386 protein-coding genes and 5 pseudogenes (2 of these 391 cut by a window edge) are annotated in these 461373 nt (G+C 65.4%); 220 read left to right on the top strand and 171 right to left on the bottom strand.

The annotated features are described in order from the left end of the window. The 3 genes from ACQP2U_RS22135 to ACQP2U_RS22125 all read right to left on the bottom strand — a co-directional run. Nucleotides 1–1385, bottom strand: partial view of an NB-ARC domain-containing protein gene (locus ACQP2U_RS22135; RefSeq protein ID WP_433709229.1) — the start only. 2755 nt of this gene lie to the left of the window's left edge; only the first 1385 of its 4140 coding nucleotides appear in the window; it begins with the start codon at nt 1383–1385; its stop codon lies beyond the left edge, outside the window. Continuing rightward, the gene (locus tag ACQP2U_RS22130; RefSeq protein WP_433709228.1) at nt 1372–2472 is read right to left on the bottom strand and encodes a hypothetical protein; all 1101 of its coding nucleotides are present in this window, start codon (nt 2470–2472) and stop codon (nt 1372–1374) included. Before ACQP2U_RS22130 ends, ACQP2U_RS22135 begins: the two co-directional genes overlap by 14 nt. Before the next feature lie 70 nt (nt 2473–2542). Then, nucleotides 2543–2710, bottom strand: coding sequence for a hypothetical protein (locus ACQP2U_RS22125; RefSeq protein ID WP_433709227.1), 168 nt, complete (start codon nt 2708–2710; stop codon nt 2543–2545). A gap of 1592 nt (nt 2711–4302) precedes the next feature. Here ACQP2U_RS22125 and ACQP2U_RS22120 point away from each other — a divergent pair. Genes ACQP2U_RS22120 through ACQP2U_RS22100 form a run of 5 tightly spaced genes read left to right on the top strand, consistent with a single transcriptional unit; the run spans nt 4303 to nt 48537 of the window. Beyond that, complete coding sequence (locus ACQP2U_RS22120) at nt 4303–10488, top strand: type I polyketide synthase (RefSeq protein ID WP_433709226.1); 6186 nt, start codon at nt 4303–4305, stop codon at nt 10486–10488. 57 nt (nt 10489–10545) lie between these two features. Beyond that, a complete protein-coding gene (locus ACQP2U_RS22115) occupies nt 10546–25260 on the top strand; it encodes an SDR family NAD(P)-dependent oxidoreductase (protein WP_433709225.1) in 14715 nt (4904 codons plus the stop codon). Next, nucleotides 25257–36125: a type I polyketide synthase gene (locus ACQP2U_RS22110; protein WP_433709224.1), complete on the top strand. Its 10869-nt coding sequence runs from the start codon at nt 25257–25259 to the stop codon at nt 36123–36125. Before ACQP2U_RS22115 ends, ACQP2U_RS22110 begins: the two co-directional genes overlap by 4 nt. Continuing rightward, nucleotides 36122–46948: a type I polyketide synthase gene (locus tag ACQP2U_RS22105; protein ID WP_433709223.1), complete on the top strand. Its 10827-nt coding sequence runs from the start codon at nt 36122–36124 to the stop codon at nt 46946–46948. The genes ACQP2U_RS22110 and ACQP2U_RS22105 overlap by 4 nt, the downstream gene beginning before the upstream one ends. An 8-nt stretch (nt 46949–46956) precedes the next feature. Further along, a complete protein-coding gene (locus ACQP2U_RS22100) occupies nt 46957–48537 on the top strand; it encodes an MFS transporter (protein ID WP_433709222.1) in 1581 nt (526 codons plus the stop codon). A 145-nt stretch (nt 48538–48682) separates the two neighbouring features. On the opposite strand, the gene ACQP2U_RS22095 is transcribed toward ACQP2U_RS22100, so the two are convergent. Both ACQP2U_RS22095 and ACQP2U_RS22090 read right to left on the bottom strand, forming a co-directional pair. Continuing rightward, nucleotides 48683–49696, bottom strand: coding sequence for an NAD(P)-dependent alcohol dehydrogenase (locus tag ACQP2U_RS22095; RefSeq protein ID WP_433709221.1), 1014 nt, complete (start codon nt 49694–49696; stop codon nt 48683–48685). 4 nt (nt 49697–49700) lie between these two features. Next, complete coding sequence (locus ACQP2U_RS22090; protein WP_433716549.1) at nt 49701–51191, bottom strand: mannitol dehydrogenase family protein; 1491 nt, start codon at nt 51189–51191, stop codon at nt 49701–49703. Nucleotides 51192–51297: 106 nt separating this feature from the next. Between ACQP2U_RS22090 and ACQP2U_RS22085 the strand changes: the two genes are divergently transcribed. From ACQP2U_RS22085 to ACQP2U_RS22005, 17 genes are all read left to right on the top strand, one after another. Then, the gene (locus ACQP2U_RS22085; RefSeq protein ID WP_397029470.1) at nt 51298–52302 is read left to right on the top strand and encodes a sugar-binding transcriptional regulator; all 1005 of its coding nucleotides are present in this window, start codon (nt 51298–51300) and stop codon (nt 52300–52302) included. After that, nucleotides 52299–53651, top strand: coding sequence for an ABC transporter substrate-binding protein (locus ACQP2U_RS22080; RefSeq protein ID WP_433709220.1), 1353 nt, complete (start codon nt 52299–52301; stop codon nt 53649–53651). The genes ACQP2U_RS22085 and ACQP2U_RS22080 overlap by 4 nt, the downstream gene beginning before the upstream one ends. Nucleotides 53652–53653: 2 nt before the next feature. After that, nucleotides 53654–54622, top strand: coding sequence for a carbohydrate ABC transporter permease (locus ACQP2U_RS22075; protein WP_433709219.1), 969 nt, complete (start codon nt 53654–53656; stop codon nt 54620–54622). 74 nt (nt 54623–54696) lie between these two features. Further along, entirely contained in the window at nt 54697–55491 is a 795-nt protein-coding gene (locus ACQP2U_RS22070) for a carbohydrate ABC transporter permease (protein ID WP_397030222.1), read from the top strand. Between the two features lie 9 nt (nt 55492–55500). Continuing rightward, nucleotides 55501–56613, top strand: coding sequence for an ABC transporter ATP-binding protein (locus ACQP2U_RS22065; RefSeq protein WP_433709218.1), 1113 nt, complete (start codon nt 55501–55503; stop codon nt 56611–56613). Nucleotides 56614–56636: 23 nt separating this feature from the next. Then, the gene (locus ACQP2U_RS22060; RefSeq protein WP_433709217.1) at nt 56637–57587 is read left to right on the top strand and encodes a carbohydrate kinase family protein; all 951 of its coding nucleotides are present in this window, start codon (nt 56637–56639) and stop codon (nt 57585–57587) included. 472 nt (nt 57588–58059) lie between these two features. After that, nucleotides 58060–59277 carry an acetyl-CoA C-acetyltransferase gene (locus ACQP2U_RS22055; protein WP_433709216.1) on the top strand — a complete coding sequence of 406 codons (1218 nt, stop codon included), beginning with the start codon at nt 58060–58062 and terminating at the stop codon, nt 59275–59277. Between the two features lie 61 nt (nt 59278–59338). Further along, on the top strand, nt 59339–59662 hold the full coding sequence (locus ACQP2U_RS22050) for a putative quinol monooxygenase (protein WP_433709215.1): 324 nt from the start codon (nt 59339–59341) through the stop codon (nt 59660–59662). Nucleotides 59663–59694: 32 nt separating this feature from the next. Further along, nucleotides 59695–60696 (top strand): NADP-dependent oxidoreductase, encoded by a 1002-nt coding sequence (locus ACQP2U_RS22045; protein WP_433709214.1) that lies wholly within the window; start codon nt 59695–59697, stop codon nt 60694–60696. Between the two features lie 15 nt (nt 60697–60711). Continuing rightward, nucleotides 60712–61338 carry a TetR family transcriptional regulator gene (locus ACQP2U_RS22040; protein ID WP_433709213.1) on the top strand — a complete coding sequence of 209 codons (627 nt, stop codon included), beginning with the start codon at nt 60712–60714 and terminating at the stop codon, nt 61336–61338. An 18-nt stretch (nt 61339–61356) separates the two neighbouring features. Next, nucleotides 61357–62589 carry a PucR family transcriptional regulator gene (locus ACQP2U_RS22035; protein WP_433709212.1) on the top strand — a complete coding sequence of 411 codons (1233 nt, stop codon included), beginning with the start codon at nt 61357–61359 and terminating at the stop codon, nt 62587–62589. Between the two features lie 128 nt (nt 62590–62717). Next, nucleotides 62718–64196, top strand: a complete 1479-nt coding sequence (locus tag ACQP2U_RS22030) for a class I adenylate-forming enzyme family protein (protein ID WP_433709211.1) — start codon at nt 62718–62720, stop codon at nt 64194–64196. A 33-nt stretch (nt 64197–64229) separates the two neighbouring features. Next, nucleotides 64230–65990: a DUF3556 domain-containing protein gene (locus ACQP2U_RS22025; RefSeq protein ID WP_433709210.1), complete on the top strand. Its 1761-nt coding sequence runs from the start codon at nt 64230–64232 to the stop codon at nt 65988–65990. Continuing rightward, nucleotides 65987–67438 (top strand): phytoene desaturase family protein, encoded by a 1452-nt coding sequence (locus ACQP2U_RS22020; RefSeq protein WP_433709209.1) that lies wholly within the window; start codon nt 65987–65989, stop codon nt 67436–67438. Before ACQP2U_RS22025 ends, ACQP2U_RS22020 begins: the two co-directional genes overlap by 4 nt. Nucleotides 67439–67691: 253 nt before the next feature. Then, complete coding sequence (locus ACQP2U_RS22015) at nt 67692–69056, top strand: hypothetical protein (RefSeq protein ID WP_433709208.1); 1365 nt, start codon at nt 67692–67694, stop codon at nt 69054–69056. Between the two features lie 157 nt (nt 69057–69213). Then, the gene (locus ACQP2U_RS22010) at nt 69214–70458 is read left to right on the top strand and encodes an AAA family ATPase (protein WP_433709207.1); all 1245 of its coding nucleotides are present in this window, start codon (nt 69214–69216) and stop codon (nt 70456–70458) included. Next, complete coding sequence (locus ACQP2U_RS22005) at nt 70455–71690, top strand: vWA domain-containing protein (protein ID WP_433709206.1); 1236 nt, start codon at nt 70455–70457, stop codon at nt 71688–71690. Before ACQP2U_RS22010 ends, ACQP2U_RS22005 begins: the two co-directional genes overlap by 4 nt. 309 nt (nt 71691–71999) lie before the next feature. Here the strand turns inward: ACQP2U_RS22005 and ACQP2U_RS22000 are convergent, their stop codons facing one another. The 4 genes from ACQP2U_RS22000 to ACQP2U_RS21985 form a co-directional block, all read right to left on the bottom strand. Then, the gene (locus tag ACQP2U_RS22000) at nt 72000–72563 is read right to left on the bottom strand and encodes a dihydrofolate reductase family protein (protein ID WP_433709205.1); all 564 of its coding nucleotides are present in this window, start codon (nt 72561–72563) and stop codon (nt 72000–72002) included. 537 nt (nt 72564–73100) lie between these two features. Next, nucleotides 73101–73973, bottom strand: a complete 873-nt coding sequence (locus ACQP2U_RS21995; protein WP_433709204.1) for a dihydrofolate reductase family protein — start codon at nt 73971–73973, stop codon at nt 73101–73103. 81 nt (nt 73974–74054) lie between these two features. After that, a complete protein-coding gene (locus ACQP2U_RS21990) occupies nt 74055–74858 on the bottom strand; it encodes an LLM class flavin-dependent oxidoreductase (RefSeq protein WP_433709203.1) in 804 nt (267 codons plus the stop codon). A 461-nt stretch (nt 74859–75319) separates the two neighbouring features. Further along, nucleotides 75320–75754 (bottom strand): hypothetical protein, encoded by a 435-nt coding sequence (locus tag ACQP2U_RS21985; RefSeq protein WP_433709202.1) that lies wholly within the window; start codon nt 75752–75754, stop codon nt 75320–75322. Nucleotides 75755–76135: 381 nt separating this feature from the next. Between ACQP2U_RS21985 and ACQP2U_RS21980 the strand changes: the two genes are divergently transcribed. Further along, nucleotides 76136–77194 (top strand): endonuclease/exonuclease/phosphatase family protein, encoded by a 1059-nt coding sequence (locus ACQP2U_RS21980; protein WP_433709201.1) that lies wholly within the window; start codon nt 76136–76138, stop codon nt 77192–77194. 62 nt (nt 77195–77256) lie between these two features. Here ACQP2U_RS21980 and ACQP2U_RS21975 read toward each other — a convergent pair whose 3' ends face one another. The 6 genes from ACQP2U_RS21975 to ACQP2U_RS21950 all read right to left on the bottom strand — a co-directional run bounded on the left by ACQP2U_RS21975 (nt 77257) and on the right by ACQP2U_RS21950 (nt 101139). After that, entirely contained in the window at nt 77257–78621 is a 1365-nt protein-coding gene (locus ACQP2U_RS21975; RefSeq protein WP_433709200.1) for a flavin monoamine oxidase family protein, read from the bottom strand. Between the two features lie 220 nt (nt 78622–78841). After that, nucleotides 78842–79831 (bottom strand): hypothetical protein, encoded by a 990-nt coding sequence (locus tag ACQP2U_RS21970; RefSeq protein ID WP_433709199.1) that lies wholly within the window; start codon nt 79829–79831, stop codon nt 78842–78844. A 542-nt stretch (nt 79832–80373) separates the two neighbouring features. Further along, nucleotides 80374–96900 (bottom strand): amino acid adenylation domain-containing protein, encoded by a 16527-nt coding sequence (locus tag ACQP2U_RS21965; protein WP_433709198.1) that lies wholly within the window; start codon nt 96898–96900, stop codon nt 80374–80376. A 298-nt stretch (nt 96901–97198) separates the two neighbouring features. Next, complete coding sequence (locus ACQP2U_RS21960) at nt 97199–97603, bottom strand: hypothetical protein (protein ID WP_433709197.1); 405 nt, start codon at nt 97601–97603, stop codon at nt 97199–97201. Between the two features lie 155 nt (nt 97604–97758). Continuing rightward, nucleotides 97759–98661, bottom strand: coding sequence for a class I SAM-dependent methyltransferase (locus tag ACQP2U_RS21955; RefSeq protein WP_433709196.1), 903 nt, complete (start codon nt 98659–98661; stop codon nt 97759–97761). Nucleotides 98662–99705: 1044 nt separating this feature from the next. After that, complete coding sequence (locus ACQP2U_RS21950) at nt 99706–101139, bottom strand: CHAD domain-containing protein (RefSeq protein WP_433709195.1); 1434 nt, start codon at nt 101137–101139, stop codon at nt 99706–99708. A gap of 596 nt (nt 101140–101735) precedes the next feature. On the opposite strand from ACQP2U_RS21950, the gene ACQP2U_RS21945 reads away from it, so the two are divergent. After that, on the top strand, nt 101736–102236 hold the full coding sequence (locus ACQP2U_RS21945) for a hypothetical protein (protein WP_433709194.1): 501 nt from the start codon (nt 101736–101738) through the stop codon (nt 102234–102236). A 41-nt stretch (nt 102237–102277) separates the two neighbouring features. Here ACQP2U_RS21945 and ACQP2U_RS21940 read toward each other — a convergent pair whose 3' ends face one another. The 6 genes and pseudogenes from ACQP2U_RS21940 to ACQP2U_RS21915 form a co-directional block, all read right to left on the bottom strand. Further along, entirely contained in the window at nt 102278–103186 is a 909-nt protein-coding gene (locus ACQP2U_RS21940) for a bile acid:sodium symporter family protein (protein ID WP_433709193.1), read from the bottom strand. Between the two features lie 94 nt (nt 103187–103280). After that, nucleotides 103281–104561, bottom strand: coding sequence for a dihydrolipoamide acetyltransferase family protein (locus ACQP2U_RS21935; RefSeq protein ID WP_433709192.1), 1281 nt, complete (start codon nt 104559–104561; stop codon nt 103281–103283). Between the two features lie 11 nt (nt 104562–104572). Beyond that, a pseudogene (locus ACQP2U_RS21930) lies at nt 104573–105555 on the bottom strand (alpha-ketoacid dehydrogenase subunit beta). Between the two features lie 42 nt (nt 105556–105597). After that, the gene (gene pdhA, locus ACQP2U_RS21925; protein WP_433709191.1) at nt 105598–106665 is read right to left on the bottom strand and encodes a pyruvate dehydrogenase (acetyl-transferring) E1 component subunit alpha; all 1068 of its coding nucleotides are present in this window, start codon (nt 106663–106665) and stop codon (nt 105598–105600) included. A 9-nt stretch (nt 106666–106674) separates the two neighbouring features. Further along, the gene (gene lpdA / locus ACQP2U_RS21920; protein ID WP_433709190.1) at nt 106675–108129 is read right to left on the bottom strand and encodes a dihydrolipoyl dehydrogenase; all 1455 of its coding nucleotides are present in this window, start codon (nt 108127–108129) and stop codon (nt 106675–106677) included. 154 nt (nt 108130–108283) lie between these two features. After that, complete coding sequence (locus tag ACQP2U_RS21915; RefSeq protein WP_433709189.1) at nt 108284–109483, bottom strand: PucR family transcriptional regulator; 1200 nt, start codon at nt 109481–109483, stop codon at nt 108284–108286. Between the two features lie 333 nt (nt 109484–109816). On the opposite strand from ACQP2U_RS21915, the gene ACQP2U_RS21910 reads away from it, so the two are divergent. From ACQP2U_RS21910 to ACQP2U_RS21845, 14 genes are all read left to right on the top strand, one after another. Continuing rightward, nucleotides 109817–110542, top strand: coding sequence for a hypothetical protein (locus ACQP2U_RS21910; protein ID WP_433709188.1), 726 nt, complete (start codon nt 109817–109819; stop codon nt 110540–110542). Between the two features lie 5 nt (nt 110543–110547). Then, the gene (locus ACQP2U_RS21905) at nt 110548–111687 is read left to right on the top strand and encodes an SRPBCC family protein (protein WP_433709187.1); all 1140 of its coding nucleotides are present in this window, start codon (nt 110548–110550) and stop codon (nt 111685–111687) included. Beyond that, nucleotides 111684–112100 (top strand): gas vesicle protein GvpJ, encoded by a 417-nt coding sequence (gene gvpJ, locus ACQP2U_RS21900; protein WP_433709186.1) that lies wholly within the window; start codon nt 111684–111686, stop codon nt 112098–112100. Before ACQP2U_RS21905 ends, gvpJ begins: the two co-directional genes overlap by 4 nt. Next, nucleotides 112100–112858, top strand: a complete 759-nt coding sequence (locus ACQP2U_RS21895) for a GvpL/GvpF family gas vesicle protein (RefSeq protein ID WP_433709185.1) — start codon at nt 112100–112102, stop codon at nt 112856–112858. Before gvpJ ends, ACQP2U_RS21895 begins: the two co-directional genes overlap by 1 nt. 3 nt (nt 112859–112861) lie before the next feature. Then, complete coding sequence (locus tag ACQP2U_RS21890) at nt 112862–113116, top strand: gas vesicle protein GvpG (protein ID WP_433709184.1); 255 nt, start codon at nt 112862–112864, stop codon at nt 113114–113116. Between the two features lie 14 nt (nt 113117–113130). Then, the gene (locus ACQP2U_RS21885; protein WP_433716548.1) at nt 113131–113457 is read left to right on the top strand and encodes a gas vesicle protein; all 327 of its coding nucleotides are present in this window, start codon (nt 113131–113133) and stop codon (nt 113455–113457) included. Next, on the top strand, nt 113454–113849 hold the full coding sequence (locus tag ACQP2U_RS21880) for a gas vesicle protein (RefSeq protein ID WP_364345837.1): 396 nt from the start codon (nt 113454–113456) through the stop codon (nt 113847–113849). Before ACQP2U_RS21885 ends, ACQP2U_RS21880 begins: the two co-directional genes overlap by 4 nt. Beyond that, on the top strand, nt 113842–114636 hold the full coding sequence (locus tag ACQP2U_RS21875) for a GvpL/GvpF family gas vesicle protein (RefSeq protein ID WP_433709183.1): 795 nt from the start codon (nt 113842–113844) through the stop codon (nt 114634–114636). Before ACQP2U_RS21880 ends, ACQP2U_RS21875 begins: the two co-directional genes overlap by 8 nt. Continuing rightward, entirely contained in the window at nt 114633–114869 is a 237-nt protein-coding gene (locus ACQP2U_RS21870; protein WP_433709182.1) for a gas vesicle protein, read from the top strand. The genes ACQP2U_RS21875 and ACQP2U_RS21870 overlap by 4 nt, the downstream gene beginning before the upstream one ends. Then, a complete protein-coding gene (locus ACQP2U_RS21865; RefSeq protein WP_397029551.1) occupies nt 114862–115152 on the top strand; it encodes a gas vesicle protein K in 291 nt (96 codons plus the stop codon). Before ACQP2U_RS21870 ends, ACQP2U_RS21865 begins: the two co-directional genes overlap by 8 nt. 52 nt (nt 115153–115204) lie before the next feature. Further along, complete coding sequence (locus ACQP2U_RS21860) at nt 115205–116497, top strand: ABC transporter substrate-binding protein (RefSeq protein WP_433709181.1); 1293 nt, start codon at nt 115205–115207, stop codon at nt 116495–116497. After that, the gene (locus ACQP2U_RS21855) at nt 116494–118311 is read left to right on the top strand and encodes a hypothetical protein (RefSeq protein WP_433709180.1); all 1818 of its coding nucleotides are present in this window, start codon (nt 116494–116496) and stop codon (nt 118309–118311) included. Before ACQP2U_RS21860 ends, ACQP2U_RS21855 begins: the two co-directional genes overlap by 4 nt. Continuing rightward, nucleotides 118308–119939, top strand: a complete 1632-nt coding sequence (locus ACQP2U_RS21850) for a hypothetical protein (protein WP_433709179.1) — start codon at nt 118308–118310, stop codon at nt 119937–119939. Before ACQP2U_RS21855 ends, ACQP2U_RS21850 begins: the two co-directional genes overlap by 4 nt. Before the next feature lie 243 nt (nt 119940–120182). After that, nucleotides 120183–120890 carry an FHA domain-containing protein gene (locus ACQP2U_RS21845; protein WP_433709178.1) on the top strand — a complete coding sequence of 236 codons (708 nt, stop codon included), beginning with the start codon at nt 120183–120185 and terminating at the stop codon, nt 120888–120890. Here ACQP2U_RS21845 and ACQP2U_RS21840 read toward each other — a convergent pair. After that, the gene (locus ACQP2U_RS21840; protein WP_433709177.1) at nt 120887–121549 is read right to left on the bottom strand and encodes a serine protease; all 663 of its coding nucleotides are present in this window, start codon (nt 121547–121549) and stop codon (nt 120887–120889) included. The genes ACQP2U_RS21845 and ACQP2U_RS21840 overlap by 4 nt on opposite strands. Before the next feature lie 49 nt (nt 121550–121598). Further along, nucleotides 121599–121847 carry a hypothetical protein gene (locus tag ACQP2U_RS21835; protein ID WP_397029563.1) on the bottom strand — a complete coding sequence of 83 codons (249 nt, stop codon included), beginning with the start codon at nt 121845–121847 and terminating at the stop codon, nt 121599–121601. 394 nt (nt 121848–122241) lie between these two features. On the opposite strand from ACQP2U_RS21835, the gene ACQP2U_RS21830 reads away from it, so the two are divergent. Next, a complete protein-coding gene (locus ACQP2U_RS21830; RefSeq protein ID WP_433709176.1) occupies nt 122242–122454 on the top strand; it encodes a hypothetical protein in 213 nt (70 codons plus the stop codon). An 81-nt stretch (nt 122455–122535) separates the two neighbouring features. On the opposite strand, the gene ACQP2U_RS21825 is transcribed toward ACQP2U_RS21830, so the two are convergent. Together ACQP2U_RS21825 and ACQP2U_RS21820 are read right to left on the bottom strand one after the other, a co-directional pair. Continuing rightward, nucleotides 122536–123186, bottom strand: a complete 651-nt coding sequence (locus ACQP2U_RS21825) for a DUF305 domain-containing protein (protein WP_433709175.1) — start codon at nt 123184–123186, stop codon at nt 122536–122538. Continuing rightward, on the bottom strand, nt 123183–124754 hold the full coding sequence (locus tag ACQP2U_RS21820; protein WP_433709174.1) for an LVIVD repeat-containing protein: 1572 nt from the start codon (nt 124752–124754) through the stop codon (nt 123183–123185). Before ACQP2U_RS21820 ends, ACQP2U_RS21825 begins: the two co-directional genes overlap by 4 nt. Nucleotides 124755–125065: 311 nt before the next feature. On the opposite strand from ACQP2U_RS21820, the gene ACQP2U_RS21815 reads away from it, so the two are divergent. Then, entirely contained in the window at nt 125066–125224 is a 159-nt protein-coding gene (locus ACQP2U_RS21815; RefSeq protein WP_433709173.1) for a hypothetical protein, read from the top strand. Here the strand turns inward: ACQP2U_RS21815 and ACQP2U_RS21810 are convergent. Next, complete coding sequence (locus tag ACQP2U_RS21810) at nt 125221–125757, bottom strand: VOC family protein (RefSeq protein ID WP_433709172.1); 537 nt, start codon at nt 125755–125757, stop codon at nt 125221–125223. The genes ACQP2U_RS21815 and ACQP2U_RS21810 overlap by 4 nt on opposite strands. A gap of 334 nt (nt 125758–126091) precedes the next feature. Here ACQP2U_RS21810 and ACQP2U_RS21805 point away from each other — a divergent pair, with 334 nt between their 5' ends. Then, nucleotides 126092–126913 (top strand): LLM class F420-dependent oxidoreductase, encoded by an 822-nt coding sequence (locus ACQP2U_RS21805; RefSeq protein WP_433709171.1) that lies wholly within the window; start codon nt 126092–126094, stop codon nt 126911–126913. A 272-nt stretch (nt 126914–127185) separates the two neighbouring features. On the opposite strand, the gene ACQP2U_RS21800 is transcribed toward ACQP2U_RS21805, so the two are convergent. Then, complete coding sequence (locus ACQP2U_RS21800) at nt 127186–127554, bottom strand: hypothetical protein (RefSeq protein WP_397029574.1); 369 nt, start codon at nt 127552–127554, stop codon at nt 127186–127188. Between the two features lie 341 nt (nt 127555–127895). Here ACQP2U_RS21800 and ACQP2U_RS21795 point away from each other — a divergent pair, with 341 nt between their 5' ends. Both ACQP2U_RS21795 and ACQP2U_RS21790 read left to right on the top strand, forming a co-directional pair. After that, nucleotides 127896–133358: a carboxyl transferase domain-containing protein gene (locus tag ACQP2U_RS21795; RefSeq protein WP_433709170.1), complete on the top strand. Its 5463-nt coding sequence runs from the start codon at nt 127896–127898 to the stop codon at nt 133356–133358. 133 nt (nt 133359–133491) lie between these two features. Next, complete coding sequence (locus ACQP2U_RS21790) at nt 133492–134556, top strand: sulfite oxidase (RefSeq protein WP_433709169.1); 1065 nt, start codon at nt 133492–133494, stop codon at nt 134554–134556. Here the strand turns inward: ACQP2U_RS21790 and ACQP2U_RS21785 are convergent. Continuing rightward, a complete protein-coding gene (locus ACQP2U_RS21785; RefSeq protein WP_433709168.1) occupies nt 134529–135716 on the bottom strand; it encodes an NAD(P)/FAD-dependent oxidoreductase in 1188 nt (395 codons plus the stop codon). The genes ACQP2U_RS21790 and ACQP2U_RS21785 overlap by 28 nt on opposite strands. 329 nt (nt 135717–136045) lie before the next feature. Between ACQP2U_RS21785 and ACQP2U_RS21780 the strand changes: the two are divergent. Next, nucleotides 136046–136699 (top strand): annotated as a pseudogene (locus ACQP2U_RS21780) (dienelactone hydrolase family protein); the annotation flags it as partial. On the opposite strand, the gene ACQP2U_RS21775 reads toward ACQP2U_RS21780, so the two are convergent. After that, complete coding sequence (locus ACQP2U_RS21775; RefSeq protein WP_433709167.1) at nt 136680–137783, bottom strand: CapA family protein; 1104 nt, start codon at nt 137781–137783, stop codon at nt 136680–136682. The pseudogene ACQP2U_RS21780 and the gene ACQP2U_RS21775 sit on opposite strands and share 20 nt — an antisense overlap. A 112-nt stretch (nt 137784–137895) precedes the next feature. Further along, nucleotides 137896–138480, bottom strand: coding sequence for a TetR/AcrR family transcriptional regulator (locus ACQP2U_RS21770; protein WP_433709166.1), 585 nt, complete (start codon nt 138478–138480; stop codon nt 137896–137898). A 96-nt stretch (nt 138481–138576) separates the two neighbouring features. Between ACQP2U_RS21770 and ACQP2U_RS21765 the strand changes: the two genes are divergently transcribed. Next, nucleotides 138577–139716: an acyl-CoA dehydrogenase family protein gene (locus ACQP2U_RS21765; protein ID WP_433716547.1), complete on the top strand. Its 1140-nt coding sequence runs from the start codon at nt 138577–138579 to the stop codon at nt 139714–139716. Nucleotides 139717–139836: 120 nt separating this feature from the next. Here ACQP2U_RS21765 and ACQP2U_RS21760 read toward each other — a convergent pair whose 3' ends face one another. Then, nucleotides 139837–143256, bottom strand: a complete 3420-nt coding sequence (locus ACQP2U_RS21760; protein ID WP_433709165.1) for a protein kinase domain-containing protein — start codon at nt 143254–143256, stop codon at nt 139837–139839. Nucleotides 143257–143668: 412 nt separating this feature from the next. Here ACQP2U_RS21760 and ACQP2U_RS21755 point away from each other — a divergent pair, with 412 nt between their 5' ends. Beyond that, nucleotides 143669–144094 (top strand): nuclear transport factor 2 family protein, encoded by a 426-nt coding sequence (locus ACQP2U_RS21755; protein WP_433709164.1) that lies wholly within the window; start codon nt 143669–143671, stop codon nt 144092–144094. Then, entirely contained in the window at nt 144091–144639 is a 549-nt protein-coding gene (locus ACQP2U_RS21750; RefSeq protein ID WP_433709163.1) for a nuclear transport factor 2 family protein, read from the top strand. Before ACQP2U_RS21755 ends, ACQP2U_RS21750 begins: the two co-directional genes overlap by 4 nt. Nucleotides 144640–144655: 16 nt before the next feature. Here the strand turns inward: ACQP2U_RS21750 and ACQP2U_RS21745 are convergent, their stop codons facing one another. Continuing rightward, nucleotides 144656–145522, bottom strand: a complete 867-nt coding sequence (locus tag ACQP2U_RS21745; protein WP_433709162.1) for a helix-turn-helix domain-containing protein — start codon at nt 145520–145522, stop codon at nt 144656–144658. A gap of 120 nt (nt 145523–145642) precedes the next feature. Between ACQP2U_RS21745 and ACQP2U_RS21740 the strand changes: the two genes are divergently transcribed. From ACQP2U_RS21740 to ACQP2U_RS21675, 14 genes are all read left to right on the top strand, one after another. Beyond that, entirely contained in the window at nt 145643–146077 is a 435-nt protein-coding gene (locus ACQP2U_RS21740; RefSeq protein WP_433709161.1) for a nuclear transport factor 2 family protein, read from the top strand. Between the two features lie 8 nt (nt 146078–146085). After that, on the top strand, nt 146086–146961 hold the full coding sequence (locus ACQP2U_RS21735) for an MlaE family ABC transporter permease (RefSeq protein ID WP_433709160.1): 876 nt from the start codon (nt 146086–146088) through the stop codon (nt 146959–146961). After that, nucleotides 146961–147815, top strand: coding sequence for an ABC transporter permease (locus tag ACQP2U_RS21730; protein ID WP_433709159.1), 855 nt, complete (start codon nt 146961–146963; stop codon nt 147813–147815). The genes ACQP2U_RS21735 and ACQP2U_RS21730 overlap by 1 nt, the downstream gene beginning before the upstream one ends. 3 nt (nt 147816–147818) lie before the next feature. Next, nucleotides 147819–149129, top strand: a complete 1311-nt coding sequence (locus ACQP2U_RS21725) for an MlaD family protein (RefSeq protein ID WP_433709158.1) — start codon at nt 147819–147821, stop codon at nt 149127–149129. Continuing rightward, nucleotides 149126–150163 carry an MCE family protein gene (locus ACQP2U_RS21720; RefSeq protein WP_433709157.1) on the top strand — a complete coding sequence of 346 codons (1038 nt, stop codon included), beginning with the start codon at nt 149126–149128 and terminating at the stop codon, nt 150161–150163. Before ACQP2U_RS21725 ends, ACQP2U_RS21720 begins: the two co-directional genes overlap by 4 nt. Nucleotides 150164–150170: 7 nt before the next feature. After that, on the top strand, nt 150171–151223 hold the full coding sequence (locus tag ACQP2U_RS21715; protein WP_433709156.1) for an MCE family protein: 1053 nt from the start codon (nt 150171–150173) through the stop codon (nt 151221–151223). Beyond that, the gene (locus ACQP2U_RS21710; RefSeq protein ID WP_433709155.1) at nt 151220–152335 is read left to right on the top strand and encodes an MCE family protein; all 1116 of its coding nucleotides are present in this window, start codon (nt 151220–151222) and stop codon (nt 152333–152335) included. Before ACQP2U_RS21715 ends, ACQP2U_RS21710 begins: the two co-directional genes overlap by 4 nt. Before the next feature lie 16 nt (nt 152336–152351). After that, on the top strand, nt 152352–153473 hold the full coding sequence (locus tag ACQP2U_RS21705; RefSeq protein ID WP_433709154.1) for an MlaD family protein: 1122 nt from the start codon (nt 152352–152354) through the stop codon (nt 153471–153473). Then, a complete protein-coding gene (locus tag ACQP2U_RS21700) occupies nt 153470–154732 on the top strand; it encodes an MlaD family protein (protein ID WP_433709153.1) in 1263 nt (420 codons plus the stop codon). The genes ACQP2U_RS21705 and ACQP2U_RS21700 overlap by 4 nt, the downstream gene beginning before the upstream one ends. A gap of 38 nt (nt 154733–154770) precedes the next feature. Further along, entirely contained in the window at nt 154771–155511 is a 741-nt protein-coding gene (locus ACQP2U_RS21695; protein WP_433709152.1) for a hypothetical protein, read from the top strand. Nucleotides 155512–155650: 139 nt separating this feature from the next. Further along, nucleotides 155651–156781 (top strand): cytochrome P450, encoded by a 1131-nt coding sequence (locus tag ACQP2U_RS21690; RefSeq protein ID WP_433716546.1) that lies wholly within the window; start codon nt 155651–155653, stop codon nt 156779–156781. Nucleotides 156782–156813: 32 nt separating this feature from the next. Next, the gene (locus ACQP2U_RS21685) at nt 156814–157650 is read left to right on the top strand and encodes a mycofactocin-coupled SDR family oxidoreductase (RefSeq protein ID WP_433709151.1); all 837 of its coding nucleotides are present in this window, start codon (nt 156814–156816) and stop codon (nt 157648–157650) included. A gap of 14 nt (nt 157651–157664) precedes the next feature. Further along, entirely contained in the window at nt 157665–158654 is a 990-nt protein-coding gene (locus ACQP2U_RS21680; RefSeq protein ID WP_433709150.1) for an NAD-dependent epimerase/dehydratase family protein, read from the top strand. A 28-nt stretch (nt 158655–158682) separates the two neighbouring features. Continuing rightward, complete coding sequence (locus ACQP2U_RS21675; protein ID WP_433709149.1) at nt 158683–159687, top strand: LacI family DNA-binding transcriptional regulator; 1005 nt, start codon at nt 158683–158685, stop codon at nt 159685–159687. A gap of 139 nt (nt 159688–159826) precedes the next feature. On the opposite strand, the gene ACQP2U_RS21670 is transcribed toward ACQP2U_RS21675, so the two are convergent. Continuing rightward, the gene (locus ACQP2U_RS21670) at nt 159827–160165 is read right to left on the bottom strand and encodes a hypothetical protein (protein ID WP_433709148.1); all 339 of its coding nucleotides are present in this window, start codon (nt 160163–160165) and stop codon (nt 159827–159829) included. A 354-nt stretch (nt 160166–160519) separates the two neighbouring features. Here ACQP2U_RS21670 and ACQP2U_RS21665 point away from each other — a divergent pair, with 354 nt between their 5' ends. The 8 genes from ACQP2U_RS21665 to ACQP2U_RS21630 all read left to right on the top strand — a co-directional run bounded on the left by ACQP2U_RS21665 (nt 160520) and on the right by ACQP2U_RS21630 (nt 166901). Continuing rightward, the gene (locus ACQP2U_RS21665) at nt 160520–160867 is read left to right on the top strand and encodes a histone-like nucleoid-structuring protein Lsr2 (RefSeq protein ID WP_433716545.1); all 348 of its coding nucleotides are present in this window, start codon (nt 160520–160522) and stop codon (nt 160865–160867) included. A 622-nt stretch (nt 160868–161489) separates the two neighbouring features. Beyond that, entirely contained in the window at nt 161490–161912 is a 423-nt protein-coding gene (locus tag ACQP2U_RS21660; RefSeq protein ID WP_433709147.1) for a phage holin family protein, read from the top strand. Between the two features lie 2 nt (nt 161913–161914). Beyond that, nucleotides 161915–162274: a DUF3618 domain-containing protein gene (locus ACQP2U_RS21655; RefSeq protein WP_433709146.1), complete on the top strand. Its 360-nt coding sequence runs from the start codon at nt 161915–161917 to the stop codon at nt 162272–162274. A gap of 225 nt (nt 162275–162499) precedes the next feature. Continuing rightward, entirely contained in the window at nt 162500–163045 is a 546-nt protein-coding gene (locus ACQP2U_RS21650; protein ID WP_433709145.1) for a hypothetical protein, read from the top strand. 253 nt (nt 163046–163298) lie between these two features. After that, complete coding sequence (locus tag ACQP2U_RS21645) at nt 163299–163943, top strand: ABC transporter permease (RefSeq protein ID WP_433709144.1); 645 nt, start codon at nt 163299–163301, stop codon at nt 163941–163943. After that, the gene (locus ACQP2U_RS21640; RefSeq protein WP_433709143.1) at nt 163940–165193 is read left to right on the top strand and encodes an ATP-binding cassette domain-containing protein; all 1254 of its coding nucleotides are present in this window, start codon (nt 163940–163942) and stop codon (nt 165191–165193) included. The genes ACQP2U_RS21645 and ACQP2U_RS21640 overlap by 4 nt, the downstream gene beginning before the upstream one ends. Further along, a complete protein-coding gene (locus ACQP2U_RS21635; RefSeq protein WP_433709142.1) occupies nt 165190–165927 on the top strand; it encodes an ABC transporter permease in 738 nt (245 codons plus the stop codon). The genes ACQP2U_RS21640 and ACQP2U_RS21635 overlap by 4 nt, the downstream gene beginning before the upstream one ends. After that, complete coding sequence (locus ACQP2U_RS21630) at nt 165924–166901, top strand: glycine betaine ABC transporter substrate-binding protein (protein WP_433709141.1); 978 nt, start codon at nt 165924–165926, stop codon at nt 166899–166901. The genes ACQP2U_RS21635 and ACQP2U_RS21630 overlap by 4 nt, the downstream gene beginning before the upstream one ends. On the opposite strand, the gene ACQP2U_RS21625 is transcribed toward ACQP2U_RS21630, so the two are convergent. Continuing rightward, entirely contained in the window at nt 166902–167705 is an 804-nt protein-coding gene (locus ACQP2U_RS21625; RefSeq protein WP_433709140.1) for a hypothetical protein, read from the bottom strand. Nucleotides 167706–167861: 156 nt separating this feature from the next. Here ACQP2U_RS21625 and ACQP2U_RS21620 point away from each other — a divergent pair, with 156 nt between their 5' ends. Continuing rightward, nucleotides 167862–168032: a hypothetical protein gene (locus ACQP2U_RS21620; RefSeq protein WP_433709139.1), complete on the top strand. Its 171-nt coding sequence runs from the start codon at nt 167862–167864 to the stop codon at nt 168030–168032. Nucleotides 168033–168499: 467 nt separating this feature from the next. On the opposite strand, the gene ACQP2U_RS21615 is transcribed toward ACQP2U_RS21620, so the two are convergent. Then, on the bottom strand, nt 168500–168796 hold the full coding sequence (locus ACQP2U_RS21615) for a DUF1330 domain-containing protein (RefSeq protein ID WP_433709138.1): 297 nt from the start codon (nt 168794–168796) through the stop codon (nt 168500–168502). Nucleotides 168797–168987: 191 nt separating this feature from the next. Between ACQP2U_RS21615 and ACQP2U_RS21610 the strand changes: the two genes are divergently transcribed. Further along, nucleotides 168988–169887 carry a LysR substrate-binding domain-containing protein gene (locus ACQP2U_RS21610; RefSeq protein ID WP_433709137.1) on the top strand — a complete coding sequence of 300 codons (900 nt, stop codon included), beginning with the start codon at nt 168988–168990 and terminating at the stop codon, nt 169885–169887. 11 nt (nt 169888–169898) lie between these two features. Here the strand turns inward: ACQP2U_RS21610 and ACQP2U_RS21605 are convergent, their stop codons facing one another. After that, nucleotides 169899–170075 (bottom strand): hypothetical protein, encoded by a 177-nt coding sequence (locus ACQP2U_RS21605; RefSeq protein WP_433709136.1) that lies wholly within the window; start codon nt 170073–170075, stop codon nt 169899–169901. Between the two features lie 213 nt (nt 170076–170288). Between ACQP2U_RS21605 and ACQP2U_RS21600 the strand changes: the two genes are divergently transcribed. Next, nucleotides 170289–171755 carry an MDR family MFS transporter gene (locus tag ACQP2U_RS21600; RefSeq protein WP_433709135.1) on the top strand — a complete coding sequence of 489 codons (1467 nt, stop codon included), beginning with the start codon at nt 170289–170291 and terminating at the stop codon, nt 171753–171755. A 186-nt stretch (nt 171756–171941) separates the two neighbouring features. Here the strand turns inward: ACQP2U_RS21600 and ACQP2U_RS21595 are convergent, their stop codons facing one another. Together ACQP2U_RS21595 and ACQP2U_RS21590 are read right to left on the bottom strand one after the other, a co-directional pair. Next, nucleotides 171942–173420 carry an aldehyde dehydrogenase gene (locus ACQP2U_RS21595; RefSeq protein WP_433709134.1) on the bottom strand — a complete coding sequence of 493 codons (1479 nt, stop codon included), beginning with the start codon at nt 173418–173420 and terminating at the stop codon, nt 171942–171944. A gap of 222 nt (nt 173421–173642) precedes the next feature. Beyond that, nucleotides 173643–174623 (bottom strand): LysR family transcriptional regulator, encoded by a 981-nt coding sequence (locus ACQP2U_RS21590; RefSeq protein ID WP_433716326.1) that lies wholly within the window; start codon nt 174621–174623, stop codon nt 173643–173645. A gap of 111 nt (nt 174624–174734) precedes the next feature. On the opposite strand from ACQP2U_RS21590, the gene ACQP2U_RS21585 reads away from it, so the two are divergent. The 3 genes from ACQP2U_RS21585 to ACQP2U_RS21575 are packed head-to-tail and all read left to right on the top strand — an operon-like array spanning nt 174735 to nt 177900. Continuing rightward, nucleotides 174735–175889: an acyl-CoA dehydrogenase family protein gene (locus ACQP2U_RS21585; RefSeq protein ID WP_433716325.1), complete on the top strand. Its 1155-nt coding sequence runs from the start codon at nt 174735–174737 to the stop codon at nt 175887–175889. Between the two features lie 26 nt (nt 175890–175915). Further along, nucleotides 175916–177079, top strand: coding sequence for a CaiB/BaiF CoA transferase family protein (locus ACQP2U_RS21580; protein WP_433716324.1), 1164 nt, complete (start codon nt 175916–175918; stop codon nt 177077–177079). Further along, entirely contained in the window at nt 177076–177900 is an 825-nt protein-coding gene (locus ACQP2U_RS21575) for a mesaconyl-C4 CoA hydratase (RefSeq protein WP_433716323.1), read from the top strand. Before ACQP2U_RS21580 ends, ACQP2U_RS21575 begins: the two co-directional genes overlap by 4 nt. A 196-nt stretch (nt 177901–178096) precedes the next feature. On the opposite strand, the gene ACQP2U_RS21570 is transcribed toward ACQP2U_RS21575, so the two are convergent. Beyond that, entirely contained in the window at nt 178097–178432 is a 336-nt protein-coding gene (locus ACQP2U_RS21570) for a histone-like nucleoid-structuring protein Lsr2 (RefSeq protein ID WP_433716322.1), read from the bottom strand. 396 nt (nt 178433–178828) lie between these two features. Between ACQP2U_RS21570 and ACQP2U_RS21565 the strand changes: the two genes are divergently transcribed. After that, entirely contained in the window at nt 178829–179581 is a 753-nt protein-coding gene (locus ACQP2U_RS21565) for a ParA family protein (RefSeq protein WP_433716544.1), read from the top strand. A 144-nt stretch (nt 179582–179725) separates the two neighbouring features. Here the strand turns inward: ACQP2U_RS21565 and ACQP2U_RS21560 are convergent, their stop codons facing one another. Continuing rightward, nucleotides 179726–180742, bottom strand: a complete 1017-nt coding sequence (locus ACQP2U_RS21560) for an alpha/beta hydrolase (protein WP_433716321.1) — start codon at nt 180740–180742, stop codon at nt 179726–179728. 195 nt (nt 180743–180937) lie between these two features. Beyond that, on the bottom strand, nt 180938–181585 hold the full coding sequence (locus ACQP2U_RS21555) for a hypothetical protein (RefSeq protein WP_433716320.1): 648 nt from the start codon (nt 181583–181585) through the stop codon (nt 180938–180940). 386 nt (nt 181586–181971) lie between these two features. Between ACQP2U_RS21555 and ACQP2U_RS21550 the strand changes: the two genes are divergently transcribed. Together ACQP2U_RS21550 and ACQP2U_RS21545 are read left to right on the top strand one after the other, a co-directional pair. Continuing rightward, nucleotides 181972–183006: a PucR family transcriptional regulator gene (locus ACQP2U_RS21550; RefSeq protein WP_433716319.1), complete on the top strand. Its 1035-nt coding sequence runs from the start codon at nt 181972–181974 to the stop codon at nt 183004–183006. Between the two features lie 138 nt (nt 183007–183144). After that, on the top strand, nt 183145–184056 hold the full coding sequence (locus ACQP2U_RS21545) for a serine/threonine-protein kinase (protein WP_433716318.1): 912 nt from the start codon (nt 183145–183147) through the stop codon (nt 184054–184056). A gap of 53 nt (nt 184057–184109) precedes the next feature. Here the strand turns inward: ACQP2U_RS21545 and ACQP2U_RS21540 are convergent, their stop codons facing one another. The 5 genes from ACQP2U_RS21540 to ACQP2U_RS21520 form a co-directional block, all read right to left on the bottom strand. Next, entirely contained in the window at nt 184110–185012 is a 903-nt protein-coding gene (locus tag ACQP2U_RS21540) for an alpha/beta fold hydrolase (RefSeq protein WP_433716317.1), read from the bottom strand. A gap of 32 nt (nt 185013–185044) precedes the next feature. Next, complete coding sequence (locus ACQP2U_RS21535) at nt 185045–185977, bottom strand: undecaprenyl-diphosphate phosphatase (protein ID WP_433716316.1); 933 nt, start codon at nt 185975–185977, stop codon at nt 185045–185047. 561 nt (nt 185978–186538) lie between these two features. Continuing rightward, nucleotides 186539–187966, bottom strand: coding sequence for an aspartate ammonia-lyase (locus tag ACQP2U_RS21530; RefSeq protein WP_433716315.1), 1428 nt, complete (start codon nt 187964–187966; stop codon nt 186539–186541). A gap of 11 nt (nt 187967–187977) precedes the next feature. Continuing rightward, the gene (locus tag ACQP2U_RS21525) at nt 187978–189027 is read right to left on the bottom strand and encodes an asparaginase domain-containing protein (RefSeq protein WP_433716314.1); all 1050 of its coding nucleotides are present in this window, start codon (nt 189025–189027) and stop codon (nt 187978–187980) included. After that, entirely contained in the window at nt 189024–190493 is a 1470-nt protein-coding gene (locus ACQP2U_RS21520) for an amino acid permease (RefSeq protein ID WP_433716313.1), read from the bottom strand. Before ACQP2U_RS21520 ends, ACQP2U_RS21525 begins: the two co-directional genes overlap by 4 nt. A 111-nt stretch (nt 190494–190604) precedes the next feature. On the opposite strand from ACQP2U_RS21520, the gene ACQP2U_RS21515 reads away from it, so the two are divergent. Further along, nucleotides 190605–191282, top strand: coding sequence for a FadR/GntR family transcriptional regulator (locus tag ACQP2U_RS21515; protein WP_433716312.1), 678 nt, complete (start codon nt 190605–190607; stop codon nt 191280–191282). Between the two features lie 5 nt (nt 191283–191287). Here ACQP2U_RS21515 and ACQP2U_RS21510 read toward each other — a convergent pair whose 3' ends face one another. Further along, nucleotides 191288–192520 carry a PucR family transcriptional regulator gene (locus ACQP2U_RS21510; protein ID WP_433716311.1) on the bottom strand — a complete coding sequence of 411 codons (1233 nt, stop codon included), beginning with the start codon at nt 192518–192520 and terminating at the stop codon, nt 191288–191290. 252 nt (nt 192521–192772) lie between these two features. Between ACQP2U_RS21510 and ACQP2U_RS21505 the strand changes: the two genes are divergently transcribed. From ACQP2U_RS21505 to ACQP2U_RS21490, 4 genes are all read left to right on the top strand, one after another. Beyond that, a complete protein-coding gene (locus tag ACQP2U_RS21505; protein WP_433716310.1) occupies nt 192773–193909 on the top strand; it encodes an esterase/lipase family protein in 1137 nt (378 codons plus the stop codon). A 1215-nt stretch (nt 193910–195124) separates the two neighbouring features. Continuing rightward, entirely contained in the window at nt 195125–197158 is a 2034-nt protein-coding gene (locus ACQP2U_RS21500) for a hypothetical protein (RefSeq protein WP_433716309.1), read from the top strand. A 48-nt stretch (nt 197159–197206) separates the two neighbouring features. Continuing rightward, a complete protein-coding gene (locus ACQP2U_RS21495; protein WP_433716308.1) occupies nt 197207–197557 on the top strand; it encodes an MFS transporter in 351 nt (116 codons plus the stop codon). 154 nt (nt 197558–197711) lie between these two features. Next, nucleotides 197712–198320, top strand: a complete 609-nt coding sequence (locus ACQP2U_RS21490; RefSeq protein ID WP_433716307.1) for an MFS transporter — start codon at nt 197712–197714, stop codon at nt 198318–198320. Nucleotides 198321–198322: 2 nt separating this feature from the next. Here the strand turns inward: ACQP2U_RS21490 and ACQP2U_RS21485 are convergent, their stop codons facing one another. From ACQP2U_RS21485 to ACQP2U_RS21470, 4 genes are all read right to left on the bottom strand, one after another. Beyond that, nucleotides 198323–200416 (bottom strand): AMP-binding protein, encoded by a 2094-nt coding sequence (locus ACQP2U_RS21485; RefSeq protein WP_433716306.1) that lies wholly within the window; start codon nt 200414–200416, stop codon nt 198323–198325. Nucleotides 200417–200617: 201 nt separating this feature from the next. Beyond that, the gene (locus tag ACQP2U_RS21480) at nt 200618–201526 is read right to left on the bottom strand and encodes a UbiA family prenyltransferase (protein ID WP_433716305.1); all 909 of its coding nucleotides are present in this window, start codon (nt 201524–201526) and stop codon (nt 200618–200620) included. A gap of 6 nt (nt 201527–201532) precedes the next feature. Further along, nucleotides 201533–202909: a cytochrome P450 gene (locus ACQP2U_RS21475; RefSeq protein ID WP_433716304.1), complete on the bottom strand. Its 1377-nt coding sequence runs from the start codon at nt 202907–202909 to the stop codon at nt 201533–201535. Then, nucleotides 202906–203916, bottom strand: coding sequence for a polyprenyl synthetase family protein (locus ACQP2U_RS21470; protein WP_433716303.1), 1011 nt, complete (start codon nt 203914–203916; stop codon nt 202906–202908). The genes ACQP2U_RS21475 and ACQP2U_RS21470 overlap by 4 nt, the downstream gene beginning before the upstream one ends. Before the next feature lie 115 nt (nt 203917–204031). On the opposite strand from ACQP2U_RS21470, the gene ACQP2U_RS21465 reads away from it, so the two are divergent. Beyond that, nucleotides 204032–205159, top strand: a complete 1128-nt coding sequence (locus tag ACQP2U_RS21465) for a TetR/AcrR family transcriptional regulator (protein ID WP_433716302.1) — start codon at nt 204032–204034, stop codon at nt 205157–205159. On the opposite strand, the gene ACQP2U_RS21460 is transcribed toward ACQP2U_RS21465, so the two are convergent. The 3 genes from ACQP2U_RS21460 to ACQP2U_RS21450 form a co-directional block, all read right to left on the bottom strand. Then, nucleotides 205136–206254, bottom strand: coding sequence for a TetR/AcrR family transcriptional regulator (locus tag ACQP2U_RS21460; RefSeq protein ID WP_433716301.1), 1119 nt, complete (start codon nt 206252–206254; stop codon nt 205136–205138). The two genes, ACQP2U_RS21465 and ACQP2U_RS21460, sit on opposite strands and share 24 nt — an antisense overlap. A gap of 735 nt (nt 206255–206989) precedes the next feature. After that, nucleotides 206990–207469 carry a hypothetical protein gene (locus tag ACQP2U_RS21455; protein WP_433716300.1) on the bottom strand — a complete coding sequence of 160 codons (480 nt, stop codon included), beginning with the start codon at nt 207467–207469 and terminating at the stop codon, nt 206990–206992. Nucleotides 207470–207702: 233 nt separating this feature from the next. After that, on the bottom strand, nt 207703–208152 hold the full coding sequence (locus tag ACQP2U_RS21450) for a MarR family winged helix-turn-helix transcriptional regulator (RefSeq protein WP_433716299.1): 450 nt from the start codon (nt 208150–208152) through the stop codon (nt 207703–207705). Between the two features lie 91 nt (nt 208153–208243). On the opposite strand from ACQP2U_RS21450, the gene ACQP2U_RS21445 reads away from it, so the two are divergent. Both ACQP2U_RS21445 and ACQP2U_RS21440 read left to right on the top strand, forming a co-directional pair. Beyond that, nucleotides 208244–209011 carry a dioxygenase family protein gene (locus ACQP2U_RS21445; protein WP_433716298.1) on the top strand — a complete coding sequence of 256 codons (768 nt, stop codon included), beginning with the start codon at nt 208244–208246 and terminating at the stop codon, nt 209009–209011. 26 nt (nt 209012–209037) lie between these two features. Beyond that, a complete protein-coding gene (locus ACQP2U_RS21440; protein WP_433716297.1) occupies nt 209038–209574 on the top strand; it encodes a DoxX family protein in 537 nt (178 codons plus the stop codon). Nucleotides 209575–209707: 133 nt separating this feature from the next. Here ACQP2U_RS21440 and ACQP2U_RS21435 read toward each other — a convergent pair whose 3' ends face one another. Together ACQP2U_RS21435 and ACQP2U_RS21430 are read right to left on the bottom strand one after the other, a co-directional pair. Further along, a complete protein-coding gene (locus tag ACQP2U_RS21435) occupies nt 209708–211432 on the bottom strand; it encodes a GMC oxidoreductase (RefSeq protein WP_433716296.1) in 1725 nt (574 codons plus the stop codon). 62 nt (nt 211433–211494) lie between these two features. Beyond that, nucleotides 211495–212424, bottom strand: coding sequence for an NAD-dependent epimerase/dehydratase family protein (locus ACQP2U_RS21430; protein ID WP_433716295.1), 930 nt, complete (start codon nt 212422–212424; stop codon nt 211495–211497). Nucleotides 212425–212554: 130 nt separating this feature from the next. On the opposite strand from ACQP2U_RS21430, the gene ACQP2U_RS21425 reads away from it, so the two are divergent. Beyond that, the gene (locus tag ACQP2U_RS21425; RefSeq protein ID WP_433716294.1) at nt 212555–213253 is read left to right on the top strand and encodes a TetR/AcrR family transcriptional regulator; all 699 of its coding nucleotides are present in this window, start codon (nt 212555–212557) and stop codon (nt 213251–213253) included. Nucleotides 213254–213327: 74 nt separating this feature from the next. Here the strand turns inward: ACQP2U_RS21425 and ACQP2U_RS21420 are convergent, their stop codons facing one another. Together ACQP2U_RS21420 and ACQP2U_RS21415 are read right to left on the bottom strand one after the other, a co-directional pair. Then, the gene (locus tag ACQP2U_RS21420) at nt 213328–213666 is read right to left on the bottom strand and encodes a 4Fe-4S dicluster domain-containing protein (protein WP_433716293.1); all 339 of its coding nucleotides are present in this window, start codon (nt 213664–213666) and stop codon (nt 213328–213330) included. Continuing rightward, nucleotides 213663–214754, bottom strand: a complete 1092-nt coding sequence (locus ACQP2U_RS21415; protein WP_433716292.1) for an FAD-dependent oxidoreductase — start codon at nt 214752–214754, stop codon at nt 213663–213665. Before ACQP2U_RS21415 ends, ACQP2U_RS21420 begins: the two co-directional genes overlap by 4 nt. Before the next feature lie 244 nt (nt 214755–214998). On the opposite strand from ACQP2U_RS21415, the gene ACQP2U_RS21410 reads away from it, so the two are divergent. From ACQP2U_RS21410 to ACQP2U_RS21395, 4 genes and pseudogenes are all read left to right on the top strand, one after another. Further along, the gene (locus tag ACQP2U_RS21410; protein ID WP_433716291.1) at nt 214999–215763 is read left to right on the top strand and encodes an IclR family transcriptional regulator; all 765 of its coding nucleotides are present in this window, start codon (nt 214999–215001) and stop codon (nt 215761–215763) included. 457 nt (nt 215764–216220) lie between these two features. Further along, nucleotides 216221–216337 (top strand): annotated as a pseudogene (locus ACQP2U_RS21405) (ABC transporter permease); the annotation flags it as partial. Nucleotides 216338–216345: 8 nt separating this feature from the next. Next, nucleotides 216346–217692: an LLM class flavin-dependent oxidoreductase gene (locus ACQP2U_RS21400; RefSeq protein WP_433716290.1), complete on the top strand. Its 1347-nt coding sequence runs from the start codon at nt 216346–216348 to the stop codon at nt 217690–217692. 109 nt (nt 217693–217801) lie between these two features. Continuing rightward, on the top strand, nt 217802–218734 hold the full coding sequence (locus ACQP2U_RS21395; RefSeq protein WP_433716289.1) for a TauD/TfdA dioxygenase family protein: 933 nt from the start codon (nt 217802–217804) through the stop codon (nt 218732–218734). Between the two features lie 42 nt (nt 218735–218776). Here the strand turns inward: ACQP2U_RS21395 and ACQP2U_RS21390 are convergent, their stop codons facing one another. Together ACQP2U_RS21390 and ACQP2U_RS21385 are read right to left on the bottom strand one after the other, a co-directional pair. Continuing rightward, nucleotides 218777–220099: a family 1 glycosylhydrolase gene (locus tag ACQP2U_RS21390; protein WP_433716288.1), complete on the bottom strand. Its 1323-nt coding sequence runs from the start codon at nt 220097–220099 to the stop codon at nt 218777–218779. Nucleotides 220100–220565: 466 nt separating this feature from the next. Next, nucleotides 220566–221213 (bottom strand): TetR/AcrR family transcriptional regulator, encoded by a 648-nt coding sequence (locus ACQP2U_RS21385; protein ID WP_433716287.1) that lies wholly within the window; start codon nt 221211–221213, stop codon nt 220566–220568. A gap of 134 nt (nt 221214–221347) precedes the next feature. On the opposite strand from ACQP2U_RS21385, the gene ACQP2U_RS21380 reads away from it, so the two are divergent. Both ACQP2U_RS21380 and ACQP2U_RS21375 read left to right on the top strand, forming a co-directional pair. Then, nucleotides 221348–221920, top strand: coding sequence for a dihydrofolate reductase family protein (locus ACQP2U_RS21380; RefSeq protein ID WP_433716286.1), 573 nt, complete (start codon nt 221348–221350; stop codon nt 221918–221920). Between the two features lie 104 nt (nt 221921–222024). Then, a complete protein-coding gene (locus ACQP2U_RS21375; RefSeq protein WP_433716285.1) occupies nt 222025–222936 on the top strand; it encodes an alpha/beta fold hydrolase in 912 nt (303 codons plus the stop codon). Between the two features lie 86 nt (nt 222937–223022). Here ACQP2U_RS21375 and ACQP2U_RS21370 read toward each other — a convergent pair whose 3' ends face one another. The 3 genes from ACQP2U_RS21370 to ACQP2U_RS21360 form a co-directional block, all read right to left on the bottom strand. After that, nucleotides 223023–223847, bottom strand: a complete 825-nt coding sequence (locus ACQP2U_RS21370; protein WP_433716284.1) for a class I SAM-dependent methyltransferase — start codon at nt 223845–223847, stop codon at nt 223023–223025. 128 nt (nt 223848–223975) lie between these two features. Further along, on the bottom strand, nt 223976–226231 hold the full coding sequence (locus ACQP2U_RS21365; protein WP_433716283.1) for an MMPL family transporter: 2256 nt from the start codon (nt 226229–226231) through the stop codon (nt 223976–223978). Between the two features lie 237 nt (nt 226232–226468). After that, complete coding sequence (locus tag ACQP2U_RS21360) at nt 226469–226942, bottom strand: MarR family winged helix-turn-helix transcriptional regulator (RefSeq protein WP_433716282.1); 474 nt, start codon at nt 226940–226942, stop codon at nt 226469–226471. A gap of 89 nt (nt 226943–227031) precedes the next feature. Here ACQP2U_RS21360 and ACQP2U_RS21355 point away from each other — a divergent pair, with 89 nt between their 5' ends. Then, complete coding sequence (locus ACQP2U_RS21355; RefSeq protein ID WP_433716281.1) at nt 227032–227361, top strand: rhodanese-like domain-containing protein; 330 nt, start codon at nt 227032–227034, stop codon at nt 227359–227361. 171 nt (nt 227362–227532) lie between these two features. Here the strand turns inward: ACQP2U_RS21355 and ACQP2U_RS21350 are convergent, their stop codons facing one another. Continuing rightward, entirely contained in the window at nt 227533–227712 is a 180-nt protein-coding gene (locus ACQP2U_RS21350) for a hypothetical protein (RefSeq protein WP_433716280.1), read from the bottom strand. A gap of 93 nt (nt 227713–227805) precedes the next feature. On the opposite strand from ACQP2U_RS21350, the gene ACQP2U_RS21345 reads away from it, so the two are divergent. The 3 genes from ACQP2U_RS21345 (at nt 227806) to ACQP2U_RS21335 (ending at nt 232212) form a co-directional block, all read left to right on the top strand. Further along, nucleotides 227806–230088: a molybdopterin guanine dinucleotide-containing S/N-oxide reductase gene (locus ACQP2U_RS21345; protein ID WP_433716279.1), complete on the top strand. Its 2283-nt coding sequence runs from the start codon at nt 227806–227808 to the stop codon at nt 230086–230088. Nucleotides 230089–230164: 76 nt separating this feature from the next. Further along, nucleotides 230165–230641: a nitroreductase family deazaflavin-dependent oxidoreductase gene (locus ACQP2U_RS21340; protein ID WP_433716278.1), complete on the top strand. Its 477-nt coding sequence runs from the start codon at nt 230165–230167 to the stop codon at nt 230639–230641. A 179-nt stretch (nt 230642–230820) separates the two neighbouring features. Then, nucleotides 230821–232212, top strand: coding sequence for an amidase (locus ACQP2U_RS21335; RefSeq protein ID WP_433716277.1), 1392 nt, complete (start codon nt 230821–230823; stop codon nt 232210–232212). A gap of 1 nt (nt 232213) precedes the next feature. On the opposite strand, the gene ACQP2U_RS21330 is transcribed toward ACQP2U_RS21335, so the two are convergent. From ACQP2U_RS21330 to ACQP2U_RS21315, 4 genes are all read right to left on the bottom strand, one after another. Further along, entirely contained in the window at nt 232214–232807 is a 594-nt protein-coding gene (locus tag ACQP2U_RS21330) for a DUF402 domain-containing protein (RefSeq protein ID WP_433716276.1), read from the bottom strand. A gap of 233 nt (nt 232808–233040) precedes the next feature. Next, a complete protein-coding gene (locus tag ACQP2U_RS21325; RefSeq protein WP_433716275.1) occupies nt 233041–234249 on the bottom strand; it encodes a site-specific integrase in 1209 nt (402 codons plus the stop codon). An 84-nt stretch (nt 234250–234333) separates the two neighbouring features. Beyond that, nucleotides 234334–235110, bottom strand: coding sequence for an ABC transporter permease (locus ACQP2U_RS21320; RefSeq protein WP_433716274.1), 777 nt, complete (start codon nt 235108–235110; stop codon nt 234334–234336). Beyond that, on the bottom strand, nt 235107–235754 hold the full coding sequence (locus ACQP2U_RS21315) for an ABC transporter ATP-binding protein (protein WP_433716273.1): 648 nt from the start codon (nt 235752–235754) through the stop codon (nt 235107–235109). Before ACQP2U_RS21315 ends, ACQP2U_RS21320 begins: the two co-directional genes overlap by 4 nt. An 86-nt stretch (nt 235755–235840) precedes the next feature. On the opposite strand from ACQP2U_RS21315, the gene sigJ reads away from it, so the two are divergent. Then, nucleotides 235841–236785 (top strand): RNA polymerase sigma factor SigJ, encoded by a 945-nt coding sequence (sigJ, locus tag ACQP2U_RS21310; protein ID WP_433716272.1) that lies wholly within the window; start codon nt 235841–235843, stop codon nt 236783–236785. An 81-nt stretch (nt 236786–236866) separates the two neighbouring features. Then, on the top strand, nt 236867–238051 hold the full coding sequence (locus ACQP2U_RS21305; protein WP_433716271.1) for an NAD(P)/FAD-dependent oxidoreductase: 1185 nt from the start codon (nt 236867–236869) through the stop codon (nt 238049–238051). Between the two features lie 498 nt (nt 238052–238549). Here the strand turns inward: ACQP2U_RS21305 and ACQP2U_RS21300 are convergent, their stop codons facing one another. Then, nucleotides 238550–239461, bottom strand: coding sequence for a helix-turn-helix transcriptional regulator (locus ACQP2U_RS21300; RefSeq protein WP_433716270.1), 912 nt, complete (start codon nt 239459–239461; stop codon nt 238550–238552). Between the two features lie 159 nt (nt 239462–239620). On the opposite strand from ACQP2U_RS21300, the gene ACQP2U_RS21295 reads away from it, so the two are divergent. The 5 genes and pseudogenes from ACQP2U_RS21295 to ACQP2U_RS21275 all read left to right on the top strand — a co-directional run bounded on the left by ACQP2U_RS21295 (nt 239621) and on the right by ACQP2U_RS21275 (nt 245452). Beyond that, complete coding sequence (locus ACQP2U_RS21295) at nt 239621–240214, top strand: short chain dehydrogenase (RefSeq protein WP_433716269.1); 594 nt, start codon at nt 239621–239623, stop codon at nt 240212–240214. A gap of 786 nt (nt 240215–241000) precedes the next feature. Next, a complete protein-coding gene (locus ACQP2U_RS21290) occupies nt 241001–241951 on the top strand; it encodes a hypothetical protein (RefSeq protein WP_433716268.1) in 951 nt (316 codons plus the stop codon). 277 nt (nt 241952–242228) lie between these two features. Continuing rightward, nucleotides 242229–243671 (top strand): annotated as a pseudogene (locus tag ACQP2U_RS21285) (MFS transporter); the annotation flags it as partial. Beyond that, nucleotides 243657–244574: an MSCRAMM family protein gene (locus ACQP2U_RS21280; RefSeq protein ID WP_433716543.1), complete on the top strand. Its 918-nt coding sequence runs from the start codon at nt 243657–243659 to the stop codon at nt 244572–244574. The pseudogene ACQP2U_RS21285 and the gene ACQP2U_RS21280, both read left to right, overlap by 15 nt. An 83-nt stretch (nt 244575–244657) precedes the next feature. Next, a complete protein-coding gene (locus ACQP2U_RS21275) occupies nt 244658–245452 on the top strand; it encodes a YceI family protein (RefSeq protein ID WP_433716267.1) in 795 nt (264 codons plus the stop codon). Nucleotides 245453–245533: 81 nt separating this feature from the next. Here ACQP2U_RS21275 and ACQP2U_RS21270 read toward each other — a convergent pair. From ACQP2U_RS21270 to ACQP2U_RS21255, 4 genes and pseudogenes are all read right to left on the bottom strand, one after another. Then, nucleotides 245534–245818 (bottom strand): annotated as a pseudogene (locus ACQP2U_RS21270) (RNA polymerase subunit sigma-24); the annotation flags it as partial. A 286-nt stretch (nt 245819–246104) separates the two neighbouring features. Beyond that, complete coding sequence (locus ACQP2U_RS21265) at nt 246105–247352, bottom strand: MFS transporter (protein ID WP_433716266.1); 1248 nt, start codon at nt 247350–247352, stop codon at nt 246105–246107. After that, nucleotides 247345–248592 carry an FxsB family cyclophane-forming radical SAM/SPASM peptide maturase gene (locus ACQP2U_RS21260; RefSeq protein WP_433716265.1) on the bottom strand — a complete coding sequence of 416 codons (1248 nt, stop codon included), beginning with the start codon at nt 248590–248592 and terminating at the stop codon, nt 247345–247347. The genes ACQP2U_RS21265 and ACQP2U_RS21260 overlap by 8 nt, the downstream gene beginning before the upstream one ends. An 83-nt stretch (nt 248593–248675) precedes the next feature. Then, on the bottom strand, nt 248676–248819 hold the full coding sequence (locus ACQP2U_RS21255) for a hypothetical protein (protein ID WP_433716264.1): 144 nt from the start codon (nt 248817–248819) through the stop codon (nt 248676–248678). 582 nt (nt 248820–249401) lie between these two features. On the opposite strand from ACQP2U_RS21255, the gene ACQP2U_RS21250 reads away from it, so the two are divergent. The 5 genes from ACQP2U_RS21250 (at nt 249402) to ACQP2U_RS21230 (ending at nt 255768) form a co-directional block, all read left to right on the top strand. After that, nucleotides 249402–249998, top strand: coding sequence for a DUF308 domain-containing protein (locus tag ACQP2U_RS21250; protein WP_433716263.1), 597 nt, complete (start codon nt 249402–249404; stop codon nt 249996–249998). A 69-nt stretch (nt 249999–250067) separates the two neighbouring features. Next, nucleotides 250068–251486, top strand: coding sequence for a S8 family serine peptidase (locus tag ACQP2U_RS21245; protein WP_433716262.1), 1419 nt, complete (start codon nt 250068–250070; stop codon nt 251484–251486). 525 nt (nt 251487–252011) lie between these two features. Further along, nucleotides 252012–253400, top strand: coding sequence for a three-helix bundle dimerization domain-containing protein (locus ACQP2U_RS21240; protein WP_433716261.1), 1389 nt, complete (start codon nt 252012–252014; stop codon nt 253398–253400). A 267-nt stretch (nt 253401–253667) separates the two neighbouring features. Beyond that, nucleotides 253668–254447, top strand: a complete 780-nt coding sequence (locus ACQP2U_RS21235; protein ID WP_433716260.1) for a hypothetical protein — start codon at nt 253668–253670, stop codon at nt 254445–254447. A gap of 103 nt (nt 254448–254550) precedes the next feature. Further along, nucleotides 254551–255768, top strand: coding sequence for a DUF418 domain-containing protein (locus ACQP2U_RS21230; protein ID WP_433716259.1), 1218 nt, complete (start codon nt 254551–254553; stop codon nt 255766–255768). Between the two features lie 114 nt (nt 255769–255882). Here the strand turns inward: ACQP2U_RS21230 and ACQP2U_RS21225 are convergent, their stop codons facing one another. The 3 genes from ACQP2U_RS21225 to ACQP2U_RS21215 all read right to left on the bottom strand — a co-directional run bounded on the left by ACQP2U_RS21225 (nt 255883) and on the right by ACQP2U_RS21215 (nt 257698). Continuing rightward, a complete protein-coding gene (locus ACQP2U_RS21225; RefSeq protein WP_433716258.1) occupies nt 255883–256722 on the bottom strand; it encodes an alpha/beta fold hydrolase in 840 nt (279 codons plus the stop codon). Then, complete coding sequence (locus ACQP2U_RS21220; RefSeq protein ID WP_433716257.1) at nt 256719–257309, bottom strand: TetR/AcrR family transcriptional regulator; 591 nt, start codon at nt 257307–257309, stop codon at nt 256719–256721. The genes ACQP2U_RS21225 and ACQP2U_RS21220 overlap by 4 nt, the downstream gene beginning before the upstream one ends. A gap of 206 nt (nt 257310–257515) precedes the next feature. After that, on the bottom strand, nt 257516–257698 hold the full coding sequence (locus ACQP2U_RS21215; protein WP_433716256.1) for a hypothetical protein: 183 nt from the start codon (nt 257696–257698) through the stop codon (nt 257516–257518). Between the two features lie 12 nt (nt 257699–257710). Here ACQP2U_RS21215 and ACQP2U_RS21210 point away from each other — a divergent pair, with 12 nt between their 5' ends. Beyond that, nucleotides 257711–259153 (top strand): flavin-containing monooxygenase, encoded by a 1443-nt coding sequence (locus tag ACQP2U_RS21210; RefSeq protein WP_433716255.1) that lies wholly within the window; start codon nt 257711–257713, stop codon nt 259151–259153. A gap of 255 nt (nt 259154–259408) precedes the next feature. Here ACQP2U_RS21210 and ACQP2U_RS21205 read toward each other — a convergent pair whose 3' ends face one another. Continuing rightward, nucleotides 259409–261418 (bottom strand): polyprenyl synthetase family protein, encoded by a 2010-nt coding sequence (locus tag ACQP2U_RS21205; protein ID WP_433716254.1) that lies wholly within the window; start codon nt 261416–261418, stop codon nt 259409–259411. Nucleotides 261419–261468: 50 nt separating this feature from the next. Between ACQP2U_RS21205 and ACQP2U_RS21200 the strand changes: the two genes are divergently transcribed. The 3 genes from ACQP2U_RS21200 to ACQP2U_RS21190 all read left to right on the top strand — a co-directional run bounded on the left by ACQP2U_RS21200 (nt 261469) and on the right by ACQP2U_RS21190 (nt 264343). Continuing rightward, complete coding sequence (locus ACQP2U_RS21200) at nt 261469–261774, top strand: hypothetical protein (RefSeq protein ID WP_433716253.1); 306 nt, start codon at nt 261469–261471, stop codon at nt 261772–261774. A 718-nt stretch (nt 261775–262492) separates the two neighbouring features. Further along, entirely contained in the window at nt 262493–263323 is an 831-nt protein-coding gene (locus ACQP2U_RS21195) for an alpha/beta fold hydrolase (RefSeq protein ID WP_433716252.1), read from the top strand. A 282-nt stretch (nt 263324–263605) separates the two neighbouring features. Further along, a complete protein-coding gene (locus ACQP2U_RS21190; protein ID WP_433716251.1) occupies nt 263606–264343 on the top strand; it encodes an SDR family NAD(P)-dependent oxidoreductase in 738 nt (245 codons plus the stop codon). Between the two features lie 113 nt (nt 264344–264456). Here the strand turns inward: ACQP2U_RS21190 and nuoN are convergent, their stop codons facing one another. The 14 genes from nuoN to ACQP2U_RS21120 form a co-directional block, all read right to left on the bottom strand. Then, on the bottom strand, nt 264457–266067 hold the full coding sequence (gene nuoN / locus ACQP2U_RS21185) for an NADH-quinone oxidoreductase subunit NuoN (protein WP_433716250.1): 1611 nt from the start codon (nt 266065–266067) through the stop codon (nt 264457–264459). Then, the gene (locus ACQP2U_RS21180; protein WP_433716249.1) at nt 266064–267683 is read right to left on the bottom strand and encodes an NADH-quinone oxidoreductase subunit M; all 1620 of its coding nucleotides are present in this window, start codon (nt 267681–267683) and stop codon (nt 266064–266066) included. The genes nuoN and ACQP2U_RS21180 overlap by 4 nt, the downstream gene beginning before the upstream one ends. Next, complete coding sequence (gene nuoL / locus ACQP2U_RS21175) at nt 267680–269566, bottom strand: NADH-quinone oxidoreductase subunit L (protein ID WP_433716248.1); 1887 nt, start codon at nt 269564–269566, stop codon at nt 267680–267682. Before nuoL ends, ACQP2U_RS21180 begins: the two co-directional genes overlap by 4 nt. 1 nt (nt 269567) lies before the next feature. Continuing rightward, complete coding sequence (nuoK, locus tag ACQP2U_RS21170) at nt 269568–269867, bottom strand: NADH-quinone oxidoreductase subunit NuoK (RefSeq protein ID WP_194813637.1); 300 nt, start codon at nt 269865–269867, stop codon at nt 269568–269570. Then, entirely contained in the window at nt 269864–270736 is an 873-nt protein-coding gene (locus ACQP2U_RS21165) for an NADH-quinone oxidoreductase subunit J (protein ID WP_433716542.1), read from the bottom strand. The genes nuoK and ACQP2U_RS21165 overlap by 4 nt, the downstream gene beginning before the upstream one ends. Nucleotides 270737–270744: 8 nt before the next feature. Continuing rightward, on the bottom strand, nt 270745–272550 hold the full coding sequence (nuoH, locus tag ACQP2U_RS21160; protein ID WP_433716247.1) for an NADH-quinone oxidoreductase subunit NuoH: 1806 nt from the start codon (nt 272548–272550) through the stop codon (nt 270745–270747). Further along, nucleotides 272543–275038, bottom strand: a complete 2496-nt coding sequence (locus tag ACQP2U_RS21155; RefSeq protein ID WP_433716541.1) for an NADH-quinone oxidoreductase subunit G — start codon at nt 275036–275038, stop codon at nt 272543–272545. Before ACQP2U_RS21155 ends, nuoH begins: the two co-directional genes overlap by 8 nt. Nucleotides 275039–275061: 23 nt before the next feature. After that, nucleotides 275062–276375 (bottom strand): NADH-quinone oxidoreductase subunit NuoF, encoded by a 1314-nt coding sequence (gene nuoF / locus ACQP2U_RS21150; protein WP_433716246.1) that lies wholly within the window; start codon nt 276373–276375, stop codon nt 275062–275064. Between the two features lie 2 nt (nt 276376–276377). Next, a complete protein-coding gene (gene nuoE, locus ACQP2U_RS21145; RefSeq protein WP_433716245.1) occupies nt 276378–277085 on the bottom strand; it encodes an NADH-quinone oxidoreductase subunit NuoE in 708 nt (235 codons plus the stop codon). After that, nucleotides 277082–278416 (bottom strand): NADH-quinone oxidoreductase subunit D, encoded by a 1335-nt coding sequence (locus ACQP2U_RS21140; RefSeq protein ID WP_433716244.1) that lies wholly within the window; start codon nt 278414–278416, stop codon nt 277082–277084. Before ACQP2U_RS21140 ends, nuoE begins: the two co-directional genes overlap by 4 nt. Next, the gene (locus tag ACQP2U_RS21135; protein WP_433716243.1) at nt 278416–279186 is read right to left on the bottom strand and encodes an NADH-quinone oxidoreductase subunit C; all 771 of its coding nucleotides are present in this window, start codon (nt 279184–279186) and stop codon (nt 278416–278418) included. Before ACQP2U_RS21135 ends, ACQP2U_RS21140 begins: the two co-directional genes overlap by 1 nt. Then, the gene (locus tag ACQP2U_RS21130; RefSeq protein WP_040690435.1) at nt 279183–279737 is read right to left on the bottom strand and encodes a NuoB/complex I 20 kDa subunit family protein; all 555 of its coding nucleotides are present in this window, start codon (nt 279735–279737) and stop codon (nt 279183–279185) included. The genes ACQP2U_RS21135 and ACQP2U_RS21130 overlap by 4 nt, the downstream gene beginning before the upstream one ends. Before the next feature lie 77 nt (nt 279738–279814). Further along, entirely contained in the window at nt 279815–280183 is a 369-nt protein-coding gene (locus tag ACQP2U_RS21125) for an NADH-quinone oxidoreductase subunit A (RefSeq protein ID WP_373283164.1), read from the bottom strand. Between the two features lie 409 nt (nt 280184–280592). Further along, a complete protein-coding gene (locus ACQP2U_RS21120) occupies nt 280593–281003 on the bottom strand; it encodes an Rv3143 family two-component system response regulator (RefSeq protein WP_433716242.1) in 411 nt (136 codons plus the stop codon). A gap of 196 nt (nt 281004–281199) precedes the next feature. On the opposite strand from ACQP2U_RS21120, the gene ACQP2U_RS21115 reads away from it, so the two are divergent. From ACQP2U_RS21115 to ACQP2U_RS21105, 3 genes are read left to right on the top strand one after another with little or no spacing between them, the layout of a single operon-like run. Then, on the top strand, nt 281200–282741 hold the full coding sequence (locus ACQP2U_RS21115; RefSeq protein WP_433716241.1) for a hypothetical protein: 1542 nt from the start codon (nt 281200–281202) through the stop codon (nt 282739–282741). A gap of 3 nt (nt 282742–282744) precedes the next feature. Beyond that, nucleotides 282745–283188: a hypothetical protein gene (locus ACQP2U_RS21110; RefSeq protein ID WP_433716240.1), complete on the top strand. Its 444-nt coding sequence runs from the start codon at nt 282745–282747 to the stop codon at nt 283186–283188. Then, nucleotides 283185–284597: a hypothetical protein gene (locus tag ACQP2U_RS21105; RefSeq protein ID WP_433716239.1), complete on the top strand. Its 1413-nt coding sequence runs from the start codon at nt 283185–283187 to the stop codon at nt 284595–284597. Before ACQP2U_RS21110 ends, ACQP2U_RS21105 begins: the two co-directional genes overlap by 4 nt. 162 nt (nt 284598–284759) lie before the next feature. Here ACQP2U_RS21105 and ACQP2U_RS21100 read toward each other — a convergent pair whose 3' ends face one another. Both ACQP2U_RS21100 and ACQP2U_RS21095 read right to left on the bottom strand, forming a co-directional pair. Further along, nucleotides 284760–285617 carry a class I SAM-dependent methyltransferase gene (locus ACQP2U_RS21100; protein ID WP_433716238.1) on the bottom strand — a complete coding sequence of 286 codons (858 nt, stop codon included), beginning with the start codon at nt 285615–285617 and terminating at the stop codon, nt 284760–284762. Between the two features lie 398 nt (nt 285618–286015). Further along, a complete protein-coding gene (locus tag ACQP2U_RS21095) occupies nt 286016–286882 on the bottom strand; it encodes a LysR family transcriptional regulator (RefSeq protein ID WP_433716237.1) in 867 nt (288 codons plus the stop codon). 233 nt (nt 286883–287115) lie between these two features. Between ACQP2U_RS21095 and ACQP2U_RS21090 the strand changes: the two genes are divergently transcribed. The 5 genes from ACQP2U_RS21090 to ACQP2U_RS21070 all read left to right on the top strand — a co-directional run bounded on the left by ACQP2U_RS21090 (nt 287116) and on the right by ACQP2U_RS21070 (nt 292061). Beyond that, nucleotides 287116–288561 carry a form I ribulose bisphosphate carboxylase large subunit gene (locus ACQP2U_RS21090; protein WP_433716236.1) on the top strand — a complete coding sequence of 482 codons (1446 nt, stop codon included), beginning with the start codon at nt 287116–287118 and terminating at the stop codon, nt 288559–288561. A gap of 17 nt (nt 288562–288578) precedes the next feature. Then, a complete protein-coding gene (locus ACQP2U_RS21085) occupies nt 288579–289001 on the top strand; it encodes a ribulose bisphosphate carboxylase small subunit (protein ID WP_397029826.1) in 423 nt (140 codons plus the stop codon). A gap of 61 nt (nt 289002–289062) precedes the next feature. Then, nucleotides 289063–290088, top strand: coding sequence for an AAA family ATPase (locus ACQP2U_RS21080; RefSeq protein WP_433716235.1), 1026 nt, complete (start codon nt 289063–289065; stop codon nt 290086–290088). Nucleotides 290089–290103: 15 nt separating this feature from the next. Continuing rightward, nucleotides 290104–291168 (top strand): class 1 fructose-bisphosphatase, encoded by a 1065-nt coding sequence (locus ACQP2U_RS21075; RefSeq protein WP_433716234.1) that lies wholly within the window; start codon nt 290104–290106, stop codon nt 291166–291168. Between the two features lie 14 nt (nt 291169–291182). Continuing rightward, entirely contained in the window at nt 291183–292061 is an 879-nt protein-coding gene (locus ACQP2U_RS21070; RefSeq protein WP_364356518.1) for a phosphoribulokinase, read from the top strand. Nucleotides 292062–293066: 1005 nt separating this feature from the next. Here the strand turns inward: ACQP2U_RS21070 and ACQP2U_RS21065 are convergent. The 5 genes from ACQP2U_RS21065 to ACQP2U_RS21045 form a co-directional block, all read right to left on the bottom strand. After that, nucleotides 293067–293444, bottom strand: a complete 378-nt coding sequence (locus tag ACQP2U_RS21065) for a PLD nuclease N-terminal domain-containing protein (protein ID WP_433716233.1) — start codon at nt 293442–293444, stop codon at nt 293067–293069. Between the two features lie 120 nt (nt 293445–293564). Next, nucleotides 293565–294815 carry a DNA polymerase IV gene (gene dinB, locus ACQP2U_RS21060; protein WP_433716540.1) on the bottom strand — a complete coding sequence of 417 codons (1251 nt, stop codon included), beginning with the start codon at nt 294813–294815 and terminating at the stop codon, nt 293565–293567. A gap of 487 nt (nt 294816–295302) precedes the next feature. After that, on the bottom strand, nt 295303–296754 hold the full coding sequence (locus tag ACQP2U_RS21055) for an amidase (RefSeq protein WP_433716232.1): 1452 nt from the start codon (nt 296752–296754) through the stop codon (nt 295303–295305). Between the two features lie 326 nt (nt 296755–297080). Beyond that, nucleotides 297081–297425 carry a winged helix-turn-helix transcriptional regulator gene (locus tag ACQP2U_RS21050; protein WP_433716231.1) on the bottom strand — a complete coding sequence of 115 codons (345 nt, stop codon included), beginning with the start codon at nt 297423–297425 and terminating at the stop codon, nt 297081–297083. Nucleotides 297426–297427: 2 nt separating this feature from the next. Further along, on the bottom strand, nt 297428–297811 hold the full coding sequence (locus ACQP2U_RS21045) for a hypothetical protein (RefSeq protein WP_433716230.1): 384 nt from the start codon (nt 297809–297811) through the stop codon (nt 297428–297430). Nucleotides 297812–298436: 625 nt separating this feature from the next. On the opposite strand from ACQP2U_RS21045, the gene ACQP2U_RS21040 reads away from it, so the two are divergent. The 5 genes from ACQP2U_RS21040 to ACQP2U_RS21020 are packed head-to-tail and all read left to right on the top strand — an operon-like array spanning nt 298437 to nt 303720. Next, the gene (locus ACQP2U_RS21040; protein WP_433716229.1) at nt 298437–299678 is read left to right on the top strand and encodes a cytochrome P450; all 1242 of its coding nucleotides are present in this window, start codon (nt 298437–298439) and stop codon (nt 299676–299678) included. Further along, complete coding sequence (locus tag ACQP2U_RS21035) at nt 299675–299872, top strand: ferredoxin (protein ID WP_433716228.1); 198 nt, start codon at nt 299675–299677, stop codon at nt 299870–299872. The genes ACQP2U_RS21040 and ACQP2U_RS21035 overlap by 4 nt, the downstream gene beginning before the upstream one ends. A 49-nt stretch (nt 299873–299921) precedes the next feature. Next, nucleotides 299922–301451 carry a GMC family oxidoreductase gene (locus ACQP2U_RS21030; protein ID WP_433716227.1) on the top strand — a complete coding sequence of 510 codons (1530 nt, stop codon included), beginning with the start codon at nt 299922–299924 and terminating at the stop codon, nt 301449–301451. A 44-nt stretch (nt 301452–301495) separates the two neighbouring features. After that, nucleotides 301496–302707 (top strand): acyl-CoA dehydrogenase family protein, encoded by a 1212-nt coding sequence (locus ACQP2U_RS21025; protein WP_433716226.1) that lies wholly within the window; start codon nt 301496–301498, stop codon nt 302705–302707. Next, the gene (locus ACQP2U_RS21020; protein WP_433716225.1) at nt 302704–303720 is read left to right on the top strand and encodes a phosphotransferase family protein; all 1017 of its coding nucleotides are present in this window, start codon (nt 302704–302706) and stop codon (nt 303718–303720) included. Before ACQP2U_RS21025 ends, ACQP2U_RS21020 begins: the two co-directional genes overlap by 4 nt. 10 nt (nt 303721–303730) lie before the next feature. Here ACQP2U_RS21020 and ACQP2U_RS21015 read toward each other — a convergent pair whose 3' ends face one another. After that, nucleotides 303731–305065 carry an FAD-dependent oxidoreductase gene (locus ACQP2U_RS21015; RefSeq protein ID WP_433716224.1) on the bottom strand — a complete coding sequence of 445 codons (1335 nt, stop codon included), beginning with the start codon at nt 305063–305065 and terminating at the stop codon, nt 303731–303733. A 196-nt stretch (nt 305066–305261) separates the two neighbouring features. Between ACQP2U_RS21015 and ACQP2U_RS21010 the strand changes: the two genes are divergently transcribed. Both ACQP2U_RS21010 and ACQP2U_RS21005 read left to right on the top strand, forming a co-directional pair. Further along, complete coding sequence (locus ACQP2U_RS21010) at nt 305262–306821, top strand: aldehyde dehydrogenase family protein (protein WP_433716223.1); 1560 nt, start codon at nt 305262–305264, stop codon at nt 306819–306821. A gap of 63 nt (nt 306822–306884) precedes the next feature. Next, nucleotides 306885–307589: a hypothetical protein gene (locus tag ACQP2U_RS21005; RefSeq protein ID WP_433716222.1), complete on the top strand. Its 705-nt coding sequence runs from the start codon at nt 306885–306887 to the stop codon at nt 307587–307589. Nucleotides 307590–307672: 83 nt separating this feature from the next. Here the strand turns inward: ACQP2U_RS21005 and ACQP2U_RS21000 are convergent, their stop codons facing one another. After that, the gene (locus ACQP2U_RS21000) at nt 307673–309631 is read right to left on the bottom strand and encodes an FAD-dependent oxidoreductase (RefSeq protein ID WP_433716221.1); all 1959 of its coding nucleotides are present in this window, start codon (nt 309629–309631) and stop codon (nt 307673–307675) included. 86 nt (nt 309632–309717) lie between these two features. On the opposite strand from ACQP2U_RS21000, the gene ACQP2U_RS20995 reads away from it, so the two are divergent. From ACQP2U_RS20995 to ACQP2U_RS20970, 6 genes are read left to right on the top strand one after another with little or no spacing between them, the layout of a single operon-like run. Then, nucleotides 309718–310407 (top strand): alpha/beta fold hydrolase, encoded by a 690-nt coding sequence (locus ACQP2U_RS20995; RefSeq protein ID WP_433716220.1) that lies wholly within the window; start codon nt 309718–309720, stop codon nt 310405–310407. 8 nt (nt 310408–310415) lie between these two features. Next, on the top strand, nt 310416–311453 hold the full coding sequence (locus ACQP2U_RS20990; protein WP_433716219.1) for a substrate-binding domain-containing protein: 1038 nt from the start codon (nt 310416–310418) through the stop codon (nt 311451–311453). Between the two features lie 23 nt (nt 311454–311476). Beyond that, the gene (locus ACQP2U_RS20985; RefSeq protein ID WP_433716218.1) at nt 311477–312229 is read left to right on the top strand and encodes an SDR family NAD(P)-dependent oxidoreductase; all 753 of its coding nucleotides are present in this window, start codon (nt 311477–311479) and stop codon (nt 312227–312229) included. A gap of 10 nt (nt 312230–312239) precedes the next feature. Then, on the top strand, nt 312240–313403 hold the full coding sequence (locus ACQP2U_RS20980) for an ABC transporter ATP-binding protein (protein ID WP_433716217.1): 1164 nt from the start codon (nt 312240–312242) through the stop codon (nt 313401–313403). Then, a complete protein-coding gene (locus ACQP2U_RS20975; protein WP_433716216.1) occupies nt 313403–315100 on the top strand; it encodes an ABC transporter permease in 1698 nt (565 codons plus the stop codon). The genes ACQP2U_RS20980 and ACQP2U_RS20975 overlap by 1 nt, the downstream gene beginning before the upstream one ends. 41 nt (nt 315101–315141) lie before the next feature. Next, nucleotides 315142–315906, top strand: a complete 765-nt coding sequence (locus ACQP2U_RS20970; RefSeq protein WP_433716215.1) for an SDR family NAD(P)-dependent oxidoreductase — start codon at nt 315142–315144, stop codon at nt 315904–315906. Nucleotides 315907–316050: 144 nt separating this feature from the next. Here ACQP2U_RS20970 and ACQP2U_RS20965 read toward each other — a convergent pair whose 3' ends face one another. The 14 genes from ACQP2U_RS20965 to ACQP2U_RS20900 all read right to left on the bottom strand — a co-directional run bounded on the left by ACQP2U_RS20965 (nt 316051) and on the right by ACQP2U_RS20900 (nt 329354). Then, the gene (locus ACQP2U_RS20965) at nt 316051–317070 is read right to left on the bottom strand and encodes an MBL fold metallo-hydrolase (RefSeq protein ID WP_433716214.1); all 1020 of its coding nucleotides are present in this window, start codon (nt 317068–317070) and stop codon (nt 316051–316053) included. After that, nucleotides 317067–317402 carry an EthD domain-containing protein gene (locus ACQP2U_RS20960; RefSeq protein WP_433716213.1) on the bottom strand — a complete coding sequence of 112 codons (336 nt, stop codon included), beginning with the start codon at nt 317400–317402 and terminating at the stop codon, nt 317067–317069. The genes ACQP2U_RS20965 and ACQP2U_RS20960 overlap by 4 nt, the downstream gene beginning before the upstream one ends. 67 nt (nt 317403–317469) lie before the next feature. Beyond that, on the bottom strand, nt 317470–318093 hold the full coding sequence (locus tag ACQP2U_RS20955) for a TetR/AcrR family transcriptional regulator (protein WP_397029867.1): 624 nt from the start codon (nt 318091–318093) through the stop codon (nt 317470–317472). Between the two features lie 45 nt (nt 318094–318138). Further along, nucleotides 318139–319656: a class I adenylate-forming enzyme family protein gene (locus ACQP2U_RS20950; protein ID WP_433716212.1), complete on the bottom strand. Its 1518-nt coding sequence runs from the start codon at nt 319654–319656 to the stop codon at nt 318139–318141. 47 nt (nt 319657–319703) lie between these two features. Beyond that, nucleotides 319704–320768: an NAD(P)-dependent alcohol dehydrogenase gene (locus ACQP2U_RS20945; protein ID WP_433716211.1), complete on the bottom strand. Its 1065-nt coding sequence runs from the start codon at nt 320766–320768 to the stop codon at nt 319704–319706. Further along, complete coding sequence (locus ACQP2U_RS20940) at nt 320768–321544, bottom strand: SDR family NAD(P)-dependent oxidoreductase (RefSeq protein ID WP_433716210.1); 777 nt, start codon at nt 321542–321544, stop codon at nt 320768–320770. The genes ACQP2U_RS20945 and ACQP2U_RS20940 overlap by 1 nt, the downstream gene beginning before the upstream one ends. Before the next feature lie 13 nt (nt 321545–321557). Further along, a complete protein-coding gene (locus ACQP2U_RS20935) occupies nt 321558–322319 on the bottom strand; it encodes an SDR family NAD(P)-dependent oxidoreductase (protein ID WP_397051966.1) in 762 nt (253 codons plus the stop codon). Continuing rightward, nucleotides 322316–323518 (bottom strand): acyl-CoA dehydrogenase family protein, encoded by a 1203-nt coding sequence (locus ACQP2U_RS20930; RefSeq protein WP_397085348.1) that lies wholly within the window; start codon nt 323516–323518, stop codon nt 322316–322318. The genes ACQP2U_RS20935 and ACQP2U_RS20930 overlap by 4 nt, the downstream gene beginning before the upstream one ends. Nucleotides 323519–323548: 30 nt before the next feature. Next, nucleotides 323549–324547 carry a phosphotransferase family protein gene (locus tag ACQP2U_RS20925; protein ID WP_433716209.1) on the bottom strand — a complete coding sequence of 333 codons (999 nt, stop codon included), beginning with the start codon at nt 324545–324547 and terminating at the stop codon, nt 323549–323551. Next, nucleotides 324544–325752, bottom strand: coding sequence for an acyl-CoA dehydrogenase family protein (locus tag ACQP2U_RS20920; RefSeq protein ID WP_433716208.1), 1209 nt, complete (start codon nt 325750–325752; stop codon nt 324544–324546). Before ACQP2U_RS20920 ends, ACQP2U_RS20925 begins: the two co-directional genes overlap by 4 nt. 27 nt (nt 325753–325779) lie before the next feature. After that, nucleotides 325780–326931: a thiolase family protein gene (locus ACQP2U_RS20915; RefSeq protein ID WP_433716207.1), complete on the bottom strand. Its 1152-nt coding sequence runs from the start codon at nt 326929–326931 to the stop codon at nt 325780–325782. Continuing rightward, nucleotides 326928–327299: a Zn-ribbon domain-containing OB-fold protein gene (locus ACQP2U_RS20910; RefSeq protein ID WP_433716206.1), complete on the bottom strand. Its 372-nt coding sequence runs from the start codon at nt 327297–327299 to the stop codon at nt 326928–326930. Before ACQP2U_RS20910 ends, ACQP2U_RS20915 begins: the two co-directional genes overlap by 4 nt. Before the next feature lie 38 nt (nt 327300–327337). After that, on the bottom strand, nt 327338–328126 hold the full coding sequence (locus tag ACQP2U_RS20905) for an enoyl-CoA hydratase/isomerase family protein (RefSeq protein ID WP_397029882.1): 789 nt from the start codon (nt 328124–328126) through the stop codon (nt 327338–327340). A gap of 91 nt (nt 328127–328217) precedes the next feature. Continuing rightward, nucleotides 328218–329354, bottom strand: a complete 1137-nt coding sequence (locus ACQP2U_RS20900; RefSeq protein WP_433716205.1) for an acyl-CoA dehydrogenase family protein — start codon at nt 329352–329354, stop codon at nt 328218–328220. 91 nt (nt 329355–329445) lie between these two features. Here ACQP2U_RS20900 and ACQP2U_RS20895 point away from each other — a divergent pair, with 91 nt between their 5' ends. Continuing rightward, nucleotides 329446–329826, top strand: coding sequence for a nuclear transport factor 2 family protein (locus tag ACQP2U_RS20895; RefSeq protein ID WP_433716204.1), 381 nt, complete (start codon nt 329446–329448; stop codon nt 329824–329826). A 2-nt stretch (nt 329827–329828) separates the two neighbouring features. Next, entirely contained in the window at nt 329829–330200 is a 372-nt protein-coding gene (locus ACQP2U_RS20890; protein ID WP_433716203.1) for a hypothetical protein, read from the top strand. A 164-nt stretch (nt 330201–330364) separates the two neighbouring features. Here ACQP2U_RS20890 and ACQP2U_RS20885 read toward each other — a convergent pair whose 3' ends face one another. Both ACQP2U_RS20885 and ACQP2U_RS20880 read right to left on the bottom strand, forming a co-directional pair. Next, nucleotides 330365–330877, bottom strand: coding sequence for a hypothetical protein (locus ACQP2U_RS20885; RefSeq protein ID WP_433716202.1), 513 nt, complete (start codon nt 330875–330877; stop codon nt 330365–330367). Nucleotides 330878–331010: 133 nt separating this feature from the next. Continuing rightward, a complete protein-coding gene (locus ACQP2U_RS20880) occupies nt 331011–331229 on the bottom strand; it encodes a hypothetical protein (RefSeq protein ID WP_433716201.1) in 219 nt (72 codons plus the stop codon). 121 nt (nt 331230–331350) lie between these two features. Between ACQP2U_RS20880 and ACQP2U_RS20875 the strand changes: the two genes are divergently transcribed. Together ACQP2U_RS20875 and katG are read left to right on the top strand one after the other, a co-directional pair. Further along, nucleotides 331351–331782, top strand: coding sequence for a Fur family transcriptional regulator (locus tag ACQP2U_RS20875; protein ID WP_397029892.1), 432 nt, complete (start codon nt 331351–331353; stop codon nt 331780–331782). 45 nt (nt 331783–331827) lie between these two features. Next, a complete protein-coding gene (gene katG, locus ACQP2U_RS20870) occupies nt 331828–334059 on the top strand; it encodes a catalase/peroxidase HPI (protein ID WP_433716200.1) in 2232 nt (743 codons plus the stop codon). A gap of 40 nt (nt 334060–334099) precedes the next feature. On the opposite strand, the gene ACQP2U_RS20865 is transcribed toward katG, so the two are convergent. Then, nucleotides 334100–335308, bottom strand: coding sequence for a metallophosphoesterase (locus ACQP2U_RS20865; protein ID WP_433716199.1), 1209 nt, complete (start codon nt 335306–335308; stop codon nt 334100–334102). A gap of 459 nt (nt 335309–335767) precedes the next feature. Between ACQP2U_RS20865 and ACQP2U_RS20860 the strand changes: the two genes are divergently transcribed. The 5 genes from ACQP2U_RS20860 (at nt 335768) to ACQP2U_RS20840 (ending at nt 339258) form a co-directional block, all read left to right on the top strand. Then, the gene (locus ACQP2U_RS20860) at nt 335768–336148 is read left to right on the top strand and encodes a BlaI/MecI/CopY family transcriptional regulator (RefSeq protein WP_433716198.1); all 381 of its coding nucleotides are present in this window, start codon (nt 335768–335770) and stop codon (nt 336146–336148) included. Beyond that, nucleotides 336145–337092: a M56 family metallopeptidase gene (locus ACQP2U_RS20855; protein ID WP_433716197.1), complete on the top strand. Its 948-nt coding sequence runs from the start codon at nt 336145–336147 to the stop codon at nt 337090–337092. The genes ACQP2U_RS20860 and ACQP2U_RS20855 overlap by 4 nt, the downstream gene beginning before the upstream one ends. A gap of 65 nt (nt 337093–337157) precedes the next feature. Beyond that, nucleotides 337158–338270: a winged helix DNA-binding domain-containing protein gene (locus ACQP2U_RS20850; RefSeq protein ID WP_433716196.1), complete on the top strand. Its 1113-nt coding sequence runs from the start codon at nt 337158–337160 to the stop codon at nt 338268–338270. Between the two features lie 34 nt (nt 338271–338304). Continuing rightward, complete coding sequence (locus ACQP2U_RS20845) at nt 338305–338721, top strand: NUDIX hydrolase (protein WP_433716195.1); 417 nt, start codon at nt 338305–338307, stop codon at nt 338719–338721. 39 nt (nt 338722–338760) lie between these two features. Then, complete coding sequence (locus ACQP2U_RS20840) at nt 338761–339258, top strand: hypothetical protein (RefSeq protein WP_433716194.1); 498 nt, start codon at nt 338761–338763, stop codon at nt 339256–339258. A gap of 144 nt (nt 339259–339402) precedes the next feature. Here the strand turns inward: ACQP2U_RS20840 and ACQP2U_RS20835 are convergent, their stop codons facing one another. Genes ACQP2U_RS20835 through ACQP2U_RS20820 form a run of 4 tightly spaced genes read right to left on the bottom strand, consistent with a single transcriptional unit; the run spans nt 339403 to nt 343189 of the window. After that, complete coding sequence (locus tag ACQP2U_RS20835; protein WP_397029906.1) at nt 339403–340011, bottom strand: GTP-binding protein; 609 nt, start codon at nt 340009–340011, stop codon at nt 339403–339405. Further along, nucleotides 339992–340366 (bottom strand): DUF742 domain-containing protein, encoded by a 375-nt coding sequence (locus ACQP2U_RS20830; protein ID WP_397029908.1) that lies wholly within the window; start codon nt 340364–340366, stop codon nt 339992–339994. Before ACQP2U_RS20830 ends, ACQP2U_RS20835 begins: the two co-directional genes overlap by 20 nt. Beyond that, nucleotides 340363–340758 (bottom strand): roadblock/LC7 domain-containing protein, encoded by a 396-nt coding sequence (locus ACQP2U_RS20825; RefSeq protein WP_364490422.1) that lies wholly within the window; start codon nt 340756–340758, stop codon nt 340363–340365. Before ACQP2U_RS20825 ends, ACQP2U_RS20830 begins: the two co-directional genes overlap by 4 nt. After that, nucleotides 340736–343189: a sensor histidine kinase gene (locus ACQP2U_RS20820; RefSeq protein ID WP_433716193.1), complete on the bottom strand. Its 2454-nt coding sequence runs from the start codon at nt 343187–343189 to the stop codon at nt 340736–340738. The genes ACQP2U_RS20825 and ACQP2U_RS20820 overlap by 23 nt, the downstream gene beginning before the upstream one ends. Nucleotides 343190–343453: 264 nt before the next feature. On the opposite strand from ACQP2U_RS20820, the gene ACQP2U_RS20815 reads away from it, so the two are divergent. Together ACQP2U_RS20815 and ACQP2U_RS20810 are read left to right on the top strand one after the other, a co-directional pair. Next, nucleotides 343454–345007 carry a succinic semialdehyde dehydrogenase gene (locus tag ACQP2U_RS20815; RefSeq protein WP_433716192.1) on the top strand — a complete coding sequence of 518 codons (1554 nt, stop codon included), beginning with the start codon at nt 343454–343456 and terminating at the stop codon, nt 345005–345007. Nucleotides 345008–345205: 198 nt separating this feature from the next. Continuing rightward, complete coding sequence (locus ACQP2U_RS20810) at nt 345206–345631, top strand: MmcQ/YjbR family DNA-binding protein (RefSeq protein ID WP_433716191.1); 426 nt, start codon at nt 345206–345208, stop codon at nt 345629–345631. Nucleotides 345632–345653: 22 nt separating this feature from the next. Here the strand turns inward: ACQP2U_RS20810 and ACQP2U_RS20805 are convergent, their stop codons facing one another. From ACQP2U_RS20805 to ACQP2U_RS20795, 3 genes are read right to left on the bottom strand one after another with little or no spacing between them, the layout of a single operon-like run. Next, the gene (locus ACQP2U_RS20805; protein WP_433716190.1) at nt 345654–346541 is read right to left on the bottom strand and encodes a TIGR03621 family F420-dependent LLM class oxidoreductase; all 888 of its coding nucleotides are present in this window, start codon (nt 346539–346541) and stop codon (nt 345654–345656) included. Between the two features lie 22 nt (nt 346542–346563). Next, nucleotides 346564–346773 carry a hypothetical protein gene (locus ACQP2U_RS20800; RefSeq protein WP_433716189.1) on the bottom strand — a complete coding sequence of 70 codons (210 nt, stop codon included), beginning with the start codon at nt 346771–346773 and terminating at the stop codon, nt 346564–346566. Nucleotides 346774–346782: 9 nt separating this feature from the next. Beyond that, nucleotides 346783–347832: an SDR family oxidoreductase gene (locus ACQP2U_RS20795; protein WP_433716188.1), complete on the bottom strand. Its 1050-nt coding sequence runs from the start codon at nt 347830–347832 to the stop codon at nt 346783–346785. A 112-nt stretch (nt 347833–347944) separates the two neighbouring features. Between ACQP2U_RS20795 and ACQP2U_RS20790 the strand changes: the two genes are divergently transcribed. The 4 genes from ACQP2U_RS20790 (at nt 347945) to ACQP2U_RS20775 (ending at nt 350530) form a co-directional block, all read left to right on the top strand. Beyond that, nucleotides 347945–348559 (top strand): TetR/AcrR family transcriptional regulator, encoded by a 615-nt coding sequence (locus ACQP2U_RS20790; protein ID WP_433716187.1) that lies wholly within the window; start codon nt 347945–347947, stop codon nt 348557–348559. Between the two features lie 84 nt (nt 348560–348643). Next, nucleotides 348644–348955 (top strand): nuclear transport factor 2 family protein, encoded by a 312-nt coding sequence (locus ACQP2U_RS20785; protein ID WP_397029922.1) that lies wholly within the window; start codon nt 348644–348646, stop codon nt 348953–348955. Between the two features lie 13 nt (nt 348956–348968). Then, the gene (locus ACQP2U_RS20780) at nt 348969–350144 is read left to right on the top strand and encodes an alkaline phosphatase family protein (RefSeq protein ID WP_433716186.1); all 1176 of its coding nucleotides are present in this window, start codon (nt 348969–348971) and stop codon (nt 350142–350144) included. Nucleotides 350145–350215: 71 nt separating this feature from the next. Continuing rightward, nucleotides 350216–350530 carry a hypothetical protein gene (locus tag ACQP2U_RS20775; RefSeq protein ID WP_397029925.1) on the top strand — a complete coding sequence of 105 codons (315 nt, stop codon included), beginning with the start codon at nt 350216–350218 and terminating at the stop codon, nt 350528–350530. 98 nt (nt 350531–350628) lie between these two features. Here the strand turns inward: ACQP2U_RS20775 and ACQP2U_RS20770 are convergent, their stop codons facing one another. From ACQP2U_RS20770 to ACQP2U_RS20760, 3 genes are read right to left on the bottom strand one after another with little or no spacing between them, the layout of a single operon-like run. Then, nucleotides 350629–350841: a DUF397 domain-containing protein gene (locus ACQP2U_RS20770; protein WP_433716185.1), complete on the bottom strand. Its 213-nt coding sequence runs from the start codon at nt 350839–350841 to the stop codon at nt 350629–350631. Then, on the bottom strand, nt 350831–351040 hold the full coding sequence (locus ACQP2U_RS20765; protein WP_433716184.1) for a DUF397 domain-containing protein: 210 nt from the start codon (nt 351038–351040) through the stop codon (nt 350831–350833). The genes ACQP2U_RS20770 and ACQP2U_RS20765 overlap by 11 nt, the downstream gene beginning before the upstream one ends. Beyond that, nucleotides 351030–351938, bottom strand: a complete 909-nt coding sequence (locus tag ACQP2U_RS20760; RefSeq protein ID WP_433716183.1) for a helix-turn-helix domain-containing protein — start codon at nt 351936–351938, stop codon at nt 351030–351032. The genes ACQP2U_RS20765 and ACQP2U_RS20760 overlap by 11 nt, the downstream gene beginning before the upstream one ends. Before the next feature lie 291 nt (nt 351939–352229). On the opposite strand from ACQP2U_RS20760, the gene ACQP2U_RS20755 reads away from it, so the two are divergent. The 3 genes from ACQP2U_RS20755 to ACQP2U_RS20745 all read left to right on the top strand — a co-directional run bounded on the left by ACQP2U_RS20755 (nt 352230) and on the right by ACQP2U_RS20745 (nt 355151). After that, complete coding sequence (locus ACQP2U_RS20755; protein WP_433716182.1) at nt 352230–352439, top strand: hypothetical protein; 210 nt, start codon at nt 352230–352232, stop codon at nt 352437–352439. After that, nucleotides 352436–352672, top strand: a complete 237-nt coding sequence (locus ACQP2U_RS20750; protein WP_397029932.1) for a hypothetical protein — start codon at nt 352436–352438, stop codon at nt 352670–352672. Before ACQP2U_RS20755 ends, ACQP2U_RS20750 begins: the two co-directional genes overlap by 4 nt. Nucleotides 352673–352865: 193 nt before the next feature. Next, nucleotides 352866–355151: an ATP-binding cassette domain-containing protein gene (locus tag ACQP2U_RS20745; RefSeq protein ID WP_433716181.1), complete on the top strand. Its 2286-nt coding sequence runs from the start codon at nt 352866–352868 to the stop codon at nt 355149–355151. A gap of 225 nt (nt 355152–355376) precedes the next feature. Here the strand turns inward: ACQP2U_RS20745 and ACQP2U_RS20740 are convergent, their stop codons facing one another. Next, nucleotides 355377–356285, bottom strand: a complete 909-nt coding sequence (locus ACQP2U_RS20740; protein WP_433716180.1) for an NmrA family NAD(P)-binding protein — start codon at nt 356283–356285, stop codon at nt 355377–355379. Between the two features lie 80 nt (nt 356286–356365). Between ACQP2U_RS20740 and ACQP2U_RS20735 the strand changes: the two genes are divergently transcribed. Then, complete coding sequence (locus tag ACQP2U_RS20735) at nt 356366–356776, top strand: winged helix-turn-helix transcriptional regulator (RefSeq protein WP_433716179.1); 411 nt, start codon at nt 356366–356368, stop codon at nt 356774–356776. A 59-nt stretch (nt 356777–356835) separates the two neighbouring features. Beyond that, nucleotides 356836–357492 carry a hypothetical protein gene (locus ACQP2U_RS20730; RefSeq protein WP_433716178.1) on the top strand — a complete coding sequence of 219 codons (657 nt, stop codon included), beginning with the start codon at nt 356836–356838 and terminating at the stop codon, nt 357490–357492. 532 nt (nt 357493–358024) lie between these two features. On the opposite strand, the gene ACQP2U_RS20725 is transcribed toward ACQP2U_RS20730, so the two are convergent. Then, complete coding sequence (locus ACQP2U_RS20725) at nt 358025–358414, bottom strand: winged helix-turn-helix transcriptional regulator (RefSeq protein ID WP_433716177.1); 390 nt, start codon at nt 358412–358414, stop codon at nt 358025–358027. 89 nt (nt 358415–358503) lie between these two features. Here ACQP2U_RS20725 and ACQP2U_RS20720 point away from each other — a divergent pair, with 89 nt between their 5' ends. Both ACQP2U_RS20720 and ACQP2U_RS20715 read left to right on the top strand, forming a co-directional pair. Beyond that, nucleotides 358504–359322, top strand: a complete 819-nt coding sequence (locus ACQP2U_RS20720) for an NAD(P)H-binding protein (RefSeq protein WP_433716176.1) — start codon at nt 358504–358506, stop codon at nt 359320–359322. After that, the gene (locus tag ACQP2U_RS20715) at nt 359319–359717 is read left to right on the top strand and encodes a PPOX class F420-dependent oxidoreductase (RefSeq protein WP_433716175.1); all 399 of its coding nucleotides are present in this window, start codon (nt 359319–359321) and stop codon (nt 359715–359717) included. The genes ACQP2U_RS20720 and ACQP2U_RS20715 overlap by 4 nt, the downstream gene beginning before the upstream one ends. A 401-nt stretch (nt 359718–360118) precedes the next feature. Here the strand turns inward: ACQP2U_RS20715 and ACQP2U_RS20710 are convergent, their stop codons facing one another. After that, complete coding sequence (locus ACQP2U_RS20710; RefSeq protein WP_433716174.1) at nt 360119–360967, bottom strand: helix-turn-helix transcriptional regulator; 849 nt, start codon at nt 360965–360967, stop codon at nt 360119–360121. 101 nt (nt 360968–361068) lie between these two features. On the opposite strand from ACQP2U_RS20710, the gene ACQP2U_RS20705 reads away from it, so the two are divergent. After that, the gene (locus ACQP2U_RS20705) at nt 361069–361788 is read left to right on the top strand and encodes an SDR family oxidoreductase (protein WP_433716173.1); all 720 of its coding nucleotides are present in this window, start codon (nt 361069–361071) and stop codon (nt 361786–361788) included. Nucleotides 361789–361994: 206 nt separating this feature from the next. Here ACQP2U_RS20705 and fabG read toward each other — a convergent pair whose 3' ends face one another. Together fabG and ACQP2U_RS20695 are read right to left on the bottom strand one after the other, a co-directional pair. Then, nucleotides 361995–362747 (bottom strand): 3-oxoacyl-ACP reductase FabG, encoded by a 753-nt coding sequence (gene fabG, locus ACQP2U_RS20700; RefSeq protein ID WP_433716172.1) that lies wholly within the window; start codon nt 362745–362747, stop codon nt 361995–361997. 35 nt (nt 362748–362782) lie between these two features. Continuing rightward, nucleotides 362783–363931, bottom strand: coding sequence for an acyl-CoA dehydrogenase family protein (locus ACQP2U_RS20695; RefSeq protein WP_433716171.1), 1149 nt, complete (start codon nt 363929–363931; stop codon nt 362783–362785). A gap of 129 nt (nt 363932–364060) precedes the next feature. Here ACQP2U_RS20695 and ACQP2U_RS20690 point away from each other — a divergent pair, with 129 nt between their 5' ends. Then, nucleotides 364061–364702: a TetR/AcrR family transcriptional regulator gene (locus ACQP2U_RS20690; RefSeq protein WP_433716170.1), complete on the top strand. Its 642-nt coding sequence runs from the start codon at nt 364061–364063 to the stop codon at nt 364700–364702. Here the strand turns inward: ACQP2U_RS20690 and ACQP2U_RS20685 are convergent. Next, on the bottom strand, nt 364699–365298 hold the full coding sequence (locus ACQP2U_RS20685; protein WP_433716169.1) for an HAD family hydrolase: 600 nt from the start codon (nt 365296–365298) through the stop codon (nt 364699–364701). The two genes, ACQP2U_RS20690 and ACQP2U_RS20685, sit on opposite strands and share 4 nt — an antisense overlap. Nucleotides 365299–365474: 176 nt before the next feature. Between ACQP2U_RS20685 and ACQP2U_RS20680 the strand changes: the two genes are divergently transcribed. After that, on the top strand, nt 365475–367562 hold the full coding sequence (locus ACQP2U_RS20680) for a serine/threonine-protein kinase (RefSeq protein WP_433716168.1): 2088 nt from the start codon (nt 365475–365477) through the stop codon (nt 367560–367562). Here the strand turns inward: ACQP2U_RS20680 and ACQP2U_RS20675 are convergent. The 5 genes from ACQP2U_RS20675 to ACQP2U_RS20655 all read right to left on the bottom strand — a co-directional run bounded on the left by ACQP2U_RS20675 (nt 367555) and on the right by ACQP2U_RS20655 (nt 371361). After that, on the bottom strand, nt 367555–368679 hold the full coding sequence (locus ACQP2U_RS20675) for a BTAD domain-containing putative transcriptional regulator (protein ID WP_433716167.1): 1125 nt from the start codon (nt 368677–368679) through the stop codon (nt 367555–367557). The two genes, ACQP2U_RS20680 and ACQP2U_RS20675, sit on opposite strands and share 8 nt — an antisense overlap. Nucleotides 368680–368738: 59 nt before the next feature. After that, on the bottom strand, nt 368739–368885 hold the full coding sequence (locus ACQP2U_RS20670; protein WP_433716166.1) for a hypothetical protein: 147 nt from the start codon (nt 368883–368885) through the stop codon (nt 368739–368741). A 158-nt stretch (nt 368886–369043) separates the two neighbouring features. Continuing rightward, the gene (locus ACQP2U_RS20665) at nt 369044–370084 is read right to left on the bottom strand and encodes a crotonase/enoyl-CoA hydratase family protein (RefSeq protein WP_433716165.1); all 1041 of its coding nucleotides are present in this window, start codon (nt 370082–370084) and stop codon (nt 369044–369046) included. A gap of 109 nt (nt 370085–370193) precedes the next feature. Beyond that, nucleotides 370194–370607, bottom strand: a complete 414-nt coding sequence (locus ACQP2U_RS20660) for a YybH family protein (protein ID WP_433716164.1) — start codon at nt 370605–370607, stop codon at nt 370194–370196. A gap of 139 nt (nt 370608–370746) precedes the next feature. Then, complete coding sequence (locus tag ACQP2U_RS20655) at nt 370747–371361, bottom strand: APC family permease (RefSeq protein WP_433716163.1); 615 nt, start codon at nt 371359–371361, stop codon at nt 370747–370749. A 566-nt stretch (nt 371362–371927) separates the two neighbouring features. On the opposite strand from ACQP2U_RS20655, the gene ACQP2U_RS20650 reads away from it, so the two are divergent. Further along, nucleotides 371928–373445 carry a flavin-containing monooxygenase gene (locus tag ACQP2U_RS20650; protein WP_433716162.1) on the top strand — a complete coding sequence of 506 codons (1518 nt, stop codon included), beginning with the start codon at nt 371928–371930 and terminating at the stop codon, nt 373443–373445. Nucleotides 373446–373697: 252 nt separating this feature from the next. On the opposite strand, the gene ACQP2U_RS20645 is transcribed toward ACQP2U_RS20650, so the two are convergent. Together ACQP2U_RS20645 and ACQP2U_RS20640 are read right to left on the bottom strand one after the other, a co-directional pair. Further along, the gene (locus ACQP2U_RS20645; protein ID WP_433716539.1) at nt 373698–374828 is read right to left on the bottom strand and encodes an epoxide hydrolase family protein; all 1131 of its coding nucleotides are present in this window, start codon (nt 374826–374828) and stop codon (nt 373698–373700) included. 424 nt (nt 374829–375252) lie between these two features. After that, nucleotides 375253–375864, bottom strand: coding sequence for a TetR/AcrR family transcriptional regulator (locus tag ACQP2U_RS20640; protein ID WP_433716161.1), 612 nt, complete (start codon nt 375862–375864; stop codon nt 375253–375255). Between the two features lie 49 nt (nt 375865–375913). Here ACQP2U_RS20640 and ACQP2U_RS20635 point away from each other — a divergent pair, with 49 nt between their 5' ends. Next, nucleotides 375914–379141: a carboxyl transferase domain-containing protein gene (locus ACQP2U_RS20635; protein WP_433716538.1), complete on the top strand. Its 3228-nt coding sequence runs from the start codon at nt 375914–375916 to the stop codon at nt 379139–379141. A 12-nt stretch (nt 379142–379153) separates the two neighbouring features. Here the strand turns inward: ACQP2U_RS20635 and ACQP2U_RS20630 are convergent, their stop codons facing one another. Continuing rightward, a complete protein-coding gene (locus ACQP2U_RS20630; RefSeq protein WP_433716160.1) occupies nt 379154–380320 on the bottom strand; it encodes a serine hydrolase domain-containing protein in 1167 nt (388 codons plus the stop codon). 385 nt (nt 380321–380705) lie between these two features. Here ACQP2U_RS20630 and ACQP2U_RS20625 point away from each other — a divergent pair, with 385 nt between their 5' ends. From ACQP2U_RS20625 to ACQP2U_RS20610, 4 genes are read left to right on the top strand one after another with little or no spacing between them, the layout of a single operon-like run. Then, the gene (locus tag ACQP2U_RS20625; protein WP_433716537.1) at nt 380706–381110 is read left to right on the top strand and encodes a YciI family protein; all 405 of its coding nucleotides are present in this window, start codon (nt 380706–380708) and stop codon (nt 381108–381110) included. Nucleotides 381111–381120: 10 nt separating this feature from the next. Beyond that, complete coding sequence (locus ACQP2U_RS20620) at nt 381121–382362, top strand: RNA polymerase sigma factor (protein WP_433716159.1); 1242 nt, start codon at nt 381121–381123, stop codon at nt 382360–382362. A gap of 10 nt (nt 382363–382372) precedes the next feature. Beyond that, nucleotides 382373–382738, top strand: a complete 366-nt coding sequence (locus tag ACQP2U_RS20615) for a hypothetical protein (RefSeq protein WP_397029973.1) — start codon at nt 382373–382375, stop codon at nt 382736–382738. Nucleotides 382739–382793: 55 nt separating this feature from the next. Continuing rightward, nucleotides 382794–383438, top strand: coding sequence for a pentapeptide repeat-containing protein (locus ACQP2U_RS20610; RefSeq protein ID WP_433716158.1), 645 nt, complete (start codon nt 382794–382796; stop codon nt 383436–383438). On the opposite strand, the gene ACQP2U_RS20605 is transcribed toward ACQP2U_RS20610, so the two are convergent. Continuing rightward, nucleotides 383435–384814: a bifunctional lysylphosphatidylglycerol flippase/synthetase MprF gene (locus ACQP2U_RS20605; RefSeq protein ID WP_433716157.1), complete on the bottom strand. Its 1380-nt coding sequence runs from the start codon at nt 384812–384814 to the stop codon at nt 383435–383437. The two genes, ACQP2U_RS20610 and ACQP2U_RS20605, sit on opposite strands and share 4 nt — an antisense overlap. A gap of 519 nt (nt 384815–385333) precedes the next feature. Between ACQP2U_RS20605 and ACQP2U_RS20600 the strand changes: the two genes are divergently transcribed. From ACQP2U_RS20600 to ACQP2U_RS20565, 8 genes are all read left to right on the top strand, one after another. Then, nucleotides 385334–386194: an SDR family oxidoreductase gene (locus ACQP2U_RS20600; protein ID WP_433716156.1), complete on the top strand. Its 861-nt coding sequence runs from the start codon at nt 385334–385336 to the stop codon at nt 386192–386194. Between the two features lie 218 nt (nt 386195–386412). After that, the gene (locus tag ACQP2U_RS20595) at nt 386413–387687 is read left to right on the top strand and encodes a hypothetical protein (RefSeq protein WP_433716155.1); all 1275 of its coding nucleotides are present in this window, start codon (nt 386413–386415) and stop codon (nt 387685–387687) included. After that, complete coding sequence (locus ACQP2U_RS20590) at nt 387684–388673, top strand: glutamate ABC transporter substrate-binding protein (protein WP_433716154.1); 990 nt, start codon at nt 387684–387686, stop codon at nt 388671–388673. Before ACQP2U_RS20595 ends, ACQP2U_RS20590 begins: the two co-directional genes overlap by 4 nt. Nucleotides 388674–388677: 4 nt before the next feature. Further along, complete coding sequence (locus tag ACQP2U_RS20585) at nt 388678–389856, top strand: hypothetical protein (protein ID WP_433716153.1); 1179 nt, start codon at nt 388678–388680, stop codon at nt 389854–389856. Beyond that, a complete protein-coding gene (locus ACQP2U_RS20580; protein ID WP_433716152.1) occupies nt 389853–392267 on the top strand; it encodes a tetratricopeptide repeat protein in 2415 nt (804 codons plus the stop codon). Before ACQP2U_RS20585 ends, ACQP2U_RS20580 begins: the two co-directional genes overlap by 4 nt. Continuing rightward, a complete protein-coding gene (locus tag ACQP2U_RS20575; protein ID WP_433716151.1) occupies nt 392264–393328 on the top strand; it encodes a PP2C family protein-serine/threonine phosphatase in 1065 nt (354 codons plus the stop codon). The genes ACQP2U_RS20580 and ACQP2U_RS20575 overlap by 4 nt, the downstream gene beginning before the upstream one ends. Beyond that, complete coding sequence (locus ACQP2U_RS20570; protein WP_433716150.1) at nt 393325–394611, top strand: vWA domain-containing protein; 1287 nt, start codon at nt 393325–393327, stop codon at nt 394609–394611. The genes ACQP2U_RS20575 and ACQP2U_RS20570 overlap by 4 nt, the downstream gene beginning before the upstream one ends. Next, on the top strand, nt 394611–395258 hold the full coding sequence (locus ACQP2U_RS20565) for an FHA domain-containing protein (RefSeq protein WP_433716149.1): 648 nt from the start codon (nt 394611–394613) through the stop codon (nt 395256–395258). The genes ACQP2U_RS20570 and ACQP2U_RS20565 overlap by 1 nt, the downstream gene beginning before the upstream one ends. A 252-nt stretch (nt 395259–395510) precedes the next feature. On the opposite strand, the gene ACQP2U_RS20560 is transcribed toward ACQP2U_RS20565, so the two are convergent. Genes ACQP2U_RS20560 through ACQP2U_RS20550 form a run of 3 tightly spaced genes read right to left on the bottom strand, consistent with a single transcriptional unit; the run spans nt 395511 to nt 396675 of the window. Beyond that, the gene (locus ACQP2U_RS20560) at nt 395511–395978 is read right to left on the bottom strand and encodes an SRPBCC family protein (protein WP_433716148.1); all 468 of its coding nucleotides are present in this window, start codon (nt 395976–395978) and stop codon (nt 395511–395513) included. Beyond that, nucleotides 395975–396313: an ArsR/SmtB family transcription factor gene (locus ACQP2U_RS20555; protein ID WP_433716147.1), complete on the bottom strand. Its 339-nt coding sequence runs from the start codon at nt 396311–396313 to the stop codon at nt 395975–395977. Before ACQP2U_RS20555 ends, ACQP2U_RS20560 begins: the two co-directional genes overlap by 4 nt. After that, entirely contained in the window at nt 396310–396675 is a 366-nt protein-coding gene (locus ACQP2U_RS20550) for a glyoxalase superfamily protein (protein ID WP_433716146.1), read from the bottom strand. The genes ACQP2U_RS20555 and ACQP2U_RS20550 overlap by 4 nt, the downstream gene beginning before the upstream one ends. A gap of 89 nt (nt 396676–396764) precedes the next feature. Here ACQP2U_RS20550 and ACQP2U_RS20545 point away from each other — a divergent pair, with 89 nt between their 5' ends. The 7 genes from ACQP2U_RS20545 to ACQP2U_RS20515 all read left to right on the top strand — a co-directional run bounded on the left by ACQP2U_RS20545 (nt 396765) and on the right by ACQP2U_RS20515 (nt 401776). Next, nucleotides 396765–397040, top strand: coding sequence for a hypothetical protein (locus tag ACQP2U_RS20545; RefSeq protein ID WP_397029995.1), 276 nt, complete (start codon nt 396765–396767; stop codon nt 397038–397040). After that, complete coding sequence (locus ACQP2U_RS20540) at nt 397040–397369, top strand: hypothetical protein (RefSeq protein WP_397029997.1); 330 nt, start codon at nt 397040–397042, stop codon at nt 397367–397369. Before ACQP2U_RS20545 ends, ACQP2U_RS20540 begins: the two co-directional genes overlap by 1 nt. Nucleotides 397370–397438: 69 nt before the next feature. After that, on the top strand, nt 397439–398068 hold the full coding sequence (locus ACQP2U_RS20535; RefSeq protein ID WP_433716145.1) for an AAA family ATPase: 630 nt from the start codon (nt 397439–397441) through the stop codon (nt 398066–398068). A gap of 350 nt (nt 398069–398418) precedes the next feature. Then, entirely contained in the window at nt 398419–399159 is a 741-nt protein-coding gene (locus tag ACQP2U_RS20530) for a hypothetical protein (protein ID WP_433716144.1), read from the top strand. Nucleotides 399160–399483: 324 nt separating this feature from the next. Then, on the top strand, nt 399484–399819 hold the full coding sequence (locus ACQP2U_RS20525; RefSeq protein WP_433716143.1) for a carbohydrate-binding module family 14 protein: 336 nt from the start codon (nt 399484–399486) through the stop codon (nt 399817–399819). Nucleotides 399820–400086: 267 nt separating this feature from the next. Further along, nucleotides 400087–400614, top strand: a complete 528-nt coding sequence (locus tag ACQP2U_RS20520) for a CAP family protein (RefSeq protein WP_433716142.1) — start codon at nt 400087–400089, stop codon at nt 400612–400614. A 430-nt stretch (nt 400615–401044) separates the two neighbouring features. Then, nucleotides 401045–401776, top strand: a complete 732-nt coding sequence (locus tag ACQP2U_RS20515) for an alpha/beta hydrolase (RefSeq protein ID WP_433716141.1) — start codon at nt 401045–401047, stop codon at nt 401774–401776. Between the two features lie 10 nt (nt 401777–401786). Here ACQP2U_RS20515 and ACQP2U_RS20510 read toward each other — a convergent pair whose 3' ends face one another. The 3 genes from ACQP2U_RS20510 to ACQP2U_RS20500 all read right to left on the bottom strand — a co-directional run bounded on the left by ACQP2U_RS20510 (nt 401787) and on the right by ACQP2U_RS20500 (nt 402792). Further along, nucleotides 401787–401987 (bottom strand): hypothetical protein, encoded by a 201-nt coding sequence (locus ACQP2U_RS20510; RefSeq protein WP_433716140.1) that lies wholly within the window; start codon nt 401985–401987, stop codon nt 401787–401789. Between the two features lie 271 nt (nt 401988–402258). After that, complete coding sequence (locus ACQP2U_RS20505; RefSeq protein WP_433716139.1) at nt 402259–402384, bottom strand: hypothetical protein; 126 nt, start codon at nt 402382–402384, stop codon at nt 402259–402261. Nucleotides 402385–402639: 255 nt separating this feature from the next. Further along, nucleotides 402640–402792 (bottom strand): hypothetical protein, encoded by a 153-nt coding sequence (locus ACQP2U_RS20500; protein ID WP_433716138.1) that lies wholly within the window; start codon nt 402790–402792, stop codon nt 402640–402642. 300 nt (nt 402793–403092) lie between these two features. Here ACQP2U_RS20500 and ACQP2U_RS20495 point away from each other — a divergent pair, with 300 nt between their 5' ends. The 7 genes from ACQP2U_RS20495 (at nt 403093) to ACQP2U_RS20465 (ending at nt 407581) form a co-directional block, all read left to right on the top strand. After that, complete coding sequence (locus tag ACQP2U_RS20495; RefSeq protein WP_433716137.1) at nt 403093–403443, top strand: helix-turn-helix domain-containing protein; 351 nt, start codon at nt 403093–403095, stop codon at nt 403441–403443. After that, on the top strand, nt 403440–403982 hold the full coding sequence (locus ACQP2U_RS20490) for a DUF5753 domain-containing protein (protein WP_433716136.1): 543 nt from the start codon (nt 403440–403442) through the stop codon (nt 403980–403982). The genes ACQP2U_RS20495 and ACQP2U_RS20490 overlap by 4 nt, the downstream gene beginning before the upstream one ends. Next, nucleotides 403979–404185 carry a DUF397 domain-containing protein gene (locus tag ACQP2U_RS20485; protein ID WP_433716135.1) on the top strand — a complete coding sequence of 69 codons (207 nt, stop codon included), beginning with the start codon at nt 403979–403981 and terminating at the stop codon, nt 404183–404185. Before ACQP2U_RS20490 ends, ACQP2U_RS20485 begins: the two co-directional genes overlap by 4 nt. A gap of 201 nt (nt 404186–404386) precedes the next feature. Next, a complete protein-coding gene (locus ACQP2U_RS20480) occupies nt 404387–404956 on the top strand; it encodes a DUF3558 domain-containing protein (protein ID WP_433716134.1) in 570 nt (189 codons plus the stop codon). Nucleotides 404957–405012: 56 nt separating this feature from the next. After that, nucleotides 405013–405534 carry a hypothetical protein gene (locus tag ACQP2U_RS20475; protein ID WP_433716133.1) on the top strand — a complete coding sequence of 174 codons (522 nt, stop codon included), beginning with the start codon at nt 405013–405015 and terminating at the stop codon, nt 405532–405534. Further along, a complete protein-coding gene (locus ACQP2U_RS20470; RefSeq protein ID WP_433716132.1) occupies nt 405531–406694 on the top strand; it encodes a WXG100 family type VII secretion target in 1164 nt (387 codons plus the stop codon). The genes ACQP2U_RS20475 and ACQP2U_RS20470 overlap by 4 nt, the downstream gene beginning before the upstream one ends. A gap of 101 nt (nt 406695–406795) precedes the next feature. Continuing rightward, nucleotides 406796–407581 carry an ESX secretion-associated protein EspG gene (locus tag ACQP2U_RS20465; protein ID WP_433716131.1) on the top strand — a complete coding sequence of 262 codons (786 nt, stop codon included), beginning with the start codon at nt 406796–406798 and terminating at the stop codon, nt 407579–407581. A 17-nt stretch (nt 407582–407598) separates the two neighbouring features. Here ACQP2U_RS20465 and ACQP2U_RS20460 read toward each other — a convergent pair whose 3' ends face one another. Then, nucleotides 407599–410406 carry an aminotransferase class I/II-fold pyridoxal phosphate-dependent enzyme gene (locus ACQP2U_RS20460; protein WP_433716130.1) on the bottom strand — a complete coding sequence of 936 codons (2808 nt, stop codon included), beginning with the start codon at nt 410404–410406 and terminating at the stop codon, nt 407599–407601. Between the two features lie 166 nt (nt 410407–410572). Next, nucleotides 410573–412093 (bottom strand): FAD-dependent oxidoreductase, encoded by a 1521-nt coding sequence (locus ACQP2U_RS20455; RefSeq protein WP_433716129.1) that lies wholly within the window; start codon nt 412091–412093, stop codon nt 410573–410575. A 157-nt stretch (nt 412094–412250) separates the two neighbouring features. Between ACQP2U_RS20455 and mbp1 the strand changes: the two genes are divergently transcribed. Continuing rightward, nucleotides 412251–412496, top strand: coding sequence for a microaggregate-binding protein 1 (gene mbp1, locus ACQP2U_RS20450; protein WP_397030029.1), 246 nt, complete (start codon nt 412251–412253; stop codon nt 412494–412496). A gap of 81 nt (nt 412497–412577) precedes the next feature. Here mbp1 and ACQP2U_RS20445 read toward each other — a convergent pair whose 3' ends face one another. Then, a complete protein-coding gene (locus tag ACQP2U_RS20445; protein ID WP_433716128.1) occupies nt 412578–412916 on the bottom strand; it encodes a hypothetical protein in 339 nt (112 codons plus the stop codon). Nucleotides 412917–413078: 162 nt separating this feature from the next. On the opposite strand from ACQP2U_RS20445, the gene ACQP2U_RS20440 reads away from it, so the two are divergent. The 11 genes from ACQP2U_RS20440 (at nt 413079) to thpD (ending at nt 421072) form a co-directional block, all read left to right on the top strand. Beyond that, a complete protein-coding gene (locus tag ACQP2U_RS20440; protein ID WP_433716127.1) occupies nt 413079–413612 on the top strand; it encodes a DUF6328 family protein in 534 nt (177 codons plus the stop codon). Nucleotides 413613–413841: 229 nt separating this feature from the next. Beyond that, nucleotides 413842–414240, top strand: a complete 399-nt coding sequence (locus ACQP2U_RS20435; RefSeq protein ID WP_433716126.1) for an STAS domain-containing protein — start codon at nt 413842–413844, stop codon at nt 414238–414240. 71 nt (nt 414241–414311) lie between these two features. After that, nucleotides 414312–414992, top strand: a complete 681-nt coding sequence (locus ACQP2U_RS20430; RefSeq protein ID WP_433716536.1) for a PAS and ANTAR domain-containing protein — start codon at nt 414312–414314, stop codon at nt 414990–414992. Between the two features lie 54 nt (nt 414993–415046). After that, complete coding sequence (locus tag ACQP2U_RS20425) at nt 415047–415547, top strand: ATP-binding protein (protein WP_397030036.1); 501 nt, start codon at nt 415047–415049, stop codon at nt 415545–415547. Further along, nucleotides 415537–416322, top strand: a complete 786-nt coding sequence (locus ACQP2U_RS20420) for an RNA polymerase sigma factor SigF (protein WP_433716125.1) — start codon at nt 415537–415539, stop codon at nt 416320–416322. Before ACQP2U_RS20425 ends, ACQP2U_RS20420 begins: the two co-directional genes overlap by 11 nt. Before the next feature lie 125 nt (nt 416323–416447). Beyond that, the gene (locus ACQP2U_RS20415) at nt 416448–416846 is read left to right on the top strand and encodes a hypothetical protein (protein ID WP_397030040.1); all 399 of its coding nucleotides are present in this window, start codon (nt 416448–416450) and stop codon (nt 416844–416846) included. 231 nt (nt 416847–417077) lie between these two features. Beyond that, entirely contained in the window at nt 417078–417788 is a 711-nt protein-coding gene (locus tag ACQP2U_RS20410) for a response regulator (RefSeq protein WP_433716124.1), read from the top strand. A gap of 150 nt (nt 417789–417938) precedes the next feature. Next, on the top strand, nt 417939–418523 hold the full coding sequence (gene ectA, locus ACQP2U_RS20405; protein ID WP_433716123.1) for a diaminobutyrate acetyltransferase: 585 nt from the start codon (nt 417939–417941) through the stop codon (nt 418521–418523). Beyond that, nucleotides 418520–419788, top strand: a complete 1269-nt coding sequence (gene ectB, locus ACQP2U_RS20400; protein ID WP_433716122.1) for a diaminobutyrate--2-oxoglutarate transaminase — start codon at nt 418520–418522, stop codon at nt 419786–419788. Before ectA ends, ectB begins: the two co-directional genes overlap by 4 nt. A gap of 1 nt (nt 419789) precedes the next feature. Then, nucleotides 419790–420188, top strand: a complete 399-nt coding sequence (locus ACQP2U_RS20395; RefSeq protein ID WP_433716121.1) for an ectoine synthase — start codon at nt 419790–419792, stop codon at nt 420186–420188. Nucleotides 420189–420196: 8 nt separating this feature from the next. Further along, on the top strand, nt 420197–421072 hold the full coding sequence (gene thpD, locus ACQP2U_RS20390; protein WP_433716120.1) for an ectoine hydroxylase: 876 nt from the start codon (nt 420197–420199) through the stop codon (nt 421070–421072). A gap of 85 nt (nt 421073–421157) precedes the next feature. Here thpD and ACQP2U_RS20385 read toward each other — a convergent pair whose 3' ends face one another. The 3 genes from ACQP2U_RS20385 to ACQP2U_RS20375 form a co-directional block, all read right to left on the bottom strand. Then, on the bottom strand, nt 421158–422381 hold the full coding sequence (locus ACQP2U_RS20385) for a hypothetical protein (protein WP_433716119.1): 1224 nt from the start codon (nt 422379–422381) through the stop codon (nt 421158–421160). Beyond that, nucleotides 422381–422602, bottom strand: a complete 222-nt coding sequence (locus ACQP2U_RS20380; protein WP_433716118.1) for a hypothetical protein — start codon at nt 422600–422602, stop codon at nt 422381–422383. Before ACQP2U_RS20380 ends, ACQP2U_RS20385 begins: the two co-directional genes overlap by 1 nt. A gap of 713 nt (nt 422603–423315) precedes the next feature. Continuing rightward, the gene (locus ACQP2U_RS20375; RefSeq protein WP_433716117.1) at nt 423316–424440 is read right to left on the bottom strand and encodes an FAD-dependent oxidoreductase; all 1125 of its coding nucleotides are present in this window, start codon (nt 424438–424440) and stop codon (nt 423316–423318) included. A gap of 94 nt (nt 424441–424534) precedes the next feature. Between ACQP2U_RS20375 and ACQP2U_RS20370 the strand changes: the two genes are divergently transcribed. Then, nucleotides 424535–425272 carry a TetR/AcrR family transcriptional regulator gene (locus tag ACQP2U_RS20370; RefSeq protein WP_433716116.1) on the top strand — a complete coding sequence of 246 codons (738 nt, stop codon included), beginning with the start codon at nt 424535–424537 and terminating at the stop codon, nt 425270–425272. Nucleotides 425273–425966: 694 nt separating this feature from the next. On the opposite strand, the gene ACQP2U_RS20365 is transcribed toward ACQP2U_RS20370, so the two are convergent. After that, nucleotides 425967–426332 (bottom strand): darcynin family protein, encoded by a 366-nt coding sequence (locus ACQP2U_RS20365; protein ID WP_433716115.1) that lies wholly within the window; start codon nt 426330–426332, stop codon nt 425967–425969. A 225-nt stretch (nt 426333–426557) separates the two neighbouring features. Here ACQP2U_RS20365 and ACQP2U_RS20360 point away from each other — a divergent pair, with 225 nt between their 5' ends. Continuing rightward, nucleotides 426558–427772 (top strand): IS110 family transposase, encoded by a 1215-nt coding sequence (locus tag ACQP2U_RS20360; protein ID WP_433711833.1) that lies wholly within the window; start codon nt 426558–426560, stop codon nt 427770–427772. On the opposite strand, the gene ACQP2U_RS20355 is transcribed toward ACQP2U_RS20360, so the two are convergent. Beyond that, nucleotides 427671–428327: an NAD-dependent epimerase/dehydratase family protein gene (locus ACQP2U_RS20355; protein ID WP_433716114.1), complete on the bottom strand. Its 657-nt coding sequence runs from the start codon at nt 428325–428327 to the stop codon at nt 427671–427673. The two genes, ACQP2U_RS20360 and ACQP2U_RS20355, sit on opposite strands and share 102 nt — an antisense overlap. Before the next feature lie 37 nt (nt 428328–428364). On the opposite strand from ACQP2U_RS20355, the gene ACQP2U_RS20350 reads away from it, so the two are divergent. The 3 genes from ACQP2U_RS20350 to ACQP2U_RS20340 all read left to right on the top strand — a co-directional run bounded on the left by ACQP2U_RS20350 (nt 428365) and on the right by ACQP2U_RS20340 (nt 430518). Next, nucleotides 428365–429306 (top strand): LysR family transcriptional regulator, encoded by a 942-nt coding sequence (locus ACQP2U_RS20350; RefSeq protein WP_433716113.1) that lies wholly within the window; start codon nt 428365–428367, stop codon nt 429304–429306. Nucleotides 429307–429434: 128 nt separating this feature from the next. Then, on the top strand, nt 429435–430328 hold the full coding sequence (locus ACQP2U_RS20345; protein ID WP_433716112.1) for an SDR family oxidoreductase: 894 nt from the start codon (nt 429435–429437) through the stop codon (nt 430326–430328). Nucleotides 430329–430359: 31 nt separating this feature from the next. Then, complete coding sequence (locus ACQP2U_RS20340; RefSeq protein ID WP_433716111.1) at nt 430360–430518, top strand: SDR family NAD(P)-dependent oxidoreductase; 159 nt, start codon at nt 430360–430362, stop codon at nt 430516–430518. 192 nt (nt 430519–430710) lie between these two features. On the opposite strand, the gene ACQP2U_RS20335 is transcribed toward ACQP2U_RS20340, so the two are convergent. Next, a complete protein-coding gene (locus tag ACQP2U_RS20335; protein WP_433716110.1) occupies nt 430711–431328 on the bottom strand; it encodes a TetR/AcrR family transcriptional regulator in 618 nt (205 codons plus the stop codon). A 99-nt stretch (nt 431329–431427) separates the two neighbouring features. Here ACQP2U_RS20335 and ACQP2U_RS20330 point away from each other — a divergent pair, with 99 nt between their 5' ends. From ACQP2U_RS20330 to ACQP2U_RS20320, 3 genes are read left to right on the top strand one after another with little or no spacing between them, the layout of a single operon-like run. Next, the gene (locus ACQP2U_RS20330; protein WP_433716108.1) at nt 431428–432825 is read left to right on the top strand and encodes an MFS transporter; all 1398 of its coding nucleotides are present in this window, start codon (nt 431428–431430) and stop codon (nt 432823–432825) included. Beyond that, nucleotides 432822–434033 carry an FAD-dependent monooxygenase gene (locus ACQP2U_RS20325; protein WP_433716107.1) on the top strand — a complete coding sequence of 404 codons (1212 nt, stop codon included), beginning with the start codon at nt 432822–432824 and terminating at the stop codon, nt 434031–434033. Before ACQP2U_RS20330 ends, ACQP2U_RS20325 begins: the two co-directional genes overlap by 4 nt. A 25-nt stretch (nt 434034–434058) precedes the next feature. Next, nucleotides 434059–435147, top strand: coding sequence for a recombinase family protein (locus ACQP2U_RS20320; protein ID WP_433716106.1), 1089 nt, complete (start codon nt 434059–434061; stop codon nt 435145–435147). A 191-nt stretch (nt 435148–435338) separates the two neighbouring features. Here ACQP2U_RS20320 and ACQP2U_RS20315 read toward each other — a convergent pair whose 3' ends face one another. The 4 genes from ACQP2U_RS20315 to ACQP2U_RS20300 form a co-directional block, all read right to left on the bottom strand. Beyond that, entirely contained in the window at nt 435339–437588 is a 2250-nt protein-coding gene (locus ACQP2U_RS20315; protein ID WP_433716105.1) for a serine/threonine-protein kinase, read from the bottom strand. A 56-nt stretch (nt 437589–437644) separates the two neighbouring features. Then, a complete protein-coding gene (gene erm / locus ACQP2U_RS20310) occupies nt 437645–438445 on the bottom strand; it encodes a 23S ribosomal RNA methyltransferase Erm (protein WP_433716104.1) in 801 nt (266 codons plus the stop codon). 528 nt (nt 438446–438973) lie between these two features. After that, nucleotides 438974–439918: an alpha/beta fold hydrolase gene (locus ACQP2U_RS20305; RefSeq protein ID WP_433716103.1), complete on the bottom strand. Its 945-nt coding sequence runs from the start codon at nt 439916–439918 to the stop codon at nt 438974–438976. A 44-nt stretch (nt 439919–439962) separates the two neighbouring features. After that, on the bottom strand, nt 439963–440478 hold the full coding sequence (locus tag ACQP2U_RS20300; protein ID WP_433716102.1) for a nuclear transport factor 2 family protein: 516 nt from the start codon (nt 440476–440478) through the stop codon (nt 439963–439965). Between the two features lie 51 nt (nt 440479–440529). Here ACQP2U_RS20300 and ACQP2U_RS20295 point away from each other — a divergent pair, with 51 nt between their 5' ends. Next, a complete protein-coding gene (locus ACQP2U_RS20295; protein ID WP_433716101.1) occupies nt 440530–441177 on the top strand; it encodes a winged helix-turn-helix transcriptional regulator in 648 nt (215 codons plus the stop codon). Continuing rightward, entirely contained in the window at nt 441174–441926 is a 753-nt protein-coding gene (locus tag ACQP2U_RS20290) for a hypothetical protein (protein ID WP_433716100.1), read from the top strand. The genes ACQP2U_RS20295 and ACQP2U_RS20290 overlap by 4 nt, the downstream gene beginning before the upstream one ends. Nucleotides 441927–442115: 189 nt before the next feature. Here the strand turns inward: ACQP2U_RS20290 and ACQP2U_RS20285 are convergent, their stop codons facing one another. Beyond that, nucleotides 442116–443054: a tyrosine-type recombinase/integrase gene (locus ACQP2U_RS20285; protein ID WP_433716099.1), complete on the bottom strand. Its 939-nt coding sequence runs from the start codon at nt 443052–443054 to the stop codon at nt 442116–442118. A 506-nt stretch (nt 443055–443560) separates the two neighbouring features. On the opposite strand from ACQP2U_RS20285, the gene ACQP2U_RS20280 reads away from it, so the two are divergent. Continuing rightward, nucleotides 443561–443833, top strand: coding sequence for a hypothetical protein (locus tag ACQP2U_RS20280; protein ID WP_433716098.1), 273 nt, complete (start codon nt 443561–443563; stop codon nt 443831–443833). A gap of 129 nt (nt 443834–443962) precedes the next feature. On the opposite strand, the gene ACQP2U_RS20275 is transcribed toward ACQP2U_RS20280, so the two are convergent. From ACQP2U_RS20275 to ACQP2U_RS20265, 3 genes are all read right to left on the bottom strand, one after another. After that, nucleotides 443963–445333, bottom strand: a complete 1371-nt coding sequence (locus ACQP2U_RS20275; RefSeq protein ID WP_433716096.1) for a hypothetical protein — start codon at nt 445331–445333, stop codon at nt 443963–443965. Between the two features lie 91 nt (nt 445334–445424). Continuing rightward, nucleotides 445425–445946, bottom strand: coding sequence for a hemerythrin domain-containing protein (locus ACQP2U_RS20270; RefSeq protein WP_433716095.1), 522 nt, complete (start codon nt 445944–445946; stop codon nt 445425–445427). A 431-nt stretch (nt 445947–446377) separates the two neighbouring features. Then, nucleotides 446378–447415, bottom strand: a complete 1038-nt coding sequence (locus tag ACQP2U_RS20265) for a hypothetical protein (RefSeq protein WP_433716094.1) — start codon at nt 447413–447415, stop codon at nt 446378–446380. 73 nt (nt 447416–447488) lie between these two features. Between ACQP2U_RS20265 and ACQP2U_RS20260 the strand changes: the two genes are divergently transcribed. The 3 genes from ACQP2U_RS20260 to ACQP2U_RS20250 all read left to right on the top strand — a co-directional run bounded on the left by ACQP2U_RS20260 (nt 447489) and on the right by ACQP2U_RS20250 (nt 449556). Continuing rightward, entirely contained in the window at nt 447489–447917 is a 429-nt protein-coding gene (locus tag ACQP2U_RS20260; RefSeq protein ID WP_433716093.1) for a MarR family winged helix-turn-helix transcriptional regulator, read from the top strand. A 77-nt stretch (nt 447918–447994) separates the two neighbouring features. Beyond that, nucleotides 447995–449074 (top strand): NAD(P)H-dependent amine dehydrogenase family protein, encoded by a 1080-nt coding sequence (locus ACQP2U_RS20255; RefSeq protein ID WP_433716092.1) that lies wholly within the window; start codon nt 447995–447997, stop codon nt 449072–449074. After that, the gene (locus ACQP2U_RS20250; protein WP_433716091.1) at nt 449071–449556 is read left to right on the top strand and encodes a carboxymuconolactone decarboxylase family protein; all 486 of its coding nucleotides are present in this window, start codon (nt 449071–449073) and stop codon (nt 449554–449556) included. The genes ACQP2U_RS20255 and ACQP2U_RS20250 overlap by 4 nt, the downstream gene beginning before the upstream one ends. Before the next feature lie 73 nt (nt 449557–449629). Here ACQP2U_RS20250 and ACQP2U_RS20245 read toward each other — a convergent pair whose 3' ends face one another. Then, on the bottom strand, nt 449630–450316 hold the full coding sequence (locus ACQP2U_RS20245) for a hypothetical protein (protein ID WP_433716089.1): 687 nt from the start codon (nt 450314–450316) through the stop codon (nt 449630–449632). 97 nt (nt 450317–450413) lie between these two features. Here ACQP2U_RS20245 and ACQP2U_RS20240 point away from each other — a divergent pair, with 97 nt between their 5' ends. Together ACQP2U_RS20240 and ACQP2U_RS20235 are read left to right on the top strand one after the other, a co-directional pair. Continuing rightward, entirely contained in the window at nt 450414–450692 is a 279-nt protein-coding gene (locus ACQP2U_RS20240) for an ArsR/SmtB family transcription factor (RefSeq protein WP_397030081.1), read from the top strand. Next, on the top strand, nt 450692–451081 hold the full coding sequence (locus ACQP2U_RS20235) for a VOC family protein (RefSeq protein WP_433716535.1): 390 nt from the start codon (nt 450692–450694) through the stop codon (nt 451079–451081). Before ACQP2U_RS20240 ends, ACQP2U_RS20235 begins: the two co-directional genes overlap by 1 nt. Nucleotides 451082–451084: 3 nt before the next feature. Here the strand turns inward: ACQP2U_RS20235 and ACQP2U_RS20230 are convergent, their stop codons facing one another. Further along, nucleotides 451085–452005: an LLM class flavin-dependent oxidoreductase gene (locus tag ACQP2U_RS20230; RefSeq protein ID WP_433716088.1), complete on the bottom strand. Its 921-nt coding sequence runs from the start codon at nt 452003–452005 to the stop codon at nt 451085–451087. 56 nt (nt 452006–452061) lie between these two features. Beyond that, a complete protein-coding gene (locus tag ACQP2U_RS20225; protein WP_040690789.1) occupies nt 452062–452571 on the bottom strand; it encodes a GtrA family protein in 510 nt (169 codons plus the stop codon). A 193-nt stretch (nt 452572–452764) separates the two neighbouring features. Between ACQP2U_RS20225 and ACQP2U_RS20220 the strand changes: the two genes are divergently transcribed. Continuing rightward, the gene (locus ACQP2U_RS20220; RefSeq protein WP_433716087.1) at nt 452765–453568 is read left to right on the top strand and encodes an aldose 1-epimerase; all 804 of its coding nucleotides are present in this window, start codon (nt 452765–452767) and stop codon (nt 453566–453568) included. 3 nt (nt 453569–453571) lie between these two features. On the opposite strand, the gene ACQP2U_RS20215 is transcribed toward ACQP2U_RS20220, so the two are convergent. Beyond that, complete coding sequence (locus tag ACQP2U_RS20215; protein ID WP_433716086.1) at nt 453572–454324, bottom strand: TetR/AcrR family transcriptional regulator; 753 nt, start codon at nt 454322–454324, stop codon at nt 453572–453574. 105 nt (nt 454325–454429) lie between these two features. Between ACQP2U_RS20215 and ACQP2U_RS20210 the strand changes: the two genes are divergently transcribed. Next, the gene (locus ACQP2U_RS20210) at nt 454430–455629 is read left to right on the top strand and encodes a DUF418 domain-containing protein (RefSeq protein ID WP_433716085.1); all 1200 of its coding nucleotides are present in this window, start codon (nt 454430–454432) and stop codon (nt 455627–455629) included. A 19-nt stretch (nt 455630–455648) separates the two neighbouring features. Continuing rightward, complete coding sequence (locus ACQP2U_RS20205) at nt 455649–456224, top strand: AAA family ATPase (RefSeq protein WP_433716084.1); 576 nt, start codon at nt 455649–455651, stop codon at nt 456222–456224. Here ACQP2U_RS20205 and dapA read toward each other — a convergent pair. Continuing rightward, a complete protein-coding gene (dapA, locus tag ACQP2U_RS20200; protein ID WP_433716083.1) occupies nt 456198–457181 on the bottom strand; it encodes a 4-hydroxy-tetrahydrodipicolinate synthase in 984 nt (327 codons plus the stop codon). The genes ACQP2U_RS20205 and dapA overlap by 27 nt on opposite strands. A gap of 72 nt (nt 457182–457253) precedes the next feature. On the opposite strand from dapA, the gene ACQP2U_RS20195 reads away from it, so the two are divergent. Next, complete coding sequence (locus tag ACQP2U_RS20195) at nt 457254–458141, top strand: LysR family transcriptional regulator (RefSeq protein WP_433716082.1); 888 nt, start codon at nt 457254–457256, stop codon at nt 458139–458141. 51 nt (nt 458142–458192) lie between these two features. On the opposite strand, the gene ACQP2U_RS20190 is transcribed toward ACQP2U_RS20195, so the two are convergent. Next, nucleotides 458193–459683: a carboxylesterase/lipase family protein gene (locus ACQP2U_RS20190; protein WP_433716081.1), complete on the bottom strand. Its 1491-nt coding sequence runs from the start codon at nt 459681–459683 to the stop codon at nt 458193–458195. Nucleotides 459684–460010: 327 nt separating this feature from the next. Here ACQP2U_RS20190 and ACQP2U_RS20185 point away from each other — a divergent pair, with 327 nt between their 5' ends. Then, on the top strand, nt 460011–461373 hold the 5' portion of the coding sequence (locus ACQP2U_RS20185) for an FAD-dependent monooxygenase (protein ID WP_433716080.1). 155 nt of this gene lie beyond the right edge of the window; 1363 of the gene's 1518 nt are visible here — the first part of the coding sequence; its start codon is at nt 460011–460013; its stop codon lies off the right edge, out of view.

The following is a 461373-nucleotide window of genomic DNA, read 5'->3' as shown; positions in this document are numbered from 1 at the left end:
ATTGCGCGCAAAAGATCTGGGTATGGATAGTTGCTGAACGGTTGGGCGATCTTGGCAAGATCGGCCTGGCGCAATCGGCGCAGCACTCCAGGCCAGCGCTGCGGGCGGCCAGCGATCATGGCACCCGCCATCGCCAGCGCTAGCGCCAGATAGCCACATTCGGCCGCGATCTCCAGCGCCTCCTGCGGTAGTGCCTCCACCGCGAGCCGCGCCCACCGGGCCAATAACACCAGCGATTCCCGGATGCTCAGCCCGGTCACCTCGAAGCAGATCGCGCCCACCGCTCGCACGATGGCGGTATCTCGGGTGGTGAACAATAGCCGTCCAGGCGCCTCGACAACATCGAGATCACCGAGATCCTGTGCCGCCCAGACATTGTCAATGACCAGCAGACAACGCCGCCCCGCCAGCAACTGCGTGAGAAGCGCCTTACCCTGCTGAGCGTCTGCGAAGACCACACCCTGCTGCCCGAAGGCGGCCGCCACTTGCGCTTGTCTGGTCGGCGTCACCGGATGCGGGCCCAACTCCACCCAGACAATGCCGTCCGGAAAAGCCGCCCGCACCCGCTCGTCACGGCAAACGGCAGCTGCGAGAATAGATTTCCCGACACCGCCCATGCCTACCGCAGCGACCCGAGCTCCGTCCTCGGCCGGCGCCAGGAGCGCGGCGCGGACCTCCGATGCCACGGACCGCATGACGAACTGAGTGGGTAACGCCGGCACATTGGACAGCAGACCCATCGCCGACCGGGCCGACCCGAGCTCGACACCGAACTGCGCCACTACCGGAGCGATGAGTGCCGTGGGCAGCATGAAGCCGATCTTGCGGGCCGCGGCACGGTCGCGAGCAACCACCATGCCGACCACACCATCGGCCAAGTCGTCGCACACCGCGCCACCGCTGTAGCCGCCTTCGATCGCCGAACCGGGCACCTTGACATCCTCGAGCTGATACCAGCCACCACCCACCCGATCCCGGATCACACCGGTCGCCCATAGCCCTTCGTCGTGGCCATCCGGGAATCCGTAGACGCGAAAGGAATGCCCCCACAACATTGTCGAGTCCGAATCCAGCAGGCGGATCGGGGCGGCGGGCGGGGCGCTCGCAAGCAGTAGTACCGCGATATCACCGATTTGTCCATCGCCAACCGGCGACCAGGCCGCCACCGTTGCCTCGATCGGTTCACCGCCGGGTACCTGCGTGAACTCCACCAGTACCTGTTCGGTCGGCACCGCATCGGCCGCAGCATCTGCTCCGGTGGCATCGCCGATGACATGGGCGCAGGTCAGTACGTGCTGCTCGGTAATGAGGAATCCGGCGCCGTAGGTCGCACCATCGGCGGACTGAATCGCGACCAACGCGCGCCGCCAGTCAAGCGTAGGCATTCCACTGCTCCCCGTTCACCTCGCACCGTCCGGTGCGCAATTCGCCCGACGCCGTCCGGACGAACAGTTCCAGGCGATCCGGTCGACTCGAACACACCGCGGGGCGGCCGACCGAGCCGACTCCATCGTCGAGTACACGGTGGCGTGCCGAGGAACCGCCCGTGTCGGTGGTGAGCCAGCCAACCGTTCCCGCGGACACCCCGAAGAACACATCCACGCGGCGGGGCTGGGCCGAGACCGCCACGGGATCCGAGGCCACCGTTGACACGGTCAGTACGCGATTACCGCGACCGGTCAGCCAGTCGGGCCCGGGTTCGAACTGGATAAGCCGATCCTCTTGCCGCGCAAAGGCAACCAGACGGTTCTCGACCGCACCGATGCCGCGGCACCACACCAGGGTCGGATCACCGGTACAGCGCAGCGATTCCCCGGTCGAGTGCGCGACACCGGGACCGATATCGAAGGTGGCGCGGCCGGGCAGCATCGGTGTCGATGTCCACTCGTGTGTGCGCTCCTCGGGGACGTGATACTGCCGCCGCAACACCCCGTCGGAGCTGCCGCGCGCGACAATTTCCAGCCCATACAAGCTCGTAACCACCACGGCGGGCTGTCCGACCACAGGACGGGCCAGGCTCTCCGGTCCCATCAGGCCGATCGGCTGCTGATACCAATAGTGTTCGAGCACACTGTCCGCGCCCGTGCTGAAGACATCGAATCGGCCGCGGCTCCAACTGACGAAGCTCGCATCCGATACCGCCCCCGCGGACCTCGCCAGCCGAGGCGGCCCCCAGCGACCGTCGAATTCGTAATGCCACAACTGCGTCTCGACATCACGGACGAACACATCCAACCGATCGGGGCCCCAAGACCCGATGGTCGGGCGGCCAACGGGCTGGGCGGGCAGTTCCATCCGCTCGACGATCCTTGCCGCACCAGCGGCTACGACGAGATGGCAGAGCCCATTTCGGTCATCGACCGCGACAACATCCACGCACTCCGGTGTGCGTGCGATAGCCACGGGGTCGGTCACGATGCCGTCAGCGAGCACACGCAAGCTTGGTACCCGCAGCACGGCGCATTCGTCCACAACTCCTCATGATCCTATGGCGCGGGTGAATGCGCTGTGCCGTCGATGAATTCGAGCGCTGCAACCGGTTTCAGCCGATCACGGAGTTCATGATGGTCCCGCGCTGGTTGCGATGACGCCGCCGCGCCTGATAGGTCTCCACCAGCCATCGGGCCAGTGTGTGACGCCGCGCCAGGTTCGGCAGCGCGAGGCACACCGTGTTGAGCGAGCCTTGGCTGGTATACGGATATTTCGGCACCGTATGGCGGATGTTTCGATATATACAACGCCATAACATCCGGTATGGAGGCCGAAGCTCGATACGCCACGGGCCGAAACCCCTGCACCGCACTGAATCCCGCCAGAGCTTTGGGGCCGCATGATCACAACTCCGCCCACTGGTCCGAAACCGTCCGGCCATACCGCGGGCCGTTCGACTTGGAAGGTCCGAAGGCGCGGCCCGGCGCGCGGGTGGTGGGATTCGGCAGAACCCCGTGCACAAGACGTGGGCCGTTCCGTGACGCCGTCTCGATCGTGATCCGGCCCGCTCCGAGCGGAATCGCCCATCACCACGCTTCAGCCGTCGAATTCGATGAACGGTCGGGACCCTATCGGTGCACCCGCGCGAGGTCATCGGTTGGTTCGCGAAAGTCTATCGAATTCGCGCTGGGGCCAGAAATAGGTATGTCGTATAAGTTTCAGAGTGCTGTCTCGCCAACGGTGTGAATGGTCTTGCCGGTAATCTGCCAGGTTGCTGTAATAGCAAAACGGAATTGCAGATTCGGAATGACGGAAGATCGGTTCGGTCATCTTACGGTCACAATTCCAAAGTGTTGTGTTTTGTTCGTAAATATCACGTACATCGGTAGAAGCCGTTCCTCCGTAGCATTACATTCGACTATTCAGGCGCTGGGTCCAGACGTTCATGCGCTCCGCGGAAACGGCTGGACGCAATGGGCAGCAAGAAGGAGGTGGATCTCGATTCGATGGGTAATGCCTAGTGGCATGGACACGTGGGGTGGATCGCTGATTTCTTCGTGAGCGAGTGATGCTTCGGCGCACATTTGTAGAGCGACGATTGGCGGTGATACCGCTTTTGCATCGACGTCGCTGATGTCCGGTATGGAATGCGATGCTGTTTCCAGCGTGACTGCGACGAGTTTTCGGCCTGTCCAACGGCCGTCTGGCCACCGAATATAGCCGATCGAAGAAGTGTCGGCAAAAGATCGCCCAGCGATTGCGGGAACCCGACAATGTTGTCCCTGTGTAGAGCGAGATCTGGCATGTGTGGATCCCAGCGTCTATTCCCAATGTTGGGAACGCCTGATACTCGGGTCGTATCGCGGTGCGTGGCCGATTTCTGCTGAATGAGGCTTCGAATTAACGGTCATTGATTGACCGGAGCGGCGATGTCAAAAGGGTATGAACGGTGGCAGTCGGCGACATTGTGGTGAGTCGGCTGGCATCGGGAGTGTGAGAGGTATGTCGATGAGGGACATAGCGGTGGCGGCACTGTGTGCCGGAAAAAAGCAAACGTCCAGTTCGTGTCGATCGGCCTCGGCGAACGTTCGTACGTCATGGAGAGGCCGGGAATCGGTGCCCGCATGCTCGGACGGGGACCGGTACCGCAGGCGGTCTGCGGGCGGATCCGTCGCTTCGCCCCCGCCCAACGTTGCCGAGGGCAGTCACGACGGCTGGATTCAGCCCTAACGCGACCGGCCTTCTGCCGCCGATTCGCCGAATCACCGCTGCGCCACTCGAAGCGCGAGGACGGCGTCGGTATCCCCTTGCTGATAGCGCCGGAATTCTTCCGGCGTCTTCGGCAACCCCGATCTACCCCTGGATGTGAACGTGGACACGAACACTGGTGACTCGTCCGACCGGATGTTGGAGTACCTCAAAAAGGTCACCGTGGAGCTCATGTCGAGTCGCGACGAGCTCACCCGACTGCGGGAGCAGAGCGTCGAGCCCATTGCGATCGTGGGCATGAGCTGCCGGTATCCGGGCGGTGTTGAGTCGCCGGAGCAACTGTGGGATCTGGTCGCCTCCGGCTCGGACGCGATCGGGGAATTCCCGGCCGACCGGGGCTGGGATGTGGCGGGATTGTTCGATCCCGATCCGGACCGGTTCGGGAAGGTGTATACGCGCGAGGGCGGGTTTCTTTCCGGCGCCGGTGATTTCGATGCGGGGTTTTTCGGCATCGGCCCGCGTGAGGCGGCGGCGATGGATCCGCAGCAGCGATTGTTTCTGGAGGCCTCGTGGGAAGCCCTGGAAGACGCCGGTATCGACCCGACCTCGCTGCGAGGCAGCGACACCGGCGTGATCGCCGGAGTGATGTACACCGACTACGAGCACACGGCCAAGGCTGCCGGCCCGGCAGCGGAGGGGCACGCGGGCACCGGATCGGTGAGCAGTGTGGTGTCGGGGCGAGTGGCCTACACGCTCGGGCTGGAAGGTGCGGCGCTGACGGTCGACACGGCGTGCTCGTCGTCGCTGGTGGCGATCCATCTGGCCGCCCAGGCACTGCGCCGCCGGGAGACGTCCCTGGTGCTGGCCGGCGGTGTGACCGTGATGTCGACACCGTCGCTGTTCGTGGAGTTTTCGCGGCAGCGTGGCTTGTCGCGTGATGGGCGGTGCAAGTCGTTCTCGGCCGGCGCGGACGGGGTCGGCTGGTCCGAGGGCGTGGGCGTGCTAGTGCTGGAACGGTTGTCGGACGCGCGGCGATCCGGGCACGAAATTCTGGCCGTCATTCGCGGATCGGCGGTGAATCAGGATGGTGCGAGCAATGGTTTGACTGCGCCGAACGGTCCGTCGCAGGAGCGGGTGATCGCGTCCGCGCTGGCAGCTGCCGGACTCGAGCCGGCGGATGTGGATGTGGTGGAGGCGCACGGGACGGGAACGCCGCTGGGTGATCCGATCGAGTCACAGGCGTTGATCTCCGCATACGGACAGCGTCGCGGCGCGCCATTGCGGCTCGGGTCGCTGAAGTCGAATATCGGGCATTCGCAAGCGGCCGCGGGCGTGGGCGGGGTGATCAAGGTCGTGCAGGCGTTGCGGCACGGAATGCTGCCCAGGACGCTGCACGTGGGTGAGCCGTCGCCGCATGTGGATTGGTCGGCGGGATCGGTGCGATTGCTGACCGAGGCGGAGCCCTGGCTCGCGGGTGAGCGGGTGCGGCGGGCCGGGGTGTCCTCGTTCGGGATCAGCGGCACCAATGCTCATTTGATCGTGGAGGAAGCGCCCGCGTCCGTCCCTTCGCCGGTCGAGGAGACCGCCGCGAACCCCGCTGCCGCGGCGGATGTGCTGCCGTTGCTGGTATCGGCCAAGTCCGATGCGGCGCTGCGCGCCCAGTCGGATCGGTTGCGGCAGTGGCTGCTCGACAATCCGGATGCGGACCTGTGGAGTGTGGCGTCGTCGCTGATCGAGAACAGGACGCAATGGGACCGGCGCGCCGTGGTGGTGGGTCGCGATCGCGAACAGCTGGCGTCGGAGTTGGCGGACCTGGTGTCGGGGTCCTCGGCGGCCGGTGCGTCCGTCGCGGGTGGGACGGCATTTCTGTTCACGGGGCAGGGAGCTCAGCGGGTGGGGATGGGGGCGGAGCTCTATGCGGCCTTCCCGGTTTTCGCGACGGCGTTGGACGAGGTCTGCGCCGAGTTCGATCCCCATCTCGGCGGGTCGTTGCGGGAGGTGATGTTCTCCGGCAGCGCTGCGGCACGGCCGCCGGGGGTCGGCGCGGCCGATGTCGCACTGGATCGGACGGAGTGGACGCAGCCCGCGTTGTTCGCGTTCGAGGTGGCGTTGTTCCGGTTGATGGGGTCGTTCGGCGTGACCGCGGATGTGCTGGCCGGACATTCGATCGGCGAGCTGACGGCCGCCTACGTCGCGGGGGTGTGGTCGCTGGCGGACGCGTGTGCGCTGGTGGCGGCGCGGGGCCGCTTGATGGGTGCGTTGCCGGCGGGCGGCGCGATGCTCGCGGCCGCTCTGACCGAAAAGGAAGCGCTCGAACTCGTTGCGGTACACAGTGATCGGTTATCGGTCGCGGCTGTGAACGGCCCTTCGTCGGTGGTGCTGTCCGGCGCTGCCGACCTCGTCGAAGCGGCGGAGCGCGAGCTGTCCGACGCGGGCGTGCGGACATCGCGACTGCGAGTCGGTCACGCGTTCCATTCGGCGTTGATGGAGCCGATGCTCGACGAATTCCGTTCCGTGGCAGCGGGTCTGACATATCGATCGCCGACCGTTCCGGTGGTGTCGAACATCTCCGGCGGTGTCGCCGGTGCCGAGGTGACCGATCCGGAGTACTGGGTGCAGCAGGTACGCGGCTGCGTGCGATTCGCGCCCGGCGTCGATGCCCTCGTCGCGGCCGGGGTGCGGCGATTCGTGGAGGTGGGCCCGGATGCGGTGCTGGCATCCATGACTCGCCAGTGCCTGGCCGAATATCCGGAGGTCGAGGCGGGGGCGATGGTTGCCGCCGGAGCGCGGCGTTCGGTCGACGAAGTGACGCAGTGCGTGACGATGCTGGGGCAGCTGTACGCCTGCGGTGCCGAGGTGGATTGGCAGCCGATCTTCGCGGGCCGTCCGCTGCACCGGGTGTCGTTGCCCACGTACGCATTTCAGCGTCAGCGGTTCTGGTTGGAGCCGCTCGCCGCCGATGCCTCCGCGGTGTCGTCGGATCATCCGATCCTGACCGGCGTCGTCTCCGTGGCGGGCAGGGACGAATGGCTGTTCACCGGACGGATGTCGTTGCGGACCCACCCGTGGCTCGCCGATCACGCGGTCTTCGGCTCGGTGTTGCTGCCCGGGACCGGATTCGTGGAACTGGCGTTGACCGCCGGCACTCGGCTCGGCGCCGAGGTCGTCGAGGAACTGCTGCTGGAAGCGCCGCTGCTGCTGCCGGACGACACCGCGGTCGATATTCAGCTCGGTGTCGAGCCCGCCGATGGCGCGGGCAGGCGTCGGTTCGCCGTGCACTCCAGGGTGTCCGGTGAGCATTCCGACGGCGCGGAGTGGGTCGCGCACGCGACAGGGGTGCTGGCGCCCGTGGCCGGCGCGGCGAACGCGGTGTGGGACGGACGGGTGTGGCCGCCCGCGGGCGCCGAACCGGTGGACTCGGCGCGGCTGTACGAGCGGTTGGCGGACATGGGTTTCGGGTACGGCCCGGCATTCCGGGGTGTGCGCGCCGCGTGGATGCGCGGTGCCGAGGTGTTCGCTGAGCTGTCGTTGCCCGAGAACGCGGACGCGCGGCGGTTCCGGGTGCACCCGGCCTTGCTGGACGCCGCTTTCCACACCGCGATCGACCGTCTCGCCGATACCGGCGACGGCCGGGTGCCCTTGCCGTTCTCGTTCGCCGGAGTGCGCGTCTACCGGGAGGAAGCCACGGCCGTGCGGGTGCGTGTCGCCCGCAGCGACGACACCATCCGAGTAGATGCCGCCGACACGCATGGTCTACCCGTAGTGGCCGTCGACACCCTCGTCGCGCGCCCGGTCGATGCCCGCACCCTGCGCCGTGATCGCGCAACTTCGCACCCGCTCTACACCCTCCGGTGGACTCCGGTATCTACCTCGATCTCCGTGAATCGTTGTGCTGTAGCGGTATTGGGCTCCACGACGATGCCGGGCGCCGAGGCACACACGGATCTGGACGCTCTGCTCGCAATGTCGTCCGTACCCGAGATCGTCGTCTGGCACTGTGACGACGTCCCCGCGACGGGTGATGCCGCGCAGGTGGCCCGGCTGCGAGTCGATGCGGCGCTGACAATGGTCCGGGACTGGATCGCCGACGAACGATTCGAGAAATCCACGCTGGTCGTCGTGACCCGCAACGCCGCGGAAATACCGGGCGAATTGTGTGATCCCGCGGCAGCCGCGGTATCCGGTCTGATCGCGTGTGCGCAGTCGGAACATCCCGGCCGGGTCGTCCAGATCGACCACGACGACGCCACCGCGGTGACATCCGGCACGGTGGTGCGAGCCGCGGATCTCGGTGAGCCGCAGGTGGCAGCGCGTGCCAACGCGCTACTGGTACCCAGGCTGATACCGGCCGCCGCGCCGGATGCGGCACCGGTCTCGTTCGGCGGCGGGACGGTTCTGATCACCGGTGGCACCGGAGGTCTGGGTGCGCTGACGGCGCGACATCTTGTTGCGGCACATGGCGTTCGGAGCCTGCTGCTGGTTTCCCGGCGGGGACCGGATGCCCCGGGCGCCGCGGATCTGGTCGGCGATCTCGAGGCCGCGGGTGCGCAGGTCCGGGTGGCCGCCTGCGACGTCGCAGACCGAGATGCGCTGCGAGATCTGCTGCGGACCATCCCGGAGCAACACCCGCTGACCGCCGTGATCCACACCGCCGGCGTACTCGACGACGGCACCGTCGAGACGCTGACCACCGAGCAGATCGACCGCGTCATGCGACCGAAAGTCGATGCGGCACTGCATCTGCACGAACTCACCCGGGATCACGACCTGTCGGCGTTCGTGCTGTTCTCCTCCGCCGCCCCGCTACTCGGTGGTCAGGGCCAGGGCAACTACGCGGCCGCGAACCGTTTCCTCGACGCACTCGCGCATCGTCGTCGCGAAACCGGGCTGCCCGCGCACTCGCTGGCGTGGGGGCTGTGGACGCTCGGTATGGCAGGCGTGCTCGATCGGGAAGATACCGAGGTCATAGCCCGCCGTATTCGCACCCGGCTCGGGCTGCTACCCATCACCCCCGAGCCGGGATTGGCGATGTTCGACAAGGCGCTGGCCACCGGCCACTCGCTGCTGATGACCGCGTCGCTCGATAGGGACGCGCTCGCATCGCTCGCTCGCTCCGGCGTGCTGCCGCCGGTGCTGCGCGAGATCGTGCGCGCGCCCGTGGCAGCGCAGCCCGGCAGCGAACGCGGCTCGCTGGCACAGCGTTTGGAGATGCTGCCTGAGGACGATCACTACGAGGTCATCCTCCAGGAGATACGCTCGCTGGCCGCCGTCGTCCTCGGACACAAGTCGGCCGCCGCGGTGGCCGCGGATGTGCCGTTCGCCGAACTCGGATTCGACTCGTTGGGCGGCGTCGAGTTCCGTAACAGGCTCGTCGCCATCACGGGTCTGTCTCTGCCGTCGACGCTGGTGTTCGAGCATCCGACCGCCGCCGCGGTCGCGCAGCTGCTGCGGTCGCGGATGGGGGCCGTCGAGGTTCGGCACGAGCCGCCGCCCGCCGCATCGGGAGTACGTGGCCGGTTGACGGAGCTGGTGATGGCGGCGCATCGGCGCGGGGACGCGACCGAGGCGATGCCGCTGTTGATCGAAAGTGCCAGACTGAGCGTCGCTTTCGATGAGCCGGCCGCCGCGAATGGCCCCTCGGCGCCCATGCTGCTGTCGCGCGCCGGCGCCGGACCCAACCTGATCTGCATCCCGTCGTTCCTGGTCGGCAACGGACCGCACCAGTTCGGCCGCTTGGCGCGCGAACTCGGCGCCGAATTCGGTGTGTCCGCGTTGCGACTGCCGGGGACCCGAGTCGGTGAACCGATGCCGCCGACCTGGGACGCGCTGCTCGACCACCTTGCCGTTGTCACCGAAAACGCCACGGGCGAGCATCCGTTCGTACTCGTCGGCTACTCGATCGGCGGAGCGGTCGCGCACGCGCTCGCCGCACGGCTCGACGAGCGTGGTCGTGGCCCGGTCGGTGTCGCGATGCTCGACACCTATTCACCGGATGGTGAAGACCTCATCGGCATCGTTTTCGCCGGCGCGCTCGGCCTGGTGCTCGATCGCGGTCACGAACTGATCGATATCGACGACCACGCACTGGTCGCCATGGGCAATTATGTGCGGATCTTCGGCGAGCGCGGCACGCGGTCCATTGCCGCGCCCACGCTGAATCTGCGAGCCACTGTCGGGCTACCGGGCCTCGATATCGCTGCACCGGTGCCGGATTGGCAGCACCGCGGCGACACGATCCACATATCCGCCGACCACTTCTCCCTCATCGAAGACGCGGCACCGGCCGCGGCAGAGGGGATTCGGCGATGGCTCCACTCGATTGCGAGCGACGTCGTGAGCAACCGATGAACCGCGTGATCGCGAAAAACACATGCTGGGAATCGAATAAGGCGAGATAGAGGAATCATGGTCGACGCGAATGAGATCGCCATTGTCGGAATGTCGTGCCGGATGCCCGGCGCTTCCGATCTCGAGAGCTTCTGGCGGTTGCTGCGCGATGGGCGCGAGGCTATCGGCTCCGCTCCCGCAGACCGCCCGCGAATCGAGGAGAAGGCCGGATTCCTGGCTTCGGCATCGGAATTCGACGCCGACTTCTTCGGGGTGGCGCCGAATGAGGCGCGTGCCATCGATCCGCAGCAGCTGCTCGGTCTCGAGCTGAGCTGGGAGGCCCTCGAAGACGCGGGCTACCGCGATCGCGACGGTGCCCGCGCGGGAGTGTTCCTGGGCAGCACCGGAACCGATTTCGCCGAAATCGAGGCGTCGCGGGGTAAGCCCGGCGTCGGCAGGCATTCGTTGTCGGGCGTCGGGCGCGGCGTCGCCGCCAACCGGATTTCGAATTACTACGGGTTCACCGGTCCGAGCATCGTGGTGGACAGCGGGCAGTCCTCGTCGCTGGTCGCGGTGCACCTGGCGTGTGAATCGTTGCGCGGCGGCGAGTGTGATGTGGCCTTGGCGGGCGGGCTGAATCTCATCCTGTCGCCGCTGGGTGGTGAGCGCTACGAGCAGTTCGGCGCGCACTCACCGTCGGGACGGTGCTACACCTTCGATGAACGTGCGGACGGCACGGTGCGCGGCGAAGGCGGCGGCATCGTCGTACTCAAGCCGCTGGCGCGCGCGGTCGCCGATGGTGACCGGATCTACGCGGTGATCCGCGGCAGTGCTATCAACAGCGGCAATGAGCGTCAAGTGCTGAGCGCGCCCAGTGTGTCCGCGCAGACCGCGGTGATCAGGGCCGCGCTGGCGGCCGCCCATGTGGAACCCGCGTCGGTGGATTATGTGGAGCTGCACGGAACCGGTACACCCGCGGGCGATCCGGTGGAAGCGCGGGCCCTCGGCGAGATCTATGGCGCCGGGCGGTCCGGGAGCGCACCGCTGGCTGTCGGTTCGGTCAAGACGAATATCGGGCATCTGGAGGGTGCCGCCGGGATCGCCGGCCTGATCAAGACCGTGCTGAGCCTGCGGCATCGGGAACTGGCGCCCAGCTTGAACTTTCACACCGCCAATCCGCAGATTCCACTCGAAGCGCTGCGATTGCGGGTGCAGACCGCGACGGAGCACTGGCCGGGCGCGGCACAGCGCCGGGCGGGCGTGTCGTCGTTCGGAATGGGTGGCACGAACGCACATGTGATTCTGGAGGAGGCGCCGGCGCCGGTCGCGGGTGGTACGGGTGTGGCCGCCGCCGACCGCCCGGTGACCTGGGTGTTGTCCGGGCAGAGCCCGGAAGCGTTGCGGCAGCAGGCTGTTCGATTGCAGGAGTGGCTGGCCGGACATCCGGCCGGTGATGCCGCCGATGTGGCGTATTCGCTCATCCATTCGCGCACAGCGTTGGACTGGCGGGGCGCGGTGATCGGACACGACGCCGACGCGATGGGTGTCGCGCTGGCCGCGCTGGTCGGTCCGGCGGCGCAGACCTCGGAAGAGGTTGCCGTGGTGTCGGGTCGTGGGGTGCCGCGTCGGGTGGCGTTTGTTTTTCCGGGGCAGGGGAGTCAGTGGGTGGGGATGGGTGCGGGGTTGTTGGCTGGGGGTGGGGTGTTTGCGGAGTCGGTGGTGGAGTGTGAGGCGGCGTTGGCGCCGTTTGTGGGTTGGTCTTTGAGTGCGGTGTTGCGGGGTGAGGCTGGGGCTGGGTCGTTGGATCGGGTGGATGTTGTTCAGCCGGTGTTGTTTGCGGTGATGGTGTCGTTGGCGCGGGTGTGGCGTGCGGCGGGTGTGGAGCCGTCGGTGGTGGTGGGGCATTCGCAGGGTGAGATCGCGGCGGCTGTGGTCGCGGGTGGGCTGTCGCTATCGGATGGCGCGCGCATCGTGGCGGTGCGGTCGCGTGCCGTCGCCGAGGTGCTGGCGGGTTCGGGCGGTATGGCGTCGATCGGTTCTACGGCGGAGGTGGTTGCCCAGCGGTTGTCGGATTTCGGGGGCCGGTTGTCGGTCGCGGCGGTCAATGGTCCCGGCCAGGTTGTGGTGTCGGGTGAGGCCGCGGCGTTGGACGAGTTTCTGGCGGGGTGTGCGGCCGATGGGGTGTGGGCCAGGCGGATCCCGGTGGATTACGCCTCGCATTCGGCGGCGGTGGAGGCCGTTCGCGACCGGGTGCTGGCGGAGCTGGAATCGATTGAGCCGGTATCGGGTTCGGTGCCGTTCTTCTCGACGGTGACAGCGGATTTCATGGACACCGCCGAGTTGGACGCCGGGTACTGGTACCGGGGGCTGCGTGAGCAGGTGCGCTTCGCCGACGCGATCGAGACGTTACTGGACTCGGGGACGAATGCGTTCGTGGAGACGAGCCCACATCCTGTGGTGTCGACGGCGATCGAGCTGACGGCGGATTCGATGGGGCTGGCGGACCGGGTCGCGGTCGTCGGCACGCTGCGGCGCGACCACGGCGGCCGACAGCAGTTCGCCGCGGCCTTGGCACATGCCTACTGCGTGGGTATCGATGTAGCACCGGAACTGCTGGCCCCACCGGCACAGCGGGTGGAACTGCCGACGTATGCGTTCCAGCGGCGGCAGTGCTGGACGCTGGATGGCGTGGAGCCGCTTCCGGCTCCGCAGCGCACCGCGTCCCCGGTTCGAAGCAGGCGTGCCGTGGTGGAGGGCCCGTTGGCGCCGCGGTTGTTCGCCGCGGCCGAGCGTGACCGCGACGCGCTCGTGCTCGAGGTCGTGGCCGAACAGGCCGCGGCGGTGCTCGGCCATGATTCGGCCGATGCCGTCGCACCCGATCTGCCGTTCACCGCCGCCGGGTTCGATTCGGTGAGCGGACAACAGCTTCGGAGCTACCTGGCATCGGCCACCGGTGTGCCGTTGCCCGCGACTCTGATCTTCGACCACCCGACGCCGATGGCGGTGGCGCGGCTGGTGCGTGCACATCTGGAAGGGATCGATCCCGATGTGCCACGAGTGACTCACCGGGCCGTCTCCGATGAGCCGATCGCCATCGTCGGTATCGGCTGCCGTTTCCCGGGTGGTGTCGGATCGGCCGAGGATCTCTGGGAACTCGTCGCGGCGGGACGGGACGTGATCGCGCCGTTCCCATCGGATCGGGGCTGGGATCTGGAGCGGTTGTTCGATGCGGACCCGGATAAGCCGGGGACCGTGTACACCCGGGAGGGCGGCTTCCTCGATGACGCCGGCGGTTTCGATGCGAGCTTCTTCGGCGTGGGCCCGCGCGAGGCGGCGGCGATGGATCCGCAGCAGCGGCTGATGCTGGAGGTCTCCTGGGAGGCGCTCGAGGACGCGGGTATCGACCCCGCGTCGCTGCGCGGCAGCGATACCGGCGTCTACGTCGGCGCCTGCTCGTCGGGGTACTCGCCCGGGGTCGTCGGTGAATACGAAGGTTTCCGGCTGACCGGGACATCACACAGCGTGATATCCGGCCGTGTCTCTTATGTTTTCGGTCTGGAAGGCCCGGCGGTCACGGTCGATACCGCGTGTTCGTCGTCGCTGGTCGCATTGCACCTGGCGTGCCAGGCGTTGCGTCAGGGGGAAGCATCGCTGGCGCTGGCGGGCGGTGTGAGTGTGTCGGCGAGTCCGAGTCTGTACGTGGATTTCGCGCGACAGCGGGGGCTGGCGCCGGATGGGCGATCCAAGGCGTTCGCCGCCGCGGCCGACGGCGTGACGTGGTCCGAGGGCGTCGGGGTGCTCGTGGTCGAGCGGCTGTCGGACGCACAGCGGCTGGGGCACGACATTCTCGGCGTGGTGCGCGGCAGCGCGATCAATCAGGACGGTGCGAGCAATGGCCTGACCGCGCCGAACGGTCCATCGCAGGAGCGGGTGATCGCGCAGGCGCTGGCCAATGCCGGGCTCCGGGCATCGGATGTGGACGCGGTCGAAGCCCATGGCACCGGAACGGCATTGGGTGATCCGATCGAGGCGCAGGCATTGATCGCCACCTACGGACAGGACCGGTCGGAGCCCTTGCGGATCGGGTCGGTGAAGTCGAATATCGGTCACGCGGTCGCCGCGGCCGGTATCGGTGGTGTCATCAAGATGGTGGCCGCCCTGCGGCGCGAAACTCTGCCGCGAACGCTGCATGTGGATGCGCCGACGCCGCACGTGGATTGGTCGGCAGGGTCGGTTCGATTGCTGACCGAGGCCGAGCCCTGGCCCGTCTCCGATCGGGTGCGGCGTGCGGGTGTGTCGTCGTTCGGGATCAGCGGCACCAACGCGCATGTGATTCTCGAGGAAGCGCCGGCGGTCGTACCGTCGCCGGACGAAGACGCCGCCGCGGTGGCGACCGATGTGGTTCCTGTGCTGGTGTCGGCCAAGTCCGACGAGGCGTTGCGCGCACAGGCGGATCGGCTGCGGCAGTGGATGATCGACCGGCCCGATGCCAGTGTCGCCGATATCGCGTATTCCTCGGTCGAGACACGCGGACACTTCGATCGGCGCGGCGCGGTCGTGGGCCGCGACCGGGAACAGGTGCTGGCCGGTCTCGCCGCTCTCGCCTCGGGCGAGGCGGCGTCGGTCTTCGAGGGGCAGGTCATCCCGGGGAAGACGGCGTTCCTGTTCACCGGTCAGGGTGCGCAGCGAGCCGGGATGGGCGCGCAGTTGTACGGCGCGTTTCCGGTGTTCGCGTCGGCATTGGACCAGGTGTGCGCCCAGATCGATCCGCTGCTCGGCCGGTCGCTGAAAGACCTGATGTTCGATGAGGAGAACGCGGCGCTGCTGGACCTCACGGAGTTCACCCAGCCCGCGCTGTTCGCCTTCGAGGTGGCGCTGTTCCGGTTGGTGGAGTCCTTCGGTATGGCGCCGGATGTGCTGATCGGGCATTCGATCGGCGAGTTGGTGGCCGCCTGTGTGACGGGGGTGTGGTCGCTGGCGGATGCGTGCGCCCTGGTGGTGGCACGCGGACGGCTGATGGGCGCGCTACCCGAGGGCGGGGCGATGCTCGCGGTGGCGGTACCCGAGGATCGGGCAGCCGGGATGCTGACCGAGTTCCAGGGCCAGGTATCGATGGGCGCGGTGAACGGTCCGTCGTCGGTGGTGCTGTCCGGTGACGCCGCGGCGATAGCCGAGATCGAGGACAAGCTGGCCGGCGAGGGAGTCAAGACCTCCCGGTTGCGGGTCAGTCATGCGTTCCACTCGGCGTTGATCGAGCCGATGCTCGATGAATTCCGCAGTGTGGCAATGGGATTGACCTATCACGAGCCGGTCGTTCCGATCGTGTCGAATGTGTCGGGTGTCCTGGCCGGCGCCGAGGTGACCGATCCGGGTTACTGGGTCGACCAGGTGCGTAGTTGTGTCCGGTTCGCACCGGGTATCGAGACCGCGGTAGCGGCCGGGGTGCGGCGCTTCGTGGAGATCGGCCCCGATGCCGTGTTGTCCGCGATGACTCGACAGTGCCTGGCCGAGATCCCGGATGTGGAGGCCACATCGACGGTGGTCGCCGCGGCCCGGCGTGCGGCCGACGAGCCGACGCAATTCGTGTCCGCGCTGGCACAGGCCCATGTGGCAGGTATGAGTGTGGACTTGCGCCCGCTGTCGGCCGGTCGCGGTGCGCAGCGGGTTTCGTTGCCCAGCTACGCCTTCCAGCATCGGCGGTACTGGCTGCAGCCAGTCGAAGCGGCGGCAGGCGACTCTGGAGGTCATCCGATCCTGACGGGTGTGACCGAGCTCGCCGATACCGACGAATGGTTGTTCACCGGCCGGTTCTCGTTGCGCACGCATCCATGGATCGCCGACCACATGGCCTACGGCGTCGTGGTGGTGCCGGGCGTGCTGTTGCTCGAGTTCCTGCTCGCCGCCGGTCGCGGGATCGGCTGCGAGGTGGTCGAGGAAGTCATGGTGCAGGCGCCGATCCGGCCCGGTGCGGACGCGGTCGATCTGCAGGTGCTGGTGCAGTCGGCCGATGAGTCCGGGCGGCGTTCGTTCGAATTCTTCTATCGGAATGCCTCCGATGAGGCGTGGGTGCGCAATGCCACGGGCGTGTTCGCGGCGGAGCCGGCCGACGATTCGGCGTTGGTGTCGCAGCTGCGGGACCAGGAGTGGCCACCGACCGATGCCGAACGCGTGGACGTGGATCGGCTGACGCTTCCGGCGCAGATCACCGAGGACACCGGACTCGAGTACGGTCCGGCGTTCATCGGTGTGCCGGCGGTATGGCAGCGTGGCGACACGGTCTTCTCGGGGGTCGTGCTGGACACCGACGCGGCACCGGAGTCCGGGCACGGTGTGCATCCGGCCTTGATGGAGCTGGTCGTGCATGCCGGGCTGTCCCGCTTGGTTTTCCGGGCCGCGGAGCCCGACCCCGATTCCGGGTGGTTGCTGTTCCAGTGGGGCGGTGCGCGTTTTCACGCGCCGGTGCCCACGGAGGTGACGGAGCTGCGGGTCATGGCGGTGAAAGCCGGAGTGAACACCATCGCCGTCGCGGCCGTCGATACGAACGGCAATCCGATCCTGTCGATCGACGCCGTCATGATGCGTCGCAACGACGCCAAGGAATTCCGGCGCGGCTTGTCCGAGGACGCGGCCGGTCTGTACCAGGTGCACTGGGAGCCTGCCACGGCAGCGCCGGCCGGATCGCCGGCGCCGTCGATGGCCGTGCTCGCGGATTCGGCGGTACCGGGGATCGGCGTGTCATTCGCTTCCGTCACCGAACTCGTTGCGGCGGAACAGCTTCCGGAAGTCGTGGTGTGGCGCGTCCCGGAACAGGCGGCGGATGGTCCGGCAGTGGTGCGGGCCGGGGTGCACAGCACGCTCGCCACGGTGAAATCCTGGCTTGCCGAGGAGCGACTGTCCGATGTCCGGATGGTGCTGCTCACCACCGGTGGGGCGGGGCTGCCCGGCGAGGTACCGGATGTGGTGGCGGCCGCGGCGTGGGGGTTGGTCCGCAGTGCGCAGTCGGAAAATCCGGGGCGGTTCGTTCTCCTCGACGAGGATCCGGCCGAGCGGTCGGGCGCCGACCGGATCGCGGCGGTGCTGGCCTCGGGTGAGCCGCAGGCCGCGGTGCGGGGTGCGGGAGTTCTGGTTCCCAGGCTCACCCGGACATCGAAGGCCGACGAGGTGCGCGACACCGGCGCGGCGCCGGCTTTCGGCGACGGCGCGGTCTTGATCACCGGTGGTATCGGTGGCCTCGGTGCGTTGTTCGCCCGGCACCTGGTCGCCGAACACGGCGTGCGCAGGTTGGTGCTGTCGTCGCGGCGGGGTCCCGAGGCGCCGGGGGCGTCCGAGCTCGTCGCCGAACTGGGCCGGGCGGGCGCCGATGCCCGCGTGGTCGCGTGTGATGTCGGCGACCGTGACGCGGTGCGAAACCTGTTGGACGCCATGGATTCCGACGGCGGTGTGACCGCTGTGGTGCATACGGCGGGTGTTATCGACGATGGCACCGTGGAGTCGCTGACCAGTGAACAAGTAGACCGGGTGCTGGCGCCGAAGGTGTACGGGGCGTGGTATCTGGACGAGCTGACTCGTGACCGCGATATGTCGGCGTTCGTGGTCTTCTCATCGATGGCGGGGGTACTGGGTTCGGCCGGGCAGGGCAATTACGCCGCGGCCAACGCTTTCCTGGACGGTCTGGTGCAGCGGCGCCGCGCGGCGGGATCGGCTGCGGTGTCGCTGGCATGGGGGCCGTGGAACTCCGGCAGCGGCATGACCGGGGAACTGGACAGCACCGCACTCGCACGATGGGAGCGGCTGGGGCTGGGCCGGCTCGGTGATGCCGAGGGCCTGCGGTTGTTCGACGAAGCGGTCGCCGGTTCGCAGGAGTGTCCGGCCGCGATCCGGTTCGACCCGAGCGTATTGCGGCGCGTGTCGGATCCCGATGCGGTTCCGGCCGTTTTGCGCGGTTTCGTACCGCGTTCGATGCGCCCGGCGAAGGCTGCGGGAAAGCCCGCGGCCGGTGCGCTGGCCGAGCGGTTGGCCCAGGTGCCCGAGGCCCGGCGCGCCGACGTGGTGTCGGAGGTGGTGCTGGCGCAGGCGGCGGCGGTGCTGGGACATGATTCGGCGGCCGATATCCGGCCCGATCGGCGCTTCGACGAGATCGGTTTCGATTCGCTGGGTGGCGTGGAATTCCGGAACCGGCTGAACAAGGCCACCGGTATTCAGCTGCCGTCGACTCTGGTGTTCGACTATCCGACCCCCGCGGCGGTGGCGAAACTGGTGTTGTCGAAGGTGGAGCCGAAAGCCGCGAGCGAACCGGTCAAGAAGGTGGCCCGCCGGACCCGGACCGACGAGCCGATTGCCATCGTGGGGATGGGCTGCCGGTTCCCCGGCGGTGTGACGTCGCCGGCGGAGTTGTGGGACCTTCTCGCCGGGGGAATCGACGCGACCAGTGAGTACCCGTCGGATCGCGGATGGGATCTGGAGCGGCTGTTCGACGAGGACCCGGACAAGCCGGGCACCGTGTACAGCCGTCGTGCCGGATTCCTCGACGGCGCCGGTGATTTCGATGCCGGCTTCTTCGGAATCAGTCCACGCGAGGCATCGGCGATGGACCCGCAGCAGCGGCATTTGCTCGAATCGTCCTGGGAGGCATTGGAAAACGCGGGAATCGACCCGGTCGCGTTGCGCGGCACCGATGCCGGCGTGTTCGTGGGGGCGTGCTACTCGGGCTATTTCAACCGGGTCACCCCCGAGTTCGAGGGCCATCGGCTCACCGGCACGCAGGGCAGTGTGACGTCGGGACGGCTGTCGTATGTCTTGGGTATCGAAGGACCTTCGGTCACCGTGGACACCGCGTGCTCCTCGTCGCTGGTCGCCTTGCATCTGGCCTGTCAGGCGCTGCGGCAGGGAGAGACCTCGCTGGCCTTGACGGGCGGTGCGACCATCTACGCCGATCCCTATCTCTCCATCGATTTCGCAAGGCAGCGCGGCATATCGCGGGAGGGTCGTTGCAAGTCGTTCGCTGCCACGGCAGATGGCACGGCATTCTCCGAGGGCGTCGGCATGCTCGTGCTCGAGCGCCTGTCGGACGCGCAGCGCGCGGGTCACCCCGTGCTGGCGGTGGTCCGGGGCAGCGCGATCAACCAGGACGGGGCGAGCAACGGTTTGTCGGCGCCGAATGGTCCTTCGCAGGAGCGGGTGATCACCACGGCGTTGGCGAACGCGGGGCTGGAGCCGACCGATATCGATGCGGTGGAGGCACACGGGACGGGAACGCCGCTGGGTGATCCGATCGAGGCGCAGGCCCTGATCGGAACCTACGGGCAGGGGCGATCGAGTGGGCCGCTGTGGCTCGGGTCGTTGAAGTCGAATATCGGGCACACCACGGCCGCGGCGGGTGTGGGCGGTGTCATGAAGATGGTGCTGGCGTTGCGGCACGAGACGCTGCCGAAAACCCTGCACGTGGACGAGCCGAGCCCGAAGGTGGACTGGTCGGCCGGCGAGGTGGAGTTGCTGACCGAGTCGCGGCCGTGGCCGCGCAACGGGCGTGCTCGTCGCGCGGGCGTGTCGTCGTTCGGTGTCAGCGGCACCAACGCCCACGCCATCCTGGAGGAGGCGCCGCTCCCGACTCGCGCCGAATCTGCCATTGCCGCACAAGATTCGGGTCCAGCCGATTCGGATGCCATGTCGTGGATGTTGTCGGCGGTGAGTCCGGAGGCATTGCGGCAGCAGGCTGTTCGGCTCGAGCAGTGGTTGCGCACGCACCCGGATACCGACGCGGCGGATGTGGCGCATTCATTGCTGCGTCACCGGTCGCAGTTGGAGTGGCGCGGTGCGGTGATCGGTCGCGATCGCGACGGATTGATGGCGGGCCTGGCCGCGCTGGTCGGTCCGGCGGCGCAGACCTCGGAAGAGGTTGCCGTGGTGTCGGGTCGTGGGGTGCCGCGTCGGGTGGCGTTTGTTTTTCCGGGGCAGGGGAGTCAGTGGGTGGGGATGGGTGCGGGGTTGTTGGCTGGGGGTGGGGTGTTTGCGGAGTCGGTGGTGGAGTGTGAGGCGGCGTTGGCGCCGTTTGTGGGTTGGTCTTTGAGTGCGGTGTTGCGGGGTGAGGCTGGGGCTGGGTCGTTGGATCGGGTGGATGTTGTTCAGCCGGTGTTGTTTGCGGTGATGGTGTCGTTGGCGCGGGTGTGGCGTGCGGCGGGTGTGGAGCCGTCGGTGGTGGTGGGGCATTCGCAGGGTGAGATCGCGGCGGCTGTGGTCGCGGGTGGGCTGTCGCTGTCCGATGGCGCCCGCGTCGTCGCGCTTCGTTCTCTCGTTGTGGCACAAGACCTTGCGGGTCACGGCGGTATGGCCTCGGTGAGCGCGGCCGCCGAGGTCGTTGCCGAGCGGTTGTCGGGTTTCGGCGGCCGGCTGTCGGTGGCAGCGGTCAACGGTCCGGGCCAGATCGTGGTTTCCGGTGAAGTGGCAGCTCTCGAGGAGTTTCTGGCGGGGTGTGCGGCCGATGGGGTGTGGGCCAGGCGGATTCCGGTGGATTACGCCTCGCATTCGGCGGCGGTGGAGGCCGTTCGCGACCGGGTGCTGGCGGAGCTGGAATCGATTGAGCCGGTCTCGGGTTCGGTGCCGTTCTTCTCGACGGTATCCGGCGATTACGTGGACACGGCGACCTTGGATGCCGGGTATTGGTATCGGGGGCTGCGTGAACAGGTCAGGTTCGCGGAGTCGGTGGCGGCGTTGCAGCGTGCGGGGACGAATGCCTTTATCGAGGTGAGCCCGCATCCGGTGCTGACGATGGGGATCGAGGCGACGGCGGGAGAGCTGGGTCTGGCCGATCGGGTGGCCGTGCTGAGCACGCTGAAGCGTGATCATGGCGATCCGCTGCAGGTCACCACCGCGTTGGCGCAGGCCTACTGTGCCGGCGTCGACGTGGCGGCCGACGCGTTGGCTCCGGTCGTGACACGGGCGCTCGGTACGCTCCGACCCGTCGCTCGGGTGGATCTGCCGACGTACGCCTTCCAGCACAAGCGGTACTGGTTGCAGCCGAGCGCCGCCCGGGATGTGTACCAGTCGGGACTGGGCGAGGCGAAGCATCCGCTGCTGGGTGCGGCGGTCTGGATGCCGGACTCCGAAGCGGTGGTGTTGACCGGGCGCCTGTCGCTGGCGGATCACCCGTGGCTGGCCGATCACGCGATCAACGGAGCGGCCCTGCTCCCGGGGACGGCCTTCGTCGAATTGACGTTGCATGCCGGGACGATGGTCGGCTGTCCCCGGCTGGCCGAGCTGGTCGTGGCCGCGCCACTGGTCCTACCGGCCGATGGCGCCGTTGAACTGCGGGTGATGGCGGCCGCACCCGATGATGCGGGAGCACGAGCCGTATCGGTGTATTCGCGCCCGCAGAGCGGCGGCGAATCGGACCAGGACGGCCCGGGGTCGTCCGGCGCACCGCGCTCGGAATGGGTACGCCATGCCACGGGAACCGTTGTCGCCTCGCCGCTTTCGGCTCCCGAACCGATCGGGGCCGATGCGGCGAGCTGGCCGCCCGTCGGAGCGCTGCCGGTACATATCGGCGATGCGTACGCCGAGTTGGCCGAGCGCGGCTACGACTACGGGGCGATGTTCCAGGGGCTGACCGCTTTGTGGCGCCGTGGCGACGAACTCTTCGCGGAGGTCGCGCTGCCGGAGCAGGCACAGTCGGCGGATCGGTTCGGGGTGCATCCGGCACTGCTGGACGCGGCACTGCACACGATCGGCCTCGGTGGGATGAGTGCGCCTGCCGCGCCCGGTGAGATCCTCGTGCCCTATTCGTGGGAGAACGTGACCGTGGACGCGGTCGGTGCCGCGTCGGCCCGGGTTCGAGTGGCGCCGGCCGGGACCGACCCGCAGGACCAGCGAATCACCCTCACGCTCACCGACTCTCGGGGCGCACCGATCGCCGAGATCGCGGCGTTGACCCTGCGTCCGATCCAGATCGGCGCGGTGGGCGCGGCGGCGCCGGACGGTACCTACCGTCTGCGCTGGGTTCCGTTGCCCGCGCCGAATCCGGACGACGTGGCCGCGGCCACCCGGTGGGCGAGCACGGACGACGGCGAGACGGTGACCGTGGACGGCTGGCCCGCGACCGTGATTCGACTCGATGGTCTCGTGAGCGGCGCCTCGGCGGCAGCGGACACGGACGTGCCCGATGCGGTGCAGAGTCGGCTGGCCGAGGTCGTGGCGCGCGGCAAGGAGCTGCTGGCCCAGGATCAGCGCATCGTCGTGGTCACCCGAGGTGCGGTCGCGACGGCCGCGGGCGAGCCCGTGGATCTCGTCGGCGCCGCGGTCTGGGGCCTGCTGCGCAGCGGACAGAACGAGCATCCCGACCGGATCACCGTTGTGGACGTGGACCGCTGGGACGACTGTCGCGATGCCGTTGCCATGGCCTTGGCCTCGGCGGACGAGCCCCAGGTCGCGGTGCGCGCCGGCGTTCCCTACGTGCCGCGGCTGACATCCGACCGCGGCGACGTGGTGGGAGGCGGTGACGCGCTGCGGGCCCCGGCGTGGGCATTGCGTCAGCTCGGCAAGGGCTCCTTGACCGGTGACAACTTCGCTCTGGTCGAAACCCGCACTGCCGTGCAGGAGCTCGGGCCCGGTCAGGTTCGGGTGGGTCTGCGCGCCTCGGGCGTCAACTTCCGGGACGCACTGATCACCTTGGGGATGTATCCGAACCCGGACGCCACCATCGGCATGGAGGGTGCGGGCGTGGTGCTGGAGGTGGCGCCGGACGTCACCGAATTCGCCATCGGCGACCGAGTTTTCGGGATGATCGAGGGCATCGGTTCGGTCGTTGTGACCGACAGCAGGCGGCTGGCTCCGATACCGCGGGGATGGTCGTTCGCACAGGCGGCCGCCGTGCCCGTGGTGTTCATTACCGCGTACTACAGCCTCGTCGATCTCGCCGACGCCCGGCCGGGGGAGACGTTGCTGTTGCATGTCGCCAGCGGCGGGGTCGGCACGGCCGCTGTGCAACTGGCGCGTCATCTCGGTCTGCGGCTCCTGGTCACCGCCGACCGTTCCAAATGGGATGTGCTGCGCGGCATGGGATTCGACGATGCGGTCATCGGTGACTCGCGCACCCTCGACTTCGAGCGGAAGTTCCTCGAGGTCACCGGCGGCAGTGGTGCAGACATCGTGCTCGATTCGCTGGAAGGCGAATTCGTCGACGCCTCACTGAGATTGCTGCCGCGCGGTGGCCGCTTCCTCGAGATGGTGGCTACCGATCGGCGCGATCCCGGCGAGGTCGCCGAGCAGCACCCGGGCGTGCACTACCGCTACTTCCATCTCGACGAGATCGGGCTCGATCGATTGCGCGAGATCATGAGTGCCCTGATCGAATTGATCGATACGGGGGTACTGGCACCGCCTCCGATCACCGGATGGGATCTGCGGCAGGCGCCGGAGGCGTTCCGGTTCGTGGGCGAGGGCAAGCATATCGGCCGCAACGTGCTCACCATTCCGACCCCGCTGCGCCCCGACGGCACCGTGCTGATCACCGGCGGTACCGGTGTTCTGGGTGCGATGGCGGCCCGCCATCTCGTCGTCGAGCACGGTGTGCGGCGGCTGGTGCTCGCGAGCAGGGGCGGTCCCGCCGCCGACGGTGCCGCCGGCCTGGCGGAGGAATTGACGGCGCTGGGCGCACAGGTGGACGTGGTCGCCTGCGATGTGGCCGACCGGGAGGCGCTCGACAAGCTGCTGGCGGGTATTGCACCGGAGCACCCGCTCACCGGCGTCCTCCACACGGCGGGTGCGCTGGCCGACGGTCTGCTCGCCGACATGACACCGCAGCAGCTCGCGACGACGCTGCGCCCGAAGGTCGACGCGGCATGGAAGCTGCACGAGGCGACCGAGGATCTGGATCTGTCGCAGTTCGTGCTCTATTCCTCGGTCGCGGGCGTGATAGGCACTCGGGGACAAGCGAATTACGCCGCCGCCAACGTCTTCCTCGATGCGCTGGCACACCACCGGCACCTGAGCGGTCTGCCCGCGACATCGGTGGCATGGGGTCTGTGGCAACAGCGCAGCGGGCTGACCGATGCTCTCGGCGAGGCCGACCTGGCCCGGTTGCGGCGGGAGGGAATCGTCGCGCTGGGCGAACAGGACGGGCTGGCGCTGTTCGACGCGGCACTGGTGGATCAGGAGTCCGCGCTGGTTGCCGCGCGGTTCGACCGGACCGCGCTGCCCGACCCGGCCCCCGCGATATTGCGGGGTCTGGTGCGACATTCGGAGCGGAATACGGTGAGCGACAAGCGCTCGCGCGGCTTCGAACTGGGCCTGATACCGGAAGCCGAACGGGAGCAGGCCGTCGTGGACTTCGTTCTCGAACAGGTGGCGGCCGTACTGGGCTACTCGTCGGCCGCAGATATCGAGCCGGACAAGGGATTCGACGAGATCGGGCTCGACTCGCTGTCGGGTGTGGAGCTTCGCAACCGGCTGTCGAAAGCCACCGGCCTCCAGATTCCGGTGACGCTCGTCTTCGACTACCCGACCGCCCCCGAACTGGCCGGTTATCTGTACGAGCGATTGGCCCCGGCGGTGGCCGTCTCGCCGGCTGCGGCCGGCACCACATCCGACGACATCGCCCATCTGGCGGCGATGGTCGATCGGGTCCTGGCCGCGGCGGGAGACGACGACGCCACGGTCACCGCACTGCTCGGTATCGGCGACCGGCTTCGGTCCCACCTGGGCGGGAGGTGGCGCGGCGATGAGGACGAATACGCCGACCTCGCCACACATTCCCCCGACGAGCTTTTCGATCTGATTGATGAGGAGTTCGGTCGCTCATGAGCAACGAGGAAAAGCTCACCCGGTATCTGCGCAAAGTCACCGGGGACCTGCGAACCGCCAACAAGCGCATCCAGGAATTGGAAGAGGGTGCGCGCGAGCCGATCGCGATCGTCGGGATGAGCTGCCGCTTTCCCGGCGGCGTGGAATCCCCCGCGCAGTTGTGGGATCTGGTGGCCTCCGGTGCCGACGCGGTCGGCGGCTTTCCCGTCGACCGCGGGTGGGATCTGGACACACTCTTCGACGCCGATCCCGGTGTGCCTGGGACGATCTATACGCGCGAGGGTGGGTTCATCCATTCGGCGCCCGAATTCGATGCGGGCTTCTTCGGGATCGGCCCACGCGAGGCCGCGTCGATGGATCCACAACAGCGTCTGACGCTGGAGGCTTCCTGGGAAGCTCTCGAGGATGCGGGCATCGACCCGAAGTCGTTGCGAGGCAGCGACACCGGCGTCTTCGCCGGTGTCTTCCACCAGAACTACGGCCCTCGCATCGGCTCCCCGGCGCTGACGGCGGAGGCCGAAGGTCATGCCGTTCTGGGCGTGTCGAGCTGTGTGCTGTCCGGCCGGGTCTCCTACCTGTTCGGTTTCAAGGGCCCCACGTTGTCCGTGGACACCGCGTGCTCGTCGTCGCTGGTGGCATTGCATCTGGCGTGCCAGGCGCTGCGGCGGGGCGAGACGTCGCTGGCTCTGGTGAGCGGTGTGACCGTGATGTCGGACCCGTCCCATCTGATCGCCTTCGCGCGTCAGCGAGCGCTGTCGGCGGATGCGCGGTGCAAGGCGTTCGCGGCAGCCGCGGACGGGACCGGTCTCTCGGAGGGGCTCGGGATCCTGGTCGTCGAACGGCTCTCGGACGCACGGCGATTGGGCCACGACGTGCTCGCGCTGGTGCGCGGGACGGCGATCAACCAGGACGGTGCGAGCAAGGGGCTGACCGCGCCGAACGGTCCGGCGCAGGAACGGGTGATCGCGGCGGCGCTGGCGAATGCGGGCCTCGCACCCTCGGATGTGGACGTGGTGGAGGCGCACGGGACGGGCACCAAGCTGGGTGATCCGATCGAGGCGGGTGCGCTGATGTCGGTCTACGGTGCGCGGGGTGAGCGTGGGCCGCTGCGTTTGGGGTCGCTCAAGTCGAATATCGGTCATACCAATGCCGCCGCGGGTGTCGCCGGTGTGATCAAGATGGTCGAAGCGATGCGCCACGGTGTGCTGCCGAAGACGCTGCATGTGGATGCGCCCACGCCGCACGTGGATTGGTCCGCGGGCACGATGCGGTTGCTGACGGAGGCCGAGCCGTGGCCCGCGAGCGGGCAGGTGCGGCGTGCGGGTGTGTCGTCGTTCGGAATCAGCGGCACCAACGCTCACGTGATCCTGGAGGAAGCCCCTGCCGATCCGGAGGCCGCCGAGTCGGCAGGCGAATCCGAGCAGGTCGTCACGGCCGAGCCCGTGGCGTCGGATGTCGTCGCGCTGATGATCTCGGCCAAATCCGAGGCAGCGCTGCGAACCCAGGCGAACCGGCTGCGACAGTGGTTGCTCGACGACCCCGATGCGGATGCCTGGGATGTGGCGCATTCGCTGGCGACATCCCGGGCGCTGCTGGACTGGCGCGGTGTGGCGGTGGGGCGTGACCGGGAGGAACTGCTCGCCGGTCTGGCCGATCTCGCGGCCGGTTCGCCCGGCGCGATCGAAGGCCGCACGGGTGCGGGCACAACCGCTTTCCTGTTCACCGGCCAGGGCGCTCAGCGCGCGGGTATGGGCAAGAGCCTGTACACGGCCTTTCCGGTGTTCGCGGCGGCGTTGGACGAGGTGTGCGCACAGTTCGACCTCGCGTCGGGACGGCGGCTGAAAGACCTGATGTTCGGCGACTCCGCCGAGGTGCTGGCGCGCACCGAAAACACCCAGCCGGCGTTGTTCGCCTTCGAGGTGGCGATGTTCCGGCTGCTCGAATCCTTCGGTATCGCCCCGGATGTGCTGCTCGGGCATTCCATCGGTGAACTGGTCGCCGCGTATGTGGCAGGGGTGTGGTCGTTGCAGGACGCCTGCGCTCTGGTCGCCGCGCGCGGCAGGCTGATGGGCGCGCTGCCCGAAGGCGGCGCGATGCTGGCCGTCGCCGTCGGGGAGGAGCGGGCCGCCGAACTGATCGCCGAGCACGCCGGAAGAGTCTCGATCGCGGCCGTGAACGCCCCCTCCTCGGCAGTGTTGTCCGGGGACCTGGAGGCCATCGAGGCGATCGAGTCCGCGTTGTCGGGTGCCGGCGTCAAGACCAACCGGCTCGACGTTTCCCACGCTTTCCACTCCGCCCTCATGGAGCCGATGCTGGCCGAATTCCGTTCGGTGGCACGAAGTATCGCGTATCGATCGCCGCGCCTCGCGATCGTGTCGAACGAAACCGGAGAGCTCGCCGGGGACGCGGTGACCGATCCGGAGTATTGGGTTCGGCAGGTGCGGGGGTGTGTGCGGTTCGCGCCGGGAGTGGACACCCTCGTCTCGGCGGGTGCGCGGCGATTCGTGGAGGTGGGCCCGGATGCGGTGCTGGCGGCGATGACGCGTGCGACCGTGGCCGAGAATGCCGAGGTCGAATCGGTGTCGCGGATCGTGGCGGCGGCGCGCCGATCCGTCGACGAGGTGTCGCAGTTCGTCACCGCACTGGCGCAGATCCACGTCGCGGGTGCGCGGGTGGGATGGGCGTCGCTGTTCGCGGGGCGAGCGGTGCGCCGGGTCGCTTTGCCGACCTACGGATTTCAGCGTCGCCGGTTCTGGTTGCAGCCCAGTGCCGATGCGGCGGCGTCGGCGGATCATCCGATCCTGACCGGTGTGGTCGGCGTGGCCGGGACCGACGAGTGGCTGTTCACCGGCCGGTTCTCGGTGCGTACGCATCCGTGGATCGCCGATCACATGGCCCATGGTGTCGTGGTGGTTCCGGGCGTGTTGTTGCTCGAATTCCTGCTCGCCGCCGGCGGGCGGATCGATTGCGAGGTGGTCGAGGAGATCATCGTGCAGGCGCCGATCCGTCCCGGTGACGACGAGATCGAAGTGCAGGTCCTGGTCGCGGCCGCGGACGAGTCCGGGCGGCGTTCGTTCGAGTTCTTCTACCGCAGGCCGTCCGGCGACGAATGGGTGCGCAATGCGACCGGTTTCCTCGCGCCACGGTGGAATGGCCACTCGGACTTGGTATCCCGGCTCGGTGAGCAGGCGTGGCCGCCGGCCGATGCCGAACTCGTCGATGTCGACCGGGTGGCACTTGCCGAGCAGATCGCGAAAGATACCGGGCTCCACTACGGGCCGGCGTTCATCGGCGTGAATGCGGTGTGGCAGCGTGGCGACACGGTCTTTTCCGAGGCGACGCTGAATACCGACGCGGTATCGGAATCCGGTCGCCACGACCTGCATCCGGCGCTGTTGGAGCTGGTGATGCATGCCGGACTCTCGCAATCCATATTCCGTTTCGCGGAGTCCGATCCGAATACCGGTTGGCTGCTGTTCCGGTGGGGCGGTGCGCGTCTGCACCGGCCGATGCCAGCGGAAGTGACAGCCCTGCGGATCATCTCGGAGAAGACCGGCGCGGATACGGTGTCGGTCGCGGCAGTCGATCCGGAGGGCAGGCCGATCGTATCGGTTGATTCGGTGCTGCTGCGTCCGTACGACGTCGAGGAGTTCCGGCGCGGTCTGTCCGATGATCAGGACGCCGGTCTGTATCGGGTGGGCTGGGAGACCACGGCCCCGCCTGCGGTCCCAGGCTCGATGCCGGCGTTGACCGCCCTCGCGGACACGGTGGTGCCGGGAATCGCGGCATCACACAGGTCCATTGCCGATATCGTTGCCGCGGAACATGTTCCGGATATCGTCGTCTGGCGTCCGGCGATCGCCGGAGAGGTCGTCGACGATCCGGGTGTGGTGCGGGCACGGGTGCACAGCACACTGACCGTGCTCGGGACATGGCTCGCCGAAGAACGCCTGTCGGATGCCTCGCTGGTGGTGGTGACCACGGGTGGTGTCGATCTTCCCGGCGAGGACGCTGCCGTGGATGTGGCAGCCGCCGCGGTGTGGGGGTTGGTCCGCAGCGCCCAGACGGAGAATCCGGGGCGGTTCATACTCCTCGACGAAGACCCGGCCGAAGCGGTGGACGCCGATCGGATCGCGGCCGTGCTGGCCTCGGGTGAGCCGCAGGTCGCAGTGCGCGACACCAGGATTCTGGTTCCCCGGCTGACCCGCACCGGCACCGAGGTTCGGAAAGACAATCCCCTGTCGCCGTGGTCGGGTGCGGGGACGGTGCTGATCACCGGTGGCGCAGGTGGTCTGGGCGCGGAGTTCGCCCGGCACCTGGTCACCGAGCACGGTGTGCGCAGGCTGGTGCTGACCTCCCGGCGCGGCCCGCAGGCGCCCGGCGCGGACGAACTGGTCGCCGAATTGGCGCGGGCCGGCGCCGACGCGCGCGTCGTGGCCTGCGACGTCACCGATCGTGACGCGGTGCGGACCCTGTTGGACGCCATGGACTCCGATGGTGGGGTGACCGCCGTGGTGCATATGGCCGGGGTTGTCGACGATGGCACCCTCCAATCGCTGACCGCCGAGCAGGTGGATCGGGTGCTGGCGCCGAAGGTCGACGGAGCGTGGTACCTGGACGAGTGGACGCGCGGCCGAGATCTGTCGGCATTCGTGGTGTTCTCCTCGATCGCGGGAGTGCTGGGCTCGGCCGGACAGGGCAACTACGCCGCGGCGAACGGATTCCTGGATGGCCTGGTCCGGCTGCGTCGAGCCGCGGGGTTGCCCGCCATATCGCTGGCGTGGGGACCGTGGCACTCCGGCAGCGGGATGACCGGCGAGGTGGACGGTGCGGCGTTGGCGCGGTTGGGCCGGTGGGGGCTCGGGCAACTCGAGAATGCCGACGGTGTGCGCCTTTTCGATGCCGCTCTCGCGGTCGCGAGCGACGATGGGCGGCTGGTTCCACTGCGGTTCGACCCGAGTGTGCTGCGGCGCGTCTCGGATCCCGTGGGGATCCCCGCGGTGCTGAGCGGGTTCGTGCGGCGTCCGCTGCCGGCCGCGAGCCGGTCGGAGGCGAGTTTCGCGGCGGGTTCGCTGGGTGAGCGGTTGGCGCGGGTGCCGCACGCGCAGCGCGGCGACGTGGTGCTGGAGATGGTACTGGGGCAGGCCGCGGCCGTGCTGGGACACGATTCGGCGGCCGATATCCGGCCCGATCAACCTTTCGACGAGATCGGTTTCGATTCGCTGGGTGCGGTGGAGTTCCGCAACCGGTTGGCCAAGGTCACGGGGTTGCGGTTGGCGTCGACCCTGGTGTTCGATCATCCGACTCCCGCCGCGGTGGCCAAACACGTGCTGTCGAGGCACGAGCCGAAGACGGCGGGCGGACCGGGCAAGAAGCTCGCGCGCCGAACACCGGCGGATGAGCCGATCGCGATCGTGGGGATGGGATGCCGGTTCCCGGGTGGGGTGAAATCGCCGGACGAACTGTGGGATCTGGTGGCCTCGGGGATCGATGCGACCAGCGCGTACCCATCGGACCGCGGCTGGGATCTGGACCGTTTGTTCGACGAGGATCCGGACAAACCCGGGACCGTATACGCCCGCCGCGCCGGATTCCTCGACGACGCAGCGGATTTCGACGCCGGATTCTTCGGGATCGGCCCGCGGGAAGCGACGGCGATGGACCCGCAGCAGCGGCAGTTGCTCGAGGCATCGTGGGAGGCCCTGGAGGATGCCGGGATCGATCCGGTTTCGCTGCGTGGCACCGATGCCGGGGTATTCGTGGGTGCGTGCTTCTCGGGTTATTTCAACCGGGTGACCCCCGAGTTCGAGGGCTACCGGCTCACCGGAGCCCAGGGCAGCGTGATCTCGGGCCGGCTGTCGTATGTGTTCGGCCTGGAAGGGCCGTCGGTCACCGTGGATACGGCGTGTTCGTCGTCGTTGGTGTCGCTGCACCTGGCCTGTCAGGCGCTGCGGCAGGGTGAGGCATCGCTGGCGTTGTCGGGCGGCGCGACGATCTACGCCGATCCCTATCTCTCCGTCGATTTCGCTCGGCAGCGTGGTCTGTCCCCGGACGGGCGGTGCAAATCGTTTTCCGCCGCGGCCGATGGTGTCGCGTTCTCCGAGGGCGTCGGAATGCTGGTGCTGGAACGGCTGTCGGATGCCCGCCGCCTGGGCCACAACGTTCTTGCCGTGGTGCGGGGGACGGCGATCAATCAGGACGGCGCATCGAACGGTTTGTCCGCGCCGAATGGACCGTCGCAGGAGCGGGTGATCGCGGCGGCCCTGGCCAACGCCGGGTTGCGGCCCGCCGACATCGATGCGGTGGAGGCGCACGGCACCGGGACGACACTGGGTGATCCGATGGAGGCGCAGGCATTGATCGCCGCCTACGGTCAGGATCGGCCGGGAGCGCCGCTGCGGATCGGCTCGCTGAAGTCGAATATCGGACACACCTCGGCCGCCGCAGGCGTGGCCGGAGTGATCAAGATGGTGCAGGCGTTGCGGAACGAGACTCTGCCGATGACGCTGCACGTGGATGTCCCCAGCCCGCATGTGGATTGGTCGGGCGGCGGTGTGGAGTTGCTGACCGAGCCGCAGCGGTGGCCGCGCAACGGGCGTGTTCGCCGCGCGGGCGTGTCGTCGTTCGGTGTCAGCGGCACCAATGCGCATGCGATCCTGGAGGAAGCGCCGCCGCAACGAATCCCGGTGGCGCCCAACGGAACTCCGGAAGACCTGCCGTTGCCGTTGCTGGTATCGGCCAAATCCGAGGCAGGGTTGCGGGCGCAGGCGGATCGGCTCCTGCAGTGGTTGGTGGCCGGACCCGAGCGAGCGATCGCCGATGTCGCGTACTCGCTGAGCGCCTTCCGCTCCCATATGGAATTCCGGGGCGCGGTCGTCGGGATGGGGCGCGACGAGATCCTTTCCGGTCTGGCGGATCTGGCGGCGGGCAAGGTGTCTTCCAGTGCCGTCGAGGGCGTCGCGGCGACGGGGAAGACCGCGTGGCTGTTCACGGGACAGGGTGCGCAGCGTGCGGGGATGGGTAAGGACCTCTATGCGGCGTTCCCGGTGTTCGCGCAGGTTCTGGACGAGGTGTGCGCCCAGTTCGATGCTCTCCTGACGCGTGATCCGGGAGCGGATTCCGCGCCCGGGCTGCTCGCGGTGATGTTCGATGACACCGAGGGACTGCTGCACCGCACCGAATTCACCCAGCCCGCGTTGTTCGCGTTCGAGGTGGCGCTGTCGCGGTTGCTGGAGTCGTTCGGTATCGCCGCGGACATGCTCATCGGGCACTCGATCGGTGAGCTGGCCGCCGCGTATGTGGCGGGGGTGTGGTCACTGCCCGATGCCTGCCGTCTGGTGGCTGCCCGCGGTCGGTTGATGGGAGCTCTGCCCGAGGGCGGAGCGATGCTGGCAGTGGCCATCACGGAGACCGACGCGACGGATATCATCGCCGAATACGGCAGCAGGGTCTCGATCGCGGCGGTCAACGGCCCGTCGTCGGTGGTGCTGTCCGGAGACGCGGACGCCATCGACGCGATCGAGCGTGTACTCACCGGACGCGGACGCAAGACCAACCGGTTGCGGGTGAGCCACGCATTCCATTCGGCGCGAATGGATCCCGTGCTCGCCGAGTTCCGGCTGGTGGCCGACAGTGTGACCTACCACCCGCCGAAGATCCCGATCGTGTCGAACATCAGCGGCGCCGTGGCCGGTGCCGAGGTGACCGACCCGGGTTACTGGGTCGAGCAGGTGCGCGGTTGTGTGCGGTTCGCGCCCGGGATCGCCACCGTGGCCGAGGCCGGGGTGCGGCGGTTCGTGGAGATCGGGCCGGATGCCGTGTTGTCCGCGATGGCCCGGCAGTGTCTCGCCGAGATTCCGGACGTGGAGGCCGCATCGACGGTGGTCGCGGTTGCCCGGCGTTCGGTCGACGAGCCGTTGCAATTGGTGTCCGCATTGGCACAAGCGCATGTGGCGGGTGCCGGTGTGGATTGGACGCCGCTGTATGCGGATCGTCCGGTATCGCGCGTGCCGTTGCCCACCTATGCGTTCCAGCATCGGCGGTACTGGCTACAACCGGTCGCCGGTGGGGCGTCGCCGGGAGTATCGGGTCACCCGGTGCTGACCGGTGTGGTGCAGGTCGCGGGCAAGGACGAATGGATGCTCAGCGGGCGGCTCTCGCGCCGGACCCATCCGTGGCTCGCGGATCACGTGAGCTACGGCGTGATGGTCGTGTCGAGTACGACGCTGGTGGAGATGTTGTGTGCGGCGGGACCGCGGTTCGGCTGCGCCGGGGTGGACGAGCTCACGCTGGAGGCCCCGATCTTCCCGCCCGAGGACGGCGCCGACATCGATCTGCAGGTGCTTGTCGACCAGGCCGACGAGACGGGCCGCAGGCACTGCACGGTGCACTACCGCGTCGGTGCGGGAGAGTGGGTACGCAACGCCAGCGGCATTCTGACCGGTGACCGGCCGGCGACGGAGCCGCTGCTGGAACGTCTTCGGGCGCAGCCGTGGCCGCCGTCGGATGCGGACCCGATCGACCCGGAATGGGTACCCGCGCATATCGAAGCCGTGTCGGGACTCGAATACGGTCGCTCCTTCCGCGGCATCGAACGCGCGTGGCAGCGTGGCGACGCCGTGTTCAGCGAGGTTGCGCTGGATCCGGCCGTCGAATCGGACGGTTTCCTGCTGCATCCGGGCCTGATCGACGTCATCGCGCATGCGGGGATGGCCCGTCTGGTGTGGCCGGAGCCCAGCTCCGACCCGAGCCGCGGCATGCTGCTGTTCCGGTGGGGCGGCGCCCGATTCCACGATGTCCGCAGGCCGGGTCCGTTGCGGGTGATCGCCGTGGCGAAAGGTGAGGACGTGCTCGCCGTGGCGGCGGTGGACGGCGACGGCAACCCGGTGGTCTCCTTCGACGAGATCGTGATGCGGCCCTATGACGTCACCCAGATCCGCCGCCCGCTCGCCGGTGACGCCGGGGTGTACGAAATGGAATGGGCGGAGGTTCACCCTGTACCCGACGTGCCGGTGACCGACGAGGTCATCGCACTGGGGTCGGCTTCGATTGCCGGTGTGCGGGAACGCTATCCGGACCTCGACAGTCTGACATCGGATCGTGCGATGCCCGCTGTGCTGGTGTGGTCGGACGCGGCAGCGCGAAACGACGATGTCACCGTCGCCGCACATGAACGGGCCCGGTCGGCACTACACCTGCTGCAGGGGTGGCTGGACAAGGATCCGTCGGAGCGGTCGCGGTTGGTCGTCGTCACCCACAACGGCCTCGGGCTGCCCGGCGAGACACCGGATCTCGCGGCGGCCACGGTGGCGGGCCTGGTTCGCAGTGCGCAGTCCGAGTATCCCGGCCGGATCGTCTTGCTCGACCGGCAGTCCACGTCCGTTCCGCTGTCGGTCGACACCGTGTTGTCGGCACTGGCGGCCGACGAGCCGCAGGTGGCCGTTCGCGCGGACACGATGCTGGTGCCGCGGCTGCGGCATTCGGAGGTGATCGCCGGCGCGAGACCGGCATTCGGCTCCGGCACCGTGCTGATCACCGGGGGTACCGGTGGTCTGGGCGCGATGGTGGCCCGTCACCTGGTTGCCGAGCACGGTGTCCGGCACCTGCTCCTGGTGTCCCGCAGTGGCGAGCGAGCCACAGGCGCAACGGAATTGGCGGCGCACCTGTGCGAGCTCGGAGCGAACGCGCGCATCGCGGCCTGCGATGTCGCGGACCGGTCCGCGTTGCGGGCACTGCTCGATTCGATACCGGCCGAACAGCCGTTGACGGCCGTGGTTCATGCCGCGGGTGTGCTCGACGATGCGACGATCGCGACGCTCACCGTCGAACAGCTGGACCGCGTGCTCGCGCCGAAGGTCGACGCGGCATGGAATCTGCACGAGTCGACGCGGAACGCTGATCTCTCGGCCTTCGTGCTGTTCTCGTCGATGGCCGCTGTCATCGGCGCCGCGGGACAGGCCAATTACGTTGCCGCCAACAGCTTCCTGGACACGTTGGCCGCGCGGCGCAGCGCAGAAGGGCTGCCCGCTGTGGCGCTGGCCTGGGGTCTGTGGGAGCCCACCGCGGCCGGATCGGGCGGTATGGGCGGCACCCTGGATCACGTGGGTGCCGCACGCATGGCCCGCCTCGGCGTGCATCCGCTGGCGCCGGCGGACGGCCTTCGACTGTTCGATACCGCCGTGGGGATCGGATCGACCCCGGCGAGCGTATCCGCGCTCATGCCGTTCCGTCTCGACGTCAATGCGCTTCGGCGGGAAGCACATATGGCAACGGTTCCCCCGGTCCTGCGAAAAATCGCCCTGCCTTCTCGGTCCGCCGCCGCGGAGGAAAGACCATCGCAGGGTCTGGTACTGGATCGGCTACCGGAGGCCGAGCGGGATCGCGCGGTTCTGGACCTGGTCCTCGAGCAGGCTGCCGCGGTACTGGGGCATTCCTCGGCGGGGGATATTCGGGCCGACAAGGGATTCGACGAGCTCGGCTTCGATTCGCTGGCCGGTGTGGATATGCGCAACCGGCTGTCGAAGAGCACCGGTCTGCGGTTGTCCTCGACGATGGTGTTCGACTACCCGACCCCGGTCGAACTGTCCCGATATCTGCACGAACAGCTGATCTTGGCGTCACCTGCGGCCCCACCGGCCGCCGTCTCCGCACCCGTCGATATCGCCCGGCTGGAGGCGATGGTCGAACAGGCTCTCGCCGCGGCCGGTGACGACCCCGCTGCCGCTACCGCACTGCTCGGTATCGGCGACCGCCTCCGGTCGCACTTCGGCGATCGATGGCAGGACGAGGAATTCGACGATGACCTTGCCGAGCATTCCGGCAGCGAACTATTGGATCTGCTTGACGAGGAGTTCGGTCGATCATGAGCAATGAGGAACGGCTCACCCAGTCCCTGCGGCGATTCGCCAGGGACCTACGCGCCGCCAACAAGCGCATCCAGGACCTGGAGGAGCGTGCGCGGGAACCGATCGCGATCGTCGGGATGAGCTGCCGCTATCCCGGCGGCGTCGAATCGCCCGCGCAACTGTGGGACCTGGTGGCCTCCGGCGTCGACGCCATCGGCGAGTTCCCGACCGACCGGGGCTGGGATCTGGAGAAACTCTACAATCCGGATCCGGACGTTCCCGGCACGACCAATACCCGTGAAGGCGGATTCCTGTATTCGGCAGGCGATTTCGACGCGGGATTCTTCGGGATCGGCCCGCGGGAAGCCGCGATGATGGATCCCCAGCAGCGCTTGGCACTGGAGGCGTCCTGGGAAGCGCTGGAGTACGCGGGCATCGACCCGATGTCGCTGCGCGGCAGCGATACCGGTGTCTTCACCGGCGTTTTCCACCAGTACTACGGACCTCGGGTCGGCTCCCCGACACTGACCGCCGAGGCGGAAGGCCACGCCTATCTCGGTGCGGGAAACTCCGTCGTATCCGGCCGGGTCGCTTACACATTCGGCTTCAAGGGGCCAACGATGTCGATCGACACCGTGTGCTCGTCGTCGCTGGTGGCCCTGCATCTCGCGTGCCAGGCGCTGCGCAACGGCGAAACATCGCTGGCCCTGGCGGGCGGAGTCACGGTGATGTCGGATCCGTCCCATCTGATCGCATTCGCCCGCCAGCACGGGCTCGCCACCGATGCCCGATGCAAGGCATTCGCGGCCGCCGCGGACGGGACCGGATTTTCCGAAGGTATCGGCATGCTGGTGGTCGAACGCTTGTCGGATGCGCAACGCCTGGGGCACAACGTCTTGGCGGTCATTCGCGGCAGCGCGCTCAATCAGGACGGCGCGAGCAAGGGGCTGACCGCACCGAACGGCCCGTCGCAGGAGCGTGTCATCGCACAGGCATTGGCCAATGCCGGACTGGAACCCGGCGACATCGACGCGGTGGAGGCGCACGGGACCGGCACGATGCTCGGGGATCCGATCGAAGCGCGCGCGCTGATCGGCGTCTACGGCGCGCGGCGTGAACACGGGCCGATATATGTCGGTTCGCTCAAGTCGAATATCGGTCACACGTCCGCCGCGGCGGGGGTGGGCGGTGTGATCAAGATGGTTCAGGCGATGCGGCACGAGATGTTGCCGATGACATTGCATGTGGATGCGCCTACGCCACATGTGGATTGGTCGGCGGGCACTGTGCGCCTGCTGACCGAGGCGCAGCCGTGGCCCGCGGGTGAGCGGGTGCGCCGTGCGGGTGTCTCGTCCTTCGGGGCCAGCGGCACCAACGCGCACGTGATCATCGAGGAGGCTCCCGCCGAACCGGTCGCCGGGGCTGCTCCGGAACAGGTAGCGGCCGAAACGATTACGCCGAATACGAACTCCGATGTCGTGGCGTGGCTCCTGTCGGCGAAATCCGAACCCGGCCTGCGTGCGCAGGCGGATCGGCTGTGGCAGTGGTTAATCGGTGAACCCGATGCGGATGTATGGGATGTGGCCCATTCGCTGATCACGTCGCGGGCGCTGTTGGACCGGCGCGCAGCGATCGTGGGCCGTGACCGGGAGGCACTGCTGGCGGGACTTGCGGCCCTTGCCGACGGTGCCTCGTCGGAGGGTGTGGTCGATGGCGTCGTGGGCGCGGGACGCACGGCGTTCCTGTTCACCGGCCAGGGGGCGCAGCAACCCGGAATGGGCCGGGAACTGTACGCGGCGTTCCCCGTGTTCGCGGCCGCGCTGGACGAGATATGCGCCGAACTCGACCCGTTGCTGGGACGAGCGCTGAAGGACGTGATGTTCGCCGCCGACGGTGATGCCGGTGCGGCCCTGCTGAATCGGACGGAATTCACCCAGCCCGCGTTGTTCGCGTACGAGGTGGCGGCCTACCGGCTCGTCGAATCGTTCGGTGTGACACCGGATGTGCTGCTCGGGCACTCCATCGGCGAGCTGGTGGCGGCGTATGTGGCGGGGGTGTGGTCGCTGGCGGACGCGTGCGCGCTGGTGGCGGCGCGGGGGCGACTGATGGGTGCCCTGCCCGGCGGCGGTGCGATGCTGGCGGCGGCCGTCACCGAAGACGAGGCGATCGAACTGGTGGCCGGATACGCCGATCGGCTGTCGGTCGCCGCGGTGAATGGACCGGCGGCCGTGGTGCTGTCCGGCGACGCGGAGGCGGTCGACGACGTCCAACGGCTGCTCGTCGAGCGGGGTCGCAAGGCCAGCAGGCTGCGGGTCAGCCACGCCTTCCATTCCGCCCGGATGGATCCGATGCTCGACGAATTCCGCTCGGTGGCAGCGGGATTGACCTATCATCAGCCGACCGTTCCGGTGGTGTCGAACGTGACCGGCGCTGTGGTGCAGCGGGAGCTGACCGATCCGGAGTATTGGGTGCGCCAGGTCCGTGCGGCCGTGCGGTTCGAGCCCGGCGTGCGCGCGCTGGCCGCGACCGGGGCCCGGCGGTTCCTGGAGGTCGGCCCGGACGCCGTCCTGGCCGCGATGACACGGCAATGCCTTGCCGAGGAACCCGGGACCGAGGGGCGGACCGTGGTGGCCGCTGCCGCCCGGCGTGATTGTGCGGAAGTCGCGCAGTTCACCACATTCCTGGCCGCCGCGCACGCCGCGGGACTGGACGTGGACTGGAGCCCCTTGTTCGCGGGCCGGAAATCGCGTCGAATTCTCTTGCCGACCTATGCATTCCAGCGTCAGCGCCATTGGATCGCACCCACCGCGGTGCGGGGCGATGTCGGCCGCGCCGGTGTGACGGTGGTCGACCACCCCATGCTCGGCGGGTCGATCGTGGTGGCGGGCAGGGACGAATGGCTGTTCACCGGTCGGCTGTCGGTGGCGTCGCATCCGTGGATCGCCGATCACACCGTCTTCGGCGAGATTCTGCTCCCGGGAACAGGTTTCGTGGAGCTGGCCTTGGCGGTCGGCGCTCGGCTGGGTGTCGAGGTCGTCGATGAGCTGGTGCTGGAGGCGCCGCTGCGTTTCGGCGAGCGGACCGAGGTCGACGTGCAGATCGCGGTCGAAGAACCCGATAGCGAGGGGCGCAGGCGATTCGTCGTGGCGTCCCGGATCGTCGGCGAACAATCGGCGGGCGCGAGTGGAACAACCCATGCGCGTGGCATTCTCGCCCCCGGCGGGGAATTGGGGGGTCCGGCCTACAAGGTCGACGACAACCCGGAGGACGACGCGATCCCCGGCGACGTCCTCTACGACGGGCTGGCCGCACGCGGATTCGATTACGGCTCAGCATTCCAGGGGGCGCGCCGCGTCTGGCGCGATGGCGGCGGTGACATGGTGGCCGATGTGCGGTTGCCCGCCGAAGTCGGCGTGGACGGTGGCCGATTCGGCATCCATCCCGCGCTGCTCGACGCCGCATTGCATGCCGGGGTGCAGGATCTGGCCGCGGATCTGCCGCCCGGACAGGTGCCGCTGCCGTTCTCGTTCGGCGGCGTCCGGTTGTATCGCCCGGGGGCGACCGCCGCACAGGTGCGCATCCGGCGCGTCGGCGACAGTATGCGGCTGGAACTGGGTGACGACACCGGCGCTCCGGTACTGACCGTCGAATCGCTGCGGGCGCGCCCGGTCAACAGCCAGGCGCTGCGCGGTGATCGATCGATTGCCGACCGCGGGCTCTACGACGTGCAATGGAGTCGAGTCGGCTCCGGCGCCACGTCCCATGACGTGGACGGCCTGCTGATCGCCGGGGTGGCCGTGCCCGGATTCGCACGGACCTACCCGGACCTGGCTGCCGAGACCGGCGACACCGGCGACGCTCCGGATGTGCTGGTGTGGTTCGCCGATGGTCCCGACCGCCGCGCTGCGGACAGCGCGGCCGGTTCCCGGTCGGCGGCGGCCATCGTGCGAGATCGCGTGCACGCGGTGCTGGCCTCGGTGCGATCCTGGCTGCGCCTGCCCACTGCCGACGCCCGACTCGTGGTGGTGACGCGCAATGGTGCGGGGTTGCCCGGCGAAGACCCCGATTTGGCCGCCGCGGCCGTCTGGGGTCTGCTCCGGAGCGCGCAGTCGGAGAATCCCGGCCGAATCGTGCTGCTGGACATCGACGATGACAGCGCGGTGACCCCGGAACTGATCTCGGCGGCCATGGCCACCGACGAGAAGCAGCTGGCGCTGCGCGCGGGTGCGCTGCTGGCGCCGCGGCTGACCCGCCGCGATCCGGCCGCCGCGCGGACCATCGATCTCGGCCCGGGTGCGGTGCTGATCACCGGTGGCACCGGCGGGCTGGGCGCGCTGGTGGCGCGGCATCTGGCCGGCAGGCACGGGGTGCGCGAACTGGTGCTGGTGTCGCGGCGCGGTGAGCGGGCCGAGGGTGTCGCCGAACTGGTGGCCGAACTGGCCGAACTCGGGGCCCGGACCCGGGTGGCGGCCTGTGATGTGAGCGATCGCGCCGCCGTGGCAGCGCTGCTCGACGACATCTCCGACGGCCCCGCGCCGACCGCGGTCATCCACGCCGCCGGCGTGCTGGCCGACGGCACCGTCGACACCCTCACCGCCGAGCAGGTCGACCGCGTGCTCGCACCGAAAGTCGATGCGGCACTGCATCTGCACGAGCTCACCTCCGATCTGTCGGCGTTCGTCCTGTTCTCCTCCGTTGCCGCGGTGGTCGGATCGTCGGGACAAGGCAACTATGCGGCGGCCAATTCGGTACTGGACGCATTGGCTCTCCGCCGCGTCAATGCGGGCCTGCCGGCGGTGTCGGTGGCCTGGGGGCCATGGGGCGGGCGCAGCGGAATGGCGGCCGAGCTGACCGACGCGGACCTGGACCGGTTGTCGCGCATGGGTTCTCGCCCGCTGTCGGAATCCGACGGTCTCGAATTGTTCGATCTGGCCGGTGGCGCCGGAGCTCCGTTCGTCGCCGCGGTCGACCTGGACACGGCGGCATTGGCCGTCGCTGCCGGGTCGGGAATGCTGCCCTCGATGTTGCGGTCGCTGGTGCCGTCCGCGCGCCGCGCGGCCGGAGGTGGCGACCTGGCGCGGCGGCTGGCGTCGCTGGCACCGGATGCTCGCGACGCGGCGGTACTCGAATTCGTCCGTGGCCAGGTCGCCGCAGTGCTCGGATATGCCGCGGGTGATCTAGTCGATATCGAGAAGCCCTTCAGCGCAATGGGTTTCGATTCGCTGGGCGCGGTCGAGTTCCGCAACCGGCTCACCACGACCACGGGCCTGCGGTTGCCGTCCACCCTCGTCTTCGACCACCCCACCACCCGGGCGGTGGCCGCCTTCATCGGGTCCCGGATGGGGGACTCGTCCACGCCGAAGCAGCGCAAGACCACGCGCCGGGTGCGAGCCGACGAGCCGATCGCGATCGTCGGAATGGCGTGCCGCTATCCCGGCGGCGTCGAATCCGCGGACGACCTGTGGGATCTAGTGTTCTCCGGCGCGGACGCCATCAGCGAGTTTCCGCCGGATCGCGGTTGGGACACGGCCCAGCTGTTCCATCCGGACCCCGACCATTCCGGCACGTCCTACGCCCGTGAGGGCGGCTTCCTGATGAACGCGGCCGAATTCGACGCGGGCTTCTTCGGAATCGGCCCGCGTGAGGCGATCGCGATGGATCCCCAGCAGCGGTTGCTGCTCGAGGTGTCGTGGGAGGCATTGGAACATGCGGGGATCGCCCCGACCTCGTTGCGGGGCAGCGACACCGGTGTCTACACCGGCGTGATGTACCAGGACTACGACGCCCTGACTCGCCTGGGTGGGCCCGAGGTGGAAGGCTATGTCGCCACCGGCGCCGCGAGCAGTGTGGTGTCCGGCCGGGTCGCCTATTCGCTGGGGTTGGAAGGTCCGGCGATGACGGTGGATACGGCGTGCTCGTCATCGCTGGTCGCACTGCATCTGGCGTGCCGGGCTCTGCGCGAGGGGGAAAGCTCCCTCGCGCTGGTGGGCGGTGCCACGGTGATGGCCACTCCGACGGTGTTCGTGGAGTTCTCCCGGCAGCGCGGTCTGGCTCCCGATGGCCGGTCCAAAGCGTTCTCGGCGGCCGCCGATGGTGTGGCCTGGTCGGAGGGCGCGGGCGTGCTGGTGCTGGAACGACTGTCGGATGCGCGGCGGCTGGGGCACAACATCCTCGCGGTGGTCCGTGGCAGCGCTGTCAATCAGGACGGCGCGAGCAATGGCCTGACAGCGCCGAGCGGTCCGTCGCAGGAGCGCGTAATCGCGGCGGCGCTGGCCGATGCCGGTGTGCGTGCGCAAGACGTGGACGTGGTGGAGGCGCACGGGACGGGGACGGCATTGGGCGACCCCATCGAGGCACAGGCATTGATCGCCGCCTACGGACAGGAGCGGTCGGACCGGCCGTTGCGTATCGGCGCACTCAAGTCGAATATCGGCCATACACAGGCGGCCGCGGGTGTGGGCGGTGTGATCAAGGTGGTGCAGGCGCTGCGGCATCAGGTGTTGCCGAAGACACTGCATGTGGACGCCTTGTCGCCGCACGTGGATTGGTCGGCTGGGTCGGTGCGGGTGTTGACCGAGCCCGAGCCGTGGCTGACCGGCGACCGGGTGCGGCGTGCGGGCGTCTCGTCGTTCGGGATCAGCGGAACCAACGCACATGTCATTGTCGAGGAAGCGCCGGATGCGCCGTCACCGACCGGCGTATCGGAGCACGGCGGTGATCCCGATGTGCGGCAAAGCCGTTCGGTCGCCGATGTTTCCGTGGTGCCGCTGATGCTATCGGCGAAGTCGGAGCAGGGACTGCGGGGACAGGCGGACCGGTTGCGGACATGGTTGGCCGACCGCCCGGATATCGATCTGTGGTCGGTAGCACGCTCGTTGGTGGACACGCGCGCACGGCTCGACCGGCGGGGCGCCGTCGTCGGGCGCGATCGGGAGGAGTTGCTCGCGGGCCTGGCCGCGCTGGCATCGGGTTCGCCGCTGCCGGGGGTGGTCGACGGCATGGCGGGTTCGGGGAGAACCGCATTCCTGCTCACCGGTCAGGGAGCGCAGCGGACAGGGATGGGTTCGGGCCTGTATCAGGCGTTTCCGATGTTCGCGGCCGCGCTGGACGAGGTGTGCGCCGAGTTCGACAGCCGGCTCGGTGGGTCGCTGAAGGACGTCATGTTCGCCGATCGGGGGCAGACGCTGGATCGGACGGAGTTCACCCAACCGGCGTTGTTCGCGTTCGAGGTGGCCATGTTCCGGCTGCTGGAATCGTTCGACCTGTCGCCGGATGTCGTCGCGGGACATTCGATCGGTGAACTGGCGGCGGCGTTCGTGGCGGGCGTGTGGTCGCTCGAGGACGCGTGCGCGCTGGTGGCGGCGCGGGGCCGGTTGATGGGGGCGTTGCCGGCCGACGGGGCGATGCTGGCGGTGGCCGTGCCGGAGGACGAGGCGATGCGCGTGCTCGGCGAATTCGGCGACCACGTGTCGCTGGCGGCCGTGAATGGTCCGGAATCGGTGGTGCTGTCAGGGGACGCGGATGTGATCGACGAGATCGCGCGACGGCTGTCGGAAGAGGGGAGAAAGACCACGCGGTTGCGGGTCTCGCATGCGTTCCATTCGGCGTTGATGGAGCCCATGCTGGACGAATTCCGTGCTGTGGCACAGGGTTTGACGTATCGGGAGCCGTTGTTGCCGATCGTGTCGAATGTGTCGGGCACGCAGGTGAGTGCGCAGGTGTGCGATCCGGAGTACTGGGTCGCGCAGGTTCGTGGTTGCGTGCGATTCGCTCCCGGTGTGGACACCCTGGTCGGTGCCGGTGTGCGCAGGTTCGTGGAGGTCGGCCCGGACGCGGTGCTCGTTGCGATGACCGCCGAGTGTTTGGCGGAGCATCCGCGAGCGGAGACGAAGTCGATGTTGGTGGCGGCGTCGTCGCGTCGGACAATCGACGAGACGGTCGGGTTCGTCACCCTCCTCGCGCAAGCGCACGCGGCGGGGCTGGAGCCGGATATGCCGCTGGTGTTCGCCGGGCGTGGCATGGATCGGGTGGCATTGCCGACCTACGCGTTCCAGCATCGGCGCTATTGGGTGCAGCCACAGGCAGGAGTCGTGACCGGAACATTCGGGCATCCGCTGTTGGCGAATGCGGTGCCGGTAGCGGGCAGGGACGAGTGGTTGTTCACCGGGCGGTTGTCGCTGCGGACGCAACCGTGGATCGCCGACCACGCGGTATTCGGTTCGGTGTTGTTGCCCGGGACGGCGTTCGCGGAATTGGCGTTGAGCGCGGGCGTACGACTGCGGGTGGACGTCATCGAGGAACTGCTACTCGAATCCCCACTGGTACTGGCCGACGGTATCGAGATCGATCTGCAGTTGAGTGTCGCCGCACCCGATGAGGAGGGACGGCGCGCCTTCGCGATCTACTCCCGCCCCGCCGCCGACGGGGACTCGGCCGCGGAGCATCCGTGGGTGCTGCACGCGAGGGGTGTGCTGACCGCTGCCGCCGGCGTCGCCCCGGTGTGGGACGAGCGGAGCTGGCCCCCGGCCGGTGCGGTGCCGTCGAGCGATGCGTCCTTCTACGATCGATTGGCGCAGCGCGGTTTTGAGTACGGCCCCGTATTCCAGGGTGTGACCGCGGTGTGGACTCGCGGCGAGCAGACCTTCGCCGAAGTCTCACTCGACGACTCGGTGAGCGGTTCGGCCTCGGCGTTCGCCGTGCATCCGGCACTGCTCGACGCCTGTCTGCACGTGGCGATCGACGGCCTTTCCGACGACCTGGCCGCCGGGCAGGTGCCGTTGCCCTTCTCGTTCGCGGGAGTGCGGCTGTGGCGTTCCGGTGCCGGGGCGGTGCGTGTGCGGGTGGTCCGCGACGGCAGCGGGCAGATCGGAATGGTCGTCGTCGACGACACCGGTTCGGTCGTGCTGACAATCGATGCCGTGACCGCGCGCCCGGTCGATGTCCGGGCCTTGACCGCGAACTCGGCTCGCCGTGCGGCGCCGCTGCATCTGCGATGGGTTCGCGCGGATCGGGCTGCCGCCACCGCCACCGTCATGGCTACAGTCGGGTCGGCGAGGGTGTCCGGGATCGACCGGCATTATCGTGACATCGCGGAATTGGCTGCGGCCGAGGAGATTCCGGATCTGGTCGTCTACTCGCTCGCCGACGGGGTCGCTACCGCGTCCTCCGGCGCGCGTGCCGCCGAGGTGCGGGCTTCGGTTCACACGGTCTGGACGATACTGCGGTCGTGGTTGTCGAACGAGCGGCTGGCCGATGCTCGTCTGGTGGTGGTGACCCGCGGTGCGACGGCCGTGGCGGACGAGCCGGTCGATGTCGCCGCCGCCGCGGTGGCAGGCATGGTCCGCACCGCACAGTCCGAACATCCCGGCCGGATCGCGCTACTCGATCACGACGGCATGGTGGACGCCGATGTCGTGCGCGCTGCCGTCGAATCGGATCGGGGACAGACAACGGTCCGCGACTCGCAGATGTTCGTACCGCGACTGTCCGGCGGTGCGGTCACCGACGAACCGCAGTCGCTCGACCGGGGTGCGATGTTCGGGCACGGCACGGTATTGATCACCGGCGGCACCAGTGGTCTGGGTGCGGTCCTGGCCAGGCATCTGGTGGCGACGCACGGTGTCGAGCACCTGCTGCTGGTGTCGCGCCGGGGTGAAGCGGCCCCGGGCGTCGCGGACCTGGTGTCCGAATTGACCGCCCTGGGAGCCGAAACGCGTGTTGCCGCATGCGATGTCGGTGATCGCGCCGATGTCGCTGCGGTGCTCGATTCGATCGCGCCCGAACATCGATTGACGGCGGTGATTCATTCCGCGGGTGTGGTCGACGACGCCACGCTCGAGAAACTGACCGCCGGGCAGATCGACCGTGTACTCGCGCCCAAGGTCGACGGTGCCCTGCACCTGGACGAGCTGACCCGGGGATACGACCTGTCGGCCTTCATCATGTTCTCCTCCGTCGCATCGACATTCGGTGCGCCCGGACAGGGCAACTACGCGGCGGCGAACTCGTTCCTCGACGGACTCGCTCTCGCCCGCCGCGCCCAGAGGCTGCCCGCGCTCTCGCTGGCGTGGGGACCGTGGAACCAAGACGTCGGTATGACCGGCGCGATGGACCGAACCGCGCTGACGCGGTGGGAACGACTGGGCATCAAGGTGCTCGGCATCGACGACGGGACCGCACTGTTCGACGCCGCGATCGCCTCGAACGAACCGGTGGCCGCCTGTGTCGAATTCGACAGGGCGGCACTGGCGGCGCAAGCCCGGACCGGGCTGTTGCCCGAGGTGCTCGAGAGCCTGGTACCCGCTCGAGCGCGTCGAGTGCCGGGCGCCAACACCGGCCGGTTCGCCGCACGGGTGTCCGCCGCGCCGGAGGATCAGCGAGATGAGCTGATACTCGAATTCGTGCGGGAACTCGCCGCGGCGGTTCTGGGACATCCGTCGGCCGCGGCCGTCGATCCCGAAATCCCGTTCAACGAACTGGGATTCGATTCGCTCGGGGGTGTCGAGTTGCGGAACCGGCTCGCCGAGGAGACAGCGATGAAACTACCGTCGACCCTGGTGTTCGATTACCCGACCGCCGCCGCGGTAGCGAAGCTGCTGGGGTCGCGCTGGGCGGCCACATCGACCACATCGGCGGTCGACGACCAGATCGACTCGCTGCAATCGCTGTTCGCGACCATGACGTCGGATCGGGACAAGGCACGTCTGGCCGAGCGGATCCGCTCGCTGCTGACCGAAGCACTCCACGACGGCGAATCCTCGGCCGGAAGCGATCGCGCCGCCGTCGAGGCGGCCAGTGCCGACGAACTCTTCGCACTCATCGACCAGCAGATTTCGACTCAGTGAGGAATGCCGTGACACGTAATGAGGTGACCGCATCCGCCGATCACGACGCAACGTCGCGTGGTCGGTGGCGGATCCTGGCCGTGGTGTGCATCGGCCCGATGATGGCTTTCGTCAATGTCTCCTCCACGCTCGGAGGGCTCGCCACCATCCAGGCCGATCTGCACCCCTCGTCGTCGATGGCCGTCTGGGTCGCCAGTGCCTACAGCCTGGTCGTGGCCAGTCTGGTGCTCGGCAGCGGGACCGTCGGGGATCTCATCGGCCGGCGGCTGATCTTCGCCACCGGCGCGGCCGTCTTCGCGGCGGGCAGTGCTGTGGCATTCGCCGCGCACAACACGGTCGTATTGATTGCCGCCCAGGCCATCATGGGAATCGGCGGCGCGATGGTGTTGCCCACGAGCCTGGCCATCATCAGCCACACCTTCACCGATATGCGCGAACGCACCGAGGCCGTTAGTATCTGGGCCGGAAGTTCCGGAATCGGCCTGGCGATCGGTCCGCTGGGAGCGGGGGTGCTGGCGGGTGCGTTCTCCTGGCATGCGATCTACCTGATCAATGTCGTACTCGGTGTGGTTGCCCTTCTCGGCGCGGTGACACTGATTCGTGAGAGCAGACTCCCCACCCGGGCACTCGATCCCGTCGGGATGGTGCTGGGCACCCTCGCCATCGCGGCACTGACCTATGCGGTGATCGAAGGCGGCTCACTGGGATACACCGAGGTCCGCATCCTGTGTGCCTACGCTGTGCTGGCCGTGTCACTGGTGGCGTTCATCCGGTACGAAGCCCGCCATCCCGATCCCATGCTGGACGTGAAGCTCTTCCGGTCCGGATCCTTCAGCGCCGTGATGGGTACGGCCGCGGTCACCCTGCTCGGATTCACCGGCACCGCGCTGGTCACCGTGCTCTACCTGCAGCACGTGCAGGGAACCACGGTCCTCGCCGCCGCCGTGCGGCTCCTGGTGATGTTCGGCCCCTTCGTCCTCATCAGCGCCGTCGCCGCCCGTATCGTGCATCGCATCGGGTTCACGACGATGCTCACACTCGGCCTCGTCGTCATGGCCGCCGGCATCTTCGCGCTCCTCGCCAGTCCACCCGGTACCGGGTTCGGCCGGATCTGGCCCGGACTACTGCTCGCCGGTATCGGCAGCGGCATGCTCATCGCACCCGCTACCGCGGCGGCGGTCAACAGCGTCGCACCACACCAGGCAGGTATGGCCAGCGCCACGGTCAACTTGTTCCGCCAGGTCGGCAATGTACTGGGTGCCAGCGTTCTGGGCACCATCCTGACGACGCGGTTCGCCGACAACCTCCGCGACGAACTCCGTGCTGCCGACCTGCCTCGGCCGCTCACCGACGCCGTCGTGTCCGCCACCACAGCGGGCGAGCACAGCTCTGCCCTCCCGCCCGCCGTCGCCGGACCGGTCCGCAATGCCATCCAGCACGCGTTCACCGACGCCACCCATCTCGCCCTCACCGTCGCCGGCGTCGCGCTGCTGATCACCGCGGTCCCGGTCGCGATATTCGTTCGCCGGCAACCCGGCACATTCGAGACCGCCACGGCCCCAACGACTTCGGAACTCGACCCCGCATAGGACGGACGTGCCGGTCGTCACTCGTCGGATGTGCTCACCGGAAGCGGGTCGGTCCAACGGCCGACGGCTCGGGCCAGGCCCCAGAGTAGAACTCGATGATGTCTGCCCGCGAGGCTCTCTCCGAACACAGTGTCGGGCGGGCAGGTTATCGGCCCGGTAGCACGATCGGTTTGATCGAGCCGCGATCGTCCCGGCCGCTGGTCAGTGCCGTGGCCACCTGCTCGAGGTCGAAGCGTCCGGTGACCAGGCGGTCGAGATCGACTCGCCCAGTGGCGGCGAGTTCGATCGCGGTCGGCCAGGTGTTCGCGTAGCGGAATGTTCCGGTCAGCTCCAGTTCGTGTTCCTGCAGGTAGGGCAGGGGGAGCGGAATATCGTCGCCGCCCATGCCGACGAGCACCACCCGTCCGGCCCTGGCAACAGTGCGCACCGCTTCACCGATTGCCCGGGGGTGTCCGGAGCACTCCAGGAGGACGTTCGGTTCGAATCCGATGTCGCGCAGTGGAGTACGGCCGACGTCCACCGCTCGTGTGCAGCCCAATTCGATAGCCAGTGCCAGCCGCTGCGGGTTCACATCGGTGATCACGACCTCGGACGCGCCGAAAGCCAGCGCGGCCTGCGCGGTGACGAGCCCGACTGGACCCGCGCCGCTAACCAGCACGCGGTCGCCCGCAGCAACCCGTCCTTTGCGGCATGCCCACACGCCGACCGATAACGGTTCGAGCAGCGCGGCCGCCTCGTCGGTCAGCGAATCCGGGACCGGATGCGCAAATTCCTGGTGCAGCACCACGTATTCGCAGAATGCGCCATCGATCGGAGGTGTGCCGAAAAACCGCATGTTCGGGCACAGGTTGTATCGGCCCGCTCGGCATTGGCGGCAGGTGAAGTCCGGTACCCCGGGCTCGAGCGATACTCGTTGCCCGAGTTGATGATGTCGCGTGCCGACGCCGAATCCGACCACCACCCCGGAGACCTCGTGGCCGAGCACCAGCGGTTGCCCGACGATGTGGTCGCCGATCCGGCCGTGCTCGAAGTAGTGCACGTCGGAGCCGCACACGCCGACCGCGCTGACCTCGATGAGTACTTCGGCCGGACCAGGCTCGGGCACAGCACGTTCCTCGATCGCGATCTTTCCGACGGCTTCCAGGACCGCTGAGCGCATACTGTCACTGCCTTTCGTCGCGTGCCAACTCGGCCACCGTCGCCTGGGCGCCACGAGCGTGCAGTGCACGCAGTGCCGTGACATAGGCGTCGAGGAATCGGGGTCGGTCGATCAGATCGCCGAATACTGTTCTGTCGCTGAGAAATGCGGTGGGGTCGTCGCGCTGGCGGCGGGCCAGCGGTATCAGCTGGTCGCCGAGCCGGTCGATGACCTCGATCGGCTCGCCGTGCTCGTCGACGCCTTCGGCATAGCGCGCCCAACCGGCGACGATCGTCGCGGCACAGTCGATCTCGCCGGATCCGTCGAGAGTATCGAGCTGCTGACGGATGACCGGCAGCAGCCATTTCGGGATGCGGTCCGATGATTCGGCGCACAGTCTGGCGATGGTGTCGCCGATCGCGGGGTTGGAAAACCGTGCGATGAGGGTGTGTTTGTAGCGGTCGAGGTCGACGCCGGGCACCGGGCGCAGGGTGGGTGTTGCCTCATGGTCCATGTAGCGCAACAGGAATCGGCGGAAGTCCGGATCCTGGGCCGCTTCGTGCACGAGGCGGTAGCCGCTCAGATATCCCAGATAGGCGAGTGCCTGGTGGCTGGCGTTGAGCAAGCGCAGTTTCATCAGCTCATACGGTGCGACGTCGGCGACGAGCTGCACCCCGACATCATCGAAGTCGGGACGGCCGAGGGTGAACATATCCTCCAGCACCCATTGGGTGTACGGCTCGGTCACCACCGGCCACCGATCCTCCAGGCCATAGCGGCGCGAGAGCTCGGTGGACGCGTCGGCGGGTGTCACCGGCGTGATGCGGTCGACCATCGAGTTGGGGAACCGCACCGCATGTTCGACCCAATCACCGAGCTCGCGATCACGCAGTCGCGCGAACGCCCCGAAGGTGGTTCGCGCGATGTGCCCGTTGCCCTCGATGTTGTCGCACGACATGACGGTGAACGGCGCGATGTCCCGTGCCCGGCGGCGCACCAGCGCCTCGGTCACGAGTCCGAATACGGTGCGGGGCGAACCGTCCGGCGCGAGATCGCCCAGAATCGCCGGATTCGCAGCGTCGAATTCGCCGGTGGTCGCGGAGAAGTTGTATCCGCCCTCGGTGATGGTCAGTGAGACGATCCGGGTTGCCGGATCGGCCAGCTTCTCGATTACCGCTTCGGGATCGTCTGGCGCATAAAGGTATTCGATGATCGAGCCGATTACGCGGGTCCGCCAGGTGCCGTCCGGTTCGGTGACCGACAGGGTGTACAGGCCATCCTGCGCCGCCAGCACATCGCGCATGCGCCGATCGGCGGGCAGCACTCCGACTCCGCAGATACCCCAGTCGGTCGCACCGCCCTGTTCCAGTAGCCGATCGATGTACATCGCCTGATGGGCGCGGTGGAACCCGCCGACGCCGAAATGGACTATCCCGGTGCGGATCTGGGTGCGGTCGTAGGTCGGCACCGAAATGTCCGGGGCGAGCCGATCGACCGTGTCGGCACGTAACGCCATGGTTGTGGCCCCGTTCATAACGATCCCTCGACTGTTGTGTACGTCACACTACGAATGGTAGCCTCTTGAACAATAGTTCACCTACTGAGCAGATGATCACACCGCGATGAGGAGCACAGTGGCTACCGAAGCGTCCCGTCCGGGAAATCCGGACGATGTCCGGTTGGCGTTGCGGGCTGCGCAGCTCTATCACCTCGAAGGCGCCACCCAGGCGGAAATCGCCGCAAAGCTAGGTGTTTCCCGCCCAACCGCAGGGCGGCTCATCGCCCGCGCGCGGGCGCAGGGGCTGGTGCGCATCGAGATCAATGTCCCCGACGAGCTGCGCTCGGCTGTGCATGCCGATATCGAGAGCGAACTAGAGGCGAGGTTCGGGCTGACCGAAGCGGTCGTGCTCGGTGAAGTGCCCGATCGATCCCAGGCGAGCCTGCTTCCGTTCGGCCGCGCGGCGGTCGGTGTCCTGAACCGTCGACTGCGGCCGACGGACACCCTCGGATTCACCTGGGGCCCGGACACCATCGCGGTGGCGCATGAGCTGTGGACGAAGTCGGCGCGGTGCGCGACCGTTGTCCAGCTCGACGGTTCGATGACCTCGGGTGACTACCAGACCGGCGTCGACTACACACTCGGCCGCTGCGCTGTTCAACTGCAGGCCACCCCGGTTCGGTTGCACGCACCGCTCTACGCGGATCCGGCGACCGTGACCGCGCTGGAACACGATTCACTACTCGGGCGCGCCATGTCTTTGGGGCGAGATGCCGACGTCATGATGTTCGGTGTCGGGCCGGTCTCCACCGCCACCACTTTGTTCGAGGGCAGCTATCTCGACACCGCGATCCTCGACGAACTGGGCGAACTGGGCGCGGTCGGGGAAATCGGCGGCCGATTCTTCCGCGCCGACGGCAGCGATGTCGCGGGATCCCTTGCCGCACGCACGGTTTCGGTCGGACTCGATGCCATCCGGGCCTGCCCGACCTCGCTGCTGATTTCCGGCGGAGAGTCCAAGCACGAAGCCGTCCTCGGTGCGCTGCGGGGCGGACTGGCCACCATTCTCGTCACCGATATCGAGTGCGCGCGGTGGCTGCTGGAAAAGAAGGAGAATTCTGGCCGATGAATGGACACCATGCGAAGGCCGCTGCGGCACTGGCTCTCGCGGCCGTTATGGGGGTGGGCGGCTGCGCGGGCGCCGGATCGTTCACCTCCGGCGGCGACACCGTCACTATCGCGATGGTTTCGAACTCACAGATGCAGGACGCCATCGCCCTATCCGGTGAGTTCGAACGCGAAAATCCCGGGATCGAACTCAAATTCGTCTCGCTGTCGGAGAATCAGGCCCGCGCCAAGATCACCGCCTCGGTCGCCACCCACGGTGGTGAATTCGATGTGGTGATGATCAGCAACTACGAGACACCGCAGTGGGCCAAGAACGGCTGGCTGGTCGACCTGTCGAATTACCAGCGCGAGACGCCCGGCTACGACGCGCGAGATTTCATTCCGTCCCTGCAGAAGTCCCTGTCCTACCAGGGTGATATGTACTCCGTGCCGTTCTACGGAGAATCCTCGTTCCTGATGTACCGCAAGGATCTGTTCGAACAGGCGGGGCTGACTATGCCCGCCGAACCGACCTGGGATCAAATCGCCCAGGCCGCCGCAAAACTCGATGATCCCGCCGGCGGTCGCTCCGGTATCTGCCTGCGCGGTAAACCCGGCTGGGGTGAATCGCTCGCACCGTTGAATACCGTGATCAACACTTTCGGCGGACGCTGGTTCGATGAGAACTGGCACGCCCAGCTCAACAGTCCCGAAGTGGTTCGTGCCGTCGAGTTCTACATCGACCTGGTGCGCGAACATGGTGAACCCGGTGCGGCCGCCAGCGGATTCAGCGAATGCGCCACGCAGCTCTCCCAGGGCAACACCGCCATGTGGTACGACGCGACCTCGGCGGTCTCGGTGCTGGAAGATCCCGCATCCAGCAAGGTGGTCGGCAAGATCGGGTACGCGCCGGCACCGGTCATGCAGAAGCCGAACTCGGGCTGGCTGTACACCTGGTCGCTGGGTATTCCCACATCCAGTGAAAAACCCGACGCGGCCTGGAAATTCATCTCATGGATGACCGGTAAGCCCTACATCCAGATGGTCGGCGAGAAACTCGGCTGGTCACACGTGCCACCGGGCAGCCGGATGTCGACCTATCAGATTCCCGAATACGCCGCGGCGTCGAAGGCATACGGACCGTTGACACTCTCGTCGATGCAGGGGGCCGATCCAGAACATGCCACCGTGTCGCCAGTGCCCTATACCGGAATTCAGTTCCTCGCCATTCCGGAGTTTCAGGACCTCGGAACCAGAGTAAGCCAGCAGATCAGTGCCGCCGTCGCAGGTCGGATCAGCGTCCATGACGCACTCGACCAGGCCCAGCAATATGCCGACGCAGTCGGCCGGTCGTATCGAGAGAACCAGTAGTCATGTCTGAAACCACCACAGCGCCAGCGGCTTCCGAACCGACTACGGAAGAAGCGCCACCGCCGATCCGCGCGCGGCGCGACCGGCTCGCACGAGCCGAAGGCTGGCGCAGGCGCGGTCCGCTGCTACCCGCCCTGATCTTCATGGTTGTGGTCACCCAGGTGCCGTTCGTCTTCACGTTGTACTACTCGACGCAATCGTGGAACCTGGTCCGGCCGGGCTCGCGCCATTTCATCGGATTACAGAACTACGCGGATGTCTTCCGCGACAGCCAGTTCCGGCAGGTGGCGCTCAACACCGTCATCATGATCGTCGGTACCGTCATCATCTCGGTGATCCTCGGACTCCTGCTGGCACTGCTGCTCGATCGCGCGTTCTTCGGCCGCGGCATCGTCCGCACCCTGCTGATCACACCGTTTCTGGTGACTCCTGTCGCGGCGGCATTGATCTGGAAGACCACCATGCTGGATCCGGTGTTCGGGCTGGTGAATTTCCTATTGAAACCGTTCGGCGCCGGCCAGATCGACTGGGTGAGCAAGTATCCGCTGCCTGCGGTGATGGCGGACCTGGTATGGCAGTGGACGCCGTTCATGATGCTGCTGATCCTGGCCGGGCTGCAATCGATGCCGCGCGATATCACGGAGGCCGCCCGCGTCGACGGCGCGAACTCACTGCAGATCTTTCGTGAGCTCACCCTCCCGCATCTGCGCCGGTTCATCGAACTGGGGGCTGTGCTGGGGGCGATTTACTTGGTCAACACCTTCGACGCGGTGTACATGATGACCTCGGGTGGGCCGGGCATCGCCAGCTCCAACCTGCCCTTCTATATCTATCAGCGCGCTTTCCTCGGTTTCGATATCGGTCAGGCCGCGGCGATGGGGGTCGTCACCGTCATCGCCACCACCATCGTCGCGACGTTCGCGCTGCGACTGCTGTTCAAGTCCTTCACCGGAAAAGAGGAAGCCGCATGAACGCGCCTGCGCTCGCCGACAAACCCGCTGCGGCACAGCAGATTCCGATACGTCGTCGGCACAACCGCGCCGGAATGCTCTGGGGTGCGCTGGCCTGGGTGATCGGCATCGGAATGTTCTTCCCTGTGCTGTGGATGGTGCTGACCGCATTCAAACAAGAGGGCGACGCCTACACCGATCCGCCGAAGCTATTCTTCACCCCGACCCTGGATCAGTTCTCCGCGGTCCTCGACAGCGGTATCGGCACCACGCTGCTGAATTCCACCTTCGCCACCGGGATGTCGACGATTCTCGTGCTGGCCCTGGGAATTCCGGCGGCATTCGCGCTGTCGCTACGTCCGGTGCGCAATACCCGCGACGCGCTGATGTTCTTCATCGGCACCAAGATGCTGCCGATCGTGGCGGCGATCGTGCCGCTATATGTGATCGTCGGCAATATCGGGCTGTTGGACAACATTTGGGCACTCGTAATCCTGTACACCGCGATGAATCTGCCCATCGCGGTATGGATGATGCGATCGTTCTTCCTGGAGGTGCCCGGCGAGCTGCTCGAGGCCGCGAGTATGGACGGTGCCAGTCTGTGGACCGCGGTGCGCGAGGTGATCCTGCCGCTGGTCTCGCCCGGCATAGCCGCTACCGCACTGATCTGTGTCATCTTCTCCTGGAACGAATTCTTCTTCGCGGTGAACCTGACCGCGGTACAGGCACAGACGATTCCGGTGTTCCTGGTCGGTTTCATCACCGGCGAAGGCCTGTACTGGGCGCGACTGTCCGCGGCCGCGGTGCTCAGCGCCCTGCCCGTCGTCCTCGCCGGCTGGCTCGCACAGAACAAGCTGGTGCGTGGCCTGTCCTTCGGCGCCATCAAGTAAGGAAAACCCATGGCCACAATCCATTACGACTCCGCATCATGTGTGTATCCGGGCGCGGATACGCTCGCGGTCGACTCCCTCGACCTCGATATCGCCGACGGCGAGTTCATCGTCCTGGTCGGGCCGTCGGGCTCGGGCAAATCCACCGCATTGCGTATGCTCGCCGGCCTCGAGGAGATCGACGGCGGCTCCATCCGAATCGACGGCCAGGACATGGTCGGTGTGTCTTCCAAGGACCGCGATATCGCCATGGTGTTCCAAAACTACGCGCTGTACCCGAACAAAACCGTCGGAGAAAATATGGGTTTCGCGCTCAAGATGATGAAAGTGCCGGTGGCCGAACGCAAACGCCGGGTCGCCGAGGCCGCCGAACTGCTCGGTCTCACGCCGTACCTGGACCGTAAACCGGCGAAGCTGTCGGGCGGGCAACGGCAACGGGTGGCGATGGGGCGCGCCATCGTGCGCGAGCCGCGGGTATTCTGCATGGACGAGCCCCTGAGCAACCTCGACGCCAAATTGCGCGTACAGACCCGCACCCAGATCGCCGCGCTGCAGCGGCGGTTGGGCACAACCACCGTTTACGTCACCCATGACCAGGTAGAGGCCATGACCATGGGGGATCGGGTGGCGGTGCTCCGCGACGGCCGGTTGCAACAGTTCAGCACCCCCGCCGAGCTCTACGACCGGCCCACGAACGCGTTCGTCGCCGGGTTCATCGGATCACCATCGATGAACCTGTTCCGGGTGCCCCTCACCGCCGGCGGCGTCGACATCGCAGGTACCACAATGCAATTACCGCGCGAGCAGATGACCCGCCTCGCCGAAGCGGGCGTGGACACCGTGACAATCGGCATCCGGCCCGAACAGCTCGAACTCAGCCGCGACGGAACAGGTTTCACCGTCACCGTGGAACTCGTAGAGGAACTCGGTAGCGAATCGTATGTATATGCGCGCGTATCGGGTGCGCCGGTCACTGGCCTCGACGGAGAACCGTTCACCTTTGTCGCCCGTTCGGCGAGCCGGGCCCCGGCCAAACTCGCCGAAACGGTAACACTCCAAGTCAACGACCCCAACGCAGTACATCTGTTCCATCCGGTGAACGGAACGCGAATCGCGTCCTGATCGGCACAAGGATGACCACACCGGTGATCACAGTGATTGGCGAAGCGCTGCTGGACCTCATCGCCGAGTCGGATGCGCAGGTCTTCGCATCTCGTCCTGGCGGCAGCCCGGCGAACGTCGCGGTCGGACTGGCACGTCTTGGAGCGCAGGTCATCCTGGCCACCCAACTGGTGGACGACCTGCCCGGTCGCATTGTCGGAAAGCATTTGCGGGCAAACCATGTGGTTGTCCAACGCTTGCCCGCCCAGTCGTCGGCGACCAGCATCGCCCTCGCCGCGTTGGACGACGACGGTGGCGCCACCTACGACTTCCGGATCGCCTGGGATGTCACCGAACCGCCGCGAATCCTGCCGGATTGCCTATGCCTGCACACCGGATCGATCGCAACCGCCGTATACCCCGGAGCTGCCGTCGTCGAAGACCTGATGCGGAAACAGCAAAGGAGTGGTTCGGTGACGATATCGCTGGACCCGAACATTCGGCCTTCCCTACTGGGATCAGTCGACGGCGAACGAGCCAGGGTCGAGCGCCAAGTCGGCCTTGCCGACATCGTCAAGGTCAGCGCGGAAGATCTGCGATGGATATATCCGGGCGCGGACCCGCGCGCCGTAGCGCGGGACTGGCTCGCCAGGGGGCCGGCGCTCGTTGTGGTTACCCTCGGCGCCGACGGCGCTTACGCCCTGACTCCCCAATTGGCGGTGACGCGGGTTGCCCCGCAGATCACCGTAGTGGACACCGTCGGCGCGGGCGACGCCTTCACAGCGGGCCTTCTCACCGCAGTCGGCGGGGTCGGGCTACTGGGTAGATCCCGCCGAGAGCAGTTGGCGGCCATTACCCGGTCCGGGTTGGACGAAGTTCTGGATTTCGCGATCGCAGTGGGCAGTGCGACCTGTAGCAGTCGAGGAGCAGACCCGCCGCATTGGAGGTGGGCGGGGAACCGGCATTTCGGGCCGCGTGCTGGTCGCGATTTCTGAGCGGAATCATGGCTGCATGCACCGGTGTGCGTAAGAATGGGTCTCATTCGAGTGTTCAGCTCATAGTGAGCAGGAACAGACCGTCCTTGCGCCGCGATGCTGTGGTGCGGTGGTGTCGAGTTCGGATTGGTTTGTGTTCGAGCGGGATTGGAATTTCCCGAGGAGGCTGGAGTGGACAACTCAATCCGGGGTTTCCCGGCGGAGGGCGTTCTGCCCTTCTGCTGTAGCTCGGACGGGCTTTGGCTCGGCGAGCGGACGGCCACCCGAAAAGATGAAGATGAGTTCGGAATCGAGTTTCGAACGACCAGGTAGAGCCATGTATCGGACTGGTGAGCGACTATGCCGCAGCTCCGTCAATGTGCCATGTGTCACAGACTCTATCTGCTGTGACGTATTGACCATCGCCCATCCGTCCAGCATGGTGGCGGGAGGTTAACAAGCGCTCAGTAACTTGCGTGAAAGGTTCACAGTCATGCCCGAAGCCGTCATCGTCTCTGTCGCCCGGTCACCGATCGGTCGCGCCGGCAAGGGGTCGTTGCGAGAGCTCCGGCCCGACGACTTGGCGGCGCAGATCGTGCAGGCCGCGCTGGCGAAAGTGCCGGCCCTCGGTCCGAACGACATCGACGATCTGATGCTCGGTTGTGGACAGCCCGCCGGTGAGTCGGGATTCAATCTCGGGCGAGTGGTCGCGATTCTGGCGGGCCTGGATCGGGTGCCTGGCACCACGGTCAACCGGTACTGCTCGTCGAGTTTGCAGACAACCCGGATGGCATTGCACGCGATTCGCGCCGGAGAGGGCGATGTCTTCATTTCCGCCGGTGTGGAAACAGTGAGCCGCTACGTCAAGGGCAATGCTGACGGCCTGCCCGACACCGAGAACCCGATGTTCGCCGACGCTGTCGGCCGGACCGCGAAATTCGCTGCAGGAGGCGAGTTCTGGACCGACCCGCGCACGGAGGGTCTGCTGCCCGACGTCTATATCGCGATGGGGCAGACCGCCGAGAACGTGGCGCAGCTGTGCGGTGTGACCCGTGCCGAACAGGACGCTTTCGGTGTGCGCAGTCAGAATCTCGCCGAGGCCGCTCTCGCCAACGGGTTCTGGGCGCGTGACATCACTGCGATCACCCTGCCCAACGGCAGCGTTGTCGCCAAGGACGATGGCCCGCGGCCCGGAGTCACCCTGGACAAGGTCGCCGAACTGAAGCCGGTATTCCGGCCCGACGGGACGGTGACGGCCGCCAACTGCTGTCCGCTCAATGACGGTGCCGCCGCGGTCGTGATCATGTCCGACACCAAGGCCGCCGAGCTGGGGCTGACGCCGCTGGCTCGGATCATTGCGACCGGAGTCAGCGCGCTGTCCCCCGAAATCATGGGCCTGGGGCCGGTGGCGGCGTCCGAGCAGGCGCTGGCTCGCGCCGGGATGACCATCGACGATGTCGACTTGGTCGAAATCAACGAAGCCTTTGCCGCCCAGGTCATTCCCTCGGCACGGGAGTTGGGTGTCGACTTCGACAAGCTCAACATCAATGGCGGCGCGATCGCGGTCGGTCACCCATTCGGCATGACCGGCGCCCGCATCACCAGCACGCTGATCAACTCCCTGCAGTTCCACGACAAGCAGATCGGTTTGGAAACCATGTGCGTCGGTGGCGGTCAGGGCATGGCAATGGTGCTCGAGCGCCTGTCGTAATCGCACGCATTCTGCTGAATCGGCAAAATTTCCGAGAACGACCAATACAAAGGAGTAACCGGTGGCCGATCCGTATGTAGTGGTAGCGACCATGATTGCTGAGCCGGGGCAAGAGGAACTCGTCGAGCAGACCTTGACGACCGCGGCCGCGGCAGTGCACGCCGAACCGGGCTGCCTCATGTACGCGTTGCACCGGAAGACAGGGACAACGGGCCATTTCGTGATGATCGAGAAATGGGCGTCGAAAGAGGCCCTGCGTGCGCACGGTCGAGGCACCGCAATGCGCGAGATCGGGCAAGCGCTGGGCAACGCCCTCACCGGCCCGGCCGAGATCTCGGTCTTCGACCCGCTTCCGGCCGGCGACCCGGAACTCGGCGCTGTCTGACCAGGTCTGTTCTGCGAAGAAGAGGAGTTAACGTGACAACAACCCAGCAGGTGCGGCTCGCGAAACGGCCGTCGGGGCTGCCCGACGCGGACACATGGAACCTGACGACCGAGGAGCTACCCTCGCTGTCCCCTGGCCAGATTCTGGTCAAGGTTGATTTCATCTCCCTCGACCCGGCGATGCGCGGCTGGCTGAACGACGTGCGATCGTATGTGCCGCCGGTCGGTGTCGGAGAGGTCATGCGATCGCTGGATATCGCGACCGTTGTCGAGTCGACGCATCCGGACTTCGCCGTTGGCGACGTCGTCAGCGGTACTTTCGGCGTGACCGAATACGCGATCCATAATGGCCGCGGGGTGCAGAAGGTCGATATGAGTACGGCGGGCGGCCCGACCTGGTTGGGAACGCTCGGAATGCCGGGGATGACAGCTTATTTCGGTTTGCTCGAGGTCGGTGGGCTGCAGGCCGGAGATACGGTGGTGGTTTCCGCGGCAGCGGGTGCCGTCGGCAGCATCGCTGGTCAGATCGCAAAGATCAAGGGCGCGAACGTGATCGGGATCGCGGGCGGCCAAGAGAAATGTCGGATGCTGACCGAGGAACTCGGCTTCGACGTGGCTATCGACTACCGGAACGAGAACGTCCTGCAGCGGCTGCGGGAGGTCGCTGCGGACGGAATCGACGTCTATTTCGACAATGTCGGCGGCGCCATCCTCGATGCCGCGCTTGCCAATCTTCGGCGCGGCGCACGCGTCGTCATCTGTGGTGCGATCTCGGCATACAACGCGGAGAAACTACCTCCGGGACCTTCACGGTATATGTCGCTGCTGGTTCACCGGGCGTCCATGACGGGCTTCGTCGTTTTCGACTATGCGGACCGCTACGGCGAGGCGGTCGCGGAGATCTCCGGTTGGCTGGCCGAAGGCAGGATCAAGAGCAGGGAGCATGTCGTGGACGGCGGTGTCGCCCGCTTCGGTGAAACGCTGAACATGCTGTTCACCGGTGCCAACACCGGCAAACTCGTGCTCACTGTGTAGAGCCATACTGTCCAGGTGACCGATACAGAGGATCTCTCGCGCGCGGACCAGACCCGTGCGCGGCTGCTCGACGCGGCGGTGGTTGCCTTCGCCGAACGCGGCTTCCACGGCTCGACGACCCGCGACATCACATCGATCGCCGGGGTGAGCACGGGGGCGATCTACGTGTACCACCGCTCCAAGGAAGAGTTGCTCTACGAGATCTCGCGCACCGGTCACCTGGACACCCTGGAGCGAATCCGCACTGCCATCGCTTCGGCGCAAGACCCCGCCGACCAACTGATCGCGTTGATGCGGGAATTCACGATCCATCACGCACGCGCCCACACCGTGGCCCGGATCATCAACTATGAGCTCGCCGCGCTGAGCCCAGAACATCAGCAGGAGATCAAGGAAATCCGGCGCGCGATCGAAGGAGAAGTCCGGAGCTTGATCCAGCAAGGTGTCGCCACCGCGGTATTCGAGAACTCGAATTCCCACATGGCCGCGACCGCCCTGCTTTCGCTGGGAATAGATATCGCGCGCTGGTATCACGAGGGTGGCTCCTGGTCACCGGAGGACATCGGCGACTATTACGCGGAGCTTGCGCTACGAATCGTGGGCGGTCGGAAGTCGAGTCCGTCCGAGCGCGGTCCATCGTGAATATCGCAAGGTGATCACATGCAGAGCGACGCCGCAGAATTGCTCGCGCGGATCGCGGGCGGACTGAGCCGACATGCGCTTGGCTTATCCGAACGTTTGACCGAGCAGATGCTCCAGATCGAGCCGGAGCTGCGCGGCGACAGCCGGGTGGAGTCACTTCTGCGCGCCAGCGTCACCGGCAACGTCGTGATCGCGTTGCATATCTACGAACTGGGGCTGGACATCGACGAGATCGATGCGCCGGCGGAGGCGTTGGAGTACGCCCGTCGCATGGCCCAGCGCGGCACCTCGATCACCGCGCTGCTGCGGGCCTACCGCATCGGGCAGCGACTGTTCAACGACCACATGCTCGGTGAGATCACCGCCACGACGAACGACCTGGACCTGGTCACAGCGGCGGTGGCCGAAATGACCGACCGCTCGTTCGCCTATATCGATCGGGTCTCCCAACAGGTTGTGACCGCCTACCAGGACGAGCGGGACCGATGGCTGCAGAACCAGATGGCCGTCCGCACCGCTCGGGTGCGCTCGATCCTGTCCGGGCAGCGTGTCGACCAGGGTGACAGCGAGCGTGCCCTGGGATATCGGCTCGACCGAACCCATTTGGGCCTGGTTGTCTGGTCCGACGCGGGCGTCGATCAACTGCGTGCGGCAAAACAAGTGGCGACGACAATCGCCGAGCAGGTGTCCTGCCAAGGACAACCTCTGTTGATCCCGGCCGACGAATCGACCCTGTGGGCGTGGCTTCCGCAACCGGAACTCGAAGTGGATCCCGCCGCGGTGAGTGCTCCGCGGGCGACATGGGTGACGGTGGGGAGACCTGCCGCCGGGTTGGAGGGCTTCCGACTGACCCATCGTCAGGCGACACAAGCACAGGCGGTCGCGATGTCCGCACCGGCACCGCAGCGTGCCTCGGTGTCGTGTTCGGCACAGGTTGGGCCGATCGCGCTGATGTGCTCGGATCTGGCCGCCACGCGAGCGTGGATCAGCGAAATCCTTGGGTCGCTGGCGCGTGACGACGATGCCACGGCACAGCTGCGCGAGACCGCGCGTGTCTTCCTGGAAACCAACGGCAGCTTCCAGACAACCGCTGAGCGGCTGGTACTGCACCGCAATACGGTCCAGTACCGGATCCGCAAGGCGGAGGCGGTACTGGGGCATTCACTGCGGGAGGGCCGGCTGGACGTCGAGGTCGCCCTGCTGGCCTGCCGATGGCTGGGGTCGACAGTGCTGCAGCCCGTGGGCGACTGAGTCATCCGTCGTGCGGTGCGCACGATCACTCCGGCCATCTTCATGCGCTCGCGATATGGTCCAGGTCACATCACCTTCCTAACGTGGCATGCACGCCAGCGAGCTGCTGCGTTAGCAAGGAGATCGACATGCATTTCGCCGCCCTCCCGGATGTCCGCGCCGGGATTTTCCCCACCAAACCCTGTCTTGCCGACGACGACCTGGGGCGGATCAGCAACGCGGAGTTCCTCGACCTCGTGCAGAAGTACGCCGATCGGCTGTCGCAGGCGGGGATCGGTGTCGGCGATGTTGTCGCCGTAATGCTGCCCAACCGGCTCGAATTGATCGTGGCAATGTTCGCGACCTGGCGGCTGGGTGCCGCGGCGACGCCGATCGCCCCGTCACTGACCCCGGCCGAGGTCCAATATCAGCTGACCGATTCCCGCGCTCGCGTACTGGTCTGCGTTGATGACGGTGAGTCCGGCAATGTCCATGCACCGCAGCGGCTTTCGGTGCCAGAGTTGGATCGGTACGAAGGCCGCGTCGGTGGTGGGGAGGCGACCGAGTTCTCGAACGACGCGCTGGCGTTGATCATCTACACCAGCGGTACCACCGGACGCCCCAAGGGCGTCGAGCTGACGCACGCGAACATCATGGCGATGGCCGAGACGATGGTCGCGGGCATGCGGCTGACCGCTGATGACCATAGTCTGTTGATTCTGCCGCTGTTCCACGTCAACGGCATCGTGGTCAGCGTGCTGTCGCCGCTGCTCGCCGGCGGCCAGACCACTATCGCGGGCCGGTTCTCGCCGCGGACCTTTTTCGACAGGGTCGAGGCAGCGCGGCCGACCTTTTTCTCGGCGGTGCCCGCCATCTACGCCATGCTGTCGGCGCTGCCGGCCGAGATCCGGCCCGACACCTCCTCGGTCCGGTTCGCCCTGTGCGGTGCGGCTCCGATGCCTGTCGAACTGCTCACCCGGTTCGAGGAGCGCTACGGTGTCCCGATCTACGAGGGCTATGGCCTGTCGGAGGGGACGTGCGCGAGCACGGGCACTCCGCTCGGCGGTGTCCGCAAACCCGGCACCGTCGGTATCGCCCTGCCAGGGCAGGAGATCGCCGTCGTAGACAGCGAGGGCAATTTCCTCGGTGACGGATCGGCGGGCGAGGTCGTGATCAAAGGCCCGACCGTGATGCGGGGATATTTGGGTCGGCCCGAGGAGACGGCGAAGGTGATCGTCGATGGCTGGCTGCACACGGGAGACGTCGGCCGCATCGACGCCGATGGCTACCTCACGCTGGTCGACCGTATCAAGGACATGATCATCCGCGGCGGCGAGAACATCTACCCCAAGGAGATCGAGTCCGCGATCTACACCCATCCTCGGGTGCTGGAGGCCGCCGTGATCGGGCGACCACATTCCATTTACGGCGAAGTACCTGTCGCCTTCGTGTCCTATCGCGATGGGGTCGGGGTCGAGCCGGAACAGATGCTCGATCATCTCCGGAAGTCCTTGGCGGAGTACAAGATTCCCGAAGTAATCGTGACCGTCGACGAGATCCCGAAGAACCCCGTCGGGAAGATCGACAAACGGACTCTGCGCGCCCGCACGGTCGAAGCGCGCCTCTGACACCCCTCGGTTTCCACTCGAAAGAAATTTGCCATGGGATTCACAAAACCGGACCTTCCGGACATCGACTACGCCGAATGGAAGACCCGCCCGCGCGGCGAACGGCTCCGCACCGTCGCGGAACACTGGGTCGAGCACGGCTTCGGCACTCCTTACGCCGTCTACCTGCTCTATGTCGTCAAGTGCGCCCTCTACGTTCTCGGCGCGGCAGCGGTGATCTCGCTGACCCCTGGACTCGGAGCGTTCACCGACATCACCTCATGGTGGACCGAGCCGATCGTCTACCAGAAACTGGTCGTGTGGACCCTGCTATTCGAAATCCTCGGGTTCGGGTGTGGGTTCGGGCCGCTCACTATGCGGTTCCTGCCGCCGATCGGCGGACTGCTGTACTTCCTGCGCCCCGGCACCCTGCGCCTGCCGCCGTGGCCGGGGAAGGTGCCGTTCACCCGAGGTGACGAGCGCGGCATCATCGACGTCGTCCTGTATGCGGTCGTCCTCGGATCCGGCATCTGGGCGCTGCTCGCCCCTGGTCATGGCGCTGCGCCGGTAGCGGGCAGTCACGTAGGCCTGCTCGATCCGACGGTCGTTGTCGCTCTGGTTGTTGCCCTCGGCGTGCTGGGTTTGCGGGACAAGACGGTATTTCTGGCCGCTCGGTCCGAGCACTACCTGTTGATGCTGCTGATGTTCTTCGTCCCGTTCGCCGACATGATGATCGGATTCAAGCTGGTCATGCTGGCACTGTGGTGGGGTGCGGCGACCTCCAAGCTCAACCATCACTTCGGACACGTGGTAGCGGTCATGATGAGCAATAGCCCGGTCATGCGTATCACATGGCTCGAGCGCAAGATGTACCGCGACCCGCCGCAGGACCTGCGCCCGTCCCGGCTCCCGGCCCTGCTGGCCCACGGCGGCACTATCGTGGAATACCTGGTTCCCGCCTACCTGGTCTTCCTCGGCCATGGCGGGCCGCTGACCTGGGCGGCGATCATCTTCATGGCGGTATTCCACCTGCACATCATCTCCACCGTGCCGATGGGCGTGCCGCTGGAATGGAACATCTTCTTCATCTTCAGCCTGTTCTACCTGTTCGGACACTACGGTTACCTCCATGTCTCGGGGCTTCGATCTCCGCTGGTGCTCGCGCTGATCCTGTTCTCCACATTCGTTGTCATCCTCGGACATGTTCGGCCGCAATGGGTTTCGTTCCTGACGTCGATGCGCTACTACGCCGGCAACTGGGCCACCAGCGCCTGGTGTTTCCGCGGGGATGCCGAGCTGAAGCTCGAGCAGCAGGTGACCAAGAGCGCCGCACTACCGGTCGTTCAGTTGACCAAGCTGTACGGCCCGGAGATCGCCGACATCCTGATCCAGAGCGGGATGGGCTGGCGATCGATGCACACCCACGGCCGGGCGCTCAACGGTCTGATCACGCGGGCCGTCGACAACGAAGACGACTACGCCATCCGCGACGGAGAGATTGTCGCCGGACCGATGCTGGGCTGGAACTTCGGTGAAGGACACCTGCACAATGAACAATTGCTGGCAGCGCTGCAGCGTCGCTGCCAGTTCGAGGAAGGCGAGTTGCGCATCGTCGTTCTCGAATCCCAGCCTATCCACCGGCAACGTCAGGCATATCGGATCGTCGATGCCAGGACCGGGGTCATCGAAGAAGGCTACGTGTTGGTCGGGGACATGCTGGCCCGCCAGCCGTGGCCGGAGCCGGGCGATCCGTTCCCCGTCTATCCTCGCCGCCGCGACGACACCCGGGTTCTGCCCTCGGTGCGTGTGCGATGACCACGGCGATCGTCGTCGGCTCCGGGCCGAACGGACTGGCCGCCGCCGTCACGCTGGCCCGGCACGGCGTCGATGTCACTGTGCTCGAGGGTGCGGCCACCATCGGCGGCGGTACCCGCTCCGGTGAGCTCACCCTCCCCGGGCTGCTGCACGACCACTGCTCAATGGCCCACCCCATGGCCGTCGGGTCGCCGTTCTTGACCGGAATCGATGCGGCCCGGTACGGATTGGAATGGGCGTGGCCGGAAATCGACTGCGTGCACCCGCTCGACGACGGAACAGCAGGAGTGCTGTACCAATCCGTCGAGGACACCGCCGCGGGTCTGGGTGCCGACAGCTCGATCTGGCGCCGCCTGTTCGCCGGCCCCGCCGCTGGATACGAGCTGCTGGCGACCGATTTCATGCGACCGCTCCTGCGGATACCGTCATATCCGTTGCGATTGGCACGATTCGGCATCCCCACCCTGATCCCCGCCGCCGCGCTCGGACGGCTGTTCCGGACCGAGCAGGGACGGGCGCTATTCGCCGGGAATATGGCGCACGGCTGGCAACCGCAGCAGCAGATCCTTTCCGCGGCAATCGGTCTCGGCATCACCACCGCTGGTCACCGTTACGGGTGGCCGATCGCGGTGGGCGGCTCCCGTGCCATCGCGGACGCGATGGCGGCCGCATTGACAGATCTGGGTGGAAAGATCGAGGCCGGCTGCTGGGTCGAGTCGCTCGATCAACTGCCGCCAGCCGACCTCGTGATGTTCGATCTGGCCCCGGCGGCGATCGCCGACATAGCCGGAGACCGGCTGCCGTCGCGGGTCTCCCGAGCGTACCGGCGATTCCGGCACGGGCCCGCCGCCTACAAGGTCAGTCTGGCTGTCGAGGGCGGCATCCCGTGGACCAACCCGCACGCCCGCAAAGCGGGAAGCCTGCACGTCTGCGGCAGCGCCGCCGATGTGATCCGTGCCGAACGCGCGATCCATCGAGGCAGGCTGCCCGAGCGGCCCTTCATCGTGGTCGGACAGCAGTACCTCGCAGACCCCGAGCGATCACGTGGAAACCTACGCCCCATAGACCTGTACGCTCATGTGCCACAAGGATATTCGGAGGACGCCACCGACCTATTGCTCGACGCGGTCGAACGGTTCGCACCCGGGTTCCGGGACCGCATCGTCGCGACCACCGTGGTCGGCCCCAGCGCCATGCAGGCTTACAACCCCAACTATGTGGCCGGAGATATCCTCACCGGCAACAAGGACATTCGCCAACTGCTCTTCGGCGGACCACGCATCACCCTGCGCCCCTACCACGTAGCGGACCGGATGTTCATCTGCTCGGCCGCCGTCCCACCAGGGCCGGGAGCGCACGGGATGAGCGGATACAACGCGGCAGCCGCTGCCATGCGAAAGTTCGCCGCCCCCACTGAGACACCTGCCGCCTTCAAACCGGCACCTTGATGCGCTGTCGGCCCCGTCGAAGCCAGCCGCCGAGCGCTGCCTCGGCCGGGATCGGCCACCGATCCGCGATAAACCACATCTCTCCTCGGCGGTGGGTTCGGCGCCGTTGCCACCGCGGCCTGGTCGCGGACTACGGCATCGGGAACGTAACCGTCCGTGTTTGGCGAGTTCCGGTGGTGCGCTCTATGATCGACGCGATGATGATTCTTTCTGATCGCAGATTGGGGGTCCCGTTCGTCCAAGGTGAGTGCTGATGCTCACTGCGAAGACGAATGTGGACGATTCCCGCCTTTCCTTCTGGCCGCGTGTGCGTGAGTTCGCCGTGCCGCCCTCCATGATCGAGACCGCTACCGCTCGGCGACTCGCCGGGGATTGGGCGGGTGCCTGTGCGGCCGCCGGTTTCGATGTCGATGTCGATTTACGTTCTATGGCAAGGGTTTACGGCCGGGAGTTGGCGGCCGAGGTCCGGTCCGATCTCCGGCATTTGGCCCCGGATCTGCTGCGCTGGCACCTGCCGAGGGTTGCTCCGGATGGTTTGCTCCGGCCGGGATTGACGATCACGCTCGCTCGTTATCCCGGTGGCAGAGCAGGTTTCGTGCATTTAGTGGTCCGTACCGCGCCGGCTTGGGCGGATGCCGGGCAGCGGGTCGGCCTCGCGCTGTGGGATGGGCCCGGTACCGCAACCGGCTTACATCCGCATCCCCGGCCGGACCGACGTTTCCGGATGGACCTGCACCGTCACCTCTGGGATGCACGCAGGGCCGATGAGCTGGGGATACGGTGTGGAGCCGAACCGGGCGCCGACCGGTCGGCGCCAGATCCGACGCTGCTGGAGATTGTGCCGTGGGATCGTGGCTACGCCGTTGATCGCTGGGCCGCCGAGGCACGAATCCTACTCGATTCCGAAGGGCGGCAGGAGAGTACGTTCCTTGTGCGGTTGGGTGCCCGGCAACGGGTGATTGCCGAACTGGGGCCTGCTGGCTTGCGCAGTGCGGCGGCATATCCGGCCGGAGCTGTCTCCGCGCTTCCGGTGCTGCCCGACGCCGCGACCTGGCAACCACCCGACCTGGACCTGCTTCGCACCGGCATGATCTCGCTCGATCGACTCCATCCGCTGGTCGCCGCGGCGCTGGTGCCGGACTATTCGCCGAGCGAATCCGTCCGGGGACCAATCCAAGCGGAGCGAACGCACCTGGTGGAATGCGGCGGTGAGCAACATCGAATCGGCTTGGTCGACGGTGCGCTGTCCGCGCTGGACCACGACCGGGGCGAGATCCGGCGCGAGGAGCTCCTGGCCGCCTTGACCGGCACCCCGCTGCCCTGCCTGCAGGCCATCGATCAGGCACATCGCCAACCGGACTGCCTCACAGGTGTTCGCGAACGTCTCGCACATGGCGACGTCGCCGGGGCAATCTGCGTCGTCGAAGGCCTGCTCGGTACCGAAGCGATCCTGCGCGACGGAGCTCTCCGCGACGAACTGACAGCCACCGCGCGACAGCGAATCACTTACGGGCTTTACCGATCCGGCCTGTCCGCATCGCAACTCGCCCCCAACAACCCTGGCGCTCGCCGTCCACGGGATCGCCGCGCGCACCCGCGCAACGCGACGAGCTACTAACCCTGTCAGAACAGTGCGCTCCGCCGCGCGGCGACTGCTTTCCGATCTTGCGACTACACCGCACAGCCGCGCGGCACGACTGCCTAACAGCCCGCGGCGGCGCGACTACTTCCCACCGTCGTTTCCGTTAATCCTCCTACAACACAAGGTGATTCATATGTTTGCTGCTGTCACGGCCGCCGCTGCTCACACCTGCGCGGATCACACTTCCCAGCTCGATATCGCCGCTGATCTACTGACCCTGCTCGGCGAGACCACGACCGAACCGGGCCCCAACACCCAACTGGAGGCCCTCACCTTGGCGGTGGCCGCTGACCTGCCGGTGCTGCTGTGGGGTGAGCCGGGCATCGGTAAGACCGCGGCCCTGACGCAGCTCGCCGAATCCTTGGATCTTCCGCTGACGGTGGTGATCGCGAGCGTGCACGAGCCGTCGGACTTTTCCGGTCTGCCGATCGTCGGCGACGATCCGTCGGAGCACGGTGTTCCGATGGCCCCACCGGACTGGGCGGTGCGGTTGGTCCGGGCGGGCCGGGGGCTGCTGTTCCTCGACGAGCTGTCCACTGCGCCGCCCGCCGTGCAGGCTGCCCTGCTGCGGCTCGTGCTGGAGCGGCGGATCGGCTCACTGAAGCTACCGCCAGGCGTCCGGATCGTGGCGGCAGCCAACCCGCGCTCGTCGGCGGCCGATGGCTGGGAGTTGAGCCCGCCGCTGGCCAATCGGTTCGTGCATCTGCAATGGGTGCACGATCACGATGTGGTCGTGCGCGGTCTCGGCGGCACCTGGCCGCGCGCGACACTGCCGCGGCTCGACCCGGAAAAGCTCACGGAGGCAGTGGCCTTCGCGCGTCGCGCGGTGTGCGTACTGCTCGCCGCACGCCCGAAGCTCGTGCATCAGATGCCGAGCAGTGAAGCGCGCCGGGGTGGTGCCTGGGCTTCGCCTCGCAGTTGGGAGATGACGCTGCGGCTGATCGCATTCGCCACCGCCGCGGGGTCTTCCAGGGATGTGCTGTCGCTGTTGGTTCGGGGCGCGGTCGGGGATGGCCCGGGTTTCGAGCTGCTGACCAGCCTGGACCGGATGGACCTTCCGGACCCCGAGACGCTGCTGGCCGATCCGGCGGGCGCTGAGCTGCCCGAGCGCGGGGATCTGCGCCAGGCCGCGCTCGACGGTGTAGTCGCCGCGGTGCGTAAGCGCCCGGAGCGATCCCGCTGGGATGCGGCGTGGATGCTGCTGGTCAGAGCAATCGAAACCGGTGCGCCGGATCTGGTGGTTGTCCCCGCGACCACACTCGCCACACTGCGCCAGGGAAATTGGGAGGTGCCAGCGTCGATCGAGAAGCTGGCGGGCGTGGTGACGGTGTCGCAGCGCGCCGATCGCGCGGCCGATCTCGTGCGGGTGAGCCGATGACGGTACCGGCAGCGGTTCAGAAACTGGATTCGGAAAAGCTCTTCGCGGCCCGGCTGTACGCCGTCCGAGTCCGGCCTTACCTGGCGACCGCCCTTTTCGCTCTGCACATCGTCGAATCGCGCCGCGTCCCGACGATGAGTGTGGACCGGTATTGGCGCTGCTACGTTTCGCCCGCGTTCGTAGACAGCATGCCCGTCGAGGAATTGGCCGGGGTCTTGGTGCACGAGGTCTCGCACCTGCTGCGCGACCACCACGGCCGTGCTGAGCGCTTCGCCCACGAGCACGAGCTGAGCGGCCCTGGGGAACGGTTGCGTATGAATATCGCCGCGGATTTCGAAATCAACGACGACATCTTCGGCGACGGACTGGTCCGCCCGGAGGGCGCGATCCTGCCCGCCGACATCGACTTGCCCGCAGGCAAACTCATGGAGGAGTACCTGCGGGAGTTCCGGTTCGCAACATACACCCCGGGCATGGCGTGGCTCGATTGCGGCAGTGGCGCCGACGGCCTGGAACGCGAATGGGAGCTGGGGCCGCGCGGCGCGGACGGCCTCAGCGAACAGGAACGCGACGGCGTGCGCTTCCGGGTGGCGCAGGGCATCGTCGGCCGCCCGGGCAACGTGCCCGAAGGATGGCGGCGCTGGGCGCAGGAAGCCTTCCATCCACCGCAGCCCTGGCGCGACCTGCTCGGCGCGGCACTTCGCGCGGCTGTCTCCGCGCCCGGGGTCGGTGAGGACTACACCTATGGCCGACCCGCGCGACGCTCGGCCGGTGTACCCGGTGTCATCCTGCCGAGCCTGCGGCGCACGCCACCTCGCGTCAGCGTGATCATCGATACCTCCGGTTCGGTCAGTGACGCCGAACTCGGCAGCGCCCTACTCGAAGTGACCGCCATCTGCCGCGCGGTGAGCGGTCGCCGCGACCTGGTCACCGTATTGTCCTGCGACGCGGCCGCCCGGATCGCGCACCCGCTGTGCGCGGCCGAGGGCATACCGCTGGTGGGCGGTGGCGGAACCGACCTACGCGCAGGCTTCGCCAAAGCCCTTCGCGCCCAACCCCGGCCGGACGTCGTCGTGGTCCTCACCGACGGTCAGACGCCCTGGCCCGAGACCAAGCCGTGCTGCCGCACCGTCGTGGGCCTGTTCCGCCGGGCCCCTGCATGGAGCGAACGCGATCCCGATTACGTTCCGGACGAACCACCGGCGTGGGCGCGAGTCGTCGAAATCGGCTAGCTGATCACACGGTGCGGAGGTTCGGCCGCAGAGAACTCCGTAGAGGTTTTGTTCTCCGGATCGACGCCCATCTGCGCGCAGCGCGCGTGGGACCGGCACCGCCGCAGCGGTCGAGAAGCCGTGCCGCTGCCTGGTACGGACTCCGGTTGTTCTCCACGAGATTTCAACGTCCGGGTACGTGGCAATGGCCTACTGGGTCGCCGTAGTATTCGCCGAAAATCGGGCGGATATGGCGTAGCAGCAATATAACCGGGGCCAACTACGATTGACGTTGGGCCGTCCTGGTCGCCGCAGGAAAGCGGGTTGGATTCAGCGTCGGACGCGATAACGAATATGCGTAGCCGCAGGCGTATTGATCACCTCGACGATGTCGAGTTCGATCTCCGACGGCAACATGTCGAACAAGCGACGTCCACGACCGAGCAACACCGGAATCACATGGACCTGCAGTTCGTCCAGCACCCCCGCTGTCAACGCCTCACGCACAGTGTAAGCGCCGCCGCGTATCTGCACATTCCGCTCCCCAGCAGCAGCTTTCGCCTGTGCCATCGCGCTTTCGATGCCGTCTCGCACATAGGTCACCAGCGGATAACCCCAGCGAGCGGCCGGTGTAGGCGGGCGATGGCTGGGTACGAAGATCGGTTGGCCGTTGTGATCGCCACCCCAGTGGTCCATCAGCTCCGCGGTCCGCCGGCCCGACAACACCGCACCCGCGGCGTTCCACTCCTCCTGGAACTGGACGAGCGGCCCGGCCGCGTCGGTCTCCTCGGCCCACAGGTGCAATCGCTCACCGCCCTCACCGCCGAGGAAGTCATCGGAATCCGCGATATACCCGTCGAGCGACATCGACATATCCAGCACTGATACAGACATAATTGACTCTTTCGCAGGTTTCGAGAGTGAGCTTCCTACCCGATCAGACGACGGCGGGCCGTGGAATTCATCGCTAACTCGCCGCAGGTTCCGACGACAGACCCGTGTCGCCACGAACCCCAGCCTCCAGCACCCCGACCAACCACCCCGCCCCGCAGCACAACCACGAAGTCACCCCAACAGCAGCGACGCCATATCCGCCCGATTTCGGGCCATTAATACTGGAGCCCCCCTACTTCGACACAGGCCCTGGACGCCCGGATCCCGAACGATGCGGCAGCCGCGGCGCACCAGGCGTGAACCCGCCACCTCGTGGAGCCACCACGGCCGCGAAATCCGCATCGTGTATGGCCCGCTCACGGGCGAAAACCATGGGATGAAATGCCGCCACAACGACCTGATGCACCCCCGGTGAATGAGGTGGCGTGGGGGAAGTTGCCTGAGTTGTTGTGCGTGCTGGTCACCACTCGACTCGACGTGCGGTAGGCAGTAGCACTGGCGCTGCGGTGACGCATGACTGTTCGCCGGTCTCGGGGGTCAGCGTGCCCGGTCGTAGATGAGGGCGACCTCGCCGAGGTCCCCGGTTTCCTGATGTGCGAGCTGCCATTTCGAGGCCGGGAGGCCGTTGTCGAAGAGGCGTTGGCCGCCTCCGGCGATCTCGGGGCAGATGATGAGATAGAGCCGGTCCAGCAGGTCCGCCGCGAGGAGCGGTTTGATGATGCTCGCGCTGCTGTTGACGAGGATGTCACCTTCGCCGGTGGTCTTCAGTTCGGTGACGACGTCGGCGGCTGGGGCGTTTACGATGCGGGTGCGTTTCCACGGCGCTTCGGTCAGGGTGCTCGACAAGACCACCTTCTCGGTATCGACCAGCCATTTCGCGTAGCCGCGGTCGCGTGGATCGGCGCTGTCGTCCTGGGCGACCGAGGGCCAGAATCCAAGGAACCCTTGGGCATTCAGACGGCCGAGCACTGCCGTGGTGGCGTTCTCCCAGATGCGGTTCATGTGGTTTCGTGCGACGTCGGTAGTCGCGTAGGGGACGATCGCGCCCATGTCGGCGGGCCCGCCGGGGCCGTTGTAGCGACCGTCGAGGGTGATGCTGATATTCGCGGTCACCTTGCGTCTGGTCATGGCTGTCTTCCTATTCGATATACGGAGTACGGTCTGGACATCTTTTCGTCGTAGGTAGCCACCGCACATCGGTGTCGCTGTGCACTTTTCCACTGGCGCACCCAATGACATCCATGCATCGCGAAACAGCGGCGTGCCTTTGCCCGTGGCGGCGGGCAGCACCCATAGGCGGTACTCGTCGACCACGCCGAGCTTGATCAGGGAGTGCATGAACTCGGTGCCTCCGGCGGCGACGAGGTCCTTGCCGGGCTCGGCCTCGAGCTTAGCGATCTCCTCCGCCATGTCACCGCTGGCGATCCGGGGCTCGGGCCAGTCGTCGGCGGATTTCAGGGGTGCCGCCTCGCATCGGCGCTCGCCACCCAACTAATGTCCGGCGAGCTCGGCGACGACCGGAGCGAACTTGTCCGCGCAGTCGGCGCCGAACACGAAATAGGAGAAACCGATCTCCTCGCGCCGCCGCTGGATTTCCTCGGCGGCGGCCGCCGGGTCATCCGGAAGTACGGTCAGTGCGTCCGCCGCGCGAAGCGCAGCAGGGTCGGTGTCGGGGGGTGCCATGTGCGGCGCGACAGTGTCGCCGATAACCGGCACGGCGAGCGCGAGCTCGAGGTCTCCACTGGTGCGGAAGTCGCGTGCCAGTCGCTCGACTTCGACCCGAGGCTGATCCCCCAGCGCGAAGGTCACCGTGTCTGCGACGTCGGCCGCCAGCGCGCGGGCCTTCGGACCGAGTACGGCCATCGCCACAGGCGTGTGCAGGTCGGGGCCGTCGAGATCCCGCAGCGCCTTGACGGTCTCGCGTATCTGGTCCAGCCGCTCGTTCGGCGGACCGACGGGCAGTCCCTTGTCGCGGAGTTCGTCCTCGATTCCCGGTCTGCCGGTGCCGATGCCCATCTCGAAGCGACCGTCGGTCAGTAGCGACAGCGAGTGCGCTTCCCACGCCGTCATCCAGGCCGGGCGGAATGGGGAGGCGTACACCCAGGTGCCCACACGCAGGTCGGTAAGGGCCGCGGCGGTGGCCAGCATGGGGGCGGGCGCCGGTTGCGTGAGCGGGAAATCGGGCACCAGCAGCGTCGAGTAGCCGCTGTCGGCGATGCGGCGCACGCGATCTCGCCACGTCGGCAGGTCGGTTCTGAGCGGGGCAACGACCCCGAATCGAAACGGTTTCGTCATGTCTAGATTCCTGTCTGTCGGTATATCCAAAGGTCTCGACGACGGGTCCACCCGAAATTCATCGGAGCAGCCAAGATCGTGTGCACGCTCCCGCGAATGCTCTGAACTCGGCATGAGCGCGCAGTCTCGAGAGGTTCCGCCGTCCCGCGTCAACCTTGTGATCAGCTAGTTCCTGCCGTGACCGTGACTCGAGACAGTCGTTGGGCGCCGGGGCGGGTGCCGTACTGACTACTGATGACGACGTGTCGCTGTTTCGGTGCGTCCAAAGCGCCGAAAGCAGCCATCAGGTGGTCCGCAATATCGGCCAAAGGGTCTTGGCGGTCGTCGGGATGATTCTGGGCTTCGCCGGCCACGCTCGCCACTGTCAATTCGCTGGTATCCCGATTGCCGTTCCCGTGGTTGCGGCATGTCTGCGAAACTCCTTCGTGCGGAAGGGGTTTCGGGTCGATGTGCAGTGGTTGTCAGTTGGGCAGGAAGCAGCGGTCGTTCGGCAGGGATTCGACGGTTCCAGCGGGCATGGTGACTTTGGCGCAGGCCAGCGTTGGGTACGAGCTGGGCGTATCGGAGTCGGCAGGAAAGTCGGCGCAATAGGTGATGGTGAGATGGTCGCCCACGGTCACAGTTCGGTTGAGCGTGAAGTCCGCTGGGGCGGGCTCGCGCGTGGACAGCGAATTCTGCTGTTGGTCACCGTCGATCATCAGAGTGCATTGCACGGTGGCGCCGGCGAGATCGGTGCTGATCTGACGCAATGTCGCAGTGACTGTATCGCCCGCGGTGGTGATGGCTGCGCTGCTGGGGGGAGTGATGGTGGCCTCGGCCAGGGCGGGGACAGCGATGACGGCCGCTGCGGCCGATGATGCGACGGTAAACCCTCGAATTGTTCTGCGTGCGATCATATGAATTTTTTGTCCTTCGATCGGGGATAAGAGGTGGAAGTTGCGGTTGTGCAGCAGACATCGGCCGACAACCTGATGCTCATCGAATAGGTAGCCGACAAACATCGGTATTGTCGACGCGCCCGCCGTCGGTGCAGTCGTCGCCTGGAGAAGCGACGCAGAGCCACGCCACCGTGGTCTACACCGAACCGGACGCTGCGAAGGACAGGTCGATGCGCAGTGGAGGTCAGCGGTCGAGGTCGCGCCCGCTACCGACAAGGCAGGCGTCGCGACTGGGGCCACGGTCGGGCTCGACCGCCGTGGGCCCTCATCCGGCTGTCGGATGTGCGGCAAGGGCACGCCTGGCAATGGTCGGCATTTCGATGGAGCGATGATGGTTTGATGAGGCGACGCGATGATGACTCGGGGTCGGCAAGGGCAGGGGCGGGCGGCGCGCTGGCGGCTGGTTCGGAGATTTCCGCTGCCGCACCCGGGCCACGCGAGATCCGGGTGCTGGCATTGAACACATGGCACAGCGGCAGCAAGGTCTCCAATGGCATCGGGCTGCTCGCCGATCTCATCATCGCGACGCAGGCCTCGATCGTGCTGCTTTCGGAGGCAACCGAAGCGACCACGGCCGTCACGGCCGAATTGATGCGCCGGGGGCGCGAATTCAACGCCATTGCCTCGCACGACACCGGAATTCTGTCGGTGTTTCCGGTCCAGGACAGCGCCGATCTGCAATGGATGGTCAAGGCGCGGTTGAACATCGGTGGTAAGCGCCTGACCGTCTATTCCGCGCATCTGGAGTATCGCTGGTACGCCTGTAACCTGCCCCGTGGGTACGGACCCGGAACACCGGCGCCGGGTGAGTTCGCCGAGCACGAGTGGAACAAGCTGCCCGACGGTCCGGTGACCGACCTTGGCGTGATCCGACGCATCAACGCGGCCTCGGGCCGCCCGGATGTCATCAGCGACTTTCTCGCCGACGCGAAAGCCGAGATCGCCGAGGGGGCTTCGGTCATCATGGGTGGCGACCTGAACGAGCCGTCCCTGCTGGATTGGACGCCCGCGACAGCGAAGTCGTTCGACCACAACGGTGTGGTGTTGGCGTGGGAGACCACTCGACGACTGCGGCAAGCCGGTTTCATCGATGCCTACCGATCGATGTATCCGGACCCGGCCACCCATCCCGGACTGACCTGGCCCTCTGACAACCTCGACGTGGATGTCTGCGAGCTCGCCTGGGCTCCTGAGGCCGACGAACGTGACCGTGTCGACTACATTTTCGTTCATGGTGCCGCGCTGCACCTGTCTGCCGTCGGCATCATCGGCCCGCGCGGGTCCATCGTGCGCGGTACTCGACGCCAAGAATCAACCCAGGACAACTTCCTCGCCTCGCCCGCGCAGTGGGGCAGCGACCACAAAGGCATCTTCGCGACATACCAATTCGCCGACTGACAGCCAGGCCGGGGGAGCTGCCGGGGTAGTAGGAAGGCGATCCGGCCGGATAGTTTCCGTCCTCAGACGGCGCTCACGGTCTCGTGCTCGAGCACTTCACGTGCCACCCGTTCTCCCGAGCGAACGGCTCCGTCGACCCAACCGCACATGATGGCAGAACTTTCGGTTCCGGCCCAGTGGATACGGCCGCACGGCTCACGCAGAGCATGGCCGAACTGGGTGAGGACTCCCGTGGGTGCGTGACTGAGCATCCCGCCGCCGGAGTAGCGTTCGACAGTCCAGTTGTGCTCGACGTAGTCGATCGGGGAGCCGGCCCTGTCGCCGAACCGCTCGACCAGTGCACCGAGTATCGTCTTCCTTCGCTCGGCCTCGTCGAGTTGTCCGACCTGCCGCGCGATGGGGCCCTCAACGATGACACAGAGGATCCCGGGTCGCCCGGTATCCGTGCAGGCATCGATGGTGATGGTCGCGGGTGACCCCGGTGCGGCCGACTGCCCGGACAGTCCGTCGTGGCGCCAGAACGGCTCGTCGTACACGGCGGCAATCTTGATGATCGAGCCGCTCGGCATCCGCTGATGCAGAAACGATCGATCCACCGGCAGCATGGGCTCATACAGAATGTGACTCGCGATGGCCAGGGGAACCGCCACGATCGCCCGACGAGCGCGCACCACCAACTCCTCCGCGCGCACCGTCACGCCGGCACTGTCCTGCTCGATCCGACGGACCGGCTGCGACAAGTGGATCGAGTCGCCGATCTCGGCCGCCATCGGCCGGTAGATCGCACCCATACCACCGACCGGCCGAGCATCCTGCGAGCCGTCCTTGACACCGAGGACGAAGTTCGGCCCTCCCGCCGATGCCATCTGGTACAGCACGAACAGTAACGACACCTCCGATGCGGCCGAGGTGTAGCAGCCGGCGACGGCGGTCTCGAGCAGGTCACGGGCGGGCCTGGACAGCACGTTGTCATCCAGCCACTGCGCGAGACTTAGCTGGTCCAATCTGGCTGCCTGCTTCGATGTCCACGGCGCGTCGAGGGGAACCGACTCGCCCATGCGTCCCAACTCCAACAACGCCGCACCGAGGTTCATTGCCGCCCAAGGGCTCATCGTCCAAGGAATCGTGCCCGTGTATCGGTGCTGCTTGCCATCGACCACGATGATGGCTTCACCGTCGGTGTACTGCTGATAACTCGGTACCCCGAACTCGTCCATCAGCGCGTGGATCCGGTCCTGCCCCGGTCCTACCCACGCGCCACCTCGATCGATCCACGATCCGTCGGCGCGCACTTCGGTGCAGGTGCGCCCGCCCAACCGATCGCGGGCTTCCAGCACCGCTACCGATCGACCTGCCTGTTTCAGCCGCAGTGCGGCTGTCAATCCTGCGAAGCCTGCACCGATCACGCAATAGTCGACATCTGTCATGGCGAGCTGTCCTCGTATCGCAGTTCTGCGCACGGCCCTCGTAGGACCAGCGCACGATCGCGGCACCCTCGACACACCGGGTGCACATCGCCTTCGATCAGGTAGACGCGTCGAATATTCAATTCTAGAGCGAATCGCGTGTCAGGTTAAGCCGTTGGCCGAGCCAGTCCCGTGCCGACGGCTGGGCCGGTGTCGTCGCGGTCGAGTTCGGCAGCTCCAGTCAGCGGTTCGGCGTGAAGGGTTCGGTGCCGAGTACCAGGCGCAGGCCTGAAATACCGGAATGTGCTCGGGCGTAGGCCAATTCGTGGCTGATGTCACCGACGTTGTTGACGATGGGAAGCGAAATGGCGAGTGTGGACAGCGTGCCGAGCGCATAGCCGTCGTGGTCGAGCAAGGCGCTGCCGCTGTCGCCCGGGATACCGGGGATGGGGGCGACAAATGCGTGGGTCCAGCCGCCGGCAGCGATATCGTCGATCTTGCTTTCACCGATCTGCGGGGACAGTCCGGCGATTCCGCCACGCAGAAGGGAGTTCCAGTAGCTGTAGAGGCGGTCGCCGGCGTTCGTGCCGTTGGTGTTGAGGCCGATCGGGCCACCCCAGTGCGGCAGGCTCGGGTTGACTTTACCGACGTCCTCCGGCGCGAGCCGCACCAGCGCCAAGTCGTTGTAGGCGCAGGTATTGGGGTCTTTCTCGCCGATTTCCTGCATGGTCAGCCAGCTGCTGTACGCGAGGTGACCGGTGGAGGTGGTCGCCGGGCTGGAAACCGGCGAGAAACTGCGGTTGAAACCCACGTCGGTTCCCAGGGGAAGGCTGCCGGCGGTGCAGCCATCGGTATCGGTGACCCCTCCCGTGGTGCCGCAGTGGGCCGCTTGGCCGATGTACACATGGCCGGTGTCATCAACGAAGACGTAGTTCGCCGTGCATTGGACCGCACCTTGGGTATAGGTCTGTATCCCGGGGGTGATTACGGCGGAGCCGGCGGGTGCCCATTGATGCCCGGCATGCTCGGCAGCAACGGTCGTCCCGTAGCCGGCGCCGAAAGTGAAGGCACTCCGATGCGGCGACGCAGGCGTCGCAGCCGAAGCATGGTTGTCTGCTGAGCTGTCGGTGCCGGTCTCGCTGGCACAACCGGCGGCCAGGTACGTGCCGGTCGCGGCGAGTACGCAGGTCACCGGAATGGCGAACGCGCGGCGAAAACTGGACAGCTGCATGGATAGTCTCCTAATGGTTGTGAGGTTGACGATCTAGCGCTGGGATGCGGACAGCAAAGCGCCCGGCTCGACGAGGTTGCCCAGCGATTGCATCCGGTCTTCTGCGGCCTCGGTCAGGGTTACGCAAACTTGTGGCGATACTCGAGCCAGTTCTGGAGCCCTGCGGCCGACTGCCATGCAAAACCCTATGAACTGCTGATCTGAACCTTATTCATTTGCCATCGCGTTGTGATCAGGTATCGCTCAAAAGTAGATCAGACACTGAGAGGAAAGCTCGCAAATTATCAGCATAACTACCAGGACCGGCTCGGCGAATCGCGACGCCTGCCCGCCGAGGCGATCACGCCCGCGATACCGGCTCCGGTCCAAAGCCGAGACACGACGTGATCGACGCGACGCCCTGCTGCTGACCTCGGCACGGTTGGGCGATCTCGGGACAGGTACGACCCTCTAGGCGGTGGCCGATGACCGCGTTCACCCCAATCGCCACCCGGCTGGTCACCAGCAGAGCAGGATGACGAGCTGTCGTGGTTCGTGTGGTGTCACAACCACTCGTGCAGGACCGCCGCGATGCGCCGGAGCGCCACATCGGTGGTCATCCGCCAGTGTGTGGTGGCCACCGGATGGTTGTGCACGGAACCCGCCACTGCCGGAGTCCAGGTCGCGGCGCCGGCGGACCCCGTCGGATCATCGTGGGCGGCGGTGAAGTAGACGAGGTCCCCGTGGAAGGATCGGGCACGGTATGCCGCATTGAGGGCCGCCGAACCGATCGCTGCGGTCACGACCCGTTCGATCCGTGCGGCCCCGAAGGATGCGAACGGCTCGGGGAGCGTGCTCAACCGCTGTGCCAGCTGAGACAATTCCACCGTTTCGTCGAGGCCGAATTCCGCGGCTCGAGCGCCGAGTAGTCCACCCAGCAGTTCTGGCACCGCAACCTCGATCCCCGCGACGGCGGCAATGTCGAGTCGACTGTCCATCATGGCGAGCAGCGCCACCTGTGCGCCCTCGTCCTGGAGTTGGACGGCCATGGCATGGGCGAGCACACCGCCGAGTGACCAGCCGAGCAGGTGGTAGGGGCCCTCAGGTTGTACCGCACGAACGTGTTTGACATAGTGCCGCGCCCAATCCTCGATCGAATCCGGCAGGGGGTCCGCCGAACTCAGCGCGGGGGACTGGAGTCCGTAAATCGGACGATCCGCGTCGAGATGGGCTGCCAGCCCGGCGAACGACCACGCGATGCCCCCGATCGGATGAATGCAGAACAGCGGCTCGGCGGTGCCGGAAACCCGCAGCGGCAACAGCACATCGAATGCCGCATCGGCACCGGCACCCTCTGTGCCGCGCGCACGCAACTCCGCGACGATGCCCGCAGGGGTGGGGGCGGTGAACATCCACATCACCGGAATCGTCTCGGCCATCGCCTCGCTCAATCGCGCGGTCAGCTTGGTCGCGATCAAGGAATTGCCGCCGAGTTCGAAGAAGTTGTCGTCCAATCCGATCCGATCCAGACCTAGTACATCCGCGAAGATCTCGCAGACCATGGTCTCGAGCGCGGTCGTCGGTGCACGGAAGGCGCGGGTCCCGAGCTCGGGTTCGGGCAGCGCCGCGCGGTCGAGTTTGCCGAAATGGGTCAGCGGGACAGCATCGAGGACGACGATCGTCGTGGGAACCATATGGGACGGCAAGGTCCGTGCGGCCCAGTGGATCAGCCGATCCGGATCGATCACCCGGTCCTGGGCGGCAACCACGTACGAGACCAGAACCGTTGCCCCAGCGGAATTCTCCCTGCCGACCGTGACCGCGAAATGCACATCGGCATGGGCGGCCAGTACCGCGTCGATCTCGCCGAGTTCGATCCGGAAGCCGCGGATCTTCACCTGGAAATCGGTACGACCCCGATAGTCGAGCTCGCCGTCGCGGTTCCATGCCACCAGATCGCCGGTGCGATACATCCGGGTACCCGGCTGGAACGGGTTGGCGACGAAGCGATCCGCGGTCAGGTCAGCGCGACCGAAGTAGCCCCGCGCCAACTGTCCTCCAGCCAAGTACAACTCGCCCGCGACGCCGACCGGAACCGGCCGCAACCGCGAATCCAGTACGTATACCTGGCTGTTCCACACCGGTCCGCCGATCGGCACGGCTGGTTCATCGAACCTGCGCACCTGATGGCAGGTGATCGACACCGCCGCCTCGGTCGGGCCGTACAGGTTGTACAGCGAGGTATCGGGCGCCGCCGCCGCGAATCGGCGCGCCAGCGCGACAGGCAAAGTCTCACCGATCGCCAGCACCTGGCGTAACGAGTCCGACAGTCGACCCGTCAGCAATGCCTCCAGCATCGACGGGACCGTGTGCAGCGTGGTCACACCCTCACGCGCCATCAGTTCGTTCAGGTATCCCGGGTCGCGGTGGCCATCCGGCGTGGCAATTACCAGGCGGCCACCGCAGACCGCAGCCGACCAGAATTCCCACACCGACAAATCGAATGTCGCCGCCGTCTTCAACAAGACCGCGTCATCGACAGTCAATCCGAATTGTGCTGACTTCCAGAGCAACTGATTGACAATCGCTCCGTGCGAGATCGCGACCCCCTTCGGGCGGCCCGTGGAACCCGACGTGAAGATCACATACGCCGCGTGCTCGGCGCGCAACACCGCGATCCGCTCTGTGTCGGTGATCGGAGCCGCGTCCACCGAGGACAGGTCCAGTCGATCCAGCAGCACCACCGGCGCAGCACAGGTCCCGAAACCCGCATCGGAATTGGTCAGCACACAAACCGGTGCCGCTGTCTCCAGCATGTAGTCGGTCCGTTGCGCGGGTTGATCCGGATCGACCGGAACGTATACACCACCGGCCTTGCTCACCGCGTACATCGCGACGACCAGATCCACCGAACGCCGAATAGCCAATGCCACCCGGGACTCGGGGCCCACATGCAACGAAATCAAATATCGCGCAAGCTTGTTCACGCGCGCATCCAGCTCACCGTAGGTGATCCGAGTACCATCCGCGGCGACCAACGCCGTAGCCTCCGAGGCGGCAGCGACAGTCTGGTCGAGCAGTGACACCAACGTGGTAGCCGTACGCACCTGGTGCGCGGTGTCGTTCCACACCGTGAGAATCCGTGTACTTTCCTCGGTCGCGAGCAGATCGATAGCACCGACCGACACCTGCGGATCCGCGATCACGGCATCGAGCACCCGCATGAACCGGTCCACGAAACCGCGCACCGTCGACTCGTCGAACAGATCCGCGGCGTAGGTGAAGAAGCCGCCGATACCCGTCGGCGCACCGTCCTGGTCGTAGCTGTCGGCCATGATCACATGCAGATCGAATTGCGACAGCTGTCGATCCGTTTCCAATGCTGTGACGGTCAAGCCCGGCAACTCCATCCTGGCCGGGGCCAGATTCTGGAATGATAGCCCCACCTGGAACAGTGGATGCCGCGCCGTCGAACGCACCGGATTCAGCACCTCGACCAATTGCTCGAACGGTACATCGGCATGGGCGAACGCGTGGACGTCGATATCACGTTGCCGCGCAAGCAACTCCGTGAAATTCGCACCCGCATCCACCTGGGTGCGGAACACCAGTGTGTTGACGAACATGCCGATCAGATCGTCCAGCACCGCCTCACCACGGCCCGCTATCGGAGTGCCGATCGCGATATCGTCAGTGCCCGACAATCGAGCCAGCAATACCGCCAATGCGGTATGGACCACCATGAACAGCGTGGCGTTCTCGGCCCGTGCCAACTTCGCCAGCGCCGCATGCGCACGCGCATCGATGCGAAACTCCACGCGGCAGCCGACGAACGACTGCACCGGCGGCCGCGGTCGGTCTCTCGGCAACTCCAGCTCATCCGGCAGGTCGGCAAGGGCGCGCCGCCAGTAGGTGATCTGCTCGGCTGCCAGCGACCCCGGCTGGTCCGCACTACCGAGCAACGCACGTTGCCACACTGTGTAATCCGCGTACTGCACGGCCAGCGGCGACCAATCCGGGGCCCGCCCTTCCGCCCGGGCCGCGTATGCCGAGGCCAGATCACGAGTGAGCGGGCCGCCGGAGTAGCCGTCACCCGCGATGTGAAAGACCACCATCCCCAGTACGAATTCGCCGTCCGCGGCCCGGAACAGCACAGCGCGGACGGGCACCTCGACAGTCACGTCGAAGGTCGTCGAAACCAGTTCCAGCACAGCCGATTCCACCTCGGCGGCACCGATGTTTCTGACCTCGAGTCGCGGTACGTCGGAGTGTGTGGGAGGCAGGACGACCTGGACCGGATCCGCCACGCCCGAGTCGACCACCGCTGGCTGCGGATATACGGTTCGCAGGATCTCATGGCGCACAACGACGTCGGTGAAGGCCTGCGTCAATGCGGCGATATCCAGTTCGCCGGTCAAACGGATGGCGACAGCAATGTTGTATGCGGTCGAGTCGGGATCGAACCTGTTGAGGAACCACATCCGTTGCTGTGCGGGCGACAGCGGAATACGTTCCGGCCGTGGGCCCGCCACCAGGGCGCGGCGACTCCCGGTACCGGTGAGCTGGGCCACCTCCCGCGCACAACCCGCGACGGTCGGCGCGGCGAACAGCACACGTACCGGAACGCGGGCGTCCACGGCCATACCGAGGCGTGCCGTTACCCGCGTGGCAAGCAGCGAATTGCCGCCCAATTCGAAGAAATTGTCGTCGACGCCGATCCGCTCGATGCCGAGCACTTCGGCGAAGACACCGGCTACGATCCGTTCCACCTCCGTCGACGGCTCCCGGTAGGTGCGCGCCGTGAACTTCGGTTCTGGGAGGGCATTTCGGTCGAGCTTGCCGACCGCGGTCAACGGAATCTCGTCGAGCACGACGACCGACGTGGGAACCATATGTGCAGGCAGGCTCCGCGCTGTCCACCGCGCCAGCTGATCCGGATCCAGCGATCGTCCCATCACATATGACACCAGAATCGTGGCCCCGCTGGGGTTTTCGCGCCCGATTGTCACCGCGTAGTCCACGTCGGGGTGCGCGGCGAGCACCGCGTCGATCTCCCCGAGCTCGATGCGGAAGCCACGGACCTTCACCTGGAAGTCCGTGCGGCCCAGATACTCCAACTCCCAATCGGTCGTCGCGGCATTCGGTACCTCGACCCATCGGACCAGATCACCGGTCCGGTACATCCGGTCGCCCGGCGGACCCCACGGATTCGCGACGAAACGTGCCGACGTCGAGCCGAAACGCCCGTGATAGCCACGCGCCAGTGCCAGGCCCGCCAGATACAGCTCACCGGTGACACCCGCGGGCACCGGGTGCAACCGCTCATCGAGCACCACCACCCGCGCGCCTGGTACCGGACGGCCGATCGTTATGCGTTGTCCCGCAAGCAGAGTCGTATAGGTCGCGCCGATCGTTGCCTCGGTCGGACCGTATCCGTTGATGAAACGCCGACCCGGCTGCCACCTGGCCAGCAGTTCGGCAGTGGTGGCCTCGCCCCCTGCGGACACCACCGCCAGGTCATCCAGGCCGACGGGGTCGACGGTGCCGAGCAGCGCCGGGGTGATGATCGTATGGGTCACCCGTTCGCCGCGCAGCAGGTCATACAGTTCGCTGCCGCCGACGATGTCCGGCGCGGCGATCACCAGGGTGGCGCCGCTGTAGAAGGCGCTGCACCACTCCTCGATCGATTGGTCGAAACTCGGCGAACACACATGCAGCATCCGATGTTGCGGCCCGAGTCCGAGCATGTCGACGGTGTGACCGACGAGTGCGCCGAGCCCGGCGTGGGTGACGGCGACCCCCTTGGGTAATCCCGTGGATCCCGACGTGTAGATCACATAGGCCGGATGCGATATATGCAGCGGCGCACGCCGGTCCGCGTCGGTCACCGCGGCCGCCGAGTGGGCGGCGCAGCGCGCGAGTAGCGCGGGATCGTCGAGCACCAGCCAATCCACCGTGTCGGGTAGACCGGCCTGTGCAGCGACCGTAATGCCCACGACCGCACCGGAATCGGCCACCATATGCCGCACCCGGTCCACCGGATAGTTCGGATCCACCGGCAGATACGCGCCACCGGCCTTGGTGACCGCCCATACCGCGGCGATCATCTCGTACGAACGTCGCATCGCCAGCGCCACCACCGTCTCCGGCGCGACACCTCGCTCGATCAATACGCGCGCCAGACGCGACGACACCTCGTCGAGCTCACCGTAGGTGTACGCCCGCCCCCCGTCGCGCACCGCGACTCGGTCACGCCCGAAACCGACTCCTCGGATCAGGAACTCCGGCAGCATCCCGACAGTAGCGGGCGCGCCGCCGCCCATCTGGGTCAGCCACTCGTACTCGTCGTCGACCAACAGCGGCAGATCGCTCACCCGCGCCGTGGGCTCGTCCACGACCGCGGCTAACACTCGTACGAACCGCCGGGCAAGCAGCTGCGCCGAACCGTCATCGAAAAGATCACGCGCGAAAGACATCTCGCCGTGCATTCGGTCCGAGTCGCCAGCCGCGGCCGAGATCGACAGTGCCAGATCCCCGACCGCATCCGGCGGGCTCTGGAACGACAGAGCCACCTGGAACAGGGGATGCCGATCGGGCGACCGCCGCGCGCCCAGCAGATCGACCAATTCGTCGAACGGAATACCTGCGTGCGCGCACCCTCGCAGTTCACGCTGGTACGCCTCCGGTAAGAGGTCGGCAAAGCGCGCGGACCGATCCACGCGGTTACGCAGCACCAGCTCGGGGCGGTGGCCGCCGGGCGTCGGAGTGCCGATCGCGATGTCGTCGGCGCCCGTTAGCCGCGCGAGCATTACGGCCAATGCCGTGCGCACCACCGCGGTCCATGTCACACCCGCCGTGTGCGCAAGCCGTCGTAGACCCGGGCCTACCTTGTTCGGCACCGAAAACGCGACTTGCCCACGGATATCGGACCGCACCGCCGTGCGCGGCCGGTCCGTCGGCAGCTCCATCCGATCGGGCAGACCGGCCAAAGCCGTGCGCCAGTACCGAGATCGGGTGATCGGATCGGCCGATTCGGTATCGCACCGCAGCGCGATATCGGCCGCGGTGCGGTCCGGGTTCGTGAGCAGATCACTGAGCACGCGGCGCAGCCGATCGGCCACGGCCCGCGCCGTCTCGTCGGCGACGATGTCGCGCCGGTATTTCACCTGCACCAGCGTCCGGGTATCCAGGAAGACCACCACGGTGATCGGATAGTGCGTGAAGTCGGCCCCGCGCATTTGCTCGATCCGCAACCCGTCGATGGCGCCGCTGGCTTGCTGTAGCCCCGCGGCGTCGACCGGGTAGGACTCGAAGACCAGCATTGTGTCGAACAGTTCGCTCTGGGGGATGGCAGCCGACGGAGCTTGCGTAGTCGGCGGGGTGGGTAGGCACAGGGGGATGGCAGCCGACGGAGCTTGCGTAGTCGGCGGGGTGGGTGAACACAGCGGGATGGCAGCCGACGGAGCTTGCGGAGTCGGCGGGGTGGGTAGGCACAGCGAGGTGGCGAGGCGTTGGATCGCGGCGAGTCCGAGGTGGTGATGGTCCAACAGCGACGCTTGCTCGGCCTGCAAACCCGCCAGCAGGGCTCGCACCGTCGTGCCGCGATCGAACCGGATCCGTACCGGGATGGCGTCCACGAACAGGCCGATCATATCGCCGATACCGTCGAGCTGTGGCGGTCTGCCGGAGACGGTCGCGCCGAAGACGATATCGTCGCGTCCGGTGCTACCGGCGACGACCAGACCCCACGCTGCCTGTATCACCGTATTGGCGGTGACCTCGACCGTAGCCGCGTAGGCGGTGAGCGTCGAGGTCTGCTCGGTCGACAGATCGAATTCACAGACGCCGAATCCGTCGTCGACCGCGTCGGGCCACGCCAGTTCAGGGGCGAGCATGGTCGCGGTGGCGCCGGTCAACACCTGTGACCACGCGCGTACCGCGGCCTCCCGGTCTTGCTGCGTGAGCCACCGCAGGTAGTCGCGGTAGGGCCGGACCGGTGCGAGCAGTGACGTGTCGCCGCCGGTCGCGTACAGGACCAGCAGCTCCTTCATCAACAGCGGCATCGACCAGCCGTCGAGCAGAATGTGGTGTCCGGTCAACACGAGGTGGCTGTATTTTTCGTGCCCGGAGTCGTTGGTGTACACCGTGAATCGCAGCAGCGGTGCCACCGCCGGATCGAATCCGCGTCGCCGCTCGGCGACCAGCAGGTCCGCCAGCTCGGTCTCGGACACACCGTCGACAACCTGCCACGGCACCTCGGCCCCGTCCACCACCAGCTGCACCGATGTCCCATCGGCCGTGGGGACGAAGGCCGAGCGCAGGTTCGCGTGCCGGTCCAGAATCGTCTGTGCGGCTCGGCGCAACCGCCCCATATCCAGCTCGCCGGTCAGCTGCGCCGCCAGCTGGATGATGTAGGCGTCGACCGAACCGTCCAGTAGTTCGATGAGCACCCGCAACGAGCCCTGCAGCGGTGACAGCGGCAGCACATCCGACAGTCCGGGATAGTTCCGCCGCCACCGGTCCAGCTCGACCTGGGACACCCGAACCAGTGGCACATCCGACGGGGTCAGACCCCCTGCGGCCGGATGCTTCGAGTGGTCGGCGATCGCGGTGAGCGCGACCAGCCAGTCCTGCGCCAGCTCCCGCACCGCCGCCTCGTCGAGAATCGCGGCGGCGAAGGCGAACGAGGCCACCATCCGCGGGCCATCGACGGTATCGCTGACGATCGTGTTGATGTCGATCACCGCGGACAGTGGCAGATCCGGATTCGACTCCGCGGCAATGGCTCCCAGTTCTCCAGTCGGCAGCCAACCCACATCCGACCCGTTCTCGGGCACCGCGGCCGCGGAGACGCGGCCGAGGTAGTTGAAGCTGATCTGCCCGATATCACCGGCGAGCGCATCGGCGGTATCCGGATTCAGATGGCGGAGCATGCCGAAACCGATGCCTCGATCCGGTACCGAAAGCAGTTGCTCCTTCACCGATTTCAGCACCGAGGCGGTCGCCTCGCCACCGGCGAGGGCGGCCTCGATATCGATGCCGGACAGGTCGATGGCCACCGGACTGATGCTGGTGAACCAGCCCACGGTGCGGGTCAGGTCAGCGCCGGGTATCGCGTCTTCCGCACGGCCGTGTCCCTCGAGCCGCAGCAGTGTGACCGGAGCGTCGAGACCGCGCCGGGCCCGCCAGGAACGCACCGCCATCGCGAGCGCGGCCAGCAGACTGTCATTGGCACCGCCCTGATAGAGCGCGGGAACCTTGGTGAGTACCGCCTCGGCGACCTCGACCGGAACCCGGATATCGAACGCACCCCTGGTCTGGAAGGTATCCGCGACCGCGTCCAGGGCACGCACGCCGAACAGCGGATCCGGCGTGGCCAGAACCCGCTGCCAATAAGCGAGTTCCTCGGCACGGTCCGGTGTGCCAGCCGCTTCCACCAAACCGTGCGCCCAGCGCCGGAAGGAGGTGCCGACGGTGGGCAATGCCACTGGCTGCCCGGCGCTGCGCTGTGCCCACGCCAGCATGAGATCCGGGATCAGGATGCGCCACGACACACCATCGATCACATAGTGATGGACCGCCACGGCGACAGCGTCGCGCGCATCGGGCCTGCGCAGCCACGTGCACGTGATCATCCGGCCCGCAGCTGGATCCAACCGTGCCAGCGCGGAATCCATGGCCGCGTTGGCAATCCGGTTCAGCTCGGCCGCGTCGACACCAGTGGGCACCTCGATCTCGGTCACCAGCGCGTCGACCTCGATGACGCCTCGAGCCGAAACCTCGAACCGCCACGCCCCTTCCGCCTGCCACACCCGCGAGCGCAGCACGTCATGGTGGTCGAGCACCGCGCCGACCGTGGCCACTACACCCGCGCGATCGATCCCCTCCGGCAAACCGAGCAGCATGGTTTGGGCGAACCGACCGAACGAACCGTTGGCGAGGAACCACGCGAGGACTGGAGTCAACGGGACCGCGCCGACACCACCGCCGGGCAACTCCGCCAACACCGGGGCCGCCGACTCCGCACCGACCACGGCGACACGAGACAATCCGGCGACTGTCTTGTGCTCGAACACATCCCGCGTGGTGAACAACATCCCGGCCGCCTTGGCCCGCGACACCAACTGGATCGACATGATGCTGTCACCACCGACCGCGAAGAACGAATCGTCGACCCCGACCCGCTCCACACCGAGCACCTGCGCGAAGAGCTCGGCAAGCCGCGACTGCACCGCTCCCACCGGAGCGCGCGATACCGCCGTCGAGAACACCGGCTTCGGCAACGCTTTACGGTCCAGCTTTCCATTCGACGTCAAAGGAATCCGGTCCAGTACCACAATCGCCGTCGGCACCATATGCGCGGGCAGGGTCGCGGTCGCATACTCCCGCAGCCCGGCCGGATCCGCGACCCGTCCCGGTGCCGCCAGTACATACGACACCAATGCCATTGCACCACTGGGCATTTCACGACCCAGCGTGATCACGAAATCGATATCGGCGTGGCGTCCGAGCACGGTATCGATCTCGCCGAGTTCGATACGGAAACCACGGATCTTCACCTGAAAATCGGTCCGACCGACATAGTCGAGCTGCCAATCCGCCGATGCGACGGCGAGATTTCCCGCCCGCTGCTCCGATGCCGCGTACCAGCGCACGAGGTCGCCGGTGCGATACATCCGTGCACCCGGTCCACTCCAGGGATTGGCGACAAACCGCTGTGCGGTCAGCCCGGCACGGTTCCAGTAGCCACGCGCCAATGCGTCACCGGCCAGATACAGTTCGCCGGTGACACCGGGCGGTACCGGATTCAATCGCGAATCGAGTACGAACGCCGAGCTACCGAGAATCGGCTTACCGACCGTGATGTGCTGTCCCGCGATCAGTTCTACATTCGATGACATCACCGTCGCCTCGGTCGGACCGTAGGCGTTGAACAACCGGCGGCCCGGCTGCCACTTGGCCAGTAGCTCCGGGGTCAGCACATCCCCACCCACGAACAGCACTTCCATCCGGTCCACACCAGCGGGATCCACCGTGCTCAACACCGCCGGAGTGACGATCGTGTGCGTCACCCCCTCGGTCCGCAGCAACTCGCCGAGTTCCGGTCCGCCCATGACATCCGGTGGCACGACCACCAACGTCGCCCCGACCGAGAACGCACACATCCATTCCATTACCGACGGATCGAAACTCGGCGAACAGATATGCAGGTACCGGTGGTGCGGTTCGAGGCTGTATTGGCCGACCGAATGATCGACCAGATCGCTCAACCCGCCATGGGTTACCGCGACCCCCTTGGGCAGGCCCGTCGATCCCGAGGTGTAGATCACGTAGGCCGGATGCTGCGTTCGCAACGGCACGATCCGCTCGGCATCGGTGACCGTGTCGGCGGACTTGTCGGCGCACAGCAGCGCCGTCGCCGGTGCGTCCAGTACCAGCCAATCCACCTCGTCGGGCAGCTGATCGATATGGTCGGACGCGGTAATGCCCAGGGCTGCACCGGAATCGGTCAACATGTGCCGCACCCGATGCACGGGATGGGCCGGATCGATGGGCAGGTGCGCGGCACCTGCTTTGGCGATCGCGATGGCCGCCAGCACCATCTCGTAGGAACGCGGCAGTGCTACCGCGACCGGCAGTTCGGGACCGACACCTCGATCGATCAAGACTCTCGCCAACCGCGACGACTGGTCGTCCAGTTCGCCATAACTGATCGACCGACCCTGGTATCGCACCGCGACCCGTTCGCGGCCCAAGGCGACTCCACGAGTCAGCAGATCAGGCAGCAACCGGGGCGCCCGCACGTCATCGTCGTCGACGCGGGTCAGCAGGGCGAGTTCGTCGTCGCTCAGCAACGGCAGGTCACCGATCGGGTGCCCGGGGTGGTGCACGGCTGCCGCCAGCAGCCGGAGGAATCGCTCGGCGAAAATCTCCACGGTGCGGCGGTCGAACAGATCGGTCGCGAAGGAGAGGCTCGCGGCGATGTTGGCGCTGTCTCGGTTGTCCCGAATGTGCAGGGACAGATCGAAACATCCGGGTGCGACGGGAGTCGGATCATCGGCGGACAACATCACCTGTGCCGGCGACCGGGCCGGATCGAGCAATGCCACCAACCCGTCGAAGGGCAGGTCTGCTCGTGCGAATGCCTGTAGGGCAATGTCTTTCGCGTTCGCGAGCAGATCCTCGAAGGAGATTTCCCCCGGTACCCTGGTGCGCAATACGACCGTGTTGACCGATCCGCTTGTTTCGGCGGGGGTGGCGACCGCGATGTCATCGGTACCCGATAGTCGCGCAAGCAGTACCACGAATGTCGCGTGTACGACAGTGAACACCGTCGTATCGTGTGTCCGCGTGAGCTGTTGTAGTCGGTGCCGCAGGTCCGCGCCGATCTCGAATTCGACGCACGAGTCGGCAAGGGAGGGGATCGCAGGCCGGGGGCGATCCGTCGGCAGGTTCAACTCATCCGGCAGTCCTTGGAGTGCGGTGCGCCAGTAGCGCGTTTGCGAGATCAGATCGCCGCGATCATCGAAGCAACGATTGATTTGCGCAGGCGTGCGCTCCGGCGTCGCGACGAATTCGCCGATCAGCACTCGCAATCGCGCGGCGAGTGCCTGCGCGGTCGCGGTGGTGATCATGTCGCGCCGGTACTGCACCTGGATATGCAGTTGGATGCCCAACTCGATCACGACGGCCACCGGATAGTGCGTGAAGTTGCGACCTTGGAGATCGACGATTTCCAGCCCGTCGATGCTCGCGTGGGCCTGCCGCAAACCCTCGGTGTCGACGGGGTAGGACTCGAAGGCCACCAGAGAATCGAACAACTGATCCGCACCAGCGGCGCGCTGAATTTCGGCCAACCCGATGTGGTGGCAGTCGAGCAACGAAACCTGTTCGGACTGAAGCCGACTCAGCAGTTGCCGCACCGGCGCATCGGAGTCGAACCGAACCCGAACCGGGACGGTATTCGCGAACAGACCGACCATTTCGTCGACCCCGTCGACTTGAGGCGGCCGCCCGGAAACCACCGCGCCGAATACGACATCATCGCCTCCGGCACAGGCTGCGAGCACCAGACCCCACGCCGCCTGGACCACCGTATTGACGGTGACCTCGGTTGCGGCGGCGAAGCTCAGCAGCTCCGCTGTCTCGGCAGGTGACAGTTCGACCGCGCAGCTGCCGTGGCCATCGGCGGCCGTCGTGGGCGGCGGCAGCATGGTGGCCAGGCGAGTCGGCGTCGGACCTGCCAGTGCCGCGCGCCAGGTCTGCCTGGCGGCGTCCCGGTCGTAGCGCGCGAGCCAGGCGAGATAGTCCCGATACGGCCTGACTCGCGGCAGCGGCGTCGAATCACGGTCGGCCGCATAGGAAACCAGTAGCTCCTTCATCAGCAACGGCATCGACCAGCCGTCCAACAGGATGTGATGCGCGGTCAACACCAGATGTACTCGTCCGGAGTTCGCGCGATACACGGTGAATCGCAGCATCGGGGCTACCGTCGGATCGAACCCGAGGTGTGCTTCGGCGGCCAGGAGCGAGGCCGGATCGGTGTCGGATGTGTCGACGATCCGCCACGGGACCGTCAGACCCTCGGCGACGATCTGGACCGGGGTGCCCTCGACCGAAGTCCGGAACGCGGCCCGCAGGATCACATGCCGATCCAACATCGCCTGCGCCGCCCGCCGTAGGCGGTCCAGATCGATCACGCCGGACAACTCCACCGCCAACTGCAGCAGATAGGGATCTGCTGAATCGTCGGAAAGTTGTGTCAGGAAAAGCATTCCGAGCTGCAGGGGCGACAACGGAAGGACATCGACCAGACCCGGGTGCTCGCACTGCCAGATATCGAGTTCAGCTTGGGTGATCCGCACAAGCGGGACATCCGCCGGAGTCAGGCCGCCGGCCGCCGGATCGTGTACATGTCCGGCAAGCATGGTCAGTGCGGCCACCCAGTGCTCGGCCAGCTCCCGCACGCAGGCCTCGTCGAGAATCTCCGACGCGTACGCGAACGACACATTCATCTGTGCGCCCGCATCGGAATCGGTGACGATCGCGTTGATATCCACCACGGCGGCCGCGGGCATCGCCCGATCCTGGTCGGCGTCCGGTGCGCCCCAGTCGGCGGTCGGCAGCCAGCTCCGATCCGTGAGCGCCTCCGGCACGTCGCTGGCGGAAACCCGACCGAGATAGTTGAAACCGATCTGGCCCAACGCAGCGCCGAGTTCGCCCGAGGTATCGGTGTCGAGATGGCGCAGCATGCCGAAACCGATGCCTTTATCCGGCACCGCGAGCAGTTGCTCCTTCACCGTCTTGAGCATCGCCGCGGTCGCTTCGGCGGTACCCCATGCGGCGTCGGCGTCTATCCCGGACAGATCGAGCACCACCGGATACATGCTGGTGAACCAGCCGACAGTGCGGTTCAGGTCCGCGCCCGCCACGGCGGTTTCTTCACGACCGTGCCCCTCGAGCCGGATCCGAGTCGCCGCGGCATCGACTCCCCTTTTCGCCCGCCATGAGCGCACCGCCAGCGCCAACGCCGCGAGCAGACCGTCGTTGACTCCGCTGCGATACAGCGTCGGCAACTCGGTCAACACCGCGTGGGTGACCTCGGCCGGCACCGTAACGGTGAAATGCCGCACCGTTGCCGTGGTGTCGACGACCGGGTCGAGTGCCCGCGCGCCCAGCAGCGGATCAGCCACGGTCATAACCTGCCGCCAGTACGGCAGCTCGCTGGTACGGTCCGCGGCCGCCTCGACTAGACCGTGTGCCCACCGTCGGAACGACGTCCCGACCGCGGGCAACTCGATGTGGTGCCCACCAGCGCGTTGCGCCCATGCGGTCACCAAGTCGGAGATCAGAATGCGCCACGACACGCCATCGACCACGTAGTGATGCACGGCGATGATCAGCGCATCCCGGCCGTCCGGTCGAGACAGCCACGTGCAGGCGATCATCCGCGCCGATGCCGGGTCGAGCGCGTCGAGGGCGGAATCCATTGCCGCACTGGCAATTCCGCATAACTCATCGGTGTCCAGTCCCGTGGGCACGTCGACGCGGGTGAGCAGCGCGTCCACATCCACCGCACCCGGCGGCAGAGTGTGCAGCCGCCATCGCCCGTCGACGGACCACACCCGTGCGCGCAGCATGTCGTGGTGGTCCAGCAACGCGGCGAGCGTGGTCACCAACCCCGCCTGGTCGATGTGCTCGGGCAGGGCCAGCACCATCTGCTGGGTGAACCGGCCGAACGACCTCCCTCCGACGAGGTGGCCAGCGAGCACTGGTGTCAGCGGAACCTCCCCGACACCGCCGCCGGACAACTCCGCGAGCCTGGGCGCGGGTTCGGCCCCGACTGACGCGACCCGCGCCAACCCGGCCACGGTGCGCTGCGCGAATACATCCTGAGGGGTGAACAGAATCCCTTCTGCCCGTGCCCGCGACACCAACTGGATCGATAGGATGCTGTCGCCACCTGCGGCGAAGAACGAGTCCTCCGCCCCGACCCGCACTCCGAGCACTTGGGCGTACAACTCGGCGAGCCGGGATTCCACGGCGCCCACCGGGGCACGCGACACCGCCGCCTCGAACACCGGGTCGGGCAAGGCCTGCCGGTCGAGCTTTCCATTGGCGGACAAGGGGATCGCGTCGAGCACAACGATCGCGGACGGCACCATATGGCCGGGCAATGAGCCTGCGACGAAGCGCAGGAGTTCTCCGGCATCAATGGAAATGCCGTTGCGCGCCAGCACATAGGAGACCAGTACGGTCGCGCCGGACGGTGCGAGCTTGCCGAGCGTCACGGCATAGTCGATATCGGGGTGACCGGTCAGTGCGGCGTCGATCTCACCGGGCTCGATACGGAAGCCGCGGATCTTGACCTGGAAATCCGAGCGTCCCAGATATTCGATCGCGCCATCGGACATGCGCCGCACCAGATCGCCGGTGCGGTACATCCGCACGCCAGGGATACCGGCTTCCCCGCTGAACGGATTGGCCACGAATCGCTGCGCCGTGAGCGCCGCGCGCCCGAGGTAGCCCTGCGCGAGCGCAGGGCCGGAAAGGTAGAGCTCGCCGACCACGTCGGCGGGTACCGGCCGCATCCGCGAATCCAGCACCACCGCACCGACTCCCGGCAGGGCGGTACCGATGGTGATCGGTCGCCGAGGCGCCAACTCGGCGCTTCCCGTGGCGAGAATGGTGACCTCGGTGGGCCCGTAAGCGTTGTAGAAAGACCGCCCGGCGACCGCCCACCGCTCGACCAGGCCGGGGCCGAACGCGTCACCCGCGACGACAACGACCCGCAACGCGTCGAGTCCGACCGGATCGACCGACTCCAGCGCGGCGGGCGTGATCAGCATGTGCGTGACACGTTCGCGGCGTAGCAGCTCGGCCAGGTCGCCGCCGCCGAACACCGTCGGCGGTGACACCACGAGCGTCGCGCCGGAACCGAAGGCAAGCAGCAGCTCGAGCACCGATACGTCGAAGTTCGGCGAGCAAACGTGCAGCACCCGCGAATCGCCGTCGACCGCGTAGCGCTCTCGCTGAGCGTTGACCAGCATCGCAAGACCGGTGTGCGTCACCACAACGCCCTTCGGGCGACCGGTGGAGCCGGAGGTGTAGATGATGTAGGCCGGATGCTGTTCGGTCGGTGTGGCTACCCGGTCGACGTAGGAGATCGGATGTGCGGGGCGTGCCGCGATCCGCTCCCGATGCAGCGGATCGTCGATGTCGAGCCAGTAGATTTCGGTGCCGAGACGCGGGCGATGTGTCGAATCGGTGAGCCCGAGCACCGCCCGTGAGTCGGCGACAATATATGCGCTGCGCTCCGGCGGCAGGGTGGGGTCGACCGGAACGTAGGCCGCACCGGTCTTGGCGATGGCCCATACGGCCAGCACCGATTCGATCGAGCGGGTGAAGCCGACGGCAACGACGTCGCCGGGGCCAATGCCGCGCGCGATCAGTTCCCGTGCCAGTCGCGATGAGGACTCGTCCAGCTCGGTGTAAGTGAGTTCGCGCTGATCAGCCGGTTCGCCGGTCGGGTTGTAGCTGATCGCGATCGAGTCGGCCGCGGATTCGACCGCGGCGGCCAACAACTGCATGAAGAGCGGGCTACTCGATCTGCGGCGAATTCGACCCCGAACAGTGCGACGAACTCTATCCATTCGAGTACTGCAGTCCTCTCGCGTCGAGACCAGCCGAAACCCACGAACCCGGCCGGATCCCGGACCACCGTAGGCGGACCAGTGTCGAACACAGCGAGAAGGAATCGATTTTGGAGTATTTGTGCCCTATCAAATCACAAGCACCGGCGTCGTGACGTCACATGGGCTGCAACCGGGGCTGGTCACTCGCCTGTTGCTGGATACAGGGTGTCTCGATGCCGCGTAGGCCGTTGCCTTACTGCACGGTGAATAGCTTCGCCTGTCCGGAGACAACCGTGTCGTTGCGGTCGACGAGGGCGACGCGCACCTGGATTCGATCCGACTGCATGGGTGGCCGGCCAGGGGTTTCGGTCATCGGGATGCTCGCGTCGTGTTGGGTATTGTCGCAGGTGACCGCGTTCTGAGCGCCCTGGGCGGCAGGACCGTCGGCGGTGGGTTCGCCCATCATCGCCTGGATACTGGCCACTCCGTCGGAGTCGTCGCAGCTGTAGGTGACTTGAACGATGGTCGGTCCGGCGCGGGAGATGTCGATGGTCGCAGCGGCGAGAGCGGGAGCAGCCGTCGCGACCAGGACCGCCGCCGTCGGTGCGAAGACGGTCGCGATGCGAAGGGTGCGCAGACAATTCCTCGAAGTCGTCATGGATCTCGGTTCCTCCTGTGTAGCGGGGATGAATCGCTGAACACAACGGGAAGAGAACGCGGTACTTGCCGTGCGGCACGCATCGATGGTCCCAGCCCTGGAGCCTGAGTGCGTGGGAATTCGCTAACGCGCCTCGTCGCGCTTGTCCTGCGGGATCAGGGGTGCTTCTCGGCGGATATGTAGGACGCCCGCCGTAACCGATCGAGGAGTTCGGCGGGAAGCTCGGCGGGTAGGTCGGTGATCGGGCGACCGTAGGTGGCGGCCAGGTCGAACGGGGTGACGCGGTGGACCGACCAGTTGTGCTGGGCGAGCCAGTCCCCGGGATCGGCGCGGGCGTCGTCGTACCACAGGTCGTGCACGTTCAAGTTGCCGAACGGGTTGGGGCCGAAGAACTTTTCCTCCATGTCGAAGTGACGCTGGTCCATACCGCGGCCGAAGTCGTCGGTGGCCACGCAACTGCCGGGCGCGGACAGCGAGTCGATGCGTTCGAACAATGCGTCGTGCGCCGAACCCGGCAGGAATGGCAAAAGCCCCTCGGCCGACCACGCCGCCGACCGTCGCGGATCGAAACCCGCGGCAGTGAGCGCGGCGGGCCAGTCGTCGCGCAGATCTACCGCAACGGCGCGCCGATCGGCCCTGGCCACGGCACCGTGCTCGTCGAGTACCTTGCTCTTGAACTCCAGGACGCGGGGCTGATCGATCTCGAAGACGACCGTGCCAGCGGGCCAATCCAGGCGATATGCCCGCGCGTCCAGACCCGATGCCAGGATCACTGCCTGCCGCACACCCCGCTGCCACGCCGCGGCGAAGAACTCGTCGAAGAACCTTGTCCGAACGCCCATGAACCGCCCGAACAATCCGACCGTGCCCGCCGCGGCCGGTTCGTCCAGTTTCCGCAGAAAGTGCGGTTCACCCGCCGCTTCGACGAACCACGCCGCATACTCGTCGTGGATCATCGGTTCGGGATCGAGCGTCTCGAGTGCGCGAAATGTGGCGACGCCCAGGGCGGTCAGACCCACGCTCGTCACGATGTCCCAGCTGTCTCCGTCCGTTCGCACAGATATCACCTCGTCGTGTCAGTGATCAATGGCAGGTCGTTCAGCGGTTATCGATCAAGGTGGTGCGCCGCGATGCGAGCTCGACCGGCAGGTGGGCCGACAGTTCGGGTGGTTCGCTCGATTATTTCCAGTCCTCGGCGAATTGGATCCTCCGGAGAGCACTTCACCAACAGCCTTTCCTCCTTGCGTCGATTTGTCCACCCTCATCGGACATCGATGCATGTTCAATTATTGGTGAATGGGCCGCGACTCTCCGCAGAATTGCGTGACGTGTCCGGCGGCGTTCTGATGCCGGATCTGCCGCGTTATATTCTACGGTCATCGATCTGCCCCCAGCCTGCGAATTTGATGCTACTGGCCTCTAATACACCTCGTCTTGTTTCCTGAACCCGGAGTGCTGCAACACCTATCGCCATGATGCGGGGGAGATTTCCTTCGCATGGTGCGATTAATTGTCTGGTTCGTCTGCGAAGAACCTTGTGATCCGGGGTGGAAGATTTAATTCACGAATTGTGTGCGGAGCGTGAGACTTTCGCTTCTTTGTGGGCTCGCAATGATATCGCGGTGCCGCGATAGTCGCACCGAGGAGATCCGTAATCCGACGGCGGGGCGCGCCCTCGGCCCGTGGAAACCGGGGCTTGTCGGCTGCGGGGCGCACGACCGTTCGTCGCCGCCGCACTGGATCGGTGGGGAACCGCCGAACAGCGCCGCGACTGGCTGCGCAGGCTCACCAGGGGGATGTTGTTGCCGCGCTGGCGGCGACCGAGGCCGAGACGGGCACCGACTTAGCCGGTGTCGCAACGACTTTCGAGGCCGACGGTGCCGACCGCGAGAGGAATACCACCCCGACGGACAATGCGCCGGAATCCTTGGCGAGATGGTCTACGCCGCCGAACTTTTCGGCCAATGACGGTCGAGTCCATCGTCAGGGCCATGGCCACCGCACTGGAGGCGATATCCGCCGAACCCGATGCCCCAACCGGATATCGCAGGTGCCGTCTTGAACCAGCAACCCCTTGAAAATGACCATCACTGATTTTCAGGTCACGAATATCTATTCGCGGCGATTTCGGCGGCCTTGCGACGAGCCTTGTCAGCGGCGTGTATTTCGTTTGCGTAGAGCAGGCCGAAGGTGAAGCCGTTCTCGTCCGCTGTTGTGCCTGCGGTCGTCGCGGTGCGCCGCAGGAATCGTGACGATACGATGCCGTCGTTGTAGTCGCCGAGTACGCGTTGAATCTTCTTGTAGTACTTGATATTCGGCTTGGCTTGCTTGCGCTTTACCGCGGGCTCGAGCAGTTCGGCGGCATAACGGGCTCGCTTGGCGGCCTTGCGGGCTCGGTGCAATGATGCGCGCCGTTGGTTGAATAGGCCGGTCGTAAGCCGGTGATCGGCTTTGCGCGCGGCCTTGCGGGCCCCCTTCAGAAGTTCACGTCGATGAAGTCGCCTGTCGAACGGTGGATGCGATTGCCAGGCATGCAGGGTCGCGAGCAACTTCAGGTATCGCGTCGAGTCCATGGCCTCGGTGAGTGCGTTGCGGCTTGGCGCCTGTCGGGCCAGGATCGTGGTGTCGATGCGTGCGGCGATCGGGCCGAGGACGAGCTCGGGCGGCAGTTTGTGCACCTGGTCGGCCAGACGGCGACGTTGGACGTGGCAGTCGCGCACATCGCCGAGTAACCTCGCATACCACTTCAAATCGTCCTCGACGACACCGATAGCGGAGCGGTTCAACAGCTTTCCGAACACGCGCAGGGTGCTGCGCAGGCGCCGTGTCGCGACGCGGGTGTCGTGGATCGGATCCTGGCCGCGGCGCAAACCGACGTCGCCAGCGAAGATCACATCGATCTGCGCGGTCAGGTATTCATAGATGGCGCGCTCCACGTCAGTGTCGGTGTCCAGACCGGGCTGCGCGGGTAGTACGCGAGACAGCTTGGAGGGAAACTCCGACCTGCGTGCGCCAGCCTTGGCGAGGCTGTCCGCCAGCGCCGCGGGTACTGCGTCGATCTGCGGGCCGAGTTCGACCTCGATCTCGCGCCAGGCGATGGACCCGCTGTCTGCCGGTGTCGTATCGACGATGTCGTCGTCGACTTCGACTATCAATTCGCCGTCAGGCCCGAGTACACGGTGGCGATCACGCAGTGTGTGAATCGTCGTGACCGCCTGCAGTCGTTTACCCAGCGCCGCGCCGGTGACCAACTCGACCAACTCGGGTGGCAGTTCCTCCGAGATCGGGGCATGCAATTCGGTGCGACCCTTCGGATGGGGAACTTTCAACTGCCAACCGGATTCGTCGGCACCTTCCCGACGGCGCAGGGTGAGATTGTGAGCGAGCAGATCTCGCTCGGGGGTGTCGAAATAGGTGCTGGTCAATTCGACCGATGTTTTTTCGACACGACTGTCGGGGGCGAGGTTGTCCAATGCCGGAAGAGTAAAGACCCCGTCGACCTCCCACTTGCTTTCACGTTCCACTACCTTCTCCATACATTGAGCGTTCCCGGCCGACCGCACCCGAAACAGCTGGCGTCGGCGGGTTCGCCCTCCAAAAGCAAGGTGCCACCGTGGCCCGCGGAACCGGTCCGGCCCCGCTGCTCTGCCAGCGCCACCCTGCGCGCCCTCATGGATCGCGTCCGGCGTATGTCGTATTCCGCGTGTCGGTGTGCTGTCGAGGGCATACTGGGCGAGCCATAAGCTGCATTGAGGAGAGACAAGACCCGAAGGGGCCGTTGTGACCACAGCGATCGTCGCTCGTGTTGCCGAAATGGGCGAATTCGCAACACGAACCGGTTGTGCGCGCCGAGCGCCTGCGTCGTCAGTGCAGCGAGCTCGGTCGCTGATACAGCTAGCCGCGTAACGGCGATCCGGTTCCGCTGCAACCGTTCAACGCCGGACCGCTGCGTTCATAGTGTGAAAATTCCACGCGCGCAACTCTTTGCGGAGCTCACAGAGCGGGGGTAAGGCGACATTCGCCGCGAGCGGGCCCTCTCCGCTCAGGCATGCGACTGACTCGACAGCTCTGGTTTGCCAACTGCCCCAGAAGAATTCCAGCCCTTTCACGCTTTCCCACTTTGGAGGAACGGATGAATCCATGGACTGAGCGACTCTGCGTCAACAGGGTCGCCGTTGTGTCCGCCTCGGTCCTGATCGCGGTGGCGGCGGTCGCATCCTTCACGTTCGGACACCATCTGGCACGGTTGGCCGGAACGCCGTCCATCCTTGCGTGGCTGTGGCCGATTGTCGTGGGCCTCACGGTCTTTCAGATCGCCTACTGCTACGTGATGGTCGGAACGTTGCCGTACCGGACCGGAATCATCCGGCTGTACTTCGGGGTTCTGCTGGTGAGCGGTGTCGCCGCCAGCATCGTCGGAAACGCGTTCAACATCACGAACACCGTGGAGCTCGCACTGGCCGCGAAAGCGATCGTGGGTGCAATTCCGCCGCTGTGCCTGCTGCTGGTGGTCCTCAACACATCGATCTTCTTCAGCGCAACCAAACCATGGCTGCATGGTGTGGCCGATTTCCCCCGACGTACCGCGGCTGAAACGCCGGTCGTCGACGCGGCTGGGAGGCTTCTGTCGTAGCTCGAAAGCGACGGCGACACTGGCCGAACTGCTGCACCGCCTCAACGCCGAATTCGGCGACTGAGACTGTCGCCCTCGGCCGTCCGCACCCCCGGGTGTCGTCGGGTGATGAGCCAACCGACAGCGCCAGCGACCGGCAGCATAATTCCGCCGTAAACCCCGGCTGGCACACTTATTTCGGTGCTGTCGAGAACGCTGATGGCGATAGTGATGGCGATGGCGCTGTTGTGGATGCCGATCTCCATCGAGCACGCTATCGCCTGGCGGATATCGACGCCGCACCATCGGGGGACGAAGTAGCCCACGGACAAGCTGAGCAGGCAGAAGATAAGGGTGACCGCGCCGACATCGAGGAGATATCCCGGCAGGTCGGCGGCACCGCTGATCACGCTTGCGGCTATGACCAGTACCAGGATCAGCGCCGAGCCGATGCGCACCGGCCGGTCCATCCGGTCGGCGAAGTCGGCGGACAGCCGCCGCACCAGCATGCCGATGATGACCGGGACCAGGATCATCGCGAATACCTGAACCACCTTGCCGAACTGCAGGCCGAGTCCGCTCGCACCGGCGTCGGGGTGGAAGTAGTCGATCGCGAAGTTCGTTATCAGAGGTGCGGTGACGACCGCGATGACCGAATTGACAGCCGTGAGCGAGACATTGAGTGCGACATCGCCGCCGAACAGGTGACTGAGCAGGTTGGCCGTAGTACCGCCCGGCGATGAGGCGAGCAACAGCATGCCGACAGCGAGGGTCGGCGGCAGATCGAAGAGCAGGACCAGACCGAACGCGATGACCGGCAGCACGAGTAACTGACACACCAGCGCGATAGCGACCGTCCTGGGCTGGCGTGCGGTGCGGGTGAAATCATCGACGCTCAGCGAAAGTCCGAGCCCGAACATGATCACGGCCAACGCCAATGGCAGAGCAAGTGATACGACCGGTGAGTTCACCGCGGTCCCTTCGTCTCGTTGGAGTGGACGCGGGAAACGGTATCCGGCTGGGGCGGTGCGGTGGTCCGCTCCTTCCGTTCAGCGAGAAGGCCCGTCAGGTGATGATGCGCAGCGGATGTTCCAGCAGTTCGGTGAGTTGTTGGAGGAATCGTGCGGCGGTGGCGCCGTCGATTGCGCGGTGGTCGGCGGACAGGGTGACGCGCAGGATGCTGCGGGTCACGACCTGGGAGTTGTCGAGGCGCAGTTCGTCTTTGGCCGCGCCGACGGCGAGGATGGCGGATTCCGGCGGGTTGATGACGGCAGTGAACTGTTCGATACCGAACATGCCGAGGTTGGAGATGGTGAAGGTGCCGCCACTCATTTCGTCGGCGCGGAGTTTGCGGTCGCGGGCGCGTTCGGCTTTATCGCGGGTTTCGGTGGCGATTTCGGAGACGCTTTTGCGGTCGGCGTCGCGGATGACGGGGACGAGGAGTCCGGCCGGGGTCGCTACGGCGATACCGAGATGAATTCCGCGGTGCCGAAGAAGTTTGTCGTCGGCGATGGAAACGTTGACGGCCGGGTCGGTGCGCAGTGTGGTGGCCACCGCTTTGACGAGTAGGTCGTTGACGCTGACCTTGGTTTTGCCTACTTGTTCGAGGGTGCGGTTGATCTGCGCGCGGAAGGCCAGCAGGTCGGTGACATCGATCGCGCTGGTCAGGTAGATGTGCGGGGCTTGCTGTTTGCTTTCGGTGAGGCGTTTGGCCGAGACCTGCTGGATGGTGCTGAGCGGGATCTCGTCGTAGTCGCCCGCGGGGGTCACGGTTGCTACCGGTGGTGCGGCGGGAGTGGATTCGATAGTGCGGTAAGCGGATTCGACATCGTTGCGGGTGATCCGTCCGCCGGGACCGGTGCCGGTCACGGCGGCCAGGTCCACGTCGAGGTCGCGGGCGATCTTGCGGGCCAGTGGTGAGGACTTCTTGCGCGTTCCGGTCTCTGCTATCGCAGCGGCAACTGGCACAGTTGCGACCGCCTCAATCGGGTTATTCTGCGTACCAGCGCTTTCCGACTGTGCGTGCGAAGTAGCGGCACGATCTTCGGCCGTATCACTCGACGTCGTACCGCTTTCGGCAGCCGAGCTCGATCCGCCCGCCGTGGAACCGGTTCCGTCGCCGATCAGCGCGATGGTGTCGCCGATCGGGACCCGCGAGCCCGGCTCGAACAGAATCTGCTCGAGGACGCCATCCTCGTAGGCCTCGAGTTCCATCAGCGCCTTATCGGTTTCGATTTCGGCGAGGATATCGCCGCGGCTGATCTTGTCGCCGACCTGCTTGAGCCAGGCGACGACGACGCCTTCCTCCATGGTGTCGGACAGGCGGGGCATGATGATGTCGGGCATGTGATGTCCTCTCAGCGGCGTCGGCCGACGGCCGCGAGTGTTTGCGCGGCGGCTGTGTACAGGGATTCGGCGGACGGCAGCGCGATCTGTTCGAGGGTTTTGGCATAGGGCAGCGGCACTTCCGCGGCGGCGACCCGCCGAACGGGTGCGTCGAGGTAATCGAAGGCGCCATCGGAGATGGAGGCGGCGATTTCCGCGCCGATGCCATAGGTGAGCCAGTCGTCTTCGGCCACCACGGCACAGCCGGTCTTGCGAACCGATTCGACAATGGTGTCGCGATCCAAGGGGCGCAGGCTGCGCAGGTCGATGACCTCGGCCGAGATCCCCTCGGCCGCAAGGCGTTCAGCGACCGGGGTGCGATCGTGGCCATTCGCGAGTAGCCGACGAGGGTGATGTCGGTACCCACGCGCGTGATCGCTGCCTTGCCGATCGGTGCGGGCGCAAGATCCTGCGGCACTTCGCCTTTGGTGTTGTAGAGCGCGAGGTTTTCCAGGAACAGCACCGGGTCGTCGTCCTCGATGGCCGCACGCAGTAGGGCACGAGCGTCGGCCGGAGTACTCGGCGCGACGACCTTCAGGCCGGGTACGAACGCGTAATACAGCTCGATGTTCTGGGAGTGGGTGGCGCCGAGTTGCTGGCCGCCGCCACCGGGAGTGCGGATCACCATCGGGACGCTGGTCTGTCCGCCGAACATGCCGTAGATCTTGGCGGCATGGTTGACGATCTGGTCCAGCGCCAGCAGCGAGAAGTTGATCGTCATGAGTTCCACGACCGGGCGCAGGCCGAGCATGGCCGCGCCGATGGCCGCGCCGACGAATCCCTCTTCGGCGATCGGGGTATCGCGGACGCGCTTTTCGCCGAATTCGGCCAGTAGTCCGGCGGTGATCTTGTAGGAGCCTTCGAAGACGCCGATCTCTTCCCCGATGAGCAGGACGTCGTCATCGCGACGCATCTCCTCGCGCAGGGTTTCGCGCAGCGCTTCGCGATAGGTCATGACAGGCACGGTGGTGTCCTCAGCGGTTGCGGGAAGGTGTTTTCAGAACAGCGGATCGGCGGGTAGCCGTCGGGATGCACCGGCCACCGGGGTGGCATAGGTGTAGTCGAACAGGCTCGTCGGCTCGGGGTGCGGACTGGCGTCGGCGAATGCCACCGCCGCGTCGACCCCTTCGCGTACCTCGGCTTCGATGGCGGCAACGGTATCCTCGTCGAGGAAACCGGCGGCGAGCAGCTCGCGCTGTAGCCGGGCGACCGGATCGGATTCGAGCGCGATCGAAACTGCTTCGGCGCTACGGTATTTCGCGGGATCGACCACCGAATGGCCCTTGAGTCGATGGCTGACGGCTTCCAGCAGGGCTGGTTTACCCTCCCGGCGAGCGGCGTCCACCAACTCGGTAGCGATATCACGCACCGCGAGTACATCGGTGCCGTCGACTCGTTCGCCCCGCATCCGATAGGCACTGGCCCGCTTGTAGAGGTCGGGTTCGGCGGAGGATTGTTCGACGGTGGTGCCCATCCCGGTCTGGTTGTTGATCACCACGAACACCACGGGCAGATGCCACAGTGCCGCGATATTCAGCGACTCGTGGAATGCCCCGATATTCGTTGTGCCGTCACCCATTTGGCAGAGCACCACATCGTCGCCGCCGCGGTAGTCGATGGCCAGTGCGGCGCCGACGGCCAGCGGCAACTGGCCGCCCACGATGCCGTAACCGCCGAGCAGTCGGGTCGCGGTGTCGAACATATGCATCGAGCCGCCCCAGCCCTTGGAGGTGCCGGTGGATCGCCCGTAGAGTTCGGCCATCACCCGGCCGGGTTCGATGCCTTTGGCGATCGCGTAGCCGTGTTCGCGGTAGTTGGTGAACAGGTAGTCGGTCGGGCGCATCGCCGCGGCGAGTCCGACGACGGTGGCTTCCTCCCCGAGGTTGAGATGGCAGTAGCCGCCGATTTTGGCCTGGGTATAGCCCTGCGCCGTGCGCTCTTCGAACCGGCGCACGAACAGCATGTCGCGGAAGTAGCCGCGCAGGGTGTCGGGATCGGTACCGGCGAATGCCTTGCGGGCCGCGGTCTTCGACGTGGATTTCCGGGGTGCGGTGGTCGTGGTCACGGTGGCTCCTCAGCGTTTGCGTGGCGCGATGTGTACGGGCAGTCCGAGTCCGGCCAGTGCCGCCTCCATGCCGATCTCGCCGAGGGTCGGGTGGGCGTGAATGGTGTCGGCCAGCTCATCGAGCGTTGCCTCGAGCGAAATCGCCAGTGCGCCTTCGGTGATCAGATCACTGGCCGAGGGGCCGATGATGTGCACACCGAGCACCTCCTGATGCTGTTGCCCGGCAATGATTTTGACGAAACCCTCGGTCTCGCCGAAGATTTTGGCTCTACCCAGGGCCGCGAACGGGAAGCGCGCGGTGATCACCTGATGCCCGGCGGCGCGGGCGGCGGCCTCGGTGAGTCCGACGCTGGCGATCTCCGGATGGGTGAAGGTGGCCGCGGGAATCACCGTGTAATCGATATGCGCCTGACGTCCGGCGATCACGTCGGCGGCGGTGAGGCCTTGATGCGAGGCGACGTGCGCCAGCAGTGCCCGACCGGTGACGTCGCCGATGGCGTACACATGCGCGGTACCGGTACGCAACTGCTCGTCGACGGTGATGAATCCGCGGTCGTCGGTAGCGATCGCGGCACTGTCCAAGCCCAGGTCGGCGGTGTTGGGCCGCCGACCGACACCGACCAGTACCACGTCGGCATCGAGCTCGCGCGCCTGCGGACCGTCGACCCGTACTCGCAGTGTCTGATTCGACTGTTGGGCAATGGATTGCACCGTCGAACCGGTGAGCACCGTAATGCCGCGCTTGCCGAAAGAGCGGCCGAGCGCCGTTCCGATATCGGTGTCCTCAGCGGGAACGAGCCGGTCCTGCATTTCGACGATCGTGACCTCGGCACCGAAGGTGGCGAACAGGCTGGCCCATTCGGCGCCGACCGCGCTGCCACCGATGATCACGAGCCGCTTCGGCACCTCGGTCAACCCGAATGCGCCATCGGACGTGATCACGCCAGGCAGATCAGCGCCCGGAATCGGCAGCCGAGCGGGCACCGAGCCGGTCGCGATGATCACATCACGGGCACTTACCTGCCGGATCGGCGCGGTCGGGGCGGCGGCGTAGCGCGGGCCCTCCGGGCCGATGGGGGAGGGACCCACCTGGTGCACCTCGACGGTGGTGGGATCGATGAAGCGCGCATGGCCTTCGATGACTGTCACCCCATTGGCCGTGAGCAGACCCGCGACACCGTCGGTGAGTTCCTTGACGATGCCATCCTTGCGTTGGCGCACGGCGGCGAAATCGAAGCGCACATTGTCGGCGTAGACACCGAAATCCGCTGCGGCGCTAGCGGTCTGGAAAACCTCCGCCGACCGCAACATGGCCTTGGTCGGAATGCAGCCCCAATTCAGGCAGACCCCGCCGGGCCGTTCCTTCTCCACCAAGGCGACGGCCAAGCCGTGCTGGGCCGCGCGGATGGCGGCCACATAGCCGCCGGGGCCGCCGCCGACCACCAGAAGATCGAAGTCCGGCACTCGTGGTGCTCCTCGTCTCGAGCGATTTCGACTCGACACGGGTATGGCGCGAGTCATCATCGACGAGTCTCGTCACCACCCAGCGCACAAACAATCACTCCGAAGCCCAGGAAATCGGTCTCGAAAATGGGCGCCGCGCCCAATTTCGCGGATGCTATCGGTACCCGGACTCGCTGAGTGGGAGTGCCGCGAGCGCGAGTGAGAGCTCCAGGTAGGAGCGTTGCCCCTCGAGCGGACGATCGAGCAGGGTCGAGATGCGTTGCAGCCGGTTGATCACCGTATTGCGGTGGCAATGCAGACGCGGCGCGGCATTTGCCGCCGAGCAGTTGTGCGCCAACCACACCGCAAGGGTCTGCAGCAGCGTGTCGCGCTCTTTGACCGGAAGCGCCAGCAGCGGGCCGAGGGTTCGGGTGACCAGCAGTTCGGTCAGGTCGGGCGAGCGAACCAGCAGCGCCTCCGGATAGCGCTCGTCCAAGGCGACCAATCCCGTTGCCTCCCAGGGCATTGTCCGCATCGCGATGAGAGCAAGCGCATGCGCGGTATCGACATCGGCGAGTCCCGCGACAGCGGGCGAAACACCGGCCAGTCCACGTATCTGCGGGCGAAGCTGATCCAGCACGGTCGCGGTGTCGTGACGGTCCAGTGAAACGAGCCCGATCGTGGCATCCACCCGGTCATGCCAAACCGATCTGATCCCCAACGCACCCAACGCGGCTTCGGTGCCCGCGCGCAGCGGCCGTCCCTCGCCGCCGCGGACCGCCACCACCAGATACGCGCCCTGGACGGGCAGGTTCAGCTCGCGCGCCACCCGTGCGGCGAAGGACCCATCATGGGCGCGCCCGGCGAGTAGATCCTCGATCAGCGCATGCCTGCGGCGCTCGTCGCGGCGCAGCTGCTCGAGTTCGGCATTGCGATACGAGGTGACCAACGACGAGGACAACCCGTCGATCACCATCCACATCGCGGTACCGGCCTCACGGACTTCCCGCGCGTCGATCGCATCGGCCCTGTCCAGCAACGCCTCCCACACGATCCCGCCGCCCAGCCGGAAGGTGCGTAACATCGCCTCCAACGGCACCGCTTGTGCCGCGCGATGCCTACCGATCGCCGCGGCCACATCATCGTGTTCGGGATCGGTCGCCGCGCCGCCGAGCAGATCCAGAATTCGGCTCAGATATTGCCGACAGCCTTCCTGTAACTCCTTGCGCGGCACCGAGGTGTAATCCGTCCACTCCGGGTTATCGGTGAAGATCGCCGAAAGCAACCGCCGGGTCAGCACGGGAATCTCCGCCCGGCAGGCCGCGGCCAACTTTCGCGTACCCGCCGTGGCGACCGGATGCTGGGGTGTAGCCATACCGGTCGACGCTACTCAGCGCCGTTGCGGGTGGTCTCGTCGGCGAGGCGTTGCCAGTACGCGGCGAATTGGCCGCGGTCGCGTTCGGGCCAGGATGCGGTGAGTCGATCGAAGCATCGGCGTCGTCTGTCGCGGGATACGGTGAGCAGGTCTCGACCGTGGTCGGTGAGTTCGGGCTTTCGAGGTCCGCACCCATAGACCTATCCAGTAACCAGGAATACGCTGAAGTTGCCAAATGTTCTGCGTCCCGATTTATCCCACTCCGGGCGTCGTATCTCGGACGTCCCGGCTTCGCGTAAGCGTTCGGATGTCGAGGCGAGCAAGGAGTGAGCCGTGAAAGGTGGAGCAAGAATTGCGATAGGGGTGGGCATCGGGTACCTGCTGGGGCGCACGCGCAAGATGCGGTTTGCATTGGCGTTGGCGGGTGCGGCGATGTCGAGGCGGTCGGCGGGAGTGTCTGGGGAACTGCTCGAGCAGGGGACATCATTGCTCAAATCGTCGCCGGAGCTGGCCCAGATCACCGATACCGTCAAAGGTGAGTTGCTCGGGGCTGTGCGCTCCGCCGCGGTCACCGCTGCCAGCAACCGCATCGACGCGCTCAACGCGCGGTTGCAGCAGCGCGCGGTACCCGATTCACAGGAGGTCCGAGGCGAGTCTCAGGAGCGGGATTCGGACGAGGACGAGGACGAGGATGAACGGCCAGCGGACGAATCGGCTGAGGAAGAACCCGTCGAGGATGAATCGGCTGAGGAAGAACCCGCCGAGGATGAATCGGCTGAGGAAGAACCCGCCGAGGAAGAAGCGGCCGAGGACGACGAGGACGCCGCGGATGAATACGACGAGGACGATTCCGACCGAACCGGAGACGAGGAAGCCGAGCCGACCAGCGCGCCGCCGCGCGCACGCCGGACGCGTACGACCATGCGTAGGACGGGCTCGAGGACCTCGGACCGTTCGACCGGGTCCGCCGAGCGTAAGACACCCTCGGTCCGTCGGCGCCGTACTCGCGTCGATACCGACGAAGCCGACGAAGCGCCCGTGCGACGCACGAGGAGATGAGGCCGATGGCGGCCAAAACATTGCGTGATGCGACGACCGGAGTCGGCAAGAAGGCAGCCGATTCGGCGGGCCAGGCCACGAAGGCCGCGACCCGAGCGGGGTCGACCATCCAGAGGAAAACCCAAAAAGCCGTCCCGATCAACCCGCTGCAGCAATCTGTGCAGAATCTGACCACAACCTTGGCCGAACGCGCGGCCACCGGGCTCTCGGGCACGGTATCGAAGACCGCCGACCGGCTGAATCAATACGCGGAAGACGGTGGGGGAAATCTACTTTCGGCGCTAACGGGAGTGGAAAAACTCAGCCAAGGCGCCTCGCCGCTGCGAGCGACGATGAGTGCGGGCATGGAGAAGGTGAAGCACTCCGTTCGCGACAACTTCGAATCGGTCAAGGAGTCCATGACCGGCGGCAAGGGCAATGGGGGTGGTAAGAAGGGTAAAGCGACCAATATCGTCGAGCAGCTCGATCTCGGCGTCCCGATCGACCTCGCCTACGACCAATGGACCCAGTTCGCGGAGTTTCCGAAGTTCACCAAGAAGGTCGAGCAGGTCGAGCAGGTCGCCGACGAGAAACTCACCTGGACCGGCAAGGTGTTCTGGTCCAGGCGGACTTGGAAATCGACGATCCTCGAGCAGGTGCCCTTCGAGCGAATTGTCTGGCGTTCCTCAGGCGCCAAGGGCTACATCGACGGCGCGGTGAGCTTCCACGAGATCACGCCGGATCTCACCCGCGTCATCGTGGTGCTCGAGTACCAACCCCACGGAGTCTTCGAGAAGACAGCCAACCTGTGGCGCGCGGCCGGTCGCCGATGCCGCCTGGAGCTGAAGCAATTCGAGCGGCACGTCATGACCGAGGCTGTGCTGCACCCCGACGACATCGTGGGCTGGCACGGCGAGATCCATGACAGCAAGGTCGTCAAGGACGACGAGACCGCGCGGCGCGAGGAACAGGACAACGCCGAGGCCGAAACCGCGGACAACGAAGATCGAGACGAAAAGGAAGCGAAAGACGAGTCCGACGAGTACGACGAGGATGAGCAAGGCGAGGACGAGCAGACCGCGCCCGCGCCGCCCCGCCGTCGATCGGGCTCGCAGCGCCGCACCACGGCGGCCCGCCGGTCGAGCGAGAGGAGAGCACGAACATGACGATCGAACCCGCAGGCGGTGGTGGTGGCGGTGGCGGAGCCGGCACGATGGCGCGCCCGAATTCCTCGAGCCTTGCCGACGTTGTGGACACGATTCTGGACAAAGGGCTGGTCATCGACGCGTTCGCGCGCGTTTCCTTGGTCGGCATCGAACTGGTGACCATCGACGCCCGAGTCGTCGTGGCAAGCGTCGACACGTATTTGCGCTTCGCTGAGGCGGTCAACCGGCTCGAAATTTCCAGCAGTGAACCCAAGGGCTTGACCGATATCGTCGGCGATGTCACCGAGGGCGCGAGCAAGCACAAGACGAAGGGTGCGCTCGAGGCGGCGGGCGAGAAGGTCAAGGGCTTCCTCGACGACGTCGAGGACAAACGCCAAACAGCAAGCCGGTCTTCCAGGCGCAGGGAGGAATAATGACTACCGACCACGCCGTATACGTCTACGGAATCGTGCCCGCCGATGTGGAGCCGCAGCCGCATGCCAGTGGTGTCGGCGATCCCCCGAGCGATGTCGCCGTGGTGCGGCACGGCGAGATCGCCGCGCTGGTCAGTGACATCGCCACCGATCGCCCGCTCGGCCAGCCCGATGACCTCGCCGCACACGCCAAGCTGCTGGACGAGTCGGCGGCTGTGGTCCCGGTGCTGCCGCTGCGCTTCGGAGCGGTGTTGACCGATGCGGAGGCGGTGGAGAATGAGCTGCTCGGGGAACACGAAGACGAGTTCCGCGCCGCGCTGGCGGAACTGGAGGGTCGTGCGCAGTTCGTGATCAAGGGACGCTACGTCGAGAATGCCGTCCTGCGTGAACTCGTCGAAGAGAACGCCGAGGTCGCCCGGCTACGCGAGGAGATCCGCGACAAACCCGAAGACGCCACCCGCGATGCCAGGATCGCGTTGGGCGAAATGATCAATCAGGCGATCGAAGCCAAACGCGCCGAGGACACCCGTCGGGTGATTTCCGAACTCGAGGAATTCGACCCGCTCGTCAACCAGCGCCAGCCCACCCATGAGGAGGATGCGGTCCATATCGCGGTCCTACTCGACAGGAGTCGGCAAGGCGATCTCGAGGATGTGTTGCGCCGCCTCGCCGCGGACTGGGACAACCGTGTCGACCTGAGCCTGCTCGGACCGATGGCCGCCTACGACTTCGTGACCAAGCCGGCACCCGAGAGCTGAACCATGGGTCTGGTCTCAGCGATCTTGTCGTTGCCGCTCGCTCCGATGCGCGGTGTGATCTGGCTGGGCGAACTGATCCAGGACCAGGTAGAGCAGCAGCTACAAAGTCCGGCGGCGGTGCGGCACGAACTCGAGGAGATCGATGCGGCCGCGGCCGACGGTGGGCTGTCCGAAGACGAGCGGAAACAAGCGCAGCAGGCCGTTATAGATCGCCTACGGCCCGCAGGTGACACGACGGCGAACAACGGGAAGGAGTGACTCGCGTGGCACGCATGACCACTCCGGAAAACCCCGAGGATGTCGACTCGGCGTCGGACGAACCGCCTCCCATCTCCGCGGCGCAGGCCTCGGCGGCGGCAATCGAGATCCTCGGTGAGCTGACCTCGAAGGATGTGGAGGGTGTCACTTCCATGGAGCCGATCGAGGACGGGTGGTTGGTCGAGATGGAGGTGCTCGAGGATCGCCGTATCCCTTCGTCGTCGGACATGCTCGCCCTCTACGAGCTCGAGCTCGATTTGGACGGGAATCTGCTGGCCTACCGCAGAACCAGACGCTATAACCGCGGCAGCACCGATATCGGCGGAAGAGATCCACGATGACGGTGGTCCCCGGAGGCGAATCGTCCGCACCGCAGCCGTTCGGAGGCGGACATCAGTCGACGAATCTCGCCGACATCCTCGAACGGGTGCTCGACAAGGGCTTGGTGATCGCGGGCGACATCCAAGTGAATCTGCTCGACATCGAACTGCTCACGATCAAGCTGCGACTGGTTATCGCATCCTTGGAGACGGCCAAGGCGGTGGGCATCGACTGGTGGGAGACAGACCCCTGGCTCAACAGCAAGGCCCGCACGCTCGAGCGGCAGGATCACGACCTCGAACTGGAGAACCGGGAACTGCGCGACCGGATCGCCGAACTGGAAGCCGCCCGCGAAGTGCCGCAATCTATCGAACGCCGCCGCGAACCCAAGGAATCGAGGCGGCGTGACTGACGAGGTCGGCGTCTGGCTGTACGCGGTGACGCGTGCTACGGACGCCGCGGCGGGAATCGGCCCGATCACCGGCGTTGCGGGCGAGCGGGTACGCACAGTGGTCTCGGATCCGCTGGCGGCGTTCGTCGAATCGGTGCCGCTCGCGGTGTTCGGGGAGCAGCCACTACACCGGAACCTCGAGGATCTGGACTGGCTGGCAGCGACGGCTCGGGCTCACGATGCCGTCGTGTCGGCCCTGGTGCGCCGTGGCCCGACCGTCCCGCTGCGCCTGGCCACTGTCTTTCTCGACGACGAGCGGGTGCGCGAGCTGCTCGATGCGCGGCGTGCGGACTTCATCGCATCGCTGACCCTGGTGACCGGGCGCACCGAGTGGGGCGTGAAAGCCTATACCGACCGTGCCGCTCTCACCGCCGCCGTGGCCGATGCCAGGGCCGCGCGCGCGGGGGCCGAAAAGGGCAGGGGCACGGCCTATCTGGTCCGTCGCCGCGCGGAGCTGTCCGCCCAGGCGACCGTGGAACGCGACGCGGCGGAACGGGCCGAGGAGATCCACGCGCGCTTGGTTCGACACTCCGCGGCGGGGCGTCGCCAAGCGGCGACGGATCCGGCGCTGAGCGGACGCCGCGACTGGATGGTGCTCAACGGCACCTATCTGGTCGATGACGACGACGCCGGTGACTTCGCCGCGACGGTGGACGAACTCGGCAAGGAATTGCCCGGCATCCGGCTCGAAATCACCGGCCCGTGGCCGCCATATTCGTTCGCCGGCGTGGACCAGGAGCGGATATGAGACCGGCCGACCAGAGCGTCGACGGCGAGCGCCGGGTGGCACTCGTCGACCTATTGGACCGAGTGTTGGCCGGAGGGGTAATCATTTCCGGCGACATCAGGCTGGCCATCGCGGACGTCGACCTGGTCGCGATCTCGCTGCGAGCCCTCATCTCATCCATCAGTACGCTGTCGGCGTCCTCGGTCGAATCCACGGCGGCACACCCCGAACTGGAACCGCCCCGAGATGGATGAAATCGGGGGCATTCCACCGCGTATCGATACCAACCCCGAATCCGTCGAGCGCGGTCTGGTCACGCTCGTGCTCACCCTGGTGGAGCTGCTGCGGCAGCTGATGGAACGGCAGGCCCTGCGGCGCGTCGACGAAGGCGACCTGACCGAGACCCAGATCGAACGCATCGGCACCACCCTGATGCTGCTCGAACAACGTATGGACGAACTGCGCGACCATTTCGGCCTCACCCCAGAAGATCTCAACATCGACCTGGGCCCGTTGGGAAAGCTCCTTCCCGATTAAGACGAGGATGCGATAATCCTCGGCGACACGACAACCCGTCTGTTGGGGGAGCATGGGGACGAGAAGAGCTTTGCTGCAAGCGGGTTGGGTGCTGCCGCTTGCCGCGTGTGCGCCGCAACTGTTGTGGGGCGATTCGGCGTCGATCCGGATCGGGGTGTCATGGAGTGGTGCGGAACTGGCGGCCTTCCGGAAGGTGTTGGCACCGATGGCGTTCGCGCGATCGGTGGATGTGATACCGATGGGCGACGAAGTCGGTACCGCGTTCAGCGCGGGCGGGAAGTCGGCGCCGGATATCGTGCTGCTGCCGCAGGCCGGGCAGGTTCGCGCACTCGTCGACGACGGTAAGCTTCGGCCGGTCCCCGATGCGTTATGGATCGACGATCAAGGGGTGCGGTATCCCGAGTTGTGGCGACAGCTGTTGTACCACAATGGAAAACCGTATGGCGTACCGTTCAAGGCCGCCGATAAGTCGTTGGTCTGGTACGACCGGCAGACCGTCGACAAGTATCACCTCGGCGACCCTGCCGACTGGACGATCGCGGACTGGGTCGACCGGATCGAGGTGCTCGCGGGAACGCCGATCCGGTTGCTCGCGCTCGCCGCCGCGGACGGCTGGGTACTGACCGATGTCTTCGAGAATGTGCTGCGCGCCGAATCTGCGCGCACCTACGACGATTTGACGACAACTTCACAGGATCGTGTCTGGGACCGGCCTGCCGTGCGCGAAACGTTCGCGAATCTCGCGCGACTGTGGGGTCGACCGCATGCCATCGCGGGAGGTGTCGCCGTGGCGTTGACCCGTCAGTTCCCGGATGCGATTCGAGAGGTGTTCGAGCACCGTCGCGCCGCCATGGTGATCGCACCGGATTTCGCCGAATCCGTTGTCCGCGAAAGCCTTCGGGTCGCCGGACGACGGTCGGAGGAGGTGGTCGGTATCGCACCGTTCCCGGTCACCGGCCTCGGTGGTGAACGCCCGCGGATTGTGGGCGGCGATGTCATGGTGGTGACCAGATATGCTGGCTCACACGCCGACGAGGTGGTGACGGCGCTGGCCGCGCCGGAGGCGCCGCTGCCGTGGATTCAGGGCGACGGCGGCTTCATTGCCCCGAATATCCGGACTACCGTGCGCTATTCGGCGCTGTTGGAACCGATCGCGCGTGTGCAGAGCCCGTGGAGCGCGTTCGATCTGTCCGATCAGTTGGGAGCGGTGGGCGGGCGTAACGGTTTGTGGCGCATCCTCACCGATTTTCTCGTCGCGATCGGTGACGGTGCCGTCGCGCGCCCGGATGCGGCGATCGATCGCGCGATCGCCGCACTGGACGGATTCGAGCGGAGCCGCCGATGACGGGTATCGCCGACTTCCGTGCCAACGGCTTGCGCATCGAGCTTGCGACGCGCCGGATGCGCGGCCCCCTGATACCGGGCGGGCGGCCGCATCGCTGGCTCGGTTGGGCGGGTCTGCTCGCGGTCGGGTTGATCGCGGTGTTGCTAGTGGCGCCCGCAGTGTGGACGGTGGCGATCGCGATGCCAGCGAGCCCGCGAATCGTGTTGTCCTGCATGCTCGTTGCCTGGGGCGCCGTCGCCTTCACGCTGGTCCGCAGGCGTGGCTCGTTGAGCAGGGCGCGGCTGTCGGTCCTTGCGCTTTGCGCTGTGCTCACCGCGCTGGGACTGTGGCTGCTCGCCGACGCACTGGCCGGCGACGGACGATGGGCCTATCTACTCACCATGCTGTGGGTCGTCTTCGGTCTTGTCCTGCTGCTCGTCGCTGTCGGCATCGCCTGGCTGTCACGGGATTCGCGCAGATTGTGGGCGCCGCTGATCGTGCCGTTCGGAATTTCGGCGTTCGTATCCGGTGTCGCCTTCCGGATAATCTTCCAACATCTCGCCGCCTGGTTCGGCATCGAAAGCGTTGGCGGGTACCGGATCTGGTTCGCGCTGATGCTCGGTTCGGCTTTTCTGTGGACCTGGCTTGGCTTCCTGACCGGCTTGTTGCGCGCCGATATCCGGGCCATCGAGGCAGATCCGGTGCGGTCGGGCTATCTGCATGGCCAGGGCAAGCGTTTCCCGCTGCTGCGCCTGCTGGAGTTGGTGCGTCCGATCCTGCTGATTCTCGGATTGGTCGTCGGGGTGGCCGCGGCCAGGATCTTCGATGTGGTGCTGATCGGGGTACCCGGCTCGATGCAGTATCAGCTCGACAGTGCGACCGTGCAGTGGTGGCGGCTGGCCACCGACGGCGATCTCGGCGCGGGCGTCGCCGCGGCTTACGCGCTGCCGTTGGCGGTGCTGGTCGGCTTCGTGGCCTGGCTGCCCCGGACCGGCGTGCGGGGTCAGCGCGGCGCCGCCCCACATGCCGCCGCTTCGCCGCCGACGGATGCCAGTCGCCGCATCGGTCCGGTGCGCGCGATCGGGATCGCCGTGGTGTCGCTGTTCGCCTTGGTGCCGATCCTGGTTCTGATCGCCGTTTGTCTGAACGGCCCCAAGGGATTCGGGCTCTCCGCCCTCACCGGCATGTGGAACGACGAATCCTTCCGTGCGGCGTGGCAGACGACATTGCTGGTGGCCGGACTGGCGACGATCGTCGTGGTGGCGGCCGCACTCCCCGTGGCGCATCGACTGGCCGCGGGGCGCCAGGGTGTGTTCTCGCGGATGGCGGTGGTGTCGCTGGTCGTGCTGTCGGTGCTGCCCGCGCAGGGCTACCTCGGTTCGCTCGATGCGTTCATCGATACGTTCAACCTGTCGGGCACCAGGATTCCGTTGATCTTCGTGCACGCCGCCGCGGGATTGCCGATCGCGATCCTGATCCTGCGCGGTGCGATGCTGGCCCCGCCGGACAGTCCGGCCGAGGCGGCGCTGCACGGGCTGGCCAGTCCGGGCACCGTTACTCGGCGACTGCTGGCATCGGCGGGTCCCGCTGTGGTCGCGGTCGCGGTACTGGAATTCATCCAGGTCTGGAACGACTTCTTCATCGGACTGATGATGAACGGCGCGGGTGCCAGCCCCTGGTCGTTGCTGCAGTGGCGCGAAGCACGGCAATTCAACGAGAATGCCGCGGAGTTGGCGGCCGGGTCGTTGCTATCGGCTGTGCTGCCCGTGCTGTTGTTGCTCGCCACCTGGCGGCGCTGGCTGGTACCGGGATTGACCGGCGGGACGCGCTCGTGACGGGGCCACGCGGACACGAGACGCCGCAGCAGATCACGCCGCGCTCATCGATCTGGGAGGGAGTGCTCGGCACCGCGGAGGTCGTCGCGTGGGCGCTGGTACTCGAACTGGGTCGCAATATCGTCGTCAACTCACTCGGGGACAACGATGTCGTCAAGGTGATCGGCGGACTGCTGCGTGGGCTGGCCATCATTGCCGTGTTGGGCGCAGGCGCGTATGTGGCATTCCGGCGCATAGACAGCTTTCGCGAAAGGGTGCGTACCGAAAGGGAACTCGCCCTGATCGCCGAACTGGTCGAGCCCGGCGAGCCGGTACGCTTCGTCGACGCCAGAAGCCGACCCGACCCGCCGCGACAGCTTTCCGAACTCGATCACAACCCCATCCTCGCGGCACTGCGCGACCTGCCGGTTCAGGAATTCGAGACCGCCGCTCTGCTCGCGGTGCTGTCGGCGGTCCTCGAGGCGCCGAGCCGGTTGCCCCCGGATTCGGCACCCGACGGGCGTACCGCGATTTTGTTGCTGGCCGACCTCGAGATGCGCGGGATCATCGGCTACCTCGGCGCGGACCGATATTGCCTGCGCGAAGCTCCGCGGCTGCCGCCCACCGCCGAAGTCATCCGCGGACCACACTGGCAAGCGGCATTGCCCGCACTGCTGCACCACTACGCGGACCGGGCGAGCCGCTGGTCCATTGCCTTGGAAACGGTTCGTTTCGCCAAGGGCGCGCGACGCTGGTTCGAAGCGGAAGAAGAATATCTGCGCACACTCTTCCCGACTCCGGCAACGCGGCTACCGACGGCGGCGGTACACGAACTCGCCAGAATCGCGGACGCCCTCGACGTCTGGTATGCCCGCAAGGGCCTGCCCGAGCATGCCCACGGCGTAGCGCAAGCGCTGTGTGATCTCACCGATCCCGACGATTTCCCGCTGCGCGGTGAGCTGGCCGCACTCCGAGCGGGGCGCCTGCGCCGACGGCCGCCGAAATATCGGCCACGCGCCCTTTCCAGCAGTCTGTCCGCGCGCTGGTCGCACTACACGGCGCTACATCGGCTCGACACCGAGCAGCCGAGTCCGATGGTGCTGACCGAGTCGGCCGAACAACTCGAAGCTGCGTGGTGGTTGCTGCCGCGAACGGATCTGGCCGGGGTGGTCTGCGCGCTGATCAACCTGGCCGTAGTCCACTTGCACGAGGGTCGAGTGGACGCTGCCCAGGACCGCCTGGAATTGGCCGAATCGCTGACCCGCGACGGCCGCGACCCCGCCGGCGGTGCCCAGACCCGCGAAACGCTCGGCGTCCTCTGGTGGACCCGCGGTGAACCCCGCCGTGCCCTTCGGCACTGGCAACGCGCCCTCACCGCCTACCGCGAACTGGATGACGATCTCGGTACCGGCCGCTGTTTGCAGCACCTCGGATCGGCGGTGGTTCTCGCCCCCGAACACGGTGGTCTGCTGCTGGGTAACGATCCTGCGCTCACCCGTGCCGAAGTACTCCGCCAAGCAGGCGGCTGGCTGGCCGCCGCCCGCCGCCTGCACCCCCAGGCTCTACACGCAGAACACTATGCACGCCGGGCTGGTTCGACCCTGCATACAGTGGATCGCTGGCCGCTTGCCGCGCCGGATCCGCAATAGCCGCGACGACAGGCCGAGCTGCCATGGTGTCCTGGGGCAAAGTCGCGACCGAATGATCAACCCGATATCCGGTAACCGCATCATGGTCTGGAATACCCGCACAATCAGACCCGTAGCAGGACCGTACCCCCACCTATTGCATCAAGTTAGTTGAATTCGCACAAATTGCTCGGGGGAAGGCGCATTCTGAGTCATACGGTGCCAGCAGTTTCATCACCTACCTCGGATTGGGAACGACGCATCATGGCCACGTCATACGGACAACAGGCGCTGCGTCAGGGTCACTATCCGGACGCAGGCGATGGTGCGCGGCAAACGTCAGCCGATGGCGGCACTCTTTCTCACCGAATCGGCTATGGAAATTGGCGCGAGATTCCACTGGATCGCGACATGCGCAGCATGACGATCGGGCGATCGGAGGCCGCCGATATAACCGTGACCGCCGACGCGACCGTCTCGCGTCTGCACGCCATAATTGAGCGGATGAGCGACTGCTGGGTCGTCATCGATAATGGGCTGTCCACAAATGGGACCTTCGTCAACGGCGAGCGCGTCGACGGATGTCGCAAACTCGAGTCCGGCGATACCATCCGCTTCGGCAAATCGGTCTTCATCTTCACAGACGACCACTCATCCGAAGATGAAGTAACGATTGCCCACGGCAGCCTGCCGACCAGGAGTGCGCTGACCGACGCTCAATATCTGATTCTCGAGGCTCTGTGTCGCCCGTACGACGCTCGAAGCGGGTTCACCTACCCCGCGTCCAACTGGCAGATTGCACACGATCTGTGCCTGAGCGTGGCCACGGTGAAGACCCACATGCGGGCGCTGTTCAAGATATTCGACGTCGAATCATTCCCGCAGAACAAGAAACGCATGTTTCTGGTTGAACGCGCGCTCGAAAGCGGCGTCATCGTCAATCATCATGGGCGAGAGCATTTCGGCGGCTAAATCGGATGGAAACCCGCTCCGATGCCACCGCGGGTATTGATGTCGTCCAGGATGGCGGCGATATTCGCTCCGAGCTCCGGTCCCAGACACGGCACCCGCAGGTATCCGTTCACCATGCCGACCAGCGTTGTTCCGACCACGACGGGCGCGCCGGAGTCACCGGGAAGGACGCATATCTGCGTCCAGGTCCAAGTATTGGTCTGGTTGAGATCTCCGTAGGCCAGTCCACAGGTCTGGCCCGTGGTATAGCCCTCCTTGCACGCGACGTCCGGGAACTGTGCAGGACCGCCCAATCCGGTAATCGTCGTATTACCAACGCGATTCACCGGTACTACCTTGTCCGAATCGAACGCGATGACGGCGTAGTCCATATCGAGGTTCGAGTAGGCGAAGGTGCCGACGACTCCGGCGTCACGGTTGGCCTCGGCAACAATGGTGTCACCCGCAATACTGCAGTGACCTGCGGTGACCCCGACCAGCCGACCCGCGGCATCGTGCCCGATCGTGGTGAGCGTGCAGACGCCCTGGTCGTTGACGATAATGCCGGAACCGCCGCCCAGTACCGACGGACCTGCCGCATGCGCAGTGCCTGCTTGCACCCCGGCCAGCGCTGCGCATGCCGCGAGCACAGCCGCGGCTCTCGCGAGGTTCCTGAACATGTTGTCCTATCCAATCGCTCGAGCCGCAACTATTCCGTCGTCGAGTAGGTCATACCAGACAGATGCCCGTTCCGAAGGGGAAGATCGGCGGAATGAAGCAGACCCACCATAGGAAGGGGTTCCACCACAAGAAGGCTGGGTCAGCCGCCTGGGGGAGCTGTTCTGAAGCGGGCGCCACTTGGACGGGCGCAGGGGGATTGGCCGGGGCGGGATCGGCGGTAGCAATGCCTGAGCCGAGTGCGATCATCGGTGCGAGTGCTGCCGTTGCGACGGCTGCGCGAATTTTGGTGCTCTTCATTATGCTTCCTTCAACTGAATGCTTCAGGGACGCCCTCGTCCGTCGAAGGCTTCCGCACATGAACAACACCAACTCTCCTCGTAGAGCGCGCGGAAGATCATCCTCCCCCGGGTTGGAAACCCTCAGACCTCGGGTTGCGCCGGGGCGCAAAGGTGATGCTCAGCGCAGAGAAAGAAGTGTTGGGCACGCGTCGGGGCCATGGTGGCGCAATGATGTTCGGTATGGGTGAAACTCCGGCAGGGTGCCAGTCCGACGGTCATCGCTCGGTTCGCGACCGGCGGGTCGGAGTATGTACCGATACAGCGAGCCGATGATGGTCTGACCTTTCGGCCTGCTTGCCCTCTTTGGCAAGTCCGAAACCATCGTCCGCTCGTATTTGGGCACGCACTTTCCGATGTCCGACACCTTGCTCGAAGTTGCGGCGCTCGTCGTCGCCTGCGACGCCAGTTTTCCGTCGTTATCCGATGAACATGCCGTGGTCGCCGCGGCCAATATGGCCACGACACCGGCCCATCGACACCAATTAGGAATCATTGCAATACGCCTCTCCGAATCGCAGGGTGCCCGCTACGCGATGATTGCAGACAGGCCTACGCGGCATTGCTGACATGTGACCGAACGGCGGGCGTCATCGCGCATGTCTCGGTTGCCACCGCCGGGTGCTTCGGGAGTGCTATTTCCGGTGGAGTCAGCTCGGGGTGTTTCGTTGCGTCAACAACATCATCAGGCCGACTTCCCGGCTCTGGGTGTCGATCATGTCGCGGGCCGCCTGTTTGACGATGCCGCTGGACAATTGGCGATCGGCAGCCTTGGCCATTTGGATGCCGCCGACATGGTGGCGCTGCATGAGTTGCAGGAACAGCGCTTGCGCGTCGGTGCCGTGCGCCGCTGCCAGCGCATCGAGTTCGGATTGAGTCGCCATACCGGGCATGAGGTCCCCGGTTGCGGCGGTGCTGGTCGCCGTCGCGTGCTGGTGTTGCGTGAGGTCGGGCTGGTGGGTGTGCATCCAAGCCATCGGTTGCGGATTGATCGTGACCACACGGGCCATTCGCAGCCAGCCGAGCAACATGCCGATCTCGGTGCGCTGGGTGTCCGAAATCTGTTGTGCCAGTCCCCGTACTGTCGGATCGACCCCGCTATCGAGTCGCTGTGTCATGAGCAGTGCCTGGCTGTGGTGGGCGACCATGTCCTGCGCGAAGCCGATTTCGATGCTGGTGAGGACGGGCGGCGTGGGCTTGTCATCGGCTATCAGCAGCGGTCGGATGGCCGCGCCGACCGCTAGCAGCAGTACGGCCAGGCTGACCAGCGCGGCACTCCTGATCCAGGCTTGCCGGGTCATGAGCCCATGGTGGAGTGTTGATCGGCGGGCGGGACGTAGACGCTCGAATCCAATTGCAACGCAAGGAATCCGTTGTCAGCGCAGGTGGTCCACAATTGATTGCCGCGCCATTCGGGTGCCGAGAAGCACCAGTCCGAGGACAGATCGCCGAACGCGAGCATGCCGGTGCGCGGACCGGCGGCTTCGGACATATCGAACTGGCCCTGCAATATGGTCTGGACCACGGTCGGAGACGCGAGCAGCGGCGGGCCGATGATCGAGGCGAGTGCGTGCGGCGAATTCGTCAGCTCGGCATTGTGCCCGGTGTGGGCGGGCGGGTTGTAGTAGGCGATCTCGCGGATGTCGAGCGGGTCGCGGACGTCGAATACGCGGATGCCCGAGGAGGTCCAACTGCAGGCCAAGGCGGTGGGATCGGCGGGTCGATCCGCGGCGCAATAGTGCGCGTCGTAGGCGAACAGCGAGCCGCCCGAGGCGGAAGCCATTGCGATGTCCTGGTTCTGGGGGAGATCGATCTCTAGTTTGATGGTGTTGCGCAGGCGTGGATTCATTGCGTCGGAGACGTCGAACAGCTTTACGCCGCCGGATCCGGCCTCATCGGTGGCGAAGACATACGGCGTGCCTCGATATGTGACCGGGATATTGTGCTGGGTGCCCCAACCATCGGTCCAGGCGATGTTGGCCAGTTGGCGCACTTGCGGATGGGGATCGCGCCGCTGGACGGCGCTGATATCGAGAACCATGAGCCCGCCGAAGTTATTGGCGAGATACATGGTGTTGCCGTCGGGACTGAATCCGAAGCCGTGCATGGATAATCCGGGCAGGTTCTGCCAGATAACGCGCGGATTGGCCGGATCGGTGAGATCGACGGCACTGACCAGACCCGGTGCGGCACCCGAGCTCCAATAGGTGTTGCCGTCAGGGGAGAAGCCACCCTCGTGTGCGGTGATCGCCAGCGGCATGGTCAGACTGGTCCCGGTGCCCGGGTTGAGCAGACGGGGGTGCGCGCAATCGGATATGTCGTAGACCGAAAGCAGACCCGCACCGGTCAGGAAGGGCGCACCCGTGCCGACGAGTAACTTCCGAGTCTCGTTGACCTTCAAGCTTTCCCAGGTGCCCGCCAACATTGCCGGCTCGTTCAACGTGGCGGTGAGCACCGGCGCGGCGGGATCGGAGACGTCGAGCACCTGCACACCTTGTTCGGGCCCCAGCAGGTTGCCCGGGAAGAAAGTGCCGACGTAGGCGCAATGTTCGAAGCTGACCGAGGAGATACCCCCGCCGCGCCCCGGGTAATTGCCGACCTGCGACATATTGCAGCGGTAGCCGAGAGTGCTGCGGCCGGTGTCCCGGTCGGCGGCGGGCACGTCGCCCTGGTGCCCGGATTCCGGGTCGGAGCCGGGGCCGCACTCCGCGCGGGCGACCGCGATATCGGCGAGGCCGGAGATTTCTCGAACATTGCCGGTTGAATCCGACTGCGGTTGGGCGGCAAGGGTTCCGGTCGGCAACAGCAGTGCCGTGGCCGCGATCGTCACCAAGGAACGCCGAGCAAGGGGGAGCAACGATGATGTCATGGTGGCCCTCAGCGATGAGGGTTGCCTTTCATGTGGATCGATAGTCGATGCCAGGTCGGCCGCGGGCTGGTGGTCCGTCGATCGGCTGCGGAAATCCGTTGAGGGTGCGACGGCCATGGTGGCGGCTGTGCGATCTCACTATCCGGACTGTACTGTCCGGTTACTACTCGGTAGTGTGCGCGAGGCGCCATCCGGAGTCAAGACCTTCCCCCGATTTCGCGGGGGGTCGCTCACACTCCGATAATCAGTCGATCCAACAGCGCACGAGTTGCCTCGACGGCCCGCCTGATCCTGTCGGTCGAAAGGGATAAGTGCGGATAGCCGAGCGGCTGTTCCCGGTGCGCTGCAGCGACGTCGATATGTGCTGGATGCCCATCCGCCGCCAGGTCGACGAATTCGATCCGCAGCGGGCCGAAGGCGCTGAGATGTTCGATGCCGATGCGCTCCGTACGGGTTCGAAGCAGCCCTAGTCGGCGGTCGTACCCGCAACGAAGCGCTGCCAGACCGCATGATCCGTACGCGGACCACCGGGTGTATCCGCACCGTATCGGGTGATCTCCGCCGTGAGATCGAGCGGCATGGTCGGCGCGGTCATACCCTGCAATTCCTGCTCGATCGCGGCATCCGGGACCAACCAGCACACCTCGAATTCGATGCCGTCGGGGTCGACCCCGTACAGCGACTTGGTGACCGCGTGATTCGAGGCACCGGTCAGCGCGTCCGCCGCCCGCAGGGCGTCCCGCACTCGCCCTAGTTCGCCCAGTGTGTCCACCTCCCAGGCGAGGTGGTACAGCCCGACTCGTCCGGTGCGATGTGCGAGGGTCGGTTCGGTGGATCGGAACAGACCCAGGTCGTGGTCGTTGGCCGAACCGGCCGCCTGCAGAAACACCCCACCCGGAATTGCGCCGATCTGTCGGAAACCGAGGACCTCACGGTAGAACTCGGCCGAGCGCTGCACATCGGAGACGAAGAGAACGGCGTGGTTCAGACGGTGGATAGGCACGAAAGTTGCTCCGTTTCCTCGGTACTCGGCCGATGCGAATGCTCCCGGCCGCCGCGCGTCGCCCGGTGTCCCGGATTCAGATACCCCTTCGGCATCTGTTCATCTCTTCGATTCATCAGTTGGCGGGCTCTGGGTGAACGACGCGCAGACCGGTTGGCCCGCAGACCTTCATACCAACGGATCGATGGGCTATCGCTGATCAACTTCCGCTGAGTGGAAAGGTTCGGGACCAGACAATCGGAGTCGACGAGGGCCGCACTTCGGCAGAGGTGCCGCACCTCACAGCGCCTCCGATTGACCTTCACATACATGTGAAGGTTCGAGTATTTCGGTCATGAAGATAGGTATTACCACCTTCGTTACCGACGAGGGAATCAGCGGTCCGAAACTCGGTGTGGCGCTGGAGGAGCGGGGGTTCGAATCGTTGTTTTTACCCGAGCACTCGCATATCCCAGCGAGCCGAAAGTCCCCGGCTCCAGGCGGTGGCGAGTTGGCTCGGGAGTACTACCGCGCGCTGGATCCGTTCGTCACCCTCGGCGCCGTCGCGGCGGTGACGGACCAGTTGATCCTCGGTACCGGGGTCACCCTGCTGATCCAGCGCGATGTCATCCACACCGCGAAGGAGATCGCCACGCTCGACCGAATCTCGCATGGGCGCTTTGTATTCGGCGTCGGCGCGGGCTGGAATCGCGAGGAGATGGCCGATCATGGCACCGACCCGCGCACTCGCGGCGCGCTGCTCGACGAGCAACTCGAGGCCATCCGGGTGATCTGGACGGACGATCTCGCCGAATACCACGGCCGTTTCATCGATTTCGACCCGATGTACGCCTGGCCGAAGCCCATACAAACCCCGCACCCGCCGATTTTCATCGGTGGCGCGGAAGCGGCCGCCGAACGCGCCATCCGCCACGGCCTGGGTTGGCTTCCCGCCGCAGTGGCCGACCCCGCCGAAATACCGGATCAACTGGCTCGACTCGGTGGAAATGACCTGCCTGTGACAGTCGCGTTCGCCCCGATCGATCCGGCCGTGGTCGACGGCTACGCCGAGGCCGGGGTGCAGCGATTGGTGTTCAGCGCGCCGACTCTGCCCGAACACGAAACGCTGCGCGCCCTCGATGAAATCGCCGAGGTGGCCGACCGGTACCTGATCTGAGGGCCGACCGCGACATGCCATGGCAGATTGACAAGGAGTGTATCGATGTAACTCACTCGCGCGGGTTTGCGGTCTCGCCACGTATCCGCGACTGCCGAACACACGCCGCGTACGTTGCTCGGCACGGTGGGGACTCGCGAGGTCGCAAGCGAATAGTTCATCACCGAGCATCCGGATGGACGCCGTTTCACCGATCCGAAGTCATGGGCACCGCGCAGTCGTTCAGCGTCGCCGCACTCGGGCTGGTGTTAACCACGCGCCCGATAAACGCATCACGGGCCCGACGTCGTCGTGTCTTGTCGCGCGGCGGTGAGGTGCTCGGTAGCGAAACGGGCGATGGTGCAAGCCTGGCGCATATGAGCTTCCGGGTGCGCGGTGCGCTGCTCCAGCGTGGTGCGGATCCGATCCAACGATGCGGTGGCATCGCTGGTGGCTCGGTGGAGCACGGTGTGCCGGTGGTCGAGTTCGCGGTAGGCGAGGTCGATGTCGTGGCAGCGGCGGCGCAGATCGGCGACATGGTTGAGCAGGTCGGCCACTTCACGTGTGGAGAGGGTGAGCGTCGGGTGCTCGTCTCCGGAGAGGATCGCCTCGCCCGCGACCTCGGCACAGCGCGCGTGCAGGACATCGAGAATGTCGGCCACACAGATCACCTCCCACTACTGCCCACGATGACGAGAGAACGGTTGCAGGTCAACGCATCTGACGATGGTAGGGCGCGAATCGACGCTCCCTCTCGTTTGATTGCTTTGATCGACACGTGACCCGGCTACGACCCGATCACGCGTACGGTACTGGAATCCTGCCGGCCGAGGAATTCCGCCACTAGTGTCATAGGCACAAATGAGGAATTTTTCGACGATACGCGCGGGTAACCACCTGACGCTGTGTAATTGCGCGCAGTAAGGGTGCAGACTACGCGGGACCGGTAGTCGCAATCCGTCGCCCGACCGGGCCAGAACCGTGGAGTGGAAGGAGTCGGCGAGTGTTCAGCCGCATCGCCATCGTGAACCGGGGAGAGGCCGCCATGCGGCTCATCCATGCCGTCCGAGATCTGGCCGCGGAGACCGGGCGACCGATCGAAACCGTCGCGTTGCACACCGATGTCGACCGGAACGCGACATTCGTGCGCGAGGCCGACATCGCCTATGACCTCGGTCCGGCGTCCGCGCGTCCCTATCTGGATCTGAAGGCGCTCGAGCGCGCTCTGGTGACGACCAAGGCCGACGCCGCCTGGGTCGGTTGGGGTTTCGTCGCCGAGGATCCGGCATTCGCCGAGCTGTGCGAGCAGATCGGCGTCACCTTCATCGGCCCCAGTCCGGAGGCTATGCGCAAGCTCGGTGACAAGATCGGTGCGAAGCTGATCGCCGAGGAAGTCGGGGTGCCGGTCGCGCCGTGGAGCCGCGGTTCGGTCGAGACCGTGGACGCCGCGCTCGCGGCCGCCGCCGAGATCGGCTACCCGTTGATGCTGAAGGCGACCGCCGGTGGTGGCGGCCGTGGTATCCGGGTGATCACGAACGAGGCCGAACTCGTCGATGCCTACGAACGCACCCGTCAGGAGGCCGCGCGCGCCTTCGGCAGCGGCGTGGTCTTCCTGGAACGGCTGGTCACCGGTGCCCGGCACGTCGAGGTCCAGGTGATCGCGGACGGCCAGGGCACCGCATGGGCGCTCGGCGTGCGCGACTGCTCGGTGCAGCGGCGCAATCAGAAGGTCATCGAGGAGTCGGCGTCACCGGTGCTGCGTCCCGAGCAGGTGGCCGAACTGAAGGCGTCGGCCGAGCGGTTGGCGATCGCGGTCCAGTATCGCGGCGCGGCGACCGTCGAGTTCCTGTACCACCCGGGTGACGAGCTGTTCGCATTCCTCGAGGTGAACACCCGTCTGCAGGTCGAACACCCGATCACCGAGTACACCACCGGTTTCGACCTGGTTCGGGCGCAGCTGCTGGTGGCATCTGGCGGCAAGCTCGAGGGCGAAGTGCCGGCCGAACGCGGGCACGCGATCGAGGCCCGGCTCAACGCCGAGGATCCGGACCGCGACTTCGCGCCCGCTCCGGGCCGCATCGCGCGGCTGGATCTGCCCGCTGGGCCCGGTATTCGCGTCGACACCGGCGTCAGCGAGGGCGACACGATTCCCGCCGATTTCGACTCGATGATCGCCAAGATCATCGCCTACGGTCGTGATCGTGACCAAGCGCTGGGTCGACTGCGCCGGGCGGTGGCGCAGACCAGGGTCGTCATCGAGGGCGGCGCGACCAACAAGAGCTTCGTGCTCGACTTGCTGAACCAGCCGGAGGTGATCGACGCCAGCGCCGACACCGGCTGGATCGACCGGGTGCGCGCCGAGGGTCGCCTCGTATCGCATCGCCACTCCGCGATCGCGGTGGCCGTCGCCGCCATCGATGCCTATGAAGAGGAAGAGCGCGTCGAGCGGCACCGGCTGCTGTCCACCGCGGCCGGCGGACGTCCGCAGGTGCAGCACGAGAGCGGTCGACCGCATGACCTCAAGTTGCGCGGCGTCAGTTACCGGGTGCGGGTGGCCCGGATCGGTGCGCATCGGTTCCGCATCGGCATCGAGGCGGGTGGCGAAATGCGTGCCGCCGATGTCGATCTCGAGCGTTTCGACCGCCATACCGGGCAGATCGTCGTCAACGGCACCCGCTATCGGGTGATCACCGGCACGCACGGGCCGATTCATCTGGTCGATGTCGACGGTGTGACGCATCGGATCAGCCGTGACGAGGGTGGTGTCGTACGCTCGCCCGCACCCGCGCTGGTCGTTGCCACGCCGCTGGAGATCGGGGCCGAGGTCGAGGCGGGCGCACCGGTCCTGGTGCTGGAGAGCATGAAGATGGAAACGGTGCTGCGCGCGCCGTTCCGGGCACGGTTGAAGGAGTGCGCGGTTTCGGTCGGTACCCAGGTCGAGACCGGCGCGCCGCTGCTGCGGCTGGAGCCGATCGCCGAGGACGACGAGGCCGCGGACGCCGAGGAGGTCACGTCCGTTGAACTGGACCTGCCCGACGAGCCCACACCGGACCGCGTGCACGACGGTATCGCCCGCAGCCTGCAGGACCTGCGCAGCTTGCTGCTCGGCTTCGACGTCGACCCGCATGACGAGCGCCGGGTGCTCGACCACTACCTCGCCGTGCGCCGGGCGGCCATCGCGGACAACCGCAGGCCCCTCGCCGATGAGATCGAACTCGTGCAGGTGTTCTCCGACCTGTCCGAACTGAGCCACAACCGGTCGTGGGACGACGACGGCGTCCAGGGCCATGTCCACAGCGCCCGCGAGTACTTCCACGCCTACCTGCAGAGCCTCGATGTCGAGCGCGCCGGACTGCCGGAGTCGTACCAGGCCAAACTCGCCAAGGCGCTCGGGCATTACGGCGTCACCGAACTGGATCGTTCCCCTGAGCTCGAAGCCGCGGTCTTCCGGATCTTCCTCGCCCAGCAACGGCCATCCGACACCGTCACCGTTATCACTACCTTGCTGCGCGAGTGGCTGGGCGAGCCGGTGCCGGACCGCGCGCTGCAGGAGCCGGTCGGTCTGGCGCTGGAGCGGCTGGTTGCCGCGACGCAGGTGCGCTTCCCCGTGATCGCCGACCTCACCCGTGGCCTGGTGTACTCCTGGTTCGGCCAGCCGCTGCTGCGGCGCAACCGCGCCCGCGTCTACACCAATGTCCGTAAGCAACTGAGCCACCTCGACGCGTACCCGGAGACGCCGGATCGCGCCGAACGTATCTCCGAGATGGTGCGCAGCACCGAGCCGCTGGTGCGGCTGCTCGGTCAGCGCCTGGTGCGTGGCAGTGCCGACAACACCGCCATGCTCGAGGTGCTGACCCGCCGTTACTACGGAAACAAGGGTCTGACCGGTGTGCACACCCGGGAGGCCGGTGGGTGCACGTTCGTGATCGCCGAACGCCGGGGCCTGAGCTTGGTTTCGGCGGCGGTGAGTTTCGATGCGCTCGACACCGTGCTGCGCGGTCTCACCGAGCTGGCGGGCGTGGCCGCCTCCATCGAGGCCGACATCTACCTGAGCTGGGAGAAGCAGCCGGAGGACTTCGACGCGATGGCCGCCGCGTTGCAGGAAGTGCTCGGTGCGCGGCCGTTGCCGAACCAGATTCACCGGATCACCGCCACTGTCGCGGGTAGCGGCGGTGCGGTGATGCATCATCACTTCACCTTCCGTCCGTCCGCCACCGGCATGGTCGAGGAGCGGTTGATCCGCGGCCTGCATCCGTATATCGCGGAGCGGATGCAGATGAAGCGGCTGCGCAAGTTCGATCTCACCCGGCTCCCGTCCTCGGACGAGGAGGTCTACCTGTTCCGGTGCATCGCGAAGGAGAATGCGTCCGACGAGCGTCTCGTCGCATTCGCGCAGGTACGAGACCTGGCCGCACTGCGCGAGCACGACGGTCGGCTGCTCGCGCTGCCGACGGCCGAAAGCACGATCGCCGCCTGCCTCGACTCGATCCGCCGGGCGCAGTCGCAGCGGCCCTCGGCCAAGCGGTTCCACACCAACCGCGTCGTGATGTACATCTGGCCGCCGGTCGAGATGACCCGCGTCGAGCTGGAGACGATCATCGATCGAGTGCGGCCGACGACCGCGGGCGCCGGGCTGGAGGAGATCCTGCTCATCGCACGGCATCGCCACCCGAAGAGCGGGGAGCTGATCAAGGTCGCCGTGCGCATCGCCTTCGATGCCACCGGCGGCACCACGGTGACCATCGGCGAGCGGTCCGACGAGGCGGTCGAGCCGATCGACGAGTACCGGCAGAAGGTGCTGCGGGCCAGCAGCCGCAACACCGTGTACCCCTACGAGCTGACCGCTCTGCTCGGTGAATTCGCCGAATACGACCTCGATTCCGATCACACGCTCGTGCCGGTCGACCGGCCCAAGGGACGCAATAAGGCCGCGATCGTCGCGGGCGTGGTCACCACGGCGACCGAGCAGTATCCGGACGGCATCAGCAGGGTGGTGCTGCTCGGTGATCCGACGAAATCGCTCGGTGCGCTTTCGGAGCCGGAGTGCCGTCGCGTGATCGCCGCGATGGACCTGGCCGAACGGATGCAGGTGCCGCTGGAGTGGTACGCGCTGTCCTCCGGCGCCCGGATCTCGATGCAGTCCGGCACCGAGAACATGGACTGGGTGGCGGCGGCACTCAAGCGGATCGTTGAATTCACCCAGGACGGCGGCGAGATCAACATCGTGGTCTCGGGGATCAACGTCGGCGCGCAGCCGTACTGGAACGCCGAGGCGACGATGCTCATGCACACCAAGGGCATCCTGGTGATGACGCCGGACTCGGCGATGGTGCTCACCGGCAAGCAGGCGCTGGACTTCTCCGGCGGCGTGTCGGCCGAGGACAACTTCGGTATCGGCGGCTACGACCGGGTGATGGGCCCGAACGGGCAGGCGCAGTACTGGGCGCCTAACCTGCTCGCCGCGCGAGATGTGCTGATGTCGCACTACGACCACACCTATGTGGCGCCGGGCGAGCAGTCGCCGCGGCGGTCGGACACCAGCGACCCCATCGATCGCGACGTCTCGGACTTCCCGCATGTCGTGGCGGGCAGTGACTTCACCACGGTCGGCGAGATCTTCTCCGCCACCGCCAACCCGGACCGCAAGAAGCCGTTCGACATCCGGACCGTTATGCGAGCCGTGGCCGATCAGGACCACCCGGTGCTGGAACGCTGGGCGGGGATGGCCGACGCCGAGACGGCCGTCGTCCAGGATGCGCGGCTCGGCGGTATTCCGGTGTGCCTGCTGGGCATCGAGTCCAGGGGCGTGCCGCGCCGCGGCTACCCGTCCACCGACGGCCCGGACACCTACACGGCTGGCACGTTGTTCCCGCAGTCTTCGAAGAAGGCCGCACGGGCGATCAACGCGGCCAGCGGCAATCGGCCGCTGGTGGTGCTGGCGAATCTCTCGGGCTTCGACGGCTCACCGGAATCGATGCGGAAGTTGCAGCTCGAGTACGGTGCCGAGATCGGCCGAGCGATCGTCAACTTCCAGGGCCCCATCGTGTTCTGCGTGATCTCGCGCTATCACGGTGGCGCCTTCGTGGTGTTCTCGAAGCTGCTCAACCCGAATATGACCGTGCTGGCGCTGGAAGGCTCATTCGCCTCGGTGCTCGGCGGCGCCCCCGCGGCGGCGGTGGTGTTCGCCGGCGAGGTCGATGCCCGTACGGCAGCCGATCCGCGGGTGCGCGATCTCGAGGCGCGCGCGGCGAACGCGCTCGGTGCCGACCGTGCGGCACTGACGGCGGAACGCGACGAGGTCCGTTCGTCGGTGCGCACCGAGAAACTCGGTGAGGTCGCAGCGGAATTCGACCGCGTGCACAATATTCAGCGCGCCGTCGAGGTCGGTTCGGTCGATGCCATCATCCGTGCCGCCGAACTGCGCCCGCGCATCATCGAGGCCATAGAGGCAGGTCTGCCCAGCTGATCTGGGTGATTGCTGAAACAGTAGGCCGACTCGGGGTGATATCGCACCCCGAGTCGGCCTACTGTTATTTAGGGCAGTCATATACTGACCCCGACCGCCTATTACCTCTCGACTGGAAGATCAGCCCGAGCCGATGACCGAATTCGTCTCGCGCGCCCAAGGCGTCCGCTTCGACGAACTCGCGCTTGCGACGCGCAATCACGGCATGCAACTCGAGGGCATGCGATACGACATCACGCCCATCGGCATGCATTACTTGCTGATTCATTTCGATATCCCGGAGGTCGACGCATCGTCGTGGCGGTTGTGGGTGACCGGATACGTCAAGCGTGGACTGGAGCTATCGCTCGACGACATCAGATCGCGACCTGCGACGACGATTCCGGTCACCCTCGAATGCGCCGGTAACGGGCGCACGAGAATGGACCCGCGCAATGTCAGCCAACCGTGGGGTCTCGAGGCGATCGGCACGGCGGCGTGGACGGGCACCGCGCTGGGTGGGATTCTCGACGACTGCGGTATCCGGGACGAGGCGGTCGAGGTCGTATTCACCGGCGCCGATCGCGGATTCCAGGACAATGTGGAGCACAACTATCAACGCTCTCTGAGCGTCAGTGAATGTCGCAGACCCGAAATTCTGCTCGCCTACGAAATGAACGGCGCACCGCTGCCACCGCAGCACGGCTTTCCACTGCGACTGCTCGTCCCCGGGTGGTATGGCATGACGAGCGTCAAATGGTTGCGGAATATCGAAGTCGTCGATCGGCCCTTTACCGGGTTACAACAGGCAGTGGCCTATCGCTACCAACGCGACGCCGACGATCCGGGGATACCCGTATCGCGAATCAAGGTGCGCGCGTTGATGATTCCGCCCGGCGTTCCCGATTACCCGAGTCGGCGGCGCACGGTCGACGCCGGTGCGGTCCTGCTCCGCGGTCGCGCGTGGTGCGGAACCTCGCCCGTGATGCGGGTGGAAGTCGGTGTCGACGGTATCTGGCGGGACGCCCATTTGGAGCCTGACATCGCTGAATTCGGTTGGCGCGGTTGGAGTTACACCTGGGATGCGCGACCGGGCGAGTACCGACTGAGCTGCCGCGCCACCGATGCGCAGGGGAATGTGCAACCGTCCGAGCAATTCTGGAACCGCCTAGGCTTGGGGAACAATTCGATTCAGGATGTCCCGGTCACGGTCCGCTGATCGGTGAACCAGCGCCGAATCCGTGTCGCAGCGAATTCGACCTTCTCGGTTGCCAATTCGACCGAGGGTCTGATGAACGGTGCGACCGGCTTCGGCCCGGAAAGGAAGTCGGCGTCTACCTTGCCGACGAGTCCGTCCCCGAATTCGATGTAGCAGGAGCCCTGGCCGAGATACTTTCCCGGCGCGGGTGTTCGGTGTAGTTGCGCGGCGATGTGCGCGGCGACAGTGCGGGCAGCGTTTTCGGCGAACACTCCAGCGCGCGGCACCGGCGCGTCCGCGCAGTCACCGATGGCGTAGATGCCCGGATACGGGGTGGCGAGGGTTCGCGGATCGACGTGGATCCAGCCGTCGCCGCCGTCGACGGTGAGTCCGGACGCCTCGACCACCAGCGGGACGCGATGGGTCGGGATGCCGACGAACAGGTCGTAGGGGAGGAGGTCTCCGGAGTGGGTTTCGGCGACATGGTTTTCCGGGTCGAGCGAGTGGACCCGTCGTCCCGGCGAGTAGTCGATGCCACGTCGCGCGAGCGCCTCGACAAGTGCGGCGGAGGTGTCCGCGGAGACCGGGATCGGTGAGTCCGTCGGGGTCAGCACGTGCAGGCGGGTGCGGTCACGGATGCCGCGGCGGCTCAGTAATTCGTGCAGCAGCATCGCGCCCTCGTAGGGTGCGGGCGGGCACTTGAACGGGACGCTCAATATCGCGATGAGAATCCTGCCACCGTTGAAATCGGCGAGCCGATCGCGCAGTCGGCAAGCTCCCTGGATCGAGTAGTACTCCTGACCGTCCGCGACGAACCCCGGGGTAGCGGCCGGGTCGTAATCGGCGCCCAAAGCGATAACCAGAAAGTCCGGGTCGTAGTGGGTGCTGTCGGTGATCACGTGGCGGGTCTGCGGGTCGATGGAGGTGACCTCCTCCTGCCGGAACTCGACCCCGGGAAGGACCAGGTCGCGGTAGCTGATTCGCACGGATCCCAGAGTGCGGTCGTGGAAGAGGATTTCCAGTTTCGAGAAACCGAATATGAACCCGTCGTTGCGGTCGACGAGTACCACTCGAACCTCACCTGGCAGTGACTCGGACAGGCAGGCGGCCAGTTCCAGCCCGCCGAACCCGGCTCCGAGGATGAGTACTGTCGGCGTTCGAACGTTCTCGGGGATGGACATGGTTGAACCGCTTTCCCGCGAGTCAGTGCGTCGCCGACAGTCACATCGATGCCATAACGGGCGGCCACGGTGACCATTCGGTGGATGAACTCATCCGAAGGCCGTCCCTGCGGCGTGGTTGACCGTTGCTGTCGGTGAGGCTTCCCGATAGTCCGTCTTCACGAGCGTATTGATCGCGTATCCATTGTGCGCGCCTCGGTAGCCGGATGGAACCCGGAGTTCAATCGCGGCCCGGTCGCGACCAGCTCCGGCCCAACCGCCTCTTGCACACCACCGACTGAGCGAGTAGTCCGGATACCAGGAGGTGTTCGATGCTGCCCTCCGCATCCGATCCCCTGACGCGGACAGAAGAAGTCATCGTGTCGTCGGAGTCCATCCGGCTGACGGGGATACTGGCCGTCCCGCAGCAGCCCAGCGGTCTGGTCATCTTCGCGCACGGCAGCGGCAGCGGTCGGCACAGTCCGCGGAATCGGCTGGTCGCCGATGTACTCAACCGAGCGGGGCTCGCGACGATGCTCGTCGATCTGCTGACCGCGGCCGAGGAGGGTAACCGTGCACGCGTTTTCGATATCCAGCTGCTTGCCGAGCGTCTCGTCGCGGTGACTCGCGGGCTGGGCACGCGGCCGGGTCTGAGCGGCCTTGCGACCGGATATTTCGGAGCGAGCACGGGGGCCGGTGCCGCACTGTGGGCAGCCACCGAACCCGGCACCGAGATCGCGGCCATCGTCTCCCGGGGCGGCCGCCCTGATCTGGCCGGTCCGCGGCTGGTTCACGTCCGCGCTCCGACGCTGCTCATTGTCGGCGGTAACGACCGGCACGTGCTGGGGCTCAATCGCGAGGCACAGCTGCGGATGCCGTGTCCGAGCGAGATCGACGTCGTCCCCGGTGCGACGCACCTGTTCGAGGAGCCCGGTGCGCTCGAGCAGGTGGCGGGCCTGGCCCGGGACTGGTTCGGTCGCCACCTCAGTGTCGTGCGGTCCTGAACACCACCGGTAGGTCCTCGGGGCGCGGAGCGACACGGGTGCCGAAGTCGCGACTGATGTGCTCAATCGTCTCGCACAGCCATCGGGATTCATCACGCGCGGCCGAGTGCAGGCGCATGTGCTGGATTCGCAGCGGAATCATTCGCGTCTCCATCACGCCGGGATCGATGGAGACAAGGTAGAGCAAGCGAAGCTCCGGGCGGTAGCGCTCATAGCCGCGGATGCCCTCGTAATCATCGATGACGTCACCGCACCCGTACAGAATCGGTTTGCCACGGTAGATCTCGATCGGTCTTGGATGGTGTGCGGAATGCCCGTGCACGAGGTCGATTCCGGCGTCGATCAGTCGATGCGCGAACTGCCTTTCGCTCTGCGGCACCCCGTAGCCCCAGTTGGGCCCCCAATGTACGGAGACGATCGCGATATCGCCGTCGCGCTTGTACGCCAACACTTGTGCCGCCACCTCCTCGGCGGCGCGAATATTCGGCGAATCACCGATCCGCCACAGTCCCGGCCGATCGCGGTGAGCCGCCCAATGGTGCGGCACCCCACTCGATCCCGCACCGACCGAGACGATTATCACTCGTCGTCCGTCATCGAGTTCCGAGATCGCCGGAGCCTGTGCCTCGTCGAAATCCGCCCCCGCCCCGGCGCGCTGAATGCCCGCGGAATCGAGTGTTTCCACCGTGTCCGCCAGCCCTTCGACACCGAAATCGAGAATGTGATTGTTGGCCAGTGCGCAGACGACCGGCGCGACTGCGGTCAACACCGGAATATTGGCTGGGTTCATGCGGTAGTGAATGCCCTTGCCGGACGCGAAGGCGCCAGCCGCGGTGATCGCGGTTTCCAGATTGACCAATCGCACCTGCGGGCCGAGCTGAGCAAGAATCGGCAGGACCTCTCCCCATGGGTGACCGAAATCCACGGGACGGGCGAATTCACCGCTTATCTGCTCCGCCAACTCCGCATAGGTCCGCGCATCCTGGACCCACCGTTCGTGCAGCGTCGGATCACCGGGATGCGGGAGGATCTGGTCCACCCCACGACCCAGCATGACGTCGCCGCCCAGCAGCACCGTCGCCATACCCACTATTGTCGATCCTGTCCGCCATATCGTTCAATGCGCGGTATCGCCTATGCGCGGTGGACGTAGGCGTTCGCGCTGCTTCACCGGGTTCGAGAAGTATGTCGGCCGGCTAGGCGCTGATCCCTGCGGTGAGAATGGCGGCCAACTCCCGGTAGGCATCGGCATCATCGAGCCCGGTGTGCTCGCGCACCCCGCCCTGCTGGATGCGGACCATCATGGTCGCGGCCATATCGGCGGCGAAGGCGGCGTGGACGTCACGGAATTCGCCCGCCGCGACGCCTTCATCGATGAGTTCGCGGACCCGTCGAGCGGCGATCCGGGTGTTCTTCTCGTAGATCTCCCGCGCGGGCGCGAATCCGCTCAAGTCGGCCATGAATCGGTCGGAGGCGGCAGCCAGGGCGGTACCGACCGCCGACAGGTAGGCGGCGATGCGCTGACGGACATCGGTGATCCGCGCGATACGGGTTTCCACGTCGTCGGTGGCGCGTCGGAAGAAGTGCACGGTCGCGGCACGGACCAGCTGTTCTTTACTGCTCGCAAGGGTGTAGAGGGTCGACTTGGAGCAGCGCAGCCGTGCGGCGATCTCGTCGAGGGTCAGATGCGCGAATCCCTCGCGCAGAAACAGGTCGACCAGCGTGTCGAAGAGTTCGGTACGCCGCCGGGTCGCGAATCCTGCGCGGGTGAGCTGGTCCATAGCAGCGAATAGTACTGATGCGACCCTTGCAGTACTGGGGCACCAGCAGTACTGTGCACAGTAATTCAGTACTGTTATTCGTAGGTGAGGAGTCTTGTGGCCGTCGAACGTCTGCTGCCCACCAGCGAAGCCCGGGAGTTGATCCAGCTCACGCGCGACATCGCCGATAAGGTCCTAGCACCGATCGTCGATGAACACGAGCGGGCCGAGAGCTATCCCGAGGGCGTGTTCGCCACACTGGGGGAGGCCGGGTTATTGAGCCTGCCGTACCCGGTCGAATGGGCCGGCGGTGGCCAGCCGTATGAGGTGTATCTACAGGTTCTCGAGGAGATCGCCGCGCGGTGGGCGGCGATCGCGGTCGCGGTCAGCGTGCACAGCCTGGCCTGCCATCCGATGCTGGTCTTCGGTACCGAGGAGCAGAAGCGGCGTTGGCTGCCGGAGATGTTGAGCGGCAATACGATCGGTGCGTACAGCCTCTCCGAGCCGCAGGCCGGATCAGATGCGGCCGCGGTGGCCTGCAAGGCCGCTCCGGTCGATGGCGGCTATCTCGTCAACGGCACCAAGGCCTGGATCACCCATGGCGGCATCGCCGACTTCTACAACCTTTTCGCGCGCACGGGCGAGGGATCGCGCGGCATCTCCTGTTTCCTGGTACCGCGTGCGACCACCGGCCTTACCTTCGGCAAGCCCGAGCAGAAGATGGGACTGCACGCGGTGCCGACCACGACCGCGCACTACGACGACGCGTTCCTGCCCGTCGACCGACGCATCGGTACCGAGGGGCAAGGCCTCCAGATCGCCTTGAGTGCATTGGATTCCGGTCGGCTCGGTATCGCCGCCGTCGCGACCGGACTGGCTCAGGCAGCGCTCGACGAAGCCGTCGCCTACGCCAAGGAGCGCTCGGCATTCGGCAAGCCGATCATCGACCATCAGGGCCTCGGGTTCCTGCTGGCCGATATGGCTGCCGCGGTCGACTCGGCCCGCGCGACCTACCTCGATGCCGCGCGGCGACGCGATGCGGGGCTGGCGTACTCGCGGCAGGCGAGTGTGGCCAAACTCCTCGCCACCGACGCGGCAATGAAGGTCACCACCGACGCCGTCCAGGTATTCGGCGGCTACGGCTATACCCGCGACTTCCGGGTCGAGCGGTACATGCGTGAGGCCAAGATCACCCAAATCTTCGAGGGCACCAATCAAATTCAGCGACTGGTCATAGCACGCAGCCTCGCGCACTGATGGGCTGTGCCGCACCTGAACTCCACTCCGCCGCAATCGGTTCCGCCTTAAAAGCCGCAAGCGCGTACCGCCGATCACCGAATTGGGGTGCAGCGGTTTCGACGCGACGCCCAGCGGATGTCATCCGACCGATGGCGACGTATCCGCTACCGTCCTGAGCAGTTCCAGGAATTGCATCATCTGCGGTGCGCCGTCATATCGCGCTTCGGTCGCGATCGCGCAGATGTGCGGCCCGTCGTCGGTCGCGGTGCGAACCAAGCCGTGCTCAGCGCACAGCGCCAACGCGGGTAGTGCGGCCTCCGTGGCGGTCCGGCGGCGTCCGGCCGCCCACAGGCAGCCCGCTCGCAATAGTTGGGCTCGGACGAATGCTCTTGGGCGATGCTGGGATTCGATCACACGCACCATTTGCTCGGCGCGGTCGCAGGCCTGATCGGCCGAGTGGTCGGCCAGCAGCAGCCGAATCGCGGAATCCTGTTCGAGTTCGGCGATACCGGCGTGAATCATTGTGTCGTGCCCGCGATATGGCGGCAGTTGCCGGAGCGCGTCGCGAGTTTCGGGTGGAATCGGCAGACCGAGGCGGATACGTTCGTTGACCATGCGGGCGGCCAAGCGCGGCAATGAGTCGTGCTCCGCGATTTCCGCCCCCTGGGTAAGGCGTTGTTCGGCAGCGGCGAGGTCGCCGCGTATCGCTTTGATGCGTGCGCCGGTGCCGAAGCTAGCGAGCAGGAACCAGACCGCACCGCCGTGGCGGCCGAGATCAGCGCTGGAGTCGAGTAGTTGCTCGGCTTCATCGAGGCGGTTCTGCTCGTAGCGGATGGAGCCGAGAAGGGCGCCGGACATCCGTGAACCATAGGTCTGCGCGTGGCCGCGCCGGGTGCGGGCGATGGCGGCATCGAAATGTTCTTCGGCGGCGGCGATGTCGAGTTGCTCGAGGGCCGCGAGCCCGGCGACGCACCTGCCGTACATCACCCCGAACGCGCCTTTGCTGCGACGGTGATACGGCGCTGCCCATTGTTGCCAGCGGCGGGCCTCGGCGAAGTCGAAACGGTTGAGTGCATCGATGGACGCGAGATTCGCGGCGTTCGTGGCGGTGAACGGCGTGTCGGCATCCTCGAGATGTTGGACCAGCAGCTCTGGCAGACCGTCGAATCGGTCGGTGACGAATTGTGCCGCACCCGCGACCGTTTGCGCCTCGACTCGCAGCTTGGTCGCCTCGGTGCCGGTTACCGCGCCGGCATCGAGTTCGGCAGATAAATCGTCCAACGCCAGCTGAACCTGTTCCGAGCGTTGCAGTCCGACGTTGGCCCAGGCTCGGCAGATCTGCAGCCTTGGTCGTGCCTGCGCCAAGTGCTGCGGCAGTTTCGTCAGCAAGCCGAGGAACGTCGCCATGCGGGACCCTTCGATGAGGTCCATGGCCCGTCGTTCGACCAGATCCGCCGCATAGTCCGGATCGTCGGCGGCCAGTGCGTGATCGACCGCGGCGGTGACGATCTCGTTTTCATCGCACCATTCGGCCGCACGCCGATGCAGTTGAGCAAGGCGCGCGGGATCACGGCGCACCAGTCGACGCCGCAGGTAGTCGGCGAAGAGGTGGTGATATTGGAACCACTGGTCCTCTTCGTCGAGGCGGCGTAGGAACAGATTTCGGTCGGCAATCTCTTCGAGTAGTTCCTGGCTGTCGGAACGGTCCGTCAGCCGAACCGCGAGATCAGCGCACACTCGCTCCGTAATCGAGGTGGCAAGCAGGAAATCCAACAGCGGCGGCTCGAGTGAATCGAGCACGTTCTCGGCGAGGTAATCGGCGAGTGCCCGGTGGCGGCCGGTGAGCTGGTCGATGAACGCGGCGGGATGATCATTGCCGCGCAATGACAGCGAAGCCAATTGTAGTGCGGCAGGCCACCCTTCGGTCGTTTCCTGTAAGCGGTTCACATCGTCGGTGGATAACGACAGCCCGCCGGAGTCGGCCAGGAAAGCGCCGGTTTCCTGCGAATCGAAACGCAGCTCCGCGACATCTATTTCGACCAGCTCATCGTGCACCAGCATGCGACTCAGCGGCAGACATGCCCTGGTTCGGCTCGCGATGACCAGCCGCAGATGATGGCAGCCGTGCTCGAGCAGATAATCCAATGCGGCACAGGTGGTTTCGGCATGTATCCGGTGCCAGTCATCGATCACGAGCACCATCGTCTGTCCAGCCGAGTGGATTTTGTCGATCAGCGCGGACAGCACGTATCTCGCGGTATCGGACGACCGTTCCTCGAGGAGCGTGCCGAGTTCATGCGCCAGCTCCGGAGCGACGCGGCGGATGGCCTCGATCAGGTGGGAAAGGAACCAGACGATATTGTCGTCGTCGGGGTCGGCGGTCAGCCATGCCACCGGCACGTCCTCGGCCGCCAGCGCGGTGGCCCATTGCAGAGCCAGGGTGGTCTTGCCGAAGCCGGCCGGTCCGTGGATCAGTGTCAGGCGCCGGTCACCACCGTCACGCAACAGCGCAAGCAGCCGGGTGCGGGCGATCATTGTATGGGGTGCGGCCGGCGGACGGAATTTCGTTGCCGTGCTGGGCGGTGGCGGCGGTGTCGCCGTCCCCGGGGTATGCGAGGCCACGGGAACCGCTGTGGCCGAACCGGATTCGATGACGGTGTGCGGCAAGGCCAGTGCGTCCACCGCCAGGCCGGTTTCGTGCTGCACCCGGCGCAGCCATTCCCCGAATTCGATCGCCGACCTCGGTCGTTCGTCCGGCTTCGCGGCCATGGCCGCCTCGATGGCCGCGCACACCGCCGTGGGGATGTGCTGATCACGCAGGCTGGGTGCGGCGGCGGTGGCGATGCGGGCCAGTTGCACTTGCACCGCTTCGCCGGTGCGGCGTGCGAACGCGGCTCGCCCGGCCAGCAAGCAGTGCAAGGTAGCGCCTAGGCCGTAGATATCCGAGATCGGAGTGGGCGTCGAACCGCTGAGCACCTCGGGGGCGGTGAATGCGGGCGTGCCCTGGACGGTACGCAGGGCGGACGTGGTGACATCGCCGAATTGGGCGATGCCGAAGTCGGCGAGCTGCGGTTCACCGTAGTCGGTGAGCAGGATATTGCCGGGCTTCACGTCGCGGTGCACGATGCCGATCGCGTGGGCGGCGGCCAGCGCAGCGGCCATCTTGACGCCGATCGAAAGCACCTCCGACCAGCGCAGTGGTCCCGAATCCCGCAGCACGCTCTCCAGCGAGCCGCAGGCGTAGTACGGCATGACGATATAAGGGCGGCCGGTGGCGGTGATGTCGACCTGTAGCACCTGCAGGATTTGGGGATGTCCGAACAGCCGCCCGAGTGCCCGCTGTTCTCGGAGAAATTGCTCGCGCTCGTCGCCGGTGACCTCGGATCTGAGCAATTTGACCGCGACGTAGCGTTCGAGTGCGTATTCGTAGCAGCAATACACGACGCCGAATCCGCCGCGGCCTATTTCGGTCGCGTCGCCGAATCCGGCCGCCGCTAGTTCCGCCGCGATTCCGGTGGGGAGGTCGCCCTGTGTCGCGGCCTCGTCGAACTCGTCCATCTAATTTTCGTCGGCACCTCCGCGTCAGCGCATCCATCCCGACCCGTACCTCAACGATAGCGCCGTTGCGGAACGGTGATGACCAGGCGCTGTCCAGAGTGGAACAGTGCCCAACATCCACGGACCCGGATCGAACGAGAGCGCTGCCCCCGGCGCAGCGCGGCCACCGCCTGTATTCGTCGAGTTCGAGCCTTCGGCGGGCGAGTCGTGGCGTAGGTTCCCGTGCCTCCCGGAGCCCTGTTTCAGGATCGGGCGGACACACAGTTCGGCTTGACGCGTTTTCACCGCGAGCCTATGGTTCTGTCAACTATACGATGAAAATTATCGAATAACTGATAAAGCCGTGGCGTGCTCTGCAGCTGGAATTTGTTCACGACGGTGCCGCGGTCGCGATCATCGACAACGAGGAAGAGTGGGAACACCGGTGGATCCGGATACATTGCAGGCGATCAACACGATCGAGTCGCTCAAGGCGCGTTATTTCCGCAGTGTCGACACCAAGGACTGGTCGGCACTCGGCTCGGTCCTCGCCGATGACGTCGACGTGGACACCACGGCGCTCGGCGGCACCAGTGTCACGGGTGCGTCGAATTATGTGGCTGCGCTGCAACGTGATTACGGCACAGCGGTGACCGTTCATCACGGGCACATGCCCGAAATCGCGATCACCGGCGCAGCTGCGGCGACCGGTACATGGGCGGTGCAGGTGTTGCTGGTCCGCCCGGACGGCAAACGCCTGCTGGCATTCGGCCATGATCACGATAGGTACGGCATTCGTGACGGTCGATGGGTGATCACGGGCATCAAATCGACTGGCCTGCAAGAAGATCGGTCATGACTTACACGCGGCGAGCTTTCCTCATCGGAACCGGGGTCGCCGCCCTCGGTCTCGCGGGAGCGAGGGCGACATGTGTGTCCGCGGACCCGGGTGCGGCGGCGGCACCGAACGCCGCGACTGTGGTAGCGGCTGTCTCCGCGATCAAACAGGTCAAGGCGCGCTATTTCCGGGCGGTGGATACCAAGGACTGGGAGTTGCTCGAACAGCAGGTAACCCCCGATGTCGTGATCGACACGACTGGCTCGGCCGGCATCATCACGACCGGTGCGGACGCTTTCATCGCTTATCTCCAGGCCACCATCGGTGCCGCCCGGACCGTCCATCACGGGCACATGCCCGAAATCGAGGTGCAGTCATCGAGCACCGCGACCGGGGTGTGGGCGCTGCAGGATCTGCTGATCTTTCCCGGCGATATCCGAGTCGTCGGATTCGGGCACTACCACGAAACCTACGCATTCGACGGTGAGCGCTGGCGCATCAAAAGCTCCAAACTCACCCGCCTCTACCTCGACCCGCTCACCGAGGGGAAACTGTTCGGCATGTGAGGACACCGCCACCCGGTCAAGCGTGCGACCGGGCGCCGTCGGTGATCGCGGTCGTCATCCGGATCAGGTGTTGGCCGATGGTTTCGGTCTGCTCCGGCGGGAGTTCGCCGAGGGGGTGGACCGAGAGCAGCAGCGCCGCGTGTCCTTGCGAGTCGAGGACCGGCGCGGTGATGGCGGAAACCGGGTGGGGCCGACCGGAGTTGACGTCCGGAAATCCGAGCGTGGTGAATTCCACGCGCAGTTGATCGAGAGTCCCTTGGATATTCGATGGGAGCGCGATCGTGCCGGTGTCGAGCGTGCCGATGAGGCTCGCGGCTCGCCCGATGGCGGGCGAGGTGTAGTCCACATCGAATCCGCGGTCGCGGATCCGGACCAGCGTCTCGTTCAGCCGTTCGGCGATCGCCGTATTCGTGGATGCGGCCCGCTGGATCCAGGCGCGGCGCTCCTCGGCGGTGTCCCAAGCGGCGAACACGGCGCCGAACGGTGGCGCGTAGGGAATGCGATCACCTGGCCACGCTCGCTCACCGCCTTCGAACGCGGTGATCACCAACGAGTCGACGATCTTCTCGGTGACCGATGCGGCATAACCGAATTCGGCCGTAAGCGCGACCGCGGCGGCTCGCGCGGCCTCGACGAACGGGCGCGTATTCACTGCGGCCGCGACGACGGCGAGCCCGGGACCGAGTGCGTAGGCCTTCCCCGCCGGGTCGCGGGTAACCCATCCGCGATCGCACAGGGTCTTCAAGATCGCATGCGTGGTGGCCAGTGTCAGGTCCAATTCGCGTGCGATGTCGCTGTAGCGGAGCCGCTCATTGCCGCGACGTGCCAGCAACTCCACAACGTCGATGACACGCGCGGTCGGTGCCGATATCGCACCACGCATCTTGACTCCCTTCCCGCTCTGCCTTACGGTCGAACCCATCGAGTATTTGATAGAAGTTATCGAATATTCGATAACAGTACCTAAGGGTGACTCGCGACGCAAACCGAGAGAAAAGCATCAATGCCCACACCGGACATTCTCATCACCGTCCACCAACTGACGCAGGCAAAAGCGCGTTATTGCCTGGCTGTCGACACCCAGGACTGGGCGGCTCTCGCCGATCTGATGACCCCGGACATCGAACTGGACGTCAGCCACAGCAAGACCGGCGTCCCCGTCATCACCGGGCCCGACAACGCTGTCGCGATGATTCGCTCCGCGCTGACCGGCGCTCGCACTGCCCACCAGGTGCACACGCCGCTGATCGATGCGGACGGCGACGAGGCCCGCGTCATCTGGGCCATGCAGGACCGCGTCGTATGGAACAACGGGTCGGCACTGACCGGATACGGGCACTACCACGAACGCTGGGTACGACGCCACGATGACTGGAAACTCGCCTCGCTCACCTTGACCCGGCTGATCACCGAAGAGTCCGGCACCACAGAGAGATAGAGGCATTCATGATGGCACGGGCAAAGACGCCGGTGACTTCGGGCGGGATCGCCGAGCGATCGGCGGTCCGTGAGATCGAGCTGTGGGCACGAGGATATCTGCGTCGTCATCCCGGTGCGTCCCTGGAGACCGTCGGCGGGCAGGTCGTCCTGGCCGTGCGGGCGATCCAGTACCTGTTCGTCGACATCGTCACGGGCAAGTTCCCGTTCCGTGAATTCGTGCTCCAGGCGGTGTTCATGGCCAAGACCTCCTACGTGCCGACCATCGCCGTGGCGATCCCGATCAGCGCGACGATGTCGATCCTGTTCGGGCTGCTGGCCGGTCAGGTCGGGGCGAGTTCGCTGGCTGGTGCCGCGGGAGGCCTGGCGGTGATCCGGCAGGCGGCGCCCATGGTTACGGCCATTCTGTTGGCCGCGGCCGTCGGATCCGCCATCTGCGCGGACCTCGGAGCGCGGACGATCCGCGAAGAGATCGACGCGATGCAGGTCATGGGTGTCTCGCCACTGCGGATGCTGGTGGTGCCCCGCTTGGCCGCAGGCATCGTGGTTGCGCTCGGGCTGACGGTTCTGAGCTCCTTCGTCGGATTTCTGGCCGGATACCTATTCAACGTCTATGTCCAGGGCGGCACTTCGGGAAGCTATCTGGCTACCTTCTCCTCTTTCGCCAGGATCGGCGACCTCTATCTGGCGATGGTGAAGGCCGTGGTGTTCGCCGTCATCGTCACCGTTGTCGCCTGTGAAAAAGGCCTGAGCACCAAGGGCGGTCCAGGGGGCGTCGCGAACTCGGTCAACGCCGCCGTCGTCGCCTCCATCATCATGCTCATGCTGGTGAATGCGGGATTCACCGAGTTGTACACCATCCTCTTTCCGAGGACGACGCTCTGATGGCGTCGCGCTACTATCCGCCAGGAATCCGGCCGGTCGTAGTAGCCGGGACCACGATTGCGGTTCCGGTCATGCGGCTGGGGTACATGGTCACCTTCTTCGGCCGTGCGCTTGGCGGTATTCCGGTGGTGCTGCGGCACTATCGCACGGAGTTCCTGCGCATTTTGTCGAATGTGACGTGGGGAAACGGCTCCATCGTCGTGGGCGGCGGAACCGGGCAGGTCGTTCTCGTGCTCGGTGCCGCGGCGGGGGCGATCGTCGCCATCGAGGGCTTCAGCGCACTGAAACTGCTGGGCATGGCACCGGCTACCGGGATGATCGCCTCGACGGCGGTGACCCGCGAACTGGCGCCCATCATGTCCTCGATCGCCTTCGCCGCGCAGGCGGGCTGCCGCTTCACCGCGCAGCTGGGATCCATGCGCATCGCGGAGGAGGTCGACGCTCTCGATTCGATAGCGATCCGCCCGATACCGTATTTGGTCACGACGAGGATGCTGGCCTCGATCGTGGCGATGATTCCGCTGTACCTGGCCTGCCTCGCGTCCAGCTACCTGGCCGTCGAAATCGTCGTCGGTCTGTCCGGCGGCCAGTCGCCGGGTACCTACGAACACTATTTCCGCCTGGTGCTCAGCGGCACCGACATTATCTATTCGCTGTCGAAGGCTGTCGTCTTCGTCATCATCACCACGACGATCCAGTGCTATTTCGGTTTCTACGCCTCGGGCGGCCCGCAAGGGGTCGGCGTGGCGGCCGGGCGTGCGATGCGCGCGAGCATCACCGCGATGATCTTCGTGAATCTGCTGATGACGATGACGCTGTGGGGCTTTGACGCCGGCGCGAGAATCAGTGGGTAACAGATGTCGATTGCGTTCGAATCCGATGGCAAGGTCCTGCCCGACTGGCAGCTGCTTCTGCGCGGGACTGCCTTTCTCCTGGTCCTCGCGGCGGCCGCTGCCCTGATGGTCGCCAGATCGCAAGGCGCATTCCGGGAGACCGTGCTGGTTACGGCGGTTCTCGTTAATGTGGGTGACGGCCTGCCGCCGAAATCGGATGTGAAGTATCAGGGCGTTCTGGTCGGTCAGGTCGACAGTGTGACCCCGTCGAGCGGCGGCGGCCCGAATTACGTGCGGATCGATCTGAAACCCGAATATGTGCAGGGGATTCCGGCGACGGTGACCGCACGTGTGGTGCCGAGCAACGTGTTCGCGGTGCCGTCGGTCCAGCTGGTCTACCAGGGCGGCGGTGCACCGCTCGCCGCGGGCGCGCACATTCCCGAGGACCAGAGCCTGGATACGGTCCGGCTGCAGACATCCTTGACTGCGCTGAGCCGAATCGTCGCCGCCGCAGGGCGTTCGGAATCGGATCCGGCGCTCGGGGTCTTGGCCGTCGTCGAACGCGCCACCAGCGGTCGCGGCGCCGAGGCCATTCGGGCCGGTGCTGAACTGACCAGGATCTCGGAGGCATTCAATGCGGCGATGGCTCCCGACGGGACCGCGTCGACACTCGGCGCACTTTCGGATGCTCTTGCCGGACTTCGCAACTCGGCGCCGGACCTGATGAGCGCGGTGCACAACGCGGTGGGTCCGATGCGTGCGGTGGCAGAGCACCGAGACCAGCTGGCGACCTTGCTGACGGGCGGTCTGTCGACCTCCGAAACGATCGGCACGGCATTGGAGAACAACACGGCGACGATCACCGACATGACCGCGAAGCTGTCCCCGGTGGTCGGCACTATCGCGGTGGGGAGTCGCAATTTCGTCCAGATGACCACTTCGCAGACCCGGCTGGCCCGGACGTTCCTGGGGCTGTGGGACACCGCGGATCAGAACGTCACTGCCAAGGTCATCGTCGAGCTGACGCCGCATCGGCAGTACACACGCGCCGATTGCCCACGCTACGGCGACCTCGAGGGGCCGAGTTGCCGCACGGCCCCGGTCGGCGGGCCCACCATCATCGGCCCGAATGCGGCTGCAGCACCGGCGAATTATTCGTCTCCTATCGGGGGAAATGTGGGTCCGATCGGTAGCAGTCAGGAGCAGCAGCAGATCGCAGCGATTCTCGGCGGCGGGCCCAATACCGCGGCCGACATCCTGTTCGGCCCCTTACTCAGGGGCAACGACGTGAAGCTCACCCCGGCACCGGATGCCCCGACAGGAGAGCCGCGATGAGCTACCGCAAACCGTTGCTCGGCCTGATCTTGTTCCTGGTGGTCTCGGTCGGGCTGACCTGGATGATGTACGTGACGCTGTCACGTGACGTCAGCGGGCAGACCGACATGTACTCCGCGATCTTCACCGACGTATCGGGACTGCATGCGCGCGACGACGTGCGCATGGCCGGGGTACGGGTCGGCCGAGTAAAAGCCGTCGAACTCGAGGGCACCCGTGCGAAGGTGACCTTCGAGGTCCAGCGCGGCCAGGTGTTGTACGGCAACACGGCAGCGTCGGTCACCTATCAGAATCTCATCGGGCAGCGCTATATCGGACTGTCGCTGCGGGAATTCGGTGATCCGAAGGTGTTACCGCCAGGTGGGCAGATCCCGGTCGAGCACACCGAGCCGTCGTTCGATATTTCGAAGCTGCTCAACGGATTCGAGCCACTGTTCAGCGTGCTCGATCCGCAACAGGTCGACAACATCAGTGCGGCGGTGGTGCGGGCACTGCAGGGTGACGATGGTGCGATCACCACCTTGATCGCCGAAACCGCCTCGCTCGCACAGGCATTCGCGGGGCCGGACCAGGTGCTGGGTCAGGTGATCGACAATCTTGGTGCGGTACTGGGTGATATGTCCAAGCAGAGCGGCAACCTGAAGACGGTGCTGCAGCAGACGCGCAGGATCTTCGATGCGCTGGACCAGCAGCGTGATGTGCTGTTCGAGCAGGTCGATTCGATCTCCGGTGTGCTGGGCCGCGCTGCGGAAGTAGTGCGCGGTGCCAGTCCCTCGGTCAATGCGTTCGTCGATCGGCAACCGGGATTCGCCCAGCACTTCATGGACAACAAGCAGAAGTTCGCCGAGCTGGGTTTCAATTTGCCGTTCCTGCTGAAGGGAATGGCCCGCGTTACCGACAACGGCGCCTATGTGGACGCCTACCCCTGCGATGTGCAGGTGAGCATGCTGCCTGGATTCGATCCGCTGCTCGGGGCGATTCTCGGGGCGAGCAACCCCGGCGGCAAAGTCGAGAACTCGGCGATCTGCAGGTGAGGCAGCGATGATACGACGACTGAAAACTGTGTGGCAGCGGATGCGCGGCTGCCCGCTCGAGGACCGCAGCACACTGGGAATCGGCTTGGTCGCGGTCACCGTGGTCGCGGTGGTGGTCGGGGTGACGGTATTCGTGAATTCACTGCACCTCGGTGAGCAGACCTACCGGGCCGACTTCGCGCAGGCCGCAGGTGTCGGCTCCGGCGATGCGGTGACCCTCGCCGGTATCCAGGTCGGCACCGTGACCGGGACACGGCTGGCCGGGGACCACGTGGTGGTGACCATGAAGCTGCGCCGCGGCCTACCACTGGGATCCGATACCGGGGCCGCCATCAAACTGACGACGCTGCTCGGGTCGCGCTATGTCGAACTCCGCCCCGCCGGGTCGGGGCATCTGCGCGGCAATTCGATCGCGCTGTCTCGCACCGAGGTGCCCTACGACCTGCAAACCGCGCTGCAGAATGCCACCACGACCTTCAGCAGCATCGATGCCGATCGGGTCGCGCAGACGATGAATACCTTGTCCGAGCAACTGCGCGGTACACCTGCGTTGATGCCCGAAATCCTCGGCAACATCAGGTCGCTGTCTTCGGTGATCGCCGATCGGCGCACCCAGATCGGTTCGCTGCTCAACGGCACCGCTCAGGTGCTCGACGTGCTGCACGAGCAGCAGGCGGACCTAGCAGCCATGGTCGGTCAGGGCCGAAATGTATTGGAGCAGATTATTTCTCGGCGGCAGGCCATCGAAGCACTGCTGAACGCCGCTACCACTCTGGTCCAACAGCTGAAGCCCATCGCGGTGGACGACGGGCCGCAAATCCAGCAACTGATCACCGATCTGACGCAGATGACGGCAATGATCGCCGGGCACGACGACCTGTTGCGCAACATCCTGCAGATCCTGCCGGTGCCGTGGCGGTTGTTCGCGAACGCATCGGGGTCCGGGCAGGAACTGGCGGCCAATGCGCCCGACGGCGCCTTCATCGATTCCTTCATGTGCGCACTGAGCGGATACGCGAAACAAGTGAACCAGCAACCGTACTTCCAGGACTGCAAATGAATAGCGTGATCCGAGGAGTGAAGCTGGCCACCGTCGCCCTCATAGGTGCCGTGGTCGCCGGATGTTCCAGCGGCCCGCTCGGCGGGCTGACCGATACCTCCATGACGATTACCGCGCAGTTCGCGAATGCGAATGGCTTGTACACCGGCAACGCCGTCTCAGTACTCGGTATGCGGGTCGGCAAAGTCGTCGACATCCAGGCGCGGGCGACGCGCGTCGACATCACCATGGATATCGACAAATGGGTCAAGATTCCGGCCGATGCCCAGGCGGTTGTCGTGTCGGACTCCGTGCTGACCGACCGGCACATAGAACTCACTCCGGTATATCGCGACGGTCCGACGCTGGCCGACCACACTGTCCTGACCACCGATCGAACCAGGACCCCGGTGGAATTCGACAGCCTGCTCGCGATGGCCGACAAACTGTCCACCTCGCTGGGTGGGGACGGCAAAGGCCAGGGACCGGTCGGTGGTCTGCTCGACGTCGGCTCGCAGATCGTGGCCGACAATGGGCACAATCTGCGCGACGCGATGAGCGAACTGTCGCGCGCAATGCAGCTCGGCCCGGACAACGGGGCCGCGACCCGTGCCGCGGTTACCTCGGTCGTGCAGAATCTCGATGCCTTGACCGCGGCCGCGGCCCGCAATGATCAGGCATTGCGCGAATTCGGTTCCGGTGTGCGGACGCTCAGCGATATTCTCGCCGACCAGCACCTGGGAACCGGGGACACCGGGGCGAAACTGAATCAGATCATCATCGCGATGACCGATCTGCTGCAGCGTAATCAAGGCAATCTGCGGGCGCTGGCTTCGAATTCGAACACGATCACCAAATCCATGGCCGACTACAACGACAATCTGGCGGAATTTCTCGACGTCTTTCCGCTGGTGACCGACAACGCATACAACGCTATCGACCAGAATATCGGCGCACTGCGCGCCACGGTCGATTTGAACAGGTTCTTCCTCGACGGCCAGATGCTGAAGACGGTTTGCAACCTGTTGGGGCTGAAGGAGCTCGGCTGTGCGACCGGAACCGCGCGTGATATGGGTCCCGACTTCGGTATCGGCCAGATGCTTACGGTCATGGCCGGCGCACCGCCGAAATAGCAGGGATGACTCGATTATGACGAAATTCGGTTCGCGACAACGCCTTCTCCGCATGACCGCGGTGGTGGCGGTGTCAGCCGCTGCCTGCTCGGCCACCGCGTGTTCGGTGACCCTGGACAAGCTCCCATTACCGGCGCCGGGCATCGGCGGCGACAGCTACTCCTTGACGGCCACCTTCGCCAACGCGCTCAACCTGCCGGCCAAAGCGAAGGTCCGGCTCAACGGCGCCGATATCGGTGAGGTCCAGTCGATGCAGGCCGAAAACTACACGGCCGTGGTCGTGATGCGGATCAAATCCGGTGTGCGGTTGCCCGCGGAGACCACCGCCGAATTGCGTTCGGCCACACCGATGGGTGACGTGTTCGTCGCACTTACCCCGCCCGCCGAGCCGGATCCTGCGGCTCCCGATCTGGGCGACGGCGCGCGAATTCCGCTGAAGTCGACGTCGGCTGCGGCGACGATCGAGGAAGTGCTCACCAGAGCGGCCTTGTTCGTCAACGGTGGTGCCATCGAGAACTTCACCAGCCTGGCCAACAGCCTCGGCGCAGCCGTCGGCGGTCGTGGTGACCGCCTGGCCGAGATGATCGAGCAGACCAGGGAATTGGTGAAGAACCTCTCGGCCCGGTCCGACCGGATCCGCGAAATCCTGGCGGCGACCGGTGATCTGAGCGCGACGATCGCGACGCAGCGCGCCGACGTCAGCGACGTTGTCGCCGCGGCCGGACCGGCTCTGCAGGTCATCGGCGATAACACCCGCGGCATCATCGATCTGGTCGGGCAGGTGAACCGGATCACCCAGCAGATTGCCCGGTACCCCTCGGTGAACGGCACGAACGACCGCAGCTTGATGGAATCGGTCAATCTGCTGGCCGACGGCATGAACACCGCAGCAAACAATCCCGACGCAAACCTCGACGCACTCATCGGGCTTATCCCGCTGATCATGAAAGTGACGAGTGCGTCGTCGGCGCACGTGAATGTCGATGTCGCCCGGCTCGCGATCGGCGCGTTGCCGGATCCGAATACTCCGGCCGATGCCGGCTCCAGAATGCCGGACGCGTCCGATTGGGTGAACTTCATCGGGTCGCTGGAATACACCCTCAACCGCTTGCGAGAAAAAGTCGAGCCAGGCCGATGAACACAGCCGTAATTTTGGAACCACCCGCGCGGGCGCTGGTGTACACGGTGCGGCAAATGTCGCGCCACCGCCTGCTGACCTCGTGCATCGGCCTACTGCTCGTTCTGGTCCTCGGGCTCGGGTACCTGCTTTTGGGCTCCCTGCAACTCGATCCGTTCCGGTCGCAATACCAGGTGCGGGTCGAACTGGCCCAATCCGGCGGCCTGCTGTCCGGTCAGGACGTCACGCTGCGCGGCGTCCGGGTTGGCCGCGTGCGGTCGGTGGGCGTTGACGGCGAGAAGGTCGTCGCCGTTGCCGACATCCGCTCCGGTGTGCGGATCCCGCGTACCGGCGAGGTTCGGGTTGCCTCGTTGTCGGCGGCTGGCGAACAATATCTGGACTTCCTGCCCGCATCCGAGAGCGGGCCGTATCTAGCCGACAGCGACGTCGTCGCCAAAGAGCGGACGTCCACACCGGTCACGTTGGCCACCATGCTCGCCAGTATGAGCGGCACGCTGGCGCAGCTGGATCCGGCCCGGATCGAGGCGATAGTGCGCGAACTCGGTGCGAGTTCGGCAGCACCCGAGAAACTGGCTGCCATCGTCGACGGCGGCATGTTCCTGCTTTCGACCCTGGATTCGGTTCTGCCGCAGACAGTTTCGCTATTGCACAACAGTAAGGCAGTGCTCGTCACGCTGGGTGATGTCGCTCCGGGGCTGCAGGCGACCGCCGCCAACCTGTCACAGACGATGGCCGGCGTCGGATCGATGACCGGCGGTTATCAGACCCTGGTCGACAACACACCGGGTGCGCTTACCGCGGTGGACAAGATCATCGCTGACAACTCGCCGACCATGGTGCAGCTGCTCGGCAACCTGGCCACCACGTCACAGATGGCCTACGTACATGTGCCGGCGCTGCAAGAATTCTTCTTCCCACAGCAGCGCACCGGCTCGACGCTCGATGCCATCATCTCGGCCCTGCACGACGGCGGGGTGTGGGCCATTGCGAGTGTCTACCCGAAGTATGCGTGCGACTACGACCTGCCGCGCCTCCCAGGCACCATTCCGGATTCGCCGGAACCCTATCTGCACGCCCGGTGTACGAATACCGACCCGTCGCTGATGCCACGTGGCGCGGCGAACGCGCCCCGGCCGCCCGGCGACAACACGGCGACCATCCCACCCGGCGTGGATCCACAGCAGCGCGCGGACCCGACACCGACCGGGCCGTACACCGTGCCACAGACCTATGGCGGTCCATTCGTGCAAGGGGGATAGCGCATCGGGGGAACGACGATTGTGAACAGGAGACAAGGATGAACAAGAGCTCAGTGATGGCATTGGACAAGGTCGACGACTCGGTCTCGTCCGACGGCGCGAGTGCGGTGTCCGACCAGGTGTCAGCCACGAATCCCGATGAGAGTCACGATGATTCGGCACCATCGACGGTCGGCGCGGAAGCGTCCGATGCCGGTGCGGACGCAACTGAAAACGCCGACGCCGCCGTCGTCGAGGACGGCGTCGTCGCGGTCGCGGACGCCGCCGAGGGCACCGGGAAATCCGGCCGCTCGTGGCGCCGATTGCTGCCACGCCCGCTGACCGGGATCCTGATGCTGCTGGTCGTGGTATCGGTCATACTCGCAGCGGTGTTCGGCTGGAAACTCGAGACCCGCAACGATCGCCAAGCCGCGGGCACGGCGGCTTTGGCGGCCGCTCAGGACTATGCGGTAGCCCTGACCAGCATCGACTCCTCGCATATCGACAGCGATTTCGCGACCGTCCTGAACGGGGCGACCGGGGAATTCAAGAGCATGTACAGCAAGTCGGCCGATCAGCTCAAACCGATGCTGTTGCAGGCCAAGTCGGTCAGCAAGGGACACGTCGTCGCCGCGAGCGTGCAGTCCGCTGCCGAGGACCACGCCGTGATCATGCTGTTCGTCGACGCCGAAATCACCAACATGACCAACCCGACGCCACGCATCGATCGCAACCGCATCTTGATGACCATGGACCGCGTCGACGGTCGCTGGCTGACGAGCAAGGTCGAACTGCCGTAAAGCGGTCCGCCCCGCCATCCAACTAAAAAGTGCCATATCGAAATTCGAGCAGGAGGGGTGAATCTCCGTGACCACCAGTGCAATCAACGACATCTACTACGACCCTTACGATATCCAACTCAATGCCGATCCCTACCCGATGTTCAAGCGGCTCCGCGAAGAGCTGCCTGTCTATTACAACGAGCAGCACGACTTCTACGCGATCAGCCGGTGGGTCGATGTGAATGCGGCACTGCTCGATACGGGTACCTATAGTTCCGCCCGCGGAGCCATCCTCGAACTGATCAAGGCCGGAATCGAGATGCCGCCGGGAATTCTGATCTTCGAGGATCCGCCGGTCCACGACATTCACCGAAAGCTCTTGTCGCGCATGTTCACTCCGCGCAAGATCCGGGAACTCGAGGACAAGATTCGCCAATTCTGCGTCCGCAGCCTCGATCCATTGGTCGGCACCGGTCGGCTGGATTTCATCGCCGATATCGGCGCGCAGATGCCGATGCGCACGATCGGCATGCTGCTCGGCATTCCCGAGGAGGATCAGGAAGCGATCCGAGACTTCGCGAACGATCAGATGCGGACCGAGGAAGGCCAGCCGATGAAGGCTGCCTCGGAGGGGCTTGCCACCGGCGAAATCTTCTCCGCGTATATCGATTGGCGTGCCGAGCACCCGTCCGACGACATCATGACCGAGCTGCTCAACGTGGAGTTCGAGGACGAGAACGGAGTCGTGCGGCGACTGACCCGCGATGAATTGCTGATCTACGTGAACGTGGTTGCCGGTGCCGGTAATGAGACCACGACGAGGCTGATCGGTTGGGCGGGCAAGGTTCTCGCCGAACATCCTGACCAACGGCGTGAACTGGTCGAGAACCCGCGGCTCATTCCGAACGCGGTCGAGGAACTGCTCCGGTTCGAGCCCCCCGCGCCACACGTCGCGCGTTATGTGACTCGGGATGTCGAACTGCACGGCCGGACGGTTCCGGAGGGCAGCGTCATGATGATGCTCATCGGGGCGGCGAACCGCGACCACCGGCAATTCCCAGCGGACGGCGATGTTTTCGACATCCATCGCGACACCCGCCAACACCTGACCTTCAGCGTGGGCACGCACTACTGCATGGGGTCGGCGCTGGCTCGGTTGGAGGGGCGGATCGCGCTGGAGGAGATCTTGGCGCGGTTCCCTGAGTGGGAGGTCGACATGGCCAGCGCCAAGTTGTCGCCCACCTCGACCGTCCGCGGTTGGGAAACGTTGCCCGCCTTCACATCTTGACCGCCGAATCAACACAACGAATAGAGGTAATCATGACCGGACGGGTCGAAGGAAAGGTCGCATTCATCACCGGCGCGGCGCGCGGCCAGGGTCGCAGCCACGCCGTGCGGCTGGCGCAGGAGGGCGCCGACATCATTGCCATCGACGTCTGCAAACAGCTGGATAGGGTGCCCTTTCCGATGCCGACGCCGCAAGACTTGGCGACCACGGCCGATCTCGTCAAGGCCGAAGGCCGGCGCGTCGTCACCGCCGAGGTCGACGTGCGTGACTACGCGGCGCTGAAGGCGGCGGTGGATAGTGGCGTCGAGCAGCTGGGCCGACTCGACATCATCATCGCGAACGCGGGCCTCGCCAACCAAGGTGGTCAGCTGGTCGATCTCGAGGAAGACCTCTGGGAGGACATGATCGGAGTGAACCTCGGTGGGGTATGGAAGAGCGTGAAAGCTGCTGTGCCGCATATGATCGCGGCTGGCCGTGGCGGCTCGATCATCCTCACCAGCTCGGTCGGCGGTCTCAAGGCGTACCCGCAGGTCGGGCACTACGTCGCGGCCAAGCACGGTGTAGTCGGCCTCATGCGAACCTTCGCCGTCGAGTTGGGCCAGCATATGATCCGCGTCAATTCGGTGCATCCCACGCACGTCAACACAGACATGCTCTTGAACGAGGGAACTTTCAAGCTGTTCCGCCCCGACCTGGAGAATCCGGGCCCGAAGGATCTCGAACCGATCTGCCAGATGTTCCACACCCTGCCGGTGCCGTGGGTGGAGCCGAGCGACATCAGCAATGCGGTGCTCTACCTGGCCTCCGATGAATCCCGCTACGTGACCGGCGTACCTTTGCCGATCGACGCGGGCAGCATGCTGAAGTAGGCATGTCGGCGGCTATGACACAGTCGAAGAAGCTGGTCATCGGGGCCAGTGGTTTCCTGGGCAGCCACGTCACCCGTCGGTTGGCGGCAGATGGCGCGGACGTACGGGTGATGCTGCGCCCCTCCAGTTCGACGTTGGGGATCGATGACCTCGATGTCGAACGCGTTTACGGTGACGTCTTCGACGACGTCGCACTGCGCTCGGCGATGAAGGGGTGTGACGTCGTCTACTACTGTGTCGTGGACGCGCGGATGTGGTTACGCGATCCGGCGCCCCTGTTCCGCACCAATGTCGAGGGTTTACGGCATGTGCTGGACGCCGCGGTCGCGGCCGGTCCGGACAAATTCGTCTTCACAAGTACCGCCGGAACGCTGGCCATCAGCAACCAGCGCCCGGTCACCGAGGACGACCCGCACAATTGGAACGATGGCGGTCCGTATATCGCGGCCAGAGTCGCGGCTGAGGATCTCGTGATGCGCTACGTCGGGGAGAAGTCCCTTCCGGCAGTGGCCATGTGCATCTCCACGACCTATGGCCCCGGCGACTGGGGGCCGACACCGCACGGTTCGGTGATCGCCCGGGTCGCCGCCGGGCGGTTCCCGTTCTATCTCGACTTCTCCTCGGAGGTGGTCGGCATCGAGGACGCCGCGCGTGCGATGGTCCTCGCGGGTACCCACGGGCGTCCCGGCGAGCGGTACATCATTTCCGACCGCTACATGAGCAGCCGCGAGGTCCACGAGATCGCCGCTACTGCGGTGGGCGTACGTGCACCGCGCCTCGGCTTGCCGCTGGGAGTGCTCTACTTCGCTGCCCGCGGCAACGACCTCGCCGCCCGTCTGTTGAACCGTGATCTCCCATTCGCCACAGTCGGTGTGCGCATGGCCGAATTGATGTCGCCGCTCGACCACAGCAAGGCCGAGCGCGAACTCGGCTGGAAGCCCGAGCCGGTCGAGAATTCGATTCGCCGAGCCGCGGAGTTCTTCGAACACCGCCGACGGGGATGAACGGGGAGCGGCGTGCCATCATGAGGCCATGGCCGCTGGTGAGGGTGACGCGCCGAGCGTCGAGGACAGGATTGCGCGGCCTACGAACGCCGATGTCGCGCGGCTGGCGAAGGTATCGACCGCGACGGTCAGCTATGTCCTGAACAATGCCGAGGGTAAGCGGATTTCGGCGCGAACCCGCGAGGCCGTCTACGCCGCCGCCCAAGAGTTGGGGTATCGGCCGAATGTCGCCGCACGGAATCTGGCTCGCGGTAAGGGCGGCGTGGTGCTGTATGTGGTGCCACGGGTGGCGGTCGGTGACATGCCGATCGAAGCTGGTAACCGGATGACCACCGAACTCGCCCGCCACGGGTTGTTGCAGGTGCAGATCTTCCAGACCGAGGATGATCAGCAGGTCGTCGATGCCATCGGCAATCTCGATCCGACCGCGGTCGTCAGCATGTTTCCGCTGAGCACCCGGGTGCGCACCGCGGTGCGAGCGGCGAAGGTGCCGCATATCGAGATCGGACTGCTGCCCGCGCTCGGGGATCCGCTGCTGTCGGTCGGCGCATTGCGTGTCGGGCATCTGGTCTCGCGTGGGCACCGCAAGATCGCCTTTGCCTATACCGGAATCGCGAAATGGCGTGCCTTGGGCGACTATTGGTTCGAGGGCGTCGAGCGGGCGGCGCGCATGCACGATCTGCCGTCCATCAGCATCGGCGAGGTCACTCCGGACAATGTCGCCGCCGTAGCGGCGGGGTGGGTGCGCGACGGTGTGACCGCCGTATGCGCGCAGAGCGACGAGATCGCCGGGCTGGTGCTGTTCGGTATCCGCGAAGCCGGACTCCGCTGTCCCGACGACCTCGCCGTCATCGGTGTGGATGCCAATCCCATGGGAGCGTTCAGTTCGCCTCCTCTGACCACCGTGGAGTTCGATCCCACCGCGGTCGCCACCGCCGCGATCGCGGCGGTCCTCGCCGAGTTGGGATATCCGGTGCCATCGGCTCATGAGGCCACGGACATCGCCCGCCTCGTCGTGCGCGCCTCGACGTAGACCGCGTGCTCGGATCATCGCCTCTCGATAATCCTCGCGGCGGAACGGTTCGAATCCGAGCCTACGTGCGGACCGAAATCGCTTGGGCTCAGATGTAGGCACACTCGGCCTCGGCGACAGTCGGCCCTCGTCCAATGTCTCAGTTTCTTTGCCAACCGAACTTGCTCGGTGCACGGTCGGTGTTTTCCGCTTCGGTGAATTCGTGGCGTTCGAGGGTCGATATGCCCGAATTGTTCATGATCCTGGTTTCGTCGGTGTCGATTGCTTCGCGGTACCGCCATTCGGGCTCGCGAAATTCTTTGCCCACGTCGCGCAATGCACGAGACCGGACATCGCGTCGGTATTGCCTGCTGCGTCGGCCTTCGGAACAAGCCTTCTGATTCGGCGAGATGGCCTCGTTCGAAGTCCGTGTCTCGCCATCGCCGCAGCGTGCCTTGTCTGGCGATCCGGTTATGCAGCAGCCGGGCAACCTGTTCATCGGATATGCGTTGCCTGCGTCGATGGACTGCGATACCGCTGTTCGGCCTCGGCGACGTCGCTGCGGCACGCCAGCAGCCAACCCAGGTGATTCATCGGATGGTCTCCACCGCCTCGGCCGATTCACGTTAGCGCTCTTCGGTTCCGGCTGAGCATGCGAATCGGTCGTCGATTGCGACCGCGACGCAGCTAAGGCCGAGGGGGATCGGCTATCGGCGTCGGCAGTATTGTCTCGAGCCAGCTCAGCGGTGAACCGAGATCACATCATGTTTCTGGTGGTACCCGACACCGCATAAACGTGTCATTCGGTACGATCAATATGCCGAAGAATTGCTCACACATGAAGGGCTGGCTCATGGCGAGGAAAGTGACCGTTACCATGGTCGATGATTTGGATGGCACGTCGAAAGCCGAGGAGACCGTTCTGTTCTCCCTTGACGGCGTTACCTACGAGATTGATCTGTCGAAAAAGAATGCCGGAAAGCTGCGTGCCAACCTGGACCCTTGGACGGAGAAGGCCCGCAGGACCGGTCGGGTGAAGGGCGGGGCCAAGGCCAGAGGCGGCAAAGACTTTCGGTCGCCGGTGGATCGGGAGCAGTCGCTCGCTATCCGCGAATGGGCCCGTAAAAACGGCCACCAGGTATCGGCGCGGGGCCGGATCTCCGCCGATATCGTCGCTGCCTACAACGCCGCCAAGAAGTAATCCGTCCGCGCTGTCCTGCCAATTCGTCGCTCGTTCGTACCCGAGGGAAGAAGCCGGGTGCCGAGAAGCGCACCTCGAATTCGATGGTCGGCGGCGGGAATGGCGAGATTTTCCGCCGCACGAGATCGCGAACTTCGTTGTCACCCCAGGCGGCGAAGCCTTGCGGCTGCAACAAGCGGGCAACGCCGAGGCGCTGGCGGTCCGCCCGGCCGTGGAACGGCGCTCGGACGAGGCGCTGGCGGCATTCGACGCCAGGGGCGAGATCGGAGTGCTGGGCGTGCCGACTCGAGCCGACACGGTGGAGGAACTCAGCGAACTCGTGCGGAGCGGGGCGTGGAGCCACTACGCAAGGGTGGGAAGGTATTTCGGAACAAGAGGCTCTGCAGGCTGCCCGCAACGGCCGGGCTGTCGGTAGCCGACCACCTCATCGGGTGAGCTGGTGAGGGTGCTCTGCGGCGGGTCGTCATCGGCACGGATCAGAGCCCGCGGTGGAACATCCTGGTGCCCGCGTCGGGCAGCGCGGCCCACCATCAAGACCATTCGGCCGGCGGGGGTTTGAAAGTGGCAAAGTGGGCCAATTCGGTCGTATCCGGAGCTTTATCCCGAGTACCTAGGAATTGCCATGACCGAAACACCCACCGGGTCGTATATCGAAACCTCGCCCACGGAGACACGATCGGTTATCGAGCTCGTCAACGAGGCGACCGAGCAAATGGCCCACCTGATCCGCGACGAGATCAAGCTCGCCGAACTGGAGGTGCAAAGCAAAGGCAAACGTCTGGGGCGCGGCGCGGTCGTGACCGGTGCCGGGGCGCTCACGGCGTGCTACGGCGGCGGCGCTGTCGTCGCGGCGGCGATCATCGCCCTCGCTGGTCCGCTGTCAGGCTGGGCCGCGGCACTGATCGTCGGCGTGGTACTGCTGGCCGTCGGTGCCGGCACGGCCCTCATCGGCAAGAGGGACCTGCAGAAGGCGGTCCCGCCGGTCCCGCAGGAGGCGATCACCGGCGTACAGCGAGACATCCATGCAATCAAGATCGGAGGATAGCGATGAGTGATGAAAGCAAACCCGCACTCGAATCGCCCGAGGCGCAACTGCTGCGCGCCGACCGCGACCTGGCCAGACAAGAGCTGGGACAGACCGTGGCGGAACTGACCGACAAGCTCGATGTGAAGGGTAGAGCCGAGGCGGAATTGCATCAAACCGTCGACAACGCCCGCGCGAAGGTGCACCATGCAGCCGAAGCCGTGCGTGATAAGCGGGAGAAAGTCGGCGCGGCAACCCAAGACCGCGCCGTGCAATTCGCCGCCGTGACGCGCAGTCGCCCGCTGCCACTCGCCGCCGGGGCCACCGCCGCCATCGCGGCCTTGGTGACCTGGCTGATACTGCGTGGTCGACGCAATCGGTGAGCGCCTGAATAGTCCACTCGCTGTCCGCTGACACCTTTGAGCACCGGAGATGTTGGGCGGCAAGGTGATCGGAACCCGCCCTGGTCCGAATTGGACCCCGCAAGGGTCGCTCATGGACGGTACTATTACCTTTCGATCACAGATGTGGTCGACTGAATCACGTGGCCCGGCACGGGCTTTCGGCACGTGTCGGCGCGCGACAGCCGATGAAATGTGGGGAAAACCATGAGTGCCACCAAGTTCGCCGCCACCGCCCTGCTCGCGATCGGTGCGACCGGCATCACCGCGGGCGCCGTACAGGCTCAGCCGGTAGCGACCGAGACCACCGTCCAGGCAACCGATCACGGCATCAACTTCATCACCGCACCGACAGCAGACCGCCGTGGTGTCAGCACCACCGTCGAGGCCGGACGGTTCACCGTGGCCGCCGATGCTCTTTCGATCACTCTCACCGACGCCGCTGGCAATGCGGTGACCTCGATACCGCTGGGACTGCGGACCGCAGCCGGGACTGTCGCCCTGACGCCGGAGATCGCCAACGACGGCCGAACCCTCACCCTCACAGCGCAATCCGACACCACGCGGACCGCGCAGGCAATCGACGAGGCCTCCGACACGATTGCCCGTAAGCAGTACAACGCCGGGATCGGCGCGCTCGTCGGCGCTGGAATCGGCGCGGTGATCGGCTTCTTCCTCGGTGGAGTCGGTGCCCTCGTCACCATTCCGATCGGCGCTGGAATCGGCGCGCTGATCGGCTACTCCACTCCCTGATCCGGTCCGCGAACACGTCGAGTCCCTGTGTGCCGCTACCGAACGGCGGCGGCACACAGGGACTCGCGCCGCTTCGGCCGCTTTCGGATTCCCTGCATGACCGCAACTGGAGTCGTCGTCAATAGAGGGAGCCCGTTCACCGCTGCGCCATCAGGCGCTGTGCGGCAGTTTCGTTTAGTCTTTGACAATTCGCGTGTCCGGTTACTGTGCGCAGGCAGGTACCGACCGGTCTTCGGCTGACGATGGGAATCCCGTGCATTTGTGGAGCTACATCCGAGGACGGGGAGAGACTCTGGCGTTTCTGACGTACCAGCATGCCTCCCTGGCATTTCAGACGGTGCTGGTCGGAACTGTCGTCGCTGTTTTCATCGCGGTCGCGGTCTATCGGCTTCCGCTGATGTCCGCGCTGTCACTGACCTCGAGCCGGGTCGCGCTGACCATTCCTTCGCTCGCGCTGTTGGCGCTGCTGCTGGTCCCATTCGGACTCGGCGTGGTTCCGTCGTTCATCATGCTGGCGTTCTTCGCGGCATTGCCGGTGATCGGCAACGCGATCGTCGGCTTGCGGTCGGTGCCGGCCTCGGTCGTCGAATCCGCACGCGGGATCGGCTTTTCGCGATGGCGCATTCTGCTGACCGTCGAGTTGCCGATTGCGTGGCCGGTGATCCTCACCGGCATCAGGGTGTCCACCCAGATGATCGTCGGCGTCGCCGCCATTGTCGCCTATGTTCTCGGACCCGGCCTCGGGTCGCTGATCTTCAACGGCCTTTCGCGGCTCGGTGGCGCGAACGCGCTCGAAATGGCGCTGACCGGCACCATTCTCATCGTCCTTATCGCGTTGGTGTTCGACGCGCTCCTCGTCCTGCTCGGACGCCTCACGATCGCAAAGGGACTGTCATGACCGAACCGGAGCGCAATGTCACCGGGGCGTCCATCACGCTGGACTCGGTTGTCAAGCGTTACAAGGGCCAGGAGAAACCGGCGGTCGAACGGCTCGACCTGGAAATCGACGCGGGCCATATCGTCGCCTTCGTCGGCCCGTCCGGCTGCGGTAAGACGACAACACTCAAGATGATCAACCGGTTGATCGAGCCCACCGAAGGCCGGATCTTCATCGGTGGCCGCGACGTCACCCGGGAAGATCCGGACAAGCTGCGGCAGTCGATCGGATATGTCATCCAGTCCGGCGGGCTCTTCCCGCACTGGTCGGTCGCCAAAAATGTCGGCGCCATCCCGCGGGTACTCGGATGGGACAAGAAGCGGATCGCCGAACGCACCGAGTATCTGCTCGATCTGGTCGGTCTGGACCCGGGCACCTTCGCCGACCGGCTGCCGAAGGAGATGTCCGGCGGACAGCAGCAGCGAGTCGGTGTCGCCCGAGCGCTCGCGGCCGACCCGCCGGTCCTGCTCATGGACGAGCCGTTCGGCGCGGTCGACCCGATCACCCGGGTTCGCCTGCAGGACAGTCTGATCGCCATTCAGCACGAACTCGGAAAGACCATCGTGATCGTCACGCACGACTTCGAGGAGGCCACCAAACTCGGTGACAAGGTGCTGATCCTGTCCGAAGGCGGTCACGTCGAGCAGTACGCGCGCCCGGAGGAAATCCTCACCGATCCGGCCACGCCGTTTGTGCGGGAGTTTGTCGGATCCGGCGCGAAGTTGGCGTATCTGACCGTGTCGCGGGTGCGTGATGTCGCCTACGACAAGGTGATCACCGCTCGGGTGGGGGAGTCGGCGCAGGAGGTGATCGAACGCGCGAAGGCGGCCGGGCACACCTGGATCGTCGTCGTCGATGAGGTCGGGCGGCCGCGATCGTGGCCCTCGCTCACCGAGGTCGCAACCAAACCCGAGGTTTCGGACTTCCTCGATCGGCGCTTGCCCGTCGTCGCGCGATCCTCGACCCTCAATGACGCACTGGACGCCATGCTCGCGACCAGCCAGGGCGCGGCGCTGGTCACCGACGGTCGCGGCGCGGTCGTCGGATCGCTCAGCATCAACTCGGTGACCGAGGTGATCCGGGCCAAACTCGCCGAGGGTACCGGCGATGGCGAGGACCTGTCGTATGAGACGTACGTCGATGGCACCGATTCGGCGCCGACACCTGTGGTCGCCGCCGACGAGCCCGGCGGATCGGCCGCGCTGTCATGAATCGCCTGCGCCGCATTCCGATCGACGTGTGGTTCGAACCGCTTGTCATCGGTGTCATCGCGATCGGATACGTCATCTGGTATCGCTCGACCACTTTCACGGGGACAGAACAGGCGTCTCTCGGCTGGGCCAATCTGCAGACCACGATCCTCGCCCACATCAAGCTGACCGTGGTCGCGACGGTGATCGTTGTTGTCGTCGCGATTCCGCTGGGCATCGCACTGACTCGTCCAGCTCTGAAGCGGTTCGAGCCCATCGCCGTCAATATCGCCAATATCGGCCAGGCCGCGCCCGCGGTCGGTCTACTCGTCCTGTTCACCTTCTGGTTGGGCACCGGATTCCGCACGGCGATAGTCGGTCTCGTGGTGTACGCGATCCTGCCGATCCTGCAGAACACGATCGTCGGGCTGCGCCAGGTGGATCAGCGCACGATCGAGGCCGCGCGGGGTATCGGGTTCTCGGGTACGCGGACGCTGTTGCAGATCGAACTTCCGCTCGCGGTGCCGGTGATCCTCAACGGTGTGCGCACCGCGCTGGTCATTCTGGCCGGTACCGCCACGCTCAGTACCTTCATCGGCGCTACCAGCCTCGGCACGCTGATCACCACCGGTGTCACCCTCTTCCTACCCAAGCTGCTCATTTCCGGCGCGATCCTGGTCGGGCTGCTCGCATTGATCATCGACTGGCTCGGCAGACTCGTCGAACTGGCCGCGACGCCGCGCGGTGTCTCATGAAATCGCCACTGGTCAAGTTTCTTTCGGCGCTCGTCGCGACCACGGCGCTGCTCGCGGGGTGCGGTCTGGTGAGCTCGTCCGGGACATTCCACGACGCGCGGTTGCCCGATGGCGAGCGGCCGCTGGACGGTGCGAAGCTGGTCGTCACCTCGAAGAGCTTCACCGAGGGCATACTGCTCGGCAAGATCACCGCGACCTACCTTGCCGCGGCGGGCGCCCATGTCACCGATCTGACCGGGGCGCCGGGTTCCGCATCGTCTCGACAGGCTCAGCTCAACGGCGATGCCGACGTGCTGTGGGAGTACACCGGCACGGGTTGGGTCAACTACCACAACGAGACCGAGACGATCTCGGATCCGAAGCAACTCTGGCAACGGGTCCACGGTATCGAAAAGCGGGACCACGATCTGGAGTGGCTGCCACCGGCCAATTTCAATGACACATACGCCTTCGGCGCATCGACGCCGAATGCCGGACGCCTACAGGTGAAGTCGCTGTCCGATGTGGCCGCGCTCCCGGTGCCCGATCGCACCTTCTGTGTCGACGACGAATTCTTCAGCCGCTCGGATGGTTTCATCCCGATGCTGCACAAGTACGGGATCCCCTACAACGATCCGAACGGTGTGCCCGCCGGAAATGTGACGCGCATGGACGCCGGCGTCGTCTACACGGCGACGGCCAAGGGCGCTCCGTGCAATTTCGGCATGATCTACACCACCGACGGCCGAGTCAAGAACCTGAACCTGGTTGTGCTCGACGACGACAAGAAGTTCTTCCTGCCCTATAGCGGTACCGCGGTCGTGCGCGGCGTCGTCCTCGACCGCTACCCGCAGTTGCGAACCCTGCTCGGCACGATTTCCGAACACCTCACCGACGAGCTGATGCAGGACCTCAACGGCCGCGTCGATATCGACGGCGAGGATCCCGCCGATGTCGCCTACGACTGGCTGAAGAGCGAGAAGCTGATCGAGTAGCTACTCCTCGGGTGGGGGTTGCAGGCTGATGCGATCGGCGAGGGCGTCGACAGCGTCCGCGTCGGCATATGCCTCGGTGGTCAGTTCGAGGAATGCGGCCCAGCGGTTTATCCGCGGCGTCCACCGTTGGATAAAAGCGTGGGCATGTTCGAACTCGGCTCTCGTTCCATTTATCTGTGCGCGTGCCGCTGCTTCGGTTGCCGCTTGGACGGTGTTCTGGGCCAATGCCAATTGTTCCCGGCAGTGGTCGGCGTCGGGGACTTCCTCGCGCACGGTGTCGGCCTCGACACGCAGGTTGAGGATGAGTCCGGCCAGTCGTGGGTCGGCCGGTCCCGAGCGTGGGGCGCATCTTCCCGCGGCGATGGCTTTATCGCGGCGTTCGCGTCGCCGCCGCTCCCGCTTTTCGGCCAACGCCACCTGTTTACGGTAGGTGTCGGTATCGGCGACGGTGACGACCGGGTAGGTCAATGCTGCTGTCGTCGAGAGCATTTCGGCGCCGTTGCCGTCACGAACCCGCATGCTGACCCGGTGCAGCGGCGGGGCCGGGTCGGGTTCGTCTTCGAGGCGGGCATCGAGTACCGCGTTTCGGTACTCGATGATGATGTCCGCGACGACCCGGTCGAACACCGCGGTGCCGACCTCGACGTGGTTGGTACATGTGCGGCCGGTGCAGTCATCGGGAATTCCGAATTCCCCGTCACCGGAGTCGACAACGGAATCCCCGGCGGGACCGCTGCCAACGACCTCCCAGTTGTAGGTGTTGGATTGCGCTACCTCGGATCGCTCCACACAGTCCTCGGACATGGGCTGACCGTACTTCATGAAGGGTCCGCGAAGCGGGTGTTTTCCGAAGCGATGGGAACACGACTCGGAGCCGAGGATCGAACCCATCGGCCCGATCACCGATATCCGTTATTTGTGCTGGTTGCCGGGTATGCGAGCGGCAGGAGGTGAGAAGAAATGGTCGCTCTGTTGCTGGTTCTGCTGCTGGTGCTGATCTTGTTCGGCGTGGGGTTCGCAGTAAAGGCTTTATGGTGGGTTGCGATTGTGGTCCTGGTGCTCTGGGCGCTCGGCTTTGTTTTCCGGTCCGCCGATTCCGCGGGGACCCGCGGTCGCTGGTACCGGTGGTGATGGCTCAGACCACCGAAGTGTGCGCGGATAGGTTCGGAAGGTAATCCCACGTGAACTGATCAGCGCTGATCGATGCGGTAGCGCCGACCAGCGGCTCGGGGGCGGTAGGCGGCGAGCCCGCCCTGTGTGCCCGCCGCCGATCAGCGCGTATAGCTCGACAGCGCCGGATTCGGGGCATGGATAGCGGAACAGCACGACCTCGGCGGCGATCCGGCGCTGTTCCGTCTCGCAGCCGTTGCGGTGCGCCCGAGCGGCCGCCGGCGCCGGTATGTTCGCCTGTCCGGGACCGTCGACATACCAATTGCCGGGGGAGGTTCCTAGCGCGGGCAGAGGGCATCCCGCGGCCGTCGAGGACGTCGACGACGAACTGGGACGCGGGGCATGGCTTCGAACTCGTGTCGTGAGTCGTCGTTCAGCACCGTGTGCGTATCAGGTCACGGATGCTCAGCGATGGCTGGGCCCGCCGGTCAGTCGATGCCTTCGATGATGCGGAAGTCGCGCTCGACGTCGTCGGGGAGGGCCACCAGCGCCTTCTGGTATGCCTCGCTCTCGTATGCCGCGACGGCCTGTTCAAAGCTGTCGAACTCGATCAGAATGACGCGTTGCGTGATTCCGGCCTCGTGGGCGACGACTCGACTACCGACATGGGACAGGAGGCGCCCGCCCGCAGCCTGGACAGCCGGACCGGCCAGCTTGTTGTAGGCAGTCAGCCTCTCAGGGTCGGAAATGGCGGGGTAGACACTGACCCAGTAGCCCTTAGCCATGGAAACCTCCTGTGTTCGGCCGGACACGTCCGACTTCGAATTGACACTCAGATCGATCGATCCCGGCGACGGGTACTGCGGTCGGTTGAATCGTCATATGCGCAGGTTATGGCTTGATGTGTGGTCGAGGGAAAGACCGGTACGCGATAGGCTCAGAATGGATCGTTATCAATCGAGGGGGAAGGCATGTGGTGCCGGATACGGTGAGCCTGCGGTATTTTCTGGTGCTGGCGCAGGAGTTGAACTTCACCCGCGCGGCCGCACGGATCGGTATCGCGCAGCCCGCGCTCAGTGCCAGGATGCGCCGATTGGAGGCGGAACTCGGTACGGCCCTGCTGGTTCGTAGCACGCGTAGCGTCGTATTGACCACGGCCGGTGCGGCTTTGGCGGAGTCCGCGCCGCCCGCGCTGGCGGCGCTGGACCGGGCATGGGACACCGCCCGGAATGCGGGGGCCGGTGAACTGGGCACGCTGCGCATCGGATACAGCCTCAGCGCGGGGGCCGAGACGGCACCGGCCCTGGTGGACAGGCTCATTCGCAGCAGCCCGGGACTCGAGGTCGGCGCGGTCCCGATGGCGACACCGGAGATCTCCCCCGCGGTCGCCGACGGCCGCATCGATGCGGGGATCACCCGCGGTGAACAGCCGGGTCGTGGCGTACGCCGGTTCCTGCTGCGGCGCATGCGCGTCGGGGTCCAATTGGCGCAGCATCATCCGCTGGCCGAACATCCGGAGATCGAGATCGCCGATGCGGCCGCATATCCGCTGCGACTCCCCGACCGTGCGGCCAACCCCGTGATCCACGATCAGCTGTCCGCACTGTTCCGCGACACCCGGCCGACCCCCCGATTCCGCACGCCCGCAGTCTCTTTCGACATGTCTCAGCGCGACCTACACGATGGTGTCACCCTCGCCCCGGCCGGTGAAGCCGCGGTCACGACACAACCGGCTGGTCTCACCTGGCGACCGCTGCGGGGCGCACCCACCTTGACGATCCACCTGGTCCTCCCGCGCGAGCAGTCACCACTACACCGCCGCATCCGCGCCGTCGCCAAAACCCTGGCACACGAGCTGCACTGGCTGCCGGACTGACGCGCAGCAGGTCAAGCGAGACGGACGCCTGCGGTGGCGAGGCCGACCCGCACCGCCAGGGCCAGGGCCTGCGCCGACGGCGTGGGCGGCGCCGCCCGGAACTGCTCGAGCGGCGGCCGCCCGGCGTCGTCGATGGTGAAGTCGGCCAGGTCCAGGACGCTCGAGACGCCGAGCAGCCGGGCGACCAACCGTCTCCTCCGGCCGGGTCGAGATGGCGCGGGCCTGGCGGATCTGCTCGGCGGTCATGGCCGGCGGGCGACCGAACTTGTCGGTGGTGACCGCAATACTGGCGCGGCCGATGAATTCGAACCGCCTGTCCCGTCTCAACCACTGTGGCGCGATCCGATGAATCGGTAACGCGCCACACGCAACCCCATCGAGACGCTCCGGAGGTACACCCGATGTCAGCCGAACTTTCCGCCCCCGCCTCGGGAGGGCGGACGCCGACCGTCATCCGGGTACTGGTACTCGCGACCTTCGTGGTGATCCTGAACGAGACCATCATGATCAACGCGATCCCTCGTCTGATGGCCGACCTCGAGGTCACCGAGCGGGCGGCGCAATGGGTGTCCACCGCGTTCATGTTGACGATGGCCGCGGTCATCCCGACCACCGGCTGGTTCCTGCAGCGGGTTTCGACCAGACGAGCCTATGCGGTGGCGATGGGAGTCTTCCTGGCCGGTACCGCGCTATCGGCCGTCGCGCCGTCGTTCGCGGTGCTGCTGCTCGGACGGATCATCCAGGCGGGCGGTACCGCGATAATGATGCCGCTGCTGATGACCACACTCATGACCGTTGTGCCCGAACAGGACCGCGGCCGGGTGATGGGCAATGTCACCCTCGCCATTTCGGTGGCGCCCGCACTCGGCCCGGTGGTCTCCGGGATGGTGCTCCAGATCGGCTCGTGGCGTTGGCTTTTCGTACTTGTCCTGCCGATCACCGCGGTCGTCACCTGGCTGGGCCTGCGTCGGCTGGAGAATGTCGGTGAACCGCAAGCCGGGGCGATCGACTGGTCCAGCGTGGTGTTCGCCGCGCTCGGGTTCGGTGGGCTGGTATTCGGGCTCAGCCGTTTCGAGAGTGACAACTACACCAGCCCGGCCCTGATCGTCGCCGCGGGTTCGGCCCTCATCGCCGTATTCGTCTTCCGTCAGCTGCGGCTGCAGCGCATCGGCACCCCGTTGCTGGATCTGCGAGTCCTGCTGTCCGGCACCTACACGAAGGCGCTGGTGCTGATGTCGGTCGCGTTCATGGCGATGCTCGGCTCGATGATCCTGCTGCCGCTGTATCTGCAGAACCTGCGCGGTCTGAGCCCATTGCAGACCGGGCTGCTGGTGATGCCGGGTGGGCTGGCGATGGGTCTGCTCGGGCCGACGGTCGGCCGTCTGTTCGACCGGTTCGGTGGACGGGTTCTGGTCATTCCCGGATCGCTCGGAATCGCCGCGGCATTGGCCGGATTCACCCAGATCTCGATGTCCATGCCGTACTGGCAGCTGCTGGTACTGCACATCCTGCTCATGGTGTCGCTGGCCGCCGCCTTCACCCCGGTCTTCACCCTCGGGCTCGGCGCGCTTCCGCAGCACTTGTACTCGCACGGCAGCTCGATGCTCGGCACGCTGCAGCAGGTCGCCGCAGCCTTCGGCACCGCCCTGGTGGTAACGGTGATGTCGGCCCGCAGCACCGGACTCGTCGCCGACGGCACCGACCCCGTCACGGCCCACCTCGCCGGCATGCGCCTGGCCTTCCTGGTCTCCGCCGCTCTGGCACTGGTCGTGATCGTCATGGCTGTGCTGCTGCCGAGCCGGGCGGCTGCGGTCCCTGAGGATGCCGAGGAAGTCGACACCGCAGTGCCCGAACTGGTCAAGAGCTGACCACATGGCACATGAACTCCGCCAGTCTGCCGTCCGCGTGAACAAAAATCCTGTGGTCCAAGGGATCTGGCGTCATCCCGCATCACCACTCAGTGGCCCAGCCGTGCTCGGAAGAAGGACATCCGTCGCCTTCTCAAACAACGGCTACTGCGACGCCATGTCGGATCGGCGACAGGCCTTGGCGGATCAGCGGATTACGAAGGGATTTCCCACGGGCGCACCGGAGTTGATCCAGACCGTCTTGGTTTCGAGATATTCCCGGACGGCGTCGATACCGTTTTCCCGGCCGATTCCGGAATCCTTGAATCCGCCGAACGGTGCCATGAAACTGACCGCACGATAGGTGTTCACCCACACGGTGCCCGAGCGAATGCGTTCGGCCATGCGTAGTGCACGGCCGATATCACTGGTCCAGACGCCCGCACCGAGGCCGAAGCGGACATCGTTGGCGAGGGCGACGGCATCGTCCTCGGCGCGAAACGGAATGACGGCGAGCACGGGGCCGAAGACTTCTTCTTGGGCGATGCGCATCCGATTGTCGACGCCGGTGAAGATGGTCGGTTCGATGAACCAGCCATTGCCACATTCCGGGCGCGTCGCAACGGCACCTCCCAAAGCCAGTGTGGCGCCGTCCTGTTCGGCGATCCGGAGGTAGTCCAGCACCTTCGTGTATTGCGCGGGCGTGGTGATCGGGCCGACTTGGGTGTCCTCGGACATGGGGTCGCCCATGCGGGCGGTGTGCGCGAGTTCCACTACGCGCGCGACGAATTCGTCGTGAATACTGTCCTGGACCAGCAGGCGCGATCCGGCGATACAGGTTTGTCCGGTGGCGGCGAAGATGCCGGATACGACACCGTTGACGGCGGCGTCGAGATCGGCATCGGCGAATACGATATTCGGGGATTTACCGCCCAGTTCGAGACTGACGTGCTTGAGATCGCGGGCCGCGGCCTCATTGATCCGGCGCCCGGTGAAATCGGATCCGGTGAAGGTGATCTTGCGGACCAGTGGGTGCTCCACGAGCGGTGTGCCGACGTCGGCGCCGAAGCCGGTCACCACATTGATCACCCCTGGCGGCACTCCGGCCGCATGGAACAGTCTGATCAGTTCGAGCGTGGAGGCGGAGGTGAATTCCGACGGTTTGATCACCACGGTGCAGCCTGCGGCCAAGGCGGGGGCCAGTTTCCAGGTCAGTAGCATCAGTGGGGAGTTCCACGGCGTGATGATGCCGACGACACCGACGGGCTCTTGGCGCGTGTATGCGAAGTAGCCCTTCTTGTCCAGCGGCAGCACCGTTCCCTCGATCTTGTCGGCCAGTCCGCCGTAGTAGTAGAACCACTGCGGCAGATAGCTGAGCTGGCCATACATTTCGGCGAATAATTTGCCGTTGTCGCGGACCTCGAGCTCGGCCAGTCGGTGCGCATGCTCGGCGAGGGTGTCACCCAGGCGGCGCAACAGTGCGCCGCGAGCGCTCGCGGTGAGTTCCGGCCACGGGCCGCTGGTAAAGGCCCGGTGCGCGGCCCGCACCGCGACGTCGACATCCTCGGTTCCGCCTTCGGCGATTTGAGCCCATGGTTCGCCCAGATACGGGTTGTCGGTGGGGAACCATTCACCGCTGATCGGCTCGTGGTCGTGTCCGTCGATGAACATCGGATACTGCTGCATGGCGAACCTCGGTGTCAGAAGGTGGCGTAGCCGACTAGGATCCGGGCTCCGTTGTCGTCGACGACGCCGCCGGTCCGATCCATCGGGTGGACTCCATATTCGGGCCGGCTACCTGCCCGATCATGGGTGATGATCGACATGGTTGAGAAATAAAAAGAATTGATGCCCATATCGTCTGGCGTCATACGTCGCTGGTTCTGGACGTGCTGGACGCCGAACGGGTCATGGTGAATAGTCGGTTCGGCTGCGCAATCGATCCGCGGTGCCTTCGCTGCGGTCGATGAGTTGGGCCGCAGGCCAATGCCCCGCTGCTACGGCGGCGCGTACCTGGCGGATGAGCTCGGCCGCAACGACTTCGGCGGCAGCGGGAACGCGACCGGTCCGCGGCATACCGAGGACGATCAGTCGCCAGACCTCCGGTTCGCGCAGCGGTGCGGCGCTGAGCGTGCCATTGGCGACATCGTCGGCGATGCCGACGCCGGGCAGAATCGTCCAGCCGTGGCCACCGAGTACCAGCAGTTTCTGTAGACGCAGCGAATTGGTCTGGACGGTCACGTTGAAACTCACCTGCGTCTGCGCGACGGCGCCGTCGATCAGGGCGCGCAGCGCGTGCCCGGGCGCTGGCATCACCATCGGATGGGTCGCGACCTCGGCCAGGGTGACGGGACGTTCGGCATGTAGGTCGTCGCTCGGTGGCGCGACCACCCAGAGTCGTTCCCGCGCAAGCGGTTCGACATTGAGCGACGGTGTGCTGGTCAGATTGTACAGCAGGCTCAGGTCCAGATCGCCGTCGTCGAGCCAGCGCTGCAGATGACCGGAATAGCCGGTGAGCACACGCAATTCGATGCCAGGATGATCGCGCGCGAGCGCCGAGACAAGTGGTTCGGTCAAGAGGTCGGCAGCGCTCTCCAACAGGCCGACGCTGACCACCCCGGTGACGACACCGGGCGCCGGTCGAAGTTCGGCGCGGGCACGATCGAGTTCGTGTAGCGCCCGCCGCGCCCGCTCGACCATGACAGTTCCGGCGTCCGTCGGGCGCATACCCTGCCGGGTGCGCTCGAACAGCGCGACACCGAGCTCATGTTCGAGCATGCGAATCTGCCGGGTCACGGCGGGTTGAACCAGGTGTAGCAACTCCGCGGCCTTGGTGACGCTACCGACCTCGGCCACCGTGACCATGGCCTTCAACTGCTTGAAGTCCATCCGTAACTCCTGCATATCGCGAGCTGGCATAGTGATATCAGAACTCGGCATTTCACCCAGGCCTGTATTAGCTCTCATGATGGTAGTGCCGGAGTGTCGAGAGGATGTCGTATGGACGAGCTGAACGAGGAGGAATCCGCGATCGTCGCGGTGGTGCGTGATTTCGTGGATCGGGAAGTCAAACCGGTCGCGCAGGAACTCGACCATACGAACACCTACCCGGAGAAGCTGATCGATCAGATGAAGCAGCTCGGGATCTACGGGTTGGCCATCCCGGAACCCTGGGGCGAGTCCAAGGTGTCCACACCGTGCTACGCCGCCGTCACCGAGGAGCTCTCGCGCGGCTGGATGAGCTTGGCGGGGGCGATGGGCGGTCACACTGTGGTCGCAAAACTATTGCTGGACTATGGAACTCGCGAGCAGAAGGACAGGTACCTGCCTCGGATGGCCACCGGCGAGCTGCGCGCGACCATGGCGCTGACCGAACCGGGAGGCGGATCGGATCTGCAGTCGATGCGCACAACCGCGCGCCGGGTCGGCGACGACTACATAGTCAACGGCTCCAAGACCTGGATCAGCAATGCCCGCCGGTCGGATCTGGTCGCCCTGCTGTGCAAGACGGATCCGACCGCCGAACCCGCGCACCGGGGTATCAGCATTCTGCTGGTGGAAAAGGGCCCCGGATTCACGGTATCGCGAGATATGCCCAAACTCGGCTACAAGGGCGTCGAGAGCTGTGAGCTGAGCTTTGCCGATATGCGGGTGCCCGTATCGGCTGTGCTCGGCGGGGTCGAGGGTGCTGGATTCGCGCAGATGATGCGCGGTCTGGAGGTCGGGCGCATTCAGGTGGCCGCCCGCGCGCTCGGTGTCGGTCAGGCCGCGCTGGAGGACTCGATTCGCTATGCCCAGTACCGGGAGAGCTTCGGTAAGCCGATCTGGCAGCACCAGTCTGTCGGCAACTATCTCGCCGATATGGCGACGAAACTGACCGCCGCCCGCCAGTTGGTGCACTACGCCGCGCGTCGCTACGACTCGGGGGAGCGCGCCGACATGGAAGCCGGTATGGCGAAACTGTTCGCCTCGGAGACCGCCATGGAGATCGCGCTCAATGCCGTGCGCGTACATGGAGGCTACGGATATTCGACCGAATTCGATGTGGAACGCTACTTCCGCGACGCACCGCTGATGATTGTCGGTGAGGGCACCAATGAGATCCAGCGCGGTGTGATCGCCCGCCAGCTGATCAGTCGTAATCGGATCAACTGAGCACCGACTTTCCCGGAAGGCACCGCATGCGCCGCCCTCTCGAAGACATCACCGTCGTCGCGGTCGAACAGGCCGTTGCCGCGCCGTTCGCGACCCGCCAGCTCGCCGACCTCGGTGCTCGCGTTATCAAGATCGAACGACCTGGTAGCGGCGATTTCGCCCGACGCTACGACAAAACCGTCCACGGAGAGTCGAGCTATTTCGTGTGGCTCAATCGGGGCAAGGAGAGCATCGAACTCGATGTCAAGGATCGCGCCGACCGTCGGCTACTCGATGCGATGATCGCCCGAGCGGACATATTCGTGCAGAACCTGGTCCCCGGTGCCGCCGAACGGCTCGGACTCGATGCCGAGACGTTGCGCGCGGCCCGGCCCGAGCTGATCCACTGCTCGATCTCCGGGTATGGACCCGACGGCCCGTACCGGTCGAAGAAGGCCTACGACCTGTTGTTGCAATGCGAGACCGGGCTCGTGATGTCAACGGGCACACCGGAAGTACCAGCCAAGGCGGGGTCCTCGATCGCCGATATCGCCACCGGTATGTATGCCTACAGTGGCATCCTCACCGCGCTCTACGATCGGGCGCGCACGGGTGTCGGGGCGAGTCTGCACGTCGCGATGATCGATGCGCTCGGGGAGTGGATGAGCCAACCGGCCTACTTCTCCCGCTACGGCGACGAACCGCCGCGCCGCAGTGCAGCCAAACATCCATCGATCTCGCCATACGGCCCTTACCGCACCGGCGACGGCACCGTATTCCTCGGTATCCAGAATGAGCGCGAATGGACCGCGCTGTGCGAAACCGTGCTCGGACGTTGCGACCTGATCGACGATCCGCGGTTCGTGACCAATACCGATCGGGTGGAACACGACGGGGAGTTGACCGCGTTGCTGGAGCAGGTGTTCGCCGCAACCGGTACCGATGAGGTCATCGAGCTGCTGGAACAGGCCGGTATCGCGAATGCGCGGTTGCGCACACCGGCCGAGTTCACCGAGCATCCGCAGCTCCTTGCCCGTGATCGCCTGCGGCCGGTGGATACACCCGGTGGGGTGATGCAGGCCATGCTGCCACCGGTAGTGGCTGGTTGGGAACCGGCGATGGGTGCCGTGCCTCGGATGGGGGAGCACACCGCGGCTATACGAGCGGAATTCACACCAGCAGAACATGTTTCGGAGGAGAAGCTGGTATGACCGAGGTGGTCGAACGCACCGAATTGCTGCTGCCCGCTCCAGCGGAGGCCTTGAGCGGGCTGCTCGGTGTGCCGCTGCCCGATCTGGACAAGGGACTACCGCTGCTGTGGCACTGGATCTATCTACTCGAACGCCCCGCGCAGGCGGATCTGGGGGCCGATGGTCACCCGGTTCGCCATACCGTTCCGGAGCCGCCGGGTCTCGGTCGACGTCGGATGTGGGCCGGTGGGCAGGTGCGCACGCGCGGGGCGCTGGTATGTGGTGAACCGGCGACGAAACGTACGAAAGTGCTAGCCACAGCAGAGAAACAGGGACGCAGCGGCGCGTTGACCTTCGTCGCGGTCGGCCACCAGATTCTGCAGGGCGATCGGATCGTGGTGGACGAACGGCAGGATATCGTCTACCGCGACGCCGTCGAACCGAGCCGACGATCCAGCGAACCGGATCCGAGCCAGGACGCGATAGTGCCTCCGGCCGAAGACGAATGGGCCATCGATACCTCCCCGACCCTGCTGTTCCGATACTCCGCGCTCACCTACAACGGCCACCGCATCCACTACGACCGCGACTATGCCCGCGAGGTCGAGGGGTATCCGGGTCTGCTCGTGCACGGTCCATTGCAGGCGACGGCCATGGCCGAAGCCGCCCGAGCCCGCGGATACGCCGGTGATCAGGTCTTCGACTATCGGTTGCGGGCACCGCTGTTCGACCACCAGGGATTGGTGGTTTCAGCGACTCCGCTCGAAGGCGCTCTCGTGACCGTCGCGCGGGATGGTTTCGGACGGCAAACAGCAACCGGGACTTTGCGTCCCGCCGACTGAGGACGTCAGCGACAGGATTGGCCTGCCCGACGATTCGGCCGCGGTAAACGGTCGGCGCGGCGAGAAACAGATTGACGCGGCCGCCCGGGGTGGACGACCTGGTTGGCCCCGCACCGCTGTTTGCTCGCGAATCCGCGATTCGCCGCAGTGCTCCGACGAGCGACGCGGGACCTCTCTTCCAGCGTCGTAAGCGCGGTTAGGCGTTGGCCTTCTCGTACGCTTGGGCTACCTCTGCTGAAATCCGTCCGCGGGCTGACACCGTGATGCCTTTGGCGCGGGCCCAGTCGCGGATGGCGACAGTGCGGGCGCGGTCGTTCGCCGTGCGCGAGGTCTGGCTCTTGACCCGGGCCGCGCGGCCGATTTTGCGAGCGTTCGAGGTCCAGGACTCGAAGATGCCGCGCAGTTGACCGGCGTTGGCGATGGATAGGTCGATCTCGTATTCGACGCCGTCGAGGGCGAAGGCCACTGTTTCCTCGGCAGGGGATTTGCCGTCGAAGTCATCGATGAGCGTCACAACGACCTTGCGTGCCATGGGGATTCCTTTTCGTGGTGGACAGCGGGCAGAGGATCGTGAGCAGAGGATGGTGATCATAACGACCGCCCGGACAACCCGCGAAGCTGCCCCGAATCGAGCCGGCACCTGCGCACTCGGCGGGATACCCTCCAGGCGAGACGGTTTCGACCAAACGGTCGGTTCAGTGAATTGTCAGCGATCTACGCCTTGATCCATGGTGAGCAAGGATTCATCTGGGGTTCGTTGTTCGTTCTCCGGCATGAACCGCTAATCTGGCGACATGTTGGCAAACTACCTGCGGTCAGTTGACCTGCCCGGCTCAGCGGTGGAGACGAGCCGAAGCGTTTGCGAATCGTGAGTGCGGTCAATGCATCCGAACTCTCGGTGACCCGTGCTGAAGCACAGGTCATCGCCATGTGCAATCAGAAAGGCGGCGTCGGCAAGACCACCTCGACCATCAATCTCGGCGCCGCACTGGCCGAATGCGGTCGGCGGGTGCTGCTGGTCGACCTCGATCCGCAGGGCGCGTTGTCCGCGGGGTTGGGTGCCGTACTCAATGATCTGCCGTCGACGGTATACGACCTGCTCGGGGGATCGGGAAAGCTGATCGACGAGGTGCTGATCAACACTCACGTCGAGAATGTCGATCTGCTACCGAGCAATATCGATCTGTCCGCGGCGGAGATTCGATTGGTCAACGAGGTCGGCCGGGAACATTCGCTGCGGCGGGTACTCGCCCCGATTCGAGACCGCTACGACTACATACTCATCGACTGTCAGCCATCCTTGAGCCTGCTCACCGTGAATGCGCTTGCCTGCGCGGACGGTGTGATCGTCCCGATGGAATGTGAGTTCTTCTCGCTGCGCGGGGTCGCACTGCTCACCGACACCATGGACAAGGTCCGTGACCGGCTCAACCCCGGGCTGAGCCTGTTCGGCATCGTGGTCACGATGTTCGATCAGCGCCTGCTGCATGCGCGTCAGGTACTGGCCCGGGTCGCCGAAGTGTTCGGTGACCAGGTCTACGACACGGTGATCTCGCGAACGGTCCGCTTCCCCGACGCCAGCGTTGCCGGTGAACCCATCACCACCTGGGCGCCACGATCTGCCGGCGCCGAGCAATACCGGGCCTTGGCCCGCGAGGTCATGCAGCGATCCGGCCGCTGACGCCGCGTCCACGAGGGCACGACCACGCCGCACCGGGGTAGCGTCGCCGTGCTCTGCCCATGATCGACTTCGGACGGCTCGGGCACCCGTCCACACGACGAGGCGGATCCCGGCAGCTGGCCCACGGAGTCGCCCGCAGTCGGATTATTCGGCCAAGGCTCGGCGCAGTGCCCCCGCCAGTTCGGCGTTCTGCCGCTGTGACACCTGCGCGGACAAGATCGCCTGCGAGCCATGGAACGTGCCCGGCCACTGATGCAGTTCGACCGATATCCCGGCAGCCATCAGGCGCAGTGCGTAGTCGATACCTTCGTCGCGGTTCGGGCAGAACTCCGCGGCGGCCATGTGAGCGGGTGGCAGGCCGGACAGATCGGTGGCTCGCGCCGGGGCGGCATACGGCGTGGCGGGCGTGGAACCCAGGTAGTACGCCCACATCTGCGCGACCTTGCCGCGGGTCAAGAACGGTGTATCGGTGAAATTCCGCTGCGACCACGTCAGCTGTCGGTCATCGAGTCCGGCCTGGTGGAGCAGTTGGAAGCGGATCGGCGGCCCCTGCTCGTCGCGTGCACGCAACGCCACCGCGGCCGCGAGACCCGCGCCGGAGCTGTGGCCGCCGATCGCGATGCGCGACGGATCGATGCCGAGTTCGGTTGCGTGTTCGGCGGTCCAGTTCAGCACCGCGTAAATGTCATCGTGTGCTGCAGGGAACGGATGTTCGGGGGCCAGTCGGTAGCCTACGGAGATCACGGTCGCGCCGGAGCCGTTGGCGAGCATCGTCGCCCAAGGGTGTTCGGTATCGAGATCACCCATGACGAATCCGCCGCCGTGCAGCCAGACGATGGCGCCCTGGGCCCGGTGTGGGCGATAGATCCGCACCGGCACGTCGGGATCGGCTGGGACCGTGCGGTTTTCGATCTCCAGGTGCGCGGTGTCGGTAACGGGTACCGCTGCGGCCAACTCGGCGAGCTGTTTACGCGCGGTGGGTGGGTCGGACAGGTCGGACGGCGGGAACAGTGACAGGAATGGCTCGAGTTCGGGATCCATGACAACTATCCTGGCGATCCGCCACGCGGAGATCACCCGCCAACCGTCGGGCATTTCGGCCCCGTTCCGCGACGAGCGCCGCGTATCCTCGTCCACCGTGATCCGCCGATCGTCGGACAAGCCGCGCCGAGATTGCGCTCATATGGCCTCGTCGATGCCGCGTGAGAGCGTCGCGCGGCGATCGGGGTCGCTGCGACTGCGAACGATAGCGGTGCGTTGGCGGACGGACCCAGGGGAGCGCGGCGAGCGACCTGCGCTGGAGTCGGGTCGTTCTCGCGTGATGTGGGACCCGGCCTCCACGTCGGAACCCGGACTCTACGTCGGCCTGCCGCCGAAGCCGGGCTTATCGAGCCGTGGCCGCCCCGAGGCGGCGGGCCGGTATCCGGTATCGGCGGGTTCTGGTTCGTCGACCGTGCGGCTACGGCCATCGGCCCTGGCCGCGGCTCGGGCATCGACCTCACGTCGCGCGAAGGCGATATCGCGGGCGCTACGCACCGACAATCGGCCGAGCGACGTCGCGGCGAAGAACAGGATCAGCGCACCGAGACCGTAGAAATAGGTCAGTTGCAATAGGGCGCGTTTGAGATCGGAGGTGGCGACAGGGTCGCCGACCGCGCCGATGCTCAACAGATTCGCCAGTAGTGGCCCGATGATGAACCACACGCCCGCCGCCGTCGCCAGCCAACCGCCGAAGCTCGCCACGAGACGGTTGCGGCTCGCCAACATGAGCAACCCGCCGACAATCGCGGCGCCGCCGGGCAGTACTTGGAGCCATCCGCGCGCCGCCGTCCACACCCACGGTTCGTCCGGCGTGAACGCGAAGTCGAAGGAGGGCCCGACAAACGGGATCAACGCACCCCAGATCCCCAGGAGGAGCACCGCGAGCCCGCCGAGAGCCCCTCGGCTACGGGGAATTCGCATAGTCGGCCCGCGATGGGCCGCACCGCTATCGTGAACGTCCATTTCGAAGCTCCATTCGTAAAGGTAGCTGCTCGTACCGCCTACCCCTGGCCGAGCGATATACGCACCAACACCGCAAATGGCTCGAACCCGGACACATCCGGTGCCGCACGGCCGGGTCCGGGCGGCCCGCCGGGGCCGGGGACAGTTCCCGCTGACGGAAGCGACGGCTATGACGCGTACGCCTGGCCGCCTCCGCGTCGACCCAGGCGGACGGGCGGGTCGCCGAAGGGGCGCACTGCGCGAACTCGACCCAGTACACAGGGCTAGTGCGCCTACTTCCGGCGAGGTGGCCTCTACAACTGCGGCGCCGGGTATCTACTTCGTCGGTGATCGACGGTGGCTCGACTCCGGGATCTCAGCGGACGAATTGCGGTTAGCCTCCAGACATGGATGCCTTGGTGGTCCGATTGTCGCAACTGGACGTGGAAGCGGAGGGTGCGCTGCGTGTCGTGATGTTCTACGACACCCTGATGCGCCGACGGGTGGATCTCCCGGCGCTGGCCCGAGCCTCGGCGGTCCTGGCCGAATGTGTGACCGGGATTCGGCTGCACGGCACGGGCCGAGTGATCCGATTCGCACCCGACGGCCGGGAAGTGCCAGGTCCTCCGCCGTCCGCGTCCACCACGGGACCGATCGTCCTCGACGATGAGGAGATCGGCACGGTGTGGCTGGAACGCACCGATATCTCCCGCTCGCTCGACCAATTGCTGTTGGAGCGGCTCGCCATCGCGGCGGCCGCGGTCATCGAGCGGTACGGCCCGGCGCGCACGACCATGGCCGATCCTGCGCTGGTCGAGCTTGTGATCAGCGCCGACGGTGACGAGGCGGCCCGGGCTCGGGCGTTGCGGCTCTTGGGTTTTGCCGCCGACCTGCCGGTGCGCGTCGTGGCAGTCCGGTCCCAGCTTCCACTCGACCAGGTCGGTGGTCTGATCTGTCCGGCCCGTCCGGTGAAGGCGGCACCGCTGGCCGACGTTGGCGTCATCCTGGCCACCACGGTGGACCCGACCCGGTTCCCAGCAGGCGCACGCGCGGGCACCGCAGCGGCAGATCGGCCCGACAGATCGTGGCGGCAAGCCCGCACCGCACTGCGCTTCGCCACCGCGCACAGCCCGATCGTCCACTACGACCACCTCGGGGCGTTGGCCTTGCTCGCGCAGGTACCCCAGGATGCCGTGCGCGACAACGTCGATGTCGCCGCGATCGCCCGAATGGCGAGCAACTCGGAGGATCTCGAGACACTCGATGCCTACTGTGTCACCGGTTCGCTGTGTCGGGCGGCCGAGTTGCTGCACCTGCACCACAGCAGCGTCGCCCGCCGCCTCGAACAGATCGAAAAGATGACGGGTATCGAAATGGCCGAACCCACCGGACTGCTGCGGGCTAGGCTCGCACTCACGGCATGGCGTCTGCTCGACGAGTGACATCGACCAGTGCCGCCACGTTCGATCACATTCTGCTGCCCCTGCGCGAGCGCATACCCAAGGACTGACCGCACCCGATTTCCCAGCAGCGAGAGGTTGCGCCGCCGATGCCGGGCGTCGGCGAACTACGGTATGGCGGTGGTACTGGAACCGAATGACCGGTTTGCTGGATTCGTTGTGCAGGCTCGGCTTGGTCATGGCGGTAGCAGTGATGTGTATCTGGCCGAGGATCCAGAGCGTTCGCGGCCGGTTTCGCTCAAGATTCTGAGCCCCGAGGACAGCCGGTCGCCCGAGGCGCGTGCGCGATTCGTGCACGAGTTCGACATCTTGTCGGTGCTGCGGCATCCCAATATCGTGCGGATGTACACGCATGGTGAAACCGACGGCAGGCTGTGGTCGGCGCACGAGTACGTCGCCGGCACAACGGGTTCGATATTGGTGCCGATGCCGCACCGACATCCGGACCTGGGGCGGGTGCTGCATGTGCTGGGTCGGGTCGCGGCGGGTTTGGATTTCGTGCACGCCAACGACATAGTCCATCTCGACGTCAAACCGGCGAATCTATTGGTCGGTGTGGACGATCCCGCGACCGTGAAACTCTCGGATTTCGACCAGGCCCGATGGCTGCACCAGCCCGAACCGCCCTTGGCCAGTAATGGTTTCGTGGTCGTCTCGGTGCCGTATGCCGCGCCGGAGCTGTTGCAGGCAGGCGCGGTATGCCCCGCGACGGACCAGTACGCGCTGATCTGCACGGCGATCGAACTGCTCACCGGCCGCCCGCCGTTCCCGCGCGGAAATCTCATGGCCACCGCGCAGGCCCACTTGCACGACCCGCCGCCCGATATCTCCGCGCGCCGACACTGGATCCCACCCGAGGTCGACACGATCGTGCACCGTTCGCTCGCAAAGGATCCGGGCGCCCGCTACACCACCTGTACCGAACCCATCAGCCTGCTCACCGAGGCGCTGCACGCCGCCGACGCCCGGCCACGCAATCTCTTCCTGAACCGCTTGAACGCCGCGTTCGCCCGATCGGCGCTTCGCCGGTAACGATATCGGCGGCACAGAAAAACCCGACAGCACGGGGTCGAAGCCGAGGTAGTTCATTCAGTGGGGTAGGCGAAATCGCGAATGAGGGCCGCGAGTTCGAGGGGGCGGTCGCCCTGGACCGAGTGTCCGGCGCTGTCGACGATCGCGACCTGTGCGTCGGGGCAGCGGCGGAGCAGTTCCGCGACGTCGGCGTCATCGACGACCGGTGAGCGTGCGCCGCGTACGAGTAGCAGTGGTGCTTGTACGGCGGATACGTCGTCCCACAAAGGGCCGAAGTCGAGCGATCCGTCGGCAGTGGGGCGGAGCCGGTCGTAGCGCCAGATCCAGCGGCCGTCATCCCGCTGGCGCGCATTGTGGAGAACTCCGCGCCGCAGCGACTGGACCGACCGGCCCGGATTGTGTGCGACGGTACGTTCCAGAATCTCCTCGAAGGAGCCGAAGTCGGTGGGGCCGTTGACGAATGCGACTATCGCCGCGGTCTTGTTCGGGTTGTCGCCGGTGCCCGGAGTGACGTCCACAACTATCAGGCGGCGCACCAGGTCGGGGTGGTGCGCGGCCAGTCGCAGTGCGGTGAGTCCACCGAGGGACATGCCGACGACCGCCTGCGCCTGCGGCGCCACGGTTTCCATGGCGACGGCGACCGCCTCGGCCAGCCGGTGTGGCGTGTACAGATGATCTGACCACCAGTCGGAATGGCCGTGGCCGGGCAGGTCGAGTGCGACGAGGGGGCGATCCAACGCCAGCGCCACGGTGTCCCAGGTGTGCGCATTCTGCGCGCCACCATGCAGGAGCACCAATTCCGGCCCGCCGTCACCCCAGCGCAGACCGCTGACGTGGCGACCGGAGCCGATGTCGATCGAGAACCGTTGCACCTGTGGCTGGCCGGACCAGGCCAGGCCCGCCTCGGCCGCATTCTCGGCGAACAGTCCGAATTCGTCATACGCCGGTGTCGTCATCTGAGTTCGAAACCTGTTTGTCGAAGCTGGATTCAGCTGAAGTGGATGATCGAGAGCAGTCCCACGACCAGTGAGTACGTTGCGAACGGTAGCAGGGTGCGAGTCTGGAAGTGCCGCTCCAGATAGCGAACTGCCAGCCAGGACGACGTCCCGGACACGATCGCGCCGACGAGAACCGGTCCTCGGATGCCGTCGGTCTCCGGTCCGAGCAGCTCCGGTATTTCCACGATACCGGCGCCCAGGATTGCCGGAGTGGCAAGCAGGAAGGCGAATTTGGCCGCGTGCGTGTGTTCGAGACCGCGCCACAATCCGCCGACCATGGTCAGGCCCGCGCGGCTGAATCCGGTCAGCAGGGCGCCGGCTTGGGCGAATCCGATGCCGACGGCATCGCGCTTCCCGAGGGCAGCCAGCCGCCGGTCGGTTTGGCGGGCTGGATGTGATGCGGCGGTGAGGGCGAAGCGTCGCCCGTATTCGGCCAGCGTCGGCTCGTTGCGTCGGCGCAATCCCTCACCGATTACCAATACGACGCCATTGAGAGTCAGGAAAATGGCCGCGTCGATCGGCCCCTCGAACAGTGCGTGCAGCGGATGCATGAGCAGCGGCCCGAGGATGGCGACCGGCGTGGAGGCGATCACTATCAGCCACGCCAATCGCTGCGGAACGGTATCGAGGCGCCTGGTGCGTAGCGACGTGACAAAACCGGCGATTATCGAGCACCAGTCGCGCCAGTAATACCCGAGCAACGCCACAGCGGTCGCCACGTGTAGCGCGACCACGAATGCCAGATAGGGGTTACCGGCGCCGGAGTCGTTCTGCGCCAATAACTTCCGCCAATCACCTCCCACCCATGCGGCGATCAGCACGGAGTGGCCGAGGCTGGAGATCGGGAACAGCTCGGTGACCCCCTGCACCGCGCCGATAACAGTCGCTTCAAGATAGGTGATCATCGCGGACGATTCTTGCATGTGCGCGACGGTCTTTCCGGCCGGGAGTAGCACATGCCGATTTGTCCGAATATCGGCTCCCGCAGCACCTTTCGGGAGTCGGTTCGGGCCGGACTGCTGTCCGACATCGTCCTGCGGTGTTGGCCCCGCTTCGCGCTGTCGTCGCGCCGTCGGCGGGCAGAACCGGAGTCGGCTGTGTCGTGATGCTAGAGCACGCTGCCAAGGTCACGTACGGAGAGGCCTGGGGTGCCCAGCAATTCGCCCGCGAGTTCTGAGCGAACTTCGTCTGCTGGTTCGAGGAGTCCTCAGGCGGAGCGGGTTTCGATTCTGCGTGGCGAGGTTGCGGCGTTTCCTCCCGCGTGCTGAACCTTCGGGATTGAGCGGCCATGTGCGGGTACTTTTTAACCCGCCCGGCAACACATTGTGTTGCCGGGCGAGTTCCTTCCCCGTTCGCTGCGCGAACGCCGCCACGTCGCACAGCGCTGCTATGTTAGCCCAATTGGTCCGCAGATCTATGTCGCCACGCCGACATCGGCGTGTCCGGCGTGTTGGATTTCGGAGCGTAGACCCGATGCCGCGCCCCTACTGGGCCACAGCAGCTTTGGTCGCCGGAGTGGGCAGTCCGGCGAGACGGTGGGGTGCCAGTAGGGATTTCACGGTTTCGGATGGCAACAGGCCGAGCTCGATGGCGATTTCTTCGACCGGACGGCCGGTGTGCAAGGCCTGCTTGGCGATTCGAGCGCTGGCAGCGTAGCCGATGAGAGGCGTGAGGGCGGTGACGATGCCGATGGAGTGGCGTACGCCCTGTGCCAGGTGCTCGCGATGAGCGGTGATGCCCGGTACGCATCTGGTCGCCAGCGTGTCGATAGCGGCGGTGAGGTGTGCGGTGGTGCGGAGCAGGCTGTAGGCGATGATCGGCTCGAAGGCGTTGAGCTGGAGTTGGCCCGCCTCGGCGGCCATGGTCACGGTCATATCGTTGCCGATGGCCGCGAAGGCGACCTGGTTGACGACCTCCGGGATGACCGGATTGACCTTGCCGGGCATGATCGATGACCCGGCTTGTACTGGGGGAAGCGAGATTTCCCCCAGACCGGTCGTCGGTCCCGAGGACATGAGCCGCAGGTCGTTGCAGATCTTGGACAGTTTGACCGCGACGCGTTTGACGATGCCGGAGATCTGCACGAACGCGCCGCAATCCTGGGTGGCTTCGATGAGGTCGGCGGCCGAGGTTACCGGAATCCGAGTGATTTCGGCGAGATGAGTGCAGGCCAGCGCCGGATAATCGGGATGGCCGTTGATTCCGGTGCCGATCGCGGTGCCGCCGAGATTGCATTCGCGCAGCAGCGCGGTGCCCTCGCAGAGACGGGCACGGTCCTCGCGCACCATGATCGCGAAGGTGCCGAACTCCTGCCCGAGCGTCATGGGTACGGCATCCTGGAGCTGAGTGCGGCCCATCTTGATGATGTCGGCGAATTCGATTGCCTTCTTGTCGAATTCGGTCGCCAGTCGGCCCAATGCCGCGACCAGATCGTGGATATGGTGCACGATGGCGAGTTTCACCGCGGTCGGGTAGACGTCATTGGTGGACTGGCCCAGATTCACATGGTCGAGGGGGTCCAGTTCGGTGTAGCTGCCGCGGTCGTGGCCGAGTAGCTCCAGCGCGCGGTTGGCGATGACCTCGTTGGCATTCATATTCGTCGAGGTACCGGCACCGCCCTGAATGGGATCGATGGGGAACTGGTCGTGCATTGCGCCACCGCGGATCTCGTCGCAGGCCGAATCGATGGCTTCGGCACGGCGGGCGTCGAGTAGGCCGAGGTCCCGGTTTGCGCGGCAGGCGGCCTGTTTGACCGCGGCGAGCGCGGTGATCAGGGCCGGATAGTTGCCGATGCGGTCGCCGGTGATAGCGAAATTGTCCAGTGCGCGGGCGGTATGGACGCCCCAGTAGGCCTCGCGTGGTACCGCGCGGGTGCCCAGGGAATCGCGTTCGGTGCGCGTGCTTTCGGTCATCGGATTCCTGTTCAGTTGGATGTGTGCGGGATCGGCTGTGTTGCAGGAGGATTGGAGAGTTCGCCCAGGAGGTTCGTCGTCATCCACCGGTGCAACTCGCTACCGGATAGGCCGAGGTCGACCAAGTAGCCGAGTTTCGCGAGTGCCGCCTCTCTGGTCATATCGCCGCCACCGATGGCACCGGCGTCGCGCATGGCACGGCCGGGTTGGTATCGGTCGAGATCGACTGTGCCGCTGTCACAATGGGTGATGACAACCACGGGCGTTCCACGTGAGGTGGCCGTACGGATGGCCTGAACCGTTGCCGAACCGTGCAGCGGTAACGTGCCCGAGCCGTAGCACTCGAGCACAAGTCCGCCCCGATAGTGACGCAGTGCCGCGTCGAGCAGGTCCGGATGCATACCCGGAAAGACGGTGAACAAGCCGACCGGCATGCTGTCCGGGCGCGCGTGAATTTCCGGCAGCCGGGGCGGCGAGATCGGTGGTGTGCATTCCTGGACCGTGGTGAATCCGTCGTAGTCGTCGCAGGCGCGTTTGCTCGCACGCACGGCGGGATGCAGCGACTTGCCGAAGGCGATGAATGTTGTGGAAACCGAGGGGGCGGCAATGCTGTTCAACGCGAGCGTCAGGTTGCTCCGTGCGTCGCTACCAGGCAGGCCCAGCGGGATCTGCGCCCCGGTCAGCACGACGGGGATCCCGATATCGCGCAGCTCGAATGCCATTCGAGCGCCGATATAGGCCATCGTGTCGGTGCCGTGCACGACGACCACCCCGTCCGGACGCCGCTGCGCACCCGCGGACCGGACCCGTTCGGCGATCCGGCGGGCGGTATCGGGCCCGGCATCGGAGCTGTCGATGACCTGCTCGAGTTCGGTGTAGTCGAACCGAACCGCGATGCCGTTCTCGCGCTCGAATCGTGCGATGACGTCCGCGATTTCGGTGCCGAGGCCCTGGCGCGGGCGCAGTCCGTCACCGTGATCGACCATCCCGAATGTGCCGCCGGTGTAGAGAATGTCGACACTGATCCGCGAAACGCGTTGCGCGGTAGCGGCCGAGGTCACGAGATCTCCGATCCGCTGCCGGTGCCCTCCATCGGGGCGAGCACGTCGGGTTCCAACCGTCCGCGCACGCGGAACCAACCCACCACCATCGCGGCGATGACCAGCACGAACGCCGCCAGTGTGATGCGTCCGATCTCGTCGTCGAAGAACATCAGCACGATCACCGCGAGCAGGAAGCCGAGGGTGAGAATATTGAGCACCGGCGCGAAGGGCAGCCGGAAGGCGGGCCTGTGGTAGTGCCCCTGCTCGGCTCGACGCACGAAGATCCAGTGGCAGATCATGATCGACGCCCAGGTGCCGACAATGCCGAGTCCGGCGAGATTCAGCACGATCTCGAAGGCCTTCTGCGGCATGACCAGATTGAGCACCACTCCCGCGATGCCGACCACGCTGGTGATCAGAATGCCGCCGTATGGTGCGCCATTGCGGTTCATCCGCTGCGCGAAACGTGGTGCCGTACCGGCCACCGCCATCGAGCGCAGGGTGCGGCCGGTCGCGTAGAGCCCAGCATTCAGGCTGGACATCGCCGCAGTGAGCACCACCAGATTCATGACGTCACCGGCGTGCGGAATGCCGATGGAACTCATCACCGTGACGAACGGACTTTCACTGGCGGAGTAAGCCGTCCACGGCAGCAGCAGCGTGAACAGGATGACCGAGCCGGCGTAGAACAGGATGATCCGCCACATGATGGAGTTCACTGCGCGCGGTACCACCAGCCTGGGGTTGTCGGCTTCACCGGCGGCGACTCCGATCATCTCGGTGCCGCCGAAGGCGAACACCACACCGAGCGCGATGGTGAGCATCGGTGCCAGACCGCGGGGGAAGAGTCCGCCGTGATCGGTGATCGTCGAGAGGCCGGGATCGTTCCCGCCGACCGAGGTGCCGGTGACGATGAATCCGATGGCGAGCATCATGAATACGACAATGGTCCCGACCTTGACCAGCGCGAACCAGAACTCGAGTTCGCCGAACAGTCGCACCGACATCACATTGAGCGCGACGACGACCATCAGCGCGATCAGTGCCAGTACCCACTGCGGCACGGGGACGAGGAACGACCAGAAGTGCGCGTAGAGCGCGACCGCCGTGATATCGGCGACGAGCGTGGTCGACCAGTTGAGGAAGTACAGCCAGCCGACCGAGTACGCACCGCGTTCACCGAGGAATTCGCGGGCATAGGACACGAACGCCCCGGACGAAGGCCGGTACATGACGAGCTCGCCGAGGGCACGCACCACCATGAACGTGAAGATTCCGCACACGATGTAGACGAGGGCCAGGGACGGCCCGGCCAGCGACATTCGGCCGCTGGCGCCGAGAAAGAGTCCCGTGCCGATCGATCCGCCGATCGCGATCATCTGCATATGGCGCTTGCGCAGCCGCTTCTGGTAGCCGAGGTCCCCGATATCGATCCGCGGCGCGGGGGTAGGGGTGGCGATCGACTGTTGGTCGTGGTGTTGCATCGAAAACCTTCCGTGGGCCGGATCCAGCCCCTTAGAAGTAAGGCTGTCAGGCTGTAAGACAGGTTGACTGTAATGGGGGTCACAGCGGCTGTCAATGCCATACTGGGTCGCGTGACGGTCGAGGAAGGGTATGTGCAGCGCATCGGCGCCACCGAAGCGGTCTTTCGTCGGCTGAAGAGCCTCATCCAGAGCGACGATTACGCGGTGGGGGATCGCCTGCCCGCGGAGTTGGCGCTGGCCAAGCAGTTCGGGGTGAGTCGGCCGGTGGTCCGTGAAGCGCTACATGCCTGCGCCATCCTCGGACTCACCGAAACCCACACCGGCCGAGGCACTTTCATCGTCTCCAAGAACGCCGATACCCAGCCGACCTTCGCGGGCGTCGGCGCCGGCGACCTGATCGAGGCGCGCCGGCTCGTCGAAATCCCGGCCGCCGGATTCGCCGCCGAGCGCCGCAGGCCGGAGCAGGTGCGCCAGTTGTTCGAGATCCTGGACAAGCTGGCCACGGCACCGGACGCGCACGAATGGGTGCGCTACGACGGCGAATTGCATACCGCGATCGCGGCCGCCAGTGGCAATACGATGCTGACCGCCATGGTCGCGGACACCCGGCGTGCGCTGGACGTGCAATCGGAGTTCTTGAACCTGACCCAGGACCGCCGCACCGACTCCGACCGTGAGCACGAGGCCATCGTGCGAGCCATCGAGGCCGGTGCGCCGGAGGCCGCGCGTGCGGCGATGACCGATCACCTGGAGCGAGTCGCCGAAACGGTGGCCCGGATCGGCGCCTGAACGTCTTACCGCTGGGCATCGGGCTGGTGTGTGCGCTGGATGGTCAGTGATGCGGCGAGCAGGCGCGAGTTGTTCGGGTCGGTGGGATCGATGCCGGTGAGTTCGGCGATGCGGCGCAGTCGATAGCTGAAGGTGTTGGGGTGCACATGGAGTCGTGCCGCGGCGGCCTTGCGGTCGGAGCCGTAGCGCAGGTGTGCCTCCAAGGCCTCCAGGAGATGGGGATTGCTCAGCAGTGGGATGATCCGCTCGGCCAGCCGGTCGCGGGCGTGGCCCGGTCGGGTGAGCTGGTATTCGAGCAGTAGATCGTCGAGTCGGTAGGTCCCGGTCGGGCGGCCGAGTAGGCGCGCGAGCGTTGCGAGTTCGGCCACTTCCGTCGCGGCATCGGGCAGTTCGGCACGCGGGATCGCCGGGCATTCGGCCAGATGTGCTGCCGCGCCGAATTGTTCGGCCAGTTCGGCCGCCAGCCCGGCATGTCGGGTCCGCTCCGGTTCCTCGGAATACACTGGGAGCAAGGCGATTCCGGTGGATCCGTCGAAGGTCACCAGTGCGGTGCCGTTACTGATCGTATCGAGGATGCGATGCAGGATCCGTATCCGTCGCCGGGCCAATAGATCGGCGACCGAGGTGGGCTGGTCGTCGGAATCGATATGGATGCCGAGCACCGTATAGCGTTCGCTGAGTGGGGTATCGGCGCGTGCGGCCTGTTCGTCGACGGATTGGCCGCGCAGCAGTGCCGAGCACAATTCGCGGCGAGCTTCCCGCTCGGCGTTGTAGATGGATTGTTCGACGGCCGTGTAGGTCTCGACGACGATGATATTGATGTGCTTCAGCAGATCGAGCAGGCGTGAGCCGACCCGGACCAGGTCGGCCATTTCCTCGGGTGTCGCAAGTGCGGCCGCTTCGGCAAGCACCGACTGCGCCGAACCGTGGATTGCCTCGATCAGGATCGACAGTGGAAAGCGGTCTTCGGCATGCCGCTCGGCGACGGGTGCCACGAAGGCCGCGACCTCGGCCGCAGTGAATTCGCGGTCTGCGCCGATGGCCTGCAATACGGCGCGGCCGCAGGCGTAGATGGCGGGCAGCACCTCCGCGGTGAAATGTCCTTCGGGCAGATCGGTCGCGGGTGGGGTCGCGCCGAGGCCATCGGCGAGCATGCGCTCGGAGATCTGCGGCCACCGGGTCAGTAGTCGGGTCACCAATGGAGCGTCTCGAGTGGCCGAGGTCGCAGCGATTGCCATGTGCCGATTGTTGCCGACGACAGTGGGCACTTCAACGTTTCGGTTTTCTCAACCAGAACTTTGTCGTCGACGACAAACCGGTGCGGAGTTTATTCGTCCTGCCGTGTAGTGACGTCGACTAATGACCGCCCTAGATTTCGAGTACCGCGTAATCGCAATGGCGGCCATCACATTTCGATCGATCTGTGACCCATGGCATAGCGACCGACGTGACGCGGAACCGATCGGGATGGGAAGTACGAAATGTTTGCAATGAAGCAACGCGGGTGCCGAGCCTTCGCGGGTGCCGCCCTCATCGCTGGACTGGCCGTGGCGCATGGGCTGGGAATCGGTACGGCGGGCGCGGAGCTCGCGGAATCCGATCAGCAATTCCTTGTCGAGCAGATCAACGCGGGGCTGGCGCCGGCTCCGGACGGGCGGCAGCCGCAGGCGATCGTGGATACCGGAAGTGAATCGGGCTGGGCCAAGAGCATCGCATCCAATACCGTCGGTGAAGGGCCCGAAATCACCGCCGCTCTTGCGGCTTTCGGATACGGTCTCACGCACCCTGACGCTGCGCCCGCGGGTGCGAACCGGTGGGACTGCAAGCCGAGTGCCGAACATCCGAACCCGGTGGTGCTCTTGCACGGCACCTGGCTCAATGCTTTCGACACCTTCGCCTATCTCTCGCCGCAATTGGCGCGCGCGGGATTCTGCGTATTCGCGTTCAACTTCGGGCGATCGGGACTGATGGACGGCGGCGGAATCGGTGCGTTGCTGCCCGGTCGCTACGGGGTCGGGCCGATGGCCGAATCCTCCCGGCAGCTGGCAGATTTCGTGGAGCGGGTGCGCGCGACCACCGGGGCGGAGAAGGTCGATATCGTTGGTCATTCGCAGGGTGGGACGGTGGCCAATCAGTACCTGAAATTCGACGGGGGTGCCGATAAGGTCGGCAAGCTGGTCACTTTCGGTGCGACACACCACGGCACGTCGTTGCTGGGCATCGCCTTGCTGGGGCGGGCCATCAATAACCTCGGTGTGAATATCCTCGGTTTCTACGAGCCGATCGTGGGGCTGTCGAATATCGAACAGGCGGTGGGGTCTTCGTTCTATGCGCGGTTGAACGCGAACGGCGATACCGTGCCCGGTGTCGATTACACGGTCGTCGGGTCCCGCTACGACGAGGTCACCAATCCCTACAACTGGACTTTCCTGCAGGCGGGGACCGATGCCACGGTCGACAACATCACGCTGCAGGACGGCTGCGAACAGGATCTGTCCGACCACCTGACCATGATGTATTCACCGCGAGCGGCTTCTATCGCCCTCGAGGCCCTTGATCCTGCGCACCATTCGAACCTGGACTGCAGCTTCAACCCATGGCTGATCGGAGGTGGCGGCGCCCGCTGAGTTCGACCGATGCACCCTGCCCCAAGCGGCCGAGCCGGGCAAGGTGTGGACTTCCCAATCTCGGGAGGTTTGACGACCTGAGTGAAAATTGACTGCGCCACTGTCCGTACTCGGGTCCTCGCGAATCGGAGCGTGGTTACGGGTCAGCACACCCGGTTGCACCTGACCGCGGTAACGACACAGCAGGAGACCTCGGTGAATCAGCGGTCGCGGTTCGACCCGGGCGAACTGCGGGCGATGGTCGCCAGGTTGGAACGCCTCATCGCCGAAGCGAACCGAACCGTCGTCGAATTGAAGGCCGCGATCGAATTCGCGGAAGTGGAGACGGTCGGTGCGTCCGAAGAGGTGCGTTCGGGCGTGGCGTTGGCTGAGGAGCGCTCGGACGTGGCGTCTGGGAGGGTGCAGCCGGAGGCGGGGTCGGCTGAGGGGCCTTCGGTCGGTGCATCTGCGAAGAGGCGCTCGGGAGTGGCGTCGGCGAAGGTCCGGTCGGACGTGGCGTCGGCGAAGGTGCGCTCAGAGGTGCCATCCGCGGAGTTGCATTCGGAGACGGCATCGGCTGACCATTCGGTCGGTGCATCTGCGAAAGTACGGTCAGACGCCGCATTCGCGGCGGCGCAGTCGGATGGCGCGCCCGTTGCGGTGCACTCGGACGTTCCGAATGTTGCGGTGCATTCGGATATCAGATCTGCGGCGATGCGCCCGAACATCGCATCAGGTCAACCGACGGCAGACCAACCCACCGCCAGTCGACTCCGCCCACTCGTGCGCGAGCCCGCCCCGACTCCGTGGTCGCGTCGCACAGTGGACACTCCGTGGTCCCAACGCACGGTCCGCCCGCGCCCAGCCAGACCAAATGCGCCCGCAGAGACTTCCAAATCCGCTGCGTCCGAACCACTGCCACTCGCGCCCCCAATCCCCTCGATAATCCAGCGAACCCCGGCCCATCGATCCACCACGGACTACGCTGGCCCCGACCCGGCCGTGTCGGCAGCAGCTGGTCGGCCGAGCACCGCAAAACCGGAGGCGACTCGACCGACGGATGTTCAAGCGTCGAACGTAGTTTCACCACCGGTAAATCTTCGGCCGCCAGATCCTCCGCCCCTGTTGCCGGATGTTGCGGAGCCCGTCGCAGTAACGGCGCCGATGGATATTGGGACGCGCCCGACTCCACTTCTACCACTCGATGTTCGGGAACCCGAGACGGTAGAACGACCAGTGGATGTTGAGGTGCCGGCGCGGGTGCCGCTACTGGCTGAACTCGCGAAGCCAACGGCGCAGGCACAAATCACGGATTCTGGAGAGACGGAGGCAATTCCGCAACGGGCCGACATCTCGGAGCCCGAGACGCGGGTGGATATTGAGGTTCCCGCGACTGTGCTGTTGCTTGCGGATGCAGACGAGCCCGCAGCGGTGGCGCCACCGACAAATTTTCGGGAACCCTTCGCCGTCTCGGACCCGATCGGCCGGGACGATGCCAAGAATCCGGAGAGGATTCGACAGTCGCCGGATATCCAAGAGCCGGAGGTGGTTTCGCCACCGATGGATCTCGACGAACGCCGGCCCGCACCTCTGCCGGTCGATGTCGGGGAACTCGCGACGGCCAAGCAGCGGCCAGTGGAGGTTGGCGAGCCCGGGGGTGCGCCGCAATCGCCGGACGCTGCCGAGCCCCCGGCGGTGGCGCTACCGGCAGATATCCAGGAACCGTGCGCAGTGTCGCGGCGGGCCGATGGTTCGGAACTCACGCCGGTATGCACAGCGCTGGATATGGCGGCCCCGGCGGGGGTGCCGTTGCTGGCTGATGTCGCAAAGCCAGCGACGGAGGCGCAATCCGGGGATCTTCGGGGGTCCGAGGCCCTGCCGCCAGCTGCCGACATCTCCGATCCCGATTCGGTGCATCCGCAGGTGGACACCGAGGCGGTAGGGGCAGTGCCGTTGCCAGCGGATACGGCGGAGCCCGAGGGGCTGCCGCTACCCGCGGACGTCGAGGAACCGCCATTGCCGGTCGGCGCTCGGGAATCCGAGTCGGAGCAACTGTCGGTTGATACTGAGGCCGCCGAGGTTGTGCCGCCATCAGCGCCCGGGGTGGAGGTACTACCAGCGGATATTCGCGAACACGGGCCTCTGCCGCGGGCGGTGGATGTTTTTGGGCCGCCGCTACCGGCTAATGCTTCGGAACGCGAGTCGGGACGTTCGCTGGTGGACATCGAGATGCCTGGAGCGGTTCCGTTGCCAGCGGACGTTCGGGTGCGCGAGTCTGTGCCGCAACCGACCTATCTTTGGGAACCCGAAACGGGGCGCCCGCCCATGGATAGCGAGGTGTCCGAAGCGGTGGCTTTGTCAGCGGGTGCTGCTGAGCCTACGGCCGTGGTGCTACCGACAGACGTTCTGGGGCCGGAGGCCGTGCTGGAGCCGGCGCATGTTCGAGAACTCGATGCGGAATCGCTGCCGGTTGACGTTCAACCACCCAGGGCAGGGCCGCTGCCAGTCTATGTTCGAGAATCCGAGGTGGTTCGGCCGGCGGGGGAGGTGTTCGAACCGGAGACGGGGCCGCGGCCGGTCCACGTTCAGGAATTCGGGGCGATGCGATTTCCGGCATATCCCGATGTCGAGATGTCACGCCCCAGTACGGATTCCGTCGATTCGGTGACACCGACGACCGCTGTCGAGTTGGCGGCGCAGCATGGTCTGGACGTCATCGGATTCGATGGGCCGAATGTCGACACCTATGTTGTCCGGGAGGTGACAGCAGCGGTCGACGATATGCTCACCAGGTATCCGATTGCCTTGCGTGGCATACAGATTACCGATCCGGACGATAGCGCGCCCGCGATGCGCGGGGCGTCTCGGGCACTGCCGCAGTCGGATTCGTCGGCGATTTGGATGGTGCTCGACGGTGGGGCCTTGGCGACTCTGGTTCCGGAGGCCGGGAATGCACGGCCGCGCAGGTGGTTGCGGCGGCGGCGCAATGCCGATCGGCCGGTGTATGCCGCGGTTGTGCGCGAGTTCGGTTGTGCGCTCGATGCCGCGGGGGACTTCCGGGCCCGGCACGAGGCGCAGCGCCGCCTGATCACCGAATCCCTGCGTGGCAGTGCCGATCTCGCCTACAACCCGCTGGATCCGGCTCTCGCCCTGCTCGATGCGTTCACCGATTTCGCGCTGCACGGGGATCGGGCGGGGAAGTTGGCGAAGGAATTGCACGACATGCTGGTGAAAATGGCACGAGCCGAGTCGACGGATTTGTCGGCCTGAACCTACCAGGGCGAGCCTCGACTTGGGCCGGTTCACAACATGGGTGTGGTGTGGAATTCGACCAGCGCGACCGAATTGGTAACCGCGAGAATTGTCCAGGGCGTCGCGGGCGCCGGGATGGCGGCACAGACGATCGCCATCCTCATCGCGAGCTTCCCACCGAGTCGACACCAACAGGAATTCGCGCTCTACGGCGCGACCGCCGGATTCGCCGGAATGCTCGGCCCGATCCTCGGTGGTGCACTTGTCACCGCCGATATCGCCGGACTGGGTTGGCATTCGATATTCCTGATGAATCTGCCCATCGGCGTGCTCGCCCTCGTCCTCGGCCGCCGATATCTGCACCTCGGCAGGCCACCGGAACGCGATCGCCTCGACCTGGGCGGGGCAGCTTTGTGAACGGTGAGCCTGTTCGCCTGCTTGCCGTCCTCGCCGATATTCAGCAGAATGGTTGGCGGCCATGACCTTTCGGCGTAATCGCCGCGGCCTTCGCGCTCGGTGCGGTGTTCTTCGCCTATGAGCACAGCCTGGTTCGCGTGGCGGCAGTCCGCTGGTGCGCCTGGATCTGTTCGCCAATCGCGGTTTCGCCATAGGTGCGGCACTGGTGGCGAGTTTCTTCGGCCTGTTCACCGCATTCGTATTCACCGTATCAATCACACTGCAGGACGAACTGCACTGGTCCGCACTCCGCACCGGTGCAGCGATGACACCGTTCGCGCTGGGTGCGGGCGCTGGCGCACTCGCCTCGGTGCCTCTCGTAAAACGCTGGGGAGTAAGAGCACTCGCATTCGGCATCGCGATGTATGGGTGCTGTGTGGCGATCGGTGCGGCATATCTGCGGCTCACCGCAGGCGAGGTGAATCTCGCGCTGGCGCTCGGCCCGGTCTTCATCGCGGGATTCGGGGTCGGGTTATTCGGCGTGCAACTACAACCGCTGATGTTGGCGGGATCGGAGCAGCGCCAAATGGCCGAGGCATCGGGGCAGCTGCCCACCATCGAGCAGATCGGCAATGCGGTCGGGCTGGCGGTGCTCAGTGTGGTGTTCTTCCGTACCCATACCCTGGACGGCAGCGTGGTCATGTTGGCCGCCATTGCGGTCGTGTCGATTGCCATGGCGGTTCCGACCCTGGCGTTGCCAGCACCGTCGCAGGAATCCGCATAGTTTCAGGCTGAGCCGGAAGTGCCTAGGGGAGACGGTTCGCCGGGGTCGGGTCCGATGAGCAGCCGTTTGAGGATCTTCCCGGTCTCGCCGCGGGGGAGTGCGGTGAGGAAGGTGACATCGCGCGGTACGGAAAAACGGCTGAGCCGGTTGCGAATATAGGATCGGATCATATCCGAATCCAGCCCTGCGCCTTCGCGTTTCACCACGAAGGCGGCTAGGCGCTGCCCGAATTCGGTATCTGGGACGCCGACCACGGCGACCTCACTGACCTGCGGCAGATGTGCAAGTGCCTCCTCGACCGGACGCGGGAATACATTCTCACCGCCGGAGATGATCATCTCGTCATCGCGTCCCGCAATGAACATACGGCCCGCGACATCGAGATAGCCGAGGTCCCCGGTGTCGAGCATGCCGTCGGCTTCGGCAGGTGGTGCCGAATTCACATAGCCGTCGAACAGCATGTGGTTGCCGACGAAGATATGCCCGGTGACGCCGATCGGAACGGGACGTTGATCCGGACCCAGCACCGCGACCTTGGTGCCGAGCGGCGGCCGGCCCGCGGTGGTCGGTGCGGTGCGCAGATCGTCGGGGGTCGCGATGGTGGCCCAAGAGACCTCGGTGGAACCGTAGACGTTGTAGAGGATCTCGCCATATGTGTCCATGAACCGCAGGACCGTCGCCCCCGCCAGCGGCGCACCGCAGCTGATCACGGTGCGCAGACTGGACGTGTCATAGCGTGCACGCACCGAGGTGGGCAGGTCGAGGATGCGATTCACCATTGTCGGCACGACGATCATGCTCTCGACTCGGTGTTCGGCCACCAGGCGCAGGCAATCCTGCGCATCGAACCGTTCCGGCAGCACCACCGTTGCACGCAGCGCCGTACTGAGCTGCAGCCCGGCCAGCCCCCAGGTGTGGAACAACGGGGCGGGGATGAGCATCGCCGCATCCATCGTGAGCGGAATCCGCGACAGCAGCGCGGCGATGGTGCCGAAACCCTTCGGATGGGGGCGTCGCGCGCCTTTCGGGGTTCCGCTGGTTCCGGAGGTCAGCACGATCAGCCTGCCGGGCTGGGTTGGCATGCGAAATTCGAACTGCCCCATGGCGATCAGGTCGTCGATGGTGGATCGCCCAGGTATCGGCGGGCGGCCGTCGGTATTGATGCGGGGCAGATCGGCATGCAGGTAGCGGACCAGCTGCTCCAGATCGCCATCGACGAACAGTGCCGAAAGCCGGTGGCGCTGCACGATTTCTTCGATGCGTCGCCCGGACAACCCGGCATTCAGCAGCGCGACGTCGACCCCGAGTTTTCCGGCGGCGACTATGGTTTCGACCATGCCCGCATGGTTGCGCGACAGCAGCCCGACCGCGTCACCGGAGGCGAGACCGAGGGTGGCCATCGCCCCGGCCAGCGCGTTCGTGCGCTCATGCAGCTGAGCGAAGGTGCGGGTACCGAAGTCGTCGACGACAGCGATCCGATCCGGCGAATGCGCAGCGCCCGCCGCATACCCGCCCGCGAGATTGAATCCCCATTTCGCCAGGGAGCGAACCTGTTTGATGCTCGTCGCGGGATCGGTGGGCCGCGCGACACCAGTGCTCATGATCTGCTTGGCCACACCCACCTGCCGCCGCAGCGGCGAATTCTCGGCATTGACCACCACCGAGGTGTGCGCGCCGGATATGACATCGACCGCGTGCTGTAATCCGCTGTTGACCCACGCCATCACCGCGTCATTGGACTGCTCCGGCAACGATGGGTGCATCCGAGCCGGTGCGAACAGGGTGATGACAATCTTGGTGCGCTTCTCGTCGCCGCGCAGGCGCACCGAGGCGAAACTGCCGGTGCCCAGGCACTCCAATTCGAAGCTCTCGTACCAGCGACACACCCGGAACCGCACCTGATGGGTGCGTATTCCGGATTCCGGCGTGCCGACCCGCACTTCCAGAATGCCGTCGTCGGTACGGGACTCCACGCGTTCGCAACCGCCGATGCCGGCGAATAACCGTGGATAGGTCTGCGGCTCGAGCAGCAGATCCCAGAGCGCTTGCCGGGCGATGGTGAATTCCGCGCCCACATCGATGATGTCGGTAACCAACTCATGCACTTCTCGTCGGCCGGTTCGAACAGCTCGGGTCGGCGGTAACCCCTATAGACGCAAGTATGCGAGGCCCCACTCGTGTTGCCCACCATTTACTGCGAAGTTGGGGCCTGGCCCAACCGGTGACCGACGCCCATGTGAATGACCCCAATGGTCATCGAAATACGCCCGCGGGCGCATCCTGGCGATGATCATGATTCACGTTCCGAAGGCGAAGACCGCGCTGGCCAGAGTCAAGCAGTACCAGTAGGTGTAGAGGAGGTAGGTCGTGTGATCGGCACGGCGATCGCGCCACCGCAGCACGCGGTAGGCGATGACGAAGGACAGCAGCGCAGCGGCCGCCCCGATCAGTGCCGTGACGGTCGCAGCGTTGCGATAGACGAGGAAATGCATGGCAATCGGATAGATCACGAATGCGGCCGCGAAGAACCGGCGGCAGGCCACCTCGCCGAAAACCACGGCCGCGGTGCGTCTTCCGACAGCCAGATCACCATCGATATCGCGCAGATCTTGCAGGGATACCAGCACACTCAGTGGTATGGCGATCGCCGCGATCCAGGTCCAGGCCGCCGGAGTCAAGGGAGTCACGATCTGCCAGGCAGCCGCGAGTTGGGCGATCGTGCCCGCGACCATAGCGGCATTCTTGCCCCACAATGTGCGGGCGCCGCCGAGGTGATTGTGGAAGGCCCACGCCACAATCCAGAGCACCGTCCATGCCAGGACCTGCAGTGCCGCACCCAGCGCGAGGAAGGCGGCCGTGACCCACAGCAGCCGCCACCTGGCACCTTGCGGGGTGACGAGTCCGACGACGAGCGGCCGGTGCGGCTTATTGCGGCGATCCTCCTCGATTCCGGTCAGCTGGTTGGAAAGGTTGAAGGTGTAGATGTAAAGCCAGAAATAGACCAGACATTCGGCCAACACCAGTGGTAGTGACGCGATACCGGCCCGAGTGCTCATCCAAGCCGCGACGGCGAAGGTCGTCGCGGGCACTACGGTTGCCGTCAGGTCGCCTGCGCTGAACGACCAGCAGATGTTGAGCTCACGCAATAGACCGCTGGTCAGCACGCCGACCCTGCGGCACGCGGGCGCTTCGGCGGGTGCCGCCATATCGACCTACCCGGACTCCGACGCGGACGCATTGACTGCCACTGGATCTCGACGCCACACCCGCATACCGAGTTTCGTCGGTGCTGGCAGCTGCGCGAGTGACACCGATACCGGCCGAGTCGACAACGCGGCGACATGCCAGCGTGCCACGATCGTCGCCAGTGCCAAACTGGCCTCGACCAATCCGAATTGGTCACCGATGCAGCGTCGCGCACCAGCACCGAAGGATATGAACAGCGTTCGGTCCGGCTCCACGCCGATCCACCGATCGGGCATGAATTCGCCTGCCCGCTCATAGATTTCATCGCGCCGATGAATGACGTGCGGACTGACCGCGACGGTCGTGCCCGCCGGAAGGGGGACGCCGTCGAGGGTGGTGTCCGTCGAAACCACCCGGGTGAGCAACCATCCGGCCGGATACAGCCGCAGCGTTTCGGTCACTACCCGATTGACCACCGGCAGGTTCGCCAGGTCCTGGTAGTGGGCCGTTCTATCGCTGAGCACGGTGTCGACCTCCTGCTGCACCTGCCGTCGTAGCTCCGGATTTTGTCCGAGCAGATACAGCGCCCAGGTCAATGTGCTCGCGGTGGTTTCCGCACCCGCGAACAGAAAGGTGAACACCTGATCGATCAGTTCCTCGTCGCTCATCGCGACCTGCGCTCCGGTCGAGTCCGGATCGCGGGCGCGCATCAGTGAGGAAAGTAGATCGCCGTGGTCGCGATTGTCGGCTCGCCGCTGTTCGATGAGTGCGGCGGCCACCGCCCGCAGCCGGTTGCGCGCCTGGTAGTAGCGCCGGTTCGCTGGTGTGGGCAGCCGATTGAGGACCGGTGGCAGCACCATCCGCCGGAATATGCTCCCGGCAATGGTCGTGAAATCGTCGGCGACCTGCTGGACCGAGGTCTCCGGAAACGACGAGGAGAACATCGTCCGAACCGCCACCCGGACAGTGAGTTTCGACATTTCCGCGCCGAGCTGGATTCGCTGCCCGTCCTGCCAGGAACCGATCACGTCTTCGATCGAGTCGATCATGGCCTCGGAGTATCCGGGGAGACGCCCCGGTTGGAACGCGGGTTGGCTCAGGCGGCGCTGTCGACGGTGCCTGCTGTGCGGACAGGTCCCGATGCCGTCCCCCGCGACCTCGCGGGAGCGATCGTAGAGTGGTCCGCCGCGGTCGAATGTGCGGTCGTCGAGCAGTACCACCCTGGCCAACTCGGGATCGCAGACCACCACGACGGGCAGTGGACCCAATTGGACTCGGCTCAGGCGGCCGTGTGTGGGGAGTGAGGACAGAAATCCGATCGGGTCGGTGAGAAATCGGAAGCCGTGACCGAGAATCGGGACAGTGTTCGGAGCTAGCGGGATCGACTCGATCGAGTTCTTCATGCGGACCTGCTCGTCATCATCTCCGCGAGTAGTCGAAGGTCCTCGGTGGCATTGCTGGCGGATACTTCCGTCAGGCAGTCCATCGCGGCATCGAGCTGTCGCCGGGCTTCCCGCTGCGCCCACTCGCGTGCTCCGGTGAGTTCGATCAGGCAGGCGATCCGGTGCAGCGTTTCGGCATCTCGTCCGGCGGCTCGATACAACTCGCGCAGCGCCTCCGCGGTAGGGCCGGTTGAATCCAGGGCGCGCGCGATCGGTGGTGATTTCCTGCGGTTGGCGAGGTCGGGGTACAGCGGCTTACCGGTCATGCTCGCTTTTCCCCAGATGCCGAGCATATCGTCGATCAATTGGAAGGCGATGCCGAGATGGTGTCCGAATTCGGCCAGTGCTCTGGCTTGTGCGGGGTCGGCGCCACCGGCGATCGCGCCCATCTCGCAGGCACAGGACAACAGCGCCGCGGTCTTCGATTCGATCACCGCGAGGGATTCATCGACGGTCTCGCGCTGTTCGGACTCGATATCCGAGCACTGTTCATTGCATAGGGCGTCGAGGGCTTTCGACAGCAGTGTGATGCCGGGGCGGCCGACCATCTCGTTGATCGCCATGGCAAGGAGCGCATCTCCCGCGAGCTGGGCGCCGCGTTCGCCGAAGACCGACCAGGCCGAGCGGCGGTTGCGCCGCTGCTCGTCGCCGTCGGTCAGATCGTCCTGCAGCAAGGAAAAATCGTGCACGAGTTCGACCGCGACGGCCTCGGTGACCCCCTGTGGCGGCTCCGCGGCCGCCACGGCTTTGGCGGAGGCGAGTACCAGTGCCGGACGGATCGACTTGCCGACCTGTTTGCTCGGCCGCCCCGTGGCGTCCAACCAGCCGGCGTGGTAGCCGACGATCATTCGGATTGGTGGGGCAATGCGGTCCAGGGAGGAACGGTATGCGGGCTCGACCAGACGCCTGGCCTCATCGAGCACCGTGGCCGCGGTTCGCGACCCGGATTCGTACCTGGTAATGCCCACTACCCGTCCTTCGATGCCCGCCTCGCTCGTACTCGTCGCACGTAGCATTGAGATGGTATCAACATTTGGATGGTATGCGCATCTGTAAACGAACAGAACGGTTGGTGGAGAACCGATGGGTCGTCAGAGCAGAGCCGCATTGCAGCAACGCAATCGCGACCGGGTCCTAGCGGCTGCCAAAGCGGAATTCGCCGAACGCGGTTTTCGCGGGGCGACGGTGGATGACATCGCCGAGCGCGCGGAACTCACCCGCGGCGCGGTGTACTCCAACTTCGCTGGTAAGCGGGCGTTGTACCTGGCCGTGCTGGCCGCGGAAGCCGAGCGGGCGCCGGAACTGCTGGATGGTCGCCCCGCTCAGACGCCGGTAGCGGCCATCGGCCGATTCGCCCGGACCTGGGTCGACCGGCTCCCCGGTTCGGCAAACTATCCGGTGGGCGGCCTCTCGCAGCTGCGATCTCCAATGCTGGCCCACGACCTCATCCCCGAACTCGTCGTCGACGAATGTCTGCGCGGCTCGTTCGTGCAGCTGATCAAACTGGACGCTATCCTCCTCGGTCTGGCGCTGGCCGGCCTGGACGGCGGCGGTGGGACCGTACTGCCCGGCCGTTGGCTCGGCATCGCCGAATCGGTGATCACCCTGCTCTACGGTGCTACCCAATTATCTTTCGTGGCACCGGAATTCGTGGACCGAGCGAAAGTGATCGCCGCATGTGAGCAGATGGTGCAGCACCGGATCGACGACACCACGCGGGCTACGGCGGGCACCGTCACGGTGGCTGGCGTCGACGAACCGTGGACCCCACCAACGTGCCTCGACCTCGTCCATACGGTGGCAGCCGACCTTTCGGGCTCGAATGTCGTTGCTGTGCTGGGAATGAACAAGCTCGGCGCCATCGCGGATATCCTGCGTGACCAGCCCAGCGGAGGACGCACCACGATCGCGATGGCTACCGCCGACGGGCGGGAGGTGGCACAGCTGGCTCGCCTCGCGGTCAGCGATATCAGCCGGTCCCTGCGCGCGGCATTTCCGTGCCCCGCAGTTCCCGGCATGCAGGTGGTGCTCGACGAGTCCGGCAAACTCGCCCGCGCATGCGGGGTCGATATCGTCGACGACGACACCGAGAGTGCGGTCTTCATCGATGGCGAACGGGTGGTGGCGCGGGCGACGGGCGCCGGTGCCTGCCAGGCGCTGGCGAAAACGCTCGGCACCCTGGAAGACTCACGCTCGGTCCGCAGTCGATGAACTCGCGTACGCGGTAGCGGCGGCCTTGCCTGCGCCCCGTCCCTCGGCCCGCATCGTGATGCGGCCGTTCTCGATGGTGACCGCGAACTCGGAATTATCATCGACCCGGTCGAATCCACATGCGGCAGCGAGTGTTCCGGCATCATCGACGACGACCTGGAGCCGAGGTAGCGCCGAGGTCGGGAATGCGTGGCGCAATGACCGGCAGATATCGGCGATCGCCAGCCTTGCCAGCGGGCCGAGTTCCGCAGGACGATCGCTCACCAGTGCCAGCGTGATGTCGGTGTCCTCGGGCCAGATGGACAGCGCCGCTTCGATGGTGGCGATCCGGTGCATGCCGACGACGGCGATCAGGCCGTTGCCGTCGAGCCTGGCCGAGTCGGCGCGCACGCGGTCGGTGCAACTCGGCGGCTCCCAGGGCTCGTCGACCCGCGTGACCTGCGCGTCGGCGGGGGACGGTGGGCTGGGCGTCTTCACACCGCCGAGTAGCGCGACCTGTTCGCACAACGCGATGGCGCGCGCCGGATCGGTGAATTCGGGTGCGACGTAGGACAGCTGGGTCGTCCCGTACAGGATCGTCAGCACGGATTCGGCACTGGCCATAAAACTTTCCAGCGGTGCCGACGTCGGTTGGCTGATCGACCGCAGCGATACCGCGAGCAGGAGCGCGTCGAGCGCCAGCAGCTGCGCGAACGGTCGACGGATCTGTTCGCTCATCAGCACCTCGGGTACGAAATCGACGCTGAGCGCGGGGGAGGTGAACTGTTCGTCCTCGCCGTACTCGTACTGGCTCGACTGCGGCAGTTGCTCGAGCCAGGTACTCGCGAACGCGCCGAGCGCGGCGGCTGGCGTCTCCGCCTTCGCGCCGCCGACGGTCGCGGGAGCCTGTTCGGCTTCGTGTGCGAGCACCGCGAGGTACAGCGCCCGCTTGCCCGGAAAATTGGAATAGACCGCCCCGCGTGTCATATCCGCGCGCTCGGCGATGCCGTCGACCGTCGCGCCGCGGAATCCGCGCTGCGCGAACTCGGACTTGGCCGCGGCCAACACCTTTCTGCGGGTGGCGTCCTGCTGCTGTGCCCTCGTCAGACGAACCATCGGTCCCTTCGCTGTTCCCTTGCTTCCTGCGGCACCGCGCAGCGTACCGGTTCGATACTTGCGCACGGCGCTACGAATGGCCCAGATGTAGCTGGTGGCGCGGCGATCGTGCCCCGTTCGGCGTTGTCATGCACATTCGGATGCGTCTATCATCCAAATGGTAACAACATCTCGACTGCCGATGTCCTCGCGCGTCAGTTGCCGCCGTCTGACCGCGGAGGGGATGGTCAGACGGCACCGGGCGCAGATGCCCTGCCGAGTGGATAACCGGTTCACGTTGTGGGACGTTCACAACCGCGTTGTGCCAACCTTTTCGCACCGACCGGTCCCTAGTTGCCACAAAATCCAGTGTGGGCGAGCGGCGGCATGAAATGCGCGAGAGTCCGGAACTGCTACGGACAAACGCGCGGTAACCCAGGAGCAGGTCGGTTCCGGCGGACGTGTTGTGGCGGATACCAGGTGTTTCGGCGACAGCTGACGAGATTGCCCAAGTTCCGGTCGACCGGTTCCGCCGCAGCGTGATTCCGACCTACGTTCGGCGCGAGTAGTGCCGTTTGCCGATCGGAGGTGCCGGGTGGAGCGTCCCCGCGACCATGAAGCTGCTCGGCGACGCTTGCTGGCGGGCACCGGCCTGGCTGTGGCGGATCGAGCGGAAAGTTGTTGTCCGCGAAGCCGTTGCCGACAACGAAGAGGCGACGCCGACGACTGGTCGAGCGGAATCGGTTCCGACGTCGCTCAGCTCGCCAGATCGGTGACATGCCGCTTGCGGCCGAATTCGGCGGCCCGCGCCGCGGCGGCGATCGCGACCACCGGCGGAACCCAACGGGCCTCCCGCGGGGAAATCCCCCAGCAGGCCGAACCGGCCGACAGGCGGGTCGGCGGGAGCGGGATGCTCGCACCGTCGGTGTGAACGAGCGCGCCGAGGCCGCGCAGTGCGCCGATCGCCATGGCCGCCTTGGCCGCACCGACCACCAGATGAATCTCGCGGCGTTGCGGACCAGGGATTTCGATCACCGGACCGGACAGGTTGTTGGCCCGAAGATACCGGCGCACGGTGGCGGCCAGTGCGCCGGTGAGTTCGATGGCCGAGATCTGCTCGTCGGTGATCAGGCAGACACCATTGGTCGTTTCCGCGACCGTCCAGCCACGTCGGCGGCAGTCCTGCACCGTATCCGATGCGGCCTCGGTGACGGAACTCGGAAACGTCGTCGGCACTATCTTCTCCGTTCTCGGCTCGAATCTGCGACCATCAGCGTCACATCCGTACCTGGGCATCAAATCCGGCCGGGCTTAGAGTTTCCCAACAGATTTCTTACGGCCCTGATTGTGCGGCGTTCCCAATGCCGGTGACATCGCCCCGAGGTCGCGTACGCTGTCCTGCTTTGGTCGGATTTCCGTTCTCGCTGCACCACGTCGTTGCTGGGTGGCGATCGCCCGGGGTGCGCATCTCAGCTGAGCCGTCGGGCGACCTCGCCGAGACCGGCGGCGATGGCCTCTTGTTGTTCGGGGGTCAGCACATCGATGAGGACGCGACGCACCGTTTCGACATGGCCGGGGGCGATCTGTTCGAGGCGATCGCGTCCGGCCGCGGTGAGGTTGGCGATGACGCCGCGGACATCGGTGGGACAGGCTTCGCGGCGTACCAGACCGGCCTGCTCCATTTGGGTGACCTGGTAGTTCAGGCCGCTTTTCGAGGTATACAGAGCATCGGCCAATTCGGTCATGCGTAGTTGGCCCTCCGGTGCCGCGGCGAGGCGGACCAAAACTTCGTATTGGGTGTGCGAGAGTCCCTCCTGTTTGAGGTGCTGTTCGACCTGACGGCCGACGAGCGCACCCGCCGCCAGGAAACCCTGCCAGGTGCGCATCTCCCGCTCGTTCAGCCATTTCGCGTCAGCCACGGCGGCCATCCTACCGATGTTGTTCAAATTTGAACAACACGCTATAGTCTCCACTGGATTCAAATTTGAACTAGTTGGACGGAGAGCAGCCATGGCCGGACAGATGCCGGTGCTCTACCTCTCACACGGAGCCCCGCCACTGGCCGATCACCCACGGTGGCCCGGTGAGCTCGCCGCGTGGTCGCGTGAATTGCCGCGTCCAACGGCGGTTTTGATGATTTCCGCGCACTGGGAGGCCGCGCCGATCGCACTCGGCGCCACCACGACGGTGCCGCTGATTTATGACTTCGGCGGTTTTCCGCAGCGCTACTACCAGGTGCGATACGCCGCACCGGGAGCGCCGGAACTTGCCGACAAGGTGCGCAAATTGCTCGGCGGCGGCGGCGTCGTCGATGTGCCCGATCGTGGGCTGGACCATGGGGCTTACGTGCCGCTGAAGGAGATGTACCCCGAGGCCGATGTCCCGGTTTTGCAGCTGTCGATGCCGACGCTGGATCCGCAGCGGCTGATGCAGGTGGGCCGTCGGCTCGCGCCGCTGCGCGCCGAGGGCGTGCTGATCGTGGGCAGCGGCTTCTTCACTCACAACCTGCGCGCCATCACCACCGGCGACGAGCACGTCTACAACTTCACCGCCGAATTCGACGACTGGGGCCGCGAAACCCTCGCCGCCCACGATCTCGACGCCCTGCTCGACTTCGAGAACAAAGCCCCGGCCGCACATCTCGCGCATCCGCGCACCGACCATTTCGCACCGTTGTTCGTGGCCCTCGGTGCGGGCGCGGACGATTTCACCAACCAACGCACCGTCATCGACGGCTTCTGGCTGGGCATGGCCCGGCGCTCCATCCAGCTCGGCTGAATCCACCGCACCACGAAAGGCATCTCATGACCGCGACCATCGCCGCCCCTGCCGCGCACACCGAAACTGCCACGCCCACACACACTTACGATCTCGGCCTACTGGTTCTGCGGGTGGCCGTCGGACTCACCATGGCCGCGCACGGCGCTCAGAAACTGTTCGGCTGGTTCAATGGCGGCGGTCTCGACGGCACCGGCGCATTCTTCACGATGAGCGGCTACCCGTCGGGCAAGGCGATGGCCGTAGTCGCTGGCCTCAGCGAAACCCTCGGCGGGCTCGCCCTCGCCATCGGCCTGCTCACCCCGCTCGCCGCCGCGGCACTGGTCGGGACCCTGCTCAACGCGATCGCCGTCAAATGGGGCGGCGGCTTCTTCGCCCCGAAGGGGATCGAATACGAACTGATCCTCACCCTCGCCGCCGCATCGCTCGCCCTCACCGGTCCGGGCCGCTACGCCGTCGACCGCGTGATCCCGACGCTGCGCAACCACCGCCTCGTCTTCGGCCTCGCCGCGATCGTGCTGGCCCTGGTCGTCGCATGCGCGGTCCTGATCGTCCGCAACTGACCCGATCAATCGCCCGCTCGAAGCACGGTGACGTATCTGCGGATCGGCACCTGGCAGGTGCCACAGTCGCGTGAAAGTTATTGCGCGACTACGACATCGAGCTGTGCATCGGTGTCGGATCAAATGTCCGCGTTCAGCTGGCGGCGGACTTGGGGGTGCGGATTTCGACGATCGGCAGGACCAAGGCGGCCGGGGCGTCGGCGGGAACGGCAGGGTTACCGGGGGCGATCGGTTGGATCTGTTGATAGGCAACCCCCTGCGCGGGGCGCAGGTCCTGTTCGCCCTTGTTCGGCCAATAGGCGGCGCAGCGTTCGGCTTGGGCGGTGATGGCGAGCGACGGATTGACGCCGAGGTTCGCGGAGACGGCGGCGCCGTCCACGACGCTGAGGGTCGGGTAGCCGAAAACTCGGTGGTAGGCATCGATTACGCCGGTGTCGCGGTCCGCGCCGATGGGGGCGCCGCCGAGGAAGTGCGCGGTGAGCGGGATATTGAAGACTTCGCCCCAGCTGCCGCCCGCGACACCGCCGATTTCCTCGGCGACCTTGCGCGTCACCTCGTTGCCCGCCGGAATCCAGGTCGGATTGGGTTGGCCGTGGCCCTGCTTGCTGGTGAGCTTGCGGCCGAACAGGCCGCGCTTGGTGTAGGTGGTGATCGAATTGTCGAGGTGCTGCATCACCAGCGAGATGATGGTGCGCTCACTCCAGTTCTTCACGCTCAGGAAACTGATGAGGGTGAACGGGTTTCGCACCACCTGGCCGAGGAAGCGCAGCCAGCGCGGCACCCGCCCGCCGCCGTCGACCATCAGGGTCTGCAGCAGCCCCATCGCATTCGAGCCCTTGCCGTAGCGGACCGGCTCGATATGGGTGTCGTGGGTCGGGTGGATCGATGACGTGATCGCGACGCCGCGGGTGAAGTCGACGTCCGGGTTCACCTTGCGGGTCGCGGCGCCCACAATGGACTCGGAGTTGGTGCGCGTGAGTTGACCGAGCCGGTCGGACAATTCGGGGAGAATGCCCCGATCCCGCATGGCGTGCAACAACTTCTGGGTACCGAGTGTGCCCGCGGCGAGCACGACCTGACCTGCGGTGTAGGTCTGCGGCCGCTTGCGCAACCACGTGCCGGTACGCTCGGTCGAGACATCCCAGGTGCCGTCGGGCAGCGGCCGGATCGCGGTCACCGTCGTCATCGGAATCACCTGTGCGCCAGCTTTTTCCGCGAGGTACAGGTAATTCTTCACCAGAGTGTTCTTCGCGCCGTGACGGCAGCCGGTCATGCATTCACCGCATTCGAGGCAGCCGGTGCGGTCCGGGCCGACACCGCCGAAGTACGGATCCGCCACGGTCTTTCCCGGCTCGCCGAAGAAGACGCCGACCGGGGTCTGCACGAAGGTCTCGCCGACACCCAAATCGTCGGCGACCTTCTTGAACACCTCGTCCGCCGGTGTCATATGCGGGTTCTGCACCACGCCGAGCATTTTCTTCGCGCGCTCGTAGTACGGGGTCAGCTCGGCGCGCCAGTCGGTGATATCGCGCCACTGCTGATCGTGGAAGAACGGCTCCGGCGGCACGTAGAGCGTATTGGCGTAGTTGAGCGAACCACCGCCGACCCCCGCGCCGCCGAGGATGAGCACATTGCGCAGCGGGTGGATGCGCTGAATGCCGTAGCAGCCGAGCTTGGGCGCCCACAGGAATTTACGCAGATCCCAGCTGGTTTCGGGCAGTTCGTCATCGGCGTAGCGTCGACCGGCCTCGAGCACACCGACCCGGTAGCCCTTCTCGATCAGCCGGAGCGCGGTGGCGCTGCCGCCGAATCCCGAACCGACCACGAGTACGTCGAAATCCGTTTCTCGCTGGTCCATGTGGTGCTCCTCGATCCGTGTCGCCAGTGACACCGGTAACACTACTACCGAGTAGCAAATGCTCAGAGCTGGGTCTGCCACCAGGCGACGGTGGCCGCGATGGCCTCGTCGATCGGCGTCGGACGTAGGCCGAGGCGGGCCTCGCTGGCGGACGAATCCAGTACGAACGGCCGCGTGACCTGGTAATTCATCTCGGCCAGCTCGCGCATCGTTTCGTTGGTGAGGCCCAGCATGCGCAGCAGCGCGGCCGGTGCCGCGAAGACCTTCGGGGCCGAGACTCCTGCGGCGGTGGCGATCGCATCGAAGAGTTGCTGCTGGGTGATCGGCGGCGCGGTCGGAGCGTGCAGGAAGGAATTCCATACCGACTCGTCGGCGGCGGCGCGGATCATGGCGGCGGCGAGGTCGGGCATATAGGTGTAGGAGTGCGGGAGGTCGAGTTTGCCGAGTGCCTGCACCCGCTTGCCGGTGAGGATCGGGACGAAGACCTGCTCCCCGGCCAGCGACGCCCGCACATACGGGCCGAGGAAGTCCGCGGCGGCGACGCTCACCGTCGCGGCGGCGTGTGCCTCGCGAGCGCGCACCAGCTGGGTCCGGACGCTGGGTTTACCGAAATCGGCATTGCGGGGCAGGCTTTCGGTGATCGGACCGTCGACCTTGCCGTAGGAATAGACGTTCTCCGCGAAAACCACTACTGTGCCGGCCTTTTCGGCTTCATCGAGCACGGCGCGCTCGGCTGGTGGCAGCTCTGCGCGCCAGACCTTCGCCGTGTATTCCGAACCGCCCAGGCAGTGGTAGACGGCGGTCGCATCTTCGAACTCGCCCGAAAGCTGTTCGGGCAGTGTCGCATTGACCTTGCGCCGCTCGATGAGTGGATGATCGGGGCCGCTCCCGGAACGCGTCAGCACCCGGACCTGTTTGCCTGCCGCGGCCAATTGCTCGGCGATGGTGGTTCCGGTGGGCCCGGCCCCGGTGACGATATGCAGTTCCGACATGGTGAGTCCTTGTCTACTTTGGCGAGCAGTGCTCTCTGTTGCGAATAAGCATGCAACCGATCCGAACCAAAGTCAAGAGCAGTGCTCGCATTAGTTGACATTGCTCTCTACAGCGCGCATCGTGATAGGTATGGCAACGACACCGCGTGCCCGGGCCAGGGCCCAGACCATGAACGATATCGTCCGGATCGGACGCGAACACCTGGCCACCGGTGGCGCGGCCGCTCTTTCGCTGCGCGCGGTCGCCCGCGATCTCGGTGTGGTGTCGTCTGCGGTATACCGCTACGTGCGCAGCCGCGATGAACTGCTGACCTTGCTGGTGATCGACGGATATAACGCACTCGGCGACGCGGTCGATGCGGCACTGGCCGATGCCCCCGACGATCCGATCGAGGGCTTGCGCATCGTCGGCCGTACCGTCCGCGGTTGGGCGCTGGCCGAGCCCGCCCGCTACGGACTCCTGTTCGGCACACCAGTGCCGGGCTACGACGCCCCCGCCGAGCAGACCACCGTCCCCGGCACGCGGGTCATCGCGACCATGCAAACCCTCTTCGCCCGCGCCTACCGCGCCGACCTGCTCACCCCACCGGCCGAGCAGCGTCCGTTATCGGCCGCACTCACAGCTAATTTTGCCGATATCAAGGCCGCGTTCGATCACGACCTGCCCGACTGGCTCGTCGCACGCGGCATCACCATGTGGGTCGGCCTGTTCGGCGCCGTAACCTTCGACGTCTTCGACCAGTACGGCACCGACACCTTCACCGACCGGGCCGAGCTGTTCGAAGTTCAACTCGACGGTCTCCTCGAACAACTCGGCTACCGCGGTTAGCACCGCTGGCGAGAGTGCGCCATGCGGCAATATCGGCTACCGCCGCTGACCGAGCCACATACTTGGGGGTGCGGTCAGGTGATCAGGCGGGGCGGCGGTGCGCCGTGCGGTAAGCGTGGGCCGATGGCGACCAGACTGCCCGCCGTGCGTCCCTTGCCCCAGCCGATCTTCTCGCGGTAGCGGCCGATCTGATCCTGAGCGATCGGGCTGCCGGGCGGTAGCGGGGTTGATTCGGGGTCGACGTAAAGGGCGTCGGTGGGGCAGTAGGCCTCGCACATGAAGCAGGTCTGGCAGTCGGATTGCCGTGCGATGACCGGGATTCCGGATTCAGTGCGGTCGAATACGTTGGTCGGGCAGGCATCCACACACTTATCGCAGCCGATGCAAGCGTGGGCTAGTACGACTTCGATCATGACGCGACCTCGGCGGTCTCGGTCCACACGGCGTCGAGGCCGCCGGACAGGATGTGGTGTCGCTGTGCCGGATCCTGTTCCGGATGGTCGGCGCGCTTGCTCATACCGCGAGTCTCGGTGCGCGCCAGGCTCGATTCGTACATGAGCCGACCGACCGCGGTGATGGCGGCGGCCTGCCTGGCCCGGATGCGATCGTCACCGGTGCGCCCACCGAGCTCATTACTGGCGCGCTCCCAGAGGGTGTCGAGCGCGTCGAGCGCGGGTCGCAGTCGTTCGCCATGGCGCAGGTAGTTCTTCTGGAACGGAATCAGCTCGGCCTGCGCTGCCTCGACAACCTCGGCGGCATCGAGTGTAGGGGAATCGCTGGGCCGCAGGCCGGTTCGTCCCGCGCCGCGCACAACGGGTGTCAGGTCGAGACGAGCCGAGCGCGAACCGTGCCGCACCCGCACCGGCCCAACTACCCGACGACATCGCCCATGCCGAATTGTGGCTGCCGCCACCGGTGAAGCCACCGCAGATGCGAGAAATGCGCAACCGCCACTGGCCAGCACCACCGCGCCTGCCGCGATGCGGTAGTCGCGATCGAGTTGACGCTGGTATCCGGCCGCGCCGCGAACCGTGCCCGCATCGTCGACGAGCAGTTCGAGAGCCGGTGAATGGTCGAGGATGCGGACGCCGACGCGCTTGACCCACGCGCGCATCCGGCGCATGTACTCCGGCCCCTGCACCCCGGTGCGCAACTGTTCGCCGGTCGCCGGATCGGTCGGGAAGGGGTACTTGCCTTCGACGGCAAGTCGATTCATGTTGGTGTAGGTCTGATCGAGGACCCGATCCATCCAATAGTGATCAGCGAGATGTCCGCCGAGCGCCTCTCGGCTGGCCTTCGCATTGACACGGGCGGTCTCCTCCGGGGCGACGTACCAGACGCCGGTGCCGGAAGGTGCTGTCGCGCCGCTGGTTCCGCAATAGCCCTTATCCACCAGGGTCACCTCGGCACCCGCCTCTCTGGCGTGGATGGCCGCCCATGCGGCGGCCGGACCGCCGCCGATGACCAGTACATCGGTACTGGTCTGCCAGAGTTCACTCATGCGTCTGCTCCTGATACGTCGGGATTGCCAGGGCGGCAATCATCGGCGGAATGCGGGGTCAGCGCGGGAATTCAATTCTGTGAGCGTCGTCGGGATCGCAAAACCCTTCGAATCAGCGCGATTTGACGTTGCCGACATTCCCGCGCGAGGAATCGGCGCAGCGGGCGCAGAACCATTGCCGCGCCCGGATCATCCGGCGATAGTTCTGGCCACATCCCGATCGGTCGGAATATCAGGAGGAACCATGACTGACGCCGAGCAACCCCGTTCGGGTGCCCAAGCGGTCGACCGTGCGATTCACGTACTGAACTGCTTCGAGGGCGACGATCCCGAACTGTCGGTAAGTGAATTGGCGCACCGAGCCGGACTTCCGGTCAGCACGACATATCGGCTGGCCCAGGCCTTGGTGCGGGGCCGGTTGCTGGAGCAGGATCCGGCGACCGATCGCTATCGAATCGGACACGGGCTCGCCTCGCTGGCCAGGCCCGCGTTATCGCGGCTGGGCATCGACGCGGCCGCACCGCACCTCTACGCACTGGCCGCTGGCATCAAGATCACCGTCAGCCTGAGCGTCGCCGACGACCGGGACGCGGTCAGTGTCTTCCAGGCGCGTCCGCCGGTGTACTTCTGCCCCAACCAGTTGCCGCAAGCCCGTCAGTCGCTGCGCTCCAGCGCCGTCGGCCAGGCTCTGCTCGCCTTCGCGCCCGTTTTCGAGGGCGTCGAGCGACGACCGACGCCGCTGGTAGATCTGGATCGCGTGCGGCGCACCGGTTTCGCCGTGGAGATCATCGAGCGCGAGGATCCGGTTCGCTCGGTCGCGGTGCCTGTGCTCGGACCGGATAGGCAGGTGTGGGGCGCGCTCGGTGTGCAGGCCCGCTCGGCGCGACTGAACGAGGAGCTGGTGCGCGGCATCGTGCCTGCTATGCGCCAGATCGCGGGCCGAATCGGGCCACTGTTCCAGTCCACCGCCGCCATTGCCGATGCGCCGGCGGAGTTGTACTCACGGTGATTTTCACAATGTGAAATCGGCATTGTCGTACACGCCGGTTGACCCCACGATGGACACAAAGCCGCGGGGTCGCCGCTTCTATCCCCATCCCACGAAGGTCGTTGACATGATCGAATCCATTGCGCTGATCCGCCGTCGCACGGTGGATTTCATGCGCATGTCCCATGGAGTCTGTCGCGCCTGAATCCGCGGTCGCCGAAATAGGCCACTGCATTGGTCGAATCAGGTAATCCTCCGCGCTTACCTGCCGCTGTGGCGAGCCTTATTGCGCTGCGGCAGTCGCGCATTCCGTGAAAGAACTTCCATGACGCTGTCCCAGAAAACCCGGCCGCGGTTCTTCCGTGCGGTGGCCGCCGCGCTCACCATTCCCACCGCGGTCGCGGTGCTCGCCGGTTGCGGCAAATCCGAGCCGGGCACCAATGCCGACGGCAAAGCCGTACTGCGCTACCAGGGCTCGATCCCGAATATGTATGCGGGCATCATCGCCATCTCGCTGCTCGGGCTCGGTTTCAACGGCGTACTCGTCGCTCTGGAACGCCGCCTGTCCCGCTGGCGCGCCGAGCCCTCTCGTTAAGGATTCCGATGTCGTTACCCCGCAAGCAATTCCATCTCAATGCCTTCCTGATGGGCGTCGGACATCACGAGGCGGCCTGGCGCCATCCCCGGACCGAGGAGCGCCGGGTACTGGATGTGCGGCACTTCCAGGAACTCGGACGCATCGCCGAACGCGGCAAACTCGATTCGGTCTTCTTCGCCGACGGGTTGGCCGTCGGACCGCGGATCAAGCGCAATACCCTGGCCGTGTTCGAGCCGGTCACCTTGCTTGCCGCTATCGCCGCGGCGACCGAGCGGGTCGGGCTCATCGCGACTGCGTCGACCACCTACAACGAACCATTCAACCTGGCCCGCAAATTCGCCTCACTCGATCACATCAGCAGCGGTCGGGCTGGCTGGAATATCGTCACCTCGGGTAACGAGGACGAGGCCTTCAACTTCGGCTTCGACGCGATTCCGGAACACGCCAGGCGCTACGAACGGGCACAGGAGTTCGTGGATGTCACCGTTCGGCTCTGGGACAGCTGGGAGTCCTCGGCGATCGTGCTCGATCCGGACGAGGGCATTTTCGCCGATCCGGACAAGGTGCACACCATCGACTACGCCAGCGATCGGTTCCCGGTGCGCGGCCCGCTGAATTCGCCGCGCAGCCCCCAGGGTCGGCCGCTGCTGGTGCAGGCGGGATCGTCGGAGAGCGGTAAGGATTTTGGCGCGCGCTACGCCGAGGCCGTCTTCACCGCACAGCGCTCGCTTGCGGAGGGACAGGCGTTCTATCGGGATCTGAAGGCGCGGTTGCCCAAGTACGGTCGCTCGGCCGATGAGCTGAAGGTGCTGCCCGGCCTGGTGCCGTTCATCGCCGACACCCGCGAGGAAGCACTGGCTCTCGAGCAGGAATTCACCGACCTCATCTCCCCGGATTACGCACTGCGACAACTGTCCGCGCTGCTCGGCGTCGATCTCACCGAACACGCACTCGACGCACCGCTGCCGCCGCTGCCTGCGGAGAGCGAAATCGAGGGAGGCAAGAGTAGATTCACGCTGGTCAAGGAGCTCGCCGAGCGCGAGAACCTGACGGTACGCCAGCTCATCGGGAAGTTGGGCGGCGGACGCGGACACCGCACCGTCGCGGGCACACCCACCGATATCGCCGACGAACTGCAGTCCTGGTTCGACAACGGTGCCGCGGACGGCTTCAACATCATGCCGCCGTATCTGCCGGGCGGACTCGAGGACTTCGTGGACCGGGTGGTCCCGATCCTGCAGCAGCGCGGCCTGTTCCGCACCCACTACACCGCGACGACCCTGCGCGGGCACTACGGGTTGGCGCCGGTGGAAAGCCAATTCGCGCAGGTCCGAACCGAACTCGGCGCATGAGTCCCGGCCTGACCAGGCGGCGCGCCGTCGACTTCATGCGAATGGGCAGCAGTGGTTGTCGTTCGTGCTGCGCCGACCATCCCCAACCATCGCCGAAGAAAGTACGACCATGACCACTGTCAGCGAGCCCACGACCACCACCGTCCAGATCACGCCCGTCGCCGGACATATCGGCGCCGAGATCGCCGGTGTCGACCTGCGGGCAGAGCTCACCGATCAGGAGGTTGCCGATATCACCGCGGCCCTCTACGAATACAAGGTGCTGTTCTTCCGCGACCAGCACATCGGCCACACCGAACATATCGCCTTCTCTCGGCGGTTCGGCGCCGTTACGCCCTCGCACCCCTACGACGATGACGCGCCCACCGAATTCCCCGAAATCCTGGCCGTCGACAGCCGTCTCTACGAAAAGCGTTTCGGGGTCAAGAAGTTCACCTACACCAACGACTGGCACACCGATGTCTCCGCGCTGATCAACCCGCCAGCCGCCTCACTGCTGCGCGCCGAGATCGCACCGGAGCGCGGCGGGGACACCAGCTGGACCAATCTCGCGGCGGCCTACACGAACCTGCCCGATTCGCTGCGCAAGTTCGTCGAGGGCCTGCGGGCCGTGCACCGGTTCGGCGGCAGCCGTCCGGCATGGAACGAGGAAAGCGACTACGCCAAGAAGGTCGCCAATGCGCCGCTGGTTACCGAGCATCCAGTCGTGCGCGTGCACCCGGTGACGGGCGAGAAGGTGCTCTTCGTCAATCCCGGCTTCACCACCCACATCGTCGGTCTGAGTCCTGCCCAGAGCGATGCCGTCCTCCAGCTGCTGTTCGATGAACTGTCGAACCCGGCCTACACCGTCCGATTCCGTTGGGAGAAGGGCAGCCTGGCGTTCTGGGACAACCGCGCCACCGCGCACCTGGCCCCGGGCGACCTCAACCATCTCGACGTCACCCGTGTGTTGTACCGCACCACCCTCGAGGGTGATATCCCGGTCGGCGTCGACGGCGAGCAGTCTCGCTCGATCTCCGGGCAACAGTTCATCGGCTCCTGAGAAAGGTGGGGTCGGCACCCCGGGTGCCGACCCCGAGTCTCGTTAGTGGGGGACGGTGACCGGATCGGCGCAGCTGGCAGCGGCGTCGACGAAGGAGCAGGGTTTGGGGGCTCTGGTCGGGCGGTAGTCGGGGGTGACGCCGCCCCGGTGGGTGATGGCCGTGTAGGCCGGTACGGCGTCGGTTGGCTGGCGGGTCAATGTGGGGTCGGTGCGGACATCTACTGTGTAGAGACCGAAACGTGGTGTGTAAGAACCCCATTCGTAGTTGTCGGTGAGGCTCCAGTAGTTGTAGCCGATGAGATTCATGCCGTCGGCCTTGGCGCGCTGCAGCCAGTAGACGGTGTCACGGAGGTCGTCGGCGCGGGTGTAGCCATCGGCTCGGGGTATTCCGTTCTCGGTCGGCATGCCGTTCTCGACGATGTAGAGCGGGCGGCCCGGGAACTTGCGTGAATAGTGTTGCAGGGCATAGTAAATGCCCTCCGGCTCCAAGGGGTTGTTCCAGAGCTGGTTGAAGCTCAGCTTCGTAACGCTGTCGGGTGAGGCCCCGTAGTAGTAATCGATGCCGATGTAGTCGAGTTTCGCGGCGATCGTATTGATGAACGAGCCGTTGACCGCATCTTCACCGGCCGGAATGTAGGCGACATTGCTGGTGACCATCGCGCCGGGCTGCACGGAGTGGATGTAGTCGTAGATGGCATTGTGCGCCTGGGCGATTCGGTACTGCATCACCGGCATGGCGGCAGGGGAGAGGCCGCCGTGCGAGATCTCGTTCATCATGTAGGCCGCGGGCTCGTTGAAGGTGACCCACAGCGGGTCGGCCGGGGCGTATCGGTCGACGACGGTGCGTGCGTTGGCGAGCCAGTCCTCGACGATATTCGGATCGGACCAGCCGCCGCGATCGACTTCCCAGCCCGGATACACCCAGTGATCGATGGTGAGCATCGGGCGCATCCCGGCCGCCGTAGTCGCGGCGATCACATTGTCGTAGAAGCGAAGTGCGGCCTCATCCCATTCACCCGGCCGCGGCTGCACACGCGCCCACTCGATCCCGATCCGATAGACCTTGACGCCCAGCTGCGCGGCTAGATCGATATCCGACCGGTAGCGATGGTAGAAGTCCACGGACTCCAGATACGGGTCGTCCGTCTTGCCCGCGGCCACGTATCGAGACCAATTGCTATCCGGCGCATAGCCTTCGGACTGAAACCCCGACGCGGCCACTCCCCAGAGAAAGTCCGAACCGAGCGGCTGCACCTGTGCGGGCGGTGCGGGCTGTGCCATCGCGGGCATCGGACCGCCTGCTATGACCGCGGCGGTGCTGGTCACCAGTGTTATCAAGATTCGGCGGCTGGTCAGGGATCGCATCGAACTCCTGCTTCCTCGAAGGTGACGGGCGCGCATGGACCTCGGGCGCATGCCGGGTCGGGCGAGACCACGCGACGAGAGTAACTGGTCGGTCGTCTTCTATCGGAGAGGATGCGGTTATCGACCGGGGTCCGGCGCATCCGGGACGGGAGAGCCTGCGTCGGGGGAGTGGGGTGTTGTGCAGGGCGGGGGAGTGCGGAAACTAGCTGGGGCACAGGGGTATCGCTTGATTCACTCATGTCGAGATCCGCACTGACACGACGGGAGCGGGACGAAGTGACGGAGATCAAGCTTTCACGGCTGAGTTACATCTAGATATGGAGATATTCGCATCTATTTATATAAGCTCCCTAACACTACAAACCCTGGGATCACCTACCAAAGAAACGACAAGTCCATCCGCCCAGCATGGACGCCCGAAGCGCTTATCCGACTCCGGTGCGTTAGTTGGCTGCGGGTGGGTCGTTCAGATTCCGCGGTCGAGCATGTCCAGTAGTTGGGTGGTGAGGTCGTCGAGTTGGGCTGGTTCGAGGAAGCGCAGCGGACCGTCGGCGGCGAGGTAGGCCAGTCCGTGCACGGTGGGCCAGGCGAGAAACTCTGCGCCAGACCGTCTTTCGGGCTGGAGTAATCCGGCTTCGACCAAGCCGTTGAGAGCTTCGGTGAGAAGTTCGATCGCCGATCGACCGGTGGGGCCCGCAGCAGCGGGTTCGGCGACTGCGGACACATCGTGCTGGGTCGCGAATGCCGTGCGGAACAGTCCGGGTTCCTCGCGGGCGAAGCGGATGTAGCCCGCGCCGACGGCGCGGAAACGCGCTCTGGCGGCGACGGCGGAATCTTCGGTGTTCGGAATCGCGTCCTGCTCGGCAGTGATGGTCGAGGCCAGCCGCGCCAGGGCGTACCGAGCGACGGCCTGCACCAATGCTTCTCGGTCCTTGAAGTGCGTATAGGCCGCGTTCGGTGCGACACCCGCACGGCGTGATGCCTCGCGCAGGACAATCGCCTGGGGCCCGCCGCCTTCGCGCGCCATCGCCACTCCCGCCTCGAGCAGAGCTTCTCGCAATGCGCCGTGGCGGTAAGTGCTTCGATGCGCCGGTTTCGCCGTAGTGTCACTCATTTCAGTTCCCTACCCGTGGTCGACGACTGTTCTGGACGTTGTTCAGATCATAACTGGACATCGTCCAGAAGTCGTGTATCTTCTCTTCTGTACAGCGTTCAGATTTGAAATCGCAACCAGCACAGGAGATCCACATGCGCACTTTGATCAGCTCCGCCTTCGTTTCCCTCGACGGCGTCGTGGAGGCTCCCGGTGGCGAACCCGGCTACCGCAACTCCGGATGGACGTTCAAGAACATCGACTTCGTCCCCGACGCCTTCGAGATCAAGGGCCGAGAGCAGAAGGAGTCGACCGCGATCCTGATGGGACGGGTCAGCTACGAGGCGTTCAGCCCTGTGTGGCCGGACATGGCGGATTTCGCGGACTACAAGGAGATGCCCAAGTACGTCGTTTCGACCACTCTCACCGAGGACGACCTGGTCACCAACTGGGGTGAAACCTCGATCCTGCGCTCGGTCGACGAGGTCGCCGCCCTCAAACAGACCGAGGGCGGACCGATCATCGTCCACGGCAGCGCGGCCCTGAACCAGGCCCTGTCCGATGCCGGCCTGATCGACCGCTACCACCTGCTCGTCTTCCCGCTGCTGCTCGGCGCCGGCAAGCGACTGTTCTCCGCCACCGACAAGGACACCCAGAAACTGCAGCTGGTCGAATCCCAGGCCTACGCGAACGGCTTGCAGCTCAATGTCTTCGACGTCATCCACTGATCATCGGGCCGAACTTTGAAACCCGGACCCGTCTGAGCGCTCGCGGGGAGGGCGCACCCGCTGCCCTCTCCGCACGACCACCCGACCTCGAAGGAAGAATCACGGTGAAGATCACCGCACTGCTCACCACGGCGACCACCCTGGCCGCGACCGCGATCCTCACCGGATGCGCCACCGGCACCGACACATCCCCCTCCAGACCGGCCACCGGCGCGTATGCCGACGTCAACGGCCTGCACATGTATTACGAAACCCGCGGAACACCCTCCAGCACACCACCATTGGTGCTGTTGCACGGAGCACTGTCCGGGATCGGTACCGACTTCGGCCAACTCATCCCCGAACTGGCCAAGACCCGTCAGGTCATTGCCATCGAGCAGCAGGCTCATGGGCACACCGCCGATATCGATCGCCCGCTGCGCGAGGAGAAGATGGCCGAGGACACTGTCGCGCTGCTGCGTTCGATCGGTGTGCAGCGCGCCGACGTGTTCGGCTACAGCATGGGTGCGGGCATTGCCCTGCAGATCACCCTCACCCACCCCGAGCAGGTCCGCAAGCAGATCCTGGCTGCTGGCAGTCTCGACGAGCACGGGCTCCGGCCCGGCCTGCTCGACGGCATCGCCGAGCTGAAACCGGAAATGCTGCACGGCACCACTTTCCACACCGACTACCTGAAGAATGCGCCGCGCCCCCAGGACTTCGAGCGACTGGTGGCCCGCATCCGCGAACACGACACCAACGCGATGCCCCGTTTCCCGGTCGCCGTCGTGCGCGCCGCCACCGCACCCACGCTGACCGTCATCGGCGACTCCGACGTCGTTCGCCTCGACCACGCCGTCGAGATGTTCCGCACGTTCGGCGGCGATATCCAGGGCGACACTCCTGCTGGGCTACCCCAAGCGCAATTGGCCATCCTGCCCGGCACCTCCCACATCAGCCTCGTCCACCGCCCGGAACTTCTCCTGCCGATCATCTCGGCCTTCCTTGGCGACACCACCGACCAGCCGACCGCCTGAAACATCATCTCAACGGGAATACTGGCACCCGGTCGAGCAGGGCGCGGAGATAATCGTGCGCACGGCGCCGATGGACCAACCTGAAGTTATGTCGATGCCGAAGGTGTTTTGCCCTGGAAATCGACCACGGCCGTGGCGACGATGTAGCCCTTGGGATCGCGCCACGTCCGCCCTGGATGGTGGGTGAACCAGTCCTCGACGTCCTCGCGCAGATCGTTCAGAATCGCTTGCCGTCGCGGGTGGTTCGGCGTGACGCCGTAGAACGTGAACAGCGCCTCGGCGAAGCGCACCAGCGGATCCGGGGTGTCGAACACGAGCGCGTTATCCGATCGCTGGATCCGCACCTCGCCGAAAACCTCGGACATCATCTCCGGCAAGGTATCGGAGTTTACGGTCATCGCATCGCCCACGCCGAGGCCGTAGGTCGCGGCATGCGCGGCCACGAGTTCGGTGGTGTACGGGTAGGTTCGAGGATGATTGACGACCACGGCAACTGTCCCGCCCGGCTTTGTCGTGCGCCGGAATTCCCTGAGCGCGGCGACCGGATTCGCGAGGTGGTAGAGCATGTGCCGAGCGGTGAGCGCATCGAAGCTGTTGTCGTCGAATGGGATTCGGTCCGCGCTGCCGAATACGCCGCGCACCCCGGGGACGGCGTTGGCGGCCGCGACCATCGCGGGGGAGATGTCGATGCCGACCAGCGGACCCAGGTGACCGTTGCCGGCGAGATGGGCGAGGAATCGAGCATCGCCGCAGCCGATATCGGCTAGATGTTCGGTTCCGGTGAGTTCGAGCGCGGTGAGCACATTCGCGGTGGGGTCGTCGGGATGCTCCGAATGGCGCTCGTGGGTGTCGATTCGCACCTTCAATGGTGTCGGATCGGCATATTCGGCATCGAGACGGTAGCTGCACATCGCGGTCGTCCTTCGGTCCAGTTGGCCGGTGGTTGACCAGGTCGCCGATTCGGCGATCGGGTCCGCGGGCTTTCCGGCGGTGAGCGTACCTCCCGAGGCGGCGCGCGGCGTTCCCTTTGGTGGGGCGACTACGAACCGTCCGACCGTCCAGCGGTGACGGTGGGGAGCCGCAGTGTGGTCGGCGTGGTCTCGGTAGGGTCGCGCATATCCTCGATGCCGGGGTGTTCATCGTTCAGAATAGGTTCGCCGAGTCCGATTTTCTCCTGGATACGCTTCATCCAGGCCGGTGCCCACCAGCAGTCGTCGCCGAGCAGTTTCATGACCGCCGGTACCAGCAGCATCCGCAGCACGGTCGCGTCGATGAACAGTGCGGCGATCATGCCGTAGGCGATGTACTGCATCATCACCAGATCGGAGAAGGCGAATGCGCCGGTCACGACCAGCAGGATCAGCGCAGCAGCGGTGATGATGCGGCCGGTGTGCGCGGTGCCGGTACGCACCGCGTCGCTGGTACTCGCGCCCTTGGCTCTGGCCTCGACCATGCGGGAGAGCAAGAAGACTTCGTAGTCGGTGGATAGGCCGTAGACGATCGCGATGATCAGTACGAGGACATTCGACTGGATCGGCTGCGGGGTGAAGTTCAATAGTTCTGCGGCGTGGCCGTCGACGAAGATCCAGGTCAGGATGCCGAGGGTGGAGCCGAGGCCGAGCGCGCTCATCAGTGCGGCCTTGATCGGCAGCACCAGCGAACCGAAGGTGAGGAACATCAGCAGTGTGGTCACGAAGAGCACGAGGGCGATCATGACCGGGATGCGGTAGAGCAGTGCGTCGATGCTGTCCTTCTGCATGGCCGGAATGCCGCCGACGTACATGCTGACGCCGTCGGGAAGTTCCATCTTGCGCAGGTATTCGATGGTTTCCCCGCCTTTGTTGGGATTGACCAGTGTTGCCTTGGAGCGGTAGACGTTGTCCTGGGTCAAGGATTTCGAGGGCATTTCGAACTGACTGGCAAGCCCGGGTGCGTGTCCGGCCGCGCGCCAGGCCTCGCCGACCGGGGTGCTGTTATCGGCGACGAAGACCAGGTCGATGGGATCGGATCGGCGCTGTGGGAAGAAGGTGTCGATCTGTTCTTGTGCGACGCGAGTCGGGTTGTCCGGTGGCAGATACCGCTCGCTGAAGCCGCCGAAGATGAGGCTTTTGACCGGGAGGATCAGCAGGAAGAGCACGATGATCAGTGGGATCGCGACGGTGAGCGGTCGCCGCATCACCCAGCGGGTGGTCGTGCCCCAGAATCCGTCCTCGATTTCTGCGGTGGTCTTGGCTCTTCGGAACCGCTTGAACCCCAACATATCCACGTGCGGACCGAGTGCGGCCAGGCTGGCAGGCAGAATGGTAATGGCGGTGAAGGCGGCCAGCAGGACGGTCGCGATGGCGCCATAGGCCATGGATTTGAGAAAGCCCTGGGGGAACAGCAGCATGCTGCCGAGACTCGCGATGATCATGGTCGCGGAGAACACGACGGTGCGTCCCGCGGTGACGACGGTTCGGCGCACCGCGGCGCGGGTGTCGTAGCCGGCGGTGAGTTCTTCGCGGAATCGGCTGACGATGAACAAGCCGTAGTCGATGGCCAGGCCGAGGCCGATCATCGACAGTACCGAGGAGACAAAGGAGTTCACCTCGGTGAAGCGGGTCAGGAACATGATGATGCCGGATGCGCCGATTACCGTTAGTCCGCCGACGAGCAGTGGCAGCGCGGCCGCGACGAGGCCGCCGAAGATGAAGAACAGCAGCACCGCGACGGCGGGGATGGCCAGGACTTCCATGCGGTGCACATCGTCGGCCATGGTGTCGTTGAGTGTGCCCGCCACCGCTTGCAGGCCGCTGACCTGTACGTCGATGCCGGGTATGGCGAAGGCGTCCTTGACTTTCCGGAAGTTGCGTACGGAGTCGGTGTCGTTGTCGCCCGCGATGGCGATCGCTGCCACGGCGTGCTTCTTGTCTTCGGTGGCTCCCTTCGCGCCGCTGATCTTGGTGCCGTCGACGTGCCAGTAGGAGGCGTTGACGCCGGTGATCTCGTTGGGATACTTGTGCGGCAGGCTGTTGAGATTGTCGATGATCGGCTGGCTGAATGCCGGGTCGTCGACGGTCTTTCCGTCGGGTGCGGTGTAGAGCACGACGACGTCGAAGTCGTGATTGCGTCCGTAGGCGGCGTCGGCGAGGCGTGCGGCCTGTGCGGATTCGGAAGTGGGATCGTCCATACCGCCGGAGCTGAGGTGGTCCTCGAGTCCGTAGCCGTATGCACCGAGTGCTAGCAGTGCGCCGACCACGATCGCGAGTACGGCCCAGCGCAGCCGATAGACGAGATTCCCCCATCGCGTGAACATCAGCGCGCTCCTTGCGGGCGGGAAAATTGGTGGGCTGGTCGGTCTGCCGCGCTGATCGCCAAGGGGCTGCATCCTTTCCGGGGTGCACGCTCGATGTGCCTGTAGTCAAAGGTACAGACGGGTGTGAAGTGCTAGTGTTTCAGAAATGATGTGGCCGCGTGCCCAGATGTGATGCGGAGTGCATTGACTGCCAAAGTGTTTGAAAGTGCCGACTGGCAGCCGATGCGGACTTGCGGGCTATGAAGTCCGCTGAGGTCCGATCGTGAGATCGGTCGGGCCCAGAATTTTGCCGAGAGTCGCGGCAAGCGCGTGCAATTCATCCGGATCGAGCTTGTCGGCGAAGTATCGGTCGATGCCCGCGAGGTAGCCGGGCGCGGCCGTGTGTAGCCGCTCGCGACCGGCATCGGTAATGGCGACGAATGCGGATCTGCCGTCGTCGGGGTTGGATTCGCGCGCGACCAGACCCGCGGCGGCCATGTCGGTGACGAGCCTGCTGACCCGGGTGCGGCTGAGCACGACGCGTTCGCCCAGATCGGTCATGCGCAGCGGTTCGACGCCATCGAGTTCGACTAGCACGTCGTACCACGCGAGCGGGAGTCCGAAGTCTCGGCGCAGCTCGGCATCCAAGCGGGGGACGAGGTTCGCGTGCACCCGTAGCAGTGCCGACCATGCGCTGCTGGCCGCCGCGCGATGCATCTCCGATTGCGTCACGGGCCAATTCTAGCGACTTGCGTGCATCCGCACATATATAATAGCGTGCGCACACACATAAATTTGTGCACTGTCAGGAAGGACATCTCATGAACACAGTCATCACCCGTGACGAACTTGCCGCCGCGATAGCGGGCGGTACGGTGACGGTCCTGGACACCCTCGGTGCGGGCTACTACGAGAAGGCCCATCTGCCGGGCGCGTTCCCACTGGTCGAAGCTGATGTGGAATCGCGAGCCGCGCGGCTGCTTCCGGACCAGCACGCACCCATCGTGACCTACTGCTCCAACAACGCCTGCCGCAACAGCGAGATCGTCGCCGTCAAACTGCGCGGCCTCGGTTATACGAATGTCCGCGCCTATCGCGCGGGCATCCAGGACTGGACCGAAGCAGGCCTGCCGATCGAATCCGAATCCTGAGACGGTTCGATGTGCGGTCGGGCGTGCATCCCCGGCCGCACATCAACCCGGTGCGGCCGAAACACCACGCCGACGCCTTCCCGACGAGTCGATGCGCGGTCTTGTGTGTGGTATGGGATCGGCGGATGATCGGAGAGGTAACGATTTCTGGTCGGGGGCATCCATCGTCGATCAGTCAGGAAACGTTGTCATGATCACCAGAATTGCCACGGCGATCGCCGCGATCGCCATCACCGTATCTGTTGGCGCTCTCGCCGCTCCGGCGGCATCGGCGGAACCGGTTACACCTGCGTTCGGTTCGGTCGTTTTCTGCTTCAACGTCCCGCTGGGTCCCTTCTTCAGCGTCAGCATCTGTTTCTGAGATTGCTGAGCGGGCATAAGCCGCGGACCAGTGCGGCGTTTATAACAACTGAACCTGTCGGTGGTCCGGGCTACCGTGGGGTGATGGCCGCGCATCTGACGCATTGGGGAGTGTTCGAAGCCGACAGCGATGGACAGCGGTTGACCGCGGTGCGTCCATGGCGCGGGGATCCGGAGCCGACGGCATTGATCGAGAATGTCGCTTCGGCACAACATCATCCGACCCGAATCGATCAGCCGTATGTGCGACAGGGTTGGTTGGAGCACGGTCCGGGTGCGGTGGGGCGCGGCGCTGAGCCGTTTGTCCCGCTGTCCTGGGAAACCGCGGTGGAGTTGGTATCCGGCGAGTTGAACCGGGTGTACGGCGAGTACGGCGCGGAGGCGGTGTACGGCGGGTCCTACGGTTGGTCGAGTGCGGGGCGGTTCCATCACGCGCAGAGTCAGGTGCATCGGTTTCTGAACTGTCTCGGCGGTTATGTCCGGAGTGTGCACAGCTACAGTCTCGGAACATCGCAGGTGCTGTTGCCGCACGTGATCGGCTCGATGGGGTTGTTCGAGGGGCACGCGACCGCGAAGAGCGTGCTCGTCGAACACACTCGGTTGGTGGTGGCCTTCGGTGGCCTGTCGCCGAAGAACTCCGCGGTATCACCCGGTGGCGTGTCGCGGCACAACACCAGGACCTGGATCGCGGCCGCGCGGGCACGTGGGTGCCGATTCGTATCGATCAGTCCACTGCGCGATGACATTCCGGCCGAGGCCGCGGCGGAGTGGATCGCACCGCGGCCCGGTAGCGATACAGCGCTGATGCTCGCGCTGGCCCAGGTGTTGGATGCGGATGGATTGGCGGACACGGAGTTTCTGGATCGCTACACCGTCGGATACGAGCGGTTCGTCGGCTACGTGCGCGGCGAAACCGATGGTGTTGTCAAGGATCCCGAGTGGGCGCAAGCCATCACCGGGGTGTCGGCCGAGCGGATCCGGTCGCTGGCGCGGGAGATGGCCGGCGCGCGCACGATGGTCAATGTGAGCTGGTCGTTGCAACGTGCCGAGCACGGTGTGCAGCCGCTGTGGCTCGGGGTGGTGCTTGCGGCGATGCTGGGCCAGATCGGGCTGCCCGGTGGGGGATTCGGGCACAGTTACGGGTCGTGCGCGCATGTCGGTGATCCGGCGCGCGGGCAGTCGGTGCCGAGGTTCGCGCAGGGCGGCAACGGGGTTTCGACGTTCATTCCGGTTGCCAGAATCGCCGATATGCTGCTGAATCCGGGGGAGCCCTTCGATTTCAACGGTATGCGGTTGGTGTATCCGGATATCAAATTGGTGTACTGGTGCGGCGGGAATCCGTTTCACCACCACCAGGATCTGGCCCGGCTGCATACGGCGTTCACCCGGCCGCAGACGGTGGTCGTGCACGATGCGTTCTGGACCGCGACCGCGCGCCATGCCGATATCGTCCTCCCGGCGACGATGAGCATCGAACGCGACGACTTCGGCTCCGGGCCCAACGATCGCGAATTCTTCCCGATGAAGGCGCTCACCCAGCCGCACGGTGCGTCCCGTGACGACTACGCGATCTTCGCCGAATTGGCCGAACACATCGGTGTCGGTAAGGAATTCACCGAGGGGCGCAGCGTCGAGGAGTGGTTGCGGCACCTGTACGAGCAATGGCGCGTTGGCCTCGACGATCCGACCGTTCCGGAATTCGAGCAGTTCTGGAACAGCGAGTCGTTCACGGTCGCGCCGCCCGACCCGGATCAGGTGCTGTTCGCCGATTTTCGTGCGGATCCGGAGCGTTTTCCGCTCACCACCCCCAGTGGCAAGATCGAGATCTTCTCCGAAACGATCGATGGGTTCGGATATGCCGATACCCCTGGTCACCCGGTGTGGTTGGAGCCGCGGGAGTGGCTGGGTGCCGCGACGCGGTTCCCGCTGCAGCTCATCGCGAATCAGCCGCGCACGAAACTGCACAGCCAGCTCGATGTCGGCGCGCACAGTCAGTCGGTGAAAATCGCTGGGCGGGAACCGGTGCGGTTGCATCCCGATGATGCCGCGGCGCGAGGTCTAGGAGATGGCGATATCGTGCGGATCTTCAACGATCGGGGCAGCTGTTTGGCCGGTCTGGTCATCGATGACGCGGTCCGTCCGCAGGTCGCGCAGTTGTCCACGGGTGCCTGGTACGACCCGGATCCGGCCGATCCCAGCTTCTGTCGGCATGGCAACCCGAATGTGCTCACCGCGGATCGTCCGGCGTCGACGTTGAGTCAGAGCTGTGCGGGACAATTGGCGCTGGTCGAGATCGAGCTCTACGAGGGTGCGCTACCGGATGTGGCCGTTGTTCGGCCCCCGGCCATGGCCGAGCGGGTTTCGTGATGACGCGGGTGAGGCTGGTCTCAACGGGCGTTCTCAGCTGTGGTCGAATGCGTGATTTCTGTCAGGATTTCGAATTATGGTGTCGAATCCGTTGCCCGCGATAGCTCGCCGGATCGCGCAGAAACGCTGGGTCATGCGCACGGCGCCGATAGTGCTGCGGCTGGAAAAGTTCGTGCGGTGGGTCAGCCGAGGTCGGCGCGGTGTGCTCGATCTGGCGGGTTTGCCGTCGATCGAGCTGACCGTCGTGGGACGCAAAACCGGGATCCCGCGCACCACATCGCTGCTGTATGTGCCGCGCGGTGCGGATCTGCTGCTCGTGGGCTCCAACTGGGGCAGCCCCAAGCATCCGGCGTGGTCGGCGAACCTGCGGGCGGCCGATACCGCCATCGTCAGGCTCGAGGGTGAGCGGTTCGAGGTGACCGTCAGCGAGGTCACCGGTATGGACCGCAAACGCGCCTGGGATCTGGCGGTCGAGTTCTGGCCGGGTTACGAAATGGAGTGCGAGCTGTCCGGCGGGCGGATTTTCCGCATTTTCGAATTACGGCGCAACTGAATTCACGGCGCGGCAGGCACGATCGGCGTACCCGGATGTGGGGCCGGTGCCGGTGGGGTCAATGCCGCAGCGGGTGAACCCGCCTTGCCGGTGGCGTCCGACGCCGTCGGCGGCCTCCGTCGACAGGACGCTTGTCCAAAACGGTGCGTGGTCGCTATCGCAGCGCGCAGAATTCCGATATGCGGTTCCATGCCTTCAGCGACGACGTGCTCGCCGACCACGATGCGGTGACGATTGCGAAACTGGTGCGTCGAGGGGAGATCGGCGCGGCCGAGGTCGCCGAGGCGGCGCGGGCGCGGGCCGCGCAGGTCGATCCCACATTGCGCGCCCTGGTGGTTTCGGCGGAATCCGCGCTGTCGGCGGGTGATCCGGATGCGCCGCTGTTCGGTGTGCCGACATATGTCAAGGACAACACCGATGTGCGGGGGCTGCCGACAAATCACGGCACCGCGGCGTTCACTGGTCGGCCCGTCGCCGAGGACGGGCCGTATGCGAAACAGTTTCTGAGCACCGGGATGTCGGTGCTGGGCAAGAGTCGATTACCGGAGTTCGGGTTGAACGCGAGTACCGAATTCGCCGCGGCCGAACCGACGCGCAATCCGTGGCATACCGACTATTCGCCAGGTGCGTCATCGGGTGGTGCGGCCGCGCTGGTTGCCGCGGGTGTGGTGCCGATAGCGCACGGCAATGACGGCGGCGGATCGATTCGGATTCCGGCCGCGTGCTGCGGTCTGGTCGGGTTGAAGCCGAGCCGAGGGCGGCATATCGATGGTCCGCAGGCGCGCTCGATGCCGATCAATCTGGTCTCCGAAGGTGTGCTGACCCGCTCGGTGCGCGATACCGCGACGTATTTCGCTGCGGCCGAACGGCATTGGCGCAATCCGAAGTTGCCGCCGGTCGGTCTGGTGCAGGGACCGGCGCGGCGGCGGTTGCGGATCGGGGTGATCGCCGAGTCCATCACCGGTACCCGAACCTGCCCGCAGACCCGCGCTGTGCTCGACGACACCGTCGCGCTGCTGGAGAAGATGGGACATGAGGTAGTTCCGATCACCTTGCCGGTTTCGCAACGCTTTGTCGACGACTTCATCACCTACTGGGGACTTTTGGCATTCCTGATCGAGGCGGGCGGGAAACTCGCGATCGATCCGCGGTTCCGGCCGGGCGATCTGGATGCGTTCACCCACGGACTCGCAGCGCTGTATCGCAAGTCCATCGCCCGCACACCGGCCATCCTCTATCGCCTGTCGCAAGTGCGTCGCGCCTACGCGGGCATGTTCGGCGACCACGAACTGATCCTCTCGCCGGTTCTGGTTCACACCACTCCGCGACTCGGCCATCTGAGCCCGACCGTCCCCTTCGACGAGCTCTTCGCACGCTTGATCTCCTGGGTCGCCTTCACGCCGTTGAACAATGTCGCAGGCACGCCCGCGATCTCGCTTCCCATGGGTGCTTGCAGCGACGGCCTCCCGGTCGGCATGCAATTCTCCGCCGCGCACGGCGACGAACGCACCCTCCTCGAAATCGCCTTCGCCCTCGAATCCGAACGCCCCTGGCGACGCATCCAGGACTGACCTACCCCGGAATCGTGCGCCAATCCTCGGCGAAGGGTCCAGCACGACGCGCAACCAGGTCCAGTGCCTCTTCGCACGCGCCCTCGATCGCGTGCTGCCAGTGCTCGGGCACCAGCCCGAGCCGAATGGCGAGTGCGTATTCGTCCTCATCCTTCCAGCGGTAGCTCAGATCCGGTTCGACAATGAGATCCAGGTGCAGGTCGCTGGTGTCGACACCGTCGGTGGTCCGGGTGAACGGCAACTGGAAATTGACGTACCACCACAGGAATTCGCCGTGTTCATCCCACGTCGGGACAATCGCGAAATAGCGTTTCGCGTACATGATCGCCACCCGCGTGGTCCGCTGCCACACCCACCTGCCCATCTCCCACTCCCGCCGCGCGTACGACTCCAACAACCGCCCCCGCGCCGCCCGATCGCGTTCCAGCATGGACCTGATCCACAACTGCGGCCCCGCTCCCTCGGTCCCCGGCGTCAACAACACCCGCAACTCGTCCCCGTGATCGGCCACCACCCGCTGCGGCCACTCGGTGAACGGCCGCCCAAAGATCATGTCCCGCACCAGAATCGTCCGACCCACAGCGAAAGGCGTCACCGTACCAGCCTAGTCGTCGCCATGGTGATCGAGTCGGTATCGGTGGCGGTGAGGAACCGAGCTGGTGCGCTCGTGGGTGAGGACCAACCGCCCGCCGCTCGACGACCTGCCGAACCTCGCTGATATTCGACGGGTTCGGCAGCGTCCGCGTGATCGGCGCTATCTTCGCCTTCACGCTCGTCAGCGAATGACATTCCTGATGCGCATCCCATCGTCGCGTCCCGCGACCAGCATCAGAGGCCGAGTTTGGTGACGGCGTTGTCTTCCAGCGGGTTCGCGGTGCGAATGTAGTTGTGCACGGTGCGCGGGTTGGACCAGCGGCCCTGGCGCATGATTTCGCGGTCGCTGGCCCCGCCGAGGGCGGCTTGGGTGGCGAATCCGGCGCGCAGGGAGTGTCCGGAGAAGAGGTCCGGATCGAGTCCGGCGCGTGCGGCATAGCGTTTGACGAGTTCGGCGATGGCGCGACCGGACATGGCCTCGGTGCCGATGGCGCCGTGGCGGGTGATGGTGGGAAACAGTGGGAGGGCGTCGTTCTCGGCGAGTGCAGTTCCCTGGAAGCCGTGGCAGCGGTGGATGTCCGGAGACGACGACGCTGCGTTGGCGAGCCAGGCACGCACATCACCGCGGGCGCGGTGAGCCTCGAGCAACTGGATCCAATCGGCGAAGGCGCACACCGGGCAGGTGTGCGGGCGGTGGCCGCGGGGCAGTGCGACGCGCTGTTCGGCGATGCCGGTGGGGTCGGTTTTGGTGGTCGGAAGTTGCACGAGCAGCAGCGGTTCACCGGTGCCGTGGTCGAGATCGACTCGCACATCGGTGATCCGCAATCCGGCAAGTTCGCTGCGGCGCAACGCGCCCGCGAATCCGACGAGCAATGCCAGCGCGTCGCGGCGGCGTGCGGGCTCGGTCGGCCATTGCGGCTCCGGCAGTCCGGCGAGCAGTTGTTCGAGGGTGTGCAACAGTACGGGGCGTTTACGTTTGGGCTGCGTGCGACGGGTCCGGCGGATACCGCGCAAGGTCAGTCGAACGACATCCGACCGTGTGGGCGAGGGTAATCCGTTGGCTGCGTGCACCGCCGCGATGGCCGCCGCTTTGCGTTCGAGGGTGGCCGCACTGAACGCCCACCGCTGCGAACCGTCGTCACTGTGACGCGACGCATCCGCTGCCGCGGCCAGATACACCGCGACATCGAGCGGATCCGCGGGCAGCGCCTGTCGCGCCTCGGTCGCACACCATCCCGCCCACGCGATCCAATCGGTTCGATACGCCCGCAACGTATTCGCCGACTGCGACGCCTCCAGATACCGCCGCAGCGCCCCGGCCTGATCATCATCGAACCGCTCCCGCACCAACCGCAGCGCCGCGGCATCGACCAGCACACTGCGCACCCCGCGCCGCAACTCGGTGCGTACCGATTCCGGTACCGCGACCACCGCATCGCCCACCCGCTCGCTCCCATTCACCCGGCCCGGCTCTCGACGATCAAGACTATGCGTTCTCCGGGGATTTGTGAGCGGCCGCGACGCGCGTCAGTCGGGCAGTGGCACCAGCCGCTGGGCGTCGTCGAACAGGTAGGACTCCGCGACACGCGCCGCGGTGAGCGCGGCAAGGGCGGTGGCCGCGAGCAACATGTACATGACCACGATCTGGTAGCGAATGGCGGTAAGGGGATCGACACCGGCGAGGATGAGGCCGGTCATGGCGCCGGGCAGACTGATCAGCCCGACGACCTTCGTCGCGTCGATCGTCGGAATCAGTGCGGTGCGCAGTGCCGACCTGCGATGCGGCAGGAACGCCTCGCGCGCCGAAAGTCCCAGGCACAGGCGGGCTTCGATGGCGGGACGCGCATGGCGGGTATCCTCGTGCAGTCGACGCAGCGCGATACCGGTGGCCTGCATGGCGCCGGAGACGATCATGCCGCCAACTGGGACAACCACCCGGGCCTGGGTGGAGATCACACCGAGCACAATGAGCGCGCCGAGAGTGATGGCGGATCCGGTGCCGACTCCGATGGTCGCGGCCCGGCGTGCCCGCGGTACACCTTCGCCACGTCGACCGGCCACCTGTCCGGCGATCAGCACCATGAGAACAACCCAGGCCAGCGCGCCCGGTAATCCGGTGTGCCGGAACAGGATCAGCAGAACAGCGCCGACCGCGACCAACTGGGCCACGGCACGGGTGGCGGCGATGAGCAGCTCGCGGGTCAGATGCAGTCGCTGACGGTAGGCGATCGCGGCGGCGAGTGCGACGAGCACCAGCGAGGTCGCCACACCCGGCCAGCCGGGTACGGAAAGCTGTTCTGTCACTGTGGTTTCCGTTCGTCACCGGGGGACAGGCGCCCGTGTCGCAGTGTCCAGCTGTCGTCGGCGACTTCGGTGACGAATGCGGTGTCGTGGCTGACCAGGATGACACCGCCGCCGCAGGCGGTGTGCTCGCGAATGAGAGTCGCGACCGCGGCGGCGGATTCGGTGTCGAGGGCGGAGGTCGGTTCGTCGAGCAACAGCACCTCGGGTTCGACGGCCAGCGCCCGCGCCAGGCACACCCGCTGCGCTTGACCGCCGGACAGTTCGAGGCAGCGCCGATCACGGAAGTCGGGTAAGCCGACCCGGGCGAGTAGTGCATCGATGCGATCGGATGTGAGATCGGTACGGCCGACCCGGATCTCATCGGCGACGGTATCGGTCAGCAGCGTCGGTCGCTGTGGCACCAATCCGATGCGGCGGCGCAGCTGCGGTGCTGGGAACTGGGTGATCGGGGTGTCATCGAGCAGGATTCGGCCGCGATTGGGTTCGTCGAGCCGGTTGAGCAGCCGCAGCAGGGTGGTCTTGCCGGTGCCGCTGGGCCCGACCACCGCCGTGCACCGACCTTCCGGAAACGTCACGGAGATATCGGTGAGTATCGACGTTTCGCCGTGGCTCACGCTGACCCGATCCAGACTGATGTTCGGCACCGTCCCACCATTCCCTATCTGCGTGAGCGTTTCCTGACCGGGCCGGAAACTGGACGTCTGCCGCGTACATGCCCGACCATGGGCGGATGTCGCTCAGCACGTACGAAGTCGATCTGTTCGAGAGCAGCAGGGGCCGTCTGGAGGCGATCGCCTATCGACTGCTCGGATCGGCCGGTGACGCCGAGGACGCGGTCCAGGAGGCGTTTCTGCGGTGGCAGGGCGCCGACCGGGACCATATCGAGACGCCCGAGGCGTGGCTGACCAAGGTGCTCACCAACCTGTGCCTCAATCAGCTCACCTCGGCGCGGGCCAGGCGGGAGACCTATGTCGGCCAATGGTTGCCCGAACCCGTCTTGGCCGGGGACCGGATGCTCGGCCCGGCCGATACCGTCGAGCAGCGTGAATCGATATCGATCGCGATGCTCACGCTGATGGAGCGGCTCGCGCCCAAAGAGCGCGTGGTGTACGTGCTGCGGGAGGCCTTCGGATACGCGCACAACGAGATTGCCGAGATGCTCGACATCACCGAGTCGAACTGCCAGCAGATCTATCGGCGGGCCAAACAGCATCTGGCCACCGACCGGGTGCGCGTGCAGGTCGACGAGACCGCCGCCCGCAAGATCGTCGAGGAGTTCCTCGCCGCGGCGGTCAGCGGTCGAACCGAGACACTGATCGGCCTGCTGACCGATGACGCCATCAGCATCGGCGACGGCGGCGCCTTCTTCCCGACCCTCAACCGGCCGCTCATCGGTGCGCTGCGCGTCGTACGGTTCCTGCGTCTGGCCATCAAACCGACCGACGGCAAGCGGAACATGCTGGGCGGCAGCCCCGCCATATTTTCTGCGGTCGCCAATGGCGGCCCCGCGCTGGTGGTGGTGGTCGGTGACCGGGTCGTCGGCATCGTGTGCCTCGAGGTGACCTCCGACGGCATCGCAGCCATCCACGCCCAGGTCAATCCCGAAAAGCTCGAGCGCGCCAACCGCGGGTGGGCGAGTTCGGAACACGGAGCACCCGTCATCGAATCCTGGTGACCCACATCACAGTCCATTCCTGTCAGCATTCGCGGCGCTGTCCGGTTCAGGAAGCGAACCCATCCAGACAGGAGCAAGACCATGAAGCACCGCATCGTCGTCCTCGGAGCCGGATACGCCGGAGCCATCACCGCCGGACGCCTCGCCAAGCGGCTGCACCGCGACGACGTCGAGATCACCCTGGTCAACGCCGACCCCGAATTCGTCGAACGGGTGCGCATGCACCAGCTCGCCAGCGGGCAGGATCTGCCCGTTCGTCCACTCCGCGAGGTATTCGCGGGCACCGGTGTGCAGGTCCGGATCGCGCGGGTCACCGCGGTCGATGTGGACCACAAGAGCGTCGAGCTCAGCGGCGAGGTCGAGACTCTCGGCTACGACACCCTCGTCTACGCCCTCGGCAGCACCGCCGCCGATTACGGCATCCCTGGCGTGGCCGAGTACGCCTACAACGTCGCCGGGAAGCAGGCCGCGCTGCGGCTGCGGGCGCGCCTGAACGAATTGGGACCGGGTCAGACCGTGCTGATCGTGGGCGGCGGTCTGACCAGCATCGAAGTGGCCGCCGAGATCGCTGAGGCCCGTCCGGACCTCGCGGTCGCGATCGCCGCGCGCGGCGGTGTCGGCGATTGGCTGGAGGAGAAGGCGCAGCGCCACCTGCGCGCAGCTTTCGAGCGGTTCGGCATCACCGTCTGCGAACACACCGACGTCACCCATGTCACGGCGAACGGCGTGGTCACCGGTGCGGGCGCACAGATCCCGGCCCAAATGACCATCTGGACAGCCGGTTTCACGGTGCACCCGATCGCGGCCGCGACCACACTGGCGGTGTCGGATTCCGGGCGGATCGTCGTCGACGCCACTCTCCGCTCGGTCTCGCACCCCGATGTGTACGCCGTCGGCGACGCCGCGTACGCCGAAGGGGTTGGTGGCAAACCACTGCGGATGGGTTGCGCCACTGCGACCCCGATGGCGTGGCAGGGTGCCGATGCCATCGCCGCTCGCTTGACCGGCCGCAAGGTTCCCGACGCCCCGATCGGTTACGCCAGCCAGTGCATCAGCCTCGGGCGTCGCGATGGCATCGTGCAGAAGGTGACCCCCGACGATCAGCCCACGTCCACGGTGATCACGGGGCGTACGGGCGCTCGCATCAAGGAGCTCATCTGCGCGTCCACGGCGTGGAGCGTCGCGCACCCGACCATGATGCTGCCGAGCCGTCGCCGCCACCTCGTGGCAACCGGCGCCGCGGAGCACCAGTTCGTCACCCGGTGACGCGGCCACCTGAAAGCAGGCCCAGCCCGAAGCCACCGATCCGCACGACCACGGACCGGTGGCCTCGGTTGGCGGAGCGAATATTGTTGCGGTAGGACTTCATTCGTGCGGTAGCCGAGCGTCTGCAACAGTCAGGAATCACCCGGTCGACGAGCGCCGGAATCCCTGCGCCGCCTTTCAACGCTCAACTGCACCGGCGGCCACGAACACGCTCGAGCTCCGCAGTCTGCCTCATCGCCCTTGATCACATTGGCTCGAAGACACCGATCCTTTCCCGTACCGCAGCCAGAACGGCGGTGACTACGAAATTCCCGCGGCGCGACTGCGTAAGGGACTGGAAACGGCGGGCCACAGCGGTTTCGGCCTTGCACATCCACGCCTGAGCGGGTGGTGCCGGAGGACCCCTTGTGGATGAAGATCCGTTCGCGTGGCACAGCGCGGCCGATCGGCTTACGGAACAGTGCAGCCCCCGTAGGGCGAGGGGCCCAGTGGATTGGTTCAGCCGCGTCGGGCAGGAATGCGGTCCGCCGGGATATCCGATGGCCTGCCGATCGGCGTAGTGGTGGCGGTCAGATCGGAAAGGATTCGTAGGGCGGCTTCGGAGGGTGAGTCTGGTTCGGCATTGAACACGGCCACACGTTGCCCCTTGTCGTTCGGGAGGGTCATGAACTCGGTCATGAGCGCGATGGTGCCTACGGTGGGATGGTGGTAGGTGCGGGTGGGGCCACCGCAGTCACCCACCGTGTGCGCGGCCCACAGTTTCGCGAACTCGGGGCTTCCGAGTGATAGTTCGCCGATCAGGTTGCTCAGAGCGGGGGCGTCGGGGTGCTGTCCGGCGATCAGTCGCAGGTCGGCGACGGTGGACCGGGTCTTGCGGGGCCAGTCGTCATAGAGTTCACGCGTGTGGGGGTCGAGGAACACCATGCGGGCGATGTTGGGGCGGTCGCCGGGGCGGTTCGGCGCGTCGAAGTCGAGGTGACCAGCCAGCAGAGCGTGTGCCATCGGGTTCCACGCTAGGACATCGACGAAGCGCCCCATGACCAGGGCGGGCACGTCCCCGAACGACTCGATCATGAGCCTTACCCCCGGCCGCACCTGCTCGGGCTCGAGGGTCCGGCGGCGGGTCTTCGGCTTCGGCCGGGCCAGGGAGTACAGGTGAGCACGCTCGGCCTCGTCCAAACCCAGGACGCGGGCGACGGCGTCGAGAACGGCGTCCGAGGCATTGGGGCTTTGCCCCTGTTCGAGACGGGTGTAGTAGCCGGCGCTCACCCCGGCGAGCTGAGCAAGCTCCTCTCGGCGCAGGCCAGGCACCCGGCGGCGTCCGCCGTAGGTAGGAAGCCCGGCGTCGTCCGGCTGGAGCCGTGCCCGCCGCGACCGCAGGAACTCGCCCAGCTCCGTGTGTGCGCTCATGCGTACCAGTGTCGCGGATCTGCAGCCGTCGAGCCTGCACCTGCCAGGTGTAGTCACCGCAGGTGTACATCCGGCAAGGGGCTGGGTCCGGCATGTCAATCGTTGCAGGCTGGTTTCTGGCAGACCAGCCACGATCCGGACCAGATGAAAGGACACGCGATGAAGATTCTTGTGATCGGTGCGACGGGGACCATCGGCAGCGCCGTCGCCGACGGCTTGGCGGCGCGCCATGAGGTAGTGCGTGCGTCACGCCGTGGACCGGTGCGGGTGGACATGGCAGATGCCGCGACGATCGACGCCCTGTTCGCGGAGGTCGGGGACGTGGACGCGGTGGTGTGCTGTGCTGCGAGCGGGGGTCTGACACCGCTGAATGCCTTGTCGGACACGGAATTCTGGAGCGGTCTCGACGGAAAACTCCTCGGTCAGGTGAGCCTGGTCCGGCGAGCGCTCGCTCACGTCCGCGACGGTGGATCGGTGACGCTCACCAGTGGTCGGTTCGCCGAGCCCGTCCTGGGGAGCTCACTCGGCTATCTGGTCAACGCGGGCCTGGAGGCGTTCGTGCATGCCGCGGCGACCGAGATGCCGCGTGGCGTTCGCCTGAATACCGTCAGCCCCGGCTGGGTGCGCGAAACCCTCCTCAGCCTGGGCATGGATCCGGCTGAGGGGACCCCGGTTGCCGATGTCGCCCAGGTCTATATGGACGCCGTGGAAAGTGCCTCCCACGGCCGTACGCTCTCTGTGAGCATGCCGTGAGCGGCGCTTGCCTTCGACGCTGCGGCCCGCTATCAGCCTGGCCACCCCGACCTCGCGACAGGTGATTACGCGAGCCCATCGGTGCGCGCTTCCAGGTCAGAAGAGCCAACCTCATCGGCGGCCAAGCCAACCACCAGCCGAGCACACCCGCAGCCCGAACCGACACACGACATCGTTGCTGGTCAAGCCATTGTCGTTGTTTTACGTGCGATTACTACCGGAACCCCTCGTACCGACATCGTCACGGATCAGGGTCCACGGCCAGATCAACTCCTGAGGTGATCACTCCTGGCCGCGCCGAAACCGCTAGCCCGCCCAGCGGTTACCCGCGCGTGCTGCTTTGCGGCACGGGGTCCAGAACTGTGGCCGATGCTGTCCGAATCATTGGGTACCCAGTTTTTCACCGGTTCCGTTGGTGTTTCGTTTCGTATGCACAAACCAAACGAAAACGGAACTAGCGCAGACGGATTGCGAGGGCCCAAGTAATCCTGACCCCCGATAAGGTTCACTTATCGGGGGTGAGGATTGGCAGGTTTGCGGGCCGAAGGTGTTGGGACGACACAGATTCGTTTCGTATGAATACGTTGGATTCGACGAAACAAACGCTACGATTCTCTGGTGTCCAACGTTTGCAACTACCCCGGATGTGCTCGACCGATTACGCGCGGGGGCGGGCCGGGGCGGCCCTCGGAATACTGTGATCATCCGGAGCACACTCGGTGGCGCGCCTGGCGGGAACGGCAACGGCAACAACAGGAGTCGCAGACACCGGCGGCTGCTGTCACTGTGACGCAACAGGGGCCGGTGACGGTGGCTCGCCTGCGCGCGGATGAGCTGCTCACGCAATTCCGTGGACTGGCCGATCAATTGGGGAACACACTGAGTGCCGCGGTGGCCGAGCTGTCCACGCTGGCCGATCCGGCGATCGCCGAAGCGCAGGTGCAGGCCGTGCAGGCGGACGCGGCACGACGCATCGCGGAGGCGGAGGTCGCCACGGTGGCCGCCGACCAGGCGCGGCGCGAAGCGGAGCAGGCGCGGGCGGCCGCGGAGTCGGCCGCCGACGATGCGGCCAGTGCCGCCGAACATGCGGAATCACTGGTCGCCGAGGCGGATGCGGCGCGCTCGGATGCGCTGCGTGAGGTCGAGCGGGTGACCAAACAGGCCGCCGACGATGTTTTCGCGGCGCGCAGTGAGGCCGACGCCGAGATTCGCACCATCCGTCGCGAGGCCGCCGACGATGTGGAACGCGCCCGGCAACAGGCCACCGAGGATGTGGAACTGGCCCGACGGAAGGCGGCGACGGAAATCGAACAGATCCGGCGCGAGTCGGCCCAGCAGATCACCGCCGCCGGAGCCGAACGCGATCTAGCGGTGCAGCGCGCGGCCGATGCCGAACGCGCCATCGAACGCGCCGAACAGGCGGTGGCCGAACGCAATCAGGCCGTCGCGCAGGCGCGCGAGGAGTTGAACCGACTGCGCGCGGAATTGGATCACACGCGCAGCGAACTCGTCGAGGTGCGTCGCGCGGCAAGTGCGGAGGTCGCGACCGTGCGAGCCGAGTCGACGACCGCGCTCGAGCAGGCACGGCGCGAAGCCGCCGAACGCCTGGCCGCACTGGACGACGCCCGCGCCCAAACCCTGGCCCGCGCCGAACGCGCCGAACGTCAACTCGACCATCTGGTCGCCGAATCCCGCCGTCGCCCAGCGGGATTGGTGCCCGACGGCACGGCTGGCTAGCGAGCTCTGTGTCCGAACATGGCTCAGTGAGGTGATACGGCGTCGCTGAGTGAGTGCCTGACGCGCGGGCGGATTGTCCTCGATCCGCTCGACCGAGCCGCGCGACCAGGTTTTGTCTCGAAGTGGCGGGGCGTCCATCGAGCCCAGTGGAATGGTGGTACCCCACACTGTCCGGAACCGCCTTAGCTCGGCTCGACGCCGGATGATGGCCTCAGAGAGCAACTTCGAGACAGGTCCTAGCCCGCCGAGCTGCGCGATTGTGTATGTTACACGCGATATGTACCGTACATACGTGGCTGTTGCTGTCGATGCGTCCTCGACCGTTTCCGGTTCCGACGACCGGCGCGCTCCCGCGCCGGGCGTGCTCATCGCGACACTAGGTGGTGCCGGTGTCGTCGTCGCGCTCATGCAGACGCTGGTAATTCCGATCATTCCGTCGTTGCCCACGCTGCTGAACACTTCGGCGTCCAACGCGTCCTGGGTCGTGACGGCTACGCTGCTGGCCGGTGCGGTGTCGACTCCGATCAGTGGCCGCCTCGGTGACATGTTCGGCAAGCGGCGGATCCTGTTCGTGAATCTGCTTATGGTGATAGTCGGCTCAGCGGTCTGCGCCTGCTTCTCCACACTGGTGCCCGAGATCATCGGACGCACATTGCAGGGCGCGGCGGTCGGCGCGATCCCGCTGGGTATCAGCATCATGCGCGACGAGCTGCCGCCCGAGCGGGTTGGTTCGGCGATCGCGATCATGAGCGCGACACTCGGCGTGGGCGGCGCGATCGGCCTGCCGGTCGCGGCGGCCATCGCCCAGAACGCGGACTGGCATATGCTGTTCTGGACCTCGGCCGGGCTCGGTGTCATCTGTGCCGCAATGGTTTTCGTGTTCGTGCCGGAGTCGCCGGTACGCACGCCCGCGCGGTTCGACTTCGGCGGTGCGGTAGGACTGGTGGTGGCGCTGGTCGCGCTGCTCATCGCGATCACCAAGGGTGCGGACTGGGGTTGGGGCAGCGCGCGCATTCTGGTTCTCGCCGCGGTGGCGCTGGTGGTGTTTTTCGGCTGGAGCGCTTACGAACTGCGGCGGCCGGCGCCGCTGGTCGATGTGCGGGTCTCGGCGCGGCCCAGGGTGCTGTTCACCAATCTCGCATCCATCGCGGTCGGATTCGCGCTCTACGGCATGTCGCTGACCTTCCCGCAGTTACTGATGGCGCCGGAGCAGACCGGCTACGGCTTCGGGCTGTCCATGATCAACGCCGGATTGGCACTCGCGCCGACCGGTTTGGTGATGATGTTGCTCTCGCCGGTGTCGGCGCGGCTGTCGGCGAGCCGGGGTCCGAAGCTCACCCTGTCGCTCGGCTCCGCGGTCATCGCCATCGGCTACCTGTGCGCGGTGCTGCTGATGAACAGCGTGTGGGGGATTGTGATCGCAGGGGTGATCGTCGCCGGCGGTGTCGGTCTGGCGTATGCGGCGATGCCCTCGCTGATCATGGGCGCCGTGCCGATCACCGAGACCGCAGCGGCCAATGGACTGAACTCGCTCATGCGCGCGATCGGCACATCGGTTTCCGCCGCGGTGATCGGGGTGGTGCTGGCGCACATGACAATGTCGCTCGGCCCGCACGTTTTACCGTCTCGCGAGGGGTTCCACACCACATTCTTCATCTGCATGGCGGGAGCTTTGGTGGCAATCGTGCTGACGGTCTGCATCCCGATGGCAAAGGCGACAGCGCCGGCCTTGTCCGGGACCGAACCGGTGCTGACCGCGCCGGTAGGGCCGCCCGAGTCGGTCGAACACAATGGTGGAGGCGCCGGTCATCTCGATGCGTCACCGCCCATCGGGCAATCCTCCCGGGCCGAGTTCGACGGTGGGCTGGTGTGTGGTCGCATCCACCGCGAAGACGGCCCCCCGGTGCCGAGTGCCGCATTGACGCTGATCGACCCACGTGGCCATCAAGTCGCGCGGGCAACCGGCGACGCCGACGGCAGCTATGCGCTCAGCGCACCGCAAGCAGGACACTATGTGCTGATCGTATCGGCGACAGGGCACCAGCCCGCGGCCGTCAACGTGGCAGTCGGCCAGCGCCCGCAGCAGTTGGACCTCAGCCTTATGGGCTCCTGCGAACTGTCGGGCGTGGTGCGCACGGCTGGACACGGTGAGCCGCTGCCCGGTGCGACCATCACACTGACCGACCTGCGTGGCGAGGTCCTCGCAACGGCCACAACAGCTGAGGACGGCACCTACATTTGCCACGGCGTGGTCTCGGGGACCTACACCGTGGTCGCGGTTGCCGAACACATGCGCCCCAGCGCGACCACGCTGACCGTCCCGGACACCGGGCTCTCCCGCCACGACATCGAATTGGCTCCGCTGGCAGCACTGACTGGATCGGCGTGGGCCGACAACCGAGCCGCGCCGGACATCCACATCAGCGTGCTCGACGAGGCGGGCGAGGTGACCGCGACGGCACGCACCGGCGAAGACGGCCGCTATATCGTGTCCGATCTGCCCGCAGGGCGCTATACCGTCGTCGCTCGCGGCTACCCTCCGGTGACCAGCCAGGTCACCGTTTCCGGCGGCGAAGCCACCCACGACGTGCGGCTCAGCTATGGGCCCGAGGACGGCTCATGAGCGGGTTGACCGTCCGCATCCGCACCGCCGAGGGACCTCGTCGGTGACGCGGGAGGCGACGCGTTCGGTTGCGACGAAACCCGGTGCCACCGAGCTGGCCGGTAGCGCATGCGGTGCTGACCGCGACGGATATGAGCGGGCGCCAGATCGCCCGCGCGATCGCCGATGAGACCGGAACAGTGGTCACCGAGCTGCTACCCCCGGGCGTTCATACCGTGGTCGTCACCGGCGCCGGATACCAGCCGCTTGCACGAACCGTCCAGATCTCCTCGGCGGGAACGGGTTTGCTCGGCGCGATCGTGCTGGCTCCAGCGGTAGACGCGATAGCACCGCCACCGGCTGGACCGTGGACCATCGACCCGGCGCACTCCACGGTGATCGTCACCGCCCGTCACCTGGGCATCGCGAGCATCAAGGCCCGATTCGCCGAAGTGAGTGGAAGCCTCGATGTCGCCGAGCCTTTCGAGCGATCTTGCGGGCACGCCGAGATCAAAGCGGCGAGCATCGATTCCGGTATCTCGATGCGCGACAACCACCTGCGTTCGTCCGAGTTCTTGGATGTCGACAGTTATCCGGTGATCACCTACACCGGCAACGGGCTACGCCGCACCGGCGGCGACACCTGGGTGATGTCCGGTGAGCTGATCTTGCACGGGCAGCGTCGCCCGATCCATCTCGAGCTGACCTACGGCGGCTGCGGAGCCGACCCGTGGGGTGGTGTGCGCGCCGCGTTTCACGCCGAAACCTTGTTGCACCGCAACGATTTCGCGATCGATTACAACGCCATGGTGCGCGCGGGGGTGGCCGCTATCGGCACCACGGTCAAGATCGACTTGGATATCGAAGTGGTGCAAGGGGCGCAGCTTCCCGCGATGTAGCTGCACCGCATCGGAATTGGTAGCACACGGGTGCTCCAGGTCAGGGCAGCCAGCGGGCGTCGTCAAGGCCGGGCACCTCGCTCAACCGTGCAGCTGTGCGTTGAGTCGTGCGGACTGTGGGGTGAAATGGTCGCGTTCGGGCACGCTGGACGCCGAGCGGGCGGCTTCGACGTAGAGCCGTACCGCGGTCACCGGGTCACCGTCACGCTCGTGTAGGTACGCCGCGACGGCGGTGTGGCGGGGCAGGGCTGGGTCGAGCTGCGCTGGGGCGGCCAGGCCGGCGCGCGGGCCGTCGGCGTGGCCGACCGCGACTGCCCGGTTGATTCGGGCGACCGGACTATCGGTGAGGCGTACCAGTTCGGTGTAGGCACGTGGGGTCCAGATCTGAGGAACCCAGCGGTGGCCTGGCCTGGGTCAGCTGAATTCAGTTGTGGCTTAGCTTGATTCGGTGGTTTCGGCTGGCATGCCGGGCCGTGTGGTGGTTGCATGGCGGGCTGTGCGTGATGAGGGTGTGGGCGGGTATGGCCGGCTCGGTGTGCTGTCGCGGGTGGAGTTGGATCGTTTTCTACTTGGACGACGAGGACCGCAAGCTGATCTGGTGGTCGGAAAGCTGGGCGACCAGCGGTTACCTCACGTCGCTGAACCTCGGCCGTCAGCGTTGTTTGCTCTGCGGATCGGAGGACGACTGCATGAGGACCGAATCGTCTTCGCTGGTGGTTGCCGTGTGGGTGCTCGCGTAGGCGGCGAGTGTGCACATCGCGGCGAGCGCTATCCACCGTGTAGGTATGATCCCGGCTGCGGCAAGTAGGTAGCCTGCAGCCAGTGCACCGAGTGCGACCGCGCCCTCACACACAAGCGTCATCGCCGCGACAGCGCGAAGGAGCGTGTGTTCGGGTATCGCCTCGACCCGGTAGATCGTCAGCGCCACATTGGTCAGCACACCTACCCCACCGATTCCGCACCAGCACGCTGCCAGTGCAAAAGGATTGGCGCTCAACGCGATCGGGACAAGCAGCACTGTCCATGCCCACAGCGATGCCCGATAGAGGAGTCGAGGAGAAATGCGTGCGGTGAGCCACGATGCCGCTGCCGCGCCGAGAATCCCGCCGACTCCTGCCGCGCCGAGTACCAGCCCGGCAGTCCATGCGGGGTATCGGTCGCGGTGCAGTTCCACCAGGATCAGCAGCAGCACGACCTGGATGACGATGTTCGACAATCCGCTGATCAACGTCGATGTTCGCAGGAAGGGTTGGGTCCACACAACGCGTACACCGTCGACGATGTTGGTACGGCTACCGGTCTCAGCGCTGGCAGGTGCGGGCACGTTCGAACGAATTACGCTCAGCGTGACCAGGCAATACAGGTACGACGCGGCGTTGGCGAGGAACGGTAGCCAGCGGGCCGTACCGTAGACCGCTGCGCCGGTGGCTCGCCCGATCAGAATTGCGATCGGTTGTTCGGCTTCGAGGAAGGAGAACGCGGTGGGATGGTGTGCGGGTAATACCACATCGCGGATCGCGCCGAGTTCGCACAGACCGCCGAAGACATAGACGCTGCCCTCGACAAACGCGGCTGCCAGGAGTATCAGCCACAGACGGGGCAGGTGTGCCGCGGCCGAAATGGCCGCGACGCCGGTCGCGGCCAACCCGATGTACTGGCACCGAATCAGCGTTTGTATACGGTGGGAACTGTCCGCGACCGCTCCGGCGGGCAGTTGAAAGATCAGCCCGGGCAGGTTCAGGGCGAACCCGATCCATCCTGCCGCCGCCGGCGAGCCGGTATCGGCGAGAACTAGCAGCGGATAGGCAATCCGGACGCCATGGAATCCCACCAGCGACGTCGCGTTACCGGACCACAGCAGAATAAAGTTCCGGTTGGTGTGCAGCCCGGAGCTATTCATCACGCTCCGTGTCCGGAAACCCGAAATCCGCACGGACAGCCGATTCGATGTGCTCGATCAACTTTTTCAGATCGGCGCAGTACACCGACGGATTGCGGAATCCGGTGTCCTCGCGATAGCGGTGGGCGTAGTGTCCACCACCGCACACGGGCTGCACCGGGCAAGACAGACAGGTGTCGCTCAACGCGGCGGCACCGATCTGGCGAGCGGCGATCGAGGGGTCCTGCAGAGCCAGATCGAGCGGATTGCCCTCGCCTGTTGTATGGAGTTCGGTCGCTCCGGCGAATGTCGACTTCAATTCGTCGACCTGTTCCAGGCTGCCGTTTGTCTCGATCACGGCGAGTCGAACCGGCGCCAGTCCTACCGTCTCCGATACCGCGGCACCGCCGAGCAGGAGGTCGATGATGTCTTCGAAGAGACGTACTCGGGTTTCCAATACCGGCGCTTTGTACCACCGATCGAATATCTTGATCAGCCAGTCGGCGTACGGTGTGGTGTTGTCATGGATACCTGATGCCGGCGGCGGTGTCACCCAATTGCCATGCGGCATAAGGAAGTCGACGGCTGGCGGATCGAACTTCGCGAGCGCCTCATAGGTCTGTACCGGGTCGTTTTCGATATCGATCGTGCACAGTAGTCCGGAGTACAGGTGACGCCAGTCGTCGGTAGTCAGCTTCGCCAATCCCTCGGCGACCCGGGAGTAGCTTCCCGAATCCCGCCGATCACGGCGGTGCCGATCGTTCGCCTTTTCGTCGCCATCAATACTGACTCCGATCTGGATGCCCCATTTATCACAAATGCGAAGGAATTCTTCATCGAGCAGTACACCATTGGTTTGCATACCAACTCGCACCTTGGTGATCGGCTCGATCAGCTCCCGTGCTCGTCGGGCGAAGTGCTCCAGCTCCCGATGTCCGGCAAGTAGCGGTTCACCGCCGTGCAATACGAGATCGACAGCGGGCAAACCGAAGATGCGAGCATGTTCAGCGATCATTCGGCATGCGTCATCGAAAACCTGTCGAGACATTGTCTTCGGCTGATTACGCCAACTCTGGTCGGCCATTTCGTAGATATAACAGTAGTCGCACGCCAAGTTGCACCGGCTATGGATCTTGATGATGAACTCCGCGAACGGCAGCGGTTTCCAGCCGCTGCGACGTAATTCGGCAATATCTAATCCAACCGCGGGCCACGGAGCTCGCTCTCGAAAAGGACTCAACGACAGCGAAACCGATCCCATTTCCAACTCCCTCGGGCTATGTGGAGCACCCGGTGGACTCGGCTCGCCGAGCCCACCGGGGGGCCGACACTTATCGCAGCCGATTACTTACCGGAGCCGATGAATGAGTTGAACGTGCCTCGATCAGACGGATTCAGGCGACGCTCGAGCGCAGCACGCAGCGCGGGACTCGCCCCCTCCGGCAGCCGCTCCGGGTTGGTCATAGCAAGCTCGGGAAGATTGCCCATGGTGATACCTCCTGACATAATCCCCGAATCAGCATGAGAAAAGCAGCGCCAGACCGACTCCTGGCCGACAATTCCATGAACTGGACGGGAGATAACTTGATGCCGTGACATGTCGTCAACCTGGCCTCTGAAGTGTATTGCGGCACAATACAATTACCAAAGTCTCCAAACATGGGAAACCAGAGCCCATGACGGGTGCGCGCCAGCCACAAGCGCAGGGCACAAGTGACGCCACGGATCCCTCCGTCGTCGTCACGCTGGGCGAATTCGCCTCCGCCGCAATGGAACTCCACTCAGCCCTCGATACACCGACCCACACCGATATCGCGCTCGGCAATGGTCGAAGCGTTCGGGTCGAGCGAGCCCTACGTCCCGAGCCCGCCACGCGCGGGGCAGACGACTGCCGCCCGAGTAACCGTGCCGTGGCAGCTGGCGAATGGTTGCACCACCCGCGGCATCGTCCTCGCGAGCGACGCTTGACCGCAACCGCAATGCACCGCGACACGCTCAGTCGGCGAAGAAATTCCGCGACCCGAAAGCAAACATTCGGTTATCCGCACCTTGGGGCCATACTATGTAGCTATGCCCGAAAACGAGAGTGCGGGTCAAGGGGTTTCGCTTGCCGACGAGGCTCGGCTGGCGGTATTGGTCGCGGGTATCGGCTCCGTGGTTCTCGGAGTGCTGATCGCCGTGTGGCCGGACAAGACCGAGCCGATGGCGGAGTTGCTATTCGGCCTCTATCTACTATTGAGCGCTGCGCTGCAGCTGATCATCGCGATGGCCACCCGGTTCTCAACGGCGCTGCGGATATTCGTGCTCTTCAGCGGCGCCGTCTCGATTGCGTTGGCGGTGATGGCATTCCACAGCGCGGATTCGATCCTGCTGCTCGCGGTATGGATCGGTCTGGGCTGGGCCGTGCGCGGAATCACGCAGGCAACCGTGGCGGTCTGGGCCGATGAGTTGCCCGAGGGTGGCTGGCAAGAGATCTTCGGCCTACTGACCATGATGGTGGGATTCATCATGATCGCCCTGCCGTTCGATTCGCTGGACGTCCTCGGCATGGCGGCCGGTGGCTGCGCGATCGTGATCGGCATGCTGGAAATTCTCACGGTCGCGCGTGGAAACGGCGAGGTCGATCCGGTCGCGCGGGCCGCACGGATTCCGGCGGCGCCGAACTGAACTGGCGCACACCCGAGTTGGTGTTCGATCGCGCTGGCGCGATGATCATGGGACGGGTTGACTGTCGTCATGGCACGCACCGATAGTGGTTCGGAACTGATCGTCGTCACCCACGGTGCCCGGGCGGGTATCGATCCGAATGCGGTGCGCGAAAGTCTCGCGGCGCAATCGCGGCTGGTCGAACTGCTGCCGGAAGGCGGTGCGCCGGTGCGCATTTTCGGACCGCCCCATCGATTGCCGCGGCGGATCGCGGGCACCGCTCAGGAGGACGTGGGCGCGGAATATCTGAACTACTTCGCCGTGCGCGGGATCAGGGATGAACTCGAGGCAGTCGCGGAGCGACTGCGCGCCGATGACGCGGTCGAGGCGGCCTATGTCAAACCGCCCGCGGAACCGCCGATCGCGCCACCGGTCGTACTGGCCGATATCGCGGCCCGTCGGCTGGAGGACGCGCCGCCCGTGACACCGAATTTCGAAGCCCGGCAAGGTTATCTGGACGCCGCGCCGCAAGGTGTGAACGCGCGCTGGGCCTGGACCCGACCCGGCGGCCGCGGCACGGGCGTGCGCATCGTGGATGTGGAAGGCGCGTGGCGATTCACCCACGAAGACCTGCTGGCGAACCAGGGTGGAGTGATCGGCGGTGCGTCGTCGACGGATGCGGGCTGGCGCGATCACGGCACCGCGGTGGCCGGGGAGATCAGCGGTGATGTGAACACCTTCGGTATCACCGGGATTGCCGCCGATGCCGCCATCCGCGCGGTCTCGGTTTTCGACGCGGGCTCCGCGGCCGCCATCCGCACAGCTGCCGACGCACTGAGCGCGGGCGACATCATCCTGCTCGAACTGCATCGCCCCGGACCGCGCAACAACTTCCAGAATCGCGAGGACCAGGCCGGATACATCGCGATCGAGTGGTGGCCCGACGATTGGGCGGCCATCCGCTACGCGATCGGACGCGGTGTCATCGTCGTGGGCGCGGCAGGCAACGGTTCGGAAGACCTCGACAGCGCCCTGTACGACACCCGCCCCGCCGACTTCCCGACCTCCTGGCACAATCCGTTTCGGGGCGGCGCCGCCGACTCCGGCGCCATCCTGGTCGGCGCGGGTGCCCCGCCACCGGGATTCCACGGCCGCGACCACGGGCCCGCACGCTCGCGACTGGCCTTCTCCAACTACGGATCCCGCGTCGACGCACAGGGCTGGGGCCTCGAGGTCACCACTACCGGATACGGCGATCTGCAGGGCGGCGCCGACGAAGACTACTGGTACACGGACACGTTCAGCGGAACCTCCAGCGCATCCCCGATTGTCGTCGGCTCCATCGCCAGCTACCAAGGCATGGCCGCCGCAGCCATCGGGCGCAAAACACCAGCGGAGGTGCGGGTGCGACTGCGGACAACAGGTTCACCCCAACTCGACGCTCCAGGCCGCCCCGCGACCCAGCGGATCGGCAACCTGCCCGACATCCAGGCGATGATCGCACCGTAGATCAGCGGACGCGCCGCTCACGCATCCGCCACCGAGGCGTCGCGTTCACTGACCTCGAGAACTCGGGTTGTCGGCGCTGACGAGCTTGCCGGCGTGGTTTTCGGTGCGGAGCTCGGCGACGGGGCTGCCGTCACGGTCGACGAGACCGCCGCGTTGCTCGCCTGTTCGTGAACGACTGCCGGTCCGACGCGACGCGCGGGTGGAGATGGAAACTTATGGACAACGTTTAGTAGCGAAAGGTAAATGGCCCGTTGAACTTTCGGCGTGCATTCGGCGTTGTTCAGGGTTCGGGTCAACCATCGACGAGCCGACATTCGGGCCGCGATTCCCCGCCCTGACCTGGACGGCAGTGGCACCTAGCGCTCAGCGGCAGATGTCCACGGGCACAGTCGAAGTGGGATCCAACCGCCAGCGATGGGGGGTTTCACCGGTGTAGTCCCGGCCGAAAATTTCGGTAGGGTTCGGCGGCGCGGACGGGGTGGATCCGTCGCGACCGGAGATCGATGTGACGCCGAGGAGACTGTGGTGGGTGTCGTTACTGTCCGCGAAGAGCAGGCAATTGCGCGGTTGACCGACCGCCTGGTCGACGACTACCCGGCCGATCAGGTCGAGAGCGCGGTGGGTACGGCGCGGCAGCGGTTCGAAGGCCATCCGGTGCGGGAATTCGTTCCGATTCTGATCGAACGGATCGCCCGCAGGGAACTCGAGGCCTCGACAAAACAGGTCGAGACGGAAAACGTTGCTGCGCAGCGGGACCCGAACCAACAGCCCGATCCGGCGCGGGGGATGAGCCGAATCCGCACAGCTGGCGCCGAATTCGCCGCGGACAAGCGGCTCATGGCGCTCGCGGCGGCGGTTCTGGTCGTTGTTCTCGCGTTGGTCGTCGCCTTCGCGGTGCGCCAGCCCGACCAGCCCACTGCGACTAGCGCGACAGCCGCGCTGACCACCGTGCACGGGGTGGTCGGCTCGGAGAAGATGGCCTTCTTCGACGATCCGCGCGTTGTGGAAGCCCTGGCCCACAAGGGCCTCGAGGCGCGGGTCGATCCGGCCGGATCGCGACAGATCGCGACCTCTGTCGATCTCGGGAACTACGACTTCGCATTTCCGTCGAGTGCGCCTGCGGCGGAACGGATTCAGCGGGCACGCAATATCAGCACCAAGTACACGCCGTTCTCCTCACCCATGGCGATCGCGACCTACCAGCCCATCGCCGAGTTGCTGACCGCGGCGGGCGTGGTGCGTCCGGGGCCCGTGCCGACCTTCGATATGGCCAGGTACCTCCAACTCGTGCGCAACGATGTCGAATGGGACAAACTCCGCGACAACACCGTCTACCCGGTGCACAAGAACATCCTGGTCTCCACGACCGACCCGCGGACCTCCAACTCCGCCGCCATGTACTTGGCCATCGCCAGCCACGTCGCCAATGACAACACCATCGTGCAGGGCCCGGCCGCCGAGCAGGCCGTGCTGCCGACGGTGTCGCGGCTGTTCGTGCGCCAGGGGTACACCGAGAACTCCACCGACGGCCCGTTCCGCGAATACCTGGCTGCGGGTATGGGCCCGACGCCGATGGTCTGGATCTACGAAGCCCAGTTCGTCGAGGCGAGCGTGCGCGGCCAGATCAAACCCGGCATGGTGCTGATCTACCCGTCCCCGACCGTGGTCTCCCAGCACACCCTGGTGCCACTCACCACGCCTGGCGATCGCATCGGCCGCCTGCTGGCCACCGACCCCGACCTGCAGCGACTCGCCGCCGAACACGGATTCCGCACCAGCGAGCCCAGCCGATTCGCCAAGGTCGCCGCCGACAACCACGTTCCGGTGGCCGGCGAGGTGATCGATGTGATCGACACTCCCACCATCGACACCCTCGAACACCTCATCGACAGCGTCACCAAGTCCTACAACTGAGATCGCATTCGAGGCGGCGGGCCACTGCGCACACCTCGGGTGCCGAGCCATGCGCCGTCTTCTCCGCCAGGGCATTTACCGGCGACCCATATGTCCAGGTCATGACCGATTGCCGAGGCGGCACGATCGGAGGATCGTGGACACAAAAGGGACATACCGGTTCGGAGGTCGAGTAGCGGGGGTCGGGGGATTCGAGTAGCCGGACACTCGTGGCAGGAGGGTGTACTCGGGCCACGCTATGGGAGGGGATGAAGAAAGGAGCGTCCCATGAGCGGGATGTTCACCAGGACGGCCAGATATACGGCCAGATATGCGGGTCCATATCGGTCGGCACCGACGGTCGGCACGCACGGGATGGTGGTTTTCGGGACCGGCACCGACTGCTTTTTCTCCCATCGGCCCATGTTCTTTTCGCCATTCGACTTCCAGGTACTAGTCGACGTCGAATTGGACGAGCGCGGTAGTCGGGCACTCGGCGCCGACCGGCGCACCGGATTCCGCGGCGGACACGCCTTCGAACCGGCGGACCTTTCGCTCGCCGAGCTCGATCCGCGCGCGGATAGCCCGCGAACTACATTCCAGGGCAACCTGATTCGCGGGCATCTGGATCGCCGCGGCATCGTGATCGCACGCGATGTCGTGGCCACCGTGCGCAACGTCGTATCCTTCACACAGCTCGATCCGCATCCCGTGCGGACCGCGGAATTGCTGACTCATCTGTGCTTCGGCCGGGCGGGCAAAATGTATGTGGCGCACCGGATCGGACGGCGTCCCAGCTTCGATCAAATCGTCTCGGTCCGGTTGATCCCCGGCACCGTCACCGACCTGGTCGGTGCTCCGCTGTCCGTTGATGTCACCGAATTGGTATTCGATCAGGCGCAGCCGATCATCCTGGGACAGCGAGATTTCGCGGGGCAGCGGTTGCGGGTCGGCGAGATCGCGGTGGCCGCATTCCATGCGACCGATACCGCCGACGGGAAGCAGGGCTTCCTCGTCGACATCGCCATTGAGCGGCAGCTCTACTTGGAGGTCGCCGACCTGGTGTGATGTCAATACGCCGGAGGTAGCTGCTCGGGGCGGATCCGGTCAGGGTGCGAATCGGTCGGTGGGAGGACGACCGGGCGAAGTCCGGCCGCTTAATCTTGCGATCATGTCCGAATCGGTCGTAGCCGCATCCGCATCGCGGCGGATAGCCGAAGTAGACATACTCCGGGGATTCGCACTCTTCGGGATCCTCATTGTGAATGTCGCCGTCGCCACGCTGCTCTGGTCGTTCGGCGGCTCCGCGGACGATCCGCGACCGGGATTCGACGGGCCATTCGACCATTTCGTCAACGCGGTGGTGGAGGCGCTGTTCAGCGGCAGGTTCTATCTACTGTTCGCATTCTTGTTCGGCTATTCGTTCACCCTGCAGATCGCGGCCGCGCAGCGGGCCGGGGTATCGGCGAATCCGCGGCTGCTGCGGCGATGTGCCGCGTTGATGGTGATCGGGTTGGCGCATGTCTTCCTGCTGTGGATCGGCGACATCCTGACGCTGTACGCGTTTCTGTGTCTGTTTCTGATCCTGCTGCGATGGCTGCGGCCTCGGGTAGCGATCGTTGCCGGGGTTGTGCTGTATCTAGCGTGGTCGATATGGGCGTTTCTGCCGGGTTCCGGTGGCATTGCCGCGGTCGCGGAGCTGCTCGATGTGCTGGCTTTGCACGCGGGTTACACCGGCAGCTTCGGGGAGACCTTCACGATGCAAGTGTCCGAGGCGCCGTTGTGGATCATCCTGATCTGGATCACTCAGGGCGTTCCGGCGCTCGGCATGTTCCTGATCGGGCTGGCGGCCGGCAAGCGCAAGGTGTTCACTGACGTGGAGATGTTGCGCCGCTGGTCAGCTCGGGTATTCCTCGGTGGGCTGGCGGTCGGACTGCCGGTATCGGCGGTGACGTTCTCCGCGGGGATGGGGTGGCTGGAACCGCCGTCGTACTGGAACGGGATTCAGGAAGTAGTCAACCCGCTCATGACGTTCGCCTATATCGCGGGGGTCGTCATGCTGGCGCGATCAGCCCGCACAGTGCGGTATATCGCGCTGCTCGCCCCAGCCGGTCGGATGGCGGCCTCCAACTACATTATTCAGTCGGTGATATTGATGGTGATCTACACCGGCTACGGATTCGCCCTGGCCGATGATGTGCCACCGGCGGGCGTCATCGGGATCGCGTTGCTGACCTATGGCGCGCAGCTCGCCTTCAGTCACTGGTGGTTGCGCGGGCATGAGTACGGTCCGGTGGAATGGGTGCTGCGCTCCGCGACCTATCTGTCGGTTCCGGCTTGGCGGCGGCGGCCGGAATATGTTCCGGTGCAGCGGGATCGACTGGCTTGACGATACTGAGCGTGCATCGGCACGTCGGAACCGGCGATATCTGCCATCTCGACGAAACGCGCACGCTCGGTATCGTTTCCGTTCCGGCTCGGCCTCCGTTGATGGAAACCGGCGTCAACGATCAGCGGTGACCGTCAGCGCTTCCAGCAGAGCACGAGCGAATTCGGTCGGGGTTTCCCGGACTCCACTGTGCCCACCCGGGAACTCCACCAGCGGTCGGTGCAACTCGGTCGCAAGTGTTTGCGCGGTCCGATAAGGGAGTTGACCACGGGTTTCCCGACCCGCGGCCAGCGCAAGGCGGTCCGCTACAGCGGCGAGTGCGGCAGTGTCGGGCCGGTAATCGGTGACCGCGCGCAGTTCATGAGCGAACATCAGCGGCGCGTTGCCCATCAGCCGTCCGAGCATTTCGGCGGTGCGAGCCGGGACCTCGGCCGCATTGGGCAGCGGCTTCGAGGTGACGCCCACCGCCTGCATGAAGCGCCCGCCCGCCACGGCCGGTCCTTGGTCACGGGCGAGTTCGACCACCTCCTCGACCATGGCCCGGTGCGCGTCCGCATCGGGCAGGACCGCGAAGCACGGCGGCTCGTGGGCGACGACCAGGCGCAGCCGTTCCGGATGACGGGCGAGCAAGTCCAGCGCGACGATCGCGCCGCCACTGACCCCGGCGAGATAGGCGAATTCTCCTGCTGGCGTGAGGTGTTCGAGCAGGCGGTACGCGTCATCGCTGAGCACTTCCATCCGCTGGTCCACGGGTTCGGGAGCGTCGAGAACGCTGCGTGAGTAACCACGCGGATCGGCGGCGACGACCGTAAAGTGCTCGGCGAGCGCATCGGCGATCGGGTCGAAGATCCCGGCGTCACCGCCGCTGCCCGGCAACAAGAGCAGCACCGGGCCGTCGCCGCGCACCTCGAAATACAAGGTGGCACCGGGCACTTTCAGGGTTTCGGATCTCACTGCGAATTCGCTTTCTCGTCGGTGGGCCAGTGGGTGAGGGTGACGTGCAAGGCGTCGATGATGCGATCCCAGGAGGCGGCGGTGGAGCGGGCATGACCGAAGCCGCCGCTCGCCTCCAGGTTGGCATATCCGTGAAAAGTGCTGCGCAACAGCCGAACCGCGTCGGTGACATCGGGTTCGTCGAGCCCATAGGCGCGCAGCATCCCATAGGTCAGATCTATGGCCCGCCGTCCGCCGGTCCAATCTGCGGTGACGGCGGGGTCCATCGGCATCTGGGTGGCGGCATAGCGGCCGGGATGTTCCAACGCGTAGCGGCGCCACTCGTCGGCAAATGCCGCGAGTGCGTCCCGTCCCGCACGCCCGGCCACCGCCGCGGCAATGCGGTCGGTCTTCTCGTCACTTGCCAGCATGGCCACCCTGTTGCGCAAGTCTTCGAGGTTCTTGATGTGGGAGTAGAGGCTCGCGTCCTTGACGCCGAACCTCCTGGCCAGTGCGGCGACGGTGAGGTTGTCGAAGCCGACCTCATCGGCGAGTTCCGCCGCGGCCATGGTGATCCGCTCGGTGGTCAACCCGGCGCGTGGCGACATCACAGCTCCTAAAACTATGGTACCTAGTTTATATCCTAATACTCCTAGCTTTGGCTAGTGTTCACCCAGGAATCCTGAAGCCGTTCCCAGCCGCAAAGTAGAGTTCGGAGTGGGTCGATGGAGAAAGGCCGACCTATCTCCCATGCGCCCCGGCTCGCCGCCAGTACCGTGGCTGGAGTCACGAACGCGACCCGTGTGTGGTGTGCTCAGCCTGTGACCGCTACGGCAGGTTCGGCCCGCAGGTAGCTGTAGACGGTTTCGCGGTCGATACCGAATTCCTTGGCCAGCAACGATTTCGATTCACCAGCAGCGGCGCGGCGCGCAGCCGGTCGGCCAATCCCGTTGGTGGACTGGTTATCACAGCGCCAGCGCATCAGAGGATGCGGCACTAGGCTGAGTATGTGGCTGTAGTCATCGTCGGTGCAGGATTCGGTGGGGTGGCGATGGCGTTGGAGCTCGTGCGCTCCGGTCATCATGATTTCGTCATCCTGGAGAAGGCCTCCGAGGCAGGGGGAGTCTGGCGGGAGAACACCTATCCAGGTGCGGCATGCGACGTTCCGTCGCCGTACTACTCGTTCTCATTCGCCCCGAATCCCAGTTGGCCGAGACGGTATTCGGAGCAGCGCGATATCAAGGACTACCTGAACCGGCTGATGGATGACTACGGTCTGCGCCCGCACATCCGGTTCGACACAGAGGTAACCGGCGCGGACTTCGATGCGGCAACGCGACGGTGGCGAATCGAGACGAACACTGGCGAGACTTTGGATGCTGACGTGTTCGTGCCCGCCACCGGCCAGCTGTCCCGCCCGGCAATTCCGGCGATCTCGGGCCGGGAGTCATTTGCGGGCGTCAGCTTCCATTCCGCGGAGTGGAATCACGATTACGAACTCGCCGGCAAGCGGGTGGCGGTCATCGGAACCGGTGCGAGCGCCGTCCAGTTCGTGCCGCGGATCCAGCCGGTGGTGGCCAATCTGACGGTCTTTCAGCGATCGGCTCCGTACATCCTGCCGAAGCCGGACACCGCGTACGGTCGTCTGCACCGGTTGACTTTTCGGCGGAGGCCGCTGCTGCAAAGCGTGGAGCGGCTGCTGTGCTGGTCGGGCGGGGAACTTGCCGCCTTGGGCCTCGCGGGGAATCGAAGCATCGCCCGCTTTGTCGGCTGGATTGCGAAATGGAATCTGCGCATCCAAATTCCGGACGAGAAACTGCGGGCGGCGCTGACGCCGGACTATCCGATCGGGTGCAAGTGTGTGCTATTCGGCAACAACTTCTATGCCGCGCTCACCGAAACCAATGTGCACGTGGTGACCGAGGCCATCACCGAGATCACCCCCCGAGGAATCCGGACTGCCGACGGTGTTGTGCACGACGTCGATGCCATTATCTACGGGACAGGTTTCCTGCCGCAGGAACTGTTGGCGCCGATGAAGATCCGAAATCACAACGGTCGCGACCTGCACGATGTGTGGGCCGCAGGCGCGCGGGCCTACCTAGGCATCGCGGTACCCGGTTTTCCGAATCTGTTCATCATGTATGGCCCGAACACCAATCTCGGCTCCGGGTCGATCATCTATATGCTCGAACGCCAAGCGCGCTACATCCGCCAACTCATCGAGCATCTCGACACTCGTCCGGGAACCGCGCTCGATGTTCGCGCCGACGTCGAGCGACACTACGATACCGAGATGCAGCGCAGACTCGCCTCGACGGTATGGGCTTGCTGTGCGAGCTGGTATCGCTCCGAAACCGGCCGGATCTCGACGAACTGGCCCGGACTCGTCAGTGAATACGACCGACGCACCCGCCGAGTCGAGATCGCGGACTACCGGCTCATGTCGTAGGCAGAAGTTACGGGCGGTCCAGGGGATAGGGACTATCTGCGGGAAATCCGGCGGTAGCGGCATGGAGCCCCTACCCCAACAGCGCCCGACCTCAACTTTGACCTGAGTGGCTGTGCCGACGAATTCCGACGTCGCGATGTCGAGCTGGGCATGAGCTACCTCGAATAGCCCGGCTGGAGGCGTGACCTTCCCGAAAGCGTCCCCGGCGACCACCACGGTCGATCGCGGGGGACACCTGCTTTGCCGGCAGCGGGTTTACGGCGCGGTAGTAGCCGGTTCGTCGGCCCAGTAGTAGATCTCACGGCGCAAGCGTTCCAAGTCCGGCGCCGCGGCCGCGGAGGTCGGCTCGTACCGATCGCTCTCACGCCCCCAGAGCCCCACGTTCGCCATGTTCACATACAACTCCGCGTAGTCCTTCCCCCGGCCCGACAGGCCCGGAAGTACGCGGAAGAGCGCGGGGACGTAGCGGATCAGCGACTCGAGCTGGGCGCGCTGCTCGGCCACCTGGCGCTGCACCTGCTCGACGGCTTCGCGGCGGGTGCAGCCGGTCTCGTGACGGACCGCCCGCACCAGGTTGTAAGGGACTTGATCGGCCTCGTCCTGATCCAATCCCACCAGGTCGTTCTCCACGAAGGTCACCCAGAAGCCGAGTTCCTCGAGACGGCGGATCACGGGATGGTTGCGCAGCTTCAACGGCAGCTCCCGGTCCTGGTACACCTCCACACAGGCGATGATGGTTTCCATCCCACTGGTCGACATTCGCAGCGGCAGATAGTCGGCCGTGGAGGGGATATAGCCGCCAATGCGGTGGTGCGCTTCACGTTCGGCGGCTTCGAACCAGTCCTCGATGCCGTCGAGGAACCGCTCCTGCCAGCGGATGCTCCGGCCCTCCCGTAGGCGCGGCCACAAACTCGCCCACGCCGTCGGGATCGCACCGGACCGCCACGGTTTCTCCGGGTCCTGGCGCAGTACTGCCACCATGCCACGCCTCAGCGCGGTAACGGCTTCCGGGTCCCTCAACTGCGGATCCTCGAAGAGGTCGTCCCACATCAGGGTCAGCACCGCCATGGCGTAGGCGGTCTGTTCACGAGCCGCGTCCGCTGCTGGGGCCAAAATCGGTACCGGGCTCCGGATCGCTCCTATCCACCGGTGGTAGTCGGCCTCGGCCGGGGTAAGGGCAAGGCCGGTGTCCACCAGCCAGCTCCTCAACCATTGCGCGACCCCCTGCGGGAGCCCATCACTGTGAACTCCGGCGGCCTGCGTCGACTGCCGGGGGACCGCGGGACCAGGAGTTCGCCGGTGGAGTATGGACCGGACGTAGGCGTTCATCGCCTGGCGGGCGCGCGGGTCAACGGGTAGGGCGGTGAGCTGACCGGCGGCCTGGTCGATGAATTCCTCGGCCCTCGCTTGTGCTTCGTCCACGGCGCCGGAGGCGACGACGAGCTCGCGGGCGCGGGCGGCTTGGTCTCGCGTCATTCGTCGGTTCAGCAGGCGGGCAAGATCCTGATCGCGGGCAGCCGCGCGGATGACGGGAAGTGTGTAGATGCCCTCGGACAGATCCGCGTTGACCGGCTTGCCCATTTCTTCGGCGGTCGAGGTCAAATCGAGGATGTCGTCATAGAGCTGGTAGGCCAACCCGAAGTGCCGACCGAACAGCGCCAGCGCCTCTTCCTCATCCTCGGAGCGGTCGGCCTGCATCGCGCCGACCCGGCATGCCAGCGACAGTACCGCCGCCGTTTTGCCGTCGATCGCGTCCAGGTAGGACTGCTCGCTTCGAGAGGCCACATAAAGGTCGGCGGCCTCGAGCACCATGCCCGCGCACATCTGCTCACCCGCGATCGTTGCCGCGAGAACTTCGCGCCCGCCGAGCTCGGCCAGCATGCGCATGCCCGAGAACGTCACCGAGTCCCCACCCAATACCGCCATATGTGAACCCCACACCACGTTGGCACTGGGACGGCCTCGACGCTCGTAGGCATGATCTACGACGTCGTCGTGGTAGAGCGAACCCAGATGCATCAACTCCACAGCGGCAGCGGCGCGCACCACCCGGTCGTCGGCAGGGACCGCGGGATCGGTGAGCAGGTAGTACGACAACAGGGTCAAAGTGGGACGAACCAGACGGCGAGAGCTGTCGGGCCCCTCATCTGTGAGTGCGGTCAGCTCGGGCCTGCCCCGCAACTGCACGGGGCCCAGAACGTCACGGACGCGGGCCAGGTCCACCTCCAGATGTGGGAAGACAGCCGAATCGATTTCATGTGGCACGCGGGCACTCCTGACTGGGTACATCGGTCATCTACACACACCGTTGCTCAGTGGAATTTGACACCACTTCGGCGCGGAAGGTGTTGATATCGGCCAATTTCGACGTATCCGTCACAAAGGTGATGTCGGTTGATGAGTGCCGTTGGGGCGAGTACCTCCTCGATCGACCCGACATCCACCAGCGCTTGCCACTCCAGCGAATCGTTGCTCTCCACCACAGTGATTCGGCCCGGCCGCATCACCAGCTCGCGGAAGATTTTCCGGCGTTGACCAGCATGACAAGGGCTGGACAACTGATTGAATCGTCCGGCCTATTGTCCGGCTCTGTTCAGCCGACCCGAAAAGCATACGGCTGAGGGCATTCCGGCTCCGACAGTGGCGCGCTTTCAACCTCCGTGGTTGGAGCGACGTCCGGGCGTCGCAAACTCCGTCGCCAATCGGCGTGCGTGGTGATGTCCTATGCCCGAAACGGCCCATACCCATTGTTCGCGAACCCTCTTCGTTGGGTGACCGATTCCGGCAGGATTCTGAAACATCAACGCGCAGAGAAGACTTCGCGCGATAGGCTCGAACTTCACGCAGGGCGGGGGAGGTCGCTGTGCTGCTGTTGATCAACGACGGTTCGGAGCTCTCGCCTGCTGAGGAGCGGCTTGCGCAATGAGCGCTGGGGAGTCCCGGACAGTCCGGGGTGGCGTTGCTGAACGTGAGGTACCGACCGCAGCTACAGTCGCCAGCTCGACGCGCTGATCTGGACGCCACAGCGGTGTATCGCGCTGGAGGTCAAGGGATTCCGCACCCGCCAGGACGGGGTGCTCGTCGTGCCGACCGAACGCGCTGTGGCGGATTGACGCTGAGCGAGTTGTCGATCGACCGGTTGAATAGCCTGGTAGCGATCGGTGCCGCGCGCCGTTGGCCAGCGGCGGCTAGACGCGATATCCCTCTCCGAGCAGACCCACGTGCGCCAATTCGGCTCGGGGAGTCTCGAGCGGGCATTGGTGGCGACCGATTAATTCGTGTGGGCAAGCCGGTCAACATTCTCGGCAGACCCATGACTATTCGTTCGAGGAGATCTTGATGACCCCGACTTCGACCGCCACCGCACACACCCTCGACGTGCCCGGGGCGCGACTGCACTACGAGGTGCGTGGCACCGGACCGCTGGTCGTACTGGTCGGCGCTCCAATGGACGCGGCGGCCTTCGCGCCGCTGGCGGAACTGCTCGCCACCGACCGCACCGTGCTCACCACCGACCCGCGCGGCCATCAGGGCAGCGTGCTCGACAACCCCGAACAGGACTCGACACCGCAGCTGCGCGCCGACGACCTGGCCTGTCTCATCACCCACCTCGGCGTCGGCCCCGCGGTGGTATTCGGTTCCAGCGGCGGCGCGGTGACCGCATTGGCACTGGCCCAATCCCAGCCGGAACTGGTCACCACCGTGATCGCGCACGAACCACCACTGGGTGAACTGCTCGAGGACAGCGACCAGTTGCGCGCTGGAACCGAGGACGTCATCGCCACCTACCGTGGCGGCGACGCGCTCGGCGCGTGGCGCAAGTTCATGGTCAATGCGAACATCGTGATGCCGGAACCGGTGCTACAGCAGGTGTTCGGCGGCGAGCGCGACCCGCGCCAGCTGGCCAGCGAACGCTACTGGTTCGATCACGAGTTGCTCGGCACGACCACGTGGGAGCCGAATATCGCTGTGCTGCAATCGACTCCGGCGCGGATTGTGATCGGCATCGGCTCTGAATCGACCGGCCAATATTGCGACCGCACATCGCGGGCGCTCGGTGAAGCTATCGGGGTGACTCCGACCATATTCCCCGGCGGACACACCGGATTCGTCGAGGACCCAGCCACCTTCGCCGTCCGATTGCGCGAGGTACTCGGAGGTGCTCTGTAACAGGCTATGGATTAGCCGCTGTCGGCGAGCACTCCGAAGGTCGGGGTGTTCTGGATAGCGGCCACCACTCCATCGGAATTCGCCGCACCGCCGCTGAACCCGTGCTACCGCGCCCCGCCGTGTGAGCATCGTGCGAATTCTTCGGCAAACGCACCGGATGGTAGCCCAGGGCACCGACCCGGTCGTGGGCATCGAAATGCGTAGGCGCGTTGTACGCCACGATAACCACATTCGCTTGCCTCGATCGTGCTAGGAACGAAATGGCCGTGGCAGGGTGGTGGGATGAATCGTGGTGTGTTGGTGACGGGGGCTTCGCGGGGGATCGGGCGGGCGGTTGCGGTGGCATTCGCCGAGAACGGTGATCGGGTGGCGGTGCATTACTCCTCCGCGCGGGCCGATGCCGAGGAGACATTGCGGCAGTTGCCCGGCGACGGGCATGTGCTCGTCGACGGCGATATCGGTGCGCCGGAAACGGCCGAAGCGATCGTCGCGGCGGCGGTAGAGGAACTCGGCACAGTGCACGTGCTGGTCAACAATGCCGCGGTGAACCTTCCGCATCCCCTCGCGAAAACCTCGTACACGGACTGGCAGGACGTGTGGCGCAAGACCATGGACGTCAACCTGTTCGGCACGGCCAATATCTCCTACTGCGCCGCCCGCCACATGATTGACAACAAGGTGCCGGGCCGCATCATCAATATCGGCTCGCGCGGCGCATTCCGCGGTGAACCCGACTACCCCGCTTACGGTGCCAGCAAGGCAGCCGTCCACGCCCTCGGCCAATCGCTCGCGGTCTATTTGGCCCCCTATGGAATCGCGGTCGCCTCGGTGGCACCGGGTTTCGTCGCAACCGAACGCGTCGCCTCCCGCGTCACCGACGAGGTCCGCGCCCAAAGCCCCTTCGATCGCGTTGCCCAACCCGAGGAAATCGCCTCCGCCGTCCGCTACCTCGCCTCGCCCGAAGCGACCTGGAGCTCCGGCGCGGTCCTGAACGTCAACGGAGCCTCATACCTGCACTGAACCGCGACAGGCTCGACGCGACATGCAGCTCTACGCCACCACGCGATACGCGGGCATTCCTGGAAACACGACACTGCCGCACCCGAGTGGGATGCGGCAGTGTCGTGACGGGGTCAGCGAACGAAAGTCGATGCGCGGTCGGACAAGTCGAGCAGCATTTGCGGGATGATACCGAGCAGCACGGTGGCGCCCGCGGTGAATGCGACGACCGTGGTGGTGAGGAATGGAGAGGCGACGGTCGGGGCGTCGGCAGGTGGGTCGGTGAAGAACATCAAGACGATGACGCGGATGTAGAAGAATGCGGCGATGGCGCTGGATATGACACCGACGATGACCAGATAGGCAGCATCGCCGGAGGCGGCGGCCTGGAAGACCGCGAACTTCGCGACGAAACCACCGGTGAGGGGCAGGCCCGCGAACGAGAGCAGGAACAGCGCGAAAATCGTTGCCAGCCAGGGGGAGCGGCGCCCGAGGCCCGCCCATTGGGACATGGCGGTAGCTTCGTCACCTTCGACATCGCGGACCAGGCTGACGACCGCGAACGCGCCGAGCGTGCCCAGACCGTAGGCCAACAGATAGAACAGGATGGCCGAGGTACCGGCCTCGTTCGCCGCGGCAAGTCCGGTCAGGATGAATCCGGCGTGCGCGACCGAGGAGTAGGCGAGCATGCGTTTGACATCGGTCTGGGTGATCGCCATGATCGCGCCGATCACCATGGTGGCGATGGCGATGGCGGCGAGCACCGGCCGCCAGTCGTCACGCAGACCGGGCACCGCGACCTGCAGCACCCGCAACAGCGCACCGACTGCCGCGATCTTCGTCGCCGCGGCCATGAAGCCGGTCGCCGAACTCGGCGCGCCCTGATACACATCCGGCACCCAGGACTGGAACGGCACCGCACCGATCTTGAACAGCAACCCCACCGCCAACATCGCCACCCCGAGCAACCCCAGGGTGCTGTTCTGCGGATGCTGCGTTATCGCATCGGCGATCCCACCGAGCTTCACCGTCCCCGCCTGCCCGTACAGCAGTGCGACCCCGTAGAGGAAGAACGCGGACGAAAACGCACCGAGCAGAAAGTATTTCAGCGACGCTTCCTGCGAGAGCAGCCGCTTGCGCCGTGCCAGCCCACACAGCAGATACAGCGGCAACGACAACACCTCCAACGCCACGAACATCGTCAGCAGATCATTCGACGCCGGGAACAGCAGTAGTCCCCCGATGGCGAGCATGGCCAGCGGGAACACCTCGGTGGTCGCGACACCCGCACGGACAGCGGCCATTTCACCCGCACTACCGGGCACCGCGGAGGCCTGCGGGGTGAACGCGTCCACCCCACCGCCGACAGCGGCAGCGGCCACACTCCACGTCCCGGGACCCGAACGTACCTGCGGCCGCGGTTGCGCGCCGCGCTCGGCCATGAACAGCAGCGCCAGAATCGACACCACCAGAATCGTGCCCTGCAGGAACAGTGTCACACCGTCGATCGCCACCGCACCGACCATCACGGTCGCCTCGGTCCCGGACAACCGCACCACCGCCACCAGTGCCGCGACCAACCCGGCCAGCCCGAGCGGCACCTGGATGGCATACCGATGCCGGCGCGGCGCGAACGCCTCGACGAGCACCCCGACCACCGCCACCCCGAACACGATCAGCATCGGCGACAACTTGGCGTATTCGATACTCGGCGCGGGCATACTTGCCGCGAGCAGACTGCTCATTTGTGGGCACCTCCGTGATCGGCCCCCGCTGCGGGGATCGCGGGCGTCTTCGGCGCGGGATCGTGGACGCCAATGGTGGTGAGCGTCTGACCCACCGCGGGATTGATGAAATCCAGCACCGGTTTCGGATAGATACCGAGGAACAGCAGCGCCGCGATCAACGGCACCACCACCGCCACTTCGCGCGGCACCAGGTCATAGAGCCGCTCGTTGCCCTCCTTGACCGGCCCGGTCATCATCCGCTGGTACATCCACAGCACATACAGTGCCGCCAATACCAACGCTGCGGTCGCGATCACCGCCGCGAATCCGTAACGGGTGAATGTGCCGAGTAGCACCAGGAATTCGCTGATGAACGGTGCCAGCCCCGGCAGCGACAAGGTGGCGAGACCGGCGATCAAGAAGGTGCCCGCCAGCACCGGCGCCACCTTCTGCACCCCGCCGTAGGCGGCGATGGCCCGAGTTCCCCTGCGCGACACCAGGAATCCCGCGATCAGGAACAGTGCCGCGGTCGAGATGCCGTGATTGATCATGTAGAGCGTGGCCCCGGTCTGCCCCTGACTGGTCATCGCGAAGATACCCAGAATGATGAATCCGAAGTGTGAGATCGAGGTGTAGGCGATCAGCCGCATCACATCGGTCTGTCCGATCGCCAGCAGCGCGCCGTAGATGATGCCGATCACCGCGAGCGTGATCACCAGGGGCGCATAGGTTCCCGAGGCATCCGGGAACAACTGCAGGCAGTAGCGCAACATGCCGAAGGTGCCGACCTTGTCGACCACCGCCATCATCAGCACCGCACTCGACGGCGTCGCCGCCACCGCCGCATCCGGCAGCCAGGTGTGCAACGGCCACAGCGGCGCCTTCACCGCGAAGGCGAACATGAAACCGAGGAACAGGGCATTCAACACCGCAGGACCGGCGCCGAGCTGTCCGGCATTGGCCGCCGCCACCACGGTGCGGAAATCGAAGGTGCCCGACGATCCGGACCCGAGTCCCTGCCGCGCGGTGAGCACATACAGCCCGATCACCGCGGCCAACATGATCAGACCGCCGAACAGGTTGTACAACAGGAATTTCACCGCTGCCCGCGAACGCTGCTGACGATGTGCGAGATCGGCACTGCGCGGTCCGAACCCGCCGATGAGGAAGTACATCGGGACGAGCATCGCCTCGAAGAACACGTAGAACAGCAGAATATCGAGCGAGACAAAGGAAATCAGCACCATCGCCTCGACGAGCAGCGTCAACGCGACATAGGTGTGCGAAACCCGGCGCCCGCTGCCGACCTCGCGCTCATCGTTCCAACCGGCCAGGACCAGCAGCGGCGTCAGCGCCGTGGTGAGCAGCACCAGCACCAGTGCGATCCCGTCCAACCCGAGTGTGTAACCCGCGCCGAAAGCCGGAATCCATTCGTGCGATTCGACGAACTGATATTGCGCCGCACCGGGTTCGAAGCGCACGGCCAAGACGATGCCGAGCACCAGCACCGCCAATGCGACACCGAATGCCAGCCCGCGCGCCAGGGTGCGCCGCGACGCGGGCAACAGCAGCACCACCACCGCGCCGACGACGGGCAACAACCACAGCGTGGTCAACCAGGGATAGTCACTCACCAGAGCCTCACTGCCAGCAGGGCGGCGGCCACCAGTGCCGCGCCGGTGAACATGGACAGGGCATAGGACCGCACGAACCCGGACTGCACCTTCCGGATGCGCCCGGACAGTCCGCCGATCAGTGCGGCGGTCCCGTTGACGATCCCGTCGATGCCGCGGTTGTCGAGGAAGACCAGCGACCGGGTCAGATACGCGCCGGGACGCATGAATACGCCCTCGTTGAACGCATCGCCGTAGAGATCCTTGCGTGCCGCGACGGTCAATGCCGATACGGCTTCCGGCGCGGTCTCGGGAACTTCACGCTGCGCGTACTGGTTGTAGGCGAAGCCGATTCCGATGGCGACCACGAGCAGCGCCAGGGCTGTCACCACGCCCGCGGGCACGACCTCCTCGCCGTGATGCGCCCCGACAACGGGTTCGAGCCAGTTCTGCAGCGACGATCCGAGCACGAACAGCCCACCCGCGGCCACCGAGCCGATCGCGAGCAGGATCATCGGGCCGGTCATCACCGCCGGTGCCTCGTGGGGGTGCGTGTCGGGCTTCCAGCGGCGATCGCCGAAGAACGTCATCAGCATGACGCGCGTCATGTAGAAGGCGGTCAGCCCGGCACCCAGCAGCGTCACCGCGCCCAAGGCCAAACCGCTTGCGCCGCCCTGGTTGAACGCCGCCTCGATGATCCGATCCTTGGAAAAGAAGCCGGCGAACGGCGGCACCCCGATGATCGCCAGATAGCCGAGCCCGAAGGTGATGTAGGTGACCGGTAGCAGTGTGCGCAGCCCACCGTAGCGGCGCATATCGGTTTCGTCGTCCATCGCGTGCATGACCGATCCGGCGCCGAGGAAGAGCCCCGCCTTGAAGAAGCCGTGGGTGAGCAGGTGCATGATGGCGACCGCGTATCCGGCCGGGCCGAGGCCCGCGGCCAGCACCATGTACCCGATCTGGCTCATCGTGGATGCCGCCAGTGCCTTCTTGATGTCGTCCTTCGCGCAACCGACGATCGCACCGAACAACAGCGTCACCGCACCCACCAGCACCACGCCGAGCCGCGCGTTGGGCGCGAGATCGAAGATCGGCCCGGAGCGCGCGATCAGATACACACCCGCGGTCACCATGGTGGCCGCGTGGATGAGTGCGGAGACCGGTGTCGGACCCTCCATCGCGTCACCGAGCCAGGACTGCAGCGGCACCTGCGCGGACTTACCGCAGGCGGCCAGCAGCAGCAACAACCCGATCGCGGTGAGCGTGCCCTCGCCCGCCTGCGGTGCGGTCGCGAACACCGAGCCGAAGTCGATCGAACCGAAGGTCGCGAACATGGTGAACATGGCGATCGCCAACCCCATATCACCGACCCGGTTGACCACGAACGCCTTCTTGGCGGCGGTCGCCGCGGTCGGCTTGTGGTACCAGAAACCGATCAGCAGGTACGAGGCCAGACCGACGCCCTCCCAGCCCAGATAAAGCACCAGGTAGTTATCCGCCAGCACCAGCAGCAGCATGGCCGCGAGGAACAGATTCAGGTAGGCGAAGAATCGCCGCCGTCCCGGATCATGGTTCATATAGCCGACGGAATAGATGTGGATCAGCGACCCGACACCGGTGATCAGCAGCGCGAAACACACCGACAGCTGGTCCAATTGGAGGCTGAAGTCCACCTGCAACCCGTCGACCGGCACCCAGCTGAAAAAGTCCTTGTGGATTGCGCGGGCAGCATCGCCACGGTCGAGCATGTGCAAGAAGGCGACGGCGGCGAAGCCGAACGAGGCCAGCGCGGTGGCACAGCCCAGCAGATGCCCCCACTGATCGCTGTAGCGTCCGACCAGCAGCAGAACGATGGCACCGGCCAGCGGCAGTGCGGGCAGCACCCAGAGCGTTGCGGTATCCACGTCAGAACTTCAGCAGGTTGGCGTCGTCGACCGAGGTCGAACGGCGGGCGCGGAAGATGGTCATGATGATGGCCAGTCCGACCACGACTTCGGCCGCGGCGACCACCATGGTGAAGAACGCGAACACCTGACCGTCCAGGTTCGAATGCAGTCTGGCGAAGGTGACGAAGGCGAGATTGACCGCATTGAGCATCAACTCGATGCACATGAACACCACAATGGCGTTGCGTCGCAGCAGCACACCGGCCGCGCCGATGGTGAACAGCAGGGCCGACAGGAACAGGTAGTTCTCAGGATTCACCGCTTGCCTTCCTCGTCTGCCTCGCGGGCGGGGGTTTCGGACTCGTCGACCTCGGCGGCGAAGGTCGGGGTCGTACCGACCGAGATGACCGCCGCCTCGGTGAGGGCCCTGGTGCGGCGGTGCCGCAGGATGGTGCTGACCGACAGCTCCTCGAAGGATCCGTCCGGCAGCCGCGCCGGAATATCGACCGCGTTGTGCCTGGCGTACACACCGGGTGTCGGCAGCGGCGTGGCGCGATCGGAGGGCCGGGCCGGATCGTAGGCGCCGCGGAAGCGGCGGCGCGAGAGCTCTCGCTGATCCAGGCGCGGCCCGAAATTCTCCCGGTGCGCCAGGATCATCGCGCCGATGGTGGCGGTGATCAGCAGTGCGCCGGTGAGTTCGAAGGCCCACACATATCGGACGAAGATCAGCTCGGCGAGTTGGCCGATCACGTCTTGATAGGCGAATCCCATTGCCGGATGGGTGATTCCGGAGTTGCGGATGCCGTTGGCGATACCGCTGATCAGCAGCAGCCCGAAGCCGAGTCCGACCGCGGCGGCCGAGAGTCGCTGACCGCGCAGTGTTTCCCCGAGCGATTCGGGGGAGTCGACGCCGACCAGCATGAGCACGAACAGGAACAGCATCATGACCGCGCCGGTGTAGACGACGATCTGCACGACGCCCAGGAACAGCGCATCCTGGGCCATATAGAAGGTGGCGAGCACGATCATGGTGGCGGCCAGACAGATCGCCGAATGGACGGCCTTGCCCGCGAATACCATGCCGAGTGCGCCGATGACGGCGAGCGGGCCGAGGATCCAGAATTGGACGGCCTCGCCGGTGGAGGTGTTGGTCAGTGGCTCGGCGGCCAATGTCTGGGCGGCCAGGATGAATTCGGTCACCGCGGGCCTCCTTCCGCGCCCGCGGCGGCGGGCTCCCTATCCGAACCGCCTTCACCGCCCGGCACGTTGCCGCGGTAGTAATCGCCTTCGGTCGAACCGGGATACATGGCGTGCGGCGGTGCGGTCATGCCGGGCTGCAACGGGGCCAACAGCCGGTCCTTCTCATAGATCAGGTCGGCGCGGTTGTTGTCGGCCATCTCGTACTCATTGGTCATGGTGAGCGCCCTGGTCGGGCACGCCTCGATGCACAATCCGCAGCCGATGCAGCGCAGATAGTTGATCTGGTAGACCTCTCCGTAGCGCTCGCCGGGTGAAAAGCGTTCGGTCTCGGTGTTATCCGCGCCCTCGACGTAGATCGCGTCCGCGGGACAGGCCCACGCGCACAGTTCGCAGCCGATGCACTTCTCCAGACCATCCGGATGCCGATTGAGCTGGTGGCGGCCGTGGTAGCGGGGCGCGGTCGGGACCTTCTGTTCCGGATAGGACTCGGTATTGGCCTTCTTGAACATGGTCAGGAAGGTCACCGCGAAGCCCATCAACGGTTCCAGCAGTCCCGCTTTGGGTTCTGGACGCCGTGTCGATGGATGCGGCAGCGGCGGCGTCGGGAATCCGAGGAAGACCGCGGTGCCGGATGCCACCGGCGCGGGTTCCTCGACCGTCGGCGGCGCGCTTTGTTTGCGCCCGGCCCGCAGGAACATCAGCAGGATCAGTCCGGAGATGATGATTCCGCTGATCACCAGCAGCGGCGTCTGGACTTCGTAGCCCTCGTTCTGCAGCAGCCGCGCGGTGGCGACCACCATCACCCACAGCAGCGAGGTCGGAATCAGCAGCTTCCAGCCGAGATTCATGAACTGGTCGTAGCGAAGGCGGGGCAGCGTGCCGCGCAACCAGATGAAGACGAACAGGAACGTCCACATCTTGGCGATGAACCACAGCGCGGGCCACCAGCCGGAATTCGCGCCGTCCCACAGGTTGATCGGGAACGGTGCGTGCCAGCCGCCGAGGAACAGCGTGGTGGCGAGCGCGGAAACCGTTGCCATGTTGATGTATTCGGCCATCATGAACATGGCGAATTTGAGCGAGGAGTATTCGGTGTGGAAGCCGCCGACCAACTCGCCCTCGGCCTCGGGTAGATCGAATGGCGCACGGTTGGTCTCACCGACCATCGACACGCAGTAGATCAGGAACGACGGCAGCAGCAGAAAGACATACCAAGTGCCTTCCTGCGCCTTCACGATCCCGGAGGTAGCCATGGTCCCGCCGAGCAGGAACACCGTCGCGAAGCACAGCGCCATCGCGATCTCGTAGGAGATCACCTGCGCGGTCGAGCGCAACCCGCCGAGCAGCGGATAGGTCGAACCCGACGACCAGCCCGCCAGCACGATGCCGTACACGCCGATCGAGGTGATGGCCAGGATGTAGAGCACCGCCACCGGCAGATCGGTGAGCTGCAGCGCGGTCCGGTGGCCCAGGATCGATACTTCCGGGCCGATCGGGATGACCGCGAACGCCATGAATGCGGGCACCACCGAAATGACCGGCGCCAGAATGAAAATCGGCTTGTCGACGATGGCCGGGACGATATCTTCCTTCAGCGCCATCTTCACACCGTCGGCGACGGCCTGCAGCGTGCCCTTGGGCCCGACCCGGTTCGGTCCGACCCGCATCTGCATCCAGGCCACGATCTTGCGCTCCAGATACACCGCCATCATCGGCGTGAGCAGCAGGAAGGCGAAGATCGCCAGGGATTTCCCGATGACGAGCCACAGCGGGTCGTGACCGAAAAGAGAGAGATCACTCATGACGGTGTTCCTTCATCCTCTCGTCGGCGCGGTACAACTGCACCACGCCGCCCGGCTGGGTGGCGAGCTGTTCGTTGACCGAGCAGCCCGGCGAATTCAGCGGCAGCCACACCACTCGATCGGGCAGATCGGTGATCAGCAGCGGCAGCGTGACGGCGCCGCGATTGGTGGCGACGACGATCGGATCGTCATCGGCGGCACCGATTTCGGCGGCGGTGGCGGGAGACAAGCGCGCGACCGGCGGCCGCGCGACACCGGCCAGATTCGGCTCGCCGTCCTGCATGCGGCCCTGATCCAGCAGCATCCGCCAGCCGGACAGGATGGCGGTGCCGGGATTGGGCTGGGTCACCGGATGCGGCCGATGCGCGGGTGCGGGCGCCGCCGGACCGGCCCAGGCGCCGAGTTCAGCGAGTTCGGCGCGCGCGGATTCGGTATCGGGAAGTCCGAGCGTCACCTTCATCTCGCTCGCGATGGCCTGCAGCACCCGCTGATCGGATAGCGGCGCGGGTTCACGGCGCACCATCGAATCGCCGAGTGCCGCATCGAATTGCCGCGGTCGGCCCTCCCAGGTACGGAAGGTGCCGGATTTCTGCATTGCCGAGGCCACCGGGAAGACGACATCGGCGCGTTCGGTCACCGCGCTGTGCCGCAGCTCCAGGCTGACCACGAAGCGGGCGGCGTCGATCGCCTCCAGCGCCGCTTTGGGATCCGGCAGGTCGGCGATATCGACACCGCCGATGACCAGCGCGCCCAAATTCGGCGCGGCCTCCAGGATGGCTGCGGTATCGCGACCCGCGGTGACCGGCAGTTCGTCGACATTCCAGATGGTGCGAACCTGTTGGCGCGCACGGGGATCCACGACCGGGCGACCACCGGGCAGCAGGCCGGGCAGCGCGCCCGCTTCGACCGCACCGCGTTCACCTGCACGCCGTGGCACCCAGGCCAAGGCGGCACCGGTTTCATCGGCGAGTCGCACGGCCGCGGACAGTGCGCCCGGAATTCCGGCCATCCGCTCACCGACCAGCACGACCGCACCCGGCTGGCGCAATAGCTGTGCGGCTGTCGCCGAAGCGGCGGAATCCGTCTCACCGGTGCGCAGGCCATCGAGCAGATGTGGCTCGGCACCGGGCACGGCTTGCAACAGCGTGCCCGACATCCGGTCCAGCCCGCGCGAAGAGTACGCGGCGAGCGAGAAGATCGGCATACCGCGCTTGCGTGCCGCCTTGCGCAGCCGCAGGTAGATGATCGGTGACTCCTCTTCCGGCTCCAATCCGGCAAGCAGCACGACCGGAGCGCTCTCCAGGGCGTCGTAGTCGACGGTGACACCCTGTCCGGCGATGCGGGCGGCGAGGAAATCCGCCTCTTCGGCCGAATGCACCCGGGTGCGGAAGTCGATGTCATTGGTGCCCAGGGCAACTCGGGCGAATTTGGCGTAGGCGTAGGCGTCTTCCTCGGTGACGCGACCGCCGACCAGCACGCCCGCGCTGCCGAAGGCCGATGCCAGCCCCTCCGCGGCGGCGGCCAGTGCCTCGGACCAGGACGCGGGGGCGAGGTTGCCGTCCCACCCGCGCACCAGCGGTGTGGTGAGCCGGTCGCGTTCGGTCGCGTAGGTGAACGCCCACCGGCCCTTATCGCAATTCCACTCCTCATTGACCTGCGGGTCGTCACCTGCCAAGCGGCGCAGTACTTTTCCGCGTCGATGGTCGGTGCGCTGGGCGCAGCCCGATGCGCAGTGCTCGCAGACGCTCGGGCTGGAGACCAGATCGAAGGGGCGGGCCCGGAACCGGTAACTGGTGCCGGTGAGCGCACCCACCGGGCAGATCTGCACGGTATTGCCGGAGAAGTAGGAGTCGAACGGTTCGGCCTGTGCGGTGCCGACCTGTTCGAGCGCTCCGCGATCCATGAGTTCGATGAACGGATCCCCGGCGACCTGTTGCGAGAAGCGGGTGCAGCGGGCGCACAGCACGCAGCGTTCCCGGTCCAGCAGTACCGCCGTGGACAGCGGAATCGGCTTGGGGTAGGTGCGTTTCACACCATCGAATCGGGTTTCGGGCCGTCCGCTGGACATCGCCTGGTTCTGCAGCGGGCATTCACCGCCCTTATCGCAGACCGGACAGTCGAGGGGATGGTTGATGAGCAGCAGCTCCATCACCCCCTCCTGGGCCTTCGCGGTCGCAGGGGAAGTCAGCTGGGTGCGCACGATCATGCCGTCGGTGACGGTCATGGTGCAGGAGGCGACCGGCTTGCGCTGTCCCTCCACTTCGACCAGACACTGGCGGCATGCGCCGACCGGGTCGAGCAGCGGGTGGTCGCAGAAGCGCGGAATCTGGATGCCGATGAGTTCGGCGGCCCGGATCAGCAGGGTTCCCGCCGGGACGCTGACCTGGGTGTCATCGATGGTGACGGTGATCAGGTCGGCGGGCACGAGTCCGCTTGTATTGGTATTCACAGTGGCAGGCCCACCCGCCACCCGGCCACCGCTCCCCATCGAATCGCTGCGCGATGCTGTACTCATTTCACTCCTTCGGCCCAGGCGGTGGATCGCGCGGGATCGAACGGGCAGCCGTCGAGCCGCAGATGGTCGACGTATTCCTCGCGGAAGTACTTCAGCGAGGAGATAATCGGGCTGGCCGCACCGTCGCCGAGTGCGCAGAACGATTTGCCGTTGATGGTGTCGCTGATATCGAGCAGCTTGTCCAGATCCGATTCGGTTCCCCGGCCCGCTTCGATCCGCTTCAGCAACTGGACGAGCCAGTAAGTGCCTTCACGGCAGGGTGTGCATTTACCGCAGGACTCGTGGGCATAGAACTCGGTCCAGCGCAGCACCGCGCGCACTACGCAGGTCGTGTCGTCGAAAATCTGTAATGCCTTGGTGCCCAACATGGATCCGGCACCGGCGACACCCTCGTAGTCGAGCGGCACGTCGAGGTGTTCATCGGTGAACAGCGGCGTCGACGAACCACCGGGCGTCCAGAACTTCACCTGATGTCCGGCGCGCACGCCACCGGCATAGCCGAGCAGTTCGCGCAAGGTAATGCCCAGTGGCGCTTCGTATTGCCCCGGCCGGGCTACGTGCCCCGACAGCGAGTACAGCGTGAAACCCGGGGACTTCTCGCTGCCCATGGACCGGAACCAAGCGGTGCCGTTCAGGATGATCGGCGGCACACTCGCAATGGATTCCACATTGTTGACCACCGTCGGGCAGGCATACAGACCCGCGACAGCTGGGAACGGCGGCCGGAGTCGCGGCTGGCCGCGCCGGCCCTCCAGCGAATCCAGCAGCGCGGTTTCCTCACCGCAGATATATGCCCCGGCACCGGCGTGCACGATGAGTTCCAGGTCGTAGCCCGAGCCCAGAATGTTCTTCCCGAGGAATCCGGCCGCATACGCTTGCGCTACCGCGGCCTGCAGCCGCCGCAATACGGGTACGACCTCACCGCGCACATAGATGAACGCGTGCGCGGCCCGAATCGCATATGCCGCGATGATGACGCCCTCGATGAGGGTGTGCGGGGTGGCCAGCATGAGCGGAATGTCCTTGCAGGTACCGGGCTCCGACTCGTCGGCATTGACGACGAGATAGTGCGGTTTGGTGACCCCGTCCGGCCCAGGACTCTGCGGAATGAAGCTCCATTTCATCCCGGTCGGGAAGCCCGCGCCGCCGCGCCCGCGCAGACCCGCGTCCTTGATGGTCTGGATTACCTGATCCGGATCCATGCGCAGGGCTTTGCGCACCGCCTGATAGCCGTCGTGGCCGCGGTAGTGCTCGATGGTCCAGGACTGCGGGTCGTCCCAGTACCGGGTGAGTACCGGAGTCAGTGTCATGTTCATTCCTCGCCCGGCTTCGGTTGCGGCGCTTGCATATTCTGTTCCTGCGCAACGCGCAGACCGGCCAGTGTCGCCTCGCCCGCCGCACCGTCGAGCACGCCCGGGCGCTCGTCCGGGAACCCCGCCAGGATGCGCGCGGTCTGCTTGAACGTGCACAGCGGCGCACCGCGCGTCGGGGTCACCTGTTCGCCGCGGCGCAGCGAATCCACCAGTGCAGCAGCCGATTCCGGGGTCTGGTTATCGAAGAACTCCCAATTGACCATCACCACCGGCGCAAAATCGCAGGCCGCGTTGCATTCGATGTGTTCGAGGGTGATCGAACCGTCCGTCGTGGTTTCGCCGTGCCCGATGCCGAGTTGGCGCTGCAGGGTCTCGAGAATCGCATCGCCGCCCATTACCGCGCAGAGGGTATTGGTGCAGACGCCGACGTGATAGTCGCCGGTCGGAGTGCGCCGATACATCGAATAGAAGGTCGCCACCGCGGTGACCTCCGCACCGGTCAGTCCCAGCTGCTCGGCGCAGAATTCGATGCCGGTGCCGGTGACACAGCCCTCCTCGGCTTGCACCAGATGCAGCAGCGGCAGCAGCGCCGAGCGCGGCTCCGGATAGCGGGCGATGATCTCCTTGGCATCGACCTCCAATCGCTCGCGCACGAAAGCCGCGAACGGTTGCGGCCGGGTGGACAGCTTCAACAGGATCTCGGTCATCGGTCAACTCCGCCCATCACCGGGTCGATGCTGGCGACGGAGGCGATGACATCGGCGACCATGCCGCCCTCGCACATCGCCGCCACCGCTTGCAGATTCGTGAACGAGGGGTCGCGATAGTGCACCCGATACGGGCGGGTGCCGCCATCGCTGACCATATGCACACCGAGTTCGCCGCGCGGCGACTCCACCGCCACATACACCTGTCCCGCCGGGACCCGGATCCCCTCGGTGACCAGTTTGAAGTGGTGGATGAGCCCCTCCATCGACGTGCCCATGATGCGGCCGATGTGCTTGGGGGAGTTGCCGAGGCCGTCCGGTCCCAGCTGCAGGTCCGCGGGCCAGGCGAGTTTCTTGTCATCCACCATCACCGGACCCGGCCGCAGTTTGTCCAGGCATTGCTCGACGATCTTGAGTGACTCCTTCATCTCCGCGACCCGAATCCAGTAGCGGCCGTAGCAATCGCAGCCGGTGGTTGTGGGCACCTCGAACTCGTAGTTCTCGTAACCGCAGTACGGCGCGGCCTTGCGCAGATCGTGCGGCAGACCGGTCGACCGCAGTACCGGACCGGTGATGCCGAGTGCCATGCAGCCGGTGAGGTCCAAGTAGCCGATGTTCTGAGTGCGTGCCTTCCAGATCGGATTCTGGGTGAGCAGATGATCCATATCGCGCAGCCGCTTCGGTAAGAGCTTCAGCAGCTCACGGACCTTGGTGACGCCATCGTCGGGCAGATCCTGGGCCAGACCACCGGGCCGAATGTAGGCGTGATTCATGCGCAGGCCGGTGATGTTCTCGAAGACATCCAGGATCAGTTCACGTTCTCGGAAACCGAACAGCATCGGGGTGAGCGCGCCCAACTCCATACCACCGGTCGCCAGCGCGACCAGATGGGAGGAGATGCGATTGAGCTCCATGAGCATGACGCGAACGATGGTGGCGCGCTCGGGAATCTGATCCTCGATATCGAGCAGCCGCTCGACCCCGAGGCAGTACGCCGTCTCGTTGAAGAACGGGGACAGATAGTCCATCCGGGTCACGAAGGTGGTGCCCTGCGCCCAGTTCCGGAACTCCAGATTCTTCTCGATGCCGGTGTGTAGGTAGCCGATGCCGCAGCGGGCCTCGGTGACCGTCTCGCCCTCGATTTCCAGGATGAGCCGCAGCACGCCGTGCGTGGAGGGATGCTGCGGACCCATGTTGACGACGATGCGTTCCTCACCCGCGCTGTCGAGGGTTTCGGTGACCGCGTCCCAGTCCTGGCCCGCGACCGTGACCACAGCGGGGTCGGGCCCGGTGTCGTTGCGGACGCCGGGCCGGGTGTCGATGTCGCTCATTACTTGTACGCCCTCCGCTCGTCGGGCGGCGGAATGCGCGCGCCCTTGTACTCGACCGGGATCCCGCCGAGCGGGTAGTCCTTGCGCTGGGGGTGGCCACGCCAGTCGTCGGGCATCGTGATACGCGTCAGCGAGGGGTGCCCGTCGAACAGGATGCCGAAGAAGTCGTAGGTTTCCCGCTCATGCCAGTCGGTGGTCGGATACACGCTGAACAGCGACGGAATATGCGGGTCGGCGTCCGGTGCGGAGACCTCGACGCGCAGGCGCCGATTGTGGGTGATGGACATGAGGTGATAGACCGCGTGCAATTCACGGCCCGCGTCGTCCGGGTAGTGCACGCCGTTCACGCCGAGGCAGAGCTCGAAACGCAGTGCGGCGTAGTCGCGTAACGCCTTGGCGACCGTCACCAGATGTTCGCGCCGCACGTGCAGGGTGAGTTCGCCGCGGAAGACGATCACCTTCTCGATGACGGTCTCCCAGCTGGTGCCGAGCGTGCCCAGTGCGGCATGCAATTCGGTGACCAGCTCGTCGAAGTAGCCGCCGTAGGGTGCCGGAGTGCTGCCGGGCAGCGTCACCGGTCGGACCAGGCGGCCGTAACCGGAGGTGTCGCCGGTGCCGCTGACACCGAACATGCCGCGGCGCACGCCGATCACCTCGGCCGGTGGCGAATCCGGCTCCGGCGGTGTGCCTTCCGGGCCCGCGGTGGCCGCGGCGTCGACGAACTCCTGCGGTGTCCTGGTTTCGGTGTTGTCGGGGGAGTCGAAGGTCATCGCAGCAGACCCTCCATCCGGATGGTCGGCGTGGACGCCAGCGCCGCCGCTTCGGCGGCGCGGATGGCCTCCTCGCGGTTGACGCCGAGTGGCATCTGCTGGATCTTCGCGTGCAGTGTCAGGATCGCGTTCAACAGCATTTCCGGCCGCGGCGGGCAGCCGGGCAGATAGATATCCACCGGCACCACATGGTCCACGCCCTGCACGATGGCGTAGTTGTTGAACATGCCACCAGAGGACGCGCAAACGCCCATGGCCAGCACCCATTTCGGTTCGGTCATCTGGTCATAGACCTGACGCAGCACCGGCGCCATCTTCTGGCTGACCCGGCCCGCGACGATCATCAGATCGGCCTGCCGCGGTGAGGCGCGAAACGCCTCCATACCGAAACGGGCGATATCGAAACGTCCTGCGCCGGTGGCCATCATCTCGATGGCGCAGCAGGCCAGCCCGAAGGTGGCCGGCCACAGCGAGCCCTTGCGCAGATATCCAGCGAAATCTTCGACCGTGCTCAGCAGAAAGCCGCTGGGCAGTTTTTCCTCGAGACCCATGTTCGACTAACTCTCACTTCCACTGTGCGTGCGGCCCGACGCGGCGAAATGCCTTGTGGGCCTGTGCGTATGGGCGATCAGTCCCAGCTGAGACCGCCCCGGCGCCATTCGTAGGCGTAGGCCACCGAGACGTTGAAGATGAACAGCGCCATCGCGGCGAGACCGAAGAGACCGAGCGCATCGAAGTGGACAGCCCACGGGTAGAGGAACACGATCTCGATATCGAAAATGATGAACAGCATGGCGGTGAGGTAGTACTTCACCGGAAAGCGTTGTCCGGTAACACTTCCCGGCCCACCCGCGACGGCGTGCGGTGTCGGTTCGATGCCGCACTCGTAGGCCTCCTGTTTGGCCCGGTTGTAGCGCTTGGGGCCGACGAGGGCCGAGAGAATGACGGAGAACACCGCGAACGCGGCGGCGACCGCGCCGAGGACCAGAGTGGGCATCTCGATATTCACGACTGCACTTCCCCTCCTTGCGAGCTGTAGCTGGCGGTGGGCGTCATGTCCTCCGACGGCGCCGGGGTGTGATGGTCGGCGTCGGAATCATGACGGCAGCTTCCGAGGCGGGCTGACTTCGTTGTCCGCCTCGGTCAGACTCGCCTCATGGCCTGCTCACACCGCGCGGGTCTGTCATATCGAGGCCCGCGCTCATGTGAGCTACGGCACAGCCTACAACCGACGCGAGGGTTCGACCGTTTATTCGATTGGGGACTTTGATCGAAAACCGGACTGCTATTTATGACTGAATCGGGGGTAATCCGACCCGTCGGATCGCTAAGTGATAGCACCGTCACGTGACATCGAAGTGCCCGCGTCCTGCGAGAAGACGCGGGCACGAGATTCGGTGATCGGGTCAGGCCGCCGGGCGATTGTGCAATACGGCGACGACGGCCTCGGTCAGCCGGATCGGATCGATCGGATGGGCCACGGCAGCCTCGGCGCGCGACCAGTTCGCGAGCCAGGCGTCGTCGGGGCGTCCGGTGAGCACCAGAACCGGTGGACACTCGGCGATCTCGTCCTTGAGTTGCTTGGCGATGCCGAGCCCGCCCGCCGGGGCGGATTCCCCGTCCAGGATTGCCAGGTCGATACCGCCCGCATCCATCTGCTCGATGACCACGGGCGCGGTCGCCACCTCGAGGTATTCGAAGGCGGGGAGCTCGGGGTGCGGGTTTCTGCCCAGTGCCAGCATTACTTGACGCCGGGTATCGGCGTCGTTGCTGTAGACCAGGACCCGCAGTGGGGTGGAACGAATCGCGTCGGCCACGCAGGGATGGTACGTCGGGGCAGGGGTGCGGCGTGGCAGGTTGGCACAGATTGGTCAGCGCGCGTCACGCTGTCGCCGGAAGGGGGGCGTGGAATGCGTGCGGGGCCAAGGTGATCGAAAGCGATTGCCTGGGGGATGGCAGCCGGCGAAGCCGGCGGGGTGGGTGAGCTCAGTTCGGGCCGGTAGCATCCCGAAAATGCGGGGAGATATCACGCGCGAACTCGTCGAAACCGACGTGTGGACCGACGAGATGGTGGGCCGGGCGGGCATTCCGGTGGTGGATGTGCCGTTCGTGACCATCGGCAGCGGGATCGGCTCCTTCGTCACCTATGACACCCTGCGCATCTACGGCGTTCCCGCAGCAGCGATGGCGGTGCTCGGCCCGCAGGAGGTGCCGTGGTCGTCGTATGAGTATCTGACGCGGGTATCGCAGATTCCACGCGGGGAGCGATTGCGCAGCGACTCGGCCTCGACGCCGGACAATATCTGGGGCTTTCCGTCCTATGCGGTGCGTGAGGCATGGGCGGAGAAAACGGTCCGGCCGTTGTGGAATGTGTTCACCGAGCCGATCTTCAGCAATTACTACACCCCCCGGGCGGGGCAGGCGTTCGTCGCGATGGAACGGGAGTTCCATCGGATCGGATACGCGGGTTCGTTGCACAAAGGGCATGTGCGCATGGTGCGCAAACGTGCTGGCGGTGGGTATTTCAGTATCCTCACCCCGCCCTCGGGTGCGGCCCCGACCAAGCGGATCGCCTTTCGCAGCACGTATGTCCACGTGGGCGTCGGTTATCCGGGGCTGAAGTTGTTGCCGGATTTGCAGGAGTATCGGGAGAAGTATCGAGATCCCACACGGGTAGTCAATGCGTATGAACCGCATGAACACGTGTATCAGGCACTACAGCGCAGGCCGGGGAAGGTGATGATCCGCGGTAGCGGGATCGTGGCCAGCCGGGTATTGCAGCGTCTCATCGATGACCGGGACAAACTGCGGCTCGATACCCAGATACTGCATCTGTTTCGGCACTATGTGGCCGCAGCACACGGACCGAATATTTTCAGTCGGCGCAAGGGCGGCGACGGCTGGTCCTACCAGGGATTCAACTATCCGAAGTCGGTATGGGGCGGGCAGCTCAAAGCGAAAATGCGCGCACTGCAAGGAGCGCAGCGCGCGCAGGCCTACCAGGAGATGGGCGGGACCAACACTCCGCTGCGCTCGAATTGGCAGGAGCAACTGCGGCGCGGACGGAAGCAGGGGTGGTATCAGGTGATGGCGGGTAGTGCGCGCGATCTGCGCCCCGCGCGCGGGCAGAGCGGGGTGACCACCACGATCGTGCCGGATCTCACGGCGGCACTGCCGTTTCCGCCGCCGACCCAGCCGTTCGACATTTCGGCCGATTACATCATCGACTGCACCGGGCTGGAGGCCGATGTGCGCGAACATCGGTTGCTGGCGGATCTGCTGGATCATGCCGGGGCCGGGCGTAATCCGGTGGGACGCATGGATGTGGCGACCACCTTCGAGTTGATCGGTACCCGAAGTGGCAGCGGACGCATCTATGCATCAGGTAGTGCGACGCTGGGTGGACCGTTTCCGGGAGTGGACACCTTCCTCGGGTTGCACATCTCGGCGCAGGAGATCGCGGACGACCTTGCGGCACTGGGTTTCTGCGAGCGGATGGGACCGCTGCGGTCGACTCGGCAATGGTGGTTGTGGGCTACGAACAAGAAGATCTGATCGATGCTGCTTACCTTGAACGGGCGGATCCAGACCCGCATACTCGCGCTCGGCATTATCGGATTGCTGGTCACGGCGATCATTACACCGGTTCTGCCGACCGGACCGCTGTCACTGGGCAATGCCTATCGGGTGACGTTGTCGGTGTTGCTGGCGACCGTGCTCATCGGCGTACTGTGGGAATTGCTCTACCACTTTCTGCAGCAATTCCGGTGGGAGAAGGACTGGCCCACGCTGTTCGGCTTCTGGACGGTGATCAACGAGGCGGCGCTGATGTGGGTCCTCGTAGACCACACCACCATTGTGCTGCCGCGTGCGTTGCATCCGTCGCTGACGGCATTCCTCATCCAGTTCATCGTGACGTGGATCGTGTTCTGGCTCATCGTGAACGGGCCGCTGCGGGTGGTGTTCCATCGGTGGCGGTTCCAGGGTGGGCGATTTCTGTGAGTCCGCAGCTCGAGGTGCTGCCGGGAGGTACACATCTGATCGCGAACGATGGCGGCGTTGTGCTGATCGTCGCGCACCGTTCGGACATTGCCGCCGACGCCGAATCGCCTGCGGCGCGGACGATGGCGGCCCTGCTCGTGCTGGTGCGCGAGGCCGGTGCCGCGGAGTTACCGCGCAGCGGACGCCTGTTCGCACGACGTGCCACCACGTGGTTGATGAGTCTCGACGACGAGGACCACGTGGAATTCGGCGTGATCACCCCGAGCGCGACCGGCGTGGCGCTATTCCTGCACGGCGGGGTGACCGCGGTGCTGGAGAGCTCGGATCGCACCGAAATATTGCGCGGCAGGGACGCCGGATTCACGGTCGACCGCGTGGTGATCCCGGCACCCGAGATCGGGATCGGGCTGTTCGTGGACGAAGACGGGATGACCGAGTCGGCGCTGCCCCGCCGCGGGATCGCCGGACTCGGTGATGGAACGGTGCCCGGTGCCGGGGCGGTGTTGTGGGTCGGGGTGCCTGTGTCGGGTCGTGCGCCGGCGGTGCGGAGCTCTCCTGAGGTCGACTCGGTGCGAGATGGAGTGCTTCAGGCCGTCGCATCGGTGGACGGTGTGGCAGCAGTGCCGCAGGTCGAGGATGCCGACCGGCACGAATTCGCGAGTCAACCGGTCGAAGTTATCGGTCCGGTGGCGATCAGTTCGCAAGGCCAAGTCGAGCCCCGGCTGGAAGGCGGTGCGGTGCGGCCGCCGATCGGGGGCGGTTCGGCGGGAAAGGCGGCGCCATGGGAGCGCGCGTCCGCGATGGGCATGCGAAATCTGGCGCCGAGGAATGCGGTATCGAGCGTCGGAGAACGGCGGCGAGTTGGTCTGCGGAAGGGCACGCGGTCCGAGATCGGCGTGCCGGAAGTGTCGCCGAATGGGGTCGGCGACAACGGTAGGGCGGTCGTTCGGGGGTTCATGTGCTCGCGGCAGCATCTGAACGATCCGCGGGTGTCGTTCTGCGCGGCATGTGGGATTCGGATGGATCAACTGACCTGTGTGTTGACCGAGGGAGTGCGACCTCCGCTGGGATTGTTGATGCTCGATGACGGGACGTCGTTCGTACTCGATAACGACATCGTCCTCGGACGAGAACCCGAACACGCCGAGGCGGTGCGACGCGGCGCGCGACCGATCCGGTTGCCGGACAGTTCGGGGGCGATGTCACGGGCGCATGTGGAGGTTCGGCTCGTCGAATGGGATGTCGCCGTGGTCGATCAGGGTTCGGCCAACGGCACCTACATCCGCATGCCCGGCCACCAGGATTGGATCCGCGCCATGCCGAACCAGCTCACCATGCTGGTCGCCGGTGCGCAGATCCTGCTCGGTGGCCGCATCCTCACCTTCGACTCCCAACACAGCCAGTTCTGACCCGGAACCGTCCTTCGCAGTCTAGTGGTAGCCGTTGGCGACGGCGATGGACTGGAACGTCAGCTCGGCCACGCGGGCGGCGGCCATCCTTTTTCGATCAACTGCCGAACCAGCGCAGTTGCGGCTGTCGGGATGAAAACGAAGTAGACCCGGGCGCGGGCACTAGTCGCGCTGGAAGCGGACGATGCCGGACCAGGGGTTGCGTCCGGGTTTGCGTGGGTCGGGCTGGGGGAGAAAGGTGAACGGGCGCAGGTACCAGGGAGCGCGGTCGAGTTTGCGGGCGTGCACGAGCAGATGCTCGACTTCGCGCGGACGCCAGCCGAGATCCTCGAAGTAGGCGACGCCGTTGCGAGGTTCGAAGATAAGGGGTGCGTTCTCGAACATCGAACCCGAGCGCATGCGGTGCATCGCCACGGTGACGTCCATGACCCACCAGCGGATCTCCGGCCGAGAGAGGGCGGCGGCAATGGTGCGGACCGTCTCCTCCGCCAGATACATCAGCAGACCTTCGGTGAGCACCAAAGCCTTTGTGGCGGGAGTATTTTCGGGCCCGAGAGGGCCGAGTGCCCAGTCCAGGAAGGTCGCGAGCGCGGCCGGATCGGCCAGGTCGACACTACGGCGGATCAGCGCACAGTGCGGGTTCTCATCCGCTAGGGCGGCCTCCTTCTCCGCGGTGAGCGCGGGCAGATCGGCCTCCACCCAGACGAAATCGTCGGGCAGAGCGAGGCGGTAGGGTCGGGTGTCGAGTCCGGCGGCGAGATTGAGCACGCGGTCGCAGCCCTCGGCGATAGCAGTCGCGATCAGGTCGTCGATGATTTTGGTTCGGGTGACCACCGGCCAGCCGTTGCGCATCATCCGCGACGCGGCCGCCACCATGGCATATCCGCGCGCACCGGCCAGGCGTTCGGCGAGCGGATCGCGGAAGAGCGCATCCGCGCGCGCGGTCTCCATCGCGCGATAGGCGGCCACCCAGCGCGCGGTATCGGACACATTCGAAATCAATGCTTCCCCACCAGCCATGCGCGCCAGTCTGGCACAGCGGTGCCCCTCTGCCGGGGCAGGGTCCCTCGCGGGGCATCCGATAGAATTGCGGCCGAGAAATCGGACCAATGATATTCACGGGCTTGTAACAGCGAAACCTGCTGCTGAGCCGGTATTCGGTTCAGAATCATTACAGCGGCGAATTCACCGCCGACAACCTGCGCGATCATTGTGATCGCCAGTCGGGTGGAGTCCGGGTGCCGTGCCCCCGGACTCCACCGCCCGGGGTTCCAGATAGCTTGTGCGCCACCCGCTTCGGCTGCTCGGCGAACGCAGTGATGTAGCGGTCGATCCGGCGTGGGCGACCACCATTCGACTGCGTTCGACGTAACCCCCGAGCCACGGCTCGATACGGCAGGAGCTATCCGGCCGCGGCGCTAGCCGGGGTGGAAGGCGCGCGCGCCCACTTCGGTTGGATCGAGCAGATGGGTGAGAAACAGGCGGGCGGTCGGGGTAGGAGTGCGAGTGGTGACGGCGTGCCATGGACGGTCCATGGGGGTGCCGTCGACCGGAAGAACATGCAGCAGACCGGATTCCAAGTCTTGGGCCAATGCGTCGGTGTGAATGAGGGTCACGCCCAAACCTTCACGGGCGGCGGCCAGGACGGCACCGTGGCTGCCGAGGGTGAGGGTGGGCGGGGAGATTTCCAGGTGATCGATGAGGCTGAGGGTGGCGTCGCGGGTGCCGGAGCCGCGGCCACGTAGCAGCCAGGTGCTGCGCAGCGGATCGGGGCAGCCGGGCGCGCCGACGACGACGAGCTGACTGGGCCGTCGGGCGCGGATGACCAGCCCGGTGTCGCGTGGCGGGCGCCCGGCGATGACGAGATCGGTTTCGTGGTGGTGCAATTCGAGGAACAACACGTCGCGCGGGTGCACCGACAGACTCAGTTCGATATCCGGATAGCGATTCCGGAATGACGCCAGCGGCCCGAGCAGCACATACTCACCCGCCGTTGCGACCACACCGATCCGCAACTTGCCGGTTTCGGCCCGGCGAACCGCGGCATTGGCCTCTTTCATCAGGCCGAGGATGGTGCGGCAATATTCGGAGTAGACCCGCCCGGCCTCGGTGAGCGCGATACCGCGCCCCGCCTTGGCGATGAGCTTTGCCCCGAGCTGTTTTTCGATGTGCGCGACGGCCGCGGAAACGGCGGCCTCGGTGATGTGCAGCTGGGTCGCAGCGCGGCGAATGCTGCCCTGTCGAGCCACGGCCAGGAATGTTTCCATCCTCGTCGCACTCACCATGCCCACAATCCGACGGTATCAAACTCAATGAATCCGTTGAGTATTCCGAGGAACAATCAAATTGTTTGTCATCGGCAACGCCGTCATCCTTGAACTCAGTAGGCGTTCACCCCACGTCTCAGGCGCAGCATCCCGCACAACACCCGAGCCGAGGTGTCCTGCTCGATATCCCGGGCGCGGGTGCCTCGCGCAACTCATCCCGAGCGCGGATCACCCGCAAAACGAGCGGAGCAATGATGACCGACGAAACCGAACCCAACCGCTGGGATCCGGGTGTCCACTCCTACGCTTCGATGGGCTACTACGCCCCGGACTATGTCCCCAAAGATACCGACGTCCTGGCCGTCTTCCGCGTGACCCCGCAGAAGGGTGTGGATCCGATCGAGGCCGCGGCCGCCGTCGCGGGCGAATCATCCACTGCCACATGGACTGTCGTATGGACTGACCGTCTCACCGCACACGACCGTTATCAGGCCAAGTGCTACCGCATCGATGAGGTTCCCGGCCGCTCCGGCGAGTACTTCGCCTATATCGCCTACGACCTCGACCTGTTCGAAGAGGGCTCGATCACCAACCTCACCTCCTCGATCATCGGGAATGTCTTCGGCTTCAAGCCACTGCTGGCATTGCGCCTGGAGGATATGCGGATTCCGGTGGCCTACGTAAAAACCTTCCAGGGCCCGCCGCACGGCACCGTGATGGAACGCGAGTACCTGAACAAATACGGCAGGCCGCTGCTCGGTGCGACGGTGAAGCCGAAACTCGGGCTCTCCGCGCGGAACTACGGCCGGGTGATCTACGAGGCATGCAAGGGCGGACTGGATTTCACCAAGGACGACGAGAACATCAACTCCCAGCCGTTCATGCGTTGGCGCGACCGGTATCTGTTCGCCATGGAGGGCGTCAACCGCGCGATGGCCGAAACCGGTGAGATCAAGGGGCATTACCTCAATGTCACCGCGGCGACCATGGAGGAAATGTACGAGCGTGCCGAGTTCGCCAAGCAGCTGGGCAGCGTCGTGATCATGATGGATCTGACGGTGGGATTCACTGCCATGCAGTCGATGTCGCACTGGGCGCGGCGCAATGGCGTGCTGCTGCACCTGCATCGGGCCGGGCACTCCACCTACACGCGGCAGAAGACCCACGGCGTGAGCTTCCGGGTACTGGCCAAGTGGTGTCGGCTGATCGGCGTCGATCACCTGCACGCGGGCACCGTGGTCGGCAAGCTCGAGGGTGATCCGGCGACCACCCGGGGCTTCTACGACACCTTGCGGGAGAACCACATTCCGACCAATCCCGGCAACGGCATCTTCTTCGACCAGTATTGGGCCAGCCTGGGCGGTGTCATGCCGGTGGCCTCCGGCGGCATTCACGCTGGCCAGATGCACCAGCTGCTCGACCTTTTCGGCGATGACGTGATCTTGCAATTCGGCGGCGGCACCATCGGCCATCCGCTCGGCATCGCCGCGGGGGCGGAGGCGAACCGAGTGGCGCTGGAGGCGGTCGTCAAGGCACGCAATGAGGGTCGCGATCTGCTCGAAGAAGGTCCGGATGTGCTGCGCAAGGCGGCGCAGATGTGCCGCCCGCTCGAGGTCGCGCTTTCGACCTGGGGCGATGTCACCTTCGACTACACCTCCACCGACGCGCCGGATGCCGTTCCGACGGCCAGCCGCTGAACGACAGGAACCCGCACATGTATCTGCGTCACGGAACGTTCTCGTATCTGCCCGAACTCACCGACGCCGAAATCGCCGCCCAGGTGCGTTACGCCTTGCTGAACAACTGGCCGGTGTCCATCGAATACACCGATGATCCGCATCCTCGCAACGCCTACTGGGAGATGTGGGGACTTCCGCTGTTCGATCTGGATGAGCCCGACGGCGTGCTCGCCGAGATCGACGCGTGCCGCAGTACCTTTCCGCGGCATTACATTCGGGTTCTCGCCTACGACGCGCGCTACGGCAGGCAGACCACCGCACTGAGCTTTCTGGTGCAGCGTCCCGTCGATGAGCCCGGATTCGTGCTGACCCGCACCGAGGGGCCGGACCGGCGTCAGACCTACGGTCTGCATTCGTATGCCACCGACGAACGGCCGGGTGCTCGGTATGGTGGCTGAAAGGTCGAGCGCGGCAAGCGGTTTCCGATTGCACCGGCCCGGTGCAGACGACGGCAGGCCGGTGCGAGCTGTACCCGCGGACGCACCGCCGGAAGAGCTGCTGGCCGAGGACGCGGTGCTGGATCTGTCCAGCGATATCGCGGGCAATGACGTCGCGGACGTATTGACCAGGCTCGATGCCGAACTCGTCGGTCTGGCGAATGTGAAGCGGCGGGTGCGTGAGATCGCGGCACTGCTGCTGATCGATCGGGCCAGGCAGCGCTTCGGCCTGCAGGCATCCCGCCCGACCATGCATATGAGCTTCACCGGCGGTCCCGGCACCGGCAAGACCACCGTCGCCCTGCGGATGGCCGAGATGCTGCACGCACTCGGCTATATCCGTAAACCCAAGGTGCACACGGTAACTCGTGACGACCTGGTGGGCCAGTTCATCGGACACACCGCACCCAAAACCAAGGAGGCGCTGGCCAAGGCGGCCGGGGGAGTGCTGTTCATCGATGAGGCCTACTACCTGTTCCGGCCGGAGAACGAACGCGATTATGGACAGGAAGTCATCGAAATCCTGCTGCAGGAGATGGAGAGCGAGCGCACCAGTCTGGTGGTGATCTTCGCGGGCTATCCGGATCGGATGGACAGATTCTTCTCCGCCAATCCAGGGTTGTCTTCACGGGTGGCCCATCATCTGGAATTCAGCGACTACACCCACGACCAGTTGATACGTATCGCCGAACTCATGGTGGCACGGGACAATTTCCGCTTCGACGATCCCGGATACGCCGCCTTCGATGAATATCTCACACTGCGGATGACCCGCCCCCGATTCTCCAATGCGCGCAGCGTGCGCAACGCCTTGGACCGCTGCCGGTTACGGCAGGCCAAGCGGTTGGTCGAGTTGCGGCGACCGCTCACCAAAACCGACCTGATCACGCTGACCGACGCAGATGTCTACGGCAGCAGTGTATTCCACGGCATGAGCGACGGGCCCGGAGGCGGTAGCTCGCATGAGCACACAGGGCCCCGGGAACGTCGCCGATCGGACACAGCAGGACCGCAGCCGGATGGGCCGACCGCAAGGGCCCCCGCGTGACGAGATCGAGAACTCATGCCAGAAGGACTGAAGACCCTCACCCGATACACGATCGAGGAGGAGCACCGGCATCCCGGATCGTCCGGTGAATTCTCCGCTCTGGTGAATGTCGTCGCGACCGCGACGAAAATCATCGCCAACCAGGTGACCAGGGGTGCCATTGTCGGCTCACTGGGCGCCTCCGAACCCGATAACCTGCCGCCGACGGTGCACCGCAAACTCGACGCCATCGCCAATGACATCATGGTGGCCGAGACCCAATGGACGGGGCATCTGTCGGCGCTGCTGTCGGAGCAGATGACCGATATCCATCCGGTGCCGGACATACACCGGCGCGGCAAATATCTACTGGCCTTCGATCCATTGGACGGATCCTCGAATATCGATGTGAACCTGCCTGTCGGAACGATTTTCAGTGTGCTGCGGGCATCGGACAGCACTGCGCCGAGCACCGCGGACTTTTTGCAGCCGGGCGTGCGGCAGGTCTGCGCGGGATTCACGCTGTACGGACCGGCGACGATGCTGGTGCTCACCACCGGCAGTGGTGTCGACGGATTCACCCTGGACCGGGAGATCGGGGCATTCGTGTTGACTCATCCGCGGATGCGAATTCCAGAGGACACGTCCGGATTCGCGATCAATGCCGCCAATGAGCGGTTCTGGGAAGGGCCGGTGCGGCGGTATGTCCACGAATGTCTCGATGGCGTGGACGGGCCGCGGGGGCGGGATTTCAATATGCGCTGGGTCGCGTCCTTGGTGGCGGACACCTTCCACATCCTGACCCGCGGCGGGGTCTACCTGTATCCGCACGATACTCGGCGACCGGGGCGGGTGTCGTTGCTCTACGGCGCGAATCCGATCGCCTACATCGTCGAACAGGCCGGAGGCTGGGCGACCACCGGCGGTGATCGGGTGCTGGAGGTGGTGCCGGAGCAGGTGCACCAGCAGGTGCCGCTGATCTTCGGTTCGCGCAATGAGGTCGCGCGGATCGAGCGCTATCACAGCGAGCCCGAAGCAGGTCCCAGCTTCGACAGTTCACTGTTCGGGTCGCGGTCGTTGTTCCGTCCGTCCGGGCGCTGAGTCGAGGAGATGTCATGTCGGTCAAACATCCCGTTGTCGCCATTACCGGATCCTCCGGTGCTGGCACGACCAGTGTCACGCGGACCTTTCAGGAGATATTCCGCCGCGAAGGCATCAACGCTGTGGTCGTGGAGGGGGATTCGTTCCATCGCTACGACCGCAACGAGATGAAGCTCGCGATGGCCGAGGCGGAGCAGAGCCACAATCGCACCTTTTCGCATTTCGGTGAGGAGGCGAATTTGCTGAAAGAGCTCGAGACGCTGTTCCGGGATTACGGTGAGACCGGCGTGGGTTCGGTGCGCAAGTATCTGCACGACGAGTTGGAAGCCAAACCCTATGGGCAACCGGCAGGCACCTTCACGCCGTGGGAAGATCTGACACCGGGCAGCGATCTGCTGTTCTACGAGGGACTGCACGGCGCCGCCGTTACTGATTCGGTGAATGTCGCACAATACGCCGATCTGCTGGTCGGAGTGGTGCCGATCGTCAACCTCGAATGGACCCAGAAGGTCATCCGCGACAAGACCGAACGCGGCTATTCCAGTGAGGCCGTGATCGATACGATCCTACGCCGCATGCCCGATTACGTGAAATACATCTGCCCCCAATTCTCCCACACCTACGTCAACTTCCAGCGCGTCCCCACTGTCGATACCTCGAATCCCTTCATCGCCAGAACCATTCCCACCGCTGACGAAAGTTTCGTCGTCATCCGCTTCGCCGACCCCAAGGTCATCGACTTCCCCTATCTGCTGTCCATGCTGCACGACTCCTTCATGTCCCGCCCCAACTGCATCGTCGTACCCGGCGGCAAAATGGAATTGGCCATGCAACTCATCTTCACACCCCTCATCCTGCGACTGATGGATAAGCGCCCCAAGCGTTCTCGCTGATCGGCGGTGCGGCGCGCTTCTGCGATGCCAAGGGGCAAGGACGCCCACCGCGCCCACCGCTTCCTGGAAGATCCTATCGGACAGGGCATTTCGGTCGATATCACCACCCAGCGTTGGAAGCTGGACCGCGAGACGCCTTCGCTGCCCGTTCGCATCGGTCGTCTGGGCGGGCAGATTTTCGCGATGCCGCCGATCGGTGCGCTGCGGCTCGACCGCCGAAACCGCAGCGGTAGGTGGCTTCGACAACGACCTCGTCCCCGCAGGCGCGCTCACTGCCGTCATACCCGCTACCCCGGAGACTCGAAGCGACCACCGCCATGGTGGTCGCTTCGGATTCCGGCGAAGAAGCAAACGAGCCGCACTGGGCCGCCATATATTCAGAGGCACCAGACCAAGTTCGCTGATCCTGGCATAGGAATCGTGAAGCACAGGCCGATCGAGCCATCTACGGGCGTAGCGGAAGTCTCACTGGCGGAGGCGGTGGATGCCCCAATGACGCCGAGACTCAGTGCGATTACGGTTGCGCCGACGGAACCGGCGATTCTGGTAAACATCTGATTGTCTCTTCTCATGTGGGGTGTAGCCAGAAGGTGCGGACGAAGGAAGCGCGAGAAGCGAGCGCCTCGGACATTTTGTGCTACGCAACCATCGTCCGCGTATTCGTGTCCATCAACAAGGGACCTTTGACCCGAACCCCGGCATCGGAAGATTCTAGCTATCGAAGAGTTTTTCCGGGGTCAGCGTCTTGCTCGAATTCGAAAACATACGCTGACCTATATCCGTTATGTCCCTTTTCTTATGATTTTTGCCGACCATTTTCCATTGTCGGCCGATCAATTCAGTCGCGTAACTGTAAACCGCTCCCACGTAGGCTTTCCGCGCCTTGTACCCCCTGAACAGCCCGAAGTCGAGTTTTAACGCAGGTAACCCGAAAAGCGGCCGCTGGATCGGCGCCGTGCACAGGTACGCGCCGCCCTCGACGACATGACACGCAAGCGCTGCGGCTTACAGATCGCCCTGCTCGCGGCGGCGGTCCAACTCGCGCTGGCGCTCTTCCTCTTGGCGACGGGCCTCGCGGCGCTGGGACTCGGCGCGTTCGCGCAGACCGCGCAGGAAGGCTTCGTCATCGTCCGGGTTCTGCGGGACGTAGCGGCCGGGGCGGTCGTATCCGGCGTAGCGGGTGGTGGAACGCGGCGCGCCTTCGTGCAGGGGTCGGCCCGCGAACAGCCACAACAGCGCGCCCACGGTTGGCACCAGGATGACGACGATGAGCCACGCCGATTTCGGTAGATTCCGGATCCCCGCGTCGAGGCAGGTGATGATGTCGACCAGGCAGTAGACCCACAGGGCCAATGTGATCAGACCGAATACGGCGTATGGCATCGAAATCTCCTCGGGCGCACGGCAATAGCAACGGCCTGCTCATCCGTGGTTTCCGAAAGTTCGATGGTCACCCCCCGCCGAACCGGCCTGCACGGAGGATACCCGTCGCGTTCGAGTGCATCAGTCCGGCAGCAGCGGAACCGAGAGACCTTCGCCGCGGCCGATCAGGGCGGCTCGGGTGACGGCCGATGAGCCGAAGCGGCGGCGCAGGTCGTCGAGGGTGGCATCGAGGGTGTTGGTGGCCCGGGGTTCCAACGGCAGCGTGAGTTGGACGGCGTCGGCATTCTCGAGATTGGTCAGTGCCAAGCCGATCAGGGTGAGGCCGCGCTCTTGGATCATGGGCATCGCGGTGCTGAGCAAGGTGCGTGCGGCGTAGCGGATGGTCTCGGTGTGATCGGTGGCCTCGGGCAGGGTGTGCGAGCGGGTGGCGCGGGTGAAATCGTCGAAACGCATGCGTAGCACCACGGTTCGGGTCACCCGGTGGGCCGCGCGCAGCCGAGCGCCGAGACGGTCGGTGAGGCCGTGCAGATAGGCCTCGATCTCGTCGGGCGGTCGGTACCGACGACCGAGTGCGCGTTGCGCGCCGATGGAGCGGCGGCGGACCCCGGTTTCGACGCGACGCGGATCGCGCGCCCACGACAGTGCGTACAGGTGCCGGGCAGCGGCGGGTCCGAGGATGGCGCGCAACGATGATTCGCCGAGTTCGGCGAGTTGTCCGATGCGGGTGATCCCGTGTTCGCGCAGGGTGCGAGAGGTGACCTCGCCGACGCCCCACAGTCGTTCGACCGGCAGCGGATGCAGGAAATCGACTTCGAGTTCCGGCGGCACCAGGCGCAAACCATCCGGTTTGGCGACTGCGCTCGCCACCTTGGCCAGGAATTTCGTGCGCGCGATACCGACCGAGATCGGCAGCCCGACCTGCTCGCGCACCGCATCTCGCAACCGCTGCCCGATCTCGACGGGTTCACCCGCGATCCGGCGCAGCCCACCCACATCGAGAAACGCCTCATCGATGGAAATGCCCTCGACGATCGGCGTGGTGTTGTGGAAGATCTCGAAGACGGCCTTACTCGCCTCGGCATAGGCCGACATCCGCGGCGGCACCACCATCGCATGCGGGCAAAGTCGCAGCGCCGCACCACCATTCATCGGCGTGCGCACCCCGAACGCCTTCGCCTCATAGCTGGCCGCCAGCACAACCCCACCACCGACGATCACCGGCCGCCCCCGCAGCCGCGGATTATCGCGCTGTTCCACGGAGGCATAGAACGAGTCGAGATCCGCATGCAGGATCGACGCCTCGGCCCGCGCCTCGATCCGCGGCCGTCGGGGACGCGGCGAATTCGGGCGGGCAGACTCGGACACGAACATATGTTCGCATAGACAACGCTCTAGCGAGTAGACGCCGATCACTGCGGTGTCGGACAACGGTCCATGCTTCCGCGGCGAGATCTTCAAGACCGCGTTCGCCGGACCAGACCCGCTACTGCGACACGTCCGTACCCGGGTCCGGTCACCGCAGACGAACGGTGTGATCGAGCGGTTCTCGGCACCCGAAATACGAGCACCTGTTTCGTGGCGTGATCGCCGACGCCGATGCCCTGGACCTGGATGTTCACCGATTCCGGGTCATCTACGACACGATCAGGCCACACCAGGCCATCGACGACCGGGTACCCAGCTCAGCCTTCACGGCTGCGAGCAGCTGAGAACCGCTCGATATGCGGCAATGCCGCGCGTTGCCGAGAACGCCCCGTGGTAGTGGCGGATGTTGACTTCTGCAACGATGCTCGGGTCGTCGTGGTCGGTTGCCGTTTCTGCGGGAGCTTCGTCCTGGGTGGGCAGCCGGTGGTGTGGGTTACTTCGGTGCCTGGAAGCCGCCGATCTTCTGCTCGAGTAGTTCGGCCAGCCGTAATGGGGTGCGGTCCTCGAACATCGGACCGATGAGCTGCACTCCCACCGGCAGGCCTTCGGGGGACCGGCCCGTGGGGATGGCGGTGGCGGGCAGGCCGGGCATGGTGGCCACACCGGCCCAGACGAGCTGGTCGAAGTACGGGTACTCGACGCCGTCGATGTCGATGTGCCGGTTCTCCAGATCCTCGTTGTGGTCGTGCGGGAAGGCCGGTGTCGGCGTGATGGGGCACACCACGGCATCGAACTCGGCGAAGAGTTGCCGCCAGCCGTGGCGGTGGAGTTCGCGACGGTTGTTCGCCTCGACCCAGTCGCGGTGGCTGAGCACCATGCCGCGCAGCCGCGCCGCATCGAGACTCCGGTCGTCCGCGCTCAGGGCGGCGGCGTGGGTCTGCAGCTGTTCGTACACGTCGACGGAAAGACTTGTGGCGGCATTCGACAGCATTAGCAGCATGTAGAGCGTCGCCGCTTCGGTCGGATCGGGCAGCAGCGGACTGCGCCGTTCGACGCGCGCGCCCTCGTCGACGAGCGCCTCGGCGACCCGGTTCACCCCCGCCCGCACCGCCGATCCGGTCGGAATGAGCGGATGGTCCTCGATGATCAGGACACGGAAGTCCGACAGCCGCTCGTGGCGCGCGGGCGGCAGTGCGACGTCATAGGCGACGCCGTGGGTCAGCGGGTCCGGTCCGGCCATCACGTCGAGCAGGAGCGTGAGGTCGCGGGCGGTGCGCGCCATCGGGCCGACGACGGCGAGGTCGAGGTCGATCGGCAAGGCCGGCGCGGGCGGCGCGACCATGCCGCGGGTCGGCGCCAGTCCGAGTGTCGGCTTGTGTGCGTAGATGCCGCAGAAATGCGCGGGGGTGCGCAGCGAACCGGCGAGGTCGGAGCCGATGGACAGCGCGCCGAATCCGGACGCCAGGGCGGCCGCCGAACCGCCGGAGGACCCACCCGACGTGCGGGCGTGATCCCACGGATTGTTGGTGGTGCCGTAGATCTCGTTGAAGCTCTGGATATCTCGCAGTATCACCGGCACATTGGTCTTACCGAGCAGCACCGCGCCGGCCGCCTTCAACCGCGACACCTGTACCGCGTCCTCGGCCGGCACATAATCCTTGTACTGAGCCATGCCCCAGGTCGTGGGCAGCCCTGCCATGTTGTAGGACTCCTTGACCGTCACCGGAATACCGAGCAACGGCCGGTTCTCGCCGCGGGCGCGCGCCTGGTCGGCAGCGCGCGCGGCGGCCCGCGCATTATCGAAATCCGGTACACAGATCGCGTTGATCACCTTGTCGTCACGCTCGATACGCGCGATCGCCTCCTCGGTCAGTTCCACCGAGGTCACTTCACCAGCATCCAAAGCGGCCGCGAGTTCTTCGGCCGACTGAAAATTCCACGTCATGAATCCGACGTTATTGGCCAGCGGCACAGGACATAAAACGCCTCTTCGCACAACGGGAAAGTCGAACCGACCACCCGCACCGGCAAAGTCACGCACTCGTTGCGCCATCGAGGACGGCCCACCCCAGGTCGCAGCGTCAGCAGTGGGCAACTCCATTAGCACAGGCCATGAAAAGCCGCTTCGCACAACGCGATAGATATCTCAGTCATGTTCCTCTCCGGCCCCGGATTCGCCCGACTGCCGGCCATGGCGACGCGCGGCGGGATCGGTGTCGGCCAGGAAGTTTCGGCCCTCGGCATGTGCGTACGTTCGGTCGGAGCGTCGACTCATCCATCGTCGTTTTGCCACTCCGCCGCCCACTGCGTCAGCGGTGCGAGCCGCTTGACGAGTGTGCGCCCGGCGCGGGTCAGCCGGTACCCCTGCTCGTGTTCGACGAAGCGCGCCTCGGTGAGCTCGGATAGCCGACGGGTCAGCACGCTCGAGGAGAGGTCGCCGCATGCGGTGCGCAGTTCGCGGAAGGTGAGCGGGCCTGGGGCCCGATCGAGTTCCCAGATCACCCGCAGCACCCAGCGCCGCCCGATCAGATCGAACAGGGCCATGATCGGGCGCCCGGTGGTCGATCCGCGCACCGGGCGTCCCGGGCGTGGCGGGCGTGGCGTTTCGGTTGCCACGGTCACGCCGCGTGCGGCGGGGGTGAATCTTCCAGTCGTCGTGCCATTTCCGCGATGGCCGCGCGCAGTGCTCGGTACGGTCGCAGGAACAGTGTCACGTGGGTCAGGCTGCCGGTCTCGGAGAGCTCTTCCCGCAGCACCCCCTGGAGTTCCTGGTCGGCGAATCGTGCGGTGAAGGCGAACATCCGCTGCTGCCCGTCGGTCCACTGCCGGGTCTGGTGCACCGAGTCGAGCACCGTCGCGATCGTGGCCAGCAGGTGCGCCGCGCGGGCCCGGCCGTGGTAATCGGCGACCGGGCTCGAGAAGGTCGCCTCCTCGGCGAGCAAGGCCGGCAGTTGTGTGGAGTCTTTCGATTGCCACACCTGCAGTATGAGACTTTCAGTCATGCCTCTATTTTAGAGGCACGCTGGGTCCGCGCCAGTCCCCGCCGTGCCAGGGGTGCATCCAGACCGGGTGGCGGGAATCAGGAACAGGGCGAACAGTCGGCGGACCACCGTGGGCGTCGCCCACCCGGGGGTCTGGCGTCAGCTTGCCTGACCCCGGTCTCCGCAGGCGGACCTCGCCCAGAAGTAGTACAACAACAATCGCGTCGACGTGGTTCCGGTCGGTGAATTCCGTACGTGGAGATCAACTATGACTACGCCGTCGATGGCCCATCGCCGGTCTGGGTTCATCCGCGCTGACGGGGAGATGCGAACACTGTCCTGCATCAGCCCCGACCCGAACTTCCGCGAACTCGTTCCGAGGGCGACAGAAGGCGACCGCCCGCCTCGCACGAGAACCATTGAGTCCGAGCGCTATCCGTAGAGCAGTAGCGAGTCCTTCGGGGGCCCGATGGACTACCGAGAGCTGTCGATTAATAGCCTATAGACATTCTTGAGCGACGCTTCGAAGAGGCTGGGGTGACAACAAGATCGCATCGACAAGCCTCTATCCAGGCATTTCATTGTGCTAGTCAAATTGAAATCAGTTCAGTATGCTGGCGTCGAAACCGACCGAGGAGACGTCGCCATGACGCAGACCACAAACCATTCCGAGGCACCCGATCGAGACCTGGGCGGATGCCCCGTCATGCATCGCGACTTCGCATCCCCGCAGGCGGCCGGCCGACATTGGGAGCTGGCGGACGAACTGCGCGAGACGAGCCCGGTCTTCTTCAATACCTTCGCCCAGGGCTACTGGGTTTTCACCCGTCATGACGCGGTACGCGACATCTACAAATTGCCGGAGGTGTTCTCGAGCGAGTCGATCACACCTTGGGAGCCGGATCCGATCTACCGCTTCGTCCCGACGCAGATCGACGCGCCCGACCACATCAAGTACCGCAAGATCGTCAACGCGTGGTTCTCGCCGCACGCGATCGACGAGGCCGAACAGACGATGCGCGATCGGTGCCGCAAACTCGTCGAGGAGGTGGCCCCCACGGGTAGGTCCAACTTTGTCGGCGAGTTCGCCCTGCGCTTTCCCACCGAGGCGTTCCTGAGCGTGATCGGCATCGATCCTTCCGACGCGGACCTGTTCGTGCCGTGGGTCGAGGACTTCTTCGGCGGGTTCGGCGGCGACCCCGCCGGTTTGGAGCCGATGGGCAAGGCGCTCGAGGGTATCCGCGAGTACTGGGTCGCGGCCCTCGCGCAGCGACGGGCCGATCCGGTGCCTCGTCAAGGCGACCTCGCCACGCACCTGCTGCATTCGACCTTCGACGATCGTCCGCTCACCGACGCCGAGATGCTCGACATGCTCACGGTGCTGGTGCTGGCCGGGCTCGACACGACCCGCGGCACCCTCGGCTACCTGTTCCGCCACCTCGCTACGCACCCCGAGCATCGCAGGCAGCTCATCGAACAGCCGGAGCTGATCCCATCCGCGGTGGAAGAGGTGCTGCGTTTGTACACGATCGTTTTCGGCGACGGCCGAAAGGTGACTCGCGACATCGAGTTTCACGGTGTCCAGCTGAAGCAGGGCGATATGGTCTACGCGCTCGTCTCCGGAGCGAACCGAGATCCGCGTGCGTACGACCAGGCCGACGAGTTCGTCATCGATCGCCAGCGCAATCAGCACATGGGCTTCGCGAACGGCCCGCACCGGTGCCTCGGCTCCCATCTCGCGCGGCGCGAGCTGCGGATCGCGGTCGAGGAGTGGCTGCGGGTGATCCCGGACTTCCATATCGCGGGCGAGGAAGAGCTGACCGAGCGCGGTGGCGGCGCGATGATGACGCTGACCCGGCTGCCGCTGGCCTGGGCGGTGCAGTCGTGAGACTGACGATCGACGGCGCGAGCTGCACCGGGCACGGCCGCTGCTATTCGATGGCGCCGGACTTGCTCACCTGCGATGACGAAGGTTTTGTCGCAATGCGGGATCAGCCGATCGAGGTGCCCAACGATCAGGCCGGGGCCGCGGCCGACGCGGCCGGGACCTGCCCCGAAGGGGCCATCACCTTGGGCGCGTAGTGACTTGTCGCTACCCGAATGCCCACCCGCTCATCGAGGAGACGTAAAAATGGCAAGACGCATAGTGGTGGTCGGCGGAGGCTCCGGCGGTTGTGTCATGGCCGCCCGACTGTCCGAGGACGAAGACAGTGACGTTGTGCTGGTCGAGGCTGGGCCGGACTATCCGACGCTCGACGACCTGCATGAGCATGTGAAAGATGCCTTCACCTTCGGGTTCACCTCACACGACTGGGGCTATGTCTCGGAGGACCACATCCCTGGTTCCGCCAATGCGCCGACATTCGCCATTGTCGAGCAGGGCGTACTTCCGGTGCTGCGCGGCAAAGTGATGGGTGGCTCGTCCTCGGTCAACGCCACGAACGCGCTGCGCCCGACCCCGCGCGATTTCGAACAGTGGGTAGGCCTCGGCTTGGACAAATGGTCCTGGGACGAGGTCCTGCCATATCTGAAGCGACTCGAGCGCGATCCGGTCGGCGGTCCACTGCACGGCACCGACGGACCCGTCCCGATAACACGATGGAGTGAAGGCGACGGTCTGCGGCCGTTCATGGCGGCCTTCGTCGAATCGGCCGCCAGCCTGGGCTACCAGGTTGTCCACGATCTCAATGGTGAAAGCCAGCTCGGCGTCGGCCCGGTCCCGATGAACCAGCAGGACGGAATCAGACAGAGCACCGCGGTGACCTATCTCGCGGCCGCCCGTGGTCGCCAGAACCTCACGGTGCGTGGCGGCGCCGATGTCGACCGGCTCGAGATCGTGGACGGCCGACCACGTGCGGTAGTGCTCGCCGACGGCGAACGCATCGACGCGGACCTGGTGGTGCTGTGCGCGGGATCAATCGGTACGCCGTCGATCCTGATGCGATCCGGAATCGGACCCGCGGAAGTGCTCGAGCAGTTGAACATCCCGGTTGAAGTGCCACTGGAAGGCGTTGGGCGCAATCTCCGCGATCATCCCCTGGTGTACATGACCTATACCGGCGATGCGGAGGCTATCGGCGAACTCCTGCCACCGCTGCAGGTCGTGCTGACGACCAGCGCGGCCGGACCGGGCGGTTCTGCGGAGATCGACCTGCACATGATCCCGTTCACCCTCGAGCCCGGTTCGATTCTGGTCGCGGTCGGTCTTGTTCGGCCCTACTCGATCGGTTCCACCGAGATCAGATCCGCTGATCCCGGCACCGACCCGCGCATCCTGCTGAATCTCCTGCATCACCCCGACGATCTGCGCCGCCTGGTGCGCGGCATCGAACTCACGCGGCAGGTGATGAAGTCCGGACCGCTCGCGAAATACGTCGGCGAAGAGTTGTGGCCCGGGCCGTCGGCGGTGACGACCGGTCAACTCACCCAAGCGGTCCTGGAAGCCAAGAACACCTATGCGCATGCGGTGGGCACCGCGGCTATGGGCGAAGCGGGCAGTCCGTGGGCGGTGGTCGGACAGGACTGCAAGGTGCACGGTCTCGATGCGCTGTACATCGCCGACGCATCGGTGATGCCGACCATCGTCGGTGTGCCGACCAACACCACCACGATGATGATCGCCGAACGGTGCGCGGACTTCATCAAAGAAATATCCAAGTAGATCAAGGCAATTCGTGTCGTACTGATCAGGCGATAGGTAGGTATATGGCGATCGACTTGGCGTACTCGGCTGAGATCGCGGCATTGGTCGAACGGACCAGGGCATTCACCCGCGAGGTCGTCCTTCCGATCGAGGACCGGCATGGTGGCGACATCACCACCGCCGGTGGCGATATCGTGCGCAAGGATCTACAGGCGGCCGCCAAGCTCGCAGGCGTGTTCGCCCCGCATGCGCCGGTCGACTACGGCGGGATGGGATTGTCGATGTCGGATCGGGCGCCGGTCTTCGAGGAGGCCGGGTATTCACTCTTCGGTCCCATGGCATTGAACATCGCGGCACCCGACGAAGGAAATGTCCACCTACTCGCGCATGTCGCGAGCCCCGAGCAGAAGTCGCAATACCTTGCGCCCTTGGCGAGTGGGGAGATCAGGTCGGCGTTCGCGATGACCGAGCCCGCTCCGGGCGCGGGCTCGGATCCATCGGCGCTGACGACCCGGGCCGAGCGGACAGCGGCCGGGTGGCGCATCAACGGGCGCAAATGGTTCATCACCGGGGCCGACGGCGCCGGGTTCTTCATCATCATGGCGCGTACGTCGGGTCAGCCGGGGGAGCGTGGCGGGGCAACGATGTTCCTGACGCCGGCCGATGCAGCAGGACTGCACGTCGGGCGGCACATCCCGACAGCGGACCGCTCGATGCTCGGTGGTCACTGCGAGGTCACCTTCGAAGATCTGATGGTGCCCGATTCCGCGGTGCTCGGTGCAGTCGATAGAGGCTTCGAGTATGCGCAAGTTCGGCTCGGACCGGCCCGGATGACGCACGTCATGCGATGGCTCGGAGCCGCGCGCCGCGGCCACGATATCGCCGTACACCATGTGGCGCGGCGCGAGGCATTCGGTGCGAAACTCGGTGATCTCGGCATGATTCAGAAAATGGTCGCCGACAACGAGATAGATATCGCGGCAACCCGGTCGCTGCTCGTCCGGGCGTGCTGGGAACTCGACCGCGGCGGTGCCGCGTCCAATGCCACTTCGATCGCGAAAACCTTTGCCGCAGAGGCGATATTCCGAATCGTCGACCGCTCGGCGCAGATGTGCGGCGGCCTCGGCGTTGCCGAGGATCTGCCGCTGGCGCGGCTGGCACGTGAGGTGCGACCGTTTCGGGTGTACGACGGTCCCTCCGAGGTCCATCGCTGGGCTATCGCCAAACGGAGCGTCGGTGCGGTCGAACGCGCGATTCGTGAGGATTCCGCATGACGCTGCCGGGTATGGATGCCGAAGCGCTGCACCGTTTCCTGGTGGACAGCGGGGTCGAGATACGTGGCGAGCTGGTGATCGAACCGATCAGCGGCGGCCGCTCGAACCTGACTTACAAGGTTCGCGACGACGAGTCGACGTGGGTGGTCCGTCGCCCGCCGGTCAGCGGGCTGACACCATCCGCACACGATATGGCCCGCGAGTACACCGTTGCGCACGCCTTGCAAGGCACCCGGGTGCCGATCGCCGCAACCGTGGCGTTCGATGCGGCGGGCACCGCACTCGGCGTACCCATGACCGTCGTGGAATTCGTTGCGGGCCAAGTGGTGCGGGATCGATACGATCTCGCCGGCCTGACCGACGCACAGGTGGAGATGAGCACCTCGGCGTTGGTGGCGGCACTGGTCGAACTCCACGCTGTCGACTATCGCGCCGTCGGACTCGAATCGTTCGGTCGGCCCGACGGATTCCTCACCCGTCAAGTGACGTTGTGGGCAAGTCAATGGGAACGGGTGAAGACGCGCGAACTCGGTGACGCGATGACGCTGTTTCATGCTCTCGAAGAGCGTGTCCCGAAGGCATCGAGTGCCGCAATTGTGCACGGCGACTTCAGGATCGACAACACCATTCTCGATCTGGCTGGACCGGATATCGTCCGCGCCGTGGTGGACTGGGAGCTCTCGACGATCGGCGACCCGCTCACCGATGTCGCGCTCATGTGTGTCTACCGGTCCCCGGCATTCGATCAGGTCCTCGGAGCCGAAGCCGCGTGGACGAGCGCGCGGTTTCCTCCTGCGGATGCACTAGCCCAGCGCTATGCCGATGCATCCGGCAGAGACTTGGGCGAGTGGAACTTCTATCTCGCCCTCGCCAACTTCAAGCTCGCGGTCATCGGTGAGGGAATCGCCCACCGGGCTCGGCAAGGTGCCGACGCCGGAAACGGCGCGGCCGCGGCAGCCGAGGCGACACCGGAGTTCATGGCCGCAGGCTTACGGGCACTACGTCGGAGGTGAACCACGGCGGTCAGCCAGCCGGGACGGCCCGGTCGGCTGCCGCCCGGTCGGCCGCGGCAAGTCCGAATACAAGAGCGGCGGCGATTCCGCCGGTGTACGCGCGGTCGTAGAGACCGCCGATATCGGCGCCCGCCGCGAAGAGTCCATCGATGGTTGCCCCGCTGGTGGCAAGGACCCGGCCGTACCGGTCGATGCGAATGCCGTGAAATGGAAATGTCAGGGCCGGGCACACCTCGATGACGTAATACGGGCCGTGGTCGAGCGCTCGCGCGTCGTAGGTGCGCGAGGGCTGCGCGGCTGCGCCCGCCGCGTTGACAGCCCGGATCTGCCTGGCGATATCGACGCCGTCGTAGCCCCATTCGGCGGGCAGATACCGGAACTCGTCGAGGCTTTCGGCGATGCCACAACGGCCGCCGCGGCGTTGTGCCAGATCGAACTTGTCGAGCGCCTGCGCGCCCTTGACGTAACTTCCGGTGATCCAGTCTCGGTAGACCCGCTCGTCGGCGACGAGCAACCCTCGGGACTCGGGTTGGTCCAGCAGTTCCATGGTGGTCAGGTGATCGCCGATGGTTTCATCGGTAAACCGGCGGTTGTCGAGGTTGAACAGCAGGGCGTGCTCGCTGTAGTACAACGACAGCGCGACGAAGTCGGACGGATCGCGGAACGCTACCCCGGCGGGAATGAGGTGGCCGTAGAAACCGGAGCGTTCCGTGCCCGTCGCGGCCCCGACGCACTCGGCAAGCCGAAGTCCGTCGCCGACGCTGGTCGGGTTGGACCGCAACTGCATCGCGCTCGCATCGGGATGGATGTACTCGTCGACCAGCTCCGGATTCGCCTGAAACCCCCCGGTCGCGAGTATCGTTGCGCCAGCGCGAATCTCGCGGTCGGTGCCGTCCGGAAGTCGTACCCGAGCGCCGACGACGGAACCGTCCTCGGTGAGCAGGGCTCGAGTGTCGGTCTCGGTGAGCAGCTCGCCCTCGGCGCGGATTCGGCGCCGGCATTCGTCGATGTACCGGTTGGTGTCGAATTGATGGCCGGAACCGTAGCGCAGGACGGTGACCGCATCCGCGCATTCGACGCCGAGCGACCGGATCCAAGCGATACCAGGCCCGAATCCGTCGACAAGTGCGCGGCGCAACTCGATATCGCCGCGCGGGTTGACCTCGTCCATGATCGCGTGAGAGCCGGCCGTCCATGCATATCCCGCGAATTGCGCGGATCCGCCTACGGCGGCGGCCTTCTCGACGACGATCACGGAATTGCCTCGATGCAGCGATCGAGCCGCCGCGGTGAGCCCGGCCATCCCGCCGCCGATGACAAGTACGTCGGTGTGGACCTGCGGCATTAGATGCTCCTCACGCGTCGTGGTGCTGCCCAGCGTGCCGGTCACCGTAACTCTAAAACTGAAGTCAGTTCAAGTCTAGATTTGCTTGTGAAGTGGATCACGGTGCATGTACGGTGAAACCCGAACCGAGTTCAACTCAGTTCGGTCGGCGACAGCGCGCCGACGATAGGAACCTTGTCTTCGAGAGGAGCTTCGCGTGATCGATCGCGAATTCACGGGATTCTTTGTTGGGGGATCTTGGCGAAAGACGTCCTCCGATGACCGATTCGAGGTGATTTCGCCGGCCAGCGGAAAGCCGATCGGTTCGGTGCCCGCGGCTACCGAAGCGGATATCGACGCGGCCGTCGCCGCCGCCCGAGAGGCTTTCGACGGGTCCGACTGGCCGAAACTCAGTCCGGCGCAGCGCGGTGAGCACCTCGTTCGACTTGCCGCGGCGATCGCCGCACACGGGGACGAACTCGCCGAGCTCATCACCGACGAACTGGGCTGCAGCCATCTGCTCTCCCAGGTGTACCAGGCCGTCGCGCCGGTAATGAGCCTGAATTACGTCGCCGAAGTAGCGAAGTCGCTGCAGACCAGCGAACTCCGTGCCAGCGATCTGACCCCGTTCGCGGGATCGGGGGATGCGGTCGGCGTCATCCCGATGGCGGGCAAGAGCCTGGTCGTCAAGGAGCCGGTGGGCGTTGTCGCGGTATTTCCCGCCTATAACTTCGCTCTTCCCGCCGTGGCGCAAAAGATCGGTCCCGCGCTGATCGCCGGGTGCACGGTCGTTGTGAAGGCGACGGAGCCGAACCCGCTGGCGATCTTCACGCTCGGGAATCTGTTGCAGGAGATCGGTTTCCCTGCCGGAGTAATCAATATCGTGGCGGCGCGAGCAGGTGAGTCCGAGTATCTCGTCGGACATCCCGGTGTCGATATGGTGAGCTTCACCGGATCCACCGAGGTCGGCAAGAAGATCGGTGCGGCGTGCGGCGAACTGATTCGACCGGTGGTCCTGGAACTCGGCGGAAAATCGGCGGCGATCGTCCTGTCGGATGCCGATCCCGAGATCGTCGTCCCTACTCTCGTCGGCGCGAGTGTCGCCACCAATTCCGGCCAGAGCTGCGTCGCGCAGACCCGATTCCTGGTACCCACCCAACAGTACGAGTTCTACGCCGATGCGTTCACGCGTGCGTTCGAGGCGCTGAAGGTAGGCGATCCGCGCGACGCCGACACAGTGGTGGGACCGGTGATCACCAAGTCGCATCTCGAGCGCATCGAAGCGCATCTGGCCCGGGCCGTCGAGCAAGGAGCGACGATACGCACCGGCGGCCGACGACCGGTGCATCTCTCGGAGGGCTGGTACATCGAACCGACGTTGGTCACCGGCGTCACGAACGATATGGACATCGCGCAGAACGAGATATTCGGGCCGGTGGCAGTTTTGATCGCGCACGACGGTGAAGAAGATGCCGTCCGGATCGCCAATCAGAGTCGCTTCGGTCTTGCCGGATCGGTCTTCACGGCCGACTGCGCACATGGTTTCGAGGTCGCACGGAGAATTCGAACGGGGACCTTCTCGGTGAACACATTCGCCGCGGATCTCGGCTCTCCTTTCGGTGGCTACAAAGAGTCCGGACTCGGGCGCGAGCACGGCGTCGATGCGGTGCAGGAATACCTGCTGCAGAAGACGATCTCCATCGATCCCAGCCTCGACCTCCCCCAAGAAGTCGTGTCCGGCGTACCAGTCGGACGCGGTCCGGGCATTACCGCCTGATTCCAGAATCAGCAGTAGTGCCAACTTGTTTCGACACATGAAGAACCGATGAGGATTCAAGCAATGGAATTCAAGAAGTTCGCGGTAACGGCTGCGCTGGTGACCACCGGACTGGGCATCAGCGCCGGAACCGTCCATGCCGCGCCCACCTCCGGCCACGGTGACGTCGATTTCACCGCTTCGGCGATCGACCGGTCCACGATCATCACGACAAGCGCGGGATCGATGGTTGTCGAGGATGGTGTATTCAAGATCAAGGCGGCCGATGGGGCCACCCTGGCCGGTACCGAATTACGGTTCCGTGTCGATGATTTCGAATTCCCAATCGCCGCGGAGATCAACGACCGCACCGCGACCCTGGCCCCGCAGTTCGATATGGCACACGCGACCTACAAGCCGGTCGCGTTGCCGTATGAGGATCAGGCGCCGTGGAAGACCCCGTATGACCGTGAGCAGGCCGCCTGGAACCGCCTGACCAGTACCATCAGCGCGGGTGCCACGATCGGCACGCTGGTCGGTGGCCTGGCCGGCGGTGCGGCAGGCTGCGTACTCGGTGGCATCGCCGGTGCGACGGTCGCCGCGGCGACCATCGTCGGTTTGTTCGGTCCCTTCATTCCGGCGGCCGCCATCGGCTGCCTGGGCGGTATTGTCGCTGTCGGCGCGTTGGGCACCCTGGCCGGTCAGATCCTGGTGACCGCGCCGGTCGCGATCGGTGCGGCGATCCAGTACTTCACCACCATCAACCAGCCGATGCCGACCCCGAAGTAGTTCGCCGAGTGCGACAGTAAGCAACGGAAAGCTCACGCCCCGCTCGGATCCCGTGCCGAGCGGGGCGTGAGTAGGTATACGGGCTAAACCGATCGGACAGCCGTGTCCGTGATCGCCTGCGCCGCAGCGTATCCCTCCGCCACCGCGTGCGAGACCCGGCGTGGCACGACCGCATCCCCGATCACTTGCACTCGTGCTCGCGGAAGGGCCTGCTCGATGGCCTGCCAGTCTGAGGCGATCCTTTCTCCGACGGCAACAGCATGTTCGCACCCAACTTCGAATGTCCTGCCAGACAGGAGATGTCGGCAGAACACTACGGTACCTGCGCTGTTCGTTCGTATCTCTGTCACCGTCGCGCCGACGACGAACTCCACCGGGCTCCCGGCAAGGCGTTTCATCAGTTGGACCCGGCTTTCCGGAGGGATGGTGGCCGCGAATGCGGGTCCTGGGACCACTACCGTCACCTGTGCGGCTCCTGCTGCCAGCGCGGCTTCCAGCGCGCCGACGGCAAGCCATGAGCCGAAGCCGTCGTCGGCGATGACCACCCGATCTCCCGGTGTTATCGCATGCCGATCGGCGATGAGACCTGTCGAGGACAGTGCATCGGGCGTTGGTAGCTCAGTGGCGCCGGTCGCGATGATGACCTGAGCGAAATCGCCCAGTTCATGGGGTGTTACGCGGTGTCCGAGTCGGACATCGGCATTGCCGAGATTGTCTGTGTAGAAGCGCAGTAGCTTCGACCAGCCCGCCCGGTTCGGCGCCTGCGCCGCCACGGCCAGCTGCCCACCGATCCGGTCGCGCGCTTCGAACAGCGTCACGTCGTGCGTCGCGGTGAGTTGGAGCGTGGCCTCCAGGCCTGCCGGTCCGGCACCCACCACCGCGACTCGCCCCGACGCTGCCGGTGACGGTCCGAACCGGAGCGGCGATGCCGGGCGGGCATCGTGGCCAGGCGGGGCCAGGGTCGGATTCACCGAGCACAGCAGTACCGGAGTGAATGAGCGGCAGTCCTCATTGCAGGATACGCACGGCCGGATCTGAGAGTCATTGCCCCGCAGTAACTTCAGCGGCAGTTGCGGGTCAGCGATGAGTGGCCGGGCCAGCCCGATCATATCGGCTCCGGCCGCCAACGCGGATTCGATGTCCGCCCTTGAACGAAACGCCTGCGACACCAGCAACGGCCGCGCCGATGCCGCGCGCAGCCTCCGCACGTGCGTGAGCAGCGGCGGCTCGGAGGTCGCCATATCGCGCACATATGTCGTCCGCACCCCTGCGGTCACATTCACATAGTCGAACCTGTCGAGCAACGGCATCAGCTCGCACAGTCCGTCCAGGTCCAGACCAGCCTCCTCCGCGCCATCGATCGAAACGCGCACCCCGAGCACCACTTCCGGACAAGACGCCTTGATCTCGGCATACAGCCGGTACAGAACCTGCACCCGCCCCGCAACCGTGCCGGACTCAGCCCGGACGTTGGAAGAGGGCGAAAGGAACTGGGCCAGCAAATAGCCATGGGCCGCATGCAGTTCGATCGCGGGGAACCCCGCTTCGACAGCATGGCGGGAACTGGCGACAAAACTCGCGATCATTCGATCGACGTCGGCGTCGATCATTGTCCTGGCGCGCACCGGTTCTCGCGGCGATCTGATGCTCGACGGCGCGATCGGGTGCTCCCAGATCTCGGCGCCGAGTGTTTCGCGTCCGAGGTGCACGAGTTGGCATACCGGAACGGCACCTTCGCTACTGATCGCGGCCGCACGCGCCCGCAGACCGCTGATCGCCTCGGGCCGCCATGCCTCGGTGATATTGCCGATTCGATTCGCCGATTCCGGACTCACCACCGTGCCGCCCGCGATTACCATCGCCGCACCCCCGGCGGCGCAGCGCCGCCAGTACTCCGCGTCGCCGGGCTGTGCCAGGCCGCCACCGACCACCCCGGATCCGTGCGCGGTGGCGACCAGACGATTCCGCAGCTGTACTGCGCCGATCCGCAGCGGCCGGGATGCCTGGCCAGCGGATACAAGATCTACTTGAACTGGATTCACTTCATAAGTTTGTCTCCATGTGATTGACACCACAAGTGGCTGCGGATAGATTCTCAAACTGAGATCAGTTCAGTTTCGGAGGTTCGATGTCGTTTCTACTCGTGCACGGAGCGGGTATGGCCGCCTCCTGCTGGGATCGCTTGCTGCCGTTGCTCACCGGGCCGACGGTCGCCGTCGACCTGCCCGGCCGCGGAAAGCGGTCCGACCGGGACGTCCACGGAGTAACCCTGGACGACTGTGCTGCGGCGATCGTGGAGGACGCGGCCGATCTCACCGACATCGTGATGGTCGCGCATTCGTTCGCCGGAGTGTCGGTTCCGCGGGTGCTACCGGAGTTGGCCGATCGCATCCAGCACGTCGTGTTCCTGTCCGCCGTCGTACCGCCGCACGGGACACGCGTGCTCGACCAGATCGATCCGGCTGTCCAGGCCGCCGTGCGGCAGTCGATCGTCGGCGGGGTTTATCACCAGGACCGTGCTGCCGCGATCGCCATGTTGTGCAACGACATGTCACCCGAGCAGACGGAATGGACTGCCGATCAGGTCATCGATGATTCGGCGGCATTGCTCGAGGAAACGGTAGATCTCTCGGGCCTGTCGGCCGACCTTCCGCGAACCTACATTCGCCTCACCAAAGATGCGTGCTACTCGCCGGATCTGCAATCGCGGTCCGCCGACCTCGTCGGTGGAAGCACCCGATTTCTCGAATCGGGCCATATGCCGATGGTCTCGATCCCGAACGATCTGGCCGCTCTTCTCGATCAGGTAAGGAAATAGATTCCCTCATGAAATCTCTGACCAAGGCGGTCGCAGCGCTCGCGATTGTCGCCTCGACATTCGGCCTGGCCGCCTGCGGCGGGAATTCGTCCGCCTCGAAGCCCGTCGCGGGCAGCTGGGAGGACGTGGTCGCCGCGGCCAACGCGGAGGGCGCCGTGATGCTCTACTCGAGCCAGAAGCCAGCCAACCTCGAAGCCCTCAAGTCCGCGTTCCAGGCAAAGTATCCGCGAATCAAGCTGGACTTCGTGCGCGGTACCGACGCCGACATCAACCCGCGGGTGGAGACCGAGAAGAAGACCGGGAAGGGCACCGCCGATGTGCACATGCTGACCGATGCGGCGTGGATTACCAATGCCGCGAAATCGGGATCGTACTCCACCGAGTTGGTCGGGCCGGATCTGACCGCTCCCGAATATCAGCCGGACAAGAGTGTGCTCAGCAACCGGTTCTTCCTGACGAGCGCGGCGGTTTTCGCGCTGGGCTGGAACACCGGTGCGGTCCCGAACGGCCTGAAATCTCCCCAGGACATACTGAATCCCGCCTATCGGGGCAAGATCGGAATCGTCAATCCGTCCGGCATCGCCTCGTATGTCGATCTGTACCGGTACTACGCGCGCACCTATGGCGAGGACTACTGGAAGCAACTCGCCGCCCTGAAGCCACGGATCTACCCGAGCGCTCTGGGTGTCGCCCAGGCACTGACCTCCAGTGAAATTGTCGTGACGCCTTCGGTTCAACCCTTGGTGACCGAAGTGGCCGCAGGGGCCCCGGTCAATTGGGCTCTGCCATCGTCGCCGTGGGGCACCCCCTGGTACAGCCAGGTGACGAGTGTGGCGCCGCATCCCAATGCCGCACAGGTACTGGCGGATTTCATGGTCACCCGCGAAGGACAGACAGCACTCAACGGGGGATACGCGGCGGCGTTGGCCGATATCCCCGGCGCGGTAGCCCGAGCGCAAGACATCGCTGCACCGGACACCAGTGATCTGACCCCGGAGAAGATCGAGAAGTACTCCCAAGAGTGGTCACAACTTTTCCAGAGCTGACAGTGGACGGGAGTACTGCATTGATGCGCGGAGTCAACGTATTGGTCACCGGAGCGTCCGGCGGAATCGGCGGCGCGACCGCCGAACTGTTCACGAGCAAGGGCGCGACGGTGTACCTCACCGACCTCGACGATGCGGCGGGAGAGCGCCGTGCACACGAACTGGGTCCGACCGCGCATTACCGTCGACTCGATGTGACTGCCGAATCCGATTGGCGGGCAGTCACTTCCGATATGGATCGCGCGGGACACCCGCTCCAGGTGCTGGTGAACAGCGCCGGAGCGGCAATGAAAGCGCCGCTGACGCAAACCACGCTGCAGCAGTTCCGCAGGATGATCGACCTCAATCTGGTCGGCACGTTCCTCGGGCTGCGGGCGGCCGCCGCGGCGATGGTCGCAGGTGGCTCGGTCATCAACATCTCGTCGCTGCGGGGCGTGCTCGCGACCGCCGAACTCGGTGCCTACGGCGCGTCGAAATTCGGTGTTCGCGCCCTGAATAAGGTCGCGGCACTCGAACTGGCCGATCGTGGCATCCGTGTCAACACGGTGTGCCCGGGCAGCATCGACACCGAGATCACCGCGGTTCCCGACTTCGCCGCGGACGACGTCGAAGCCTATGTGCAGAGCATCCCCATGAAGCGACGTGGCAGCCCGATGGAGGTCGCGAAGGCGATCTTGTTCCTTGCCGGTGACGACAGCAGCTATGTCACCGGGATCGACTTGCTGGTCGATGGCGGCACCGCCGCCGGCGTCCGCACACCCAAGAAGCAGACCTAGAAGGCATGAGATGAGCTCGCAGTTCACAGTTTCCGGTCTCACCAAGACCTATGGATCGAATGTCGTCGTCGACCAGCTCGACCTCGCGATCGAGGAAGGCGAACTCCTCGTACTGCTCGGCCCGAGTGGCTGCGGCAAGACAACCACCTTGCGCTGTCTCGCCGGATTGGAGACACCCCAGGATGGTTCGATCACCTTCAAGGACCGACGCGTCTTCGACGCCGAGGCGAAGCTGAATGTGCCTGTCCACAAACGGAATATCGGAATGGTGTTCCAGTCGTACGCACTGTGGCCACATATGACCGTGCGCAAGAACATCCGATATCCGCTACAGGTCCGCAAATTGCGGAAGGAGATCTCCGGCGGAGCCGTCGAAAGTGCCGCCGCCATGGTCGATTGCACGGAGCTGCTCGACCGGTACCCGGCGCAGCTCAGCGGTGGACAGCAACAGCGCGTCGCGGTGGCCCGCGGCCTGGTGGCCCGGCCCGATCTGGTGCTCTTCGACGAACCATTGAGCAACCTTGATGCCAGATTGCGGGATCAGGTTCGCTCGCAAATCCATCAGCTGCATCGAAGCCTCGGATTCACAGCGGTTTTCGTCACTCACGACCAGGCCGAGGCATTCGCCCTCGGCGACCGCGTCGCCATTATGAAGGCGGGCAAGATCGAACAGTATGATGCGCCCGAGCAGGTTTTCGAGCATCCGGTATCGGAGTACGTGGCCGCGTTCATCGGTATGGCAAACCGGCTGGAACTGCGCCGCGGTCCCGGTGGCTGGATCACCTCGGCCGGCGACGATATCGACCTGACGCGTGCGGTGGTGCGCGGACGAGCCGACGAAGGTACGTCCGCGGTCGCGCGGCTACGTCCCGACGATGTCGTGGTGCATTCGTCGATCGACGAAGTGCCGCAGGGCGATGTGGCATTGCATGCCGAGTTGGTGACATACGAATACGGCGGCCGCCACTTCGACGTCACCGTCCGAACGGGTGGCGAACAGCTCGCGGTACGAGTCGATGCGGCCACCCATGGCGCCATGTTGCGCCGAAGCCGCCCAGCAGATCCCATGATCGTCAGTTTCTCGCCGGCGAGTTTGCGGGTATTCGCGCAGCCCGACGTCGCAGGCGCCGATGTGCCGGTGCTGGCCGCGGCGGGGGCGGGAGGGCAGTCGTGATGGCCACGATGACCGCTGCGGCCACCCGGTCCCTCGCGATACCCGCGCGAGTGCGAGCCAGAATCGGATATCTGGCCTTGCTGACAGTTCTCGCCTATCTGGTCGTATTGCCGATGATCCGGCTGCAATCGCTGGCGTTCGAAAACGGCGCGCAAGGGTATCGAAACCAGTACGGGCGCTTCGATATCGCGGAAACGATCGGGACCACCATCGCGCTGGCGCTCGGCTCGCTCGTGATCGCGATGGTGCTCGGCACGGTGCTGGCATTCGCGGCGAGCCGACTGCCGGACCGACTCGGCTTCCTGCGGATCATTCCGATCCTGCCGATCGTCATGCCCGCGGTCGCCAACGTCGTCGGCTGGGCCTTTCTGCTGTCGCCGGGGCCCGGCTATTTGAATATGGTGCTGAGGAAGTTGCCGTGGTGGAGCGGATCGGATACGGGACCGATCGATGTCTACACCGTTCCGTGGATCATCATTCTCACCGCCTTCGGGCTGACGTCGTTCGTCTACCTTTTCGTCAGCGCGGGCATGCAGAACATCAGCTCGGAACATCTCGAGGCCGCACAGGTGAGCGGGTCGTCCACGCTCGGAGTGTTCTTCCGGGTGGTGCTGCCTTTGCTGCGCCCGTCGTTGATCTACGGCGGCGGAATCGCGTTGCTGCTCGGCCTCGGCCAGTTCACCGGTCCTCTGTTGCTGGGCCAGAACAGTGGCGTCAAGGTGCTCACCACCGAAATGTATCGGCGAGTCTCCGAATCACCGTCGGACTTCGCCGCGGCCGCTGCGGCCGGTTCGCCACTGGTGATCTTCGGGCTGGTATTGGTACTGATCCAGAAGGCTTTGCTGGGCAACCAGACTCGCTTCGTCACGCACGGCGGCAAGGCATTCGCGCCATCCACCGGCCGCGCCACCTGGGCCGTGGTGACGATCATCGGCTACGCGTTGTTCGCCCTCGTTATCCCTTTGGTCGGGTTGATCATCGTGTCCTCGACGCGGTACTGGTCGGGGTCGCTGTCGTGGAACCTGTTCACGCTCAATAATTTCCGAGAGTTGGTCGGTACGGAAGCGATTGTCGAATCGGTGATCACCAGTGTGCTGACATCGCTGGGCGCGGTGGCGATCTGTGTACCCATCGGCTACGTGATGGCCAACCTGTTGGTACGCGGCCGACGCCACAAAATACTGGCGCTCATCGGTGATTTCATCACGGCATTGCCGCTCGGCATCCCGGCGGTGATCTTCGGCGTCGGTTTCTTGCTCACCTACACCGAGCCGCCACTGATCCTGTACGGGACGCGAACAGTGATCATCCTCGTCTACGTCGTACTGATGTTGCCCTTCGCGACGCGAATGCAGATGACTGCGATGCTTTCCCTCGGCAACACCTATACCGAGGCGTCGGCAACCAGCGGAGCATCACCATTCGTGACGAACGCGCGGATCATGCTGCCGTTGATGCGTCCCACCATCCTCAGCGCGGTCGCCTTGATGTTCATCCTGCTCACCCACGAATTCGCGGCCTCGCTGCTGGTGCGCGCGTCGACCACTCAGGTGATGGGGACCCTGCTGTTCGATATGTGGCAGAACGGTTCCTACCCGCTGGTCGCGGCGATGGCATTGCTCATGACCGCGGTAACCACGATCGGTGTCGCACTCGCCATGCTGGTCGGCGGCCGCAACGTACTCGGCAAGCTCTGACAGTCGGAGCCCAGCTTCGACTGCGAAAGGACTGCACAGCAATGACTCTCGGTGTTTCGAGGCTCGATGGCAAGGTTGTGTTGGTGACCGGTGCGACAGGGGGGATCGGCGTCGAAATCGTGCGCCGCCTGGCCGAGGAGGGGGCCTCGGTTGTGGTGACCGACGTCGACGTCGAGGCGTGCGAGAAGCTCAGCGCCGGCCTGGAACACGATGCGCGGCATCAGGTTCTCGGATTGGACATCACCCAAGAGTCGCAGTGGCAGCGGGCGATGTCCGCGGTGTCCGACCGCTTCTCGAGTTTGGATGCCGTCGTCAACAACGGTGCCATCGGCAGCCTGGCATCGGTGGTGGACGAAGATCTGAACCGATACAACCGGGTGATCGAGGTGAGTCAGACCGGCACCTGGCTCGGCATGAAGCATGCGGGCGCACTGATCGAGCGGACCGGCGGCGGATCGATCGTCAATATCTGCTCGATCCTCGGCACGGTCGGCGGCCTTGGCAACAGCGTGGCCTATGCGGCGGCGAAGGGGGCCGTGCGCAGCATGACGAAGAACGCCGCATTGCATTGGGCGACAAAGGGAGTGCGAGTCAACTCGATCCACCCGGGCTTCATCGAAACCCCGCAGCTTCTGGAACGATACGAGGGCACCGAGCGACACCGGGCGATGGTCGCGAACACACCCATGGGCAGACTCGGTCGCGCCGAAGAGGTCGCCGCCGCCGTCGCATTCCTGGCGGGCGACGATTCGACCTTCATCACCGGCACCGAACTCTACGTGGACGGCGGCTGGACCTGCGCCTGACCGGCGAAGCTGTCGGCGTCGATAGTGATGCGATGCCTGCGCAGCAGAAAGCCCGTACCTCGATCACATCAGAGGTACGGGCTTTCTGTGTGGGATCTGCTCGTCACGTGCGCCGTGTCCGCGCCCAGCGGACGCTCAGGCGCATTATGTGGCCACCCGGAAGGCCATAACGCCGTCCACATCCTTCGCGGACAACATATTTCGGGCGACCAGGACATCCAGATGCGCCATCGTCTCGCACGTCGCGACCATCTGATTGAAGTCGTCGAGGGTGCTGAACGCGCGGTCGCGCCGCGTCCATGTCAATGCTCGGGCCACTGCCACGCCGGTGCACGGACCAAGATCGCCGACGACGGTGACGATTTGCTCGAACCGGTGGTCGTGGTGGGCGAGAAGTTCACGAGCGCGTTGCCCGACGCTGCCTCCGGTGGGCCCATGTGCGGGCAGCATCTTCTGCCCGTCATCGTCGCGTAGCAGCACCAATGACCGGAGGAAGTTATCCAATGGCAGTTCCCACGGGCCCAATTCGAATCCGATCGATGGGGTGATCGTGGGCAGCACGTGGTCTCCGGTGAAGACCAGCCCTTTCGCGCGATCCTGAAAGATCATGTGGCCCTTGGTATGTCCGGGAGTCGCTACCGCATGGAGATCGAGCCCGGGAATGGGCAGTGCGCCGGGGCGCAGCCAGTGATCGGGCTGTTCCCAATCGTCGCGTTCGAACGGCTCGGCGATACCTGCCGCATGAGCTCGTCGTGCGATATCGTCCGCGCCCGCCCGCCGCAGTTCCCGTAGCGAACTGTCAGGGACGTTGCTGTTCAGTTTGTGGATGGCGTTGAGTCCGTCGGCTTCATCGATGCCGAGATGAACTCGACAGCCGTGCCGACGGCGCAGTTCGATGGCGAAAGTGTAGTGGTCGCGGTGGATATGGGTGACGAAGACATCGTGAATTTCGGCTGGCGACCGGCCGATGCGGACCAATGCGTCGGAGAGCTCCCGGTAAGTGTCGGGCCGGTGCCAGCCGCCGTCGATGAGTACGAGGCCGGCGTCGGTTTCCAGTACGTAGACGTTGACCGCGCGCAGGCCGTCCTGCGGCATCTGTAGCGGGATGCGGTGGATCCCTTCGGTTATCGGATAACACCCGGGTTCGGCCCATTCGGCGCTCATTCGACCGCCGGGGCGAGTGGCACCATTGTCTTCTCCTCGCCGTACCAGATCATGCGACGTCCCCGCATGGTGCCCACGTTCTCGACGGCGGCCTTCCATTCCGGGCTCGCCAATGCGGCTTCGAGTGCTTCGCGAGATTCGAAACTCAGAATCGACAGACCGTCCCAACCGGACGATTTCTCGTCGAAGGATTCGAGGAGTTCGGTGTGCTGCCAGCGCAGCAGGCCTGGCAGCGGGTAGGTCACCTCCGCGTGTTCGCCCCGCCACCATTCGATGAACTGCTCATGGGTCCAACCGCTGGGACGCGATGCGAGGACGATCAGGTTGTACATGCGACTCCTAACTGAATTCTGTTCAGTTTCGGCGGGCGTAGAGATCCCCCCTGCGGGAGGTGGGATCTCAGTTACGCACGATCCGTACTGCTGCTTCGGTGACCGACTCGGTGATCTGCGCGAGGGTGACGTTGCCCTTCGGCCGGTACCAGCGCCAGACGCTGATCACCAGGCCGAGGACCATTCGACCGAGCATGCGTGGATCGCCCGGAGTGAAGACGCCGGCCTCGATTCCGTCCGAGATCAGCCCGGTCCAATTCTGCTCGATCTGTCGCACGAGCTCACGCGACCGCAGGCGTTCGGCCTCTTCCTTGGCCGACTGACGCGGGGCGGCGAGCAAATCCATATGGTTCTGCAGGATCCGGCGCTGCAGGGCATCGGTCGGCGAGGCGGTCAGCGCCGCGGCGATGGCGGCGCGCAACGCTTGCTCCGGGTCGGCCTGATCAGCGACCGCGGCGTTGAATCTTTCGGCCGAGTCGGCCAGTTCCAGTCGCATGATCGTCAGCAGGCAGTGGGCCTTCGACTCGAAATAGTGGTACAGCGCGGTCTGACCGATACCCACCTCGTCGGCGATCGACGCCCATTTGGTGTGCTCGTAACCGACTTTCCCGAATTGCTTGATGGCGGCGGTGAGAATTCCGCTTCGCTTCGAGCGCGCGCTTTCGCGGCGGACCTCCGAGTCGACGGTCATCAGCTCTCATACCCCCGCATTCGATGGTGTGGATTCGACATGACTCTACCGGAACTGAGGTGAACTCGGGTCAACTGCGGTGGCCAGCTCTGTTGCTAACCGCACCGCGTCGGGCCGGGACAACTTGCCGACGGTGTTCTGCGGCAGGTCTTGCACGGTGAACAGGTACTCGGGCCACTTCGACTTGGGAAAGTCCGCCGCCGCAAGCTGATCGGTGACAGTGGCCAATGTCAGCGATTCGCCGTCGGTGACCACCAGTGCTGCCGCTCGTTCGCCGAGCATGGCATCGGGTACCGGGACAACGCACACCTGCACGATGCCCGGCACGTTCGCGATGGCGGATTCGAGTTCGTTGATATCGATATTGCGGCCGCCTCGGATAATGATCTGCTTCTGGCGCCCGGTCACCCGGATCGAGCCATCGATGGCGACCTCGACCAGATCGCCGGTCGGGAGGAAACCGTCCGCGGTGAGCGTCGGGGGAATCGCGACGCCGCCTCGGGCATAACCGACGAACAGGGACGGGCCCTGCACCTGCGCATCGCCGACCTCGCCGGCGGCCACGACGTTCCCAGTGGTGTCGACCGCCCGTACGACGGTGCCGCGGAACGGTCGCCCGTCCCGGCCGAGCCTGATGGCGGGCGGGTCGTCGAGTTGTGGCGTGGTGTGTCCGAGACATTCGGACATACCGAAAACCCGCAGGAACGTGGTACCGAGCTTTTCCTCGGCCGCACGCAGTGCGCGTTCGTTCATCGGACCACCGCCGACGGTCATCGCCCGCAGGGCGGACAACATGCCTTCGGAGCCCTCGGCCACCGACAACTGCAGGGCCATGGTCGGAACCAGCATCGTCCATGCGACGCGGTCTTCCGCCATGGCCGCCAGGGCGGCGGCGGGTTCCCATTTGCCGATCGACACCATCGTGCCGCCGAGATAGGCGGGCAGGTACATGCCGAAACAGAAGGCGGCTACCGAAGACAGTGGCACGAAAGCTCCCACTGCCGCATCCGGCTCCAGTCCAACGGTGTCGATGGTGCACTGGCAGGCATAGCGGATGGCTTCTTCGGATTGCACAACACATTTGGGACGCCCGGTCGAGCCGGAAGTCATCGCTATGGCTGTGCCCCCGTGCCATCTGTCCACCGAGTCGAACGGGCCCGTTCGCGAGCGCAACACGCGCGCATCGAAGGCGGTATCCCGAATCGGGAAGCGATCGTCCCGCACACCCCAGCGCAGCAGCGAGTCAGGTGCCGCGACCACCAGATCCGGGGCGATATCCGCGACAGCCAGTGCGAACTCGGATTCGGTGGCATGCGCGCCGAATACTGCGACGACACCACCACGCAGACCGACCGCCACGGCCGCCGCCACAGTGTGCCAGGTGTTATCGGCCTGGATGAGGACGGTGGGCGGGGCCGGATCGATGGACTCGATCCGCTCGGCCAGCGCTCGGGCCGCTGCCACGATCTTTCCGAGAGTGTGGCGACCGAATTCGTCCACAACTGCCGTCTGCTCCGGCGTGCGCTGTGCCCGCTCGATCATTTCGTGCGCAAGTGTCTTCATCGCCCTACTTCTCTCGCGACGCTCGATATCTGTCTACTCGCTTCGACTCACTTGGGTGCTCGGCTCGTCAATAGAGGCGGCACGAGTACCGCGCGTCCGGCGACGGTTCCGGCCCGAAGGCGCCGGTAGATGTCGACCGCATCGGTGAGGGGATACGTCGTGGACTCGACGTGGAGTGTCGCGCCGATAGCCATATCGACCACCGCCTGCAGATCCGATCGGGCACCCCAGAATGGTGCGTCCACCTGCCACCCTGCGGCGAGGCCGATGCGCTTGCCCACGGCCAGGCGACCGCCCGCACTGCCGACGACCGCGAGTCGGCCTCCTGGCGCGAGTGCTCGCGCGGCCGACTCCATCGTGTCGGAGGCGCCGACGAAATCCAGGATTAGGTCGGCGCCGCTGTCGAGTGCCGGAAGCGCCGCGGCGAGATCGGCAAACGCCGCATCGCTGCCCAGCCGCAATGCGGTATGGAGTGTTTCCGGCCGGTTGTCGATGGCGAGGACACGTCCGGCACCGAAGTGGCGAAGGATCTGAATCGCCAGGTGACCGAGCCCACCGACACCGATCACGACACAGATCGCGGATTCGTCGATGACATCGGCGTGCTGGCGCACGGCGTGGTAGGCGGTCGTCCCAGCATCCGCGAGTGGAGCGGCGATGGCGGGTTCGAGATCACCTGTGCGAACAAGGAATCGGGCCGAGGGCACAACCATGGCCTGTGCCAGACCGCCGTGATAGCCGAGGCCATTGCCGATCGCAGCCAGTCTGCCGTCCGGACGAGGCCGCAGCGTCAGACAGTAGTTCTCCCGTCCACGCGCACAATTGCGGCAGCGGCCACAGCCCCAGATGCCATGGACCACAACGGCTTCACCGAGCCAGGATTGGTCCGCACCGGGACCGGCATCGATCACCGTGCCCGCGACTTCATGGCCGAGAGTGAGCGGCAGCGGATAGTCGAAGCTCGATTCGGCGGCATCCATGACGTGCAGATCGGAGCGGCACAGCCCCGCCGCGGTCACCTGTAACAGGAGTTCTTCTCCACGCGGCTCCGGAACCGCGACTTCACGCAACTGTGGTTCGCTACCCCACTCGGTCAGTTGGACGGCCAGCATCAGCGAGCCGTCCAGCCGCCGTCGACAATGAGCGTCTGCCCGGTCATATAGGACGACGCGTCGGAGGCGAGAAACAGGACCGCGCCGTCGACTTCACCGGCATTGCCACCACGGCCGAGCATGGTGTTGCGGCGCACCCACCCGGCCGACTTCTCGTTGTCGAACAGGCCATCGGTCATCTCGGTGTCGAACCAGCCCGGCACTACCGCGTTCACCCGGATCCCTTTGCGCCCCCACTGCCCGGCGAGTTCCCTGGTGAGTCCGAGTATCCCGGCCTTGGACGCGGCGTAGCTCGCGCCGCCGATCGGTGCGGTCGAAACCAGCCCGATCACCGAAGAAATATTGATATACGACGCGCGTGCCCCCTCGGGCAGTCGCATCGCGGCATAGGTGGCGAGGTGAAATCCCGCGACCAGGTTGACCTCGAGAATCGATGCGAACCCGGCTACCGTTTCGTCTTCGGCATGCGGGGGACCGGGCTTGCCCGCGTTGTTGACCAGCACATCGAGCCGTCCGGACTGCTCATAGCAGCGGTCGACCAACATCCGGCGGTCCTCCTCGGATGTCACATCACAACGGACCGGAACGACCCGTGGGTTATCCACGGCCAGCGCCGCCAACCGGTCGAGCCTGCGGGCCGCCGCGTACACGGTGGCCCCGGCACCGGCGAGAGCGTTCGCGAAGCCCATTCCGAGGCCGGACGAAGCGCCGGTGACGATCGCGACCCGGCCGGACAACCCGAACAGATCGTCCAGCGTCGTTCCGGTGGCACTCATATCGTTTCGCATATCAGTACACCGCGGTCCGGCCGCCATCGACGGGGATGATCGCACCGGTGGTGTAACCGGCGGCGGCACTCGCCAAATGGGTGACCAGACCGGCGATTTCCTCCGGCCGCCCCAGCCGGCCCGCGGGCAGGCGATCGATGATCTTCCCGACGAACTCCTCATCCCAGTTCTCGGCCATATCTGTCGCGAATCCGCCCGGCATCACGCAATTGACGCGCACAGTGGGCGCGTATTCCTGAGCGAACGCCATGGTCAATGCGTTGAGCCCGTTCTTGGCCGCCGCGTACATCGCCTCGGGCGGACTCGGCCGGACGGCCCCGATACTCGAGATATTGATGATCGACCCGCCACCGGCGGCGGCCATCCGGGCACCGGCAACCGCCATCAGGCGAAACGGGCCCTTCAGGTTGACCTCGATGGTCTTGTCCCACAACCCTTCCGAGACCGACAGCAGATTGTCGGCCAGCGGTGCGATACCCGCGTTGTTCACGACGATATCGAGACTGCCGAAATCGGCGATGATACGATCCACGGCCGGTTCGATCGAATCCCATTTGCCCACATGCAATTCGAATGGGTGCGCGCTGCCCGGCCCTTCGCCGTCGCCGAGTGCGGCAACGGCCTGCTCGCAGGCGTCGCGTTTGCGGCTGGACACGATAACCGTGCAGCCCGCGTCCCGCAGTCCGCGCGCGATCGCCAGTCCGAGGCCGCGGCTGGCGCCGGTGACCAAGGCGACCTTTCCGGTCAATTCCGTTGTGCTCATTTGTGCTTCTTCAATTCGAGGCGGGCGATGGTACGCAGGTGTACTTCGTTGGGACCGTCGGCGATCTGCAGCGCCCGGGTGATGGCGTACAGGCGGGCCAGGACGGTGTCGTCACTGACGCCGGCGGCACCGTAGGTCTGCACCGCGCGGTCGACGACGGTGTGCGCCACCTCCATTGCCGAAACCTTGATGGCGGCGACTTCCGATCGAGCGGCGGCGTTCCCGTAGTTGTCGATGAGCCAGGCCGACTTCAGGACAAGCAGGCGGATCTGGTCGATCTCGATGCGGCTGCGGGCAATCCACTCGCGTACGACCCCGCGATCGGCCAGTGGACCGCCGAATGCGATGCGCTCCAGAGAGCGTTGGCACATCATGTCCAGCGCCCGCTCGGCCATGCCGATGGCGCGCATCGCATAATGCATTCGGCCCGGTCCCAACCGGCCCTGGGCGATGGCGAATCCGTCACCTTCGGCACCGAGCATGTTCTCGGCGGGGACGCGGACATCGGTGAACTGGACTTCGCCGTGGCCGAGCCGGTCATGGAAGCCGAACATCGGAAGATCGCGCAGCACTTCGATTCCCGGGGTGTCACGGGGGACCAGAATCATGCTCTGCTGGCGATATGTGGGTGCCTGCGGATCCGATTTGCCCATGAAGATGATGAGTTTGCAGTCCGGATCGAGAATGCCGGAGGTGTACCACTTGCGGCCGTTGAGGACGTACTCGTCGCCGTCGCGGACGATCGTGGAGGTGATGTTGGTGGCGTCGGAACTGGCCACCGCGGGTTCGGTCATCGCGAATGCGGAGCGAATAGTGCAGTCCAACAATGGTTTCAGCCAAAGCTGGCGCTGTTTCTCGGTCCCGTACATGGCCAGAATTTCCATATTCCCGGTGTCGGGAGCCGAGCAGTTGATGGCTTCGTTGCCGATGATGGATCGACCGACTACCTCGGCCAATGGCGCGTACTCCAGATTGGTGAGTCCGGCGCCGAGCCCGTCGTGGGTCATGAACAGATTCCACAGACCTGATTCGCGGGCCTTGACCTGCATATCGCGCATGACCTGCGGCTGCTCATGGGGGTTGTCGTTCGCCGCGATCTGGGCGTCGAACACCTGCTCCGCCGGATAGACGTACTCGTCCATGAAGGATTCGAGTTTGCCGAGCAGATCCTGCGTGCGGGGGGAGTAGGAGAAATCCACGGTGCGGCTCCTGAACTGGTGCGGTCGATATCAAGCGGCGAGTAGCGCGGTTCCGGTCTCGATCAGGCGGTTGATGGTGGCCGGCAGCTTTTCCTGATCGGGGTCGTAGTGCCGACCTTCGCGATGGCGGCGCAGGTTGTGGCCCATGATCGCCGCCATCTTCAGGCGCCCCAGCGCGTCGAACCACGTCATATCGGTGAGCGCGGGCCCGTCGCCGACGTAGAGGTCGATCAACTCTTGCGCCGAAGGCAGCCCGGGCACGTCCCGGCCGACGCCGGGAAAGTTGCTGCTATCGGCGAAGACGAGGAACCAGCCCAATTCGACGCGAGGGTCGCCGGCGCTCCAGATCTCCCAATCGATCAACGCCACCGGTTCGACGCCGTCGGAGATGATGTTTCCGAGGCGGTAATCACCATGTACCAGTGTCGGTGCGGTCGGTTCGGGGGTGGTCCGGCCGAGCAGTTCGAGCAGTCGGTCGCCACCGGCGACAAGGTCGGGCGGGACCGCGCCGAGGGTGCGTGCCCAGCGGGCGAGCTCGTCGCCCGGCGTGAGTGGTGCTTGTATACCGGACACGGTGTTCGGATCTATCGCGTGCAGGCGCGGCAGAATTTCCGCGGCGCGCCGCATCCGGGCCGCAGCCAAGCCGGGTTCGACGGCCGGATCGTCCAGTACCGGTTCCAATGCTTGCCCGGCTACGAATTCCATGGCGAACCAGGCGGGTTCGACGTCGTCGATCGCAACGATTACTGGTACGGGAACAGGCGTGTGCGCCAAGGCCTGCATGATCCGGGCCTGCCGCAGCATGTCGTGTCGGCCGATGGCCTGCTGTCCTTCGGGAACTGCCTTGACAACGAAGTCTCCGCCGGTCGTTCGCACCCGGTACGTCAAGCCGGAATGTCCGCCGAGCAGCGGCTCGAACGCGGTGACCAGGACGTCGAGGTCCGCCTGCAACCGGGTACGGACCCGTTGTTCGAGGTTGCCGTGCCCACCCGTCGCCCGATCCCCCGCGGAATCGCTACCTGAATTCATGGGCGTGGCTCCCTCGGTAGTCCGAGAACTCGCTCGGCGATGATGTTGTGCTGAATCTCGTCGGTTCCCCCGGCGATCCGATAGCCGGGCGCGCCGAGAATGTGCTCGGACCACGCGAAGGTTCCCCAGCGACCGGAGTCCACAGTGAGGTCTTGCCCGAGTAGCAGGCGCACCACCTCGGACGTGCGAGCCATCGTGTCGGTGGCCAGTAGTTTCCCGATCGAGGCCTCAGGTCCCGGGTCCTTGCCCGCGACGACGGCGGCCGCCACCCGCATATTGCCGATTCGCTGTAGATAGCTGCGTATCACGAGGTCGGCGACCTTATCGCGTTCGATCTCGGTCAGCTCCCGTCCGAGATGCTGGGCCAGCGCCACCGCCTGATCGGCGTTCGCCAGACCGAGGTTGCCGCCGTCGAGACGTTCGGCGGCCAATACCGTGAGCGCTACCGGCCAGCCCTGGCCCACCGGTCCGAGCCGGTAGCTGTCGTCGAGTCGGACGCCATCGAGGAAGACCTCGTTGAACGAGCTGCCACCGGTCATCTGCCGGATCGGGCGAACGGTCACCCCGGGACTGGTCATCGGCACCAGGAAGACAGTGAGCCCGGCGTGTTTCGCTGCCGAGCTATCGGTTCGGCATACGGCGACGCCGATATCGGAGACCCGCGCGCCCGAGGTCCACACCTTGTGGCCGTCGAGCGTCCATGTGCCATCGGTGGATCGGACGGCGCGCGTCCGTACCGCGGCCAGATCGGAACCGGCCTCGGTCTCCGAGAACAATTGGCAGGCAATGATATCCGTGCGCAGCATGGCCCGGACATAGCGTGACCGCTGCTCGTCGGTGCCCCACTGCTCGATAGTGGGAGCGACGAGTTGCTGTGTCACCGAGAACATTTCGGTGCGCCGCGGCACATCGAAAGCCGCTTCGGCGCGCCGGAAGGCGAGGACGTACGACAGCGGCAGACCGCGCCCGCCGTAGGTCTCGGGCCAGTTCAGTGCGCCCCAGCCCGCGTCGAATTTGGCGCGCTCGTACTCGCGGATCCGGTCGGTATGCGCGCGTTCCTCCTCGGCGTTCCAACTCTCGAAAACGGCTACCGAATCCGAACCCGAACCCCAGACCGATTCCGCTCGGGGAGCTGCCACACTGCTCAACCAGGCGAGGGCCTCGTCGGTGAAGCGGACAAGGTCGGGAAGTGTCTGTGTGGTCACTGATTCACCTCGAAAAGTGTTGTTATCTCACACCGAAAGCACGGTGCAGGCGCTGATTCCTGGCGCCCCGTACACGTGCGTGAAGCCGACCTGCGGCGCTCCGGGTACCTGCCGATCCCCGGCTTCGCCACGCAACTGGGTGACTATCTCGTGCACCTGGCGCAGACCGGATGCGCCGATGGGTTCACCGTTGGCGATGCAGCCACCGTCGGTATTGACCGGCAGCCGCCCGCCGATCTCGGTGTCGCCTGCCGCGATCATCGACTCCTGTTCGCCGTGCTCGCAGAAGCCGCATTCGGCCATATGCATGATCTCGGCACCGCTCTCGGTGTCCTGTAATTGCGCGACGTCGACATCGGCGGGGGAGATGCCGGCCTGTTCGAAGGCGGCCGCGGCCGTGTCGGCGCTCACACTGGTCGGTTCACCCCCGCCTTGGATGGCCGGGCTGAATACTTCGAAAGAGCCGAATCGGCGGGTGCGGTGGCTGATCGCGCGCAACCGGACCGGGCGACCGCCGAGTCGCCGGACCGCGGCCTCGGTGGCGACGATGATGGCGGCCCCGCCCTCGCCCGGAGAGCAGAACATATATCGCGTCAACGGGTCGTTCACCATATCGGCGGCGGCGATCTCGTCGGCCGAGATCGCTTCACGTCGCCAGGCATTCGGGTTCAGGCCGCCGTTTCGATACGCCTTTTCGGCAACCTTCGCCAAGGTCGTGCCGGAAATCCCGTATTGGCGCATATATCGGCCGATCTTGGCGCCGAAGAACTGCGTGGTGACCATGAGCCCGGCCGAACCGTATCCCTCGGACAGTCCCCATTCGGCGGGTGTTGGATCGAAGGCTCCGCGCGGGTGTTTATCGAATCCGACCGCCAGCGCGATTTCGGCGGTTCCGGAACGGACCGCATTGACCGCCGAGAACAGTGCGCTGCCACCGGTGGCGCAGCCATTCTTCACATTGCTGAAAGGTATTCCGGTGAAACCGAGTTCGGCGACGAGCGTGTCGGCGAGTCCCGAACCGTCGCTACCGCCGAAGGCCACTTCGATATCGGGCCAGGTCACCCCGGCATCGTCGAGCGCGGCGGCGATCGCGCTGACCGCCATCTGACGTCCGGTGATGCCGGGCTGCCTGCCGAACTTCGACAGCCCGGCTCCGATGATCGAAACTGTTTGTGTCACTGCGCTTCTCTTTGCTGTGGAACGACCGCGAACCGGGGCACCGGTGCGGTACCGACGAGGTGCACCGGTGCCCGGTCCAACTCGGTGAAGTCCTCGCATTCCAGGATTGCCTGAATGCGAATACCTTCCGGAAGTTCGACATAGCCCACCGCGAATGGGGAAAAGCCGTCGGCAGGAGGGATATACGGTGGTGACTTCGGCGGGAACCGTTGCACGGTGTAGGCCCACACCACGCCCCGCGTGCTCAATTCCGTTGCGATGGCCGTCGGCTGGACGCATCGTGCGCACATGGTGGTTGCCGGATATGCGACCGTGTCACAGACCGTGCACCGGCTACCTTCTAGCACCGACGTTGCGTGCTCGCCCATGTCGATCTCCTCTTCGAGTCGTACGCCAGCGGCGTCGTTCAGCGACCGACCCATTTCGGTTCGCGCTTCTCGAGGAATGCGTTCACGCCCTCGCGTGCGTCCTCGGACTGCAGGGCATTGCCCACCGCGAGATGCTCCATCACCATGAGCGATTGGATGTCCGCATCCAGACCGCGGTCGATGGTCATCTTCGTGAGCTTCATGGTGAACGGGCTCTTGTCGACGATCGGTGCGATGAACTCGGCGACCAGTTCATCGAGTTCGGCCGCTGGCGCCGAAGCGTTGATCAGATCGAAGTCCACGGCTTGCTTGCCGGACAGCAGCTTTCCGGTCAGCATCAGTTCCTTGGTCTTGCGGATACCGATCATGCGGGGCAACCGGTAGATCGGACCCGCGCCACCGAAAAGCGCACGGCGAATGTGGAAGTCGCCGATCAGTGCGTCCTCGGATGCCACAGCGAAGTCACAGGAGATCATCAGCTCGAATCCACCGGCCGTCACATGCCCCTCGAGGACCGCCAGGGACGGCGTGTTCATCGAGTACAGGCGGTCGCACACCTTGGCCGAGAGCACCGCGACATCCATCGCGTTGGTGCTGCCGACGTAGTTGGCGAGCAGTTCGTCCAGGTCGAAGCCCGAGCAGAACGTATTGCCGCGGCCGCGTAGCACGAGGATCTTGAGCTCCGGGTCTTTATCGACCTCGACGATGATTTCGTCGAGTCGGTGCAGAAGTTCGACTGTGACGGCGTTCTTCTTGTGCGGGCGGTTGAGCCACACGCGTGCGACGTCACCGTCCTTCTCCAACACGATGTGGTCGGTGTCCACCATCTCGAACCTCTTTCTTGAACTTGAACTGGATTCAATTCAGTTTTACCTAGCCGACCGCTCCGCGTCAACAGCGCTGGCGCCGTTGATTGGTTCAGATACCGATCAGGGTGGCGATTCGCGCTCTGTGCGCACGTGAATCACCCTGTAGCGCTTCGTTTCCCATTGCCCTGCGGAAGTAGGAGTGGGCGGGGTGTTCCCAGGTGAAACCGACACCACCGTGCAACTGGATCGCTTCTGCCGCCGCGTGCACCGCCGCATCGGTGCACACGGCGCCGGCGACCGCCACGGCCAACGAGGCCGATCGCGGGTCCTGCGCATAAATAGCCGCCGCATACCGGGAGGCCGATCGAGCGCGTTCGAGAGTGACCAGCAGATCGGCCAGCCGATGTTTGACGGCCTGGAACGAGCCGATGGGACGACCGAACTGGTGCCGGGTCCGCACGTACTCCACGGTCATTTCGAGCAGGCGGTCGACAATGCCGGTGTTCTCACATGCCAGCGCCAGCGTTGCCAGTTCGCCCAGCCGTGCGGCGGTCGCCTCGGCGGCATCGACGTCGGTGAGCGCGATCGCTGGACATCGATCGAAGGTGAGATCGGCTCGACGGCGGGTGGGGTCGAGTACGCGACGCTCGGTTCGGACGAGCGATGCGCCCGGTTGGGTAGCGAACAGCCGGCGTCCGTCCGGGCATTGCGCCGAAACAACGGCCACATCGGTATTTCCGCCGCTCATCAGGTGGGTAGCAGTGCCGTGCAATAGCCACCCGGTCGGCGTCGACTCCGCATGTACGTGATCAGTGGCGGCGGACAAGGCGCTGACCGTCGCCAGTAGGCTTCCGTCGAGAACTCCGGCGAGCAGGTCCGCGTCCTGGATGGGATCCGCCGAGAGCAATGCGTGGACGCCGAGGACTGCCGAGGTGTACACCGGCTCGCATGCGAGCGCGCGCCCGCATTCCTCGAGCACGATCCCCATCTCGACCATCCCGTAGCCGAGGCCGCCGCGGCCTTCGGGGACTGTCAGCGTGGTCACCGACATTTCGTTGACCAGTGTTTTCCACAGCTGCGGTGAATAGCCGAGTTCGGTGGAAGCGACCGTTCGCACTTGCTCGATTCCGCTGTGTTTGGCGAGTAGGCCTCGGATGGCCGCGCGCAGCTCCGACTGCTCCGGTCCGGGCGTCAGCGCAGGTGGATCCGTGCGGGGCCATGGCAGTTCTATCGCGGATGTGAACATCTCACCTACCTAAATTGAGTTCAGTTTGATAGGGCGAGCGTATCGCGCCGAAGCCTGGACAAGAAGGGAGTTACTGAACTAAGTTCATTTCATGAATTTGGCCATCGAGGGCTACTACGCAACCTTGGACAACGGGCGACTGGACGACGCGGTGGCGCTACTCGCCGAAGACGTCCAGTTCGCGATGCTGCTGCCCACTGGAGTGAACCTCGGACACGGTCGCGCGGCCATGCTCGAGTACCTGGAGGGCCGGCCGAAGGTGAACCGCAAGCACCGGCTGTTGCGGGTGGCCGCGGACAACGGTGTGGAGTTCGCGCACGGCGCCGTCACCGAGAACGGCGTGACGACAACCGGTTACTTCGTCGGCGCGATGCATATCAATGCCGACGGGCTGATCGATCGCTACCAGGTAGCATTCAGCACCGAATTCGCGCTGATACCAACAGATTTCGCTGTCGAGAAAGGGCTCTGACGATGATTGCGGCGCCACCGGTGCTGGCCAGGTGGTTCGAATACATGGATTCGGACGATCCCGATCGCGTGCTCGGCATGATCTCGGGCGACTTCGCGATGTCGGTGCAGTTCTCCAAAGGTGCCGGGCAGTCCGCCGAATTCGTGGGAGACCGCGAGGGGTTGGTCGGCTACTTGGCGCAGCGCGAGAAGAGCACGCTGGTCCATCACATCGACACCGGTGCGGTCGTGGGTGATTACGAGTTGGTACTCGGCCGGACAACCCGCGACGGGGCGTTCGAAGCTTCCTTCAACGCCACCGCACAGCTCGATGCCGACGGCAAGGTGCGGCGCCTTCTCATCGCTCGAACCCCCGAACTGTCCTTTGCGCACTGAGTTCGTTCCGGAACGGTGAGCCGCCGAGTCGCTTCGTGGGATGCGAAGGAATGCATTGTGGGGACGTCGGCTGAGTCTGTCTACGGGAGGAAGTTCTCTACAGGAGACGCCGGCTGCAGGGCAGCTCAGTTGGCGGAGGCGAAGCCCCAGCCGACGGGGGAGCCCTAGCCGATGAACTGGCCGATGATCGCACCGACCGCACAGCCGATGATGGCACCCACCAGGAAGAACCAGATCCCGATGAGAATGCCGATGACACAACCGATCATCTCGCCGACCTCGACGACGGCGAAGGATCCCTGCGCCTGGTGCAGCCCGGGCGCGGGGGCCGACGCCGGGGTCAGCGTCAATTCCGTGCCGGTGTTGTCCAGCGCCGGCGTGAGGTTGAAGGTCTGGCCGGTCTGGGCCTGCAACGTCGTCGGAATGGCGCCGAGGACGGTGCCGTCGTCCGCAATCACGCCGACCGCGTCGGGGCCGAGCTCGAATCTGCCGGAGGCCAGCCGGACCAGCGCGCTGGTGTGATCGGCGGCGAGGGTGGTGGTGTAGGCGACGGGGCCCGCATTCACGCCGACGGTGACGTCCGAGACCACCTCGGCCTGACCGTTGGCCATAGCGGTGGTTGTTCCGGTGGCCGCAATGGCCAAGATCGCAGACGCCAGGAGCTTCTTGGTCTTCACCACACTTCCATTCGTTCCATTTTCGGATGCTCCCAGGCGAACGACACTGAACAGGATCAATCCCGGCTACCTTCTTGCTTTCGGACAATATCGCATTTCAGGGCAAATGCTTGGCTCATACACCGCTTGATAGCTATTTCACCGCAATATCGGAGGGTTCTCTCGCGCGAGGTTTCAGCAGGTCCTCGACCAGGCTGCTGGTGAGAGCGCGAGTAATGCTCGCCCCGGTCAGAGCGCAATAGACGAGCGGACCGAGTAGGGCATCGAGCGTCGCGCCGACGGCGAGTTCGGGCGAGATCTCGGCGGCGTCGATCGCGCGCTCGAGCATGTCGCGTTCTGGCGTAAACCTCATGAGCACCGAGATCCTGCCAACTTCTTGACGCAGGACAGCCTGCGGCGCGTCAAGGTTGCCGGCACTCCCGACGACGCGGCGATGCTTGACTCGTTCCAGAAAGCGGACGAGACTCCTGGGCGTGTCCACGGCCACGGAATTCCAGCAGCTGCTGCGGGGAGTTTCGCTTCGCGTGACCGCTCCGCGTATCGCGGTGTTGAGTGCGGTGCACGACCATCCACATGCCGACACGGATTCGATCATCCGCGCCGTGCGATCTCGCCTGTCAGCGGTGTCGCACCAGGCGGTGTACGACTCGTTGCGCGTGCTCACCGCCGCAGGTCTGCTTCGATGCATTCAACCGTCCGGCTCGGTCGCGCGGTACGAAACACGGGTCGGTGACAATCACCATCACCTCGTATGCCGGGGCTGCGGATCGATCGCCGATGTCGACTGCGCGGTCGGCGAGGCCCCGTGCTTGACCGCGTCCGACGACCGCGGCTTCGCCATCGATGAGGCCGAGGTCATCTACTGGGGCATGTGTCCTGATTGCGCCGCATCCCACGCCGATTGATCATGTCCCGACCGCAGCCCGCTTACCTGATCAGGAAGGAATGTCATGACATCCGACAGCCGCCCGCCCACTCCTGAGACCGGAACTCGAAGCGCAAGCGAGAGCGAGAACCCGGCCATCCCGTCCCCGACTCCGAAGACCGACCATCGCCCACGCACCAACAAGGACTGGTGGCCCGAGCAGATCGATGTCTCGATGCTGCACGCACATTCGTCCAAGTCCAACCCGCTCGGCGAGGACTTCAACTATGCCGAAGAGTTCAAAAAACTCGATGTCGACGCTCTGAAGGCCGATGTCGCCGCGGTCCTGACCGACTCGCAGGACTGGTGGCCCGCGGACTACGGCAACTACGGTGGTCTGTTCATCCGGATGAGCTGGCATGCGGCGGGCACGTACCGAATCGCCGACGGGCGCGGTGGCGGCGGTCAGGGCGCACAGCGCTTCGCGCCGCTCAACAGCTGGCCGGACAACGCCAGCCTGGACAAGGCTCGTCGGCTGCTGTGGCCGGTCAAGCAGAAGTACGGCAATAAGGTCTCCTGGGCCGACCTGTTGGTATTCGCCGGCAATGTCGCTCTTGAATCGATGGGTTTCCAGACCTTCGGCTTCGGTTTCGGCCGCCCCGACATCTGGGAGCCGGAGGAGGTGTACTGGGGCCCGGAGGACACCTGGCTCGGCGATGAGCGCTACAACGGTGACCGGGAGCTGGCGAAGCCTTTCGGCGCTGTCCAGATGGGCCTGATCTATGTGAATCCGGAGGGGCCCAACGGCCGCCCGGATCCAGTGGCCGCCGCGCGCGACATCCGAGAGACGTTCGGGCGGATGGCGATGAACGACGAGGAGACCGCCGCACTGATCGTCGGCGGCCACAGTTTCGGCAAGACCCACGGGGCCGGCGATGCCGACCTGGTCGGTCCCGAACCCGAAGCGGCCCCACTCGAGCAGCAGGGCCTGGGCTGGAAGAGTTCCTACGGCACCGGCAAGGGTAAGGACGCCATCACCAGCGGTCTCGAGGTCGTCTGGACCGCCACTCCGACCAAGTGGGACAACGGCTTCCTGCAGAACCTGTACGGCTACGAGTGGGAGCTGACCAAGAGCCCGGCCGGGGCGTGGCAGTGGAAGCCGAAGGACGGTGGGGGGGAGGGCGCCATTCCGGATCCGTTCGGCGGGCCCGCCAGAACCCCGACCATGCTGACCACGGACCTGTCTCTGCGGGAAGATCCGATCTATCGGGAGATCACCCGCCGCTGGCTGGATCACCCCGAGGAACTGTCCGAGGCGTTCGCCAAGGCGTGGTACAAGCTGCTGCACCGTGATATGGGACCGCTCAGCCGGTACCTCGGGCCATGGATTCCCGAGCCGCAGCTGTGGCAGGATCCGGTTCCGGCCGTCGATCATGAACTGATCGATGAACAGGACATCGCGGCCCTCGGGCGCAATGTCCTCGACTCCGGCCTCTCGGTCACGCAGCTGGTCAAAACCGCGTGGGCGGCGGCGGCGAGCTACCGCAGCACCGATAAGCGCGGCGGTGCCAATGGCGCCCGGATTCGGCTCGCGCCCCAAAAGGATTGGGAGATCAACGAACCCGCTGAGTTGGCGAAGGTACTTCCCGTGCTCGAGCAGATCCAGCAGGAGTTCAACGATTCGGCCGCCGGCGGCAAGAAGGTGTCGCTGGCCGACTTGATCATCCTCGCCGGGTCAGCGGCGGTGCAGAAGGCGGCCAAGGACGCCGGCCACGACATCACGGTACCGTTCACACCCGGGCGGACCGACGCCACGCAGGACAACACCGATGTGGAATCGTTCGCGGTGCTCGAACCGCGGGCGGACGGTTTCCGCAACTATGTGCGCTCCGGCGAGAAGGCTCCGCTCGAGCGTCTGCTGCTCGACCGCGCCTACATGCTCGACGTGACGGCTCCGGAGATGACAGTCCTGGTCGGCGGCCTGCGCGCCCTTGGCGCCAATTACAACGGCAGCAAGCACGGTGTGCTCACCGAGCGTCCGGGCCTGCTGACGAATGACTTCTTCGTCAACCTGCTCGACATGCGCACGGAATGGAAGCCGTCCGAGTCCGCGGAGAACGTCTACGACGGTTTCGACCGGTCCTCGGGCCAGCCCAAGTGGACGGCCACCGCCAACGACCTCATCTTCGGTTCGCATTCGGTGCTGCGCGCGATCTCCGAGGTTTATGCGCAGCGCGACGCCGCAGAGAGGTTCGTGAACGACTTCGTCGCCGCGTGGGTCAAGGTGGTCGACAACGACCGGTTCGATCTCGCCTGATCTCGGTTGGGTCGACGGTGGCGTGGCAGCACGTTGGGTGTCACGCCTGTTTCGACGCGAGCTCGATCACGGTGATATCGGAGGGTGCGCCGACGCGGACCGGGGGTCCCCACGCGCCCGCGCCGCGGCTGACGTATAACTGGGTGTCGCCGTAGCGGTCCAGGCCCGCGACGGTCGGATTGGCAAGGCCAGCAAGATAATTGCCGGGCCATAACTGGCCGCCGTGGGTGTGGCCGGATAGTTGCAGGTCGACGCCGAATTCGACCGCCTCGTGGATCTGCACTGGCTGATGCGCCAACAGCACCGCGGTACGCGTGAGATCACGGTCGCCGAGCGCGGCGGTGAAATCCGGTCCCTGTCCGATGCTTTCGCCCTGAATATCGTTGACCCCGGCTAGGTCGAAATACGGCAGCTCGGTGCGGCTGTTCGCCAGCAGCCGCAGTCCGAGCTCCTGCACATGCTCGATCCACTGCTCGGCACCGGAGAAGTATTCGTGGTTGCCGGTGACGAAATAGGCGCCGTGTCGTGCCTGCAACCGGGCAAGTGGTTCGACCGCCGAGCGCAGGTGTTCGACGCTACCGTCGACCAGATCCCCCACTACGGCAATGAGATCCGGTTGGGTGTCGTTGATCGTCTCCACCACCCGCTCGGCGAATCCTCGGCCCAGAATCGGACCGAGATGGATATCGCTGACCACGGCGATCCGGTAGCCGTGCGCGGCGCGTGGCAGATTGGCCAGCGGCACCGTCAACTGCTTTACTCGCGGGCCGGTCAGCACGCTATGGGTGCCGTAGCCGACCGTGCTCACCGCCGCCAGGCTCGCCGCCGCGCCTACCGCCCGAGAGACGAAGAGTCGCCGCGAAACCGGCGCGGGATGATCCGCGGCCACGGTTGCCGCAATGTCATCAGCCGTCCTCGAATGCGCCATCCAACGCCGCAAAAGCGGCCGCACCAGCTCACCCACCAACAGCCACAGCACGAGATAGACGAAAAGCGCGCCCCACATATAGCCGGGCCAGGCGATGATCTGGGTGATCCGAAACGGAACACCGGCCGATTCGGACGCGAATGCACCGATCAAAAGTGCTGTCCCCGCGACGATCACGCCGGTACCCACCCGGCGAGCGGTCGACCCGCGCTCCGTCGTATCCCATACCAGCCGCCGCCACAGATACCAGTGCACGGCGACCACTCCCAGAACGACGATTACCGCACCGACGACGACTCCCACAACGACCACCACGTCCACGGCAGCACTCTATGTCCGGGCGAGGGACAAGGTGCGAAGAGCGCCGACCGACGAGGTGAATGGCTCGGAGGCCGTGCGGGCAGTTCGACGGCCCATACCCATGCTCGATTCCGGCCATCTCGTGGCAGGTGACAAGCAATACTGCGTTGGCCGTATCCCACTGCGCCACTGTGGAGTTGACGCACCCCGCAATGGCATGAAGTTGCCTCTTCGAGCATTGAGTGAATGAGCGCGCCGAGAAACGGACGACGAGTGTTGGATCGAGAATGCGAGAACTACGGTGCCAACCGCGAGTGGTTACCACAGATGCGGGCCGGAGATGACCCCGAGAACGTGTTCTGCCTCGTGCGGACTGTGCCGCCTGATGAGCGAATCTACGGTATGGCTACGTAGTAACCCGCCGAGCCAGCTACCCTGAGACGTCAGAGATGTCCAGAAGTTGATGAGGGAGACGGCATCGTGCGTGGATTCGGGGATTTGGAGGCGGTGATCATGGACCGCATTTGGGACCGGGACGCGGAGACCACAACGGTCCGCGAAATTTTCGACGAACTGGCAGCCGAGCGCGGTATTGCCTACACCACGGTCATGTCGACCATGGACAACCTGCACCGCAAGGGCTGGTTGGCGCGCGAACGCGCGGGCAAGGCATATCGATATTGGCCGACGCTCACCCGAGAGGAACACAGCGCTCGGCTCATGCTCGAGGCGCTCGGCTCCGGTGGCCGCTCGGATCTGGTGCTCAGCCATTTCGTCGATCGGATCAGCGAGGAGGAGTCGGCCGGCTTGCGGGCCGCACTGCGCCGGCTAACCTCGCGCAAAACCCCAGAGGTGCCGTGAACGTAGCCGTCAGCCTGATGATCTACGGCAGCTTGGTAGCCACCTTCGGCCCGACCGTGCTGCGCAGACTCACCCGGCGCGGCGTCGCGCCCCGGCTCGGGGTGCTCGCCTGGCTGGTGGCGATCGCGGGCGCACTGGGCGCCTGGGTCATCGCTGCCGGCATGCTGATCATCGAATTCGCCACTTACTGGCATCCCGCCGATACGCTGCGCGACTGCTACAACGCGCTGGGCACGCCGATGCACCGACACGGTGGCCTACTGGTCCAATTGGGCACGCTGACCTGTGCGGCGCTGGTCGCCGTCGCGCTGCTGGCCCTCCTCGCGCACGCCGCGCAGGCGATGCTGTACATGCGACGCCAAACCATCGCACACGGACGCGCCGTTCGCATCGTCGGTCGTCGCGTGCCCGGCGTCGGTGCGGTCGTGCTGGATTCGCCGCAGCGCCAAGCCTATTGCGTGGCCGGACGGCCCGACACCATCGTCGTCACCAGCGCGGCTGTCGACGCACTGACCGAGAAACAGCTCGCCGCGGTACTCGCCCATGAGCACGCACATCTGAACGAGCGGCATGCGGGACTGCTCCGATTCCTGCGTGGAATCGCGATCACCCTGCCCGGGATGCGTCTGGTGACCGACGGCGTGCACGAGATCGCCCGACTACTCGAAATGTGCGCCGACGATACGGCCGCGCGTACGCACGGCCGGGAGCCGCTGCTCGGGGGTTTGCTCGCGATTGTCGGCGCGACCGAACCGCTGCCGATAGCCGCGTTGAGCGCGGCGGGCACCGCCGTACTGGATCGGGCCGAGCGTTTGGTCGCACCGGTCGGCGCGCTGCGGCGCGCGACGAATCGGACCGCATTGCTCGCCGTGATGTCGGCGACCGTAGTGGGTCTTCTCGAGATCGCGGTCGGAGTACTGTTCTGCAGCACAGTGCTGGGATGAATCCGGTACCGGACCGGATCCGGTGAGGGGCCGGATCTGGCTGGCGGCAGAACAGAGGAGGGGCAGTGCACGTCACCTGGGAGCAGGTTTTCACTTGGCGGCTGCGCAGGCAATTCGTCATGTCACCCAGCGATGCCGGGGTCACCGAGATCGTCGAGCGCCTGTGCGGTGTGCAAGCCCAAGTGACCGCGGCCGCGGATCTCGCGGTAGCGCTGCGGCGCGGCAAACCCGATCCGGGTGCGCTACTACCGGAATTGACGGCGGGCACCCTGATGAAGACCTGGGCCATGCGGGGAACTCTGCACGCGCTCACCCCCGATATGGCTGCCGCGGTGCTTTCGTTGATCGGTTCCGCCCGTACCTGGGAGAAGCCCGCCTGGCAGCGCACATTCGGGGCGTCGCCGAAGGAGGTCGCGGCCCTGGCCGACGCGGTGGGGCAGGTACTCGATGGCGTGGTGCTCAGCCGGGACGAACTGGTCGACGCACTGGTCGCCAACCGCGCATTCCATCGGCTCGGTGAGGAATTGCGCTCTGGCTGGGGTGCGCTGCTCAAGCCGCTGGCCTGGCAGGGGGCGCTGTGTCACGGTCCCGCCCAAGGCAATCGGGTCACCTTCACCAGCCCGGCCCATCTGATCAACGGTTGGCGCGGCCTGCCCGAACCCGATGCCGCCGCCCCCGTGGCCATTACTGGTTACCTCGGCGCCTACGGCCCGGCGACCCCGGAAGCCTTCGATGCCTGGCTCAGCCGCAACAGCCTGAAGAAAACGACGGTGCGCCGGTGGTTCTCCGACCTCGGCGACGCACTCACCGAGGTCGATATCGAAGGCAGGCGCGCCTACATACGCACCGAACACGCCGACGAACTGGCCGCCACGAAACCGGCACGCACCTCGGTACACCTGTTGGGCGCCTTCGATCAATACGTCCTGGGGCCGGGCACCGGCGACACCGAACTACTTCCCACCGAACATCGCTCCCGAGTAAGCCGGGCAGCAGGCTGGATCTCTCCCATCCTCGTCCTCGACGGCCGCATCGCAGGTATCTGGGAGACCAGCGCCGACGACCTTTCCGTCACCACCTTCAACGGCTCACTGCCACCGACCCTCGATCTGAAAGCCGCCGCCGACCACGTCGCGGCCGCCATGGGCCACGCCGGTTTCACCGTGCATGTGGCGTAGCACCCAGGATCGATACGTCCATTAGGCTGCGGCGGTGGCGAATGGGCGAGCGCGGAAGCTGATCGACACGGTCGCATGGGTGCGGATCGAGGACAGCAGGATCCTGTGCGCGCGCCCTAAGGGCAAGGAAATCTTCTACATTCCCGGCGGCAAACGCGAGGGTGCGGAGTCCGATCTGCAGACGCTGCTGCGTGAGATCGAAGAGGAACTGACCGTCGCGCTGATTCCGGAAACTGTCGCCCACGTCGGCACATACGAGGCCGCACTGCACGGACCGGCCAGCGATGTGGTCGTGCGGATGAGCTGCTACACCGCCGACTATCGCGGCACCCTCGCGGCGAGCAGTGAGATCGAAGAGGTCGCGTGGTTCTGCTACGCCGACCGCGCGCTGGTGCCGCCGGTCGATCAGCTGCTGTTCGACGACCTCGTCGATGCGGGTCGATTGGCCTGAGGTGCCCGCGCATCCGCCGCACGGGATACGGTCGATGCCATGACCACGGTTCGCTCACTGTTGCGTTGGGCCGCATACGCGTTGGTTGCGCCGGTGATCGGTCTCGGCCCGATAGCGAGCCGGTTTCGGGTCCCGCGCCGGTTGCTCGGCATTTTCATCGCGCCGCGAGACCGCCTGGCAGTGCGTGCGGTCGTGCATTCGGTGCTGGCCGGTGCGGTTGGCCTGTTGACCTGGTTTCTGGCCTTCCTGGCAGCCATCGCCGCGGTGCGCGGAATTTGCTATCCACTCATCGCGGACAACGATCTCGAGCACTCATGGGGTGGTCCCACGCTGGCCGGGGCCTGGGCAGTGCACGCACTGCTCGGGGTCGGGCTACTACCCGTATGGGGTCTGGCGCTGGCCGGCCTCGGTGCGGTGCAGGTGCGTTCGACCCGCCGGTTGCTGGGTCGGCACGGTCCATGGTGGCCGATCCCGGTATCGCTGCTTCTGGCCGCTGGTGGCGTGCTGCTGTTCATCTCCTGGTGGCATCAAGCTTGAATGGGGCATGAGCAGCACAACCTTTCGAGTTGGCTCCGATACATCGCGGCCTGTTAATCCATGGCCGGACTGTTCACCTCGGTCCTGCATGTGCGCGATCGGTCGGGGCTGAGGAAGCCGTCGACGACCTACTCGCCTCCGCGATCAGCTGGCGACCGGGGAACGCCCGGCCCGTTCGATCAGGTGCTGCACCAGGTTCAGTAGTACCTCCTTGCAGGAGGTGCGGTCGCGGGCATCGCACAGCATGACCGGGATGTGGTCATCGAGGTCGAGTGCGTCGCGGACCTCGTCGATGGTGTAGACCGGCGCGCCTTGGAAGCAGTTCACCGCGACCAGGAATGCCAGTCCGCGACGTTCGAAGAAGTCCACGGCGGCGAAGGAGTTGCCGAGCCGACGGGTGTCGGCGATGACGACCGCGCCCAACGCCCCGCGGGAGAGTTCGTCCCAGAGGAACCAGAACCGGTCCTGGCCGGGTGTGCCGAACAGGTACAGCACCAGGTCTTGGTCGATGGTGATGCGTCCGAAGTCCAGAGCCACGGTGGTGGTGGTCTTGTGTTCGACGCCGGACAGGTCGTCGACGCCGGTGCTGACCTCGGTGATCAACTCCTCGGTGCGCAGTGGTGCGACCTCGCTGATCGAGGACACCATGGTCGTCTTGCCGACGCCGAATCCACCGGCGATGAGAATCTTGACCGAGGCCGCCAGCTGCGGTGTCACACCGGGCCGGGTCGGATCAAAGCTTTCGGATGCCATCCAGTACCGCTCGCAATATGTTGAGATCGCCGGGACCCGCCTCCGGCTGCACCGGCGCCCGGAAGATCAAGTGGCCCTCGCCGATCAGATCGCCGACGAGGATCTTGGTCACCGCCAAGGGAAGTTTCAGATATGCCGCCACCTCGGCGACCGACTGCGGTGCGCGGCACAGTCGCACGATGTCCGCGTATTCCGGCTCGGTCCGTCGCAGGGTGGGCGGCGGATCGGCCGTGACGACCACGGTGAGCATGTCCAGGTCATGGCCTGCCCCCATCACCCGACCGCGGGTGACCGCATAAGGCCGGACCAGCGGACCGGCCTCCTCGTCGAACCATTGCCCACCGCCGTGTGTCATGGCAAACGCGCTGGGGTGGATAGATAGGTGCCGACACGTTGGACGGTGACATTCATTTCGTATGCCACCATCCCGAGATTGGCCGATTCGGCCGCCTGCAGCGCCAGGCAGGCGTTGTCGCCCGCGGAGGTCACGAACAGTACCGCACGATCGAGTTCGATCACCGCTTGGCGGACACCGCCGCCGTCGAAGCGGGCGCCGGCGCTGCGGGCCAGGCCGTAGAGGGTGGAGGACATGGCGGCGAAATGTTCGGCGTCCTCGCGGGTCATCGCGGTGGAGCGGCCGAGCAGCAGGCCATCGGTGGACAGCACCACCGCGTACCGTACGCCGGCGAGTCGGTCGACGAGATCGTCGAGCAGCCAGTTGAGATCACCGGGGCTGGAAGAAGTCACCGTTGCCTTCCTGTTCATCGGAGTGTTTACCGCTCGGTCCCTGATATGTGTCGAATTGCTCGGCGGCGGTCACCTCGGGCGGCACGGCATCGGGGACGGCGCGGCGGCCCTGCCTGGTCCCGTTTTCGATGGCGGACATCAGATCTCGCGCCTGCTCCGCCGAGCGTTCCCGCTCCGGCGGCTGCTCGGCTTCGGCTTCGGGTTCGGGCTGGTTCGATTGCGCCAATTGCGGTGCGATGCTGGCCTGCCGGTTGCGTCGGGGCAGGGCTGGCCTGGTGTCGGGCGCGGTGGGCTGCGGCGCCTCGAACGCGGGTGGTGCTTCGACGGCGGGCGGCGCCAGCGGTGGCGCGGTGAGCACCGCGGACTCGGATTCGACGCCACCATAGGGGGAGGAGTCGACGAAGGGGACCGGATGCCGTCGCCTGCGCGCCGATTCCAGCGGTTCCGAACCCGCTGTCAGAGCGGATTGTTCAGTGGCGAGCAGAGCCGAGGGGATGAGCACGATGGCGCGGATGCCGCCGTAGTCGGACTCCGACAGCCGGACCGAGACTCCGTGCCTGGCGGCCAGCTGCGCGACCACGAACAATCCGAGCCGGGAATCGGAAGACAATGCCGCGACACCGAAATCCGGTGGTTTGCGCAGCATCTCGTTGACCCGGTCGATCTCGGACTCGGTCATGCCCATGCCCTGGTCGCTGATCTCGGTGACCACGCCCTTGCCGACGATATTGCCGCTCACCTCCACTCGCGACTGCGGCGGGGAGAACGAGGTCGCGTTGTCAACCAGCTCGGCGAGCAGATGGATGAGGTCGGCCACCACCGCACCGAGCACATACGTCTCTGGCAGCCTGGCCACGCGAACCCTTGCGTAGTCCAGGGTTTCACCGACCGCGCTGCGCACCAGATCGATCAGTGGCACCGGATTGCGCCACTGCCGCCCCGGCTGGCCACCGCCGAGAATTATCAGATTCTCGGCATTGCGGCGTTCGCGAGTGGCGAGGTGGTCGAGCCGGAACAGGGTATCCAGCAAGGCTGGATCCTCCTGGCGTGCTTCGGCCTTGTCGAGGATCTCCAACTGTCGGTGCACGACGATTTGGCTGCGATGCGCGATGTTCAGGAAGACCGCCTTCACACCCTCACGGGTGCGCGCCTCGGTCACCGCGCCCTCGACGGCCGCGGCATGCGCGTGCTGGAAGGCTTTGGCGACCTGACCGATTTCATCGTGCCCGTAATCCAGTTCCGCGGCTTCGGCCGCCGGATCGATGAGCTCACCTTCACCGAGCCGGCGCATCAGCTCGGGCAGTCGCTCATCGGCCAACGCCAGGGTTTCACCGCGAAGCCGCTTGAGCCGATTGATGACTCGGTTCGCCAGCACGATCGCGATCACGAACGCAAGCAGGCTGACCACGACGACACCGCCACCGGCCCACGCCGATCGCGCGGTGGCATCGTCGGCCTCGTCCTCGGCCAACTGCTGCGAGTACTTGTTCTGGGCGATCCACACATCGATCAGCCCGCGGTTCACCTCGCTGGCCGCACTGTGCCACTCCTGGGTGCTCAATGGCAGGGTGGGGGGCGTCGGCTGTTTGGTGGAGCTGCTCGACGAACTGGATGAACTGGACGAGCTGGTGTTGCTGCTCGTCGCCGTGGTATTGCGTTGGGCCAGCGCGTTTTCCATGGCGGTCAGCTGCTGCCAGGACTGGCTCGCCATCAGCGTGTGCAGGCTCTCCTGCTGCTTGGGGTCCAGTTCGCCCGCCAGATTGGCGGCCTCGGCGTGATAGAAGCCGATCTGGCGCAGATACTCCTCCATCGGAATGGGGGTCGGCCCGTTCGCATTGACGATCATGCCCGCCAGCGCCGTGCTGCGCGACATCGCCTCGGCTACCAGGAAGATCCGCATACCGTCGGCGATATGCACGCCGATCGCGGCATCCGGCGCGGACTGCTCAGCGATCTCCGTGCCGAAGGAAATGATGTCGAGCAGACGGTTGTAGAAGTTGTAGGCGTCCGGGACAGGCAAAGTACCGGCATCGGTGAGCGTGCGGACCTGGTTCATCGAGGTCGACAGCGTCATGAAGTTCGCGGCGTTATCGCCGATCCTCGAATCGTCCACCGCCCGCAGACCGGCGGAGGCATCGATCAGCCCCTTCAGAGCGCCGTCGAGGCGCATCCGGGCCACACCGAGCGCGGGGGTCGCGGCCTCGTCCCCGGTCAGCGCGGCCAACGTCAGCTGACGTTCGCTCTGGACCGCCTCCAGCAATTCCCGGGTGGAGGGTATGGCTTGCTGATTCTGCGCCGCCCAGTCCTTGGCCTTATTTCCCTCGGCGACAAGATATCCCGCCGCACCCACGCCGACCACGAGCAGAGTCAGGCTCGGCACGAGCGCGATCGCCAGAATCCGCGTTCGGACCCCGAGCCTCGCTCTGAACATCGCCATAATCTAAACCAGTTGTGACCATTTCGTTGCTCATGTCCCGCTGAGCGGGACTCGGGTTGACATTCCTGTGACAGTTCCGGTGTCCGTTCGATGAGATGCTGAACAGGTGTCGGCAGGGTGTTCTTGCAGGACTCGCGGTTTCGGGATTTGCCGAGCGGAACCGGGATAGGCGCCGCCATCCGGGGAGAGGCTCCTGCGGAGAACGTATGCGGCGTATGTTGTGTGTATCCGGGGGTTACTCACAAGTAGGAGGCACCGATGCCCGCGCCGAATGCCGAAGTCTTCGACCGCCTGAGTGCGCTCGCCGCCATCGCTGATCCGGATGCCCGTGCGCGCAAAACCATCGCCGAAACCTTCACCGGCAATCCGCTCGGCAGCGTGCCGGTCGGCACCGCCGATGACGTCGCGGCCGCAATCGGCAAGGCCAGGGCGGCGCAGGCGCGATGGGCCGCGCGCCCGGCCAAGGATCGTGCCGCGGTACTGGAGCGCTACCGCGAATTGGTCGTCGAACAGCGCGAATTCCTGATGGACGTGATCCAGGCCGAAACCGGTAAGGCGCGCTGGGCCGCCCAGGAAGAAATCATGGGCTTGATGTTCGCGGCCCGCTATTTCGCCAGGGTCGCGCCCGATCTGCTCGACGCGCACCGTGTGCCCGGCGCCTTTCCGGTGCTCAACCGGGCGACCGTGCGTCACCAGCCCAAGGGCGTCGTCGGTGTGGTCGCGCCGTGGAACTATCCGATGCTGCTGTCCATCGGCGATTCGATTCCGGCGCTGCTCGCGGGCAATGCGGTGATCGTCAAACCCGATAGTCAGACACCGTTCTCCGCACTGGCCAGCGCCGAACTGCTGTACCAGGCCGGACTGCCCCGCGATCTGCTCGCCGTCGTCCCCGGACCGGGCACCGTCGTCGGCACCGCCATCGTGGACGACTGCGACTACCTGATGTTCACCGGTTCCTCGGCGACCGGGCGCACCCTGGCCGAACAGTGCGGGCGCAGGCTCATCGGCTTCTCCGCCGAACTCGGCGGCAAGAACCCGATGATCGTCACCCGCGGCGCGAAACTGGACAAGGCCGCCAAGGCGGCGGTACGCGCCTGTTTCTCCAATGCGGGTCAGCTGTGTATTTCGATCGAACGGCTGTATGTGGACAAGGCGGTCGTCGCGGAGTTCACCGAGAAGTTCGTCGCCGCCGTGCGGGCCGCGAAACTCGGTGCGGCCTACGACTATTCGGCCGATATCGGCAGCCTGATCTCCGAGGCCCAATTGGAGACCGTCTCCAAGCACGTCGCGGACGCGACCTCCAAGGGTGCTCAGGTACTCGTTGGCGGCAAGGCGCGTCCGGATCTGGGCCCGCTGTTCTTCGAACCCACCGTGCTCGCCGATGTCACCGACGAGATGGAATGCGGTCGCAACGAAACCTTCGGTCCGCTGGTCTCGATCTACCCGGTCGAGAGCGTGGAGGAGGCAATCGGGCTGGCCAATGACACCGAATACGGTCTGAACGCGAGCGTCTGGGCCGAAAGCAAGGTGGCGGGGGAGCGGATCGCCGAGCGACTGCACGCGGGCACCGTCTGCGTCGACGAGGGATATGCCCCGGCGTGGGGTACAACGGCAGCGCCGATGGGCGGTATGGGCATCTCCGGTGTCGGGCGCAGGCACGGTCCGGACGGTCTGCTGAAGTTCACCGAACCCCAGACTGTTGTGGTCACACGATTCATGAATCTCGATGCGCCGCCGGTGATTTCGCGGGGCAAATGGCAGCGGCTATTGATGTCGCTGACCCGCGGTTTCCGTTTCCTGCCCGGCCGGTAAGACACGTACCTGGCCGTCCCGGTGTGCAGCGGGACGGCCGGGCTTCGCGTGTCGGCCCGGGGCTGCGGACCTTGGCCGATCACCGGATGGCCGCCCGCGGACGCACCGTGCCCATTCGAGTCGAGAGTCCGATGGCAAACCGACCGTTCCCCATTGAAGGTTCAACTCTGATGCGCGAGCACGGTCTACGCTGCTGATATGGCAAGGGCTTCACGACGAGCCAAGGTGGCCGACGTGCACGAATTGGCCATTGGTATGCCGTTCGTCAACCGTGTGGACGGGCCACACGGTAATGCGGTGTACCAGGTCGGCGGCAAATCCTTCATCTTCTTCCGCAACCCGCGCCCCGACGCATTCGATCCGGACACCGGTGAACGCTATCCGGATGTGATCGTGATCTGGGTGCCCTCGGAATCGGACAAACTCGCGCTGGTGCAGGATCCGGATTCACCGTTCTTCACCACCCCGCATTTCGACGGGCATCTATCGGTCCTGGTGCGCGGCAGCCGCATCGGCGAACTGAGCAAGCAGGAGTTGGCCGAGGTCATCCAGGACGCCTGGCTCAGCCGGGCCTCGCGCAAACGCGCCGCCGACTGGATGGCCGCGCACAATGTCGCGGACTGACCTGCGGTGGCGTGTCCCGTATTCAGCGCAGCAACTCGATGACCGCGCCCATCGGCTCCATACTGCTCTCGAGCACCGAGACGTAGCCGAATCCGAATCGTTCCCGGCGTTCTTCGAGCTGGCGCGCCATTTCCTTCGGCGTACCGATCAGCAATGCGGGCAACTCTTCCGGGCGGTCGGCGATATCGGCGGGTAGGTACGGCCCATACAGTTCCAACGCGGCCGAGCGCTCCTCCGGCGGAACCACCCGCTGCAGCAGGATGTTCAGCTCGACATCCTCGGCCCGTGAACCGAGCAACTCCCGCAGGAACGCCATCCGCGCGTCGGTGGCGTCGAGCCCGACGAACTGCAGCGGTCCGCCGTTGTACGCCGGTGCGGCACCGGGCAGCGCGACAATATCGGCATATTCGGCTGCGACCCGCAGTAGCCGATCACCCCAACCGGCGATGACCAGCGGCGGGCCGGAAGGCTGCGCGGGCCGCGGCTGAAACTCCGGATCGGCGAACAACCGCCGCAATGTAGCGGCGGTCGTTGCCAACTGCTCGACCCGCTTGCCTGCACTCTCGAAAGTGATTGCGGCCGTTTCGAATTCCTCCCGGACATATCCGGCTCCGAGCCCCAACTCGACGCGTCCATCGGTGAATTGATCGGCTGTAGCGGCCTCGCGCGCCAAGAGCGTCGCGTTGTAGAACGGTGTGTTCAAGACGAGGGTGGTCAGCCGAACCCGCTCGGTCGCCTCGGCCGCGAGAATCATTGCCGGAAACGGCGCGGGCAACCCGAGGTGATCGGCCACGCCGATCACGTCGTACCCGAGTTCCTCTGCTCTGCGACACTTTCGTATCCACTCCGCCCTCGAAGCGGGAGCAAGGAGAGTGACACCGAACCGGAACTTGCCTCGCGCAGCCGTCACCCTTCCTGTTTACCAGGACCCATCAGCAGGGCGCGAGCAGCAGTCCCACCCAGACCATCCCGGCCAATGCCACCACAGCCGCCAGTACTGGGCCCGGCCGCTTGGCCGACCGCACGGTCCGCCGCAGCGTATTTCGCCATTGCGGCACGTCGGATTTCCTTTCCGGTGTCCGCCTGCCCAACCAGCGACGCACCAATCCGATGGTGCCGATGACAAGTGTCGCGATCAGCACAGCCCGTCCCTACGCATTCACGACTGTCCGACGCGACGATGCCCCCGCCGCCCGTGGCACGACGCCGAACTCGATCAGACTCTCCGCGGTGTCCAGCACGGTCTCCCGCACCGGTCGCATCGACCACCCGAGTTCTCGCCGCGCCTTCTCGGAGCTGAGCTGTTCGGTGCGGCCCAACATCGGCACAGTCAAACGAATGCCCTTGTCGAACAAGGCGATCCCCCGCACGAGAACATTCGGGAGCACTCGAGTCGGCACCCGATATCCACGCGGCCCGAATTCCTCGGCCAACATCCGCCCCATATCCGCCATCCAGACATGTTCGCCCGCACAGATATACCGATTCCCGACCGCCGCGGCGGACTCCAGTGCCAGCCGATGCGCCACCGCCAGATCCCGCACATCCACCACGGCCCATCCCACCCGCGGTGAACCCGGCGCCTCGAGGGCAAGCAATCGGCGCACCGGTTCGTGTGAGGTGCTCGTCGCTGCGGATTGCAATGGGCCCAAGACCATTCCGGGATTCACTACTACCAGCTCGAGATCCGAATTCGCCGCGAAATCCCATGCCGCCCGCTCGGCCAATGTCTTGCTCTTCTGATAGGCCGCACTGCTTTCGACCACCGACCAATCGGCTTCGGTGCGCACCGCGTCCGTTTCATGGCCGTAGGCCACCGCGGCGATCGAAGAGGTGAGCACCACCCGGTGAACGCCGCCGTCAGCGCACGCCCGCAATACCCGCAAGGTCCCGCCGACCGCGGTATCGATCAGTTCCCGTTCGTCATCCGGCGGCGTCACCGGAAACGGAGACGCCACGTGCAGCACGAACGCACAGCCTGAAACGGCCGCCGCCCACCCCGCATCGTCGTTCAGATCCGCCGCGACGAACTCCAACTCGCTGCCGAGGCGATCCGCCAGCGCTACCAGATGTGCGCGTTTATCGGCTTTTCCGAGGTCGCGAACCGTGCCACGCACGGCATATCCGTGCTCGAGCAGTTCCGCGATGACGTGTCCGGCGACGAATCCCGTTGCGCCGGTGACGAGTACCCGTGAGCTCATATGCTTACCCGCTTCGAAGGAGGGAATGCGGCCCGCTCATCTGAGCGCCGCTCAGATAATCTAAGCACTGCATAGTTAGGCTGTCCAGCGGGGTGTCGAATACGCTCGATTGGTGACGCGGACCAGTTACCACCACGGCGCGCTGCGCGACACGCTCCTCGCCGCCTGCCTGCGGCTGATCGAAACCGAGGGCCTCGGCGCGGTGAGCCTGCGCCGGGTGGCCCGCGAGGCGGGCGTGAGCACGGGAGCGCCGTATCACCATTTCGCTGATCGCTCAGCCCTGCTCGCCGCCCTGTCGACCCAGGGTTTCCAACGGCTCGGCAGCGATTTGGCCGACGCGCGCGCCGCTGCCGACAGCCCGCTGCAAGCGCTGACCGCGCTAGCCGAAACCTATGTGCGGTTCTCCCAGGAAAATCCTGGCTACTTCCGTCTGATGTTCCGTCCGGAACTCTCACAACCCGATAAGCATCCGGACGCGCGGGCCGCGGGCGATGCGGCCTTCGATGTCCTTGCCGACACCGTCGCCGATACCGTTGCCGAAGGATTGCTGCCCGCCGATAAGGCCGACACACTGGCCGTCATGTGGTGGAGTCTGGCGCACGGCATGGCCTCGCTCTGGCTCGACGGTCAGCTCGAAAAGCGCAGCATCCAGCTCGGGACCACCGCGCCCACACTGGTCGAAGACATCATGCGCACGTTCACCGCGCTGATGGGATCCGGCGCGTGACATGCGCGCGGGCGCGCCCGACACTAGAGTGAAACCGAATGTTTGCTGTCCGATGCACCCGCACTCTTCGAGAGGGATGTTTTGATGACACAGCAGCTCGATCCCACGGTCCAGGAATTCGTCGCCGCACTCAACGACAGCGACCAGGACCGCTTCTACGCCCTCCTCACCGACGACGCGACCATGTCCGATGACGGTGTGGAGCGCAACCTGGTCCAGTGGACCGACTCCGAGATCTTCGGCAGCAATGGGCGCATGAATGTCGAATCGGTCGGCGACAACGGCACCGAACTGGTTGCCGACTACACGAATTCCCGCTGGGGCTCGATGCGCACCGCGTGGCGCTTTATCGTGCGCGACGGCAAGATCAGTCGATTCGAGACCGGCCAGGCCTGAGTAGCCTGAGTTCGTGTTCAGCCCGCCCCCCACGGAGTCGCTTCGTGACGCTGTAGTCCCCAATTACGGCACGGGTTCTTTGGCTGATCTGTTCCCCTCCATCCTGGCCGGGTTCGGCGTCCCCGGCGAGGTCGACCGACTCGGCCTCGAACTCGCCGCAGACCGGATCTGCGTGCTGCTGATCGACGGTCTCGGCGCGGATGCGCTCGTCGCGAATCGCGATGTGGCGCCGTTCCTGTCGGCGCTGGCGCAGCGCACGCTGACGGCGGGCTTCCCGAGCACGACGACGGTCAGTCTGAGTTCGCTCGGCGTCGGGGTGCCGCCCGGCGAGCACGGGCTCACCGGATACCTGATACACGTGCCCGGGTACGACCGGCTGGTGAATGCGCTGACCTGGCGGCTCCACGGCGCGGGACCGAAGATCGATCTGCTGCGCGAGCTGGTGCCGGAGCAATTCCAGCCCGCCGCAACGGTTTTCGAACGCGCTGCGGCCGATGATATCGCGGTGACCCATGTCGCGCCGCGCCTGCAGGCAGGGTCCGGGCTGACCAGGGCCGTGCTGCGCGGGTGCGAATTCCGCCCCTACGTATCTGTCGGCGATTTCGTCGACGGCGTCGCGACCGCATTGCGCGCGGGCCCGCGTTCGTTGGTCTACGCCTACCACGGCAACCTCGACACGACCGGTCACGTGCGCGGACCATCCTCTGACGCTTGGCTTTTGGAGCTCGCACACGTCGACCGACTGGCCGCGACTATCGCCGAACATCTGCCACCCGATGCCGCGCTTATCGTGACCGCCGATCACGGCATGGTCGAACTCGCCGATCGCATCGACTACGACAAGACAGAGGTGCTGCGCGACGGCGTACGCCTACTCGGCGGCGAGCCGCGCGCCCGGCACGTGTTTACCGTGGACAGAGCCACCGAGGATGTGGCGGCGACCTGGCAGGAATTTTTAGGCTACGACTTCGATGTCGTCGCCCGCGCCGAGGTGATCGAGCGGGGCTGGTTCGGCCCCACCGTGGCACCGCATATCGCCGAGCGCATCGGCGATCTCGTGGTCGCGGCCCGTGGTCTGCGCGGTGTCGTACGCACCGGCGCCGAACCGCTGGAATCCATGCTGATCGGCCACCACGGTTCGCTTACGTCCGCGGAGATGAATGTGCCGCTGCGCACGTTCCGACCGTAATCGTCGGTTGCCTTAGGCTGTTACGCGTCGTCGCGGGCACGGTCGCCCGCCGAAGCGCCAGGAGGATCTAGATGAACGCCACGCTGTTACGGACCGGGCTCGGGGTCGCGGCGATCGCGGCACTGCTGGCCGGTTGCACCGATATCGAGCGGGCGCTCAACCAAGGCGGCGACACCACCTGCCGCGATTACGTCAAACAGGATCAGGACGGCAAGCGCACGACGATCACCAAATTCATCAAGCAGCAGACCAAGGATGATCATGAGCCCGCGGGCACGGCGGTCGACGCCACGATGATCCAGGTGGATCTGCTCTGTGGTGCGCAGGTCAATCAGGACACCCCGATCAAAAAGGCCGATATCGCAGGCATTTTCCTCAACAAGTAGTCCGAGACGCGGCAGGCGGATGCCGACCGGTTCGGAACGGGCCGCGTGCCGGATACGCAAAACGGCCCCCAATCCGGGGGCCGCCGCTCTACTCCAGCCTATGCCCGGTCGAACTCGCCGTCGGTGACGCCAGCAGTGAAGGCATCCCATTCGGATGGAGTGAATACCAGCGCGGGGCCGGTTGGGTTCTTGGAGTCCCGCATGCCGACGTGACCACCGTCAAGGAAGGCAACTTCGACGCACTCCTTCCCCGCGTCACTGCGCCGAGACTTGAACCATCGAGCGCCGGTTAGGTCGGCATCAACGTTCATGGTCGAACTCGCGGTTGTTCACGCCTGCGGTGAAGGCGTCCCACTCGGACGGAGTGAACACCAGCGCGGGGGCGGTCGGGTTCTTCGAGTCCCGGACGCCGACATGCCCTTCTCCGAGAAAGGCGACCTCCACGCAGTCGGCTCCCCCCTGACTGCGGCTCGACTTGAACCACCGAGCACCGGTCAGGTCAACGTTCATTCTGGTGTCTCCTTGCTGCTATCTCTCTCAACATGTCGCGGCTCGGACGAGTGTCCAAACTCGCCCGGTGGAGCTTGCGGAACGCCTTCCGAAACGTCAACACATCCGCCCGCCTCTCAAGATAGGCGCTACCCGCATAACCCTCGCAATAGACCTGGGGTGGCTCTACCACTTGTTTACCGCGTGCATCACGACCGAAGTCCATGATGGTGAACGGTGGCGTCGCTGCCCCGAGCGGGATACCCGCACGAAACGGCATCACGCGGATCTCGATGTTGTCGCGTGTGCTCATGTCGGCGATATGGCGCGCCTGCGCGGCCATCAGCGCATCGTTGCCAACCACCGTTCGCAGCACGTTCTCGTGCAAAATGACTGACACCGTGGTGGGTTCGCGCGAGCGGGTGAGAATGTGTTGTCGCTGCACCCGCACCTGCACGCGACGTTCGATCTCATCGTCGGTGTCGTCCGGAAAGTAGAGCCTGTCAACAGCTCGCGCATAGTCAGCGGTTTGAAGCAAGCCTGGCACGATGAGCGGCTGAAAGATCGTCAAAACCTTTGCGCTGGACTCCAACCCGACATAAAGGTTGGCCCATGCCGGGATCAGATCACTATACGCATGCCACCATGACTTGACTGGAGCCTGCTCGGCAAGCCCCCGCGCAACCGCCGTCTTGTCCTCAGGCAGTCCAAATACCTCACATAGCGACAAAACGTCATTAACCCTGACCTTTTCGGTCTCACCCCGTTCGAGGCGACTGAGCGTCGGTCTGCTCCACTGCACGAGCGCCGCCGCCTCGTCCAAGCTCATCCCCGTTGCCGTGCGCGCATCGCGCAGCAAACGACCGAGCTGCCTGCGCGGCAACGTGGTTCCGGTGTCCTCGAGTTCATCTCCCGCCATCTGCCCCACCCTCTCATTCGGCCGAACTGTTCCTCTCGTTTCGAGAGGGACCCTATGCGTCTCACGAGAAGGATTCAGGGGATTCGCGGAGATTTCGCCAGCTCGTGAATGCGCCCCGCCCAACCTAGGCGCTTGACACACCCTTGCGGCATGCACACGCCGAAACGAATGCTTCCGCAACGAGATCCGTTCACCGGGCCACCAGTCGCGTACACGGGTGCACCGCCCGAACTGGTCGAGCAGGTCGCGGCCGCGGTCCGGGAGTGGGCAGGCCCCGCAATAGCTCCATCTGTGCGTCGTCTGCTCGACGATTTTCACCAGAACACCCAGCAAAAACTGGACCTCGCTCCCATCGACAGCCGTCCGCTGTTTCAGGGTGCGGACGGCTCGCTGATGCCCGTCGACGAGGACGGATGGATTTCCGATTCGGACGCCGATCTCGGCAAGTCCGACGCAATCCCCCTCCAGCCCAACGATGTTCGCGACATCGAGGAACCGTGAGCCTGCAACACCAAGAGCCCGAACATGTTTCGCCTCGTCCCAACGAACCCGATGTACACCTGAGCGTGTTCCTGCACGGCGTGCGCCTCGACTACGTCGCCTGCCTCACCGCCGCGCTGATATTCACGCGTGAGCACCAGCGGCGGCATTACGCCGACGCGGTCACGGTCGACCTCGGCGACATCAGTCGCTATCCGCGTCTTCCGTGCGAACGCCTCTTCCTCGACTCATGAGATGAGATGGAGACCCAAGGATGCCGAAATCCAAGAGCATCGACGGAATCCGTCGAGCCGTTCAACTCTCGGGCGCAGCCGAAGAATTCACTGGTCACAGCCCGATCGACAGTTTATGCGCATCTGACATTAATGTGATCTGCATCATATAACGTCGGGCATTTTGTCGGTCATGCATGGCATGGTGTGCGACATGCCTATTGCCGATTCCGTCGTTGCCACGGATGTCATCCGTGTGCTCGGTGCCCGTGAGCACAACCTGCGCAATGTCTCGTTGGAAATCCCCAAGAACAAGATCACCGTCTTTACCGGCGTCTCCGGATCGGGCAAATCGTCGATCGTCTTCGACACCATTGCCGTCGAGTCCCAGCGTCAGCTGTATGCGACATTTCCCGCGTTCGTGCTCAACTTCCTGCCGCGCTATGAGCGGCCGCACGCCGAGGCGATCGAGAATCTGACGGCTCCGGTCATCATCGACCAGCAGCCCGTCGGCGGCGGGCCGCGCTCGACCGTCGGGACGATGACCGATATCTACTCGATGGTACGGGCGATGTTCGCCCGATTCGGTTCGCCCTCAGCCGGATTCGTCTACAACTACTCGTTCAATGTGCCGCAGGGCATGTGCCCGGACTGCGACGGACTCGGGGTCACGGTGCGGGCCGATCCCGACCGCTTGGTCGACCGGAGCAAATCACTGAACGAGGGTGCGATTCTGCTGCCCGGTTATGCGGTGGACAGCGGCGAGTGGCAGATGTACGGCAAATCCGGGCGCTTCGATCCGGATAGGAAACTGGCCGATTACACCGACGACGAGTTCACCGACCTGCTCTACGGCACCGGCGGCAAGGTGGAACTGACCTTCGCCAAGGGCACCTGGAAGGCGAATTACGAAGGGCTGGCGGCCAAATTCACCCGCACCCGATTGCAGCGCGACACCTCCACACTCAGCGAGAAGACGCGCGAACAAATGCAGAAATTCCTCACCGAGGGTGTCTGCGCGACCTGTTGTGGTGCACGGCTCAACGAAGCGGCATTGGCCACGAAGATCGGTGGACGCAACATTGCCGACTGGTCCGGAATGCAGATCACCGATCTTATGGCGGTACTCGATGAGATCACCGATCCGGCCGCGCTCGGACTGGCCGCCGCGATCCGAACCGCATTGCAACGGGTGACCGATATCGGACTCGGCTATCTGAGCCTGGACCGGCCGACATCGACCCTGTCCGGTGGTGAGGGACAGCGTCTCAAGATGATCAAACATCTGTCGAGCACGCTGATCGGGATGACCTATGTATTCGACGAACCGAGTGTCGGGTTGCATCCGCGTGATGTCGGCAGGTTGAACAACCTGCTGAAGGCATTGCGGGACAAGGGCAATACAGTGCTGGTGGTCGAGCACGATCCGGATGTCATCCAGATCGCCGACCATATCGTCGATGTCGGGCCGCGCGCCGGGCTGCACGGCGGGCAGGTGGTGTTCGAGGGCACCTTCGCCGAACTGCGAACCGCGGATACGCCGACGGGTGCGGGATTGCGCAGGCCGTTCACGGTGAAGCAGACCTTCCGCAAGTCGACCGGCGCGCTGCTGATCGAGCATGCGAATGTGCACAACCTGAAAGATGTCACCGTCGCGGTGCCGACCGGCATTCTCACTGCGATCACCGGCGTCGCGGGTTCCGGTAAGAGCAGCCTGATCCGCGATGTGTTCGTCCGGGAGCATCCGGATGCGATCTTCGTCGACCAGTCGGCGATCGGGGCATCATCGCGGTCCACCCCGGCAACGTATCTGGGCCTGATGGATCCGATCAGGAAGCTGTTCGCCAAGGCGACGGGTGAGTCGCCTGGCCTGTTCAGTTTCAACTCGACCGGTGCGTGTAAACAGTGCGAGGGTCGCGGCGTGATCATTACCGAGGTCGCCTACATGGACCCGGTCACCACGCACTGCGATGCCTGTGACGGACGACGGTTCTCCGACGAGGTGCTGGCACTGACCTTGCGCGACAAGTCGATTGCCGATGTGCTGGCGATGTCGGCCGAAGAAGCCCTCGGTTTCTTCACCGAAAAGGCACTATCGGCAAAGCTCCGCACGATGAACGAAGTGGGTCTGGACTATCTCAGCCTCGGTCAGGCCATGAGCACCCTGTCCGGCGGCGAACGTCAACGCATCAAACTGGCGACCCAACTCCAGAACACCGGCACCGTCTACGTTCTCGACGAACCGACCACCGGCCTGCACATGTCGGATGTGGATACCCTGCTCGCCCTGATGGACGGCTTGGTCGACCGCGGCAATACGGTGGTGGTGATCGAACACAACCTCGATGTCGTCGCCCATTCCGACTGGGTGATCGATCTGGGCCCCGACGGCGGCAAGGACGGCGGCGAAATCGTCTTCACCGGAACTCCCGCCGAATTACTGACCCACCCGACCTCTCTCACCGGCGAGTACCTGCGAAAGTACAAGGCCGCCGGATAGGGATCAGGCGGAGTCGACGAGCGGGCGGACGTGCGCGGCGGCGGAGGCGTCGTCGCGCCACGTGCACGCGAGGCCGAAGGCGGCTACTCGGCCGGTGGCCGAAACGGCTTGTACGGACGCTGAGACGTCGGCCAGTGTGGGGCCGTTGGGGGCAGGGAAGAGTAGGCCCGGGGGATCCTCCCGCGAATCGCGGGCGCGCAGGCCGCAGCCATCACCGCGGCCTGCTCAGCCTGCTGCGTTCACTGATACCGACTGATACCCGCCCGCCCGCACCGCGTCGGTGATGAGTGCCCGAACATCGCGCGGTGCCCCCGGTAGCAGCTCGAGCAGGTCGGTGCTTGCCGCTTCGAGGAGTCCGGCACCGAGATTGGCGAACAACGAGAGTGTGTGCGTGATCTGATACGGCACTAATCCGCTGCCCTGCAACATATTCCGCATTTCGCCGAGCGAGATGGGCACGTATCGCACCGGGCGACCGAGGGATTCGCTCAGAATCTCGGCGATATCCGCGCCACCGATCGCGGTCACACCCGCCAGCTCGTACACCTTGCCCGCATGCCTGCTCCGCCGTCCCTCGGCCCGATCGCGCTCGGTCTCCGCGGCGACCCGAACCGCCACGTCGGCCAGGTCCTCGCGCGCTACTACCGAGGTCCGGCCGGTGCCGAATGCCGCGGCGAACACCCCGGATTCGACCGACGAGGCGGCACCGGCGACGGCGAGCCCGACCGGCACCTCCGCGTAGAGGCCATTGCGCAAAACGGTCACGTCGAATGGTGCTGCCGCCAGTCGCTTTTCGGTCCACCGATGCGCCAGGGCAATGGTCATCAGATCGCCGGAGCCCGCGAGACTGGTGTAGATCACGTGCCGGACCCCGGCTGCCGCGGCGGCGTCGATCACCGCACCGTGCCGGGCCAACACCACATCGTCTTCGGCATATCCGGCCGAAATCAGGACGAGGACATCGACATCCCGCAGTCCCGCGGACAGCGTTGCCGGGTCGTCGAAATCGATTCGGCGCGTGGCGGTGTCGTCACCGGAGCGGCTGCCCCCCGCTACTGTCAGTCCGTCGAGGGTGGACAGGCCTTGGTGGACGAGGCTGCCGAGGGCTCCGGAGATACCGGTTACCAGGATCATCGCAACGCTCCCGATTGTTGTAGTTACTGGATTCGTCCCAGCATCGGCGGCCGCGGAGCGCGGCATAAGGAGGCACTTTCATGTCGGTCACGAACACGGCGGTCACCGCGCAGGTCGCGGGCACTATTCCCGATGGGCCCTGTGGCGATGACGACTGTGGCATTCGCGATGTGCTCGACCGGTTGGGGGATCGGTGGACGGTATTGGTGATCGTCGAATTGAGTAAAGGGGTGCGGCGTTTCCGCGAGTTGGAGCGGGCGGTTCCCGGCATTTCACAGCGGATGCTGACATTGACCACCAAGCGGCTGTGCCGCGACGGCATGGTGGAGCGGATCGCGTATCCGACGATTCCGCCGCAGGTCGAATACCGGCTCACCGAGACCGGCCAGAGCCTTGCCGCGGCGATCGGCGCACTGGCCGACTGGTCGCGCGATCATAAGGACCGCATCGCCGACGCCCGCCGACGCTGGGATGCCGAGCACAGCGATTGAACACCTGTCGCGGGCGGGCCAACAGCGCTTGAATGGAAGCATTCCCCAGGGAGGTTCCGATGACCCTTACCGCTCGTGACCTGCTCGACGGGATCCAAGCCGAGCTGGCCCCGCACGACAACCACAACCGCATGGTTCCACTTATCTCGGTGGGCAAAGCGCCACGCGCGGTGTTCGCCGCGATCGCCGCCGAGGAGCAACGCATCACCAGCAGCGACTGGCGCAGCTTCCACGCCATGGCGGCACGAGAGGACGAACCGCACGTCAGAGCATTCCTCGACGGACTCCCACCGGGAGAGCAGCAGGCGCTAGCCCTGTTGGACGCGCTCGTGGCGGCAGTTGGACCAGACCAGGGCATGGAGCTGCCCAGAGCGGGTTGTCAGGCCTACCCGGCCTACGTCGCCTGGTTGGCACTCAACGCCGAGCCCTCCGCCGCTGCGGCGGGCATCTACGCGAACGTCGCCGCGTTCGGCCGCTACTGCCGTGCCGTCGCCGAAGGCATGCGCGCGCACTACGACTTCGACGACCCAGCCTGCGCATTCTTCGACTTCTTCGCCGCCGACGTCCCCGAAGCCGACCAGCGCGCCCTCGCCGCAATCCAGGCCGGACTCGACTCCGGACAGCTGAATCCAAACGAGGCACATTTGTACGCCAGACTCTTCCAGAACTACGAACTCATGTTCTGGAATACCCTCGCCGACGAGTTCTCCGGATAGCGCCGCGACCTATTCCGTGGCGCTCCTGGCGGTCGCGCACAGCTTCGTGTGTATCGCACATCCAGCAGCCACTTCGCAGAACCCATACTTTCTGTGCGGTGCGCAAAAGCTATGCGCGAGCGCTTCTCAACACATGCAGCTACCCGTCGCGCGCTCGAGCGCGGCACTAGCCGCATGCCATGCGGTGGCACTCCGGACCGTCGCGCACGATTTCGTGTGTCGCACATCCAGCAGCCACTTCGCAGAACCTATACCTTCTGTGAGGTGCGCAAACGGTATGCGCGCGAGTGCTTCTCAACCCGGGCAGTGGTGCATCTGAACGGAATCCGGCGCTATAGCCTGAAGAGCAGTCGCTCGACGAGCGATGTTGCGGCGCTGGTGGTTTCATCCGCGGCTGTGATGAGGGTTCGGTCGGTGGGTACGGCCGGTTCGGGGTGTTGCCGAGGCTGGAGATGGAGCGGTTTTCCATCTCGGATTCCGCGTGAACGTTCATTGCGGCGCCGAAACGCCAGGTCACTAGCACTGCCTCGGATCAGATTCGACGGTGCGGGGCCCGGTCGCGGGCGTCGTAGTCCTGTCGGGCCTGATCGACCTTGTCCAGGTTGACCGACCATTCGGCGAGTGTTGCGAAAAGTGGTGCCAGGCTGCGTCCCAGTGCGCTGATCTCGTACTCCACCCGGGGTGGGACCTCGGGGTGATAGTTGCGCACGACAAGCCCGTCGCGTTCCAGTTGCCGCAGCCGCTGCGTCAGGACCTTGGGCGTGATCGTTGTGATGCGGCGTTCGAGCTCGCTGAACCGTTGCCGCCCGAACTCGTTGAGCGTCCACAGGATCGGCGTGGTCCAGCGGCTGAAGACGAGATCGACCACCGGAGCGATTGGGCAAGCCAGTTCCGGAGGGACCTGTGATGTGGTCTCGCTCACCTGAAACCCACTTTCCCCTAGGTACCTACTAGCTCATGGATAGTAGCGTCGCCGAGTGCGTTGAACAAAACGCGGAACAGGAGACAGAGATGATTGTGGTGACGGGAGCGACCGGAAATGTCGGGCAGCCGCTCGTGCAGGCCCTCGTCCGGGCTGGTGAGCCGGTGATCGCCGTGTCCCGGAGCGAGATCGGGGTACCGGCGGGCGTCCGGCATCACCAGGCCGACTTGGCCGAGCCGCGGAGCCTCGAGCCAGCCCTCCAGGGAGCTGCGGTGTTATTTCTGCTGACCTCCCCAGACTTCATGGCGAACGGCGATATCAATGCCGTCCTCGACGTCGTGCGGGCGGCCGATGTCCCGCGCGTGGTTCTGTTGTCGTCCCATGGCGTCGGCACGGGACGTCACCCCTCGGTGCTGGAAGACGCTGTTAACCAGTCAGGTCTGGAATGGACGATGCTGCGGCCGGGCAACTTCGACTCCAACGCGCTTCAATGGGCCGATACGGTCCGTACACAGCGGGTGGTCGCCGCGCCGTTCGGTGATGTCGCGGTCCCGGCCATCGACCCGGCCGACATCGCCGAGGTAGCCGCCATCGCGCTGCGCGAGCCACGACACCAGGGCAATATCTATACGCTGACCGGGCCGGAACCGATCTCACCCCGGCAGCAGGCCGCGGCGATCGGTGCCGCACTGGGCGAGTCGGTGCGGTTCGTCGAGCAGAGCCGTGCCGAAGCGCGGACCCAGATGCTGAGGTACATGCCCGAGCCGGTCGTGGAGGCCACCCTCGGCGCGCTCGGCACACCGTCCGCCGCCGAGCAGGCCGTCAGCCCCGATATCGAACGACTCCTCGGCCGCCCACCCCGTACCTTCGCCGAATGGGTGGCACGCACCATTACAGCGTTCAAGTGACCCGCCAGAAGCCGCTGTCGGCCTCCGCCGAGGCTTTCTTGGCCGAACCGCTGTCTGCCACACTGACGACCATTCGGCCGGACGGCTCGCTGCACGCTGCGCCGGTTCGCTTCACCTGGGACGGTGACGTGGGGCTGGCCAGGGTCATGACGGTCGGCTCCTCGCGCAAGGCCCGCAACCTGGCGGCGAACCCGGGCAGCCGCGTCGCCCTGTGCCAGGTGGACGGTTTTCGCTGGATCACGCTCGAGGGCACGGCGACCGTGTCCAACGATTCCCGCGAGGTGGCCGACGGCGTGTCCCGATACACCAGGCGCTATCAGTCGCCGCCGCCCAACCCGCCCGGGCGGGTCGTCGTCACGATCGCGGTGGACAACGTCATGACCCTCAACACCTGACCTTGATGGTCGAACCAACTACCCCAGCACGCGCGGCTCGCCGTCGCGCACTCGGGCGCGACGCTATCCCGCGTGCCATGCCGTGGAACTCCGGACCGTCGCGCACAGCTTCGTTTCTGTCGCACATCCAGCAGCCACTTCGCAGAACCCATACCTCCTGCGAGGTACGCAAAAGGTATGCGCGCGAGCGCTTCTCAACACGCGCGGCTGCCCATCGCGCGCTGGAGCGCGGCACTAGCCGCGTGCCATGCGGTGGCGCTCCGGACCGTCGCGCACAATTTCGTTTCTGTCGCACATCTAGCAGCCACTTCGCAGAACCCATACCTTCTGCGAGGTGCGCAAAAGCTGTGCGCGCGGGCTTCTCAACCGCGCAGCCCGCTATCACTCGACCGGGTGCGGCACTATCGCTGTTCGCTCAGCTGTTGTGTGCCCGTGATGCGGAGCAGTTCGAGTGCCGAGGCGGCAGGAGTGTCGGGTGCCGCGGAGTACACGACCACGGCCTGGTCGCTGTCGGGGACGAATAGCGCATCGCAATCCAGGACCAAGCGCCCGACCTCTGGGTGATCGATGGTCTTGGTGGCGCTGCGCCAGTTCCCGGTGCTCCCTTCGCGCCACAGCCGATCGAATCGTTCACTGCGCGAACGCAGTTCGGTGATGAGACGAGCCAGGTCCGGATCGTCGGGATAGGCCGCCTTCGCGCTGCGCAGCGAGCTGACCCAGGATTCGGCGGCCGCCTCGGCCTCGGCGGGTGTGAAGACCACGCGGGAGGGTTCGGTCCCGAGGAAAGACTGCCAGATGATGTTGCGTCGAGCGGGCGACCATGCGGAGAAGTCGCCGAGCAATGCCGCGGCCATCGAATTCCAGGCCAGCACATCGGCTTTCGCGGAGATCACCAGCGCGGGCAGATCCGCCATGCGGTCCAGCAGCCGCAGCACACTCGGTCGTACCACCATATTGATGCGGCCGTCCTGCGGTGGCGCCGAACCGCCCAGCCGGAAAAGCAGATCGCGTTCGGGATCTGCCAGTCGTAGGGCGCGGGCGAGCGCACCGAGCACCGCCACCGACGGTCGCGGTCCCCGCCCCTGTTCGAGCCGGACCACATAGTCGACGCTGACACCGGCCAGTTGTGCGACCTCCTCGCGTCGCAGCCCCGGCACCTGTCGGCGCGAACCACTGGGCAGCCCGACATCGCGTGGCCGCACCCGGGCCCGTGCTTGCCGCAGCAGCGTGGCGAGTTCGGCGCGATCCATGCCTCGATGATGCCGCAGCGTGCGGGTGCCGGGGTGGTACTGCCGGTCCCAGGAGTTGGCGGCCCTGGAGCCACATTCGGGTGGCAGGCCAGGCTCGAGTCATGACCAACATGACAACAGCCCTGGTGACCGGGGCGAATAAGGGAATCGGCCGCGAGGCGGTCCGGCGGCTGGCCGAACTCGGCTGGCAGGTATTCCTCGGTGCTCGCGATGCGGAGCGCGGTAAGGCGGCCGCGTTCGAACTCGCCGAACAGGGATTGAATGTCGAATTCGTCCAGTTGGACGTGACTTCGGTCGAATCGATCGCGGCCGCCGCCGAAACCATCGCGGGGCGGACGCCGCACCTGGATGTGCTGATCAACAATGCTGGTATCGGAGGCACGCGGGCCACTCCCGCCGACACTGTTGCCGCCGATTTCCGGAATGTCTTCGAGACCAATGTTTTCGGGCCCGTCCAGGTGACCCACGCTTTTCTTCCGCTATTGCGGGCCGCCACCAACCCACGCATCGTGATGGTGTCCAGCGGCATCGGTTCGATCGCAATCACATCCGATCCGAGCCGGATCGAATCGCAGATCCTCGGCCTGGTCTACCCGTCCTCGAAGACCGCGCTGAACATGATCACCACGCAGTACTCGCGCGATCTGCCGCAGATGCGAATCAATGCCGCCGATCCCGGTTACACCGCAACGGATTTGAACGGAAACTCAGGGCATCAAACGGTCACTGAGGGCACCGACGCCATCGTCCATCTCGCGACCATCGGTCCCGACGGCCCCACCGGCGGCTTCTTCAACCGTGTCGGCCGGGTGCCGTGGTGAGCACCCGAACTGACCATTCTGCGTCGACCCGACGGCAAAGGTTGGGCGGCGACGGGACCGACCAGCACGAGCAGGCTCCCGAATACCGCGATGAGCGTGGCTGCGAAGAAGTGATACCCCTGGCACGGACGGGTTGGTCGCTCAGTCGCCAGCTGTGACGGCGAGCAACGACCCTCTCATATACCAACCGGTCGCTCCCGGCGGATTCAGCGCGCTCCGCCGTTGACATACAACGTCTGGCCACTCACATAGGACGCCTCATCACTGGCCAAGAACGCGATCACCGCGGCGACCTCCTCAGGCTGGCCCACTCGGCCGAGCGGAGTCCGTTCGGCGGCGGCCTTCTGATGGTCCTCGGCCGTGAGCCCGACCCGATCGGCGGTCGCGGCCGTCATCGCGGTGGCGATGTAGCCCGGCGCGACGGCATTGACATTGATGTTGTATTGCCCGAGTTCGAGGGCGAGCGTCGCGGTCAGGCCCTGGATCCCGGCCTTGGCGGCCGCATAATTGGCCTGACCGCGATTGCCGAGCGCCGAGCGGCTGGACAGCGAGACGATCTTGCCGTAGCGCTGGGCGACCATGTACTCCTGGGCCGCCTGGGTGCAGTGGAATACACCGGTCAGATTGACCGCGAGTACCGCATTCCAGTCGTCCTCGGAGAGCCGGAAGAACAGATCGTCGCGGGTGATGCCCGCATTGTTGACCAGAATGTGCGGCTCGCCGAAAACTGTTGCGATATCAGCGAATACGGATTCCACCGAGGCGCGATCGGTGACATCGCAGACATAACCGCGGGCCGTGCCGCCCGCCGCGACGATTTGCTCGGCGGTGTCCTCGGGTGCATTGCGGTCGAGCACCGCGACCTGCGCGCCTTGGGCGGCGAGCAACTGCGCGGTGGCCGCGCCGATACCCTGTGCCGCGCCGGTGACGACGGCGACCCGGTCGGTGAATCTGGTCATCGAAAGTCCTCCTCGAGAGTTCGCTACGGCGCCCATCAGAATGCGCTGACTCCGGTCAGCGCACGACCGATCAGTAGCTTCTGGATCTGGCTCGTGCCCTCGTACAGCGTCATCACCTTGGCATCGCGCAGATATTTGCCGACCGGGAATTCGTCGATGTAGCCATAGCCGCCGAAGACCTGCAGCGCCCGATCGGCAGCGCGTACCGCGGCCTCGCTCGCGAACAATTTGGCCTTCGACGATTCGATGGCGAATTCGGCACCGCGATCGATCAGATCGGCGACACGCCACACCAGCAGCCGGGCCGCATCCACATCGAGGGCGATATCGGCTAGCAACTCCTGCACCAACTGATGGCCGGCGATCGGCTTGCCGAATTGTTCGCGCTCGGTGGCATATCCGACCGCGGCGTCCAGGCAGGCTTGCGCGATACCAACACAACCGGCGGCCACCGACATCCGACCCTTGGCCAATGCCGCCATTGCGACGGTGAAACCCTTGCCTTCGTCGTGCAGTCGAGCGCTGTCGGGAACCCGGACGGCGTCGAGCACGATTTCGGCGGTGGCCTGTCCGCGCAATCCGAGCTTGCCGTGGATGGTGCGGGCGGTGAAACCAGGGGAGTCGGTCGGGACCAGGAATGCGGTGATGCCGCGATGTCCCGCACCGCCGGTGCGCGCGAAAACGAGGGCGACATCCGCCCAGGTGCCGTTGGTGATGAACATCTTGGTCCCGGACAGCACCCAGTCGTCACCGTCGCGAACCGCACGGGTGCGCAATTGCGCCGCATCGGAACCGGTTCCGGGTTCGGTGAGGCCGAAACAACCGAGTGCGGCGCCCGAGGTCAGGCGCGGCAGCCAGGTGCGCTTCTGTTCCTCGGTGCCGTAGTGGTTGATCGACTTGGTGACCAAACCCAAAGAGACCGAGACGATTCCGCGCACCGCGGAGTCACCGCGCCCGAGTTCCTCCAGTACCAGGCAGTAGGTGAGATGGTCACCGCCGCTGCCGCCGTACCCCTCGGGAATGGTCAGCCCGAGGAAGCCGACTTCGCCAAGTTTCGACACGATCGCGGTGTCGACGGATTCGGTACGGTCCCATTCCGTCGCATGCGGCGCGATCTCGCGGTCGACGAATTCGGCGGCCAGGCGCTTGGCAGCGGCCTGTTCGTCGGACAGTTCCAGGTTCATCGCGACTCCGGGGCAGGAAAACTAACGTCGGAAGTTTCTCGTATGCTAACCATGGATAAACTAACGATGCAAGTTTGGTGTTGTGGGTATTCGCCGTGCGACACTGGATCGATCGACCAGGAGGTTTTCGTGGGAAGGCCCCGCCGCCCCTTGCTCAGTCGCGACCGCATCGTGGCGGCCGCGCTGGATCTCGTGGATGCCGAGGGGCTGGAAGCGGTTTCGATCCGTCGACTCGCCACCGAACTCGGGGTGCAGGGCCCATCGCTCTACAACCATGTGGCCACCAAGGACGATCTGCTGGACGCGATGGTCGATGCTGTACTCGGCAATGTCGACCTGTCCATGTTCACCGACATCTCGGATTGGCGTGTAGCACTGCGCGATTGGGCAAGGTCGTATCGGGCGGCCCTAGCGGCGCATCCGAAGGTGGTGCCCGCCTTGAATCAGGGCATGGGGCGACGGCCGAATGCCTTGCGGCAGGCCGATGCGGTCTTCGGAGGTCTGGTGGCGGCAGGTTGGCCACGGCGGGAAGCCACCCAGGTGGGTGCGCTGATGCGGTTCTTCGTCACGGGGTCGACGCTTGGCTCGTTCGCGGGAGGATTCCCGGAGGACGCGGCGGTCTATCGCGGGAATTATCCGCATCTGGACGAGGCGCATCTGCTGTCGGGACGGCAGCGCGATATCGATGACGCCGCCTTCGAGACCGGATTGCGTGCGTTGCTGGACGGGTTGTCGTTGCGGTTCCAGACGCTGGAGGATGCGGCGGGCTAGCGCGCGGCCAGCCAGTCCGGGAATTCGGTCAGCTCACCCAGGACGAAATCCGCTCCTGCCGTGCGCAATTCGTCGGCATCGCAGGGCCCGGTCGTGACGCCGAGCGCGTACACATCCGCCGCCCGAGCCCCGCGCATATCGCCCTCGTGATCGCCGACGAACAGGTCCGCGCCGTGCGCGCGTAATGCCGCCGCCTTGCCGTCGGACCAGAGATCACCGACGACCTCATCGATTCGCCACCCGAGCTCGGCGACGTGTAGCCGGGCCAGCGGTTCATGCTTACCGGTCACGATGAGCACCTGTCCGCCGCGCGCGCGGACGGCATCCAGTGCGCCATCGGCGCCGGGCATGGCCGGAATGTAGGGCACGATCGATGGATAGATCTCGCGGTAGCGGGTCACGAGTGCCGGAATGAGCTCCTCGGGCGCACCGACCTCGGCCAGCAGCATTGCCAGCGGCGGCCCGAGCCGATCGACCAGTTCGTCCCCGCGCAACGGCACGTCGAACTCCGTGGCCAAGTGCTCGATCGCTTTGCGCACACCCGGGCGGGAGTCGATCAGCGTCATATCGAGGTCGAATCCGACGGTCCAGGTCATCCCATGACTCTATCGTCGGGGCGCGATCGGCGGCTGGACAGCATCGACGGTTAACCAAACCGGGCACGGCGAAGATCAATCAGGGGGAACATTTCCGCAGGCGGCGCGAAAAGCCGGTCGCCGACCTTACAGTTGACCGACAGCGAAAGGCTCCGGTCTGCATCGCGGAGGACGAGATGACGAGCCAGCGCCAGCCACTGACCGTGGGCTCGACATTCGGGCACTACCGGTTGGATCGGCTGATCGGACGCGGGGGCATGGGCGAGGTCTATGAGGCCTACGACCTGCGCAAGCGCCGGAGTGTGGCGATCAAGGTACTCCTGGAACGGCTCGCACAGGACGCGGGATACCGCGAGCGGTTCCAGCGCGAGGCCGACGCCGCCGCGCGACTGCGCGAACCGCATGTCATCCCGATTCACGATTACGGCGAGATCGACGGCCACCTCTACATCGATATGCGCCTGGTGGACGGTGCCAGCCTGCCATCGGTATTGCGCAGCGAGGGGCCGATGCCCGCACCGCAGGCGGTCGCGGTGATCCGGCAGATCGCCTCGGCATTGGACGCCGCACACGCCGAAGGGCTGGTCCACCGCGACGTCAAACCGGACAATATTCTGCTCACGCCGGACGGTTTCGCCTACCTGGTCGACTTCGGTATCGCGCATTCGGATGCCGACCACGGGCTGACAACCCACGGTGCGGTGATCGGTTCGTTCAGCTACATGGCACCGGAGCGGTTCCGCGCCGAGCACACCACGCCCGCGGTCGATGTCTACTCGCTGGCATGCGTGCTCTATGAATGCCTCACCGGCGCACGGCCGTATCGGGGCAGCACCGATGCGGAGATCATCAGCGCGCATTTGTTCGAGCCGGTGCCGCGACCGAGCACGAACCGGCCGAATGTGACGCCCGCGCTCGATACCGTCATCGAGCGCGGTATGGCGAAGAACGTGCGCGAACGCTACCGGGCCGCGGGGGAACTCGCACATGCGGCGGAGGCGGCGCTGACGAGTGCGGATGCTGTTACCGTGGACCGCACCGCGACCGGAGTGCAACCTGAACAAGCCTCGAATGGTGCAGCGGGACAAGGTAGTTCATTCGATACCGCGACTCGCGACAAGCCGGCCGTTGCTCGCGAACCCGACGCCGACCAGCCCGAGGCCGCGACGGCCGATACTGGGAGACCGCAGGCCACGGTCGCCGAACCCCACCGCCGGCACCGTGTGCTGACCGCCCTCGTCCTCGTGCTCGCCGCAGCGCTCGCCGCCGGGACCGGTATCGCCGCATGGACTCTGCTTGGTGATCGCAAGGGCACCGCGATCGCCGACGCCACCGCACTGCGCGACGCGGATATCGACCTGCTGAAGATCGTCGCCCAGACCGGCCGCAAACGAGCCACGTGCCAGCACGAGCAGCCCGATACCTCCACCACCGTCGCGGTCATCTTCTGCCCGGACCACCCTGCGGCCAGTGAATCCGCGGTCCGATACATGCGGTTCCGCAATCTCGCCGCATTGCGCGAGTACTACAACCTGCTGATCCGCACCTTCCAGGCCACGAACTGCCCGGGCGACCCTACTGGGCCGGATGGACCGGTCGTGTACGAAGGCAGGGAGATCGGACGCAAGGCGTGCATCGCCAATCGCGCCGAGTCACCCGACGCGCCGAAGCCGTCCCTGCTGGTGACCGATGAGACCCAGTTGGCGCTGGCCTTCTTCATCTGGCCGTCACCGAGCGATGCGCCGCGGCGCGACTACCTGTCCAAGTTCAGCGGCACCCAGTTCCTGACCGCCGAAGCCGCTCGTGACCCGGACTTCTTCACACCCGAGGACCGTGTCCTGCTCGGGCGACTCGGCAATGCCTTCGGTCCGGGGAACTGTGGACATGTGTCGCCACCCGGCGGCACGGTGATCGCCGCCCTCGCATGCAGCACACCCGCCGACTATCCGTCCGCCCACTTCTTGGGATTCCCGGACGCCCAGTCGGCCGAAGCCCTGTACCGCGCCGATGTCGGGGTGCTCGGCGGGCACAGCTGCCGTGGTGGGGGCACCGACGATGTGTGGCGTAGCGGGGGCCGCGACGTCGGCCGATTCTTCTGCTTCCTGGACAACGGCCCGGATATCGATACCCGGACCTGCATGGTGGCCGTGCATTCCGACACCCACCTGATCGCCCAGTTCTGCACGCTGTTACCGGAAAGCCCGCTACCCGGACCGAACACCGAAGCCCAGCTGGTGGACTGGTTCGATAAGCACGTCAGCTAGACGGCATGACTCCAAAGGTGAATTCCGTATCGCCGATGCGGATCGTCACACCATCGGTAAGCGCGGCGCCATCGATGACTCGAACACCGCCGACGAACACACCGTTGGAGGACAACAGATCCTTCAGCACGCACGTCACCCCATTGCTGACGATGACGGCGTGATGGCGGCTGACCTTGCCGTCATCGAGCACGATGTCGTTATCGGGCAGGCGCCCGATACGGGTGAACGGCCAGGTGATCGGGAAGATCTGCCCGGTCGAATCCCGCAGGTACGCTTGGGATCCGGGCGCTATCAGGTCGACGACGGTGGTGGCGCGCAGTGCGGATGCGACGGCATCGGCGGGCGGGGTGAGCGGTTCCTGCCGCAGCATCTTGGCCTCGAGTTCGCGAATCGAGGCCACTGGATCGATCCCGAGTTCATCGGCGAGCGTTACCCGCAATCGGCGCAGCGCCTCGAGTGCGTCACTCTGTCGACCGCTCACACATAGCGCGGTGATCAGCTGCTCCCACAGTGGTTCGCGCAGCGGATACTTACCGGCCAGTTCGGCCAGCTCGGCGATGACGCCGTCGGCTCGGCCCTGGGCGATCTCGGCCTGGGCGCGGGCCTCCACAACACCGATCCGTTCGTCGTCCAGGGCGGTGGCGAAGGCATCGGCGAAGCCGAGCCCCTGCAGATCCGCCAGCGCGGTACCGCGCCACTGCGCGAGCGCGCTGGAGAGCACCTCGCTGGCCACCGAGAACCGGCCCGCGGCCATGGCCCGCAATCCGGATTCCTTGCGCGCGCGGAATCGCTGGACGTCACAGCTGTCCGCGGGCACAGTGATCCGGTATCCGGTGCCGGCGCGTGAAAGGGTCGTGCGCGCGTCGAGTCCGGCATCCCGCAACGGCTTTCGCAGATTCGACACGATGGTATGCAGGCTGATCCGGATATCCGGCGGCGGATTCTCCTCCCACACCGCCTGCGCCAGCGCCTCCGTCGACACCGGCCGGTTCAGATTGATCACCAAATACGCCAGTACCGCGCGTTGTTTGACGCCGCCGAGCGGTTGCGCCACCCCATCGATCGTCAACTGCACCGGTCCGAGCACCCCGTACCCCGCCCGCATATCCGACATCCCCCAGTCCTCCCGTTCTCGAATACGTATCGAGCGCCACGACCCCGTTGTTTCCGGTATCAATCGTGGCAGCGGGTGCCGCGTTCGGGGACCACGCCGTTGAAGAAGTATCGGACGATCGCGCAAGTCATGCATCCGACACCGGTACCGTTGAAGCGGCGACCGGGGAGCGAGGTCGCCAGATGCCAGTCGATCCGAGTCAGCACATTCTGGACTCGATGGCGCGGCTCGCCACCACCGTGCCCGCGTCGGGCTAGCGAATACGCGCACTACGTTCGGCCCGAACATCACCTACCGTATGTCGAGTTGCGCTCCACCGGCGATCGGGACTACTTCCCGGTCGGGGTGAAGCACGGCTACGCGCTTACTCCTCGGCGCGGAACTGGGCGCGCTTGTAGTCGCCGTATGGTTCGTCGCGTTCGCGCACGGCCTCGCGGAAACCTACCGTCGCGGAACGCAGTTGGAAGGCGTAGCCCTCGCGCGTGTGCCGCGAGATTCCGTCGAATACCGTGCTGATCATCGCCGAATTCGTCACGCCCTGCGAATGCAGCGCCGAATTCAGCGCCAGTTTGGCCATCATCAGCTGGTTGATCGGCATACGCGCGATGCGTGCCACCAATGCTTCGGTGCGTTCGTCGAGTTCGTCGGCCGGACATGATTCCACCGCGAGGCCCCACTCTTCGGCCTGCTTGCCACTGATGCAGTCACCGGTGAACAGCAGCCGCTTGGCGCGCTGATCGCCGAGCCGATGCGCCCACATGCCCGCCGCCGGAATACCCCATACACGGGTGGGCGGGTAGCCGATTTTGGTGTCATCGGCGCAGATGATCTGGTCGGAGTAGAGCGCGATATCGGTGCCGCCCGCAATCGCGAAGCCGTGCAATTTCGCGACGGTCGGCTTATCGGCGTTCATGAGGCTGGCGAAACCGCGGTTGAACCGGCTCATCATGGCGTAGTCGATCATCGGATCCCAAGTGCCCCAGGGATTGTGATTGACCGCCTGCACCACCGGATCGGCCACGGTGCCGGCGGTGTCGATCGAGCCGTCGACGCCGTGGCTGCCCTGTTCGGCGAACATATCCAGGTCATAGCCGCCGCAGAAACCCTTGCCGCGCCCGGACACCAGGATGACGTGCACCCGCGGATCCAGGTCTGCCCGCTCGACCGCGTGCGCGAGATCGACCGGTGTGTCCGGGGTGATGGTATTCCCCTTTTCCGGGCGGTTGAAGGTGATGCGCGCGATACGCCCATCGCGTTCGTAGGTGAGCGTGCGGTAGTCGCGCTCGCCGCGGGGTTCGGGGCGATCCCGCCACGGCGAATCGGGCACTTCGGTCCAGTTCTCGTACCAGGCCGCGGGGCGGGTGCCCGCATGGTTCGAAAAGCGTTCGCTATCAGGCTGATTCACGTGGAACTCCTGGTGCACTCGATGCCGTATTCGCGGCAACGGTGCCACCACGCCACCGGCGGTCGATGCATCGTTGCGCTCGATGCCACCGTAGCGAACCAGGATGGGCTCAGCCTTCGGGTACCGGACCGGCGTCGGGGAAGGAGTGGTGTTCGTGCGCCACAGACCAGCGTCCGTGCTGTTTGCGCAGGCCGAAGGTGATGCGCAGACGCTTGGCCGGATCGCGGGCGAAATCCTCCGCGGTGCCGCACAACAGCAGTGCGTGCGCGAATGCCACGTCCGCGCCCGCCTCTACCTCCAGCGAGACGATATCGAAGGTCGCACCCGATGCCTGCCATTCGAAGAAGCCGGGCCAGGTATCCCGATAGGCGTCGATGCCGCGGACACCTTCATTCGGCGGGGGTACATCGAACATCACGATATCGTCGGCGTGATCGGTGAGCGCACCGGCCAGATCGCCGGTATGCACCGCCGCCGCCCATCGCTCGATCAGGATCCGGATCTGCTTTTCGTCATCGGACATATCGGGTCGTCGTCCTCTCCGGCCCGGCCGCGATGGTGTGCGCCGGGGCTCTTACCCACAGAGCGTGCCGAATTCATCACGCAGACGCAATGTTTCGGAATGCATTCGTGCAACATCCCAATGGCGAATTTCGCGCCGGTTACCGATCGGCAGAAACCGTTGAGTCAGTTATGGTCGCGGGAGCGAGAGTGGAGCGTTTACGGCCGTAGCCCAGGTAGACGGCGATGCCGACGAGCACCCAGACCACGAAACGCACCCAGGTCAGCCCGTCCAAGGTGGTTGCCAGCAGTACGCAGCCGATCAGCGCGAGAATCGGCACCAGCGGCACCAATGGGGTGCGGAACGGCCGTTCCCGATTCGGCTCCAGCTTTCGCAGCACCAGCACGCCGACACAAACAACCGCGAATGCCGACAGCGCGCCGATATTCACCAATTCCACGACGATATCGATCGGGAGCAGACCGGCGATGGTCGCGCAGACGAAGCCGAGCAGCAATGTCAGCCGGACCGGGGTGGCGCGCTTACCGGTTTCGGCCAGTCCGCGCGGCAGCAGCCGATCGCGACACATCGCGAACATCAGCCGGACCTGTGCGTAGACGATCAGCAATAGGCCTTTGGTGAGCGCGATGATGGCGGCGATCACGATGACATTGCCGATCCAGCCGATGTGCAGCCTTCCGAAGGCGGTCGCGATGGGCGAGGCGTTGTTCAGGGTAGCGAACGGTGCGATTCCATTCGGATTCGGCGGCGTCATCGGCGGCGCCGCGATCGCCTTCTTCGCCTTCCTTGGATTCGACGTCGTCGCCGCATCCGGTGATGACGAAGATGCCCGCTCCGACAATCGTGCCCACACCCATGGCAGTGAGGTCGATACGACCGAGGCTGCGCTTCAGCGTCGGCGCCCCTGCCTCGGGGCTCGTCGCGGAGTCGGGCAGGCGGCGGCGCCACCGTGTTGGGCTGGTCCTGTACTCCCTTTACTCTGCGCTTCGGCTCCGACCGACCGACGGAGTCGGCTATCCATTGTGGTCTTGACAGTTGGCGGTGTTGACGTCGGGGCGACCAGCAGGCAATCCATCGGCGCGAAGGCGTGGCGTGCAGGTGCGCGCCGTCTGCACTTTTGCACCGCACGCAATCCGCCATCCGCCGCAATCACCGGGCAAGCAACACCTGGACGGTTGATCACCACTAACGGAAGCGGAAGAGATCGAGAGTCGGCCACCTCAGCACCCTCTCGACTAGAGGTTACTATGGATAACAGGTAACCTTGGGGAACGGTCGGGCAAGGGTGCCCGGGTGGGATTAGACGAACGGATTACCTCAATGACGCGGCATGTCGACGTACTGATCATCGGCGCGGGCCTGTCCGGCATCGGGATGGCGTGCCATCTCACCCGCGAGCACACCGGACGCAGCTACACGATCCTGGAACGCCGTACCGCCATCGGCGGGACTTGGGATCTGTTCCGGTACCCGGGCATCCGTTCCGACTCCGACATGTTGACCTTCGGCTTCGGTTTCCGTCCGTGGATCGGCACCAAGGTGCTCGCCGACGGACCACACATTCGCCAATACATCGAGGACACCGCCGCGGAATACGGCGTCACCGAGCACATTCGGTTCGGGCGCAAGATGACCAGGGCGAGCTGGTCGAGCGAAACCGAAGTGTGGACCGTGGAGGCGTTCGACGAGCAGACCGGCGAGACCGAGATCTACACCAGCAACTTCCTCGTCGGCTGCACCGGCTACTACGACTACGACAACGGATACCGCCCGCAGTTTCCGGGCGAGGCCGACTTCCGCGGGCAGATCGTGCATCCACAGCACTGGCCCGAGGGACTGGATTACCGCGGCAAGCGGGTCGTGGTGATCGGCAGCGGCGCCACCGCGATTACCCTGATTCCGGCGATGGCCGACGACACCGCGCGCATCACCATGCTGCAGCGATCGCCCACTTACATCACCGCACTGCCCGCCGATGACCCGGTCGCGCTCGGCATGAAGTACGCACGTGTGCCGGAGAAGTTCGCCTACCGGGCGGGCCGGGCGCGCAATATCGCGTTGCAGCGGGCCAGCTTTCAGCTCTCGCGCACCAATCCCGAGTTGTCGAAGAAGCTGCTGCTCGCCGCCGTGCGGATGCAGCTCGGCAAGCACATAGATATGCGGCACTTCACGCCGTCGTACAACCCGTGGGACCAGCGGCTGTGCGTCGTCCCGAACGGCGACCTGTTCAAGGTGCTGCGCAGCGGTAAGGCATCGATCGTCACCGATCACATCGATACGTTCACCGAAACCGGCATTCGGCTAGCGTCCGGCGAGGAACTGCCCGCCGATATCGTCATCAGCGCAACCGGTCTCACCGTGCAGATCCTCGGCGGCGCGGCACTCGAGGTGGACGGCGAGCCGGTGTCGACCCGCGAGCACGTGGTCTACAAAGGCACCCTGCTCGACGGCATCCCCAACGCGATGCTCGTCCTCGGCTACACGAACGCCTCGTGGACGCTGAAGGCAGATCTGGCCGCCGAATACTTCTGCCGCATCCTCAACCACATGAAGGCCAACGGCTACACCAAGGTCGTCGCGATCGCCGAAGACGCCGACCGCTCCGATCAGTCACTGATGGGTGGCGCCCTGACCTCCGGCTACATCCAACGCGGCGACGGTGTCATGCCACGCCAGGGTGCCCGCGGGCCCTGGCAGGTCATCAACAACTACTTCCGCGACCGCGTACTCCTACGCAAGGCGCCCCTCGAGGACGGGGTACTCACCTTCGACGGTGCAGCAAGCGCCGCCCAACCCGGCCGCAAGTCGCGGGCCCAGGCACGCAAGCGAATCGCCTAGGGCGCGGTAGTAGGCGCGGCGGCGGCATCTACACGGCACCGGGATGGCCATGTAATCGAATTCGACTACGTGACCGTGATCCGCACCTCCACCGCCTCGACCGAGGCGATCCCGCGGAGGTTCGTAAGGCCAACAGCTCAACACGAACATCCGCTCGGCCTTCAGGGAGCGGCACACACGTCGGCGATCCACGGCGAACTCGACCCGCCAATGGCGACGTCGTGTTCGCCGTGGATCGCCGAGATTGCGTGCCTACTTCCGGTATTCGGCGAACGTGGCGCGCAAGTCGTCGACGATGAGGTCGGGTTCTTCCATCGCGGCGAAGTGGCCGCCGCGCTCGAATTCGGTCCAGCGCACGATGTTGTGGTTTCGCTCGGCGATGCGGCGGACCGGGATACCGAGATCGTGCGGCATCACCGCTACGGCGACCGGCACATCGGTCTCGGGTTCCGGCGCTCCCCAGGTGGCGGCGCCTTCGTAGTAGTAGCGCGCCGAGGAGCCCGCGGTGCCGTTGAGCCAGTAGATCATGACGTTGGTCAGCATTGCGTCACGATCGACGGCATCCTCGGGAGCATCGGTGGAGTCGGTCCAGTCCTTGAATCGTTCGACGATCCACGCCAATTGGCCCACCGGTGAGTCGGCGAGGGCGTAGGCCAGTGTTTGGGGGCGGCTTGCCTGCAGCATCGCGTACGCACCGAGTTCGTATTGGGCGCGGCGCGCCAGTTCGAGGGCACGCCGTTCGGCCGGGTTGTCGAGGTCGGCGGTCTCCGGGGTGACCGTGGCGGAGGCGATCATCGTCAGGTGTACGGCGACCAGGTGTTCGGCGTCGATGACCGCCAGCTGCCGCGAGATCGCGGCGCCGGTGTCTTCACCGTGCGCGGCGTAGCGGTTGTAGCCGAGTCGGCGCATCAATTCCGCCCAGGCCTGCGCGGCCCGCGCGGTCGACCAGCCGACCGCGGGTCCGGAGAATCCATAGCCGGGGATGGTCGGCACAACGACGTGGAAGGCGTCCTCTGCGTTGCCGCCGTGGGCCACCGGGTCCGTCAGCGGTCCGATCACGTCGAGGAACTGCACGATCGATCCCGGCCATCCGTGCGTAAGTACCAACGGCAACGCGTCGGGTTCGACTGAGCGGACGTGGATGAAATGCACGTCGTGGCCGTCGATTTCGGTGCGGAACTGTGGGAAGGAGTTGAGTCGGGCCTCCTGAGCGCGCCAGTCGTAGGTGTTGCGCCAGTAGTCGACCAGGTCCCTGGTGTAGTCGAGCGGGATGCCCTGTCGCCACCCCACACCCGGATCCGCGTCGGTCCAGCGGGTGGCGTCCAGTCGCCGGTGCAGGTCGTCGAGCTGCTCTTGGGGGACGTCGATCCGGAAGGGAGTGATCTCTGTGCTCATGTGAATCACTCTAGAAACCAGCTAGGACAAGTTCTGCCCTAGCTTCTGGTGTAGGTTGCGCAATGTGTTCGAGGCCTCAGCCCGACGGCTCGAGCTCTTGTAGCTCCTGCAGACCCCGGCAGTGGACCGGCGCCGAACTGGGTGCAGCCGGTTTCGGCAACAGTGCGCATGCTGGTGCCGCGTCCAGATAGCTTCTGAGACAACTGAGATCCGGTCGAGCGCAGTTATATGGTGGTGCTGCAGGGGCGTGTCGTGCCGCGTTTCGACTGCGCTCGTCGAGGAAGGCGGACCTGATAGCGCGGCAACCTAACTGGAATAGCCGGGTAAGTGGCGCTGGCATGGGTCGCGTTGATACGGGTGCGGATTCGGCCGACGGATCGAGGGCAAGCGTCACATCTGAGTCCGGGGTGAATCAAGTTGGGAACAAGAGTGTTTCGGCGACTGTCTGCATGTGGGACAGGTAAGTGGCCCGCGCACGTGGCGTGGCATCGGTGCGAGTGAGGGTGCCGCGGGTCAGGGCGTAGCCGATGGTTTCGGCGATGATTCGCGGCGGGACGGCGGGGGAGATGCGGCCCGCGGCGCGCAGGCGTTCGAGGTAGCGCGTGAAGCGACGGATGGGGCGTTCGGCGATTTCCTGGGCGAGCACGCCTACTCGGTCGTCGACGGCACCGCGTTCGTCGATGAGCCGCAGCATGGGTCCGGCATTACCGACTGCCGCGGCGAAGGCATCGATGGTGGCGGCGAGCATCATTCGGGGATCGTCGGTATCGATATCCGGTTCCTGGGCGGCGAGGAAGTCGTCGCGGACCTGGGCGGCGAGGGCCAGGAAGATTTCGTCTTTGGAGGCGAAGTAGACGTACATGGTCGCGCGGGAAACGCCTGCGGCGGCGGTGATATCGGCGACGGTCGTCTTGTCGTAGCCGCGCTCGGCGAAAACGCGGGCGGCGGCATCGAGCAACGCGCGATGCCGGTCGGTATGGGATCGTTCCCGCGCCGCACGCACCGACCAGCCTGCCTGGATCATGCATTCATGCTCGTTGACATTGACGTCAATGTCAAAGCAAACTGTCGGCATGCATGTGGTGGTGGCGAACAGAGGTGAGGTGGCGGTCCGGGTAATCCGGACGGCTCGCGAGCGGAATTACTCCACCCTCGCGCTGTATACCGGCGAAGAGGCGGCGACCCTGCCGGTGCGCTTGGCCGATGACGCGATCCAACTGCCGGGCATCGGTGCCGCCGCCTACCTCGACATCGCCGCCGTAGTCGCCGCGGCCAAGAGCGCCGGAGCCGATGCACTGGTGCATCCCGGTTATGGATTCCTCAGTGAGAGCGCCGATTTCGCGGCAGCATGCGCTGGGGCCGGTCTGGTATTCGTCGGGCCTTCGCCCGAGGTGCTGCGCACTTTCGGCAATAAACTGGCGGCGCGCGATGCCGCGCACCAGGCGGGAGTCCCGGTGCTGCCCGCAACGTCCGTCGGCGCGGACCTGGCGGAGATTTCGGCGTTCTTCGCCGACCACCCCACCGGTGTGATGCTCAAGGCGGCCGCCGGTGGCGGCGGACGAGGTATGCGTGCGGTCCACACAGCCGACGAACTCACCGATTCATTCGACCGCTGCCGAGCCGAAGCCCGCGCCGGTTTCGGCGATGACACCGTGTACGCCGAAGCGCTGGCCGCCGATGCACGTCATATCGAGGTCCAGGTGATCGCCGACGGTCGCCGAGCCATCACGCTCGGCGACCGCGACTGCAGCATCCAACGCCGTCACCAGAAACTCATCGAGATAGCCCCGGCCCCGAATCTCCCTGCCGCCCTTCGCGAACGCCTCCATCACGCTGCCATCCGCATAGCGGAATCGGTCTGCTGCCGCGGCGTCATCACCGTCGAATTCCTGGTCACCGGCACCGAGGCATGGTTCCTCGAGGTCAACCCGCGCCTTCAGGTCGAACACACCGTCACCGAAGCGGTGACCGGTGTGGACTTGGTGGCAGTCCAACTCGACCTCGCTCGCGGCGCTGCCCTCGACGAACTTGTGCCCGGTACGGCGAGTCGTGATGTGCGGGGGTTCGCGGTGCAAGCGCGGGTAAATGCCGAGATGGTCACGGTGGGCGGGGAGGTGTTGCCGAGTACCGGTGTGTTGACGGAATTCGCCGCACCGACCGGCGTGGGGGTTCGGGTGGATACCGCGGCGTTCACCGGCATGCGACAGGGCGCGCGGTTCGACTCGTTGCTCGCGAAGATTATTGCGCAAGCGCCGACGTATTCGGCTGCGATACGGCGGTGTTCGGATGCGTTGGCCGAAACCGTGATCGCTGGCGTCGATACCAACACCAGGCTGCTGCGCGCGGTGTTGGGTCAACTCTCCGATGGCGTTAGCGTGTCCACTGCGTGGTTCGAGCAGAGCATCGGCGAACTTCTCAGTCGGGCAGACGATTACGTGTCCCAACGCCCTGGAGATTCAGCGATCGGCGATCGCGCGCATGCGATCGCCGAGCATCGAATCCCGACGGCCACAGCCGATATCCAGGTAGGGCTCGAAGGCGATGAGCAGGGCATGCGGTCGCCGATGGGCGCGACCGTCGTGAGTCTGGCGGAGCTCGGCAGCATTGTCCCGGGCGGTGCTGAAGTCGTTGTGCTCGAGGCAATGAAAATGCAGCACCTGCTGCGGGCAGAACAGCCGCTGCGGATATCGCGCCATCTGGCCGCACCAGGTGCGACGGTGGATCCGCATGCGTTGCTGCTCACCTGGATTCCGGCCGACCACGACGGTCCGGCCGCCGATATCGAGGCGATCGATCTGGATGCGGTGCGTGCCGATCTCGCGGAGGTGCGGGAACGTCATCGGATCGGACTCGATGCGGGCCGCCCGGCGGCCGTCGGGAAAAGACATGAGATGGGCCGCCGCACAGCCCGAGAGAACATCGCCGACCTCGTCGACGAGGACAGCTTCCTCGAATACGGCGCTCTAGCCGTCGCCGCACAGCGACTCCGCCGCAGCCCCGAGGATCTGATAGCCAACACACCCGCGGACGGTCTGATCAGCGGTGTCGCGACCATCAACGCCGACCGGTTCGGCACGGAAGCCGCACGCGCACTGGTCATGTCCTACGACTACACCGTGCTGGCCGGCACCCAGGGCATGCGCAACCACGCCAAAACCGATCGCATGCTGGAACTCGCGCACGAACAGCGCCTACCCGTGGTGTTCTTCACCGAGGGCGGCGGGGGGCGACCGGGGGACACCGACTACTCGGGCATTTCCGGCCTCGATGTGACCACCTTTCGCGCGATGGGTGCGCTATCGGGTCGGGTTCCGTTGGTAGGCATCGCCTCCGGACGCTGCTTCGCGGGCAATGCCGCGCTGCTCGGCATGTGCGATGTGGTCATCGCGACGCCGGACGCCAATATCGGCATGGGCGGGCCGGCGATGATCGAGGGCGGCGGACTCGGCGTCTACGCACCCGAGGACATCGGCCCCATCGATGTCCAACGCCGCAACGGTGTCGTGCACATTGTCGCCGCCGACGACGCCGAGGCGGTCGCCGTGGCACGCCGCTATCTCTCGTATTTCCAAGGACCGTTGCAGGATTGGACAGCACCGGATCCGCGCCTCGCCCGCCACGTGGTGCCGGAGAATCGGCTGCGCGCCTTCGATATCCGCGAGGTCATCGCGGCAGTCGCCGACCTCGACTCGGTCCTGGAACTGCGCCGCGACTGGGGTGTCGGCGTGGTCACCGCGCTGATTCGCGTCGAAGGCCGACCCTTCGGCCTCATCGCCAACGACTGCCACCATCTCGGCGGTGCGATCGATGCCCCCGCCGCCGATAAGCTCAGCGCATTTCTGCACCTGTGCGATGCCCACGGTCTGCCGATCGTATCCCTATGTGACACACCGGGTTTCATGGTGGGACCCGAGGCGGAGAAGGAAGCGACCGTTACAAAATTCAGCAAGTTGTTCATCGACTCGGCCGCGCTCGCCGTTCCACTCGGCACGGTCATCATCCGCAAGGGTTATGGTCTCGGCGCACAGGCGATGGCCGCTGGGTCCTTCCGCGCCCCCCGTTTCGTCATCGCTTGGCCCACCGGCGAGATCGGCGGTATGGGTCTGGAGGGCGCGGTCCGTCTCGGCTTCGCCAAGGAACTCGCGGCCATCGCGGATCCGGATAAACGCCAGGAAGCCTTCGACAACCTCGTCCAGCTCGCCTACGCCAACGGCAAGGCCCTGACCGCCGCCACCGTCTTGGAACTCGATGACGTCATCGACCCGGCCGACACCCGCCGTTGGATCCGCAGCCTGCGCTGAACCGTCGAGTACCTAGGCGATGGCGCTGATCACCGCGTCGACGAGGTTGCGGGCACGTAGATCCGGCGCGCCTTCGATGATGTAGTTGGTGACGTAGGCGAAGGCGATGCCTGTGTCCGGATCAGCGAAGGCGAGCGAGCCGCCTCGGCCCGCATGGCCGAAGGCGTTGGGCCCGCTGAGCGGGAAACCCTCGGTGGGGAGCATGTACCCGGTGGCGTACCGGTTGGGCAGCATGATGACGCGGTCGATGCCCGCGGTTTGTTCGCGGGCCGCGGCGGCACGGGTTTCGGGGGTGAGCAGGCGGGCGCCGTCGACCTCACCGATGGTGGCCGCGTAGAGCCGGGCGAGGCCGCGCGCGGTGCCGAGGCCATTGCTCGACGGGATCTCGGCGGCATGCACCGCGGGATCGTTGAAATCGATATCGGCCGGATCCGTGACCTCGAATGCGCGGTTGACCAGCGCCTCCGGATCGCGCATCGCCACGACCATCGGCCGGAATTCCGCCGGGACGAACTCGTCCGGGACCGTCGCCAGATCGACCTTGGGTGCGAATACAAGTCGGCTGACGCGATGCTGTTCGGACTCGGGCAAACCGATGAAGAACTCGACTCCGAACGGTCCGGCGATATCCTCGGCCAGAATCCGCCCCACGGTGCGCCCCGTCGCCCGCCGGATCACCTCACCGACCAGCCAGGCGAACGTCCGCCCGTGGTATCCGTGCGCGGTGCCCGGCGGCCAGTTCGGCGTCTGCGCGGCGAGCGCCTCCACCATCGGCCCCCAGGCCAGCGCATCCGCCAGTGGTACCGGCTTATCCAGCGCCGCCAGTCCCGCCTGATGGGTCAGCAACCATCGCACCGGTATATCGCCTTTACCAGCGGCCGCGAATTCCGGCCAGTACCGCGCGACGGGCGCGTCCAAATCGAGTTCACCACGCTGGGCGAGCAGATGCGCGACCGTCGCGGTAACGCCCTTGGTCGCCGAATAGACCAGCTGCAGCGTGTCCTGCTCCCACGGCCGCTCAGTCTCCGGATCGGCCAGCCCACCCCACAAATCCACCACGGGCTGCCCATCTCGATACACCGCGACCGCCGCCCCGACATCCCCCTGCTCGCCGAAGTTCGCCGCGAACACCTCCCGCACCGCCTCGAACCCGGACGCGACAACTCCATCAATCACCATGCCTGCCAGCATGTCACGCGTTGTGCCGACGACGCAGCCCGCGGACGTACCCGGTGGCGGTTCGGTTGCCCAGCAGGGTCTGGCCAGCATCGGCCGCGCACAGCGTGTCCGCCAGCGCACCCGATGATTCGCGGGCACAGTTTGGCGCTGGGCACCCCGTCGATCGCCGTACTCGTGCGGGTGGCGTGCCGTCGCTGGACGGATTCAGCGTCCGATTGCTGCCTGCCACCGCTGCCGGATTTGCTGCGGTTGCCGTGCTGCGACCCAACTGCTGCGGTCGGAAGTTTTTTCGCCGGGCATGTCCGAGAATGGTCAGCGGCTGCGACGTATCTGACGAGTGGCGCCATCCGGGCGTCGCCGAAGCGGAGGAGTTGTCGTGAAATACATGATCCTGAGCTACGGCTCGCAGCAGGACTACGACGGCATGGTCGGCAAGGACACCGGAAAACCCGCATGGAGCGCCGCGGATTTCGCGGCGATGGCCGAGTTCATGGGCAACCTCAACAAAAAGCTGGAGCAATCCGGCGAACTCGTCGAAACGCGCGGTCTGGCCGAACCCGTGCACACCCGCCGCATCACCACCAAGAACGGTGCACCGTTCGTGACCGACGGTCCCTACGCCGAAACGCAGGAGGTACTCGCCGGATACTGGATCGTCGAATGCGAGAGCTTCGACCGCGCCACCGAAATCGCCGCCGAACTGAGCAAGTGCCCGGCCCCGCCGCATATCGCCGAGACGGCCTATGCCGATGTCCGGCCGATCACCGAGTCCGCACCCGAATTCGGCTGAGCCCCTTCCGATGTCGGACACCGAGGTCGAGGACCTGCTGCGCACCTGTGCGCCGCAGGTCCTCGCCGCGCTGGTACGGCGCTACGGCCATTTCGACACCGCCGAGGACGCGGTCCAGGACGCACTGCTCGCCGCCGCGACCCAGTGGCCCGAAGCCGGCACTCCGGACAACCCGCGCGCCTGGCTGATCACCGTCGCCTCCCGCCGCCTGACCGACCTGCTCCGCAACGAACAAGCCCGCCGCAGGCGCGAGGACACCGTGGCCCGCTGGGCGCTGCCCGAGGACTGGCTCACCCCGCCCGCCGACCGCGAGCCCACCGACGCCGACGACACCCTCGTCCTACTGTTCCTGTGCTGCCACCCGACGCTCACACCCGCCGCGCAGGTGGCGTTGACCTTGCGCGCGGTCGGCGGCTTGACCACCGCCGAAATCGCCCGCGCCTTCCTGGTATCCGAGGCGACCATGACCAAACGCATCGGCCGCGCCAAGAAGATGGTCAAGGACAGCGGTGTCGGTTTCGCCCCACCCACCGGCGCCCACCGCGACGCGCGCCTGTCCGCCGTCCTGCATGTGCTGTATCTGATATACACCGAGGGCTATGCCAGCACGTCGGGACCGAGCCTGCACCGCGTCGAACTCTGCGCCGAGGCCATCCGTCTGACCCGCCTGGTGCACCGTCTGCTGCCCGACGACGCCGAAGTCACCGGTCTGCTCGCACTGATGCTGCTCACCGATGCCCGCCGACCCGCCCGCACCGGACCCACCGGCGAACTCGTTCCGATGGAAGAGCAGAACCGCGCACTCTGGCACACCGACGCCATTAGCGAAGGCATCGCGCTGATCACCGCGGCGCTGCCCAGCGGAGTGCCCGGTCCTTATCAGCTGCAAGCGGCCATCGCGGCGCTGCACGATGAGGCGCCGACCTATCAGGCCACCGATTGGCCGCAGATCGTGCTGCTCTACGAACGGCTGCTCGCGCTGGGCGACAATCCGATCATCGAGCTCAACCATGCCGTGGCCATCGCCATGGCTCGCGGACCGATGGCTGGGTTGAGACTCGTCGACGCTCTGGCCGATGGCGGCAAGCTGGCGGGCGACCACCGCCTGGCCGCCGTCCGTGCCCATCTGTTGGAATCAATGGGGGACCGGACCGGCGCTCGCGAGGCATATCTGCTTGCCGCGCAACAGACAATGAGCATCCCACAACAGCGCTACCTGCACACCCGCGCCCGCCGCACCATCGATGAGTAGAAAGGTAGCGATGCTGATCGTCGTAGATGCCGCGAATGTCGTCGGCTCGCGCCCCGATGGGTGGTGGCGCGATCGCGCGGGCGCGGCCCGGCGATTGCTCATGCGGTTGAGCACACTGCACCACACACCACCCGCCGACGTGGTCGTCGTACTGGAGGGCGCTGCGAAGGCCGCGGCATCGGATGATTTCGACGGCGTGCGCGTGGTGCTGGCGGATGGTTCAGGAGACGACGCGATTGTCGCCGTCGTGGCCGCGGCCAGTGAGCAGGACGGGATCACCGTCGTAACGGCCGATCGCGGACTCCGCGAACGAGTCGAGGCCCTCGGCGCCGAATCGGTCGGCCCACGCTGGCTCCTGGACCGTATCGACCCCTGATCTGTCGGATCCGACTGGTAGACAAGGACAACCGTCGCCGAATCCGGAGGTCAATGTGCCCAACGAACTCGAGGATCTACCCTACGCGCGCTATCTCACGCCGCTGGAGAGCGATCTCGAACCCGAGGGCGACTACGACTGCGTGCACCTCACCGGTGCCGACATCGATGACATCGAGGCAAGCAACTCCCGTTTCTCCGAGACTGTCTTCACCTCGCTGGCGGTCAATCGCGGCAGCTTGCGCTTCTCCCGGTTCACCGATGTCTGGCAGCGCAATGTGCGCTGGGTCGGCACCGACCTGTCCGATACCTCCTGGCAGGACGTCGAATTGCGCGCCGGTGCGCTGTCCGGCGTCGATGCGGGCGGTGCCAACTTGCGTCGAGTGCGCTTCGAGGGCTGCAAATTCGACTCGGTGAACTTCCGCAAGGCCAAACTGCGTGAGGTGCAATTCGTCGATTGCGTGCTCCGCCACACCGATTTCGGTGATGCCGAGCTGACCAAGGTCACCTTCCCCGGCACCGCCGTGGAGGGGCTGCTGCTCAACCGCGCCCGACTGCAGCGGGTCGATCTTCGCGGCGCGGCGCACCTCGATATCGCCGAGGGCCTCGACGCCCTGCGCGGGACGACCATCACCCCGCTGCAACTGCTCGATCTGGCACCCGAATTCGCCAAGGCGATCGGCATTACCGTTCGCGACTAGTACTCCTTGCGATGCGGCACGAATTCCAAGGTGAGCAGTGCCGCGGCGGCCAACAGCACCTCGCGCCACCGGATCAGCACGAACCGCTGATCCGACATCGATTGGAACTTACGCAGGAAGCGGTACAGCGATTCCAGCCGGATCAGCGGATCCCCCAGGTGCGCGAGCACATAGATCAGCCTGCCGGTCCGTGAGCGCTCCTTCTCGGCGAACAGTTCCGGGAAGGGGGCGAATGCCAGGGCGATCCGTTCGATCCCCTGTGTACGGGCGTGGTCGACGAGATCGATGATCATCCGTTCGTCCAGTCCGTTCGGGGCATCCTTGCGCCGCCACGGCACATCCAGGCTGAGCTCGCGGCCGCGCCCGGAGACGCCGTAGCGCTGGAAACCCGCCACGCGGCCGTACTCATCGCGAGCCAGTACCAGCAGCATGCCGGGATTCCGGCCGTCCAACAGGTGGTCGAGGATCATCGAGAACCCGCGATTCTGCCGACCCGTACGCCACTCGTCGACGATATCCAGCAGTTCGGCCCGTAATGGTTCGGTCAGATCGGTCTCGCTGATGACCTCGGTGGTCACCCCGAAGTTCCGGGTGCGGCTCACGGCTTGGCGCAGATTGCGGAAGGAGCGCCCGACCATGGCGAAGGTCCCGACATTGATGACCACGTCGCGACCGACCGGAATGGCGCGCAGACCCTGATGTTCGATCGCCCGATGTCGCCACATCTCGGTCAGTTCCGGACTGGCGCCGAGCACCGCGACCCGCCAGCCGTGATTCGCCGCGAATTCGGAGAAGTCGGTGAGCAGCGCCGGGAACTCGGCGTGATCGCCGATCGGATCACCGGCGACCACCGCGATCCCGAAGCGGGCTCGATAGCCGATCGCCGCGGTGGAGTTCACATTGAAGTAGTAGGACTTCGAGGAGTGCATGGCGAATGCGGCGAGGGGATCGCGTTGGGTTCGGCCGACGAGTTCGGCGATGCGATACAAATGCTCGGGCTGGGGCCGACTCGCCTGCGGAAGCATCAGGATGAATCCGGTCGCGGCCAGGAAGACGAAGCCGAAGCCCGGATGCGAGGCGCGATAGGCGGTATTGGCCGCCGCCAGCACGAAGACCGCCACGGTGAAGTGCGGCAGCGTTATCGGCCGACGCAGATGCAGTCCGCGCACCACGAAGAGTCCGGCGATCGACACGGCGACGAACCAGCCGTGATCCTGTCCGGGGGCGGCGCGACCGGCCTCGTAGACCAGCACGACACTCATCAGCAGCAGGGCGATCGAGATCACCGGGCGGACGGCCGGTGTGGTGGTGATCGAGGCATCGCGGTACACCGCGAGTGTGGAATTCCGTGCCGCCGTTTCCCGTCCCTCAGCCACGTCTGCACCCCGTTAGGCCGGCGGGTCCGAACAGGTTTCCCATGTGGTCCTCCCGATAATCCTGTACACGCAACAATATTCGAAACATGGGATGAGTGCTCGAACATTCCTGGGGTACCAAGATCATTGGAGTCCGCGAGTGTTCGCCCGGCAACCGCGCCATGCTGAAGCTGGTGTGTCGACCTCGATCGGACCGGGGGCGAGCGAGCCGTTGGCCGCTCCAATCGAGTATGCCACCACAGCGCCAACGGACAAGGGCCTTTCCGTGGCCATACTCCTGACCATCGGCCCTGGTACCCATCGGCCTCATCGCTTGTATATCGCCGCGGTGCCGGTCGATGTGAACGGCAGCGACGTTCCGGCCGGTCGACATGAGCGCGATTCATGGTCGCCAGCTATCGTTCAGCGAGCCGTGCATGAATCGCATCTCGGTCCTTGTGGATGGGCCGCCGAATATTGCGTCCGAGACGGTATCGGTTCTATAGACAACAGTGTTCGTAATTGCCTATCGTTGGGGTCATGACGAAGTTCCACGGCAAGAGCTGCTTGATCACCGGAGCGGCCAGTGGATTGGGGCGCAGTACGGCGCTAGCGGTTGTCGCCAAGGGCGCATCGGTCATCCTGACCGATATCGATGATGTCGGACTGCAGCGCACCGCCGATGAGGTGCGTGCACAGGGCGGTGCGGTGCACCTGGCCGCGCCCGCCGATGTCAGCGATTACGACGCCGTAGTGGCCTTGGCCGCGAAGGTGCACGCCGAGGTGAACAGCGTCGATATCGTGATGAACGTGGCGGGCATCGCCACCTGGGGGACCGTCGATCGGCTCACGCACAAGCAGTGGCGACGCACCATCGACATTGACCTGATGGGGCCGATCCATGTGATCGAGGAGTTCGTGCCGCGAATGATCGAGGCCGGGCGCGGCGGACATCTGGTGAATGTCGCCTCGGCCGCGGGCCTGTTCGGGCTGCCCTGGCATGCGCCATACAGCGCGGGCAAGTTCGGCTTGCGTGGCGTATCGGAGGTGCTGCGCTTCGATCTGCGGCAGCACCGGATCGGTGTCAGCCTGGTCTGCCCCGGCGCGATGGCGACGCCGATGGTGGACAGCGTCGATATCGCGGGCGTCGATCGGCAGGGCGCGGCGGTGCAGCAGGCGGTTTCGGTGTTCATGCGGCATGCGGTCACGCCGGAGCAGGCTGCCCGATCGATCGTGCGCGGGGTCGAGCGCAACAAGTACATGGTCTTCACCTCACCCGATATCCGGGTCGGCTATCTGGCACAGCGCTACTTTCCGCCGTCCTACAACCTCGCGATGCGCGGGCTGAATTGGGCGATGAGCCGCTACATCGACAAGTCGCCCGTGCCGACGAAGGTGTAACCGAACAAGACTTGGCCGCTGCCGGTTACCAGCGACCCTCGAGCGAGTCTGGTCGACGATGCCTTACACCCGACGAAGGCTCCATGCATAGCGGAATCAGCGGAACAGCAGCCCATTTCGCGGTGATTTCGCTGCCACCGGTGCGATGGGCAGCAAACCCGAATTCCCTCCCGTACTATCGCGATCGGGAACACCGGCGGGGTAGATGAAGGGGGACGGTGTTGGAGATTCGCCTACCGGCGACCATGCGCAACGGGGGTGCGTGGTTACGGCGCTTCGTCGGGACGACTCCGGGCGCCATCGGCGCGGTCGCCGTCGTCACCGTGGTGGTGTGTCTGCTCGCCGGGGCGACCTCGGCCGATCAATTGAGCGGCAAACTCGCTCGGCGCGATGCCGTGCTGGCACACACCGAACCGCTGGCCTACGCCGCGCAGACTCTGTATGTCGCGCTGTCGGCCGCTGACGCGTCCGCAGCCACGGCCTTCCTGTCCGGCGGCATCGAATCGCCGCAAGTGCGTGGGCAATACCAACAGGCACTCGCCGAAGCCGCGGCCGCACTCGCGGAGGCGACCGCCGGGGCCGCCGATCAGCAGACCAGGAATATCGTCGCCAAGATCGCCGCCGACCTGCCCGCCTATACCGGCCTGGTCGAAACGGCACGGGCGAACAACCGGCAGGGCTTCCCGGTCGGTTCGTCCTATCTGCGCGAGGCCTCACTGCTGATGCAGAATTCCTTGCTGCCCAACGCCGAAACGCTCAGCAAGGACCGCATGGCCGCGTTGCGTCAGCATCAGCACGATATCGGCGCGCTGCCGTGGACGACCATCGTGTTGCTGATGCTGGTGCTCATCAGTTGTGGCAGTGGCACTTTGGTCCTGCTGCGCCGCACCAATCGCCGAATGAACCTCGGTCTGGCGGTCGCCGCGGGCGCGACGGCACTCGCGCTGTTCTGGGTGGTCGCCGCGACAATCATCGCCACGGCCGCGCTCGATACCGGCAAATCCGGGGCGACCAGTCGCTTCGAAACCCTGACCCGGGCCCGGATCCTGGCCCAGCAAGCGCGCACAGACGAAACCCTGGAGTTGATCACTCGCGGCGATATCACTACCAGCGAAACCGATTACCGCAAGCACACCACCGAACTGGCGGATCGGTTGACGACGGTAACCGGAGCGGACTCGGCTGCCTCGCGCAGCGTGCTCGGCTGGACCGCCGGACATGCCGAACAGCGCGAGGCCTACGAGGCGGCGAACTATCCCGCGGCCGTGGCGCAGGCCATCGGCACCGGTCCGGAGACCTCGGCCACATTATTTGCCCATCTCGATCAACTGTTGCGCGACAACCTCATCCAGGAACGCGGCGAGTTGCGCGACGGAGTCGACTCGGCGGGTGCGACATTGACACTCAGCCCCGCGGGAACGCTGGTGCTCCTGTTCGGCGCCGCGGCATCGACCGTCACCGGCCTGTGGCCACGGCTGAAGGAGTTTCTGTGAGACGGCGAATCTTGCTGCGGCGGTGCGGCTTCGAATGGCTGACACTGGTCGCGGCGAGCGCGCTGGTGACCGCATGCGGCTCCGGCATCCAAGCTCCGGCATCCACGAATGTGGCCGCGGTCAACCCAAAGCCCGATCTCGTCGAGATCAGCACGCCACCGCAGTCCGAATCCGGCGGCAATTGCGATCCGGAGGCCACCCTGCGTCCAGGTCCGTTGCCGAGTCCCGGTGCGATGCTGTCCGGTTCGGCCATGGCGGCCATCGTCGCCAATGGCAAACTGCGGGTCGGGGTGGATCAGAATACCTACCTGTTCGGCTTCCGCAATCCCGGCACCGGACAGCTCGAGGGTTTCGATATCGATATCGCGCGCGAGATCGCCCGATCACTTTTCGGTGATCCGGACCGGATCGAATTGCGCTCGGTCACCGCGGCCGAGCGGATACCGGCCCTGCAGAACAAGCAGGTCGACCTCATCGTGCGCACCTTTTCGGCGACCTGTGAGCGGCGTCGCGATGTCGACTTCTCGGGCGTCTATTACCGTGCGACGCAACGTCTTCTGGCCACCCGTCATTCCGGCATTCGGACCAGCGCGGATCTGGGCGGTAAGCGGGTGTGCGTCACCCGGGGCACCACCTCACCCGGACCACTGTTCAGCCTGTCCAAGCGACCCGTCGTCCTTGGCGTGTCCAACTGGACCGACTGTCTGGCCGCGCTGCAACAGGGCCATGTGGACGCGATCAGCGGCGACGATCCGATCCTGGTCGGTTTGGTTGCCCAGGACCGCAATCTGGAGATCGTCGGCGAGGTGATCGGCACCGGCGCGTACGCGGTCGGCATCGCGCAGGGACATCCGGATCTGGTTCGTTTCGTCAACGGTGTGCTGGAACGCATCCGCAGCGATGGCACCTGGCAGCAGCTCTATAACGCCAGACTCAGCGCCCTCGGCCCGTCACCCGGTCCACCGGACCTGCGCTACAAAGAGTGAGACCATGCAGCTACTCACTCTTACCGAAATCGATGCCGAATTGGCGACCCGCACAATCGAATTCGATGCAATCACGGCAACTCTGCTGGAATTGGACAAACATCCGGGCCACACACTTGTGCAGCGCTATCCGCCGACCGGGGTGACCGAACAGCGCTGGCTGCCGGTTCGTGCCGCGCTGGCACTGATGTGGGAGGATTACGGCCGCTTGCGGATCATCCTGGATTCGGCGCGCAAGGTGCGCGGCACTCGGGGCCGCCTCGACGACCGTGAGCGCGGCGAACTCACCCGGCTGCTGCGCGGACGTCCCTATGAGGCCGCGCGCACGCCGATACCGATGGCGCAACGTTCGCTCACTGGACCCGCCGAAGAGGTTCTGTTCGTTGGACTCGCCGATACCGTTGATCGCATGCGGGCTACCTTCCCGGAAATCGCCGAATTCTTCGACGCGGTCGATGCGGTGAACAGTCGGGTGATGGCGGGCCTCGCGCCGCTGCAGAACAGCCTGGACAAGGCGGGTGCGGCCGTCGGCGAGACCGCGCAGCTGCGGGCGATCGGTGACGGTGTCGCCGATTTGCTGAGCCGTTCGGCGACCGATCCGCTCGCATTGACAGTGCCGGAGATCGACGCGCGCATCGCGGAGCTGTCGGGAGAGTTACGGCAGATGGCCACCATCCTCGCCGAACTCGATGCGGTGGCGGCGGATTGGGCCGCGGCGGTCGCCGAGACGCGGCGGCGCTTGGCCGTGTTGCGGGCGACCCGCACCCGGGCGGCGGAGGCGAGGGCGCAAGTCGAGGCCAAGATTCTGGCGGGCCCGCTGCCGGTATACGAGGACGACATAGCCGCACTCGAAGCGGAAGTCGATGCGTTTTCGGCGAAAACGGCGGCGGCAGCGGATTTGGTGCGGTTGCGGATGCGAGTCGCCGACGCGATCGCTGGTGCGGCCACCGTCGAGGAGTTGGCTCAGGGCCTGCTCGATCGGCGTAGCGAGCTGCGTGGGCGGCTGGCCGCCTATCAGGCGAAGGCGGCTCGACTCGGCGTCAGCGAGGACCGAGATATCCTGGCCGCCAATCAGATCGCGGCGGGTCTGCTCGCGCGGCGACCGTGCGATCTGGCGGCCGTCACCCGGGCGGTCGCCGACTTCCAGCAGATCATCGGGGAGAAATCGGGGCGGGGCAGATGACCTGTAATGAGCCGGGCTGCGGCGGCACCATCGAAGACGGATATTGCGTGGTATGCGGCACCGCACCCGCCGAGGCGATCACAGTTTCGGCGGAAACACCCATCGCGCAGGGGGTTTCGAGCGATGGGCGTACCTGCGCCGAACCGGGTTGCACTGGAACGATTGTCGGCGGGTATTGCGACGCCTGCGGTACGGCTCCGGCTGAATCACAGCAGGCTGCCTGCGCCGAAGCGAGCTGTCGCGGAACCATTGTCGACGGCTACTGCGATGCCTGCGGCACCGCTCCGGCCAGGACTTCCGCACTATCGGTGCGCTCCGGAAGCACCCGAGCCTCCGGGCGCTCGGTGCGCACCGGCCGGACCTCCTCGAAATCCAGCGCTCGCGGTCACCTCGGCGCGGGCATGGTGCAGGTGCCGCGGATGCCACGCATCGACCCGGCCACCGCGGTCCTGGCCGATCCGCAAGTTGCCGAGGGAAAGCGGTTCTGCGGCAAATGCGAGCGGCCGGTCGGTCGCGGCCACGACGGTACGCCCGGCCGGACCGAGGGCTTCTGTCCCAACTGCGGCACCCGGTTCTCCTTTACGCCGAAGCTGGGCAAGGGCGATCTGGTCGGCGGACAGTACGACGTAGTCGGTTGTCTGGCGCACGGGGGGCTCGGCTGGATCTATCTGGCCACCGACCGCAATGTCGCCAACCGCTGGGTGGTGCTGAAAGGTTTACTCAATTCGGGGGACCTGGACGCGATGGCGGCCGCGGTCGCCGAGAAGCGGTTCCTGGCCGAGGTCGAGCATCCGAGCATCGTCAAGATCTACAACTTCCTCGAGCACCGCGGTGCCGACGGTGTGGCGGTCGGCTACATCGTCATGGAGTACGTCGGGGGCACTTCGCTCAAACAGATACTGCGCGCCCACCGCGGCGCCGACGGAAGCTACCTGCCACCGCCGCAGGCGATCGCCTACATTCTGGAGATGTTGCCCGCGCTCGGCTATCTGCATTCGCTCGGCCTGGCCTACTGCGATTTCAAGCCGGACAATGTTATGCAGACCGATGAGCAGCTCAAACTCATCGATATGGGCGCGGTGATCGCCATGGACGATCAGGACAGCCCCATCTACGGCACCATCGGCTATCAGGCGCCGGAGATCTCCGAAACCGGGCCGACCGTCGCCACCGAGGTCTACACCGTCGGGCGCACTCTCGCGGTCTTGCTGATGAATGTGGCGCAGGACGGCGGACATTTCGGCGCACTGCCCGGACCGGAGACCGAACCGCTACTGGTGAAATACGATTCGCTGCACCGATTCATCCTGCGCGCCACCGACGCCGATCCGGAGGCGCGCTTCTCGTCGATGGAGGAGATGGCCGATCAGCTGACCGGCGTGCTGCGTGAGGTGCTGAGCATCGATGACGGTGTGCCGCGTCCCGGTATGTCGGCCTATTTCGGTCCGCCACGCGGCGTCTTCGGCATTCAGGAAGCGCCGACGCCGTCCAGTATCGTCGCGGTGCTGCCGGTTCCGCTGGTCGATCCCAACGACAGCGGTGCCGCGCTGCTGGCCACCACCGGCGGGACCGCACCTGCCGAACTGGAACCGGCGTTCGAGGCGGGATTGCGCTCGGTGCTCACGACCCGCGGTGCGTCCGTGGAGATTCCGCTGCGACTGGTGCGGGCCGCGCTGGAGGTCGGCGACCCGACCGACGCACTGCGCCGACTCGACGAACTTGCAGACACCCTGCCCGGTGATTGGCGATTGGCCTGGTATCGCGGCCAAGCCGAACTACTCGCGAGCAATATCGATGCGGCCCATGCCGAATTCGACGCCGTGTACGCCGCATTGCCCGGCGAGGCCGCACCGAAGATGGCCCAGGCGGCCGTCGCCGAACTCGCGGGCGCACAGCCGGATCGGCAACAGGCCGCGCGCTACTACGACACGGTCTGGCGCACCGACCACGGCTTCGTCAGCGCCGCTTTCGGACTGGCCCGGCTGCGCAATGCGGATGGCGATCGCGACGGCGCGGTCGCTGTCCTCGATCAGGTGGACTCGGCCTCGGCGCTCTACACCGAGGCACGGCTGACCGCCGTGGAAACCATGCTGGCCGAGCGTACTCCCGACGAGTTGTCCGAACCGTTGCTGCGCGATGCGGGCGGACGGGTCGAAGCATTGCGGATCGAATCGAAAAGCCGTGGCGCACAGGTACGGATGCGCGTGCTGGATGCCGCATTGCGTTGGCTGCGCGCGGGTAAAGCACCGACAACACATGGGGCGCTGCTCGGCGCCAACCTCGATCAGGACGGAGTACGAACCGGTTTGGAACGCTGCTATCGCGACCTCGCCCGCGAAACCGAAGATATGTGGGCCCGATTCGAGCTGGTGGATCGTGCCAACTCTATCCGGCCGAGGACGACCCTATGACCGCGCCCGAGACCGACGTGCAGCGCCGGTGCCCGGAATGCGCTGCCAATGTCGGGGTGGCCGACCGGTTCTGCGAGGCATGCGGCCGTGAACTCGGCGCGCGGCGAATCGCGCTGCCGCGGTCGGATCCGGATGCCGCACCGACGTGTGAGGGCTGCGGCGGCACCCGCTACGACGCCGAGGGTTACTGCGGCGGCTGCGGTCAGTTGCGTCCGCAACCGGATCGGTTCGAGACCGATCTCGGCACGGTGTATGTGATGACCGATCGCGGTATCGCGCACGCGCGCAATGAGGATGCGGTCGCGGCCGCGGTATTGGAAGACGGGGCCAAGCGCCCCGTCGTCACGGTGATCGCGGTCAGCGACGGCGTCTCCACCTCCGACAATCCGCAGGCGGCCTCGGGCGCGGCGGTGCGTGCGGGCGTCGATGCCTGCCTGACCGCACTGGCCGAAGCACGCTCCGGCACGGCCGTGGTCATGGCCGGGCTCACGGCCGCGTCGCAGGCCGTGCGCGATATCGCGACACACGAGGGCCACGCTCCCTCGTGCACCTACGTTTCGGCCATCGTGCGCGGATACGGCGGCGACGGCGTGGAGATCACCGTCGCGAATGTCGGTGACAGCCGGGCATATTGGCTTCAGGGCAACGGCGTCGAGCCGATCACGGGCGGAAATCTGCCGTCGACGCGGCTGACTGTCGACGACTCGTGGGCCCAGGCACTCGTCGATGCCGGTGCCATGGACGAGCAGTCCGCGATGCGGGATCCGCGGGCACACACCCTGCTGCGCTGGCTCGGCGCCGACAGCGAGGACAAGCCGTGGTCGGACCGATGTGTGAAGACCTTTCACACCACGGGTCCCGGGGTGCTGTTGCTGTGCAGTGACGGACTCTGGAACTACGTATCCGATCCGGCGGCGCTCGCGCGAATGGTCAGCGGATTGCCGCGCGAGCAGGCCGCGCGGGCGCTTGTCGAATTCGCACTACGGTCCGGGGGTAGCGACAACATCACCGTCGCGCTGGTGCCGATCGGGCCATCGGTCGGTCCAGGAGTAGCACAGTGAGTTCTATTGTGAATAAGGGTATTTCGGTAGCGATAGACCAGAACGAATATCTGGCCGAGGGCGCGGGCACGGTCGACGCGGTGGTAACGGTGGAGACCGGGGCGGATTTCGTCGCGGCCGGACCGGAGCCGCAGCGGCTCGAGGTGCTGATCATCGACTGCTCCGGATCGATGGCGACCGGTAAGAAGTTCGAGGGTGCGCGTCGAGCCACGCTGGCCGCACTCGATGTGCTGAAGGACGGCACCCGGTTCGCGATCATCGAGGGCACATCGATGGCGCGGCTGACCTATCCGAGTGATAAACCATCGGTGCCTGTCAACCGTGACACCAGGGCAGCGGCCCGCCGCGCACTCGATAAGTTGCGCCCCAACGGCGGTACGGCCATGGGCACCTGGCTCGGACTCACCCGGCAGTTGGCAAAGAAACATCCGGATGCGATGGTGCACGCCATTCTGCTCACCGACGGCAAGAACGAACACGAGGAGCCCGCGGCGCTGGCCGCGGAAATAAAGCAGTCCGAGGGGATTTTCACCTGTGACTGCCGCGGCGTTGGAACCGACTGGCAGGTCGACGAATTGCGCACCATCGCCTCGGCTCTGCACGGCACGGTCGATATCGTCGCGGATCCGTCGAATCTGGCCGCGGACTTCGCCGCCATGACGCAGACGTCGATGGCCAAGGCGATTCCGGAGCTCACCCTGCGGGTGTGGACACCGGCAGGAGCCACCGTCGAATTCGTCAAGCAGGTCGCACCGACCATCGAGGATCTGACTGCGCGCCGCACCGATGCCGGACCGCAGTTGGGGGAGTACCCCCTCGGAGCATGGGGTGCGGAGGATCGCGACTACCACGTGCAGGTGCGGGTCGAGCCCGCCGCGCCGGGACGGGAAAAGCTCGCGGCCCGCATCAGTGTGGTCGCCGGCGACGAGGTGGTCGGACAGGGTTTGGTGCGTGCGGTGTGGACCACCGAAACCGAACTGTCGGCCCGCATCAGCAGGCGCGTCGCGCATTACACCGGACAGGCCGAACTCGCCCAGGTCGTGCAGGAGGGGTTGAGCGCGCGTAAGAACGGTGATGTGGAGACGGCGACGGCGAAGCTGCGGCGCGCGGTCGAACTCGCCGCCGAATCCGGCAATGAGGGCACCGCGAAGCTGTTGCGCGGTGTGGTCGAGGTCGATGAGCGCAATGGCACCGTGCGATTGCGTGCCAGGGTCGAGGCCGCGGACGAAATGGCCCTGGACGCACGCTCGACCAAGACGGCGCGGGTACGTAAGGAGGGGTAATGGCGATTGCCACCTGTCCGGACGGACATCCGTCCGTCGCGACAGATTACTGCGATGTCTGCGGTTCGCCGATCGGTGCGCCCGCGCCGTCGACCGCGGCCGTGCTGTGCCCGTCGTGTGGATCGCCGAGCGCCGGCCGCTTCTGTGAAGTCTGCGGCGCTGATTCGGCGCTGCCCACGCCGGTGCCGCGTGTGTCCGCGCCCACCGAAATCGCCACCGCGGTTTCCGCCGCCGGTGTGCTGACGTGGGTCGCCACGATCACCGCTGATCGCGAGTTCTACGACCGCGTGCAAGCCCGCAAGGGCCCCGACGCCGATCAGGTCGAGTTCCCGGCATTCTATCCCGAACGCCGAATCACCTTGCGCGGCACCGATATCCTGATCGGCAAACACAGCGTCTCACAGGGGCTGCAACCCGCGATCGATCTGGGCATCGCCCCCATCGATGCCGGCGTCTCCCGCACCCACGCAATTCTGCGCATCGCCGAAAGCGGCATAACCATCACCGATCTCGGCTCGACCAACGGCACCAGCCTCAATGGCAGCGAAGACCTGATCCCCGCCGAGGTGCCGGTCCCACTCCGAAGCGGTGACCGCATCCACCTCGGCGGCTGGACCACAATCATCGTGACCGCCGAAAGCCCCTGAGCGAATACGGCGCGTCCCCATCGGTACACCCGTAATCACCAGCTCACGCCCGGCACAGGGGCTGTTGCCGATCAGGCTCGACAGGCGTCCAGCAGACGATGGTGCTGTCACAGCGGGGGGACCAAAGCGAGCATGATTGCGCGGCATCAGTCGATCCAGATAGGTGAGCGTGTCACGGCCGAAATCCGCGCTGATTCGGCTGCGGGCTCTATACAACGTTGTGGTTGCACCGGCAGCGAAACGCGGCGCGACTCAGCGCCCGAGGTTCGATTCCAGCTCCTGCAATACCTCATCAATGCGCCGCATGACATGGGAGCGCCAACCGGCGTCCATGATCATGCGGGCCTTCTGCTGGAGCGGGTGGTCCGGATCGAATCCGGCGTGTGCCAAGAACAGTCGGGTGCCCTTGCCCTCGGGCTCCAGCGTCCAGGTGATCGTCCAATCTGCGCCGTGCTGGGCATCGGGGTCGGCATCGCGCCAGCCGACGCGCAGCATTCGCTCCGGTTCGTAGGCCAGCACCTCTGCCGCGATCGCCCCGGAAAAGCCCGTGGCCGGAACGGCTTTCGCATCGATGGTGTAGCGGTGCCCGACCTCGAGCCGGAAGTCGGACGGCATGAACCAACGTGCGAGCAACTCCGGTTCGGTCAGCGCGCGCCACACCTTCGCCGGTGGGTGCGCGAGGAATTCGTCCACGTGAATGGTGGTCGGATCGTCGGTCATTCTGTCTCCTGTTCCATGGTGTCCAGCAGTTCACGCAGGCCGGTCAACTTCTCGCGCCAGAACCGCTCGAACGGGTGCAACCACTCTTGGATCTCGTACAGCGGGGCCGCCTCGAGCCGGTACAGCCGTTGCCGCCCGACCTTCTTCTCGCTGACCAATTCGGCCTCCCGCAGCACCCGCAGATGTTCGGAGAAGCTCGGCCGCGCCATGTCGAAATGCGCGGCCAGATCGGTCACCGGTTGCGGTCCGCCCTCGCGTAGCAGCCGCAGCACCTCGCGTCGAACCGGACTGGCCAACGCCGCGAAGACCCGGCCCGCGGGCGCCTCGACGGTCACCGGCCCGCGGCGGCCAGAACGAAGCGGTTGCCATCGGGGTCGGTCAGGGTGGCCTGACGTCCCCAGGGCAGGTCGGTCGGTCCCTCGACCGCCGCACCCGCCTCGGTCAGCACCGCACAGTCCGCATCGAGGTCGGCGGTTTCGAGGATGACGCCGGTCGAAGTGCCGGGCGTGAATCCCTGCTCCGTACTGGCCAGCGTGAACGCGGTCTGGGCGCCCTTTGGTGCGACCTGCAGCCAGCGCACCGGCCCCATCTGCTGATCCATCAGCACCTCGAATCCGAGGGTGTCGACATAGAAGGCCTTGGCCCGTTCCTGATCGGCGACGGGCACGGTAACGACCTTGGCATGGGTGATGTTCATGATCCCGACTATAGGTAGGAAAAATCCTACATGTCAAGCAGTGGCGACTAGGACCGATCGGTCGGTTACTATGCGCGTAGTATGTGGTCATGGGGTTCGAGTGGCCGGACTGGGCGTTCGCGCATTTGATCGGCATCGGACCCCGGGAGGTACGCCAAGTCCTCGAAAGCGCACGGCGCTGGCCGCGCATCGCCGATGACGGGCGCGTGACGGTGTTGTCGGTCTGGGGCCGCACGGGCACCGGACGGCCGCTGATCGTGGCGACGCGCCAACAGGACCAGTGGACCTGGCTGATCATCGGCGCCCGCGAAATGCGCGCCGACGAACTGAAAATGTTCGAGGAGTGGGAACAGGAGAACCGGTGATGAACGAGAAAGATTTCCCGTCCACCCCGGACGAAGTGGCGGCGTTCATGGATCGGCTGACCTTCAGTGACGAACCGGTCCCGCCGGAAAAAGCACCGCCGCCACTGCCCCCCGGGGACGACATCGTCGTGACCAGCTCCATTCGCATGCCGCTGGAGTTGCACACCCGAGTCAAGCAACTCGCCGACAGCCGCGGGATCGGCATGTCGACGCTGATCCGGGAATGGATGGAGGCGGCCATCGCCGAACTCGATGGCGACCAGCTCATCTCGCGCGCCGACGCGGTGCGTGCACTATCGCGACTGCACCCGATCCACCGCGCGAGCTAACTCGGGTCAGTGAGCGGAACCGGCTGAGAGGTTGCAGATCAGTGACGCTCGGGTGCGATTATGGCCGGTATGGGATCCGCCGTCTATCTGATCACCGGCATCCAGGCCGCTGGGAAGTCCACGGTCGCGCAGGCGTTGGCGGAGCGGTTGCCGCGTTCGGCGCATGTGCGCGGGGATGCGTTCCGGCGCTTCATTGTCGGTGGCCGGGCAGACATGAGTCCGGAACCGTCGACGGAAGCACTGGACCAGCTGCGGCTACGGCATACGCTGGCTGCGCATACGGCTGATGCTTATGCGGCAGCGGGATTTACCGCGATCATCCAGGATGTCGTGCTCGGGGAGTTCCTGCCCTACACGATCGAGTGCCTCCGCACCCGGCCGCGGTATGTGGTGGTGCTCGCGCCGAAACCGGCTGCGGTCGCCGCGCGCGAGGCGGGCAGGGACAAGCTCGCCTACGACGGGTTCACCGTCGACAGCCTCGACGAGGTCCTGCGCGCACAGACTCCGCACATCGGATTGTGGTTGGACACATCTGATCTCACCGTGCAGCAAACCGTCGACGAGATTCTCGAGCGGGCCCAGCCATTGGACGGCGAACCTGCGGCCGCGCCCGGCCAGGATGCCGCCGGACGCATGACCCCGCTCTACTGCACCAACGAGCAACCGTCTGATTGGGCATCCTCAACTGGCGATAGTTGATTCAGGCGAGCGACCAGTAAAGTACGAAACTTTGCGGTGTCGTAGATGCTGATCGCTCCGGTCGCTGGACTGACAAACCCAGCGTGAGCAAGCCGAGCCCGGATGGGCAACACGCTGGTGCGTTTGTGGTCTGGTGAGCTTGTGGCCCGAGTGGACTGCTATGCGTGGTCTCGAATGTGAGGGGCCGGCCGAATGGCAGGGCGGACACAAAGTGTCAGGAGCGGGAATTGCCTACTGTGGAAGCGAGATTGGCCGATCTGCGGTGACCGGTCGGCTCGGGCTGGGCTATCCGGGATTCCGCGGTTGAGAGGAACGGGACTGGTGCGATGGGGTTCTACGACTGCAGTTGCATGATCACCGGTGTCAGTCTGCACGATGACGCCACCTTGGTCGTGTTACGACGCATCGGCCAGAACTACCTGCCGATCGCACTGGGCATCGCAGGCACCTACGACCGGCTCGGCGGCATCGACGGTGTCGACGAGGACCTCAACACCGAGCTCGTTCTGCGCTACTTCTTCGACCGGTACCGCGACGGCAGGTTCTTCGCAAAAGACCAGACCAGCACATTCGACGGCGACGCACTCACCTCCGACAGCCACATCGAGGAGTTGCTGCAGCTCATAGAGCGCACGCACGTCGCGATCGACGACGAGATCCATGACGACGCCATCTATTCCGCATCGACCGTCCTGGACGGCGACATGGTCGTCTTCGCGTTGATCGCGCAGCCTGTCTGGGATGCCATAGTCGATGCGGCCGCTGAGTCGGATCGGCCATTGGATCGCCAGTTCGAGCGGTTGTTCGGCCCGGCATCGACAGCCGCGGAAATCTATGAAGGTCGGCTGTCAGAACTGGCCACCGCTCTCAACCAGCTGGCCGCGGTCAACGACTTCGTCGAAGCTCACGGGCTGCGCTGGGCCCCCGCACCTGATCCGTCACAGCGGTACCCGACCGATTACGGCTGCCAACACGGCAAGGAGATCAAGGAATTCCTCGACCGAGCAAAACACGACTACCAGGATGAGCCGGTTATCTTGACCGGCTTGTCCCGTTACGAACAGCACGTGGACTGGGAGCTACTCGATTGATGCGACTCCGCCGCCGACACCGAGTCTCGCTCAACATCTATCGTGACGAGCCTCCGGCCGCGGCTCAGGAGTTGGATGAGGACGAGCTGATCGACCGTTGGACGCTGGTCGGGAATGAGATGGAACTCCTTGGGTTTCGGGACTACTACCGGAACCCGTACTACTCCAAGAAGATTGGGCGAAACGGCCAGAAAACTTGCGGGCGTCAAGGAGACTCATGGGACGTGGTGCGGGAATCTCGATTCCGATGATGCCGGCGTATGACGAGGTCGGTGCGCCCACTGGTACGGCCCGCTCGACCCACGTCACCCGAAGGAGACGACCGTGCGATTCGCCTGTGTTCTCGCTTTGCCGGCAGCCGGGCTGCTGCTCGGTTCCGCCCTCACGCTCGTTGCCGCGTCGTCTGCTCTCGCGGAGGACACGGTACTCGACATCGCCGCCTTCAACTGTCCCGAGCCCGACGGTCTCTTCCCTTATCCCGGAGACGTGACGAAGTACGTCGAATGCTCGAACAACGTTGCGACCGTGCACACGTGTCCGACCGGCCTGAACTGGAACCAGAATGGGAAGTACTGCGATTGGCCCGCCGACGCTGGCGCGGTGGCGGGCCGGTACCAATCCAGAGATGCCGTTGACCTCGGCCCGGTGAGATCGCAGTAAGCCAGACCTCCGACGTAGACGGGCTGGACAGGGCGCGCAGGACTTGGTACCCGGACCAGGCTGCCACCCGTACTTCTCTGCGTCGATGTTCCTCAGATCCCCGACATGCGCCACCTCCGCGAAGGGGCCGGGCGCATACCGAGGATTGGGAACAGCGCAGCGAGACCCGGTAGGCTCACCGGGTCCCGAAACATTCACGGCCTGTGGGGGTTTCGAGGTCCGTGTGGTTCGTTTCTGTTGTGTCCTGCTCTGCCTCGGGAGGTCGTCGTGCGTGTCGGTCGGTTGGTATCGGTTATTGCCGCGGTGATGCTCGCCGCGCTCGTCACCGGCGGGGGCCCCGCCGCCGCACAGAGCGATTACGCGCAGACCGGGCTCACCCTGCACAACAAGTACCGGGCCAAGCACGGTTCCCCCGCCATGACCTTGACCCAGAACCTGAACAACCTGGCCCAGCAATGCGCGAAGTACTACGCCCAAAAGCGCACGATCGATCACAGCTGCCCCTACAAGAACGGGGCCGGGGAGAACCTCGCCGGGGGACAGGGCACCTGGGACGGTGTCTCCTTTGTCCAGATGGGCACGCAGATGTGGTACGCCGAGAACAAGGACTACGACTACAACAACCCCGGGTTCGGCATGGCAACGGGTCATTTCACGCAGTTGGTGTGGAAGGCCAGCACCCGACTCGGTATCGGGTACGCCTCGGAGGATGGCTGGACTGCCCTGGTCGGTCTCTACAACCCAGCCGGCAACGTAGAGGGGCAGTTCCCCCAGAACGTGGCACGCCCGCGCTGAGTCGGGCCTGTCCACGGTGATCCTCTCGGCCGTAGCGTGACTTTTCTGGTGGATGTTCCCGCCCCCCAGTCGCAGCGGCGCCATATGCGACGCACCGTCGATGACAACTACTACCAACTACCGAGCCGATAGGGTTTCGGGTGCGACGGACAACCCCGGAGGGTTGTTCATCAATCGATTTATGACACCGGTACCACGACGAATCGGCCTCCAGCGGGCGAACTGCTTCACTGCAGTAGTGCTGCGGCCGGCCCCCAAAAACCGTTTGCGGACCACAGCGACCGTTGCTACTTTTCCGGAGACCGTGCGAGAGAACGAGGAGGTGGTACCCGTGAACGCAGTATCGACATGGGTGCTCCCCTCTGGGGTCACGGTCGGGCGATAGGTCGTCCGGGAGCGCCGTTCAAGAGCACTCCCGAAAGGCACGACCATGCAATTCATTTCCGAACAGCGCCTCGACGACGGCGTCCTCGAACGCGAATTCACCCTCGGAGAGATCCCCGGCATCCTGTGGACGCCCGGATCCGCATCCGCACCTGCGCCGCTGATCCTGGTCGGCCACCCTGGCGGACTGCACAGGATGTACCCGCGACTGGCGGCCCGGGCCCGGCACGCCGCGGCGGATGGCTACGCCGCGGCCACCATCGAGTTCCCCGGCAGCGGTGACCGGCCCCGTTCCGCCGTCGCGGAGCAGGCCCGCGCCGACCTGCGCCGGGCGCTGGAGGCTGGTGAGCCGGTCGACGACGAGGTCGTCGACCGGCTCATCCTCCCGCTGGTCGAAAAGGCGGTCCCGGAATGGCGGGCCACCCTGGACGCCCTCCTTGGGCTGCCCGAGATCGGCGGCCCGGTCGGGTACTCGGGAGGGGTGATCGCCATCGGCATCCGGCTGGCGGTGGTCGAGCCGCGCATCTCGGCCGCCCTTTTGTTCGCCGGGAGTTTCGTGCCCCGCACCATATTGGAGGAGGCGCGGCAGGTCACCATTCCGCTGCAGGTCCTGCTGCAGTGGGACGACGAAGGAAACGACCGGCAACTGGCCCTGGACCTGTTCGACGCCTTCGGCTCCAAGGAGAAGACGCTGCACGCCAATATGGGCGGGCACACCGGCGTCCCGCAGTTCGAGGGAGACGAAGGGAGCCGGTTCTTCGCCCGGCACCTGAAGTGAGGCCGGGCCGTCAGGTCGGCAGCAGACGATAGGAGCTGTCGGCCGGGATGCCGCTCATCGAGGACAGGTCCCGGCCCTCCTCGATAGCGGTGGCCAGCAGATACACAACCTCCCCGACCGCGGCGGTACCGCGCATCGGCGGTACCGGCCGGTCGGGGAGGCGTGGCGATTTCTTGTCCGCAATGACGAAGACGCCGGGAGCAGATGTCACGTTGGTGATGCCAACCGTGTCGAGATACTGCTCGACAGTGCTGCCGGACCGCGGGCACGCCCGGCGCCAGGGAACTCGACACCCCAGCACCGGCATGACTCGGTGGGCACCGGCTGATTCGCCCATTCGCGAACCGCGTCCGCGAACCGCTCGACTACATCGGCTGATGCACCGCTGTAGCTGGCCGGGGGACCGATGAACGGTTCACGTTGCGGCAGTATCGGATTGCGGTTCGTGGCTCGCGATTCGCGGTGGTTCGGCTTGCTGGCGGTCATCGGCCCGCCCGACCGGCGTTCTCCGCGCCCGGATCGGCGTGAAGTCCCCCGACGGCACAGACCAGCCACGCCTCGCAAGGGAGGGTGGCGAGCAGGCCGATCAGAGCTGTGATCTGAAGCATTGGGCAGCATCCCTCGGTTATTCCGTATTCGAGATCTGTTGTCGGGCAGATGCTCTGGCGCAAGCAGGGCATTCGTCGCGCGAATCAGTGGGGTGCGGATGGCCCGTCTCGATGAGGTGTGTCCAACAGCCGCGCAACATCGCACACGTCCGTACCGTGCAGTCGACGTGCCGGTTCTCGGCGATCTCCAAGTGCATCTGGACCGGTGACAGCGCAGGGCTCGGATACTGGTGCTGGACAGCATCCCCGGCCAAATCAGAACCCCTGGTGCGGGACATCGGCAGGGACGAGCCGACCGGCCTCGACGAGCCGCTTCTTCGCCTGCGCCTTGACCGGGCACATCGACGCCTGGCAGTCCAAGTGGCTCTGCATGATTACATGCGCGTATTCGATTGTCATCACTGGCAATTCGCTATGGTCCGTTACCGGCAGGCCATGCATGCGGATACTCCGAATGTAGGTGTAGGTATGTGGAATGCCCGGTAGCCGAGGCCGAAACTACCTGTGCTACAAACTGATTCGCTTAGGCAGTGGGTTCTTCCCGGCTACCGGGGTGATGCAAGTAGACACCCGGCTTTCGGAAAAGGGCATCCCCAATCGCCCGCTTCCGTCGTATTATCGCCGAACTTTCTCCGCGGATACCGCCACGTGAGCGCCACCTGCTGACGGCTTCCAAAAGTCCGGTCACTACATAGTGAGGCTAACGATATGAGCGTTACCGGCAGTACCCTCGCGCGTCGTGCTCTCGGTCGTGAACTGCGCCGATTGCGGACGGTCAAGGGCATGTACCAAGCTGAGGCGGCCAGACTGGCCGAAACCTCCCCGCAATCGATCGGCCGTATCGAGGAGGGGCGATCGACCCGGATCACCAGCTTTCAGATCAACGCCCTGTGCGATGCCTACGGGGCTGCCGACGACGAACGGCGAATCCTGTTGGGGCTGGTGCAGGAGGTGCGGGCCGCGCGGGAACGTGGTGGTGGTTGGTGGCGTTCGTATGCCGATCAGATCACTGGGGACTTCGACCATTACCTGGCTTTGGAGGAGGCTGCCAGCGGTTGACGGCGTGGAAGTTGGCCGTGCTTCCGGGGTTGCTCCAGACCTCGGATTACCGCCGTGCGATAGCTTGGATCGAGTCTCCCGAGCTGCCTTCTGAGCTGATAGAGAAGCGAATTGAGTGGTCGATACGCAGGCAGAGACGCTTGGAAGATCCGGGGTTCGCTGTCGAGGTATTGCTGTCGGAAGCTGTACTGCGCGAGGAGATGGGCGGTCCAGCAGTGATGAGTGACCAATTGCGGCATCTGACCGAAGTCGGTGCTCTACCAAACGTTTCGATACGAGTTGTCCCTTTCAACGCCCGCAACCATCTCGGCGTGCTCGTCGGATCGTGCTCGCTCATGGAGTTTCCGCCTCTGCCGCAGTCCAAGCTCACGGAACCACCGATCGTCTACGTGGAGGAATACACAGGCGACCTGTACCTGGAACGTGAGGCAGAGGTGGAACCTTATCGGGCTGCGCTCACCGAGATCGGACGTGTAGCGTTGGATGAGAGCAAGTCCAGGCGAAAGATCCTGGCTGTGGCGAAGGAGCACCGAGCGTGAGTGTCGATCTGACCGGGGCGAAGTGGTACAAGAGCAGCCGCAGCAGCTCGACGAAAGACTGCGTGGAGGTTGCGCACCTCGACGGGGGCATGGTCGGGGTACGGGACTCGAAGAACCCCACGGGCCCGGCACTCGTGCTCAGCCCCGCCCAGTGGGATACGTTCACGGCGGGTGTGCAGGGCGGGGAGTTCGAGCTGTCCTGAGCGGCGTGTGCAAGTGAATTCATAGGAACCCCAGGCGCTTTCGGCATCTGGGGTTCTTGCGATTCCGCGATCGTTCGGAATTGAGTCGCGATGATCGCTTTGCGGGCTGGCGACCTGACCGGTACGGTCTAGACGAGCTTGCGGGGGCGGGGAAGCCGGTCCGGCCCCATGTCTGGGATGGAACCGGTGCGAGAGGGCGATATGGCCAGCTGGAGCGGTTTGGTCCGGGGTGCGGTTCTCGGCGCGGGGCTGATCATGCTGGTTTCGGCATGCAACTCCATCGGTGAATCGAAGGGCAATACGAGCAGTGCGTCCGTAACGCCGACCATCGCAGTGGATGTGCCAGCGGGCTTCGATGCGTGTAAGGACATCCCGCAGTCGGTGATTCAGCAGGAACAGCTGATCAAGCCGGACCCAGACACTGCAGATAGGCCTGGCGGCATGAAGTGGCGCGGCTGCGGTTGGGTTCAGTCCGACGGGTACAGCCCTACTATCGACATGACGAACATAACCCTGGCGATGGTGCGAGCGAACAAGGACTTTACGGTCGATGAGGAGCTCACGGTCGGCGGGCGGGCTGCACTCACTTCCCATGTCAGCGGGCAGGATCCGCATGCGGACTGCGCAATCAACGTCGAAGTGAAGGGTGGCAGTCTCGAGATCAGCGTCGATAACCCCCCGTCACGCCGGAAGTCTGGGAATCAGCACGCTTGCGAGATCGCGAAGCGCCTTGCGGGCCAGATTGTTCCAGCGATACCTGCCACCCTCTAGACTTTAATCGCCTCTGGTCGATCCCGGCCGGAAAGCCCTGGGGAGGAAAACGAACTATGAGCGCCGACACCACGACACCGACATCTGCGGGCCCACTGGCCAGCGCGATCAAGGACGCTCAGGATGGCAAGCTGACTCTCAATTTCAGCAACGAAGTGCGTGTCAACGCCGACGAGTTCGTCTACATCGAACGTGACTGCCAAGCTTTCAAAGATGAGATACAAGCTCTTCAACGTATCGCGCAAACCATCTCGCGCCGTGAGCACTGGGGTCTCGGCGAGACGACGGACGGTATGACTTCGGCCGCCACGCTGGTGGCTCGCTTCCGTGGTAAGGCCAAGATCGTCAATCCAGCCACCGACACGGACAACAACGTCTACGACGTTCTGGAACAGCATTACAAGATCGTCGACGACATACAAAACCTCCATCACGCAATTGCTCAGAAATACGTCGAGCAGGATCAAGAATTCGCCGCTCGCTACAACGAGTTGATGGCGAATAGGGAACCCAGCCAGATCGGCACCCCGACCCAACTCGGCGTGACAACGCCCCCGGCTATCGGTGCCTCGAAATGAGCGATTCGAATGAGCCGTCGAAGATTCCTGGTGGCGGTGAACATGTCGATAGCTGGAATCATTGGAAGATCTACAACGCGTTCACTCCGCTGAATACAACCGAGGCGCACAACGGCTCCAGTGAGTACGCCGAGATCGCCACTCGCTGGGCTTCGGCGGCGGAACTGTTCGCCAACCGGATCAATCATTCGAGCTCGGCAGCCTGGGACGGCACTGCCGCGAACAGTTCGCGGGACGCGATCAGCAAATACGCCAAGGCCGCATTGGATCTGACGACCCCGCTGCAGAACCTCGCCGACCGGGTGTCAGCAGCGGCCCAGGGCGTCAACGATACCCAGAAAGCGGTGGACAAGCCGCCGGACGGCGGATCATGGTACAACCCGAAGAGTTGGAACCTGGGCATTTACCACGGCCCCAATTCTGCTGCGGTACGCAACGATTGCGAGAGTTCCGCACGGGAAGCCATGCGCAGTCATTACGTAACAACGTTCGTTTCGGCGGATAAGCAGATTCCAGTGCTCCCGGTGCCGAACAGCCCAACCGATCCATTGTACAAGGCACCCGAAACCAAGAACAACGGGTATACCCCGGGGACAACTGGAAACGGCGGCGCTAACCCGACTTCTGGGACCGGCGATCAGGGCAACGGCGGCGACCAGAAGGAAAATTCACAGCCCACCACCGATCCGACGACGAACAATTCGCAGGATCCGTCGTCGACCACTCCGACGAGTACCGGTTCATCGTCGCAGACACCGTCGAATACCTCCGCTACCCAGCCGAGTTCGGTGACTCCCACGACGAGCACTTCGACGACGCCGAGCAGCTATCCGGGCAGCACGGGCAGCGGGCTGGGTGGCACCTCCGGCACCACCTCGGGCAAGCCCGGCAGCAGCGTGCCAGGCACACCGACCGCATCCGGCACGACAGCCAACGCGGCACGTGCGGCGACTACCAGCACCGGCACCTCGGGCATGTCGGGAATGGGTGGAATGGGCGGTGGCCGTGGCCAATCCAAAGGCGACGACGAGTCCCATCAGCTCCCCGAGTGGCTTCGGAATATGGAGAACACCGAAGAGTTGCTCGGGCCCGCCCCGAAAACTGTTCCCGGTGGCGTGATCGGTGGCGACAACGCCGAACCCGGACCGACACCGAGTTGATCCCCGGTCGCCGGTAGAGATATCGACGGCCGAAGTGCCTTACCTGAATTTCGTTGGCCCGCTGCCTGTCTCGAGAGCCCACACCGGACCCGGGACGTGGCGTGCCGTCGCATGATGCTGATTGGAAGACCACGATGGCCGAATGGAGTTGGGAACCGGACGATTTCGCGGCGCTGTGGTATAGCGATGCGAATGACCGCTTCCCGCACCCACTGCGTTATATCAGCCGTTTGGCCACTAACGACGAGGTCGCCGCGCATCGGGCCGCCGTGCGAGCCCGCTACGATGTCGAGGAATCCGAGCAGATCGAACTCGCCTTACACACCCTCACTACCTCCGAGTTGCGCATCGAAATCGCCGGTGAATCAACGATTCTCGGCAAGGGCGAACCCCGGGAATACCGCGTCCTCGGCGCTCGGACCCCCTTTCACGCGGTGATGCTCACCCAGACCGCCGCGGGCGGTGTCGACAGCCCTATTCGCTGTCGGCTGTTCCGCACCGAACAGCTGGCGGCACGCTTGGCCGCCATCCTGCCCTCGGTTCCTCCCGGCAGCGCCAAACCGGACACCTTCCATATCGAGGACCTGCGTTCCGGCAACAATGGCCACGGTCGCAACAGTCCATTGGAACGTTTCGATCGTCTGACTCAGCACCGCTCCGGCGCGGGCGTCGCGGGCCTGCTCGCCGGATACCTGCACAGCCGCCCCGCGCCCTGGTACGCCATCGGATGGTTCGATACCGAAAGCGACGGCCGATACATCCAGCAGCAAACCCGCGAGCACATCACCATCCGCCCCGCCACGACCGGCGATCTCACCAATTACTTCGAATCCTGGATCGAGTTGGCCCTGAAACGAATGCGCGGCGACGAACCCGACAACTGGTGATGCTTATGCCGTGCGCACTATCGCGACTGCATCCGAGCCAGCGCGCGATCTGACTCCGGAGCTGTCCGCGGCGCGTCGCCGGACGCGGTGGCAATCGCGTGCCGAGCTCCGGCCAGCCGTGCGAGCGCGGCCTCGGTGAAGACCGACAACCCGAGGTCGGGGTTGTATCCATGTATTTCCTTGACGTCGAGCTCGGCCAGGAAATACAGGATCTCCCTCGAGATCACCTGCCCCGGGACCAGCACCGGGAAGCCGGGCGGATAGGGGACCACGAAGGTGGTGGACACCAAGGTCTTGCCTTTGGCGATCCGTCGCCCGGCCTCACCGATCAGGATGTGTTCGCGGTCGGATTCCTCATACCCGGCATAGAAGGCCGATCGCATGTCGCCGAACGAGAGGGCGCCGTCGGGACGAAATACGCTGTCGAACTCGCTGAAGTCAGGTAGGGCAGGCAGCTCCTTGGTGATCTCGTCGATCCGGCGCTGTTGCAGGGCCTGATCGGCTTTACCGGCCGAGCGCTGGCTGTGCTCGAAGTCGGTGGCCACCCGCCGCAGCACATCGAGCAGGTAGTGCACGCTCGACCAGGTGACGCCGATCGTGAAGATCAACAGCACACTGTTGATCGAGGTCTTGTTGATCTGGATACCGAACCGGTCCATCAGAACTTTCTCGCGGAACTCGAACCCGTTCATGCCGGTCTTGCCGATGAACAGGGTGACCCGAGTCGGGTCGAGCACGAATTGATCGGACCGCCACGCCTCGTTCCACTCCGCCAGGCCACCCTGCCTGACTTGTCGGTAAGAGCTGACTTCGGAGAGCCGGAACTCATTGGGCACCAAGTCGTCCTCGTCGAGGATGCGGAACCACTTGCCGATCAGCCGGTCTTTGCGGACGCGGTGGCGGAAGACCAGCGCCATGTCGTAGACCTGCCGGACCAGCTGGAAGCCTTCGATGTCGACCTGGCGACGCGCCAAGTCCAACGACGCCAGGAGTTGCTGGTTCGGGGAGGTCGAGGTGTGGGTCAAAAACGCCTCACCGAACGCCTCACGGGTGAGAGCTCTGAAATCCTGGTCGTGGACATGGATCATCGACGCCTGCCGAAGCGCCGATAGCGACTTGTGAGTGGAATGCGTCGCATACACGCGTACCCGCGCGCGTTCGGGGTCGGGAAGCAGCCGGTGGTTGGTCCACTCGGCGCGGTCGACTCCTTGCATCGACGCACGCCACGCGCGGTATTCCTCGGCGTACGCTGGCGCGGACAACATCGATTCGAGTTGTTCGGCGGCAACCATCGCGGTCCGCTGCCGGGCCCAGGGCACCGCGGTCGCGAACGCGTACCACGCCTCATCCCACAGGAAGCAGATGTCCGGCTTGATCGCCAGGACCTCCTCCATCACGCGCCGGGGGTTGTAGACGATGCCGTCGAAAGTGCAGTTCGTGAGCAGCAGCATGCGCACTCGGTCCAGTTGCCCGGACGCCTCGAGGTCCAGCAGCGCCTTCTTGATGGTGTGCAGGGACACCGCTCCGTAGATCGCGAACGACTCGAGCGGATAGGCCTCGAGGTACCTCGGGTACGCCCCGGCGAGCACCAGACCGTAGTGGTGCGACTTATGGCAATTTCGGTCGATCAGAACGATGTCGCCCGGCCGGGTCAGGGCCTGCACAACGATCTTGTTGGCGGTGGACGTGCCGTTGGTGACGAAGTAGGTCTGATCGGCACGCCATGTCTTCGCGGCTTTGTCCATGGCCGCCCTGATTGTGCCGTGCGGGTCCAGCAGTGAGTCCAGTCCGCCGGAGGTGGACGATGTCTCGGCCATGAAGATGTTGCGGCCATAGAATTCGCCCATATCGTGCAACGTCTTGGAGTTGAAGATGCTGGCGCCCCGCGCGACAGGAAGGGCGTGGAACTGGCCGACCGGCGCGGCCGCATAGGCACGCAGGGCGTCGAAGAACGGGGTGGCGAACCGGCTCCGGAACCCGGCGAGCACCGTGCTGTACAGGTCGGTGACATCGTTGAGCCGATAGAACGTGCGGTCATAGACGTTCGACTCGTCTTCGGTCTCCGCGGCGATCGATTCGTCGGTCAGTAGATACAGATCGATATGCGGCCGCAACTGCCTGATCCACTCACCACATTCGACCCAGTTCTGCGTGCGATCGGTCACGACAACGTCGTCGTTGACGCCGAGCAATCTGGTCATCAACGGCACCCGGTCGCGTGAGCGAAGCGGCAGGTCGTGGCGGATGATCGCCGCCTGAATCTCGCCGTTCAACGCGACGGCGGTGATGGCGTCTTCGATGCTGGGCACGACGAGCAGCTCGAACCGCACATCGTCGGACTGGTCGCGAAGCGCCCGCAGGCTCTCCGCCAGGCTCTCGGGTGCTTCGGGCGGGGAGTCGTCACCGAGCAGGACGGTGAAGAACTGCTGCTGTTTGGCCCGCGCCACGAGTTCCTGATCGGCCAGCGGTGCGGATGTGTCGAACACAGCGGTACCGTCGCCGTACTCGGAGAGCAGGCGCACCGCCAGCGACACATGCTCGGTGAGCCGTACGGTCGCAAGACTGTCGAGATACCCGCGAAACGCCGCCAGTCTCGCCGCGCCCGGGTACAGCCAGTACCGCTCGTAGGCGCCGAGACGATCCAGCAGCCGGCGCACCCGGGCGGCTTCGTGGGTAGTGTCCAGCCCGGCACGGTTGACTTCGGCGAGCCGACGGCACGCGTCGTCCAGCAGATTCCACGTGTCGATTCGCGAGTACGACGGGTTCGCTACCGCCGCCAGCGCGGAAACAGAAAGCCCTTTCGGGCGCTCGCCGTTTCGGTGCATGTTGTCGATTTCCGCCCCCGATCAGTGGGCGAGGTGACCTGTGGAACAAGAACGGTCACTCAGGAACATTCATCCGTACAAAATATTCTGCCCCGCCATGGAGCAAATTCCTAGCATCCCCTGAATGTGGTCGCGACGCCCGCAAAGCCGCGCGGTTTACGCGCGGTCAGCCCGGCGGGACGGGGCTGGGGAACGGGCCGGAGATCGGTGTCAACGAGTTCGTGGCCGGGCCCTCGAGCAGGGTGCCGTCGGCGTCGAAGCGGGAGCCGTGCAGCGGGCAATCCCACGATCGCTCCGCATCGTTCCAACGCACGATGCCGCCCAGATGCGGGCAGACCGCGGAGACCTCGGTGGTGGCGCCGTCCACGGTGCATACGGCGGTCGGTCGCAGGCCGTGCCGTTCGACGCGGCCGCAACCCTCAGCGGGAACTTCACCGAAGCCGGTGCCGAGTATGCGCAGCCAGCCGAGGGAAAGCTGTTGGGCCACAGAACTATTGGCGAATACGGCGGCCGGTAGCGACTTGAGTTCGCTCGGACGCCAGCTGGCGAAGGTATCGGACCACTGCGGTGGTTTGCCGTTGACCCGGCCCGCGAGCGCCAAGGCGGCGGCGATGCCGTTCGTCAAACCCCATTTGGCGTAGCCGGTGGCGAGCAGGAGGTGATTCTGCCTGGGCAGCAGCGGACCGACGTACGGCAGTTCGTCGACTGGGTGATAGTCCTGCGCGGACCAGCTCTGCAGCGGTTCGGCGGTGGGGAAGTAGCGTCGTGTCCAGGCGATCAACTGCTCGATCCCGCGGCTGGCTGCATTCGTGCGGCCGACCACGTGGCCGTTGCCGCCGACCAGCAGCAAATCCGCGCCATCAGGTCCGGGGGTATAGCGCAGTGACCGAGTGGGCTCACCCGCGCTGATGAACATTTCGCATGGAATCGGCTCGGCGACCCGGAAGGCGCTCAGATAGGAGCGCTCGGCGGTGAGCCGCGCGAAGAAGCCGCCGCGATCGAGTATCGGCGTGCCGGTGGCCAGGATCACCGTGCGCGCGACCAGATCGCCGTGCTCGGTCTCGATGACCAACCGGTCGTGCTCGCCACTGTGCACGCCCTTGGCGCGGGTGGATTCGAAGATCGCAGCGCCACGCGATTCGATATCGGCGGCCAGACTGGCCAGCAGCGCCATCGGATCGAGCTGGGCCTGGTTGTCGAGCCGCACCGCACCGTGCGTCGGGAACGGCACATCCAGCTCCTCGACAAGCGTGGTGTCCAGACCGGCAGCGCGTGTCGCCTCGTATTCCCTTCGCACAGTGGATATTTCGGCCGCGCTTTGCGCGTAGGTGAGCGCCGGAACGCGCTGGACCGGCACCGAATGCTCTGCGCAATAGTGCAATAACCATTGCTGCCCTTCGCGATTGGCCTCGACATAGTCGGTCAGCGCCGGATCGCCGTGGCGGGCACGGATCCGTTGCGCTCGAGTCCCTTGCAGCAGACTGACCTTCGCGGTACTGGCACCGGTGGTGCCCTCCCCGACTCGCTTACTCTCCAGCACCGCCACGTCAACGCCGCTCTCAGCCAGCAGCAGGGCGGTCACCAGGCCGGTGAGCCCGGCGCCGATCACGACGGTATCGAACCGCAGGCCCGGCGTGAGCCGCAGCCGGGCCGGTACCTCGGCATCGTTCAACCACAGGGACCTCATGTTCCGGCGATAACCGCTGCCGCACTGCCGAAACATCCCGATATGCGGCGCGAATCTCCGGAATGCGCGAAGAAAATGCGAAGTCCGGATTCAACGCGCAGATCCCGGGTATGCGTCGAATGTCCACCTGAAAACCGATATTTCGGAGGTAGATATCGTGGCCGAGCAGAAGAGTGGTCCCCGCGAAGGTGTCGAAGGCGTCGTCGAGGACGCCAAGGGCAAGGTCAAGGAGGCCGCCGGCGCAGTCTTCGGAAAGGACGACCTGCGGGACGAAGGCAAGGCCCAGCAGGATAAGGCGGAATCACAGCGTGAAGCAGCCAGCAAGGAAGCGGCCGCCGAGAAGCAGCGTGCCGAAGCCAAGCTCGACGAACAGCGCCAGCGCGCTTACCAACAGGGGCAATGATTATCGATAATCGCTGCGTATGACAGGTAATGGGTTGTCGGACAATCGGTCCGGCAACCCATTACTTCGTTCTACCGAGAATTACTTCGGCACCAGGATTCCGGTCAAGTCCGCTTTGCGGATAGGAGTGTCCGGATTGGCCTGGGCCCGGCACATCAGTTCGATGGCGGCGATCGAGGCGTCGACGGTCTGGTCATTGGTCGCCGGCGCATTGCCGTTGCGTTCCTGTTCGAGGAATTTGGTCACCGTGACACGCTGTTTGTCCTTGTCCTGCGCGACGAATTCGTTGCAGGGGGTGTCGCCGCCCTTGTTCACGGCCTTCTCGGCCTCCTCGCAGCCGCTCGCCAAGACCGCAAGCGCGGCCGCAGCGGCCACCGCCGCGGCGATGCGACCTCGGCTGTTTACGGTGAATCTCATCATGGATCGCTCCTCCTCGAAACGATGCCGCCGATCGCATCGGCGTCATCGTCGGCATACCCGCCCGTCCAACACCGAATCAGCGGTGGCGATCAACGATCGCGGGGTGTACGGCGGCCCGGCGCGGGTACGCCGCCAACACGGAGCGCGAACCCAGGAGCAGCCATGGCGACGACATCGAAAGGCGATGACCCAGCCGTGACCATCGATGATCAGGAATGGGATCGCAAAGCCAGGCACGAGACCGAAACCCAACGGCTGGACCGCAATTGGTCGAATCTGGTGCAGGAACTGCGCGTCGTGCAGACCGGTGTGCAGTTCTTGATCAGCGCCCTACTGATCCTCCCGTTCCAGGCCGGATTCACCACCTTGTCGCAGCCGATGCGACTGCTATATCTGGGCACTGTCTCCGCCGCGATGGGGGCGACAGTGTTCCTGGTCGCACCGGTGTCCTGGCATCGCATCCTGTTCCGGCGGCATCGGCTGGGCAATGTGGTGGCGGCGGCGCATCGCTGCGCGATGGCCGGGATCGCGCTGCTCGGCGTCGCGTTGACCGGCGCGACGATTCTGGTGATGGCAGCCGTCGCTGGCGCCATCACCGGTGCGGTGGCGGGTGTGGTGGTCGCGCTGCTGTTCGCGGTGGCCTGGGTGATGCTGCCGTGGCGCTGGCGCGACCGCCGCGCTGGCTCGGATAGTTGACGATGGTTGATCCGGGGCACGCCGGCGTGCCAGACTTGATGCGGTTGAGACTTACAGCCGAACCCGGGTTCGAAGCGGTACCCCACGCGGGACTCGGCCAGCGGGAGCGCACAGCGACACTCGACAGTGTGGCGACGACCGACGCAGCGTAGTGATATTCCTCCAACCGTCGCCCTCCTGCCGATCCGATCCTCCGCCCAGGACCGGTATCTCCATTGGGAGGTTTGACATGTCAGCCGCTCTTCAGCATCGATCCAACGGTCGACACCCGGCCGGTGAACGACCAGGCAACCGGTTCTGGGCACAGCGGGTCGACCGCCGTAAACAGTGTGTGGTGGTGCGAGCCGAGGGTGAGCTCGACGCGGCCGCGCTTCCGGAATTCCGCGCCATGCTCGAACGCGCCGTTGCGACCCGGTGCCATGCGGTTGTCCTGGATCTGCGCGCCACCAAATTCCTGAGTATTCGGGTCGCGGCCGCCATTGGAGCGATCACCGAGCGGGTCGCGCACGGCGGCCCCGCGGTGCGGATCGTCTCTGGGCGCCAGGAGATCGAGCGGGTGCTCGCTGTTACCGGCGTGCGCGCCTTGTGCTGTGATTTTCCGACCATGCGCGCCGCGCTCGACACATAATGAGGCCTTAAGTCCCTGGTCGAGCCGATATCCCCGCACCGAGCATGATCACACTCCATACTTGCGATGTGATGGAGAGTGGATCGGTTTCGCCCGAGCAGGCGCGGGTGTTGGGCAGAGTCATCGCTATGGGTAAGGCGCAGAGTGTGGGCACCTTCAACTTCTGGTTCGCCGACCAGCGGTGGGAGTGGTCCGATGAGGTCGCGCAACTGCATGGATACGAGCCGGGGACGGTGACCCCGAGCACCGAATTGCTGTTGTCGCATAAGCATCCCGAGGATCGGGCGCAGGTCGCCGATACCCTGGCCAACTCCATCGAAAACGCGCAGCCGTTCTCCAGTCGGCACCGAATCATCGATACGACCGGTCGCGTGCACCACGTCATCGTGGTGGCCGATCAGATGCTCGATGAGTCGGAAAGGGTGATCGGGACGTCGGGGTACTACATCGATGTCACCGACGCGCTCGAGGAGCGACAACAGGAAACCCTCGATGACGCACTGCCCGAGCTGTATGCCGCGCGGGCGGTGATCGAGCAGGCCAAGGGCGCGTTGATGCTGGTGTACGGCGTCAACGCCGAACAGGCGTTCCGGGTGCTGAGCTGGCGCTCCCAGGAGACCAATATCAAGTTGCGGGAACTGGCCGCCCGGTTGGTCGCCGACCTCGGCACGCTGACCGATTCGATGGCCGAATTGCGCACGAGATTCGACCATCTGCTGTTGACTGCGCATGAACGAATCGAGGCCGACTGAGTCGGATCCACACGGTTGCGATGTTTCGATGGTGACCGGTCGGGTAAGTCGCGAATGGCCCCCGACTCGAAGGCAGGTTCCGGTCGGCTCGGAGGAAAAGAGGTGGTGATGGGCATGGGGGAGTGGAGTTCCCAGTCCGCGGCGGAGAAGACGGAGAAGACGACGACGATCGGAGTACGCATCCCTGCCGAGTTGGAGCAGCTGACCATGCTGCGCGCACTCGCCGAAACAGTCGCGCTCATCGCCGATTTCGCGATCGATGAGGTGGTCGACATCCGGCTCGCGCTCGACGAGGTAGCCACCTCGTTGATCCTGGAGGCAACACCGGGGTCGACCGTGGATTGTGATTTCACATACAACGATCACGAGATGTTCGTCCGCGTCGCCGCCGTCGCGGTGTCGGAGAAGGTGGTCGGTCAGGCCGGATTCGGCTGGCATATCGTCCGCACGCTGACGCAGTCGATCTCGGCGGCACAGGAGCCGTTCGACAATTCGGTTTCCGGATATCCGACCGTCGTCGACTTCAGCTGGGCACGGAGTGGTGATGGCGGCTGATTCGAGAGCGCACCGCGACAGTTACGACAATATCGAGCCGCTCTTCGAAAAGATCGCCGCCATCGACCTGACCGATCACCGTCGAGAACTGTTGCGCGAGGAGTTGATCGGCCGGTGCCTGCCGCTGGCCGAACATATCGCACGCAAATTCTCCGGACGCGGGGAGAACTTCGACGATCTGCTGCAGGTGGCTCGACTAGGTCTTGTGCAGGCGGTGGATCGCTTCGATGTGTCGCGCGGTTCCTCGTTCCTGTCGTTCGCGGTGCCCACGATCATGGGCGAGGTGCGCAGGCATTTCCGGGACAACACCTGGGCGGTTCGGGTGCCACGGCGCACGAAGGAGATCCAGCTCAGCATCGGACCGACCATCGAGGCGTTATCGCAGCGGCTCGGGCGGCTGCCCAGGGCCCGCGAGATCGCCGCGGAACTGAATGTGGATCTGGTCGAGGTCACTCAGGCGCTCATCGCGGGCAATGCCTATCAGTCGAGTTCGATCGACGCGGTAGTCGGTGATGACGCCGAGAACGCGCCGCAACCGCTGCTGGACAGTCTCGGCGAGGAAGAGTCGAGCTACCAGTATGTGGAGGATTATCTGGCGGTTCGACCGCTGATCGAGGAACTGCCCGACCGCGAACGCGAGGTGCTGGTCATGCGCTTTTTCGAGTCCATGACCCAGTCCCAGATCGCCGAACAGCTCGGGGTTTCGCAGATGCACGTCTCGCGCATACTGTCCAGAACGCTCGGCAAGTTGCGCGACGCCGCGCTGCGCGACTGATCGACAAAGGAATGCATTGTCGCGCAATGCGTTTCGTAGTGATCCGATCCACTGTTTGCCCGGCGGTACGCGCGGGTACGCGAAGAGGAACCGGACTATTGATGCCGACGCGCAAGGAGGTCGTCATGAACGATCAGCGACGACCGGGCACCCGAGATCTGTACGCCGGACCGGGGGCTTCGAGGTCGCTGAAGAAACCGCCGGAATCAGTCGTTCGCGGCGAGGGCCCGCAGCAGCCCGGCCGCTTCCTCGTCACCCGCAATCATGAAGTGATCCGACAGTGGGCCGAGCAGCGCGGCGCGCGACCGGCCACCATGCCCGGCAGTGAATACGACGGCCGCCTCGGCGTCCTGCGCTTCGATTTCCCAGGGTACGGCGGCGCCGTGCTGCGCGCGGTGGGCTGGGACGAATGGTTCGCCACCTTCGACGCGCGCCGGCTGATGTTCCGCTATCAGGAGCGCAGGGCCGACGGCGGGCCCAGCAACTTCAACCGGCTGGAACAATCGCATCGCGACGAGTGGTGACACTGGCCGAAATGTGCCGTATGTCACGTGCGATTTGCACAAATCGGGTCTTCCTGCGCAGGGTGGAGTAGCCGGACGCTAACCAACTACCCGTGATCTGCCGTTTACCAATTGGTCGGTCGGGGTATTAAAGCAGTTGGCAAAGGTGCTCGAAGGCGGGCTTTCGCGTCGGTTCTGGGTACGCGAGTGTCCGCGTCGCGTCGCGTCCGCGTGGCTGCAAGGGATGAGGGCTTGACCGCAAACCTGATGATCGTTGACGACGACGAAGTGGTACGTGGCGCACTGCGCACGGCCATGGAAGATGAGGGTTACGACGTTGCCGAGGCACAGGAGGCCGAGGACGCGCTGACCTATCTGCGCAGCAACGGCGCGCCCGACGTGATGATCGTCGAACTGATGCTCGGGGACATGGACGGGTTCGATTGCATCAGGGAGATCCGCCGCGAGCACGACGTGCCGATCATCGTGATCAGCTCGCGCGATGACACCCACGATGTGGTGGCCGCGCTGGAGGCCGGTGCCGACGATTACGTCACCAAGCCGTTCGAGATCAAGGAAATCTCCGCGCGCATGCGGGCACTGCGCCGACGCGCGCGCCTGACGTTGGAGCGCGAAGCGCCGCGCGAGGCCGTACTCGACGCGCACCCCGACGGACCGCTCGTGCTGGATCGCGACGGTGGTGCGGTGCGCCGCGGCGAGGACGAAATCCGACTCACCATCACCGAATTCAAATTACTCTGCGAACTCGCCGAATCGCCCGGACGGGTGCTCAGCCGCACCGTTTTGCTCGAAAGAGTATGGGACGACGGCTTTTTCGGCGATGAACGGATCGTCGATGTTCATATGCGCCGCCTGCGCACCAAAATCGAGCTCGACGCCTCCGAGCCGCGCATCGTGGTCACCGTGCGCGGTCTCGGCTACCGACTGGATCTGCAGCGCTGAGCACTGTGACCGACGCCGCAGTGGCACCGAAGTGTGACGCTGCCTGCGGTTGTTTTCTTTTCGTAATACAACCGCAAAGAGATCGACAGGTTCACCTCAAAGTTGCTTCGTAAGCCTGGATAAGTAATGCAGACCGGACCAGGGAGACGTATGTCACTGCACACCTTGTCCACCACGACGATCGAACCGTCGGTGACCGAATACCCTTCGGCCGTACCGATTGCCGGGCCGCACACCCAGCCGGTGCTGCGCCCGCCGAGAGTCGGTGACGCGGCCGAGATCTGGCGGATCGCCAAGGATTCGCAGGTCCTCGACACCAATTCCAGCTACGCCTACCTGCTGTGGTGTCGTGATTTCGCGAGCACCTCGGTGGTTGCCGAAGTCGGTGGCCGGGTCGTCGGATTCGTGATCGGCTACCTGCGTCCGCAGGCACCGCAGACGGTGTTCGTGTGGCAGGTCGCGGTCGAGCAGGAGCAGCGGGGACGCGGCCTCGGCGTCGCGCTGCTGGATTCGCTGCTCGACACCGTGGCCGGAGCTGGTGTAACGGCACTCGAGACCACGATCGCACCGGACAATCCGGCCTCGATCGCGATGTTCGCCTCGGTGGCGCGTCGCCGATCGGCCGAGCTGACCAAACAACCCCTGTTCGATTCCGAACTCTTCCCCGACAGCCACGCTGCCGAAGACCTCTATTCGATCGCCCCCACCGCCCGAAAGCAGGAGAATCGACGATGATTACCGCCGAGACGACCATTTTCGAGGAGCTCGAATCCAATGTCCGTGGCTATTGCCGCGCCTGGCCGACGGTGTTCACCACCGCGTCCGGGAGTTGGTTGCGCGCCGAGGACGGAAAGGAGTACCTCGACTTCTTCGCCGGAGCGGGTGCGTTGAACTACGGCCACAACAATCCGGTGCTCAAGCAGCCGCTGCTGGACTACATCGCCAGTGACGGGATCACCCACGGCCTGGATATGTCGACCGTGGCCAAGCGTCGACTGCTGGAAACCCTTCGCGACACCGTGTTCACACCGCGCGGCCTGGAATACAAGGTCCAGTTCCCCGGTCCGACCGGCGCGAATGCCGTCGAAGCCGCACTGAAGTTGGCCCGCAAGGTCACCGGACGCGAGACGATCATCAGCTTCACCAACGCCTTCCACGGCATGTCGCTGGGTGCGCTGTCGGTGACCGGCAATGCCGCCAAGCGGGCTGGTGCCGGTGTGCCGCTGGTACATGCCGCGCATATGCCCTATGACGGCTACTTCGACAACACCACCGCCGACTTCCAGTGGATGGAGCGGGTGCTCGACGACACCTCCTCCGGTTTCGACCGGCCAGCCGCGGTGATCGTGGAGACGGTGCAGGGTGAGGGCGGTGTGAATATCGCGCGCCCCGAGTGGCTGCGGCATCTGTCCGAATTGTGCACCGCGCGTGGCATTTTGCTGATCGTCGACGATGTGCAGATGGGGTGCGGCCGGACCGGGCCGTTCTTCTCCTTCGAGGTCGCCGGTATCACCCCCGATATCGTGACGCTCTCGAAGTCCATCGGCGGCTACGGTTTGCCGCTGGCGCTGGTGCTGTTCAAGCCGGAGCTCGACGTCTGGGCGCCGGGTGAGCACAATGGCACCTTCCGCGGTAACAACCCTGCCTTCATCACCGCACAGGCCGCGTTGGAGCACTTCTGGTCCGACGGTGCCCTGCAGGCCTCCACCGAGGCCAAGGGACAGCGGATCGGCGCGGCCCTGAGCCAGGCCGCCGAATACTTCCCCGGCATCTCAACGCGAGGGCGCGGATTGGTGCACGGCGTCGTCTTCGACGATCCCTCCCAGGCGGGCAAGGTCTGCCAGGTGGCCTTCGAGCGCGGGCTGCTGGTGGAGACCTCCGGTTCGCTGGACGAAGTGGTCAAGTTGTTGCCGCCGTTGACGGTCACCGATGAGGAGGTCGAGCATGGTCTACGGGTGCTGACCGGCGCGATCGGCACCGTCTGCGGACAGGAGCGTTGAGATGATCGTGCGCAGTACCGCGGAGATCACCGGCACCGAACGCGATGTCGCGGGACAGGGCTGGCGCAGTAAGCGCATCGTGCTCGGCGGCGACGGCGTCGGATTCTCCTTCCACGAGACCAGCATCGAGGCCGGGACCGTGCACGAGTTCCACTACCGCCATCACGTGGAGGCGGTATGGCTCATCGAAGGTGAAGGGACCCTGACGGATCTGGACAACGGCGTCAGCTACGAATTGACGCCGGGCTCGATGTACCTACTCGACGGACACGAGCGTCACCGCCTGCAGGTGCGTACCGCGATGCGGATGATGTGCGTATTCAACCCGCCGGTCACCGGGCAGGAGGTCCACGACAGTGATGGTGTCTACCCGCTGGTCGCGGCCCAGGTAAGCGGATAGGAGGAGCAATGACGTTGGTGCAGACCGACGATCGCTACCCGACTCGGCTCGTCACGGCGGGCGAGCACCGGGACCGGACCGACCCCACAGTCTGGGGCGCGGTCGATTCCGAGGAGTTGGCCTCCTTCGATGCCAATGGTTTCGGAATCGTCGAGGAGCTGCTGAACCCCGCCGAGGTCGCGGAGTTCAGTGCCGAAATCGACCGTCTCGCCGGTGACCCGGCGCTACAGGGTGATGACCGGGTGATCGTCGAGAAGGCCTCGAACCGGGTGCGTTCGGTCTTCGAGGTGCACCGGCTCAGCAGTGCGATCGCCGATCTGGTGCGCGAATCCCGAGTGGCCGGATTGGCCAGGCAGGTGCTCGGCTCGGATGTCTACATCCATCAGAGCCGCGTGAACTACATGCCCGGCTTCCGTGGCACCGGCTTCTACTGGCATTCGGATTTCGAGACCTGGCACGCCGAGGACGGTATGCCCGCACCGCGTGCGGTCAGCCTGTCCATCGCACTGACCAACAACTATCCGATCAACGGCAGCCTCATGGTGATGCCCGGCTCGCACCGCACCTTCGTGCCGTGCACCGGCAGCACTCCGGCCGAGCATTATCGGGAGTCGTTGCAGGAGCAGGAGATCGGCGTGCCGACGCACGCGGATATCGGTGCGCTCGCGGACCGGTACGGCATCACCCAGTTCACCGGCAGCGCCGGATCGGCCCTGCTGTTCGATTCGAACATCATGCATGGTTCGTCCAACAACATCACGCCGTTCCCGCGATCGAATATCTTCCTGGTGTTCAACAGTGTGGAGAACACACTGGTGGAGCCGTTCGCGGCTCCGGCGCCGCGACCGACGTATATCGCGAGCCGGGACTTCACGCCGGTCTAGTCCCGCCTGCGACGCAACCGGTTTCGGGCCGCTTCACCCGAGACCGGTTGCGCGCGTGGGTCTTTGGTTGTGGGGAGTTTTGGCGTCAGCCGTAGATATCGAGCGTGACGGTCAGTGTCGCCAAGCGCGTCGCGAGTCCGAGATCGCGGGCACGTCCCTGGATGTCTGTGCGATCCTCGGCGGGCAGCTTGGCCCACAGCTCGCCGAGACGGGCCTGGGTGTCGGCATCGGCCACGGACAAGATCCGCAGCAGTGTCGACCACAACCGGCCCTCGGTCGCGATGCCGGGTATCGCGGTCAAGGTTGATTCGGGCAATTCCAGTAGCTGTGTACCGACTCGGCGTTGGATCTCGGCATCGGTGCGCTCGACCAGGTCGAGCAGGCCACGCCACAGGATCGGATCGCTGCGGCCGGCGAGCGTGGCGACCAGCGCCGCCATCGCCGCTGGGTCCGTGGTGATCGGGTTGGCCGCCAGCGTATCCAGGGCCGATGGGCTCAGGTAGGCGGTGAAGCGGAGCATGTCATTGATCGCGCCGTGCTCGATGAAGGTTGCGGTGAGTTCGGTAATAGCTTCGGGCCGGCCGATATCGAGCAGGATGTCGCCGAGTGCTTCGATCACATCCTCGTCGCAGCGGGCGAAAACCGATACCGCCGCCACACGCAGCTCGGTGGAACCGGCGAGGACGGTACCGAGGATATGTGGTATCCGATCCAGCGGCCCGGACAGCAGTTGACGCACGATCGCGCTGATATTCGCGCCGGAGTAGGCATAGGCCGCCGAGAGGATCAGGCCCTCGTCATCGGGGACGCCCGCCTCGATGGCACGGACGAGTTGTGTCGTCGCGAAGCCGAGGAACGGACCGGCCGTGACATAGTCCTTGCGGCGCAACAATTCGTTGGCGACCCGCACGACCGGTTCCGGCGGCGCGACCTGGGCGACTCGACCGATGGTGCGCGGGTCGATATACGGCGCGCAATCGGCGGCATATTTCGGGTCCAGCATGCGGAGGGCTTCCGCGGCCTTCTTGGGATGTTCGATTCCCACCGCCCCCGCGGCGCGTCCGCCCATCATCGGCGGCACGACCCGCTGCACCAGCGGTATCGAAACGCTCAGTGGGATGATCGGCACCAGCTTGCTGAGCCGCCCGAAGGTCGCGGAATGGTCGTCGAAGAGGACACGCGCCATGCGTTGTTGCAGTTCGTGCAGTTGCCCGGCGCCGAGTTTCTCCAAATGCGACAGGCGTTCGACAGGGACGTGCAGTGTGCGGGCCAGCAGCACCAGCTGCGCCCTGGTCACCAGGTCCGTCATCAGCCGAGCCGATTCCCGAACATGACCTTCTTGGCTGCCGTGCACAGCGGCCAGGGCAGCGCAGCGACCAGTCGGTCGACGGCCTTGGTTAGTCCGGCTGTCTCGGCCCTGCGCGCGTCACGGAACATGGTCAGCAATTCGGCCGACTCCGCCTCGGAAAGTTCATCGAGGGCCGCGACAGGGCCGCCCAGTTCGTGTTCGAGATCTGCTCTGGCGGTCATATTCGCTCCTGGTTTCCCAGTCCTCGCGCAATGACAGTGCACGAAGCACTTCTAGATCACATTGTGCAGCGCCACCTCGTCCACCGGACCCGCTTCGCTGGTAACGGGCCGCCTGGCGGTCTTCCGGCAAGCGCACCGCCGGTCCGGCTGGTCCTCGGTCGGAGCCATGCCGCGATCGGATACGACAATGGGGTTCCGGTAGGTAATCGCCGAAAGTCCAACGAAGTTCGGGATGGTCCCTGGTAGAGGGTGATTCGCCAGTTCCGGTTCCGGATGCGGTGCGAGTGGCTGGTGTTCAGCTTGGCTGCCGATGAGGTTGGTCGGTGTGCCGGAGGGCGTGGTTCGTGGCAACACGGGTATTCGCGGACGAGGAGTTGCAGCGGCTTCGGGAGTTCAGGAGCTCGCGCACGTTTCGCCCGCGCACAGCGAGAACATCAATTTTTTTCGGGGCGACCGAAGTCGACATCGGCGCCGAACTCGCCCAGGCTATCGGCCGCTGTGCGTACGCAACACACTCTTCTGACCGGCCGTGAGCTGCTGTGGGCGGCCAGCGTATCGGAGGCAGGACGACCGTGTCGATGACCCCTCGAGGACATGATGGGGTGGGACCGGAATAGGCCAGAAAGGGGCCGAGAGCTTCCGCCACAGCGTGGCGGGATCAGTATGTCCACGGCCGGGCGGGTCCGGTCGATCGCACAAGGTGAATGTCCGCCTCAGGACAGTTTCGCTTCGGGGGCGAAGGCGGGCAGCTTCTCGAGACTGCTGCGCACGGCCTCGGCGCCGTAGTCGAACATCTGCCGCTCGTAGTCGTCGACCGCGCTGTGCAGGTCCTGGCGGTCTTCGATGGCCTCGATCAGGCAGCGGCGCAGCAGGTCGGCATCGCGCAGCGCGGTGTTCGCGCCGTTGCCGCCGGTCGGGGAGGTGGCGTGGATCGCGTCGCCGAGCAGCGTGACCGGGCCGCAGGCCCAGCGCTCACCGGGCTTGACCACCCGGATGGACAGCAGCGTGCTGTTGTCCGGGTCGGCCTGCTCGATCAGCGCGCGCAACTCCGGATGCCAACCCTGCATCCTGGACAGCACGTCGTCCTGCGCGGTCACGTCCTGCAACGAGCCGTTCGGCGGCAGGATCATCGCCCAGCGCACATAGTCGCCGATATCGGGCAACGTCACTTCGGGGGCCAGTTGTTCGGCGGCCTGCTTCGGCGGGGCGCGGAAGCGCATCGCGCCGAGCAGCAGGCTGACGCCGTCGCCGGCTATCTTCGAACCGAAAGCCTTGGACAGGCCGGTGAACTCGTCGGTCAACGGGGTGCGGCCGATGACGAACCGGACACCGGTGTCGGTCGGAGTGGTCTGCGGCGACAACACCCCACGCACCGCCGAGGTGACACCGTCCGCCCCGACCAGCAAGTCGGCGGTGGCCGGGTCGCAGCGGGCGAACTGGGCTGCGACCTTGCCGTCGGCCAGCAGATCGTAGCCGGTCAGCGCGGCATCGGTATGCACGGTGAGGCCGGTCAGCAACAGGTGTCGCAGCACCTGCCGATCGACCACGATGCCCGTGCGGGCCGCGCCGAGCTTGCCGATCTCATTGAGCTGCGGGTCCAGGATCAGCTGCTCGGCGGAGGCTTCCATGACGATCTCGTCCAGCAGCGGGTGCCAGCGCGTGGGCAGGCAGTCGCGCACCGCCTGGAAACCGATCCGGTTCAGCACGAGCCGGTAGCCCTGGAACCGTGCGGTGATCGCTGGGTCGCGCTCGAACACCTCGGCCTCGATCCCGGCACCACGCAGACCCTGCGCGAGAGCCAGACCGCCCAGACCGGCACCGGCAACGGAAACTCGCATCACACACCTCCGGATCATCGACACGAACCTGGTTCATTGAACGAACTAAGTTCTATCGTACGAACTTAGTTCGTGCCAAGTTATAGTGGTCGGCATGTCCGCCGATCCCCGCCGACGCCGCGCAGCTCGCCACGCCCAACCCGCAGCGGAGGCCGCCGCACCGGCACCGCGCAAGAAGCCGATCACCGTCGAACGGATCACCGATGCCGCCCTGGAAGTCGTCGCCACCGACGGGTATGACGCCCTGACCATCCGGCGGGTCGCCGCCGTGCTCGACACCGGTCCGTCGTCGCTGTACGCGCACATCGTCAACAAGGACGACCTCGACGAGCTGCTGATCGGCAGGCTCTACGCCGAAGTCGTGCTCCCCGAACCGGATCCGGCCGGATGGCGCGAGCAGCTGCTCGGGGTGTACACGCAGATCCGCGACCTGTACCTGAAATACCCCGGAGTCTCACGCGCCGCGCTGGCCATGGTGCCGACCAACCTGGAAACGCTGCGGGTCGGCGAGGGAATCCTGGCGATCCTGCTCTCCGGCGGCATCGCACCGAGGACCGCCGCATGGGCCCGCGACGCGATGTCCCTCTACGTCAGCGCCTATGCACTGGAGCAGTCACGGGTCCAGCAACGACGCCAGCACCCAGATCAGGAATGGGTGCTCAGCCACGAGGAGTTGCTGGACCGCTTCACCGCGCTGCCCGCCGAGAAATTCCCGCAGACCCAACGCCACGCCGCCGAGCTGATCTCCGGCACCGGACACCAACGCTTCGAGTTCACCCTCGGCCTGCTCATGAACAATCTGCGACCTACGTCGGCGCCGGCGCCGCGCTGATCGGCGTCAAGGAAGCCGTCGAACTCGTCGAGACCTGCGAATGGCCGACCCCGGTCGCGTTCGTCTTGATCACGGCCGCAGCCACCATCGCACTGACATTCACGGTGCGCCGCATGCACCTGACCGACCGCATCGCACACAGTGAGGTACAGCGATGACGACTCGATAACGAGCACACCACTTACTGCACCACAGTGATCGCGGTCTCCGGAATGCCCCGAACCCTCGTTCAGCACACTCACCCCATCCAGATCTCCAGAACCCCGGAATTCGGCGGAACGCTTTTCGACGCGATCCCAGATCCGGTTGTGTGCAGTGCAACCGAGGCCCAGGGCGACGTTCTCCGCGACGATCATCGCGTTGGTCTGCGCGAGAGCGCGATCGCCGTGGAACGTGATCACTGGACTGGCGATCAGGTGTTTGGTCCGAAGGTCGGAGGCCGCCCATGTGCTGGGATGCGCCGATGAAGTCACTGGCCAGTCCTTCGAACCGGGTGACCTCGATGGTGGCGTCCAGGTGGAACAGCTCACGCAACTGCTCCCATTCTGCGCGATGTATCCAGCCGGTCATCAGCCCAGCGATGGCGACTCGGTGCTCGAGACGTTCGTCCATGACTGTGTACGGTGAGTCGGGGTGGATGTCGCAAGTGCCGGTCGCCTGGACGCCGGTCGGCGGAATGTCGTCGACCGACCGATCATGCGGTGATACTTGTGGGCGTTGTGGTGCCGTAGTGCTTGGCGTAGCCGTTCTCCGTTCCCGCGAGAATCTCGACCACGTCGAAGTAGTGGTCCCAGAACCGGGTTTCCCGTAGCGCCTCGATAACCAGCTCGAAGGCCTCGTGATTGCGTGCCTCCCACATCCAGACATCTGTCACCCGAGCGGAGTAGAACTCGGTGTCGAAGAACCTGGAACGGACGTCACGGACCCTTTCTCTGACGGTAGGCAGAACTTCTTCCTCGAACGCGGCGATACGTTGCGCCACGGTCAGGTCCAGCCATGCGCGGGTGGTTTTCACAAGGATGAACGCGGTCACGCCTGCGTCGAACTCGGTGTCGGCCATGGGGTTTCCCTAAGTTTGTAGGTGTCTGGGGTTGGTGCCCTGGATGCCCAGGGCGGTGGGGTGTAGCTGATGGGGTTTTGTCTCTGTTGAGGCTCCGAAGGACTGGCTGCCCCACCGTGCTGGACGCTCCGGCTGCTGATTGAGAGCTTGTTGCGGTCGTCGCTGGTTAGGGATCTGTCGGCGGGGTTGTCCATGGGCTGAAGCTGCGAGGTCAGGAGCACGTGGGTGACAACTCGCCCTCAGATCTGGGTCGGGATCGATGTCGGCAAGCACGCGCATCATGCGTGCGCGGTGGACGAGACCGGAAAAACGGTGTTCAGCCAGAAGTTCGGCAACGACGAGGCTGCGATCGAGGCGTTGATCGCACGCGCTGGTCAGGCTGGCGAGCGGGTGCACTGGGCGATCGATCTGACCAGTCCGATGGCGTTGCTGCTGATCACGGTGCTGTTGGCCGCTGATCAGCCGGTGACGTATGTGCCGGGCCGGGTGGTGAATTCGATGACCGGCAGTTTCCGCGGCGAGGGCAAGACCGATGCCAAGGACGCGCGGGTGATCGCCCAGAGTGCCCGCCTGCGTGAGGATCTCAACCAGGTTGTGATGCCTGATGAGCTCGTGGTCGGGCTGACTCAGCTGACCAGCTACCGCACCGATCTGATGGCGGATTGGGTGGCCGGGGTCAACCGGTTGCGCGCGCTGCTCGGGTCGATCTTTCCCGCGTTGGAGGCCGCGTTCGACTTCGCGAACCGGACCCCGCTGATCCTTGTCGCCGGAATGTGCACCCCCGCAGAGATCCGGTCGTACGGAATCGACGGTGTCACAACGTATCTCACCAACAACGGCGCGTGGAAGCCGGGCATCGCCAAGGCGGCCGCTGCCGCGGTCGAGGCCGCCGGACGCCAGAGCGTGGCCCTGCCCGGTGAGGCCGACACCGCGATGCTGGTCAAACGCATCGCGCGCAAGCTCCTGGATCTGGACCGGGAGATCAAGGACACCGACAAACTCATCACGACCCGATTCCGGGAACACCCGTGGGCGCGCATCATCGAATCCCTGCCCGGCATGGGTCCCGGATTGGGGGCGGAGTTCCTCGTCGGCACCGGCGGTGACCTGGCCAACTTCGCCAGCGCTGGCCGCTTGGCCTCCTATGCCGGCCTCGTCCCGGTTCCCCGGGACTCGGGCCGGGTCAGCGGCAACCTGCACCGCCCGAAACGCTACAACCGGCGCATGCGGCGCGTGTTCTTCATGGCCGCCTTGTCGAGCCTGCGCTACGAAAACGGGCCCTCGCGGCGGTTCTACGACAGAAAACGCGGTGAGCGACTCATTCATACCCAAGCCCTCCTAGCCCTGGCCCGGCGCCTGGTCGACGTGTTGTGGGCACTGCTGCGAGACGGACGTGAATTCAGCTTCGACACACCTGCCCCGACCGCTGCTGCGGCTTGACACGGTCATTGAGAGTCCTTTTCTATCTCGTTTAAGATGTGCGGTAGGCGCTGGCGAGGATGTCCTCCGCCAGGGTCGGGCCGGTGGGAGTCCAGGCGAGTCCGGGCCCACGGTGGCCAATCGATCGCTCTCGAGCGCGGGGCAGCCTTCGTCCAGCCCGGAAAGTCCGGAGGCGACTACGAACGGCCGGTCGGATCCGGCCAGTGTTTGTGCGATTGTTTCGACCGCGGTGCGCTCGGCGGCGTTCATCGCCGCTGGGTTGGCCCAGTCGTGCTTGTTCGCCAGGTGCACCACGGCGTCGGCGTCCGAGGCGCCTCGCCGCAAGGAATCCAGGTCGTCGAGATCGCCGCGCAGGACCGCAGCGTGCTTATCCGCGAGAGCGGCCGCCGATGCGTCTGATCGGGCCAGTCCGACGACATCATGGCCGACGGCGATCAGCTCACCGACGGCGGCGGAGCCGATCCAGCCGCTTCCGCCGGTAAGGAAGACTTTCACCAAATTCCTCCTTCTCGCCCCGCTCTGGAGCCTCACCACGACTCTGACGCATCTCCACATTTGTGTCCATTGCAACCTTTTCAACTATTGTTTGCATGTGGCACAACTTGATTTGAATCTGCTGTATGCGCTGGATGTGCTCTTGGCCGAGGGCAGCGTCACCGCCGCCGCCGAACGGCTGCACCTGAGCGTTCCCGCGACGAGTCGCACCCTCGACCGCATCCGGAAAGCCGTCGGCGACCCGATTCTCGTGCGCGCCGGAAGAGGACTTGTGCCGACCCCGCGCGCCACCGCGATGCAACCGCGGTTGCGCCAACTGCTCGAGGAAGCGCAGGCGTTGATGGAGATCGGGCGGGAACTCGACGTCGCATCCCTGGAGCGCACCTTCACCCTGCGTGCCAACGATGCACTCATCGGCCCACTGGCATCGGCGCTGATGGAACGGATCCACACGGCAGCCCCTGGCGTCCGGGTGCGGTTTCTCGCCGAGGGGCAGGAGGACATCTCGCCGTTGCGCGACGCCACCATCGATCTGGAAATCGGCGTGATCAACCACCTCAGCACCGAAATCCGTACCGAGCCGCTGTACGAGGACAGGCTCCTCGGCGTGGTTTCGGCCACACACCCCCTTGCCGGATCGGAGATCACCCTGCCCCTTTTCGTCTCGATGCCGCACGTAGCCGTCTCCCGTCGCGGTGTCGCGCGAGGCGCACTGGACGCCAAGCTCGAAGAACACGGTCTGACTCGCACGGTCGCACTGGTCGTGCCGACCTACACGAGTGCCGCGGAGGTCGTGCTCACCTCCGACCTGATCGGGCTACTCCCGGAGCGGACCGCCCGCCGGCTCGAAGCAGCCAACGGTGCACACGTTTTCGATGTCGGACTCGACCTTCCGACCCTATCGATCTCCCAAGCCTGGCACCTTCGCCACGACCAGGACATCGCCCACCAATGGCTACGTCACCAGCTCCATCACGCCGCAAACCCGCCACAGCACTCCACCGGGCTACCCCGTGGGCCCCGGGCCCTGGAAGTCTGAGCGAGCCCAAATCTTGCATGTGTTGCAAACGTTATTTGCATAGATTGCAGTGGACATCAAATGATCTGGCTGGCCACACTGAGACAGCGGATCTCCATTCGCATTCTCACAAAGCAAGGAAGAACGACATGCGTGTTTTTGTCACGGGCGCCAGCGGCTGGATCGGTTCGGCAGTAGTCGAGGAGTTGCTCGCGGCCGGTCATCATGTCCTCGGACTCGCCCGGTCGGCGGAGTCGGCGGCCAAGGTCAAGACCCTTGGCGCCGAAGCGCTGACCGGCGATCTGGACGATCTGCCCTCCCTGCGTGCGGGGGTCGCGCGGGCGGACGCGGTGGTCCACCTGGCGAACAAGCACGACTGGGGCAACCCCGAGGAGTCCGATCGCGCGGAACGCGCCGCGGTGCAGGCCATGCTCGACAAGTTGGCGGGTACCGACCGGCCGTTCATGGTGGCCAACGCCCTCTCCGGACTGGTCGAGGGCCGCTCAGTGCAAGAGACCGACCCGTCCCCGGCGGTCGGCCCCACCGCAGACCGCGGAGGTAGTGAGAACCTCGCGCTCGATTACGTCGCGAACGACGTGCGCTCGCTGGTTGTTCGTTTCGCGCCGTCGGTGCACGGCACGGGCGACTGGGGGTTCGTCAAGTTCCTCACCGAAGCGGCCCACAAACACGGTGTCTCGCGTTACGTCGGCGACGGTGCAACGCAGTGGTCGGCGGTGCACCGCTCGGACGCTGCCCGGCTCATCCGACTGGGTCTGGAACACGCCCCCGCGGGCACGCGGCTACACGCGGTCGCCGAGGAAACCATCTCCACCAGGCAGATTGCAGAGGCCATCGGTGCCAGCCTCGAACTTCCCGTGGCCTCGATCGCACCCGAGAAGGCCGCTGCGCACTTCGGCTTCGTCGGCGACTTCTTCGCGACGACTATGACCGCCTCGAGCAGCCTGACCCGGGCCCTGCTCGACTGGACACCGACCGGACCGGGACTACTCGAGGACATCCGAACAGGCGCCTACCGCGGCTGACCGCCGCCGACGGCACGGGAGGAAGAACCTAATGACACTGAAAGGAAAGACTGCGGTAGTCGCCGGCGGCGCCCGCGGCATCGGCCGGGCCTATTGCGAGCGCTTAGCAGCCGATGGAGCCAATATCGCGGTCGTCGACCGGCGCAAACCGGCATCAGCCTCGAGGGCAACGGTACCAAGATCGGCATGATCTGCGACGTCGGTCGGCCGGAACAGGGTCCGTGCCACCGCCGAGCGAGTACTCGGGCGCCGGTCGTACACGACCGTGTACCAGGTCGAGGCAGGCCGGAGAGACCGAGGCCGCGATCCAGCAACTCCAACGGCGGATGATCGTGGCCCGCGATCGGGTCCTGCGCAACCTTTCTGAGTAGCCACTCCAGCCCTACATGATTCGGTACGCCCGGAGGAAGGTCCGCACTCCCTCGACCACGAGGGGCTGGACGCGCTCGTCCTGGTTGGCATTCGCGGAGCCGAGCCTATCCAGCGCGACGCCGAAGGTCAGCGCAATGAACTGATCGGCCGCGAGCCGCGCGTCGGGGATGTCGAGCAACCCAGCCGCTGCGAAGGCGGCCAACCGCTCACCCAGTGCCTCGTCGGGGTTGTCGGCCAAGGGGTTGTCGCGGTGGCGCGATTCCGCCTGGACCAGTCGCTGCAGCGTTGCGTACTCCGCCGAGCCCAGCATGTCAGTCGCGATGCGCATGCAGAACCTGACCAGGGCATCCTCAAGATCGGCGAGGTCGGTGGTGCCGGTGAGAGTCTCGTCGAGGGCGCGCCGGATCTTGGTCATCATCGACTGGCCGATGGCGTCGACGACTGCTCGCAGCAGCGTCTGTTTGTCGCCGAAGTAGTCGTAGACGGTCCTCTTGGACACCTCGGCCCGGGCGGCGATCGCGTCGACGCTGGTCCGGTCGAAGCTATCGGCGAGAAACAGTTCCCGAGCCGCCGAGAGGATGGCGGCTCGCTTGTGTGTGGAGCCCTCGCGCAGCGTCTTCGTCGGCATACATATACCTTACTCACATACACTGCACGGTGTAGTGCAGGAGTCGATACGACATTCGCCGAAGTCACGCTCGCTCGGCGACGACTGAAAAGGACGTCGATGACCACAGCTCTGGCTCCCCCGGTCCGCATAGGGAAGGCTGCTGTCGGCGCGCTCGGACTGCTGGCCGTCGCCAGCGGCGCCCTCGAGTCGGTGCTGGCGCCGACGCTCCCACTCCTGCAACGCGAACTGGACATGAGTCGATCCACCGGGGCGCTGCTCAACATCATGCTGCCCATCACCGGCGCCCTCGTCACGCCGATCGCGGGCAATCTCGGCGACCGGTACGGCGGAAAACGGATCCTGATCCGGCTGATGGCGGTGGTCTCGATCGGCGGCCTGGTGTCCGCGCTGGCGCCGAGCCTGCCGGTGTTACTGGTCGGCCAGATATTGCAGGGTGCGATGGTGGGTGCGCTGCCCCTGTCGTTCATCGTGGCGCGCAAGCACCTTCCCGCAGGCGAGTCGAAGACGGCCATCGGGGTGGTCAGCGGGATGTTCGTGGGAGGCGGGATGGCGGGCACGCTGCTGGCGGGGCCCGTGGCGGAACAGCTGTCCCGGCACTGGATGTTCGCGCTGCCGACGATCGTCGTCATCGTGGCCGTGGTTCTCGTGAACTGGCTGGTGCCGCCGGATCTGCCGGACCGTTCGGACGGCGCCGGGGTCGACTGGCCCGGCCTCGTCCTGCTGAGCGGGGTGCTGATCACCCTGATGCTCGCACTCAACCTTGCGCCGGACCTCGCCTCGCAGCCGCTCATGCTCGGCACCCTCGTCATGCTGCTGGCCGCTCTCGTAGCCGGCTGGATCGCCGTCGAGCGTCGCGCGGCCTCGCCGATGATCGATCTGCACATGCTGATCCGGCCCACGATGTGGAAGTCGGCCGTGCTGACGTTCGTGATCTGCATCGGTGCCGCGATGTCGATGACTCTTGTTCCGCAGCTGTGGGATGTGTCCGGTGACGGGTACGGCTTCGGGGCCAGTCCCACCATGATCGGCATCTTCCTGCTGCCCGGGACCGTGCTCGCGACGCTGGCAGGGCCGCTCGGCGGGAGCTGGGAACGGCGTTCGGGCTCGCGTGCCGTGGCCACCACCGGGATCGTCATCATGGCCGTCGCTTTGATCGGCATGGCGGCCGTGCACTCCGAGGCCTGGCACCTCGTGGTCGGCAAGGCGCTGGTCGCGCTTGCCAACGGACTATGTGTCACGGCGATGACGACGAGCATCGCCACCTCCGCCGCTTCGAACGAAACCGGCGTCGCCACCAGCCTGATCCTGGTTACCCGCGTGCTCGGAATGTCCGTGGGCGGAATGCTCGGTGGCGTCCTTCTCGCAGCCGGCACCCCGTCAGGAACGAACATCCCCGCCGAATCGGCCTTCGTCACCGGCTTCCTCATCGCCGGCGCCATCACGGCACTGGCCCTGCCCGTCACACACACCATGCGCAAAGGAGTCGAGGCATGACCCGCACCGAACAGCCGACGGGTGTCCGTACCGCGTCGAGGGGCAAGGTGCTGATTTCCGGGGCCAGCATCGCCGGTCCCACCCTCGCGTTCTGGCTGACCCGCTACGGATACGCCGTCACAGTGGTGGAGAGGGCCGCTACGGTCCGCAGCGGTGGTTATCCCATCGACGTGCGCGGCACCGCGCTCGAGGTCGTCACGAGGATGGGGATCCTGCCTCGATTACAGGACGCCCACATCGACTTGCGCCGACTGACCTTTCTCGAGGGCGACGGCAGTGAGGTGGTCTCGATCCACCCGCATGCCGTCAGCGGTGGTGTCGACGGACGGGATCTGGAGATCCGGCGCGGCGATCTGACCGCCGCACTGTACGCGGCGGTTCGTGATGACGTGGAGTTCTTGTTCAACGACTCCATCGATACCCTCGACCAATCCGCCCAGGGGGTCGACGTCACCTTCCGCAGGGGCAGCAGCCGCACGTTCGACATGGTCATCGGCGCGGACGGTCTGCACTCACGGACGCGGGAACTGCTGTTCGGCCCCGAACAGCAGTTCCATCGCTACCTCGGCTACTGCTTCGCCGGATTCACCATGCGCAACACCTTCGGACTCGACCACGAGGTCAGGATGTGGAACGACCCGGGCCGAGCCGCGGCGCTCTACGCGGTGGGAGGCGGCGAGGACGTGCACGCCTTACTCACCTTCGCCCACCCGGAACCGCCGCTCGACGCGTTCCGGAACCCGCAAGCTCAACGAGACCTCGTCGCCGCGGTCTTCGACAACGCGGGATGGGAAGTCCCGGGAATGCTCGCCGCCATGGGTGCAGCGGATGATCTGTTCTTCGACGTGGTCAGCCAAATCCGCATGCCCCGCTGGGCCAGCGGGCGGGTCGCGCTGGTGGGCGATGCCGCGTACGCGCCCTCGTTTCTGACCGGACAAGGCTCCAGCCTCGCGCTCGTCGGTGCGTACATGCTCGCCGATGCCCTCGCCGAGCTAGATCATGCCGCGGGCTTCGCCGCCTACGAGCACAACACCCGTGACTTCGTGACCCTGAACCAGGACCAGATCGGTCAGGGTGACGCCACTCTCTTTCCCACCACTGCCCAGGCGTTGGAGCAGCGCAACGCCATGCTGCGCGAACTCAGCACCAAGCCCGCCCCTGTGGAGGGCCGACCGGCTCACTCGGCCCTCACCCTGCCCACGGCGTAACTCGGGGTTCCGGACTGCGGGTCAGGTGGTGCGGCGGGCGGCCCAGACCGTGCGTTCGGAGCGCAGGGCGAGCGGCCGCGGTCGCGTACACGACCCGGCCGCCGTAGTGGCGCACCTGCTGCCGCCCTCGCTCGAGCAGTTGTGCGGGCGGGGTGCCGTCGAGCACGATGAAGATGTCGCGGGCGGCGAAGCGCGCGCGGGTGTCGTCGTCGAAGTCGGTGTCGCCGTTGAAGTAGGCCGGCTACATCACCCGCACCCGGGTCGGGCGCCGTACCGCTACCGCTACCAGCCGCCCCAACGCCCGCGCCACGCCGCCGACCGCGACCCCCACATCGACGAACTGATCGACCTGTTCCGGGTCACCGCCCCCTCACGCAGGCGAACGACGACCACCACGACGAATCACGGTAACGATCGTTCACGAGACACATTGCGGCCCAATTCGTTCCCGCAGGTCGCAGTCCACCGAATCTGTAACGGTTGCCGTGTCCGCACCAACGTCAACCTGTCGGGGGTTCGCAATACACTCCCGCGCATGCGCATCGGCTACGGACAGGTCTCCACCCGAGACCAGCACCCCGAAGCCCAGCACGACGCACTCACCGCCGCCGGATGGGAACAGATCTTCATCGACAAGGCCTCCGGGAAGCTTGGCTCCCGGCCCGAGTTGAGCAAGGCGCTCCTGGTGGCCAACCGACCCAAAGACCAACTCGTGGTCACCAAGCTCGACCGGCTCGGCCGCTCCCTTGAGCACCTCATCGAGCTGTCCAAAACTCTCCAGGACCGGGGCGTCGACCTGGTCGTGCTCGACCAGGGCATCGACACCTCCACCGCCGTCGGGCGCATGTTCTTTCAAATCCTCGGCGCGATAGCCGAATTCGAGCACGCCTTGATGTCCGAACGTACCCGTGACGGCCTGGCCGCCGCCCGCGCCCGCGGACGCACCGGCGGCCAGAAACCCAAACTCGGACCACGGCAGGTGGCGCTGGCCCGGCAGATGTACAACGAACACGACAAATACGGCAAGCGCCGCTACACCGTCGACCAGATTGCCGCCGAGTTCGGCGTCACCCGGCCAACGATCTATCGGCACCTCAACCGGACACCCCCATAGTGTCACCGCACCACAGCTGACCAGGCGCTACGCGAACTTCGTTGAATTCTCGGCGACTACTGGAACCCAATGCCGCGGTGGTCGAGTGATTCGCCGACGGTCATCACGTCGGCACGCGCACGCTCTTCGACGGCTACACCGATACCACGCCGCCGAGGAACTCGGCGGGCATGCTCTTCCAGCACCGCTGATCACCGAGCGACAATGCGCTCCAAAGCGGCGAGGTCCTGTTCGAGCATCCGGAACAACCAATAGATGGCGATGAAGGCCAGCGCGCTGCCCACACACAGCACACGCAGCGGCACAATGACCGCCGGAATATCCCCGGCGGGAATGAAAGTCGCGCCCGCGACGCCGAGCAGCGGGACCGCGGCGGCGATGGCGAGAAAGTAGGTACTGGTGCGGTCGAGTTGGCGCAGCTGGGTGTCATCGGCGGCGCCGAGTCCGCCGTGCGGCAGGAACATCGGGTAGATGCTGCGCACCGCATAGAAACTGACCAGGAAATACGGGTAGGCCATGGCGATCGCACCGCACACGATCTGGGTGATGAAGAAATGCACATAGGCTCCGGCGGTGAGGTGATTGCCGGAGACCTGCACCGAGACCGGGACAACGACACCGGCCAATACCCATAGTGCGAAGCAGGTCAACACATTTCGGCGACCGAGTTGGACAGCATCACTGCGGGCACGCGCCAGCGTGGGCGCATCGTAGGACTTGCCCTTGCGTAGCCCGCGCGAGATAGACCACAGATCGACCAGCAGCACATTGGTGACGATGATCCCGATCAGGAAGCAGATGCCGTAAGTGGTGACGGCGAACTGGTCGAATCGGTGCTGCGCCTGCTCGTCCAGTTTGGCGATGATGAGCGCGCGATTATGGTTATAGCTGTACAGGATCGCCAGCGCATTCGGAGCGCCGATGGCCAACGCCATGATGGGATGCATGAATACGCGGGCACGCAGTCGCCAACTATGCGGCGGCGGGTCGACCAGGTCACGGGCGCGCGCGTCCAGGCAGACATCGAATTGCTGTGCCATATCGGCACCGCGCGCCCACCGGTTATCCGGATCCGGATCGAGCGCGCGGACCAGGGCGCGGCGCAGCGCGACCGGGCAATCGGCCGGAAGATCCTGATACGGCAGCGATTGCGGGCTGCCCGAACAACGGTTCAACATGCCGTCCAGTGCGGTGCGATCGCCGCCGGTCACCGTGTCGTCGTCGAATGGTTTGCGACCGGTGAGTAATTCCCACAGCATGACGGCCAGGGCGTAGAGATCGCTGCGGGTGTCCAAATCGGCGGCCGTCGTGGATTTGTCCGGGTGCACGGCAGCCAACTGCTCCGGTGACATATAGGCCAGCGAGCCGCCGAAGTAGGCGACCGGACTATTACCGGAGACATTGCCGCTGAAGCTGATATTGAAATCGGCGAGTTTCGGGACGCCCTCGGCGGTCAGCAGTACATTGGCCGGCTTGATGTCGCGGTGCAGCACCCCGCAGCGTCCGGCGTAGTCCAGCGCCTGGGCCAGTCTGCGGCCGAGCCAGGCAATGGTTTCCGGCCAGGATAATTCGGCCAGTTCGGCACGCACGGTCGATTCGCTGGGGCGGATCTCGCCCTTGTCGGCGAGTACGGAGTCGATGACATCGAGCAAGAGCGCACCCGACCGCTCGGCCGCCGGCGTTGTGCGCACCCGCTCGAGCACGGTGAACAGCGTGCCGCCCGGCACATATTGCATATACAGCAGGCGCAGGCGGCGATTCTCCAGTACGCGCTGGTCGAAGACGCGAACGATGTAGTCGTGGTCGAGCTGGGCCAGGGTCTGTGGTTCGGCGCTCTTGTCCTGAGAGATCTTGACCGCGACGAGTCGCTGCATGGAGCGCTGTCTGGCCAGGAACACTCGTGCGAACGCGCCACGGCCGAGTCCGGTCATCAGGTCGAAGTCGTCGATCTTCTGGCCGATGTCGATCTCGTCGAGGTTCACCGGATCGGCGTAGCCGGTCAGCAGAGTGCTGCGGTAATCATCGGTAGCAAGCATCTGTGAGAGTTGCTCGGCCTGTTCGGGATAGGCCGCGGTGTATTCCTCGACATCCACCGAAGTACCCGCGCGTCTGCGGACGTGGAACTCCTCGTAGATGAGATCCGGCGGCAGCGGCCAGGTACGCAATTCCGGCATGTCCTCGACATATTCGGCGAGACGCTTCGGCTCGGTGCCGCGCATCCAGCGGTTCGCCAAGTCGACCTTGATCAGTTCGATCAGCGTCATCCGGCGAATGGCAGGGGAGTCCGGCAGATAGGCGGGCAGATCCGGCGGTGTATCGGCCGCCCGCCATGCCTGCGCGAATCGCTCGACGACCTCGGCGACTCCGGTGCCACGTGGTGCACCCGGCGAGCGGTCCGGAGCGACCGTCGCCCCCGGAACCGGCGGAGCGGGGTGCGCCATCTGCGCATCGTAGCTCCGCCGATACCCCGGTGGCGGTCGACTGGGCAACTGATTTGCTAGTTCAATGCCTGGTACAGGGTGAGCCAGCGGTCAGGGGAGACGAGGCCGACCGGTTCGTCGAGGGCGATTGCGGCCACGGCGCAGGCCGCTCGGACCTGGTTGGTGGGATAGGCGCGGCGCAGTGTGGCCGAGAGGCAGCCACCGAGGCCGGAGAAGCCGAGTTCCACGAGTTCGCGGTAGCCAGGCAGTTCCCTTCGCGCGAGAAGTGGGTGTTCACGCCTGAGCAGCCGAAGTACGGCCGCATCGACCCGCGGGATCGGATGGAAGTGGTCGCGGCGCACGCTGATGCCCAGTTCCATTGTCACCGTGGGCCATTGGGTGACAGTCAGTTTGGGCCAGCGGCCGTAGTCCCCGGCGTATTTGCGGGCGAACTCGCGTTGGGTCAGTAGTGTCGCCGAGGCGAGCTTCGGTGCCGTGACACACCAGCGCAGGATATCGGTGCTCGCGGCGAACGGGATATTCGCGACAACCGTGAATCGCTCGCGAGGAGGGGTTATATCGCGAATATCGGCGTGGTACACGTCAATTCGTTGGTCGCTCGCAAAGCGTGCGCGGAGTTTCTCGGCGTAATACCGGTCCCTTTCGTAGGCCAGGACGTGGTGCGCCCGGTTCAGGAGAGGACCGGTCAGCTTGCCGTCGCCGGGGCCGATTTCCACAACGAGGTCATCGGCACGGACACCGGCGGCGCGTACCAGCCTTTCCGCGATGCGGGTATCGGTAAGGAAGTTCTGCGACAGCTGTTGGCGAGTGCTGCCGGGGCGGATCCGGGCATGCGGCAGTGAACGATTGCGGGACATGGGTGTCCTCCGAACGGAGTGGTCGAATCAGGAATGTGTGATTCGCCCGGCCCCGTGCCGGAACACTATGGGGCGCAACTCATCTCAGCGCGATGAAAATCGATCAGATCGATCGCGCGGGAGCAGCGCAGTGCGTGGGCAGAGGCCGGGCCGCCGCGCGGGGCCGCACGTAGTACGCGCAGGCCACGCACGCTCCGTTCCAGCCAGGACTGCCTCCCATACGGGAAAACCTAGAGCACGCCGGAGTTGTCCGCGACCGATTTTCGTACCCGTCGCTGCGATCCGAGGCCAGTCACAGCGCGACGGCAGTATCGGCCCCCGGATTGGGGTCGCCGTAGTATCAGCCGAATTTTCGGCGGATATGGCGTAGTGGGCTGGTAGATCCGGACGCTACGGACGAGGACGACTGAACTACACCATCGCCCTGCCGGGCGGAACCCGTCTCGCCGTTGACCACGACACTCGTCTCCACGGGCTGGGAAAGATACACATCGATCAATCCACCTCGAATCACAGTGTCTGCGGCGGCTACTCGCAAGAATCTCCGGACTGTAACAACTTCTCAGCGGAAGTGAGCGGGTCGTGTTCGGGCTTGGCCCACCAGGCCCCGATCGCTTCGCTCAGCTCTTCTGGCGCGTCCGACTGCAGGAAGTGACCGACTCCGTGGAGCACCGCGGTGCTGTGATTGGGAAGCCTCGCCTCCCAGCGTTCACGCTCCTTGTCGCCGAAGGCGATGTCGGCGTCGGCCCACACGATCAGCGTGGGCAGTTGCTCGAGGACCCTCAGGCGGTCGGCGACCTCGGTGAGAAACGTGCGACTGCCGATGATGGCGCCCGCAAGGACAGCGCTGGCTTGGCGGCGATCCGGCGTGGGCAGGGCGGCGCGGTAATGAGCCATTTCGGTCGCGGATGGCTTCCTACGCTTGTGCCCGGCAGGAATGAGGGCGTTGACGAACAAATTGAACCGCCTGATGAGCTCGCGCCCGGCCGGTCCTCCCATGAGGCGGGAGGCCAGTTCGGCGCGCAGGTCGCCGTTCATCGGCCACGCCCATGTGTTGGCCAGGACGAGGCGTTCGAACTTGTCTGGTCGCTGCTGGGCCGCGTGCAAACCGATCGGGCCGCCCCAGTCGTGTGCAACCAGTGTCGCCTGCGATAGGCCCAAGCGGTCCAGGAAGGACACGACCACGTCGGCATGTTCCTCGGGCAGGTGCCGGTAGCCGGGCGCTGAGACCGACAGACCGAACCCTGGATAGTCGAGGGCGATGCAACGGAACCGATCTCGCAGCGAGCTGATGACCTGGCGGTATACGAAAGACCACGTCGGATTGCCGTGCAACATCAGCAGGGTCGGTCCCGAACCCTCATCGATGTAGTGAACGGCGTGCCCGTCCAGCTCCACGAAGCGGCTCTCGAAGGGAAACAACTCGTCGTCCACCCACGACGGGCGTACACCTCTGGACTGCTGGGTCGTCATGTCCGGACCTCCTCGGATCCTGCTCGATTGCGGCAACGATGTGGTTAGAGGAATGCGGGCACAAAACGGTCGGCGGTGCGTATCGCGAAGGCGAGCGGCCGGGCGAGGCTCGCCGCGAGCGTGCCCTTCAGGCGTCCCCGGCGCCTGGCCGACACCCGCGGCGGGAGCGCCGCGAACAGCGTCGCCAACCCGGGCAGCGCACGGACGAAGACCGTGTAATCAACGATCTGTCCGTGTTCGTTGCAGCGCACCAGATTCATGGCCTCGAGTTCCACGCCGCGAACGCGCGCCCGGAACGAGAACGATCCCGTGTCACCGACTGCGAGCGGTTCGCTGGTGGTGAGGTCGTCGAGGACGGCGAAGATGTCGCGATGCAGCTCCACGACCTCCTGCCTGCCCTCGAACCGTAGCCGCATCGTCATCGGGGAGTGAAAGACAACATCGGGCGCCAACACCTCGGCAATCGCATCAGCATCGCCGCTTTCCCCGGCGGCACGCAAAGCGGCGACCGCCGCCGAGACCGGCGCGGCGGAACCGGTGGCAGGACCGGAGACCGGCATGGGAACCCTTTCGTGAGACACCTCGGATGTTTCTTGATAAAATCAAGTCTTATGGAAGAAGTCAAGCAGAAGTCGGTGCGCTCCTACGGGCAGTTCTGCGGTTTGGCGCGCGCACTCGACGTCGTGGGGGATCGCTGGAGTCTGCTGATCGTCCGTGAGCTTCTTCCCGGCCCGCGGCGCTACGGTGAACTCGTGGCCTCGCTGGGCGGGATAGCCACCAACCTGCTCGCCGACCGCCTCCGGAGGCTGGAGTCCTCCGGGGTGATCGAGCGGCGTCCGGGCCGGATCAGCGGCGTCGTGTACGCCCTGACACCGTGGGGTGAGGAGCTGCGTGAAACGATCGAGGCGCTGGTCCGCTGGAGCTCCCCACTGATGACGAGCGGCCGTGGCGGCGACGCCTTTCAGCCTCGCTGGCTGGCGGTCGCGCTCGAAGCGTTGCTCCGCGGAAAGACGGCAGAGTCGCCGGCCGAGCTGGGCATCGAGGTTGCCGGTCTGTTCATGACCGTGCGGATCGACAAGTACGGTCCCCATGTGATCGTTCAGCCCGAACGGCGCCCCGACACGATTCTCGAGGCGGAGCCGGAGGCGGTCCTGGGGCTGGCCGCTGGTGCGATCACTATCGACGAAGCACTCGCCTGGGCGAGCGTCCAGGGCGATCCGAACGTCCTGACCACGGTGTTGGCCGGGGCACAGAGATGAGCGAGCGAACACCGGACGCAGCCGGGCTGCTCGACGAGGTCCTCACCGCCTATGGCGGCCTCGAGCGGTGGCGGTCCGTGACCGCGCTGACCGCTCACGGGCGATTCGGCGGTCTCCTGCGCTCACGCTTTCCCGGAAGCCGGATGGCCGAGGTGACTGTGCGGGTGCAGTTGGCGCAACAGCACGCCGTCTTTCACGGTTTCCCGCAAGCCGGCCAACAAGCGGTATTCGATCGAGGCGACGTAAGGATCGAGACCCGCGGTGGCGAACTGATCAGTGCCCGGTGTAACGCCCGCGCCGCCTTCGCCGGGTTCAACGGCCTGCGTCGCAACCTCCGCTGGGACGCGCTCGATGCCGCGTACTTCGCCGGATACGCATTCTGGAACTACCTCTCGACACCCCTGCTTCTGACGCGGGAAGGTATCGCCATCACCGATGGCGATACCTGGCCGGAGGCAGGACAGCGGTGGCGGCGCCTCGAGGTCGACTTCCCGCCGGACCTGCACACCCACTCCCGGCACCAAACCTTCTACGTCGACGCTGCCGGCCTGATCCGCCGGCACGACTACGTTGCCCACCCCATCGGTCGGTGGGCGCACGCGGCCCACTACTGCAGCGACCACCAACGCTTCGCTGGGCTCGTCTTCCCCGCACGCCGACGGGTGCGCCCACAAGGACCCGGCGGCCGGACTCTCTCCCATCCGGTCCTCGTCGCACTCGACATCGACAACATCGAGACCGAGACATGACCGCAATCTGCTCCACTTCGGGTCAGGGGTCGGACTCTTTCTCGTTGAGGTCGCGAATCACGTGCCGCACATGAGTGGTCGACGCCTTGCAGGCGCGGGCGTTCCCATCGAATCTGCGGGATATGCCGGAGCCGATCCTGTTGCTCGACGACCGCCAATGGCCGCAGCCGAACTCGGGGCCCGAACCGCTCAGCGCCGCCGCCGGGCGGCGGGGTCGGTCTGAGCCTGCCACCGAATCAGCGCCTCCGCGGACGGCCGCGAGTACTTGCCCAGAGACCGCACCGAGGTGTGCCCGCTCATTCGCATCAGCATCGGCGTCGACGCCCCATCCTCGGCGGCGTGCGTAAGCTTCGAATGACGCAGCTGATGCAGCGTGAACGGTCCGCGGCCGAAGTCGCTGGTGTGATGCTCGAACAACTCGGCCGCCCGCCGGTACGACAACCGCCCGCGCAACGTGGACGGGTCGATATCGCCCACGGCCACACCAGGTTTCGCCTTGCGGTCAGTCAGGAAAACCGGTCCCTTCTTCCGCCCTGCTAGCAGCCTCGGCAGCAGACGCGCGGTGCCAGTTTGCCAGGCGACCACATCCCTGGCACCACCCTTGCGGGTGACCGTGCCGCATCGGTTCGCCATGTCCAGGTCCGGGATGTCGAGCAGCAGCAGTTCGTCGGCGCGGGCGGCCGTCTCGTACAGCATGGTCCACAGCACCCGCTCCCGCAGCGGCACATCCTTCGCCAGCAGCCGGGCAACCTCGTCACGGGTCATCGCCCGCGTGTGATCCGGCGGCACTTTCCGCGAGACCAACCGAACCAGCGGATCACCAACCAGCCACTGCTGCTTGCGCCAGTACTCGCACGCCCTACGCAACGAAGCGAGGCGCACATTGAACGTCTGCGCCGACTTGCTACTCCACTTGAAGGTGAACCAGCCACCGACCCGACCGGCCTCCAGCAGCCCCACATCGGAGTCCGCGCCGAAATCACGCACGAGCTGATTGAGGGCAATCGCGTAGCCGCGACGGGTGTTGGTGCTCGGGATCGTCGCAAGGTAGTTGGCCACCGCATCCTTGAGCCGCACACCCCGCACTGGCAGCGCCTGCACCTGTCCCACGATCAGCCCTTCCGCCAAGTCTCCGGCCTCCGATCGACGCTACCGCAGATAATTTACGGAGTGGCCCCGCTCGCGGCGCGGTATAGCGCCAGCTCGCCACCGATGTTACCGCAGATAATACGCTATTGTCTGCGGTAACTCCTTAGCGCGACTTTTCCCGGATTTGGGCAGAATGCTGTGTCTGTCCATCCGAAACCAACTGCTACACAGTCCATCTCGGGAACAGAGGGATGTCAGATACCGCTTAGCGCGACTTTTCTCGTCACTGGACCCCGTATGCCGGTTACTACCGGACCCACAAGTACGAGCACCCACGCACCCTGTCACGCCAGCATCCTGACCAACGGCTTCAAGATGGCGAACGCTCTCTGCGCCAGCCTGGCGCAGTCCGGCGCGTCCTGGGCTACTCCAAGAACAGAAAAACCGCCGGCCGACCCCCGAAAGAGGTCTTGAACTGCGGTTCTTCAAACTGAACATCAGTACCCTGAGTAGCCCCGACGGGGCACACGGCGGATGGATGCAGGATGCGCCCCTGGTCATCGAAGCCGTGTGTTCGCTGGACCGATCTGTCGTGTGAGAAGCGGATCATCGGCGCCGGCGTCGGCTACCCGCTCACCGCACTGCTCGCCGCTCGGCTATCACCACGTCACCACGACGAAACTCGCCGCAGAAGCAGCGGTGACCTGGAGCCGCTACATCACCGCCCCCAGATTCCGGTCACCCATCGGTTGGAAACCATCAACAACCCGCGACAGTTGAATACGCGAGCTCACCAGTCCGGAACCCCGGATTCCTGAACCGATGAGATCGGCCCGGCCGCCGACGATCCGCGCGCCGAGAATCCCGCCGCCTCGTGGACTCGACATTCTCGATTTCGCGCTGATGGTCGCCAGGGGACCAGCTGGCGGCAGCGATTCCGCTGATACTCAGCCGGAAGTTACCGATTGATCGTGTTCGTCGGTCTTCTCCTCCGCTGCGCAGGCGCGCCACATCTGGGCTTCAGCGTGGTTGCCCTGACGTTCGAGGAGGTCGGCGAGTCCGGTCATGGCGCGTGATTCGCGGCGATCGGCCGCGGTGCGCCACCAACGCTCGGCATCGCCGAGTTGACCACGATTGAACAGGACGACGCCGAGGTCATAGGCCGCCCCGGCATGCCCCGCCTCTGCGGCCTGTGCCCATAGACCGCACGCCTGTTCCTCTTCGCCGCGGCCGAACATGGCGACGCCGAGATCGTAGAGGGCGGCGCGATAGCCGCGGTCGCCGTCCTTGGTGCGCTGCTGCGATTTCGGCTGCTTGGGCTTCGGCGGTTCTGGGAGCGGGATGTGGTCGGCATCCGCTGCACGCTCCGGCACCTGCGCGGCAACCGACGGTTCCTCCAACCGAATACGCGCGGATTGCAACGGCGTGGTCTGCTCGGCCGCCGGAAGTTCAGGGCGGGGGAATGCCGTTTCCAGTGGTTCTGGAAAGCGCACCAATTCGAGGTCCGGCGGTGTCGGCTGTGGCTCAGGGAGTCGAGTCTGCTCTGAGGCAACCGGCACGGCTCGCTGCGGCGGTGCCGGCTGCGGCTCGGGAAGCCGAGTCTGCTCTGAGGCAACCGGCACGGCTCGCTGCGGCGGTGCCGGCTGCGGCTCGGGAAGCCGAGTCTGCTCTGAAGTAACCGGCACGGCTCGCTGCGGCTGAGTCGGTGGCGTCGGCTGCCCGGATCTGTCCTGTCGCGGTTCTGCGAGTTGCGATGATTGGGGCGCTGGCACGGGGGTAGCGGCCGCCGGAGCCGGGACGGAGGCGGCGGGCGAACTGGCGGTGTCCACCTCGATCACCAGGTTGGCGAAATTGGGCGGGCCCTCGCCGACGCTGCACCACAGGACGATTCGCCCGGTCGGTGGTTGTTCGATGAGGATGCCATAGTTGCCGGACCAGGATTTCTGTGCGCCGAATCCGTCGACCCACACCGGTGTCAGCGAGAACAGCGTGCCCGGCGCGGTCGGAACCACCTCGAAGGTAACGCCGGCGGTGAGGGCATCGCTCCACACGTCCACCCCGGCCAGGCGCCTGCCATCGATGCCGATATGCCCATCGACCACCGACAGCCCTATTCCGTGTCCACGCAGACCAGCCGGTGGTGCCGCGGACAGCAACTTCATGGTGACCAGGATCGGTGCCGCCCCAACCTGTTCGGTGTACATCGGGTAGATCAGGCTGCCGTTCCAGGTGATCGGGTCGGCGGATTGATACCGCGCGGCCAGCGGTAGGTTCTCCGGCGAGTTCTGGGCATACCAGTGCGAATACGGCTGATTCATATCGCGCCCCGACCTTTCACCGATGCTTCCTCGCCCCTGTCTACGCGGTCCGGCCGGTAATACCGTACCTGCCTCTGATTTGGTGGCTATCTCAGTCCCGATCCGATCGCATGCGATCGAGCACGACCGTAGCGCCGAGAAGTTCCTCGCCCGTCCTGGTCCCCATTTCGAGTCCGTCGAAAGCCTGCACGAGTCTGCGCTCCTCCCAGCGGAAGTGCGATTCCAGGATGGCGGCCAGCCCGTCCAATTCGCGCCGGACGATATCGGCATTGTCCAGCCTGATCGAGTCGAGCAGTTCGGTCAGTCTGCGCAGGATATCTGCGACGAGTTGGTGGTCGGTGCGCAGTTCGACCAAAACCGGTGCCAATTCAGGGAACTGGTCGGCTAGTGCCGGAAAACCCGCGGTGTCCTCGCCGGTGTGATGCCTGCTCAGCGCGGCGCAGAATGCCGTGCAGTGCGCGCGAAGTCGCATCGGCCGCAGTTCGGAACCGGTTGCATAGGCGGTGACATCCGCACGGATTCCGCTGAGTTCGGTTCGCAGCCAGTCGTGTATCGCCACCAGTTCCTGTCCGAGGGCGCGCGCCCGGTTTGCGTCGAGCTCGGTTGATGCCATGAATCGTCTCTCGCGCGAGGAAGACACACAGCCGTGCGGCTCCGCGAAGGGTGCTGGAATGCAGTGGGCCTCGATGCCCTGCTCGACTTCAGTGCGAGCGCGAAGGTGGACGCACGGCGGGCTCCTCGATCACGGTGCCTCCATGCCGATCGCCGTCCACCCGGCGCCGCCACGCGACACATCCATGATCTTGCACCTGCTGGGTGTGTCGATCAACTCGGCAGCGGTTGCGCACCATGCAATATCGCAGACCGTGCCCGACGTGACGACGGCACACCTTTATATGTAACTCATGGTTACATATAAATCAGGTTTTGCGGAATTCGAGTGCCAGAGCGGCGATGTGATCATCGTACCCGGTACCGCCCCGCGACGCGACCGCGAAACTCGACCCACGGATGGGCTGCATCCGTGGGTGGAATCAACAGGCGTCAGACGCCGACCGTCTCTTCAATTTCCTCCTCGGCCGCTACCGGTCGCTGTGCGCGGACCGGAGCGGCGGGCGCGGGGAAGTTATGCCGTTCGTATCGTGCGGCGATCACCAGCAGTACCGCGCCGACGGCCAGCCACGCGAACAGGCTCGCGATGCGACCGGCAAAATCCGCACCGCCGTCGAAATACAGCAGGCTGCGCGCACCCTCCACGAAACCCGCGCCGTTCCAGAAGGCGTGCAGCGAACCGAAGAAGCCGTTCTGCAGTTCGGGACGGTAGATGCCGCCGGAGGTGGTGAAGTTGAGCATGACGAACAGCACCATCAGCGCGAGAGTGGTCCAACGCTTCAAGAAGGTGTGCAGTCCGATGCCGACGGTGATGATGCCCGCCGAGTACAGCCAACCCATCGCCCAGATTGCCGCGTAATCATGGTCGACGATGTGGAAGACCGGCGCCGCCAGGGCGATTCCGATGACGCTCACCACTAGCGAGGTCACCAAGCCTATCGCCGCGCGCACCCCCATGGACAGTCCAGCGCCCGCCGCGCCGATCGCGGCAACGCTGCCGTAGGAGCCGATACTCAGGGCGACCAGCAGGAAGAACAGGCCCTGTCCGGTGGGGTCGCCGCTGGAAGTCTGGGCGATATCGGTGACCGTCATCGGCATCCCTTGTGTCCCGGCGACCTGCCGGAACACCAACTCGACCGCCATTGCGGTGGTATCGGAATTAGCCTTGGCCACAAGCAGTTCGGTATGTCGCGGGTCGGGAATGTACGCGCCGGAGAGTGTGCGGTCGCGCAACTGCGCGGTCGCCTCATCGCGGGTAGGCAGCGTAACGACCTCGAGTGCGTCACCTGCCTTGTCCTTCATGGTCTGCGCCAGCACCATGTCCTGCGCTGATGTACCGACCACGGCCACCTTCAGATGGTTCGGTTCGGGCTGATGGAACGCGCCCAGATAGGCAAGTCCCATGCCGAGACACATCAGCAGTGGGGTCAGCAGATGTGCGGCGACATGCCGTAGCTGGTGCGAGCGCATAAAGTGTCAACTCCTAATAGTTGGTAAATACAACTATTACAGTTGTAGCATACAACTGATGTATAGTGCAACCATGACCAGTGAACCGCGCGGCGCGGCGATCCACATCATCCAGCGCGAGTTGACCGCCTTCGCCCGGCGAGCCCGCGGCCGCGCCTCGGAGCTGCATCCGGAGTTGTCGCTGGTCGCATCGAGCATTCTGGATCTGGTTATCGAGCGCGACGGCTGTCAGGCGACCGATCTGGCGGACCATTTCGTGCTCGACAAGTCCACGGTCAGTCGACAGGTGGGCGCGCTGGAGCGCTTGGGCTATCTGACCCGGGAGGTCGATCCGGACAACCGACGCAACCACATCCTGCGCCCGACCACGGAGGGGCGGCGGGTCGCGGGGGCGGCCGAACGGCGTCGTCATCAGGAGTTCGCCGAGCGCTTGACGGCATGGGACGACGCCGACATCCGGCGTTTCGCCGACTACCTGGTCCGCTACAACGCCGCGAAATAGCCACACGAATTCCATAGCCCTGCTGCGTAATTCGGATAATCCGGGCCGCCAAACCAAGCGCTTGCTACGCTCACTCGATGATCCCCACGATCGTCTGGGGCACCGGCAATGTCGGCCGCGCGGCCATCCGCGCCGTCGACGCTCACCCGGCGCTGGAACTCACGGGCGTGCTCGTCCACAATCCGGATAAGGTCGGCCGTGATGCGGGTCGGCTCGCGGGGCTCGATTACGACCTCGCTGTCGCGGCGACAGCCGATATAGAGTCCGCCTTGGTCGCAGGACCTCGTGCCGTGGTGTACGCGGCTTCGGGTGATATCCGCCCCGATGACGCGCTCGCCGATATCGTCCGGGCGGTCGAGTCCGGCGCGGTCGTCGTGACCCCGGCGCTCTATGCGCTCTACGATCCGCGCAGCGCCCCGCCCGAGATGCGCGACCCGGTGCTAGCGGCGGTCGCACGCGGCGGCGGGTCGCTGTTCGTCTCCGGTGTCGATCCCGGCTGGGGCAATGACGTGCTCCCGCTGCTGATGAGCGGACTCGGCAGCACCGTGGATGCGATCCGCTGCCAGGAGATATTCGACTACACCACCTACGACCAGCCCGATTCGGTGCGCTATCTGGTCGGTATGGGCCAACCGATGGACTATCTGCCGCCGATGGTGGCGCCTGGCATCCCGACCATGGTGTGGGGTGGGCAGATTCGATTGATGGCGCGGGCGCTGCGGGTCGAACTCGAGGAGATCCGGGAAACCCTGGACCGGCGCGCACTCGACGCCACGGTGAGCACCGAGCGGATGGGCGAGTTCACGGCGGGCACACAGGGTGCATTGCGATTCGAGGTGCAGGGGATCGTCGAGGGCGAGGCACGCATCGTTATCGAGCACGTCACTCGGATCCACCCGTCCTGCGCGCCGGACTGGCCGAGGCCACCGGACAGCGAGGGCGCACACCGCGTGCTCATCGAGGGTCACCCGCGCATCGAAATTACCATCGAGGCCGCCGACGAGGACGGAAACCGTTCGGCGGGAGGCAATGCCACCGCGGTCGGTCGATTGGTCAATGCCATCGACTGGCTCGTCGACGCCGAACCCGGACTCTATGACGCGCTCGATGTCCCACTGCGTCCCGCAGTCGGCAAGCTCGGAAGGAAATATCCATGATCATCGACATCCCCGAGGGCAAGGACCCGATCGGTTACGTGTGGGGCGAGATGGTGCCGGGCATCGGCCTGGCCGCCTCGAACTTCTCGCTGTCGGTGTATTCGCATTCGACCCTCGGACTGCGCGAGTTCGAGGCGGCACGACTGAAGATCGCCCAGGTCAACGGCTGTATCTTCTGTCTGGATTGGCGCACCGAACGCGACGGTCAGAAGGTGGAGCCCGAGTTCGCGGACGCGGTGACCAACTGGCGCACCACCCACCGGTTCGACGAACGCACCCGACTGGCCGCCGAATACGCCGAACGCTACGCCACCGATCACCACCATCTCGATGACGAGTTCTGGGATCGAATGCGAGCGCACTACAGTCAGACCGAAATCGTCGAATTGAGTATGAGCATCGGATCGTGGTTGGCCTTCGGGCGGCTCAATCACGTGCTCGGTCTGGACGCGGTGTGCGTATTGCCCGGACATTCATCGTAGGCGAATATATGGCCGAGCAAGGCATTGACCAGCCAGCGGTTTCGGCGCGAATTATCCAGTGGCACTGATTATTTCAATCCAACGGTGCCCAATCGATGCCGTCCAGGCGGCTCCACTCGTCACAGGCCCAGTCCCAGATGAGTTGGGCGACCGTTGCGCCGTCGGTCAGCGTGGTGCCGAGGCGTTGGTCGCGGATGGGGTGGTGTAGTTCGAGGGTGTAGTCGGTGGGGGAGTTGCGGCGGGTCCGGATGAAGCTCGTTGCGTTGCTTCGCTTTTCGGCGAGCAGAAAGGGGGCGGCGGCCAGCAGATGGAGTTGGCGGACCCAGTCGAAGATCTCGCGCTGGGTCAGTGAGGAGTATTTGCGTTCACCGCCGATATCAATCGAGGCGTAGCGACGAATTTCGGGGCTGGTCAAGGTGTTTGTGCGCGCATCGTAGATTTCATATGCGAAACCCGCGATGAGGGCTTCGATGAGCTCGCGTACCCGCGGCGCGGCGTAGTCCATGGCGGAGCCGCGCGTCCTGCGGCGATCCACGCTGTCGGCGGCGGTTACCCGGACCGCGTCTCCGGCCGCCTCGATCCGCAGCCTGGCATGTCGTGCCGCGGCCGGAATTCGGCTGTTCCAGCCGTGCAGTCCGGCGATGACGGTCTGGTAGAGGTGGTCGTCGGCGGGTTGGCCGCGTCTGGATCGAAAATAAGGAAGTACGTCCCCCGGCGATGCCGCCGCGCCTGCGGGTAGCACCACGAACTCATAACTCATCAACCCAATTTAGCTCGGCCCCCGACACATTCGCGCGCCCTGTTTTCGATCCGAACCGCACTTGATAGGCAAGTGGTTACTTGCCTATAGTGTGGATGTGAGCGGCGATGTCTTCAAGGCACTGGCCGATCCGACGCGTCGGGCGATCCTCGACGAACTGGCCGATCGCGACGGTCAGACATTGTTCGAGCTCTGCGCGCGACTCGCCATGCGGCACCAGCTCACCTCGAGCAGACAGGCGATATCGCAGCATCTGGACGTGCTGGCGGCCGCCGGTCTGGTCACCACGCGCCGGGACGGCCGGTACAAGTTCCACCATCTGAATCGAGAACCACTGCGGCAGCTCACGCACCGCTGGCTCCAGGAGGACCCATGATCCGTATCAATATCACCAGTGTTCTGGTCGACAATCAGGACAAGGCATTGCGCTTCTACACCGACGTGCTCGGCTTCGTGAAGAAGACCGAGGTGCCGCTCGGCGAGGCGCGCTGGCTGACGGTCGTCTCCCAGCAGGAACCGGACGGCGTAGAACTGCTCTTGGAGCCCGATGGGCATCCGGCGGTCCGTCCGTTCAAAGAGGCGCTGGTCGAGGACGGGATTCCGTTCACCTCGTTCGCGGTGGACGATCTGTACGCCGAGTACGAGCGGTTGCGCGGGCTAGGTGTGCGATTCACTCAGGAACCGCTCGATCAGGGACCGGTGGTCACCGCGGTGTTCGATGACACCTGCGGCAACCTGATTCAGATCGCCCAGCTGAAGGGTTGAGGTTCAGGCCGTGCGGAGTATTGCGTCGGCGAGGAGATCCAGTTGGCGGCGGGCCTGTAATGAGCCGATGCGCAATACCAGATGCCGCGCACCCGCATCGAGGTAGCGTCCGAGCCAGTCGACGCATTCGGCGGCGGAACCGCCGAAATAGGCTTGGATCATGGACATTTCATCGAGCGAGCGACGGTAGTACCGATGGACGTAGCCGTCGAGTTCGGTGCGCGCGGCGGCGGAGTCCGAGTTGATATTGATGGTGGCGTAGAGGGCTGGGGTGATGTTGCGGGTGGTCTTTTCACGCAGGGTCTGCCATGCGCGGGCGTAGGCGCCCTGGTCCGGTAGGAACGGCAGCCAGCCGTCGTAGTGTCGTGCCACCCGTTCCAGCACCCTCGGCGTGTCACTGCCCGCCAGCCACAGCGGGGGACCGTCCTGACTCGCGGGGGGCAGGGTGCGGGTCAGGTCGTCGAGTTGCCAGTAGTGGCCGTCGAATTCGGTTCCACCGGACCAACTCCGCCGCCAGATGGCCACCGTTTCGTCGAGTCGGCCAACACGTTGATCGAAAGGCACACCGACAGTGGCGAATTCGTCGCGACTCTCGGGTAGCGGGAATCCGGCGCCGAGGCCGAGGATCAATCGGCCGTTGCTGAGCTGGTCGACGGTTGCGGCGGTGTGGGCGCCGAGCAGGGGATGACGCAGTGTCGCGGTGAGTGCGGCGGTGCCGAGTTGGACGCGCGTGGTAGTCGCGGCGACGGCGGCGAGAAGCGGCAGTGGATCGACTCGGGTGCGCGCCAGCGGGGAATCGCCGATCCACACCGAATCGAAGCCGGCATCCTCGACGGCGCGCGCGAATCGGACCAATCCGGCAGCATCGTGTTCGCCGGTCATCGAGGTTTCGCGGCTGGGTAGCAGCAGCCCGATCTGTGTCATACCGGCGATCTTCGCCCGGTTGGCGATGCGGGGCAATTACCTCGAGGGTAAGCGACCTAGCGCGGTTCGAGCTCCGATTGAACGAGATCGTCGGGGAATGCATACCGCCGAAACGCCCAGTACCGGAACGCCATGGCGAGCAGCACGCCCAGGATCTGGCCGGTGATGAAGTTCGATACGGCCTGGGTGACCGGACTGACGTGCGGCACCCGGATATCGAGCACATACAGCGCAACCGCCTGCGGCAACAGCGTGACACCGATGCCGAGCGCGCTGATGGCGAAGAACAGCGCCGCCTCATGGTGCCGCTCGCGACCGCCCCTGGTCCGGAACGACCACTCCCGGTTGAGCACATACGACACGATGGTCGCGATCAACACACCGAGCACGCGCGCGGTGAGCGGCTTCTCGCCGAGCACGGTCAGCTTCAGCGCATAGACGATTCCGGTGTCGATGAACCAGGTGATCCCGCCCACCACGGCGAACTTGAGCAGTTCACGTCGCTGGATCAGATACGACCGGTACGGCTCCGGGATCCGGTCGAGCGCAAGCTGGACGAAGGACACGCCCCGCACTATATCCAGCAAATCTGTCACCTCGCGTTTCCGGCCGCCGATGCCGTCTAACCCAAGCATGCCCGCGCCCGTCGCGCCAGGTAAGTCAGTTCGACGGTTTCGGGCGCGCCGCGTTGGTCAGCGTGACCGCAGTGCTCATGGCACTGTGTGTTACCTGACCCCATAGTCGCAAGGAGGAGCGCTCATGGCCGATGCAAGCAATTCCGGTGTTGTGCTGGCCGCGGGCAAGGCGCAGGTCAGCATCGACCCGGAGAATGGCGGGCGGCTGACCAGTTTCCGAGTCGGCGATCTGGAACTGTTGCGGCAGGGCGCGCGGTACGGCGCATTCCCCATGGCACCCTGGTGTGGGCGGATGGGTTCAGGGCAGTTCCGGTACGACGGAAGGTTGCATCAGCTACCGATCAATGCCGATCCGCACGCAATCCATGGCACGGCCCGCGACACGGCCTGGCACGTCCTCAGTACAACCGAATCCACCGCCGCGCTGAGCTGCGAACTCACCGACCCGTGGCCGTATCGTGGACGGGTCACCCAGGAGTTCCAGCTCACCGAGCACTCGATCACCTTGACCATGCGGGTCGAAACAGCGGGCGAGTCGTTTCCGGCGCAGGTCGGTTGGCATCCGTGGTTTCTGCGAAACTTGGGCTCCGGCAAGGACATTCAGCTGGACTTCACCCCCGCTTGGCAGGAGGAGCGCGGTCCAGACTATCTCCCGACCGGACGCCGCATTGCCCCGCGACCCGGGCCATGGGACGACTGTTTCGGGATGCCCGATGGCACCGCTGTGACCCTGACCTGGCCCCATGCTCTGGAGCTGACCATTACCAGTCCCGCGGAGTGGGTCGTCGTCTTCGACCAACAGCCCGAAGCCGCCTGTGTAGAGCCACAATCCGGTCCGCCCAACGGCATCAACACCCATCCGCGGCCGGTCACCGCGACTGACCCGTTGGAACTGTCCACCACTTGGGTCTGGCGTCTGCTCGACTGAGTCCTATGCGCCGTCGATCTCGACGGCCACGCCGTTGAGGATCAGTTCCAACGCGAAAACGAAGTCCTGATCGGCCGCATCGGTATCGCCGTCCGGCGGCGATTCGAACAGTGGACCGGCGAACAGCGCGGCCGCCTCGGGAAAGCGGTGCGGGTCGACGAGGACGGCGAGCGTGCGGCGGTAGTTCCGATTGGCCTGGACCTCGTCGAGACCGGTGCCGCGCCGCGCCTCGGTGATCTGCTGGGTGAGCAGACTCGCTTGCCGCACATGCCCGCTCACCAACATCAGGATGCCGACCTTGGTGGCCCAGTCGAGTCCGGTGTCGGCGAGCGCGCGCAATGCGGCATCCATCCAGCCGATCGTGTTCGGACCGCGCGGCGGGCCGGAGATCGGTAACTGCGGCAGCCACGGATGTTCGGTGTAGACCGCGCGCATCGCATGGGCCCACTGCCGCAGCCCGGCCCGCCAGCCGAGGGATCCGGTCCCGAGATCCGGTGCCGGGCCGGTGGCGAAATCGGCCATCAGCTCGAAGAGTTCGTCCTTGGAGCCGACGTGGCGGTATAGCGCCATTTTGGTGAAACCCAGTGTCTGCGCGACCTTCAGCAGCGTGACCGCGCCCAGCCCGGCGCGGTCGGCGAGGTCCACTGCGGCGCGCACGACCTGGTCAACGTCCAGTTCCGCCGGTCGTCCGAGCCGTGTGGTTACCGGGAGTCGCCAGAGTCTGGCCAGGTCGGCGGGCAGCGCGTCGTCGGTCATGGCGTTGCCTCCTCGGGATCGCCGATGCATCTGCCGGATATTAGCCCCAGAGATAGTATATGGTGGATAGTATCCCTTGGATACTAAAGATGTGCGGAGAACGTAATGACCGATCAGCTGGTCGCGTCCAGATCACGAGTACACGACGTCGACGCACTGCGCGGCTTCGCCCTGCTGGGCATCTTCATCGTCAACATCACCTTCATGGCCTCGGGTTATCCCGGCAATCTGGTGACCGACCCCGCGTTTACCTCCACCCTCGACGATGTCGTGCGCGGTTTGTCCGAGGTGTTCGTCGAGATGAAGTTCTATCCGCTGTTCTCATTCCTGTTCGGCTACAGCTTCACCCTGCAGATGGACTCGGCGGCCGCGGCGCGAACCGCCTTCGAACCGCGGATGCTGCGCCGCATCGGGGGACTGTTCGTCCTCGGTGTACTGCACATCGTCTTCCTGTATGCGGGCGACGTGCTCACCACCTATGCGGTGGCGTGCTTGGTGTTGTTCTGGATGCGGCGGGTCAGCGATCGAACCGCACTATGCGTCGCCGCGATTCTGTACGGCTTGGTCGTCGCGAGCCTGCTGCTCGCCACGGCGTTCATGGATGCGTCGGCACTGCTGCCCACGACGGCCGAGGCACAAGCCAATGCCGAGCGCGCAACCCAGGCCATGCTCGGCGGCTGGGGCGAGATCATCGGCGAACACCTCGATGGCCTCGGGCTCCTTGTCCTGCAAGCCCTTACGCTGCAGGGTCCGACCGCGCTAGCGATGTTCCTACTCGGCTTGGTCGCGGGCCGCCGCAAACTGCTCACCCACGTACACGGCGACGAACCGATCCTGCGCCGAATCCAACTCATCGGCTTCCCCACTGGCCTGGCAGGCAGCATCCTCTTCGCCATCGGCGGCGGCACCGGTCACACCCTCCCAGTAGCGATCAGCGTCGCCACCGCGCCGCTGCTCACCGCCGCCTACGTCGCAACCCTGCTCCGCGTGATGCACAGTGCCCGCACGTCTTTCATCCGCTCAGCCTTGGCCCCCGCCGGGCGTATTGCCCTCACCAACTACCTGGCCCAATCAGCCATCGGCCTAGTGATCTTCACCAGCAAAGGATTCGCCGCCGCCGGAACATTCTCCCCTCTCGCGACCATGTCGACCGCCCTCCTCGTGTTCACCCTCCAACTGGTCGTGAGCGCACTCTGGCTGCGCTGGTTCCGCTACGGCCCCGCCGAATGGACTCTGCGCTGGATCACCAACGCCCACCGTCCCACCTGGCGCAAAACCCCATCCGAGCCGCTGAATCAACCATGAGGCCAGTGAGAATGTCAGGGTGACGCAACCAAAGGACAAACTCCTGGTGCTGGTCAATGGCCTACCGGGCTCGGGTAAGTCGACATTGGCGGCACCGCTCGCCCGCGAACTGGATGCGCAACTGCTGTCGAAGGACACAGTGAAAGAAGCCTTGGCGGAATGTATTTCGAGGCCCGAATCCGTACCCTCGCTCGGCGCGATCGCAATGGAGGCCGTCTGGGCGATGGCCACGGCGACACCGCAGACGGTGGTGATCGATTCGTGGTGGTTCCAGCCGCGCGACCTCGAGTTCGCGAGAGCGGGAATTCGGCGCGTCAGCGCCGATCGCGCCATCGAGATCTGGTGTGACGCTGCTGTCGAGACGGCGCGGGCCAGATATGCGCGACGGCAGCGCGCCGCGGTGCACAACGACGGGCTGCGGCTTGCGCGCGATTGGGACACCTGGGCCATGTACGGGCGACCGCTGGAATTGACCCCGGTGATCCATGTCGACACCACGGAGCCGACAAATACTGCTCGCCTCTGCACTGAGATCCGAACGGCCGCGGTTCGAGTTCATTCGGTCGAGTTAGCGCACCCACGCACTCAGCGGTAGGAAGGAGCTCGTCTGAACACGCTGTCCGCGTGAATCAGCCTTGGGCGCTGGGGAATTGGGCGATCGAGCGGGGATGGTGGCGTTGAGGTGGGTTAGCGCTTCGAGGGCGGCGGTGGTTGTTTCGGGGGCGGCGGGAATGAGGGGCAGGCGGACGGCGGGGGTGGGGATGCGGCCTTGCGCGGCCAGGGCGGATTTGATGACTACGGGGTTGGGTTCGGCGAACAGAGCTGCCGACAGCGGTGTGAGGCGGCGGGTAAGAGCGCGGGCTTCATCGATGGGGCCATTGCGCCAGAGGTGGATCAGGGTGGCGAAGGCGGAGGTGGCCAAGTGGGCGGTGGCGAGGATGGCGCCGTGGGCACCGAGGGCTAGGAGCGCGGGGGCGTGCAGGTCGTCTCCGGCAAGGACGGTGGTGTCGGGTGGGACGGTGGCCATGAAAGTGGTTGTGGTCTCGTCGATGCCGCCGACGGCGTGTTTGAAGCCGATGATATTCGGGATACTGGCGAGTTCGTGGAGCGTGTCTGGGCCGAGGGTGCGGCCGGTGCGATATGGGATGTTGTAGACGATGAGGGGGACCGGGCTGGTGGCGGCCAGGTGACGGAAGTGGGCGACTACTCCGGCTTCGGAGGGGCGGGTGTAGTAGGGGACGACGGTGAGTGCGGCGGTGCTGGTGGGGCCGAGGGCAGCGAGCGCTCGAGCCGAATCCGCAGTGGAATTGGTGCCCGCACCGGCGATCAAGACAGCGTTGCGTTCTCGGCAGACGGTGCCGCAGATGTCGAGGACGCGACGACGTTCGTCCGGGGTGAGGGTGGCGGTTTCGGCAGTAGTGCCGAGGGCTACGATGCCGGTTGCACCGTCGTCGAGGACCTCGTTGGCCAGGCCCGCCAGTGCGTCGGCGGCGAGTTCGTCATTGGCGGTGAACGGCGTGATCAGGGGGACGAAGAGGCCGGTGAGCGTCATGGTTTCAAGATTGGCTCGCGACGATACTTCAGGTCCAGTTCACTTTTCTTCCGTTGAGCATAAGCTGAACTGATGCTCGATGTTCGGAAGCTACGCCTCCTGCGCGAACTGGCCCATCGCAAGACGATCGCGGCGGTCGCGGAGGCGATGAGCTACACACCGTCGGCCGTGTCGCAGCAATTGACCGCACTGGAGCGCGAAGCAGGAGTACCGCTGCTCGAACGAACCGGGCGACGCGTCACTCTCACCCCTGCCGCACTCACCCTGGTCGACCACGCGGAGACAATCCTCGCGGCCCTCGAACAGGCCACCGCCGACCTGGCTGCCTCCCGCGCAACACTTACCGGAACGCTGCGCATCGGCGCTTTCCCGACGGCCGTCGCCACGATCCTCGCCCCCGCCTTGGTCGCTCTGAGCCACGACCATCCGCGCCTGGAATTGCTTGTGACAGAACTGGATCCAGCTACCGTCCCGGACGCACTTCGTGCCGAAGCCCTGGACGTGGCGCTGGTCCAGGAGTACGACTATGTACCCGCCGAACCTGATCCCGCTCTGGACACCGAGCCGCTCCTGGAGGAGACCATCTACCTGGCCGCCCCAACCGCCGCACCGCTCGAAGACCACCACGACACCTCCTGGATCCTCGGCACTCCCGGCACGCTTTGCCACACCATGACGATCCGGGTCTGCCAGGCAGCCGGATTCACTCCTCGGGTCCGTCATCACGTGGACGATTTCAGCACCGTCCTCGCCTTGGTCGCCGCAGGTCAGGGCGTTGCCCTGGTCCCCGAACTCGGCGCACTCACTCCATCGCCGAACATACTGCTCACAGCCTTGCCGACCCGGCGCAAAACCCTGTTGGCCTACCGTCGCGGTACCGGCCGACACCCGGCCGTGGCCGCAGCCCGTGCCGCCCTATGCGCCTCTGCCACAACGATTTCCAGCACCTTCGGCAAGTAACGCGTGCGAGCAATTCCACCCGCTCTCGATCGGTTCGCTCCACGCCCCGTATCAGGCTACCGACTTCCGCAACGCCGCCAATTCGTCCCCGCGCGGATCACTGACCACACCCGACTGCGGACTGTCGAATACCTGCACCAGCCGCGAATCCTCCTCGAAGCGCGCCCACCCCGGATCACCGGACGCGGCGAAAGCCACCCACGCCGAATGGATTTCATCGGCAAGCGGCTGCGGCGGATTGGGACCGGTCAGGGTGTGCGCCCCGGCGAGTGCGTCGAAGACGAACGGCACCTCCAGAACGTGACAGGCACCGAGCCCCTCGATACCGGACGACCACGCGAACTCATAGGCGAAGCTCGGCGCACCCGCGGCGGCAATGGACTGAGCGATCCGCAGGGTGTCCGAGCGGAAGGCCCGATCGGTAATGATCGCGGCGAACACATCCGCCGCTGACGCACCAGGGCGATTGGCACCGTAGATATCCCCGAGCCCGGGATCGAGTCCGTAGCGGGTGAGCACGAAAGGCAGGGTCTGCGCGGTGATCCCGGCGGCGATCCCCGTCGGCACCGTAAAGAACCGGAACTCCTCGGCCGTGCATCCGGCGATGAGCGGCACGGCCCGATCAGGTTGCGCGGCAAGAACATTGACGGGCTTCCCTTCGACCACCTCACCATCGATCACCGGAAGCAGACTCATGATCCCCATCCCGTTGCCAATGATCGAGGACCCCCACCGCGCCGGATCCGGATCACTCATCAGCGCCAACGCGAGCCCATCCTGCGCCGCGCGTAACTCATCGGGACCGAGCTCGCCGAAATCCGCCGCGGTGGGGCTGATTCCGATACTCGTCGCCAATTCTCCGGCGAGCTTGCGGGCATCTTCGACGGCCACCGCGGCGGATCCATTGCCGCTCTGCATGATTGCCTGACGGAACAACCCACGCGACAGCGGCGAAGCCATCAGCGTCGCCACACTCATTCCGCCCGCCGACTCCCCGAATACGGTGACCCGGTTCGGGTCCCCGCCGAAGGCCGCGATGTTCTCCTGCACCCACTGCAGCGCGAACAGTTGATCGTGTAGCCCTCGGTTCAGCGGCGCGTCCGGCACCGCCGCGAAGCCGGATATCCCGAGCCGGTAGTTGATCGAGACCAGCACGACCCCGTCGCGTGCGAACGCCGAACCGTCGTAGATCGCCCTGGCATTGGATCCTCGAGTGAATGCGCCACCGTGAATCCACACCATGACCGGCAGTCCGGCACCGCCTGGATCCGGGGTCCACACATTGACATTCAGATATTCCTCACCCGGTATCCCGTCACTACCGATCAGCGCGTGGATCGGCGGAGGATATGGGGTCTGCACGCAGGTCGCGCCGTGGGTGAGCGCATCACGAACCCCCTGCCAGTCCGGCACGCGCGTCGGCAGCCGGAAGCGCGCGGGCCCGACCGGCGCCGCCGCATACGGCACGCCGAGAAATGCGCTGATCCCGGCGGTCGTCCAGCCGCGGATCTTGCCACCGGTGACGGAAACAATCGGTTCCATGAGACTCCTTCGCTCGATTCGATTCTCTACGCAGCACCCCGCGTCGGACCACGGTTTCGAGCACCTCGCAGAACTTCCGGAATCTCTTCGGACTCGGCCTCGCCGGCGCACGTTCGCTGGTCCACCTACGGTGCAGGTGTGCACATTCGCTCGGGCGATACCGTCATCGGCGCATTGGGCATCCCTGGCGCCGCGTTGTCGCGGACCGACCACGAGATCGCCGTGGCCGCCATCGATCAGTTCGACTGAGGCGGGTTCCGGCGCGATGCAAGGCGCATGCAAGGCGATGTAAGCCGGCCGCAACCGCCCATCGGCAGAGTCGAGTTCATGAACGAGACATTCGATGTGGTCGTCGCCGGTGCCGGACCGGTCGGGCTGATGCTGGCCTGCGAACTTCGCCTCGGTGGCGCCGAGGTGCTGGTGGTCGAGCGGCTGGCCGAACCCGATATGACCATCAAGGCCGCTGCGATCAATGTGCCCACCGCGCAGGCGTTCTACCGCCGGGGCATGCTGCCCGATCTGCTCGAACAGCAGAATGCGACGGTGCAGCGCATCCGCGCGGCGGGCATGGTCCCGAATGCCGCGACCCAGCGTCTGCCGATCGCTGGTCATTTCGCGGGCATCATGCTTCGCGCAGACGAAATCGACTTCGACGAACCGCTTTTCGCCGAACTCGGCCCGGGCGCCGAGGCGGTGCTGGTGGCCCAGCAGGCCATCGAGGCGATCCTGGCTCGGCGTGCCGGCGAACTCGGGATCGAGATCCGGCGCGGTGTGGAGTTGACCGAATTCGACGATGACGGAACCGGTGTCACTGTCCGCCTCGCCGACGGCACCGTCCGCGCGAACTGGTTGGTCGGCTGCGACGGCGGCCGCAGCACGGTCCGCAAGCTGGCCGGATTCGATTTCCCGGGTCTGGACCCGGAGATCACCGGCCATCAGGCGGTCGTCGAAATGACCGGTGCGGAGGGCTTGCGTCCGGGCTGGAACACCACCCACACCGGGATCTACACCAGCGGTCCGACACCGGGCCGGATCCTGACCGTCGAACTCGACGGCCCGCCCGCCGACCGGACAACCCCGGTGACCGCGGCCGAATTGCAGGCCAGCCTACGCGCGGTGTCGGGTGTGCCGGTCGAGATCACCGCTGTGCATTCGGCAACGCGATTCACCGATAACACCCGCCAGGTCACCGACTATCGCAAGGGCCGAGTGTTGCTCGCCGGCGATGCGGCCCATGTGCATTCGCCGTTCGGTGGGCAGGGACTCAATCTCGGCATCGGCGATGCGGTCAACCTCGGCTGGAAATTGGCCGCGGTGGTGCGCGGCGACGCGAGCGTAACCCTGCTCGACACCTACACCGCCGAACGTCATCCCGTCGGCGCATGGGTGCTGGAGTGGACCCGCGCACAAGTGGCGCTCATGCGACTCGACCAGCGCAGCAAGGCATTACGCAAAGTGATGACCGATCTGTTGGCCACCCGCGACGGCAGCACCGCGATCTTCAAGAGGATCTCCGGTGTACTGCACCGCTACGACCTCGGCGGTGGCCACGAGCTGATCGGCGCGGTCGCACCGGATATCGAGCTGTCCGATGGCAGTCGGGTCGGTGCGCACTTCGCCGATGGTCGGGCGATTCTGTTGGATCTGGCCGATTCCGCGCAGCTGCGGGCGATCGCCGCACCGTGGTCGG

This window comes from Nocardia sp. CA-084685 (assembly GCF_050955785.1).
Classification (GTDB): Bacteria; Actinomycetota; Actinomycetes; order Mycobacteriales; family Mycobacteriaceae; genus Nocardia.
The sequence above is the reverse complement of the archived record's forward strand: the minus strand, read 5'-3'. Positions and strand labels throughout refer to the sequence as shown.

Bases quoted from the DNA above. Each gene is read 5' to 3' on its own strand.
- ACQP2U_RS21715 (WP_433709156.1), top strand. From the start codon at position 150,171: ATGATACGACGACTGAAAACTGTGTGGCAGCGGATGCGCGGCTGCCCG.
- ACQP2U_RS22080 (WP_433709220.1), top strand. From the start codon at position 52,299: ATGAATGGACACCATGCGAAGGCCGCTGCGGCACTGGCTCTCGCGGCC.
- ACQP2U_RS21750 (WP_433709163.1), top strand. From the start codon at position 144,091: ATGACTTACACGCGGCGAGCTTTCCTCATCGGAACCGGGGTCGCCGCC.
- ACQP2U_RS22000 (WP_433709205.1), bottom strand. From the start codon at position 72,563: ATGTCTGTATCAGTGCTGGATATGTCGATGTCGCTCGACGGGTATATC.
- ACQP2U_RS20730 (WP_433716178.1), top strand. From the start codon at position 356,836: ATGACCCTTACCGCTCGTGACCTGCTCGACGGGATCCAAGCCGAGCTG.
- ACQP2U_RS20305 (WP_433716103.1), bottom strand. From the start codon at position 439,918: ATGACGACCCAGCAGTCCAGAGGTGTACGCCCGTCGTGGGTGGACGAC.
- ACQP2U_RS21130 (WP_040690435.1), bottom strand. From the start codon at position 279,737: ATGGGTCTCGAGGAAAAACTGCCCAGCGGCTTTCTGCTGAGCACGGTC.
- ACQP2U_RS21365 (WP_433716283.1), bottom strand. From the start codon at position 226,231: ATGTTCACGCGATGGGGGAATCTCGTCTATCGGCTGCGCTGGGCCGTA.
- ACQP2U_RS21335 (WP_433716277.1), top strand. From the start codon at position 230,821: ATGCGGTTCCATGCCTTCAGCGACGACGTGCTCGCCGACCACGATGCG.
- ACQP2U_RS20270 (WP_433716095.1), bottom strand. From the start codon at position 445,946: ATGGCATCAACCGAGCTCGACGCAAACCGGGCGCGCGCCCTCGGACAG.
- ACQP2U_RS21110 (WP_433716240.1), top strand. From the start codon at position 282,745: ATGCTGCTTACCTTGAACGGGCGGATCCAGACCCGCATACTCGCGCTC.
- ACQP2U_RS21805 (WP_433709171.1), top strand. From the start codon at position 126,092: ATGAAGATAGGTATTACCACCTTCGTTACCGACGAGGGAATCAGCGGT.
- ACQP2U_RS21415 (WP_433716292.1), bottom strand. From the start codon at position 214,754: ATGAGTGAACTCTGGCAGACCAGTACCGATGTACTGGTCATCGGCGGC.
- ACQP2U_RS20765 (WP_433716184.1), bottom strand. From the start codon at position 351,040: ATGAACGTTGACCTGACCGGTGCTCGGTGGTTCAAGTCGAGCCGCAGT.
- ACQP2U_RS20505 (WP_433716139.1), bottom strand. From the start codon at position 402,384: ATGCTTCAGATCACAGCTCTGATCGGCCTGCTCGCCACCCTCCCTTGC.
- ACQP2U_RS21390 (WP_433716288.1), bottom strand. From the start codon at position 220,099: ATGCGATCCCTGACCAGCCGCCGAATCTTGATAACACTGGTGACCAGC.
- ACQP2U_RS20945 (WP_433716211.1), bottom strand. From the start codon at position 320,768: ATGCTGGCCGTCCAACTGACCGAGTGGGGTAGCGAACCACAGTTGCGT.
- ACQP2U_RS20415 (WP_397030040.1), top strand. From the start codon at position 416,448: ATGAACGATCAGCGACGACCGGGCACCCGAGATCTGTACGCCGGACCG.
- ACQP2U_RS21625 (WP_433709140.1), bottom strand. From the start codon at position 167,705: ATGTCCGAGGACTGTGTGGAGCGATCCGAGGTAGCGCAATCCAACACC.
- ACQP2U_RS20440 (WP_433716127.1), top strand. From the start codon at position 413,079: ATGGCGACGACATCGAAAGGCGATGACCCAGCCGTGACCATCGATGAT.
- ACQP2U_RS20275 (WP_433716096.1), bottom strand. From the start codon at position 445,333: ATGAATCAGCCGTATTCGCACTGGTATGCCCAGAACTCGCCGGAGAAC.
- ACQP2U_RS21115 (WP_433716241.1), top strand. From the start codon at position 281,200: ATGCGGGGAGATATCACGCGCGAACTCGTCGAAACCGACGTGTGGACC.
- ACQP2U_RS21055 (WP_433716232.1), bottom strand. From the start codon at position 296,754: ATGACGTGGAATTTTCAGTCGGCCGAAGAACTCGCGGCCGCTTTGGAT.
- ACQP2U_RS21620 (WP_433709139.1), top strand. From the start codon at position 167,862: ATGGTCGCTCTGTTGCTGGTTCTGCTGCTGGTGCTGATCTTGTTCGGC.
- ACQP2U_RS20815 (WP_433716192.1), top strand. From the start codon at position 343,454: ATGCCCGCGCCGAATGCCGAAGTCTTCGACCGCCTGAGTGCGCTCGCC.
- ACQP2U_RS21690 (WP_433716546.1), top strand. From the start codon at position 155,651: ATGTTCAAGCGGCTCCGCGAAGAGCTGCCTGTCTATTACAACGAGCAG.
- ACQP2U_RS21575 (WP_433716323.1), top strand. From the start codon at position 177,076: ATGACCGAGGTGGTCGAACGCACCGAATTGCTGCTGCCCGCTCCAGCG.
- ACQP2U_RS20290 (WP_433716100.1), top strand. From the start codon at position 441,174: ATGAGCGAGCGAACACCGGACGCAGCCGGGCTGCTCGACGAGGTCCTC.
- ACQP2U_RS20640 (WP_433716161.1), bottom strand. From the start codon at position 375,864: ATGATCCAGGCAGGCTGGTCGGTGCGTGCGGCGCGGGAACGATCCCAT.
- ACQP2U_RS20975 (WP_433716216.1), top strand. From the start codon at position 313,403: ATGGCCACGATGACCGCTGCGGCCACCCGGTCCCTCGCGATACCCGCG.
- gvpJ (WP_433709186.1), top strand. From the start codon at position 111,684: ATGACGATCGAACCCGCAGGCGGTGGTGGTGGCGGTGGCGGAGCCGGC.
- ACQP2U_RS20620 (WP_433716159.1), top strand. From the start codon at position 381,121: ATGTCGGACACCGAGGTCGAGGACCTGCTGCGCACCTGTGCGCCGCAG.
- ACQP2U_RS20255 (WP_433716092.1), top strand. From the start codon at position 447,995: ATGATCCCCACGATCGTCTGGGGCACCGGCAATGTCGGCCGCGCGGCC.
- ACQP2U_RS20580 (WP_433716152.1), top strand. From the start codon at position 389,853: ATGACCTGTAATGAGCCGGGCTGCGGCGGCACCATCGAAGACGGATAT.
- ACQP2U_RS20475 (WP_433716133.1), top strand. From the start codon at position 405,013: ATGAGCGCCGACACCACGACACCGACATCTGCGGGCCCACTGGCCAGC.
- ectA (WP_433716123.1), top strand. From the start codon at position 417,939: ATGTCACTGCACACCTTGTCCACCACGACGATCGAACCGTCGGTGACC.
- ACQP2U_RS21280 (WP_433716543.1), top strand. From the start codon at position 243,657: ATGGCAAAGGCGACAGCGCCGGCCTTGTCCGGGACCGAACCGGTGCTG.
- ACQP2U_RS20365 (WP_433716115.1), bottom strand. From the start codon at position 426,332: ATGGCCGACACCGAGTTCGACGCAGGCGTGACCGCGTTCATCCTTGTG.
- ACQP2U_RS21640 (WP_433709143.1), top strand. From the start codon at position 163,940: ATGACCGAACCGGAGCGCAATGTCACCGGGGCGTCCATCACGCTGGAC.
- ACQP2U_RS21220 (WP_433716257.1), bottom strand. From the start codon at position 257,309: ATGTCGCCACGCGCCGGGTTGACCACCGAGCGGATCACCATGGCCGCG.
- ACQP2U_RS20835 (WP_397029906.1), bottom strand. From the start codon at position 340,011: ATGGCATCCGAAAGCTTTGATCCGACCCGGCCCGGTGTGACACCGCAG.
- ACQP2U_RS21195 (WP_433716252.1), top strand. From the start codon at position 262,493: ATGACCCCGACTTCGACCGCCACCGCACACACCCTCGACGTGCCCGGG.
- ACQP2U_RS20325 (WP_433716107.1), top strand. From the start codon at position 432,822: ATGACCCGCACCGAACAGCCGACGGGTGTCCGTACCGCGTCGAGGGGC.
- ACQP2U_RS21305 (WP_433716271.1), top strand. From the start codon at position 236,867: ATGAAGCACCGCATCGTCGTCCTCGGAGCCGGATACGCCGGAGCCATC.
- ACQP2U_RS20375 (WP_433716117.1), bottom strand. From the start codon at position 424,440: ATGCGAGTTTCCGTTGCCGGTGCCGGTCTGGGCGGTCTGGCTCTCGCG.
- ACQP2U_RS20760 (WP_433716183.1), bottom strand. From the start codon at position 351,938: ATGGCGGGAGATGAACTCGAGGACACCGGAACCACGTTGCCGCGCAGG.
- ACQP2U_RS21600 (WP_433709135.1), top strand. From the start codon at position 170,289: ATGTCAGCCGAACTTTCCGCCCCCGCCTCGGGAGGGCGGACGCCGACC.
- ACQP2U_RS21435 (WP_433716296.1), bottom strand. From the start codon at position 211,432: ATGGACCAGCGAGAAACGGATTTCGACGTACTCGTGGTCGGTTCGGGA.
- nuoN (WP_433716250.1), bottom strand. From the start codon at position 266,067: ATGAGCAGTCTGCTCGCGGCAAGTATGCCCGCGCCGAGTATCGAATAC.
- ACQP2U_RS20600 (WP_433716156.1), top strand. From the start codon at position 385,334: ATGACGAAGTTCCACGGCAAGAGCTGCTTGATCACCGGAGCGGCCAGT.
- ACQP2U_RS21965 (WP_433709198.1), bottom strand. From the start codon at position 96,900: ATGCAGTTGTTGGCCGCCGCGGTCGAATCCGCGGCCGACTCGATCGCG.
- ACQP2U_RS21660 (WP_433709147.1), top strand. From the start codon at position 161,490: ATGACCGAAACACCCACCGGGTCGTATATCGAAACCTCGCCCACGGAG.
- ACQP2U_RS20335 (WP_433716110.1), bottom strand. From the start codon at position 431,328: ATGCCGACGAAGACGCTGCGCGAGGGCTCCACACACAAGCGAGCCGCC.
- ACQP2U_RS20260 (WP_433716093.1), top strand. From the start codon at position 447,489: ATGACCAGTGAACCGCGCGGCGCGGCGATCCACATCATCCAGCGCGAG.
- ACQP2U_RS20455 (WP_433716129.1), bottom strand. From the start codon at position 412,093: ATGAGGTCCCTGTGGTTGAACGATGCCGAGGTACCGGCCCGGCTGCGG.
- ACQP2U_RS21370 (WP_433716284.1), bottom strand. From the start codon at position 223,847: ATGTGCAGCTACCGTCTCGATGCCGAATATGCCGATCCGACACCATTG.
- ACQP2U_RS21760 (WP_433709165.1), bottom strand. From the start codon at position 143,256: ATGGACGAGTTCGACGAGGCCGCGACACAGGGCGACCTCCCCACCGGA.
- ACQP2U_RS21550 (WP_433716319.1), top strand. From the start codon at position 181,972: ATGGATGCCTTGGTGGTCCGATTGTCGCAACTGGACGTGGAAGCGGAG.
- ACQP2U_RS21980 (WP_433709201.1), top strand. From the start codon at position 76,136: ATGAGGCGACGCGATGATGACTCGGGGTCGGCAAGGGCAGGGGCGGGC.
- ACQP2U_RS21595 (WP_433709134.1), bottom strand. From the start codon at position 173,420: ATGCAGCAGTATCCGATGTTCATCGACGGACACGACCACGAGCCGATC.
- ACQP2U_RS21505 (WP_433716310.1), top strand. From the start codon at position 192,773: ATGAAGCAACGCGGGTGCCGAGCCTTCGCGGGTGCCGCCCTCATCGCT.
- ACQP2U_RS20820 (WP_433716193.1), bottom strand. From the start codon at position 343,189: ATGTTCAGAGCGAGGCTCGGGGTCCGAACGCGGATTCTGGCGATCGCG.
- ACQP2U_RS21235 (WP_433716260.1), top strand. From the start codon at position 253,668: ATGAGCGGGATGTTCACCAGGACGGCCAGATATACGGCCAGATATGCG.
- ACQP2U_RS21915 (WP_433709189.1), bottom strand. From the start codon at position 109,483: ATGGCTACACCCCAGCATCCGGTCGCCACGGCGGGTACGCGAAAGTTG.
- ACQP2U_RS21510 (WP_433716311.1), bottom strand. From the start codon at position 192,520: ATGGCAATCGCTGCGACCTCGGCCACTCGAGACGCTCCATTGGTGACC.
- ACQP2U_RS21395 (WP_433716289.1), top strand. From the start codon at position 217,802: ATGACCACTGTCAGCGAGCCCACGACCACCACCGTCCAGATCACGCCC.
- ACQP2U_RS20890 (WP_433716203.1), top strand. From the start codon at position 329,829: ATGATTGCGGCGCCACCGGTGCTGGCCAGGTGGTTCGAATACATGGAT.
- ACQP2U_RS21970 (WP_433709199.1), bottom strand. From the start codon at position 79,831: ATGCAGCTGTCCAGTTTTCGCCGCGCGTTCGCCATTCCGGTGACCTGC.
- ACQP2U_RS20625 (WP_433716537.1), top strand. From the start codon at position 380,706: ATGATCCTGAGCTACGGCTCGCAGCAGGACTACGACGGCATGGTCGGC.
- ACQP2U_RS21245 (WP_433716262.1), top strand. From the start codon at position 250,068: ATGGCACGCACCGATAGTGGTTCGGAACTGATCGTCGTCACCCACGGT.
- ACQP2U_RS20840 (WP_433716194.1), top strand. From the start codon at position 338,761: ATGACCACGGTTCGCTCACTGTTGCGTTGGGCCGCATACGCGTTGGTT.
- ACQP2U_RS20460 (WP_433716130.1), bottom strand. From the start codon at position 410,406: ATGCACCGAAACGGCGAGCGCCCGAAAGGGCTTTCTGTTTCCGCGCTG.
- ACQP2U_RS21300 (WP_433716270.1), bottom strand. From the start codon at position 239,461: ATGAGCGCACACACGGAGCTGGGCGAGTTCCTGCGGTCGCGGCGGGCA.
- ACQP2U_RS21635 (WP_433709142.1), top strand. From the start codon at position 165,190: ATGAATCGCCTGCGCCGCATTCCGATCGACGTGTGGTTCGAACCGCTT.
- ACQP2U_RS22095 (WP_433709221.1), bottom strand. From the start codon at position 49,696: ATGCGCTCAGCGGTCCTGGAAGCCGTCGGAAAGATCGCGATCGAGGAA.
- ACQP2U_RS20680 (WP_433716168.1), top strand. From the start codon at position 365,475: ATGACGAGCCAGCGCCAGCCACTGACCGTGGGCTCGACATTCGGGCAC.
- ACQP2U_RS21380 (WP_433716286.1), top strand. From the start codon at position 221,348: ATGCGCACTTTGATCAGCTCCGCCTTCGTTTCCCTCGACGGCGTCGTG.
- ACQP2U_RS21295 (WP_433716269.1), top strand. From the start codon at position 239,621: ATGAAGATTCTTGTGATCGGTGCGACGGGGACCATCGGCAGCGCCGTC.
- ACQP2U_RS20370 (WP_433716116.1), top strand. From the start codon at position 424,535: ATGTCCGCCGATCCCCGCCGACGCCGCGCAGCTCGCCACGCCCAACCC.
- ACQP2U_RS20770 (WP_433716185.1), bottom strand. From the start codon at position 350,841: ATGAACGTTGATGCCGACCTAACCGGCGCTCGATGGTTCAAGTCTCGG.
- ACQP2U_RS20220 (WP_433716087.1), top strand. From the start codon at position 452,765: ATGGCCGATGCAAGCAATTCCGGTGTTGTGCTGGCCGCGGGCAAGGCG.
- ACQP2U_RS20940 (WP_433716210.1), bottom strand. From the start codon at position 321,544: ATGAGTGCCACCGGAACGACGCTGGACGATCTGTTCGGGTTGTCCGGC.
- ACQP2U_RS21650 (WP_433709145.1), top strand. From the start codon at position 162,500: ATGAGTGCCACCAAGTTCGCCGCCACCGCCCTGCTCGCGATCGGTGCG.
- ACQP2U_RS20635 (WP_433716538.1), top strand. From the start codon at position 375,914: ATGCATGTGGTGGTGGCGAACAGAGGTGAGGTGGCGGTCCGGGTAATC.
- ACQP2U_RS22105 (WP_433709223.1), top strand. From the start codon at position 36,122: ATGAGCAATGAGGAACGGCTCACCCAGTCCCTGCGGCGATTCGCCAGG.
- ACQP2U_RS20300 (WP_433716102.1), bottom strand. From the start codon at position 440,478: ATGCCGGTCTCCGGTCCTGCCACCGGTTCCGCCGCGCCGGTCTCGGCG.
- ACQP2U_RS21520 (WP_433716313.1), bottom strand. From the start codon at position 190,493: ATGCAACACCACGACCAACAGTCGATCGCCACCCCTACCCCCGCGCCG.
- ACQP2U_RS21040 (WP_433716229.1), top strand. From the start codon at position 298,437: ATGACGCAGACCACAAACCATTCCGAGGCACCCGATCGAGACCTGGGC.
- ACQP2U_RS21090 (WP_433716236.1), top strand. From the start codon at position 287,116: ATGATGACCGACGAAACCGAACCCAACCGCTGGGATCCGGGTGTCCAC.
- ACQP2U_RS20980 (WP_433716217.1), top strand. From the start codon at position 312,240: ATGAGCTCGCAGTTCACAGTTTCCGGTCTCACCAAGACCTATGGATCG.
- ACQP2U_RS20685 (WP_433716169.1), bottom strand. From the start codon at position 365,298: ATGACCTGGACCGTCGGATTCGACCTCGATATGACGCTGATCGACTCC.
- ACQP2U_RS21070 (WP_364356518.1), top strand. From the start codon at position 291,183: ATGTCGGTCAAACATCCCGTTGTCGCCATTACCGGATCCTCCGGTGCT.
- ACQP2U_RS21385 (WP_433716287.1), bottom strand. From the start codon at position 221,213: ATGAGTGACACTACGGCGAAACCGGCGCATCGAAGCACTTACCGCCAC.
- ACQP2U_RS21855 (WP_433709180.1), top strand. From the start codon at position 116,494: ATGACGGGTATCGCCGACTTCCGTGCCAACGGCTTGCGCATCGAGCTT.
- ACQP2U_RS21135 (WP_433716243.1), bottom strand. From the start codon at position 279,186: ATGACCTTCGACTCCCCCGACAACACCGAAACCAGGACACCGCAGGAG.
- ACQP2U_RS20250 (WP_433716091.1), top strand. From the start codon at position 449,071: ATGATCATCGACATCCCCGAGGGCAAGGACCCGATCGGTTACGTGTGG.
- ACQP2U_RS20900 (WP_433716205.1), bottom strand. From the start codon at position 329,354: ATGTTCACATCCGCGATAGAACTGCCATGGCCCCGCACGGATCCACCT.
- ACQP2U_RS21075 (WP_433716234.1), top strand. From the start codon at position 290,104: ATGCCAGAAGGACTGAAGACCCTCACCCGATACACGATCGAGGAGGAG.
- ACQP2U_RS20315 (WP_433716105.1), bottom strand. From the start codon at position 437,588: ATGGCGCACCCCGCTCCGCCGGTTCCGGGGGCGACGGTCGCTCCGGAC.
- ACQP2U_RS21005 (WP_433716222.1), top strand. From the start codon at position 306,885: ATGGAATTCAAGAAGTTCGCGGTAACGGCTGCGCTGGTGACCACCGGA.
- ACQP2U_RS20480 (WP_433716134.1), top strand. From the start codon at position 404,387: ATGGCCAGCTGGAGCGGTTTGGTCCGGGGTGCGGTTCTCGGCGCGGGG.
- ACQP2U_RS21355 (WP_433716281.1), top strand. From the start codon at position 227,032: ATGAACACAGTCATCACCCGTGACGAACTTGCCGCCGCGATAGCGGGC.
- ACQP2U_RS21580 (WP_433716324.1), top strand. From the start codon at position 175,916: ATGCGCCGCCCTCTCGAAGACATCACCGTCGTCGCGGTCGAACAGGCC.
- ACQP2U_RS20745 (WP_433716181.1), top strand. From the start codon at position 352,866: ATGCCTATTGCCGATTCCGTCGTTGCCACGGATGTCATCCGTGTGCTC.
- ACQP2U_RS21885 (WP_433716548.1), top strand. From the start codon at position 113,131: ATGACCACTCCGGAAAACCCCGAGGATGTCGACTCGGCGTCGGACGAA.
- nuoH (WP_433716247.1), bottom strand. From the start codon at position 272,550: ATGAGTGATCTCTCTCTTTTCGGTCACGACCCGCTGTGGCTCGTCATC.
- thpD (WP_433716120.1), top strand. From the start codon at position 420,197: ATGACGTTGGTGCAGACCGACGATCGCTACCCGACTCGGCTCGTCACG.
- ACQP2U_RS20990 (WP_433716219.1), top strand. From the start codon at position 310,416: ATGAAATCTCTGACCAAGGCGGTCGCAGCGCTCGCGATTGTCGCCTCG.
- ACQP2U_RS20785 (WP_397029922.1), top strand. From the start codon at position 348,644: ATGACACAGCAGCTCGATCCCACGGTCCAGGAATTCGTCGCCGCACTC.
- ACQP2U_RS20515 (WP_433716141.1), top strand. From the start codon at position 401,045: ATGCAATTCATTTCCGAACAGCGCCTCGACGACGGCGTCCTCGAACGC.
- ACQP2U_RS20195 (WP_433716082.1), top strand. From the start codon at position 457,254: ATGCTCGATGTTCGGAAGCTACGCCTCCTGCGCGAACTGGCCCATCGC.
- ACQP2U_RS21685 (WP_433709151.1), top strand. From the start codon at position 156,814: ATGACCGGACGGGTCGAAGGAAAGGTCGCATTCATCACCGGCGCGGCG.
- ACQP2U_RS21445 (WP_433716298.1), top strand. From the start codon at position 208,244: ATGGCCGGACAGATGCCGGTGCTCTACCTCTCACACGGAGCCCCGCCA.
- ACQP2U_RS21230 (WP_433716259.1), top strand. From the start codon at position 254,551: ATGTCCGAATCGGTCGTAGCCGCATCCGCATCGCGGCGGATAGCCGAA.
- ACQP2U_RS21990 (WP_433709203.1), bottom strand. From the start codon at position 74,858: ATGACGAAACCGTTTCGATTCGGGGTCGTTGCCCCGCTCAGAACCGAC.
- ACQP2U_RS21820 (WP_433709174.1), bottom strand. From the start codon at position 124,754: ATGACATCATCGTTGCTCCCCCTTGCTCGGCGTTCCTTGGTGACGATC.
- ACQP2U_RS22015 (WP_433709208.1), top strand. From the start codon at position 67,692: ATGCTCACTGCGAAGACGAATGTGGACGATTCCCGCCTTTCCTTCTGG.
- ACQP2U_RS21675 (WP_433709149.1), top strand. From the start codon at position 158,683: ATGGCCGCTGGTGAGGGTGACGCGCCGAGCGTCGAGGACAGGATTGCG.
- ACQP2U_RS20445 (WP_433716128.1), bottom strand. From the start codon at position 412,916: ATGATGAGATTCACCGTAAACAGCCGAGGTCGCATCGCCGCGGCGGTG.
- ACQP2U_RS21655 (WP_433709146.1), top strand. From the start codon at position 161,915: ATGAGTGATGAAAGCAAACCCGCACTCGAATCGCCCGAGGCGCAACTG.
- ACQP2U_RS22085 (WP_397029470.1), top strand. From the start codon at position 51,298: ATGAGGAGCACAGTGGCTACCGAAGCGTCCCGTCCGGGAAATCCGGAC.
- ACQP2U_RS20795 (WP_433716188.1), bottom strand. From the start codon at position 347,832: ATGAGCTCACGGGTACTCGTCACCGGCGCAACGGGATTCGTCGCCGGA.
- ACQP2U_RS20565 (WP_433716149.1), top strand. From the start codon at position 394,611: ATGGCGATTGCCACCTGTCCGGACGGACATCCGTCCGTCGCGACAGAT.
- ACQP2U_RS20295 (WP_433716101.1), top strand. From the start codon at position 440,530: ATGGAAGAAGTCAAGCAGAAGTCGGTGCGCTCCTACGGGCAGTTCTGC.
- ACQP2U_RS22030 (WP_433709211.1), top strand. From the start codon at position 62,718: ATGCATTTCGCCGCCCTCCCGGATGTCCGCGCCGGGATTTTCCCCACC.
- nuoE (WP_433716245.1), bottom strand. From the start codon at position 277,085: ATGACCGAGATCCTGTTGAAGCTGTCCACCCGGCCGCAACCGTTCGCG.
- nuoF (WP_433716246.1), bottom strand. From the start codon at position 276,375: ATGACACTGACTCCGGTACTCACCCGGTACTGGGACGACCCGCAGTCC.
- ACQP2U_RS20970 (WP_433716215.1), top strand. From the start codon at position 315,142: ATGACTCTCGGTGTTTCGAGGCTCGATGGCAAGGTTGTGTTGGTGACC.
- ACQP2U_RS22075 (WP_433709219.1), top strand. From the start codon at position 53,654: ATGTCTGAAACCACCACAGCGCCAGCGGCTTCCGAACCGACTACGGAA.
- ACQP2U_RS21440 (WP_433716297.1), top strand. From the start codon at position 209,038: ATGACCGCGACCATCGCCGCCCCTGCCGCGCACACCGAAACTGCCACG.
- ACQP2U_RS21630 (WP_433709141.1), top strand. From the start codon at position 165,924: ATGAAATCGCCACTGGTCAAGTTTCTTTCGGCGCTCGTCGCGACCACG.
- ACQP2U_RS20355 (WP_433716114.1), bottom strand. From the start codon at position 428,327: ATGTGGAGATGCGTCAGAGTCGTGGTGAGGCTCCAGAGCGGGGCGAGA.
- ACQP2U_RS22025 (WP_433709210.1), top strand. From the start codon at position 64,230: ATGGGATTCACAAAACCGGACCTTCCGGACATCGACTACGCCGAATGG.
- ACQP2U_RS20960 (WP_433716213.1), bottom strand. From the start codon at position 317,402: ATGTACAACCTGATCGTCCTCGCATCGCGTCCCAGCGGTTGGACCCAT.
- ACQP2U_RS21340 (WP_433716278.1), top strand. From the start codon at position 230,165: ATGGTGTCGAATCCGTTGCCCGCGATAGCTCGCCGGATCGCGCAGAAA.
- ACQP2U_RS21565 (WP_433716544.1), top strand. From the start codon at position 178,829: ATGTGCAATCAGAAAGGCGGCGTCGGCAAGACCACCTCGACCATCAAT.
- katG (WP_433716200.1), top strand. From the start codon at position 331,828: ATGACATCCGACAGCCGCCCGCCCACTCCTGAGACCGGAACTCGAAGC.
- ACQP2U_RS21425 (WP_433716294.1), top strand. From the start codon at position 212,555: ATGGCAACGACACCGCGTGCCCGGGCCAGGGCCCAGACCATGAACGAT.
- ACQP2U_RS20660 (WP_433716164.1), bottom strand. From the start codon at position 370,607: ATGTCCGATGACGAAAAGCAGATCCGGATCCTGATCGAGCGATGGGCG.
- erm (WP_433716104.1), bottom strand. From the start codon at position 438,445: ATGTCCCGCAATCGTTCACTGCCGCATGCCCGGATCCGCCCCGGCAGC.
- ACQP2U_RS21475 (WP_433716304.1), bottom strand. From the start codon at position 202,909: ATGAAGAACTCGATCGAGTCGATCCCGCTAGCTCCGAACACTGTCCCG.
- ACQP2U_RS21540 (WP_433716317.1), bottom strand. From the start codon at position 185,012: ATGACGACACCGGCGTATGACGAATTCGGACTGTTCGCCGAGAATGCG.
- ACQP2U_RS21790 (WP_433709169.1), top strand. From the start codon at position 133,492: ATGACCGAATTCGTCTCGCGCGCCCAAGGCGTCCGCTTCGACGAACTC.
- ectB (WP_433716122.1), top strand. From the start codon at position 418,520: ATGATTACCGCCGAGACGACCATTTTCGAGGAGCTCGAATCCAATGTC.
- ACQP2U_RS21945 (WP_433709194.1), top strand. From the start codon at position 101,736: ATGAATCCATGGACTGAGCGACTCTGCGTCAACAGGGTCGCCGTTGTG.
- ACQP2U_RS20655 (WP_433716163.1), bottom strand. From the start codon at position 371,361: ATGACGCCGCCGAATCCGAATGGAATCGCACCGTTCGCTACCCTGAAC.
- ACQP2U_RS20775 (WP_397029925.1), top strand. From the start codon at position 350,216: ATGAACGCCACGCTGTTACGGACCGGGCTCGGGGTCGCGGCGATCGCG.
- ACQP2U_RS21590 (WP_433716326.1), bottom strand. From the start codon at position 174,623: ATGGACTTCAAGCAGTTGAAGGCCATGGTCACGGTGGCCGAGGTCGGT.
- ACQP2U_RS22070 (WP_397030222.1), top strand. From the start codon at position 54,697: ATGCTCTGGGGTGCGCTGGCCTGGGTGATCGGCATCGGAATGTTCTTC.
- ACQP2U_RS20695 (WP_433716171.1), bottom strand. From the start codon at position 363,931: ATGAACCTGGAACTGTCCGACGAACAGGCCGCTGCCAAGCGCCTGGCC.
- ACQP2U_RS21665 (WP_433716545.1), top strand. From the start codon at position 160,520: ATGGCGAGGAAAGTGACCGTTACCATGGTCGATGATTTGGATGGCACG.
- ACQP2U_RS21400 (WP_433716290.1), top strand. From the start codon at position 216,346: ATGTCGTTACCCCGCAAGCAATTCCATCTCAATGCCTTCCTGATGGGC.
- ACQP2U_RS20965 (WP_433716214.1), bottom strand. From the start codon at position 317,070: ATGAGCGCCGAATGGGCCGAACCCGGGTGTTATCCGATAACCGAAGGG.
- ACQP2U_RS20345 (WP_433716112.1), top strand. From the start codon at position 429,435: ATGCGTGTTTTTGTCACGGGCGCCAGCGGCTGGATCGGTTCGGCAGTA.
- ACQP2U_RS21865 (WP_397029551.1), top strand. From the start codon at position 114,862: ATGGATGAAATCGGGGGCATTCCACCGCGTATCGATACCAACCCCGAA.
- ACQP2U_RS20435 (WP_433716126.1), top strand. From the start codon at position 413,842: ATGTCAGCCGCTCTTCAGCATCGATCCAACGGTCGACACCCGGCCGGT.
- ACQP2U_RS21460 (WP_433716301.1), bottom strand. From the start codon at position 206,254: ATGGTTCGTCTGACGAGGGCACAGCAGCAGGACGCCACCCGCAGAAAG.
- ACQP2U_RS21895 (WP_433709185.1), top strand. From the start codon at position 112,100: ATGACTACCGACCACGCCGTATACGTCTACGGAATCGTGCCCGCCGAT.
- ACQP2U_RS21410 (WP_433716291.1), top strand. From the start codon at position 214,999: ATGACTGACGCCGAGCAACCCCGTTCGGGTGCCCAAGCGGTCGACCGT.
- ACQP2U_RS21255 (WP_433716264.1), bottom strand. From the start codon at position 248,819: ATGGGCAATCTTCCCGAGCTTGCTATGACCAACCCGGAGCGGCTGCCG.
- ACQP2U_RS21720 (WP_433709157.1), top strand. From the start codon at position 149,126: ATGAGCTACCGCAAACCGTTGCTCGGCCTGATCTTGTTCCTGGTGGTC.
- ACQP2U_RS21745 (WP_433709162.1), bottom strand. From the start codon at position 145,522: ATGCGTGGTGCGATATCGGCACCGACCGCGCGTGTCATCGACGTTGTG.
- ACQP2U_RS21825 (WP_433709175.1), bottom strand. From the start codon at position 123,186: ATGACCCGGCAAGCCTGGATCAGGAGTGCCGCGCTGGTCAGCCTGGCC.
- dinB (WP_433716540.1), bottom strand. From the start codon at position 294,815: ATGTTCGTGTCCGAGTCTGCCCGCCCGAATTCGCCGCGTCCCCGACGG.
- ACQP2U_RS21960 (WP_433709197.1), bottom strand. From the start codon at position 97,603: ATGACGACTTCGAGGAATTGTCTGCGCACCCTTCGCATCGCGACCGTC.
- ACQP2U_RS20425 (WP_397030036.1), top strand. From the start codon at position 415,047: ATGGCCCCCGACTCGAAGGCAGGTTCCGGTCGGCTCGGAGGAAAAGAG.
- ACQP2U_RS21345 (WP_433716279.1), top strand. From the start codon at position 227,806: ATGGCCGCGCATCTGACGCATTGGGGAGTGTTCGAAGCCGACAGCGAT.
- dapA (WP_433716083.1), bottom strand. From the start codon at position 457,181: ATGACGCTCACCGGCCTCTTCGTCCCCCTGATCACGCCGTTCACCGCC.
- ACQP2U_RS20710 (WP_433716174.1), bottom strand. From the start codon at position 360,967: ATGGATCGCGCCGAACTCGCCACGCTGCTGCGGCAAGCACGGGCCCGG.
- ACQP2U_RS20420 (WP_433716125.1), top strand. From the start codon at position 415,537: ATGGCGGCTGATTCGAGAGCGCACCGCGACAGTTACGACAATATCGAG.
- ACQP2U_RS21700 (WP_433709153.1), top strand. From the start codon at position 153,470: ATGAACACAGCCGTAATTTTGGAACCACCCGCGCGGGCGCTGGTGTAC.
- ACQP2U_RS21030 (WP_433716227.1), top strand. From the start codon at position 299,922: ATGGCAAGACGCATAGTGGTGGTCGGCGGAGGCTCCGGCGGTTGTGTC.
- ACQP2U_RS21880 (WP_364345837.1), top strand. From the start codon at position 113,454: ATGACGGTGGTCCCCGGAGGCGAATCGTCCGCACCGCAGCCGTTCGGA.
- ACQP2U_RS20830 (WP_397029908.1), bottom strand. From the start codon at position 340,366: ATGACACACGGCGGTGGGCAATGGTTCGACGAGGAGGCCGGTCCGCTG.
- ACQP2U_RS21065 (WP_433716233.1), bottom strand. From the start codon at position 293,444: ATGCCATACGCCGTATTCGGTCTGATCACATTGGCCCTGTGGGTCTAC.
- ACQP2U_RS22115 (WP_433709225.1), top strand. From the start codon at position 10,546: ATGGTCGACGCGAATGAGATCGCCATTGTCGGAATGTCGTGCCGGATG.
- ACQP2U_RS21570 (WP_433716322.1), bottom strand. From the start codon at position 178,432: ATGGCACGCAAGGTCGTTGTGACGCTCATCGATGACTTCGACGGCAAA.
- ACQP2U_RS20230 (WP_433716088.1), bottom strand. From the start codon at position 452,005: ATGACACAGATCGGGCTGCTGCTACCCAGCCGCGAAACCTCGATGACC.
- ACQP2U_RS21905 (WP_433709187.1), top strand. From the start codon at position 110,548: ATGGCGGCCAAAACATTGCGTGATGCGACGACCGGAGTCGGCAAGAAG.
- ACQP2U_RS20705 (WP_433716173.1), top strand. From the start codon at position 361,069: ATGACCAACATGACAACAGCCCTGGTGACCGGGGCGAATAAGGGAATC.
- ACQP2U_RS21840 (WP_433709177.1), bottom strand. From the start codon at position 121,549: ATGTTCAGGAACCTCGCGAGAGCCGCGGCTGTGCTCGCGGCATGCGCA.
- ACQP2U_RS20950 (WP_433716212.1), bottom strand. From the start codon at position 319,656: ATGAAGACACTTGCGCACGAAATGATCGAGCGGGCACAGCGCACGCCG.
- ACQP2U_RS20540 (WP_397029997.1), top strand. From the start codon at position 397,040: ATGAACGAGAAAGATTTCCCGTCCACCCCGGACGAAGTGGCGGCGTTC.
- ACQP2U_RS20210 (WP_433716085.1), top strand. From the start codon at position 454,430: ATGACCGATCAGCTGGTCGCGTCCAGATCACGAGTACACGACGTCGAC.
- ACQP2U_RS20495 (WP_433716137.1), top strand. From the start codon at position 403,093: ATGAGCGTTACCGGCAGTACCCTCGCGCGTCGTGCTCTCGGTCGTGAA.
- ACQP2U_RS21695 (WP_433709152.1), top strand. From the start codon at position 154,771: ATGAACAAGAGCTCAGTGATGGCATTGGACAAGGTCGACGACTCGGTC.
- ACQP2U_RS20215 (WP_433716086.1), bottom strand. From the start codon at position 454,324: ATGACCGACGACGCGCTGCCCGCCGACCTGGCCAGACTCTGGCGACTC.
- ACQP2U_RS21265 (WP_433716266.1), bottom strand. From the start codon at position 247,352: ATGAATAGCTCCGGGCTGCACACCAACCGGAACTTTATTCTGCTGTGG.
- ACQP2U_RS21730 (WP_433709159.1), top strand. From the start codon at position 146,961: ATGGCGTCGCGCTACTATCCGCCAGGAATCCGGCCGGTCGTAGTAGCC.
- ACQP2U_RS20340 (WP_433716111.1), top strand. From the start codon at position 430,360: ATGACACTGAAAGGAAAGACTGCGGTAGTCGCCGGCGGCGCCCGCGGC.
- ACQP2U_RS21155 (WP_433716541.1), bottom strand. From the start codon at position 275,038: ATGGGGAGCGGTGGCCGGGTGGCGGGTGGGCCTGCCACTGTGAATACC.
- ACQP2U_RS21735 (WP_433709160.1), top strand. From the start codon at position 146,086: ATGATGGCACGGGCAAAGACGCCGGTGACTTCGGGCGGGATCGCCGAG.
- ACQP2U_RS21190 (WP_433716251.1), top strand. From the start codon at position 263,606: ATGAATCGTGGTGTGTTGGTGACGGGGGCTTCGCGGGGGATCGGGCGG.
- ACQP2U_RS20470 (WP_433716132.1), top strand. From the start codon at position 405,531: ATGAGCGATTCGAATGAGCCGTCGAAGATTCCTGGTGGCGGTGAACAT.
- ACQP2U_RS22005 (WP_433709206.1), top strand. From the start codon at position 70,455: ATGACGGTACCGGCAGCGGTTCAGAAACTGGATTCGGAAAAGCTCTTC.
- ACQP2U_RS20895 (WP_433716204.1), top strand. From the start codon at position 329,446: ATGAATTTGGCCATCGAGGGCTACTACGCAACCTTGGACAACGGGCGA.
- ACQP2U_RS20735 (WP_433716179.1), top strand. From the start codon at position 356,366: ATGTCGGTCACGAACACGGCGGTCACCGCGCAGGTCGCGGGCACTATT.
- ACQP2U_RS21430 (WP_433716295.1), bottom strand. From the start codon at position 212,424: ATGTCGGAACTGCATATCGTCACCGGGGCCGGGCCCACCGGAACCACC.
- ACQP2U_RS21995 (WP_433709204.1), bottom strand. From the start codon at position 73,973: ATGGCGGAGGAGATCGCTAAGCTCGAGGCCGAGCCCGGCAAGGACCTC.
- ACQP2U_RS21935 (WP_433709192.1), bottom strand. From the start codon at position 104,561: ATGCCCGACATCATCATGCCCCGCCTGTCCGACACCATGGAGGAAGGC.
- ACQP2U_RS21350 (WP_433716280.1), bottom strand. From the start codon at position 227,712: ATGCTGACGCTGAAGAAGGGACCCAGCGGGACGTTGAAGCAGAAAACG.
- ACQP2U_RS22010 (WP_433709207.1), top strand. From the start codon at position 69,214: ATGTTTGCTGCTGTCACGGCCGCCGCTGCTCACACCTGCGCGGATCAC.
- ACQP2U_RS21585 (WP_433716325.1), top strand. From the start codon at position 174,735: ATGGACGAGCTGAACGAGGAGGAATCCGCGATCGTCGCGGTGGTGCGT.
- ACQP2U_RS22035 (WP_433709212.1), top strand. From the start codon at position 61,357: ATGCAGAGCGACGCCGCAGAATTGCTCGCGCGGATCGCGGGCGGACTG.
- ACQP2U_RS20910 (WP_433716206.1), bottom strand. From the start codon at position 327,299: ATGGGCGAGCACGCAACGTCGGTGCTAGAAGGTAGCCGGTGCACGGTC.
- ACQP2U_RS20615 (WP_397029973.1), top strand. From the start codon at position 382,373: ATGCTGATCGTCGTAGATGCCGCGAATGTCGTCGGCTCGCGCCCCGAT.
- ACQP2U_RS21085 (WP_397029826.1), top strand. From the start codon at position 288,579: ATGTATCTGCGTCACGGAACGTTCTCGTATCTGCCCGAACTCACCGAC.
- ACQP2U_RS20545 (WP_397029995.1), top strand. From the start codon at position 396,765: ATGGGGTTCGAGTGGCCGGACTGGGCGTTCGCGCATTTGATCGGCATC.
- ACQP2U_RS21015 (WP_433716224.1), bottom strand. From the start codon at position 305,065: ATGCCGCAGGTCCACACCGACGTACTTGTCATCGGCGGCGGGATGGCC.
- ACQP2U_RS20720 (WP_433716176.1), top strand. From the start codon at position 358,504: ATGATTGTGGTGACGGGAGCGACCGGAAATGTCGGGCAGCCGCTCGTG.
- ACQP2U_RS21125 (WP_373283164.1), bottom strand. From the start codon at position 280,183: ATGCCCACTCTGGTCCTCGGCGCGGTCGCCGCCGCGTTCGCGGTGTTC.
- ACQP2U_RS20935 (WP_397051966.1), bottom strand. From the start codon at position 322,319: ATGAGCACAACGGAATTGACCGGAAAGGTCGCCTTGGTCACCGGCGCC.
- ACQP2U_RS20265 (WP_433716094.1), bottom strand. From the start codon at position 447,415: ATGCGCTCGCACCAGCTACGGCATGTCGCCGCACATCTGCTGACCCCA.
- ACQP2U_RS20925 (WP_433716209.1), bottom strand. From the start codon at position 324,547: ATGAATTCAGGTAGCGATTCCGCGGGGGATCGGGCGACGGGTGGGCAC.
- ACQP2U_RS20245 (WP_433716089.1), bottom strand. From the start codon at position 450,316: ATGAGTTATGAGTTCGTGGTGCTACCCGCAGGCGCGGCGGCATCGCCG.
- ACQP2U_RS21845 (WP_433709178.1), top strand. From the start codon at position 120,183: ATGGCCACGTCATACGGACAACAGGCGCTGCGTCAGGGTCACTATCCG.
- ACQP2U_RS20955 (WP_397029867.1), bottom strand. From the start codon at position 318,093: ATGACCGTCGACTCGGAGGTCCGCCGCGAAAGCGCGCGCTCGAAGCGA.
- ACQP2U_RS22110 (WP_433709224.1), top strand. From the start codon at position 25,257: ATGAGCAACGAGGAAAAGCTCACCCGGTATCTGCGCAAAGTCACCGGG.
- ACQP2U_RS20585 (WP_433716153.1), top strand. From the start codon at position 388,678: ATGCAGCTACTCACTCTTACCGAAATCGATGCCGAATTGGCGACCCGC.
- ACQP2U_RS21615 (WP_433709138.1), bottom strand. From the start codon at position 168,796: ATGGCTAAGGGCTACTGGGTCAGTGTCTACCCCGCCATTTCCGACCCT.
- ACQP2U_RS21975 (WP_433709200.1), bottom strand. From the start codon at position 78,621: ATGACAGATGTCGACTATTGCGTGATCGGTGCAGGCTTCGCAGGATTG.
- ACQP2U_RS22065 (WP_433709218.1), top strand. From the start codon at position 55,501: ATGGCCACAATCCATTACGACTCCGCATCATGTGTGTATCCGGGCGCG.
- ACQP2U_RS20430 (WP_433716536.1), top strand. From the start codon at position 414,312: ATGGAGAGTGGATCGGTTTCGCCCGAGCAGGCGCGGGTGTTGGGCAGA.
- ACQP2U_RS21025 (WP_433716226.1), top strand. From the start codon at position 301,496: ATGGCGATCGACTTGGCGTACTCGGCTGAGATCGCGGCATTGGTCGAA.
- ACQP2U_RS21020 (WP_433716225.1), top strand. From the start codon at position 302,704: ATGACGCTGCCGGGTATGGATGCCGAAGCGCTGCACCGTTTCCTGGTG.
- ACQP2U_RS20810 (WP_433716191.1), top strand. From the start codon at position 345,206: ATGGCAAGGGCTTCACGACGAGCCAAGGTGGCCGACGTGCACGAATTG.
- ACQP2U_RS21770 (WP_433709166.1), bottom strand. From the start codon at position 138,480: ATGGACCAGCTCACCCGCGCAGGATTCGCGACCCGGCGGCGTACCGAA.
- ACQP2U_RS20650 (WP_433716162.1), top strand. From the start codon at position 371,928: ATGACGCGGCATGTCGACGTACTGATCATCGGCGCGGGCCTGTCCGGC.
- ACQP2U_RS21535 (WP_433716316.1), bottom strand. From the start codon at position 185,977: ATGCAAGAATCGTCCGCGATGATCACCTATCTTGAAGCGACTGTTATC.
- ACQP2U_RS20675 (WP_433716167.1), bottom strand. From the start codon at position 368,679: ATGTCGGATATGCGGGCGGGGTACGGGGTGCTCGGACCGGTGCAGTTG.
- ACQP2U_RS21260 (WP_433716265.1), bottom strand. From the start codon at position 248,592: ATGGGATCGGTTTCGCTGTCGTTGAGTCCTTTTCGAGAGCGAGCTCCG.
- ACQP2U_RS20280 (WP_433716098.1), top strand. From the start codon at position 443,561: ATGCGCCCCTGGTCATCGAAGCCGTGTGTTCGCTGGACCGATCTGTCG.
- ACQP2U_RS20530 (WP_433716144.1), top strand. From the start codon at position 398,419: ATGATCACCGGTGTCAGTCTGCACGATGACGCCACCTTGGTCGTGTTA.
- ACQP2U_RS21250 (WP_433716263.1), top strand. From the start codon at position 249,402: ATGCCCGAAAACGAGAGTGCGGGTCAAGGGGTTTCGCTTGCCGACGAG.
- ACQP2U_RS20330 (WP_433716108.1), top strand. From the start codon at position 431,428: ATGACCACAGCTCTGGCTCCCCCGGTCCGCATAGGGAAGGCTGCTGTC.
- ACQP2U_RS21710 (WP_433709155.1), top strand. From the start codon at position 151,220: ATGAATAGCGTGATCCGAGGAGTGAAGCTGGCCACCGTCGCCCTCATA.
- ACQP2U_RS20395 (WP_433716121.1), top strand. From the start codon at position 419,790: ATGATCGTGCGCAGTACCGCGGAGATCACCGGCACCGAACGCGATGTC.
- ACQP2U_RS21680 (WP_433709150.1), top strand. From the start codon at position 157,665: ATGACACAGTCGAAGAAGCTGGTCATCGGGGCCAGTGGTTTCCTGGGC.
- ACQP2U_RS21860 (WP_433709181.1), top strand. From the start codon at position 115,205: ATGGGGACGAGAAGAGCTTTGCTGCAAGCGGGTTGGGTGCTGCCGCTT.
- ACQP2U_RS20880 (WP_433716201.1), bottom strand. From the start codon at position 331,229: ATGAGGTTTACGCCAGAACGCGACATGCTCGAGCGCGCGATCGACGCC.
- ACQP2U_RS21705 (WP_433709154.1), top strand. From the start codon at position 152,352: ATGACGAAATTCGGTTCGCGACAACGCCTTCTCCGCATGACCGCGGTG.
- ACQP2U_RS21140 (WP_433716244.1), bottom strand. From the start codon at position 278,416: ATGAGCGACATCGACACCCGGCCCGGCGTCCGCAACGACACCGGGCCC.
- ACQP2U_RS21100 (WP_433716238.1), bottom strand. From the start codon at position 285,617: ATGGCTGGTGGGGAAGCATTGATTTCGAATGTGTCCGATACCGCGCGC.
- ACQP2U_RS21950 (WP_433709195.1), bottom strand. From the start codon at position 101,139: ATGGAGAAGGTAGTGGAACGTGAAAGCAAGTGGGAGGTCGACGGGGTC.
- ACQP2U_RS22020 (WP_433709209.1), top strand. From the start codon at position 65,987: ATGACCACGGCGATCGTCGTCGGCTCCGGGCCGAACGGACTGGCCGCC.
- ACQP2U_RS21985 (WP_433709202.1), bottom strand. From the start codon at position 75,754: ATGATCGCACGCAGAACAATTCGAGGGTTTACCGTCGCATCATCGGCC.
- ACQP2U_RS21890 (WP_433709184.1), top strand. From the start codon at position 112,862: ATGGGTCTGGTCTCAGCGATCTTGTCGTTGCCGCTCGCTCCGATGCGC.
- sigJ (WP_433716272.1), top strand. From the start codon at position 235,841: ATGTCGCTCAGCACGTACGAAGTCGATCTGTTCGAGAGCAGCAGGGGC.
- ACQP2U_RS21775 (WP_433709167.1), bottom strand. From the start codon at position 137,783: ATGGCGACGGTGCTGCTGGGCGGCGACGTCATGCTGGGTCGTGGGGTG.
- ACQP2U_RS22055 (WP_433709216.1), top strand. From the start codon at position 58,060: ATGCCCGAAGCCGTCATCGTCTCTGTCGCCCGGTCACCGATCGGTCGC.
- ACQP2U_RS21420 (WP_433716293.1), bottom strand. From the start codon at position 213,666: ATGATCGAAGTCGTACTAGCCCACGCTTGCATCGGCTGCGATAAGTGT.
- ACQP2U_RS21480 (WP_433716305.1), bottom strand. From the start codon at position 201,526: ATGGCGGCACCCGCCGAAGCGCCCGCGTGCCGCAGGGTCGGCGTGCTG.
- ACQP2U_RS20985 (WP_433716218.1), top strand. From the start codon at position 311,477: ATGCGCGGAGTCAACGTATTGGTCACCGGAGCGTCCGGCGGAATCGGC.
- fabG (WP_433716172.1), bottom strand. From the start codon at position 362,747: ATGACCAGATTCACCGACCGGGTCGCCGTCGTCACCGGCGCGGCACAG.
- ACQP2U_RS20560 (WP_433716148.1), bottom strand. From the start codon at position 395,978: ATGACCGACGATCCGACCACCATTCACGTGGACGAATTCCTCGCGCAC.
- ACQP2U_RS20535 (WP_433716145.1), top strand. From the start codon at position 397,439: ATGGGATCCGCCGTCTATCTGATCACCGGCATCCAGGCCGCTGGGAAG.
- ACQP2U_RS21830 (WP_433709176.1), top strand. From the start codon at position 122,242: ATGTCCGACACCTTGCTCGAAGTTGCGGCGCTCGTCGTCGCCTGCGAC.
- ACQP2U_RS20550 (WP_433716146.1), bottom strand. From the start codon at position 396,675: ATGAACATCACCCATGCCAAGGTCGTTACCGTGCCCGTCGCCGATCAG.
- ACQP2U_RS20905 (WP_397029882.1), bottom strand. From the start codon at position 328,126: ATGGTGGACACCGACCACATCGTGTTGGAGAAGGACGGTGACGTCGCA.
- ACQP2U_RS22090 (WP_433716549.1), bottom strand. From the start codon at position 51,191: ATGGCGTTACGTGCCGACACGGTCGATCGGCTCGCCCCGGACATTTCG.
- ACQP2U_RS21740 (WP_433709161.1), top strand. From the start codon at position 145,643: ATGCCCACACCGGACATTCTCATCACCGTCCACCAACTGACGCAGGCA.
- ACQP2U_RS20740 (WP_433716180.1), bottom strand. From the start codon at position 356,285: ATGATCCTGGTAACCGGTATCTCCGGAGCCCTCGGCAGCCTCGTCCAC.
- ACQP2U_RS21725 (WP_433709158.1), top strand. From the start codon at position 147,819: ATGTCGATTGCGTTCGAATCCGATGGCAAGGTCCTGCCCGACTGGCAG.
- ACQP2U_RS21785 (WP_433709168.1), bottom strand. From the start codon at position 135,716: ATGTCCATCCCCGAGAACGTTCGAACGCCGACAGTACTCATCCTCGGA.
- ACQP2U_RS20630 (WP_433716160.1), bottom strand. From the start codon at position 380,320: ATGGTGATTGATGGAGTTGTCGCGTCCGGGTTCGAGGCGGTGCGGGAG.
- ACQP2U_RS21045 (WP_433716230.1), bottom strand. From the start codon at position 297,811: ATGACTGAAAGTCTCATACTGCAGGTGTGGCAATCGAAAGACTCCACA.
- ACQP2U_RS20385 (WP_433716119.1), bottom strand. From the start codon at position 422,381: ATGACGGACCTGGTGACCAGGGCGCAGCTGGTGCTGCTGGCCCGCACA.
- ACQP2U_RS21465 (WP_433716302.1), top strand. From the start codon at position 204,032: ATGGGTCGTCAGAGCAGAGCCGCATTGCAGCAACGCAATCGCGACCGG.
- ACQP2U_RS21835 (WP_397029563.1), bottom strand. From the start codon at position 121,847: ATGAAGAGCACCAAAATTCGCGCAGCCGTCGCAACGGCAGCACTCGCA.
- ACQP2U_RS20190 (WP_433716081.1), bottom strand. From the start codon at position 459,683: ATGGAACCGATTGTTTCCGTCACCGGTGGCAAGATCCGCGGCTGGACG.
- ACQP2U_RS20380 (WP_433716118.1), bottom strand. From the start codon at position 422,602: ATGACCGCCAGAGCAGATCTCGAACACGAACTGGGCGGCCCTGTCGCG.
- ACQP2U_RS21670 (WP_433709148.1), bottom strand. From the start codon at position 160,165: ATGAACAGGTTGCCCGGCTGCTGCATAACCGGATCGCCAGACAAGGCA.
- ACQP2U_RS20575 (WP_433716151.1), top strand. From the start codon at position 392,264: ATGACCGCGCCCGAGACCGACGTGCAGCGCCGGTGCCCGGAATGCGCT.
- ACQP2U_RS21095 (WP_433716237.1), bottom strand. From the start codon at position 286,882: ATGGTGAGTGCGACGAGGATGGAAACATTCCTGGCCGTGGCTCGACAG.
- ACQP2U_RS21870 (WP_433709182.1), top strand. From the start codon at position 114,633: ATGAGACCGGCCGACCAGAGCGTCGACGGCGAGCGCCGGGTGGCACTC.
- ACQP2U_RS21555 (WP_433716320.1), bottom strand. From the start codon at position 181,585: ATGGACGTTCACGATAGCGGTGCGGCCCATCGCGGGCCGACTATGCGA.
- ACQP2U_RS20995 (WP_433716220.1), top strand. From the start codon at position 309,718: ATGTCGTTTCTACTCGTGCACGGAGCGGGTATGGCCGCCTCCTGCTGG.
- ACQP2U_RS21530 (WP_433716315.1), bottom strand. From the start codon at position 187,966: ATGACCGAAAGCACGCGCACCGAACGCGATTCCCTGGGCACCCGCGCG.